421 protein-coding genes, 12 tRNA genes, 1 other RNA gene and 31 pseudogenes are annotated in these 449,857 nt (G+C 58.2%); 289 read left to right on the forward strand and 176 right to left on the reverse strand.

All coding sequences use genetic code 11. The features are described 5' to 3' along the window. Nucleotides 1-76: 76 nt before the first annotated feature. A pseudogene (locus tag AKJ29_RS12690) lies at nucleotides 77-559 on the forward strand (transposase). A gap of 30 nt (nucleotides 560-589) precedes the next feature. Further along, nucleotides 590-994: a transposase gene (locus AKJ29_RS18910; protein ID WP_161805420.1), complete on the forward strand. Its 405-nt coding sequence runs from the start codon at nucleotides 590-592 to the stop codon at nucleotides 992-994. Here the strand turns inward: AKJ29_RS18910 and AKJ29_RS18915 are convergent. Beyond that, nucleotides 987-1,378 (reverse strand): annotated as a pseudogene (locus tag AKJ29_RS18915) (branched-chain amino acid ABC transporter permease); the annotation flags it as partial. The gene AKJ29_RS18910 and the pseudogene AKJ29_RS18915 sit on opposite strands and share 8 nt — an antisense overlap. Between AKJ29_RS18915 and AKJ29_RS20125 the strand changes: the two are divergent. The 8 genes from AKJ29_RS20125 to AKJ29_RS12730 all read left to right on the forward strand — a co-directional run bounded on the left by AKJ29_RS20125 (nucleotide 1,343) and on the right by AKJ29_RS12730 (nucleotide 10,511). Continuing rightward, nucleotides 1,343-1,591: a hypothetical protein gene (locus AKJ29_RS20125; RefSeq protein WP_152972458.1), complete on the forward strand. Its 249-nt coding sequence runs from the start codon at nucleotides 1,343-1,345 to the stop codon at nucleotides 1,589-1,591. The pseudogene AKJ29_RS18915 and the gene AKJ29_RS20125 overlap by 36 nt on opposite strands. Before the next feature lie 96 nt (nucleotides 1,592-1,687). After that, nucleotides 1,688-3,004, forward strand: a complete 1,317-nt coding sequence (locus tag AKJ29_RS12700; protein WP_055191416.1) for a helix-turn-helix transcriptional regulator — start codon at nucleotides 1,688-1,690, stop codon at nucleotides 3,002-3,004. 187 nt (nucleotides 3,005-3,191) lie between these two features. Then, entirely contained in the window at nucleotides 3,192-3,560 is a 369-nt protein-coding gene (locus tag AKJ29_RS12705) for a response regulator transcription factor (protein ID WP_055192419.1), read from the forward strand. A gap of 8 nt (nucleotides 3,561-3,568) precedes the next feature. Next, the gene (locus tag AKJ29_RS12710) at nucleotides 3,569-3,868 is read left to right on the forward strand and encodes a hypothetical protein (protein WP_055191419.1); all 300 of its coding nucleotides are present in this window, start codon (nucleotides 3,569-3,571) and stop codon (nucleotides 3,866-3,868) included. A gap of 5 nt (nucleotides 3,869-3,873) precedes the next feature. Next, entirely contained in the window at nucleotides 3,874-6,558 is a 2,685-nt protein-coding gene (locus AKJ29_RS12715) for an ATP-binding protein (RefSeq protein ID WP_055192422.1), read from the forward strand. A 133-nt stretch (nucleotides 6,559-6,691) separates the two neighbouring features. Then, a complete protein-coding gene (locus AKJ29_RS12720; protein WP_139231468.1) occupies nucleotides 6,692-7,855 on the forward strand; it encodes a FliM/FliN family flagellar motor switch protein in 1,164 nt (387 codons plus the stop codon). 92 nt (nucleotides 7,856-7,947) lie between these two features. Next, nucleotides 7,948-8,262, forward strand: a complete 315-nt coding sequence (locus AKJ29_RS12725) for a TraR/DksA family transcriptional regulator (RefSeq protein WP_055191423.1) — start codon at nucleotides 7,948-7,950, stop codon at nucleotides 8,260-8,262. Between the two features lie 155 nt (nucleotides 8,263-8,417). Beyond that, a complete protein-coding gene (locus tag AKJ29_RS12730) occupies nucleotides 8,418-10,511 on the forward strand; it encodes a 3-hydroxyacyl-CoA dehydrogenase NAD-binding domain-containing protein (RefSeq protein WP_200909160.1) in 2,094 nt (697 codons plus the stop codon). 41 nt (nucleotides 10,512-10,552) lie between these two features. Here AKJ29_RS12730 and AKJ29_RS12735 read toward each other — a convergent pair whose 3' ends face one another. Beyond that, on the reverse strand, nucleotides 10,553-10,768 hold the full coding sequence (locus AKJ29_RS12735) for a hypothetical protein (RefSeq protein ID WP_055191426.1): 216 nt from the start codon (nucleotides 10,766-10,768) through the stop codon (nucleotides 10,553-10,555). Between the two features lie 254 nt (nucleotides 10,769-11,022). On the opposite strand from AKJ29_RS12735, the gene AKJ29_RS12740 reads away from it, so the two are divergent. The 4 genes from AKJ29_RS12740 (at nucleotide 11,023) to nadC (ending at nucleotide 14,979) form a co-directional block, all read left to right on the forward strand. Beyond that, the gene (locus AKJ29_RS12740) at nucleotides 11,023-11,283 is read left to right on the forward strand and encodes a DUF2312 domain-containing protein (RefSeq protein ID WP_055191428.1); all 261 of its coding nucleotides are present in this window, start codon (nucleotides 11,023-11,025) and stop codon (nucleotides 11,281-11,283) included. A 227-nt stretch (nucleotides 11,284-11,510) separates the two neighbouring features. Beyond that, on the forward strand, nucleotides 11,511-12,560 hold the full coding sequence (gene nadA, locus AKJ29_RS12745; protein WP_055192425.1) for a quinolinate synthase NadA: 1,050 nt from the start codon (nucleotides 11,511-11,513) through the stop codon (nucleotides 12,558-12,560). 5 nt (nucleotides 12,561-12,565) lie between these two features. Further along, nucleotides 12,566-14,134, forward strand: coding sequence for an L-aspartate oxidase (locus tag AKJ29_RS12750; RefSeq protein WP_055191430.1), 1,569 nt, complete (start codon nucleotides 12,566-12,568; stop codon nucleotides 14,132-14,134). Then, nucleotides 14,131-14,979, forward strand: a complete 849-nt coding sequence (nadC, locus tag AKJ29_RS12755) for a carboxylating nicotinate-nucleotide diphosphorylase (RefSeq protein WP_055191432.1) — start codon at nucleotides 14,131-14,133, stop codon at nucleotides 14,977-14,979. The genes AKJ29_RS12750 and nadC overlap by 4 nt, the downstream gene beginning before the upstream one ends. Before the next feature lie 6 nt (nucleotides 14,980-14,985). Here the strand turns inward: nadC and AKJ29_RS12760 are convergent, their stop codons facing one another. Beyond that, a complete protein-coding gene (locus AKJ29_RS12760; RefSeq protein WP_055191434.1) occupies nucleotides 14,986-15,861 on the reverse strand; it encodes a hypothetical protein in 876 nt (291 codons plus the stop codon). A 186-nt stretch (nucleotides 15,862-16,047) separates the two neighbouring features. Between AKJ29_RS12760 and AKJ29_RS12765 the strand changes: the two genes are divergently transcribed. From AKJ29_RS12765 to AKJ29_RS12775, 3 genes are all read left to right on the forward strand, one after another. Next, nucleotides 16,048-17,721 (forward strand): ABC transporter permease, encoded by a 1,674-nt coding sequence (locus AKJ29_RS12765; protein ID WP_055191437.1) that lies wholly within the window; start codon nucleotides 16,048-16,050, stop codon nucleotides 17,719-17,721. 39 nt (nucleotides 17,722-17,760) lie between these two features. Further along, a tRNA-Thr gene (locus AKJ29_RS12770) sits at nucleotides 17,761-17,836 on the forward strand. A gap of 134 nt (nucleotides 17,837-17,970) precedes the next feature. Further along, a complete protein-coding gene (locus AKJ29_RS12775; RefSeq protein WP_055191439.1) occupies nucleotides 17,971-18,999 on the forward strand; it encodes a site-specific integrase in 1,029 nt (342 codons plus the stop codon). Here the strand turns inward: AKJ29_RS12775 and AKJ29_RS19415 are convergent. The 3 genes from AKJ29_RS19415 to AKJ29_RS12785 all read right to left on the reverse strand — a co-directional run bounded on the left by AKJ29_RS19415 (nucleotide 18,930) and on the right by AKJ29_RS12785 (nucleotide 20,283). Continuing rightward, nucleotides 18,930-19,205 carry a helix-turn-helix domain-containing protein gene (locus tag AKJ29_RS19415; protein ID WP_139231467.1) on the reverse strand — a complete coding sequence of 92 codons (276 nt, stop codon included), beginning with the start codon at nucleotides 19,203-19,205 and terminating at the stop codon, nucleotides 18,930-18,932. The genes AKJ29_RS12775 and AKJ29_RS19415 overlap by 70 nt on opposite strands. Then, nucleotides 19,202-19,789, reverse strand: coding sequence for an Rrf2 family transcriptional regulator (locus tag AKJ29_RS12780; protein ID WP_139231466.1), 588 nt, complete (start codon nucleotides 19,787-19,789; stop codon nucleotides 19,202-19,204). The genes AKJ29_RS19415 and AKJ29_RS12780 overlap by 4 nt, the downstream gene beginning before the upstream one ends. A 68-nt stretch (nucleotides 19,790-19,857) precedes the next feature. Continuing rightward, nucleotides 19,858-20,283, reverse strand: a complete 426-nt coding sequence (locus AKJ29_RS12785; RefSeq protein WP_055191443.1) for a hypothetical protein — start codon at nucleotides 20,281-20,283, stop codon at nucleotides 19,858-19,860. Nucleotides 20,284-20,390: 107 nt separating this feature from the next. Between AKJ29_RS12785 and AKJ29_RS12790 the strand changes: the two genes are divergently transcribed. Beyond that, nucleotides 20,391-20,675, forward strand: a complete 285-nt coding sequence (locus AKJ29_RS12790) for a hypothetical protein (RefSeq protein WP_055191445.1) — start codon at nucleotides 20,391-20,393, stop codon at nucleotides 20,673-20,675. Nucleotides 20,676-20,868: 193 nt separating this feature from the next. On the opposite strand, the gene AKJ29_RS12795 is transcribed toward AKJ29_RS12790, so the two are convergent. The 10 genes from AKJ29_RS12795 to AKJ29_RS12840 form a co-directional block, all read right to left on the reverse strand. Further along, nucleotides 20,869-21,933 carry a phage portal protein gene (locus AKJ29_RS12795; RefSeq protein ID WP_055191448.1) on the reverse strand — a complete coding sequence of 355 codons (1,065 nt, stop codon included), beginning with the start codon at nucleotides 21,931-21,933 and terminating at the stop codon, nucleotides 20,869-20,871. A gap of 2 nt (nucleotides 21,934-21,935) precedes the next feature. Then, a complete protein-coding gene (locus tag AKJ29_RS12800; RefSeq protein ID WP_055191450.1) occupies nucleotides 21,936-22,514 on the reverse strand; it encodes an HK97 family phage prohead protease in 579 nt (192 codons plus the stop codon). Next, nucleotides 22,514-23,785, reverse strand: coding sequence for a phage major capsid protein (locus AKJ29_RS12805; protein ID WP_055191452.1), 1,272 nt, complete (start codon nucleotides 23,783-23,785; stop codon nucleotides 22,514-22,516). Before AKJ29_RS12805 ends, AKJ29_RS12800 begins: the two co-directional genes overlap by 1 nt. A gap of 2 nt (nucleotides 23,786-23,787) precedes the next feature. Next, nucleotides 23,788-24,126: an HNH endonuclease gene (locus AKJ29_RS12810; RefSeq protein WP_055191454.1), complete on the reverse strand. Its 339-nt coding sequence runs from the start codon at nucleotides 24,124-24,126 to the stop codon at nucleotides 23,788-23,790. Then, on the reverse strand, nucleotides 24,123-24,464 hold the full coding sequence (locus AKJ29_RS12815; protein ID WP_055191456.1) for a head-tail adaptor protein: 342 nt from the start codon (nucleotides 24,462-24,464) through the stop codon (nucleotides 24,123-24,125). Before AKJ29_RS12815 ends, AKJ29_RS12810 begins: the two co-directional genes overlap by 4 nt. After that, a complete protein-coding gene (locus tag AKJ29_RS12820; RefSeq protein WP_314732203.1) occupies nucleotides 24,455-26,107 on the reverse strand; it encodes a terminase TerL endonuclease subunit in 1,653 nt (550 codons plus the stop codon). The genes AKJ29_RS12815 and AKJ29_RS12820 overlap by 10 nt, the downstream gene beginning before the upstream one ends. Before the next feature lie 436 nt (nucleotides 26,108-26,543). Continuing rightward, nucleotides 26,544-26,771, reverse strand: a complete 228-nt coding sequence (locus AKJ29_RS12825; protein ID WP_055191458.1) for a hypothetical protein — start codon at nucleotides 26,769-26,771, stop codon at nucleotides 26,544-26,546. Beyond that, nucleotides 26,768-27,316, reverse strand: a complete 549-nt coding sequence (locus tag AKJ29_RS12830; RefSeq protein WP_055191460.1) for a head-tail connector protein — start codon at nucleotides 27,314-27,316, stop codon at nucleotides 26,768-26,770. The genes AKJ29_RS12825 and AKJ29_RS12830 overlap by 4 nt, the downstream gene beginning before the upstream one ends. Next, nucleotides 27,313-27,687, reverse strand: coding sequence for a hypothetical protein (locus tag AKJ29_RS12835; protein WP_055191462.1), 375 nt, complete (start codon nucleotides 27,685-27,687; stop codon nucleotides 27,313-27,315). Before AKJ29_RS12835 ends, AKJ29_RS12830 begins: the two co-directional genes overlap by 4 nt. Before the next feature lie 86 nt (nucleotides 27,688-27,773). Further along, nucleotides 27,774-28,922: a recombinase zinc ribbon domain-containing protein gene (locus tag AKJ29_RS12840; RefSeq protein WP_055191464.1), complete on the reverse strand. Its 1,149-nt coding sequence runs from the start codon at nucleotides 28,920-28,922 to the stop codon at nucleotides 27,774-27,776. Between the two features lie 223 nt (nucleotides 28,923-29,145). Between AKJ29_RS12840 and AKJ29_RS12845 the strand changes: the two genes are divergently transcribed. Together AKJ29_RS12845 and AKJ29_RS20615 are read left to right on the forward strand one after the other, a co-directional pair. Continuing rightward, the gene (locus AKJ29_RS12845; protein ID WP_055191466.1) at nucleotides 29,146-29,868 is read left to right on the forward strand and encodes a hypothetical protein; all 723 of its coding nucleotides are present in this window, start codon (nucleotides 29,146-29,148) and stop codon (nucleotides 29,866-29,868) included. 208 nt (nucleotides 29,869-30,076) lie between these two features. Then, nucleotides 30,077-30,280: pseudogene (locus tag AKJ29_RS20615) on the forward strand (recombinase family protein); the annotation flags it as partial. 59 nt (nucleotides 30,281-30,339) lie between these two features. On the opposite strand, the gene AKJ29_RS20340 reads toward AKJ29_RS20615, so the two are convergent. Next, nucleotides 30,340-30,468 (reverse strand): hypothetical protein, encoded by a 129-nt coding sequence (locus AKJ29_RS20340; RefSeq protein ID WP_261172608.1) that lies wholly within the window; start codon nucleotides 30,466-30,468, stop codon nucleotides 30,340-30,342. Nucleotides 30,469-30,975: 507 nt separating this feature from the next. Between AKJ29_RS20340 and AKJ29_RS12855 the strand changes: the two are divergent. Beyond that, a pseudogene (locus tag AKJ29_RS12855) lies at nucleotides 30,976-31,437 on the forward strand (IS3 family transposase); the annotation flags it as partial. A 105-nt stretch (nucleotides 31,438-31,542) separates the two neighbouring features. On the opposite strand, the pseudogene AKJ29_RS20135 reads toward AKJ29_RS12855, so the two are convergent. Further along, nucleotides 31,543-31,800: pseudogene (locus AKJ29_RS20135) on the reverse strand (transposase); the annotation flags it as partial. A 251-nt stretch (nucleotides 31,801-32,051) separates the two neighbouring features. Here AKJ29_RS20135 and AKJ29_RS12865 point away from each other — a divergent pair. Both AKJ29_RS12865 and AKJ29_RS18470 read left to right on the forward strand, forming a co-directional pair. Then, a tRNA-Arg gene (locus tag AKJ29_RS12865) sits at nucleotides 32,052-32,128 on the forward strand. A gap of 223 nt (nucleotides 32,129-32,351) precedes the next feature. Then, nucleotides 32,352-32,666 carry a hypothetical protein gene (locus AKJ29_RS18470; protein ID WP_063139433.1) on the forward strand — a complete coding sequence of 105 codons (315 nt, stop codon included), beginning with the start codon at nucleotides 32,352-32,354 and terminating at the stop codon, nucleotides 32,664-32,666. A gap of 15 nt (nucleotides 32,667-32,681) precedes the next feature. Here AKJ29_RS18470 and AKJ29_RS20620 read toward each other — a convergent pair. Then, nucleotides 32,682-32,891 (reverse strand): annotated as a pseudogene (locus AKJ29_RS20620) (zinc ribbon domain-containing protein); the annotation flags it as partial. Between the two features lie 415 nt (nucleotides 32,892-33,306). Next, nucleotides 33,307-35,886 (reverse strand): type I DNA topoisomerase, encoded by a 2,580-nt coding sequence (topA, locus tag AKJ29_RS12875; RefSeq protein ID WP_055191470.1) that lies wholly within the window; start codon nucleotides 35,884-35,886, stop codon nucleotides 33,307-33,309. 254 nt (nucleotides 35,887-36,140) lie between these two features. Between topA and AKJ29_RS12880 the strand changes: the two genes are divergently transcribed. Next, nucleotides 36,141-38,666 (forward strand): ATP-dependent helicase, encoded by a 2,526-nt coding sequence (locus AKJ29_RS12880; RefSeq protein WP_074963833.1) that lies wholly within the window; start codon nucleotides 36,141-36,143, stop codon nucleotides 38,664-38,666. 481 nt (nucleotides 38,667-39,147) lie between these two features. After that, a pseudogene (locus AKJ29_RS20680) lies at nucleotides 39,148-39,252 on the forward strand (IS1/IS1595 family N-terminal zinc-binding domain-containing protein); the annotation flags it as partial. A gap of 114 nt (nucleotides 39,253-39,366) precedes the next feature. Here AKJ29_RS20680 and AKJ29_RS12885 read toward each other — a convergent pair. From AKJ29_RS12885 to AKJ29_RS12905, 4 genes are all read right to left on the reverse strand, one after another. After that, a complete protein-coding gene (locus AKJ29_RS12885; RefSeq protein ID WP_139231493.1) occupies nucleotides 39,367-39,603 on the reverse strand; it encodes a hypothetical protein in 237 nt (78 codons plus the stop codon). Continuing rightward, nucleotides 39,590-40,501, reverse strand: a complete 912-nt coding sequence (locus AKJ29_RS12890; protein ID WP_055191472.1) for a hypothetical protein — start codon at nucleotides 40,499-40,501, stop codon at nucleotides 39,590-39,592. Before AKJ29_RS12890 ends, AKJ29_RS12885 begins: the two co-directional genes overlap by 14 nt. A gap of 33 nt (nucleotides 40,502-40,534) precedes the next feature. Beyond that, a complete protein-coding gene (locus AKJ29_RS12895; protein WP_055191473.1) occupies nucleotides 40,535-41,395 on the reverse strand; it encodes a hypothetical protein in 861 nt (286 codons plus the stop codon). 683 nt (nucleotides 41,396-42,078) lie between these two features. Continuing rightward, nucleotides 42,079-42,294 (reverse strand): DUF1127 domain-containing protein, encoded by a 216-nt coding sequence (locus AKJ29_RS12905; protein WP_055191475.1) that lies wholly within the window; start codon nucleotides 42,292-42,294, stop codon nucleotides 42,079-42,081. 327 nt (nucleotides 42,295-42,621) lie between these two features. Between AKJ29_RS12905 and AKJ29_RS12915 the strand changes: the two genes are divergently transcribed. From AKJ29_RS12915 to AKJ29_RS12960, 10 genes are all read left to right on the forward strand, one after another. Continuing rightward, entirely contained in the window at nucleotides 42,622-43,701 is a 1,080-nt protein-coding gene (locus AKJ29_RS12915) for an Mrp/NBP35 family ATP-binding protein (RefSeq protein ID WP_055192432.1), read from the forward strand. Nucleotides 43,702-44,431: 730 nt separating this feature from the next. After that, entirely contained in the window at nucleotides 44,432-44,932 is a 501-nt protein-coding gene (gene mraZ, locus AKJ29_RS12920) for a division/cell wall cluster transcriptional repressor MraZ (RefSeq protein ID WP_074963811.1), read from the forward strand. Nucleotide 44,933: 1 nt separating this feature from the next. After that, complete coding sequence (gene rsmH / locus AKJ29_RS12925) at nucleotides 44,934-45,938, forward strand: 16S rRNA (cytosine(1402)-N(4))-methyltransferase RsmH (RefSeq protein ID WP_055191481.1); 1,005 nt, start codon at nucleotides 44,934-44,936, stop codon at nucleotides 45,936-45,938. Between the two features lie 2 nt (nucleotides 45,939-45,940). Further along, nucleotides 45,941-46,297 carry a cell division protein FtsL gene (ftsL, locus tag AKJ29_RS12930; protein ID WP_055191483.1) on the forward strand — a complete coding sequence of 119 codons (357 nt, stop codon included), beginning with the start codon at nucleotides 45,941-45,943 and terminating at the stop codon, nucleotides 46,295-46,297. Further along, complete coding sequence (locus tag AKJ29_RS12935; RefSeq protein WP_055191486.1) at nucleotides 46,294-48,090, forward strand: peptidoglycan D,D-transpeptidase FtsI family protein; 1,797 nt, start codon at nucleotides 46,294-46,296, stop codon at nucleotides 48,088-48,090. The genes ftsL and AKJ29_RS12935 overlap by 4 nt, the downstream gene beginning before the upstream one ends. 50 nt (nucleotides 48,091-48,140) lie before the next feature. Further along, nucleotides 48,141-49,637 carry a UDP-N-acetylmuramoyl-L-alanyl-D-glutamate--2,6-diaminopimelate ligase gene (locus tag AKJ29_RS12940; RefSeq protein WP_055191487.1) on the forward strand — a complete coding sequence of 499 codons (1,497 nt, stop codon included), beginning with the start codon at nucleotides 48,141-48,143 and terminating at the stop codon, nucleotides 49,635-49,637. Further along, nucleotides 49,634-51,052 (forward strand): UDP-N-acetylmuramoyl-tripeptide--D-alanyl-D-alanine ligase, encoded by a 1,419-nt coding sequence (locus AKJ29_RS12945; RefSeq protein WP_055191489.1) that lies wholly within the window; start codon nucleotides 49,634-49,636, stop codon nucleotides 51,050-51,052. Before AKJ29_RS12940 ends, AKJ29_RS12945 begins: the two co-directional genes overlap by 4 nt. A gap of 98 nt (nucleotides 51,053-51,150) precedes the next feature. Beyond that, a complete protein-coding gene (gene mraY, locus AKJ29_RS12950; RefSeq protein WP_055192440.1) occupies nucleotides 51,151-52,233 on the forward strand; it encodes a phospho-N-acetylmuramoyl-pentapeptide-transferase in 1,083 nt (360 codons plus the stop codon). A gap of 249 nt (nucleotides 52,234-52,482) precedes the next feature. Continuing rightward, nucleotides 52,483-53,883 carry a UDP-N-acetylmuramoyl-L-alanine--D-glutamate ligase gene (gene murD / locus AKJ29_RS12955; protein WP_055191491.1) on the forward strand — a complete coding sequence of 467 codons (1,401 nt, stop codon included), beginning with the start codon at nucleotides 52,483-52,485 and terminating at the stop codon, nucleotides 53,881-53,883. A 195-nt stretch (nucleotides 53,884-54,078) separates the two neighbouring features. Next, complete coding sequence (locus tag AKJ29_RS12960) at nucleotides 54,079-55,359, forward strand: DUF3422 family protein (RefSeq protein ID WP_055191493.1); 1,281 nt, start codon at nucleotides 54,079-54,081, stop codon at nucleotides 55,357-55,359. A gap of 27 nt (nucleotides 55,360-55,386) precedes the next feature. Here the strand turns inward: AKJ29_RS12960 and AKJ29_RS20140 are convergent, their stop codons facing one another. The 3 genes and pseudogenes from AKJ29_RS20140 to AKJ29_RS20150 form a co-directional block, all read right to left on the reverse strand. Continuing rightward, nucleotides 55,387-55,563 (reverse strand): hypothetical protein, encoded by a 177-nt coding sequence (locus AKJ29_RS20140; RefSeq protein WP_409360032.1) that lies wholly within the window; start codon nucleotides 55,561-55,563, stop codon nucleotides 55,387-55,389. A gap of 98 nt (nucleotides 55,564-55,661) precedes the next feature. Beyond that, nucleotides 55,662-55,969 (reverse strand): annotated as a pseudogene (locus AKJ29_RS20145) (integrase core domain-containing protein); the annotation flags it as partial. 134 nt (nucleotides 55,970-56,103) lie between these two features. After that, nucleotides 56,104-56,348 (reverse strand): annotated as a pseudogene (locus AKJ29_RS20150) (transposase); the annotation flags it as partial. Between the two features lie 375 nt (nucleotides 56,349-56,723). Between AKJ29_RS20150 and AKJ29_RS12975 the strand changes: the two are divergent. The 15 genes from AKJ29_RS12975 (at nucleotide 56,724) to AKJ29_RS13045 (ending at nucleotide 71,189) form a co-directional block, all read left to right on the forward strand. Then, nucleotides 56,724-58,385: a sulfatase-like hydrolase/transferase gene (locus AKJ29_RS12975; protein WP_055191495.1), complete on the forward strand. Its 1,662-nt coding sequence runs from the start codon at nucleotides 56,724-56,726 to the stop codon at nucleotides 58,383-58,385. A 212-nt stretch (nucleotides 58,386-58,597) separates the two neighbouring features. Then, nucleotides 58,598-59,122, forward strand: coding sequence for a tetratricopeptide repeat protein (locus tag AKJ29_RS12980; protein ID WP_175502305.1), 525 nt, complete (start codon nucleotides 58,598-58,600; stop codon nucleotides 59,120-59,122). Between the two features lie 86 nt (nucleotides 59,123-59,208). Next, entirely contained in the window at nucleotides 59,209-59,646 is a 438-nt protein-coding gene (locus AKJ29_RS12985) for a prepilin peptidase (protein ID WP_235477557.1), read from the forward strand. 91 nt (nucleotides 59,647-59,737) lie between these two features. Beyond that, a complete protein-coding gene (locus AKJ29_RS12990) occupies nucleotides 59,738-61,366 on the forward strand; it encodes a pilus assembly protein TadG-related protein (protein WP_055191502.1) in 1,629 nt (542 codons plus the stop codon). Between the two features lie 337 nt (nucleotides 61,367-61,703). Continuing rightward, nucleotides 61,704-61,925: a Flp family type IVb pilin gene (locus AKJ29_RS12995; RefSeq protein ID WP_055191503.1), complete on the forward strand. Its 222-nt coding sequence runs from the start codon at nucleotides 61,704-61,706 to the stop codon at nucleotides 61,923-61,925. 170 nt (nucleotides 61,926-62,095) lie between these two features. Continuing rightward, a complete protein-coding gene (cpaB, locus tag AKJ29_RS13000; RefSeq protein WP_055191505.1) occupies nucleotides 62,096-63,184 on the forward strand; it encodes a Flp pilus assembly protein CpaB in 1,089 nt (362 codons plus the stop codon). A gap of 76 nt (nucleotides 63,185-63,260) precedes the next feature. After that, nucleotides 63,261-64,691, forward strand: a complete 1,431-nt coding sequence (locus tag AKJ29_RS13005) for a type II and III secretion system protein family protein (RefSeq protein WP_175502306.1) — start codon at nucleotides 63,261-63,263, stop codon at nucleotides 64,689-64,691. Further along, entirely contained in the window at nucleotides 64,672-64,869 is a 198-nt protein-coding gene (locus AKJ29_RS13010) for a hypothetical protein (protein ID WP_139231478.1), read from the forward strand. Before AKJ29_RS13005 ends, AKJ29_RS13010 begins: the two co-directional genes overlap by 20 nt. 112 nt (nucleotides 64,870-64,981) lie before the next feature. Beyond that, complete coding sequence (locus tag AKJ29_RS13015) at nucleotides 64,982-65,461, forward strand: TadE/TadG family type IV pilus assembly protein (RefSeq protein WP_055191509.1); 480 nt, start codon at nucleotides 64,982-64,984, stop codon at nucleotides 65,459-65,461. A gap of 68 nt (nucleotides 65,462-65,529) precedes the next feature. Then, complete coding sequence (locus AKJ29_RS13020; protein WP_200909161.1) at nucleotides 65,530-66,117, forward strand: TadE/TadG family type IV pilus assembly protein; 588 nt, start codon at nucleotides 65,530-65,532, stop codon at nucleotides 66,115-66,117. Nucleotides 66,118-66,168: 51 nt separating this feature from the next. Continuing rightward, the gene (locus AKJ29_RS13025) at nucleotides 66,169-67,281 is read left to right on the forward strand and encodes a nucleotide-binding protein (protein WP_161805422.1); all 1,113 of its coding nucleotides are present in this window, start codon (nucleotides 66,169-66,171) and stop codon (nucleotides 67,279-67,281) included. A 2-nt stretch (nucleotides 67,282-67,283) separates the two neighbouring features. Continuing rightward, nucleotides 67,284-67,841, forward strand: coding sequence for a L,D-transpeptidase (locus AKJ29_RS13030; protein ID WP_055191516.1), 558 nt, complete (start codon nucleotides 67,284-67,286; stop codon nucleotides 67,839-67,841). A gap of 17 nt (nucleotides 67,842-67,858) precedes the next feature. Further along, nucleotides 67,859-69,274: a CpaF family protein gene (locus tag AKJ29_RS13035; protein WP_055191518.1), complete on the forward strand. Its 1,416-nt coding sequence runs from the start codon at nucleotides 67,859-67,861 to the stop codon at nucleotides 69,272-69,274. Nucleotides 69,275-69,277: 3 nt separating this feature from the next. Then, the gene (locus tag AKJ29_RS13040; RefSeq protein WP_074963800.1) at nucleotides 69,278-70,234 is read left to right on the forward strand and encodes a type II secretion system F family protein; all 957 of its coding nucleotides are present in this window, start codon (nucleotides 69,278-69,280) and stop codon (nucleotides 70,232-70,234) included. Nucleotides 70,235-70,250: 16 nt separating this feature from the next. Next, complete coding sequence (locus tag AKJ29_RS13045; RefSeq protein WP_055191522.1) at nucleotides 70,251-71,189, forward strand: type II secretion system F family protein; 939 nt, start codon at nucleotides 70,251-70,253, stop codon at nucleotides 71,187-71,189. 206 nt (nucleotides 71,190-71,395) lie between these two features. Here AKJ29_RS13045 and AKJ29_RS13050 read toward each other — a convergent pair whose 3' ends face one another. Next, a complete protein-coding gene (locus AKJ29_RS13050; protein WP_055191525.1) occupies nucleotides 71,396-72,688 on the reverse strand; it encodes a hypothetical protein in 1,293 nt (430 codons plus the stop codon). Between the two features lie 320 nt (nucleotides 72,689-73,008). Between AKJ29_RS13050 and AKJ29_RS13055 the strand changes: the two genes are divergently transcribed. The 6 genes from AKJ29_RS13055 to AKJ29_RS19710 all read left to right on the forward strand — a co-directional run bounded on the left by AKJ29_RS13055 (nucleotide 73,009) and on the right by AKJ29_RS19710 (nucleotide 79,466). Continuing rightward, nucleotides 73,009-73,248, forward strand: coding sequence for a FeoA family protein (locus tag AKJ29_RS13055; RefSeq protein ID WP_175502307.1), 240 nt, complete (start codon nucleotides 73,009-73,011; stop codon nucleotides 73,246-73,248). Then, nucleotides 73,245-75,575 (forward strand): Fe(2+) transporter permease subunit FeoB, encoded by a 2,331-nt coding sequence (gene feoB / locus AKJ29_RS13060; protein WP_055191526.1) that lies wholly within the window; start codon nucleotides 73,245-73,247, stop codon nucleotides 75,573-75,575. The genes AKJ29_RS13055 and feoB overlap by 4 nt, the downstream gene beginning before the upstream one ends. 15 nt (nucleotides 75,576-75,590) lie before the next feature. Then, the gene (locus tag AKJ29_RS18935) at nucleotides 75,591-75,827 is read left to right on the forward strand and encodes a FeoC-like transcriptional regulator (RefSeq protein WP_074963801.1); all 237 of its coding nucleotides are present in this window, start codon (nucleotides 75,591-75,593) and stop codon (nucleotides 75,825-75,827) included. Nucleotides 75,828-76,067: 240 nt separating this feature from the next. Beyond that, entirely contained in the window at nucleotides 76,068-76,880 is an 813-nt protein-coding gene (locus tag AKJ29_RS13065) for a PhnD/SsuA/transferrin family substrate-binding protein (protein ID WP_235477613.1), read from the forward strand. Beyond that, on the forward strand, nucleotides 76,877-79,204 hold the full coding sequence (locus AKJ29_RS13070) for a response regulator (RefSeq protein WP_055191528.1): 2,328 nt from the start codon (nucleotides 76,877-76,879) through the stop codon (nucleotides 79,202-79,204). The genes AKJ29_RS13065 and AKJ29_RS13070 overlap by 4 nt, the downstream gene beginning before the upstream one ends. An 85-nt stretch (nucleotides 79,205-79,289) precedes the next feature. Next, nucleotides 79,290-79,466, forward strand: a complete 177-nt coding sequence (locus AKJ29_RS19710; RefSeq protein ID WP_235477562.1) for a hypothetical protein — start codon at nucleotides 79,290-79,292, stop codon at nucleotides 79,464-79,466. Nucleotides 79,467-79,549: 83 nt separating this feature from the next. Here the strand turns inward: AKJ29_RS19710 and AKJ29_RS18945 are convergent. Then, nucleotides 79,550-80,663, reverse strand: a pseudogene (locus AKJ29_RS18945) (IS3 family transposase). A gap of 591 nt (nucleotides 80,664-81,254) precedes the next feature. Between AKJ29_RS18945 and AKJ29_RS13085 the strand changes: the two are divergent. Together AKJ29_RS13085 and AKJ29_RS13090 are read left to right on the forward strand one after the other, a co-directional pair. Further along, nucleotides 81,255-82,607, forward strand: a complete 1,353-nt coding sequence (locus AKJ29_RS13085; RefSeq protein WP_055191530.1) for an NAD(P)/FAD-dependent oxidoreductase — start codon at nucleotides 81,255-81,257, stop codon at nucleotides 82,605-82,607. A gap of 38 nt (nucleotides 82,608-82,645) precedes the next feature. Further along, nucleotides 82,646-83,809: a M20 aminoacylase family protein gene (locus tag AKJ29_RS13090; protein ID WP_055191532.1), complete on the forward strand. Its 1,164-nt coding sequence runs from the start codon at nucleotides 82,646-82,648 to the stop codon at nucleotides 83,807-83,809. A 181-nt stretch (nucleotides 83,810-83,990) separates the two neighbouring features. On the opposite strand, the gene AKJ29_RS13095 is transcribed toward AKJ29_RS13090, so the two are convergent. The 3 genes from AKJ29_RS13095 to moaA all read right to left on the reverse strand — a co-directional run bounded on the left by AKJ29_RS13095 (nucleotide 83,991) and on the right by moaA (nucleotide 86,140). Then, nucleotides 83,991-84,509, reverse strand: coding sequence for a pepsin/retropepsin-like aspartic protease family protein (locus AKJ29_RS13095; protein WP_139231355.1), 519 nt, complete (start codon nucleotides 84,507-84,509; stop codon nucleotides 83,991-83,993). Between the two features lie 3 nt (nucleotides 84,510-84,512). After that, nucleotides 84,513-84,953 (reverse strand): hypothetical protein, encoded by a 441-nt coding sequence (locus tag AKJ29_RS13100; protein WP_152972460.1) that lies wholly within the window; start codon nucleotides 84,951-84,953, stop codon nucleotides 84,513-84,515. A gap of 143 nt (nucleotides 84,954-85,096) precedes the next feature. Further along, entirely contained in the window at nucleotides 85,097-86,140 is a 1,044-nt protein-coding gene (moaA, locus tag AKJ29_RS13105; RefSeq protein ID WP_409360033.1) for a GTP 3',8-cyclase MoaA, read from the reverse strand. 249 nt (nucleotides 86,141-86,389) lie between these two features. On the opposite strand from moaA, the gene AKJ29_RS13110 reads away from it, so the two are divergent. Both AKJ29_RS13110 and AKJ29_RS13115 read left to right on the forward strand, forming a co-directional pair. Then, entirely contained in the window at nucleotides 86,390-86,713 is a 324-nt protein-coding gene (locus AKJ29_RS13110) for a D-galactarate dehydratase (protein ID WP_235477565.1), read from the forward strand. Continuing rightward, entirely contained in the window at nucleotides 86,713-88,350 is a 1,638-nt protein-coding gene (locus tag AKJ29_RS13115) for an AMP-binding protein (protein ID WP_235477567.1), read from the forward strand. The genes AKJ29_RS13110 and AKJ29_RS13115 overlap by 1 nt, the downstream gene beginning before the upstream one ends. Before the next feature lie 44 nt (nucleotides 88,351-88,394). On the opposite strand, the gene AKJ29_RS13120 is transcribed toward AKJ29_RS13115, so the two are convergent. The 4 genes from AKJ29_RS13120 to glmU are packed head-to-tail and all read right to left on the reverse strand — an operon-like array spanning nucleotide 88,395 to nucleotide 92,917. Further along, nucleotides 88,395-89,165 carry a DNA alkylation repair protein gene (locus tag AKJ29_RS13120; protein WP_055191540.1) on the reverse strand — a complete coding sequence of 257 codons (771 nt, stop codon included), beginning with the start codon at nucleotides 89,163-89,165 and terminating at the stop codon, nucleotides 88,395-88,397. Beyond that, nucleotides 89,162-89,710 carry a pyridoxamine 5'-phosphate oxidase family protein gene (locus tag AKJ29_RS13125; protein ID WP_055191542.1) on the reverse strand — a complete coding sequence of 183 codons (549 nt, stop codon included), beginning with the start codon at nucleotides 89,708-89,710 and terminating at the stop codon, nucleotides 89,162-89,164. Before AKJ29_RS13125 ends, AKJ29_RS13120 begins: the two co-directional genes overlap by 4 nt. 29 nt (nucleotides 89,711-89,739) lie before the next feature. Next, on the reverse strand, nucleotides 89,740-91,560 hold the full coding sequence (glmS, locus tag AKJ29_RS13130; RefSeq protein ID WP_055191544.1) for a glutamine--fructose-6-phosphate transaminase (isomerizing): 1,821 nt from the start codon (nucleotides 91,558-91,560) through the stop codon (nucleotides 89,740-89,742). Between the two features lies 1 nt (nucleotide 91,561). Next, a complete protein-coding gene (gene glmU / locus AKJ29_RS13135; protein ID WP_139231357.1) occupies nucleotides 91,562-92,917 on the reverse strand; it encodes a bifunctional UDP-N-acetylglucosamine diphosphorylase/glucosamine-1-phosphate N-acetyltransferase GlmU in 1,356 nt (451 codons plus the stop codon). A 178-nt stretch (nucleotides 92,918-93,095) separates the two neighbouring features. Here glmU and AKJ29_RS13140 point away from each other — a divergent pair, with 178 nt between their 5' ends. From AKJ29_RS13140 to AKJ29_RS13290, 31 genes are all read left to right on the forward strand, one after another. Next, complete coding sequence (locus AKJ29_RS13140) at nucleotides 93,096-93,785, forward strand: HAD-IA family hydrolase (RefSeq protein WP_055192453.1); 690 nt, start codon at nucleotides 93,096-93,098, stop codon at nucleotides 93,783-93,785. Between the two features lie 37 nt (nucleotides 93,786-93,822). After that, complete coding sequence (locus tag AKJ29_RS13145; RefSeq protein ID WP_055191548.1) at nucleotides 93,823-95,028, forward strand: DegT/DnrJ/EryC1/StrS family aminotransferase; 1,206 nt, start codon at nucleotides 93,823-93,825, stop codon at nucleotides 95,026-95,028. Between the two features lie 207 nt (nucleotides 95,029-95,235). Next, on the forward strand, nucleotides 95,236-96,396 hold the full coding sequence (locus tag AKJ29_RS13150) for an isovaleryl-CoA dehydrogenase (protein WP_055191550.1): 1,161 nt from the start codon (nucleotides 95,236-95,238) through the stop codon (nucleotides 96,394-96,396). Further along, nucleotides 96,396-96,935 (forward strand): lysozyme inhibitor LprI family protein, encoded by a 540-nt coding sequence (locus AKJ29_RS13155; RefSeq protein WP_074963652.1) that lies wholly within the window; start codon nucleotides 96,396-96,398, stop codon nucleotides 96,933-96,935. Before AKJ29_RS13150 ends, AKJ29_RS13155 begins: the two co-directional genes overlap by 1 nt. Then, the gene (locus AKJ29_RS13160; RefSeq protein WP_055191552.1) at nucleotides 96,932-98,536 is read left to right on the forward strand and encodes a carboxyl transferase domain-containing protein; all 1,605 of its coding nucleotides are present in this window, start codon (nucleotides 96,932-96,934) and stop codon (nucleotides 98,534-98,536) included. Before AKJ29_RS13155 ends, AKJ29_RS13160 begins: the two co-directional genes overlap by 4 nt. A gap of 90 nt (nucleotides 98,537-98,626) precedes the next feature. Next, nucleotides 98,627-100,564, forward strand: coding sequence for an acetyl/propionyl/methylcrotonyl-CoA carboxylase subunit alpha (locus tag AKJ29_RS13165; RefSeq protein WP_055191554.1), 1,938 nt, complete (start codon nucleotides 98,627-98,629; stop codon nucleotides 100,562-100,564). After that, nucleotides 100,557-101,243 (forward strand): glutathione S-transferase family protein, encoded by a 687-nt coding sequence (locus AKJ29_RS13170; RefSeq protein WP_055191556.1) that lies wholly within the window; start codon nucleotides 100,557-100,559, stop codon nucleotides 101,241-101,243. Before AKJ29_RS13165 ends, AKJ29_RS13170 begins: the two co-directional genes overlap by 8 nt. An 8-nt stretch (nucleotides 101,244-101,251) precedes the next feature. Beyond that, nucleotides 101,252-102,109 (forward strand): hydroxymethylglutaryl-CoA lyase, encoded by an 858-nt coding sequence (locus tag AKJ29_RS13175; RefSeq protein ID WP_055191558.1) that lies wholly within the window; start codon nucleotides 101,252-101,254, stop codon nucleotides 102,107-102,109. Between the two features lie 3 nt (nucleotides 102,110-102,112). Continuing rightward, entirely contained in the window at nucleotides 102,113-102,898 is a 786-nt protein-coding gene (locus AKJ29_RS13180) for a crotonase/enoyl-CoA hydratase family protein (protein ID WP_055191560.1), read from the forward strand. Nucleotides 102,899-103,274: 376 nt separating this feature from the next. Further along, nucleotides 103,275-103,640: an NADH-quinone oxidoreductase subunit A gene (locus AKJ29_RS13185; RefSeq protein WP_055191563.1), complete on the forward strand. Its 366-nt coding sequence runs from the start codon at nucleotides 103,275-103,277 to the stop codon at nucleotides 103,638-103,640. Then, nucleotides 103,631-104,164 carry a NuoB/complex I 20 kDa subunit family protein gene (locus AKJ29_RS13190; protein WP_055191565.1) on the forward strand — a complete coding sequence of 178 codons (534 nt, stop codon included), beginning with the start codon at nucleotides 103,631-103,633 and terminating at the stop codon, nucleotides 104,162-104,164. Before AKJ29_RS13185 ends, AKJ29_RS13190 begins: the two co-directional genes overlap by 10 nt. Before the next feature lie 3 nt (nucleotides 104,165-104,167). Beyond that, complete coding sequence (locus AKJ29_RS13195; RefSeq protein WP_055191567.1) at nucleotides 104,168-104,794, forward strand: NADH-quinone oxidoreductase subunit C; 627 nt, start codon at nucleotides 104,168-104,170, stop codon at nucleotides 104,792-104,794. A 17-nt stretch (nucleotides 104,795-104,811) separates the two neighbouring features. Continuing rightward, the gene (locus AKJ29_RS13200) at nucleotides 104,812-105,672 is read left to right on the forward strand and encodes a sulfotransferase (protein ID WP_055191569.1); all 861 of its coding nucleotides are present in this window, start codon (nucleotides 104,812-104,814) and stop codon (nucleotides 105,670-105,672) included. Next, nucleotides 105,672-106,892, forward strand: coding sequence for an NADH-quinone oxidoreductase subunit D (locus AKJ29_RS13205; RefSeq protein WP_055192455.1), 1,221 nt, complete (start codon nucleotides 105,672-105,674; stop codon nucleotides 106,890-106,892). Before AKJ29_RS13200 ends, AKJ29_RS13205 begins: the two co-directional genes overlap by 1 nt. Continuing rightward, complete coding sequence (locus tag AKJ29_RS13210) at nucleotides 106,892-108,052, forward strand: NADH-quinone oxidoreductase subunit E (RefSeq protein ID WP_055191571.1); 1,161 nt, start codon at nucleotides 106,892-106,894, stop codon at nucleotides 108,050-108,052. The genes AKJ29_RS13205 and AKJ29_RS13210 overlap by 1 nt, the downstream gene beginning before the upstream one ends. A 15-nt stretch (nucleotides 108,053-108,067) precedes the next feature. Then, a complete protein-coding gene (locus tag AKJ29_RS13215; protein ID WP_074963651.1) occupies nucleotides 108,068-108,301 on the forward strand; it encodes a DUF5337 domain-containing protein in 234 nt (77 codons plus the stop codon). Between the two features lie 6 nt (nucleotides 108,302-108,307). Then, nucleotides 108,308-109,603 carry an NADH-quinone oxidoreductase subunit NuoF gene (gene nuoF, locus AKJ29_RS13220; protein ID WP_055191574.1) on the forward strand — a complete coding sequence of 432 codons (1,296 nt, stop codon included), beginning with the start codon at nucleotides 108,308-108,310 and terminating at the stop codon, nucleotides 109,601-109,603. A gap of 145 nt (nucleotides 109,604-109,748) precedes the next feature. Next, complete coding sequence (locus AKJ29_RS13225) at nucleotides 109,749-110,159, forward strand: DUF5333 domain-containing protein (protein ID WP_055191576.1); 411 nt, start codon at nucleotides 109,749-109,751, stop codon at nucleotides 110,157-110,159. A gap of 73 nt (nucleotides 110,160-110,232) precedes the next feature. Beyond that, a complete protein-coding gene (nuoG, locus tag AKJ29_RS13230; protein ID WP_055191578.1) occupies nucleotides 110,233-112,251 on the forward strand; it encodes an NADH-quinone oxidoreductase subunit NuoG in 2,019 nt (672 codons plus the stop codon). Between the two features lie 33 nt (nucleotides 112,252-112,284). After that, nucleotides 112,285-112,692, forward strand: a complete 408-nt coding sequence (locus tag AKJ29_RS13235; protein ID WP_055191580.1) for a hypothetical protein — start codon at nucleotides 112,285-112,287, stop codon at nucleotides 112,690-112,692. A 14-nt stretch (nucleotides 112,693-112,706) separates the two neighbouring features. Continuing rightward, complete coding sequence (gene nuoH, locus AKJ29_RS13240) at nucleotides 112,707-113,744, forward strand: NADH-quinone oxidoreductase subunit NuoH (RefSeq protein ID WP_055191582.1); 1,038 nt, start codon at nucleotides 112,707-112,709, stop codon at nucleotides 113,742-113,744. 3 nt (nucleotides 113,745-113,747) lie between these two features. Continuing rightward, complete coding sequence (gene nuoI, locus AKJ29_RS13245; protein WP_055191584.1) at nucleotides 113,748-114,239, forward strand: NADH-quinone oxidoreductase subunit NuoI; 492 nt, start codon at nucleotides 113,748-113,750, stop codon at nucleotides 114,237-114,239. A 15-nt stretch (nucleotides 114,240-114,254) separates the two neighbouring features. Next, a complete protein-coding gene (locus AKJ29_RS13250) occupies nucleotides 114,255-114,662 on the forward strand; it encodes a carboxymuconolactone decarboxylase family protein (RefSeq protein WP_055191586.1) in 408 nt (135 codons plus the stop codon). After that, a complete protein-coding gene (locus AKJ29_RS13255; RefSeq protein WP_055191589.1) occupies nucleotides 114,659-115,273 on the forward strand; it encodes an NADH-quinone oxidoreductase subunit J in 615 nt (204 codons plus the stop codon). Before AKJ29_RS13250 ends, AKJ29_RS13255 begins: the two co-directional genes overlap by 4 nt. A gap of 84 nt (nucleotides 115,274-115,357) precedes the next feature. Next, nucleotides 115,358-115,663 (forward strand): NADH-quinone oxidoreductase subunit NuoK, encoded by a 306-nt coding sequence (nuoK, locus tag AKJ29_RS13260; protein ID WP_055191590.1) that lies wholly within the window; start codon nucleotides 115,358-115,360, stop codon nucleotides 115,661-115,663. A 4-nt stretch (nucleotides 115,664-115,667) separates the two neighbouring features. Next, nucleotides 115,668-117,764 carry an NADH-quinone oxidoreductase subunit L gene (nuoL, locus tag AKJ29_RS13265; protein WP_055191592.1) on the forward strand — a complete coding sequence of 699 codons (2,097 nt, stop codon included), beginning with the start codon at nucleotides 115,668-115,670 and terminating at the stop codon, nucleotides 117,762-117,764. Then, nucleotides 117,764-119,308, forward strand: coding sequence for an NADH-quinone oxidoreductase subunit M (locus tag AKJ29_RS13270; RefSeq protein ID WP_055191594.1), 1,545 nt, complete (start codon nucleotides 117,764-117,766; stop codon nucleotides 119,306-119,308). Before nuoL ends, AKJ29_RS13270 begins: the two co-directional genes overlap by 1 nt. Nucleotides 119,309-119,320: 12 nt before the next feature. Continuing rightward, nucleotides 119,321-120,757 carry an NADH-quinone oxidoreductase subunit NuoN gene (nuoN, locus tag AKJ29_RS13275; protein ID WP_055191596.1) on the forward strand — a complete coding sequence of 479 codons (1,437 nt, stop codon included), beginning with the start codon at nucleotides 119,321-119,323 and terminating at the stop codon, nucleotides 120,755-120,757. Next, nucleotides 120,747-121,499 carry a biotin--[acetyl-CoA-carboxylase] ligase gene (locus tag AKJ29_RS13280; protein ID WP_055191598.1) on the forward strand — a complete coding sequence of 251 codons (753 nt, stop codon included), beginning with the start codon at nucleotides 120,747-120,749 and terminating at the stop codon, nucleotides 121,497-121,499. Before nuoN ends, AKJ29_RS13280 begins: the two co-directional genes overlap by 11 nt. A 12-nt stretch (nucleotides 121,500-121,511) precedes the next feature. Further along, a complete protein-coding gene (locus AKJ29_RS13285; RefSeq protein WP_055191600.1) occupies nucleotides 121,512-122,291 on the forward strand; it encodes a type III pantothenate kinase in 780 nt (259 codons plus the stop codon). Continuing rightward, nucleotides 122,288-123,952 carry a ribonuclease J gene (locus AKJ29_RS13290; protein WP_055191602.1) on the forward strand — a complete coding sequence of 555 codons (1,665 nt, stop codon included), beginning with the start codon at nucleotides 122,288-122,290 and terminating at the stop codon, nucleotides 123,950-123,952. The genes AKJ29_RS13285 and AKJ29_RS13290 overlap by 4 nt, the downstream gene beginning before the upstream one ends. Before the next feature lie 66 nt (nucleotides 123,953-124,018). Here AKJ29_RS13290 and AKJ29_RS13295 read toward each other — a convergent pair whose 3' ends face one another. Next, nucleotides 124,019-125,473, reverse strand: coding sequence for a DEAD/DEAH box helicase (locus tag AKJ29_RS13295; protein WP_055191604.1), 1,455 nt, complete (start codon nucleotides 125,471-125,473; stop codon nucleotides 124,019-124,021). Nucleotides 125,474-125,898: 425 nt separating this feature from the next. Here AKJ29_RS13295 and tnpA (AKJ29_RS13300) point away from each other — a divergent pair. Further along, a pseudogene (tnpA, locus tag AKJ29_RS13300) lies at nucleotides 125,899-126,265 on the forward strand (IS200/IS605 family transposase). 8 nt (nucleotides 126,266-126,273) lie between these two features. On the opposite strand, the gene AKJ29_RS13305 reads toward tnpA (AKJ29_RS13300), so the two are convergent. The 3 genes from AKJ29_RS13305 to AKJ29_RS13315 all read right to left on the reverse strand — a co-directional run bounded on the left by AKJ29_RS13305 (nucleotide 126,274) and on the right by AKJ29_RS13315 (nucleotide 129,728). Continuing rightward, nucleotides 126,274-126,918, reverse strand: a complete 645-nt coding sequence (locus AKJ29_RS13305) for a type VI secretion system-associated protein TagO (RefSeq protein ID WP_055191606.1) — start codon at nucleotides 126,916-126,918, stop codon at nucleotides 126,274-126,276. A 64-nt stretch (nucleotides 126,919-126,982) separates the two neighbouring features. Then, nucleotides 126,983-128,590, reverse strand: a complete 1,608-nt coding sequence (locus AKJ29_RS13310; RefSeq protein WP_055192457.1) for a peptide chain release factor 3 — start codon at nucleotides 128,588-128,590, stop codon at nucleotides 126,983-126,985. A 106-nt stretch (nucleotides 128,591-128,696) separates the two neighbouring features. Further along, entirely contained in the window at nucleotides 128,697-129,728 is a 1,032-nt protein-coding gene (locus AKJ29_RS13315) for a Hint domain-containing protein (protein WP_055191608.1), read from the reverse strand. 216 nt (nucleotides 129,729-129,944) lie between these two features. Between AKJ29_RS13315 and AKJ29_RS13320 the strand changes: the two genes are divergently transcribed. Further along, nucleotides 129,945-130,724 carry an SDR family oxidoreductase gene (locus AKJ29_RS13320; RefSeq protein WP_055191610.1) on the forward strand — a complete coding sequence of 260 codons (780 nt, stop codon included), beginning with the start codon at nucleotides 129,945-129,947 and terminating at the stop codon, nucleotides 130,722-130,724. Nucleotides 130,725-130,757: 33 nt separating this feature from the next. Continuing rightward, on the forward strand, nucleotides 130,758-131,801 hold the full coding sequence (locus AKJ29_RS13325; RefSeq protein WP_055191612.1) for an aldo/keto reductase: 1,044 nt from the start codon (nucleotides 130,758-130,760) through the stop codon (nucleotides 131,799-131,801). A gap of 62 nt (nucleotides 131,802-131,863) precedes the next feature. Here the strand turns inward: AKJ29_RS13325 and AKJ29_RS13330 are convergent, their stop codons facing one another. After that, a complete protein-coding gene (locus AKJ29_RS13330) occupies nucleotides 131,864-132,835 on the reverse strand; it encodes a GlxA family transcriptional regulator (RefSeq protein WP_074963655.1) in 972 nt (323 codons plus the stop codon). A gap of 75 nt (nucleotides 132,836-132,910) precedes the next feature. Here AKJ29_RS13330 and AKJ29_RS13335 point away from each other — a divergent pair, with 75 nt between their 5' ends. From AKJ29_RS13335 to AKJ29_RS18950, 5 genes are read left to right on the forward strand one after another with little or no spacing between them, the layout of a single operon-like run. Then, nucleotides 132,911-133,828, forward strand: a complete 918-nt coding sequence (locus AKJ29_RS13335; RefSeq protein ID WP_055191614.1) for a 3-dehydrocarnitine:acetyl-CoA trimethylamine transferase BcoG — start codon at nucleotides 132,911-132,913, stop codon at nucleotides 133,826-133,828. A gap of 51 nt (nucleotides 133,829-133,879) precedes the next feature. Continuing rightward, complete coding sequence (locus tag AKJ29_RS13340; protein ID WP_055191616.1) at nucleotides 133,880-134,404, forward strand: lipocalin family protein; 525 nt, start codon at nucleotides 133,880-133,882, stop codon at nucleotides 134,402-134,404. A gap of 21 nt (nucleotides 134,405-134,425) precedes the next feature. Beyond that, a complete protein-coding gene (locus AKJ29_RS13345; protein ID WP_055191618.1) occupies nucleotides 134,426-135,871 on the forward strand; it encodes a carnitine 3-dehydrogenase in 1,446 nt (481 codons plus the stop codon). 32 nt (nucleotides 135,872-135,903) lie between these two features. Continuing rightward, nucleotides 135,904-136,071 (forward strand): hypothetical protein, encoded by a 168-nt coding sequence (locus AKJ29_RS20435; protein ID WP_314732204.1) that lies wholly within the window; start codon nucleotides 135,904-135,906, stop codon nucleotides 136,069-136,071. Beyond that, complete coding sequence (locus AKJ29_RS18950; RefSeq protein ID WP_314732205.1) at nucleotides 136,013-136,504, forward strand: hypothetical protein; 492 nt, start codon at nucleotides 136,013-136,015, stop codon at nucleotides 136,502-136,504. The genes AKJ29_RS20435 and AKJ29_RS18950 overlap by 59 nt, the downstream gene beginning before the upstream one ends. 129 nt (nucleotides 136,505-136,633) lie before the next feature. On the opposite strand, the gene AKJ29_RS13355 is transcribed toward AKJ29_RS18950, so the two are convergent. Continuing rightward, nucleotides 136,634-137,335: an NUDIX hydrolase gene (locus AKJ29_RS13355; RefSeq protein ID WP_055191622.1), complete on the reverse strand. Its 702-nt coding sequence runs from the start codon at nucleotides 137,333-137,335 to the stop codon at nucleotides 136,634-136,636. A gap of 266 nt (nucleotides 137,336-137,601) precedes the next feature. Between AKJ29_RS13355 and AKJ29_RS13360 the strand changes: the two genes are divergently transcribed. The 4 genes from AKJ29_RS13360 (at nucleotide 137,602) to AKJ29_RS13375 (ending at nucleotide 139,859) form a co-directional block, all read left to right on the forward strand. Beyond that, nucleotides 137,602-138,234, forward strand: coding sequence for an EF-hand domain-containing protein (locus tag AKJ29_RS13360; protein ID WP_055191624.1), 633 nt, complete (start codon nucleotides 137,602-137,604; stop codon nucleotides 138,232-138,234). Nucleotides 138,235-138,320: 86 nt separating this feature from the next. Further along, nucleotides 138,321-138,911 carry an RNA polymerase sigma factor gene (locus AKJ29_RS13365; RefSeq protein ID WP_055191626.1) on the forward strand — a complete coding sequence of 197 codons (591 nt, stop codon included), beginning with the start codon at nucleotides 138,321-138,323 and terminating at the stop codon, nucleotides 138,909-138,911. Continuing rightward, nucleotides 138,895-139,299: a hypothetical protein gene (locus AKJ29_RS13370; RefSeq protein ID WP_055191628.1), complete on the forward strand. Its 405-nt coding sequence runs from the start codon at nucleotides 138,895-138,897 to the stop codon at nucleotides 139,297-139,299. Before AKJ29_RS13365 ends, AKJ29_RS13370 begins: the two co-directional genes overlap by 17 nt. 2 nt (nucleotides 139,300-139,301) lie before the next feature. After that, the gene (locus tag AKJ29_RS13375; protein WP_055191630.1) at nucleotides 139,302-139,859 is read left to right on the forward strand and encodes a periplasmic heavy metal sensor; all 558 of its coding nucleotides are present in this window, start codon (nucleotides 139,302-139,304) and stop codon (nucleotides 139,857-139,859) included. 150 nt (nucleotides 139,860-140,009) lie between these two features. Here AKJ29_RS13375 and AKJ29_RS13380 read toward each other — a convergent pair whose 3' ends face one another. Further along, a complete protein-coding gene (locus AKJ29_RS13380) occupies nucleotides 140,010-141,398 on the reverse strand; it encodes a diguanylate cyclase (protein WP_055191632.1) in 1,389 nt (462 codons plus the stop codon). 86 nt (nucleotides 141,399-141,484) lie between these two features. Here AKJ29_RS13380 and AKJ29_RS13385 point away from each other — a divergent pair, with 86 nt between their 5' ends. The 5 genes from AKJ29_RS13385 (at nucleotide 141,485) to AKJ29_RS13405 (ending at nucleotide 144,764) form a co-directional block, all read left to right on the forward strand. Continuing rightward, on the forward strand, nucleotides 141,485-141,763 hold the full coding sequence (locus AKJ29_RS13385) for a DUF3572 domain-containing protein (protein ID WP_055191634.1): 279 nt from the start codon (nucleotides 141,485-141,487) through the stop codon (nucleotides 141,761-141,763). Between the two features lie 55 nt (nucleotides 141,764-141,818). Continuing rightward, on the forward strand, nucleotides 141,819-142,508 hold the full coding sequence (locus AKJ29_RS13390; RefSeq protein WP_055191636.1) for an HAD family hydrolase: 690 nt from the start codon (nucleotides 141,819-141,821) through the stop codon (nucleotides 142,506-142,508). A 155-nt stretch (nucleotides 142,509-142,663) separates the two neighbouring features. Beyond that, nucleotides 142,664-143,251, forward strand: a complete 588-nt coding sequence (locus AKJ29_RS13395; RefSeq protein ID WP_055191638.1) for a heme NO-binding domain-containing protein — start codon at nucleotides 142,664-142,666, stop codon at nucleotides 143,249-143,251. Next, the gene (locus AKJ29_RS13400; protein ID WP_055191640.1) at nucleotides 143,248-144,246 is read left to right on the forward strand and encodes a GGDEF domain-containing protein; all 999 of its coding nucleotides are present in this window, start codon (nucleotides 143,248-143,250) and stop codon (nucleotides 144,244-144,246) included. Before AKJ29_RS13395 ends, AKJ29_RS13400 begins: the two co-directional genes overlap by 4 nt. A 155-nt stretch (nucleotides 144,247-144,401) precedes the next feature. Continuing rightward, nucleotides 144,402-144,764, forward strand: a complete 363-nt coding sequence (locus tag AKJ29_RS13405; protein WP_055191643.1) for a hypothetical protein — start codon at nucleotides 144,402-144,404, stop codon at nucleotides 144,762-144,764. Between the two features lie 160 nt (nucleotides 144,765-144,924). Here AKJ29_RS13405 and AKJ29_RS13410 read toward each other — a convergent pair. From AKJ29_RS13410 to AKJ29_RS13435, 6 genes are all read right to left on the reverse strand, one after another. Further along, nucleotides 144,925-144,999: transfer RNA gene (locus AKJ29_RS13410), tRNA-Glu, on the reverse strand. Between the two features lie 75 nt (nucleotides 145,000-145,074). Then, complete coding sequence (locus AKJ29_RS13415) at nucleotides 145,075-146,121, reverse strand: 5-oxoprolinase subunit C family protein (protein WP_055191645.1); 1,047 nt, start codon at nucleotides 146,119-146,121, stop codon at nucleotides 145,075-145,077. Beyond that, a complete protein-coding gene (locus tag AKJ29_RS13420; RefSeq protein WP_055191647.1) occupies nucleotides 146,114-146,815 on the reverse strand; it encodes a 5-oxoprolinase subunit B family protein in 702 nt (233 codons plus the stop codon). Before AKJ29_RS13420 ends, AKJ29_RS13415 begins: the two co-directional genes overlap by 8 nt. Then, nucleotides 146,812-147,573, reverse strand: coding sequence for a LamB/YcsF family protein (locus tag AKJ29_RS13425; protein WP_074963650.1), 762 nt, complete (start codon nucleotides 147,571-147,573; stop codon nucleotides 146,812-146,814). The genes AKJ29_RS13420 and AKJ29_RS13425 overlap by 4 nt, the downstream gene beginning before the upstream one ends. Before the next feature lie 335 nt (nucleotides 147,574-147,908). Further along, nucleotides 147,909-148,289: a hypothetical protein gene (locus tag AKJ29_RS13430; RefSeq protein WP_055191649.1), complete on the reverse strand. Its 381-nt coding sequence runs from the start codon at nucleotides 148,287-148,289 to the stop codon at nucleotides 147,909-147,911. Between the two features lie 684 nt (nucleotides 148,290-148,973). Next, entirely contained in the window at nucleotides 148,974-150,746 is a 1,773-nt protein-coding gene (locus AKJ29_RS13435; RefSeq protein ID WP_055191651.1) for a hypothetical protein, read from the reverse strand. Nucleotides 150,747-151,178: 432 nt separating this feature from the next. Between AKJ29_RS13435 and AKJ29_RS13440 the strand changes: the two genes are divergently transcribed. From AKJ29_RS13440 to AKJ29_RS13460, 4 genes are all read left to right on the forward strand, one after another. Beyond that, nucleotides 151,179-152,063, forward strand: coding sequence for a hypothetical protein (locus tag AKJ29_RS13440; RefSeq protein WP_139231354.1), 885 nt, complete (start codon nucleotides 151,179-151,181; stop codon nucleotides 152,061-152,063). 54 nt (nucleotides 152,064-152,117) lie between these two features. Further along, nucleotides 152,118-152,498: a hypothetical protein gene (locus AKJ29_RS13445; protein ID WP_055191655.1), complete on the forward strand. Its 381-nt coding sequence runs from the start codon at nucleotides 152,118-152,120 to the stop codon at nucleotides 152,496-152,498. Between the two features lie 3 nt (nucleotides 152,499-152,501). Continuing rightward, on the forward strand, nucleotides 152,502-154,394 hold the full coding sequence (locus tag AKJ29_RS13450) for a phage major capsid protein (protein ID WP_055191658.1): 1,893 nt from the start codon (nucleotides 152,502-152,504) through the stop codon (nucleotides 154,392-154,394). 342 nt (nucleotides 154,395-154,736) lie between these two features. Further along, nucleotides 154,737-155,801: a tyrosine-type recombinase/integrase gene (locus tag AKJ29_RS13460; protein ID WP_055191663.1), complete on the forward strand. Its 1,065-nt coding sequence runs from the start codon at nucleotides 154,737-154,739 to the stop codon at nucleotides 155,799-155,801. 89 nt (nucleotides 155,802-155,890) lie between these two features. Here AKJ29_RS13460 and AKJ29_RS13465 read toward each other — a convergent pair. From AKJ29_RS13465 to AKJ29_RS13490, 6 genes are all read right to left on the reverse strand, one after another. Beyond that, a tRNA-Glu gene (locus AKJ29_RS13465) sits at nucleotides 155,891-155,965 on the reverse strand. 93 nt (nucleotides 155,966-156,058) lie between these two features. Continuing rightward, complete coding sequence (gene recJ, locus AKJ29_RS13470; RefSeq protein ID WP_055192463.1) at nucleotides 156,059-157,804, reverse strand: single-stranded-DNA-specific exonuclease RecJ; 1,746 nt, start codon at nucleotides 157,802-157,804, stop codon at nucleotides 156,059-156,061. A gap of 11 nt (nucleotides 157,805-157,815) precedes the next feature. After that, nucleotides 157,816-158,364 carry a cysteine hydrolase family protein gene (locus AKJ29_RS13475; RefSeq protein WP_055191665.1) on the reverse strand — a complete coding sequence of 183 codons (549 nt, stop codon included), beginning with the start codon at nucleotides 158,362-158,364 and terminating at the stop codon, nucleotides 157,816-157,818. Nucleotides 158,365-158,369: 5 nt separating this feature from the next. After that, entirely contained in the window at nucleotides 158,370-159,341 is a 972-nt protein-coding gene (glpX, locus tag AKJ29_RS13480) for a class II fructose-bisphosphatase (protein WP_055191667.1), read from the reverse strand. Between the two features lie 249 nt (nucleotides 159,342-159,590). Continuing rightward, nucleotides 159,591-160,895: a homoserine dehydrogenase gene (locus AKJ29_RS13485; RefSeq protein ID WP_055192465.1), complete on the reverse strand. Its 1,305-nt coding sequence runs from the start codon at nucleotides 160,893-160,895 to the stop codon at nucleotides 159,591-159,593. A 145-nt stretch (nucleotides 160,896-161,040) separates the two neighbouring features. Then, nucleotides 161,041-161,340: a hypothetical protein gene (locus AKJ29_RS13490; protein WP_139231353.1), complete on the reverse strand. Its 300-nt coding sequence runs from the start codon at nucleotides 161,338-161,340 to the stop codon at nucleotides 161,041-161,043. Nucleotides 161,341-161,487: 147 nt separating this feature from the next. Between AKJ29_RS13490 and AKJ29_RS13495 the strand changes: the two genes are divergently transcribed. The 4 genes from AKJ29_RS13495 to AKJ29_RS13510 all read left to right on the forward strand — a co-directional run bounded on the left by AKJ29_RS13495 (nucleotide 161,488) and on the right by AKJ29_RS13510 (nucleotide 166,660). Continuing rightward, nucleotides 161,488-162,075 (forward strand): TetR/AcrR family transcriptional regulator, encoded by a 588-nt coding sequence (locus AKJ29_RS13495; protein WP_055191671.1) that lies wholly within the window; start codon nucleotides 161,488-161,490, stop codon nucleotides 162,073-162,075. Between the two features lie 42 nt (nucleotides 162,076-162,117). Further along, nucleotides 162,118-164,097 (forward strand): DNA primase, encoded by a 1,980-nt coding sequence (dnaG, locus tag AKJ29_RS13500; RefSeq protein ID WP_055191673.1) that lies wholly within the window; start codon nucleotides 162,118-162,120, stop codon nucleotides 164,095-164,097. A 185-nt stretch (nucleotides 164,098-164,282) separates the two neighbouring features. Next, nucleotides 164,283-166,265, forward strand: coding sequence for an RNA polymerase sigma factor RpoD (gene rpoD / locus AKJ29_RS13505; protein WP_055191675.1), 1,983 nt, complete (start codon nucleotides 164,283-164,285; stop codon nucleotides 166,263-166,265). Then, on the forward strand, nucleotides 166,262-166,660 hold the full coding sequence (locus tag AKJ29_RS13510; protein WP_055191677.1) for a DUF1294 domain-containing protein: 399 nt from the start codon (nucleotides 166,262-166,264) through the stop codon (nucleotides 166,658-166,660). Before rpoD ends, AKJ29_RS13510 begins: the two co-directional genes overlap by 4 nt. 156 nt (nucleotides 166,661-166,816) lie before the next feature. On the opposite strand, the gene yghX is transcribed toward AKJ29_RS13510, so the two are convergent. Beyond that, on the reverse strand, nucleotides 166,817-167,704 hold the full coding sequence (yghX, locus tag AKJ29_RS13515) for a YghX family hydrolase (RefSeq protein ID WP_055191679.1): 888 nt from the start codon (nucleotides 167,702-167,704) through the stop codon (nucleotides 166,817-166,819). A gap of 174 nt (nucleotides 167,705-167,878) precedes the next feature. On the opposite strand from yghX, the gene AKJ29_RS13520 reads away from it, so the two are divergent. The 4 genes from AKJ29_RS13520 (at nucleotide 167,879) to ribD (ending at nucleotide 170,362) form a co-directional block, all read left to right on the forward strand. Continuing rightward, nucleotides 167,879-168,163, forward strand: a complete 285-nt coding sequence (locus AKJ29_RS13520; RefSeq protein WP_055191681.1) for an HlyU family transcriptional regulator — start codon at nucleotides 167,879-167,881, stop codon at nucleotides 168,161-168,163. Next, on the forward strand, nucleotides 168,163-168,600 hold the full coding sequence (locus AKJ29_RS13525; RefSeq protein ID WP_055191683.1) for a secondary thiamine-phosphate synthase enzyme YjbQ: 438 nt from the start codon (nucleotides 168,163-168,165) through the stop codon (nucleotides 168,598-168,600). The genes AKJ29_RS13520 and AKJ29_RS13525 overlap by 1 nt, the downstream gene beginning before the upstream one ends. Nucleotides 168,601-168,782: 182 nt before the next feature. Then, on the forward strand, nucleotides 168,783-169,253 hold the full coding sequence (gene nrdR, locus AKJ29_RS13530) for a transcriptional regulator NrdR (RefSeq protein ID WP_055191685.1): 471 nt from the start codon (nucleotides 168,783-168,785) through the stop codon (nucleotides 169,251-169,253). Nucleotides 169,254-169,267: 14 nt separating this feature from the next. After that, nucleotides 169,268-170,362: a bifunctional diaminohydroxyphosphoribosylaminopyrimidine deaminase/5-amino-6-(5-phosphoribosylamino)uracil reductase RibD gene (gene ribD, locus AKJ29_RS13535; RefSeq protein ID WP_055191686.1), complete on the forward strand. Its 1,095-nt coding sequence runs from the start codon at nucleotides 169,268-169,270 to the stop codon at nucleotides 170,360-170,362. 120 nt (nucleotides 170,363-170,482) lie between these two features. On the opposite strand, the gene AKJ29_RS13540 is transcribed toward ribD, so the two are convergent. From AKJ29_RS13540 to AKJ29_RS13550, 3 genes are all read right to left on the reverse strand, one after another. Then, nucleotides 170,483-172,549: a capsular polysaccharide biosynthesis protein gene (locus AKJ29_RS13540; RefSeq protein WP_055191688.1), complete on the reverse strand. Its 2,067-nt coding sequence runs from the start codon at nucleotides 172,547-172,549 to the stop codon at nucleotides 170,483-170,485. A gap of 10 nt (nucleotides 172,550-172,559) precedes the next feature. Further along, nucleotides 172,560-173,687 carry a polysaccharide biosynthesis/export family protein gene (locus tag AKJ29_RS13545; protein WP_055191690.1) on the reverse strand — a complete coding sequence of 376 codons (1,128 nt, stop codon included), beginning with the start codon at nucleotides 173,685-173,687 and terminating at the stop codon, nucleotides 172,560-172,562. Between the two features lie 109 nt (nucleotides 173,688-173,796). Then, nucleotides 173,797-175,095, reverse strand: coding sequence for a capsule biosynthesis protein (locus tag AKJ29_RS13550; RefSeq protein WP_055191692.1), 1,299 nt, complete (start codon nucleotides 175,093-175,095; stop codon nucleotides 173,797-173,799). A 261-nt stretch (nucleotides 175,096-175,356) separates the two neighbouring features. Between AKJ29_RS13550 and AKJ29_RS13555 the strand changes: the two genes are divergently transcribed. The 6 genes from AKJ29_RS13555 to nusB all read left to right on the forward strand — a co-directional run bounded on the left by AKJ29_RS13555 (nucleotide 175,357) and on the right by nusB (nucleotide 180,203). Next, nucleotides 175,357-175,947: a riboflavin synthase gene (locus AKJ29_RS13555; RefSeq protein ID WP_055191694.1), complete on the forward strand. Its 591-nt coding sequence runs from the start codon at nucleotides 175,357-175,359 to the stop codon at nucleotides 175,945-175,947. Between the two features lie 144 nt (nucleotides 175,948-176,091). Continuing rightward, complete coding sequence (locus AKJ29_RS13560; protein WP_314732206.1) at nucleotides 176,092-177,240, forward strand: MBL fold metallo-hydrolase; 1,149 nt, start codon at nucleotides 176,092-176,094, stop codon at nucleotides 177,238-177,240. A 28-nt stretch (nucleotides 177,241-177,268) separates the two neighbouring features. Then, entirely contained in the window at nucleotides 177,269-177,904 is a 636-nt protein-coding gene (locus tag AKJ29_RS13565) for an NYN domain-containing protein (protein ID WP_055191696.1), read from the forward strand. Between the two features lie 138 nt (nucleotides 177,905-178,042). After that, nucleotides 178,043-179,173 carry a 3,4-dihydroxy-2-butanone-4-phosphate synthase gene (ribB, locus tag AKJ29_RS13570; RefSeq protein WP_055191698.1) on the forward strand — a complete coding sequence of 377 codons (1,131 nt, stop codon included), beginning with the start codon at nucleotides 178,043-178,045 and terminating at the stop codon, nucleotides 179,171-179,173. A 2-nt stretch (nucleotides 179,174-179,175) separates the two neighbouring features. Beyond that, nucleotides 179,176-179,739 (forward strand): 6,7-dimethyl-8-ribityllumazine synthase, encoded by a 564-nt coding sequence (locus AKJ29_RS13575; protein WP_055191700.1) that lies wholly within the window; start codon nucleotides 179,176-179,178, stop codon nucleotides 179,737-179,739. Further along, the gene (nusB, locus tag AKJ29_RS13580; protein WP_055191702.1) at nucleotides 179,736-180,203 is read left to right on the forward strand and encodes a transcription antitermination factor NusB; all 468 of its coding nucleotides are present in this window, start codon (nucleotides 179,736-179,738) and stop codon (nucleotides 180,201-180,203) included. Before AKJ29_RS13575 ends, nusB begins: the two co-directional genes overlap by 4 nt. Nucleotides 180,204-180,299: 96 nt before the next feature. Here nusB and AKJ29_RS13585 read toward each other — a convergent pair whose 3' ends face one another. Continuing rightward, nucleotides 180,300-180,683, reverse strand: a complete 384-nt coding sequence (locus tag AKJ29_RS13585) for a hypothetical protein (protein ID WP_055191704.1) — start codon at nucleotides 180,681-180,683, stop codon at nucleotides 180,300-180,302. Nucleotides 180,684-180,884: 201 nt separating this feature from the next. On the opposite strand from AKJ29_RS13585, the gene AKJ29_RS13590 reads away from it, so the two are divergent. Together AKJ29_RS13590 and AKJ29_RS13595 are read left to right on the forward strand one after the other, a co-directional pair. Beyond that, on the forward strand, nucleotides 180,885-181,220 hold the full coding sequence (locus tag AKJ29_RS13590; RefSeq protein WP_055191706.1) for a hypothetical protein: 336 nt from the start codon (nucleotides 180,885-180,887) through the stop codon (nucleotides 181,218-181,220). 415 nt (nucleotides 181,221-181,635) lie between these two features. Then, nucleotides 181,636-182,103: an MmcB family DNA repair protein gene (locus AKJ29_RS13595; RefSeq protein WP_235477569.1), complete on the forward strand. Its 468-nt coding sequence runs from the start codon at nucleotides 181,636-181,638 to the stop codon at nucleotides 182,101-182,103. Nucleotides 182,104-182,240: 137 nt separating this feature from the next. On the opposite strand, the gene AKJ29_RS13600 is transcribed toward AKJ29_RS13595, so the two are convergent. Next, complete coding sequence (locus AKJ29_RS13600) at nucleotides 182,241-182,471, reverse strand: DUF6324 family protein (RefSeq protein WP_055191708.1); 231 nt, start codon at nucleotides 182,469-182,471, stop codon at nucleotides 182,241-182,243. A 129-nt stretch (nucleotides 182,472-182,600) separates the two neighbouring features. Here AKJ29_RS13600 and AKJ29_RS13605 point away from each other — a divergent pair. Continuing rightward, a tRNA-His gene (locus AKJ29_RS13605) sits at nucleotides 182,601-182,677 on the forward strand. A 14-nt stretch (nucleotides 182,678-182,691) separates the two neighbouring features. Here AKJ29_RS13605 and AKJ29_RS13610 read toward each other — a convergent pair. Both AKJ29_RS13610 and AKJ29_RS13615 read right to left on the reverse strand, forming a co-directional pair. Next, nucleotides 182,692-182,955 (reverse strand): hypothetical protein, encoded by a 264-nt coding sequence (locus tag AKJ29_RS13610; RefSeq protein ID WP_055191710.1) that lies wholly within the window; start codon nucleotides 182,953-182,955, stop codon nucleotides 182,692-182,694. 225 nt (nucleotides 182,956-183,180) lie between these two features. After that, nucleotides 183,181-183,507, reverse strand: a complete 327-nt coding sequence (locus tag AKJ29_RS13615; RefSeq protein ID WP_055191712.1) for a DUF6476 family protein — start codon at nucleotides 183,505-183,507, stop codon at nucleotides 183,181-183,183. On the opposite strand from AKJ29_RS13615, the gene AKJ29_RS13620 reads away from it, so the two are divergent. From AKJ29_RS13620 to AKJ29_RS13630, 3 genes are all read left to right on the forward strand, one after another. Continuing rightward, the gene (locus AKJ29_RS13620; RefSeq protein WP_055191714.1) at nucleotides 183,506-184,540 is read left to right on the forward strand and encodes an RluA family pseudouridine synthase; all 1,035 of its coding nucleotides are present in this window, start codon (nucleotides 183,506-183,508) and stop codon (nucleotides 184,538-184,540) included. The two genes, AKJ29_RS13615 and AKJ29_RS13620, sit on opposite strands and share 2 nt — an antisense overlap. Nucleotides 184,541-184,544: 4 nt before the next feature. Beyond that, nucleotides 184,545-186,023, forward strand: coding sequence for a phospholipase D-like domain-containing protein (locus AKJ29_RS13625; RefSeq protein ID WP_055191717.1), 1,479 nt, complete (start codon nucleotides 184,545-184,547; stop codon nucleotides 186,021-186,023). 255 nt (nucleotides 186,024-186,278) lie between these two features. Further along, a complete protein-coding gene (locus tag AKJ29_RS13630) occupies nucleotides 186,279-186,662 on the forward strand; it encodes a hypothetical protein (protein ID WP_139231352.1) in 384 nt (127 codons plus the stop codon). A 257-nt stretch (nucleotides 186,663-186,919) separates the two neighbouring features. Here the strand turns inward: AKJ29_RS13630 and AKJ29_RS13635 are convergent, their stop codons facing one another. Continuing rightward, nucleotides 186,920-187,447 carry a hypothetical protein gene (locus AKJ29_RS13635; protein ID WP_055191721.1) on the reverse strand — a complete coding sequence of 176 codons (528 nt, stop codon included), beginning with the start codon at nucleotides 187,445-187,447 and terminating at the stop codon, nucleotides 186,920-186,922. A gap of 595 nt (nucleotides 187,448-188,042) precedes the next feature. Here AKJ29_RS13635 and rpoH point away from each other — a divergent pair. Continuing rightward, complete coding sequence (gene rpoH / locus AKJ29_RS13640; RefSeq protein ID WP_055191723.1) at nucleotides 188,043-188,939, forward strand: RNA polymerase sigma factor RpoH; 897 nt, start codon at nucleotides 188,043-188,045, stop codon at nucleotides 188,937-188,939. Between the two features lie 74 nt (nucleotides 188,940-189,013). On the opposite strand, the gene AKJ29_RS13645 is transcribed toward rpoH, so the two are convergent. Then, on the reverse strand, nucleotides 189,014-190,189 hold the full coding sequence (locus tag AKJ29_RS13645) for a dipeptidase (RefSeq protein WP_055192470.1): 1,176 nt from the start codon (nucleotides 190,187-190,189) through the stop codon (nucleotides 189,014-189,016). 124 nt (nucleotides 190,190-190,313) lie between these two features. Between AKJ29_RS13645 and AKJ29_RS13650 the strand changes: the two genes are divergently transcribed. After that, nucleotides 190,314-190,583: a DksA/TraR family C4-type zinc finger protein gene (locus tag AKJ29_RS13650; RefSeq protein WP_055191724.1), complete on the forward strand. Its 270-nt coding sequence runs from the start codon at nucleotides 190,314-190,316 to the stop codon at nucleotides 190,581-190,583. 94 nt (nucleotides 190,584-190,677) lie between these two features. After that, nucleotides 190,678-190,907: pseudogene (locus AKJ29_RS13655) on the forward strand (serine/threonine protein kinase); the annotation flags it as partial. 46 nt (nucleotides 190,908-190,953) lie between these two features. On the opposite strand, the gene AKJ29_RS13660 reads toward AKJ29_RS13655, so the two are convergent. After that, nucleotides 190,954-192,273, reverse strand: coding sequence for an isoprenylcysteine carboxylmethyltransferase family protein (locus AKJ29_RS13660; protein ID WP_055191728.1), 1,320 nt, complete (start codon nucleotides 192,271-192,273; stop codon nucleotides 190,954-190,956). 75 nt (nucleotides 192,274-192,348) lie between these two features. Further along, nucleotides 192,349-194,172: a M3 family oligoendopeptidase gene (locus tag AKJ29_RS13665; protein WP_055191730.1), complete on the reverse strand. Its 1,824-nt coding sequence runs from the start codon at nucleotides 194,170-194,172 to the stop codon at nucleotides 192,349-192,351. Nucleotides 194,173-194,487: 315 nt separating this feature from the next. On the opposite strand from AKJ29_RS13665, the gene AKJ29_RS13670 reads away from it, so the two are divergent. Then, nucleotides 194,488-197,028 carry a penicillin-binding protein 1A gene (locus tag AKJ29_RS13670; RefSeq protein ID WP_055191732.1) on the forward strand — a complete coding sequence of 847 codons (2,541 nt, stop codon included), beginning with the start codon at nucleotides 194,488-194,490 and terminating at the stop codon, nucleotides 197,026-197,028. Nucleotides 197,029-197,865: 837 nt separating this feature from the next. Beyond that, the gene (locus tag AKJ29_RS13675) at nucleotides 197,866-200,949 is read left to right on the forward strand and encodes an Rne/Rng family ribonuclease (RefSeq protein ID WP_055191734.1); all 3,084 of its coding nucleotides are present in this window, start codon (nucleotides 197,866-197,868) and stop codon (nucleotides 200,947-200,949) included. A 100-nt stretch (nucleotides 200,950-201,049) separates the two neighbouring features. Here the strand turns inward: AKJ29_RS13675 and AKJ29_RS13680 are convergent, their stop codons facing one another. Continuing rightward, nucleotides 201,050-201,328, reverse strand: a complete 279-nt coding sequence (locus tag AKJ29_RS13680; protein WP_409360034.1) for a sulfurtransferase TusA family protein — start codon at nucleotides 201,326-201,328, stop codon at nucleotides 201,050-201,052. 76 nt (nucleotides 201,329-201,404) lie between these two features. Between AKJ29_RS13680 and AKJ29_RS13685 the strand changes: the two genes are divergently transcribed. The 4 genes from AKJ29_RS13685 to AKJ29_RS13700 all read left to right on the forward strand — a co-directional run bounded on the left by AKJ29_RS13685 (nucleotide 201,405) and on the right by AKJ29_RS13700 (nucleotide 205,354). Next, nucleotides 201,405-202,157: a cytochrome c biogenesis CcdA family protein gene (locus AKJ29_RS13685; RefSeq protein WP_055191736.1), complete on the forward strand. Its 753-nt coding sequence runs from the start codon at nucleotides 201,405-201,407 to the stop codon at nucleotides 202,155-202,157. Between the two features lie 150 nt (nucleotides 202,158-202,307). Next, nucleotides 202,308-203,555, forward strand: a complete 1,248-nt coding sequence (locus AKJ29_RS13690; RefSeq protein WP_055192472.1) for a hypothetical protein — start codon at nucleotides 202,308-202,310, stop codon at nucleotides 203,553-203,555. Further along, nucleotides 203,555-204,937 carry a cytochrome P450 gene (locus tag AKJ29_RS13695; RefSeq protein ID WP_055191738.1) on the forward strand — a complete coding sequence of 461 codons (1,383 nt, stop codon included), beginning with the start codon at nucleotides 203,555-203,557 and terminating at the stop codon, nucleotides 204,935-204,937. The genes AKJ29_RS13690 and AKJ29_RS13695 overlap by 1 nt, the downstream gene beginning before the upstream one ends. Before the next feature lie 225 nt (nucleotides 204,938-205,162). Further along, nucleotides 205,163-205,354, forward strand: coding sequence for a hypothetical protein (locus AKJ29_RS13700; protein ID WP_055191740.1), 192 nt, complete (start codon nucleotides 205,163-205,165; stop codon nucleotides 205,352-205,354). Between the two features lie 33 nt (nucleotides 205,355-205,387). Here the strand turns inward: AKJ29_RS13700 and AKJ29_RS13705 are convergent, their stop codons facing one another. The 5 genes from AKJ29_RS13705 to ssrA form a co-directional block, all read right to left on the reverse strand. Further along, nucleotides 205,388-205,615 (reverse strand): ribbon-helix-helix domain-containing protein, encoded by a 228-nt coding sequence (locus tag AKJ29_RS13705; RefSeq protein WP_055191742.1) that lies wholly within the window; start codon nucleotides 205,613-205,615, stop codon nucleotides 205,388-205,390. Continuing rightward, nucleotides 205,612-205,791 carry a DUF4169 family protein gene (locus AKJ29_RS13710; RefSeq protein ID WP_055191744.1) on the reverse strand — a complete coding sequence of 60 codons (180 nt, stop codon included), beginning with the start codon at nucleotides 205,789-205,791 and terminating at the stop codon, nucleotides 205,612-205,614. The genes AKJ29_RS13705 and AKJ29_RS13710 overlap by 4 nt, the downstream gene beginning before the upstream one ends. 3 nt (nucleotides 205,792-205,794) lie before the next feature. Beyond that, the gene (fumC, locus tag AKJ29_RS13715; RefSeq protein ID WP_055191746.1) at nucleotides 205,795-207,189 is read right to left on the reverse strand and encodes a class II fumarate hydratase; all 1,395 of its coding nucleotides are present in this window, start codon (nucleotides 207,187-207,189) and stop codon (nucleotides 205,795-205,797) included. Nucleotides 207,190-207,410: 221 nt separating this feature from the next. Then, entirely contained in the window at nucleotides 207,411-207,947 is a 537-nt protein-coding gene (locus tag AKJ29_RS13720; RefSeq protein ID WP_055191748.1) for an SspB family protein, read from the reverse strand. Between the two features lie 357 nt (nucleotides 207,948-208,304). Next, nucleotides 208,305-208,681: a transfer-messenger RNA gene (gene ssrA / locus AKJ29_RS18475) on the reverse strand. 19 nt (nucleotides 208,682-208,700) lie between these two features. Between ssrA and AKJ29_RS13725 the strand changes: the two genes are divergently transcribed. Then, nucleotides 208,701-209,540 carry a hypothetical protein gene (locus AKJ29_RS13725; protein WP_055191751.1) on the forward strand — a complete coding sequence of 280 codons (840 nt, stop codon included), beginning with the start codon at nucleotides 208,701-208,703 and terminating at the stop codon, nucleotides 209,538-209,540. Here AKJ29_RS13725 and AKJ29_RS13730 read toward each other — a convergent pair. Further along, a complete protein-coding gene (locus AKJ29_RS13730; protein WP_055191754.1) occupies nucleotides 209,537-210,277 on the reverse strand; it encodes a FadR/GntR family transcriptional regulator in 741 nt (246 codons plus the stop codon). The two genes, AKJ29_RS13725 and AKJ29_RS13730, sit on opposite strands and share 4 nt — an antisense overlap. Before the next feature lie 140 nt (nucleotides 210,278-210,417). Here AKJ29_RS13730 and AKJ29_RS13735 point away from each other — a divergent pair, with 140 nt between their 5' ends. The 18 genes and pseudogenes from AKJ29_RS13735 to AKJ29_RS20625 form a co-directional block, all read left to right on the forward strand. Beyond that, nucleotides 210,418-211,209, forward strand: coding sequence for a DUF2182 domain-containing protein (locus AKJ29_RS13735; protein WP_235477571.1), 792 nt, complete (start codon nucleotides 210,418-210,420; stop codon nucleotides 211,207-211,209). A gap of 24 nt (nucleotides 211,210-211,233) precedes the next feature. Continuing rightward, on the forward strand, nucleotides 211,234-211,866 hold the full coding sequence (locus AKJ29_RS13740) for a DUF1326 domain-containing protein (protein ID WP_055191758.1): 633 nt from the start codon (nucleotides 211,234-211,236) through the stop codon (nucleotides 211,864-211,866). Between the two features lie 33 nt (nucleotides 211,867-211,899). Beyond that, on the forward strand, nucleotides 211,900-213,030 hold the full coding sequence (locus tag AKJ29_RS13745; RefSeq protein ID WP_055191760.1) for a dimethylsulfoniopropionate demethylase: 1,131 nt from the start codon (nucleotides 211,900-211,902) through the stop codon (nucleotides 213,028-213,030). A gap of 43 nt (nucleotides 213,031-213,073) precedes the next feature. Next, nucleotides 213,074-214,066, forward strand: coding sequence for an acryloyl-CoA reductase (gene acuI / locus AKJ29_RS13750; RefSeq protein ID WP_055191762.1), 993 nt, complete (start codon nucleotides 213,074-213,076; stop codon nucleotides 214,064-214,066). Nucleotides 214,067-214,286: 220 nt separating this feature from the next. After that, nucleotides 214,287-214,739 carry a GNAT family N-acetyltransferase gene (locus tag AKJ29_RS13755; RefSeq protein ID WP_055191764.1) on the forward strand — a complete coding sequence of 151 codons (453 nt, stop codon included), beginning with the start codon at nucleotides 214,287-214,289 and terminating at the stop codon, nucleotides 214,737-214,739. A 148-nt stretch (nucleotides 214,740-214,887) separates the two neighbouring features. After that, the gene (locus AKJ29_RS13760; RefSeq protein WP_055191766.1) at nucleotides 214,888-215,238 is read left to right on the forward strand and encodes a contact-dependent growth inhibition system immunity protein; all 351 of its coding nucleotides are present in this window, start codon (nucleotides 214,888-214,890) and stop codon (nucleotides 215,236-215,238) included. A gap of 259 nt (nucleotides 215,239-215,497) precedes the next feature. After that, nucleotides 215,498-217,078 (forward strand): BCCT family transporter, encoded by a 1,581-nt coding sequence (locus AKJ29_RS13765; protein WP_055191768.1) that lies wholly within the window; start codon nucleotides 215,498-215,500, stop codon nucleotides 217,076-217,078. A gap of 202 nt (nucleotides 217,079-217,280) precedes the next feature. Then, nucleotides 217,281-217,610: pseudogene (locus tag AKJ29_RS13770) on the forward strand (aminotransferase class V-fold PLP-dependent enzyme); the annotation flags it as partial. 279 nt (nucleotides 217,611-217,889) lie between these two features. Further along, the gene (locus AKJ29_RS13775; RefSeq protein WP_055191771.1) at nucleotides 217,890-219,095 is read left to right on the forward strand and encodes an SAM-dependent methyltransferase; all 1,206 of its coding nucleotides are present in this window, start codon (nucleotides 217,890-217,892) and stop codon (nucleotides 219,093-219,095) included. A 57-nt stretch (nucleotides 219,096-219,152) separates the two neighbouring features. Continuing rightward, nucleotides 219,153-219,593 carry a TrgA family protein gene (locus tag AKJ29_RS13780; protein ID WP_055191772.1) on the forward strand — a complete coding sequence of 147 codons (441 nt, stop codon included), beginning with the start codon at nucleotides 219,153-219,155 and terminating at the stop codon, nucleotides 219,591-219,593. A gap of 13 nt (nucleotides 219,594-219,606) precedes the next feature. After that, entirely contained in the window at nucleotides 219,607-220,731 is a 1,125-nt protein-coding gene (locus tag AKJ29_RS13785; RefSeq protein ID WP_055191774.1) for a gamma-glutamylcyclotransferase, read from the forward strand. 88 nt (nucleotides 220,732-220,819) lie between these two features. Continuing rightward, entirely contained in the window at nucleotides 220,820-221,854 is a 1,035-nt protein-coding gene (locus AKJ29_RS13790) for a cysteine synthase A (protein ID WP_055191776.1), read from the forward strand. 2 nt (nucleotides 221,855-221,856) lie between these two features. Beyond that, nucleotides 221,857-224,370: a DUF3772 domain-containing protein gene (locus AKJ29_RS13795; RefSeq protein WP_152972461.1), complete on the forward strand. Its 2,514-nt coding sequence runs from the start codon at nucleotides 221,857-221,859 to the stop codon at nucleotides 224,368-224,370. Beyond that, nucleotides 224,351-224,864 (forward strand): annotated as a pseudogene (locus tag AKJ29_RS19430) (alanyl-tRNA editing protein); the annotation flags it as partial. The gene AKJ29_RS13795 and the pseudogene AKJ29_RS19430, both read left to right, overlap by 20 nt. A 126-nt stretch (nucleotides 224,865-224,990) precedes the next feature. After that, a pseudogene (locus AKJ29_RS18965) lies at nucleotides 224,991-225,209 on the forward strand (alanyl-tRNA editing protein); the annotation flags it as partial. A gap of 112 nt (nucleotides 225,210-225,321) precedes the next feature. Continuing rightward, nucleotides 225,322-225,411 (forward strand) — tRNA-Ser (locus AKJ29_RS13805). Nucleotides 225,412-226,109: 698 nt separating this feature from the next. Further along, nucleotides 226,110-226,625: pseudogene (locus AKJ29_RS13810) on the forward strand (transposase); the annotation flags it as partial. Nucleotides 226,626-226,631: 6 nt separating this feature from the next. Beyond that, a pseudogene (locus AKJ29_RS20625) lies at nucleotides 226,632-226,742 on the forward strand (IS3 family transposase); the annotation flags it as partial. Between the two features lie 115 nt (nucleotides 226,743-226,857). On the opposite strand, the pseudogene AKJ29_RS13815 reads toward AKJ29_RS20625, so the two are convergent. Both AKJ29_RS13815 and AKJ29_RS13820 read right to left on the reverse strand, forming a co-directional pair. Beyond that, nucleotides 226,858-227,917: pseudogene (locus tag AKJ29_RS13815) on the reverse strand (IS5 family transposase). Between the two features lie 245 nt (nucleotides 227,918-228,162). Next, complete coding sequence (locus tag AKJ29_RS13820; RefSeq protein ID WP_055191780.1) at nucleotides 228,163-228,819, reverse strand: NnrU family protein; 657 nt, start codon at nucleotides 228,817-228,819, stop codon at nucleotides 228,163-228,165. A 342-nt stretch (nucleotides 228,820-229,161) separates the two neighbouring features. Between AKJ29_RS13820 and AKJ29_RS19435 the strand changes: the two are divergent. Beyond that, nucleotides 229,162-229,840: pseudogene (locus AKJ29_RS19435) on the forward strand (IS3 family transposase); the annotation flags it as partial. A 60-nt stretch (nucleotides 229,841-229,900) separates the two neighbouring features. Here the strand turns inward: AKJ29_RS19435 and AKJ29_RS13835 are convergent. Both AKJ29_RS13835 and bcp read right to left on the reverse strand, forming a co-directional pair. Then, a pseudogene (locus AKJ29_RS13835) lies at nucleotides 229,901-230,209 on the reverse strand (DUF455 family protein); the annotation flags it as partial. Further along, on the reverse strand, nucleotides 230,206-230,700 hold the full coding sequence (gene bcp, locus AKJ29_RS13840) for a thioredoxin-dependent thiol peroxidase (protein WP_055191784.1): 495 nt from the start codon (nucleotides 230,698-230,700) through the stop codon (nucleotides 230,206-230,208). The pseudogene AKJ29_RS13835 and the gene bcp, both read right to left, overlap by 4 nt. 200 nt (nucleotides 230,701-230,900) lie before the next feature. On the opposite strand from bcp, the gene AKJ29_RS13845 reads away from it, so the two are divergent. From AKJ29_RS13845 to lpdA, 5 genes are all read left to right on the forward strand, one after another. Next, nucleotides 230,901-234,332 carry a DUF3971 domain-containing protein gene (locus tag AKJ29_RS13845; protein WP_161805429.1) on the forward strand — a complete coding sequence of 1,144 codons (3,432 nt, stop codon included), beginning with the start codon at nucleotides 230,901-230,903 and terminating at the stop codon, nucleotides 234,330-234,332. A 19-nt stretch (nucleotides 234,333-234,351) separates the two neighbouring features. Beyond that, nucleotides 234,352-235,416 (forward strand): tRNA preQ1(34) S-adenosylmethionine ribosyltransferase-isomerase QueA, encoded by a 1,065-nt coding sequence (gene queA, locus AKJ29_RS13850; protein ID WP_055191788.1) that lies wholly within the window; start codon nucleotides 234,352-234,354, stop codon nucleotides 235,414-235,416. 212 nt (nucleotides 235,417-235,628) lie between these two features. Beyond that, nucleotides 235,629-236,888, forward strand: coding sequence for an MFS transporter (locus AKJ29_RS13855; protein ID WP_055191790.1), 1,260 nt, complete (start codon nucleotides 235,629-235,631; stop codon nucleotides 236,886-236,888). Nucleotides 236,889-237,102: 214 nt separating this feature from the next. Continuing rightward, nucleotides 237,103-237,678, forward strand: a complete 576-nt coding sequence (locus AKJ29_RS13860) for a DUF924 family protein (RefSeq protein WP_055191792.1) — start codon at nucleotides 237,103-237,105, stop codon at nucleotides 237,676-237,678. A gap of 229 nt (nucleotides 237,679-237,907) precedes the next feature. Next, the gene (gene lpdA, locus AKJ29_RS13865; protein ID WP_055191795.1) at nucleotides 237,908-239,302 is read left to right on the forward strand and encodes a dihydrolipoyl dehydrogenase; all 1,395 of its coding nucleotides are present in this window, start codon (nucleotides 237,908-237,910) and stop codon (nucleotides 239,300-239,302) included. Nucleotides 239,303-239,366: 64 nt separating this feature from the next. Here lpdA and AKJ29_RS13870 read toward each other — a convergent pair whose 3' ends face one another. After that, a complete protein-coding gene (locus AKJ29_RS13870; protein WP_055191797.1) occupies nucleotides 239,367-239,720 on the reverse strand; it encodes a rhodanese-like domain-containing protein in 354 nt (117 codons plus the stop codon). A gap of 235 nt (nucleotides 239,721-239,955) precedes the next feature. On the opposite strand from AKJ29_RS13870, the gene uvrA reads away from it, so the two are divergent. Beyond that, nucleotides 239,956-242,802: an excinuclease ABC subunit UvrA gene (gene uvrA / locus AKJ29_RS13875; RefSeq protein WP_055191800.1), complete on the forward strand. Its 2,847-nt coding sequence runs from the start codon at nucleotides 239,956-239,958 to the stop codon at nucleotides 242,800-242,802. Then, the gene (locus tag AKJ29_RS13880; RefSeq protein ID WP_055191802.1) at nucleotides 242,802-243,218 is read left to right on the forward strand and encodes an NUDIX hydrolase; all 417 of its coding nucleotides are present in this window, start codon (nucleotides 242,802-242,804) and stop codon (nucleotides 243,216-243,218) included. Before uvrA ends, AKJ29_RS13880 begins: the two co-directional genes overlap by 1 nt. A 61-nt stretch (nucleotides 243,219-243,279) precedes the next feature. Here the strand turns inward: AKJ29_RS13880 and AKJ29_RS13885 are convergent, their stop codons facing one another. Both AKJ29_RS13885 and mazG read right to left on the reverse strand, forming a co-directional pair. Further along, entirely contained in the window at nucleotides 243,280-244,293 is a 1,014-nt protein-coding gene (locus AKJ29_RS13885; protein ID WP_055192473.1) for a Fe(3+) ABC transporter substrate-binding protein, read from the reverse strand. A gap of 102 nt (nucleotides 244,294-244,395) precedes the next feature. Beyond that, the gene (gene mazG / locus AKJ29_RS13890; RefSeq protein ID WP_055191804.1) at nucleotides 244,396-245,238 is read right to left on the reverse strand and encodes a nucleoside triphosphate pyrophosphohydrolase; all 843 of its coding nucleotides are present in this window, start codon (nucleotides 245,236-245,238) and stop codon (nucleotides 244,396-244,398) included. A gap of 66 nt (nucleotides 245,239-245,304) precedes the next feature. On the opposite strand from mazG, the gene AKJ29_RS13895 reads away from it, so the two are divergent. The 7 genes from AKJ29_RS13895 to AKJ29_RS13925 all read left to right on the forward strand — a co-directional run bounded on the left by AKJ29_RS13895 (nucleotide 245,305) and on the right by AKJ29_RS13925 (nucleotide 251,651). Further along, a complete protein-coding gene (locus AKJ29_RS13895; RefSeq protein WP_055191806.1) occupies nucleotides 245,305-246,468 on the forward strand; it encodes a M20 aminoacylase family protein in 1,164 nt (387 codons plus the stop codon). A 97-nt stretch (nucleotides 246,469-246,565) separates the two neighbouring features. Beyond that, a complete protein-coding gene (gene speB, locus AKJ29_RS13900; protein ID WP_055191808.1) occupies nucleotides 246,566-247,525 on the forward strand; it encodes an agmatinase in 960 nt (319 codons plus the stop codon). 159 nt (nucleotides 247,526-247,684) lie between these two features. Continuing rightward, on the forward strand, nucleotides 247,685-248,182 hold the full coding sequence (locus tag AKJ29_RS20440) for a DUF1499 domain-containing protein (protein WP_055191810.1): 498 nt from the start codon (nucleotides 247,685-247,687) through the stop codon (nucleotides 248,180-248,182). 231 nt (nucleotides 248,183-248,413) lie between these two features. Then, nucleotides 248,414-249,469, forward strand: a complete 1,056-nt coding sequence (prfA, locus tag AKJ29_RS13910; protein ID WP_055191812.1) for a peptide chain release factor 1 — start codon at nucleotides 248,414-248,416, stop codon at nucleotides 249,467-249,469. 11 nt (nucleotides 249,470-249,480) lie between these two features. Then, nucleotides 249,481-250,311 carry a peptide chain release factor N(5)-glutamine methyltransferase gene (prmC, locus tag AKJ29_RS13915; RefSeq protein WP_409360041.1) on the forward strand — a complete coding sequence of 277 codons (831 nt, stop codon included), beginning with the start codon at nucleotides 249,481-249,483 and terminating at the stop codon, nucleotides 250,309-250,311. A 264-nt stretch (nucleotides 250,312-250,575) separates the two neighbouring features. Next, nucleotides 250,576-251,151 (forward strand): DUF4167 domain-containing protein, encoded by a 576-nt coding sequence (locus AKJ29_RS13920; RefSeq protein WP_055191816.1) that lies wholly within the window; start codon nucleotides 250,576-250,578, stop codon nucleotides 251,149-251,151. A 242-nt stretch (nucleotides 251,152-251,393) separates the two neighbouring features. Continuing rightward, nucleotides 251,394-251,651 carry a hypothetical protein gene (locus AKJ29_RS13925; protein WP_175502275.1) on the forward strand — a complete coding sequence of 86 codons (258 nt, stop codon included), beginning with the start codon at nucleotides 251,394-251,396 and terminating at the stop codon, nucleotides 251,649-251,651. Between the two features lie 83 nt (nucleotides 251,652-251,734). Here AKJ29_RS13925 and AKJ29_RS13930 read toward each other — a convergent pair whose 3' ends face one another. After that, on the reverse strand, nucleotides 251,735-252,223 hold the full coding sequence (locus AKJ29_RS13930; protein WP_055191818.1) for a hypothetical protein: 489 nt from the start codon (nucleotides 252,221-252,223) through the stop codon (nucleotides 251,735-251,737). Nucleotides 252,224-252,330: 107 nt separating this feature from the next. Between AKJ29_RS13930 and AKJ29_RS19715 the strand changes: the two genes are divergently transcribed. Both AKJ29_RS19715 and AKJ29_RS13935 read left to right on the forward strand, forming a co-directional pair. Then, nucleotides 252,331-252,504: a hypothetical protein gene (locus AKJ29_RS19715; RefSeq protein WP_161805431.1), complete on the forward strand. Its 174-nt coding sequence runs from the start codon at nucleotides 252,331-252,333 to the stop codon at nucleotides 252,502-252,504. Continuing rightward, nucleotides 252,501-252,767 carry a hypothetical protein gene (locus AKJ29_RS13935; RefSeq protein WP_055191820.1) on the forward strand — a complete coding sequence of 89 codons (267 nt, stop codon included), beginning with the start codon at nucleotides 252,501-252,503 and terminating at the stop codon, nucleotides 252,765-252,767. Before AKJ29_RS19715 ends, AKJ29_RS13935 begins: the two co-directional genes overlap by 4 nt. Nucleotides 252,768-252,920: 153 nt before the next feature. On the opposite strand, the gene AKJ29_RS13940 is transcribed toward AKJ29_RS13935, so the two are convergent. The 5 genes from AKJ29_RS13940 to AKJ29_RS13960 form a co-directional block, all read right to left on the reverse strand. Continuing rightward, complete coding sequence (locus tag AKJ29_RS13940) at nucleotides 252,921-253,451, reverse strand: hypothetical protein (protein WP_200909162.1); 531 nt, start codon at nucleotides 253,449-253,451, stop codon at nucleotides 252,921-252,923. Nucleotides 253,452-253,481: 30 nt separating this feature from the next. Further along, nucleotides 253,482-254,978: a hypothetical protein gene (locus tag AKJ29_RS13945; RefSeq protein ID WP_139231385.1), complete on the reverse strand. Its 1,497-nt coding sequence runs from the start codon at nucleotides 254,976-254,978 to the stop codon at nucleotides 253,482-253,484. A gap of 251 nt (nucleotides 254,979-255,229) precedes the next feature. Continuing rightward, the gene (locus AKJ29_RS13950; protein ID WP_082392613.1) at nucleotides 255,230-257,341 is read right to left on the reverse strand and encodes a site-specific integrase; all 2,112 of its coding nucleotides are present in this window, start codon (nucleotides 257,339-257,341) and stop codon (nucleotides 255,230-255,232) included. A 26-nt stretch (nucleotides 257,342-257,367) separates the two neighbouring features. Continuing rightward, nucleotides 257,368-257,442, reverse strand: a tRNA-Asn gene (locus AKJ29_RS13955). A 59-nt stretch (nucleotides 257,443-257,501) separates the two neighbouring features. Then, nucleotides 257,502-258,434: an MBL fold metallo-hydrolase gene (locus AKJ29_RS13960; protein WP_055192475.1), complete on the reverse strand. Its 933-nt coding sequence runs from the start codon at nucleotides 258,432-258,434 to the stop codon at nucleotides 257,502-257,504. Nucleotides 258,435-258,587: 153 nt separating this feature from the next. Here AKJ29_RS13960 and AKJ29_RS13965 point away from each other — a divergent pair, with 153 nt between their 5' ends. Further along, nucleotides 258,588-259,901, forward strand: a complete 1,314-nt coding sequence (locus tag AKJ29_RS13965; protein ID WP_055191826.1) for an ATP-binding protein — start codon at nucleotides 258,588-258,590, stop codon at nucleotides 259,899-259,901. Nucleotides 259,902-259,917: 16 nt separating this feature from the next. Next, a pseudogene (locus tag AKJ29_RS13970) lies at nucleotides 259,918-260,403 on the forward strand (class II aldolase/adducin family protein); the annotation flags it as partial. Nucleotides 260,404-260,462: 59 nt separating this feature from the next. On the opposite strand, the gene AKJ29_RS13975 reads toward AKJ29_RS13970, so the two are convergent. Then, nucleotides 260,463-260,538: transfer RNA gene (locus tag AKJ29_RS13975), tRNA-Ile, on the reverse strand. 115 nt (nucleotides 260,539-260,653) lie between these two features. Here AKJ29_RS13975 and purM point away from each other — a divergent pair. From purM to rnd, 3 genes are all read left to right on the forward strand, one after another. Continuing rightward, the gene (purM, locus tag AKJ29_RS13980) at nucleotides 260,654-261,703 is read left to right on the forward strand and encodes a phosphoribosylformylglycinamidine cyclo-ligase (protein ID WP_055191828.1); all 1,050 of its coding nucleotides are present in this window, start codon (nucleotides 260,654-260,656) and stop codon (nucleotides 261,701-261,703) included. Then, a complete protein-coding gene (gene purN / locus AKJ29_RS13985; RefSeq protein ID WP_261172609.1) occupies nucleotides 261,700-262,317 on the forward strand; it encodes a phosphoribosylglycinamide formyltransferase in 618 nt (205 codons plus the stop codon). The genes purM and purN overlap by 4 nt, the downstream gene beginning before the upstream one ends. Nucleotides 262,318-262,431: 114 nt before the next feature. Continuing rightward, the gene (gene rnd, locus AKJ29_RS13990) at nucleotides 262,432-263,592 is read left to right on the forward strand and encodes a ribonuclease D (RefSeq protein ID WP_055191830.1); all 1,161 of its coding nucleotides are present in this window, start codon (nucleotides 262,432-262,434) and stop codon (nucleotides 263,590-263,592) included. 63 nt (nucleotides 263,593-263,655) lie between these two features. Here the strand turns inward: rnd and AKJ29_RS13995 are convergent, their stop codons facing one another. Further along, on the reverse strand, nucleotides 263,656-264,135 hold the full coding sequence (locus AKJ29_RS13995; protein WP_055191832.1) for a hypothetical protein: 480 nt from the start codon (nucleotides 264,133-264,135) through the stop codon (nucleotides 263,656-263,658). Nucleotides 264,136-264,389: 254 nt separating this feature from the next. Between AKJ29_RS13995 and AKJ29_RS14000 the strand changes: the two genes are divergently transcribed. Further along, nucleotides 264,390-264,800, forward strand: coding sequence for a SufE family protein (locus tag AKJ29_RS14000; protein ID WP_055191834.1), 411 nt, complete (start codon nucleotides 264,390-264,392; stop codon nucleotides 264,798-264,800). Nucleotides 264,801-264,920: 120 nt separating this feature from the next. Here the strand turns inward: AKJ29_RS14000 and AKJ29_RS14005 are convergent, their stop codons facing one another. From AKJ29_RS14005 to AKJ29_RS14015, 3 genes are all read right to left on the reverse strand, one after another. Next, entirely contained in the window at nucleotides 264,921-265,577 is a 657-nt protein-coding gene (locus tag AKJ29_RS14005) for a DUF1638 domain-containing protein (protein ID WP_055191836.1), read from the reverse strand. Between the two features lie 138 nt (nucleotides 265,578-265,715). Continuing rightward, complete coding sequence (locus AKJ29_RS14010) at nucleotides 265,716-265,901, reverse strand: hypothetical protein (protein WP_055191838.1); 186 nt, start codon at nucleotides 265,899-265,901, stop codon at nucleotides 265,716-265,718. A gap of 97 nt (nucleotides 265,902-265,998) precedes the next feature. Continuing rightward, nucleotides 265,999-266,700, reverse strand: coding sequence for a corrinoid protein (locus AKJ29_RS14015; RefSeq protein WP_055191840.1), 702 nt, complete (start codon nucleotides 266,698-266,700; stop codon nucleotides 265,999-266,001). A gap of 178 nt (nucleotides 266,701-266,878) precedes the next feature. Here AKJ29_RS14015 and AKJ29_RS14020 point away from each other — a divergent pair, with 178 nt between their 5' ends. After that, a complete protein-coding gene (locus tag AKJ29_RS14020) occupies nucleotides 266,879-267,964 on the forward strand; it encodes a PA0069 family radical SAM protein (protein ID WP_055191842.1) in 1,086 nt (361 codons plus the stop codon). 65 nt (nucleotides 267,965-268,029) lie between these two features. Here AKJ29_RS14020 and bmt read toward each other — a convergent pair whose 3' ends face one another. From bmt to AKJ29_RS14035, 3 genes are all read right to left on the reverse strand, one after another. Next, entirely contained in the window at nucleotides 268,030-269,046 is a 1,017-nt protein-coding gene (bmt, locus tag AKJ29_RS14025) for a betaine--homocysteine S-methyltransferase (protein WP_055191844.1), read from the reverse strand. Between the two features lie 266 nt (nucleotides 269,047-269,312). After that, nucleotides 269,313-271,310: a phosphatidylglycerol lysyltransferase domain-containing protein gene (locus tag AKJ29_RS14030; RefSeq protein ID WP_161805434.1), complete on the reverse strand. Its 1,998-nt coding sequence runs from the start codon at nucleotides 271,308-271,310 to the stop codon at nucleotides 269,313-269,315. 224 nt (nucleotides 271,311-271,534) lie between these two features. After that, a complete protein-coding gene (locus AKJ29_RS14035) occupies nucleotides 271,535-271,846 on the reverse strand; it encodes a DUF1476 domain-containing protein (protein ID WP_055191848.1) in 312 nt (103 codons plus the stop codon). 240 nt (nucleotides 271,847-272,086) lie between these two features. Here AKJ29_RS14035 and purC point away from each other — a divergent pair, with 240 nt between their 5' ends. The 5 genes from purC (at nucleotide 272,087) to AKJ29_RS14060 (ending at nucleotide 277,071) form a co-directional block, all read left to right on the forward strand. Next, on the forward strand, nucleotides 272,087-272,851 hold the full coding sequence (gene purC, locus AKJ29_RS14040) for a phosphoribosylaminoimidazolesuccinocarboxamide synthase (RefSeq protein ID WP_055191850.1): 765 nt from the start codon (nucleotides 272,087-272,089) through the stop codon (nucleotides 272,849-272,851). Nucleotides 272,852-272,956: 105 nt separating this feature from the next. After that, nucleotides 272,957-273,187, forward strand: a complete 231-nt coding sequence (gene purS / locus AKJ29_RS14045) for a phosphoribosylformylglycinamidine synthase subunit PurS (protein WP_055191851.1) — start codon at nucleotides 272,957-272,959, stop codon at nucleotides 273,185-273,187. Further along, on the forward strand, nucleotides 273,187-273,855 hold the full coding sequence (purQ, locus tag AKJ29_RS14050) for a phosphoribosylformylglycinamidine synthase subunit PurQ (RefSeq protein WP_055191853.1): 669 nt from the start codon (nucleotides 273,187-273,189) through the stop codon (nucleotides 273,853-273,855). The genes purS and purQ overlap by 1 nt, the downstream gene beginning before the upstream one ends. 45 nt (nucleotides 273,856-273,900) lie before the next feature. After that, complete coding sequence (locus tag AKJ29_RS14055) at nucleotides 273,901-275,691, forward strand: sensor histidine kinase (protein WP_409360036.1); 1,791 nt, start codon at nucleotides 273,901-273,903, stop codon at nucleotides 275,689-275,691. Between the two features lie 45 nt (nucleotides 275,692-275,736). Beyond that, complete coding sequence (locus AKJ29_RS14060; RefSeq protein ID WP_055191855.1) at nucleotides 275,737-277,071, forward strand: sigma-54-dependent transcriptional regulator; 1,335 nt, start codon at nucleotides 275,737-275,739, stop codon at nucleotides 277,069-277,071. Nucleotides 277,072-277,322: 251 nt separating this feature from the next. Here AKJ29_RS14060 and AKJ29_RS14065 read toward each other — a convergent pair whose 3' ends face one another. Then, the gene (locus AKJ29_RS14065) at nucleotides 277,323-279,461 is read right to left on the reverse strand and encodes a sulfotransferase (RefSeq protein WP_074963683.1); all 2,139 of its coding nucleotides are present in this window, start codon (nucleotides 279,459-279,461) and stop codon (nucleotides 277,323-277,325) included. Nucleotides 279,462-279,769: 308 nt separating this feature from the next. On the opposite strand from AKJ29_RS14065, the gene AKJ29_RS14075 reads away from it, so the two are divergent. The 8 genes from AKJ29_RS14075 (at nucleotide 279,770) to AKJ29_RS14110 (ending at nucleotide 285,966) form a co-directional block, all read left to right on the forward strand. Further along, entirely contained in the window at nucleotides 279,770-280,345 is a 576-nt protein-coding gene (locus tag AKJ29_RS14075; RefSeq protein WP_055191861.1) for a 50S ribosomal protein L21, read from the forward strand. A 21-nt stretch (nucleotides 280,346-280,366) separates the two neighbouring features. After that, on the forward strand, nucleotides 280,367-280,636 hold the full coding sequence (rpmA, locus tag AKJ29_RS14080; protein WP_055191863.1) for a 50S ribosomal protein L27: 270 nt from the start codon (nucleotides 280,367-280,369) through the stop codon (nucleotides 280,634-280,636). A gap of 220 nt (nucleotides 280,637-280,856) precedes the next feature. Continuing rightward, the gene (locus tag AKJ29_RS14085; RefSeq protein ID WP_055191866.1) at nucleotides 280,857-281,396 is read left to right on the forward strand and encodes a GNAT family N-acetyltransferase; all 540 of its coding nucleotides are present in this window, start codon (nucleotides 280,857-280,859) and stop codon (nucleotides 281,394-281,396) included. 22 nt (nucleotides 281,397-281,418) lie between these two features. Then, nucleotides 281,419-281,925, forward strand: a complete 507-nt coding sequence (locus tag AKJ29_RS14090; RefSeq protein WP_055191868.1) for a GNAT family N-acetyltransferase — start codon at nucleotides 281,419-281,421, stop codon at nucleotides 281,923-281,925. Then, nucleotides 281,925-282,428, forward strand: coding sequence for a GNAT family N-acetyltransferase (locus tag AKJ29_RS14095; protein WP_161805436.1), 504 nt, complete (start codon nucleotides 281,925-281,927; stop codon nucleotides 282,426-282,428). The genes AKJ29_RS14090 and AKJ29_RS14095 overlap by 1 nt, the downstream gene beginning before the upstream one ends. Nucleotides 282,429-282,541: 113 nt before the next feature. After that, nucleotides 282,542-283,573 (forward strand): GTPase ObgE, encoded by a 1,032-nt coding sequence (gene obgE / locus AKJ29_RS14100; protein ID WP_055191872.1) that lies wholly within the window; start codon nucleotides 282,542-282,544, stop codon nucleotides 283,571-283,573. Further along, nucleotides 283,561-284,679, forward strand: a complete 1,119-nt coding sequence (proB, locus tag AKJ29_RS14105) for a glutamate 5-kinase (RefSeq protein WP_055191874.1) — start codon at nucleotides 283,561-283,563, stop codon at nucleotides 284,677-284,679. Before obgE ends, proB begins: the two co-directional genes overlap by 13 nt. A 39-nt stretch (nucleotides 284,680-284,718) precedes the next feature. Beyond that, nucleotides 284,719-285,966 (forward strand): glutamate-5-semialdehyde dehydrogenase, encoded by a 1,248-nt coding sequence (locus AKJ29_RS14110; RefSeq protein WP_055191876.1) that lies wholly within the window; start codon nucleotides 284,719-284,721, stop codon nucleotides 285,964-285,966. A 102-nt stretch (nucleotides 285,967-286,068) separates the two neighbouring features. On the opposite strand, the gene AKJ29_RS14115 is transcribed toward AKJ29_RS14110, so the two are convergent. Further along, nucleotides 286,069-286,668, reverse strand: coding sequence for a histidine phosphotransferase family protein (locus AKJ29_RS14115; RefSeq protein ID WP_055191877.1), 600 nt, complete (start codon nucleotides 286,666-286,668; stop codon nucleotides 286,069-286,071). Nucleotides 286,669-286,696: 28 nt separating this feature from the next. Here AKJ29_RS14115 and AKJ29_RS14120 point away from each other — a divergent pair, with 28 nt between their 5' ends. The 4 genes from AKJ29_RS14120 (at nucleotide 286,697) to AKJ29_RS20345 (ending at nucleotide 289,035) form a co-directional block, all read left to right on the forward strand. Then, nucleotides 286,697-286,885 (forward strand): DUF3553 domain-containing protein, encoded by a 189-nt coding sequence (locus AKJ29_RS14120; RefSeq protein WP_055191879.1) that lies wholly within the window; start codon nucleotides 286,697-286,699, stop codon nucleotides 286,883-286,885. A gap of 113 nt (nucleotides 286,886-286,998) precedes the next feature. Beyond that, nucleotides 286,999-287,820, forward strand: a complete 822-nt coding sequence (gene olsB / locus AKJ29_RS14125; protein ID WP_055191881.1) for an L-ornithine N(alpha)-acyltransferase — start codon at nucleotides 286,999-287,001, stop codon at nucleotides 287,818-287,820. Further along, entirely contained in the window at nucleotides 287,817-288,695 is an 879-nt protein-coding gene (olsA, locus tag AKJ29_RS14130; protein ID WP_055191883.1) for a lyso-ornithine lipid O-acyltransferase, read from the forward strand. Before olsB ends, olsA begins: the two co-directional genes overlap by 4 nt. Before the next feature lie 214 nt (nucleotides 288,696-288,909). After that, the gene (locus AKJ29_RS20345; protein WP_139231384.1) at nucleotides 288,910-289,035 is read left to right on the forward strand and encodes an entericidin; all 126 of its coding nucleotides are present in this window, start codon (nucleotides 288,910-288,912) and stop codon (nucleotides 289,033-289,035) included. A 92-nt stretch (nucleotides 289,036-289,127) separates the two neighbouring features. On the opposite strand, the gene AKJ29_RS14135 is transcribed toward AKJ29_RS20345, so the two are convergent. Both AKJ29_RS14135 and AKJ29_RS14140 read right to left on the reverse strand, forming a co-directional pair. Beyond that, nucleotides 289,128-289,772 carry a thiamine phosphate synthase gene (locus AKJ29_RS14135; RefSeq protein WP_055191885.1) on the reverse strand — a complete coding sequence of 215 codons (645 nt, stop codon included), beginning with the start codon at nucleotides 289,770-289,772 and terminating at the stop codon, nucleotides 289,128-289,130. 102 nt (nucleotides 289,773-289,874) lie between these two features. Then, the gene (locus AKJ29_RS14140; RefSeq protein ID WP_409360042.1) at nucleotides 289,875-290,243 is read right to left on the reverse strand and encodes a TfoX/Sxy family protein; all 369 of its coding nucleotides are present in this window, start codon (nucleotides 290,241-290,243) and stop codon (nucleotides 289,875-289,877) included. Between the two features lie 141 nt (nucleotides 290,244-290,384). Between AKJ29_RS14140 and AKJ29_RS14145 the strand changes: the two genes are divergently transcribed. Beyond that, a complete protein-coding gene (locus tag AKJ29_RS14145; protein WP_055191889.1) occupies nucleotides 290,385-291,128 on the forward strand; it encodes an RNA methyltransferase in 744 nt (247 codons plus the stop codon). Between the two features lie 80 nt (nucleotides 291,129-291,208). Here AKJ29_RS14145 and AKJ29_RS14150 read toward each other — a convergent pair whose 3' ends face one another. Continuing rightward, nucleotides 291,209-291,688: a disulfide bond formation protein B gene (locus tag AKJ29_RS14150; RefSeq protein WP_235477574.1), complete on the reverse strand. Its 480-nt coding sequence runs from the start codon at nucleotides 291,686-291,688 to the stop codon at nucleotides 291,209-291,211. Next, on the reverse strand, nucleotides 291,685-292,263 hold the full coding sequence (locus tag AKJ29_RS14155; RefSeq protein WP_055191890.1) for a YqaA family protein: 579 nt from the start codon (nucleotides 292,261-292,263) through the stop codon (nucleotides 291,685-291,687). The genes AKJ29_RS14150 and AKJ29_RS14155 overlap by 4 nt, the downstream gene beginning before the upstream one ends. Before the next feature lie 153 nt (nucleotides 292,264-292,416). On the opposite strand from AKJ29_RS14155, the gene ypfJ reads away from it, so the two are divergent. From ypfJ to AKJ29_RS14175, 4 genes are all read left to right on the forward strand, one after another. Then, on the forward strand, nucleotides 292,417-293,256 hold the full coding sequence (ypfJ, locus tag AKJ29_RS14160) for a KPN_02809 family neutral zinc metallopeptidase (RefSeq protein ID WP_055191892.1): 840 nt from the start codon (nucleotides 292,417-292,419) through the stop codon (nucleotides 293,254-293,256). Nucleotides 293,257-293,511: 255 nt separating this feature from the next. Then, nucleotides 293,512-294,549 carry a TRAP transporter substrate-binding protein gene (locus AKJ29_RS14165; RefSeq protein ID WP_055191894.1) on the forward strand — a complete coding sequence of 346 codons (1,038 nt, stop codon included), beginning with the start codon at nucleotides 293,512-293,514 and terminating at the stop codon, nucleotides 294,547-294,549. A 103-nt stretch (nucleotides 294,550-294,652) separates the two neighbouring features. Further along, nucleotides 294,653-295,237, forward strand: coding sequence for a TRAP transporter small permease (locus AKJ29_RS14170; protein ID WP_055191896.1), 585 nt, complete (start codon nucleotides 294,653-294,655; stop codon nucleotides 295,235-295,237). Next, nucleotides 295,234-296,586: a TRAP transporter large permease gene (locus tag AKJ29_RS14175; RefSeq protein WP_055191898.1), complete on the forward strand. Its 1,353-nt coding sequence runs from the start codon at nucleotides 295,234-295,236 to the stop codon at nucleotides 296,584-296,586. The genes AKJ29_RS14170 and AKJ29_RS14175 overlap by 4 nt, the downstream gene beginning before the upstream one ends. Before the next feature lie 287 nt (nucleotides 296,587-296,873). Here AKJ29_RS14175 and AKJ29_RS19450 read toward each other — a convergent pair. Further along, nucleotides 296,874-297,359: pseudogene (locus AKJ29_RS19450) on the reverse strand (IS3 family transposase); the annotation flags it as partial. Between the two features lie 110 nt (nucleotides 297,360-297,469). On the opposite strand from AKJ29_RS19450, the gene AKJ29_RS19720 reads away from it, so the two are divergent. Beyond that, nucleotides 297,470-297,607: a hypothetical protein gene (locus tag AKJ29_RS19720; RefSeq protein ID WP_161805438.1), complete on the forward strand. Its 138-nt coding sequence runs from the start codon at nucleotides 297,470-297,472 to the stop codon at nucleotides 297,605-297,607. A gap of 36 nt (nucleotides 297,608-297,643) precedes the next feature. Continuing rightward, nucleotides 297,644-297,727 (forward strand) — tRNA-Leu (locus AKJ29_RS14190). Nucleotides 297,728-298,006: 279 nt separating this feature from the next. Here the strand turns inward: AKJ29_RS14190 and AKJ29_RS20350 are convergent. The 6 genes from AKJ29_RS20350 to AKJ29_RS14215 form a co-directional block, all read right to left on the reverse strand. After that, nucleotides 298,007-298,132: a hypothetical protein gene (locus tag AKJ29_RS20350; RefSeq protein ID WP_261172610.1), complete on the reverse strand. Its 126-nt coding sequence runs from the start codon at nucleotides 298,130-298,132 to the stop codon at nucleotides 298,007-298,009. A gap of 28 nt (nucleotides 298,133-298,160) precedes the next feature. Then, nucleotides 298,161-298,841, reverse strand: coding sequence for a dsDNA nuclease domain-containing protein (locus tag AKJ29_RS14195; RefSeq protein ID WP_055191904.1), 681 nt, complete (start codon nucleotides 298,839-298,841; stop codon nucleotides 298,161-298,163). Between the two features lie 914 nt (nucleotides 298,842-299,755). After that, nucleotides 299,756-300,244, reverse strand: a complete 489-nt coding sequence (locus tag AKJ29_RS14200) for a phage terminase large subunit family protein (protein ID WP_261172611.1) — start codon at nucleotides 300,242-300,244, stop codon at nucleotides 299,756-299,758. A gap of 343 nt (nucleotides 300,245-300,587) precedes the next feature. Further along, nucleotides 300,588-300,773, reverse strand: coding sequence for a hypothetical protein (locus AKJ29_RS14205; protein WP_139231383.1), 186 nt, complete (start codon nucleotides 300,771-300,773; stop codon nucleotides 300,588-300,590). Between the two features lie 22 nt (nucleotides 300,774-300,795). After that, on the reverse strand, nucleotides 300,796-301,125 hold the full coding sequence (locus tag AKJ29_RS14210) for a DUF2190 family protein (RefSeq protein ID WP_055191908.1): 330 nt from the start codon (nucleotides 301,123-301,125) through the stop codon (nucleotides 300,796-300,798). 3 nt (nucleotides 301,126-301,128) lie between these two features. Continuing rightward, on the reverse strand, nucleotides 301,129-301,344 hold the full coding sequence (locus AKJ29_RS14215) for a phage head-tail joining protein (protein WP_055191910.1): 216 nt from the start codon (nucleotides 301,342-301,344) through the stop codon (nucleotides 301,129-301,131). 77 nt (nucleotides 301,345-301,421) lie between these two features. Between AKJ29_RS14215 and AKJ29_RS14220 the strand changes: the two genes are divergently transcribed. Together AKJ29_RS14220 and AKJ29_RS18480 are read left to right on the forward strand one after the other, a co-directional pair. Then, a complete protein-coding gene (locus tag AKJ29_RS14220; RefSeq protein ID WP_055191912.1) occupies nucleotides 301,422-301,727 on the forward strand; it encodes a hypothetical protein in 306 nt (101 codons plus the stop codon). Continuing rightward, a pseudogene (locus AKJ29_RS18480) lies at nucleotides 301,727-302,731 on the forward strand (recombinase family protein); the annotation flags it as partial. The gene AKJ29_RS14220 and the pseudogene AKJ29_RS18480, both read left to right, overlap by 1 nt. A gap of 505 nt (nucleotides 302,732-303,236) precedes the next feature. Here the strand turns inward: AKJ29_RS18480 and AKJ29_RS14230 are convergent. After that, nucleotides 303,237-303,326 (reverse strand) — tRNA-Ser (locus AKJ29_RS14230). A 185-nt stretch (nucleotides 303,327-303,511) separates the two neighbouring features. Between AKJ29_RS14230 and AKJ29_RS14235 the strand changes: the two genes are divergently transcribed. The 3 genes from AKJ29_RS14235 (at nucleotide 303,512) to AKJ29_RS14245 (ending at nucleotide 306,336) form a co-directional block, all read left to right on the forward strand. Next, entirely contained in the window at nucleotides 303,512-304,360 is an 849-nt protein-coding gene (locus tag AKJ29_RS14235; protein ID WP_055191916.1) for a DUF2059 domain-containing protein, read from the forward strand. Continuing rightward, nucleotides 304,360-305,214 carry a DUF2059 domain-containing protein gene (locus AKJ29_RS14240; RefSeq protein ID WP_055191917.1) on the forward strand — a complete coding sequence of 285 codons (855 nt, stop codon included), beginning with the start codon at nucleotides 304,360-304,362 and terminating at the stop codon, nucleotides 305,212-305,214. The genes AKJ29_RS14235 and AKJ29_RS14240 overlap by 1 nt, the downstream gene beginning before the upstream one ends. 108 nt (nucleotides 305,215-305,322) lie before the next feature. Next, on the forward strand, nucleotides 305,323-306,336 hold the full coding sequence (locus AKJ29_RS14245) for a TDT family transporter (RefSeq protein WP_055191919.1): 1,014 nt from the start codon (nucleotides 305,323-305,325) through the stop codon (nucleotides 306,334-306,336). A gap of 27 nt (nucleotides 306,337-306,363) precedes the next feature. On the opposite strand, the gene AKJ29_RS14250 is transcribed toward AKJ29_RS14245, so the two are convergent. Further along, nucleotides 306,364-306,723: an MmcQ/YjbR family DNA-binding protein gene (locus AKJ29_RS14250; protein WP_055191921.1), complete on the reverse strand. Its 360-nt coding sequence runs from the start codon at nucleotides 306,721-306,723 to the stop codon at nucleotides 306,364-306,366. Nucleotides 306,724-306,935: 212 nt separating this feature from the next. Here AKJ29_RS14250 and cysS point away from each other — a divergent pair, with 212 nt between their 5' ends. The 3 genes from cysS (at nucleotide 306,936) to AKJ29_RS14265 (ending at nucleotide 310,858) form a co-directional block, all read left to right on the forward strand. After that, a complete protein-coding gene (cysS, locus tag AKJ29_RS14255) occupies nucleotides 306,936-308,360 on the forward strand; it encodes a cysteine--tRNA ligase (RefSeq protein ID WP_055191923.1) in 1,425 nt (474 codons plus the stop codon). A gap of 123 nt (nucleotides 308,361-308,483) precedes the next feature. Beyond that, nucleotides 308,484-310,103 carry a citramalate synthase gene (gene cimA / locus AKJ29_RS14260; protein WP_055191925.1) on the forward strand — a complete coding sequence of 540 codons (1,620 nt, stop codon included), beginning with the start codon at nucleotides 308,484-308,486 and terminating at the stop codon, nucleotides 310,101-310,103. An 8-nt stretch (nucleotides 310,104-310,111) separates the two neighbouring features. Next, on the forward strand, nucleotides 310,112-310,858 hold the full coding sequence (locus AKJ29_RS14265; RefSeq protein WP_074963688.1) for a squalene/phytoene synthase family protein: 747 nt from the start codon (nucleotides 310,112-310,114) through the stop codon (nucleotides 310,856-310,858). Nucleotides 310,859-311,014: 156 nt separating this feature from the next. Here the strand turns inward: AKJ29_RS14265 and eda are convergent, their stop codons facing one another. Continuing rightward, a complete protein-coding gene (gene eda / locus AKJ29_RS14270) occupies nucleotides 311,015-311,656 on the reverse strand; it encodes a bifunctional 4-hydroxy-2-oxoglutarate aldolase/2-dehydro-3-deoxy-phosphogluconate aldolase (protein ID WP_055191929.1) in 642 nt (213 codons plus the stop codon). Then, a complete protein-coding gene (gene edd / locus AKJ29_RS14275) occupies nucleotides 311,653-313,464 on the reverse strand; it encodes a phosphogluconate dehydratase (protein WP_055191931.1) in 1,812 nt (603 codons plus the stop codon). The genes eda and edd overlap by 4 nt, the downstream gene beginning before the upstream one ends. 249 nt (nucleotides 313,465-313,713) lie before the next feature. Between edd and AKJ29_RS14280 the strand changes: the two genes are divergently transcribed. The 3 genes from AKJ29_RS14280 (at nucleotide 313,714) to AKJ29_RS14290 (ending at nucleotide 316,231) form a co-directional block, all read left to right on the forward strand. Then, nucleotides 313,714-314,391, forward strand: a complete 678-nt coding sequence (locus tag AKJ29_RS14280) for a DUF6778 family protein (RefSeq protein WP_055191933.1) — start codon at nucleotides 313,714-313,716, stop codon at nucleotides 314,389-314,391. 92 nt (nucleotides 314,392-314,483) lie between these two features. Then, nucleotides 314,484-315,683 (forward strand): RSP_2647 family RNA methyltransferase, encoded by a 1,200-nt coding sequence (locus AKJ29_RS14285; RefSeq protein ID WP_055191935.1) that lies wholly within the window; start codon nucleotides 314,484-314,486, stop codon nucleotides 315,681-315,683. Continuing rightward, the gene (locus tag AKJ29_RS14290; RefSeq protein WP_055191937.1) at nucleotides 315,680-316,231 is read left to right on the forward strand and encodes an RSP_2648 family PIN domain-containing protein; all 552 of its coding nucleotides are present in this window, start codon (nucleotides 315,680-315,682) and stop codon (nucleotides 316,229-316,231) included. Before AKJ29_RS14285 ends, AKJ29_RS14290 begins: the two co-directional genes overlap by 4 nt. A 16-nt stretch (nucleotides 316,232-316,247) precedes the next feature. Here the strand turns inward: AKJ29_RS14290 and AKJ29_RS14295 are convergent, their stop codons facing one another. Together AKJ29_RS14295 and AKJ29_RS14300 are read right to left on the reverse strand one after the other, a co-directional pair. Further along, nucleotides 316,248-316,940, reverse strand: coding sequence for a M48 family metallopeptidase (locus AKJ29_RS14295; RefSeq protein WP_055191939.1), 693 nt, complete (start codon nucleotides 316,938-316,940; stop codon nucleotides 316,248-316,250). Nucleotides 316,941-317,325: 385 nt separating this feature from the next. Then, nucleotides 317,326-317,715 carry a hypothetical protein gene (locus AKJ29_RS14300; protein ID WP_055191942.1) on the reverse strand — a complete coding sequence of 130 codons (390 nt, stop codon included), beginning with the start codon at nucleotides 317,713-317,715 and terminating at the stop codon, nucleotides 317,326-317,328. 262 nt (nucleotides 317,716-317,977) lie between these two features. Here AKJ29_RS14300 and AKJ29_RS14305 point away from each other — a divergent pair, with 262 nt between their 5' ends. Next, a complete protein-coding gene (locus tag AKJ29_RS14305) occupies nucleotides 317,978-318,253 on the forward strand; it encodes a DUF3817 domain-containing protein (RefSeq protein WP_055191944.1) in 276 nt (91 codons plus the stop codon). A 44-nt stretch (nucleotides 318,254-318,297) separates the two neighbouring features. Here AKJ29_RS14305 and AKJ29_RS14310 read toward each other — a convergent pair whose 3' ends face one another. The 4 genes from AKJ29_RS14310 to AKJ29_RS14325 all read right to left on the reverse strand — a co-directional run bounded on the left by AKJ29_RS14310 (nucleotide 318,298) and on the right by AKJ29_RS14325 (nucleotide 322,762). After that, on the reverse strand, nucleotides 318,298-319,482 hold the full coding sequence (locus tag AKJ29_RS14310) for a vWA domain-containing protein (RefSeq protein ID WP_055191946.1): 1,185 nt from the start codon (nucleotides 319,480-319,482) through the stop codon (nucleotides 318,298-318,300). A gap of 7 nt (nucleotides 319,483-319,489) precedes the next feature. Next, the gene (locus AKJ29_RS19920) at nucleotides 319,490-319,648 is read right to left on the reverse strand and encodes a hypothetical protein (RefSeq protein WP_055192479.1); all 159 of its coding nucleotides are present in this window, start codon (nucleotides 319,646-319,648) and stop codon (nucleotides 319,490-319,492) included. Between the two features lie 54 nt (nucleotides 319,649-319,702). Continuing rightward, entirely contained in the window at nucleotides 319,703-321,094 is a 1,392-nt protein-coding gene (locus AKJ29_RS14320) for a DUF2927 domain-containing protein (protein WP_055191948.1), read from the reverse strand. A gap of 822 nt (nucleotides 321,095-321,916) precedes the next feature. Further along, complete coding sequence (locus AKJ29_RS14325) at nucleotides 321,917-322,762, reverse strand: AAA family ATPase (protein ID WP_055191950.1); 846 nt, start codon at nucleotides 322,760-322,762, stop codon at nucleotides 321,917-321,919. Nucleotides 322,763-323,133: 371 nt separating this feature from the next. On the opposite strand from AKJ29_RS14325, the gene dksA reads away from it, so the two are divergent. Both dksA and AKJ29_RS14335 read left to right on the forward strand, forming a co-directional pair. Next, the gene (gene dksA / locus AKJ29_RS14330; RefSeq protein ID WP_055192480.1) at nucleotides 323,134-323,556 is read left to right on the forward strand and encodes an RNA polymerase-binding protein DksA; all 423 of its coding nucleotides are present in this window, start codon (nucleotides 323,134-323,136) and stop codon (nucleotides 323,554-323,556) included. Nucleotides 323,557-323,720: 164 nt separating this feature from the next. Beyond that, complete coding sequence (locus tag AKJ29_RS14335; protein WP_055191951.1) at nucleotides 323,721-324,920, forward strand: FAD-dependent monooxygenase; 1,200 nt, start codon at nucleotides 323,721-323,723, stop codon at nucleotides 324,918-324,920. Nucleotides 324,921-324,947: 27 nt separating this feature from the next. On the opposite strand, the gene AKJ29_RS14340 is transcribed toward AKJ29_RS14335, so the two are convergent. Both AKJ29_RS14340 and AKJ29_RS14345 read right to left on the reverse strand, forming a co-directional pair. Beyond that, complete coding sequence (locus tag AKJ29_RS14340; protein ID WP_055191953.1) at nucleotides 324,948-325,760, reverse strand: isocitrate lyase/PEP mutase family protein; 813 nt, start codon at nucleotides 325,758-325,760, stop codon at nucleotides 324,948-324,950. Nucleotides 325,761-325,765: 5 nt separating this feature from the next. Beyond that, nucleotides 325,766-326,952 (reverse strand): annotated as a pseudogene (locus tag AKJ29_RS14345) (pyridoxal phosphate-dependent aminotransferase). 11 nt (nucleotides 326,953-326,963) lie between these two features. Here AKJ29_RS14345 and AKJ29_RS19730 point away from each other — a divergent pair. The 8 genes from AKJ29_RS19730 (at nucleotide 326,964) to AKJ29_RS14380 (ending at nucleotide 337,315) form a co-directional block, all read left to right on the forward strand. After that, the gene (locus AKJ29_RS19730; RefSeq protein ID WP_161805441.1) at nucleotides 326,964-327,131 is read left to right on the forward strand and encodes a hypothetical protein; all 168 of its coding nucleotides are present in this window, start codon (nucleotides 326,964-326,966) and stop codon (nucleotides 327,129-327,131) included. A 41-nt stretch (nucleotides 327,132-327,172) separates the two neighbouring features. Then, nucleotides 327,173-328,621, forward strand: a complete 1,449-nt coding sequence (guaB, locus tag AKJ29_RS14350; RefSeq protein WP_055191956.1) for an IMP dehydrogenase — start codon at nucleotides 327,173-327,175, stop codon at nucleotides 328,619-328,621. Between the two features lie 47 nt (nucleotides 328,622-328,668). After that, on the forward strand, nucleotides 328,669-329,823 hold the full coding sequence (locus AKJ29_RS14355) for an RsmB/NOP family class I SAM-dependent RNA methyltransferase (RefSeq protein WP_055191962.1): 1,155 nt from the start codon (nucleotides 328,669-328,671) through the stop codon (nucleotides 329,821-329,823). 159 nt (nucleotides 329,824-329,982) lie between these two features. Next, nucleotides 329,983-332,481: a hybrid sensor histidine kinase/response regulator gene (locus AKJ29_RS14360; RefSeq protein ID WP_055192481.1), complete on the forward strand. Its 2,499-nt coding sequence runs from the start codon at nucleotides 329,983-329,985 to the stop codon at nucleotides 332,479-332,481. 187 nt (nucleotides 332,482-332,668) lie between these two features. Beyond that, nucleotides 332,669-333,742, forward strand: coding sequence for a recombinase RecA (gene recA, locus AKJ29_RS14365; RefSeq protein ID WP_055191963.1), 1,074 nt, complete (start codon nucleotides 332,669-332,671; stop codon nucleotides 333,740-333,742). A 150-nt stretch (nucleotides 333,743-333,892) separates the two neighbouring features. Beyond that, on the forward strand, nucleotides 333,893-336,538 hold the full coding sequence (gene alaS, locus AKJ29_RS14370) for an alanine--tRNA ligase (RefSeq protein WP_055191964.1): 2,646 nt from the start codon (nucleotides 333,893-333,895) through the stop codon (nucleotides 336,536-336,538). 88 nt (nucleotides 336,539-336,626) lie between these two features. Further along, nucleotides 336,627-336,914 carry a DUF1330 domain-containing protein gene (locus AKJ29_RS14375; RefSeq protein WP_055191968.1) on the forward strand — a complete coding sequence of 96 codons (288 nt, stop codon included), beginning with the start codon at nucleotides 336,627-336,629 and terminating at the stop codon, nucleotides 336,912-336,914. Nucleotides 336,915-336,922: 8 nt separating this feature from the next. Then, nucleotides 336,923-337,315: a hypothetical protein gene (locus AKJ29_RS14380; RefSeq protein ID WP_055191970.1), complete on the forward strand. Its 393-nt coding sequence runs from the start codon at nucleotides 336,923-336,925 to the stop codon at nucleotides 337,313-337,315. A gap of 51 nt (nucleotides 337,316-337,366) precedes the next feature. On the opposite strand, the gene typA is transcribed toward AKJ29_RS14380, so the two are convergent. Together typA and AKJ29_RS14390 are read right to left on the reverse strand one after the other, a co-directional pair. Next, nucleotides 337,367-339,187 carry a translational GTPase TypA gene (gene typA / locus AKJ29_RS14385; protein ID WP_055191972.1) on the reverse strand — a complete coding sequence of 607 codons (1,821 nt, stop codon included), beginning with the start codon at nucleotides 339,185-339,187 and terminating at the stop codon, nucleotides 337,367-337,369. A gap of 206 nt (nucleotides 339,188-339,393) precedes the next feature. Next, nucleotides 339,394-339,722 (reverse strand): annotated as a pseudogene (locus tag AKJ29_RS14390) (SMR family transporter). Nucleotides 339,723-339,954: 232 nt separating this feature from the next. Between AKJ29_RS14390 and AKJ29_RS14395 the strand changes: the two are divergent. Then, nucleotides 339,955-340,725 (forward strand): class II glutamine amidotransferase, encoded by a 771-nt coding sequence (locus AKJ29_RS14395; RefSeq protein ID WP_074963679.1) that lies wholly within the window; start codon nucleotides 339,955-339,957, stop codon nucleotides 340,723-340,725. Between the two features lie 27 nt (nucleotides 340,726-340,752). Here the strand turns inward: AKJ29_RS14395 and AKJ29_RS14400 are convergent, their stop codons facing one another. Then, complete coding sequence (locus AKJ29_RS14400; protein ID WP_055191974.1) at nucleotides 340,753-341,553, reverse strand: enoyl-CoA hydratase; 801 nt, start codon at nucleotides 341,551-341,553, stop codon at nucleotides 340,753-340,755. Nucleotides 341,554-341,656: 103 nt separating this feature from the next. Here AKJ29_RS14400 and AKJ29_RS14405 point away from each other — a divergent pair, with 103 nt between their 5' ends. From AKJ29_RS14405 to AKJ29_RS14430, 5 genes are all read left to right on the forward strand, one after another. Beyond that, nucleotides 341,657-342,082 carry a PaaI family thioesterase gene (locus AKJ29_RS14405; protein WP_055191979.1) on the forward strand — a complete coding sequence of 142 codons (426 nt, stop codon included), beginning with the start codon at nucleotides 341,657-341,659 and terminating at the stop codon, nucleotides 342,080-342,082. A gap of 54 nt (nucleotides 342,083-342,136) precedes the next feature. Further along, on the forward strand, nucleotides 342,137-343,111 hold the full coding sequence (locus AKJ29_RS14410; RefSeq protein WP_055191981.1) for an SLAC1 anion channel family protein: 975 nt from the start codon (nucleotides 342,137-342,139) through the stop codon (nucleotides 343,109-343,111). Nucleotides 343,112-343,274: 163 nt separating this feature from the next. Then, the gene (rplM, locus tag AKJ29_RS14415) at nucleotides 343,275-343,739 is read left to right on the forward strand and encodes a 50S ribosomal protein L13 (RefSeq protein ID WP_055191983.1); all 465 of its coding nucleotides are present in this window, start codon (nucleotides 343,275-343,277) and stop codon (nucleotides 343,737-343,739) included. Between the two features lie 2 nt (nucleotides 343,740-343,741). Further along, nucleotides 343,742-344,230, forward strand: a complete 489-nt coding sequence (gene rpsI, locus AKJ29_RS14420) for a 30S ribosomal protein S9 (protein ID WP_055191985.1) — start codon at nucleotides 343,742-343,744, stop codon at nucleotides 344,228-344,230. Between the two features lie 781 nt (nucleotides 344,231-345,011). Then, nucleotides 345,012-346,141, forward strand: a protein-coding gene (locus AKJ29_RS14430; RefSeq protein ID WP_409360022.1) for an IS3 family transposase whose coding sequence is annotated in 2 segments (ribosomal slippage) — nucleotides 345,012-345,246 and nucleotides 345,246-346,141 — 1,131 coding nt in all. Because the reading frame shifts where the segments join, the coding sequence is not laid out codon by codon here. 173 nt (nucleotides 346,142-346,314) lie between these two features. Here AKJ29_RS14430 and AKJ29_RS14435 read toward each other — a convergent pair. Next, nucleotides 346,315-346,809, reverse strand: coding sequence for a hypothetical protein (locus AKJ29_RS14435; RefSeq protein ID WP_139231416.1), 495 nt, complete (start codon nucleotides 346,807-346,809; stop codon nucleotides 346,315-346,317). Between the two features lie 354 nt (nucleotides 346,810-347,163). Between AKJ29_RS14435 and AKJ29_RS14440 the strand changes: the two genes are divergently transcribed. From AKJ29_RS14440 to AKJ29_RS14460, 4 genes are read left to right on the forward strand one after another with little or no spacing between them, the layout of a single operon-like run. Next, nucleotides 347,164-349,872 carry a class I SAM-dependent DNA methyltransferase gene (locus AKJ29_RS14440; RefSeq protein WP_055191988.1) on the forward strand — a complete coding sequence of 903 codons (2,709 nt, stop codon included), beginning with the start codon at nucleotides 347,164-347,166 and terminating at the stop codon, nucleotides 349,870-349,872. Continuing rightward, a complete protein-coding gene (locus AKJ29_RS14445; RefSeq protein ID WP_055191990.1) occupies nucleotides 349,873-351,945 on the forward strand; it encodes a DEAD/DEAH box helicase in 2,073 nt (690 codons plus the stop codon). Then, complete coding sequence (locus AKJ29_RS14450) at nucleotides 351,945-353,156, forward strand: GIY-YIG nuclease family protein (RefSeq protein WP_055191992.1); 1,212 nt, start codon at nucleotides 351,945-351,947, stop codon at nucleotides 353,154-353,156. Before AKJ29_RS14445 ends, AKJ29_RS14450 begins: the two co-directional genes overlap by 1 nt. Nucleotides 353,157-353,199: 43 nt before the next feature. Further along, on the forward strand, nucleotides 353,200-354,894 hold the full coding sequence (locus AKJ29_RS14460; RefSeq protein WP_074963737.1) for a DUF262 domain-containing protein: 1,695 nt from the start codon (nucleotides 353,200-353,202) through the stop codon (nucleotides 354,892-354,894). Nucleotides 354,895-354,992: 98 nt separating this feature from the next. Here the strand turns inward: AKJ29_RS14460 and AKJ29_RS14465 are convergent, their stop codons facing one another. Then, entirely contained in the window at nucleotides 354,993-355,292 is a 300-nt protein-coding gene (locus tag AKJ29_RS14465) for a hypothetical protein (RefSeq protein ID WP_235477580.1), read from the reverse strand. Nucleotides 355,293-355,548: 256 nt separating this feature from the next. Continuing rightward, nucleotides 355,549-356,694, reverse strand: a complete 1,146-nt coding sequence (locus tag AKJ29_RS14470) for a site-specific integrase (protein WP_055192000.1) — start codon at nucleotides 356,692-356,694, stop codon at nucleotides 355,549-355,551. Nucleotides 356,695-356,969: 275 nt separating this feature from the next. Between AKJ29_RS14470 and dusA the strand changes: the two genes are divergently transcribed. The 3 genes from dusA to AKJ29_RS14485 all read left to right on the forward strand — a co-directional run bounded on the left by dusA (nucleotide 356,970) and on the right by AKJ29_RS14485 (nucleotide 359,774). Beyond that, complete coding sequence (gene dusA / locus AKJ29_RS14475) at nucleotides 356,970-357,989, forward strand: tRNA dihydrouridine(20/20a) synthase DusA (protein ID WP_055192002.1); 1,020 nt, start codon at nucleotides 356,970-356,972, stop codon at nucleotides 357,987-357,989. Between the two features lie 133 nt (nucleotides 357,990-358,122). Then, on the forward strand, nucleotides 358,123-358,941 hold the full coding sequence (locus tag AKJ29_RS14480; protein ID WP_055192004.1) for a sulfite exporter TauE/SafE family protein: 819 nt from the start codon (nucleotides 358,123-358,125) through the stop codon (nucleotides 358,939-358,941). A 203-nt stretch (nucleotides 358,942-359,144) separates the two neighbouring features. Next, nucleotides 359,145-359,774, forward strand: coding sequence for a hypothetical protein (locus tag AKJ29_RS14485; RefSeq protein ID WP_314732209.1), 630 nt, complete (start codon nucleotides 359,145-359,147; stop codon nucleotides 359,772-359,774). Between the two features lie 102 nt (nucleotides 359,775-359,876). Here AKJ29_RS14485 and AKJ29_RS14490 read toward each other — a convergent pair whose 3' ends face one another. The 5 genes from AKJ29_RS14490 to AKJ29_RS19455 form a co-directional block, all read right to left on the reverse strand. Next, entirely contained in the window at nucleotides 359,877-360,380 is a 504-nt protein-coding gene (locus AKJ29_RS14490) for an acyl-CoA thioesterase (protein WP_055192006.1), read from the reverse strand. A 68-nt stretch (nucleotides 360,381-360,448) separates the two neighbouring features. Then, nucleotides 360,449-360,522 (reverse strand) — tRNA-Gly (locus AKJ29_RS14495). 91 nt (nucleotides 360,523-360,613) lie between these two features. Further along, nucleotides 360,614-362,698, reverse strand: a complete 2,085-nt coding sequence (locus AKJ29_RS14500; protein ID WP_055192008.1) for an ASKHA domain-containing protein — start codon at nucleotides 362,696-362,698, stop codon at nucleotides 360,614-360,616. Between the two features lie 308 nt (nucleotides 362,699-363,006). Further along, nucleotides 363,007-364,164, reverse strand: coding sequence for a CaiB/BaiF CoA transferase family protein (locus AKJ29_RS14505; RefSeq protein WP_055192010.1), 1,158 nt, complete (start codon nucleotides 364,162-364,164; stop codon nucleotides 363,007-363,009). 261 nt (nucleotides 364,165-364,425) lie between these two features. Then, nucleotides 364,426-364,737: a hypothetical protein gene (locus tag AKJ29_RS19455; RefSeq protein ID WP_139231417.1), complete on the reverse strand. Its 312-nt coding sequence runs from the start codon at nucleotides 364,735-364,737 to the stop codon at nucleotides 364,426-364,428. Nucleotides 364,738-364,913: 176 nt separating this feature from the next. Between AKJ29_RS19455 and AKJ29_RS19735 the strand changes: the two genes are divergently transcribed. Next, complete coding sequence (locus tag AKJ29_RS19735) at nucleotides 364,914-365,051, forward strand: hypothetical protein (RefSeq protein WP_161805445.1); 138 nt, start codon at nucleotides 364,914-364,916, stop codon at nucleotides 365,049-365,051. A 255-nt stretch (nucleotides 365,052-365,306) separates the two neighbouring features. Here the strand turns inward: AKJ29_RS19735 and AKJ29_RS14510 are convergent, their stop codons facing one another. From AKJ29_RS14510 to AKJ29_RS14525, 4 genes are all read right to left on the reverse strand, one after another. After that, nucleotides 365,307-365,600, reverse strand: a complete 294-nt coding sequence (locus tag AKJ29_RS14510; RefSeq protein ID WP_055192012.1) for a hypothetical protein — start codon at nucleotides 365,598-365,600, stop codon at nucleotides 365,307-365,309. A gap of 178 nt (nucleotides 365,601-365,778) precedes the next feature. After that, a complete protein-coding gene (locus AKJ29_RS14515; protein WP_055192014.1) occupies nucleotides 365,779-366,852 on the reverse strand; it encodes a methyltetrahydrofolate cobalamin methyltransferase in 1,074 nt (357 codons plus the stop codon). A gap of 6 nt (nucleotides 366,853-366,858) precedes the next feature. Then, the gene (locus AKJ29_RS14520; RefSeq protein WP_055192483.1) at nucleotides 366,859-367,806 is read right to left on the reverse strand and encodes a methylenetetrahydrofolate reductase; all 948 of its coding nucleotides are present in this window, start codon (nucleotides 367,804-367,806) and stop codon (nucleotides 366,859-366,861) included. 31 nt (nucleotides 367,807-367,837) lie between these two features. After that, nucleotides 367,838-368,134, reverse strand: coding sequence for a virulence factor (locus AKJ29_RS14525; protein ID WP_055192016.1), 297 nt, complete (start codon nucleotides 368,132-368,134; stop codon nucleotides 367,838-367,840). Between the two features lie 284 nt (nucleotides 368,135-368,418). Here AKJ29_RS14525 and AKJ29_RS14530 point away from each other — a divergent pair, with 284 nt between their 5' ends. Both AKJ29_RS14530 and AKJ29_RS14535 read left to right on the forward strand, forming a co-directional pair. Next, the gene (locus AKJ29_RS14530; RefSeq protein ID WP_055192018.1) at nucleotides 368,419-369,531 is read left to right on the forward strand and encodes a Ppx/GppA phosphatase family protein; all 1,113 of its coding nucleotides are present in this window, start codon (nucleotides 368,419-368,421) and stop codon (nucleotides 369,529-369,531) included. After that, nucleotides 369,531-370,340 carry an RlmE family RNA methyltransferase gene (locus tag AKJ29_RS14535; RefSeq protein WP_082392617.1) on the forward strand — a complete coding sequence of 270 codons (810 nt, stop codon included), beginning with the start codon at nucleotides 369,531-369,533 and terminating at the stop codon, nucleotides 370,338-370,340. The genes AKJ29_RS14530 and AKJ29_RS14535 overlap by 1 nt, the downstream gene beginning before the upstream one ends. Before the next feature lie 67 nt (nucleotides 370,341-370,407). Here AKJ29_RS14535 and AKJ29_RS14540 read toward each other — a convergent pair whose 3' ends face one another. Next, nucleotides 370,408-371,853, reverse strand: coding sequence for an aminotransferase class V-fold PLP-dependent enzyme (locus AKJ29_RS14540; RefSeq protein ID WP_055192020.1), 1,446 nt, complete (start codon nucleotides 371,851-371,853; stop codon nucleotides 370,408-370,410). Nucleotides 371,854-371,960: 107 nt separating this feature from the next. Between AKJ29_RS14540 and AKJ29_RS14545 the strand changes: the two genes are divergently transcribed. Next, entirely contained in the window at nucleotides 371,961-372,425 is a 465-nt protein-coding gene (locus AKJ29_RS14545) for an Lrp/AsnC family transcriptional regulator (RefSeq protein ID WP_055192022.1), read from the forward strand. 29 nt (nucleotides 372,426-372,454) lie between these two features. On the opposite strand, the gene AKJ29_RS14550 is transcribed toward AKJ29_RS14545, so the two are convergent. Further along, the gene (locus AKJ29_RS14550; RefSeq protein WP_055192024.1) at nucleotides 372,455-373,198 is read right to left on the reverse strand and encodes a glutamine amidotransferase; all 744 of its coding nucleotides are present in this window, start codon (nucleotides 373,196-373,198) and stop codon (nucleotides 372,455-372,457) included. Nucleotides 373,199-373,425: 227 nt separating this feature from the next. Between AKJ29_RS14550 and AKJ29_RS14555 the strand changes: the two genes are divergently transcribed. After that, nucleotides 373,426-373,605: a hypothetical protein gene (locus tag AKJ29_RS14555; RefSeq protein ID WP_055192026.1), complete on the forward strand. Its 180-nt coding sequence runs from the start codon at nucleotides 373,426-373,428 to the stop codon at nucleotides 373,603-373,605. After that, nucleotides 373,602-374,177, forward strand: a pseudogene (locus AKJ29_RS14560) (hypothetical protein). Before AKJ29_RS14555 ends, AKJ29_RS14560 begins: the two are co-directional and overlap by 4 nt. A 559-nt stretch (nucleotides 374,178-374,736) precedes the next feature. Here AKJ29_RS14560 and AKJ29_RS14565 read toward each other — a convergent pair. Further along, the gene (locus AKJ29_RS14565) at nucleotides 374,737-375,330 is read right to left on the reverse strand and encodes a YcbK family protein (protein ID WP_055192030.1); all 594 of its coding nucleotides are present in this window, start codon (nucleotides 375,328-375,330) and stop codon (nucleotides 374,737-374,739) included. A gap of 358 nt (nucleotides 375,331-375,688) precedes the next feature. On the opposite strand from AKJ29_RS14565, the gene AKJ29_RS14570 reads away from it, so the two are divergent. The 4 genes from AKJ29_RS14570 (at nucleotide 375,689) to AKJ29_RS14585 (ending at nucleotide 380,113) form a co-directional block, all read left to right on the forward strand. Further along, nucleotides 375,689-377,317 (forward strand): L,D-transpeptidase family protein, encoded by a 1,629-nt coding sequence (locus AKJ29_RS14570; protein WP_055192032.1) that lies wholly within the window; start codon nucleotides 375,689-375,691, stop codon nucleotides 377,315-377,317. A 128-nt stretch (nucleotides 377,318-377,445) separates the two neighbouring features. Beyond that, the gene (locus AKJ29_RS14575) at nucleotides 377,446-378,555 is read left to right on the forward strand and encodes a UDP-3-O-(3-hydroxymyristoyl)glucosamine N-acyltransferase (protein ID WP_055192034.1); all 1,110 of its coding nucleotides are present in this window, start codon (nucleotides 377,446-377,448) and stop codon (nucleotides 378,553-378,555) included. 77 nt (nucleotides 378,556-378,632) lie between these two features. Continuing rightward, nucleotides 378,633-378,896 (forward strand): acyl carrier protein, encoded by a 264-nt coding sequence (locus tag AKJ29_RS14580; protein WP_055192036.1) that lies wholly within the window; start codon nucleotides 378,633-378,635, stop codon nucleotides 378,894-378,896. A gap of 5 nt (nucleotides 378,897-378,901) precedes the next feature. Next, nucleotides 378,902-380,113 (forward strand): beta-ketoacyl-[acyl-carrier-protein] synthase family protein, encoded by a 1,212-nt coding sequence (locus tag AKJ29_RS14585; RefSeq protein WP_055192038.1) that lies wholly within the window; start codon nucleotides 378,902-378,904, stop codon nucleotides 380,111-380,113. A 200-nt stretch (nucleotides 380,114-380,313) separates the two neighbouring features. Here AKJ29_RS14585 and AKJ29_RS14590 read toward each other — a convergent pair whose 3' ends face one another. Beyond that, a complete protein-coding gene (locus AKJ29_RS14590) occupies nucleotides 380,314-380,964 on the reverse strand; it encodes an invasion associated locus B family protein (RefSeq protein WP_235477582.1) in 651 nt (216 codons plus the stop codon). A gap of 528 nt (nucleotides 380,965-381,492) precedes the next feature. On the opposite strand from AKJ29_RS14590, the gene AKJ29_RS14595 reads away from it, so the two are divergent. Beyond that, the gene (locus AKJ29_RS14595; RefSeq protein WP_055192040.1) at nucleotides 381,493-383,043 is read left to right on the forward strand and encodes a helicase HerA-like domain-containing protein; all 1,551 of its coding nucleotides are present in this window, start codon (nucleotides 381,493-381,495) and stop codon (nucleotides 383,041-383,043) included. Between the two features lie 142 nt (nucleotides 383,044-383,185). Further along, entirely contained in the window at nucleotides 383,186-383,350 is a 165-nt protein-coding gene (locus AKJ29_RS19740) for a hypothetical protein (protein WP_161805448.1), read from the forward strand. A gap of 276 nt (nucleotides 383,351-383,626) precedes the next feature. Here the strand turns inward: AKJ29_RS19740 and AKJ29_RS14605 are convergent, their stop codons facing one another. Further along, entirely contained in the window at nucleotides 383,627-384,904 is a 1,278-nt protein-coding gene (locus AKJ29_RS14605) for an HlyC/CorC family transporter (protein WP_055192044.1), read from the reverse strand. Nucleotides 384,905-384,992: 88 nt separating this feature from the next. Between AKJ29_RS14605 and AKJ29_RS14610 the strand changes: the two genes are divergently transcribed. Continuing rightward, nucleotides 384,993-386,360, forward strand: coding sequence for an MmgE/PrpD family protein (locus tag AKJ29_RS14610; RefSeq protein WP_082392620.1), 1,368 nt, complete (start codon nucleotides 384,993-384,995; stop codon nucleotides 386,358-386,360). A gap of 146 nt (nucleotides 386,361-386,506) precedes the next feature. On the opposite strand, the gene AKJ29_RS14615 is transcribed toward AKJ29_RS14610, so the two are convergent. Further along, on the reverse strand, nucleotides 386,507-387,688 hold the full coding sequence (locus tag AKJ29_RS14615; protein ID WP_055192046.1) for an ammonium transporter: 1,182 nt from the start codon (nucleotides 387,686-387,688) through the stop codon (nucleotides 386,507-386,509). Nucleotides 387,689-387,894: 206 nt separating this feature from the next. Between AKJ29_RS14615 and AKJ29_RS20165 the strand changes: the two genes are divergently transcribed. Beyond that, entirely contained in the window at nucleotides 387,895-388,053 is a 159-nt protein-coding gene (locus AKJ29_RS20165) for a hypothetical protein (protein ID WP_235477590.1), read from the forward strand. Nucleotides 388,054-388,125: 72 nt separating this feature from the next. On the opposite strand, the gene AKJ29_RS14620 is transcribed toward AKJ29_RS20165, so the two are convergent. From AKJ29_RS14620 to pcaF, 10 genes are all read right to left on the reverse strand, one after another. Beyond that, nucleotides 388,126-389,457 carry a TadE/TadG family type IV pilus assembly protein gene (locus tag AKJ29_RS14620; protein ID WP_074963738.1) on the reverse strand — a complete coding sequence of 444 codons (1,332 nt, stop codon included), beginning with the start codon at nucleotides 389,455-389,457 and terminating at the stop codon, nucleotides 388,126-388,128. A gap of 12 nt (nucleotides 389,458-389,469) precedes the next feature. Next, complete coding sequence (locus tag AKJ29_RS14625; RefSeq protein ID WP_055192050.1) at nucleotides 389,470-389,874, reverse strand: TadE/TadG family type IV pilus assembly protein; 405 nt, start codon at nucleotides 389,872-389,874, stop codon at nucleotides 389,470-389,472. Nucleotides 389,875-390,155: 281 nt separating this feature from the next. Then, nucleotides 390,156-392,183: a phenylacetic acid degradation bifunctional protein PaaZ gene (gene paaZ / locus AKJ29_RS14630; RefSeq protein ID WP_055192052.1), complete on the reverse strand. Its 2,028-nt coding sequence runs from the start codon at nucleotides 392,181-392,183 to the stop codon at nucleotides 390,156-390,158. A 65-nt stretch (nucleotides 392,184-392,248) separates the two neighbouring features. Then, entirely contained in the window at nucleotides 392,249-393,007 is a 759-nt protein-coding gene (locus tag AKJ29_RS14635) for a Phenylacetic acid catabolic protein (RefSeq protein WP_055192055.1), read from the reverse strand. A gap of 37 nt (nucleotides 393,008-393,044) precedes the next feature. Further along, nucleotides 393,045-394,109 carry a 2Fe-2S iron-sulfur cluster-binding protein gene (locus AKJ29_RS14640; protein WP_055192057.1) on the reverse strand — a complete coding sequence of 355 codons (1,065 nt, stop codon included), beginning with the start codon at nucleotides 394,107-394,109 and terminating at the stop codon, nucleotides 393,045-393,047. Between the two features lie 49 nt (nucleotides 394,110-394,158). Further along, on the reverse strand, nucleotides 394,159-394,632 hold the full coding sequence (gene paaD / locus AKJ29_RS14645; protein ID WP_055192059.1) for a 1,2-phenylacetyl-CoA epoxidase subunit PaaD: 474 nt from the start codon (nucleotides 394,630-394,632) through the stop codon (nucleotides 394,159-394,161). After that, complete coding sequence (gene paaC / locus AKJ29_RS14650) at nucleotides 394,632-395,393, reverse strand: 1,2-phenylacetyl-CoA epoxidase subunit PaaC (protein WP_055192060.1); 762 nt, start codon at nucleotides 395,391-395,393, stop codon at nucleotides 394,632-394,634. Before paaC ends, paaD begins: the two co-directional genes overlap by 1 nt. Next, nucleotides 395,393-395,677, reverse strand: a complete 285-nt coding sequence (gene paaB, locus AKJ29_RS14655; RefSeq protein WP_055192062.1) for a 1,2-phenylacetyl-CoA epoxidase subunit PaaB — start codon at nucleotides 395,675-395,677, stop codon at nucleotides 395,393-395,395. Before paaB ends, paaC begins: the two co-directional genes overlap by 1 nt. A 12-nt stretch (nucleotides 395,678-395,689) precedes the next feature. Further along, entirely contained in the window at nucleotides 395,690-396,679 is a 990-nt protein-coding gene (gene paaA, locus AKJ29_RS14660) for a 1,2-phenylacetyl-CoA epoxidase subunit PaaA (protein ID WP_055192065.1), read from the reverse strand. A gap of 2 nt (nucleotides 396,680-396,681) precedes the next feature. Continuing rightward, entirely contained in the window at nucleotides 396,682-397,884 is a 1,203-nt protein-coding gene (pcaF, locus tag AKJ29_RS14665; protein WP_055192066.1) for a 3-oxoadipyl-CoA thiolase, read from the reverse strand. Nucleotides 397,885-398,266: 382 nt separating this feature from the next. Here pcaF and AKJ29_RS14670 point away from each other — a divergent pair, with 382 nt between their 5' ends. After that, nucleotides 398,267-399,079 (forward strand): helix-turn-helix domain-containing protein, encoded by an 813-nt coding sequence (locus AKJ29_RS14670; protein ID WP_055192068.1) that lies wholly within the window; start codon nucleotides 398,267-398,269, stop codon nucleotides 399,077-399,079. A 52-nt stretch (nucleotides 399,080-399,131) separates the two neighbouring features. On the opposite strand, the gene AKJ29_RS14675 is transcribed toward AKJ29_RS14670, so the two are convergent. The 7 genes from AKJ29_RS14675 to AKJ29_RS14705 are packed head-to-tail and all read right to left on the reverse strand — an operon-like array spanning nucleotide 399,132 to nucleotide 405,564. Continuing rightward, the gene (locus AKJ29_RS14675) at nucleotides 399,132-400,064 is read right to left on the reverse strand and encodes an AEC family transporter (protein ID WP_055192070.1); all 933 of its coding nucleotides are present in this window, start codon (nucleotides 400,062-400,064) and stop codon (nucleotides 399,132-399,134) included. After that, entirely contained in the window at nucleotides 400,065-400,865 is an 801-nt protein-coding gene (locus AKJ29_RS14680) for an MBL fold metallo-hydrolase (RefSeq protein WP_055192072.1), read from the reverse strand. Further along, nucleotides 400,862-401,677, reverse strand: a complete 816-nt coding sequence (locus AKJ29_RS14685; protein WP_055192075.1) for a TatD family hydrolase — start codon at nucleotides 401,675-401,677, stop codon at nucleotides 400,862-400,864. Before AKJ29_RS14685 ends, AKJ29_RS14680 begins: the two co-directional genes overlap by 4 nt. 16 nt (nucleotides 401,678-401,693) lie before the next feature. Then, nucleotides 401,694-402,821, reverse strand: a complete 1,128-nt coding sequence (locus tag AKJ29_RS14690) for a DNA polymerase III subunit delta' (RefSeq protein ID WP_055192076.1) — start codon at nucleotides 402,819-402,821, stop codon at nucleotides 401,694-401,696. Beyond that, the gene (tmk, locus tag AKJ29_RS14695; protein WP_055192079.1) at nucleotides 402,818-403,468 is read right to left on the reverse strand and encodes a dTMP kinase; all 651 of its coding nucleotides are present in this window, start codon (nucleotides 403,466-403,468) and stop codon (nucleotides 402,818-402,820) included. The genes AKJ29_RS14690 and tmk overlap by 4 nt, the downstream gene beginning before the upstream one ends. Before the next feature lie 10 nt (nucleotides 403,469-403,478). Then, the gene (locus tag AKJ29_RS14700; RefSeq protein ID WP_055192081.1) at nucleotides 403,479-404,672 is read right to left on the reverse strand and encodes a D-alanyl-D-alanine carboxypeptidase family protein; all 1,194 of its coding nucleotides are present in this window, start codon (nucleotides 404,670-404,672) and stop codon (nucleotides 403,479-403,481) included. A gap of 1 nt (nucleotide 404,673) precedes the next feature. Beyond that, the gene (locus AKJ29_RS14705; protein ID WP_055192083.1) at nucleotides 404,674-405,564 is read right to left on the reverse strand and encodes an SPOR domain-containing protein; all 891 of its coding nucleotides are present in this window, start codon (nucleotides 405,562-405,564) and stop codon (nucleotides 404,674-404,676) included. Between the two features lie 198 nt (nucleotides 405,565-405,762). On the opposite strand from AKJ29_RS14705, the gene AKJ29_RS14710 reads away from it, so the two are divergent. Both AKJ29_RS14710 and AKJ29_RS14715 read left to right on the forward strand, forming a co-directional pair. Further along, nucleotides 405,763-405,852, forward strand: a tRNA-Ser gene (locus tag AKJ29_RS14710). Continuing rightward, nucleotides 405,812-406,729: a hypothetical protein gene (locus AKJ29_RS14715; RefSeq protein ID WP_074963739.1), complete on the forward strand. Its 918-nt coding sequence runs from the start codon at nucleotides 405,812-405,814 to the stop codon at nucleotides 406,727-406,729. Before AKJ29_RS14710 ends, AKJ29_RS14715 begins: the two co-directional genes overlap by 41 nt. A 203-nt stretch (nucleotides 406,730-406,932) precedes the next feature. Here AKJ29_RS14715 and ssb read toward each other — a convergent pair whose 3' ends face one another. After that, a complete protein-coding gene (gene ssb / locus AKJ29_RS14720; protein WP_055192087.1) occupies nucleotides 406,933-407,448 on the reverse strand; it encodes a single-stranded DNA-binding protein in 516 nt (171 codons plus the stop codon). Between the two features lie 334 nt (nucleotides 407,449-407,782). On the opposite strand from ssb, the gene AKJ29_RS14725 reads away from it, so the two are divergent. Then, nucleotides 407,783-408,340, forward strand: a complete 558-nt coding sequence (locus AKJ29_RS14725; RefSeq protein ID WP_055192487.1) for a lytic transglycosylase domain-containing protein — start codon at nucleotides 407,783-407,785, stop codon at nucleotides 408,338-408,340. Between the two features lie 73 nt (nucleotides 408,341-408,413). Here the strand turns inward: AKJ29_RS14725 and AKJ29_RS14730 are convergent, their stop codons facing one another. Further along, a complete protein-coding gene (locus AKJ29_RS14730; protein ID WP_074963740.1) occupies nucleotides 408,414-409,190 on the reverse strand; it encodes an AraC family transcriptional regulator in 777 nt (258 codons plus the stop codon). Between the two features lie 276 nt (nucleotides 409,191-409,466). Continuing rightward, nucleotides 409,467-410,357, reverse strand: a complete 891-nt coding sequence (gene miaA, locus AKJ29_RS14735; RefSeq protein WP_055192488.1) for a tRNA (adenosine(37)-N6)-dimethylallyltransferase MiaA — start codon at nucleotides 410,355-410,357, stop codon at nucleotides 409,467-409,469. 155 nt (nucleotides 410,358-410,512) lie between these two features. Here miaA and pyrH point away from each other — a divergent pair, with 155 nt between their 5' ends. The 13 genes from pyrH to lpxB all read left to right on the forward strand — a co-directional run bounded on the left by pyrH (nucleotide 410,513) and on the right by lpxB (nucleotide 423,172). Continuing rightward, nucleotides 410,513-411,277, forward strand: coding sequence for a UMP kinase (gene pyrH, locus AKJ29_RS14740; RefSeq protein ID WP_055192091.1), 765 nt, complete (start codon nucleotides 410,513-410,515; stop codon nucleotides 411,275-411,277). Nucleotides 411,278-411,437: 160 nt separating this feature from the next. Next, nucleotides 411,438-412,001, forward strand: a complete 564-nt coding sequence (frr, locus tag AKJ29_RS14745) for a ribosome recycling factor (protein ID WP_055192093.1) — start codon at nucleotides 411,438-411,440, stop codon at nucleotides 411,999-412,001. A gap of 25 nt (nucleotides 412,002-412,026) precedes the next feature. Further along, the gene (locus tag AKJ29_RS14750) at nucleotides 412,027-412,752 is read left to right on the forward strand and encodes an isoprenyl transferase (RefSeq protein ID WP_063139435.1); all 726 of its coding nucleotides are present in this window, start codon (nucleotides 412,027-412,029) and stop codon (nucleotides 412,750-412,752) included. A 72-nt stretch (nucleotides 412,753-412,824) separates the two neighbouring features. Further along, nucleotides 412,825-413,631 (forward strand): phosphatidate cytidylyltransferase, encoded by an 807-nt coding sequence (locus AKJ29_RS14755; RefSeq protein WP_055192095.1) that lies wholly within the window; start codon nucleotides 412,825-412,827, stop codon nucleotides 413,629-413,631. Nucleotides 413,632-413,634: 3 nt separating this feature from the next. Then, on the forward strand, nucleotides 413,635-414,834 hold the full coding sequence (gene dxr / locus AKJ29_RS14760) for a 1-deoxy-D-xylulose-5-phosphate reductoisomerase (RefSeq protein ID WP_055192097.1): 1,200 nt from the start codon (nucleotides 413,635-413,637) through the stop codon (nucleotides 414,832-414,834). Nucleotides 414,835-414,836: 2 nt separating this feature from the next. Further along, the gene (gene rseP / locus AKJ29_RS14765; RefSeq protein ID WP_055192099.1) at nucleotides 414,837-416,174 is read left to right on the forward strand and encodes an RIP metalloprotease RseP; all 1,338 of its coding nucleotides are present in this window, start codon (nucleotides 414,837-414,839) and stop codon (nucleotides 416,172-416,174) included. Nucleotides 416,175-416,316: 142 nt separating this feature from the next. Continuing rightward, nucleotides 416,317-416,460 carry a hypothetical protein gene (locus AKJ29_RS19925; protein WP_173487102.1) on the forward strand — a complete coding sequence of 48 codons (144 nt, stop codon included), beginning with the start codon at nucleotides 416,317-416,319 and terminating at the stop codon, nucleotides 416,458-416,460. 258 nt (nucleotides 416,461-416,718) lie between these two features. Next, complete coding sequence (gene bamA, locus AKJ29_RS14770; protein ID WP_314732207.1) at nucleotides 416,719-418,992, forward strand: outer membrane protein assembly factor BamA; 2,274 nt, start codon at nucleotides 416,719-416,721, stop codon at nucleotides 418,990-418,992. 61 nt (nucleotides 418,993-419,053) lie between these two features. Further along, complete coding sequence (locus tag AKJ29_RS14775; RefSeq protein WP_161805450.1) at nucleotides 419,054-419,764, forward strand: OmpH/Skp family outer membrane protein; 711 nt, start codon at nucleotides 419,054-419,056, stop codon at nucleotides 419,762-419,764. Nucleotides 419,765-419,918: 154 nt separating this feature from the next. Further along, nucleotides 419,919-420,383 (forward strand): 3-hydroxyacyl-ACP dehydratase FabZ, encoded by a 465-nt coding sequence (fabZ, locus tag AKJ29_RS14780; RefSeq protein ID WP_139231419.1) that lies wholly within the window; start codon nucleotides 419,919-419,921, stop codon nucleotides 420,381-420,383. Nucleotides 420,384-420,386: 3 nt separating this feature from the next. Beyond that, complete coding sequence (gene lpxA / locus AKJ29_RS14785; protein ID WP_055192104.1) at nucleotides 420,387-421,184, forward strand: acyl-ACP--UDP-N-acetylglucosamine O-acyltransferase; 798 nt, start codon at nucleotides 420,387-420,389, stop codon at nucleotides 421,182-421,184. A gap of 3 nt (nucleotides 421,185-421,187) precedes the next feature. After that, complete coding sequence (locus AKJ29_RS14790) at nucleotides 421,188-422,021, forward strand: LpxI family protein (protein WP_055192106.1); 834 nt, start codon at nucleotides 421,188-421,190, stop codon at nucleotides 422,019-422,021. Then, entirely contained in the window at nucleotides 422,018-423,172 is a 1,155-nt protein-coding gene (gene lpxB / locus AKJ29_RS14795; RefSeq protein WP_055192108.1) for a lipid-A-disaccharide synthase, read from the forward strand. Before AKJ29_RS14790 ends, lpxB begins: the two co-directional genes overlap by 4 nt. A gap of 21 nt (nucleotides 423,173-423,193) precedes the next feature. On the opposite strand, the gene AKJ29_RS14800 is transcribed toward lpxB, so the two are convergent. Then, nucleotides 423,194-423,709 carry a DUF2059 domain-containing protein gene (locus AKJ29_RS14800; RefSeq protein WP_055192109.1) on the reverse strand — a complete coding sequence of 172 codons (516 nt, stop codon included), beginning with the start codon at nucleotides 423,707-423,709 and terminating at the stop codon, nucleotides 423,194-423,196. A 212-nt stretch (nucleotides 423,710-423,921) separates the two neighbouring features. Then, nucleotides 423,922-425,073: a tRNA 2-thiouridine(34) synthase MnmA gene (mnmA, locus tag AKJ29_RS14805; RefSeq protein ID WP_055192111.1), complete on the reverse strand. Its 1,152-nt coding sequence runs from the start codon at nucleotides 425,071-425,073 to the stop codon at nucleotides 423,922-423,924. A 136-nt stretch (nucleotides 425,074-425,209) separates the two neighbouring features. Here mnmA and sciP point away from each other — a divergent pair, with 136 nt between their 5' ends. Together sciP and ctrA are read left to right on the forward strand one after the other, a co-directional pair. Continuing rightward, nucleotides 425,210-425,488 (forward strand): CtrA inhibitor SciP, encoded by a 279-nt coding sequence (gene sciP / locus AKJ29_RS14810; RefSeq protein ID WP_055192491.1) that lies wholly within the window; start codon nucleotides 425,210-425,212, stop codon nucleotides 425,486-425,488. A gap of 98 nt (nucleotides 425,489-425,586) precedes the next feature. Then, complete coding sequence (gene ctrA, locus AKJ29_RS14815; RefSeq protein WP_055192113.1) at nucleotides 425,587-426,300, forward strand: response regulator transcription factor CtrA; 714 nt, start codon at nucleotides 425,587-425,589, stop codon at nucleotides 426,298-426,300. Nucleotides 426,301-426,394: 94 nt separating this feature from the next. On the opposite strand, the pseudogene AKJ29_RS18485 reads toward ctrA, so the two are convergent. After that, nucleotides 426,395-427,234 (reverse strand): annotated as a pseudogene (locus AKJ29_RS18485) (integrase core domain-containing protein); the annotation flags it as partial. Between the two features lie 153 nt (nucleotides 427,235-427,387). Between AKJ29_RS18485 and tnpA (AKJ29_RS14830) the strand changes: the two are divergent. Together tnpA (AKJ29_RS14830) and AKJ29_RS18975 are read left to right on the forward strand one after the other, a co-directional pair. Beyond that, a pseudogene (gene tnpA / locus AKJ29_RS14830) lies at nucleotides 427,388-427,664 on the forward strand (IS200/IS605 family transposase); the annotation flags it as partial. A gap of 28 nt (nucleotides 427,665-427,692) precedes the next feature. Then, nucleotides 427,693-428,857 (forward strand): annotated as a pseudogene (locus AKJ29_RS18975) (IS3 family transposase). A gap of 2 nt (nucleotides 428,858-428,859) precedes the next feature. On the opposite strand, the pseudogene AKJ29_RS14845 reads toward AKJ29_RS18975, so the two are convergent. The 4 genes and pseudogenes from AKJ29_RS14845 to AKJ29_RS14860 form a co-directional block, all read right to left on the reverse strand. Further along, nucleotides 428,860-429,191: pseudogene (locus AKJ29_RS14845) on the reverse strand (transposase); the annotation flags it as partial. A 55-nt stretch (nucleotides 429,192-429,246) separates the two neighbouring features. Further along, nucleotides 429,247-429,692 (reverse strand): annotated as a pseudogene (locus AKJ29_RS20170) (transposase); the annotation flags it as partial. Between the two features lie 230 nt (nucleotides 429,693-429,922). Continuing rightward, nucleotides 429,923-430,165: a hypothetical protein gene (locus AKJ29_RS14855; RefSeq protein WP_055192117.1), complete on the reverse strand. Its 243-nt coding sequence runs from the start codon at nucleotides 430,163-430,165 to the stop codon at nucleotides 429,923-429,925. Nucleotides 430,166-430,201: 36 nt separating this feature from the next. Next, nucleotides 430,202-430,855 (reverse strand): alpha/beta hydrolase, encoded by a 654-nt coding sequence (locus tag AKJ29_RS14860; RefSeq protein WP_055192119.1) that lies wholly within the window; start codon nucleotides 430,853-430,855, stop codon nucleotides 430,202-430,204. Between the two features lie 189 nt (nucleotides 430,856-431,044). Here AKJ29_RS14860 and iscR point away from each other — a divergent pair, with 189 nt between their 5' ends. The 10 genes from iscR (at nucleotide 431,045) to AKJ29_RS14910 (ending at nucleotide 439,739) form a co-directional block, all read left to right on the forward strand. Beyond that, nucleotides 431,045-431,506 (forward strand): Fe-S cluster assembly transcriptional regulator IscR, encoded by a 462-nt coding sequence (gene iscR / locus AKJ29_RS14865; protein WP_055192121.1) that lies wholly within the window; start codon nucleotides 431,045-431,047, stop codon nucleotides 431,504-431,506. A 130-nt stretch (nucleotides 431,507-431,636) separates the two neighbouring features. Beyond that, nucleotides 431,637-432,698 carry a cysteine desulfurase family protein gene (locus tag AKJ29_RS14870; RefSeq protein WP_055192123.1) on the forward strand — a complete coding sequence of 354 codons (1,062 nt, stop codon included), beginning with the start codon at nucleotides 431,637-431,639 and terminating at the stop codon, nucleotides 432,696-432,698. Between the two features lies 1 nt (nucleotide 432,699). Then, on the forward strand, nucleotides 432,700-434,223 hold the full coding sequence (sufB, locus tag AKJ29_RS14875; RefSeq protein WP_055192125.1) for a Fe-S cluster assembly protein SufB: 1,524 nt from the start codon (nucleotides 432,700-432,702) through the stop codon (nucleotides 434,221-434,223). A 36-nt stretch (nucleotides 434,224-434,259) separates the two neighbouring features. Further along, a complete protein-coding gene (locus tag AKJ29_RS14880; protein WP_074963768.1) occupies nucleotides 434,260-434,457 on the forward strand; it encodes a hypothetical protein in 198 nt (65 codons plus the stop codon). A gap of 10 nt (nucleotides 434,458-434,467) precedes the next feature. After that, a complete protein-coding gene (locus AKJ29_RS14885; RefSeq protein WP_055192129.1) occupies nucleotides 434,468-435,286 on the forward strand; it encodes a polysaccharide pyruvyl transferase family protein in 819 nt (272 codons plus the stop codon). Nucleotides 435,287-435,296: 10 nt separating this feature from the next. Then, nucleotides 435,297-436,055, forward strand: a complete 759-nt coding sequence (gene sufC / locus AKJ29_RS14890; protein ID WP_055192131.1) for a Fe-S cluster assembly ATPase SufC — start codon at nucleotides 435,297-435,299, stop codon at nucleotides 436,053-436,055. Next, on the forward strand, nucleotides 436,052-437,341 hold the full coding sequence (locus AKJ29_RS14895; RefSeq protein WP_055192133.1) for a SufB/SufD family protein: 1,290 nt from the start codon (nucleotides 436,052-436,054) through the stop codon (nucleotides 437,339-437,341). The genes sufC and AKJ29_RS14895 overlap by 4 nt, the downstream gene beginning before the upstream one ends. 88 nt (nucleotides 437,342-437,429) lie before the next feature. After that, nucleotides 437,430-437,915, forward strand: a complete 486-nt coding sequence (locus tag AKJ29_RS14900; RefSeq protein ID WP_055192135.1) for a hypothetical protein — start codon at nucleotides 437,430-437,432, stop codon at nucleotides 437,913-437,915. A 7-nt stretch (nucleotides 437,916-437,922) separates the two neighbouring features. After that, entirely contained in the window at nucleotides 437,923-438,516 is a 594-nt protein-coding gene (locus AKJ29_RS14905) for a Yip1 family protein (protein ID WP_055192137.1), read from the forward strand. 2 nt (nucleotides 438,517-438,518) lie between these two features. After that, nucleotides 438,519-439,739, forward strand: a complete 1,221-nt coding sequence (locus AKJ29_RS14910) for a cysteine desulfurase (RefSeq protein ID WP_055192139.1) — start codon at nucleotides 438,519-438,521, stop codon at nucleotides 439,737-439,739. 284 nt (nucleotides 439,740-440,023) lie between these two features. Here the strand turns inward: AKJ29_RS14910 and AKJ29_RS14915 are convergent, their stop codons facing one another. The 8 genes from AKJ29_RS14915 to guaA all read right to left on the reverse strand — a co-directional run bounded on the left by AKJ29_RS14915 (nucleotide 440,024) and on the right by guaA (nucleotide 447,954). Next, nucleotides 440,024-440,641 carry a TetR/AcrR family transcriptional regulator gene (locus AKJ29_RS14915; RefSeq protein ID WP_055192141.1) on the reverse strand — a complete coding sequence of 206 codons (618 nt, stop codon included), beginning with the start codon at nucleotides 440,639-440,641 and terminating at the stop codon, nucleotides 440,024-440,026. After that, on the reverse strand, nucleotides 440,634-441,518 hold the full coding sequence (gene ppk2 / locus AKJ29_RS14920) for a polyphosphate kinase 2 (protein WP_055192143.1): 885 nt from the start codon (nucleotides 441,516-441,518) through the stop codon (nucleotides 440,634-440,636). Before ppk2 ends, AKJ29_RS14915 begins: the two co-directional genes overlap by 8 nt. 172 nt (nucleotides 441,519-441,690) lie before the next feature. Then, nucleotides 441,691-442,629 carry a homoserine O-acetyltransferase MetA gene (gene metA / locus AKJ29_RS14925; RefSeq protein ID WP_055192145.1) on the reverse strand — a complete coding sequence of 313 codons (939 nt, stop codon included), beginning with the start codon at nucleotides 442,627-442,629 and terminating at the stop codon, nucleotides 441,691-441,693. Nucleotides 442,630-442,696: 67 nt separating this feature from the next. Beyond that, nucleotides 442,697-443,557, reverse strand: a complete 861-nt coding sequence (locus tag AKJ29_RS14930) for a hypothetical protein (protein ID WP_055192147.1) — start codon at nucleotides 443,555-443,557, stop codon at nucleotides 442,697-442,699. Between the two features lie 187 nt (nucleotides 443,558-443,744). Then, a complete protein-coding gene (locus AKJ29_RS14935) occupies nucleotides 443,745-444,869 on the reverse strand; it encodes an OmpP1/FadL family transporter (RefSeq protein ID WP_139231454.1) in 1,125 nt (374 codons plus the stop codon). 207 nt (nucleotides 444,870-445,076) lie between these two features. Then, a complete protein-coding gene (locus AKJ29_RS14940; protein WP_055192151.1) occupies nucleotides 445,077-445,943 on the reverse strand; it encodes a DMT family transporter in 867 nt (288 codons plus the stop codon). Further along, complete coding sequence (locus AKJ29_RS14945; RefSeq protein WP_055192153.1) at nucleotides 445,940-446,233, reverse strand: putative quinol monooxygenase; 294 nt, start codon at nucleotides 446,231-446,233, stop codon at nucleotides 445,940-445,942. The genes AKJ29_RS14940 and AKJ29_RS14945 overlap by 4 nt, the downstream gene beginning before the upstream one ends. A gap of 161 nt (nucleotides 446,234-446,394) precedes the next feature. After that, the gene (guaA, locus tag AKJ29_RS14950; RefSeq protein WP_055192154.1) at nucleotides 446,395-447,954 is read right to left on the reverse strand and encodes a glutamine-hydrolyzing GMP synthase; all 1,560 of its coding nucleotides are present in this window, start codon (nucleotides 447,952-447,954) and stop codon (nucleotides 446,395-446,397) included. Between the two features lie 211 nt (nucleotides 447,955-448,165). Here guaA and AKJ29_RS14955 point away from each other — a divergent pair, with 211 nt between their 5' ends. After that, on the forward strand, nucleotides 448,166-449,710 hold the full coding sequence (locus tag AKJ29_RS14955; RefSeq protein WP_055192157.1) for a trimethylamine methyltransferase family protein: 1,545 nt from the start codon (nucleotides 448,166-448,168) through the stop codon (nucleotides 449,708-449,710). Nucleotides 449,711-449,857: the final 147 nt, after the last annotated feature.

Genomic DNA, 449,857 nt, shown 5'->3' on the forward strand with positions numbered 1-449,857 from the left:
TAGGCTCAGGCCCCATTAATCGGCTTGAGATCGCATTGGTCGCATGCTTCACCCCCCCAGACTTTCAGGGGGTATCATGAGCAATCTTTTTTGGCTGACCGACGAACAGATGGCGCGGCTGCGACCGTTTTTTCCAAGAGCCATGGCAAGCCGAGGGTTGATGATCGGCGGGTGTTGAGTGGGATAATCTTCATCAATCGCAATGGCTTACGGTGGTGCGATGCGCCCAGGGAATACGGCCCGCCGAAGACGCTCTATAATCGCTGGAGACGTTGGAGCGAGATGGGTGTTTTTGCCAGGATCTTTGAAGGGTTGGCTGCGGAAGCGACGGACCTGACGACGATCATGATCGATGCGACCTATCTGAAAGCCCATCGTACAGCGTCCAGTCTGGGCGTCAAAAAGGGGGGCGTGGGCGCCTGATCACTGCCGGGCAGTGATCGAGATCATGTTCGGGCGTCTGAAGGATTGGCCGCGGGTCGCCACCCGATATGACAGATGCCCCAAAGTCTTCCCCTCGGCCATCGCTCTCGCCGCAACAGTTATGTTTTGGTTATGAGGCCTGAGCCTAGGGCGTAGACCGCCAACGGTGTCAAAAAAACAACGGCCAAGGGCGGGATATCGGCAAGACAAAAGGCGGGTTGAATTCAAAGCTGCATCTGACCGCAGGCATCGAGCCGATATTACCCATGCGAATCAATGCTTTGAGCCATATATTGCCAGGGGAACCACCGTCATTGCAGGCCGAGGTTACGACGCAAATCACCTGCGCGACTGGCTGAGCGACGCCAAGGCAACCGCCTGCATCCCACCGCGCAAGAACCGCAAAATGCAATTCGAATATGACGCAGACCTCTACAAAACCCGCAACATCGTCGAGCGCATGTTCAACCGACTGAAGGACTGGCGACAACTCAGCCTGCGAACATTTCGATGCCAACAAACCTTCTTGGCAGCAGCCCACATCGCCGCAACAGTCATTTGGCTCTTATGAGTCTACACCCTAGGAAATGCTTGATGATCTCCTGCATGACAAACGCCAGACCAAAGGTCACAAGGATCTGATCCGCATGGGGGCGTTTGTAGAAATGCTTGATCAGACCGCGCTCCATCGCCCAGCCGACAAACAGCATGATCGGCACTGAGAAAAGGATCGCCAATGGCACCGACCAGTCGATGATTGATGCCCCCCATCTCTGGTCCGAACCAGCTTTCCACATAGGGGCACCTTCAGCGGATTTCCAAGAAAGTCCTTCCTGGTCGGGTCCAATGTCTCAAAGCTGAGGCTGAAGATGCGTTGCAGGGTCACGGCACAGAAGGCGCCGAACATGAATAATGCCCCATGGGCGCAATTCACGCCCTCCAATGTGCCGATGAGGCCATGAAAATCGTCGGCAGCGCAACGCCAGCACGGGCACCGGCGCGGGTCTTTAGCAGGCTGCGACGTGTGAAATTCGAATTGGCATGTAATCCTCCCGTTTGGTTATTTTGGGCCTGTGCCTTCTCCGTACGCGCCCATGTTTCTTATTTACAGAATGCGATCGGTTTAAGAGTATATTTGAAAATCAATGAACAAGTTATTTTTAAATAAGGATTTATTTGTTAAGCTCTAAGCTATGCAGTTGCGAAATATGTAAAAACATTTTCCCGCATATGCAGAAAGTGGTTCATAATACTAGGAAAACCCATGCCGCAATCCCGCCTGACCGGCAGCCGTATCCGCGAAAGACGTTTATATCTGGGGCAAAAGCAGGCGGCCTTGGCGCGTGAGGTCGGAATTTCCGCCGCTTATCTCAATCTGATCGAACACAATCGGCGCAGAATCGGCGGCAAGCTTCTGAACAATCTGGCGCGCGCGCTTGCTGTTGATCCGGTGCAATTGACTGAGGGGGCCGAGGACGCTTTGGTCGGTCGCCTGAAGGACGCGGCGGTGCGCCTGCCGCAGGCCGCGGCGGAGCTTGACAAGGTCGAGGATCTGGCCGGGCGCTTCCCGGGCTGGACCGCGTTGATTTCCGCCCAGCACCGCCGGATCGAGGCGCTTGAGCATACCGCCGAAGCGCTGACCGATCGTCTGACCCATGATCCGCAGCTTGCCGCCAGCCTGCATGAAGTCATTTCAACCGTTACGGCCATTCGCTCCACCGCGTCGATCCTGTCCGACAACGCGGATATCGACCCGGAATGGCAATCCCGTTTCCTGCTCAACATGCGAGAGGAAAGCCGTCGTCTGTCGGCCTCGGCGCAGGGATTGGTGGACTACCTTGATGCCGGGGCAGATCAGGAGACCACGCCCCTGGTTCCGCAAGAAGAGATGACGGCCTTTTTTGCCGCGCACCAGTGGGTGTTTGCGTCGCTGGAAGGGGAAAAGGCGGATCTGGGGGCGCAGATAACAACGCTGATTGAAACATCCGAGCATCTTCAAAGCGATGAAGCGCGATTGCTGGCTCGTAGCTGGCTCGAACGCTATGTCGAGGATGCGCGGGAGGTTCCGATGGCACGGTTCACGGAGAAATGGGAGCGGTCCGCGGGGAATATTTCTGCCCTTGCCGCGCATTTTGCCCAGCCGATCGACCGGATCCTGCGCCGTGTTGCAGTCTTGCCCGAAGCAAAAGGCGGTGCGCAAAGCTCTGGATTGCTGATTTGTGATGGGGCAGGGGCGATCATCTTTCGAAAGCCGGTCAGTGGGTTTGCCCTGCCGCGATTTGGGGCCGGATGCCCGCTCTGGCCGCTTTATCATGCATTGTCCCGACCGGGAGAGCCGGTTTCAGCCCTGCTGGATATGGGCGGACGGAATGCGCGCTGCTTCAGGTGCCTTGCAATCTCTCAGCCTGTTGGTGTGCCGCAGTTTGATGTGCCACCACGCAACGAGGTCACGATGTTGATTTTGCCCGAGGATGATGTTGCACCACCTGCAGAGAACCCAATTCTTGCCGGGTCCTCCTGTCGGGTCTGCGCCCGCGAAGGCTGTGCGTCACGCCGCGAACCGTCGATCCTGTCGGGCTGAGTGCTGTGGGGCAGGAAATCCTCTGCCATACCTGCCCGAACAGAACATCCGTTTTGACATATGGCCCGGATTTTCACATAGTCAGGGGCGGCAGGCGGCATGTATCGTCAGTCGGGGAGGACGAATGACAAATTTGACGGATCGAAATGCAGATCAGGCGGCGAGAGAGCAAGGCCGCACAGCCCGGTTGTCGCGTCAGGTTCTGTTGATCGAAGACGAACCCAATATCATCGAGGCGATCAGCTTTATCCTGAGCCGCGATGGCTGGACCGTCAGCACCCATTCCAACGGAGAAACCGCCGTGGAGACCGTGCAGCGGATCAACCCGGATGTGCTGGTTCTGGATGTGATGCTGCCCGGGCGCTCTGGCTATGACATCTTGCAAGACCTGCGCGCGGACCCCGCGACCAAGGATATTCCCGTGCTGATGCTGACTGCGCGTGGTCAGAAAAATGACCGTGAACTGGCGGAACGCCTGGGGGTCAGCAAGTTCATGACCAAGCCGTTTTCAAATGCCGAGGTGCTGGAAACGTTACGACAGATTGCCGGTGACTGAGGGGCAGAATGAGCCTACGGCGTGAACCTTTGTTCCTGGCCCGACAGAATTACCGCCGACGTCGGGTGTCGGATGCGGCGCGGGTGGTGCCCCTGTTCGGGATCGTGTTGTTTTTCCTGCCTTTGCTGTCCGCAGGTCAGGGGCGCAATGATACGGTGGGCTGGCTGGCCTATCTGTTTGGCGCCTGGTGCATGCTGATAGTTGTGACCGCGATCCTGTCGCGTGGCGTTGGGCGGGGCCCGGCCGCGGGACGGGGTGACGAGGGCGGAACGGACACGGGATCCGCCTCGCGAACAAGGTCATCGTGATGGCTTTGCCTTTCAATATTCTGGTTCTGGTCTGTCTGCTTTATGTCGTGTTCCTGTTTGCCGTGGCCTTTGGCGCGGATCGCCGGGCGCGCCACGGGGGCGCCAGCTGGCTGCGCAATCCGATGATCTACACCTTGTCCCTGTCGGTCTATTGTACCGCCTGGACGTTTTACGGTGCCGTGGGCTATGCGGCGCGTTCAGGGTTGGAGTTCGTCACGATCTATCTTGGCCCCACATTGGTGATGATTGGCTGGTGGGGCATTTTGCGCAAGCTGGTGCGGATTGGGCGCGCGCAGAGAGTGACCTCAATCGCGGACCTGATTTCGTCGCGATATGGCAAGTCCAACGGGCTGGGTGTTTTGGTCACCTTGCTGGCCGTGGTTGGGACAACGCCGTATATTGCCCTTCAACTTCAATCCGTTACGCTTTCTTTTGCCGTGTTTGCCGAGCATGAGGCGGCGCTGGGGCAAGGGGTGTTGGAGCGGGTGGATCACACCGCCACCGCGCTTTGGGTGGCAATTGGGCTGGCGCTTTTCACCATTCTGTTTGGCACCAGGAACCTTGATGCAAATGAACGTCACAACGGGGTGGTCACGGCCATTGCGGTTGAGGCGATCGTGAAATTCGTGGCCCTGCTGGCGGTTGGGATTTTTGTCGTCTGGGGCGTGGCGGGTGGTGTCGGGGAGATTGCACAAACCATTTCAGAAAGCCCGATCGCCGCGTGGAATATCAGTGCGGGGCGCTGGACCGGCCTGACCTTTCTGTCTGCGGCCGCTTTTCTGACGCTGCCACGTATGTTTCAGGTTCTGGTGGTCGAAAATGTTGATGAAAATCAACTCTCTACCGCCTCATGGGCCTTTCCGACCTACCTGATGCTGATGAGCCTTTTTGTGTTGCCGGTTGCTGCCGTTGGATTGACCGTGCTGCCTGAAGGGTCGAACCCGGATCTGTTTGTGCTGACCCTGCCGCTGCATTTCGATCAGCAGGGACTGGCGATGCTGTCATTTCTGGGCGGGTTCAGCTCGGCCACCTCGATGGTGATTGTCGCGTCAATTGCCCTTTCAACCATGGTCTCAAACCATATTGTCATGCCGATCTGGTTGGCCGCCCGCCGGGTGGATGAGGCCACCGTGTCCGGCGATGTGCGCCATCTGGTCCTGTCAGCGCGCCGTCTGTCAATTGGGGCGGTCCTGCTGCTGGGGTATTTCTACTACCAATTTTCCGGAGGAGGGGAGGCGCTGGCGTCGATCGGCCTGATCTCCTTTGCCGGTGTCGCACAGGTTCTGCCCGCACTTTTGGGCGGTATCCTGTGGCGTGGGGCGTCGCGCAACGGGGCGGCGGTCGGGTTGATCGCGGGCTTTGGGGTCTGGGCCTATACTCTGTTCATTCCCAGCTTCGGAGAAGCAGGTCTGATGAGTGCCAAAATGCTGGTGGATGGGCCGTGGGGGATTGAATGGCTGCGTCCGCGCGCCCTGTTTGGTCTGGGCGGTATGGATCCTGTTGTCCATGCGTTTTTCTGGTCTATGCTGATCAATGCCAGCGCGTTTGTCACTGTTTCCCTGATGTCATTCCCCTCTCCGCTTGAGCGCCTTCAGGGCGCGCAGTTTGTCAATGTGTTCGATCATTCTGAACATGCCCCGAGCTGGACCCGTGGGGGCGCGGAGGCCGAAGACCTGCTGATCATGGCGCAGCGGATCATGGGGCCGGATGAAGCGCAAGTCTTGTTCCAGAATGTCGCCACGCGGCAGGGTAAAGATGGCTATCTGCCTGATACAACACCAGATTTCATTGCACAGCTGGAACGCGAACTGTCCGGGTCCGTTGGGGCCGCGACGGCACATGCCATGGTCGGTCAAATTGTTGGCGGTGCCTCCGTTTCGGTGGAAGATCTGATGGCTGTTGCCGATGAGACGCAGCAGATGCTGGAATATTCCTCGCAGTTGGAAGCCAAGCAAAGCGAATTGACCACGACGGCGCGCCGCCTGTCCGAGGTCAACGAAAAACTGACCCAGCTATCGATCCAGAAAGATGCCTTTCTCAGTCAGATCAGTCATGAGCTGCGCACCCCGATGACCTCGATCCGCGCCTTTTCTGAGATCCTGCGCATGGGGGATCTGGATGCCGAGGCGCATGAGAAATATGCGTCGATCATCCATGGTGAAGCGGTGCGCCTGACCCGGCTTCTCGATGATCTCCTTGACCTCAGCGTTCTGGAAAACGGGCAGGTGCAGCTCAATCCGCAGCATGAAAGCCTCAAGCAGGTCCTGGATCGCGCCGTTGCGGCGACAAGCTCCATCTCCAGAGATAAATTTACCATTCGCCGCTGGGAGGAAGGGGAGCAGATTGATCTTTATACAGACACGGACCGGCTCGCTCAGGTCTTTATCAATCTCATCACCAATGCGGCCAAATATTGTGACGCATCCGTCGCACGGTTAAAGATCCATGTCAGCCAGCGGCCAGGGGTGCTTCGGGTTGATTTCATTGACAATGGGACTGGAATTCCTGCGGAAAGCCAGACGATGATTTTTGAGAAATTCTTTCGCCTGTCTGATCAGAGGGCCGCGGGGGGCGCCGGCCTTGGGCTCGCGATCTGTCGCGAAATCATGGACAAGCTGGGCGGGACGCTGACCTACCTTCCGGGGCAGGGAGGGGCGGCGTTCCGGGTGTCGCTGCCGTTGGCGACCTGACACGGGCTGAGGCAGGGTTGCCCCAAGTTCCGCCCCAAGGTTCGCCTGTTCTTTTTTGCTGATGTCTTCCTGATCTCAACGATTTGTAAACCCTGTTTGGGCCATCTTGGGGCAGGATGAACAGGCAGATGCGATGAGTGACGCGGACCAGAAAAACGTAAAGCGGCGACTGGCTGGCGAAGGGCGACCCCCGCCGGAAATCGGTCGCATGACGCCAGAGCTTGCCCTGAAACTGGCGCTGGCGCGGGCCTGTGAGACTTCGGTTGCGCTTGAGGTTTTTGCGCAATCGGTCGAAATGCGGCGCCTTGTTCTGTCGACACTGGTGGAGGAGTTGCCGGAAAACGCCCTCGTGACCCTTTTGCAAGGCCCCAAGAACCAGATGGGGCTGGTTCTGCTTGATGCCCAGGCCCTTGCGGGGGTGATCGAAAAGCAGACCACCGGGCGGGTGGTGCCAAATCCCGCCGCTGAGCGGGCGCCAACGCGCACGGATGCGGTCATGTGTGCGGATCTGATCGACGATATTCTTCGCGCGTTCCACGCTGAAGGCGAAGATGCTGGCTTGCCCGGTGCCGCCAATTGGCACGGGTTTAAATATGTGATGCCGCTTGAGGATGCGCGGGCCATTCAAATGACGATGGAGGATATTCCCTATCGTCTGTTTGATGTACATCTGGACATGGAAAAAGGTGCCAAACAGGGGCGCATCTGGCTGATGTTTCCATTTGAGCCGCCGCAAAGCGCGCCTGCCCCCTCAGCGGGGGATGCCGAAGAAGATGGCGCGCTGGCAGAGGTCGTGCAGGGGGCTGAAACCCGTCTGGAGGCTGTATTGCACCGGTTGGAAATGCCCCTGTCTCAGGTCACCGCGCTGGAAGTTGGAAGTCTGCTCCCAATTCCGTCTAAAATGATCATGCAGATCCAGCTGGAGGATATTCTGGGCGAAAAGGTGTGCCACGGCGCTCTCGGTGGCAAGGCTGGACACAGGGCCTTGCGGATCAACCTCTCGGCTTCCGAACCAGATGTGCCGGACCCGGTCAATGCCTTGTCCGATGGGAACCTCTCGTCAGATCCTGGGCTGTTTCCCCAGAAGTCGGAACAGCCTGCGCTGGGGGGCTTGCCTGTCGCGCCCGGCCTGGCTGGGGCGGGTGACGGTGACATGGCTGCATTGCCAGACCTGCCTGATCTGCCCCCGCTTGATCCTGCGGAGGCCGGGGCGGGGATTGGCGATCTTCCTGCGCTCGAAGCGGTTGGGGACCTGCCTGACCTATCCGATCTGGCCTCTCTCGGGGGGCATGACTAAGCTAAGAGGTTAAGGACTTTCCGCCGGGGTTGACCTGTATCAAGGTCAGTTTTCCGTTGGAATGTCAGCATTCTGTAAAAAGGAGTTCTGCCATGACCGACGCAGCAAAATATCGAAAAATTCTTGAGGACCGTCTGAAGGAACTGGATGTCCGGCTCCATGAGATTGAGGATGAGCTTGACAGTCACCAGTCGAAAGACTGGGAGGAGCTGGCGGTAGAGCGTGAAGAAGATGAAGTCCTGGAAGGGCTCGGCACCTCAGGCCAGGAAGAGATTGCCAAGATCAGGGCTGCGCTGGTGCGAATTGACGAAGGGGAGTATGGGGTCTGCGTGAAATGCGGAGACGATATTCCGGAAGCCCGTTTGGCGTTGGTTCCGTTCACGCCGTTTTGCCCAAAATGTGCCTGAGGTCGGGGGGGCTGGCATGGCGTCAGCTTCCTGACGAACAGGAGGGGCTTGTTGCATTTTCGACCAAATGGTCGGGAAAGTTGAGTCCATCCTGAGCACAGCATTGACAGCCCGCAAGTCAGGCCGTTTCTTGTCCGCAAGCCAAGGAGGGGATGATGAGCGAAGCGGTAACCTGTGAAATCCATGACGAAGTGGCTGTTCTGACCATAGCCAACCCGCCGGTAAATGCGTTGTCACATGAGGTGCGCGCCGGATTATGGGAGCATCTGGATCGTTTGGGCGGCAACTCTACCGTCAAGGCGATGGTTCTGAGAGCAGCAGGACGCACCTTTCCGGCAGGTGCTGACGTTCGCGAATTTGGGCGCCCACGCACCCCGCCTATCCTATCTCAGATCTGTGACAGGATAGAGGCGCTTACCATTCCCGTAATTGCAGAAATTCAGGGAACCGCTCTGGGGGGAGGGTTCGAACTTGCGCTCGCGTGCCATTATCGTATCGCAGACAAATCCGCATGTTTGGGGTTTCCAGAAGTCGGGTTGGGAGTGCTGCCGGGCGGAGGAGGTACCCAGAGGCTGCCCCGTCTGGTCGGTGCAGAGCGCGCGCTTGACATGATCATTTCCGGGAAACCGGTTTCCGCCCCGGCTGCGGAAGCCCTTGGCCTGATTGATCGTGCCGTCAATCGCAATCTGCATCAGGCGGCGATGGCCTCGGCGCGCAACCTGATTGCGCATAAGGCCGGCCCGCGACCGACCCGCGCGCGACAGGATGGTCTGCGGGATGTTGCGGCTTTTGGTGCGGCGGTGGCGCGGGCCCGGGAAAAACACGCGAAATCTCCTTTGAACAACATTTCCCGTATTATTGATTGTGTCGAAGCTGCTTTGCTGCTGCCATTTGATGCGGGCATCAGCATGGAGCGTCTGGCGTTTGACGAATGCGAAACCAGCCCGCAGGCCGAGGCGCTGCGACACGCGTTTTTCGCCGAGCGTCGGGCAGCAAAAGTGCCTGAGATGTATGGGGCAGAGCTGCGGGAGATCAAGCAGATTGGCGTTGTTGGTGCCGGCACCATGGGGTCTGGCATTGCCATATCCTGCCTCGACGCAGGTTTCCCGGTTACGCTGGTTGAGAGGCATCAGGACGGTTTGGATACGGGCATTGCAAAGATAGAGAAGAACTATCTTCGCTCCGTGGAAAAGGGGCGCATCACCGAAGATATGCGCGCTGCGCGCATGGCGCAGCTGAACGGAACGACAGAGATGTCGGATCTGTCAAAGGTGGATCTGGTGATTGAGGCCGTGTTCGAGGACGAAGAGGTCAAGCGCGGTGTGTTCGCCCAGCTTGACGCGGTCATGCGCCCCGGCGCGATCCTGGCGACCAACACCTCATACCTCGATATTGACGCCTTGGCCGCTACGATATCTCGGCCCGAAGATGTGGTTGGGTATCACTTCTTTTCGCCAGCCCATATCATGAAACTGCTTGAGGTTGTTGTTGGCAAAAAGACCCACAGGGATGTGGTGGCGACGGGATTTGCCTTGGCAAAGAAGCTGCGCAAGGTGCCGGTTCGGGCAGGCGTGGCAGATGGTTTCATCGGAAATCGCATCCTTGCCGCGTACCGTCTTGCCGCAGATTTCATGCTGGAAGAGGGGGCAAGTCCGGCCGAAATCGACGCCGCGATGCGTGCTTTCGGCTTTCCGGTTGGCCCGTATCAGGTGCTTGATATGGCGGGGCTGGATATTTCCTGGGCTCGCCGCAAACGTCTGGCCGAAAGCCGTAATCCCAAGGACCGCTATGTGGCGGTTGGTGACAGAATTTGCGAGCAGGGCTGGTTCGGGCAGAAGACCGGCCGGGGATATTATATTTATGGTGGTGAAAATGGCCCGGTTGAAAACCCGGATGTTCTGTCGATCATCGCTCGGGAACGTGGGGCAAAAAACATCCGCCCCCGGCCATTTGCCGAGGATGAAATCCAGATGCGCTGCCTGTCAGCCATGGCCAATGAAGGGGCGCGGCTTCTGGAGGAAGGGGTGGCATTGCGCCCGTCCGACATTGATGTTGTAAAACTCTTTGGCTACGGGTTTCCACGTCACCGCGGTGGGCCGATGATGTGGGCGGACCAGACCGGACTTCTGGCTGTCGAGAATGCACTTAAATCTTATCTGCCCGAGGCCCCGGAATTCTGGCAGCCCAGCCAGATGTTTTCCGAAATGATCAAGAACGGACGGCATTTCTCGGATCTGAATGAAGGCTAAGGTAAGGCCGCGCATCCTTCGCGCGGCTTTTCAACCCGCCGTTACGACAGAGAAATTCCCAAGATCACGCACATCAGGCCAAGCACCGACAGCGCCAGCGCGCCCATGTTCAGCACCATCGCCTTTTGTATGCGCGCCCGCAGGGCAGCATCGTCAAGACCGGCGCGTTTGGCCTTCATGACCTTCACGGCAGAGGTGACCAGCCCGATCAACCCGACAAAGGACACAACCGCCCCGACAATGATCAGCCATTCCATCTTTTTCCCCCCAGTAACGCGCTTCGGAATAAACGTGATCGTCAGGTTTGTTCCGAAATGCCCAATACATTGACTTAGCCCGCGGCCGTTTGGCTTTCCCTTGTCTCAGGTCAAACCAAAAAACGCCAGCGTTGGTGGCAAAGCGCCTAACCCGCATTCTAGTCTCGCGCAACCCCTTGAAGGTGAGAACGCTTGTCGATACTCATGTCATCCAACAACATTCGGAACAAAACTGAAACGCCCGAGAGGACAGAATGGACGAATACCATCCCGACACGACCTACCGTGTGACCGCCGACGAACTTCGCCAGTTTATCGAGCGTTTTGAGCGCCTTGAGCTGGAAAAGAAAGATATCGCTGAACAGCAGAAAGAGGTGATGGCCGAGGCGAAATCGCGCGGTTATGACACCAAGGTCATGCGCAAGGTGATTGCGTTGCGCAAGCGCGACAAGGATGACATTGCCGAAGAGGAAGCGGTGCTTGAGATGTATAAGGAAGCATTGGGCATGTCCTGAGCGGCACTTTTTCTGACAGGTTTCAGGCGTCCAGCTTTCAGTTGCCGGGCGCCTTATTTCATGCAATCCCGCGTGAAATGAGATTTCTCAAAGGGAACTTTTGGGGCCTATCGGTGGCGCTGGCGGTGAAAAATAGGGGATTTCTCCGCTGATGGTTCAGATTTTTGCTGTGACCGCAGGTGAAATTGTTTATGGAGCGGCAACGCTCATTTACGGAGAAGTTCCCGTTGCTCGATCTTACGCTCGTCCGCTCCACGCTCGCCAGCCATTATGACCTTGCACCGTCCCCTGATCTTGCCGCAAGCATGCCCGAGATCTATGAGCGGATGAACCGGGTTGTCACGCCAATGGATTTTGCGATCTATGCCCCCTATATCAAGGCGATCAACGAGCTGAAGAAACAGCGCAATGCGGTGATCCTGGGGCATAACTACATGACGCCCGAGATTTTCCATGGCGTGTCTGATTTTGTCGGCGACAGCCTGCAGCTGGCAATGAAGGCGCAGGATGTCGAGGCGGATGTGATCGTGCAATGTGGTGTGCATTTCATGGCGGAAACGTCAAAGATCCTCAGCCCTGAAAAAACGGTTCTGATGCCGGATATGGAAGCAGGGTGTTCGCTGGCTGAAAGCATCACGGCTGCAGGCGTGGAAGAGATGCGTGCGAAATACCCCGGTGCTCCGGTGGTGTCTTACGTCAACACGACCGCCGAGGTGAAAGCTGCCTCGGATATCTGCTGCACCTCTGCCAACGCTGTTCAGATCGTGAACGCGATGGAAAGTGATACGGTCATCATGACGCCGGACCAATATCTGGCGCAGAACGTGGCCAATGAAGCGGACAAGAATGTGGTGTTCTGGCCCGGATCCTGCATTGTGCACGAGCAATATACCCCTCAGGACCTGCGCGATTTCCGCGAATGGAACCCGGGCACACGCCTGATTGCCCATCCGGAATGCACCCCGGCCGTGGTTGCCGAGGCGGATTATTCCGGTTCCACCAGCGGCATCATCAAATATGTCACCGAGGAAAAGCCGGCTCAGGCGATGTTGATCACGGAATGTTCGATGGCATCGAATATTGCTGATGAGCTGCCAGAAGTGGATTTCATCGGCCCGTGCAACATGTGCCCCTACATGAAAAAGATCACGCTGGAAAAGGTGCTCTATGTGTTGCACACGATGGAAAACCAGGTGGAGGTTGATGCCGATGTCGCGGATAAGGCGCGTCTTTCCGTGCAGCGCATGATCGACCTTTCGCGCAAGCTGGGCCTCTGAACCAGATGCAGGTGATCACAACTGACCGCATTGTCATTGTCGGGGCCGGGATGGGCGCGCTTTATGCGGCGCTCAAACTCGCTCCGCTGCCGGTTGTGATGATCACACCCGAACCGCTTGGCGAAGGGGCCAGTTCAGCCTGGGCACAGGGCGGGGTCGCTGCGGCAATGGATGCCGCTGACAGCCCGGAAAATCACGCGGTGGATACGGAACGTGCCGGGGCCGGCACGGTTGATCGCAATGTCGCCAGCATGGTGACTCGCGAAGCGCGTACGCATATTCTCGACCTGACCCGCCTGGGCACCCCCTTTGATCGCACCGAAACCGGCGAATATGTCCTGTCCCGTGAAGCGGCGCACAGTTTTGCGCGGGTCGTGCGTGTGAAAGGGGATCAGGCCGGGGCCGAAATCATGGCCGCATTGATCGAGCAGGTGCGGGCCACCCCCTCGATCCAGGTGCTTGAAGGCACGATGGCGGTGGATCTGCAGGTGGAGCAGGGCCGCGTCACCGGGGTGATGATCACCGAAAGCGACGAAAGCCGCTCCGCACCAATCCTTCTCAAAGGGGCGGCCCATCTGATGGCAGGGGGCGGCTCTGGCGGGCTTTATGCGCTGACCACCAACCCGCCCCGCATTCGTGGGCAGGTGATTGGCATGGCCGCACGCGCCGGGGCGCGGATTGATGATGCGGAATTTGTGCAGTTTCACCCCACCGCCATGGATGTGGGGGAGGATCCGGCCCCGCTCGCGACCGAAGCCCTGCGGGGGGAAGGGGCGGTACTGATCAACAAGCACGGCAAGCGGTTCATGCTGGATGTGCACCCGGATGCCGAGCTTGCTCCGCGCGATGTGGTTGCCCGTGCAATCTTTGCCGAGGTGCAGGCGGGAAATCGTCCCATGCTTGATACACGCGAGGCTCTGGGGCAGGGGATCCTGACGCATTTCCCGTCAGTGGCCGAATATTGCGCCCGGAATGGGATTGATCCGGTGTCACAGCCCATCCCGGTGGCCCCTGCTGCGCATTACCACATGGGGGGCATTGCCACCGACACGAAGGGCCGCGCGAGTATCGGCGGGCTCTGGGTCTGCGGGGAAGCGTCTTCGACCGGGCTTCATGGGGCAAATCGCCTGGCCTCAAACGGTTTGTTGGAGGCTCTGGTCTATGCCCGTATCTGCGCTGAGGATATTTCTGAGGCGGTGGGAAAGCCGAAGAAGGCGCCCGAGATTGTGCTGAAGTTTCAAGGGAGTGGACAGGCCCCGGATGCGCAGGCCGTGGCCCAGTTGCGTCAGACCATGACAGAACATGTTGGTGTGGTGCGCCATGAGGCCGGGTTGAAAACGGCCCTTGTGACACTTGCACGGCTTGAGGCGGAACAGGCGCAGAGCCTTGCCTTTATGAACATGTCTGCCACGGCGACCCTGATTGCCGCAGCGGCGCTGGAACGGCGCGAAAGCCGCGGCGCGCATGAGCGGTCCGACTACCCGGAGCCTGTTGACGGGTTGGGGCTGCGATCGTCGATGACACTGACGCAGGCGCTCGAAATACGGGCGAAGGTTTGCGAGGAAATACAATGAGTTATGCTTCTGTTCCTGATCTCATCCTTGAACCTATGGTGCGCAATGCACTGATGGAGGATCTTGGCAGCTATGGGGATGTGACCACCCGTGCCGTGATTGCGCCCAATGCCACTTATGAAGCGCGGTTGAACGCGCGTGAAGACGCAGTTGTGTCCGGGATGCAGGTGGCCGAAATTGCCTTTCGCCTCGTGGATCCGTCGCTTGAGATCGTGACGCATATTGCTGATGGGCACCCCTGCAAGGCGGGGGATGTGCTGATGGAGATCAGGGGATCGGCGCGCTCGATCCTGTCTGGTGAGCGTGTGGCGCTGAACTTTGCCGGTCGTCTGACCGGGATCGCCACCAAGACCGCAGGGTTTGTGGCTGAAACCAAGGGGACGAAGACCCGCGTGACCTGCACCCGGAAAACCACGCCGGGGCTGCGGATCGTTGAAAAGCTGGCCGTGCTGCATGGGGGCGGGTTCAACCACCGCTATTCCCTGTCAGATGCGATCATGATCAAGGACAACCATATTGCTGCTGCCGGTGGCGTGCGCCAGGTGCTGGAAGCCACCAAGGCCAGCGCCAGCCATATGATGGCGGTTGAGATCGAGGTGGATCGCCTCGACCAGCTGGAAGAGGTTCTTGAGGTGGGTGGGGCCTCGGTTGTGCTTTTTGACAATATGGACAACGACATGCTGCGCAAGGCGGTGGCCATGGTGGACGGACGTATGACCACCGAGGCGAGTGGTAATGTGAAGCTCGATCGCATTGCCGCCATCGCAGCCACGGGGGTCGATTATATCTCATCCGGCGCGCTGACCCATTCGGCACGCACTGTGGATCTTGGTCTCGACTTCTGAGACGGCTCAGGCGGTGAGTAACGTGACGCCGGGGATGGATTTGATTTCGAGCATGTCGTCGTCATAAGATTGCGACAGCTCCTCCATCAGGTCCTGTGTCCAGCCGGGCAGGGTAATTTCTTCCTCGTTCTCTTCCTCAAGGGCGTATTTGTTTAGGAAAGCGGCCAGAACCCGTCGACGTTGGATTTCATTGTGGATCGGATGAGAGGCAAGGTAGTCGCGCAGGCGTCTGATCCCCGGTTTGGTCATGATCTGGGCCAGAATATCCAGCCCCCCCATCAGTTTGACCTCTGGATCCAGTCCGGCCACCTCATGCAGGATTTCGGGCCAGATCAACGGCGTATCTTCGTTGCACCATACCGTGATAGGGCAGTCGGGTGTGGCTTCCCGTATCGCATGCAGCGTGTCGGACCAGTATAGGTGGCGTGGGTCCACACCCGCCAGAAGCTGATGCAACTTGTCCTCGGGCACCTTTGCGGCCAGTGCGGGCAGAAATGTGGAAATATCCCGCATCCCCATGAAAAACTCGACCTGATGCATCGGAAACAGGTTGCGCAGGCGTTTGGTATTTCGCTCCGCCAAACCGTAGAGCACGCCACCTTCGAAGGCCCTGAAGCTGGCGCCGAGGAAATTGTCATGCCCAAAGACGATTCTTTCCGCGTCTTCAAGGTCAACAAAATGCTCAATCAGCATTTCCTGCGTGTCCAGGTCGGCCTTGGCCCCCTGTAGCTTGTTCAGCACATCCGCAAGGACCCCCCGATAGCGGCTGGGGCCGGGCACACAGATCCCTTCGCGCGCAAGAACACCAGAGTTGCGGAGCAAAGATCGCAACAATTGTTCCTCGTCCGTGCAATGGGCGCCGATGTGAAAGGAGATTTTCATCCCGACCTGTATCCTTTTGTCTTGTCAGCGGTTTTTGCCCGCATCAAACCAGAACGCCGCCAATTGCTGCGAGGTGGTGACGGCGGGGTTCGGGGCTGCACCGGAGAATAAGTGTCCTGAACTGCTTTTCCATAAACATAAGCCGCTTTTCTGGACAGGGAAACCCAATAAGGGTAAGGGCAGTGTATGACCGAGCAAAACACTCAGCTAACCGGCCCCAAACCCCTGCGCCATCGTCCTTTGCGTTGGAGCGTCAGCCCCTGGTCCGTGGGGGCGGGGGTGATTGCGCTGTTGGTTTTGATGCCGCTGATGTCCATCGTCTGGATGGCCCTGACCCCCGAGGAAAACGCCTGGCCGCATCTGATGGCCACGACATTGCCGCGTTACACAATCAACACGCTGGTGATCTGTCTGTCTGTTGGGGTTTTATCAGCGGCGATTGGCACCGGATCGGCCTGGATGCTGACCATGTATCGGTTCTGGGGATCACGGGCGATGCAGTGGCTGCTTTTGACCCCGCTTGCCATTCCAGCCTATGTCGGGGCCTATGCGTTGGTGGATTTCCTAGAATATGCCGGACCGGTGCAGACGGGGCTGCGGTCCCTGTTCGGCTGGGAAAGCTCGCAAGACTACTGGTTCCCTCAGATCCGGTCGCGCTGGGCTGCCATTGTCGTGCTGACAGCGGCATTGAACCCATATGTGTTCTTGCTGGTGCGCACGGCCCTGCGTGAGCAATCGGGGGATGCCTATGAAGTCGCCCGCGCGCTTGGGGCAGGGCCCCTGGCGCGGTTCTGGCGCGTGGGGCTGCCACTGGCCCGCCCGGCCATCGCGGCAGGGGTTGCCATTGTCATGATGGAAACACTGTCTGATTTCGGGGTGGTGGATTTCTTCGCGGTGCAGACGCTCACAACCGGGATTTTTACGATCTGGCTTGAAAGCCACAATGCCGGTGGAGCTGCCCAGATTGCCCTGGTGATCCTGGGTTTCGTGTTTCTGCTTGCGGCCATGGAGAAAATCAGCCGCTCACGGTCGCGTTTCTATCGCACCTCCCGGCAAAGTCGCCCGGTTGCGGCGCGGCACCTGACCGGGTTCCACGCGGCTCTCTGTCTTGGGCTGTGCGCGGTGCCCTTCGTGATCGGCTTTGTCCTGCCGGTAGGTGTGCTGGCGTATCACGCCGTCAATAAACCGGAGTTCTGGTTCTCAAACGGGCTGTTCTCGGCGTTGGTGCATACGCTGACCGTGGGCGGCGCGGCGGCCGCCGTTTCGGTGATCGGTGCGTTGTTTCTGGTCTATGGCGTGCGCATGTCCGGGCGCCAATTGCCCCGCAAGCTGATGCCTCTTACCACAATTGGCTATGCGGCACCCGGGGCCGTTCTGGGGGTGGGGATCCTGATCCCCATGGCGGCGGCTGACAACTATTTTGCGGATGGTGTGCTGGCTGTGACCGGGTGGGATCCCGGGCTCTTGATGACGGGCACTGCTTTTGCGGTGATCTATGCCTATTGCGTGCGATTCTTTGCAATTGCCCAGGGCACCGCAGATGCAGCGTTTGAGCGGGTCTCTCCCAGCCTTCCCATGGCCGCACGCTCGCTTGGACGATCAGCCAAAGGGGCATTGGCCGAAGTTTACGTCCCCCTGATCCGTCGATCGGTTGGCACGGCACTACTTCTGGTTTTTGTCGATAGCGTCAAGGAACTTCCCGCCACCCTGCTGCTGCGGCCCTTTAATTACGGTACTTTGGCGACACGCGTCTATGAACAGGCATCCCTGGAACAACTGGAGCAGGCGGCCCCTCCGGCGCTGATGGTGATTGCTGTCGGGCTGGTGGCCGTTGTCATGTTGGCGCGCGCTGGGAAATAGGCTTGAACCCCCCGACAGAGTTGAGTAAAGGGAGGGTGTGCCCCTATAGCTCAGCTGGTAGAGCAACTGATTTGTAATCAGTAGGTCCGCGGTTCGAGTCCGTGTGGGGGCACCATCATTTACCGCAAATGTATCATGTTCGGTCATTGTTTTCCCTTTGCCCCCTATTTGGTCCTGTTTTGGAAAGGCGCGGGAAGTCGATGAACCATCCTTTGCCAATTCAGTTACGACGCGATTACTATTCTGAGCATGGCGACGATTCTCAAAACCGATCATGGCTGGCAGGCTCAAGTTGCGCGGCGCGTAGACGGTAAGTCCGTTCGCAAGGCCAAGACCTTCAAGACCAAACGTGAAGCGCAGGTGTGGGCGCGCGAATTTGAGGTTGGTATTGCCGCAGGAACCGCTAGCAGCGACACGATGCGACAAGTCTTTGACCGCTACGCCCTCGAACGATCCAAGGGCAAGAAAGGCGAACGCTGGGAAGTGATCCGGCTCAACAGGTTTGCCGCCGATCTGGTCAGAGGTAAGGCACTGGGGGAATACATCATTGGCGACGTGACAACCGCCGATCTGGTCGCGTGGCGTGATATGCGCTTGGGGCAGGTCCAGCCCGCCAGCGTGTCGCGGGAAATGAACCTGCTTAAACACGTCTTTGTCACTGCAACAAAGGAATGGGGCTTGTTGCAGATCAACCCAATGGCCGATGTCAAAAGACCCAAGAGGGCCAAACGGCGCACCCGGCGCGTATTTCAGGATGAAATAGATAAGCTGTCCGAGGCATTGGACCTCAATGCAAGCCCTTGGGTGACTGAAAAACAGATCACCGGGGCGATGTTCTTGTTTGCCATCGAGACGGCAATGCGATCCGGGGAAATTCGTGACATTACCAATAGGCACGTCAGCGGCAACACAGTGCATCTGCCAGAGACAAAGAACGATTTGGCCCGAGATGTTCCGCTGACCACGCGGGCGCTTGAAATTCTTGAGGCCGTCAGGGGCAACAAGACCGAACCCGATCAGCATCCATTCGATATTGACGCCGAGAGCCGCGACAGCGTTTTTCGGGCGGCGGTCAAGCGGGCCAAGATCGAAAACCTGCATTTCCACGACACCCGACACGAGGCGATCACCCGCTTGGCAAAGCGGCTGGAAATTCTCGATTTGGCGCGGATGACAGGACATAAGAACCTTAACGAATTGTTAACATATTACGAGGCTTCGGCGGACGAATTGGCCAAACGGCTCAACTCCCCCACTTCCAACGACGACACCAAATAGTGCGCACCATCCCCGCCAGATACGCGGGTGAACCGGCCTTCTTTGATCCAGTTGCGAATTGTCTTTTCACTCTTGCCGAGCCGCTCCGCCACGGTGGCGACAGGCAACCATGCTTCCGGCTTTGCGGTTGCCTTCATTGCGTCCCGCACCGCCTCGCCGATAAGGTTTCTCAGTTCTTCCGGCGCTATGACGACGACATTACTCATGATTGCTGCGCAGCCTCCAGATCAACACGGGCCGCGATCCGGGCAAGAACAGCACCGACGATTTCTGCGCTGCGATGAACGCCGCTCCAGTATGGGTGGCGCTCCTCAAACGATAGTTCGATGGGCGCCTCAAAACGGGTGCTAAAATGCTGCTCAGGGTCGCGTGGCCGGTCCTCATAAACGATTGCAGCCGCTCCGAGGTAAATCTCCGTCGAGATATACACGTTGCCCGCCTGATCAGGTTCCCGGCGGAGAAACCTCAAAAGGGCGACAAGATGTTGCTCAAACGTGTCGCGCTCTTCTTTCAAAGTCCAGCTTTTGGGGAATGTCGAAACAGACGGTTGAAGGGGCAAGCTGGCAAAGAATTTGCAGCGTTCTGCCGCGCCAGCCGCGCCCTCAGATGACATAAGCGCAATGAGAAGCCGGGCGACTTCAAGGTCGCTGACGTGATGGGCGCTCCTGCCGCGCCCACTGGAAGACGGGAGATACTCGGCTTTGCGCAGGCGCTTAACAACGTCTTCAACAACCGAGTGTTTGATGTTCAACTCTTCCGAAAGCATCTCAATTGCTTGGCCAGTGTGCATCATATCGCCCCTTTCATCTGGATGACTACCAGATGGGATTCAGTTTGTCCATACGGAATAAATCCAGATCACACCTCACCACAATCTCGCGCCGCGTTGGCCGGATTGCGCAGGATGTCGTTTGCCCGGTCCAGTGCAGCAACAGCTTTGCGCATCGCGGTTTCCATGCGTTCCGCGATGTATTTTGCGGCGGTCGGATCCCAGCCCATTTCTTTATCGCAGGCCACCAGCATCAGATCGGCAAGCGCGGACGAAAGGTGCAGCGCGTCTTCGATCCCTTCGGGATAGTCGCCGTGATCATATTCCAGATGCCGCAGGGCAAGGTTGATTGCCTCTGCCGGATCGGTAGGAAGCGACTTGCGATACTCGGCTTGGCGCTGGCGCAGTTCGCGGGCGGCAGTCACAGTTTCTTCAAAAAGTGAAGCGTCAGACAGTGCCATCCCATTGACGGCACGGTTTTCATGGATCGAGACGGGTTGAGGGGCGGTGTTCATTGCATTATCCACTTACATTTGTAATTACGTATTGCATTACATATCGCTTACTTGCCGTCAATGACGTATTTATATACGTTCGTCATTACACAACGGAGCGGCTGCATATGGTTGAAAAGAAAAAGCTACTGCAAGTTCGTGCAGATGAAGCGTTTTTGAATGAGTTGGACGATTTGATTGATCAGGTTGCCAGCTTAAAAACCCGAGCGGATGCAGTGCGTTACGCGGTTTCGATAGCGAGGCGATTCGGAACGCCGCGCGAAGCCGATCAGATCACGGTTCGGGATCATTTCTTTGATTACCTCTGGGATGCCAGAACCGAGTTTCTTAAAGGTTTGCGCGAAAATGTTGTGCTTAATCCCGGTGAAAGACTGGCGGATCATCAGAAATAAAAAGGGCGGGCTTCCGCTTGCCCGCCCTAGCGCCGCGCCCACGGGAGGTTCCCAAAAGGATAGGCGGGCCGCGCTTTGTCGGGGTTAACACACTCGCCGACTTGTGGATCACTTTGGGTCGGGATGCCCATCAGGCGATGCCCATGGCGTGATCAGCCATTCCGTTGCCGTGGCGATGCCGTGCCACGGCATTTTACCTTTCCCAATCCACCATGCGCATTGCCCCGGACACGTCAGCGGGCGGTATGCCAGCCTCTTTGGCCTCTGCCATCGTTTTGATGATTGCCGACAGGGCGCGCGCGCGTCCGCCAGCGTCAAAGGCTTGCAAGGGCCGGATGGTATCAATCGTGACCTCTGCCCCCAGCTTGGCCGAGGCTTCATCCGCCAGAAGCGCGGCAATGGGCTGCAAGGTCCAGATCGCCAGTTGTCGTTGCGCCTCTCGCACGACAGGGCCGGTTGCGGCGCGATTGAGGAATGACGGCAGGACGCCATAGGCCATGGCGATGCCCTCACGCGCCGCCGCTAGTGTTTCATCCGTCATGGACTTGGACAGATCAGGCGAAAGCTGATCCGACTTCTGGCCAATCTGGGGATTCATCCCCGCCGCCGTTGCCTGCGCCACGCCTTCGATCACAAGCGTTGAACCGCGCCGCCCTCGGAATGCGCCGCGCATGGACGCCATGTCATCGGCCCCGGTGTCGGGCAGCGGGACAATCTGAGAGCCAAGCGGGGCATTCTCAAACGTCTCACTGAGAGCCGATTCCACCGCGTGAAGCATCGCCCCGGTGAGGCTGGACCGGCGCAACGGCGCGGTGCCGATCCATGGTGTCAGGTGATCAGAGCCGATCCGCAGGTGCAGAACCTCGGCGGCAAGGGCCGTCACCGTGCGCCCGCCCCCAGCTTCGGGGATCGAGAGGCGATAAGCGCGCGGGCGTCCATCGCGGGTTGTCACGTCCCAATCGGTTGCAGGCACAAGTCCCAATTCGGTGATCAGATAGACCGCCTCGCCATTGAGCGCGACGGCGCGGGCGATCATCGCCATGTTGGCCCTTGTCAGCAGTTCGGTGCCGGTCACATCCGCCATGGCAAAGCCGCCTTCCCATAGGCTGACGCAGCTTTGCACCGTTGCCGTCAGTTCGGCCACGCCGCGCCGCCCGCTGATATAGCTATCGCGCGCCGCCATGACTTGCGCGGTGTATCCTGAGCCGCTGGACCGGGTTTCGGTCGGGCGCAACTTGTTTTTGAGCCATCCAAGCATTGTCACCTCCACCGGATCGCGGCGGGGCGGTGCGCCAGACGCTTTGCCACCTCACCAATGGGTTGCCAGTTCCGGGCTTCGATCTGTGCTTGGGGATAGGCGGGTTTCGTGACCGCGCTGATTTCGATCAGGTCCGCCGCCTTGATGGTGCGCAGGATCGCATTGCCGCGTTCCTCTACCGTCTCGCCGCCGGGGCGGACGCGAAAGCCGGGTGACAGACCGCGCACAAGGCCAGCGGCGTTGGCGGTCAGGAAGTCCCGCACATAGCTGACCTGCCCCATGTCAGCACTGATTGTCGCCTCTATGGTCAGCGCGTCGTCATTTTCGGTCAGGGTCAGAGTGCCGGCGGAACGTGACGCCAGCGGCTTGTTGAAGTCATGGCCGGACAGAAAATGCACGTCCTCGCCGCGTTCCAGCCAATCCGCAAAGGCACGGGCTGCGATCATCTCACGACGCTCACGCCCTGCGCCAATGCCTTCGGCCAGCACGGTTTCCCGACCATATGGGAAGGATGCCCGAAGGCGGGTTTCCCCGCCCTCGGTGCGCAGCTCTAGGCTGCCAATGTGAGCGCCCCAGAGCATTATGCGGCTTCCAGTTCGAGGCCGGTCAGCAGTTCAAGCTGAGCCGGGCGCGCAACGGTCACATCCATGGTTGCCAGCGCCGTGATGCGCAGACCGCCGGATTGTGCATCGCTATAGGGATCGCGGATCATGTCCACCGCGCCCCATGCACCGACAAAGATGGGCGCGACACCGCCCGCCGAGGTGGTCAGCAGCGAAGAGGTTGCAGAGGGCGTCCCAGACGGCGCGGCAAGCGCGTTGTTCGTCATGGCGATGTTGGCCGAGGGCAGGTTTTTCACCAGCCGGTCCCATTCGGAAACCGCCGTGCCGCTGATCAACACACTGTCCAGATAGTCCCAAAGTTCGGGCCGGATCAGCGCCCGCACCGCATCCGGCGAACCGGCGGCATTGGCGGTCATGAAGCGGGTGACGGCAGAGCGGAATGCGCCCCAGCTTGCCAGTGCATCCACCGCCGTGGACGTGATGCCGTAGGTCGCTGCCCCGGTGATCACGCCAAGCGGCTGACCATTGGCCCCGGTGCCGAGGAATGCAGCCTGATCCATGGCCGCGCCCATTGCGCCGTTCATGTCACGCCGCACCGCCTGTTCAAGCGCTGCCCCGGACTGCTTGAGCGCCTTGCGGGTGATCCGCATCTGAATGCCAAGGTTGTGATCCGGTGCCATGGCGCGGTCAGTGGTGGCGTAGGTGGTCGGACCTGCCACGTTTGCCGTCTCGCCATCTGCCCAGCCCGCCGTGACGGCCGAGGTCGTCACCGGCCATTCCACCGCGCCAGCGTCGATGCTGATCATCTGCGCCCCCATGCGCGCCGCCACACTGTCCGGGAACAACCGGTCGATGATGGGGCGGGTCTGGATCTGGTTCGGTGTGCCGCCCGCGACGGTTTCACCTGCCCGGACTTCGAGGGCCTGCCACGGAACCGGGATGCCACGGAAACCGCCTGCGCTGCGCAGTTCGGTCACGATTTCCGCCGTTTGCCCGTCAAGCTGACGCCCTTCGTCCAGGGCAAGCGCGACCTGGCGCATCTCGAAACCGGCCATGAGTTCGGCCCATTCCTGCGCAGAGCGGGTTTCCAGTTCGTCGCCAGCATCGCGGCGTTCGGTGTCCTCGGCAATCAGGGCGGCGCGGTAACGGGTTTCGTTGGAACGGTATTCCCGATCCAGTTCATCCATCTTGCGCACTTCGTCCTCGGACGGGGTTTCCTTGCCCGCCAGTTCGGCGAGGTTCTGGCGGATTTCGCTTTGCCGCCGGGCGATCTTCACTGATTCGAGCATGGTTATCCTTTCTGCTCAACAGGGGTGGTATCGGGCCGCGCAAGCGACTCGACTGCTTGCCGCCAATCTCGGCGGTCCTCTCGGGGCGGGGGATGCCCGCACTCGATCCTTGTTTTTCGGGTGTGGCAACCGGGGCAAAGCGCCTGAAGGTTGCGCGGCTCATAGGACAGTTCGGGATGCGTCCTGACCGGCTTGATGTGATCCACTTCCAAGCGCCCGCCGCAGCCGCAGGACTTGCAGCGGTATCCGTCGCGTTCGAGGATTTCAGCCCGCAGCGCCTTCCAGCGTTTCGTTCGGGTGACTTTTCGGGAATGCCGGTGATGCTCTTTGCGGACGCTCATGGCACGTCATCCGATTTGGCGGTAATTTCGAGAAATGCGCGGTTGTCTGGGACTTCCTTGATGCCGTCGATCTCGAAAGTGATTCCGTCATGCACAAGGCGGTCATACCGGGCGATGCTGCGCCCAAACGCCGTGGCGCGGATGATGAAACGGGTCACAAGCCGATTGTCCCAATGCGCCGCGCTGACGCGCTCTGCATCTGACACGTCGCGCCGCCGCGCGAAGATCGGGACGCCAAAATCGGCCCAATCTTGCACCCAGTTTCCGTATCCATCCGGGGTTGATGTTGCCCGCTGGATTTGAATCCGGCGGCTGAGATTTCCGGCGTTCAAAACCATTGCATTCTCGCTTTCGTCTGGGGTTGAGCCGCCACGCGCGCGCCTTGTGCGACGGCCAGCACCGACGCGGCGGCGGCGTCGATCCGGCCCGTGCTGCGCGCCTTGGCGATCTTGATGTTGTTGGCGGGGTCTCTGAGGCAGACGGTATCGGCGAAGGCAGAGCGCAAAAGCAGGGACGGCTTGGCCTTCACCTGCCCGTCAAAGGCGGCACGGCGGAACCGCTCTGCATCTTCGCCACCATCACGGAAGCCCTGACCACGCCAGACCAGCGGCGCGCGGATCCCGGCGCGGGCAATGGCTTCGCCCAATTCAGCCTGCTTGTAGCGGTCCATGGTCAGGGCAAGGATCGGCTGATCCTCAACATGGCGCATGACTTCGACCAGCCACGGGGCAACCGGCACCGTCTTATCGCCGAGGACGCTCAGTTCGCCGCGCTCTTGCATCTCGACATACCGGCCCGCCACGCCATCGGTCTGCCCCCGGTCCAGCAGGTTCGGCATGGAGGGGAAAGTGCCGAGGCATTCGAGACGGCCAGTCGCAGGCCAGTAGAACGCCGCCGCCGTCATGGATGCAGAGCCGCCAAGGTCGATCCCGATCACACAACCACCCTCACGCGGCGGCAGGCTATTGGTTTCGCAGCTAAGCCATTCGTCCAGCGTGATCAGCATGTCGCGGGCTTCACCGGACACGCGCTCATTGCGGTTGTAGAGGCGGAAGGATGTGAGGCTTGATCCGCCCCGCGCAATCGCCCGTTTTGCTTGCGCTTCCAGCCATTCCAGCGATCCGCCGATTCCATGCGGCGCGCCGGGGTTGGCGATCAGCAGGCTTTCGGGGTCATCGGCAGGCAAGCCCGGCGCGGGTCGATGCTCTTGAACGTAGGTGCCGGGCAGAGGGTCGTCTATCCACCGGGAAAAGGGGTGCGTGTCGTCGCTGGCGGATGTGCTGATCAGGAAGGCGCGGCCATCGCGCTTGCCCAGACCGGACAACAGCGCGTGTTCCAGTTCGTCGCCCCGGTCCAGCGCCCAGTGACCGCGTTCGTCCAAGATTGCCATTGTTGGAGCGCCGCCGAGGGCGGACTTGCCATCTGCCGCGATCACGCGCAGCACATGCCCGCCGCCATCGCCCTCAAACTCGATTTCGAGGCGTGGGGCGCGGCGGTAAATCAGACGGCGTTGCAGTTCGAGGGGAAGGGTCGCAGCAAAACCGGCGACAAAATCCCAGATGATCCGGCCCTGATCCCGCGTCCGGGCGGCTGCGATGATTTCGCGCCGGGGCTGGCGATCCCAAACGCCGATCAGACCGCCGAGGGCAAGGCCAGCCGTGATCGCGGATTTGCCGTTGCCGCGCCCGATGCTGAGAATGGCGTTGGCGGTGTCGTCTGCCATCGCCCCAGTGATGAATTTGCTCTGGAAAGGGGCGAGGGAAACCGGCTTTCCGGCGTTCGGGCCTTCCGGGATGCGAAGTCCATGCATGAATTGCATAGCTCGTTCGGCAGGCGTTCCCTCAGCATCCTGCGCGAAAAGAGAAAACTCCCATCCACGGTTCCCCGCATGGACAGATGTTGCGGCATTGGGACCAGTTTCGGGATCGGCTTTGATGCCATCGAACAGATCGGCGCGCGCGGCCTCACGGTCGGACTCCAACAGCGAACCGTCTGCTTTCCTCCACTCTCTTTTTTTCGTTGCCGCGTCTGACATTGTTTCCTCGTTTCGCGCGTAGCGCTTTGTTCAATCGTTGTGCTCTTGTCCCTCTGCTCGATGGTGAGGGTCGGAGCGAAGGGCATAGGACGACTGCCCACAGCGCGCGGCTGCGGCAGTCCCTAAGCCCTCTGCGTGAAGTCACCTGCTCGCCGGAGCCGGGCCATCGCTTGGGCCTGATCAGTCGTGCGTTCCCGCTGATCAGTCGGTTGCTGCTTGCGACACCATGAACGCGGTGCCGGGGATCGGGCCTCAACCTTTCGGACTGCCCTTTGCCTTTGATCCCGCCCGTGGTAGGCTGACCGATGTGGAGCCACCGTTGCTAACCCGTTCCACTACATCGGCCCTGCGTCTGGGGTGGCGCGCAGGGTCGCCGCTTTCGCTACCTCTCAATCAGTTCAAGTTCGTCATCCGGCGCGGTCGCCAGATCGTTGATCATGCGGCGCATGATGTGCGCCTGCTTGGGGGATGGACGCCAAGACTGGCGTTTGCCGTGGCGGGCGATGGACTTAGCAAAGCCCTGCGCCCATTCATCGCCATCGCGCATGGCGCGGCGCATCACGCGCGGCCAATGCAGTGTCAGGATTTCGTCCAGTTCCAGATCGGTCATGCCTGCACCCCGCGATACCGCGCGCCCACGCGGGCCATATGCGGCGATGTGGTGAGGCTCTTGGCGTCTATCGGGGATCGCCCGTCATAGTGCAGTGCAGCCTGATCCATGAGGGCCTGAGACAAGTCAGCCGGTATGTCCGATGCCGCCGCTCCAAAGCCCGCCTGATACTCGATCACGATATGGCTGGGGGCGAGGGTGAAATACGACGACTGCCAGCGGATGTGCGGGCGGTTGCCGCCCACAAAGTCAAAGTCGGTGAAGGCCGAACCGTTGATGGTGACGGTCGGAGTGTCAGCGTCCGCAACCGGGCCGATGGGCAGATCAATCCCGCTGCCATTGCTCAGATCAAAGATGGTGACGCGGATGGTCTGGGTCAGCAGCGCGATCTGGGCAAACTGTTCCAGTTCCGCCGCCGCCGTCAGGCCGATGTTGGTGATCGCGCCATCCTCGGAATCATCGGGCGCGCGGATGTGCAGTTTCAGGTTTTCCAGATCGAAGGGCAGTGCAGCCCCAGACGGAATGCGTTGGGTCAGCATCTTCATGTGGCAATCTCCACTTCGGAAATGTGTTTGCGGAAAGCCATCTGTTCGCGCGGCGAAAGCGCCTCGTAGTGCGCCAGCGCGTAAGCCTTGCGCTCTTTCGTGGTCGCCAACGAGGCGTGCCAGCGCGCATCTGCCAACGGACTGAGGAAAGTCGGCAGAGGGTAGTCAGCAGGTTTAAGAACGGACTCTGCGACCAGTTCGGCCTGTTCCGGCGTGTCCAGCGAACGCATTGCAGCCCACGCCAGCGCCGCGCGCTCTTCGGGCGTCATGCGGGCCATCGCCACCAGCGAAAAGCCTTCCCATGCGTCATAGCCGCCAAGGGTCAACGTGTAGCCCATCATGCGCGACATGCGCTTGTGTTCGGGCTTCATGAATTTGGACAGAGAGGAGGATTTGCGGGGCCTTTTCTTCACCCCATCGCCTGCGCCAGTTACGACTTTATTACTATCTGGCGATGTTAAGGCATTGTTTTTTCTTGTTTCGCGTGTCCGTGTGGGGGCACCATTTCACATTTTGATGTGAAATCCGCTAAAAAATCAAAAATTACAGACACTTGTGGAGTTCGATAACCATTTTGGCGGTCGTATGCCAATGGTGCCTTGAAAGCCGTTTTCAGGATGGTTTTCTTCACAAGGAGCGATCCGTTTTCATAGATATTCCAAGGGTTTGAGAGGAAGTCTCTCAATAGTTCGATAATTTCCGACAGTGTGCTCTTCGGTTTGGTGTTTTGGGATAGCTTGTCTGTCAGCAAAAGCTTGTCCTCTTCCAGCTTCGCAATCTTGGTTTCAAGCGCAGACATGACCTTTGGATTCGAGGTTTCGACCATGCGTTCGACAAGCGCATCCTGCTGCTTATCCAACTCTTTGTGCTGGCGTCTGATTTCAGCCTTTGCTTGCTTGGCCTGATCACCCCGTTGATCCCATGCGTCTTTCAACATCGATATAGCGATATCGAGCATGTTTTTGCTTGGCGTCATCGAGCGGAGAATATTCTCAAACCCATCATCAATTTTTTCAGCGCGGATGCTCTTGCGATACTCCGAACAATCACGGGTTTGACAGTTGTAGTACGGGTAACGCTTCCCCGTCGCACTGCGCGACCAATAGGCCGTCATCGGTTTGTCGCAGCAGGCACAATTGACTGATCCACGCAAAGGAAAGTCCTTGCTGATGTCAGGGCGCTTGGCGGCGATACCTTTGCTGTTTCGACGCTCTTGGATGGTTTGATAGGTCTCCAATGAGATCAAAGCTTGGTGGTGGCCTTGGCGGCGTGTGATGCCCCACTGCTCATGCTCAATGTAACCAGCATAGATCACACGGTTGAGCATGTCCGTCACCTTCTGCGCCCATTCGTTGTGCAACAAGGATACCAAATCAGCGGACTCCCGATCCAATGCTTCCTGATCTTCTCCACAGATTTGCGGAACGGGTTTGATGTCGTATCCGAGGTCAACGAACATCACGACGATAGACCAAAGGGTTTCGATCAGTTCTTGTTGCTGATCCAGCGGCATATCGCTGTCTTCCAGCATTGTGGCGTATGCCTCCCAATCAACGGAGAGGCTGGGGCGTGTGGGCGTATTATTTTTATCAGGCGGACAGGTCATGCACGTGCTCCTTTCTTCAAATTGGTTTTTGGAAAATGTCTTTCTCACGTCGCCAGATACTCGGGGCGCACAGTGAGAACAAATATAGAACATATAACCACATTTCCCTGCGGCCACGCAAGGAAAATCTCTGAATGATCCTATGCGCTTAACCTGTCCCTAGCATGGCAAGGCTGTGGCTATCTCGGGTGTTCAGGGGATGAATACGGGTGTATGAGGAGACATGTCATTTGATCCAAAGAATAAGGCCGACAAGGCGAAGCTATATCCAGTCCTCAAGGCGCTCGCTGATCTTGATCCGCGTAAAACGCCTGAACTCATCATGGATGACGCTGTGGGGTATCCCGTTGCACGAGGGCAGGATTATGTACGCAATATGCGCCGAGGCGAGATCGCCGCCACATATGCCGCGCTAATCCACCAATGGCTGCTTGAGCACTATTTCGATCTGGCCCACCGCCTTGCGCCTGAGATATTCCCTGAGACGCCTGAACAACGATGGCATTCCATCGTAAACGAGCGAGCTATCTCAGATCGTTTCCGCCTTGTGCTTGTCCCACTGACAATGGGCATCGTGGAACGCGAAAGCCAGTTGAAGCCAGCCGAGGCAACCATTCGACTGGGTCAGCGGTTTTGCTTTGAGCTGGATAGTGAAACAGATGGTCATGCCATCGCCATGCAGGGGGTAAGAGGTCATTGGCACAATATCCCGCTTGGCCCCGTTGGCGAGGTAAGTACGCCAATCCAATTAGGTCAAAACCAATTGCCCAAAATGCCCGATGGCAAACTTGATCCATTGACCGAAAACCATGATGAAGGCGTGCATGAGTTTGTACTGATCACGGCCCCGAATGATGACATCCCGACCAGCATTCAAAGCCTCAACACATGGATTGCGGACAGAGCAAACATCCTACATCGCATCACGGTTCAATTTGTGAAGTGACCACCCAAGATCTTTTTAAGGGCTTCATTGCAAGGCCATAGCTTAGCCCATTCCTGAGCACCTTGGGTTTTCAGTTCGCCATATCTTGAAGGATCGCCGAGCTTGGCAATTTCCAAATCCTTGAAGAAATCTTCGGGACTGCCAAGATCATCAGCGATAGACGCTGCGCCCGCACCCTGCCATCACAGACAGATACGGCCTGAACGAGCTGTTTGAATGCCTTCAAGCAGGTGACACACTTGTAGTCTGGAAGTTGGATCGTTTGGGGCGTTCTACCATACAATTATTGCAGATATTGAATGACCTCAGAGATCGCGGCGTCAACTTTCACGCCATCACGCAAGGCATCGACACCAACACAGCAGTCGGACAAATGATCTATGGTCAGCTTGCGGTGTTTGCTGAGTATGAACGTAATCTCATCTCTGAACGCACCAAAGCTGGCATGGCGGCAGCCAAAGCCAGAGGCGTTCACGTCGGCAGCGCATTGTCGATCTCAGCAATCAGGAGTTCGAAGATGATCCGTTTGACCAAGGCAAAAATTACAGTTCGTGGCATCGCGCGCTGGACGGACAGGAAGTCTGGGAGGGTATCGTCCAAGCTATCGACGGTCTTTATGAGGATCAAATAGCGCACCCGCGAAAGTATCTGCCAGCTAACGACCCCGGTGATGATCTACGAGAGTGGATGGCGCAGATTGCCAAAGCAACCTGGTGGTACAAAACCCTAGATCTCGATATGTCGCTAAACTCTCTCAATAGCTGGTTTTCTGGGCGCGTATCGAAAACGAATCCTGAATTGCGAGAGCAAGTCGGTGCTTGGTGGACCCGCGTCAAGTCCGCGGCAGACGAGGCAGAGCGACATTCGGCAGTCGCAATGCGGGACAATATCGCGAATGATGACCGTGAGCGGGACACAGAATGGGACAACGCTGAACCGAGTATTGGCTCTTGGGATACGTGGTGCAAGGATTTGCTCGAAGATGGGTTGTCGGTTGACGAAGTGCGCGAGCGGTTCGTTTCTGAAGGCCTACTGCATGATCAGCATCACCTGAAACTCATTGACCTGGCCGATCCGCAGTCCCCTCTGATAGACGGATATGTCCATGATATCAGCTATATTTGGACGCAGCAGGGCTGGCTCAATCCGGCTGTCATCATTGACCAGTATTCACGACGTGTTGTCGGCTGGGCAGTCAGCAATCGCATGAAGCGCGATTTGGCGATCCGGGCGTTGAAGATGGCGGTAGCATTCAGGACTCCGCCGAAAGGCTGCATCTTCCACAGCGATCGCGGCAGCCAATACTGTTCGCATGACTATCAGAAAATCCTGCGCCAGCATGGCTTCAAAGTCTCCATGAGCGGAAAAGGAAATTGTTATGACAATGCAGCCGTCGAGATGTTCTTCAAAACCAACAAGGCCGAACTGATCTGGCGACGGTCATGGGAAACACGACGGCAGGCTGAGATGGCGATCTTTGAATGCATCAACGGGTTCTATAATCCGCGCCGCCGTCACTCAGCACTGGGCTGGAAAAGCCCCGTGGCATTCGAACGGAAGCTGGCTTAAACGAGCACCTGGGGCGGCACGAAAGCGCGACAGGTCCAGTGCCTTGCCAAAGGCAAGGTCACGAGAGGGGCGCGTCCCGAGCAACTGATGCGGGGCTTCGGCTAAAAAATCCCGTTCCACCACCAACTGGCCGATCTTCGAGTGCAGCTTGTCAACGTCGGCGGCGCTCACCTGTTCTGGGGGCGAACCCCGGCGGGTAAATGCTGTCGCCATGTTCTCTATCGCTGCGCGCTTCCACGTTCCGATCTTTGTCGGATGGACGCCGTACTTCTTGGACAGCTCAGCCAACGTCATTTCTTCGCGGATCGCCTCAAGCGCAACCTTGGCCTTGAACTCGGGCGAATGGTTCTTTCTTTTCTTCATTTTGGTTCATCACTTTCGTCATACGATCCACCTTAACGACTGGCCCCAATTTCCGCGACCACCTCTCTGTAAGTAATCCGACCATCTTGCATCTCTTTGACGATCAAGAGGAATTGGGTCGCAGATTTGTGATGGGAAAACTCCGCAGGAAAAATACTCGCGGAGTTTCAGCATTTACCGACAGGGGCTGGGCCATTGGGCGCCCTTTTCATATTGCAGGCCCTTGGCGCTTGTCCTATACCGGCCTCAACGCACCTATAGCTCAGCTGGATAGAGCGCTGCCCTCCGAAGGCAGAGGTCGCACGTTCGAATCGTGCTAGGTGCACCATTTCACATTTTGTTGTGAAATCCGCTAAAAAATCAAATATTACAGACACTTGTGGAGTTCGATAACCGTTTTGGCGGTCATACGCCAATGGGACTTTGAAGGCCGTTTTTAGGATGGTTTTCTTTACAAGGAGCGATCCGTTTTCATAGATATTCCAAGGGTTTGAGAGGAAGTCTCTCAATAGTTCGATAATTTCGGACAGTGTGCTCTTGGGTTTGGTGCTTTGGGAGAGCTTGTCACTCAGCAAGAGCTTGTCGTCTTCCAGCTTTGCAATCTTGCTTTCGAGCGCAGCCATGACTTTTGGATTCGAAGCCTCGACCATGCGTTCGACAAGCGCATCTTGTTGCTTATCCAGCTCTTTGTGTTGGCGTCTAATTTCGACCTTCGCTTGCTTGGCCTGATCACCCCGTTGATCCCAAGCGTCTTTCAACATCGACATAGTAATATCGAGGATGTTTTTGCTTGGCGTCATCGCACGGAGAATACTTTCAAACCCACCATCAATCTTTTCCGCGCGGATGCTTTTGCGATACTCTGAACAATCGCGGGTCTGGCAGTTGTAATATGGGTATCGCTTCCCTGTCGCACTGGGTGACCAATAGGCCGTCATCGGCTTGTCGCAGCAGGCACAATTGACCGAACCACGCAAAGGAAAGTCCTTGCTGATGTCAGGGTGCTTGGCGGCGATGCCCTTGCTGTTTCGACGCTCTTGGATGGTCGACTGGTTCAACAACTGTCGCCTGCTGCAACCCATCAGAAACATCCCGCCAGCAGAGGCAGAGGAGAAGCTCTATGAACACTGCAACGAGTTCGATAAAGTCGCCTGAAACGGAGTAATCAGCCTTCGGGAAAAACGGGGCGGTTCACATTGTTTGCCAGTAATCTTTCCGCTCGGCCCGCTCGGTCATAGGCTGGCCGAAATTGGAACAGTCGGGATTGCCACAGGTGTTCAGCTTGTGCTCGCCGGTACCTGGATAGAGCTGTGAGAGTTTGAAATTGAATTTAGCCAAGCCTGTCATCGGAACCTCAGTTCAACCCGGTTCCGCCTTGGGTCGTTTTTTCCGACCAAAAAACAAAACCCTGCCGCGACTTGCACGACAGTGTTTGTTGTTAGTGTGTCCCGCAGCATGGAATGCGTCAGAAAGATCGACGGAGCTTTTTCGTTCATACGAACGGGATCACTTCTTGGCCGCGGCCTTTTTCTTTGGTGCAGCCTTTTTGGCGACAGCTTTCTTCTTGGCAGGCTTCTTTTTCGCCGATTTCTCAGCAATCAGCGCCACGGCCATCTCCATTGTCACGTCTTCGGGTTTCACATCGTTTGGAATGGTCGCATTGACCTTTTCCCATTTCACATAAGGCCCATAGCGCCCATCAAGGATGTTCACAGCCCCCCCGTCCTCCGGGTGTTCCCCCAGTTCCTTGAGCGGCTTGGCGGCCGCACGTCCGCGACCACGGCCCGGATTGGCGCGCTTCTCCGCGAGCATTTCGACCGCGCGGTTCATGCCGATCTCAAACACGTCCAGTGTTTCCTTGAGGTTCACGTAAACCGGTTTTTCCTCGTCGGGCAATTGGTGCGCAATGTAAGGCCCAAACCGGCCAAGGTTCGATTGGATCGCGCCCCCGTCCGGGTGCTGGCCAATGGTGCGCGGCAGGGTCAGAAGGGTCACGGCCTGTTCCAGCGTCAGCTCATTCGGACCCCAGCCGGGCAGGAACTCCTTGCCTTGTTTTGGCAGTGAGGAGCGTGGCGGTTTTTTGTTCTCGGGCGTGACTTCGCCGCGTTGAACATAGGGACCGAAACGACCGGATTTCAGGTGGATCTCATCGCCATTATCCTCGCCCAGAACCCGCTCATACCCTTCTGCCCCTTCGCCGGAAATCGGGCGGGTATAGTTGCATTCAGGGTAGTTTCCGCAGCCGACAAACCCGCCGGTGCGTGAGGTTTTCAGATGCAGTTGACCAGTGCCGCATTTGGGGCAGCTGCGCGGGTCGGAGCCGTCTTCGCGCGGCGGGTAAAGCTGCGGGGCAAGGGCCGCGTCCAGCTTGTCGAGCACTTCGGAAATGCGCAGCTCGGATGTCTCACCGATCGCAGCCGAGAAATCACGCCAGAACCGGGTCAGTACATCCTTGTAATTGGCCTCACCCGCCGAGATTTCATCCAGTTCTTCTTCCAGGTTCGCGGTAAACTCATAGCCCACATATTTGCGGAAGAAATTGACCAGGAAGATGGTCACGATCCGGCCTTTGTCCTCGGGGAACAGGCGGTTCTTGTCCTTGCGCACATATTCGCGATCCTGGATCGTGGTGATCACAGAGGCATAGGTGGACGGGCGGCCGATGCCCAGCTCTTCCATCCGTTTGACCAGTGTCGCCTCGGTATAGCGGGGCGGGGGCTGGGTGAAGTGCTGCTCAGGCGTGATCGTGCGTTTCGCAGCCGGTTCGCCCTGCATGATCTGCGGCAGGCGCTTGTCATCCTCATCGACCACCGCGTCGTCGCGGCCTTCTTCGTAGACCTTCAGGAAACCTTCAAAGACAACCACTTGCCCGGTGGCGCGCAGGCCAACCTGCCCATCGTCTGATCCGATCTCAACCGTGGTGCGTTCAAACCGGGCGCTTTCCATCTGGCTGGCGAGCGTACGTTTCCAGATCAGGTCGTAAAGCTTGCGCTGATCGGGTTCCAACCGGCCCAGATCCTCGGCCGAGACGGTCATATCGGTGGGGCGGATACATTCGTGCGCTTCCTGCGCATTCTTGGCCTTGTTCTTGTAAACGCGGGGTTTTTCCGGGGTGAATTCCCTGCCATAACGGTCGGCAATTGCATCACGCGCGGCGGTGACCGCTTCGGGCGCCATGTCGATCCCGTCGGTCCGCATATAGGTGATGTAACCCGCTTCATAAAGCCGCTGCGCGGTCGACATGGTCTGGCGCGCGCCAAAGCCGAACTTGCGGCTGGCTTCCTGTTGCAGGGTTGAGGTCATGAAGGGCGGTGACGGGTTGCGATTGGCGGGTTTGGCTTCCACCGAGCGCACGGTCAGATCGCGCGAGGAAATTGCCTGCACGGCCATTTCAGCCGCGGTTTCATTCGCAAGACTGTGTTTGTCGAGCTTGTCGCCGCCCAGAACCGTCAGCTTTGCTTCGAATTCCTGCCCGCGCGGAGTGGTGAGCGCCGCTTTCACCGACCAGTATTCACGCGCCCGGAAAGCTTCGATTTCCTGTTCGCGTTCGACGATCAGGCGCAGGCAGACCGATTGCACACGCCCCGCAGACCGCGCGCCCGGCAGTTTGCGCCACAGGACCGGCGACAGGTTGAAGCCCACAAGGTAATCCAGTGCCCGGCGGGCCAGATAGGCCTCGACCAGATCGCTGTCCACCTGACGCGGGTTGGCCATCGCATCGAGCACCGCATCCTTGGTGATCGCGTTGAAGGTCACGCGGCTGACCGGCGTGTCTTTCTTGATTGAGCGGCGCTTGCGCAGCGCCTCTTCCAGATGCCACGAAATCGCTTCCCCTTCGCGATCGGGGTCGGTTGCGAGGATCAGGGCGTTGTCTTCTTTCAGCGCCTCGGCAATGGCGCGCACATGTTTTTTCGAGTCGTTTCCGATCTCCCACACCATGTCGAACCCGTGATCCGGATCGACCGAACCGTTTTTGGCCGGCAGGTCACGCACATGGCCATAAGAGGCCAGCACCGTATAATCCTTGCCGAGATATTTATTGATGGTTTTAGCTTTGGCCGGGCTTTCGACAACAACGACGGGCATGCAATCCTCATGTAAACAAATCACACCGCTTTCGGGATGCAAGCGGGTTGGTATCTGGGGACGCTAGATGTGGCCGGAAGGGGGGCGTTGTCAATGGCACTTCTCTCTATAATAAGGTCAGCGATGTCGCGCCCCCTTTAGGGGGCGGAAAAATACGTGGATTTCGAGATGGGGACAAAACCGGTTCCGCAGGGCTGGAACATTTGTGGAACGCCCCTCTTTCCCTGCTGTGGCCAGATTGCTAAAGAGACGGTATGAGCGATATTGATGACGACGATCTGTTCGAAGAGTTCGAGGCTGGGGAACCCGCCCCGATGGCGCCTGCTGCGCCGAAAATCCCGCTGTCGCAGCGGGCTATGGGGATGGGGGCGTCATATCCGACCCCTTATCTTGACGGACTGAACCCGGCTCAGCGCGAAGCGGTTGAGGCGTTGGACGGTCCGGTCCTGATGCTGGCAGGCGCGGGCACCGGCAAGACCAAGGCCCTGACCACGCGGATTGCGCATCTGCTGCACACCCGCACCGCCCAGCCCAATGAAATCCTCTCTGTGACCTTCACCAACAAGGCCGCGCGTGAGATGAAAAAAAGGGTCGCCGCGCTGTTGGGACAGACCGTCGAAGGCATGCCCTGGATGGGCACGTTCCACTCGATCTGCGTGAAACTTCTGCGCCGCCACGCAGAGCTGGTTGGGCTGAAATCGAACTTCACCATCCTCGATACAGATGACCAGAACCGCCTGTTGAAACAGTTGATTGTCGCGGCGGATATTGATGAAAAGCGCTGGCCCGCGCGACTTTTGTCCGGGGTGATCGACAATTGGAAGAACCGGGCGTGGACCCCTGCGCAAGTCCCGACGGGGGACGCCTCGGCCTTTAACGGTCATGGGGTGGATCTCTACTACCAGTATCAGGAGCGGCTGAAGGGGCTCAATGCCTGTGACTTTGGTGACCTGCTTTTGCATATGGTCACGATCTTTCAAAAGCACGAGGATATTCTCGCGCAGTATCAACGCTGGTTCAGATATATCCTCGTCGACGAGTACCAGGACACCAACGTCGCCCAATACCTGTGGCTGCGGTTGCTTGCACAGGGGCATAAGAACATCTGCTGTGTGGGGGATGATGACCAGTCGATCTATGGCTGGCGCGGGGCCGAGGTGGGCAATATCCTGCGGTTCGAGGCTGATTTCCCCGGCGCGAAAGTTGTGAAGCTGGAGCAGAACTACCGCTCTACCGCGCATATTCTGGGGGCGGCGGCCGGGGTCATTCGTGGCAATGAAAACCGGCTGGGCAAAGAGCTGTGGACCGAGGCCGAAGGCGGCAAGCCGGTGGGTCTCAAGGGCTGCTGGGATGGCGAGGAAGAGGCGCGTTGGATTGGTGAAGAGATCGAGGATGCGCAGGCCGGGCGCGGTCGCTACCGCGATCTGGAAAAGACCCGCTCGCTTGACGATATCGCCATCCTCGTGCGCGCCTCGCACCAGATGCGCGCCTTTGAAGATCGGTTCCTGACCATCGGTCTGCCCTATCGCGTGATCGGCGGCCCGCGCTTTTACGAACGGATGGAGATCCGCGATGCCATGGCCTATTTCCGGCTGGCGGTCAGTCAGGAGGATGATCTGGCGTTTGAGCGGATTGTGAACACGCCCCGGCGCGGATTGGGCGACAAGGCGGTGCAGACGATCCAGATCATGGCGCGCACAAATGGCGTGTCGCTGGTCGAAGGGGCGCGGCTTGCGGTGGAGCAGGGCGCGATCAAGGGCAAGGGGGCCAAGGGGCTCCGGGAACTGGTCGACGGGCTGGATCGCTGGCACGCCATTTTGCGGGTGCAGGGGCTGCCCCTTTCCGATGACGATGCGCTGATCGAACAGCCGAGGGAATTGGCGCTGGATCTGAGCGCGCTGCCCAAGGACCTGCCCAAGACGCATATCGAGCTGGCCGAAATGATCCTCGACGAATCTGGCTATACCGGCCATTGGCAGAACGACAAAACGCCTGAGGCTCCGGGGCGGCTTGAAAACCTCAAGGAACTGGTGAAGGCGCTGGAAGCGTTTGAAAACCTGCAAGGGTTCTTGGAGCATGTCAGCCTGATCATGGATAATGACAGTGACGACGCCGAGGAAAAGGTCACGATCATGACGTTGCATGCGGCGAAGGGGCTGGAATATCCGGCCGTGTTTTTGCCAGGCTGGGAGGACGGGCTGTTCCCGTCACAGCGTTCGATGGATGAAAGCGGTCTCAAGGGGCTCGAAGAGGAACGCCGCCTGGCCTATGTGGGCATCACCCGCGCGGAAGAGGTCTGCACGATTTCCTTTGCCTCGAATCGTCGGGTCTATGGCCAGTGGCAATCGCAACTGCCGTCGCGTTTCGTTGATGAGCTGCCCGAAGAGCATGTCGATGTGCTGACCCCGCCCGGCCTTTACGGGGGCGGGTATGGGGCCGCAGCGGGCGGTTTTGATATGGGGGGCAGGTCGCAGATCGAACAGCGCGCCAGGCATGCGGATGCCTATAATTCGCCGGGATGGAAGCGGATGCAGGCCAATACCGGCGTGGGGGCGCGCGCCAAGTCCAGCCCGAATGGGGCAAAAGGTCTGGTGATTGATCTGGTGGCGGTCAGCTCCTTCACGCAGGGCAACCGCGTTTTTCATCAGAAATTCGGCTATGGCACGGTGATGGGGGTTGAGGGCGATAAGCTTGATATCGAATTTGACCGGGCGGGCGCCAAGAAGGTGCTGGGCAAGTTTCTGGTTCCGGCGGAACAGGCTGGCGACGTGCCGTTCTGAGGGGGATCTGTCTGAAAAATGCAAAAGGCGTCCGAAGGGCCAGCCCTTTACCATAAGTGTTGCAAAATAAGATTTTGGTTGGCCAGTTTCTGGCCAATCTTATCCCACAATAATAAGAAAAACTCGGAAAAACCGGGAGAGAAAGTGTGGGAACAGCCACGAAGAAATCTTCGTCAGGCGCTCGTAGGCGCTTACCTTTGCCTTCCTTTGGCATCAGCGTAAATTTCTGCCGAAATCCTCAGTGTGATTTCTTTGCAGAGACTCCAGACCCATTCGACAGAAGAGGGCAAAATCGGAGCAAGGTCAAGCCGAACATGCCGCGCGGCAGGGTCATCGGATCCGGCGATGAAAAGACCTTCCAGTGTGGCGGGTGCGGAAAGACCTCAATCATCAAGAACAACAAGGCGATCATCGAAGAATATCGTCGCCTTCGTCGGAAGTTCCGCCCTGAATTTCCAAGAGATGCCTGTTCCACCGAGGAGTGCGTAAATCACGGGAAGACCCAATCCGAGAACCCGGAGCTATATCAAAAGCGGGGACGACGCAGAAAGGCACGCAACGCTGGAAATGCAAATCCTGCCTCAAGACGTTCTCGACAGGAACGCGCCTGGGTCGCCAGAAGCGCAGCCACACGAACCGTGATGTCCTTTGGATGATCACCAATGGCGTGCCAATCACCAAGATCTGCGATTTCACGGAGCTATCTCCGCGCGATGTCTATCGAAAGATCGACTTCATTCATGACCGCGTCATCGACTTCACCGCCAAGCGCGAAGCCGACTTCAAGCGCGTGCAGTGGGATAAAGTTGGCCGCCGTTTTGCATCGGATTCTCAAACCCTGCATCTGAATTGGCCAAACAAACGGACCAGAGCGCAAATCGCTGTTCAGCATCTTTGCACAGCCCACGCCAACTCCGGCTACATCATGGCCGCTCATCTTCAGTTGGATCCGGCGATCGAGTTGCCGGATATTGAGGCGAGAACCCCAGCTTCATCGCTGGGGTTTCCTTTGTTGTGCGCTTGCCCATCCAGTTGTGCGTGAAACGGTAGATATCGACGATTTTCACCATGGTTTCAGGGTTGTAGAGGTAATGTCGATGCCAGGCGCGGCCGTTGGCGCTTGGCGTGTGAGAAGGGCGTTCTGCGAACTTCAGATTGCTCCGGACCTTATGGAAATAGGCATCAACGCTGCGTAGCGTGGCCAGACGCATGAGGCGCGCGCGGCGATCGGGCGCCATGCTCTCCCGATCGGTCAAAATGCGCATGCAACGATGCGGCTCCGACTTCGTGTGGTAGGGCCATTCGAAGGTTGCTGCCAACGGCAGGTCTTCCAGCATGCTTTCCACCAGGATGTCCTTGATCTCGTCCTTCGTGCTTGGATCGAAGTCATCGAAGATATGACGAGGCACATTGCTATCGTCTTCCAGCTGCCTGCGGCCTTCGTTCATCAACACGTTGCGCTGATCGTTGGACTGGTTCTTGTCGAACTCCACGACGATCACATCCACTCTGCCATCCTGGATCCTTCCAGCGAAGGCAGAGATGAACGACATCGCCAGCCCAGGATCAGCATCCAGGACGAAAACGAAGCGCTCAGAACCTTTGCCGAGGAAATGACGCATCTGGAAGGCATGGGCCATCTGCATGGCGTCCTGGCGCACCAGAGCGCCGCTGTGAGGCAGCTGCAGTCCCAGATCGACCTCTGGGGCCTCATCGGGACGAATGGCCACATTGTGGGTCATTTTGTCGAGGTAGCCTTTGAACTCCGTCTCCGACCAAAGTCGTGCCTGTTCTCGAAAGGCCCTCGGCAGGCCGAAATCTCCAGCCGCGACCATTGGCCCGAGGCAAGGTCAATGCGAAGGATCTGTTCAGTTAGGCGCTAATTTAGGGAACGGTCGAGCAGGCAGGAGGTGGCGCAATTCACGCGGTGCAACAGCACCAAAGCGCTTGTGTTCAGCGTCCTTTAGATCTTGATCAAAATCGCCCAAATGAAAATCGAGCGCATTCAAGATGTCCTCTGCAGCCTTAAATACATGTCTTCTGTTCTTGATCGGATTGCTATGGAAGACTTCGTCCCTTGCCTCTTTTAGTGCAAGCAATCTGGTTTGGAAGTTGGCCTTGTTAAGATGAAAGCGGATTTCACTGCTTGGCCGAAACATTTGATTTATGAAAAGCCAGTCAGAAACAATAATCCTCTGCAGCTGCCCGATCGTGAGCAGCAGAAACAGTTGATCGTCATTTGTTGGGGTTAGCAGCTTGTCCTTGTTTGGTCCGTCCAGAATTTTATCAATGGTGAAAAAGATTTGGCGCTTGAAGACATGCGAAACTTGCTTCCCGCAAATGTGAGCAAAATCTTGGTGGTTTTTTCCAGCCAACACTGCATCTCTTACGACGATCCACCAGTCTCGCCGGTCAAAATAGGTCGTCAAATGCACTGAAAGCGCGCTCCTGAGTGCGTTTTCCACTGCAAATATCACAGGGTATAGGGCGGCGAGCTCCTTGGTCTTTCGAGTGTAAACTTTATGGATAAGTTGCCGCTTTTCGTCATAGCTCAGCGGTGTTTTGGAAGAAGTCGTCCCTTGGGCTTCCTGTATCGAATCAGCGAGAAGTCTGCGATTGAGGACACGAAGATCAGCCAGGAAGGCATCAACCAGTCGCGGGGTGGGTGAGCCAGATAGATACTCGGCAAGCAGTTCGGTAGTTGAAGGGGCTGACTTGATAACGCTCATGTTGCTCGAATGTTTTGTTGTTGTGTTCTTAATGCTTTGGAACTATATAGATACTACTCGCTTGGTGGCGAAGCAATGACAACGCGAGCCCACGGCAGTCACCGTGGCACCTTGAGAGTCTAAACACCCTTAAAGATTAGGCGCGCACCTGCTGGTGTGCGCCAAATTTTTTTTGGCCAATGTTTTTTTGACCTTCAGACATGTTTGGCGCTCTGAAAACTCGTGGCTACCGTCCCCTCAAAATCAAACACCCGCACCGCGAAAAGCTCGGGGTGCGGGTGCAACACTTATGGTAAAGGGCTGGTCCGAAGGGGCGCCTTTTTTGTTTTGCCCGGTTTGTTCTGACTGGGTCGCAAGTTCAAAAAAAACGGCGATGCCAGGGAGGAGGGGCATCGCCGTTCTTTCTGTGGCGCGGCTCTCAGGGAGGAGGAGAAAGCCGGCTCAGCTGCGTCCGGGTCAGGGAGGAGCGACCCGTCTGCAATTTTGGATGCCAAAGGAGGAGAGGCATCCGAAACTTTGGAACGGCAGCCTCCAGGGAGGAGGGGAGGCTGCCGCATCCCGGGGCCTGCATAAGGGAGGAGGCGCAGGCCCGGAAAAAGGATCGACTGGCGGGGGCAGGGAGGAGGAAGCCCCCGCCGTCAATCAAGGTGCTGCAGGGAGGAGGAACAGCACCTATTGAAGCATCATGCGCCGTAGGCGGCTTTGTGGGCGATCGCGTGGATCTCACCACGGCTGATGCCAAGATCGTTCAGCTCGGCATTGGTCAGCTTGCTCAGCTCACGCACGGTTTCACGAAACAGCGCGTGGTTTGCATAGGCTTCTTTCCAGCCTTCCAGCATGGAAAAGAAACGATCAACGATGCCGGCGTGGGCGTTCAGAATTTCGGTGGCATGTGCCATGGTGCGTCTCGCTTTGCGTATGTCGGGTGCGGCGCCGTCGGGATGCCCGGGCAGTCGCGGAAATGTCGTTGGCGCCGTGCTGGCGTCGTTGGAGGGGTATTTGGCGATTGTGCTGCAAATGCACAATCCCCGGCCATCACAATGCCGCTATGCAGAAAATGCATACGTATCGCTGACCTAATTTCACGAAACCGTTACCGAAACCTGCTGTCCCCCGCCCGCGTGGCGGCGTGCCGCAGGGTGGATTGGGGGCTGATTGCCTGAGGCCCCTTGTATCTCGCCCGTGAAGCGGCCAAATGTGGGGCGCAGCTTTAGCAGGAGGTGGCCGTGGCCCAATCGCGCGATAAAATCATGTCTGTTCTCTCATCCATTGCCCTGCCCGATGGCGGGGACCTGGCGTCACGCGACATGGTGCGTGCGCTGAATGTTGACGGGGGCACGGTCAGCTTTGTGATCGAGGCGGCCACACCTGAGCAGGCCGCCGGAATGGAGCCGCAGCGCCACGCGGCCGAAGCGGCCATTGCAGCACTTGATGGGGTTGAGAAAGTCACCGCCATTCTGACCGCCCATGGGGCCGCCCCCGCGAAACCCGCGCAGGCGCCGAACCTCAAGATTGGGGGGCATCCGAAGCCGCAGGCCGGACCGATGGCCGTGCCGGGGGTGAAAAACATCATCGCGATTGCGTCTGGCAAGGGAGGGGTTGGTAAATCCACCGTCAGCTCCAACCTCGCCGTGGCGCTGGCCAAACAAGGGCGCAAAGTGGGGCTTTTGGATGCGGACATCCTGGGGCCGTCGCAACCTCGCATGATGGGCACCAACGCGCGGCCCTCATCGCCCGATGGTGAAAAACTGGTGCCGGTCGAGGCGCATGGGGTCAAGCTCATGTCGATTGGGCTGATGCTGAAGTCGGACCGGGAATCGGTGGTCTGGCGTGGGCCGATGCTGATGGGCGCGCTGCAGCAGATGTTGTTTCAGGTCGACTGGGCACCGCTTGACGTGCTGATCATCGACCTGCCGCCGGGCACCGGGGATGTGCAGCTTACACTGGCGCAGAAATCACAGCTTTCGGGCGCGGTGATCGTGTCGACGCCGCAGGATGTGGCGCTTCTGGATGCCCGCAAGGCAATTGACATGTTCGGCAAGGTGAACATCCCGATCCTTGGTCTGATTGAGAACATGTCATCTTACACCTGCCCGAATTGTGGGCATGAGGCGCATCTGTTTGGCCATGGCGGCGTGAAGGCCGAGGCCGAAGAACTGGGCGCCCCTTTCCTGGGCGAGTTGCCCCTGTCACTGGATGTGCGACTGGCGGGGGATGCCGGATCCCCTGCGGTTCTGGAAGGTGGCTCGGTGGCGGAGGCCTATGCCCGCGTGGCGCAGAACCTCGTGGAGCGTGGTCTGGCCTGACCCTCTCAAAATATCCCTCCAGCCAAACGCCCGCCGCAGAGCGGGCGTTTTCTTTTGGTGTGGGGCATGGGTCTGTCAGGGCGGTTTTTCCAGGGGCTGGGAAAAGATGGGACACAGGTTGAGGCCACGCGTGGGAAATCATGGGCGGCGTGGGAAAATATGGTTGAGAATGCCCGGATCTCATGGGAAACGCATCTGAATACGCAAAAGTTTCCGGTGTTTTTGGGAATTTTGCGGTGAAATTGGCCTCATTCGAAAAAAATACGGGAATTATTGGGAAAAAATGCACGCAAAATTTTGCGCTATATATTGTGTCTTTTTTGGATGTCTTCCGCTAGGTTTGCGAAAGAAGCTTGGAATTTCCTTGAGTTTTTCACTTTGTTGGCGAGGGGTTGCGGTGCTCGGGGTGCAAAAATCCCATCATGGGGTATTGCATCCCATGAATTCCCAAGCTAATACTTGTATCCATGATGAGGACGGGACTAACGAGGCGCTAAGACCTCAGTGACACTCCCAAGTCAGGTTTCATGCAGGCACCCGCTTCATCAGGTAAAGAGATCCGGCGCGTACGCGAGCAGACATCCCCCCAGGTGGCGCGCGCGACTGGACACCCGGAAACGGGCATGGCGGCGGATTGATCAGTGGCAGCTAGATCAATTCGCCGTTTTTCATTCAGGGCCCCCACGCAGATCACGTGGGCCCCGCGAGAGGACAGGAAAGGGACCGTAGCGTGGCACGCAGGTTCAGAGGTGAAAGCCACCACAAGGTGGATGCAAAGGGCAGGGTCTCGATCCCAGCCCTGTTTCGCCGTGTTCTTGAGGCGGGCGACCCGGATCATCGCGAGGGCGACAACCCCAATCTGGTCATTGTCTACGGCGATCACCGCCGCAACTATCTGGAATGCTATACCATCGAAGCAATTGACGAGGTGGACGAGCAGATTGCCAAACTTCCGCGTGGTTCCATCGAGCGCCGGATGCTGGAGCGCCTGTTTAACGGGCAATCCTTCCCGACTTCGGTTGATGAAACAGGTCGCCTGGTGCTGCCTGCCAAGCTGCGCCAGAAGATCGACCTCGACAAAGAAGCGTTTTTCATTGCCACGGGGGATACGTTCCAGATCTGGAAGCCCGAGACCTTTGAGGAGGTTGAGATGGCCAGGACCGAGGCCTGGCTGGATGAGCAACCTGATGATTTCGATCCGCTGACATTGCTTGGCGGGGCAGGAGAGTAAGATGACACCGGCTGCCACCCCTGATCGTCCCCACATCCCCGTTCTGCTGAGGCCGCTCCTTGAGGCGGTCTCTTCTGACTCTGGCACCCTGTCCGGGGATTGGGCTGATGGCACCTTTGGGGCCGGGGGATATACCCGTGGCCTGCTGGAGGCGGGCGCCAATTGGGTGGCGGGCATTGACCGCGATCCCATGGTATTTGAAATGGCGCAGGGCTGGGCCGGGCAATATGGTGATCGTCTTGCGCTGTGCGAAGGCACGTTTTCCGAACTCGACACGCTGGCCGGGCGGCCGCTTGATGGGGTTGTGCTGGATCTGGGCGTCAGCTCGATGCAGCTGGACATGGCGGAGCGCGGCTTTTCCTTCATGCGCGATGGGCCGCTTGATATGCGAATGAGCCAGTCCGGGCCGTCGGCTGCGGATTTTGTCAATGAGGCGGATGAGGCCGATATCGCTGATGTGCTTTATCAATACGGCGAAGAACGTGCTTCGCGTCGGATTGCCAAGGCAATTGTAAAGGCGCGCATGGATCAGCCGTTTGAAACCACCTTGCAATTGGTTGATGTGATCGAGAAATGCCTGCCGCGCGCCAAGCCCGGTCAGAGCCACCCGGCCACGCGCAGTTTTCAGGCGATCCGCATCGCGGTGAATGATGAATTTGGTCAGTTGATCGAAGGGCTTGAAGCGGCAGAACGGGCGCTTAAGCCCGGTGGAAAGCTGGCGGTGGTGACCTTCCATTCGATGGAAGATCGGGTGGTGAAGCGGTATCTGCAGGCGCGCGCCTCGGTCGGTGGTGGCGGGTCGCGTTATGCACCCGAACGGGCCGAAGAGGTGCCGACCTTTCAGCTTACCCCCAAAAAGGCAATTGGGCCGGATGCCGAGGAGCTTGAGGAAAATCCCCGCGCCCGGTCTGCACGCCTTCGGGTGGCCACCCGCACCGATGCGCCCGCGGGTCCCGTGGACCGCTCAAAACTTGGTCTTCCGAAACTTGTTCTTAAAGGGTCTTGAGAATGCGTTCCTTTCTTTATCTCTGCTCGGCACTTGTGGTAATGGGACTGGCCTATTGGGCCTATTCGGAGAACTACAAGACCCAGGCGGCGCTGGATAAGGTCGAAGGATTGCAGCATGATATCGGCCGGATGCAGGAAGAGCTTGCGGTGCTGCGTGCCGAATGGGCCTATCTCAATCGCCCGGAACGGCTGCGAGATCTTGCGGAACTCAACTATGCCCGTCTGGGCCTGTTGCCGCTTGCGCCGGAGCAGTTCAGCCGTGTGGACCAGATTGCCTATCCGTCAGAGGAGCCGCTTGCGGTGACGGAAACCATCGAGGTCAGTGGCGAGATTTCCGATCAGGAGGACCGCCCATGAGCCGGATCCCACTGCGCCCGCTGGCCCGTATTCTGGACGCCCGCGCGAAAGGTGAAAACCCCGATCAGATCGAACGTGAAAACCTGAATGACCGCCATGAGGTGATCCGCGACAGGGTGCGGCTGCGCACCGAAGGCCGGCTTCTGGTGCTGGCAGGTGTGTTCCTCAGTGCATTTGTCGTTGTGGGCGCGCGCATGTCGATCCTGTCCGCGTCCGAGCCGCAGGAGCCACGCGGACAGGTTGCCGGATCCGCGATTGCCACGGCGCGGGCCGATATTCTGGACCGCAATGGGCGGATCCTTGCCACCAACCTTGTGACCCACGCGCTTTACGCTCAGACCCGCGACATGGTGGACCCGCCACGCGCTGCGGCGGAGCTGGCCAAGATCTTCCCGGATCTTGATGAAAAAGAGCTGCTGGAGGATTTCACCGGCAAGCGCAAGTTCCTGTGGATCAAGAAAAAAATCAGCCCCGAACAGAAACAGGCTGTGTTTGATATCGGTGAGCCGGGCCTTCTGTTTGGACCCCGTGAAATGCGTCTTTTCCCAAATGGTCGACTGGCGGCCCATGTGTTGGGTGGGGCAAGTTTCGGCAAGGAAGGTGTGTCGGCTGCCGAGGTGATCGGTGTTGCCGGGGTTGAGAAGCAGTTTGATGAGTTTCTGCGTGACCCGGCAAATGGCGGGGCTCCGCTGGAGCTGTCGCTGGATTTGACGGTGCAGACGGCCATCGAGCAGGTGCTGTATGGCGGTATGAAACTGATGAACGCCAAAGGGGCGGCGTCGGTGCTGATGGATGTGCATACCGGTGAGGTGATTTCGGTGGTATCGCTGCCGGATTTCGACCCGAACAACCGCCCGCGCCCGCTGACCGTGGCGGATCGTGGCAAGGATCAGTCCGACAGCCCGCTGTTCAACCGCGCGGTGCAGGGGGTTTATGAACTGGGCTCGACCTTCAAGATCTTTACCGCCATTCAGGCGATGGATCTTGGTCTGGTCAATCCGAACACCGTGATCGACACGGGTGTGCCGATGAAAATTGGCAAATTCCGGATCAAGGAATTCAAAAACAAGAATTATGGCGAGCTGTCCGTCAGCGACATCATTGTCAAATCCTCGAACCGGGGCACCGGGCGTATGGCGCTGGAAATCGGGCCAGAGCGTCAGCAGGAGTTCTTGAAATCACTGGGCTTTTTCGAACGCACCCCGTTTGAGATTGTTGAGGCGCAGGGCTCGACCCCGCTGCTTCCGCCAAAATGGGGCAAGCTGTCAACCGTGACCATTTCCTATGGCCACGGGCTGTCTTCCACCCCGATGCATCTGGCCTCTGCCTATGCGGCCATTGCCAATGGCGGCTATGCGGTGACGCCGACGGTGCTCAAGCAAACGCAGGTCAAGCGTGGCCCAAGGGTGATGAGCGAAGCCTCGGCTGTGGCCGCGCGTCAGATGTTGCGCAAAGTGGTGACCGAGGGCACCGCCTCTTTTGGTGAGGTTGAGGGGTATCAGGTGGCAGGCAAAACCGGCACCGCAGACAAACCCAAACCCGGTGGCGGTTATTACGATGATAAGGTGATCAACACTTTTGCCAGCATGTTCCCGGCAGACAATCCGCGATATGTGTTGATCGTGACACTGGATGAGCCGGTGGAAACCTCCGGCCCGAAGCCGCGCCGCACCGCTGGCTGGACCGCGGTTCCCGTTGCGGCCGAGATCGTGCGCCGGGTTGCCCCGCTTTTGGGGATGAAGCCAAAGATTGAACCTTTGGACCCAACTGGGCTAACACTCACCTCAAACTGAATGTGCGAGGGGCGGCCCGGTCGGCTGTCCCCCAAGACTGAGGGGGCCCCATGGCCGACAAGACACTCACAAAAACGCTGGCGGATCTTGGTTTGACTGCCAATGGCAATGGCGGGGGCGATGTAAAGATCACCGGCCTGTCGGTGGACAGCCGTCAGGTCAGGCCCGGCCACCTGTTTGCAGCCCTCCCCGGTGCGCGTGTGCATGGGGGGGAGTTCATTCAATATGCGCTGCGTATGAAGGCAGGAGCCATTCTGACCGACCCGGAAGGTGCGCGCATTGCCGCCGCTGAGCTGGCATCGGCAGATGCAGCCCTTGTCGTGGTTGAGGATCCGCGCATGACGCTGGCCTATGCGGCGGCGCTCTGGTCTGGCGCCCAGCCCGAAAACATGGTTGCGGTCACCGGCACCAATGGCAAGACCTCCGTTGCCAGTTTCACCCGCCAGATCTGGGAACATATGGGGCTTCAGGCGGCCAATCTCGGCACCGCCGGGGTTGAGGGCGCCTATACAGCCCCGATGACCCACACCACCCCGGAACCGATCACGCTTCATGCCCTGCTGGCAGAGATGGCCAGGGCGGGGATCACCCATGCCTCGATGGAAGCGTCTTCGCACGGGCTTGCGCAGCGGCGCCTTGACGGGGTTCGCCTGACCGCCGCAGGATTTACCAATTTCACCCAGGACCACCTCGATTATCACGAAACCTTCGAGGAGTATTTCCACGCCAAGTCCGGGCTGTTTCGCCGGGTCCTTCCCGATGAGGCCACCGCTGTCATCAATATGGATGACCCGAAAGGGCAGGAGATGTTTGATATCGCGCTTGGGCGCGGGCAGAACGTGATCCGGGTTGGCAGCCATGCCGATTGTGACCTGCGGCTCACCGCGCGGCGGTTTGATGCCACCGGGCAGGATCTGCGCTTTGACTGGCTGGGAGAGCCGCATATGGCGCGGCTCGACCTGATCGGCGGGTTCCAGGCGGAAAACGTGCTGCTTGCGGCCGGTCTGGCGATTGCCTGCGGGGCGGAACCGTCCGAGGTGTTCGCCACGTTCAAACATCTTGAAACCGTGCGGGGCCGGATGCAGCTTGCAGCGACCCGGGACAATGGGGCGTCGGTTTTTGTCGATTATGCCCATACGCCGGATGCGCTGAAAACCGCGCTCAGGGCCATCCGCCCCCATGTGCTGGGCAGGCTTGTGGTGGTGTTCGGCGCGGGCGGGGACCGCGATACCTCGAAACGCAAACTGATGGGCGAAGCTGCTGCGGCCAATGCCGACGTGGTCTTTGTCACCGATGACAATCCCCGCACCGAAGACCCCGATCTGATCCGTGCCATGGTGATGCAGGGCTGCCCGAATGCCAATAATGTGGGCGACCGGGCCGAGGCGATTTTGCGCGGCGTCGATGCGTTGGGGCCGGGGGATACGCTTTTGATTGCGGGCAAGGGGCATGAGACCGGGCAGACCATTGGCAATGATGTGTTCCCGTTTGATGATGTGGAGCAGGCCTCGGTTGCGGTCGCGGCGCTGGATGGGAAACTGACATGAGCTTGTGGACAGCGCGTGAGGCCGCAAAGGCCACCGGTGGCAAGGTTCTGGGCGGGGACTGGAGCGTCGAGGGGGTGTCGATTGACACCCGCACGATCCAGCACGGCGATCTGTTCGTGGCGCTGAAAGCGGCGCGGGACGGGCATGATTTCGTGGCGCAGGCGCTTGCCGCCGGGGCCGGTGCGGCGCTGGTCAGTCGCCTGCCGGAGGGGGTGGACAAAGAGGCGCCGCTTCTTCTGGTCGAGGACGTGTTGGGCGCCCTTGAGGATCTGGGCCGGGCGGCCCGTGCGCGCACGCGCGCGCGTGTGGTGGCGGTGACGGGATCCGTCGGCAAGACCTCAACCAAAGAGATGTTGCGCGCGGTGCTGAGCCCCCAGGGCAGGACCCATGCGGCTGAGGCCAGCTACAACAACCATTGGGGCGTGCCGCTGACCCTCGCTCGGATGCCTGCAGATACGGACTATGCCGTGATCGAGATCGGCATGAACCACCCCGGTGAAATTGCACCGCTTTCGAAAATGGCCCGCCCGCATGTGGCCATGGTCACCACCGTGGCGGCGGCCCATCTTGAGGCGTTTGAGGATATTTCGGGCATTGCGCGCGAAAAAGGCGCGATCTTTCAGGGGTTGGAGCCGGGCGGCGTGGCGGTAGTGAATGGCGATCTGCCGACAACGGACATCTTGCTGGCAGCCGCGAAAGGCGCCCGGATTGAGACCTTTGGGGCAAAGGCCGGGAATTCCAACCGCCTGACCCATGTGTCTCTCACGGAAGAGGCGACGATTTGCAAAGGGATCGTGGCGGAGCAGGAGTATTTGTTCAAAATCGCAACTCCCGGAAGGCATTTTGCAAGCAATGCATTGGCCGTGCTGGTCGCGGCCCGCGCCCTTGGGGCAGAGGCCATGCTGGCGGCGCAGGATATGCCGCTTTGGCAACCGCCAGCCGGGCGGGGCACCCGTGAGGATGTGGTGCTGGATGCGCCAGAGGGGGTGTCACTCACCCTGATCGACGATGCCTTCAATGCCAACCCGACCTCGATGGCGGCGGCACTTGAGGTGCTGTCGATCATGCAGCCTGTGGACGGGGTAGGCGAGCTTCAGAATGGTCGCCGGATTGCAATTTTGGGGGATATGCTGGAGCTGGGCCCTGAAGAGCAGAGCTTGCATGAGGCGATTGCGGATCTTCCCTATCTTGCGGATCTGGATGTGGTTCACTGCGTCGGACCCCGTATGAAGGCGCTCTGGGCGCGCCTGCCTGCGGAAAAGCAGGGGATCTGGGTGGAAAGCGCGCCTGAAATCCTTTCGCAGCTTTCCGGGCTGGTGGATGCTGGCGATATTGTGCTGGTCAAGGGGTCCAAAGGGTCCAAGGTCAGCCTTGCAGTTGACGCACTGCGCAAATTGGGCCATCCGAAACGCTGATCAGTATGACGCGCTTTTCCCCGTGAAGCGGGGCGGGTGGCAGGTAAAAGACGACAGGCGGCCCGGTTCGGAGGGCGCGTAATGAAGGGATGGTCCTGATGCTTTATTGGCTCACCGAGTTTTCGGATGGTGGCGACGTGTTCAACCTGTTTCGCTACATCACCTTTCGCTCGGGCGGGGCGTTCTTCACGGCACTTCTGTTTGGTTTCCTGTTTGGAAAGCCGCTGATCAATATCCTGCGTCGCAAGCAGGGTAAGGGGCAGCCAATCCGTGATGATGGGCCGCAGAGCCATCTGGAAAAACAGGGGACGCCGACCATGGGGGGGCTTTTGATCCTCTCGGCGCTTCTGGTGGCGACGTTGCTCTGGGCGCGGCTGGACAATGCGTTTATCTGGATCACGCTGTTTGTCACCTACGGGTTCGGGCTGATCGGGTTTGCGGATGATTATGCGAAAGTGTCCAAGAACAACACGGCTGGCGTGTCGGGCAAGATCCGGCTGGCACTGGGGCTGGCCATTGCCGCCATTGCCGCCATCTGGGCCTCGGCCTACCACCCGGAGGCTTTGCGGTATCAGCTGGCATTTCCGTTCCTGAAGGATGCGCTGCTCAATATGAGTTTTCTGTTTATCCCCTTCGTGATGATCGTGATCGTGGGGTCCGCCAATGCGGTGAACCTGACGGATGGTCTGGACGGGCTTGCGGTGATGCCGGTGATGATTGCGGCCGCCACGCTGGGCATCATTGCCTATGCGGTGGGGCGGGTCGACTTTACCGAATATCTCGAGGTGCATTATGTGCCGGGCACGGGCGAGCTTCTGATCTTCACCTCGGCCCTGATCGGCGGTGGTTTGGGCTTTTTGTGGTATAATGCCCCCCCGGCGGCGGTGTTCATGGGGGATACCGGGTCGCTGGCGCTTGGCGGAGCGTTGGGTGCCATCGCAGTTGCGACCAAACACGAGCTGGTTCTGGCCATTGTCGGCGGTCTTTTTGTGGTCGAGGCCCTCTCGGTCATCATTCAGGTGCTTTACTATAAGCGCACCGGAAAACGCGTTTTCCTGATGGCGCCGATCCATCACCATTTTGAGCACAAAGGCTGGAAAGAGCCGCAGATTGTGATCCGGTTCTGGATCATCTCTCTGATCCTTGCGCTGATTGGTCTGGCAACGTTGAAGATTCGGTGATCGCAGAACATAAACGCTGTGGCTCTGTCCCCGTCGGATGCCTCCGGCGGGGATATTTTTTGCAAGAGGAAAAGGGCGGGGCTTTTGTTTCGGTCGTTGCCGATTTAAAGCGTTTCGACGTTTCAGTCGGAGTATGGCAAAAGTCGAACCGCCTGGACGAAATGGGTTGTGAACATCTCCAAATGCAGTTTTGATCCAATCCAGTCTGGAAATGCTTTAGCGAAGAGACACAATGATGGAGGCAGGCGCATGATCCCGGTCAAAGGTTATGAAGGTCAGAAGGTTGCGGTCCTGGGGCTGGGGCGTTCGGGTCTTGCGACGGCCCATGCGCTGGAAGCGGGTGGAGCGGTTGCGCTGTGCTGGGATGATGGGCAGGAGGCGCGCGACCGGGCCGAAGCGCAGGGGCTGAGCCTGCATGATGATCTTCACAAGGGCAATGCGTGGGAAGATGTTTCGGCGCTGATCGTCAGTCCCGGCATTCCGCATCTCTATCCCGATCCCAATAAACTGATCGCGCGGGCGATGGAGGAAGGCGTGCCGGTGGACAATGACATCGGGCTTTTCTTCCGCAGTTTTGCCACTCAGGAATGGGACAATTTTGAAAAGCTGCCAAAGGTGGTGGCGGTGACCGGGTCCAATGGCAAATCCACAACCTCGGCGCTGATCCATCATATGATCGAAGCGGCGGGCCGGCCGGCGCAGCTGGCGGGAAATATTGGCCGTGGGGTTCTTGATATTGATCCGGCCCATGATGGTGAGGTGGTGGTGCTGGAACTGTCGAGCTATCAGACAGATCTTGCGCGGGCGCTGACACCGGATGTGGCGGTGTTTACCAATCTGTCGCCTGACCACCTGGATCGCCATGGCGGGATGGGCGGGTATTTTGCCGCGAAACGGCGCCTGTTTGCTGAAGGGGGACCAGATCGTGCGGTGATCGGTGTGGATGAGAAAGAAGGTGTGTTCCTTGCTGGGCAATTGTCCGAAGGGGCCGCGGATGACAGGGTGATCCGGGTGTCCGTGGCGCGCAAACTGTCTGGTCCCGGGTGGCAGGTCTTTGCCCGCAAGGGGTTCTTGTCTGAGTATCGCAAAGGCCGACAGGTGGCATCAATCGACCTGCGGGCGATCAAGGGGTTGCCGGGTAGCCATAACCACCAGAACGCCTGCTGCGCCTATGCGGTGGGGCGTGCATTGGGGCTGGCACCGCGACAGATCGAAGCGGGGTTTGCCAGTTTTGCCGGCCTGCCGCATCGCTCGCAATTGGTGGGGGAGCGGGATGGCGTGGCATTTGTGAACGATTCGAAAGCCACCAATGTGGATAGCGCCCGCGCGGCCCTTGCGGCCTTTAAAAATATCCGTTGGATTGCGGGGGGGCTGGGCAAGGAGGGTGGCATTGAGGGCCTGAAAGATCAGTTGGGCAATGTGACAAAAGCCTATCTGATTGGACATTCGGGGCGTGAATTTGCTTTGCAAATCGGGGATTTGCCCCATGAAATCTGCGATACGATGGAACTCGCCGTGAGGGCTGCGGCCCGGGATGCGCAGGACGGTGATACCGTGCTTCTTGCCCCGGCTGCGGCATCTTTCGATCAGTATCCGGATTTTGAGAAGCGGGGGGAAGATTTCACCCGTCTTGTTCGGGCGCTGCTCTGACATTCCGTTTGGATGTGGAGATGGGGAAAGGATTTCCACGTTTGCGATAACGGTATTCAGAAGTATGCAAATACCCGAAAAAATAACGTGTTTATAAATACTTGCAATGTGTGTCGGCTCTGTTAACGCTTCCGTTCAGGAGGTTGCCCCGATGCGGATGTAACGACATCGCCGGGGTGGAAGGAGAAGCGTGCGATGTTTCCATTAGCAGATCACCCGGACCGCTATGGTCTGGCCAATGAACTACATGCCCGGCCTTTCCCGCCGGTTCAGGCCCCTGCCGTTGCGGCCTATCTCGCCGTGAAACCTGCTTCGGATGCGGCCAGTCGCGACCGGGATGCGGATCGTGCGCATCTGATCGAGCTTTTGGATCGCCATGGCGCCCCGCATCCGCAGCCCAATGCCAGCCATTATTACGGGCAGATTGGCCGTCATCACCTGAAATGGGAAAGCCATACCGAGTTCGTGACCTACACGGTTTTCATGGACGGGCTTGCAGATCGCCCCTTTGATCCTTCGAAATTTGATGTGTTTCCAGATGATTGGGTGGCGCGTGCGCCGGGTGTCCGGGTTACGTCTGCCCTGATCCAGATCCAGGAGCAGCCCCCGAAGGAAGAGATGTGCAAGGCGATCTCTGAATGGTTTGTTGCGGAAAGCGTGGCGGTCAGCTGGGTGCTCGACCGGGCGGCGATCCTGATGGGGGATTTTCGCATCGATCCGGCGGGTCATATGCGGTTTTCCGTGTTTACCGCCCCCGGAACGGGACGTCGGCGCATCGGCCGTATCGTGCAGCGGATTTGCGAGATCGAGACCTATAAGTCGATGTCCATGTTCGGTCTGACGCGCGCGCGCAACCTGCATTCCCGCCTCGGCGCGCTGGATGGAGAGCTGTCCCGGCTGGTGCAGAAAATGGGTCAGGGGGGCGATGCGGCTTCGACCCTGGATGAGCTTTTGTCGATTTCGGCGGAGCTGGAAGATCTGATGGCCAGAACGTCGTTCCGGTTCGGCGCCACCCAGGCCTATCGCGCCATTGTTGATCAACGTATCGAAGTGTTGCGCGAAGAACGGTTCGAGGGGCGCCAGACCTGGCAGGAGTTTATGATGCGCCGCTATGATCCTGCGATGCGCACGGTGGAAAGTGCGGAACGCCAGCTCACCGCCATGGCGCAGCGGGCCAAGCGGGCGGGGGACCTGTTGCGTACCCGTGTTGATGTCGAACGCTCTGCGCAGAACCAGGCATTGCTGGAAAGCATGGACAAGCGGGCGCAGTTGCAGCTGCGGCTGCAAGAAACGGTCGAGGGGCTGTCCGTGGTGGCGATCAGCTATTACGCGGTTTCGCTGGCCAGCTATTTTGCTTATCCGCTTGCCAGTTGGTTGGGGATTTCCAAGGGGATGCTGACCGCGGGGCTTACGCTGCCGGTTGTGGCGCTGGTTTGGATGATGGTGCGCCGGATCCGCCACTCGATCGAGCATTGACGGCGCGCAGGACCGCACGGTCCATGATCAGCGCGCCGGTGATGATCGCCGCCAGAACGAACAGGGCCGTGCGCAGCGGGGCAACACACCTTTTGGGGTCGCAAGTGCCATAAGGGCCACCACGCCAAGCACCGTCAATGCCCGCAGATTGCCGCTGCCGGACAGCACCATCAGCCGCGACAGGTACCCCCGCGTCAAAACCATCCCCGCGCCAAACAGCGCTCCCCCCCAGCCCGGTTTGCAACAGGGGCAGCTGGGCCGTGGACTTGTCCCGGTTTAGTTCCGGACCAAGAGCTCTCATGTTAAGCGGCTTTCCGTTCGAAAGTCACGGGGCTTTTCCAACCGAGGGCTGAGTGCCGTCGGCGTGGTTGTAAAAACCGTTGATGTACTGGAACAGCGCCAGTTCGTATTGCCGGCGAATGTACCAGGGTTGCGGCCAGGCCAGCTCGGCCTTCAGTGTTTTGAAGCAGGTCTCAAGGGCAGCGTTGTCATAGCAATTTCCCTTGCCGCTCATCGAGATCTTGAAGCCGCGCTGTTTCAGCGGCTTCTGGTCCTCATGCGAACAATATTGGCTGCCGCGGTCGGTGTGATGGATGCAGCCTTTCGGGGGGGCAGATTGATCGCCATGAACGGTAGCCACGATCGGTTACTCCAGGCAGGCCAGCAGAGCTGGCGCTGGCTGAGTTTACCGTCGTACTGGTCGATGAATGCGACCCTCACGTCTTTTGCCTCGCGAAAAGGCCGTGGCCTTTTTTAGCACGTCCCTCTCCTCCTTCAGGATGTGGTTCTCCCGTCGAAGCCGTTCATTCTCCCGTGCCAGATCCTGATCGGGCCCGGAAACAACCGCTTCTTCGTCAAAGGATGTGATCCATTTGTTCAGCGTTGAAAGGCCCCCCCAAATCCGCAGAAACCTGTCGCCGCGTCAGGCCGCGCGTCAGAGCGATACGCACCGCATCCCGCTTGAACTCTTCACTGTGTCCGTTTGCCATAGTTCTTCTCCTTCAAGGCAATATTGCTCTCAAAGGGCCGGAACTGAACCGGGACAAGTCCACTACGACCGATGCCCTAAGGTCTTCCTCTCGGCAATCGCTCTCGCCGCCATCGTCATTTATTGGCTATGACGCCTGACCCTAAAGCAGGTTTTCGCATTTTCAGCAAATTGGCGCCTTATGTGGCGGGTGGTTTGACGGGGTGTTCGAGGGGCAGTTTCGGATTTGGGGGCACGTGAATTTGCTTCTGTCTGAGCAGGTTTGTTGGGTTGACTGCGTAATGGTTAGTATGCAAGTGCATGTTAATAAAAAGAAAAAATGAGAAGCTTGACAGCCGGAGTGGTGAAGCCCTTTCATATGAGAGAGAGGGACCCGATGGGAAAGTCTATTTTTGCAAAGTTTTTTCGAGCCATTTGCCTGATCCTGTTCTGGGGGATGAGCTTTCTGGTCGTGTTTCCTTTTCTCGCCTACAGTCTTGGTCTGTTCTCGTTGCTGCCGCGTAATGCCATGGCCGTTCTGGGTGTGCTCATCGTGGTTGCCATACTCGGCGTGGCAGGATGGTCCTTCCGCCAGGCATTGTGGTTTCGCCGCCCGAAAATCCTGCCCCTCGCGCTTCTGATCATTGGGTTCTTGTTGTTGCAGCCCTTTGCATTTGTCCGGGAAGCCTTTGGGGAATGGCAAATGGGCAGCCTTCTTCTGACCATTCAGGAAAACCAGGCCAGCACCATGCTAAATGTGGGGATCCATGACTTCACGCCCCAGCTGATCAAGCAGATCACCTACCTGCTGCTCGCGACTGGTGCGGCCCTGTTCCTGCTGAGCAGTTCACGCACAGCGGCACGGCAGATCAGCCTTGTGGGGGTGGTGGCCATTCTGTCCAGTCCGGTCAGCGAATACGCGCTGCGCCTGATCCTGCCCGTGCCGGCGCATGCGCTGGCGGTGGAGCGTTTTCTGGCAGGCCACCAGGTCACCCAACGCCCCGACCGGCAGAAAAACCTGGTCATTGTGTATCTGGAAAGCCTTGAACGCACATATAGCGAGATCGACGAGACTCGCGCGGCCTATGCCCCCTTTAGCGAGTTTGAGCGGCAGGGGCTGGCCTTCAACAATATCGTTCAGGTGGCCGGGACCCAATTCACTGCGGCCGGCTTGGTGGCAACCCAATGCGGCGTGCCGCTTCTGGCGCGTGGGGTGTTCCATGTCGGGCGTAAGATGAAGGCCAATGAGGATGTGATCCCGGATTTCACCGAATTCCTGCCCGGTGTGACCTGCCTTGGCGATATCCTGACGCGGGACGGATACAATGCCTCTTACGTGAACGGGTCGCGCCTGACGGTCTTTTCCAAAGGGGCGTTGTTTCGCAGCCATGGCTATCAGCGGGTGTTCGGGCTGAGAAGCTATGACGGCTGGGAGGAAGAGCCACGCACAAATCTGTGGGGCATGAATGATGATCTGCTGTTTGAGCGGGTGAAACGTGAGTTGGGTCATCTGGCCGCACAGGATGCCCCCTTCCTTCTGTCGACATTGACGCTTAGCACCCATGGGCCGGATGCCCTGCTGGATGAGGCCTGTCTGGCTGAGGAGACAGCCCTGTCGAAACTGCCTGCTGCCATTGCCTGCAGCGGGGCGCATGTGGCGGATCTGATAAATGAGATCAAGCGGCTTGGCATCTGGGACGATACGATAGTGCTGTTGGCCAGCGATCACCTGGCCGCCCGCAATACGCTTTATGACCAGCTGAGTGCCCGCAAGGAGGCGCGGCGCAATCAGGTCACGTTCCTGAATGCAGGATCCGTTCGGCAGGTGGACCGGCTTGGCGGCATGGTCGATATCTACCCAACCATCCTCGAACTACTGGGGTATCAGTTGCAAAACGGAACCGCAAATATGGGCACGTCCCTGCTGAGTGATCAGCCCAATTTTGTGGAAACCCATGGGGTGGAGGGGTTCAACGAAAGTATCCGGGGAAATTCTGATATGCAGGAATTGTTATGGTTGGCACAGGGAACGCGGGCTGCTAGCATTACCCTCGATTGAGTTTACCAGTTGTAAGCAATGGATTGAGGCAGACGCTCAGTGAGCGAGACATTTGAGGGACAGACAAGCTGACGCATATGTATATTCACACACGGTAAAAAGTGTTGCGCTCTTGCCGCTAGGGAAAGGGCAGGCCAGTAAAATCTGTGGTTTTGATGTGTGAAATGTGGCATTCATGTTCCAAGGGGGATGGGGTTATGAGGCATTTTGGCATGAGAAATGTAGTTTTGATGGGCGTCCTGCTGGCTGGCCTTGCCGCATGTAGTGATGTCAACTTTGGCGAGTTTTCTTCGACCGGTGACAGCGCGGCGTCCGTAAAAGACAGTTCCAATGTGGATTATCATCCGAATGATCAGCATATTGTCTCTGGCCGCATGCAGTTCAAAGAGGGCAATTACGGCAAAGCCTACAGACATTTCAAAAAAGCGATTGATGTCGCGCCGCAGGATCCGCAGGCCTGGCTTGGATATGCGGCCTCGGCTGACATGTTGCGCCGTTTTGACAAGGCGGATTTCGCGTATCGGAAGTTGCAACCGGTTATCGGTAACCGCATCGAATTTCTGAATAACTACGGCTATTCTCACCTGCTGCGCGGCAATCTGACCACGGCGCGGAAGTATTTCCTGAAGGCCTATGAAATTGATCCCTCGAATGAGTTTGCCGCAAACAATCTCGAATTGCTGCGCAACTCGGTCGCGTATCAGCGCCGGGCCCCCGGTGATCTGAAAGGTATCTGACCACGGGGCCTTTGCGCGGGACCTGTGAGCAGGTGACCATGGGCGAAACCGGTTTTGACATAATGCGGATCGCGGCGTCTTTGCTGATGATCGCCTGGCTGTTGCGGATCGGGATTGGTGATTTCCTGACCCATCGCATTCGCAACGCCGATGTTCTGGTCCTGGTGGGCCTGTTCCTTTTGTGGTCGGCGACAGGCATGTTTCACGGGCTTGCGAGCCATCTGATGTCTGGTGCCGTGCTTTTTGTGATTGGGTATGCGTTCTGGTTCCTGCGCTTGATGGGAGGAGGGGACGCCAAATTGTTTTTCCCGGCCGGGCTGCTTGTGGGCTGGCAAGGTCTGGGGCTTTTCGCGCTGGCACTGCTTGGTTTTTCGGTTCTGGCACTTCTTGTGGTGAAAAGCGGTATTGGGGCGTCGGGAACCGGGCGGATCGGGCAACGCCTGCGTGTGATCCGCGACAGTGGCAAGGTTCCCTACGGCGTGCCAATCGTTTTGGCAGTTATCGTTGCAACCGATTTTTGGTAAACTGCACCTTATTTTACACCGCAGTCCGTGCGGACAATCCCTATCCCATGGCGCTTTTGAACAATTCGGGATGACGTGAAGAGGGGCGAAGATGAGATTTCTTAAAGATACAGATGGATATGTTCTTGTCCTGACCTTGCTGTTTTTGCCGGTCTTTCTGGGCATGGCGGTTTTGGTCATCGACATCAGCCGGGGCAACAATGCCCATTCCGATCTTCAGGCTGCGGCCGATGCGTTGGCGCTTGCGGGGGCGGTTGAACTGGATGGCGGATCCGACGCGATCACCCGGGCCAAGGCGGCGATGGAGAACGTGGATAACACAGTCCATTTCCTGGGCAATGATGCGAACAACATGCAAACTGTCTTGGAATATGAAGACGTCGCGGACAATGAATTCACCGTTATTTTTCTGCGGGATATTCCGCCTAATGACCATGATCCAATTGATCAGGCCTGGGTGAATGCAAATGCCACCACCGATGGGACGGACGCCGAATATGTCTATGTTTCCGCCCGTTCCGAGGATCTGTATTCGATCTTTTCCTCGGTGCTGAAACCGCTGATCCGAACCGTTCCGGTGCGGGCAAATGCGGTGGCGATGTCACAAAGCGCGGTCTGTGATGTGCCCCCTCTGTTCATCTGCAACCCGTTTGAGGGGGAGGGCATTACCGACCTTCAGACCGCGTTTTCCAACGGGCTTTTGCATGGGCGGATCCTGAAACTTCACGCCAAGCAGAACCAGAATGACCCGGCGGGTCCGGGCAATTTCGGGTTTTTGCAAACCAATGGGACCTCCAGCGCGGCAGATATCCGGGATTTCTTTGCGGGCGCGCCCAATCCAACCTGTTATGAGTCAGATACGGTTGACACAAAGCCCGGTTATGCCACCTCAATTGCAACCGGGTTCAACATCCGATTTGACATCTATGATGCGCCTTACAGGAACGCACAGGATGACTATGGCCCTGCCTATAACGTGCGGAAGGGGTATAAGCCCGGCACCGGAAATTTCTGCCGAAAACAGGCGCTGGTTGACCCGTCTACCGCTGATTTCATGGGCTTTCCCGACAATGGCACCATGGGGTCGCCGACCAATGGTGCTGGCGGTGTGTTGGTGGGGAGCCCGGATGATTACGGAACCTTTACCACCCCCGCCGGGCCCGGCACCTGGGATGAATGGGACATTTCGACCTATTGGTCGGTCAACCATCCCGCAAATCCAACAGGGCATACGGTTGTCGAAAGCACCTTTGACCATCTTGGGCTGCAACCGTCGCGCTATGATGTCTATCGTCATGAGATTGAGACCGAGCTTGCCAGTGCCAATAATCTGGTGGCGGAAAACTCGACCGGGGGGGAGACCGGCTATCCGAAATGTTCAGACCCTGACAACAATGTGGACCATGTTCCGGCCTATGACCCGGCGGACCCGTCTGCCCCGACCGGCACCAAGGACCGCCGCGTGATCATTGCGGCGATCGTGAACTGCCTGGCCAATCCGTTTAACGGGCAGGCAACGTTGCCGGTGAACAGCTATGCCAGCATCTTCATGGTGCGCCCGATCGAGAAGTCGTCGAACAATGGCAAGGGCAACCAGGATGAGGATGCGACCCTGCGCGAAGGTGGGACCATTGATGTGGAGTTTGTCGATATCACGGGGTTTGGCGGGAACGGCACCTTGGACACGTTTATCCGCGCCGAATCGATTCTCGTCAGGTAAATCGAAAGATTTAATCCATCTTTACAGAGGCTTAAATCGCACGGTTTATGCGCTCAAAATTTAGGCAAAAAAATATCACACGTTAACCATCTTGGGGTTGGTAAAAATGCGACAATCGCCCTGTTTTCCGGGCTTTGTTTCAGAAAATGTCCAGAACGTGCTGAAATTATGTCATTTTTTTGACGAAAACTTCGAAAACTGTTATCGTGTTCATATTGAAATGTCCGTTTTTTACGATGGTTGCCTGTTTTTAAAAGTTAACTGGACGGCGTTTCGATTTTTGGGGAACAGGGGCCCATTTCTTTTTTTCGCCCCTACGAATTGGGAGTAATTTTAAATGAGTAAACTGATCGAAAAACTGGTTCTGCGTTTTCGTAAAGATGAAGACGGGATTGCGTTGACAGAATATCTCATCCTGCTGGGACTTCTTGCATCTGCCGTGATTGCGGCTGTTCTGTTGTTCGGCGATGAACTCGGTGCAAACTGGGAAACCTGGGCAAACTGGATGCGGGATGAAACCGACCTCCATGCACCGGCTGTAACCGGATCTGGCGGCTGATAGGCCCCACGCCTGAGGCAGGGGACTTGCCCATTGGAGGAACGCCTTTGCGGCACGCCTTCCTTTGCGGCAAACCGGTCGACCCGGCCCTGCTGGCGAACAAGTACACATACATATCAGCAATGACCGCCTTCCTGTGGTCATTGCTATCGCGACGGTAGGAGGCAGTCATGCGTGCGACAACGGTCGTCAGTTTATTGCTGGCGTTGGTTTTGGCTGGGCTGGCAACATTTACAGCTCAGATTTGGTTGAACACAGAGAGGGCTCAGATCCTGTCTGAAGTCCTTCCCGCATCAGAAGAAGAGCAGGAGCCACAGCAGAAAATTGTCGTGGCCCGGACCGTGCTGCAATTCGGTCAACGCCTGACGCGTGACAAGTTGCAGGAAATTGACTGGGCGGCAAAAGACCTGCCAAACGGGGCGTTTACCTCCATTGATCAACTCGTGTCCGATTCAGAGGAACACGCGCGGTTTGTCGTTTCCTCCATGGAAGTGGGGGAACCTGTTTTTGTCAGCAAAATCACTGAACCGGGGCAGCGTGCGAAACTGTCTACGGCGCTGACGCCGGGGATGAAAGCGATTTCGATCCGGGTGAATGATGTGCTGGGTGTGGCGGGATTTGTTCTGCCCGGGGACCGGGTGGATATCATGCTGACCCGCAGCCAGAGCAGCGGCTCTTATGTGGATGTGTTGCTGCAGGGGGTAAAGGTTCTGGCGATCGACCAGATTGCAGATGACCGCAAGGACAAGCCCAGCGTGGTGCGCACCGTGACCTTTGAAGTCAGCACCGAAGAGGCCCAGAAACTGGCCCTTGCGGCCAATGTCGGGACCATGTCCCTGGCGCTGCGCAATATCGGCTCTTCCGAGACTGAGACCCTGCAGCGTGTGACCACGCTCGACCTCGTGGATCCGCAGGTGGCCGAGGAGCTGCGTTTGCAAAAAGAGAAGGCAGCCGCGGAAGAAGCCGCACTGGCTGCGGCTGAAATGCTGGAAACCGGCCCTACCGACACCGAACTGATGCGACAGGAGGTCGAAACGTTGCTGAAAGGCTTCATGAGCGACATTTCCGGGCGCCTGAATGAAGTGGAAACAAGTATTGACCAGGCAAATACAGTAAACTCGGAGCCGGTGAGAACTGTTGTGGCTTCCTCTCCGCCGCCCAAGCCTGTGAAGGCAAATGTTGGTGTTATCCGGGCTGGCAAGCGTAGCAATTATCTTGTGCCACGGGTTGACCCTGCGGCACCGGCGACCGCAGAGTAGATTATCGTCGGGTTCGGGATGGAATGAACAGAGGCGTGAATTGATCGAAATGGGACGGGCAAAAGGTAAATTTCTGATGAGCAGGATCTTGAGAAATCTGGTTGCAGCAGGATTGGTCGGCGTGTCGACGCTGATGATTGCCGCGCCAACAGTCGCGCAGGAAACGGTGCGTGAAATCACGCTGGGCGATGGTGTGGTGGACAAGTTCATCATCGCGCCGGGCCATGTGGTGACCGTGACGACCGACAAACCTGTGGCTGATCTGGTGGTTGGAAATCCGGACGTGGCGGATGTGTTCCCCCTGTCGGATACCTCGGTCTATATTCAGGCGAAGGGCAGCGGGTTCACCAATATCGCCATGTATGACGACAACAAGCAGTTGCTTGGGGTCATGAACGTGCGGGTGCGCCGCGACTTTACCGAATTGCAGAATGTGATCGACAGTTCGGTGCCCGGTGCGACCGTCAGCGTGTCGAATGTCAACAACCGCATTCGCCTGACTGGTGATGTGCGTGACAATGTGGCGTTGGAGCGGGTGCTGCAACTTGCCTCACAATATTCCGAAGAACCGATCATCAACGGTATTCGCGTGCGCAGTGGTCAGCAGGTTGAGCTGGATGTGCGTATTCTGGAAGTGCAGCGCAATGCCGGCCGTCAACTTGGGGTCAACCTCGCAGCGACCCGGTCTGACGGTCTGAACGTCTTCAACTCGGGTCAGCAGGTTCTGGGGCAGGGGGCAGCTTCGGCCGTTGCGACCCAAGGGACACCCTTTGGCACAATCGTCGGCAATATCCTGATCGGCGCAGGCACCCAGATCGATGTTGTGATCGACGCCTTGGAAGCCCGAGGTCTGGCGCGCCGTCTGGCCAACCCGAAACTGACCACCACAAGTGGTGTTCAAGCCAATTTCGTGGTTGGTGGCGAAGTGCCGATCACCCGCGCCGTGACCGGCGAAAATGGCAATACGGCGGAAGAAACCGCTTATCGTGAATATGGGGTGCGTCTGAATTTCCGCCCGGTGGTTCTGGATGATGGTCTGATCCAGCTGAGGATCCGCCCGGAAGTCAGTGACATTGATGAAACCCCGCGCAACGGGATCGGGTTTATCAGCCGCAAGGCCGACACCACCGTGTCTTTGCGCGATGGTCAGAGCTTTGCCATTGCCGGTCTTCTGGATGTCAGCAACACCCGTGGTGTTGAGCAATTTCCCTGGCTGGGACAGATTCCGATCCTTGGTGCGTTGTTCCGTTCGACCGAATTCCAGAAACGTGAAACCGACCTGGTCATTCTCGTAACCCCGCGCCTGGTGCGGCCTGCTGCTCCGAACGAACCTCTGGCCACGCCATTTGACACCAGCCGGTCGTCCAATGATGTCGAGCTGTTCCTGTTGGGAATGCTGGAGGTGGACAAACGCATGATCCGCTCCTTCCGCGAAGGGGACGGCGTGGTTGGCCCTTATGGACATATGGTAGATCTGGAGTTTGAAGATGGCTTGCTTGTCAAATAAGCGGGCGCTTGTCGCCCTTGTGGTCGCCGGTCTGCTGACGGGCTGCGCAGACTATCTGAACAACCGGGATACTGTCTCGGCTGCGACAGGGAACGCCATGGATGCCAATACGGCCATCCATGTCGTGTCTCCCTGGCCGCCCTATGTAGGGGATACAAACCTGACGGACGATAATTAAACCGCAGGTCACGCCGTAGATAGGCATGAAACGATTGTTGAGGGGTCAGGCGCGTTTTTTTTGCGTCAACGGGTGAGGTGTACCTTTTTTAATTTGAATGTGGATTACTCCAATGTCGAAACAAAGGAAAAATCTACGGGATTGCGATCAGGGGTCAATCTTTGTTGAAGCCCTGCTGGTCTTGCCGGTGATCACGCTGCTGAGCGTGGGGGTGCTGGAGTTCGGGAACGTGCTCTGGCAACGCCATCAGGTTCAGACCGGTGTGCGGGATGCGGCGCGGTATTGGGCGCGGTGCAAGGCTGATACAATTGCCTATGTCTCAAACTGCAATGAAACAAAGGCGCGCAATATTGCTTTTTATGGCACGCCCAATCCTCCCTCTCCGGCGGTGCTGAGGGTTCCCGGATGGGATGACGCAAGCGAGCTGATAATCCTGCCGGCCAAGGCCGACCTGCCCGGCGCCCCGGATGATGGGGATGTTGTCTATGTGGAAGCCCTGGTGACCTATCAGGATTCCCCCCTGTTCAACCTGTTGCAGATTGATGGGATTACCCTCTCATACGCGCATAACCAACGGTATATCGGATGGTAAGGTCTTGGACATATCGCCGGGGGGGGCCTGCCTGTCGGTTCTGGCGTGACCAGAGCGGGATCTCCTTTGTGGAGGGGCTTATTGTCCTGCCTGTCGTGCTATTGGTGTTTTCGGTGATGATCGAACTGGGGTTCGCGGTGTTCCAGTGGAACCAGACCGTGAAGGCGCTACAGCTTGGGGCGCGTCTGGCCGTGGTTTCAGACCCGTTGCTCAGCACCAGCGGCAGTCAGTGGACCGCCCTGACAGATTACGGCACCGCTGCGGCGGGCGATCCCGTGCCGGACAGCAACGTGTCGGCCAGTTGCGGGGCTGGTAAAAGCGAAGCCTGTCTGACCGACTCGATGAGGCGCCTGATTTTCGGCATCAACAGCAGTGGCGACATAGATGATCGGTGCGCGCCCGGTGAAGGGCTGATGCCCGGGATGTGTGATTTCAACACTCGGATCCGCCCAGAGCATGTCTGGGTTTCTTACCAGCGATCTGGTCTCGGTTATGTCGGACGCCCACTAGGCCCGGTTTTGACGGTTACGGTCGGAACCAGTGGGTTGAGCCTGAATTTGCCGTTCCTGGGCGCCCTGATCGGGTTGGACAATATGGCCATTCCGGCCCATCCGGTTTCAATCACAAGCGAAGATCTTTCCAGTATTTCCCCCTGAGGTCACATGAGCACAGAAGACAAAAAATTTAATCTTTTCAGAGTTCTCGTCGTGAGTTCTGAAGCAGAGCTGTCAGACGGGATCGAACATGTCATCGAAACCGTTCCGCAGTTTCGGGTGGTTCGCTCAAACGCCAACGCGCTTGATAAAGTGGATAAATCCACGCGGATTGATGCCGTTGTTCTGAGCGGCCATGAGCTTGATGCTGATATGTTGGAGCTGCTCAACCAGGTCCGGTTCCAGTTCTCCGGGCAGCCTGTGATCATTGTTTCGGACAAGCTGGACGAGGATCAGACCCGGCAGTTGATCAAGCTGCAGGTGCATGACTGGCTGACCCATCCGGTCAAACCGGAAAGCCTGATCAAATCGGTTGAAACGGGGATCCGGGGTGCGCGGATCGACACCAACCGGGTTCATGCGGTTGTGTCTGGCTGTGGCGGGGCAGGCGCGACCACCCTGGCGATTTCACTGGCCGATCTGATGGTTTCACATGTGATCAAGAAGGGGGAAAGTGTCGCCCTGTTTGATCTGGATTTTGCGACGGGAAACTGTGGCTACAGCCTTGATATGGTGAACAGCTACCAGCTTGATAAGATCATTGCCACGCCGCAGCGTATTGACGCGGAGTTTGCCAACCTTATCCAGGAAAAACAACGCACTGGCTATCATATCTATTCGTTCAAACGTCCCGAGCTTCTGACCGATGCAAATGGGTATGAGCTGGTCCTGCGGATGCTGGATGCGGTCAATCTGCAGCATGAATACACAATCCTCGATATTCCCTATTACGAAACTGAATGGCGTGATGATGTTCTGGGGGCGGTCAATTCCTGCACGCTGGTGACTGAGGCGAACCTGCCGGCCTTGAAGCACACGCTGGATACGCTTGAGAAGATCAAGTCGCTAAGGGACGGAGAGATCCCGGTGCAGATTGTGATCAACAAAAGCAAGTCCCGCCTGTTTGGCAGCAAACTGTCTGCTGGTCGCCTGAAAGAACTGTTCGGGGATGTGCCCTGTTATTTCATGCCCCGTGATGATGACCTGATCGAAGAGGCGCTCGATAGAGGGGTGCTTCCCAGTGAAATTTCGCAACGCTCCCGCTTTCTGCGTGGGTTGAAGAAATACCTTACCACATCGCTGACCCCGTCACTGGAGGCCCGATAATCATGCTGCGTTCTGTCTGGAAACTTCTGATCGTGTCTGCCGTCTTCCTCACTGGATTTGTGACCGCGGGGATGGGGCAAAGCAGCAAGAAAGTCCCGCGTGATCACGGGCCGGTCTCGGCCCAGATCGTACCGTTCGACAGCGCGGAAAAGGCGGGCACAATCATTATTTTCAACAAGGATCGCCTGCTTTACCGGGTGTTGGGGAACGGCACGGCCGAGCGATACAAGATCAGTGTCGGGCGCGATGGGTTCACATGGACCGGGACAACCTATGTCGGTGGGAAAAAGGAATGGCCCGCCTGGCGCCCGCCATCGGCGATGCGCGCCCGTCAGCCTGATCTGCCCGGTTACGTGCCTCCGGGACCATATAATCCGCTCGGCGCGCGTGCGCTTTACCTATACGTCAACGGCCGGGACACGCTTTATCGAATTCACGGCACAAATGATGCCGGATCGCTTGGGGGCTTTCAGACATCAGGCTGTTTCCGGCTGTCGAATGCAGATGTGATGGAGCTGTATTCGAAGGTCTCGAACGGCACCAAGGTGATTGTGAAATAGGGGAGGTTTCGGGGATCATGGCGGGACGATTTTTCAGAAAAGCGGAGCAGAAATCCGATGGCGTCGCAGCACCGGTTGAAACTGACCTCGTGCTGCGCGAACGGGAGATGACAGGGGCAAAAGGCGGCCCCTCAGCGGCGCAGGCCAAGGCGGCGCAATTGCCGGATTTCGTGTCTGAACGCGTTGATTTGCATCGGTTCCTGCTCGACAAGATCAATCTCGCGGTGCTCGATACGCTTGAGAAGGAAGAGTTGCATGATGAGCTGCGCCCGCTGGTGCGGGATTATGCGCGGATCAATGATTTTCCGCTCAGCACCAAGGAACTTGAGAATTTCATTTCCGACATTGCCGATGAGATGCTTGGCCTTGGGCCACTGGAGCCACTGATCGGCGATGACACGATTTCCGATATCCTCGTTGTGGGGCCAAACCGGGTTTACGTGGAACGGTTCGGGCGGCTGGAACAGACACAGGTGCGGTTCAAGGACGAAAACCACTTGATGCGGATCGTGCAAAAGATCGTGGCTTCGGTCGGGCGGCGTGTCGATGAAAGCTCGCCCCTTGTGGATGCGCGTCTTCAGGATGGGTCGCGGGTGAATGTGGCGATCCGGCCTGTGGCGGTGGACGGCCCGCAGGTGTCCATCCGTAAATTCTCACGCTCACCCTTTAGCCTGGACAGGCTGGTCGCCAATGGCGCCTTGCCGGGGCAGATGGCCAAGTTGCTGGCCGCTGCGGTCGAGGGCAAGGTTTCGCTGATCATTTCCGGCGGCACAGGCTCGGGTAAGACCACGCTTCTGAACGCGCTGTCGGCGTTCATTCCGCATGAAGAGCGTCTGGTGACGATTGAGGATGCGGCGGAGCTTCAACTGCAGCAACCCCATGTGGTCCGGCTGGAAACACGCCCGCCTTCGGTGGATGGGCGCAATGAAATCCTGCAGCGGGATCTGGTGAAAAACGCGCTCAGGATGCGCCCGGACCGGATTGTGATCGGCGAGGTGCGCGGCAGCGAAGCCTTTGACATGTTGCAGGCGATGAATACGGGGCATGAAGGGTCGATGACCACCATTCACGCCAATAATCCGCGTGATGCGCTGTCGCGGGTTGAGCAGATGGTGGGTATGGCCGGGATGCCGATGAGCCAGAATGCGATCCGCTCTCAGATCTCATCAGCCATCCATCTGATTGTGCAGGTGGACCGGCAGCGTGATGGCTCTCGCCGGTTGATGTCGATTTCCGAACTGACGGGCATGGAAGGGGATGTGATCCAATTGCAGGAAATCATGAAATTCGTGCGCACGGGGATCTCTGAGGACGGGGTTATCGAAGGTGAGTTTCGTGCAACGGGCATTCGCCCGCGGTTTCTGGATGAGTTGGAAACCCTTGGGTTGGTTCTGGACAAGAGCATGTTTGACCCCGCAAAAAAGGTGGAATGATCCGTGTTGCAGGCCCTGATATACGCATCCGTTTTTGTCGCAGCGCTGCTGCTGACCGATACACTTGCCCGTGCGCTTTTGCGGTCGCGGCGGGCAACGCGGGAAGTTAACAGCCGCCTTCGCCATCTGGCGCATTCGGACAATCAGAATTCCGCTTATGACACGCTGATCCTCAAGCGGGGGATCCGGTCTGATTTGGGGGCGCGGGTGATCCTGGATCGGCTGGTGCGCCTTTACAATCAGTCAGGTTTGGAAATGAGCCGCCCTCGCCGGATCAGTTACGTGCTGTTTCTGTTTTTAATCGGCTGGCTGATCGCCAGTGTCTTTGTCTCTGGAAAACTGCCCGTGCAGCTGGTTTTTGCATTCTGTTTCACAGGGCTGAACACGCTTTTGGCGCTTGCTGTCCTGCGCCATCGTCGCATGAAAAAGTTTGTCACCCAATTGCCGGGCACCATTGATGTGATCGTGCGGTCGCTGCAGGCGGGGCACCCGCTGAATGCGGCGATTGCGATGGTGTCAAAGGAGATGCCGGATCCGATCGGGTCCGAATTTGGCCTGCTCAGTGACCAATTGACCTTTGGCTTTGATATCGAAAGCGCGCTTGTGAACATGCAAAAGCGCGTCGGCGTGGATGAGCTGAAGTTGCTGACCGTGACGATCACGGTGCAGTCGGGAACGGGTGGGAACCTGGCGGAAATCCTTGAGAACCTGGCAGGTATGATCCGGGATCGCCTGATGCTGAGGGCAAAAATCAGGGCAATTTCAGCTGAGGGGCGTCTAACGGCCGTGATCATGGCGGTGTTCCCGTTTGGTCTTTATTTCGTGATCAAGCTGCTTGCTCCCGACTATTTTGATCCCCTGATCGACACTGGATACGCCACCACGGTGGTCACGATCTGCCTTATCATGATGGGGTTTGGGATGATTATTCTGAACCGCATGGTCAATTTCGATTTCTAGGCTGGAAGGAGCAGAGATGACACAACTACCTGTTCTTGCCGCGATTTTTCTGGCGGTTCTGCTGTTGGCGTTCAGTGTGGTGAACTATGTTTCCAGTAAGCGGGAAGTTCGCCGCAATATCGCGCGTATCAAATCCACGACGTCCGGGCGCAAACAGTATCAGCAACGCCAGTTGGACGAACTGCTCAGCGAAGAAAATGAAACGGCGCGGTATTTCTTTGAGGTTCTGCGCAATGATGCACCGGACAGTCTGAGACCCCGGCTGATCCGCGCAGGTTTCTTTTCGCGCCGGGCACCGATGGTTTTCAACCTGATCCGGTCCCTGGTCGCGGTAGCTGTGTTTGTGCTGATCTGGGTGGGAACCTACCTTTTGTCGTCATCTGTGCGCCCGATGGTGGTGCTCATGTTCGCCGTTGCCTTTTCGGGGGCGGTTTTCATCCTCGCCAATGTGGTGTTGGACAATTTGGGTAAGCGACGTGAGAGGGAGTATCGCAAACTCTTTCCCGATTTCATGGACCTGTTGATTGTCTGTGTGGATGCGGGGCTTGGGATCGACGCAGCCCTCGACCGGGTGTCGCGGGAGTTTCTGGTAACCAACCCTGATTTCGGCACCCATCTCAGCATTATCGTGCTGGAATTGCGGGCGGGGCGCCCCATTCATGAAGCTCTGAGCAATTTTGCAACTCAGGTAAATCTGGAGGAAGCCCGTTCTCTGGCCACATTGTTCCGGCAGTCGATTGAACTCGGCTCCAGCGTTGGCAAGACGTTGCGGGTGTTCAGTGCAGAGATGCGCACGCTGCGCATTGTGCGTGCCGAGGAAAAAGCCAATGCGTTGCCGGTCAAGATGTTGTTTCCGCTTGCGGTTTTCCTCTTCCCCGTCAATCTGGTGATCGTGCTTGTGCCAGTATTGATCGGGATCTTGAAAATGTTCATGACCCTGACCCCTCCGGGTTAAGACCCGGTCAGCGCGCCGGTTTCAGGACAAAAAAGGCCCCGTTCAGGGGCCTTTTTAGTGTTTGATGGCTGTGCTTAAAGCGTTTCGGAATAAACTTGAAACACAGGTTTATTCCGAAACGCCCACAACATTGTTATCTTTGACAGTGTGCCGACTTTTCCCTGTCTCAGGTGAACGTCGAAACGCTTTAGGTGTGGCAAGTGCCTTTACAGGGACAGATCCGTGATCTTGCGTTTGCGTCGTGCCACGGCCACGTTTTTCCAGGCCACGTCCAGGAAATCATCGCTAAGCTCCGCGGGTTGCCCAAGGAAGGCTGCAAGCGCCTTGACGTGATCAATCAGAAACCCCGGATGTGCCCCGGAAGGCACCACATTGCGCTTTCTATAGTGGCTGTCAAAGAACCGCCCCAGAACCGCCCCGTCGAAATCCAGTCCACGCACTTTGGCAAGATTGCTGAAAATATGCAGGTAATCCTCGCGGGTTGGACTGGGTACGAAGATCTTGAAATGGATCCGCCGCAGTGAAGCATCATCGGCGAGATCTTCGGGCAGGGTGTTGGTCGAGAACATCACCAATTGGTCAAACGGCACGCGGAATTTCTGCCCGGTATGCAGGGACATGATGTCGAAATGACTTTCCAAAGGGACAATCCAGCGGTTCAGGATCTCGGTGGGCGAGGATCTCTGTCGCCCGAAATCGTCGATCACAAACACGCCGCCCAATGCCTTGAGATGCATTGGTGCTTCATAAAGGCGGGAATGTTCGTCAAATTGCAGATCCAGCATATCGAGTGTCAACTCGCCCCCGGTGACCACAACGGGGCGTTCGATCTTGACCCACCGCTGGTCGCGGACCCGTTTTTCCGCCTCGTCCTCCTCCACCTCGTCGTGCAGTGTTTCGTCAAAGAAGCGGATAACCTGACTGCCGACGATAAAGGCGTGGGGAACAAAGATCTGTTGGGAAAACACCTTTCCCAAGGCTTCCGCGATCGAGGTTTTCCCGTTCCCCGCTTCCCCATAAAGCAGAACTGATCGCCCCGAATTTACCGCCGGACCCAATTGGTTGATCATCCCGTCGGGCAAGACAAGATGGGAAAGGCCGCGTTCCAGCTCTTCTCGGTGAATGACCTCATGCTTGATGGTCTGGTCCTTGATCTGCGCCCAGAATGCCTCAAGCGTGACGGGGGCCGGGCCGACATATTTCGACATGAGAAGCGCTTCATAGGCCTCTTTCTTGCCCCTATCGGTGAGCGCGTAGCGGATGTCCGATTTAATATCCTGACTTTCCAATCCGCGGGCTTCAATCAGGTGCAGCTCCTGCATCTTGTTCAGGATCTGTCGCACGAGTATGGGCGAGAGCTTTACAATGCCGGCAATCTGCGCGGCCACCATTGTGCCGCCTTCGTTCATGATCTTGGCAATCAGTCCAATCAGAAAATGTGTATCAAGGCCGGTTTCGGAAATTTCTTTCGGTGCGGTGTTGGTTTGAAAATCCTTCATAATCAATTCCTTTCCCCTGCAAGAAGCGTAGCGGAATACAGCGGGTCAGGCAACAAAACTCCCTTATTTGCAACGCATTTGCGAGGGGTCTTGCAGGGCGGAGGAGGGATCCCCATTGGCCGTCAAAAGTCGAGCTTTCTACAGGTCCTGATTGTCCGCGGGCGGAGCGGTGCCTGTCTTGGGGATCAGACCCTGCCGCTTTTTCGCGGGTGTTGACCACGGGGAAAGACGCCAAATTGACCTAAATCAAGGACTTGACGGGCGGCCTGCTCAATAGCTTACAAAAATTGTCTGATTAATCGCGCGCGGCGAGGCCCGGAATGGACATCAAACTAAAAGATCTCGCGGTCGGAGACAGCGCCAGCGTGGTGGGGTTCTGCCCCGGCGGATTGCCGTATCGCCGCAAGCTTCTGTCAATGGGACTGACCCTTGGCACCCAGTTCAGCGTAACCCGCGTTGCCCCGCTGGGGGATCCGGTGGAAATCAGGGTCCGGGGATATGCGCTCAGCCTGCGCAAGGATGAAGCCGAGGTGCTGATCGTGAAAAAGGTCTTGTCATGAGCGGTTTGACCATTGCCATCGCCGGCAACCCGAATTGCGGAAAAACCACGCTTTTCAACGCATTGACCGGAACCCATCAACAAGTGGGCAACTGGCCGGGCGTGACGGTGGAGAAAAAGGTCGGGTCCTTTTCCCACCAGGACACTCGGATAGATCTGGTCGACCTGCCTGGGGTCTATTCGCTGAGCATCGTCGGCGGGGAAACCTCGCTGGATGAGCGGATTGCCCGTGAGTTTATCCTGACGGAACAGCCTGATCTTGTGGTCAATGTGGTGGATGCATCGAACCTTGAACGCAATCTCTATCTGACCGTGCAACTTCTGGAAATGGGCACGCCGCTTCTGGTGGCGCTGAACATGATGGATATCGCCAGAACACGGCGCATCCATATTGATCTCGATGCGTTGTCGCGAAAGCTGGGCTGTCCGGTGGTGTCGACCTGTGCCGCCAGCAAGACCGGGCTGGAGGGGCTGGTGGAGCAGATGGTGGCGGCCGCGCGCAATCCAGAGCCCCCTCGTGCCACCACACGGTTTTCCGACCAGATTGAACAGGCGATCGACAGGCTGGATGCGGAAACCGGGTTCCACGTCGATGCGGGCAGTCGCCGATGGCTCGCGATCAAACATCTGGAAGGGGATGAGCTCTGCCCCACATTGGTTGATCCGGGCACCGCGGAGGCCGCAAAAACCTTACGGGCAGAAATCGAGGCGGAAAGCGGGATTGACGCGGATACGTTGATTGCCTGCGGGCGATATGACTTTGTCGCGGAGATCACCAGCGCCACGATGCAGCGCAGTTCGGAACTTGGCCGTTCGCTGTCTGAAAAACTGGATAGGCTGGTGTTGAACCGGGTGCTGGGCATTCCGATTTTCCTGCTGATCATGTATCTGATGTTCATGTTCACCATCAATATCGGTGGTGCGTTCATTGATTTCTTCGACATTTTGGCAGGCACCCTTTTTGTTGATGGGCTGGCCGCTCTTCTGGATCAGGTCGGTGCGCCGGGCTGGTTGGGAATCTTGCTGGCCACCGGGGTGGGCGGCGGCATCCAGACGGTTGCAACCTTTATCCCAATCGTGGCCTGCCTGTTTCTGTTCCTCTCGGTGCTGGAAGACAGCGGATATATGGCGCGCGCCGCCTTCGTGATGGATCGTTTCATGCGGATGATCGGCCTGCCGGGCAAAAGCTTTGTCCCGTTGATCGTCGGGTTCGGCTGCAACGTGCCGGCAATCATGGCAACCCGTACGCTGGACAGCCAGCGCGACCGGACACTGACCGTGATGATGGCACCGTTCATGTCCTGCGGGGCACGCCTGCCGGTTTATGCATTATTTGCAGCGGCCTTCTTTCCGACCGGCGGACAGAACCTCGTGTTTTTGTTGTATTTTCTGGGGCTTCTGGCCGCGGTTGGCACCGGGTTGATGTTAAAGGCTACCCTTTTGCCGGGGAAACCCACCCCGTTTATCATGGAACTTCCCGCCTATCACTGGCCCTCTGCGCGCGGTATTTTCCAACGCAGCTGGCATCGTTTGCGTGATTTTCTGACCGAAGCGGGGCAGGTGATTGTGGTCATGGTGACCGTGCTGGCCTTTCTGAACTCCTGGGGCACGGACGGATCCTTTGGGAATGAAGACAGCGAGGCCTCTGTCCTCTCGGCTGTGGGGCGCAACCTGACCCCGATTTTCGCACCCATCGGTATCAGCGAAGAGAACTGGCCCGCCACCGTCGGGATTTTTACCGGGATACTGGCCAAGGAGGCCGTGGTTGGCACGCTCAACACCTTATATACCGATCTGGCCGAGGATGGGGCAGGGGAGCCCGCTTCCTTCTCGCTTATGCAAGGGGTGGGGGACGCTGTGTCCACCATCGTGCCGAACCTGAAAGCAGGTCTGGGCATGGCAAGTGACCCGCTGGGTTTGAAGATCGGCGATGTCAGCTCTCCTGAAATTGCTGCGGCAGAGCAAGAGGTGTCCGGGACCGTTTTTGGCACAATGGCCACGCTGTTTGATGGTCAGGCCGGCGCATTTGCCTATCTTCTCCTGATCCTGCTCTACATGCCTTGCGTGGCGGCGCTTGGCGCAATCTGGCGTGAGACCAGCCCGGGATGGGCAATGTTTGCGGGGGGGTGGACCATGGCGATGGCCTATGGGGCGGCTGTTCTGTTTTACCAGATTGCGACCTTTGCCCGCCATCCGTTGGCGACAGGAATGTGGCTGGCCGGGATTTTGGGGGCACTGCTGGTCCTGTTCGTGCTTTTGAAACGGGCGGGGCGCCGCATTGGGGCGCTTGACATGCCGGGTCGTGATCCGACGGCTGGATCCGTTTGAAGAAGGAGAGGTCCCTTGCTCTTAGATCTCAGATCCTATGTGAAGTCGCGGCAATCCGTCAGCCTGCTTGAGATATCTAACCATTTCAGGCGCCCGCCCGATGCGGTCAGGGGAATGTTGGCACATTGGGTCGCAAAGGGTGTGATCCGCCGGCAGAACCTGAGGGCCACATGTGGCAGTTGCGCGAGCTCTCGTGATTGTGGCGGTTGTGACGTCACCGACAGTCTGGAGATCTATAACTGGGTCGGTTGAGGAAATCTTCCCGGTTATGCTTAAGAAGTTCTGGTTGTGCTTAAGAAGTTGTTTTCCTTTTATCCTTAAGGTTACCCCTGATCGCCCTGCCACAGGACCTGTTTGGTCACGTGGCGCCGGGTTTTATTGGAGGGTCGCTCGATGCAAGAAGATAACTGTAACCACCTCATCGGTCGGGTTCGAACCCTGTTAAATACCTGGGCTCAACACTCTGCTGCCGGCCTTGCTGCCTTTGCTCTTGTGCTCCTTTTCAGCCTTGTTCCCGGTCAGTCCCGGGCTGATATCACACTTGTTTTTGGCACCTATGCCGCGGACAAGCCCACTGCAACGGTCATGAAATACAAACCTTTCTTGACGTTCCTCGCGTCCCGGATGTCGGAACGTCTGGGGGAGCCCGTCGATATCAGGATGAAAATCTCCAAAACCTATGAAGATGGCATCGCTCAGCTTGCCAATGGCGACGTGGATTTTGCACGTTTCGGTCCCGCCTCTTATGTCGCGGTGACTGAGGTGAACCCCGAGGTCAAGATTGTCGCGATGGAATCTAAAAAGGGTAAAAAGCGTTTCAAGGGGGTGATCGCCGTTCATGAAAACAGTGAATTCAACAGCCTTGCAGATCTCAAAGGGCATTCCTTTGCCTTTGGTGATGAGCTGTCGACCATTGGTCGGTATTTGGCGCAGTCCCACCTTCTGAATGCGGGGGTTTCAGCTGCGAACCTGTCTGGTTTCAGCTTCCTTGGCCGTCATGATCTGGTCGGAGAGGCGGTGGGCGCAGGTAAATTCGATGCCGGTGCGCTCAAGGAAAGCACGTATAAGAAGCTGGTTCAAAAAGGGGTGCCTTTGCGTGTTTTGTTTGACTTTGACAATGTTACCAAACCTTGGCTGGCCCACCCGAAAGTGCCTGATCGGGTTACGCAGGCAATGCAGGATGTGATGCTGGCAGAAAAGAACGATGAGCGGGTTCGTGAAATCTCGGAAAACGGATTTCTGTCAGGCACTGACGAGGATTACCAGCTCGTTCGCGATGCCATGCAACACAGCGCTTTGTTTTGATTGATGGGTTTGGTGTGAAAATGAAGCTCAATGGTGTCTATACACAGATTGTTCTGTCCATGCTGCTTGCCGCAGGTGGGGTTACCCTTTTGCTGGGAGAGCTTGAGCGGAGCACGCGTGTGGTTGAGCTGAATAAGCGGTTGAGTGAGCAGGCGGAACTGGCAGTATCACTGCTGAGCGGGGCCATGATCGAGGATATCATCGTCGAAGATGTTCCAGTTCTGGAAACGGCGATGCGACAGGCAATCAATCGCTATCCACAGATGGTTTCGATCCGCTTGATCAATGATCAAGGGCGATCAATTGCGACAGCGAGTTCTGCTGAGGAAAGAGCTGAACATGAACTTGTCGATTTCAATAGTGACATAGTCTTTGAAGGAGAAAGCTTTGGGCAGATGCAGGTGGCGTGGTCCACCCGCGAAGGGGCGCAGCTGATTGAAGAGCAAGTGCGCCACACCCGATTGAACACGCTGTTGATCGTGTCTTCCCTTTCAGCCTTATTCCTGCTTCTGGCCCATTTGTTTGCATTGCGCCCATTGCGCCAAACCCATGCAAGGATGTCCAGCGTTCTGTCCGGTCAATTCGTTCAGAAACAGTCCATGCCATGGTTTGTAGGGAGGGAGTTAAAAGCTCTGGATGCCTCTGTTGAAGTTCTGCAGGCCAACTTGCGAAGCCGTGATGCACGCGAAAAAGAGCTGGAGAAGGCACGGAATGCGGCTGACGATGCCAACAGAAGCAAATCAGAGTTTCTCGCCAACATGAGCCACGAAATCCGAACCCCCATGAATGGGATTATTGGAATGGCGGATCTGCTGCAGAACACTGAGTTAGATGCGGATCAAAAGCTCTACTCCGACACAATCCTCAGCTCCGCTGCGTCGCTTCTGTCTATTATCAACGACATCCTGGACTTTTCAAAAGCGGAGGCCGGGAAGTTTTCTCTTGATCCGACCCCCTTCAACTTGCGGCGCACTTGCGAAGAAGTGATGAGCATGCTGTCTGTCAGCGCAGGTATGAAGGGTGTCGAAGTCGTGCTGAGATATCATACGGATGTCCCAGACGGGATTTTTGCCGACAGCGTACGCCTGCGACAGGTTTTAACAAATATAGCCGGTAACGCGGTTAAGTTTACTTCCGAGGGGCATGTCTGCGTGGATGTTTCGACGGCAGACCACAATGGTGATTTGAAGTTGGTTGTTGCCATCACCGATACGGGCATAGGTATCCCAGAGGACCAGATCCAAAAAATATTCCGCGCGTTTGAGCAGGTCGATGGTTCTAACACGCGCAAATATGAAGGAACTGGTCTTGGACTTGCAATTTCCAGCCACCTCGTCGAGCTGATGGGGGGAGAGATTGAAGTGCGGTCAACATGCGATAAAGGCACCACTTTTACAGTAACCTTGCCACTTCAGCCCGTGCAGCGCCCAACTGAATATATGAAAGTTGAGAGCAGAGATCTAAAAAATTACAAACTGTTGGTCGTCGACGATCTCCCCCTCAATTTGCATATCCTTCGAGAGCAACTGGGTAACTGGCATGCTGATGTGACTTTGGCGCAATCGGGACAAGAGGCTTTGGAAATACTTCAACAATCTGCCGAACAGGGTGCTAGCTTTGATGTCATTGTCTTAGATTATCAGATGCCGGAGATGACCGGCATAGAAATGGTTCAGCGGTTGCGAACAAGTCGCTTGCATGAAGAAACACCGGTTATTGTTCTATCTTCGGCCGATCAAAGTATTTCGGCTGATGTTCGAAATGCCTTGGGTATTGCAGCGGTGGTTCAGAAACCTCTTCGTATGGCAGCGTTGAATCAGACTATTTGGTCAGCAATACATCCTGCCAGTGCTGAAAATCTGGACCAACAAGCCGGGGGCGGCTTTGATGAAAGCATACCAGCCTTCCGTGTTCTGGTGGCGGACGACAATAAAACCAACCGCTTGGTTGTCCAGAGTATGTTAAAAGGGACGCCGATTTCTACTGAGTTTGTGGAGAACGGCAGGCAGGCAGTTGACAGTTACAAGGCGTGTCCTCCGGACGTAATTTTGATGGATATGTCCATGCCTGTCTTGAGCGGGATTGATGCAACCAAAGAAATACGTCTTTGGGAGCAAGAAACTGAACAAACGCGGTGTCCCATTGTGGCTTTGACGGCCAACGCAAGAAAGGATGATCGAACTAAATGCTTGTCTGCGGGCATGGATGATTTTCTGACCAAGCCAATAAACAAATCTGCTTTGCTGGATATGTGCCTTACGTGGGTTGGGGAGGGGGGAAAGCCCGGTCTGAGCAACATGAGAACTGGTGCTTTTAATGTATGAAGGCCGAGGCAAGTTCGAAATACGTAGCAGGGCGTTTTGTAAGTAACCGCCCGATTGTCACCGCAGCCGCAGGTTCTTGACACGTATGGCGATGGTCGGGGGCATCGAAGAAGTCTTGCAAGAAGCTGTGCCAAGCTTCAGTGGACACGCGCGGGGAGGCAAGCATTTCGCGCAATTCTTCGATGCAGTCTTCTGTCAGCGTGGTGATGTATTCGTCGGGGCCGGTTTGGACGCTTACGATATTGCTATAGGTAAGATTTGAAGTTGCCCCACCTTTTCGGATAGTTTTTCAGCTTTGCTAAACTGGACTTGTCCCGGTTTAGTTCCGGACCAAGAGCTCTCATGTTAAGCGGCTTTCCGTTCGAAAGTCACGGGGCTTTTGTATCCGAGGGCTGAGTGCCGTCGGCGTGGGTTGTAAAAACCGTTGATGTACTGGAGCGCCAGTTCGTATTGCCGGCGAATGTACCAGGGTTGCGGCCAGGCCAGCTCGGCCTTCAGTGTTTTGAAGCAGGTCTCAAGGGCAGCGTTGTCATAGCAATTTCCCTTGCCGCTCATCGAGATCTTGAAGCCGCGCTGTTTCAGCAGCTTCTGGTCCTCATGCGAACAATATTGGCTGCCGCGGTCGGTGTGATGGATGCAGCCTTTCGGGGGTTGGCGCAGATTGATCGCCATCTTCAAAGCGCGTACCGCCAGGTCTTTCTTCATCCTGTTACTGACGGCCCAGCCGACAACACGTCGTGAATACAGGTCAATGATGACAGCCAGATTGAGCCAGCCCTGCTGCGTCCAAATATAGCTGATATCACCGGCCCATTTCTGGTTCGGCCCGGTTGCCGTGACGTCCTGAGCCAACAGGGTCGGGGCAATATTGAGATTGTGGGCGCTCTCCCTTGTGGCCTGGTCTTTATGGGGGCGCACAACCTTTGCTTCATCAAGCGCCCCACACGGCGATGGCCGACCTCAAGGCCCAGCTCCTGTAATTCCTCGGTCATCCGGGGCCGCCCATAGCTGTTCAGAGACAGGCGGTGCTACTCGCGAATGTGGGCCAGGATTACAATATCGTCGCGCTGGCGCTGACTGATCGGCCGTGATCGCCGTGAACGGTAGCCACGATCGGTTACTCCAGGCAGGCCGCAGAGCTGGCGCTGGCTGAGTTTACCGTCGTACTGGTCGATGAATGCGACCCTCACGTCTTTTGCCTCGCGAAAAGGCCGTGGCCTTTTTTAGCACGCCCCTCTCCTCCTTCAGGATGCGGTTCTCCCGTCGAAGCCGTTCATTCTCCCGTGCCAGATCCTGATCGGGCCCGGAAACAACCGCCTCTTCGTCAAAGGATGTGATCCATTTGTTCAGCGTTGAAAGGCCCCCCCAAATCCGCAGAAACCTGTCGCCGCGTCAGGCCGCGCGTCAGAGCGATACGCACCGCATCCCGCTTGAACTCTTCACTGTGTCCGTTTGCCATAGTTCAAGGCAATATTGCTCTCAAAGGGCCGGAACTGAACTGGGACAAGTCCAGCCCGCGACGCAGGCAAAACCCGGTCGCAAAAGCCAGGGTGCCAAAGCCGATCCCGAGGGCCAGCCCAAACCAGACAGAGGCCGTGCGCGGGCTCAGCTCTTCAAGACCCAGCCCTCAATGACAAGGGTTTCGAACATCTTCACATCTCCGCTTATTGGAATGTGTTTCCAATGAGGGGTTGGTTGACCCGGTGCAAGAAGAGATTGTTTGCGAACGGGTGCGGTTTGGGGGGAAATATTCTGCAATTGGGGTAAAGGAAGATTGCCATTCGTGGCAGCCGCTGTCGCAGGGGCCGCTGTTTGGGCACCTGCCAATGTGTCGGTCAGATCTCCCTTTTTTGCATCCGGTTTGGGCGCTGCATCAAACAGGAGAGGGTGTCCCGGTAGTTCAGTTCTTTTCAGGACCGGATTTCGCGGTCAGAAATCTCAATGTTGTGAGTGTTTCGGAGCAATCAGGTGTGTCAAGTTTATCGCGAAACGCTTTAGCGTGCCGACATGGAACTCCGTTTGGCCAAAGTGATCAGAGAAGGGATGTTACATGAAGCCGTTCCCGATCGCCGACACCTCTCCTGTCGTGCATGAGAACCCGTTGCCGAAAGCCGCCGATCTGGTGGTCATCGGCGGCGGCGTGATCGGCATCACAACCGCGCTTTTTGCCGCCCGTGACGGGCTCAAGGTTGTTGTGCTTGAGAAAGGTCGTGTCGCGGGGGAACAAAGCGGGCGCAACTGGGGCTGGATCCGGGTTCAGGGCCGTGATCACGCCGAAGTCCCGATTGCCTGCCATGCGCAGCAGCTCTGGCAGGAACTGGCCGCTCAGCTGGACACGGATATTGGCCTCAGGCAGTCCGGCGTGGCCTATCTTGCGGCCAATCCGCAGGAGGAGCAGGAGTTCCTGCCGTTTCTGGCCGTTGCAAAAGAACATGGCCTGTCCACGCGCCTTTTGAATGGGGATGCCACGGCTGACCTGATGCGAGGGGCCCGCACACGGTTTCATTCGGCCCTGTGGACCGAGACCGACATGCGCGCTGAACCTTTTCTCGCGGTGCCAGCTCTGGCGCGACTGGCGGCGCGGGAAGGGGTTTGTGTCGTTGAGAATTGCGCGGTACGCGGGCTTGATCGGTCAGGCGGAGAGGTCACGGGAGTCCTGACCGACAGGGGGCACGTCATAAAGTCGCGTCAGGTGGTGCTGGCGGCCGGGGCGTGGTCCTCGTTGTTTCTGCGTCGCCATGGGGTGACGATCCCGCAACTGGCCGTGCGCGCAACTGTGGCCCAGACCAAACCCTTGCCCGAGGTGGCTAGTTTTGCCGCCACGGGGGGCGGGCCGGTGTCGTTTCGCAGGCGCGCGGATGGGGGCTATACGCTTGCGCCGGGTGGGTTTCATGAATTCATGATTGGTCCAGATGCGATCCGGGCCTGTCGCGCCTTCTGGCCCCTGGTGAAACAGGATCCCTTTGGCACCCGCTATCTGCCCGCAGCGCCGACCGGATACCCGGATGCCTGGGCCACGCCGCGGCACTGGCGCGATGATGAGGTCAGCCCATTTGAACAGATGCGGGTTCTGAAACCCCGCCCACATCTTGGCAAGGTGGATGCGCTGGCCCGTGGATTTGCCACCCTGTTCCCGGATCTGGGAGAGGTCGGGCTGGAACGCGCTTGGGCGGGGATGATTGACGCCATGCCGGATGTGGTGCCGATCGTGGACGCGGTGCAGAACCTTCCGGGGGTGATCCTGGCCACAGGCATGAGTGGTCACGGGTTTGGCATCGGTCCCGGCTTTGGCCGGATCGTGGCGGATCTTGTGCAGGGGCGCGCGCCGGGGCATGATATCTCACGCTTCCGCTTTTCGCGGTTCTCGGAAGGGGCACCGTTAGAGCTTGGCCCCGCGTTATAATCAGTTTGCGCCCGGAGCGGGCCGGAAAGGACGGCGATATGCCCATCAAGAACAGATTTGCCGAGTTACAGGGTGAAATCACCGCCTGGCGACGTGATTTTCATGCCCATCCCGAGATCCTGTTCGACACCCATCGCACAGCGCAGATCGTGGCGGATAAGCTGGCGGAATTCGGCTGCGACGAGGTGGTCACGGGCATTGGTCGCACCGGTGTGGTTGGGGTCATCAAGGGGCGCAAGACCGGATCTGGAAAGGTGATTGGGCTGCGGGCCGATATGGATGCGTTGCCGATCCATGAACAAACTGGGCTGGACTATGCGTCGAAGACGGATGGCGCGATGCATGCCTGTGGCCATGATGGGCACACGGCGATGCTGTTGGGGGCGGCGAAATACCTTGCGGAGACACGGAGTTTTGACGGGACTGTTGTGGTGATTTTCCAGCCCGCCGAAGAAGGCGGCGGGGGTGGCAAGGAAATGTGTGACGACGGGATGATGGACCGTTTCGGCATCCAAGAAGTGTACGGCATGCACAATTGGCCCGGGCAGCCGTTGGGCGAGTTTGCCATCCGCCCCGGCGCATTTTTCGCCGCCACGGATATGTGGACCGTGACGTTTGAGGGCAAAGGCGGACATGCCGCCAAACCGCACACAACGGTAGATACAACCGTGATGGCCGCGCAGGCGGTGCTGGCATTGCAGACGGTGGCCGCGCGCAATGCCAACCCAGTAGATCAGTTGGTGGTCTCTGTGACCTCGTTCGAAACCTCCTCCACCGCCTTTAACGTCATCCCGCAACGGGTTGTCATCAAAGGCACAACGCGCACCCTGTCCGAAGAGGTGCGCGATCTGGCCCAGGCGCGGATTACCGAGATTTGCGAAGGGGTCGCGGCGACTTTTGGCGGCGTGGCGACGGTGGAGTATGACCGCAACTACCCGGTGATGGTGAACCACGAAGACCAAACCGCCTTTGCCGCCGATGTGGCCCGTGCCGTGGCAGGTGATTGCGACGAAGCGCCCTTGGTGATGGGCGGCGAAGACTTCGCCTTTATGCTGGAGGAACGCCCGGGGGCCTATATCCTCGTGGGCAATGGTGACACCGCCGCCGTGCATCACCCGGAATATAACTTCAATGATGAAGCCATCCCGGCGGGCTGTTCGTGGTGGGCGGAGATTGCTGAACGGCGAATGCCGATTGGGTGAACGAGAGCATGTCGCGCAAAAGTGGGTGCCGGTTTTGCGCTCCTCGGACATGCGAAATCAAGACGTAAGAGTGGGTCGCGTGAATGCGAATGAACACGACGCGCTCTAGCGGCATCCCTATCCTGCCTGCCATACCCAAAAAAGAGCCGCCCAAGGGCGGCTCTTTTCATCTCTTTGCGGGTTACTCGACGATCAGATTAATCGATGTGAACCCCCATGGAAATGAGGAGGAGAGTCCCAGATCAAGCCCCATAGTGCTGATGGTCTGTGCGGACCCATTAGAGGCATAGGTGGTGGTGGAGGAGCTGCCACCGGCCCGGGGTTGAACCGCTTCAAAGGTTTGTTGGCCTTTCAACCCTCCCCCTTGGCATGTCACCGTGATTGGGGACGGTTTTCCACCATCCTTGAACCGCTTTCCTGCCGCGAAGGCAGGCACGCGTACTCGCCCCGGCGTCACGAGAGAGGCCTGAAGCTGACGCGAGGACAAGGTGCAGCTGAGACCGGTCACTTCCTGTTTCTTCTTTTCCGATACCGCCTTGAAGGTGCGAATGGTCAGCGGATAGCGCTGCAAGGGCTGCAGCCCCTCGGTGTTCCGGACCGTTGCCGACTGATCCTCGGCGTCAATCTCGTTGAGGTTCTGGCATCCTGAAAGCGCAATCGCGGCCGCAAAAGCCACCGGGTAGATCCACATGGCTGTCATCACTCACTCCACAAACGTTGCTTTCAGCGGTGCCGAATACCGCCAGGGGGTGGATGATGCGATTGCGGTGGTGACAGCGGCGGTGATCAAAGCGCCCGCAAGGCCGGCACCCGTTGCCACACTGGCCTGTTTCTGGTTCGCGACGGTCTGCGCAACTGCGGTTTTTCCATTTGCCGAACAGGTTGCGATCAGCGCACTGGGGGCCCCGCGGTTTTCCAGTGCTTTGCGCTGTTTGAAGGAGGGCACGACCAGTTTTGCGGGCGTGATCACCTTGGCGAACAGCTCATCTGATTCGACCACACAGCTTGCGCCTGCAAATTCGACGGGCTTGTCATCCACCAGATTATAGCTGCGGACCTCAACAATACTGGTCCCATGTGCCAGACGCTCTTGGCCGGCGGATGTCTTGAAACCAGCATTGACCGGTTCGGAGGTGATTTCCATCGGGGATTGGCAGGCTGCAAGGGCGATGATGGCGGCCAAAGGGCAAAGTTTCTTAAGTATTGATACCTCATAAAACTGCTTTACGATGCGTAAAAAACGGAACCCCTAATCCCGTTCAAGTGGTTTTATCTTGAAAAACCCAATCATCCGCCAGTGTGGCTCATATGTCGTCGGGTCTGACCGCTGACGGTCTGGCGAGAGTAGTCAAAATCATGCCCTTTGGGTTTGCGGGCGATGGCGGCGTGGATCGCTTCGATCAGGTGGTCATCGTCCTCGTTCGCCCGAAGGGGCGCGCGCAGGTCGGTCATGCCGTCATGGCCAAGGCAGGTATAAAGCTGCCCGGTGCAGCTCATCCTGACGCGGTTGCAGCTTTCGCAGAAATTATGGCTGAGCGGTTGAATGAGGCCCACCTTCTGCCCGGTTTCCTCCAGCCGCATATAGCGCGCCGGGCCGCCGGTGTTGTCACCCAGATCGGTGAGTGTGTAGCGGGTGGCCAATTCGTTGCGCAGATCGGTGAGGGACCAGAACTGGCCCAAGCGGGCGACCTCATCCATGTCCCCCATCGGCATCACTTCGATAAAGGTCAGGTCCATATCGCGTTCGGCGCAGAAGCGGGTCAGGTCGAACAGTTCTTCCTGGTTGAAATCTTTCACCGCCACGGCGTTGATTTTCACGCGCAGCCCGGCCTTCTGGGCCGCGTCAATGCCGCGCAAGACCTGTGGCAGCCGGCCCCACCGGGTGATTTTGGCGAATTTGTCTTCGTCCAGCGTATCGAGAGAAACATTCACGCGGCGCACACCACAGGCGTAAAGCTCGTCCGCGAAACGATGTAGTTGTGATCCGTTGGTGGTGAGGGTGAGTTCCTTCAGGGCGCCGCTGTCCTGGTGGCGTGACATGGCGCGGAAAAACTCCATGATGCCCCGGCGCACCAGGGGTTCGCCCCCAGTGATGCGCAGCTTTGTCACCCCCAGCCCGATGAAAGCGGTGCAGATCCGGTCCAGCTCTTCCAGGGTCAGCAGGTCCTTTTTCGGCAGGAAGGTCATGTGTTCAGACATGCAGTAGGTGCAGCGGAAATCACAACGGTCGGTCACGGACAGGCGCAGATAGGTGACCGGTCGCTGAAAGGGATCAACCAGACGCGGCGCATCGGAGGAAGGCGAGGTGGTCATGTCGTTCGGCGTTTTCATGGCGTGACCCTATGCTTGGGCCTTGGGGGATGCAAGGGTTGGACAGGCAAATCCCCATTGATCCACGATCAATTTTGCGTCACGCTTTGCAGTATGAAACAGTTGATTTCCATACCCGCTTTTGTGTTGATTTTATCTGGTTGTGCTGAGTTTGAGGTGAAGCAAACCCCGCCAGCCCCCCCGGTTTCGGATGCAAATTCATCCGAGGCTGGGGCTGTTGCGGATTTGCCGCCTCCGCCTCAAGGGGCTGTGACTGTTGAACAATTTGACACGGCCAGCAATGAGGACCGGCAAGAAGCCGTGGCCGCCGCCCCCGTGTCCAATGCCCGGTTGGGCAGCACAATCGCCACGCTGGGGGATGTTGCTCAGCCGGGGTTCTGGCTGGAAACGCCACTGGTGAAATCGGTGCAGGAGGGGCGGGTGACGTCCAAGCAGACCGGGCGCACGGTCAAGGTGGAGTTGCGCCCGATCCCCGGACCTGCGGGAAGCGGCAGTCGGCTTTCCCTGTCGGCGCTGCGCCTGCTGGACCTTCCTCTTGCGGGGCTACATGAGGTTGAGGTGTCAGACCTGTGATGGATCAGACTTGGCTGGCCGAAGGGCGGGCGCGGAAAACCGTGACCGGCTGGGGCCAATGGGACGAGATGCGTGCAGCGTTTCGCTGGGACATTCCCGAGTATTTCAACATTGCCGAACGCTGTTGCGACAGTTGGGCCGCAATTGATCCCACCCGCGTGGCGCTGAGCCATGTGGCGCAGGATGGGCAGGTGCAGGACTGGACCTATGGCCAGTTGAGCGCGCTTTCTGATCGTTTCGCCACTGTGCTCAGGGCGTCGGGCGTGCAGAAAGGAGATCGGGTTGCGGTGCTTTTGGGGCAGGGGCCTGATGTGCTGATCAGCCATTTTGCCGCCTATAAAATCGGCGCGGTGATCTTGCCACTCTTTACGTTGTTCGGCGCGGATGCGCTGGCCTATCGCCTGTCGGACAGCGGTGCAAAGGTGGTGGTGACGGACCGTGCAAACCTTACGAAAATCACGGAGATCCGCGCCGGGTTGCCGGGGTTGGAGCAGGTGTTCTTGGTGGATGGCGCGGGCGGTGACGTGCTGGATTTCCATGCTGAGATCACCAAGGCGTCCCCCTTGACGGAGCGAGAGCACACGCTGGCGGAAGATCCTGCGCTGATGATCTACACTTCGGGCACCACCGGCCCCCCAAAAGGGGTGCTGCATGCGCATCGCTTCTTGCTGGGGCATCTGCCCTGCGTCGAGACATTCAATCCCGATTTCCCGCAACCGGGCGACAAGGGCTGGACCCCGGCGGACTGGGCCTGGATTGGTGGGCTGATGGATCTGGCCATCCCGTTTCTTTATTTCGGCGTGCCGATTGTCAGTCACAGGATGCGTAAATTCGATGCGGGTGTGGCCTATCGGATGATCGCTGATCACAAGATCCGCAACCTGTTCCTGCCGCCAACAGCGCTGAAACTGATGCGCCAGTCCGAGGCCCCGCCTGACGGGGTGCATATCCGCTCGATCGGAACAGGCGGTGAGAGCCTCGGGGCGGAACTGCTTGGCTGGGCGCGTGATGTGCTGGGGGTCGAACTGAACGAGTTTTACGGCCAGACCGAATGCAACCTTGTGATTTCCTCCGTAGCGGGGGCGATGCAGGTCAAGCCGGGGGCGATGGGGCAGGCCATTCCGGGGCATGAGGTGACGGTTCTGGATGCCAGCGGGCGCGAATGTGCACCGGGGGAAATGGGCGAAATTGCCGTGCGCGCACCGGACCCGGTCATGTTTCTGCGCTATTGGAACCTGCCGGAAAAGACGGAGCAGAAATTCATCGGGCCCTGGATGCGCACGGGGGATCTGGCGACACGGGATGGCGAGGGCTATTTCACCTTTGCCTCGCGCGATGATGACGTGATCACCTCGGCAGGTTATCGGATTGGCCCGTCCGAAATTGAAAACTGCCTGATGGCACATCCTGACGTGGTGATGGCGGCTGTGGTTGGGGTGCCGGATCCGCTGCGCACGGAGGTGGTCAAGGCGGTGGTTGTATTGCGCGATGGGGTGGACCCGGCTGGTAAGGATGACGAGCTGGTGGAACTGGTCAAGGCACGGATCAGCCCGCATGTGGCGCCGCGGCTGGTGGAATTTGTCACAAACCTGCCCATGACCGCCACCGGGAAGATCATGCGCCGAGAACTGCGATGAGGGCCGGGGAACATTCCCCGGCTTTTCTATTTTTTCACAGGGCTTTATTCCTGCGCGGAGCTTTCGTCTGAAAGGTCCGGCGTAATGGTGGGTTCCGGGGCAGGTTCCGGCAGGTCCGCGACCGTAAAGCCGATATGGCGCCCGGCTTCTTTCACCGCAAAGGGTTTCATGATCGGCCCGTGCTCCATCAAAAAAGTGCGCACGCGGGGGGCGTCATGTTTCGACAGGTCGCGCAGCCACCAGGCCACCGCCTTTTGCATGGCCCCGTGTTTCAGCGTGGCACATTCTGCGACCCATCCCAGGATGCGCTCACGGGCGGCCTCTTCTTCGGGTTTGGGGTGGTTCTGTTTGGTCCAGGGCAGGGTGATCACGAGGGCTGCACGCCGGATCCAGAGCGTGTCGGGCCAGGGGGCCGCGCGCACCCACTCCTCGACCTCGTTCAGGCGGGACGGGTCCGCCACCAGGCGTTTTTGCCCCGCCATGCAGGCGTGATCGGCAATGGCCCAGCTGTCAAACTGTGGCACCCAGCTCTGGATCAGGTCCCATACGGCCTGATCGGGGCGGATACGCGCCTGTGTCAGCAGCTTGGCAGCAGCAATCCGGGCTTCGAAAATATTGCTGTTCCAAAGTGCGTCTGCAAGCGTCACGCGCTCCTCTACGCTCAGCGCCTGACGCCAGGTTTTGGTCAGATCGTTCAGCACAGGATTTGAAACGCCCAGCACCTCGCGCGTCTGCTTGTGATAGGCTGCGCTTTCGACCGCCCGTTGCGGGTCGGCTTGGGCGCGCATGGCATTCAGGGCATCCTCAAGGATCATTTGTCATCTCCCAGAATACCGGTGGGCATTCCGTCAATTGTGGTGGTGTTCTTCTCGGACCAATAGGGGGTCAGATCCTCCCCCTTGGCGTGAAGCGCGGTGATAAGCGTGTCGCGCTGGCGGGTCAACTCCATCTCGGGCACCGCATAGCCGCAGGAGGTCTGCACCAGTTCGACATGCATGTCATAAATCTGGCGTGCGCCAAACGGGGTCCCAAACAGGGCAGCCTGCTCTGCCCAATCCGTGTCGCGCGGGTGGATGGCCCGCGCCGTGCCATAGGCGCGCAGGATCAGCGGGCGCGCTGCAAAACTGCACCACATCACGGTCATCCGGTTTGCGGCGCGCAGATGTCCGGCGGTTTCATTTCCCGACCCGGTGTAATTCAGCCAGAGGATCCGGTTTGGTCCCAGAACGCGCAGACTGTCCATCCCCTTGGGCGAGACATTGACCCGCCCGTCCGGCGCGGCTGTGCCTGTGAAAAACATCGGCTGCGCTTCGATGAAGCTGCGGTGGCTGTCGTCGATCCGGTCAAACTGCTTGGCCATGGGGATCCTTTCGGGATTGATCGGCGGCGTTACTCCACCGTTACGGATTTGGCAAGATTGCGCGGCTGATCCACATCGGTGCCTTTGGCAATAGCGGTGTGATAGGCCAGCAGCTGCGCGGGGATCGCATAAAGGATCGGTTGCAGAAGTTCGGGCGCTTCGGGCATGGTGATTGCGTTCCAGACGCCATCGCCCGAGCTTTGGGCCGCGCGCGCGTCTGAGACCAGAAGCACCCGGCCACCACGGGCCATCACCTCTTGCATGTTCGACACGGTCTTGTCGAAAAGACCGTCATGGGGGGCCATCACCACGATCGGCGTGTGCTGATCCACAAGCGCAATCGGGCCGTGTTTCAGCTCACCCGAGGCATAACCTTCTGCATGGATATAGCTGATTTCCTTGAGTTTCAGCGCGCCTTCCAGGGCCAGGGGGAACATCTGGCCGCGTCCCAGAAACAGCACATCCCGCGCTTCGGCCAGCTTGGAGGAGATCCTGCGGGTCTCCTCATCAATCGACAGGGCGGCGGACATGAGGCCGGGCAGCTGGCGCAGCTCCGCCAGCTTGGCGGCAAGCCCGTCCGCGCTCAGATGTCCACGCGCATGGGCCGCTTTCAGGGCCATCAGGGCAAAGCAGGTCAGCTGTGCGGTGAAGGCTTTTGTCGAGGCGACTGAGACTTCGACACCGGCGTGGATTTCCACCGCCACGTCACTTTCGCGCGCAATCGAGCTTTCGGGCATATTGATCAGGCTGAGGATATGATCGGCCTTGCCCTTGGCATAGCGCAGGGCCGCCAGCGTATCGGCGGTTTCACCGGATTGGCTGACAAACAGCGCCGCCGTGCGTGGGCTGAACGGGGCTTCGCGGTAACGGAATTCGGACGCCACGTCGATGTCCACGGGCAGGCGGGCATAGTGCTCGAACCAGTATTTTGCGGTCAGGCCAGCATAATAGGCCGTGCCGCAGGCGACAATTGACAGCCGGTCGATGGCGGCGAAATCCACCCCCTCAAGCTCCATGGTAATCTGGCCATTTGTCACGTAGGCCGAAATAACCTCACCAACCACGGTGGGCTGCTGGGCGATTTCCTTGGCCATATAGTGTTTGTAGCCGCCTTTTTCGGCCATGGTTGCATCCATCCGGACCTGTTTCATTGGGCGGTTGGTCTGGCGGTTTTCCGCGTCGAAGATCTCGGCGCCTGCGCGGGTGATCACAGCCCAGTCGCCTTCTTCCAGATAGGTAACCCGGTTGGTCATCGGGGCCAGCGCAATGGCATCTGACCCGACAAACATCTCACCATCCCCATGGCCGATGGCCAGCGGGCTGCCCTTGCGCGCGGCGATCATCAGGTTGTCATGGCCCTCAAACAGGAAGCAGAGGGCAAAGGCACCCTCCAGCCGGGCCAGCGTGGCGCGCACGGCGTCAACCGGGCTGGCCCCTTTGTCGATCCGGCTTTGGGTCATCAGGGCGACAGTTTCGGTATCGGTCTCCGTGCAGAAATGGATCCCTTCAGCGGCGAGTTCCTCGCGCAGTTCGCGGAAGTTCTCGATGATCCCGTTATGGACCACCGCCACGGTGCCCGCGCGATGGGGGTGGGCATTGTCGGTGGTCGGGGCGCCATGGGTGGCCCAGCGGGTGTGGCCAATGCCGGATTTTCCAGCCAGAGGATGATGCACCAGATGGTCCGACAGGTTCACCAGTTTGCCCACGGTGCGACGACGGGCCAGAGCCCCCTCGTCGTTTACCGTTGCAATACCCGCACTGTCATAGCCGCGATATTCCAGCCGCTTCAGCGCTTCGACCAGGATCGGGGCGGCTTCGTGATTGCCAAGAACTCCTACAATTCCGCACATGTTACTTGCCTTCCCGTTTGCGCGCCTTGAGCGCCTTGAGTTTCTTGAACAGTTTCACCGCAAGGCCCGGTTTGATCTGCTGATCCGCCCGCGCAATCGCCAGCGCCCCGTCTGGCACGTCCCGGGTGATGATCGAACCTGACGCTGTCATCGCCTCATCCCCCACACGAACCGGGGCCACCAGCATCGTGTCCGAGCCGATAAAGGCGCGTTTGCCGATATGGGTGTGGTGTTTCATCACGCCATCATAGTTGCAGGTGACGGTGCCCGCACCCAGGTTTGCCTCGTCCCCGACGGATGCGTCCCCCACGTAAGACAGGTGGTTGACCTTGGCCCCTTCGCCGATCTGCGCATTCTTGATTTCCACGAAATTGCCGATCTTGGCGCCATTGGCAAGCTCGGCCCCCGGGCGCAGCCGCGCATAAGGGCCGACGATGGCGCCGGTGGAGACGTGGCAGCCTTCGAAATGGCTGAAGGCCCGCAGCCGTGCACCGCTTTCCACGGTCACCTCCGGGCCGAAATAGACATTCGGTTCAATGAAGGCATCGCGTCCCACCACGGTGTCGAGTGAGAAGAACACGGTTTTTGGGGCCTGAAGTGTCACCCCGTCCTCCAGCACCTCTGCGCGGCGGCGGGTCTGAAACAGCTCTTCGGCGGCAGCCAGTTCCGCGCGGGAGTTGATGCCGAGCGTTTCCGCCTCGTCACAGGTGACGGCCACGGCCCGCAATCCCCGCCTATTGGCGATTTCCACAATGTCCGTCAGGTAATACTCGCCCGACGCATTGTCGTTGCCCACGCCGTCAATCAGCGAAAACAGGGTCTGGGCGTCCGCCGCAACCACACCGCTGTTGCAAAGCGTTATGGCGCGTTCCGTGTCATTGGCATCTTTGAATTCGACAATGCGGGTCAAGGTTTTGTTTTCCACAACCAGACGCCCATAGCGGCCGGGATCAGCTGCCTCAAAGCCAAGCACCACCACATCCGCGCCGTTCTGGCGCGCGTCGGCCATGGCCTGAAGCGTCTCCGGGCGAATGAAAGGCGTATCACCATAGAGGACAATCGCGTCACCTTCAAAGCCAGCCAGTGCTTCGCGGGCCTGCAACACGGCATGGCCGGTGCCAAGCTGGTCTTCCTGAACGGCCAGCGTGATGTCGGGGTCGATCTCATGGGCGGCTTTCCTGACCAGATCGGCCCCATGGCCCACCACCATCACCGTGCGCTCTGCCGCCAGATCACGGCCCGAGGCCAGCGCATGGGCAAACAGCGGCGCATTGCCCACCTCGTGCAACACTTTGGGAAGGTCCGATTTCATCCGTGTGCCGCGTCCTGCGGCCAGCAGGATCAGGGCGGTGGGCAAGGGTGTGGTCATGGTGATCTGCTCTTTTAAATCCGTTGGTCCCGTTTTACCTCTTGGGTAAGCGCCCGCAAGAGGGCTAGGTTCACTTAACTTTACCATGGATTACACATCGGGCCATATCGACGCCGCAACTGGCGTGTTTTTGCCGAAACCCGATCACCGCAGAAAAGAGGGGCAGATGCAGACTGTTATCTTCGATCTTGATGGGACGCTGGCGGACACATCCGGCGATCTGATCGCCGCGGCCAATGCCTGCTTTCAGGCGCTGGGGCTGGGGCAGCCGCTTGATCCGGTGGCGGATGCCCTGACCGCCTTTCACGGAGGGCGCGCGATGCTGCATCTGGGGTTCGAGCGGTTGGGGCATGGGGATGTTTCGCAGCGCGACCCCCATGTGGAGCGCGAGTTTCCCAACCTGCTGGACCATTACCGTATCGGGATCGACCGGCATACCCGGCTTTACCCCGGTGCGGTGGCGGCGGTGAAACGGTTGCGCGCGCAGGGCTATGCGGTGGGGATCTGCACCAACAAGCCCGAGGGGCTGGCCGATCTTCTGCTGGTGCGACTGGGGATCCGGGACCTGTTCACGTCGCTGATCGGTGCAGACACTCTGCCCACCCGCAAACCAGACCCCGCACCCTATGTGGCATCGGTCGAACAGGCTGGTGGCCGCGTTGAGGCGTCGCTGATCATCGGGGATACCATGACCGACCGGGAAACGGCGCGCGCAGCCGGCGTGCCCTGCATCCTGGTGGGCTTCGGTCCGGAAGGGCAGGGCGTGTCGCGGCTTGCCCCCGAAGCGATGCTGGACCATTTCGATCATCTGGACGACATTGTCGCCTGGCTGATTGGCCAGCCGGTCACGGTGTGACGGTAAGGGTCGGGTGGTTTGGGGAAAGGGCGCGCATATGACTGAACAAGAGATCTTTTCCGGAAATTTTACCCAGCAGGAACCGATCCCCGACGATGCGGTTGCCGCCGCGCTTGAGGTGCTGCGCCACGGGCGCCTGCATCGCTATAACGTCGCCGAGGGGGAACTGTCGCAAACCGCGCTTCTGGAGCAGGAATTTGCCGCCGCAATGGGGGCGAAATATGCGCTGGCCGTGTCGTCGGGCGGCTATGCCATCGCAACCGCTTTGCGTGCCGTGGGGGTGCAGCCGGGGGAGGCGGTGCTGACCAACGCCTTTACCCTGGCTCCGGTCCCTGGGGCCATCGCGTCACTGGGGGCACGGCCCGTTTTTGTCGAGGTCACCGAGGCGCTGACGATTGATCTGGAGGATCTGGAGGCAAAACTGCCTCAGGCCAAAGTTCTGCTGCTCAGCCATATGCGCGGGCATATCTGCGACATGGACCGGTTAATGGCGCTTTGCAATGCGGCCGGGGTGGTGGTGATCGAGGATTGCGCCCACACGATGGGCGCGCGCTGGAACGGAGTTCTGTCCGGGCGGCATGGGGCGATGGCCGCCTATTCGACCCAGACCTACAAGCATCTGAATTCCGGGGAAGGCGGGCTGTTGATTTCGGATGATCCTGACCTGATGGCACGGGCCACGATCCTGTCGGGATCTTACATGCTTTATGAACGACATCTGGCCGCCCCGCCGCCCGAGGCCTTTGCCGAAATCAAATATCTTACCCCGAATATCTCTGGTCGTATGGACAACCTTCGCGCGGCGATCCTGCGGCCTCAGCTCGCTAGGCTGGAGGGTCAATGTGCAGGGTGGAATGCCCGGTATCGTGCGGTGGAGGCGGGGCTGGCGGACACGCCCGGACTGACGCTGATTGAACGCCCTGACGCGGAAGACTATGTCATGTCGTCCTTCCAGTTCCTGCTGTTGGATTGGGCGGCAGAAAAGGTGGAGGGCGTGGTAATGCGCTGTGCGGCGCGCGGTGTTGAACTGAAATGGTTCGGCGGCGAAGAGCCTACGGGCTTCACCAGCCGATATGACAGCTGGCGATATGCAGATCCGCCCCGCCTGCCGCGGACGGACCGGATCCTGAAGGCGGTCTTGGATCTGCGCCTGCCGCTGACTTTCAGCCTTGATGATTGCGCTCAGATCGTGCGGATCATCCGCGACGAAGTGGCCGCTGCGTCTCAGAACCGGGCGCCATAACCTCCTCTGTTGCCGATTGACGGCAGACCCGCCCAGCGTCTGGGGGCGCGTCGTTTCACCTTCTGATCTGCCTTGGCATGGGGATTTGCGACGCTGCGTCCCCATTGACCCGAATCTGCCTCCCGGTCTAGGAAATGAACAAGCGTTCAATAATGGGCGACACTTAATTCCGGCCGTCGCAACCGGCCCATCCCGGAGGACCACATTATGTTCACAAATTCCATGAATTTCGACCTCGGAGAAGACGTCAACGCCGTGCGAGAAATGGTGCACGCCTTTGCGCAGGAGCGGATTAAACCACTGGCCGAACAGGCGGACAAGACCAACGAGTTTCCGAACGAGCTGTGGACCGAATTTGGTGAGCTGGGCCTTTTGGGTGTCACGACGCCCGAGGAATTTGGCGGCTCGGACATGTCTTATCTGGCGCATGTGGTGATCGTCGAAGAGATCGCCCGTGCCTCGGCCTCGATTTCACTGTCCTACGGGGCGCATTCGAACCTCTGCGTCAACCAGATCCGCCGCAATGCGACCGATGAGCAAAAGGCGAAATACCTGCCGAAGCTGTGTTCGGGCGAACATGTGGGGGCGCTGGCCATGTCCGAAGCCGGGGCCGGCTCTGACGTGGTGGGCATGAAGCTGCGCGCCGAAAAGCGCAATGGCTATTACGTGCTGAACGGCACCAAGTTCTGGATCACCAATGGTCCGGACGCCGATACTCTGGTGGTTTACGCCAAGACCGACCCCGATGCGGGCCCCAAAGGCATCACCACTTTCCTGATTGAAAAAGATATGAAAGGCTTCTCGACCTCGCCGCATTTCGACAAGCTGGGGATGCGTGGTTCAAACACCGCTGAGCTGATCTTTGAAGACGTGGAAGTGCCGTTTGAAAACGTGCTGGGCGAAGAGGGCAAAGGCGTGAAGGTGCTCATGTCCGGGCTGGATTACGAACGTGTGGTTCTCTCGGGGATCGGCACCGGCATCATGGCCGCCTGCATGGACGAAATCATGCCCTATCTGAAAGAACGCAAACAGTTCGGCAAACCAATCGGTGAGTTCCAGCTGATGCAGGCCAAGGTGGCGGATATGTACACCGCAATGAACTCGGCCCGCGCTTATATCTACGAAGTGGCCAAGGCCTGTGACCGGGGTCAGGTGACCCGTCAGGACGCCGCCGCCTGTGTGCTTTACGCCTCTGAACAGGCGATGGTGCAGGCGCACCAGGCCGTGCAGGCAATGGGGGGCACCGGTTTCATGAATGAAAGCACCGTCAGCCGCCTGTTCCGCGACGCCAAGCTGATGGAAATCGGTGCCGGCACCTCGGAAATCCGCCGGATGCTGATCGGCCGTGAGCTGATGGCGAACCAGTAATGAAGCGCTGGGCGATCATATGCGCCTTGACCTGCGTGGGGGCTCCGGTCTTGGCGCAGGACATCACCTATTCTTTCGATGCCACGCTGAATTGTCTGGCGGAAAAAGGGGGGGAAGGCGAGGCGCATCAGTGTTTCGGGGCTTCGGCCAATGCCTGTATGGAAAGCACTGAATACGGATGGAACACCGCAAGTATGGTGCAATGCCTTGATGCAGAAGCGCATGATTGGGACCGCCGGTTGAACGCGGCGTATGGATTGCTGATGAAGCAAAGCAAAATCGTGGATGCCGAGATGGCAGAGCTGGGATCAAGTGTGCCCAGCCAGGCCGAGGCGCTGCGTGCGATGCAACGTGCTTGGATCCCCTTTCGGGATGCGTCTTGTGAATATGAACGCTCGACCTGGGGGGGTGGCACTGGCGGCGGTCCCGCCAGCCTGTCCTGCTACCTTGATTTGACTGCGCGGCAAGCCTGGTCTCTGGAACAAAACCTTGCGGCGGATCAGGCCGCGAACTGCAACCATGAAGGATGCACAGAATGAAACTGAACTCACAAGCAATGCCGGGATCAGAAGCCTATAAGGCCAATCGTGACGGCCATCTGAACGCGCTGAATGTGGTGGCAGAGGCTGCTGAAAAGGCGATGCAGGGCGGGGGCGAACGTTCGCGTGAGCGTCACCTGTCGCGTGGCAAGATGCTACCGCGTGACCGTGTGTCGAACCTTCTGGATCCGGGTAGCCCCTTCCTTGAAATCGGCGCCACCGCTGCCCATGGCATGTATGACGATGCTGCCCCCTGCGCGGGGGTGATCGCCGGGATCGGCCAGGTGCATGGTCAGGAATGCATGATCGTGTGCAATGATGCCACCGTGAAAGGCGGCACCTACTACCCGATGACGGTGAAAAAACACCTGCGCGCGCAAGAGATTGCCGAGGAATGCAACCTGCCCTGCATTTACCTTGTGGACAGCGGCGGGGCCAACCTGCCCAACCAGGACGAAGTGTTCCCGGATCGCGACCATTTTGGCCGCATCTTCTACAATCAGGCGCGCATGTCCGCCAAAGGTATCCCGCAGATCGCCGTTGTGATGGGGTCCTGCACCGCAGGTGGCGCCTACGTGCCCGCCATGTCGGACGTGACCATCATCGTGAAAGAACAGGGCACCATCTTCTTGGCGGGGCCCCCGCTGGTAAAGGCTGCTACGGGTGAGGTGGTTTCCGCCGAGGACCTTGGCGGCGGTGACGTGCACACCCGCCTCTCTGGCGTGGCCGATTACCTGGCCGAAGATGATGCCCATGCGCTGGCTCTGGCGCGCCGCGCCGTGGAAAGCCTGAACCGCGAAAAACCCTTCACCGTAAAATGGCAGGAACCGGAAGAGCCGCTCTATGACGCCGAGGAATTGCTGGGCGTGGTGCCCGCCGACCTCAAGACCCCTTATGACATCCGCGAAGTGATTGCGCGCATCGTCGACGGGTCGCGTTTTGACGAGTTCAAACCGCGTTTTGGTGAAACCATCGTGACCGGCTTTGCCCATCTGATGGGCTGCCCGATTGGCATCATCGCCAACAATGGCGTGATCTTCTCGGAAGCCGCCCAAAAGGCCGCGCATTTTGTCGAGCTTTGCTCGCAGCGGAAAATCCCGCTGGTGTTTTTGCAAAATATCACCGGCTTCATGGTCGGTCGCAAATATGAAAACGAAGGCATTGCGCGTCATGGCGCGAAAATGGTGACTGCGGTCGCCACCACCAATGTGCCGAAAGTGACCATGGTCGTGGGCGGCTCTTATGGCGCGGGCAACTATGGCATGGCCGGCCGCGCCTATCAGCCGCGCTTCATGTGGACCTGGCCCAATTCGCGCATTTCCGTGATGGGGGGCGAACAGGCCGCAGGCGTGCTCGCCACCGTGAAACGCGACGGGATTGAACGCAAAGGTGGGACCTGGTCGGCGGAAGAAGAAGCCGCCTTCAAACAGCCCACCATCGACATGTTTGAGGAACAGTCCCACCCGCTTTATGCCTCGGCACGGCTCTGGGATGACGGGGTGATCGACCCGCGTAAATCACGCGAAGTCCTCTACCTGTCGCTCCTGGCCGCCCTCAATGCCCCGATCGAAGACACCAAGTTCGGCGTTTTCAGAATGTAACGGTTTCGCCTTTCTTCTTGGCGAAAATACTCTCGGGGGTTTGGGGGCGGACAGCCCCCAATGCCTCCGCCCGATAAAAGGAACAATAAGATGTTCAAGAAAATTCTGATTGCCAACCGGGGCGAAATCGCCTGCCGGGTCATGGAAACCGCCCGTAAACTGGGGGTTGCCACCGTGGCCGTCTACTCGGACGCAGATGCTGGGGCGCGCCATGTGATGATGGCGGATGAGGCCGTGCATATCGGTCCGCCGCAACCGGCGGAAAGCTATCTTCTGGGCGATCGTATCATCCAGGCGGCCCTTGAAACCGGCGCCCAGGGGATCCACCCGGGATATGGCTTCCTGTCGGAAAACCCCGACTTCGTGGATGCGGTTGAGAAGGCAGGCCTGACCTTTATCGGCCCCTCGGCGGATGCGATCCGCAAGATGGGGCTGAAGGACGCTGCGAAAAAGCTGATGGTCGAGGCAGGCGTGCCCGTCGTGCCCGGCTATCATGGCGAAAACCAGGATCCCGCTTTCCTCGCCTCCGAAGCTGAGAAAATGGGCTATCCGGTGCTGATCAAAGCCGTGGCCGGCGGTGGTGGCAAAGGGATGCGCCGTGTAGATGACCCCAAGGATTTCGCCGATGCGTTGGCTTCGGCCCAGGGCGAGGCGCAAACCGCCTTTGGCAATCCTGATGTGCTGGTCGAGAAATACATCCTCTCCCCGCGCCATATCGAAGTGCAGGTCTTTGGTGATGGCACATCAGCGGTGCACCTGTTTGAACGCGACTGCTCGCTGCAGCGCCGCCACCAGAAGGTGATCGAAGAGGCCCCCGCGCCGGGCATGACCGAAGAGGTCCGCGAGGCGATGGGAATGGCCGGTGTGCGGGCCGCCGAGGCGATTGGCTATAAGGGCGCGGGCACGGTCGAATTCATCGTGGATGGCTCAAACGGTCTGCGCGCCGATGGGTTCTGGTTCATGGAAATGAACACCCGCCTGCAGGTGGAACATCCCGTGACCGAAGAAATCACCGGTGTCGACCTGGTGGAATGGCAGCTTCGCGTGGCGTCAGGTGAAGGATTGCCGAAGCAGCAGGAGGAGTTGTCGATCAACGGTCACGCCTTTGAGGCGCGCCTTTATGCAGAAGATGTCCCCAAGGGCTTCCTGCCCGCCACCGGCACGCTGACCCATCTGAAGTTCCCCGCAGGGGCGCGATCGGATACCGGGGTCAGGGCGGGGGATACGATCAGCCCGTTTTACGACCCGATGATTGCCAAGATCACGGTGCATGCCGCGACCCGTGCAGCGGCTTTGCAAAAGATGAATGCGGCCCTGACCCAGACCGAAGTGGCCGGGTCGGTGACCAACCTCGCATTCCTCGGGGCACTGACACGGCATGACGGCTTTGCTGTCGGTGATGTGGATACCGGCCTGATTGACCGGGATCTTGAGGCACTGATTGCCGAACCCGGCCCGCGCCCGAGCGACATCGCCGCCGCCGCGCTTTCGGCGCTGGACCTGCTCAAGCCAAAAGGCACCGGATTCACCCTCTGGGGCGGTCTCAACCACTTTGTCACCCTGACCCATGCAGGTGAGGAATTTGCAGTTGTGGTGTGTTCTCACGGGGCGGATCATCACGTGGTCACCGTGGGGGAAGAGAAGGTTGTGGCCCGTCGTATCAACGGCCAGTGGGAACTGGGTGGTGATCATGGACCGCGCGTGGCCAAAGCGGGCAATGTGGTGACGGTCTTTGCCCAGTCCGGGCTGGAATTCCACGTGGCGGATCCGCTGGATCGCGACGCTGGCGCGGGGGCCGGGGCAGGGGTCATCGAAGCCCCGATGCCGGGTCTTGTGAAGGCGGTCTTTGCTCAGGCGGGCCAAGAGGTGAAGCAGGGCGATCGCCTTGCCATCCTCGAAGCGATGAAGATGGAACACTCGCTGGAAGCGGCGCGCGATGGCGTGGTGGCCGAGGTGCTGTGCGCCGCCGGTGATCAGGTCGAAGCGGGGGCGCCGCTGGTGCGTTTGGAGGAGGACGAGGATGAGTGATCATCCTTTCCGCCTGCACCATGTGCAATATGGCCGCTCGTTTCGGGTGCTGTGGCTGATCGAAGAGATCGGGCTTGCGGATCGGATCGGGCAGCCATGTGAGGTGGTGGCGTATCAGATCGGCTCAAAGGAAATGTTCCAGGGGGGGCTCAACGCTGTGTCCCCCGCCACCCGCATTCCCGCGCTTGAAATTGATGGCATCACGATGAGTGAAAGCGGGGCGATCACTGAATATCTGGTGGAACGCTATGCGCCGGAACTTGGGGTGGCACCGGGAGAGGCCGAGCGGTCGGATTACCTGCAATGGATCCACTATTCGGAAACCATGGCCAGCCTGATTGAGCAGCTGAACCTGCAGATGGTATTTCTGCGCCCTCCTGCCAAGGCCAGCCCTGTTGTGCTGAAGCTGAACGTGGCGCGGTTGCGCCACACGCTTGCCGGGCTTGAAACGCGGCTTGAGGGGCGGGAATGGCTGCTTGACCGTGGATTTTCGGCGGCGGACATCATGTTCGGCTTCAACCTGTTTGCCGCGCCTTATTACGTGAAACTGGACGCGTTTCCCAATATTCAGGCCTATCATGCGCGCATGCAGGCAATGCCCTCGCACCAGCGCACGGTGGCACGCGAAGGGGAACAGAGATTTTATGCGCAGGATTTCTATCCTGTCCCGGAAATGTGAGAACAGCCATGTCGGATTATGTAGAAATCTTCGAAGTGGGCCCGCGCGACGGGTTGCAGAACGAGAAACGCCAGATTCCAACGGCAGAGAAAATTGCCCTGGTCGACCTGCTGTCGGGGGCGGGGTTCAAACGTATCGAGGTGGCCAGTTTCGTCAGTCCGAAATGGGTGCCGCAAATGGCGGATTCAGCGGATGTATTGGCGGGCATCACCCGCGCTCCGGGGATCTCTTATGCGGCGCTGACGCCGAATATGCGCGGGTTCGAAGGGGCAATGGCGGCCAAAGCCGATGAAATTGCCATTTTCGGCTCTGCCTCGGAAGGGTTTTCAAAGGCCAATATCAATTGTTCGATTGAGGAAAGCCTTGAGCGATTTCTGCCTGTAGCTGAGGCTGCAAAAGCGGCAAATGTGAAAATGCGCGGCTATATTTCCTGCGTGACAGATTGTCCGTTTGACGGGCCGACGCCCGCCAGCAAGGTTGCCTGGGTGGCTGAAAAGCTGATCGGGATGGGCTGTTACGAAATCAGTCTGGGGGACACGATTGGACAGGCCACACCCGAAAGCATCTCGACCATGCTGGACGCGGTGCTGGAGGTGGCAGGGCCAGAGATGTTTGCCGGTCACTATCACGACACGTCCGGCCGGGCCTGTGACAATATCGAGGCCTCGATTGCCAAAGGGCTGCGGGTCTTTGACGCGGCCGTGGGCGGGCTGGGCGGCTGTCCTTATGCGCCGGGTGCGCAGGGCAATGTCGCCAGCGAGGCGGTGCATGATCGCGTGGTCTCACTGGGCATGACCACCGGGCTGGACCGCAACATTCTGGACAAGGCCGCAGATATGGCGCGGCAAATGCGCATCGAGGGGTAAAAGATGAGCTATCAGACAATTTCGATTTCGACGGATGCGCGTGGCGTGGCCACCCTGTTGCTGGATCGCGCAGACAAGCACAATGCCATGTCCGCGCAGATGATCGAGGAACTGACGGATGCGGCGCGGAAACTTGGCGCGGATGATCATGTGCGCGTGGTGATCCTGACAGGCGACGGCAAAAGCTTCTGTGCCGGGGGCGATCTGCGCTGGATGCAGGATCAGATGGCGGCTGATCCGGTCACGCGCGGGGTTGAGGCCAAGAAGCTGGCCATGATGCTCAACGCATTGAATATCATGCCAAAACCCCTCATTGCAAAGGTGCAGGGGCAGGCGTTCGGGGGCGGTGTCGGCATGGCGTCGGTCAGCGATATTTCGATTGGAGTCAAAGGTGCCAAGTTCGGTCTGACCGAGACCCGGCTGGGTCTGATCCCGGCCACGATCGGGCCCTATGTGCTTGCCCGTCTGGGGGAAGCAATGGCGCGGCGCGTGTTCATGTCCGCGCGGATTTTCGACGCGGATGAGGCGGTGACACTGGGGCTGTTGGCCAAAGCGGTTGCCCCGGAAGATCTGGATGCGGCGGTAGAGGCAGAGGTCGCCCCTTACCTCAACTGTGCCCCCGGCGCGGTGGCGGATGCCAAGGCGCTGGCCCGTCGTTTGGGGCCGCCGATCACCGAAGAGATCATTGACGAGACCATTGCGGGGCTTGTCTCTCGTTGGGAAAGCGCCGAAGCACAGGAGGGTATTGCTGCCTTTTTTGCCAAGGAAAAGCCCAGCTGGCAGTCGTAATCTGCACGAGGGATGTCGTAAATCCGAGTATTTTTCCCCGTTTTGGGCTTGGCGGGAACAAAACCTAGGATTGGTGAGTCTCTTTTCAAGCCCCCAAATATCATGTTGCTGGAAAAAGGAGGTGTCCCGGGTGAGGTATCTCCTAAAATTTTGGTTAACAGGTGATGAAAATCACCCTGTTATTTTATGGGATTTTCAATGTAAACTCCTTATAAACAACGAGATATTTCACAAGTGAGGCAAGCTCTTGTGATAACATTCATAAACCCGAATATTTGCCCCGCTTGGTTGACCCGACACCGGTGCGGCGGTAAACCGCACATAGCTAGCAGAATGCGGATTTGCCCGGAACAGGGCCGCATAAAAGGAGCCACACGTGGAAGACCTTCTCAGGGAATATCTCCCGATCATCATTTTCCTCGGACTTGCCATTGTCATCGGTCTTGTGCTGATCATCGCCGCCGTCGTCTTGGCTGTTCGCAATCCTGATCCCGAAAAACTCAGCGCTTATGAATGCGGTTTCAATGCATTTGATGACGCACGGATGAAGTTCGACGTCCGGTTCTACCTGGTATCGATCCTGTTCATCATTTTCGACCTGGAAATTGCTTTCCTGTTTCCCTGGGCCGTGGCCTTCAAAGGGGTTGGGCTGGTTGGCTTCTGGTCGATGATGGTGTTCCTTGCCGTGCTGACCATCGGCTTTGCATATGAGTGGAAGAAAGGGGCGCTCGAATGGGAGTGATGACCGGAGCAAACACGGCGCAGGGCGACCGTGAACACGCCACCCGCCTGCTGAATGATCAGCTGGCTGACAAGGGCTTTTTGCTGACCACCACCGATGACATCATCAACTGGGCCCGCACCGGGTCGCTGCACTGGATGACCTTTGGTCTGGCCTGTTGCGCCGTGGAAATGATGCACGCCTCGATGCCGCGCTATGACCTTGAACGGTATGGCATCGCGCCGCGTGCTTCTCCGCGTCAGTCGGATGTGATGATCGTGGCAGGGACGCTCACCAACAAAATGGCCCCCGCGCTGCGCAAGGTTTACGACCAGATGCCCGATCCGCGTTACGTGATCTCGATGGGGTCCTGCGCAAATGGTGGCGGGTATTACCACTATTCCTATTCGGTTGTGCGCGGCTGTGACCGCATTGTGCCGGTTGACGTCTATGTGCCCGGCTGTCCGCCGACCGCTGAGGCGCTGGTGTACGGCATCCTGCAGCTGCAACGCAAAATCCGCCGCACCGGCACGATTGTGAGGTAAGCGATGAGTGAAGCCCCGAATACCGCCAACCTGAAAGAGCTTGGCGCAATGCTGGAAGCAAAGCGCCCGGATTGCGTGCTGAGCTGGGAGGTTGCCTTTGGCGAGCTGAACGTCACCGTTCCGCTGTCGGCCATCCCCTCGTTCATCGAGTTCCTGAAGTCCGACAAGACCTGCAAATTCTCGACGCTCGTGGACCTGACAGCGGTGGATTACCCGTCGCGTGAGGAACGCTTCGACGTGGTTTACCACTTCCTGTCGATGTACACCAACCAGCGCATCCGCGTGAAAGTGGCTGTGCGGGAAGAGGAAATGGTGCCGTCGATCACCGAGGTGCACCCTTCGGCCGGCTGGTTCGAACGCGAAGTGTTCGACATGTTCGGTATCCTGTTCTCGGGTCACCCGGACCTGCGCCGCCTGCTGACGGATTACGGTTTCCGCGGCCATCCGCTGCGCAAGGATTTCCCGACCACCGGCTATACCGAAGTGCGCTATGACGAGGTTGAAAAACGCGTGGTTTATGAACCCGTGTCGCTGACCCAGGATTACCGCCAGTTCGATTTCATGTCGCCATGGGAAGGGGCCAACTATGTCCTGCCCGGTGATGAGAAATCTGACGAGGCCGGAAAGTAATCGGGCAGGATCAGGGCATGAGCGCGCAAAACATTCTTTACTGTGTAGGGGCACCGAAATCCGGCACCAGCTGGCTTTTCGACTATTTCTATTACCACCCAACAGCAAAGACGCGCGCGCTGAAGGAAATGCATTACTGGGACAGTCTTGAAGGCGGTCGTGGCGGGTTCTGGCTGGACCAGCACCGCGCCCGACGTGCGGATCTGGTCCTGGCCAACAAAACCGAGAAGAAGGCAGAAGCCAAGGCGTTTCAGGAAGCGGCCATCGCGGCAATTGACAACTGGGTCACTTGCTTTGATGGCCAGACCCGTGACGACGCAGCGTATCTGGATTTCATCTCGGATCATGGCAAAGCCGGGCTGGCGGTGGATTTCACCCCGTCTTACGGATCTCTTTCGGCACAAAGCTTTCAAAAGATGGCGGATCTGTCCGAAAATGCCCGTTTCCTGTTTTTGATGCGTGACCCGGTGGAGCGGGTCCTGTCGCATCTGCGCATGGACAGCCATGGGGACCTGGACGAGCTCAACCGCAAGATTGAGAAATTCCTCTCGGAAGAAGACAGCGATCTGCACATCCTGCGTTCGAATTACCGCCGCACGATCAACAACCTGCTGAAGGTTGTCCCGCGCGAGCGTGTGCATTTCGAATATTACGAGACCCTGTTCTCGGACGATGCTATTCAACGCCTGTGCACTTTTGCAGGCCTTGAACCGGCCAAGGCCCTTTTTGAGAAACGCGTCCATAAAGGGCTGCGTTACCCGAATTTCGCGGCGCCCGTCGAAAAACTGCGACAGGCCCTGAACCCGCAATACAATTTCGTCGAAAAGTTCATGGGTGAACTGCCGGCGGAATGGACCCAGAAGATGGTGAACGTATGATGGACGGAACCAAAGGCTTCAATGACGCCGAAACCGGCGAACAGAAGATCCGCAATTTCAATATTAACTTCGGCCCGCAACACCCGGCCGCGCACGGCGTGCTGCGGATGGTGCTGGAGTTGGATGGCGAGATCGTGGAACGCGCTGACCCGCATATCGGCCTGCTTCATCGCGGCACCGAAAAGCTGATGGAAAGCCGCACCTATCTGCAGAACCTTCCTTATTTCGACCGGCTCGACTATGTGGCGCCGATGAACCAGGAACATGCCTGGTGTCTGGCGATCGAAAAGCTCGCCGGGGTCGAGGTGCCGCGTCGCGGGCAGCTGATCCGCGTGCTGTATTCGGAAATTGGCCGGATCCTGAACCACCTGCTGAACATCACCACGCAGGCCATGGACGTGGGCGCGCTGACGCCGCCGCTCTGGGGCTTTGAAGAGCGTGAAAAGCTGATGATCTTTTACGAGCGCGCCTGCGGGGCCCGCCTGCACGCCAACTATTTCCGTCCCGGTGGTGTGCATCAGGACCTGCCGCCGGAGCTGATTGATGATATCGAAACCTGGGCCAATGAGTTCCCGGAAAAGATCGACGATATCGACGGGCTGCTGACCGAAAACCGCATCTTCAAACAGCGTAACGCCGATATTGGCGTCGTGAATGAAGAGGACATTTTGAACTGGGGCTATTCGGGCGTGATGGTGCGCGGCTCGGGTCTGGCTTGGGACTTGCGTCGTGCGCAACCCTATGAATGTTATGATGAATTTGACTTCCAGATCCCGGTTGGCAAGAACGGCGACTGTTACGACCGCTATCTCGTCCGCATGGAAGAGATGCGCCAGTCGCTGAAAATCATGCATCAGGCGATTGCCAAACTGCGCGCGCCCGAAGGGCAGGGCGACGTTCTGGCCCGCGGCAAGCTGACCCCGCCGAAACGCGGCGACATGAAGCGCGACATGGAAAGCCTGATCCACCACTTCAAGCTCTACACCGAAGGGTTCAAGGTTCCGGCAGGCGAAGTGTACGCCGCCGTGGAAGCCCCGAAAGGTGAGTTCGGCGTCTACCTCGTCTCTGACGGGTCCAACAAACCCTACCGCGCCAAGATCCGCGCGCCGGGGTATCTGCACCTTCAGTCGATGGATTACGTGGCCGGTGGCCACCAGCTCGCCGACGTCGCCGCCATTATCGGCACCATGGATATCGTGTTTGGGGAGATCGACCGCTAATGCTCCGCCGTTTGCATCATGAACAGCCCGAAAGCTTTGCTTTCACACCCGCCAACCTTACTTGGGCGGAAGGGCAGATTACGAAATATCCCGAAGGGCGTCAGGCCTCGGCGGTGATCCCGCTTCTGTGGCGTGCCCAGGAACAGGAAGGCTGGCTGTCCAAGCCCGCGATCGAAGCCGTGGCTGACATGCTTGGCATGGCCTATATCCGCGTGCTGGAAGTGGCGTCCTTCTACTTCATGTTCCAGCTGCAACCGGTTGGATCCGTGGCGCATATCCAGATTTGCGGCACCACGTCCTGCATGATTTGCGGCGCGGAAGACCTGATTGCCGTCTGTCGTGAGAAGATTGCGGACAAGCCGCATCAACTCTCGGAAGATGGCAAGTTCAGCTGGGAAGAGGTCGAGTGCCTTGGCTCCTGCACCAACGCGCCGATGGCGCAGATCGGCAAAGATTACTTCGAGGATCTGACCGCCGAAGGTTTTGCCAAGATGATCGACGAGATGGCCGCAGGCACCGTGCCGGTGCCCGGTCCGCAAAACGGTCGTTACGGGTCGGAACCGCTGGCCGGTCTGACCTCGCTCACCGAATTTGAAAGCGGCAAGGCGCAGTATAACGCCTCGGTGCAGCTGGCAACGGATATTGGCGACAGCATCAAGCGGATCGACGGCACCGAAGTGCCGCTCTCGACCCCGTGGCTGGGCAAGAATGCCACCGGCGCCAAGACGGCCCCGCCGAAAGCGGCGGACGCGGGCAAGCCTGCCAACCAGCAGAAGAAAGCAGCCAAACCTGCGGCAGCGACGGCTGAGAAAGCTGCGCCTGCCAAGAAAGCCAAAGCTGACAAGGCAGAGGCCCCTGCTGCCACCACTGGTGAGGCCAGGAAGCCGCGCGTCATGAAAGCGCCGCGCAAGGCCGGCGCCGATGATCTCAAACAGCTCAAAGGTGTTGGTCCCAAGCTGGAGCAGACCCTGAACGAACTGGGGTTCTGGCATTTCGACCAGATCGCAAAATGGACCGCGGACGAGATTGCCTGGGTGGATGACAATCTGAAATTCAAAGGCCGGATCGAACGGGATGGTTGGGTCGAACAGGCCAAGATCCTTGCCGAGGGCGGCGAGACCGCGTTCTCGAACAAGGTAAAAAAGGGCGACGTCTATTAAGGGCGGAATGAAAGTATGACGATGGCACAGGACCCATTGAACAGTAATGGCCGGGACGGGCGCGTGGCGGGGATCGTCATTGCCTTGACCGGTGCGCTGTGGGTCGGTGCTGCCTGGGTCGGGAAAAGCCTCGAATGGTCCAATCGGACCATGGCGCTGGTGGATCTGATGGCCCTGGCCGGGTTTGTGTTTGGCCTGGTCTTAACGTATCGGATCTGGCGCAAGAGCCGCCGGAATGATGAAGGATAAGAGCGAATGCTGCAGGATAAAGACCGGATCTTTACCAACCTTTATGGCATGCACGAGCGCACCCTTGCGGGCGCCAAGGCACGTGGCCACTGGGACGGCACAGCCGGGATCATCAAGAAGGGTCGCGACTGGATCATCGAACAGATGAAGGCCTCGGGGCTGCGCGGGCGTGGGGGCGCGGGCTTCCCGACCGGTCTGAAATGGTCGTTCATGCCGAAGGAAAGCGACGGTCGCCCGGCCTATCTGGTGATCAATGCGGATGAGTCCGAACCCGGCACCTGTAAAGACCGCGAAATCATGCGCCACGATCCGCACACGCTGATCGAAGGCGCGCTGATTGCGTCTTTTGCGATGAATGCCAACACGGCCTACATCTATATCCGCGGCGAATTCATCCGCGAGCGTGAGGCTCTGCAGGCCGCGATAGATGAAGCCTATGATGCGGGCCTGCTCGGCAAGAACGCAGCAGGGTCGGGCTGGGATTTCGACCTGTTCCTGCATCACGGTGCCGGTGCCTATATCTGTGGTGAGGAAACTGCGCTGATCGAAAGCCTTGAAGGCAAAAAAGGCATGCCGCGCATGAAGCCGCCCTTCCCGGCGGGGGCTGGCCTGTATGGCTGCCCGACCACGGTGAACAATGTGGAATCGATTGCCGTTGTGCCGACCATCCTGCGGCGCGGCCCGGAATGGTTTACCTCGTTTGGGCGTCCGAACAATGCGGGCACCAAGCTTTTCGGCATTTCGGGACATGTGAACAATCCCTGTGTGGTCGAAGAAGCGATGTCGATCTCGTTCGAAGAGCTGATCGAAAAGCATTGCGGCGGTATTCGCGGCGGTTGGGACAACCTCAAGGCTGTGATCCCCGGCGGTTCTTCGGTGCCCTGTGTGCGTGGTGAAAACATGCGCGATGCGATCATGGATTTCGACTATCTGCGCAATGATCTTGGTTCGGGTCTCGGCACTGCGGCCGTGATCGTAATGGATCAGCAGACCGACATCATCAAGGCCATCTGGCGCCTGTCGAAATTCTATAAACACGAAAGCTGCGGCCAGTGCACGCCGTGCCGCGAAGGCACCGGTTGGATGATGCGGGTGATGGATCGCCTGATGCGGGGCGAAGCAGATGTGGAAGAGATCGACATGCTGTGGGATGTCACCAAGCAGGTGGAAGGTCACACGATCTGCGCCCTTGGTGATGCAGCCGCCTGGCCGATCCAGGGTCTGATCCGCAATTTCCGCGACGAGATCGAAGATCGCATCCGGGTCAACAAACAGGGCAAAGCCAGCATCGCGGCTGAGTAAGAACAGGAAGAAACGACGTCATGAAAACATGCCCCCCCATGCGTAACATCTTGGAAGCAGGCGTTAAATCGCCTGCTGACGGGCGTTGTTATTGCATGTCATGGGGGCGGGTTTCCACCTTTTGCACAGCAAAAGGAGTGATTTCATGACCAAGTTCAAAACCGTTCTCGCCAGTGTTCTTGCCGCAAATATCGCCACGTCCGCATTTGCGGTGGACTACGCGGTGATGCGCAAAGATACGCGGGTGCATAACGAACTGCTTTGGGCGGCTCTTGCCCATTTGATCGACGAAAACTGCGATACGCTGAGCCTGCGCAAGTTTCGACTGTTCAACAAGGCGATGGCCCTTCAGGCCTATGCGCATTCTCTGGGCTACTCGATCCGTGAGATCGTGGCCTATGTGGACAGCGAGGAAGAGCAGGAACGGTTTCGGGCCATTGCCGAACCGATGCTTGCGGATATGGGCGCCCGAAAGGGCGACGAGGAAAGTTACTGTGCGGTGGGCCGCGCAGAAATGGATAAAGGAACTTTTACGGGCAAGCTTCTGTCGGAATGACGGCAGGGCCTGCGGGTAAAGGCAAGGAAAGGGCAGGGGGCATGGGCCTCTTGCAGGATGAAAAGGGACCGTGATGAGCGACCTGAAAAAGATCGTCATTGACGATATGGAAGTCGAAGTGGATGGCGCGATGACGCTGATCCAGGCTTGTGAGGTAGCAGGCGTGGAAGTGCCGCGTTTCTGTTATCACGAGCGTCTGTCGATTGCCGGCAACTGCCGCATGTGCCTTGTCGAAGTTGTGGGCGGCCCGCCCAAACCCGCAGCCTCCTGCGCGATGCAGGTGCGTGATCTGCGCCCGGGGCCGGAAGGCCAGCCGCCGGTGGTGAAAACCAACTCGCCGATGGTCAAGAAGGCCCGCGAAGGCGTGATGGAATTTATGCTGATCAACCACCCGCTGGATTGCCCGATCTGCGATCAGGGTGGCGAATGTGACCTGCAGGACCAGGCGGTTGCCTATGGCCTGTCCGGCTCGCGGTTCAAGGAACAGAAACGTGCCGTGGACGATCTGGATCTTGGTCCGCTTGTGTCGACCACGATGACCCGCTGCATTTCCTGCACCCGCTGTGTGCGCTTCACGACCGAGGTCGCGGGCATCACCCAGATGGGGCAGACCGGTCGCGGTGAAGACGCGGAAATCACCAGCTATCTGAACCAGACTTTGGACAGCAACCTGCAGGGCAATATCATTGACCTCTGCCCGGTTGGCGCGCTGACCTCAAAACCTTATGCGTTCACCGCCCGTCCGTGGGAACTGACCAAGACCGAAACCATTGATGTGATGGACGCTCTGGGCTCAAATATTCGTGTCGACACCAAGGGCCGTGAAGTGAAACGGATCCTGCCGCGCAACCATGATGGCGTGAACGAGGAATGGATTTCCGACAAGACCCGCTTCATCTGGGACGGTCTGCGCCGTCAGCGCCTGGACACGCCTTATATCCGTGAAAATGGCAAGCTGCGCAAAGCAGGTTGGGGCGAAGCTCTGACCGCAGCAGCCGAGGCGATGAAAGGCAAGAAGGTTGCAGGTCTCATTGGGGATCTGGCCAATGTCGAAATGGCGTTCTCGCTCAAGACCCTGATCGAAGGGCTGGGCGGCAAGGTGGAATGCCGTGTTGATAATGCGCGCCTGCCCACCGACAACCGTTCGGGCTACGTGGGTACCGCGTCGATCGAAGACATCGACAATGCAAAGTTCATTCAGCTCATTGGCACCAACCCGCGTGTCGAAGCGCCGGTTCTGAACGCGCGGATCCGCAAGGCCTGCCTGAAAGGTGCCAATGTTGGTCTGGTGGGGGACGCCGTTGATCTGACTTATGAATATGCACATGTCGGCAATGATCGCGCCGCTCTCGAGAGCCTTTTGAACAAAGACTATGGCGCCGTGAAAGAGGCGCCGTCTGTTGTGATCGCTGGCATGGGCGCGCTGCGCGAGGCGGATGGTCTCGCGGTTCTCGCGGCTGCGATGAAGCTTGCCGAAGATACCGGCTCCAAACTGATGGTTCTGCACACGGCCGCTGGCCGCGTGGGCGCGCTGGATGTGGGGGCGGTGACCGAAGGCGGCATCGAGGCGGCCACCCATGATGCAGAGGTGATCTTCAACATGGGCGCGGACGAGATCGACATCGATGCGGGCCCAACCGTGATTTACATGGGCAGCCACGGGGATCGCGGTGCCATGCGCGCCGATATCATCCTGCCGGGGGCGGCTTATACGGAAGAGGCTGGTCTTTTCGTCAACACCGAAGGCCGTCCGCAGCTTGCGCAACGCGCCGCTTTCCCGGTGGGTGAGGCCAAGGAAAACTGGGCCATTCTGCGCGCCCTGTCGGCCGAACTGGGTCAGACCCTTCCGTGGGACAGCCTCGCGGGTCTGCGTCAGGCAATGGTTGACGCGGTGCCGCATCTGGCTGCCATCGACCAGGTTGTTGAAAACAGCTGGCAACCGCTCACCACGGGGTCACTTGGCAAAGCGAGCTTCCGCTATGTGATCGGCGATTTCTACCTGACCAACCCGATTGCACGCGCCTCTGAGGTGATGGCAGAGCTGTCTGCCCAGGCACGGGCGCGTCAGTCTGAAAAGCTGGCAGCAGAGTAACACGAACAGGACGGGATCCGGACAATGCGTAAGATGGGAACACAGGCAATGATGACGGGGGGGGCTCTGGCCGCTCTCCTGTCTGCCTGTGTGCCGTCTGAGCCGCAGAAAACCGAGGAGCCGCAACCCTTTACCCCGGAATACCTTGGGGTGAAGACGCAGCTTCTGGATGGGGATCTGGTCAATTTTCACGTCACCATGACTGGTGCGCGTGGCAACGAAGATGTGGCGGCCTATGCGGAATGCGCGGCCGCGCAATATGCGCTTATTCGCGGGTACGGATTTGCCCGCCATGTGCGCACAACAGTGAATGACAGGGGCAATACCTGGACAGGCAATGCGGCTTACGTGATTTCGGCCGCGCTTCCAAAGGGTCTGAAAACGATCGACGCGGAAGTGACTGTGCAGAATTGTCTTGAAAACGGAATACCGACGGTCTGAGGGCATGAAGAGATATGTATGAATTCTTCACGACAACCAATCTGGGCATCGCGCTTTTGATCATTGGTCAGGGTTTGCTGATCGTGGTCCCACTTCTGGTGGCGCTGGCCTTTCTGCTCTATTTTGACCGCAAGGTCTGGGCAGCTGTTCAAATGCGCAAAGGTCCCAACGTGGTGGGTGCCTTCGGGGTGCTGCAATCCTTTGCGGACTTCCTGAAATATGTGCTGAAGGAAATCGTGGTGCCCGCAGGGGCCGACCGTTTTGTCTTCTTCCTTGCCCCGATGATGAGCTTTGTGCTTGCCATGGTGGCCTGGGCGGTGATCCCGTTCAACGACGGCTGGGTGCTGGCGGATGTGAATGTGGCGATCCTGTTTGTCTTCGCGGTCTCCTCGCTTGAGGTTTACGGCGTGATCATGGGCGGCTGGGCGTCGAACTCGAAATACCCGTTCTTGGGCTCGCTGCGCTCGGCGGCACAGATGATTTCTTACGAAGTCTCAATCGGTCTGATCATTATCGGTGTGATCATCACCACCGGGTCGATGAACTTTGGTGACATCGTGCGCGCGCAGGACGGTGCTGGCCTCTTCAGCTGGTACTGGCTGCCGCATTTCCCGATGGTGTTCCTGTTCCTGATCTCGGCGCTCGCGGAAACCAACCGCCCGCCGTTCGACCTGCCAGAGGCGGAATCGGAGCTGGTGGCTGGCTATCAGGTGGAATATTCCTCGACCCCGTTCCTTCTGTTCATGATCGGTGAATATGTAGCCATCGTGCTGATGTGTACGCTGATTTCGATCCTGTTCTTCGGTGGCTGGCTGTCGCCGGTTGAGGCACTGCCGGACGGGTTCTTCTGGCTGGCGATCAAGATCTTCTTCTTCTTCTTCGTCTTCTCGATGGTGAAGGCCATCACGCCGCGCTACCGCTATGACCAGCTGATGCGCATTGGTTGGAAAGTATTCCTGCCACTGTCGCTGGCCTGGGTTGTTCTGGTCGCATTCTTCGCCCAATACGGGGCATTCTGGGGCACGTATGCCCGCTGGGCAGTGGGGGGCTGATAGATGGCTTTTGATTACGCACGCGCAACAAAATACTTCCTGCTGGCGGATTTTGTGAAAGGGTTTCAGCTTGGCCTGAAATACTTCTTCGCACCGAAGGCAACGCTGAACTATCCGCATGAGAAGGGACCCCTGTCGCCCCGTTTCCGCGGTGAACACGCGCTGCGCCGCTATCCCAACGGGGAAGAGCGTTGCATTGCCTGTAAACTCTGCGAAGCGATTTGCCCGGCGCAGGCGATCACCATCGACGCGGAACCGCGCGAAGATGGCTCGCGCCGCACCACGCGCTATGACCTCGACATGACCAAATGCATCTATTGCGGTTTCTGCCAGGAAGCCTGCCCGGTGGATGCAATTGTTGAGGGGCCGAATTTCGAATTTGCCACCGAAACCCGCGAAGAGCTGTTTTACGACAAGGAAAAACTGCTGGAGAACGGCGAACGTTGGGAAGCCGAGATCGCGCGCAATATCGAGCTGGACGCGCCGTATCGCTAAAGGGTGAGAAAGAACATGAACGACTTTTCCAAGAAATACGCCGAGATGCTGGAGCAGGGCACGCATATGCTGCGCGCCTTCAATCCGGCGTTGGAGAAGTTCGTGCCCGAAGGTCTTGATAAGCTGATGCCCACCATGCCGAAAGACATGATGGACCTGATGTTTGGCAATGCTTTCAACAAAGATGGTCTGGACACCAAGACGCGGATGCTGGTTGCACTCGCCGGTCTGGTGGCCGCGGGGGCGCAAGCTGGCCCGCAGATCAAAATCACCGTGCGCCACGCTCTTGAAGCGGGGGCATCCGAAAAAGAGATCGCGGAAGTGATCTATCAAATGTCCATGTTGGGCGGCCTGCCGGCGATGAACCGGGCGCTGGAAGAAGCGCAAGCTGTCTTTGACGAAAACGAGGAGGGGGACGCATGAGCGTTGCCGACTACGCTTTTTACCTCTTTGCCCTGACCACGGTCACGGGTGGATTTTTCACTGTTATGGCACGCAACCCCGTGCATTCGGTCCTTTGGCTGATCACCGCCTTTGTGGGCGCAACCGGTCTGTTTGTTCTGCTGGGGGCCGAGTTCGTGGCGATGCTCCTGATGATCGTCTATGTGGGCGCCGTCGCAGTGCTGTTCCTCTTCGTGGTAATGATGCTGGATGTGGATTTCGCCGAGTTGAAGGCCGAGATCGCCCAATCGCTGCCCTTGGCGCTTTTGATCGGTGTGATCTTGCTGATGGAACTGGGCACGATCTTCGGCACCTGGCATTTCGCTGACGGGGCTGAGGCTGCACGCCAGTCGATCACCCCTGCGATTGCAGAGATCCACAACACCGAGGCGCTGGGTCTGGTGCTTTACACCGACTACATCCTCCTCTTCCAACTGGCGGGGCTGATCCTGCTGGTCGCCATGATCGGAGCGATTGTGCTGACGCTGCGCCACCGCCCCCATGTGAAACGCCAAAACGTGATGGCACAGATGCACCGCGACCCGGCCAAGGCGATGGAAATCATCGACGTGAAACCGGGCCAGGGGTTGTAAGTGGGCTGACATCATGATCCGGACAGAAACATACGAAAAGAAGCGGGCCGCGATCTGCGTGGTCCAAGAAGGGAACAGGACATAATGGTAGGACTTGAGCATTATTTGGGCGTCGCGGCGGCTTTGTTCGTCATCGGCATTTTCGGGCTGTTCCTGAACCGCAAGAACGTGATCATCCTGCTGATGAGCATCGAATTGATGCTTTTGGCGGTGAACATCAACCTTGTGGCCTTCTCCAGCTATCTGGGGGATCTGACCGGTCAGGTCTTTACCCTCTTCGTGCTGACGGTTGCCGCGGCCGAGGCCGCAATTGGCCTGGCCATCCTCGTCAGCTTCTTCCGTAACCGCGGCTCGATTGCCGTGGAAGATGTCAACGTGATGAAAGGCTGAGGCAATGGCAGCTACGATCGTTCTTTTTGCGCCGCTCATCGGCGCGCTGATTGCGGGCTTCGGCCATCGCGTGATCGGGGACAAGGGCGCGCAGGTTCTGACCACCGCGCTTCTGTTCCTTTCGGCGGCCCTGTCCTGGTCGATTTTCTTCGGGCTGGGGTCTGAGACTCAAACCATTCATCTGCTGGACTGGGTGTCGTCGGGTTCGCTTAGCGTGGACTGGTCGATCCGTCTGGATCGTCTGACCGCGATCATGCTGATCGTCGTCACCTCGGTGTCGTCGCTGGTGCATCTCTATTCGATGGGCTACATGGCGCATGACGATCACTTTGGTGATGCCAGCTATCGTCCGCGCTTCTTTGCCTACCTGTCCTTCTTTACCTTCACCATGCTGATGCTGGTCACCTCTGACAACCTGCTGCAGATGTTCTTTGGCTGGGAAGGCGTGGGTGTGGCCTCTTACCTGCTGATCGGGTTCTACTACAAAAAGCCCTCCGCAAACGCTGCGGCCATCAAGGCTTTCGTGGTGAACCGCGTGGGGGATTTCGGCTTCGCTCTGGGGATCTTCGGACTGTTCTACCTGACGGACAGCATCCGTTTTGACGATGTGTTTGCCGCGGCACCCCAGCTGGCCGAAACGCAGATCCATTTCCTCTGGACCGAGTGGAACGCGGCCAACCTGCTGGCCTTCCTGCTGTTCGTCGGTGCAATGGGCAAATCGGCTCAGCTAATCCTGCACACCTGGTTGCCGGATGCGATGGAAGGCCCGACCCCGGTGTCGGCTCTGATCCACGCCGCGACCATGGTGACCGCGGGTGTGTTCCTGGTCTGCCGCATGTCGCCTTTGATGGAATACGCCCCGGCGGCCACCGACTTTATCGTTGTGCTGGGCGCCACCACTGCATTCTTCGCCGCGACCGTGGGTCTTGTGCAAAATGACATCAAACGCGTGATTGCCTATTCGACCTGTTCCCAGCTGGGCTACATGTTCGTGGCCGCAGGTGTTGGCGTCTATTCGGTTGCCATGTTCCACCTGTTCACCCACGCCTTCTTCAAGGCCATGCTGTTCCTTGGGGCCGGTTCGGTGATCCACGGGATGCATCACGAGCAGGACATGCGCAACTATGGCAACCTTCGTAAGAAGATGCCGATGACGTTCTGGGCTATGATGATCGGGACGCTGGCCATCACGGGTGTTGGCATTCCGCTGACCACCATCGGCTTTGCGGGCTTCCTGTCGAAAGATGCCGTGATTGAAAGCGCCTATGCAGGCACCCAGGGGGGCTATGCCTTCTGGATGCTGGTCATCGCCGCGCTCTTCACCAGCTTTTATTCATGGCGCCTGATGTTCCTGACCTTCTATGGCAAGGCGCGTGGCGACAAGCACACCCATGATCATGCCCATGAAAGCCCGATAGTGATGCTGGTTCCGCTTGGGGTTCTGGCCCTTGGCGCGATCTTCTCGGGGATGATCTGGTACGGGTCGTTCTTTGGCGATCATAACAAGGTCAACCAGTTCTTCGGCATCGAAGCCCATGAGACCGCTGATGCGGGGGATCAGGGCGCTGCGGCGACGGATGACAATGCTCCGGCTGCGGACGCGGCTCATGGCGATGATCTTGAGGTGACGGGCATGGCCCCCGGCGCACCTGTGGGTGCGATCTTCATGGCTCCGGACAACCATGTAATGGATGAGGCGCACCAAGTCCCGACCTGGGTCAAGGTGTCGCCCTTCATCGCCATGGTTCTGGGGTTTGTGGTTGCGTTCTGGTTCTATATCGTGAACCCGTCCTTGCCGAAACGCCTGGCCAATACCTTCCCGGCGATTTACCAATTCCTACTGAACAAATGGTATTTCGACGAGCTTTACGACGCGATTTTCGTCAAGCCCGCCTTTGCCATCGGTCGTTTCCTATGGAAACGCGGTGACGGGAATACCATTGACGGCTTCCTGAACGGTGTGGCCATGGGCTTTGTGCCCTGGGTCACCAAACAGGCCGGCCGGGCCCAGTCCGGTTATGTCTTCACCTATGCCTTTGCGATGATCCTCGGCATCGTTGCTCTGGTTTCGCTTATGCTTATCAACGGTGGGTCGCACTAATGAATAACCTGCTTTCCATCATTACCTTCCTGCCGCTGGTTGCGGCGGTCATCCTTGCGCTCTTCCTGCGCGGAGATGACAAGGCGGCTGCGCGCAATGCCAAATGGCTGGCGCTGGCAGCAACCATTGCCACCTTCCTGTTCTCGCTTCTGGTCCTGACCGGGTTTGATGCCGAGAACACGGGGTATCAGTTTGTCGAAGAGGCAAACTGGATCATGGGCCTGAAATACAAGATGGGTGTCGACGGGATTTCGGTCCTGTTTGTCATGCTGACCACGTTCATGATGCCGCTGACCATCTGGGCCAGCTGGGGTGTCGAAAAGCGTGTGAAGGAATACATGATTGCCTTCCTGCTTTTGGAAACCCTGATGCTGGGCGTATTTATGGCGCTGGACCTGGTTCTGTTCTACCTGTTCTTCGAAGCAGGCCTGATCCCGATGTTCCTGATCATTGGTATCTGGGGGGGCGCGAACCGGATCTATGCCGCGTTCAAATTCTTCCTCTACACTTTCATCGGCTCGGTCCTGATGCTGGTTGCCATGGTCTATATGGCGCTGGAAGTGGGCACGGATTTCGAGGTGCTGGCCGGTCACAAGTTTGACAGTGAGACCATCACCTTCATGGGGGTTCACATCGTCGGCGGGATCCAGACCCTGCTGTTCCTGGCCTTCTTCGCCTCTTTCGCGGTGAAAATGCCGATGTGGCCGGTGCATACCTGGTTGCCGGACGCACACGTGCAGGCGCCGACCGCCGGTTCGGTGGTTCTGGCGGCGATCCTTCTGAAAATGGGTGGCTATGGCTTCCTACGGTTCTCATTGCCGATGTTCCCGGTCGGGGCAGACACGATGGCAAGTTTCATCCTGTGGCTTTCGGCTATCGCAATTGTTTACACCTCGCTTGTGGCGATGGTGCAGGAGGATATGAAGAAGCTGATCGCCTATTCGTCTGTTGCCCACATGGGGTATGTGACTGCCGGTATCTTTGCTGCGAACCAGCAAGGTGTGGATGGGGCGATTTTCCAGATGATCAGCCACGGCTTCATCTCGGGCGCACTCTTCCTGTGTGTCGGCGTGATCTATGACCGGATGCATACCCGTGACATCAACGCCTACGGCGGGCTGGTGAACCGGATGCCGTCCTATGCGCTGATCTTCATGTTCTTCACCATGGCCAATGTCGGGCTTCCGGGCACCTCGGGCTTCGTGGGTGAATTCCTGACGCTGGTGGGTATGTTCCAGGCCAACACCTGGGTGGCCCTGGTGGCAACCTCCGGTGTGATCTTCTCGGCAGCTTATGCGCTTTATCTTTACCGTCGGGTGGTCTTTGGCGACCTGATCAAGGAAAGCCTGAAGGCGATCACCGACATGGACAAACGGGAAAAGATGATCTTTGCCCCGCTGGTTGCCATGACCCTGATCCTGGGTGTCTATCCGTCGCTGGTGACCGATATCATCGGACCGTCGGTTGAGGCGCTTCTCAACAACTACCACGCTGCACTCCCGGTCGATACGGCCGAGGTGATGCAAGCGGCAACCTCGCACTAAAGGGGGCGGATTATGAGCTCTGTCGACATTCAAACGGTTCTTCCCGAGATCCTGCTGTCGGTCTATGCCATGGCCGCCCTTCTGGGCGCGGTCTATACCGGCAAAGATACGATGGCCAAACTGCTGACCTGGGTCACCGCTGGCGTCATGGTTGTCCTCGCGGTGATCATTGCAGGCGGTGAGGGGGCCAGTTCGGCCTTCAACGGCATGTTCATTGACGATGCCTATGCACGGTTTGGCAAAGTTGCGATCCTGCTTGCCGCGGCGGCTGTTTTGGTGGTGGGCGAAGCGACCATGTCGCGCCGTGGACTGCTGAAATTCGAATACCCCATTCTGGTTGCCCTCTCGACCGTCGGCATGATGATAATGGTATCGGCCGGCAACCTCATGTCGCTTTACATGGGGCTGGAACTGCAATCGCTTGCCCTGTATGTCGTGGCTTCGCTGAACCGTGACAGCGCCAAATCGACCGAAGCCGGTATGAAGTATTTCGTGCTGGGCGCCCTGTCGTCGGGCCTGCTGCTTTACGGTTCCTCGCTGGCTTATGGCTATGCTGGCACCACTGATTTTGCGGGCATCATCACCGCCGCCAATGACGGTCGGGTGGGGCTTGGGCTGCTGGTGGGCCTCGTGTTCATCGCAACCGGCCTTGCGTTCAAAGTCTCGGCTGTTCCGTTCCATATGTGGACCCCGGATGTTTACGAAGGGGCGCCGACACCTGTCACCGCCTTCTTTGCAACCGCACCGAAATTCGCCGCCATGGGCCTGTTTGCCCGCGTGATGTTCGACGCGTTCGGGTCAGCGATTGGCGATTGGCAGCAGATCATTGCCCTTCTGGCCGTGCTCTCCATGTTCCTCGGTGCCTTTGCCGCAATCGGGCAGCGCAATATCAAGCGCCTGATGGCCTATTCGTCGATCGCTCATATGGGGTTTGCCCTGCTGGGGCTGGCCTCGGGGAGCGAGTACGGGGTGCAGATGATGCTGCAATATATGGCCGTTTACGTGGCCATGAATGTCGGCACCTTCGCCTTCATCATGTCGATGGAGCGGGACGGTCAGCCGGTCACTGACATTGCGGCGCTGCACCAGTTCGCATCGGTCGATAAAGCCAAGGCGCTGGCCATGCTGATCCTGATGTTCAGCCTTGCAGGTGTGCCGCCGATGCTCGGCTTCTTTGCCAAGCTGGGTGTGCTGATTGCTGCGGTGAATGCAGGCATGACCTGGCTTGCCGTGGCTGCGGTGATCGCCTCTGTTATTGGTGCCTTCTATTACCTGCGGATCGTCTACTTCATGTATTTTGGCGATGAAAACGAAGGTGTGGAAGTGAATATGTCGCCTGCCGCCTGGACGGCCCTGATGGCCTCTGCTGTGATCGTGCTGGTGGGTTTTGTGAACTTCTTCGGCATCGAAGGGGCGGCACAGGCTGCCGCGGCGGCTCTTGTCAAATAAGTGGCCCGATGGCTTTGGTCGACGGGTTCTGACCTCTGTCGATAGCACAAATGAAGAGGCCCGGCGCATTGCGCCGGGTCTTCTTGGTCCGACATGGATCCTTGCACTTGAACAGACCAAAGGCCGGGGCCGCCGTGGGCGGGTCTGGGTGGCGCCAAAGGGGCATTTTGCCGCTACGCTGGTGATGTGCCCAAAAGAGCCCCCCAATCTGGTGGCGCTGCGCAGTTTCGTGGCCTCGCTTGCGCTTTATGATGCGTTTGCACAGGCCACTGGGCGCACCTCCGGGTTGACGCTCAAATGGCCCAATGACGTGCTGCTGAATGGCGGCAAGGTGGCCGGGATCCTGCTGGAAAGCGGTGGCTATGGCACCGGGCAGGCTCATCTGGCCATCGGGATCGGTGTCAACCTGATCGACGCGCCGGGCAGTGCGATGGTCGAACCCGGCGCCGTTGCACCGGTCAGCCTTGCGGGGGAAACCGGTGTTCAACTTGATCCAGAGGCGTTCTTGGATCTGCTGGCACCCTCCTATGCCCATTACGAAACCCAGTTCAGCACCTACGGTTTTGAACCGATCCGCGAAGCCTGGCTGGCGCGGGCGGCCAAATTGGGTGAGGTGATCACCGCGCGCACCATGCAGCATGAATATCAGGGGCGATTTGACACGGTGGACGGAGAGGGCAACCTTGTTCTATCTACCGCGACAGGGCGCGAGGTGATCCCCGCAGCCGAGATTTTCTTTTGAGGGGGACAGAACATGCTTCTGGCCATTGATACCGGCAACACGAATACGGTGTTCTCGATTTGGGACGGCGAACAGTTTCTGTGCACGCTCAGGACCTCGACCCATCATTCGCGCACGGCGGATGCCTATTTCACCTGGTTTTCCACGCTGATGAGCCATTACGGCATCAAACCGGACATCACCGGGGTGGTGATCAGCTCAACCGTGCCGCGGGTTGTGTGGAATCTGCGTGTCTTTGCGGACCGTTTTTTCGGTTGTCGCCCGCTTGTGGTGGGCAAATCCGATTGCCTGCTTCCGATCCCGCCTCGGGTGGACGAAGGCGCGGTGCCAGGCCCGGATCGGCTCGCAAATGCCGTGGCTGCGTTTGACCGTCATGGTGGCAACTGCATGGTGGTGGATTTTGGCACCGCCACCAATATTGACGTGGTGGCCGAGGATGGGGCCTATATTGGCGGGGTGATTGCGCCGGGGGTGAACCTGTCACTTGAGGCCCTGCACCAGGGGGCGGCGGCACTTCCCCATGTGGATGTAACCCAGCCTGACAAGGTGATCGGCACCAATACGGTTGGCTGCATTCAGTCCGGGATCTTCTGGGGCTATGTGGGGCTCGTGCAGGGGCTGATTGGCCGGGTGAAAGTGGAATATGGTAAACCCATGAAGGTGATCGGCACCGGCGGGCTGTCATCCCTCTTTGCCCAAGGGGCTGAGCTTTACGACTTTATCGAACATGACCTGACCTTGCACGGTTTGGTTAAAATCTATGATTACAACAAGGAACAGGGCAATATATGACCAGTGATCGTCTGATCTATCTCCCGCTCGGAGGCGCCGGCGAGATCGGCATGAATGCCTATGTCTATGGCTATGGCAAACCCGGCAAGGAACGTCTGATTCTCGTCGATCTGGGGGTGACTTTCCCGGATATGGACAGCACACCGGGGGTGAACCTGATCATGCCGGATGTGAGCTGGCTTGAGGCCAATGCCGACCGGCTGGATGCGATTTTCATCACCCATGCCCATGAGGACCATGTAGGCGCGGTTGGGCGGCTCTATTCAAAACTCAAGGCGCCCATCCATGCCCGCCCCTTCACCCGTCACCACGCACAGCGCAAGCTGGAAGAAGCGGGGCAGGTGCCAGAGGTGGTGATTGCGGCGGGTGTCTATCCGCAGGTGATCGAGGCAGGGCCGTTCAAAGTGTCGTTCCTGCCGCTTTCGCACTCGATCCCGGAAAGCTCGGGCCTGGTGATTGATACGCCTGCTGGTCGTGTCGTGCATACGGGGGATTTCAAACTGGATCCGACCCCGGTGCTGGGGGATCCGTTTGACGAAGAGCTGTGGCGCGAAGTTGCAAAGCCCGGCGTCAAGGCGCTTGTGTGTGACTCCACCAATGTGTTTTCGCACCACGAAGGCCGGACCGAAGCCTCGGTCGGGGCGCCGTTGCGTGACCTTGTCAAAGATGCACCGCATATGGTTGTGGCCACGACTTTCGCCTCAAATGTCGCGCGTGTGAAACAGCTGGCCGAAGCGGGGGAGGCCGCAGGTCGCTCGGTCTGCCTGCTTGGTCGTGCCATGCGCCGGATGATCCAGGCCGGGGTCGAAACCGGTGTGCTTGGCGATTTCCCGAAAACCGTGACCGCCGAGGATGCCCGCGATATTCCGCGTGAAAACCTGATGTTGATTGTCACTGGCAGTCAGGGCGAGCGCCGTGCGGCCTCGGCCCAGCTTTCACGGGGCAAATATCTGGGCATGTCGCTGAAGGAAGGGGACATGTTCCTGTTCTCGTCCAAGACCATTCCGGGCAATGAACGCGGCGTGGGTCGGATCATGAACGCCTTTTCGGAAATGGCAGTGGACGTGATCGCCGAAAGCGATCTCTATCACGTCTCGGGCCATGCCAACCGTCCGGACCTGCTGCGCACCCATGAGATTTTTGACCCGCAGATGGTGATCCCGATGCATGGCGAGCACCGTCATCTGCGCGAACATGCCAAGCTGGCGCAGGAAAATGGGCGTACTGCCGTGGTTGTCGTGAATGGCGCCGTTTGTGACCTGACCGGCGACGCGCCCCATGTGGTGGAACATGTCGAAGCAGATCGGATCTATCTGGATGGAGACATCCTGATCGGTGCGCTGGACGGGGTCGTCCGTGATCGGATCCGGCTTGCGCTGAATGGCCATGTGATCGTGAATGTGATTGTCGAGAATGATGAACCGCTGGGGGAACCCTGGGTCGAGATCATGGGCCTGCCCGAGCAGGGCCATTCCCGCGCGCCACTGGTGGATGTTCTGGAAGAAGACCTTGGCCAGTTCCTGATGCGGGCCGGGGACAAGACCCTGCGCGATGATGACAAGCTGGGTGAAGAGCTCAAACGCATTGCCCGCAAAACCACCAATGATGAAATCGGCCGCAAGCCTGAGGTTACCGTGGTGGTCAGTCGCCTCGAAGGATAAGGCACGACATCAGAACGAAAAAAGGCGAGCCACCAGGCTCGCCTTTTTTGTTTTATTCAGAGGGTTTTACCCTTCACGCCGCTCATCAAAGCTCTTGGCGATGAAATCAGGGGTGTGATCCCCCATTCCCATGATCCTGCCATTGTCACGTCGGCTGGAATTGCTGCGTCCGCGCGAAGAGCTGCGGCTGTCACTCTGGTAACGCTCGCTTTGCTTGGGGGCAGGAGCCGACGGGGCGGTCGAGGCCGGGCTGTCTTTGCTGCTGCGGGCTGAACTGCTGGCCGAAGGTTTTGACGATTTGCTTTCGCTTTTCGACGGGCTGTCCGTTTTCTCATCCGTGGCCTTACGTGAGCGCGATTTGCGCTCCTCGGGCGGCAGCGGGCTCTCCACCCGCGGAATTGCCTTTTCGATCAGACGTTCCACCGCATCGAGGTTCTTCTCGTCACGGGGTTCGCAGATCATGATTGCCTTGCCGCTGCGCCCGGCGCGTCCGGTGCGCCCAATCCGGTGGACATAGTCCTCAGCATGGCCCGGCACGTCGTAATTGAACACATGGCTGACATTCGGAATGTCCAGTCCGCGTGCCGCCACATCAGAGGCACAGAGGAAATTCAATGTGCCAGCGCGGAACCCGTCCAGAACTTCCATCCGTTTGGATTGTTCCAGATCCCCATGGATCGGAGCGGCATTGTAGCCGTATTTCTTCAGCGACTTCGCGCAGATATCCACATCGGTCTTGCGATTGCAGAAGATGATCGCATTGGTGCAGCTTTCGCCTTCCCGGTCGATCAGCGCCCGCAGCAACGTGCGTTTCTGAGAGGCGGCGCGATCCTTCCGGGTCGCCTTGAACATGCACAGTTCCTGCGTGATTGTTTCCGATGTGGTGGCCTGGCGGGCCACTTCGATCCGCTCGGGGTTTGACAGGAACGTATTGGTGATCCGCTCAATTTCAGGCGCCATTGTGGCCGAGAAGAACAGGGTCTGGCGGGTGAATGGGGTGAGGCCGAAGATGCGTTCGATATCGGGGATGAACCCCATGTCGAGCATCCGGTCGGCTTCGTCCACCACCATGATCTGCACGCCAGTGAGCAGCAGTTTGCCGCGTTCGAAATGGTCAAGCAGGCGGCCGGGCGTGGCAATCAGCACATCAACACCCCGGTCGATCAGGGCATCTTGTTCCTTGAAACTGACGCCGCCGATCAAGAGCGCCTTGGTCAGCTTCACGTTCTTGGCGTAAATGTCAAAGTTCTCCGCCACCTGGGCTGCCAGTTCTCGCGTGGGGCAAAGCACCAGCGAACGGGGCATTCTCGCCCGCGCCCGGCCACGCGCAAGGGCGGTGATCATGGGCAGGGTGAACGAGGCGGTTTTGCCGGTGCCTGTCTGGGCAATGCCCAGCACATCGCGCCCTTCAAGAGCGGGGGGAATCGCGCCGGCCTGAATAGGGGTCGGGGTTTCATACCCAGCTTCATCAATGGCTTTCAAAACCTTGGGGCTGAGTTTCAGATCAGAAAATTTGGTCATATATGTCCATATTTCACGGACACTTCTGGCCCGTGCATCTAGGAAAGGAGGCCCGGATGGCCGTGACGCGTCTGGTATTTTTCAGCGCGCCCTCTCGGATGAGGAAGGGGTAAAGAAAAATCCGTCCATGGTCAACGCGTTCCCCAGAAATATGGACGATTCCCGCAATATCTTGCGATTGTTGCTACATTTCTAAGCCAAATGGCCGCTTTCATGTCGTTCCGGGCATAGCCCCGGGCGAGGATCTGCAGGCTAAAGCGTTTCGAGATTAACTTGAGACACAAGTTGATTTCGAAATGCCCGCAACTTGATTTTCCTGCTATTGGAGATAAACTACGGGCTTCGAGCCGGTCCGCTGCAGCGAATCTTCTGATGATCTCTCCTCGTCATCCGCGACCACGCGATTTTATCACAGGTTCCACGTCGTGTGGGTCACAAAATACCGCTACAAGGTTTTGCAGGGTCCGATGCGGGAACGCATCCGGGACATCATCGGCCAGACTTGTGAGGAGATGGGTGTTCACATCGTGCGCGGTGTGCTGGCGCGCGATCATGTCCATATGTTCCTGTCGATCCCGCCGAAACTTTCGCTGTCCGACGTCATGCAGCGCATCAAGGGCCGCTCGTCGCGCCGTATCCGGATGGAGTTTCCCGAGCCGCGCAAATGCTACTGGGCAGGCGGTTTTGGGCGCGTGGGTATTTTCGACGACATCGGGAAATGTGACCGACGATATCATACTTCAGTATCTGGAATTACATTCCAAACGGAATGCTACCAGCGTCAGGCGGTAGTGGTTCACTCAAAGTGACCAGCCGCAGGCCTTCATTACGGGGGAAAGAGCTGCTTCAAGTCCTGAAATGTTAAACACTGCGGTAACTGGGCTTTCGTTGTATGGCGTTGTTTGCGCGACAAATGAATCGCTTTTCACCATTTTTTTCAATCTCGGTATTGGGGAGCCGGGGGTGAATGTGGCTTTGGAATCGGTCGACAATCCCCATTTCTCAGTCTCGCTTTTAGCATCGCCAATTCGCGTGAGAACGTATTTCACTTCGTTATTATAGTTCCCGTCATTTCCAAGATAGTCGTTCCAAACAATATACATTTCAGTTTTGTTGGATTGACAGCGAATGACTAGCCCAACCTTGTTTCCCCACCTGTTTTGCCCGGTTTCTGCCTCCAGTGCCAGGACAACAGTTTTGCTGTCATCAATCGGATTGATCTTCTCTCGTATATCCCACTTACCAGTGTTCCCTTCGACACCAGTGACTTCGGCGGTCTGCGGTCCATTAAGATTAAGTGCTTCGGCAAGATCGTCGTAGCATTGCAGCCGCTCCAAACTCCCACGCTGAGCTGCGCAAGCTGCGATCTCGCTTTCTGCAGAGTTTTTTGAAAGCGCGGGATGAGACACAAGCAACATCACGCTGGCGAGTAAAACCTGCTTCACGGGAAATCTCCGGCATTAGAATCTATCATTGATAGAATTCAATGCCGGAAAGAAGGGGTCAAGCTTAAACCATCATTTCCTTGGTCGCGGTCAGTTTCACACCGTCGAAATCACGTTCAACACGGTCGATATCCCATTGGAGACGTGTCAGAAACACGGGATCTCCATCATGATCATGCGCGATATGTTGCTTGTTGGTGTTGATCAGTCGCTCCACCACATCCTTCGCCCCAGACACCCAGCGGGCCGAGGTGAATTGCGATGGTTCAAAGCGCACCGGCAGCCCGTATTCCATCTCGATCCGCGAGGCGAGCACTTCGAATTGCAGCGCCCCCACAACACCCACGATAAAGCCCGAACCGATATGCGGTTTGAACACCTTGGCTGCGCCCTCTTCGGCGAATTGCATCAGGGCTTTTTCAAGGTGCTTGGCCTTCATCGGATCACCCGCGCGCACGCCTTGCAAAAGTTCCGGCGCAAAGCTTGGGATGCCGGTGGCGCGCAGCATTTCCCCCTCGGTCAGCGTATCGCCAATGCGCAGCTGTCCGTGGTTGGGAATGCCGATGATATCCCCCGCCCAGGCCTCTTCCGCCAGCTCACGGTCCGAGGCCAGAAACAGCACGGGGTTCGAAATGGCCATCGGCTTTTTCGACCGCACATGGGTAAGCTTCATACCCCGTTTGAAATGCCCCGAGGCGAGCCGTACAAAGGCCACACGGTCACGGTGTTTCGGGTCCATATTGGCCTGCACTTTGAAGACAAAGCCCGCGACTTTTTTTTCATCGGGGCAAATCTGGCGCGGTTCGGCCTGTTGCGGCTGCGGCTCGGGGCCGAAATCGGCAATGCCGTTCATCAGTTCCTGCACGCCGAAAGAGTTGATCGCGGAGCCAAACCAAATCGGCGTCATATGCCCTTCCAGAACCGATTGCGGATCCAGCGCGGGCAAAAGCTCCTTCGCCATCTCCACTTCTTCAAGGAACTGTTCCAAAAGATGTGCTGGCACATGTTCTGCGAGCTTCGGGTCGTCCAGCCCTGAGATCTGGATCGTTTCCGCCACCACGTTTCGGTCGGCCCGGTCCATCAGTTCCAGCCGGTCATTCAGCAGATCGTAACAGCCCATGAAGTCACGACCCATGCCGATCGGCCAGGAGGCAGGGGTGACGTCGATCGCCAGCATTTCCTGAATTTCGTCGATGATCTCAAACGTGTCGCGGCTTTCGCGGTCCATCTTGTTACAGAAGGTCAGGATCGGCAGGTCCCGCAGGCGGCAGACCTCAAACAGTTTCTGGGTCTGGCTTTCCACACCTTTCGCGCCGTCGATAACCATTACGGCCGCATCCACCGCGGTCAGCGTGCGATAGGTATCTTCCGAGAAATCCGAGTGACCGGGCGTGTCCACCAGATTGAAACGGAAGTTTCTGAAATCAAAGGACATTGCCGAGGCCGAGACCGAGATGCCCCGGTCTTTTTCCATCTGCATGAAGTCCGAGCGCGTGCGCCGCGCTTCCCCCTTGGCGCGCACCTGCCCAGCCATCTGAATAGCGCCACCATAAAGGAGGAACTTTTCCGTCAGCGTGGTTTTGCCCGCATCCGGGTGCGAAATGATCGCAAAGGTCCGGCGGCGCGCAATTTCGGGCGGCAATTCGGGGCGGTTTGTGTGCGTATCCAACATGATATCGCTATAGCCGTGCAAGGTCACGGGTGCAATGGGGCGCGCGATCTGTCATGGTGGGTGTCATGATCGGATTTGCCCAAACGGCAGGGGAAACCGGATCCCGTCAAAGCCTGCGGGGACCTGCGCCCTTGACCGCTCGTAATGTGCCAAGTGCGTTGTCAGGCTTTGCGCATTGCACCAGTGCATCCTTACCCAGCTCTCGGGCATGGGTTCTCTGGGCGTGAGGGGCAAGACCCTCGGGCAGGGCCGGGCTGTTGATCTGGTCGACAAACAGGCTTTCGGCGGGGATCCCTTCGGCATAGATGATTTCGTGCTTGTCGAAGAGCAGTTGGAAATAATCGACAAAGCCGCCTTCGCTGCGGGTCACATCCGGGCCGCCCACCAGATCACGCGCGCGCACCAGCACCTCTTTCTGTCCCGCTTTCAGGGCGTCAACGCGTTGGTAGATGAACAATCGGTGGCTCGGGCTGAGGGTCAGCTCTGCTTCGTTGTTCAACGCCCCTGCCGCGATGGTGATCGGTGCAAAGGCCCCGGTGGCGCGCACCGTCTGCTGACCGATCCAGCGAATGGGTTGCGGGCCACTGTCACGGGTAAGGACCCGGTCACCGGGGGTGAGGGTTTCGATCGGTGCCTGCCGCCCGTCCGCCAGCGTGATCTGCGTGCCACGGGTGAACGAAACAGAAGCCGTCTGTGCCAGTCGGGCGCGGGGATTTTCGGTGTTGATCGTCACCAGCGTATATTGAACCCCGGAGCGCATTGGTGTCAGCGGGTAGAGATAAATGGCGGCGATGCGGGTCCTGTCCGGCGTGGTTTCGACCAGAACAATCGCCTCCAGGGTCTCTCCATGGGGGGGCATGAAGGTCAGCACGCAGTCCAGAAATACGGGCGTCCCCGGCGTGCCGACTTCTGATCCTTCAGCGATACACAACGGCCCGTCATGATCAGGAATGGTCATGGACAGAAGCGAGGTGCGCGGGGTGATCAGCGCATAGTCATCTTCCAAAAGCAGCTCTGACGCATCGCCCAGGGCGTCCCCTTCATTCACCCCCTGCACGACACGAAAATCGCCTGCGTCATGCACGGGGAGTGTCAATGACGGCAAGTCTGCGTGTTCGGGGGCGGCAAAGCTGGACATGTTTCAACCTGAAATAAATTTTGTAAGTCCCTGTCGCGGTTGCGTTGTGGCGGTTGGGTCGGTCTGAAACTCTAGAATGAATGCAGGGGGGGGTCAATTCAGTCCGGGCCCGGAATTGGGGCAAATTGGTCAACAAACTGTAAACACTCTGGCCACGTCCTCTCTTTCCCAGATCGAACCGGAGTGTTAGGGCTGGGGCAAATAGGGAGAATTGATATGGATCTGGGAATTTCTGGCAAGAAAGCCCTCGTATGTGCCTCCTCCAAGGGATTGGGGTTCGGGTGCGCGCAGGCTCTGGCGCGCGAAGGCGTTGATGTAGTGATGAATGCGCGCTCATCCGAGGTGCTGGAAGCGGCCGCTGAGGCGCTGCGTGTCGAGACCGGTGTGACGATCACTACGGTTGCTGCTGATGTCACCACCGAAGAGGGGCGGGGGGCCGTTCTGGAGGCCGCGGGTGCGGTCGATATTCTCGTCACCAATGCGGGGGGGCCACCGCCGGGGATGTGGCAGGATTGGGGGCGGGAGGATTTTATCGCCGCCATTGACGCCAATATGCTCACCCCCGTTGCCCTGATGCAGGCGCTGGTTCCGGGCATGATGGAGCGGGGCTGGGGCCGGGTGGTGAACATCACATCGCAATCGGTGAAGGCGCCGATCCCGGTGCTGGGTCTGTCCAATACCGCGCGCACCGGGTTGACCGGTTTTGTTGCGGGCACCGCCAGGCAGGTGGCTGCAAACGGGGTGACGATCAACAATCTGCTCCCCGGCATTCATGATACCGACCGGGCGGTGGCGCTGGACGGTGGCGTCGTGGCCCAGCAGGGGATCACGATGGAGGAAGCCCGCACCGCGCGTATGGCCACGATCCCCGCCAACCGCTATGGAACGGTTGAGGAATTTGGCGCGACCTGTGCCTTTCTCTGTTCTCAGTACGCTGGTTTCATCGTGGGGCAAAATGTGCTGCTGGATGGCGGCGGTGTGAATGCCACGATCTGACCCGAAAAGACTGCGCAACAGGAGAGAATTGTCATGAAGATGAACAGCCTTGCACGGGGCGCGCTGGAGGTCAGCACACTCTGCCTCGGGTCAATGACATGGGGCAGCACCAATACAGAAGCAGAGGGGCATGACCAGATTGACATGTTCCTCGATCATGGTGGCAACTTCATTGATACAGCCGAAATGTATCCGGTGAACCCGATCCGGGCCGAAAATTGCGGCAAATCCGAGAGGGTGATCGGGTCCTGGCTGGCGCGGTCGAAGCTGCGTGAGCAGGTGGTGATTGCCACCAAAGTGTCCGGGGTGAACGGGGGCTTTATCCGCGAAGGGCGCGGATTTGACGGCGCGATCATTCCCGGCGCAATTGATGACAGCCTACGCAAGCTGGGCACGGATTATATCGACATCTACCAGTTGCACTGGCCGGACCGGGGCAGCTATGCATTTCGCCAGAACTGGACCTATGATCCCACCGGACAGGACCCGGTTGCAACCGAGGCGCATATGCGCGAGGTGCTTGTGGCGATGACGGCGGCGGTCAAGGCCGGCAAGGTGCGCCATTTCGCCCTGTCGAATGAAAGCGCCTGGGGCACAATGCAATGGCTACGACTGGCGCGTGAGATGGGGGCGCCCGAGGTGGTGTCGATCCAGAACGAATACAGCCTGATGTATCGTCAGGCCGACACGGACCTTGCGGAACTGTGCCACAATGAAGACGTGCGGATCCTGTCCTATTCCCCCCTCGCCACCGGGCTGTTGACCGGGAAATACCAGCATGGCGCCATCCCGGAAGGGTCGCGTATGCAGGTCTATCCGGAACTGGGCGGGCGCAAGACCGCGCGCGCGTTCGAAGCGGTGGAGGCCTATCAGGCGGTGGCCAAAAAGCACGGGCTTGACGTGGTGCAGATGGCGCTGGCTTTTGTCATGTCACGCCCCTTCATCGGCTCCACCATCTTTGGCGCGTCGAATACGGATCAGCTGTCGCGCATCCTGGCGGGCAAGGATCTGGTGCTGTCGGAGGAGGTGATGGCAGATATTGATCTGGCCCACCGGGCGCATCCGTTCCCGTTTTAATTCACGCTTCGCATGTGGCTGGGTCCGAGGCCTCCGGCGGGGATATTTTTAACAAGAAAAAGTCATCTGCGCTCTCGCAGGTGACTTACGCTTTGGCCATGGGCCGATTTGAAGGCGCGTGCAAAACTGGCGGGTGATCCGAACCCGGTCCGCAACGCAATCTCATTTACCGGCAGCGCCGTGTCGGTTGCCAGCCTGCGCGCTTCATCCAGGCGTAGGGTCAGGAAGTATGCACCGGGAGAGGTGCCAAGGGCAGATTTGAAACGGGTTTCCAAACTGCGGGGGCTGAGCCCAAGTTGACGTGCTAGCGCCCGTATCGGCAGAGGATCCTCCAGATGCTCCTCCATCAAACGGATCGCCTGCGCCACTTTCGGGGCCCGCGCGCTGAGACGGGCAGGGGAGGTGACGCTTTGCGGGCGGGTATCTGAGGAGGCGGGTTCGTAGATCAACGCCCCTGCAACCCGCATGGCCAGGGCATCCCCGTGCCGGATGCGGATCAGGTGAAGCATCAGGTCAAGGGCTGCCCCGGCCCCGCCAGTTGTCAGGCGATCTCCGTCCACCACAAACCTGTCTTTTGCGACATCAATTTCGGGGAACTGCACCGTGAATTTTTCCAGATCTTCCCAGTGAGTTGTGGCGCGATAGCTGTCAAGCAAACCGGCGCGCGCCAGAATCCATGGCCCGCCATCCACCCCACCCAATGCCATTCCTTTGCGGGCGAGCCCACGCAGGGTGCGGCTGAGATGCGGGGTGGCTTGCTGCTCAAGCTCAAACCCGGCGATCACAAAGAGCGCATCCATCTCGATCTCTTGCGACAGCGGGGCACCGGGGACCGCGAGGCCGGATGTCAGTGTGGCGGCCTGTCCGTCGACCGTAAACCAATCCCATTGGAAAAGCTCTCGTCCGGCGCGCCTGTTGGCTGCGCGCAGGGGATCAACAACGGCGGCCAGGGATAAGGTGTTCGCGGCATTGAGAATGAGCAGGCCGATGCGAAGGGGCGCGGTCGCAGGCTGGAATATTTTTGCGCTTTTCATCATGTTTTCATCGTTAAGTGTAAACTCGCTCCGGTCAAGCATCGCAATATGAAGGAAATGAACAGGGAGGCCCAAATGCCGCTTCAAATGAATCGCGAAGTTTTCATCACCGCTGCTGTGACCGGATCAGGTGGCACGCAGGACCGCAGCCCGCATGTTCCGCGCAGCCCTGCGCAGATTGCGGCTTCTGCAATTGATGCGGCAAAGGCCGGGGCGGCGATTGTGCATTGCCATGTGCGCGACCCGGACACGGGCGCCCCGTCGCGCGACCTCGCGCTTTACCGCGAAGTGACCGACCGCATTCGTGACGCCGAGGTGGATGTGGTTCTGAACCTGACCGCCGGGATGGGGGGCGACATCGTGTTCGGCAACCCCGAAAGCCCTTTTCCAGTCAATCCCGAGGCCACCGACATGATCGGCGCCACCGAACGTATGGCCCATGTTGCCGAATGCCTGCCCGAGATCTGCACGCTCGATTGTGGCACAATGAATTTTGCCGAGGCCGATTACGTGATGACCAACACGCCCGGCATGTTGGAAGCCATGGGGCGGATGATGACCGAACTGGGGGTGAAACCTGAGATCGAAGCCTTTGATACCGGTCACCTTTGGCACGCGAAAACTCTTGTAGAGAAAGGGGTTCTGGACAGCCCGGCACTGGTGCAGCTGTGCATGGGGGTGCCGTGGGGTGCCCCCAATGACATGAACACCTTCCTCGCAATGGTCAACAATGTGCCTGCCGACTGGACCTGGTCGGCCTTCTCGCTGGGGCGCGATCAGATGGCCTATGCGGCGGCGGCCACGCTGGCCGGGGGCAATGTGCGCGTTGGTCTTGAAGATAACCTCTGGCTGGAAAAAGGTGTGCTGGCCACCAATGCCCAACTGGTCGATCGCGCCGCCACCATCATCACCAACATGGGGGCCCGCGTCATCGGCCCTGAAGAGGTGCGCAAAAAGCTGGGGCTTGTGAAACGTCCCCCGGTTGCCGCATGAAGAAGCTGAACCGCCGGGTGGTCCGGGGGGATAGGCTATGACGAGGATATAATGGCGGGGACGGTTGGACGGCTTCTTTTTTCTGTGTTGGCGTTGGTTGGACTGTCGGCCTGTCTGGACAGTGGCGCGGGTGGGGTGGAATTTCACCGCAACACCAAAACCAAGATCAGTTCGACAACCCGGTTTGATGCAGAGCGTTTTGCCGGGAAATGGCAGTTCCGTGGAGAGTTCGTCTACCCTGACGAGGTGATGGAAAACGGTGTGGTCGAATTTCGCGTTCATGCGGGGGAGGTCAGCCAGATCGCGCTTTACAACGCGCGAGGCCGGGTAAGTGACATTTATGATGTGGACCAGCCCCAAGCGGGGCGGTTCATGCTGGGCGAAAAGCCTTATCAGACTGAATATTGGGTGCTGTGGGTCGACGAAGGGTATCGCACCGCCGCAATCGGCACCCCGTCGGGCAGTTTTGGCTGGATCCTTGATCGTGCCCGGTCCGGAGGGGAGGATCGGGTCAAGGCTGCCCGAGAAGTTTTTGATTTTAACGGCTACAATCTGGCGCGGCTCAAAATGAACTGATCCGGCCAGCAGGGAGAGAACATGACCAAAACAGCAGCGATCATTGGCGGGGGCGTGATAGGTGGCGGATGGGCCGCACGGTTCCTTTTGATGGGATGGGATGTGCGGGTGTTTGACCCCGATCCCGAGGCCGAGCGCAAGATTGGTGAGGTGTTGGACAATGCCCGCCGCGCGCTGCCGGGCCTGTCTGATGTGATGATGCCCGATGAAGGGACGCTCAGCTTTCACGAGCATTTGGCAGATGCGGTGGATGGCGCGATTTGGGTTCAGGAAAGTGTGCCAGAGCGGCTTGAGTTGAAACAGAAGGTTTATGGCGGGTTGATGGATGCGATCGGTGAGGACACCATCGTAGGGTCGTCGACATCGGGTTTCAAGCCGTCGGAACTGCAAGAGGGGCTTGCGCGCGCGGGGCAGGTTCTGGTCGCCCATCCGTTCAATCCGGTTTACCTTTTGCCGGTGGTGGAACTGGTGCCGACGGATGCGAACCCTCCTGAAGTCCGGGAACGGGCAATGGGTATCCTGACCGAAATCGGTATGAAACCGGTTGAAATCAAAAAAGAAATCGATGCACATGTGGCGGATCGCCTGCTGGAAGCGGTCTGGCGTGAGGCGCTTTGGCTGGTGTCCGATGGCATTGCGACCACCGAAGAGATCGACGATATCATGCGGTTCGGCTTCGGTCTGCGTTGGGCGCAGATGGGGTTGTTTGAAACCTACCGTGTTGCCGGTGGCGAAGCGGGTATGAAGCATTTCATGGCGCAGTTTGGCCCGGCGCTGAAATGGCCCTGGACCAAGCTGATGGATGTGCCGGAATTCACCGATGAGCTGGTGGACCTGATTGCGGGTCAGTCAGACGCGCAATCCGGCCATATGTCGATCCGCGAATTGGAACGCAGCCGTGACGACAACCTGGTGGCGATGATGCGGGCCCTCAAAGGGCGCGATTGGGGGGCAGGGCGCCTCCTGAACGACGTCGACAAACGTCTGGGACATCCCGAGGTCGACATATCCCGACCGATCACCACACTGGCCACCGCGATCCCCGTGGACTGGCTGGACTATAACGGCCACATGACCGAAAGCCGCTATCTGGATGCCTTTGCGCGTGCCACCGACCGGTTCATGGAAATTATCGGCTGTGATGCGGATTATATCGCCACCGGTGGCAGCTATTTCACCGCCGAAACCCATATCCGACATCTTGATGAGGCCCATCTGGGGCAACGCATCCGTGTGGAAACCCGGTGCCTCTATGGCAAAGGCAAAAAGATGCACCTGTTCCACAGCATGTATGAAGGTGAGCGCCTGCTTGCGACCGGGGAACATGTGCTCCTGCATGTCAGCCTTGACACCCGCCGTCCTGCCCCCCCAGCAGACCATATCGAAGCGCGGATGGTGGAAATCGCGATGGCCCATGCCAAGCTGCCCGCACCGGACGGGGTGGGGCGGTCCATCAAGGTAGGCTAGCTTTTTAAAGGCACCCATGGCAGATGGGGATCATGCAAGCCTGGATCCCCATCACCATTGCCGCAGCTTTCAGTCAGAATTTGCGCTTCATGCTGCAAAAGCGGCTGAAAGACACAAAGCTCTCGACCAAGGGGGCCACCTTTGCCCGCTTCGTCTATTCGGCGCCTTTGGTGGCGGGGCTGGAAGCGGTTTTCCAATAGGGCCGCGGGTCTGGGTCTGCTCTCTGGTCTGCTTTTTGCCGTCTCGGCAACCGGTTATCGGGGGGCGTCGTTTTCGCTCGGGATCGAGAATGTGATTGTGCGGGCCGGTTTCACACTCGCCTGCGTGACCGCATATCAATCTGTCATCATGGCCATCTGGATGCGCTTTTCCGACCCGGGAGAGATCTCTTGCGTGCTGCACGCCTGGCGCGTTGGGGCGCTGGTGGGGCTCAGCTCAATGATCGGCAGTTTCTGCTGGTTCACTGCCTTTACCCTGCAAAATGCCGCGCTTGTGAAATCGCTGGGGCAGGTGGAACTCCTGTTCAGCTATGCCACCACAATTTTTGTCTTCCGTGAAACCGTCACCAGACGAGAGATCACCGGCACGGCGCTGATCCTCCTGTCCGTGCTGGTGTTGGTGCTGTTTCTCTGATTTTTCTTGCCACAAATACCTCGGGGGAGGCGCAGCCGGGGGCAGCGCCCCCTTGCCGAGCGCCGCGAGGCTATGAATTAATAGTCCCGAGCGTAGCGAGATCAACAAACGCATTGCGCCCACTGCACCTCATCCCTGCGCGGAGAATGGCCCCACTCCACCCAGACGCTCAAACAGGCTTTCTTCATCGGTGTTGTTGAAAAAAGGCACCTGTTCCGGCGCTCCGAGATTGGGAAGGTTCCCGGCAATCTCAGCCAGAACGACCTCCGTGATGAAAGGAAGGTCAAAGCGGCGCACCTTGTCCATCGGGATCCATTGCAGATGGCTCAGCTCATCTGAAGCGCGGGAAAAATCATCCGGATCCGTTTTCAGTTTCGACGCGTCTGCCACGAAAAACCTTGCATCAAATCGGCGCGGTCGTCCCTTGGGGGTGATCGCCCGGAACGCAAAGGCCAACCCATCGGCAGAGGGAACATACCCGGCCTCGGAAAAGCTCTTCCAGTCTGCGGGCACATCGCCGGGCCATGTCCCCGGTGCGCCAAGGATCTGACCGGTCTCTTCCCAAAGCTCACGAATGGCCGCCACCAGCAGGGCCTGGGCCAGGTTAGGGTCCGCATCCTCTCCCAGCCGGGTCAGACAGGGTTCCGCCCCCCCTTGAGCAAGAGGCACCGCGCCGTCAGCGGTATCCACGGCGCCGCCGGGAAAAACAAACTTGTTTGGCATGAAGGCCGCTTTTGCCCCGCGTTGCCCCATCAGAACCTGGGGGGCCGTTTCCGCGTCGCGGATCAGGATCACCGTTGCGGCGTTGCGAATGATCTTGGATTTGTCCATGTCAGGCCCCTTATCGTCACTGCCCTAACCCATGGTCAATTCAGCCAAAGGGTCAAGCGTAACCCTGCGTAGCTTCTCTGGTTGGTTGCCCATGCGCGGCCGCCATATCGGTCAGGCACATTCTGGTGCGTGTAAAAAATGCGACGGAAACCCCGGGACCACACGTTTGATGCATATGACGCCGGACAGAAAGGCTCCGGCAGGGACAGGCCAACAACGTGGGTCGGACAAGACGGCCCGGGATAAAACAACCACTGGAGTATGACATGAAACGTGCAACAAAAATTGCGGCAATTGCCCTCCTGGCAGGATCGGCTGTGACCCTGACTTCGCTTGCGGCCAGCGCCCATGGCGGGAAAGCTGGTTTTGCTGGCAAGATGGGGGGAATGCGATCGGTTCTGCAGATGGAGTTTGCTGATCTCGACCTGGACAAAAATGGCCAGATCACCGTGGATGACCTGAAAGCTCAGGCTGAGGCACGCTTTGCGACGGCGGACCAAAACGGTGACGGGCAGTTGGATCTGGATGAAATCAAAGCGCAGGCTGAAGCCCGTATGGCTAGCCGTATGGTGGATGGCAATGCCATGCGACAGGGCGGCCGGAACGGGCAGGACGGGCGAGGGTGGATGCCTAGCCCGGAGCAGCGCATGGCTTGGTTTGCCGAAAAGATGATCAACCGGCAGGATGCCGATAAAAGCGGCACGCTCTCTGCTGCAGAAATGATGCCCGATCAGGCCCGGCTGGAGCGGATGATCGACCGGTTTGATACTGATGATGACAACGCCCTTTCCGCCGCCGAATTTGACCAGGGCCAGAAAGAAATCTGGACCCGGACGAAGGGTCGGAAAAACCACGGGGGAAAATGGGAAAAGCATGGCAAAGGACGTAGTGGCAATTAACAAGGTCTGGAATGGTCGCGCCCCGTATGGGGCGTGATCCCCGTGAAACCGTTGTTTTGGATCTGGGACCGGGTTAGTCACACAATATGAATATGGCGCTTGACGCATATACTGACGGTTCGGATGAGGTCCTGTTGATCCTTTATGGCAACGGCGACCCCACGGCTGCGCAGGTCCTGACCGCACGCCTTGGCCCCCGGGTGATGGGCTATGCCGCGCGCCTGTTGGGGGGGGACCGGGCCGAGGCCGAGGATGTCACGCAAGAGGCCATGCTCCGGCTGTGGAAACAGGCCCCCAACTGGCGCCAAGGCGAAGCGAAAGTCACGACCTGGCTTTACAGGGTGGTGTCCAATCTTTGCACGGACCGGCTGCGCAAGCGGCGTTCGGTTGATATTGACGCCATCGAAGAACCTGCTGACGACATGCCCAGTGCGGTTGAAAGCATGATGGAGCAGGACCGGGCAAATGCTTTGCAGGCCGCCCTTATGGCCCTGCCGGAACGGCAACGTATCGCGGTGTCCCTGCGGCATCTCGAAGGGGCGTCCAACCCCGAGATTGCCGAAATATTGGAAATCAGCGTCGAAGCGGTGGAAAGTCTGACCGCTCGGGGCAAACGGGCGTTGGCGGCCGCATTGGCCGGGCGACGCGAGGAGTTGGGATATGGCGAAGATGGATAAAGACCCCGTTGATGATCTCGAATTGGAGACGTTCTTTCAGGCTGGCCGTGCGGCGACAATCGCGCCGTCTGACAGGTTGATGGTCGCGATCTTGCAGGATGCACAGACCCATCAGCCCTCCTCCCCCCTCCTTACCCCGACATCACGATCGAAGTCCTTCTGGCAGGAGCTGCTTTCACAGATCGGGGGCTGGCCTGCCCTTGCCGGTATGGCAACCGCAACGGTGGCTGGGCTTTGGATCGGGTTTGCAGCCCCCAATGAGCTTGAAATGCTTTCCGGTGGGCTGGTGCTGGCAGGAGATTACACAGCAGCCGAAATTCTTTACGCCCCCGAAGACCTTAGCCCGAGCTATTTCTCCGAAGACCTGATGCTGGCAGAGGAAGGATGAGTATGACTGATTATCAAACACCCCCACAGCCTGAACAGATCCCTGTGCGCAAGAGGCGCAAATGGGTGCGGGCGCTTTTTGTTGCCTCCCTGACCCTCAATCTTTTGGTGATTGGTCTGGTGGCCGGGGCCAAAATCTCTGACCGAGGTGGTCACGGGTTTGACCCGCGGGGACCCGAACGGGGGCTGATCCGCGATCTCGGGCTGGGGCCGATCGCGTCGTCGTTGTCGCGCGAAGATCGCCGGGCCATTGGTCGGGCGCTCAGAGAGCAGCAAGGCAGTTTCCGTGAAAAACGCACGGCCCTCAAGCGCGACTTCGATCGCATGTTGGAGCTATTGCGAGCCGATCCTTATGACCGTGATCAGCTTGAGAGCATCATGACAGCGCAACGAAATCGTGTGCTGGAATTTGGGGATGTGGCACGTGGGCTGGTCCTGGAGCGCATTGAGCAGATGAGCCATGAGGAACGGCAGGAGCTTGCAGAGGCGCTGTCGCAAAATGTGCGTTTTGACCGCCGGAAACATCCAATCAGAAATGACTATGATTGTGAAAAACGCTGATCCGTTCAGCCCGGATCAAGCGAGCTACAGCATGTTCCAGCCCGTTGGGTGATGGATAGGGGAAGCTTTAGGTAATTTGCCTAAGTGGCTTTGATCAAAAGAAAATTTTCGCAACGCCAATGAAGGTTTGTTTTCTTTTTGTTCTTCCGTCTAGGCCGCGCTTTGGATAAAGGTCACCTGATTTCGTCCTTCGGATTTTGCAGCATACAAGGCGCGATCAGCGCTTTGGAGCAGCCGCTGAACCTCACCGGGTGCAACCTCCCCGGCATGAGCCACTGCAACGCCGATTGACATGGTGACGGGCACATTGGTACCGGAGCTGGGGGACAGCACGGGTTGATTACCAACGATCGTCCGCAAACGCTCAGCCATCGCTATCGCCCCTTCAAACTCGGTATCCGGCATCGCGATCAGGAACTCTTCCCCCCCGTAACGCGCCAGAAGATCCATATCCCTGATCCCGTCCCGGAGGCGCGCCGAAACCTCTACCAGAACGTCGTCACCAACAATGTGACCATGGCGATCATTGATGGATTTGAACCTGTCCAGATCCATCAGCATCACCGCAAAACCCTTGCCGCTTTGTTGCGACTGGATTTCCAGCCGTTCAAGATAGCTGCTGGCATAGCGGCGGTTATAAAGCCCGGTCAACGGGTCCGTGACCGCCATGGACAGTCGCTGGTCAACAGTGTTACGCAGGCGGTCAGAAATGAACTTTGCCGGGATAAGAAGCTCCAGCCTCGCGGCGATCTCTTCTGCATCGAAATGCCCAGGCATCACCGCATTTGCCCCAAGATCCAGAGCCATGGCCGCGGCAGGGCCGTTGCGGATGTCGTCAATGAAAATGATGACGGAGTGGCGGGTGGACAGGCGCGAACGCAGTTCGGACACCAGCCGCAGCCCATCTCCCTGTTCTGTCAGATTAGACGCAATAACAAACACATCCGGGACGGAATTCCCCTGTGCGCTGTCTTCAAGCGCCTTGCCTTTGCTGATGACATCAACCTTCTGGCCCAGCTCCTGCGTCAGGGCTTTGCGCCACATCAGGCCGGTTTCCACGGCCGGGGCCAGCAGGGCGATCCGGGCAAGGCGCTGGAAAGAGGAGGACGGTTCGGCAAAGCCCATTTCTTCGGCCAGTTTCTCACGCCGCTGCATCTCTTGTCGCGCGGCATGGGCACGCATGAGGTTGCGCACGATGGCTAGAAGGGTGGTTTCGTCGAGGGGCTTGCTCAGGAAATCTTCTGCTCCGGCACGAAGGGCCTCAAGCCGTGCGTTCCGGTCTGTTGTTGGAGAGATGATCACCACCGGAATGGCGCTCAGGTCCTTGATGGCTTTCAGGCGCTGACAGGCCTCGATCCCGCCGCCCCCTTCGAGGGTCTGACCAAGAAGGATCAGATCAGGGCGCTGCTGGGAAGCCATCGCAATGACATCTGACACGTTCGCGGCCTGGGCGACATCGTAGCAGGCTGAGGTGAGTTTCACCTTCAGCACAATACGGTTTGTAGCCACGTCGTCCGCGATGAGGATGCGTCCTGACATTTTAGGTCCTTGCATGTCTGAGTTTTGCGTATGTTCAGCTTGCGGGAATTTGGTTAAGAAAACCTTTCCAAAGGAAGGAAAGATGAATGAAATCTGAAGATGCAGAGGTCATTGGGTTAACGGCTTTGACATGGCTGGTTGGCAATGAGGAGCTGCTGCCGGTGTTTCTGGGCGCAAGCGGGGCGGGAATTGACGACCTGAAACAAGGGGCTGGCAACCCAGAATTTCTGGCCGCGGTCCTTGATTTCCTTACGATGGATGATGACTGGGTGGTCGAGTTCTGTCGTGCGAACACGCTGCCGTATGATGCGCCAATGCGGGCCCGACATGCACTGCCTGGTGGGGGGCAAATGAATTGGACTTGACCTGCACCGATTTCCAAGTTGTTGATTGCGGGCATGCGGTTAGGGAGGAAGCCAAATGACTGTGAAAGCCTTGCTGTTTGACAAGGACGGGACCCTGTTTCAATTCGCGGCGACCTGGGAAAGCTGGGCGCGCGCCGTTTTGAAACGCCTGACGGGTGAGGATATTGACCGTGCGCGTGAGGTTGGGGCGGCCATCGGTTTCGACTATGATGCGGGGCAGTTTGAACGCGACAGTATCGTGATCGCCGGCACCCCGGAGGAAGTGGTTAACGCATTGTCTGGTTTTTTTGATCATTCCCCTGACGAGTTGGAAATCATCCTTAACGAGGAAGCTGCCACGGCCCCTCAGGCGCAGGCCGTCAACCTGCGGGATGTGCTTGGGCATTTACGGTCCCTCGGGCTTGGTCTGGGGGTGGCCACAAATGATGCGGAAATGCCTGCGCGGGCGCATCTGGAGGGGGCGGGGATCACCGATCTGTTCGATTTCGTGGTTGGCTATGACAGTGGATTTGGTGGAAAGCCTGCACCGGGGCAATGCCTTGCATTCGCTAAACAACTGGGGGTGGCCCCGGAGGATGTGGTCATGGTGGGTGACAGCCTGCATGACCTTCATGCCGGGCGGGCCGCCGGGATGAAAACCGTTGGGGTTCTGACGGGTCTTGCCAGTGAAGAGGAACTGGCCCCGTTTGCTGATGCAGTGATGCCGGATATCGGCCACCTGGCCAGTTGGTTGGCACGACTTTGATACATATTTGATGCACAGATCTGATCAAATATTTGTGTAATCGTTGAAAACAATGGGGAAAGAGGGAAACTTTTCCTCCTTCCCAAAGCCGTATTTCCTTTTTTTTAACTCCCCTCGTCTACGTTTTTTGTATGTTTGATGAGGATCAGAAGGCAATGCATGGTCTGATTAACCGATCTTTTGAAGTATTTTTGCGTGGAACCTATGGCAATGAGTTCTGGCGTGAAATTGTGGGGGAACTTGGGCTTGGATTTGAAAGCTTTGAGCCAATGTTTCATTACGAAACGAACATGTCGCTGGAGATGGTGGAAACGGCGGCGCGAAAGCTGGGCAAGTCACATGAGACCCTGCTTGAAGATTACGGAACCTTCCTGATTGTCGATCCACGCTCTTCCCGCGTGCGTCGTTTGCTGCGCTTCGGTGGGGTGAATTATACCGAATTTCTTTATTCTCTTGAGGATCTGCCCGGGCGCGCACGACTTGCTGTTGCCGAACTCGATATGCCGGAAGTCGAGGTGGATGAGCTTTCGGAAGGATCTTATCAGGTGATGATCCGCCATCCTGTTCCTGGGTTCGGACATGTCATTCTGGGGGCTTTGCGCGCACTTGCTGATGATTATGGGGCCCTGGCCTTGCTTGATCACAATGGCCGCACGGGAGATACGGAGGAATTGATGGTCTATTTGCTGGATGTAGCCCATGCAGAAGGGCGCAAATTCGATTTGGCGGCAGGTGCGGAATGACAGTGCATCTGCCATTGACTGTTGGTTTCGAAGCCATTGACCACATGATGCCGATGGGGGTCGTGCTCAATTCAAAAGGCGGGGTGGTTCACGCTGGCCCGACACTGAAGAAGGTGTTTCCCTATAAGAAAATTCAAGGCATGAGCATCTTTCGGTTGGTCGAGCTGCGCCGCCCGAAACGCATAAGCAACATGGAGCAGATCCGTCAATTCGATGGTGTAAAGCTTTACATGCGCATCCGCGATCAGTTCGGATTGCCGTTGATAGGGAATCTTACGTGTCTGCCAGGATCAGAGTTGATCCTTTTGAACCTATCTTTTGGAATTGGCGTGGTGGATGCTGTCCGGGTCTACGATCTTGCTGGGTCCGACTTTGCTCCAACGGATCTGACTGTTGAACTCCTCTACCTGGTTGAGGCAAATGCTGCGGCGATGGAGCTTTCGAACAAGATGGCGCTGCGGCTATATGGCGAAAAGAACGAAGCCGAAGCTGAGGCCCTGTCCGACGAACTAACCGGCCTTCACAACCGCCGCTCCTTTGAATTGGTTGTAAAACGGCTGTTGGAACGTCAGGAAAATTTCGCATTGATGCATCTGGATCTCGATTTTTTTAAAGCGGTCAACGATACTAAAGGTCATGCGGCTGGTGACTGTGTTTTGCAAAAGGTGGCCTCTGTTTTGAGCGAAGAGACGCGGGAGGGGGATACTGTCGCCCGGGTGGGCGGAGATGAATTTGTCATCGTGCTTCCCAAATTGACAGATGATCACAGGCTGTCCTCCATCGCGCAGAGGATGATACAAAAGCTTGAAGAGCCGATATCTTTTCGCGGAGAGAGTTGCATGATTTCTGCCAGTGTCGGGATCGTTAAAAGCACGGATTATGAACAACCAGATGCTGCCCAGATGGTCGATGATGCGGATGTGGCGCTTTATGCGTCAAAAAAGGCGGGGCGCGCGCAATATACTATCTACTCCAAGGTGCTCAGGTCGGATTGAGCCAGATGTGGTTTTTCCGTCCGGTCGGGAAGATGTATCAAAGTAACCCGCTCTTTGCCGGGTAGGTGCCGGGGGATACCCAGCGCTTGACACATCTGCTGGGTTTGCTTACCGCTCGCTCTGGTGACAAAGGGTAGGGTTGCGTTGGTGTTTTCATGATGAAAAACGTGCTTGCAGCAGGCGTGTTGGTTCTATTGTTGGGAAGTGCGGTCTGGGCCGAGTTTGCTGCATCCGACAGCGGGCAGACGGTTCAGTCTATTCTTGGGCGAAAGCTTGAGAGCGAGCATGTGAAGAATGCCCATATCTACGCGGATGGCACCTTTGATGGGATTTATAACGGTATTTCCTACGCGGGTGACTGGAGCCTCGAAGATGGTAAATTCTGCCGTGAAATCAAACGGGGACTGGACAGCGCAAGGGCGTGCCTCACCCTGGTTCCGGTTTTCGGGGAAGCTGGTGAGATCATTGCCGTCGACTTTCTGTCTTCAGGTTCGGCGACACGGTTTCATCTGCGCTGACGCCCTTTGAAAATGACGGATGATATCCGAAGTTACCTTTCTTCACGATGGAAACAGCATCGCGGATAAAGAGGTGCAGACAGGATTGTGCTTCGCAAAAAAGGCCGCGACGACATCAAGCTATGCCGATCTGGCTGCATTATAGATTTCATGGAAGAAATGGCAGCCCGTAGGGGAATCGAACCCCTCTTTCCAGGTTGAAAACCTGGCGTCCTAACCGATAGACGAACGGGCCGCGCTTGGCGTGAGAAGGCTTTTAGGGGAAGCGCGGCGGGGACGCAACCCCTGTTTTTTGCAATACTGGAAGATTTCAAACACCTTTGCCGCGCCCGCTTGGTTGGGCCTGATCCGGGCGCGCATCCACTGCTCCACTGATCAGGTTTTCACAATGCAACCGCTGGGCCAGCGTCCCTCTGGAGATGCTGATTTTTTCGAGATACTTCGCGGCAGTGGAGGCCTTTTTTCGTACGATTTTAACTGCCTCTTGGGCCGTAACTTGTTCAAAGCGCAGCCTGTCACCAGCGCGCAGCTGGGCCACATGATCCAGATCGGCTGATATGATCGTGGCTATTTTGGGATATCCGCCGGTTGTCTGGTGATCTGCCAGCAGGATTGTTGGCGTGCCATCCCCGGCGACCTGAATGGATCCGCGTGTAACCGGTTCGGACGGGATGGACAACGCATCCTTGAACGACAGGGGAGGGCCGGAAAGGCGCACCCCCATTCGATCAAAACTCGTCGTCAGAGCAAAGCTTTCCGTGGTAAAGGCATCAAGAGAGACCTGAGGGAAAAACCGGTCCTGCGGCCCCATCACGACACGGGCAACCCGTTGATTTTCCGTATAATCAGGGCGGGGAATGGGGCCGAGCCGGTCTTCGCGCAGCTCCGCCGCCTGAACCGAGATGATGTGTCCCGTGTGAATGGCCCCGCCACCCAAATTTGAAATGGAGTGCGTGGCGCTGGCGCCAAGCCAGTTTGAAACCTGAAGGTCACCGGAAAAGGCCAGATAGGCCCAACTGCCAGAAGGGCCAGCCCGCAAGCTCAGAGTTTCTCCAGCAAAAAGGGACAGAACCTGCCAATCCAGGCTTTTCCCACGCGGATGATCGCAGAGAAATTCACCACCGGTCACCGCGAGAGTGATCGCCCCTTCGAGGCACTCAAGCACCAGCCCCCCCATCGACACTTCGATGCCCGTGGAATTCAGGTTGTTACCCAATGCGGCATTGGCCGCGTTGAAGGACAGCTGATCCATCGGACCTGAGCGGGGCACCCCAAACCGCATATGTCCGGGGCGTCCCCCGTCTTGAAAGCTGACAAAGGGGCCTGCAAAGCGGACGGACAGTTTTGCGTCACCCATGCCGGGCCTCTCCTCGAAGGTGGGCGTCATATGTCGCGCGGTCGATGCGATTGAAGCGCACGTGATCCCCAACGTTGAACAGAAACGGGTGATCTTCCGAGTGGCGCAAAATCCGGGTGGGGGAGCGGCCGAGGATTGACCAACCGGTGGGCATGGTCAGGGTGGTGACCAGACATTGAGGCCCTGCAATGATCACGCTACCGGCAGGAACATCGCGCAGGGCGGTTGATTTGCGCGGCAGGTTGAGCATCGGATCCAGCCCGGTCAGATAGGCATATCCGGGCGCAAACCCATACATGCCAACACGAAATTTTGATCCAAGATGGGCGTTGATCACCGTGTCGATACTGACGCCTAGGGCCGACGCCACCGCGTTCAGGTCTGGTGACAGGTCGCTATCATAACAGATATCGACCTGATGCGTGGTCACGGGAATGCGAATGTTGGCCACGGTCTGCAACAAGTCAACGAGGCTCGCTTGCAGTGCGTCATGATCGGTGACAAGCGGGTCAAATTCCACCAGAAGATTGACAAGAGCCGGGACCACTTCCTGCACCCCGAGGGGCGGGGTGGCTGCAATGGCGTGATCCAGTGCCAGCACCTGCTGGGACAGGCGCTCTGAAATCTCTTCCCCCAGTTCCACCAACAAGGCGTGGTCTGCTACCGGTACAAAATGTGGAAACCGGGGCGTCATCTGGTTGCAAAACCCGCAAGTGTAATGCCAGCGCTTTCCAGGCGGCTACGGATTTCGCGTGCCATGGATACGGCTTCGGGGCCGTCCCCGTGCACGCAGATGGAATGGGCATCCAGCTTGATCGGGTCGCCATCAATCACCGGCATCAGACCGGTCTTAAGCATGGAAATCAGGCGGTCCGCTGCAATTTTGGCATCGTGGATCATCGCCTCGGGGTGTCCGCGCGGCACCAGATGACCCGTTGACAGATAGCCGCGGTCAGCAAAGATCTCGGAATATGTGTCCAATCCCGCCGCCTTTGCGGCGTCTTCAAACGCGGTGCCTGAAATGGCCAGCACGGCCAGGCCGGGGTCGATTTTGCAAATGGCTGAAGCGATGGCCGTGGCGACGCGATCGTCCGCTGCGGCCAGATTGGCCAGCGCCCCATGCGGTTTGACATAGGACACTTTGACAGGGACCAAAGCAGCCACCCCGATCAGCGCGCCAATCTGGGCTGCAACCATATGGGCGATTTCTTCGGGCGCCATCGGGATCACACGGCGGCCAAACCCTTCGCGATCATTATAACCGGGATGCGCCCCCACAGTCACACCGTGCTTTGCTGCCAGAGCGAGGGTTTTGAACATGGTGTCCGGGTCGCTGGCATGTCCACCGCAGGCAATATTGGCGCTGGTAACAATCGACAGCATGGTGGCGTCATCGCCCATGGGCCAGGGGCCAAACCCTTCCCCCAGATCAGAATTCAGGTCGATTTTCACGCGTCCCTCCCTGGGTCATTTCAGGTGCTGTGCCTGCCGCTTTACACCGACAATACGCACAGAGCAGTGGTGTGTGAATGCGGAATTAGGGGAAATTACACGGGCATCGCGCGGAAATGACAGCGTTGCCGTGGCCACCAGAGACCAAAGTCAGGTAGGCCTGTGCTGATTGTCGCTGAAATGGGAGAGGTGGCAGCCCGTAGGGGGCTGCCGCTTCTGTTTGGAATCAGGCGGTTAGCGAAAAGTGGGACACTTAGTATTCCCATATGAACACAAGGGTTTTCGGCTTTATTGTCCCACCAAACTGCCCCTTGCAGCGCGGGGGACAGGTCACGTCAGACCAATCTGAGTGGCGCGGGGGAAAGGTTGTTTTTCATGTCCAGGAGAAGGCGGACGCCCTGGCGGATGGACCACGGCCGATAGCCCTGCACCTGGCGGACGTCGCGGCGGAGTTCGACATAGACGGACCCGGCGGACACGCCGTCCCGTGCCAGGCGGATCGCGCCGCGCTTTGCGTGGGCCTCGAGGCCCGTAAGCATCGTGTCCGGTTCCACGCCATAGTCCTGGTGCATCTGATCCAGAGACAGCCACGCTCGGACGTCCTCCGGCGCTTCCAGGTCGCAATCGTCCTCCAACAGGATTTCCGTCCCGTGGCCGCACACATAGAACGCGGCCAAGGCCAGCAATTCTTCGGCCGATGTAAACCGTTTCTCCATTTCGATCCCTCCATTCGCTTTGCCTGGTCAGGCGCTTGCCGCACGCGCAAGGATATCGTCGGGCGTGGTTAATAGTCGGTTAAGGGTTGAAGTGATTTAGGCAATCAGCCCCGCGCCCCAAACGGTCCCGAGGCCGCCCGGGGACCCCGCTTCACGGCCCAATCCGGGCCGCGCCAAGACAACGCTGGACCGCCTGCGCGCTTCACCGCCGAACCTTCCCCGCGCCCCCGCCCATCTCCCTAGATCAGGGACCCCGGGGAGGGAAGGAAGGTCTTTGCGGCCAGGCCGCAAGCGGCCTGACGGTGAATTCAGAAGGGCAAAGCTGCTTCTTGGGGATAGCGGGGAGTGTAACAGGGAAGGTTCCGGGGACCTGAAAGGCCATATTATTGAATGAAATCAGTATAATTTTTCTATAGGGAGGATAGGGAGGGGTATATAAAGCATACGAGAAAAACGCAGAAACAAAGTATTTTGCACAGGAGGGCGCAAACCCCTCCCCGGCGTCCCTGCTATCCCCGAGCGGGTTTCGGCCTAGTCCGGCCTGGCGGTTTTGGGTCCTTCCGTGGGGTCGCAACGTGGGTATATTCGCGTCCCGTTGTTCAATAAGAAGCTGGCCTTTAGGGAGGTGGGCTTTTCCATTGGGGTTGTTGATGTTGCAAAAGCCACTCGGACATATTCGGAACCTCATTGATCCGGTACAAGTCCATTAAGATCACCGCCAGTAACACCGAATGCGCCAGAGACACTCCCTATTAGTTGCGCGCCCTGAATCACCAGGGGCGCGGACCTATCCACACCGATCCGAGTATAACATTCTTCTACATCCGAGCTTGAAAGGTGCGCATCAGATGAGCGCAAATCATAAACCCCGAAAAGGGGGCCCATTCTGTCATGCGCATACGCCTCATCAGTGTACTTTGCCAGCAGCCTTTGTAAGAGTTTCAAGGTTCCATGATCAGACTTGCCCTCACCTAGTGCTTGGATAAGGCTCTTTTTGTTGATTCTCTCAATCGAGAATTTCACAACGTCTTTAGCCAAGGACCGAAGTCCGTCTTCACTTACACCACGAAACCTGGTGATTTTCTGCCTTAGTGCGGCTGTCTCATGGTGATCACGCAAGAGAGAGACTTCAAATTTCGCTTGGATTACACCATGCAACCACACTAGCGCATCGGGCAGCAACACCTCTGGCGCAGAGGTGCGGGCTGGACGGCACTCCATCTGAGCTTGCATCAACTCAGCAGAAACCCCGCCGTCCGGGCGACAATTAAATCCGGCCCATATACGACGTTCCCAAAGAGGGCGGCGAGCAATATCGTAGGCATATGCGTTAACCAGACCAATCTTGTTCATACCGAAATGGACTAGCCAATCAGGTGACGGAGAAACACCACCCGTATTCTCAGTGTACCATTCAAGGCAAGCCCCTCGCTGCGAAAGCAACTCATTGACCACACCTGGTTTGAACCAGAGGTATTTTCCAATTTCCTCACGGTTCAGTGTCTCAAGGTCGACTCTTGCCCCTCCATCAAGCTGCACCATCAATGCTTCGGACGGCTCTGAATAACCGATCCTTTCAGAAGCAGCCGCTGGCTCGATCCACTCACCTCTCCATAGTTCACCTGAAACCGAAAACCTATCACTTTCGTTTCCGCGCACGCCGCTGGTCGAGGCCGACTCTGTATTTTCATCGTCGTAGCCAGAAAAATCCGGTACGTCTTCTTCTGGATCAACATCAGTGCGACGGGCAGTAAACATTGCCCAAGTGGTGCCAGGGAAATCCCCCGACCCATCAATTTCGTGGCACCTGACTTCGCACCGATCATTTGGCTCAGAAACTAGCGCGAAATCCTCAGGCCAATCAAAGCCTGGATTGTAATCAAGGACGGCCTTCCGTTCACGATAATAGTACAACCGCAGGGCGGCCTTTCGGGCTGCGAGGTAATCCTTCAAATATTCGGCGCGCACCTCGACAAAGATGACAGTCCCTTCGTCATTACGCGTCTGTCGAATGACCTCTTCATAGCCCTCCCCAGGCCGCACCCAAGAATTTCCTTCCTTGAGCAGGCTATATGCAAGTATGAAATCTTGGTGCATCAAGACCTGCCGGGGATGCAGCGAATTGTGATATTGGCTTAAGACAAGCCTGAACCCAAGGCTTCCTTCAAATCCAGGCTGGAAGTCGTCAGCTTGGTTGTATGTCCCGTCGTCTTGTAAGTATGGGGTAGTCTGATCCAACGACCAGTGGTGCCAATCCAAGTTCTCGGCAAACTCTCGCTTGTCTTCGTAGATTACAGCCGATCCAACGGCTAGAGTTTCTTCGACATGCCCTATTTCGGGATACTTGCCCCTCTTAATTGGATGAAGCGTTCCGTAAACTGGCACCCACATGGCCCGCGCAAATTTCCGTCGTCTAAGGTCCTCGAGCTCAAACCACTCTTGGCTCAATTCATCCATTGGTGTCTTTCCCTTCGCTCACGCTCAAAATGGGATCATTTTCCGATACTGCCGATCTCCACCGCTGCTAAACCCAATCAACCCTAAAATGTCTGGAACGTCGTTTGGATTTAGTAATTCTAGGTTTGATCAGACCAGCGGGACATTCAGTTCTCCATTCAGCCGGAGCTTTAACAAAACCTAGTTGCGACCCCCGGCAACGCCGCAATATCGGCTACGAAACGGCAACGGTTCAACCCTGAATCGCAGATGCTCACCAAGAATTCTTCCTTGCGTGGGGAGCGAATCTTGACCTCAGAAAGGGCTTGACGCCCCGAATCCAGACCGTCGTTTTGATATCTATTCACTCTGCAAAGGAAACGGATAGACCTCATGACCACGCAAGCTGACAAACCAATGTATCGCCTATCCGTAGCCCTCGAGGCAGCGGGTGTGAAACCGGGCAAGTTCCACCGCCAATTTTATGATGGTGTCTTGGGCCAGGCCCTCAAGACCGATGGGGAGTTTGCGGCGCAGATAACCGATCCCATGCGGGGCGCGGGGGCCGGTCGCGGCGGTGGGCGGTTTGTCACCCTCGAGGGTGCGGTGTGCCTGGCGGTGTTTTTCCGGCTCCTGACAGGGGGCGTTCCCTCTGACCGAGCCTTGCGGATCGCCCGCGCTTTCATTTTAATGGACGAATTAATGGACGAAATCGGCAACGGCCTTCGTGCCTTCAACGCCACCATGCCACGTCCTGCCGGTCAAGTTTTTGACGGGTCGCAGGACACGTTCCTGGTCACGGTCGCGGGTGTGCTGCCCGCTGATGCACAGGACGCTATCGCGTTCGTTCCTGGGTGCGACCTGACAGCGTTTCAGATCATGGAGTGGCTGGACTTTCACGAAAGTGGATGCGCGCCTCTCTGCCTGGTGAACCTCTCCGAGCTGATCCAGCAAATGCGGGACGGCTTGGAGGCCGATCCGGTTGCGGCCGTCCAGCACCCGGGCGCGGGTTACGCCGCGACTGGTGACGCATCATCCGCGATAACCGATCCCGTTCCTGCGTTTCTGGCCGAATTCACAATCCGCGATCCTTCTGCGCGCATGTCCAGCCTCGAGTTTCAGCGCGTCTTTCACGCTTGGCTTTCCGATTGGCAGGCGGCGGCGCGCCCACACCACCAAGGGGATGCAAACAGCAACGCGGTAAACTTGGCCAATGCACTGGCGGCATGTGGTGGCCGCAAAGTCAAATCCAACGGCAAAATGGCATTCGCTGGCATTCGGTGGAGCAAAACACCAGCCGCCCAAGCCTTCCTCACAGGTTTGTTGGAATTGAATTGACGGCTGCGCCGTCTCCCTTCCCCGCCGATCCCGAACCCCAAAGGAACCCTTTCCATGAACGCCAAAACCGCCACCGAAAACCCGATCGCTACCGCCCAGCGCGGCCGCGCGCATGTCGTGGCCGCCTGCCTTGCCGTGCTGACGCGTGAAATCCACGGCGCGGGCCTCGAGAAACACGCCGCCCTGGACCTGTTGCGGGACGCGCCGGACAAGATTGACGCTGCTCTGACGCGCGGCCCAGGGGCGCTGGTGGTTTACCGCCTTGACCGTCGCGGGGCGCGGGGCGTGGTCAGTGACAGCGAATCCCGGCTGGGGCATTTTACGGCCGCCGCCGAACAAGAGGGCGCGCCGTTGTTCGGGTTCTGTCCCGGCGCGATTGCCGAGCTGGCCGCCCATATCGATGCGGGCGCGGCGTCCCTGAAAAAGGACGCCTGATCCATGAAACATGAGCGGTTTGCAGATTTGAACAATCCCGCCTTTGGCCCCCAGGTTGCGGCCGAGGTGAAGGTGGAGGACGGGGACCGGACGGTCCTTCTGTCCTTCTCGAGCGAAATTCCGGTCCTTCGGGATACCCCCATGGGACCGGCCTTTGAGGTTCTGGGGCACGATCCAGGCGAGGTTGACCTGTCACGGCTCAACAGCGGATCGGCCCCGGTCCTCAAGGATCACCGGCGCGACGTGGACTCGATGGTCGGGACGGTTGTTTTCGCCCGGATCGAGGGTCGCCGGGGTCGCGCAGTTGTGCGGCTTGCGGACACGAAAGAAGGCAACTCAATGCTAACCCGTGTGAAGGCGGGTGAAGTGCAGTCGGTATCGGTGGGTTACGCCGTCCATGAGTTGAAACCAGCGGGCGAACAAATCGGCTATCCCGTCTTGCGCGCCACAAAATGGGAAGCGGTCGAGGTGTCACTCGTCGCGGTCCCGGCGGACCCCACGGTCGGGGTCGGTCGGTCGCTGTCGGGCGGTTCTTCCGCGTCCATCCCTCATTTTCTGAAAGGTTCAAACATGACGACTCCCACCCCCCACACGACTCAGCACCAGCCCGCCCCGGCGACCAGTTCCGTCAACGCCGAACGCCGCCGCGCGTCCGAAATCTCCGCCCTGGGCCGCAGCTTCAACATGCCCGCCGAGGATGTGGAAAGCGCGATTGCGGACGGCCTGTCCGTGGACGCATTCCAGCGTTCGATCCTGGACGGCATGTCCTCGAGCAACGGCCCGCAACCCGTCACGCGCGGCCGCATGGGCCTGCCCGCAATCGCGGCGGCCGAGCGGTCCTATTCGCTGTCCCGTGTCGCCCAGGCACAAATCACCGGCGATTGGACCCAGGCCGGTTTCGAGCGGGAAGTTTCCCAGGAGCTGCAAGGCCAGCTTGGCCGTAGCGCCTCGGGGACCTACGTTCCCACGGCCGCCCTGGCCGGACGCGCCCTGGTCACGACCGCCACCGCACCGTCGCTGATCGGCACCCAGCAGATGCACGACGCCTTTGTCGAGGTCCTGAAACCCCAGGTGCGGGTGATGGAGCTGGGCGCAACGGTTCTGCCGGGCCTGGTGGAAAACGTGTCGATCCCGCGCCAGACGGCCGGGTGTTCCGCCGAATGGATCGCGGAAAACAGCGAGGCGACGGAATCGGCCCCGGCCTTCGACGCGGTGACGCTGACCATGCACCAGCTTTCGGCCCACACGCGGATTTCGCGCCGTCAGCTCAAGCAAAGCCTGCCCGCCGTGGACCAGATTCTCACCAATGATTTGCGCGCCCAGATCGCGGTTGCACTGGACAAGGCTGCGATTGCCGGAACCGGCGTTGGCCCCCAGCCCACGGGCATTCTCAACCTGGCCGGGATCGGTGACGTAGAAATGGGACCGGACGGCGATTTCGTGACCTGGGCCAAACTCATGGAGTTGGTCAGCATTGTGGAGTCGGCCAACGTCGATCCCATGTCCCTGGGCTTCCTGTCCAACCTCAAGGTCAAAGGGCACCTCATGTCCACGCCGCGCATTTCTGGGACCGATACCATGATGCTGGACCCGGACGTCGCCGCCACGGCCGAGGACCTGCGCCTGGCCGGTTACAAGGCCCGGTTCTCCGGCAACGTGCCGTCCGACCTCACCAAGGGAACCGGGGCGGACCTGTCGGCCGTGATCTTCGGGGCCTGGGCTGACCTTCTGATCGGCCAATGGGGCGGTATCGACCTGATCGTGGACGATGTGACCGAAGCCGCGAAAGGTAACGTCCGACTGGTGGCGCATTCCGAATGGGACATTGCCACCCGCCATGCGGAATCCTTCGCGGATCCAGGACGCCCTGACCGCGTAAGAGCTAAGACGCCATAAGACTGCACCACGCCGCAGCGGCGCAGCCCGCCCCTTCAACGCCTGATCCGGGGCGGGCTATCCCTCCAACTCTTTGCGTCATAGGTCCCATGCTTCAAACCGCCGCAAAACACGACAGCCCGCGCCCTGCCGTTGCCGACACGGCGCGGGCTGTCACGTGTCGAGGCAGCCGGTTACATCGGAATAGGCGCTTCAAAATTCGACGCGATGGTGGCTGATGGGCGTATGCCCAAGCCCAAAAAGATTGACGGACGGCGCGTGTGGGACGTTCGGTCCCTGGACCGTTCATTTGATGCTTTACCAGGTGGTGACGACTCGGACTACAATCCTTGGGATGAGTAGATGAGCGAGGAGTCCATGAAATTTAAATTGAAATATGTCGTCGAGGACACGGACCGTCACGGGAACGTGCGGCTCTACTATCGACGCGACGGCCGGAAAGTGCGCTTGCGCGGCCCGACCGGATCACCGGAATTCCTGACCGACTACCGCCGCGCTGCGGCAGGTCCAAAGGAATCCAAGTCAACAACCAAACGGGCAAGTCGCGTGAAGCCTAACTCGTTTCATTGGCTCTGCACCCAATACTACAAATCATCCATGTGGGCCGGGCTGGACCCAAAGACTCAAAAGACCAGACGCGCGATCCTCGAGCGGTTCGCGCTTCACAATGGCAATGGCGACAAACCGTTTCGCATGATGTTGGCGCGCCACATACGCAAACGGCGCGACGAGATGATGGCGACGCCAGAGGCGGCCAACAGCATGGTAAAAGTGCTGCGCCAGCTCTTTCGTTTCGCCGTCACTTATGACTTGGCCGACACAAATCCGGCGAAGGACGTGGAGCTTCTGAAATCGAACCCAGATGGCTACCACTCGTGGACGCTCGCCGAGATAGAGAAGTTCGAGGAAACGCATCCAGAAGGCAGCACAGCGCGCCTGGCGCTGGCTCTGGCGCTCTACACAGGGCAACGCCGGTCTGACCTAGTGTTGTTCGGGAAACAGCACGTCCAAAAGGGCTGGCTCGTGTTCACGCAACAGAAGGGAAAAGGGCGGAACCCGGTCCGCTTGCAAATCCCGATTGTGCCAGAGCTAGAACGGATCATCGAGGCAAGCGAGACCGGCGACCTAGCTTTTCTCGTCAACGCCTATGGGCGGCCGTTCACGAATGCCGGTTTTGGTAATCGGTTTCGCAAGTGGTGCGACGATGCAGGTTTGAAGCATTGTTCGGTCCACGGCCTCCGAAAGGCGGCCGCTGCGCGTCTGGCCGAGCTGGGATGCACCGAGTTCGAAATCATGGCGATCACCGGCCACCAGACCTCGAAAGAGGTCACGCGATACACGAAAGCGGCCAGCCAAAAAGTGCGCGCCCAGGCGGCCTCTCAGAAGATGCGCGCCGGACAGAGTTAGAACAAAAGTGTCCCACTTTTTGCCCCCGTTCGACACGGTGGGACAAAACCGACACTTAACGCTCTGATGTTTCAAGAAGAAAATTTAAGTGGCAGCCCGTAGGGGAATCGAACCCCTCTTTCCAGGTTGAAAACCTGGCGTCCTAACCGATAGACGAACGGGCCACTCTGTCGTGTGAGGCGGGTTTTAGGGGAAGCGGACTGGGCGCGCAAGGGGGAAAATCGGCTTTTTGTAAAAAACTTGAAAACCGTTTAGGATCAGGCGGTTGAGGCGTCGTCAAGGCGCAGTTGTGGGCTTGATCTGCCCTGCCAGTGATTCACCTCCAGCTTGCCGGCCAGATGAAAGCGGCGACCGGCATGGTTTTCCAGAAGAGGGCCGAGCGGCCCATCAAAAGCCCCAAAGGAAATGGCATCAATCCGCGTGCCCATCCCGTCGCCGAAGCTGAGTTTCAGATGGTTTTGCCCAACCCGTTTTGCGAACAGGATCTGCACATCTGGAAAGGCAAAGCGCGGGGCAGGGGCTGAGGCCCCAAACGGTCCGGCCTGTTCCAGTTCTTCGATCAGGTCCACGGTAACGGCTGAGGGCATCAGCACGCCGTCAAGGCGCAGGTCGGCGGCCCCCTGCAATCCGGCTCCCTGTTTTGCCAGAAGGTCGCTCAGGCGGTTCATGGCCGGTTCCAGCTGGTCACGCGACAGGCTCAGCCCTGCGGCCATCTTGTGCCCGCCACCTTTCTGGATGACACCGTCCGAGGCCAGCCGCTGAATGGATGCCCCAAGATCGACCCCCGCAATCGAGCGCCCGGACCCTTTGCCGTCATCGCCGTCAAACCCGATCACCACGGCAGGGCGGTTGGTGGCCTCTTTCAGGCGGGAGGCCACGATGCCAACCACACCGGGATGCCAGCCCTCACCGGCGGCCCAGACCAGAGGGGCGTCCAGTCCGCGGGCTTCGGCCTGTTCCAGCGCAAGGGCCTGCACATTGGCTTCGATTTCGCGCCGCTCTGCATTCAGGTCATTCAGCCGTGCCGCAATGGCCTGCGCCTCGTGCATATCCATGGTCGACAGCAGGCGCGCGCCGAGATCGGCCCGGCCAACACGCCCCCCGGCATTCACTCGTGGCCCCATCATATACCCAAGGTGATAGGCGCGGGGTGCTTCGTTCATGCCCGATACATCCGCCAGCGCCACTATGCCCGGGCGGGCGCGGCGGGCCATGATCTTCAGGCCCTGACGCACCAATGCCCGGTTCGCCTCAATCAGCGGTGCCACATCCGCGACGGTTCCAAGGGCCACAAGGTCGAGCATGGAAATCAGGTCAGGTCCGGTGCGCCCGGCCTCGCGCAACATCCGGCCCAGCTCGACCAGCATTAGAAACACCACTCCCGCCGCGCAGAGATAGCCCGGCGCGTCCAGTTCATCCTGACGGTTCGGGTTCACCACCGCCACGGCAGGCGGCAGGGTTTCGCCCCCCAGGTGGTGATCGAGCACCACCACATCCGCGCCTTTGGCTTTCGCGGCGGCAATCGGCTCATGGCTCAGCGTGCCGCAGTCAACGCAGATGATCAGGCTATGATCCGCTGCCAGCAGCTCCATCGCGGGGACATTGGGGCCATAGCCTTCGTTGATCCGGTCGGGGATATAAAGCGTGACATCGCGCCCCATCTGACGAAACCAGTCGATGAGCAGCGCGGCCGAGGTTGCCCCATCCACGTCATAATCGGCAAATATGGCGACTTTTTCCCGCTGATCAAAGGCTTGCAAGGTGCGGGATGCGGCGATCTCCATATCCTTCAAGCCACGCGGATCAGGCAGCAGTGTCTTGAGTGTGGGATCGAGGAATTCTGCAGCCCCTTCTGCGCCTATACCGCGCTGCGCAAGGATCTTGCACAGGGGCAGGGGCAATTGGGTCAGCTGGTGCAGGTGTTCACCCTGGCGTTCCGCCTCGATCCCCGGTCCGACCCAGCGTCGGCCCGTGGCAGAGCTGTCCACACCGAGAAAGCTCATCCCCGGTGCCGTCATGCCAGCACCTCGGCCACGGATTTAACGGTGACAAATTCACCTGAAATATGGTCGATTGCGCTTTGATGGATCTGTTCGGGATCCACCGCCCCGCCTTCGCGCCAGGCCGTATTGGCCCCTTCTGCAAAGGCCGCGGTCGCGTCATGCACCAGCGTCACGTTGAAGCCGAGATTGGCCGCCATACGGCAGGTGGTGGATACGCAATGCGGTGTGGTGATCCCCGCGACAACCAGATCTGTAGTGCCGAAGGTGCGCAGGCGCTCTTCCAGATTGGTGCCGATAAAGGCGGAATTGGCGGATTTCTGAATGACCGCCTCGCCCTTGGGGGCAATCGCCGGGTGGAGCTCGACGCCGGGTTTTCCGGGGAAAAGCGGGCTGTCGGGATTGGTTGACAGGTGCTGTATCAGAAAAACGGGCCAGCCCTGTGCGCGCCAATGCGCCAGAAGCTGACCCGCTTTTTGTTCTGCATCTGGATTGTTGCGCGCGCCCCAATAGGGATCGTCAAACCCCTGCTGAATATCCACCAGGATCAGCGCACACACCATCCGGTTCAGCCTGCCTTGATCGGATTGCGATAGATCATGCGACGGACCGAGCCGGTTTTCGACCGCATCAGCAGGGTTTCGGTGGTCAGGAAGCCGGGTTCACGCTTGATGCCCGACACGATTGACCCATCGGTCACACCGGTGGCCGCAAAGATCACGTCAGCGGTGACCATCTCGTCGCGGGTGTAGATGCGATCAAGATCGGTGATGCCTGCCTTTGCGGCGCGGCCACGTTCGTCATCATTGCGGAAGGTCAGCTGACCCCACATCTGCCCGCCCATACATTTCAGCGCAGAGGCTGCCAGCACCCCTTCGGGAGCGCCGCCACGACCCATATACATGTCGATACCGGTGATGTCTGCCTCGGCACAATGGATCACGCCGGCCACATCGCCATCGGTGATCAGGCGGATTGCGGCGCCGGTCGAACGGATGCCCTCGATCATCTCTTCGTGGCGCGGACGTTCCAAGACACAGACGGTGATGTCCGAGGTGGCGCAACCTTTGGTTGCGGCGAGAGCCTTCACGCGCTCAGCCGGGCTCATTTCAAGGCTGACAACATCGGTTGGATACCCCGGCCCAATCGCCAGTTTTTCCATGTATACATCCGGCGCGTGCAAAAGCGTGCCGCGCGGGGCCATGGCAATCACGGTCAGCGCGTTGGGCATGTCTTTCGCGGTCAGGGTGGTGCCTTCCAGCGGGTCCAGTGCGATGTCGACGGCGGGGCCTTCGCCGGTGCCGACCTCCTCACCGATGTAAAGCATCGGGGCCTCGTCGCGCTCGCCTTCGCCAATCACAACCGTGCCGGCAATTTCCAGCAGGTTCAGCTGATCCCGCATCGCATTCACGGCGGCCTGGTCGGCCGCCTTTTCGTCACCGCGACCCACCAGCGTGGCGGATGCCATCGCGGCAGCTTCGGAAACACGGGCGAGACCCAGCGACAACATACGGTCAGCGAAAACGACTTTATCAGCCATGAGAGCAATCCTCGAATAATCCAGTTGGCACGGGTTTAGTGATGGGGCGCTATCGGGGCAAGGGGAATGGCCCCTTTTCGCGCCATCAATCCCGGAATAAGCCGCCTGCACCCCGTTTTCCTTGTTTCAAATATCCCGGGGTGAGGGCAAAGCCCGAGGGGCAGCGCCCCTCGCAGGGGGGGCAAAGACAAAAGGCGCCCCGGTCGAAGCGCCTTTTTCTGAGATCATCAGGTGATTCACTCCCGGCCATCACACCTTTTCGATGCGGATCGCAACCGGCTCTCCATCCACCACGCCGGTTTTGGCAAGCCCCGACAGGGCCGTGTCCAGCGCGTCACGGGTGCATTTATGCGTCACGATCAACACGGGCGCGCGCTCTTTTTCATGGCTGATCTGCCGCATCCGGTCGATCGAAACGGCCGCATCGCCGAGCACAGCCGCCACCTTGGCCAAAGCGCCGGGTTTGTCGAGCAGCGTCATCCGGATGTAATACGGGGCAGGCTTGGCGGCCTTGGCGCCATTCACAGGGCGCAGGGTGCGGGCGGGCTGGCCAAATGTGGGCAGGGCAAATCCGCGGGCAATATCCATGACATCGCCCATCACCGCGCTGGCGGTCGGGCCTTCACCGGCACCGGGGCCGCGCAGCACAACCTGCTCAATCGCGTCCCCTTCGATCACCACCATATTGGTGCCACCTTCCAGTTGCCCCAGAGGAGAGGCCTCGGGCACGAGGCAGGGGGACATGCGCTGTTCCAGCCCCCGACCGGTCATCTGCGCAACCCCGAGAAGCTTGATGCGGAAACCCATTTCCGCTGCGTGTTCAATATCTTCCAGTTGAATGCGCTGGATGCCTTCCAGTTCAACCGCATCAAAGTTGATCTGGGTGCCAAAAGCAATCGATGATAGGATCGCCAGTTTGTGACCGGCATCAATGCCGCCCACGTCAAGGTTCGGATCCGCTTCCAGATATCCCAGCTCGGCACATTCCTCAAACAGGGCATTATATCCGCGCCCGGTGGCCTGCATCTGGGTCAGGATATAGTTGCAGGTGCCGTTCATCACCCCCATGACGCGGGTGATGTCATTCCCGGCAAGACCTTCGGTCAGGGCTTTGATCACGGGAATACCCCCTGCGACCGCCGCCTCATAGCGCAGCCGGACACCAGCGTCTTCTGCCGCCAGGGCGAGCTCCTGTCCGTGATGGGCCAAAAGCGCCTTGTTGGCCGTCACAATATCCTTACCCGCTGCAATCGCAGCCTCGACCGAAGCTTTGGCGGGGCCATCATGGCCCCCCATTAGTTCGACAAAAACGTCCACATCGTCCCGTTTTGCGAGATCAACGGCGTCGTCTTCCCAGGCATACCCCGACAGGTCGATACCGCGATCCTTGTCCTTGGACCGGGCGGAAACTGCGGTAATCACCACGGGGCGACCGGCCCGCGCTTTCAAAAGCTGCGCCTGACGACGGATAATTTTCACCACACCAATGCCAACAGTGCCAAGCCCTGCAATGCCTAGACGAAGCGGCGCGCCGGAGGCGGATTTGTCACTCATGTTGTTCTCCATCAGATGCGGTGATGTCTTGCGTCCCGCGAGGTCTAGCGAATGGCGGTCAAGGACGCAATGCGATCGTTGGCGGAATGCGGCCAGACCGGAAAGAATTCCTCAACAGGACGCCAGCAGACGGTATGCGCCCGCGTCAGTGCCGACGCAATGCGCCCATCATGCGGGCCCGTGTGGCCTGATCCACAATTGGCCCCCGCAGCCGGGCCGCACGGGCCCGCAGCGCACTGGCCCGGCTGGCCAGGGGGGCGGCAAAGTCGGTGGCGGTGCGGACATCCGTGCGCTGGGCTAGCAGCAGGTCAAGAGATTGGATGCGCGGATAATCTGCGTGCTGTGCCGCTGGGGACATGGGGATGTCGATCCCTGAGGGAGCAGAGCAGCCGATCAGGGCCGCCACAGTCAGGATCACAGCAGGAAATTGGAAAAAGGAAGGCATCTGACTCGCAAACTGAAGGTGGCGAAAGGGCATAGGGCAGACCATAGCTCTGCCCTGATCGGGGGGCAAGCGGAAGGGTTCAGGCAGGTGTGGGGGAGGTGACAGGTTGGGCTTTTATTTGAACGACTGTTCAGTTATCATGTCCCCATGGCACGTAAAACCGGATCCCACAGTGATATCACAGGCCCCAGGGTGCGAGAGGCAGCGCTTCGCCTCTTTGCGCGCCACGGATATGCCGCCGTCTCCATGCGCCAGATTGCGCGTGAGGTCGGGGTGCAGGCCGGGGCGCTATACCTCTATACCAAGGACAAGCAAAGCCTGTTGTTTGACCTGATGCGCGCCCATATGGACGAATTGCTGGCCGCATGGGAAGAGGTGCCAAAGGGGACCACTCCGCTTGAGCAGTTGGAAGTTTTCTCGCGTTTTCACATCCATTTCCACCTGGAACGTCCCGATGCGGTGTTCATCGCTTATATGGAGCTGCGCAATCTGAGCGAGGAAAACTTCGCCACGCTCGAAGCGTTGCGGCGTCAGTATGAACGCGGGTTGGAGCGTATTCTGGATGCGGGGCGTGAGGCTGGCGTGATCAATGTGCCTGACACGCGGCTTGCCACCATGGCGGTGATCGCGATGCTGACAGGGGTCAATACCTGGTATCGTGAGGGTGGACGCCTGAGCCAGGAAGCCGTGGCCGATATCTATTGGGATATGGTGCGCGGCGCGGTTGGGGCCTGACTACCCGCTGGACTCGGTTCGCAATTCGGCGGATAAAGAACCATGTCTCTGCCACCCGGTTTCCTTGATGAATTGCGCACGCGCCTGACCCTCTCGGATGTGGTCGGTCGCAAGGTCATGTGGGATAAGCGAAAATCGCAGCCCGGCAAGGGCGACATGTGGGCGCCATGCCCGTTCCACCACGAAAAAACCGCGTCTTTTCATGTGGATGACCGAAAAGGCTTTTACTACTGCTTTGGCTGTCACGCCAAGGGGGACGCGATTTCCTTCGTGAAGGACACGGAGAATGTCGGTTTTATGGAAGCGGTGGAAATCCTGGCCGGAGAGGCTGGGTTGCAGATGCCGGCCCGTGATCCGCGCGCGCAGGAAAAGGCCGACCGCCGCACCCAGCTGGCCGAGGTGATGGAGATGGCAGTGGCCCATTTCCGCCTGATGCTGAAGACAGCCGCCGGGGCGGCGGCACGTGATTATCTGGCCGGGCGGGGACTTGATGACGCCGCGCAGGAGCGTTGGGGGATCGGCTTTGCCCCGGATCTCTGGCAGGGGTTGTGGGATCATCTGAAGGGCAAGGGGGTTGCGGATGACCTGATCCTGGGTGCCGGGCTTGCCAAACCCAGCCAGAAGGGGGGCAATCCCTATGACACATTTCGGGGCCGGATCATGTTCCCGATCCGCGACGCGCGCGGGCGCTGCATTGCCTTTGGTGGGCGGGCGATGGACCCGAATGACAATGCGAAATACCTGAATAGCCCGGAAACCGAGCTTTTTGACAAGGGTCGCACCCTTTACAATGTCGGTCCCGCCCGCGCGGCCTCGGGCAAAGGCCAGCCGCTGATCGTGGCCGAAGGCTATATGGATGTGATTGCCCTGTCCGAGGCCGGGTTCGCCTCAACAGTCGCCCCGCTGGGCACTGCGATCACGGAACAGCAGTTGCATCTGATGTGGCGGATCCACCCGGAACCGGTGATTGCGCTGGATGGAGATACGGCCGGGCTGCGTGCTGCGATGCGGGTGATTGATCTGGCCCTGCCGCTTCTGGAGGCGGGCAAGGGGGTGCGCTTTGCCATCATGCCAGAGGGGCAGGACCCTGATGACCTGATCAAGGCGCAGGGGCCGCAGGCCATGCAGGCGGCGCTGAATGTGGCCGTGCCCATGGTTGATCTTCTGTGGCGGCGAGAGACCGAAGGCCGGGTTTTCGACAGCCCGGAACGCAAGGCCGCTCTGGACAAGGATCTGCGCGAGGTGATTTCCCGCATTTCCGATCCTTCAATCCGCGCACATTATGCGCAGGCCATTAAAGATATGCGATGGGATCTGTTTCGGGCCCGTCCGAAATCCAACAAAACCGATTGGAACAACAAAGGCGACTGGAAGGCCCGTCGCGGTTCGGGCAAGGTCCAGAACCCGGTTCTGCCCACGACAAAAAGCTCTTTGCTGGCCGGGGGAAGTGGTGAGGCGGAGCTTTTGTTGAGCGAGGCGGTTGTTCTTGCGGTTTTGGTGCTGCGTCCGGACCTGCTGGAAGGTGTGGAAAGCCGGCTTGAGCGCATTGATATGCGGGATCGGGAACATGCAGAGATCCAGCGCATCCTGCTGAGCCACGCATTGGACGGCGAGCAGATCCTTCGGGATGAAATATGCAACCGTCTTGGCGCGACCTGCCTTGAAAAGCTGTTTGCGCTCAACCATGTAAAAATATCGGCAGGCGTTCGTCAGCCGGAAGATACGGAAATTGCCGAAGCAACGGTCATGTCCGCTCTGCGACGTCTTGAGGCTCTGCCGAGTGTTCAAAGCGAGGTGGGGGATGCTGCGCGGGATCTGGATGGGGTTGCGGATGAGGGGGTGACCTGGCGTCTTGCGCAGGCCGCTGAGGCGCGCAACCGGGCGACGGTCAACCAGACGGAAGACAAGACAACGTTTGAACGGGCGGCAAATGGTTTGCTGATCAGCCGTGAGGAGAAGGATGTATTTGACCGGATGCTCGCCGGGCTGTCCCTGACCAAGGGGAAAGACGGCGGCAGCTAGGGAAAAACGGGAAGCCCTTTGGAGGTTTCCGCGTGAATCGCACGCAAAAACACATTACATGGGTTGGCGAATCAACGATTCGAATGTTTTGATTCGACAACCCGAATCAATCGCCTCCGATTCGCCCCTTGCCGGATGGGACCCGGCAGAGGCCAGCAGATCGGACCGCAGTGCAAGGAGTGCCCATGGCCGCCAAAGACACCGCATCGGACCGCAAGGACGATCAGGACGCCGAACCGATCGGCGATATGAGCCAAGCCGCCGTCAAGAAGATGATCGCGGAAGCTCGTGAAAAAGGTTACATCACCTACGATCAGCTCAACCAGGTTCTGCCGCCTGATCAGGTCAGTTCGGAACAGATTGAAGACGTGATGTCGATGCTGTCCGAGATGGGCATCAACATCATCGAAGATGAAGAGGCGGAAGAAGAAGAGAAAAACGCCGGCGAACTGGTCGTGAAAAACGCGGGCGGCGAGGTGGCTGTGGCCACTGCCGAGACCGAAAAACTCGACCGTACCGACGATCCTGTGCGCATGTATCTGCGTGAAATGGGCTCGGTTGAGCTGTTGTCGCGCGAAGGCGAGATCGCGATTGCCAAGCGGATCGAGGCGGGGCGTAACACGATGATCGCGGGCCTGTGCGAAAGCCCGCTGACCTTTCAGGCGATCACGATCTGGCGCGACGAACTTCTGTCCGAAGACATTCTTCTGCGCGATGTGATCGACCTTGATGCCACCTTTGGTAACCAGTTGGATGATGACGATGAAGAGGAAACCGTGCTGGGGAGCACGGGATCCGAAACGCCGAAATCTGAAAAAAAGGAAAAAGAACAAGAGCTTGACGCGGATGGCAACCCGCTGAGCAGCGATGATGATGACGACGAGGATGAAGCCGCTAATATGTCGCTTGCCGCGATGGAGGCCGCTCTCAAACCTCGCGTTCTGGAAACGCTTGAGCTGATCGCCCGTGATTACGCGGAGCTGAGTGAAATGCAGGACCTGCGCATGAGCGCAACCCTGAACGAAGATGACAGTTTCACCGATAAGGAAGAGAGCGCCTATCAGAAGCTGCGCTCGGAAATTGTTCTGCTGGTGAACGAGTTGCACCTGCACAACAACCGGATCGAGGCGCTGATCGACCAGCTTTACGGCATCAACCGCCGGATCATGTCGATCGATTCGTCCATGGTGAAGCTGGCCGATCAGGCGCGGATCAACCGCCGCGAATTCATTGATGCCTATCGCGGCCGTGAACTCGACCCGACCTGGTTTGACGACATGACCCAGAAATCCGGTCGTGGCTGGCAGATGTTCATCGAGAAATCCGCCGACAAGGTCGAGCAACTGCGCGGTGACATGGCGCAGGTGGGACAGTATGTCGGTGTGGATATTTCGGAATTCCGCCGCATTGTGCAACAGGTTCAGAAGGGTGAAAAAGAGGCCCGTCAGGCCAAGAAGGAAATGGTCGAAGCGAACCTTCGCCTGGTGATCTCGATCGCCAAGAAATACACCAACCGCGGGCTGCAATTCCTTGACCTTATTCAGGAAGGTAACATCGGCCTGATGAAGGCGGTGGACAAGTTCGAATATCGTCGCGGCTATAAATTCTCGACCTATGCAACCTGGTGGATCCGTCAGGCGATCACGCGCTCGATCGCGGATCAGGCGCGTACCATCCGTATCCCGGTGCATATGATCGAGACGATCAACAAGCTGGTGCGCACCGGTCGCCAGATGCTGCACGAAATTGGCCGCGAGCCGACCCCGGAAGAGCTGGCCGAAAAGCTGCAAATGCCGCTGGAGAAAGTGCGCAAGGTGATGAAGATCGCCAAGGAGCCGATCTCTCTTGAGACGCCAATTGGCGATGAGGAAGACAGCCAGCTGGGGGATTTCATCGAGGACAAGAATGCGGTGCTGCCCTTGGACAGCGCCATTCAGGAAAACCTTAAGGAAACCACAACCCGCGTTCTGGCCTCGCTCACCCCGCGCGAAGAACGTGTGCTGCGGATGCGCTTTGGCATCGGCATGAACACCGACCATACGCTCGAAGAGGTGGGTCAACAGTTCAGCGTGACCCGCGAGCGGATCCGCCAGATCGAGGCAAAGGCGCTCAGGAAACTGAAGCACCCCAGCCGCTCGCGCAAGCTGCGCAGCTTCCTGGACCAGTGATCAAAGCGCCCCCGCAAGGGGGCGTTTTTGTTTTTCAAATCAATTTATTTTTGGATACCCAATTGAATACGTCTTCACTTATCTTTGGTTGGTTTTGTTGGGCCAGTTCTGTCAGCTACTTTCTGATGTTCTTGGATAAACGCAGGGCTGAACGAGGGGACTGGCGCATTAGTGAAACCACTTTGCAGATGTGGTTTCTTTTTGGTGGAGCTCTGGGAGGAAAGATCGCTCAGAAACGTTTGCGGCATAAAACCCGAAAGCAGCCCTTTGCGAGGATGCTCAATGTTCGTCTGGGAATAAATCTGCTCATCTTTGCGATCCTTATTACGGAATATGGCCGGCTTTTTGTGATGCTGAATGCCCTTCGTTTCCTGAGTTGGATTTTGCACCCGTAACCCACTCCGCGAACGGGTTTGCTGGTGATCGGGGCGGCATGTTTCTTGGGCGCCGGAACGATACTGGCCGGTGTCAAGATGTCGGGTAAAGGCGTTGAACAGGGAGTTTGGCGCTGTGTTTGGCGGTTCCGATCTTGTGCCAGTGAGGCGCAGGTTTCAGGTCAGATATGTCTCAAAAAACGCCACCGTGCGCGACCAGGCAAGTTCGGCTGCGGCCTCGTCATAGCGGGGGGTGCTGTCGTTGTGGAAACCGTGGTTCACGCCCGGGTAGATATGCGCCGTGAAGGTTTTGCCGTGTTCCGTCAGCGCCGCCTCGTAATCGGGCCAGCCTGCGTTGATGCGCTCGTCCAGTTCGGCGTAATGCAGAAGCAGCGGGGCCTGAATTTTCGGCACGTCCCCTGCCTTGGCCTGCCGGCCATAAAACGGCACCGAGGCCGCCAGTTCCGGATAGGCCACCGCCAGTGCATTGCAGACCCCACCCCCATAACAGAACCCAACGCAACCAACCTTGCCGGTGCTGTCGGGCCGGGTCATGAGATGTTCGGCTGCGGCGAAGAAATCATTCATCAACAGGGTGCCATCCACGCTGCGTTGCAACTCGCGCCCATCAGCGTCATTGCCGGGATAGCCGCCAACCGAGCTTAGCCCATCAGGCGCCAGCGCCATGAAACCCGCCTTGGCCACCCGGCGGGCCACGTCTTCGATATATGGGTTTAGCCCGCGATTTTCATGCACCACCAGAACGGCCGGCAACGGGGCCTCTGTCCCTGCTGGGCGCACCAGATACCCGCGCACCTCGCCATGCCCCTGCGGGGAGGGATAGGTGATATACTCGGCTGAAATATCCGGGTCATTGAACGACACCTGTTCTGCCAGCGCATAATTCGGGCTGAGTTGATCCAGAAGCATGGCCGCCGTCACACTGCCAACGGCGAACTTCGCCGCTCGGTCAAGAAACTCCCGTTTGGTGATGATCCCGTGGGCATAGAAATCATACAGTTCCAGAAGGTCCTGATCGAAGTCCTTGGCGGTCATCCGGGTCATGGGGGTGCTCCTTTTTTTCAGCTGTGACAGAGGGAGTATATCACAGGCTGGGCTGGAACGCGGTGCCAATCTTGTGATGGCAACTGGTTGAGCCTTTCTGTAGTGTCGATCCCAAGACGCCCCCGGCGGATGGCAGTGACGCCCAACCCTATCGCCGTAAATTAAGGATCCCCAATGTCCCTCTTATCCAAACTCTTCGGGGCTCGTTCCGCTGCCAATGATGCCGGGCCAGACCCGCAGATCTATGACGGTTTCACGATTTTTCCTGAACCGATCAAAGAGCCTGGCGGTTTTCGCATTGCGGCCCGGATTGAAAAAGAGATCGGGGGCGAATTGAAATCCCACATGATGATCCGGGCGGATGTGATTGGCTCGAAGGAGGCCGCCACAGCGGAAAGTCTGCGCAAGGCGAAGATTTTCATCGGCCAGATGGGGGACCGGCTGTTCCGGTCAGTCTGATGCGGATGCGGTTCACAGTTTCGACCCATGGTCAGGGGCTTTATGAATTCACCCGCGACGTGGTGCGATTTGTCTCGGAGGAATGTGGCGGGCAGGGTGTGCGGGACGGAGTGCTCACCCTTTTTGTGCGCCATACCTCTTGTTCTCTGCTCATTCAGGAAAATGCCGACCCGGAGGTGCAGACGGATCTGCGCAATTTTTTCCACCGGCTGGTGCCACCGACCACCGATCCGTCCATGTCTTACCTGACCCATACCTATGAGGGGCCCGATGATATGCCTGCGCATATCAAGGCGGCGATGCTGCCGGTCAGTCTGAATATCCCGGTCCTGGATGGCCGTCTGTCGCTTGGGACCTGGCAGGGCATCTACCTGTTCGAACATCGGGATGCCCCGCATCACCGGCAGGTGGTCGGAATGTTGATCCCGGCAGGGTGAGGGGGATGCTTTGTGCGTTTTTCCCACTGGACGGGGGCAATTCTTCATCTAGCGCAGGCAATTACCCCCTACACAAACCCTAGTGTGCCCCATATAGTGACTGTGGATAACTGGGTTGCCACCCACGCTATGAGGCGGTTTTCCCGGCTCTTTGCGGTCACAAACAGGAAAGGGACGCCTCCATGCGCTGCCCGTTTTGCGGTAATATCGACACTCAAGTGAAAGACAGCCGCCCGGCTGAAGATCACGTGGCCATCCGTCGTCGGCGGTTTTGCCCGGCCTGCGGCGGACGCTTCACCACCTATGAACGGGTGCAACTGCGCGATCTCGTGGTGATCAAGTCCAACGGGCGACGCGAAGATTTCGACCGTGAGAAGCTGGAACGCTCCATCCGTATCTCAATGCAGAAACGCCCGGTGGAACCTGAACGGATCGACCAGATGATTTCCGGCATCGTGCGGCGTCTGGAAAGTATGGGAGAGACGGATATCCCCTCCAAGACAATCGGCGAGATCGTTATGGAAAGCCTCGCGCGGATCGACACCGTGGCCTATGTGCGCTTTGCCTCGGTCTATAAAAACTTCCAGGCGGCGGATGATTTTGACAAATTTGTCAGCGAGTTGCGCCCGAACTATCCCGTCGAAGAAGAGTGAACGACCTCAGATATATGAAACTCGCGCTGGCCCTCGGTCGGCGCGGCATGGGGCTGTGTGCCCCAAACCCGGCCGTGGGCTGTGTGCTGGTGCAACCAGATCAAAATGGCGGGCGGATCATTGGCCGTGGCTGGACCCAGAAGGGCGGTCGCCCCCATGCCGAAGTGGTCGCCCTGACCCAGGCCGGAAATGCCAAAGGGGCAACCGCCTATGTCACCCTTGAACCCTGCGCCCATCATGGCAAAACCCCGCCCTGTGCACAGGCCCTGATCGAGGCCGGCGTGGCGCGGGTTGTGGTGGCGCTTGGTGATCCGGATCCACGTGTTGACGGAGGCGGATTTGCCATGCTGCGGGCAGCTGGCATTGAGGTGGAGACCGGGCTTTGTGCTGATGAGGCACGCCGTGACCTTGCCGGGTTCCTGCTCAAAGTGACCAAGACCCGCCCTTGGGTGACGCTCAAGCTGGCAAACAGCTTTGATGGCCGGATTGCAACCGCCTCGGGCGAAAGCCAATGGATCACCGGTCCCGATGCCCGCCGCTATGTGCATGCTCTGCGCGCCCGGCACGATGCCGTCATGGTGGGAGGCGGCACAGCGCGTGATGACGATCCCGGCCTGACCATCCGTGGCCTCGGCGTCGCGCATCAGCCCGCCCGCATTGTTCTGTCGCGCCATCTGAGCCTGCCGGAGGACAGTCAGTTGTCGCGCACCGCGAAGGAGGTCCCCGTGATCCTGTGTCACGGTGCAAAAGCCCCGCCCGAGCGCATCAAGTTCTGGCAAGATTGCGGGGCAACCTGTCTCGCTGTCGAAGAGGCTGAGGGTGCTCTGGATCCGCGTTCGGTGCTCCATGCGCTGGCCGGGCAGGGGCTCACGCGGGTGTTTTGTGAAGGTGGGGGCGCGCTGGCAGCATCGCTCATGCGCGCGGATCTGGTGGATGAGCTCATTGGAATGACCGCAGGCGTCGCCCTGGGTGCCGAAGGCCGCCCCGCGCTGGCGGGAATGGGCATCACGCGCCTGGCTGATGCCCCAAGGTTCACACTCATTGAAACCCGCGCCCTTGGCGGGGATGTGCTCCACCGCTGGTCGCGCGCCCGCGCAAAAGCTCCCTGAGAGGTTTCCACCTTCCGCCGCTACGTTTTCCGGTCTCAGGGTGCAGCTGAAACGCCCTCATTTTCTGGTCTCAAATATCCCGGGGTGAGGGCGCAGCCCGAGGGGCAGAGCCCCTGAGCGTCATCGCCACAGATATGCGTAGCTTGCAAACACGCCCTGCAGTTTTGCCAAAAGACGGTTGGCCCGCCCTCTGGCAGGCAAATCCCCGCTGGCAAGACGCTCCACCACCACCTCCACCGGACAGGCCGACCCGGTGATCGGGTCAAAATAGCGCGGGTAATCAATCAGCGCGGCATGGGCCAGACCGAAAAGATCCGGGCGGGCCTGACGGCGGGCGGGCACGTCTCCAAGATCCCGGGTCAGTCCCCAGCCTGCATAAAATGGTGCCCCAAGGCAGGTGACGGGCACACCCCGCAATAACGCTTCGAACCCCAGGGTCGAGGTCATGGTCCAGACCTCATCCACCTGATCCAGAAGCGCCATCGGGCTGGCCTCTTGCGCCACGAAATCCGAAAGCCGCGCCATCTCTGCCTCTGGAATGATCCCGTCGCGCAACCCCGCCTCCACATCCGGGTGGGGCTTGTAGAGGATGACAGCCTGCGGGTTTTCGCGCCGCACATGTTCCAGCAGCGCAAGATTGGTGCAGACCGCACCTGCGCCCAGACGGATCGAGGTATCATCTTCGACCTGACCGGGGACAAGAATGCGCGGCCCGGGCGGCAGGGCGCTCAGATCAGGGGCCGGACGGCTGAGATTATACTTGTCGATCTGCGCGTGACGTAAGGCACCCAGCAGCTGTTCAACCCGGTTGCGTGCGTGTTCCGGCAGGGACGCTCTTGCCGCAATCATCCGCTCCAGCCGGCTTTCACGGGTGGGGTCATAGTAGATACCCAGATCGTCGCGCACGAGAGACAGCGGCGGGACCAGCTCCGCGCCAAGGCCGCAAGAGCGCAGAAAGCCATCTTCAATACGCAAAAGAGGAGAGTCGCCGTTGTGTTCCGGCTCTTCCTTGCCAGCCCAGACCATCAGCGGACGCTGGACCAGCGCGGCCCCTTCCGCCGCGTGTGCCGCACGGTTGTCAAAGATCATCGAGGGGGCCGTGCCCTGCGCTGAAAAGAACCGCGACAGGGGCGCGCGTTTCCACAACCGCATCCCGGAGGCGACATAGCCGCGATGATCCTCTCGCCAGGCCCGCGTGCGGGCTTCCAGATTGTCGATAACGGTTTCGATCTCGCAAAGCTGGTCACGAAACGGATCATACCATGTGGGGTAAAGGATCATTGCCCCGGCAAAGATCTGTGCACGGGTGAGGGGGCGGCTTCGACGGTTCGGTGGCCGCTCATCCTGGGTAAGCCCCCATCCGGCGTAAAAGGGCTGGCCGAACACGCGTGGCTTGTGCCCGGCCAGAATGGCTTCGAACCCCATGCCGGAACTGACAGTGTAAACGGCGGTCGCGCCGGAAAGCAGCTCCCACGGGCTGGCGGGATCGGTGATCAGGCGGACCTGATCGTTTTCATCTTCTGGCCCATAATGTCCTTGCCGGTGGCCGCGTTGCGTTTCCGGGTGGGTCTTGATCAGGATGCGTTCATGGGGGTGGGCCAGACGGGCCTCGACCAGCATGTCGCGAAAGGTGCCTTCAGACGCGCCTGCATGGGCAATTGACGCATCTCCCATCGTCTGGTCGATCACCAGCACATAAGGCGCTTCAGGTGCGGGGATGGCCGGGTCGAATGCGTTGTATTTCGACAGATGGGCACCTTGCAGGCGGGCCATGGCATCGCGGGCACGGTTCAGCAGATGGGTGTCATCCAGCGGGTGTTCAGACAGGATCTGTTCCAGCCGGGACGGGGCTGAGCTGTCAAAATGCACCCCCATATCGTCGAGCAGAAGCCCCATAGGGGGCTCACCTTCGCGTCCGGGCAGGACAGAGCGGAGAAAGGCATCCTCGACCCGCAGAACCGGGCTGTTTTTCCAGTCCGAGATCCGTTCACCCCGGCCAGAGGTGGGGCTTTTGCCCCATGTGCCAACCCAATCCCCTTCACCCGGTAGGCCAACGTCCACCCGCCAACCTGCCAGCGACAGGATCCGGCGGATGCGTGACTGGGTGAGAAAGCCGCCATTGTAAACGCAAAGCCGCCGGGAAGAATTCTCCCCGGCGGCGGTTTTTGATGTCTGTGGTCGGGCCACGGCAGCGGCCTTATTTCAGCGAGTTGCCAAGCGAGGTGATCGACCCGGCGCTGGACAGCGTGCCTGTGATGGTCGACAGCAGTTTGGTCCACTGCACATAGGGTGCTTCGGTGACATAAAGCGTGTCGCCATCGCGGATCACGAAATCACGCGCCATGAACATGCCATTGGGTTCGGTCAGGTTCAGGACATAGACCAGACGCTGCGGCCCGATCAGGTCATCGCGGCCCAGCACCTGATTGGCGATATCAGCGGGTTCGTTGCGGAAGACAAACACGCCGGTCGGATCGGCCACGGCACTTTGCAGGCCTCCGACCTGTGCGAGGGCTTCGATGGCAGACAGGGTCTTGGTCTCAAACTTCACGCGGGCCTGACCGCCGGTCGCACCCAGTGCGGTATAGGCGCGGGTGTCCGCCTCAACCAGAATACGGTCACCGCCGCGCAGGGCGATATCCAGCTGAGGATTGTCGAACAGGTCCTGGAACCAGATTTCGCCGGTCTGGGCACCTCGGCTGACTTTGACCTTGGCGATCTCGGGGGGCACGGCCACGCCGCCAGCCTTGGCCAGCATGGCAGACAGGGTGCGGGTCGGGCGTTCGATCGGATAGACGCCCTGGCCGGATACGGCCCCTGTCATGGTGACGGTGGACCCGTCACCCGCCAGGCGTCGCACGACAACCTGCGGATCGGGGGTCTGGCTTGCCAGTTTCTCGGTCACGATCCGGCGAATGGTTTCGGGGCTGTTGCCTGACGCCTTGATGCGTCCCGCATAGGGAATAAAGATATAGCCCGCGCCATCCACCTGGATTTCATCCAGCGTAGCAGGGGCGCCCGCGGTGGTCAGGATCCCGTCTTCGACGTTTTCCCAGATCGCGATCCCCAGCACGTCACCGGCATTGGTCGTATCGGAGCCGACGACTGAGGCGTTTTGAAATTTCTCATCAAACCCAAGCGCGGGCACAACCGCCGTCGCACGGGTCACGCGGTCATTGACCGCAACGATAAAGGCGTCGCCCTGTCGTTCCACGCTGCCTGCGTAAATCTCGGATTTATTAGGGCCTACACGGGGCAGACCGCAGGCGGCAACAGTGCCTGCCAACACCAAAAGCGCCGCACGGCGCGCAATTACTTTGCCCATTTTCGTCACTGCTCGGGCTCCTTTGTTGGAGGATGGCCTCGGTTTTCGTTGTTATTAAGAGGTAGATTATGCAGGAAATGCAGAAAAATCCAGCACTTCCTTGTTGTGGTCAATGGACGATATGCAACTGTTGCCGTGGCGCCGCTGTGCCTGTGGAGAGCGCATCGTAAGGGTCGCGCGGGGCGAGCATCATGTCTACGACCAGCCGCAAAAGCTGCCGCCTGCCGCGCGCGGAATAAAAACCGCCGGGCACCTGGCTGGTTTCCAGAAGATATTGGCGGTAATCGCGATAGGCGTTTCGATCCGGCCGGGTTGGCTGTTGCAGAAACTCCGACAGGCCCTGGGTTGAGGCAAATTCGGGCTTGGCATAGACCGCCGCCCCAAAGACCTTGATCGGCAGGCCGCGCCACAGGGCCTGCTGGGCGGCGGTTGAATTGACGGTGATCACCGAGCGGGTGTGGTTGAGCAGTTGGGCGAGTTTGCCGCCGCGCACGTAATGCACCCGATCTTCGAGATTGTGTTTTTGGGACAGGCGTTTGATTTCACGTCGAATGGGGGCGCGGCCATCTTCCAGCGGGTGGGCCTTGAAGACGAGGTGATGGTGTGGGGCCGCCCCTTTGGCAAACCCGTCCATCACCAATTCCAGAAATGCGGACATGTTTTCAAACGGGCTATGCATCTGAAAACTGGAATCATGTTCCAGTTGCAGCAGCACGAGATGATAGGGAAACCCCCCATATTTCACCCGGATCGTGGCCAGCCTGCGGTCGATGGACTGGGCGGGCATCAAAAGGAGGCGGCGCAGGTAGAGGCGAAATTCCTGCGTGACCGAATGGGCGCGGTGGGGTTTGAAATTCGCATAGCGGCGATTTCGAAACATCACGAACCAATGGTAAAGCGCGCCGTAAAAGATATGGTGCCGCATATCCCCCCAGACCGAGGGCGCTTCGGGCTGGTCAAGATCCACCCCTTCAAGGGCCTGCTGCATCTGTGGGATCGACATCTCCATCAGACGGGAATTGCCGTTGGATCCGCCCCTTTCATAGGTCACCCAATAGGGGCGCAGATACCCTTCCTCGAACACATGCACGGTGATCCCCTGGGCCTTGGCGATCCGCACGGCTTCGGCATGGATCGGGCGGGTGTCGCCGTAAAGCACGATGTCGGTGATGGATTTTTCATCCAGCAGGGCCGCGAAATAGCTGGCCCAGCTTTCCTGCGGTTCGGTGAAGGCAATATAGCTGTCGTGATCGCGCCAGAAAGCCTGATCCCCGCAATTGAACCCGACCCGCCAGACCGTGGCCCCCGCCTGGCGCAGCATCTGACCCAGACGCCAGAAGAAAGGCCCGTGCGGGCCTTGCAGGAACAGGAAGTTGTGGTTGTCACCGGTGATCACGTCGAAACTCATTTCTGCGGGTATTTCAGCCCATTGGCCAGACTATAAGGTCAGCGTATCCCAGCGCAAACCCGCAAATAGCCTAAGGGCCCTGTGCGGCCAAAATATGTCTCATCTGGTGCATTTTTGGTAAAGAGGGGGGAAGAGGTGGGGGCGGTCCTGCGCCTTGCTGGGTATTTTTGCAAGACGGAGTGTGCAGGGATTGGCAAACCCCATGCCGCGGGCTAGGTGTTTGGCTGAGTTGAAACGGGCCATCTTGAAAGGGAGAGGCGGATGTTTACCGGGATTATCACCGATGTGGGGCGCATTGTAACGCTGGAGCAGAAAGGCGACCTGCGCGCGCGGATCGAGACCGCCTACGACACGGCGACGATTGATCTTGGCGCGTCGATCGCTTCGGACGGGGTCTGCCTGACCGTGGTGGCGATGGGCGACAACTGGTATGACGTGGATATCTCGGCGGAAACCGTTTCGAAAACCAATCTGGGCGATTGGCAGGTCGGGCGTCAGGTCAACCTTGAACGAGCGCTGAAGGTCGGGGATGAGCTGGGCGGCCATATCGTATCGGGCCATGTGGATGGGGTGGCGGACATCATCTCGATGAAGACCGAGGGGGACAGCACCCGTGTGCAGTTCCATGCCCCCTCCGAGCTGGCCAAATTCATCGCCCCCAAAGGGTCGGTGGCGCTGAATGGCACCTCGCTGACGGTGAATGAGGTCGAAGGGGACGTGTTTGGCGTGAACCTGATTTCACACACGAAAGAGGTGACCAATTGGGGGAATGCCAGGGTCGGTGACCGGATCAACCTCGAGATTGACACGCTGGCACGTTACGTGGCGCGGCTGGCGGAATACAGGGGCTGAGCCCAATCCGCCGTGCGGTCTGAGCGGTGTGGACACTCTGTTGGCCACACCGGGTGGATCTCACTGGTTGGCCTCATTGGGGCAACACCCCTGTTGCTAAATTCACATATGACTTAACGGGTGAACCATCCAGGGGAGCCCGTGATGAGCCTGATCAAACCCACTCGCCCCAATTTCAACAGACGTGACCTGTTGCGTATGGCCGCGCTGGCCCCTGCCTTTGCCATGCCCGCCACGGCAAAAGCAATGCTTAGCGCACCTGCGGAAGGCAATCCTGCGCATTTTAGCTTCACGCTCGGGCAGGCAAGGATCACCATTGTGTCGGATGGGTTTTTCACCCTCCCGTTCGGGGGGCAGGCGATGAATGCACCGCAGGAGGAGCGACGTGCTTTTCTGGCTGAACATCTGATTGATCCTGAAATGGGATATTCTCACACCAACCACATGTATATCGAACTGGGGGAGGCGAAGGTTCTGGTGGATGTGGGTTCCGGCAACCGCTGGTTTGACACGACCGGGCGACTGATGGGCAACCTCGAAGCTGCCGGGATCGACCCGTTTGCGATCACCCATGTGGCGATCACCCATGCCCACCCGGATCACATCTGGGGCATTCGTGATGATTTCGACGAACCGATCCTTCCCGACGCCGAATACGTGATCGGAGAGGCCGAGCGGACCCATTGGCTGCAGGATGGTCTGGTGAACCGCGTGGCCCCGGAGGATCAGCAATTCGTGCTGGGGGCGGTCAACTCGATCAATGCCGAAGGTCTGGAGTGGACGCTTGCGCGCCATGATCAGGAGATCGCGCCGGGCATCCGCATGATCGACAGCCCCGGCCACACGCCGGGCCATATGTCGGTGATGGTGGAAAGTGAGGGGCAGCAACTTCTGGCGCTGGGCGATTGCATGACCCATGCGGTGCTGAATTTTGCCCATCCTGAATGGTTCAGTGGCCGTGATGCGGATGGGGCGCAAACGGGCGCCACCCGTAAGCTTCTTCTGGATATGGCCGCAACCGACCGGATTGCGGTTCTGGGCTATCACTTCCCGTTCCCCGGTGTGGGCCATGTGGCGCGCGATGCGACGCCTATCGCTTTGTGCCGGCCCTGTGGCAATTCTGATCTCGTAGGACAGGCCGGGCGGTGTCCGATGCGGGGCCGCCCGATTGAAAGTCCCAGACGATCCTCCGTCAGATGCCATGATCCCCGCAGTCCACACGCCGCCAAGGTCCCCGACCCCAATCCTTTGATCTACTCGCATTTGGGATCCGCTCGCGTATCTTTCCTCTAATGATTGAATTTATTGAGGAGGTTAATTTATGGCGAAGGACGATCTCTCTCCGGTGATCAGGCAGGTGGCCCTGTTGATTGACGGAGAGAATATATCCAGTGCGCTGGCTGGGAAAATCATTATCGAGGCAAGGCGAGCAGGGGAGCTGACCATTCGCCGGGTTTATGGCAATGCCAAACGCATTCCCGGTTGGGATGAGGCGCCGGGCATCAAGCTGGTGCATTCCGGGACTGGTAAGAACGCGGCCGATATCCTTCTGGCACTGGAGGCGATGGAGCTTTGCCTGGATCGTCGTGTGACCTGCGTGGTCCTCGCCAGTTCGGACGGTGATTTCTCTCACGCGGCAACGCTGTTGCGTGAGCGGGGCGTTTGGGTGGTCGGGGTCGGAGAGAGCAAAGCGCCCGAGCATTTTCGCAAATCCTGTAGCGATTGGGTGACCATTGCCTCACCGCCGGGGGAAAATGACCGGCGGGTCGAAGAGGTGTTCGCGGCAAATCCCGCAGGGTTGTTGATTGCGCAGGTCAACCCGAATGTGGTGTCTCAGGCCAGGGTGACGCTTGCGGATTTCGATGAGAAAACCTGGCGAAAATACTTCGAAGCCCGTCCCGAGAAATACCTGATCGAGGGCAGTGGGCAGCAAACGCGGATCAGGCTCAGAACCTGAAAAAGGAACCTGCCACGCGCAATTGCCATGACCCCGCGCGCGTGTGCGGGGCAAACTGTCGCCTTTTGGCTTTCCTTGCCCTCTGGGCTAAGGTATTGCGGGCCAAAGAACTGGAACTGCCATCTGGGGACCCCTGACATGAGCGACAGCACCACCTATGAAATGCCGGGCCCGGTCGAGGCCAGCCTTGCCGACGCCATTTCCCCCGCCGAGGAGATCATCGAAGAGGCCCGCAAGGGGCGGATGATCATTCTCGTGGATCATGAAGACCGCGAAAACGAAGGGGATTTTGTGATCCCGGCAGATGCCTGTAATGCGGAGGTCGTGAATTTCATGGCCACCCACGGGCGTGGCCTGATCTGCCTGCCGATGGAAGCACGCCGGATCGAAGAGCTGGGACTGCCGATGATGGCGATGCACAACTCGTCCCGCCATGAAACCGCCTTCACCACCTCGATCGAAGCGCGCGAAGGGGTGTCGACCGGCATTTCCGCTGCTGACCGTGCGCTGACCGTGGCCACTGCGATCAACCCGGCCAATGGTCCGGCTGCAATTGCCACCCCCGGCCACATCTTCCCGCTGCGTGCCCGCAATGGCGGGGTGCTGGTGCGGGCCGGCCATACAGAGGCCGCCGTGGACATTGCCCGGCTGGCCGGTCGCAACCCCTCTGGTGTGATCTGTGAGATCATGAATGAGGACGGCACCATGGCCCGTCTTCCGGAACTGGTTGAAATTGCGAAGAAACACGGGATGAAGATCGGCACGATCTCGGACCTGATCGCCTATCGCCGCCGCCACGACAACCTTGTGCGCGAAACCGGCTGCGAGAAGATCACCTCCGAATATGGAGGGGAGTGGGAAATGCGCATTTTCACCGACCTGACCCACGAGATCGAACATGTGGTGCTGATCAAGGGCGACATCTCCACCGCGGATCCCGTTCTGGTGCGCACCCATGCGCTGAATGAAGCGCAGGACGTGCTGGGCATGGGGCCGAAACCGGCTGATGAGCTGCCGCGTGCCATGCAGATCATTGCCAAGGAAGGGCGCGGCGTGGTCTGCCTGTTCCGTGAACCGCGCAAGACGCTTTATGCCCGCGACGAAGAAGAACCCGGCACCGTGCGCAATATCGGACTTGGCTCGCAGATCCTGTCGGCGCTGGGCCTCAGCGACCTTGTGCTGCTGACCGACAGCCCCGATACCCGCTATATCGGTGTCGACGCCTATGGGCTGAACATCACCGCCACCCGCCCCATTCAGGAGGATTGATCATGGCCGCTGCTGAACAACACTATATCCTGCCGCGCCCGGAATTTGACAAACCGGTCAAGCTGCTGATCGTGGTGGCGCCGTATTACAAGGATATCGCGGATAATCTTGTGGCCGGGGCCAAGGCGGAAATCGAGGCCGTTGGGGGCAGCTGGGACTTGGTGGAAGTGCCGGGCGCATTGGAAGTGCCCACCGCGATTTCCATCGCCGAACGGATGTCCAACTTCGACGGCTATGTGGCGCTGGGCTGTGTTATCCGTGGTGAAACAACACATTACGAGACGGTCTGCAATGACAGTTCGCGGGCGATCCAGCTGATGGGCCTGAACGGTCTGTGCATCGGAAACGGCATCCTGACCGTGGAAAACCGTCCTCAGGCAGAGGTGCGGGCCGAGGTTGAAGGGCAAAATAAAGGCGGCGGGGCTGCTGCTGCGGCCTTGCATCTGATCGCGCTTTCGCGCAAATGGGGCGACACCAGCAAGGGGATCGGCTTCAAACCCATGGGGGAAAGCTATCGCCTGGCTGGGAATGCACAAGAAACCTCGCAGGATACCCCCTCGGCATGACCCTTTCCGGCAACCAGAAACGTCAGATGAAATCCGCAGCCCGCCTGTTTGCGGTGCAGGCCCTCTTTCAGATGGAAGCGGCCGGTCAGACCGTGGACAAGGTGCGGGTGGAGTTCGAAGATTTCCGCTTTGGCGAAGAATTTGATGGTTACACCATGGCGGAAGGCGATACCAAGCTCTTTCGCAAACTGATCGAAGATGCGGTGAACCATCAGGCGAAGATCGACCAGATGACGGATCGCGCGCTGGTGGCGAAATGGCCGATTGCGCGCATTGACCCGACTTTGCGGGCCACATTCCGTGCCGCAGGGGCCGAACTGGTCGAAAGCAATACGCCGCCGAAAGTCGTGATCACTGAATTCGTGGATGTGGTGAAGGCGTTTTTCCCAGAGGGGGACGAGGCGAAATTCACAAATGCGGTTCTGGATCACATGGCCCGTGAGGCCAAGCCCGAAGCGTTCTGAGCACGGGTTTGCTACGCTTTAACAAACAAGGAAAGGCCAGGCGAACTGTCTGGCCTTTTTCTGTTCTGATCCGTGTAACAGTCTGAAACGGATGTATTATTCTTTGGGTTGTAACCGGGCCGTATAGGATTTCCCCTTGCCAAGATTACGGGTGATCCGGATTTCGTTGCCCTGCGCTTCGATGATCAGGCAATCATCGCCTTTCTTGTCGACCTCATAAAAATCAATCTTGCGGCAATACATCTCGTCGCGCCATTCCCAGGTGCCGCGAAAATTGCCGTAGCCCGGCACGTGGCCGGTCAATGTTCCGTCTTCAAACGCCTCTTGCGTGCCTGAGGAAAAGTGCCAGACTGGCCCCACTGCCAGGCCCTTGAATGCCTCTTCGGTCTGAATGCGGCTCCAGTCTTCGGCCGCGGCGGCCCCTGTCATCAGGGCGAGGGTGGCCGTTGCGGCAAAAAATCCGGTAAGTTTATGAAACATAAGGATATCCTTTTGAGGTCTTGAGGCCAGTTTGGGGGTCAGTTTAGGGGATAGTTGCGGCGTGAACCTTGTCTTGAATCAAATCGAACCGGAGCGGGTGGGTGGATGAAATGCGCCGATCTAACGGGATGCGACCCTGTGCCCCTTTCCGTTCCCTGGTAAGCTGCTAAACTGGTGGATGAAACAACTCCGGGGAATCTCATGCCCAAACTTGTCCGCCTTTATATCACCCATGTTCTGATTGGCTTTGGGCTGTCCGCGATTTTTGTTGGCGCGCTGCTCTATCTGAATGTGGCGAACCTCTGGCACCTGATTTCAAACTCCGACATGGGGTGGGTCGCGCTTACCATGCTGGTCATGTTCAATGGGATCGTGTTTTCCGGCGTGCAGTTTGCGATCGTGATCATGCGAATGGGGAACGAAGACAAGGGGCCGGGCAAAGGCAAGCGCATTCCTGTCGCCACCCAGATCCCGGTGCCGGTCGAAGCACGGGCCGAACGTCAGCCCCGGAGCACCGATCTGCGGGGCAAAGTTTAAACTTCTTCCTGTCCCGAAAGGACAAAGTTTAAACTTATCCGCGTGCTCGAGGCCAAAATTGTAAATTTCGGGCCCGCCACTTGGCGGGCTTTCTTTGTCTGAGGGCCATCTAAGCAAAGGTCGGAATAAAAGTGGCGGAACCGCACGCAGTCGTCGGGGTCTGAATTCCTGAGGACCTGTATGTACAGGTGGGCGCCAGGTAACAAAGCCACGGCTATGCCAGAGCCAGCTCCCTCAGAATTGCTTAAGGCCACCGGAATATTACCCGCATGTGACGAAAAGGGCAGAAACCGCCTCCGCCTAGATAGGGGCAGGGGGGGCGTGATGCAAGAGGCATCCTGAGTAGGATCACCGATCTCCGGCTTCCTTACCCTCTCTCCATTGACAATTTGTTCATGAATTGTTCACATGACATATGACCCAACCAAATGACATGCTGCCCGAAAGGAAACCCGGACAGATCCTTGCCCGTGGCGTCTGCCGCCACATGATCTCTCATGGATTTGTTACGGTAGAGGAACTGATCCCCACTCGTGGCCTGCGGGTTGACGTGATGGCGCTTGGTCCGAAAGGCGAGATCTGGGTGATCGAATGCAAATCAAGCCGCGAGGATTTCACAGCAGACAAGAAATGGCAGGGCTATCTGGACTGGTGCGACCGATATTTCTGGGCGGTGGGCGCGGATTTCCCGACTGAGCTTTTACCGGATGAAACCGGGCTGATCATCGCTGATGGCTATGACGCGGACATCATCCGCATGGGGCCGGAAAGCAAACTCGCCCCCGCCCGCCGCAAAGTGATGGTACAGAAATTTGCCACCCATGCCGCGCGCCGCCTGCACGCCTTTCGTGATCCCGGCGTGGCGGCGCTTGTCTCGAATTGAGGCCCGGAGCAAAAAAGGCCCGGAAATCCGCGCCTCTTCCTCTTGCCAGAAATATCCCGGGGTGAGCCTTGCAAAGGCGAGGGGCAGCGCCCCTCTGTTCACCCATGGAAACTCTGGCCACTATGAAAACAATGGGATCAGCGTTTCTTTTTGCCGCCCTTGTCCGATTTATCCGCAGCAGATTGTAAGATCGCACGCGCCTGTGCTGCTGCCGCCTGCAATTCCTCGGCAATTTCATCGGCTTCTTCCGGGTCGAAATCCATCGGGATCTCAATCCCGCCGCCCTCCACGAACAACCGCACCATCCCGTCGGTGGTTGGCCCGATCTGCAGATTGGCTTCGATATCTCTTTCGTCGTTGATACCCATCAGGTGCTCCTGTCCGGCCCGCCATCGGGGCCTCGTAAAAATCTTCCCCCGAGTTACGGATCTTTTCAAAATTTTTCAAGCATCACCTCTTGCGCAAGATGAAGGCTCGGTTTAAGACGCAGCTCACGTGCCGACATAGCTCAGTAGGTTAGAGCGCTTGATTGTGGATCAAGAGGTCCCCCGTTCGAGCCGGGGTGTCGGTACCACCCCCCCCCAAGTTTTACCATTCAACGGAAAAATTGCAGCCGCCTGCGGTCGCGAGGGCGTCATAGCGGTCGACCACGCCGCCAAAGCGGGAATCATAGGCCTCTTTCGCTATGCCCAGCCCGATGGCTGCCAGGCACCCGGTGACCGGGCTGCTGGTTTGTTTGGTGACATAATGCTGTGTCAGCGCTCCGGCGACGTAATGTAGTTCCTTGTCGGACTCGGCATAGGAAAAGCAGCCGGTCAGCAACAGAAGGCTGGAAAGGATCAAGGTGCGCATTGGAACCTCGCTTGGGTCTGGGCCGGCAAAGCGCTTCGGGTCACGCGGATCGCGTGTTCGGCTGCACCACCGGTGTTTGGTTGTGGTCAAAGCGGTCCAGCCCCCAGGTCCGCAACTTACTTAAGGAGACCTAAACGAAACCTGTCGAATTTTCGACGTCTTTCTTAGCAAATGGTTAACCCTTGCGCCCCAGAATGCGCCCCAGAATGCGTCCCGTCCTGCAGCTCAGTTCGAGGCCGGGGCAACCTGTATCGTTTGGCGCAGATCACCGCTGGCGCGGTCGAATATCAGGATCTGGTTGGCGTCCGTGATCACCGCATACCAATCGCCAGCCTGGGTAAAGCTCACGGCCTGCGCGCCGTCTGGCAGGGGGATCAGATCGGGCAGGGGGATGGTTGGTATTTCCTGAACCCTCATGACAATCACCGTGATCAGCACTATGAGACCAATAATCGTGGTTGCGGTCAGCGTGGTCACAAGAATTTTCAGAAAGCGCACGGTGCCGTCGATCGGGGTGTCCGTGGTGATTTCATCCTGAGGAGTGTTGTCCATGTCGGTCCCTGTGCACCTGATTGAGGTTATAATCGCGGAAAATCCGCCCAAGCGTCTTGATAAGGCGATTGCCCGTGATGTGCCAGAAGAAGCTGCGTTGTCGCGCTCGCGTCTGGCAAAACTGCTGGCCGAGGGGGCGATCACCCGCGCCGGTGAGGTCATCACCGATCCCCGCGCCAGGGTGGCCGAGGGCGATGTGCTGGTGATTGCCGTGCCGCAGGCCGTGGAAAGCCATATCGGGCCTGAGGATATCGCGCTGAATATTGTGCATGAGGATGATGACCTGATTGTGGTCAACAAACCTGCGGGCATGGTGGTGCATCCCGCGCCGGGCTCGCCGGGGGGGACGCTGGTCAATGCGCTGCTGCATCATTTCGGAGGCGAACTGTCCGGTGTGGGCGGCGTGGCGCGTCCGGGGATTGTGCACCGGATTGACAAGGACACGTCAGGTCTTCTGGTGGTGGCGAAATCGGATGCGGCGCATCACGGGCTGGCCGAACAGTTTGCCGCCCACACGGCCGAACGTCATTACCGCGCCGTGGTGCATGGGGCGCCGGATCAGGCTGACCCGCGTCTGGGGGGCGTGAAAGGGGCAAGCTTTGAGCCGGGCAATATCCTTAAGATCACCACGCAGCTTGCCCGCCACAAGACAGACCGGCAGAAACAGGCGGTGCTGTTTTCCGGCGGGCGCCATGCGGTGACACGCGCGCGCATTATCGAAGCTTTCGGCACGCCCGCCCAGGCTGCGCTGGTGGATTGCTGGCTGGAAACCGGGCGCACCCACCAGATCCGGGTGCATATGGCCCATGCGGGCCACGGATTGATCGGCGATCCGACCTATGGAGGCCGGCGCAAGCTGAACGCCAAGGCGATCGGGGAAGGGGCGATCGAGGCCGCGCGTGTCTTTCCCCGTCAGGCGCTTCATGCGGCCACCTTGGGGTTCAAGCATCCTGTGAGTGGTGAAAAACTCAGCTTTGAAGCACCGCTGCCGGACGATATGCTGGCCCTGATAGAGGCTCTTCGAAACGGATAAGCGCATGGATTGGGCTACGGATTTTCTGACCGACTGGCCGTCCGACTGGGCATCCGGCTGGGCGTTGTTCGTCTTTCTGTTGCACCTGTCGGTGATGGGGCGGGCCCTGACCCGCGACCATCGCTCACCCGCATCGCGGCTGGCTTGGGTGGCTGTGATCATGGCGCTGCCCGGGCTGGGCATCATCGCCTATTTCTTTTTTGGTGACCCGAGTGCGAGCTGGCGCATGGATCGCAAGCTGACCACGCTGCGCAAGGCGCTGCCCCGTCACCCGCAGGGGGATGTCCCTTCCCCGGATATCCCGCCGGCATACCGGCCAAGCTTTGCCCGTGCGGCTGCGGTGAACGGGTTTGCCCCGGTTGGCGGGAACCGGGCGGAACTCACCGCTGACAGCAATGAGAGCATCGACTGGCTGGTGGCCGATATCGAGGCCGCGCAGGATCATGCCCATCTGTTGTTTTATATCTGGCTGCCGGATGAAAATGGCACCCGGGTGGCACGCGCGATGATGGCGGCGGCAGGACGGGGGGTATCTGCGCGGGTGATTGTTGACGGGCTTGGCGCGCGCAGGCTGTTGTCCCACCCGCTATGGCGCGAGATGCAACAGGCAGGCGTTCAGACGGTTGTGGCCTTTGACATCTCCTATCCGCTGATTGTCGCGCTTTATCAGCGGCTGGATATTCGCAACCACCGCAAGATCGTGGTGATTGATCATGGTGTGACCTATCTGGGCAGCCAGAACTGCGCCGATCCCGAATTTCGCATCAAGGCCAAATATGCCCCCTGGGTCGACACGATGCTGCGGATCGAAGGGCCGGTTGCATGGCAGGCGCAGCGGCTGTTTATCGGCGACTGGATGGCCCATGGGGGGGAGGATATCTCGGCCCTGCTGGAGCGCCCCGCCCCTGATCCCCGTCACGAAGGGGAAGAGGCGGGATTTGTCGGGGTGATGGCTGGCACCGGGGCGGTGCAGACGCGCGAAGGCGTGTCGGACATGATCCAGACCTTTCTGGCCTCTGCCCAGCATGAGGTGCTGATCACCACGCCATATTACGTGCCGTCAGATGCGCTGCATCAGGCGATCTGTTCGGCGGCAAAACGGGGGGTGCGGGTGCAGATCACCCTGCCGGCCCGCAATGACAGCTGGGTGGTGAACCTTGCCTCGAAAAGCTATTACGCCAGTTTCCTGCGCGCCGGGGTCGAGATCAACGAGTTCAAGCCGGGCCTTTTGCATGCCAAGCTGATCACCGTGGATGGGGAGGTGGCGTTTGTTGGCTCTGCCAATCTGGACCGGCGCAGCATTGATTTGAACTTTGAAAATACGATGCTGCTCTACGACCCCGCGCTCACCCGCGAAATCCGCCTTCAGCAAGAGGCGTTTCGGGAAGACGCTTACGAGATTGACGCAGAGGATGTGGCGCAATGGTCGCGCCTGCGCCGGCTGGTCATGAATGCGGTGGGGACCATGGCACCGCTGCTGTAGGGGGATCAGATGGGCCTGCCGGTTATCTGGTGATGGCGTCTGGCACGCCGTGCCGAAAAAACAGCTCTGATCACCAATTTTTGGTTGTCTGCGGGCCGCGTTCAGGAAATGGTTGAAACGCACGTTCTTTGTTCAACCCGTAATAAGGTCCATATTGTTTTGAAAAAATTTGTCCTTTCAGCTTGTCTGGCAAGCTTGCTCACCGCCTGTGTTTCAACTGTTTCGGATTATCAGTCACCCACGACAGGTGCCAATTTGCAGCTCACACCGCAACTTGGCGGTGCGCTGCTCGCGGTGCGCCGTGCCAATGTCTATATCGCCGAAGAGGTGACATCCTGCGGGTTTGAGACCCAGGGCGTGGTTCGAAATGCGGATCTGCCGCGTTCGATTGCCGTGGTGCCGGGCAAGACCTACAACCTGCGAACAGTGTTTGAAACGGTTGGCAGACAGATCGATGGCACTGTTGTTGTCGACCATCTGTTTGAGCCGAAACCGGGCGCGCGTTATGAGTTGAGAATGACGTCCAACCGAGATGGGCAGATTGTTCATCTTCTGGAAAACGGGCGCGTTCTGCCGTTGCGGCGGCCCTGTCTCACGAATACGACCTCGTCTTACGGGCGCGAACAATCCGTGAAGTGATCTGAACCAGAGGTGATCTGGCCATGGGCAGGTGCATTTCTGCGCGCTCACGGCCAGACCGGGACCAGATCTGAGCCGGATCGGGAACAGGGCTGTGGCACCTGTTCCCCGGATCTGCCTTAAAGCGTTTCGGGATACACTTGAGACACATGGTTATTCCGAAACGCCACGACATTGAGATCTCTTGCAGCGTTTCGGTTTTGCCCTGTGTTTTTGCCCTGTGTTTTTGCCTTGTGTCAGGTTAAAAGCGGAACGCTTTAGGGCAGTTTCGGGCAGACGATGCTCTCTCCACGGGTGGCAGCGACCAAGGTCTTCACATAGCTGGACAGCCCCACGGTCGCTGCGATCGTCAATTTGGTGGAGGAGGCATTCACCGGTTCAATCCGCGTCGACACCGCCGCATTGAACCCTTTGCCACCTTTGCCCAAGACGAAGGTGGAATGCCCGCCGAATTTGCGGAACAGGACATGGCGGGTGGTGCCATCTTCATTGGTAAAGATCGGGACGTAATCAATCTGCGTCGCGGCATCCCCCGGGAAGCGCCCGTATTTGACACTGACAGACAGACATCTGCTTGAGAAATCTTCGAGGGCCGACATGACCTGCGCCTTGGATCTTTCGACAAGGTGCTGTTCGGATTTTACGACAAATGACCCGGACGCCGCGATCCGTTCCAGCGCCGTGCCTGACCGCAGACCATCCTTCATGGCTTGCTGCGTCTCTGCGTTACAGCCTGCCAGCCCCAGGGCCAGGGCCGAGATAAGAGATAGTTTTTTGAAATTCATGAACAAACTCCTTAATCATTCACACTTGCAACGAACGCCCGATCTGACAGGCTAAATTTGACAGGCCAAATCTGACAGGCCAAAACAGGGCGCCATACTGAGGCCCTAGCCGGGTCACAGGCCTGATGAGGCTCATAAAACCCAGCTTCGGAAACATAATTGCTTGTTACAATGTCAGGTGGTTCCAAGTCCACTATTTCTCTTATCGAGGGTATTTCATTGCAAAATCTGTTTCGAAAGAAGGGATCGGATGGTGTCCCTTGGGCGCATGCCCGAAACCTGCGGGAAAGGTGTGGCGCCGACATCTGGAGGATACGGCGTCAGGTGGTCAGATTACTGCTGGCGTCCCCCCGGAATGTGCCCGAAATGTAACCTCAAGCACGAAGCCGTGAGGTCGCTTCACAAGGGCTGCTCCTGAGGGCATATAGCGTTAAACTGATTTTAACGGTTTTTCATCTTGCCTCGATTATGAGGACTTGAAACCTGCAAGAGAGATCCTATCTTGATGTTAAGCCTTGATACATTCAAGAAGCACACAGGATAAGTTTGGCCCGATTTCGGGTCTGAGACTATGGCCGGGAGGGCCTGAGAGACGATGAGCAACTACAAGAATCTGCCGGCGCCGACCCCGGAAGGGGGCTTGAACCGCTATCTACAGGACATCCGCAAGTTTCCGATGCTGGAACCGGAAGAGGAATACATGCTGGCCAAACGCTGGGTGGACCATCAGGATCGGGATGCGGCCCACCAGATGGTGAACTCGCACCTGCGACTGGCGGCCAAGATTGCCATGGGTTACCGCGGCTATGGATTGCCGCAGGCCGAGGTGATTTCCGAGGCAAATGTCGGCCTGATGCAGGCGGTGAAACGGTTTGACCCGGAAAAAGGGTTCCGTCTGGCGACCTATGCCATGTGGTGGATCCGCGCCAGTATCCAGGAATATATCCTGCGCAGCTGGTCGCTGGTGAAACTGGGAACGACCTCTGCGCAGAAAAAACTCTTCTTCAACCTGCGTAAGGCCAAGGCGCGGATTGGCGCGCTGGAAGATGGCGACCTGCGTCCGGAAAACGTGGCCCGGATTGCCAATGATCTGAATGTGACGGAAGAAGAGGTCATCTCGATGAACCGTCGCCTGTCAGGGGGGGATGCCTCGCTCAACGCGCAGGTGTCTGCCGATGGCGAAGGGGCGATGGAATGGCAGGAATGGCTGGAGGATGAAGATGCCGACCAGGCCGCCGATTATGCGGAAACAAACGAGCTTGAGGTGCGGCGCGAGCTGCTGACACAGGCGATGGATGTGCTGAATGACCGCGAGAAAGATATCCTGACCCAGCGTCGCCTGAAAGATAAACCGGTGACGTTGGAGGATCTGTCGAGCGTCTATGATGTCAGCCGTGAACGGATCCGCCAGATCGAGGTGCGGGCGTTTGAGAAGCTGCAGAAACGGATGCAGGAGCTGGCGATGGAAAAGGGTCTGTTGGAGCACAACTGATCCGCGCCGGGATAGAACTTCCCAGAACCCGCGCCACAAAGCGCGGGTTTTTGCATTTGTGGCAAGGGCCAGAGTCATGGGCGGAGGCGCGCCCGCAAAACGCGGAGCATGTTTTCCCCGGACACTTTGCGGATCTGACGCTCGCTCAGCCCAGCATCCAGCATTGCCTGCGTTAAGGCCGCAAGGTCCGACGTGTCAAATCCCACGCGCACGGTGCCATCGTAATCCGACCCGTATGAGACCGCGTCCTCTCCCACCGCAGCGATTGCCGCCCTGATCGCGGCGGCCACCCCCGCCGGGCTGTCATCACAGGTCACATCCGCCCAATATCCAATGCCGATCACGCCGCCGGTGGCCGCCACCTGCCGCATCAGCTCATCGGGAATATTGCGTTTGGTCTGGCAATGGGACTGCAGGCCGGTATGGCTGATCACCAGCGGCATGTCGGTCATGGCCAGCACATCGCGCACCACCTGTGTGCTGGAATGCGCCAGATCCAGCACCATCCCGCGCGCGGCGACCTCAGCCACCACCTGACGGCCAAAATCGGTCAACCCGTGATTGCCCTGCCCATGTAGCGACCCACCCAATTCATTGTCAAAGAAATGCTGAAGGCCGATCAGGCGATATCCGGCGCGTTCCAGCCGGTCGAGGTTTTCCATTTTGCCTTCAAGGGGATGCGCCCCTTCGACGCCAAGAATGCCGGCCACCATATCAGCCCCCTCGGCGCGTGCCGCCAGCACCGCCTCCAAATCGCCAAGCGTTCGGACCACCCGCAGATCGGACGGGGCCTGTGCTGCAAACCCATGCAGCCGCTCGGCCTGATAAATCGCGCGCTCAAGGATCGAACTCCAGGTCCGCAGCGGCCAGAGCTGCCCCACGGCCAGGAGCGTGATGTCATCGCGGGCATCCGCTGCGTTCTCGTCATAATTCAGACCAGACGGGCTTTTGGTCACCGCCGTGAACACCTGCACCGCCACATTGCCTTCCTGCAGGCGCGGCAGATCCACATGGCCATAATCATGGCGCTCCAGCAGCGAACGTTTCCACAGCAGGCTGTCGGCGTGCCAGTCCCCGATGGTGAGGCTTTGATGCAATGCCCGGGCTGCGTCTGAGATGGGGTAGGGGGCGTGGTCATTCACCGGGTTCATCGCCTGATCTGCCATCCGCGGGGCAAAGATCAGAAATCCGCCCCCCGCCATAACCCCCAATCCGAGAACCACCGCCAGCCCGCGTTTGACCCATTTCATACCGCTTACTCCCTGTTTTTTCGATTGAACCGCAAAGGGGCGCCGTTTGCCAATGATAACCCGGCGGAAACCGGCTTGAATGCCGGCGGTTGTGGGGTAGATTTGAGAGGGAAAGGAGATCCGCATGGCAGGTGGATGGGCGCGCGATGGCGCAGTCAGTGAACAGATCGAAGCGTCAGTGTCGGATGAACTGGCCCGGATGCGGGCAAAGGCGTCCCCGGTGGGGGAGAGCTTTACCCATTGCGCGGAATGCGAAGAGGAAATCCCCCAGGCCCGACGCGAGGCCATCCCCGGTGTGAAGCTCTGCATCGACTGCGTGCGTGACCGCGACGCGGCGTTCAAGCAGCGTCCGGGTATCAACCGGCGGGGGTCAAAAGACAGCCAATTGAAGTGACCTGTCAGAACGTCGCGTTCTCAGCCGTTGCTCCCTTTTCCCCTGCGGAAATCGCAGTGCTATGTCCTTTATGGGCAAATTGGAGATGGCGTCGCCGTTATGTTATTCCTCCACATGGCTCAGCATGAACGTGCGGGTGCTGGGCCCGAAACGGTTTGTATCGAGAAATCAGAGGTTTATCAGGCGGAGCAGATGGACAAGCTGGGCATGGAAGTGGTCGAGGTCGAGCTGCGCGACGCCTATGCCTTAGGAGGTGGCCTGCACTGCTGCACCGCGGATGTCTATCGCGATGGGGAATGTGAGGATTACTTCCCAAATCTTTAAGGTTTTGCGCCGAGACAGCCTGTTGGATGGGGGGCGTGCGCGTCCCTCATTGCCCGGATTGTGTGGCCGGGGCCGGATCTGCCAGTGCGGCAGGTGGGCGATAGCGCAAAAAGGGCAGTGCTTTTCGCAGCAGGCTGAGCGCCCCGTGCTGTTCCACCCACAGCGCATATTCCACATAGACCGGATCTTGCGACAGGTGGGCCTCCTCCGCTTTGGCGCGCAGGTAATAGATCAGGTTGATCCCCATCAGCAGAAGGGAATTGCGCAGCGCCTCTTGCGGGCTTTCCAGCGAAAAGAACGGCACTGCCAGCAGCCACCATGAAATGTTCTTGAAGAAATAGGAGGGGTGGCGGAACCAGCGAAACGGCCCGTTGGTGATGATGCCGCGATGGGTCAGGTTGGAAAACCGGATCCCAAAGGACATGTTGGACCAGGCCCAGAGCAGCTTGCTGAGCACAATTGCCAAGCCCCAGAGCAGGACCCAGCCCTGTTGATTGGGACCGAACATGTCAAGCCAGCCAATGCCGTCATTATATTCCAGATATTTGCGCCCGATCACTGAAAAGAACGGCACATACATGGCCAGCGTTACCACCCAGCCCCAGAATAACGGGTTGGGCGAGCGGATATGGCTGTCGGTCAGGCGCAGGGTCAGCACATAGCCGATGCTGACAAAGGCAAGGTCAATCCCAAGGCTGAGCCGAGAGATGTAATTGACCCCCGCCCGGATGCTGTCGGTGGCGGAAAAGGGATCCATCGTGACCAGTGAGGTTGCGTTGGCACTGAAGTAGACAAACATCAGTGGCAGGAAAAACGCTTTGATCAACCACCCAAGCGCATGATCTCGCAAGGCCGCGCGATCCACCCTGCCCAGGCGGAAAAGAAAGAGCAGACCCGCGTGGTAATACCCGTCTTTCGGGGACTGCATACGCGCATCAATCACCGCGAAATAGGGCAGCGCCAAGGCCAGAAGGATCGGCAGATAGCTGCGGCAGGCGGTCCAGAAGGGCTGGTAAAAATCCCGGTGGTATTCGGGAAACAACCAGTAAAAGAGCGCAATCAGCGCCAATGTGCCAGCAAGGCCGATCAGTTTGACGCCAACACGTGCCCAGACGATCTCTGCCCGGGAAAGGGCGGCAAAGCCCGTCAATCCGGACGAGCTGCGCCGATAGCTGCGTTCAATAAACACCTCATGCAACAGCATTGGCAGCGCGGTGGCCACCATGGCCGCAGCCCCGAGTTCAACGCGGCTCAGCTGAGATCCCCGCAACAGGTAAAGCGCCCCGAAATAGCCGCACAGCCCCAAAAGCACCGTCCATTGGCTGGTGGCCGATCTCGGCGGGGCCGTCTTATGTGATAGGGTCATGGGGTCCAACCTTTGCCGCTCCTCCTGGGTATCTTAGCAAAGGTTGGACATTTGGCACGTTTTTTGAAAGGTGCCTCACTCCATCGCTTCAAGTTCGTCAATGAACCCTTCGATCATGGCAAGGCCCTTGTCCCAGAATTTGGGGTCGGACGCATCCAGCCCGAAGGGGGCGAGCAGCTCTTTGTGGTGCTTGGCGCCACCCGCTTTCAGCATCTCGAAATACTTGTCCTGAAAGTCCGCATCGCCTTCTTCATAAACCGCATAAAGCGCGTTCACGAGGCCATCACCAAACGCGTAGGCGTAGACATAGAAGGGCGAATGCACGAAGTGGGGAATATAGGACCAGAAGGTCTCATAACCCTCCATGAACTCAAACGCGTCGCCCAGGCTTTGCGCCTGCACCGACATCCACAGCGCGTTGATATCATCGGGGGTGAGTTCGCCGCCCGCGCGCGCCTCATGCAGTTTGCATTCGAAATCGTAAAACGCGATCTGGCGCACCACGGTGTTGATCATGTCCTCGACCTTGCCGGCCAGCAGCACTTTTTTCTCTTCCTTGGTCTTCGCCTCTGAGAGCAGTTTGCGGAAGGTCAGCATTTCGCCAAAGACGGATGCCGTTTCCGCCAGTGTCAGCGGGGTGGAGGACAGAAGTTCCCCCTGATCAGCGGCCAGAACCTGATGCACGCCATGGCCAAGCTCATGCGCCAAGGTCATGACATCACGGGGTTTTCCGAGATAGTTCAACATCACGTAAGGGTGGGCGTCGGTCACGGTGGGGTGGGCAAAAGCGCCCGGCGCCTTGCCCGGTGTGACGCCTGCATCAATCCAGCCATCGGTGAAAAACGGCTTGGCAATCTCGGCCATACGGGGATCAAAATCACCATAGGCCTCCATCACGATTTTCTCTGCCGTGGGCCAATCGACCAGCTTGTCATCTTCCATCGGCAGCGGCGCGTTGCGGTCCCAGACCTGCATCACGTCAAGGCCCAGCCATTTGCGTTTGAGCTCATAGTAACGGTGCGACAGGCGCGGATAGGCGGCGACCACGGCATTGCGCAGCGCCTCGACCACCTCAGGCTCCACATGGTTGGACAGGTGGCGGCCCATCTGCGGGCTGGGCATGTTGCGCCAGCGATCTTCGATTTCCTTTTCCTTGGCCAGCGTGTTGTGCACGCGGGCAAAGATCTTGATGTTTTCGCCCAGCACACGGGCGATTTCACGCGCGGCGGCTTCTCGGGTCGGGCGGTCCTGTTCGGTGAGCAGGTTGGCGGTGGCTTCAAGGTTGCGCTCTTCCCCGTTCACGGTGAACATCAGCCCCGCGACGGTTTCATCAAACAGCGTGTTCCAGGCCCCGGCGCCAACCGATGATTTGTCGTGCAGGAACTGCTCAAGCTCATCCGAGAGCTGGTGCGGGCGCAGCGCGCGCATCCGGTCAAAGATCGGCTTGTAGCGGGCAAGTTTGGCGTTTTCGGCAAACCATGCCTCAAGAAGGTCATCGTCCAGACGGTTGATTTCCAATGAGAAAAACACCAGGGGTGCGGTGCCGACAGTGATGCGTTCCTGACAGTTCTGGAAAAACTGCGCGCGCTCTGCATCCGTGGTTTCCTGATAATACCGCAGGCCGGCGAAGGACATGATACGCCCGGCGATCATGGTGATCTTTTCGTCTGCCAGAATGCATTCCAGCATTCCCGCCGCATCGAGATCTGCCAGCTTGCCCTGATATGTCTCGGCAAACTCGGCGCAGGCGCTGTCGATCCAGTCCAGGTCGCGGGCAAGTTCAGGGGCGTCTTCTGACGCATAAAGATCGCTCAGGTCCCAGCTTGGCAACTCGCCAAAACTGTCGGTGCCGGACCCGGCATTGGCGTCAAGGACGGGAAAGGGAAGGGGGTGGAACATGGGGCCTCCGGTAAATCAGTTCCCCAAGACATAGGCGCGGGGAGAGGGGGATGCAAATGGCGATGCGGTGAAGATGTGGCATCTGAGAAAATCCCGGGAGAAATCCGGGCGGAGTCTGGGAGGAGATCAGGGGCTCTGCCCCTCGCGCTCCGCGCTCACCCCGAGGTATTTGGAGAAGGAAAAGAGCGAAAGCGCGCGCGGGCATCGCAACCGGGGCGCAAACGGGCGTGTTTTGGCCGATTTTTCCCCGCGCTTGGGTTTTGACCCCCGCCTGCGCGCCCTTTATAGGAAGATGGACAAAACCCGGAGGCGCGCGTGGTCCGATTCATACTTGGCATTTTTGGCTCGATTTTTACCTTTCTTACCATTGGGGTCTTTATGGGCGCCTTGGTGGTTGGTGGCGTGTTCTGGATGTATTCGCAGGACTTGCCCAGTCACGAGCAGTTGGCGAATTACACGCCCGCGACGATCAGCCGGGTCTATTCAGGCGAAGGCGACCTGATGGATGAGTTCGCCCGCGAGCGCCGTCTTTACACCCCTGCGGATGAGATCCCGGAGATGGTGAAGCAGGCCTTCATCTCGGCCGAAGACAAGAATTTTTATAACCACAAGGGGTTTGACCTGCGTGGGATTGTAGCCGCGGCGATCGAAGCTGCGCGCGGGGGGCGCCTGCGGGGGGCCTCGACGATTTCCCAGCAGGTGGTCAAGAACTTCCTTCTGTCGTCGGAACGGTCTGCCGAACGCAAGATCAAGGAGCTGATCCTGTCGGTGCGGCTGGAAAACTCTCTCGACAAGGATCAGATCCTTGCGCTTTATCTGAACGAGATTTTCCTCGGGCAGAATTCCTATGGTGTGACCGCAGCGGCGCAGACCTATTTCAACAAGACGCTGGATCAGCTTGCCCCGCATGAGGCGGCCTATCTGGCGACCTTGCCGAAAAAACCTGCCAGGTTGCATCCGGTGCGCAATCGCAAGGAGGCGCTGGAGCGGCGCAATTATGTGCTGCGCGAGATGTATCAGAACGGCTATCTGGATCAGGCCACCTATGCGGCTGAGCTGGAAATGCCACTGCGCTCGGTGCAGGCGGGGGATTTCCCGGCCTTTCGTCAGGACCTGCCGCCGCGCGATTATTTTACGGATGAAATCCGCCGTCAGCTGTCACGCGATTTCGGTGAAGAAGAGTTTTTCACCGGCGGCATGACCGTGCGGGCCACGGTGGACCCTCATCTACAGGATGTGGCGGCCAAAAGCCTGCGCGACGGGCTTGAGAAATATGACCGAAGTCAGGGTGTCTGGCGCCCGACCGGTGTGACCATCCCGGTTGATAAGTTGCAGGCAGAAGCCAGCTGGCGCGCGGCGCTTGCCGAGGCTGAAATGCCACGTGACATCGAGGGCTGGTTGCCCGCCGTGGTGCTGGAACTGGGCAAAAACGATGCGCGGATTGGCATCGAAGGTGTCGAGGGGGGTGAGGATGGTCACTGGATTGCGGCCAAGGACGTGCAATGGGCGCGCCGCCGCAACCCGGAAACCGGTAAGCTCGGGCGCAGTGCCCGCGTGGCCAGCGATCTGCTGAAACAGGGTGAGGTGGTTCTGGTGCGCCGGCTGGTGGACGACAATGGCGCATTCCTGCGCTGGAGCTTGCGCCAGGTTCCCGAAGTGCAGGGCGGGTTCATGGCAATGGATGTGAACACGGGGCGCGTGATTGCGATGCAGGGGGGCTTTTCCTATCAGGACAGCGTCTTTAACCGCGCCACCCAGGCCACCCGTCAGCCTGGATCAAGTTTCAAACCCTTTGTTTATGCCTCGGCGCTGGACAGTGGGTTTTCGCCTGCAACCATCGTGATCGACGCGCCGATTGAGGTGCAGGTGGGCGGCGGCAAGGTCTGGCGCCCCAAGAATGCGTCGAACGAATTCTACGGGCCCACGCCGCTGCGCACGGGGATCGAACAATCGCGCAACCTGATGACCGTGCGTCTTGCGCAGGAAATCGGGATGGACACCGTGGCGGCCTATGCCGAACGGTTTGGCGTCTATGAAGAGATGAACCCCTTCCTTGCCAATTCACTGGGGTCGGAAGAGACCACCCTGTTCAAGATGGTGGCGGCCTATGCGATGTTTGCCAATGGCGGCGAACGGGTAGAGCCGACACTGGTTGACCGGGTGCAGGACCGTTGGGGCAAGACGATCTATCGTCATGACCGGCGCGACTGTGTGGATTGCGCCAATCCGCAACTTGCCGATGGGGCGGAACTCAGGATCGTGTCAAACCGCGAGCGGGTCATGGATCCGATCACGGCCTATCAGCTGACCTCGATGATGCGGGGGGTGGTCGAGCGCGGCACGGCCTCGCGCACGGTGAACCTGCCGGTGCCGACCGCCGGCAAGACCGGCACAACCAATGACGCGCGCGACGTGTGGTTCGTGGGCTTTACCTCGAATATCGTGGCGGGTTGTTATATCGGCTATGACCGTCCCCGCACCATGCCCGGCGCGTCGGGCGGGGGCATGTGCGGCCCGGTTTTCAACAGCTTCATGAAAGAGGCGATCAAGGAATATGGCGGCGGCGCGTTCAAAGTGCCTGAAGGGGGGCATTTCATCAAGATCGACCGCTTCACCGGCGCGCGTCTTCCCGATGATGCGTCTGGGGAGCATGTGGTGGCGGAATATTTCCGCGATGGTGAAGAGCCGCTGTTTGGTGTGATGTTTGACGGTGGCTTTGCCATGGGGTCAAACCTACCGCTATTTGTCCCGAGCGACAGTGATGGGAATTCGGTGGTGACCACATCTACCGGTGAAAAGGTGGTGGTGCCCGGCAAGGCCGATTTCGGCTCGCTGTCTTCTGGTGGCCAGTATTGAGGCGTTCAGCCGCTTGGCCACTTTTTTAGGAAACTCCCCCTGGGGATCCATGCAAAGGTTGCGGGATAGGGGGCAGCCACCGGAAATGGCCGCCTGTCGTGAAGGGAAGCGGGGAGGAAACCCCCTGCTTTCAAGGCGATTTTGCACGCATTCCGGCGTTCCGGCCGTGCTCTCACATCTTTGGCGCGAATTTGGTTTTCAGAGGGTTTTGCCACGCTTCGTGCAGCCGTGACCGGGGGTAAATCGGGATTTGCGTTGCAGCATTGCATTTTGCCCATTGTCATCCCCCCCCCTTGCCACCTATGTTGCATATTACGGAGAGCCGCTAAGAGTGCGCTTTTCCCGAGAATTTTTCCGGTTTCTCCGGGGCGCGGGGGTAAATTGCCCAAGCCTGAGAAACGGACTGAGAGCGTCGCGCTAGGTAGGTTCGCCAGATATGTGGCTGAATACCCCCTCGGACGACAGGAATTGAAGATCGGAACCCTACACGGCACAGCGACCGTGATCTGATCGGATACATCGCCGCACCCCGGTTGACCGGGGGTGGCACTTAATTGGGGCCGGGCGGGCCACCGGGCAGGGAACTGCCTTTGAACAAAGCGCGGGAAACCGCCTTTATGAGAGGTGCAGGGAACCGCACCGGGATGGCCGCCGGCACCGGAGAAGAAACGCGATGATGCGTGTGAGGACAGAGCAGAGACTTAATCAGGGGCCGACGCCCCCGACGCTATTGCTGTCCCCCTCGCAACTTTTCGCCCAGACAAGCCACCCTTCCAGACACACGCGCCCGCCAGACCGGTCGGGACGTGCGCCTGATGATGGGTGCAGAAAGACAATATGCCCAAAAAGATGCTTATCGATGCCACCCACGCGGAGGAAACCCGCGTTGTTGTGGTCGACGGCAACAAGGTCGAGGAATTTGACTTTGAATCGGAAAATAAACGTCAGCTAGCTGGCAATATCTATCTGGCCAAGGTGACGCGGGTTGAACCCTCACTGCAGGCGGCCTTTGTGGATTATGGCGGAAACCGCCATGGTTTCCTGGCGTTTTCGGAAATTCACCCGGATTATTACCAGATCCCGGTTGCGGATCGTCAGGCGCTGTTGGAAGAAGAGCGCGCCTATGCCGAGGCGCAGGCTGCGGAAGACGAAAAGCCCAAATCGCGCCGTCGCCGCCGCTCGAAATCCAAATCCAAAGCGGAAGAGACCAAATCGGCAGATGCCGTGGCGACCAAAGAGGTGGAAACACTTTCTGAGGAGCCGGTCGAAAACTCGGCGTCCGGCATGGACGTGATTGATCTGGATGAAGGTGGGGCGGACACGCTTGAAGGTCACTCGCCGATGGATCTGGTCGATGAGACTCCGGTTGCGGAACCGGCAGAGGATGCAACGGACACGCCCGCAGCAGAAACCCCGGTGGAGACACCTGCTCAAGAGGGGGCGGATGCTGGTGATGTGGCTGAAAACGCTGCCGAAGATCAGGCCGCTGACCTTGCCTCTGATGCGCAAGACGCCGATGGCGACCATGCTGATGATGGTCATGGCGAAGATGACGGTGACGAAGACGATCCGCTCGAAGCTGACGAAAAAGACGATCAGATCGAACGCGTTGCGGATGATGACAGCTCAGAAGACATTCGCCCGCGCCGCAAACCGCGCCAGAAACGTTACAAGATCCAGGAAGTGGTCAAGGTGCGCCAGATCATGCTGGTGCAGGTTGTAAAAGAAGAACGCGGCAACAAGGGGGCGGCACTCACCACCTATCTGTCGCTGGCAGGCCGCTATTGCGTGCTTATGCCCAATACGGCGCGTGGTGGCGGTATTTCCCGCAAGATCACCAATATCACCGACCGTAAGAAACTCAAGGAAATCGCGGCTGAGATCGACGTGCCGCAGGGCGCGGGGCTGATCATCCGCACCGCGGGCGCCAAGCGCACCAAGACCGAGATCAAGCGCGATTATGAATATCTGCAACGCCTGTGGGAGCAGATCCGCACCCACACGCTGGAAAGCATTGCCCCGGCCAAGATCTATGAAGAAGGCAACCTGATCAAACGCACGATCCGCGATCTTTATTCGCGCGAGATCGACGAGGTGTTTGTAGAAGGCGCCGCCGGCTATCGCACCGCCAAGGACTTCATGAAAATGATCATGCCGTCCCATGCGAAAAACGTGAAACACTATCAAGATCAGATGCCGCTCTTTGCGCGGTATCAGGTGGAAAGCTACCTCTCGGGCATGTTCAACCCGACGGTGCAGCTGAAATCCGGTGGCTATATCGTGATCGGTGTGACCGAAGCTCTGGTGGCGATTGATGTGAACTCGGGTCGGGCCACCAAGGAAGGCTCGATCGAGGAAACCGCGCTCAAGACCAACCTGGAAGCCGCCGAAGAGGTGGCCCGCCAGTTGCGTCTGCGCGACCTTGCCGGGCTGATTGTGATCGACTTCATCGACATGGATGAACGTCGCAACAACACGGCCGTCGAAAAGCGGATGAAAGACAAGCTCAAGACCGATCGCGCGCGCATTCAGGTGGGCCGTATCTCGGGCTTTGGTCTGATGGAAATGTCGCGCCAGCGTCTGCGCCCCGGCATGATCGAGGCCACGACCCAGCCGTGTAACCATTGCCACGGCACCGGTCTGATCCGGTCCGACGACAATCTGGCCCTCAATATCCTGCGTCAGCTGGAAGAAGAAGGCGTGCGCCGTCGCTCACGTGAAGTGCTGGTGAAGGCTCCTGTCGGCATCGTGAACTTCCTGATGAACAACAAGCGTGAACATATCGCCCAGATCGAAGCGCGCTATGGTATGGCGGTGCGGATCGAAGCTGATCCGTTCCTGATTTCCCCCGATTTCGCCATCGAAAAGTTCAAGACCGCCACCCGCGTGGTGCCGGAGGCCGCTGCGCTTGTATCGGCGGATGCCTCACTGATGAGTGAGATTGACGAGGTGGAAGAGGCCGAGGTGATTTCCGAGGAAGCGCCGACTGAGGCGTCGCCCGCCACAACAGGGGACGAGGAGCAAAAGCCCAAGAAGCGCCGCCGTCGTCGTCGCCGCCGTCGCAGCTCCAGTTCCGAAAATGGCGAGAACGGCGAAAACGGAGAGACCACCGACGGTTCGGGTGAGAACGGTGACGTGGCAGATGTGGCCGAGGATGCAAAGGCATCGGACGGCGAAGCGCCAGGTGACGCAGCCAGTGAGGGTGCGGATGCCGGCGGGAACGCATCCCCTGCTGAGGCGGCTGACGAGGCAGAAAAAGACGCTGCCAAGCCGCGGAAAACCAGCGGGAAATCCTCAGGCAAGACCGCCAAGAGAAGCTCGACCAGCAAGAGGAAAGCTGCTGCGCCCGAGACAGGGGGGGAGACGGGGGTTGAGGCTGGGGAAGAGAGTGCGGAAAATGCCTCTGACGCTGTGTCGCCTGCGGAAGATAAGCCCAAGAAAACCACGCGTAAAAGCAGCTCGGCCAGGAAAAAGTCGAGCAGTTCCAAGGCAAAGGAAGAGGCCGAGCTCGCCTCTTCTGAGCAGGGCGCTGATGCGGTGACAGGAGAGGCCACAGAGGCGGCGAGCGATGCACCTGCCGAAGGTGACGTGAAGCCGAAGAAGACCACGCGCAAACGCACAACCAGAAAGAAAAAAGCGGCAGAGGTCGTGGAACCTGCGCCTGACAGTGCTGAGCAAGAAACCTCGGCAGAGGCCGTGGTTGCGGCAGAGCCGGTGAGCGACACCGTGGACGTTTCCTCAGCAGAGCCCACCCCTGCACCCGAGGACGGGGCGGTCGCAGAAACGCCATCTGAAGAGCCGAGCGTGGCCCCCTCAGAGCCGGTGGCAGAACCTGTGACCGAAGAGGTGTCAACGACCGCTGTAAAAGAGGACACGCCCCCCAAGCCCAAACGTAAAGGCTGGTGGTCGCTGGGCCAGTAAGGTCGCAAATGGCGAAGATACGAAAAAGCCGGGCATCTGCCCGGCTTTTTTCTTTTCGGGGGGCCGCCTGTGCGAGTTGCGATCCGTAGCCCGCTTCGCCTCAGCCTTTGCGAATGAAATAATGGGTGACGTCCTGATCCCCAAGTTTTGCGGGGGCCTCTCCCAGAAACTCATGCCCCTGTTCCGCGCAGAAATGCGGCACGTCAATCACCGCGGCGGGGTCGGTGGCCTCAAGACGAAGCACTTGGCCGTTTTGCATGGATTTCAACCGCTTGCGGGCTTTCAGAACCGGAAGCGGGCAGAGCAGCCCAATGGCGTCGAGGGTTTCATCATAGGTCATGGGGGAGACATAAAAGGCCAGGCTCTGCCTGTCCAGCATCTGTCGCGGATCTCTCTCGCGCGGATGTGATCATCTGGCAGGTGACAGCGCCTGCGCATTGGCCTATGTGAGGATCATGTTTGGAATTGACCTCATAGATGCAGCCCTTCTGCCTGCAATGATCGTGGCCCTCGTGGCCGGTGTCCTGTCGTTTCTCAGCCCCTGTGTGCTGCCGATCGTGCCGCCCTATCTGGCCTATATGTCGGGTGTGTCGATGGGGGAGATGTCCGAAGGCAAATCGGGGCAGGGTAAGGTTTTGCTGGCAGCCGGGTTTTTCGTGCTTGGCCTGTCGACGGTGTTTCTGTTCCTGGGGTTCACCACATCGCTCTTTGGCGCGTTCTTTTTGCAAAATCAGAGCTATTTCAACACCTTTTCCGGTGTTCTGGTGATGGTTTTCGGGGCGCATTTCCTGGGTGTGATCAACATTCCTTTCCTCAATCGTGAGGCGCGGATGGATGCGGGGGACCAGGGGGGCAGCGCCTTTGGGGCCTACCTGCTTGGGCTGGCCTTTGCCTTTGGCTGGACGCCTTGCATCGGCCCGCAACTGGGAATGATCCTGTCCTTGGCCGCGACGGAAGGATCCGTTTCTCAGGGTACGCTTCTGCTGGCCGTGTATGCGGCGGGGCTGGGTATTCCATTCCTGCTGGTTGCGGCTTTCTTCCCGCGCATGGGACCGGTGATTGCCTTTATGAAGCGGCATATGGAGCGGATTGAGCGGGTGATGGGGCTGTTGCTGTGGACCATCGGGCTGCTGATTCTCACGGGTGGGTTCTCGGCCTTTTCCTATTGGCTTTTGGAAACCTTCCCGGCGCTGGCAAGTTTGGGTTAGGCCGGAAGGGGCGCTGCCCCTCGCGCTTTGCGCTCACCCCGAGGTATTTAATGCAAGAAAAAGCCAAGGGGGGCGTGGGGAAAGCGCCGTCCGGGGCTTACTTTGGCCCAAATCCGCAGCTATCTTCTGGGCAAATCAGGGGCCAGGAAGATGGTAGCAGAGTTTTCAAAAGGTCAGGATGTGTGCAGGCGGCGGGTGTTTTATATCCCCGGCTACGATCCTATTCATCCCCGTCGGTATCGCGAGCTCTATCGTAAGGAAAGTGCCCGTCAGGGGGCGGTGTCCGGCTATGAGGTGGATCTGATCGGCCGTCAGGGCGGTGACACTTATGGCTGGCAGGTCACATCGCGTATGGACGGAGTGGAAACCGAGGCCGAGTTTGATGTTCTGGTCTGGTCCGACATTGTCCGCACCAGCATGGATCTGAATATTCCCCGCACCTATCTGATGATGGCCCGCACGGCTTGGGTTTACATCGGTTCGGGCGCGCTTGGGCGGTTGATGCGATTGCGCAAGGGGCCGGTGATTGCGGCGCTTTATCCGGTGGGAATGTTGCTTTTGCAATTGATCCTGGCGCTTTTGGTGGCCTGGGTGCTTGGGGGGCTGATCACGCTGGGTCTGCGCGGGTTGATTGGCGATGTTGCAGCGATCAGTGCAGGGGCGGTCGTGGGGATCGCAACTGTCCTTGCGGTTCTTGTCTGGTTTCGCAGGATCGACAGCAAGTTATACGTCTATTACCTGATGCATGATTACAGTTATTCGGCGGCGACCAAAGGGGCCAATCCACCGGATCTGGAGGCGCGGATTGCGGCGTTTGCGGGGCAGGTCGGCGCTGCGTTGGAAAGTGATGTGGATGAGGTTCTGGTGGTTGGTCATTCTTCGGGCGCACATCTGGGCGTGTCGATCCTGGCGGATCTGCTGCGCGATGGACGCGTGGCTGAAGGGGGGCCGAAGCTGGGGTTTCTGACGCTTGGGCAAGTGGTGCCGATGGTGTCGTTTCTGCCCAAGGCCTGGCGGCTGCGACGCGATCTGCACGCATTGAGCCAATCTGACCAGATCACCTGGATAGATGTGACGGCGCCGGGGGATGGCTGTGCCTTTGCTTTGTGCGATCCGGTGTCGGTTTCGGGTGTGGCGCCCAAGACGGGCAAACGCTGGCCGATCGTGTTCTCTGCGGCTTTTACGCAGACCCTGTCTCCGGCGCGCTGGAAGGCGCTGAGGTGGCGGTTTTTCCGACTGCATTTCCAATATCTCTGCGCCTTTGACAGGCCTCGGGGTTACGACTATTTTCGCATCACGGCCGGCCCGATCAGCCTTTCTGAACGTTATAAAAACCGAAAGCCATCGGGCAGCCGTATCGACCGTTCCATATCGAAATATATCAGTATGGAACCGTGATGAGCTGTCCGCATCTTCCCCCCAAACCCCCCGCCCGATCCGGGCGCGTATCGTTGCGCCGTTATGCCAAGCTGTTTCGGCAAGACATTCTGTCCGCCCAGCCCGCGCGGCTGTATCGCGCCTGGATGGCTGAGTTTCGCACGCCGTTTTTCCGCAGTTTCATGTGCAATGACCCAAAGCTGATTGATCTGGTCCTGAAGGGGCGGCCGGATGATTTCCCAAAATCCGACCGAATCCGTGAAGGTCTGGCGCCGCTATTGGGCAACTCGGTCTTCATCACCAATGGCGAGACGTGGAAGCGGCAACGTCGCATCATTGATCCGGCATTTGAAGGCGGGCGGGTGCGCGAAGTGTTTCCCGCCATGTGGGATGCGGGCGTTGCAGCGGTGACGCGGCTTGCCCCGCTTGCCAATGGGCAACCTGTTGAAATTGAACTGCAAACCAGCCATGCGGCGGCAGATGTGATTTTTCGCACCTTGTTTTCGATCCCGATCGAACATGAGGTGGCCGGTGCGGTTTTTGACCGGTTCAAGGACCACCAGCGCGCGCAGCCCGTGGTCAATCTCGGGGCCATTCTGCCCTTGCCCAAATGGTTCCCGCGCTTTCATTCGCGCCAGACCCGTGAAACCGCGCGCGACATTCGCGCCCTGATCACCCGGCTGACAGAAGAGCGTATGTCGCGCATTGAGGCGGGGACCGCGCCCGATGACCTTGCCACAAAAATCATGACCACGCAGGACCCGGAAACGGGCCAGCGGTTCGACACGGAGGAAATGGTGGATCAGGTGGCGATCTTCTTCCTCGCGGGGCATGAAACCAGTGCCTCGGCGCTTGCCTGGTCCCTTTATCTGCTGGCACTTTACCCTGAGTGGCAGGAGCGGGTGGCCCGGGAAGCCTTGACGGCAATTGATCCGGAGAAGATCTATTTCTCGGTCATGTCGAAACTGAAACTGTCCCGAGATGTGTTTCGGGAAGCGATGCGGTTGTATCCCCCGGTGCCGATGATGGTGCGGGAGGCGGCCTGTCCCGAGCAGTTCCGAGGGCGCAACGTGCCCCGTGGGAGCCAGATTGTGCTCAGCCCCTGGCATGCCCATCGCCACGAGCGGATCTGGGATCGGCCGGATGAGTTTGACCCCGCGCGGTTCTCTACCCCCGACGGCAAAGAGAGCATGCGCGCGGCGTATTATCCCTTCTCGGCGGGGCAGAGGGTCTGTCCGGGATCTGCTTTCGCGATGATAGAAGGGGCGCTGATCCTCTCGCTGTTGGTGCGGGCTTATCATTTTGAAATCGTGAAGGAAAAACCGGCCATGCCGGTGGCCCATCTGACCGTTCGGGGCAAAGATGGGATTTGGTTGAAACTGGTCCCTCGCGCGGTATCCTGACGCGTAACGGGTGTTTTTCGTCGTCAGGTTAAAATCCATGCACTTGGCTGTTTCTGACCTGGCAGGGGGAGTGTGGCCGGAATTTCCCCGAGATTTGCATGGATCCACCTCTGAAGTTCGACCTGTATTTGGTCCAATATCCAATGAGGAGGGTCTGGGATGTGGAGAAGCACGTCGGGAGAGGGGGCCTCTGAACGGGGATCCGGATGGGAGGTTTGGGGAGCCATGAAAGATCGGCACAAGCAGAACTGCTCTGATCGGGAGCCGGGCAACTCTGTCTCCCGTGATGAGCTGGAAGAGATGTTCGGAGATGTTCTCAAACCGGATGGGGAGGATAAATCCCTCAGCGAAGAAGAGCGTCTGCAACGGCTGCGGGCTGAGAAGCTGAGAAACGCACTTTATCCGAAGGACAGGTGACGGGGCAGAAGACGGGGCAGAACCGGCTGGCCTTTAACGGGCGGCCTTGTTCTGCAGATGGGTCAGCACATAGACACGGATCGCCGAGGCAAGCCCGCGATCCATACCGCGGGTTTCATCCACCTCCGCCGCAAGAGCGTTGAGCGCAAGGCCGCGTTCTTTGGCAATACCTTGAAACGCTTTCCAAAACTCTGGCTCCAGAGACACGGATGTGCGGTGGCCATGTAAGGTGAGGGAATGTTTTTGCGGGCGGGTGGTCATGTGTCATCCTCCCGTTTGTGGCCGTCAAATAGGCGGATCACCCGGTCTTTGTCGGCCTTCTCCACCGCTTTTTGAGCTTTGGTGCGGCCAAATTTCACGGCGTTTTCGTCTGCGCGGGCCTTTTGTTCGGCCCGCGCTTTTTCTTTTCGATACCGGTTCAGGTTGACCGGTTTCATGGATCAGGCCTTCGGGCCGATCATCTGTTCCGGGCGGACCACGGCGTCGAAGGTTTCTTCATCGACAAAGCCAAGGGCGATTGCCTCTTCCTTCAGGGTGGTGCCGTTCTTGTGCGCGGTCTTGGCCACTTTGGTGGCATTGTCATAGCCGATGGTCGGGGCGAGTGCGGTGACCAGCATCAGGCTTTCCTTCATCAGTTTGTCGATGCGCGGCTCATTGGCTTTGATGCCATTCAACATCCGCTCGGTGAAGCTGTCGGTCGCGTCGCCCAGAAGCTGGATCGACTGAAGCAGGTTGTAGCTCATCATCGGGTTGTAGACGTTGAGTTCAAAATGCCCTTGAGAACCAGCAAAGGTCATCGCGGCGTTGTTGCCCATCACATGCGCGGCCACCTGGGTCAGCGCCTCGGCCTGGGTCGGGTTCACCTTGCCCGGCATGATCGACGAACCGGGTTCGTTTTCCGGCAGGATCAGCTCACCCAGACCCGAGCGCGGGCCGGAGCCCAGGAAGCGGATGTCATTGGCGATCTTGTAGCAGGAGCCGGCCACGGTGGCCAAAGCGCCCGACATGAACACCATGGCGTCATGGGCGGCCAGCGCTTCGAACTTGTTCGGTGCGGTGACAAAAGGCAGGTCGGTGATGCGCGCCATATTGGCGGCCACTTCTTCGCCCCAGCCTTGCTTGGTGTTGAGCCCGGTGCCCACGGCGGTCCCGCCTTGAGCGAGTTCGTAAATGCCGGGAAGCGCGGCTTTCACGCGCGCGATGCCCTGACGGATCATATGTGCATAGCCCGAAAACTCCTGGCCCAGGGTCAGCGGGGTCGCGTCCTGGGTGTGGGTGCGGCCGATCTTGATGATGTCCTTGAACTCTTCTTGCTTGGCCTCAAGCCCGGCCAGCAGTTTCTCTAGCCCCGGCAGCAGCACGTCGCGCACCGACATGGCGGTGGCGATATGCATCGCGGTGGGGAAGGTGTCGTTCGAGGACTGACCCATGTTGCAGTGATCGTTTGGGTGCACCGGATCTTTCGATCCGATCACGCCGCCCATGATTTCGATGGCGCGGTTGGCGATCACTTCGTTTGCGTTCATGTTCGACTGGGTGCCGGACCCGGTCTGCCAGACGACCAGCGGGAAGTTGTCGTCAAACTTGCCGGCCACAACTTCGCTTGCAGCCTGGATAACGGCGTCTGCGATGGCCGGGTCCATGTTGCCGGATGCCTTGTTGGCTTCGGCGCAGGCCTGTTTGATCACGCCAAGAGCGCGCACGATGGCGACGGGCTGCTTTTCCCAGCCGATCGGGAAGTTCATCAGCGAGCGTTGGGTCTGAGCCCCCCAATATTTGTCTGTGGGAACTTCGAGCGGGCCAAAGCTGTCGGATTCAGTGCGGGTCTCGGTCATGTCTTGCGCCTTTTTTCAAAAGAAACCGACGCTTTTCTACCCGAATACGCACCAAATTCAATGGGGCAGAGGTGGGAAAGGGGAGAGGTAGCGCCAACATTGCATGCAATTGTGCACAATTATCCGCTGACGACCCAACTCATCAGCTGAAATGGGGGCCCAAATTGCGGACCATGTCTGTTGGGCGACGGTGCGCGGGCGGCCTGACGCAGGGCGCCATGTTATTTGCGGAAACTGTCGAGGCTGACCACGTCAGCGTCCTTATGGGCCGCATCATCATCGGCCTCGTCCTCCGCGTCGGATGGTTTGGCCCTGCTACACTCTGACGATAGATCGGCTTCATCCACACCGGACACGTCATCATCCTCACCTGCCAGATGCAGATTGGCGTGATGGTCCTCGCTTTCCTGTGTATCGAACCGCAATCCGAACTCCACCGAGGGATCCACGAATGTGTTGATCGCATCAAACGGCACATAAAGTGGTTCGGGTGAGTCGCCGAAATTCAGGGTCACGTTGAACCCGTCTTCGCCCACTTCCAGATCCGCAAACCAGTGCTGCAGGACGATGGTCATATCTTCTGGAAACCGGTCATACATCCAGTCCGCCAGCTCGGTTTCCGGGTGGCGGGTGTTGAAATTGATAAAGAAATGGTGCTGCCCGGGCAGGCCGTTGCGAGCCACATCCTCCAGCACGGTCCGGATCAGACTGCGCATGGCGTTATGCATGAGGTTTCCATAGTCAATTGAACCGGACATTTCTCACCCTTGTCTCACCCTTGGTTAACCCATCGTATCGGGGATGTTTCGTGGTTTGAGCATAAGCGAATTTTCGGTGAAATAAAGCGTTGAACGAAAAATCTTTGTGAAGTCATAACGGTTGGTTTTGTGCGGAAATGCGGGTCTGTGGTGGTTTGGTGAAACGCAATAATCCCTTTGGTTATAAACTGTTTATGGGAATAGAGGAGGTTCATTTTCTTACCAAGATCATCAGATTGTTGACCTCTCTTGCTGTGGTTGGACCCCCTTTTGCCATCGGTTGCCGTTAAAATGCTTCAGGTAAGGGGGCGCTCGCCAGGGGAAGGGCCGGGCTATGTTTGGGCAACAGGCGGGGAAAGTGCAGGTTTCTGTTGCCAGGTACCTGCGAACCCCGCCAAACGCGGCTAGGCGTAAGGACTTAGTTTCGGCGACCCGAACTGCTTACGCAGCCAGAGCCATTGCCGGAGCTTTGTTGTCGTTTGCAACTAGCTTAAGTGAACCGATAACGGTGGTATCTCACCGAGACAAAGCTAACCCCTTTAGACGTCCGTCGATCCTGTTTCGCCCCCACGGTATCAAGGTGTTCCCCAAACGAAGGATGCCCCTGAGTGTGTTATGGTGGAGGCGCCGGGTACCGCCCCCGGGTCCGATCCGCTTATTACGAGCGCGTTTATGTCCATAGTCCCCGAGGGGACAGATCATATGTAAGGGGTGCGGACGGAATTGAAAAGGGGTTGCGTGCCGAATGCAGGAATGACACTCTGGGCGTCATTAAAGCGTAGGACATTACTGATTATGAAAAACAGCCTTCCCGGTGCGGCGATAGCGCAACTTGCCCAACACGCACCCACCGCCGTTTTGATTTCGCTGCCCGCCTTTGCCTATTCCGTTTTGGCGGAAACAGTGGCGATGTGGATGGAACGCGAAGTCTATGATGCCGACAGCGCTTTCGCCTCGCTTGGATTCCTGCTTGGAATAGTCGGTTTCGTCGCTTATTTCGCAATCTTCGGCGCGATGGCCATTGCATGGCACAGGTTGATACTACAACGCGAGGAACCGGTTGCGTTGGGCCTTCAAGGCGCGTTTGGGCGTTTGACCTCTTACGCGACCCAGTGGTTCGTGCTGGGCGTAGTCATCTCCATTCCCGTAATGATCGTGCAGATCCCCTTTATCTTCATGCAGTCCCAGACCTTGATCTTAGAGCAAGGCGAGGTGGGTCTCGTTGCCGGTTCTGTTTTTGTCGTGGTGCCATATGCCATCGGGGGAATGCTGATCCTTCGGTTGGGGCAGAAACTGGTTGCGATCGCCACGGATGCGCCCGAGATGTCCTTTCGCGATTCATGGCGTATGACCCGCCCGCACGCGATGCCTGTAGTGATGGCGGGGCTTTTGCTGGGTGCCGTGGCGTTTATAGTTTATGTCCCGGCCGAGTTGGTCGTGACGGGGCGGTTGGACTTCATAGGCAGCGATCCCATGGGGGGATGGGTTTTAGCCTTCATTGATGGGGTCGGGGGCGTGCTTCTGGTTCTGCTCGAAGTCTCGTTCCTGACCGAGCTTTATCGCCGTTGCACCACGACAAGCGCGCGCGATTAATGCGCTTTGGCGGGGGTGGGCTTGCTTTCCAGACGACGACACCCAAGTTCGGCGGTGTAGTCTGCAAGCTCTGACAGAATTGCTTCTGCCTGTTCGCCGGACTGTGCTTCCACGGCATCCGCCAGCCGCGTATGCAGCTCTACGATCCGATCCCTATCCCGCTGGGTATAGGTGATCATGTTCATCAAGGGCTGCATCGCCTCGACAGCACCTGCCAGTTGGTAAGACAGAACCGGATTGCCTGCCCCATCCACCAGCGCCCGGTGAAAGGCCACGTCCGAGGCGCAGAAGGCTTCGTCCGTGAGGCCCGGTTGGGACTGGCGCATGATCTCGGCGCGCATGGTGGCAAGGTGATCGGCCGTGCGACGCTCTGCCGAAAGCGGCGCACAGGCGCGTTCCAGCGCAAAGCGCGCCTCACAGGCGGTCTCGAAACTCACCTCGTTCATCGACAAGAGCAGCGTTGAGGTGGTGATCTGTTGGCCATACGCATCCTCAAACGACATGCGGTTTACAAAGGCCCCGCCGGTGGCTCCGCGCTGGGTGCGGATGAGGTTCTGCGCTGCCAGCCGTTTCAACGCCTCGCGCACGGTCGGGCGCGAGACGGAGAACTGGTCCGCCAGCTCTGCCTCGGACGGGAGGCGCTGATCCACTATCAGATCGCCCGCGATGATCGCATCGCGAATGTCACTGGCAATCTGCGCCGAAAGGTCTTGCGGGGTGGGTTTGCTCGCACTCATGTAAACTGTTTAGGGGGCAATGCCGGTCCGGGTCAACTGGACGCTACGTCACTTTTTGGGTCGGTAAAATTCATTTGTCAGACAATTGCATGATGGGCATAGTTTTAAATGTAAGACAATTCGAGTCAGGAGAGGTCCCGATGCAGATCGCCGACAGGATACGACAGATGGCAGCCCCCCATTGGCTGGCGCTGTTCGGGCTGGTCGCCTTGGGCTGGATGGTGATTTACGCGATGGCGGTGCCGTCTGACCAGATGGAGATGGCCCAGATCTATGGGGCCGAGTTCTGGCGCTCGCTTTGTATCGTGTCGCCGGATCAGGCCGGGTTCTGGGGGCTTGCGCTTATGTGGATGATCATGTCCGCGGCGATGATGGCGCCGACCGCACTGCCTGCGCTGGCCACCTATGATGACATGATTGCGTCTGGTGCGGGCAGTCGGCAGGGGTTTGGTGAGCTGATTGCGGGCTACCTTGCGGTATGGCTTGGCTTTTCGCTGCTGGTGGCAGGCGCGCAGCTGGTGCTGTTTCAGGCGGGGCTTTTGTCACCGCTGGGGCAAAGCCTGTCGGCCTGGCTGTCCGGTGGGTTGCTTGTGGGGGCGGGGCTTTACCAGTTCTCATCCCTGAAAGAGGCCTGCCTGTCCAAATGCCGCCATCCGATGAGTTTTTACATGCAGTATTGGCGCGAAGGTCGCTGGAACGCGGTCTCGCTTGGCCTGCGCCTTGGGGCGGTCTGCCTTGGCTGTTGCTGGGCCCTGATGCTGCTTGGCTTTGTGGGCGGGGTGATGAACATCGCCTTCATGGGGCTCGCCACCCTGATCATGATTTTCGAAAAGCTGCCGGAACTTGGCCGCTACATCACCAAACCGCTGGGCTGGGGGCTGACTATCTTTGGTCTTGCGGTGATCACCAATGGCGCATTGCCCCTGATCTAGGGCGCGCAAGAAAGGGAGAGAGAAATGGACGGGACGCAAATCGGTCAGGTTGAATGGGCCATCAAGGGAGAGCTGATCCTCAACTGTAACTGCACGGTGTTCTGCCCCTGTGTGGTCAGCCTGGGGGATCACCCGCCGACAGAAGGCTATTGCATGGGCTGGGCCGGTATTCGCATCGACAGCGGCAACTATGGCGGTGTGGACCTGTCTGGGCTGAATGTGGGGCTCTTGCTGGAAATCCCCGGGCGCATGGCCCGTGGCAACTGGAAGGCCGCCGCCTATATTGACGAGCGCGCGGATGATGATGCGTTTGAGGCGCTCTGCCACATCTTCACTGGGGCCGCGAAGGGCACCACCGGGCTCTTTAAAATGCTGGTCAGCGAGTTTCTGGGCGCCGAACGCGCACCCGTGTCGTTTGAGACCGAAGGCAACACCCGTCGCCTGATTGTTGGCAAAGCCATTCGCGGGTCCGTGACCCCGGTGCCGGGTAAGGGCGGGGCCGATCAGGTGATCACCAACACCAATTACTGGATGGGGCCGGATATCACCGTGGCCAAAGCTGACGAGGCCCGCGTGCGTGCCTTTGGCCGGGTCTGGGACTTCGACGGGAAATCCGCCGAGATCTGCCAGATTGATTGGAAAGGCCCCGGTCGCTAAGGCGGCTGGGTTCACGTCAAGGGAGCGCGCCTCATGGCACAGAATGCCCCGCTGATCTCTCCGTCCCGCCGTTTGCGGCGCACGCCTTTTTCCCCCGGTGTCGAAGCCGCCGGGGTCAAAGGCTATACGGTTTACAACCACATGCTGCTGCCGACCGTCTTTCGGTCGGTGGAGGAGGACTATCGCCACCTCAAGGACGCGGTGCAGGTCTGGGATGTCGCTTGTGAGCGTCAGGTTGAGGTGAGGGGCCCCGATGCCGCCCGCCTGATCCAGATGCTCACCCCGCGCGACCTGTCCAAGATGCAGGACGGGCAATGTTTCTATGTGCCGATGGTGGATGAGACCGGGGGGATGCTGAACGATCCGGTGGCGGTAAAGCTGGACGAGGACCGGTTCTGGATTTCCATTGCCGACAGTGATCTGCTGTTTTGGGTCAAGGGGCTGGCTTATGGGTTCCGGCTGGATGTGCTGGTGGATGAACCGGATGTGTCACCGCTTGCCATTCAGGGGCCGAAATCGGACGATCTGGCGGCGGCGATCTTTGGCGACGCGGTGCGCGACATCCGGTTCTTCCGCTACAAGCGGCTGGCGTTCCAGGGGCGTGAGCTGGTGGTGGCGCGCTCGGGCTACTCCAAGCAGGGTGGGTTTGAGATCTATGTGGACGGCTCTGACATCGCCATGCCGCTGTGGAATGCGCTGATGGAGGCGGGCAAACCCATGGATGTTCATGCAGGCTGCCCCAATGGTATTGAACGCGTCGAAGGGGGGCTTCTGTCCTATGGCAATGACATGACCCGCGAAAACACCCCGCATGAGGCCGGTCTCGGGCGGTTTTGCGCGACCCAAAGCGCGATTGGCTGTGTGGGACGTGATGCGCTGTTGCGTGTGGCCAAGGAAGGCCCGGTGCAACAGGTGCGCGCGATTGAGATCCACACCGGGGGCGGGGGCCGCGCGCCCATCCCGCCCTGTGACCGGGCCTGGCCGCTGATGGATGGGGACAGGCAGGTGGGGCAGGTGACCTCGGCCGCCAACTCCCCTGATTTCAACACCGGTGTCGCCATCGGTATGGTGCGCATGACCCATTGGGAGAGCGGGACAGAGTTGGATGTGATCACCCCGGATGGTCCCCGCGCGGCCACGGTTTACGATACTTTTTGGATATAAAGGGGACGCCTCTGACATGAGGTCCCGAGAAGAGGAGATGAGGATGTTTAAAGCACTGGTAATGGAACAGGACGGCGAAGGGCTGGCAGCTGCACAGATCAAGCAGATTGGGGTGGAGGCTCTGCCCGAGGGCAATGTGACCGTGGCCGTCGAGTATTCCACCGTGAACTACAAGGACGGGCTGTGCCTGTCTGCAAAAGGCGGTGGGCTTGTGCGCAACTATCCCCATGTGCCGGGCATTGATTTTGCAGGCACGGTCGAGGCGTCTGACGATGACCGCTACAAGCCCGGCGACAAGGTGGTTCTGACTGGCTGGCGTGTTGGCGAAGTGACCTGGGGCGGCTATGCCCAGAAGGCGCGCATTGACGCGGACAAGCTGGTGCCGCTGCCCGAAGGCCTGACCACCCGTCAGGCGATGGCCGTGGGGACCGCCGGGTTCACCGCAATGCTGGCTGTGATGGCGCTGGAAGATCACGGGCTGAAGCCGGGCAATGGCCCGGTGCTGGTCACCGGTGCTGCGGGTGGTGTCGGCTCGGTCGCCACCGCGATCCTTGCAAATCTGGGATATGAAGTTGCCGCCGTGACCGGTCGCCCGGATCAGGCGGATTACCTCAAATCTCTGGGCGCCACCACCATCGTGCCGCGCGAAGATCTGAATGAGACCACCAAACGTCCGCTGGAGCGTGAAACCTGGGCCGGGTGCGTGGATGCCGTGGGCGGGGACATGCTGGCCCGTGTGCTGGGGCAGATGAAATACGGTGCCTCCGTCTCTGCCGTGGGGCTTGCCGGTGGCGCCGGATTGCCTGCGACGGTGATCCCGTTCCTTCTACGCGGTGTGAACCTGTTGGGCATCGACTCGGTCATGCAGCCCTATGACAATCGCCTGCGCGCCTGGGAACGGATCGCCAAGGACCTGCCGATGGAGAAGCTTGAGGCGATGATCCACCCGGCCACACTGGACGATCTGCCTGCGCTGGGCGCAGATATCCTGAAAGGGCAGGTCAAGGGGCGTGTTGTCGTGGATGTGAACGGCTGACACGGCGCGGGGCGGGCTTGACCCGCCCCGACATATGCGGCATGAGGGCCGCATGATCAGACACATGCACAGTTTTGCCTATTATCCCCTGTTCTCATAGAACGGGCGGCAAGCATGTGCGAAAAACGATCAATGTGACAACGATCAAACCGACATCGACCGCCCCGAGGGCGGTCTTTTTCTTTTCAACCCCTCCTCGGGGTCAGAAAGGAAAAGAGACATGGATAATCTGATAATTCGGGCTGTGGAGGCGCGGGATCTGCGCGCGCTGGGCGATCTGGTAAGCAGTCTTGCGCGTCATCATGGGGATACGGCGCGGGTCACGCAATCGGGGCTGGCGCGTGACTGTCTTGGCCAGGCGCCATGGCTTCGCATTCTGGTGGCCGAACATCATGGCGGACTGGTGGGCTACGCCGCCCTGTGTCCGCAGGCGCGGCTGCAATTTGGGGCGCGCGGGATGGAGCTTCATCACCTGTTTGTGCATCGCCCGTTGCGGGGGCAGGGTGTGGGGCGGGCGTTGCTGACGGCGGCCCGGGATCTGTCCCACCAGATGGAGGCCGATTTTCTCACCGTGGCGGCAGAGGCGGGCAATGCGGCGGCGCAGTCTTTCTACGAAGCCGCCGGGTTCAGGGCGCTGCCGGATGATGCGGCCCGCTATCAGATGGTGGTGTGACGTCATTTGAATGTTGCTGTGGAGGGGCGGAAATGGGGCAGGGGAAAATGTCGCATCTGCCCAACCGTGGTCCGTTCCTATATGTGTTGGGAGCGCCCGGAATGTCACATCGGAATATCACCCTGAAAAACACAATGAGGACAGGTATTTGGCAGCAAGAAGCACCTCGCCTGACAGGGTCCCCCGCGACCTGTCCCTTGAACAGATTGACGGGCAGCGCTGGCCGGTGCCCTGCTGCGCCTCCTACCTCGTTGCCACCACAACTGCGCTGCGGCAAAAACCGATCGGCCAGTTCACGGTGGAAGATCTGCGCATCATGATTGCGCAGGATATCGGAGCTGAGATCCTGAGACCGATTGCGCTGGAGACCTTGCGGGACAATCCGATGGCCGAGGGGGATTACTACCCCGGTGACTTGCTGGAAGCGGCTTTGAAACGCTGGCCGGAAGATCAGGAATTGCGGGAGATCGCCGCGCGACAGGCGTGCACAGACGCCTGATTTCTGGCCCCGGACCGAACGTTCCGCTCGGACAATTCAGCGGCCAGTCCACCTGCCAGTCCACCTGCCTGTCCAGCAGCCTGCCCAACAACCGGTTCAGATCACCACAGATCCGTTTTGTGAAGCCGGCACCAGTACCGAAACCATTGGCCATATGCGACGTGCATGTCGGTTTTGGTCGAAAAAAGGGCGCTTGAACCCATATTTAAATCCCCCCACCCGACAGGTTCGCAGCATCAAGCAAGTAGGGAGGGGATATATGTCCCAAGAAACAGAAATTGACTATGAGGTCGGTCAGGACAACGTCCAGATCTTAGGTCTCGATTTTCACAACCCGGTCTTTGCCATTTCCGCAGCTGTCATTCTCGCTTTCGTGTTTTTCACGCTGGTGTTTCAGGACAGCGCAGAAGGGTTCTTTGGCTGGCTGCGCCCCGCGCTGACCAGCTCGTTTGACTGGGTGTTTATGCTCGCCGGGAATATTTTTGTAATTTTCTCGCTGGTGCTGATCGTAAGCCCTTATGGCAAGGTGCGTCTGGGTGGCGCGGATGCCAAGCCGGATTACAGCTATATGGGATGGTTCTCGATGCTGTTTGCCGCTGGCATGGGGATTGGCCTTGTGTTCTGGGGGGTCGCTGAACCGATTTCGCATTACGGCAGTTCCCTGGGCGGCACTGCTGTCGAAGCAGGCGCGCGCACTGACTGGGCTCCGCTGGGGGCCGCTGCTGACAACCCGGAAGCGGCGCGGGAACTTGCAATGGCAGCCACCATTTTCCACTGGGGCCTGCACCCTTGGGCGGTTTATGCGGTTGTGGCTTTGGCTCTTGCATTCTTCAGCTTTAACAAAGGCTTGCCGCTGACCATGCGGTCGGTCTTCTACCCGATCTTCGGAGAAGCCACCTGGGGTTTTGCAGGCAATGTGATCGACGTTCTGGCCGTGTTTGCCACGATCTTTGGCCTTGCCACGTCGCTGGGTCTGGGCGCCACACAGGCGCTGGCCGGTCTGAACTATCTGTTTGGCGTGCCGGTTTCTGATGGCATGAAAGTGCTCCTGATTGTTGCGATCACCATCTTTGCGCTGGTTTCGGTTGTGGCGGGGCTCGACAAAGGGGTGAAACGCCTGTCCGAAGTGAACATGGTGCTGGCGGCCGTGCTGTTGATCCTGGTGATCATCGTGGGGCCGACCATGGCGATCCTGACCGGGTTCTTCGACAACCTCTGGGCCTATGCGGTGAACCTGCCGGCCCTGTCGGGGGTCATCGGGCGCGAAGACACCAACTTCATGCAGGGCTGGACCGCCTTCTACTGGGCCTGGTGGATCAGCTGGTCACCTTTCGTTGGCATGTTCATCGCCCGCATCTCGCGTGGTCGCACCGTGCGTGAGTTCATCACCTGCGTGTTGATCATTCCCACCGTTGTGGGCGCGATCTGGATGAGCGTCTTTGGTGGCGCCGCTCTGGATCAGGTCATGTCGGGTGCAGGCGAAGCTTTGTCCAATGCCGGGCTTGAGCTGAAGATGTTCACCATGTTCGAAGCGTTCCCGATGACCGGCCTGCTGAGCTTTATCGGCATCATCCTGGTGATCGTGTTCTTCGTCACCTCGTCCGATTCCGGTTCGCTGGTGATCGACCAGATTACCGCCGGTGGCAAAACCGATGCGCCGACCGCTCAGCGCGTGTTCTGGTGTATCCTCGAAGGTGCCATCGCCATTGCCCTGCTGTTGGGTGGCGGGCTGGCAGCCCTTCAGGCGGCAGCGATTGCAACGGGGTTCCCCTTTGCCATCGTTCTCGTGCTGATGTGCGTTTCGATCTTCCTGGGTCTGCGCGGTGAGCGTACAAAATAACGCGGCCTGTCCAGTCTTGGATATGCCACGTCAAAGGGCTCCCATCCGGGGGCCCTTTTTTATCTCACCTCTTGCCCCGTGTTGCCGCTCTGGCTAGCACTTCATCTGAATTCGTCATGTGCCTTCAGCGCATGGCGCCCGCGGAGAGATATCCCCCGCGGCTGGCTGGAGGACCCGCCGGAACGGGAGCCCCCGGACCGCCCATGGCCTGATGCGCGCGCATGAGGTGAAACTGCTGCAACCGCTTCTGGATTATGCCAAGGCCAAGAACTCGGTGCGGCTGCTGGGGCCAGATCAGGCAAAGGCGCGCGCACCCACTGTGGCGCTGGCGTCGCAAATCGCAGGGGAAGACCTGGCACGGTGGCTTGCCCCTCTTGGCATCATGGCCGGAGGAGGGGATTTCTACGCGGTGCGTGCGCTTGCAGCCCAGGGCGTGGACCCGTCCCACGGGGGGCTGCGGGTGAGTTTCACCCATTACACCTCCGAGGAAGAGGTGACCAAACTGATCGAGGCGCTTGATCAGGTGCTGTGAGATATGATCTGAGCGGGGCAGCCTCGCCCACCTCATGCCAAGGGACGGGGCGAGAGGTGGGCGTTTCTGCATGCGCAAAACCACCCTCTTGTCCGCTCCCCCCTGAACCGCCTAAAGTGTTTCGACTTATTATTGAGACACAATAATGAGGCGAAACGCTCGAAACCTACTGATGTTGCGGGCGTTTCGAAATCAACTTGTGACTCAAGTTAATCTCGAAACGCTTTAGCCTTGTGGTGTTCAAGACATTGGATTTCACATTGGATTTTGGGGGGAGCCATGATCCTGACGGAGACCAGGGGGCAGCCTGATCTGCCGCGTTATTTCGCCCGTGTGTTTGACCGCGCGGGCCGGATGAATACCGGACAGCTTGATTTCGTCTTGCCGGATGGGCGCCGGTTTCGCGCTTTTGGCGCGCGGCCGGGGCAGGTGGCGGAGCTGAGGATACACGAAGCTGATGTTTTTGCCCGGCTGATCCGCGAAGGGCATCTGGGCTTTTGCGATGCCTATATTGAGGGCGGCTGGTCGACCCCGGATCTCCAGGCTTTTCTTGATTTATTACAAGATGATAACGAGATCATCTATGACGGTTTTCCGGGGATGATCTTTGTTCGGTCCTACGAGCGGATGCGCCACCTGATGAACGGCAATTCCAAACGTCAGGCGAAAAGAAATATCAGCTATCACTATGATCTGGGCAATGCGTTCTACGCGTTGTGGCTGGACAAGACGATGACCTATTCCTCCGCCCTGTTTCGCTCGGGGCAGGAAAGTCTGGAATGTGCGCAGGAACAGAAATATGCCTCTCTTCTCGAACAAATGGGGGTGGGGCCCGGTGATCACGTGCTGGAGATCGGATGCGGCTGGGGCGGCTTTGCCGAGTTTGCCGCAAAGCGGGGCGTGCGTGTCACCGGGCTGACCATTTCGCAAGAGCAGCATGATTTCGCCGTGCAAAGGATCGCGCGGGCGGGCCTGTCGGACCTGGTCGAGATCCGACTTCAGGATTACCGCGATGAGACCGGCAAATATGACGGGATCGCCTCGATCGAGATGTTCGAAGCGGTGGGAGAGAAATACTGGCCAACCTATTTTGAAACCGTGCGCAACTGCCTGCGTCCCGGGGGGCAGGCCGTGTTGCAGATCATCACCATCACCGAACGGCGCTTTGATCAATATCGCAAGGGTGTCGATTTCATTCAGAAATACATTTTTCCGGGGGGGATGCTCCCGTCGAAAACCCGTCTGCGCGAAGAGGTCGGCCGGGCAGGGCTTGCCTTTCGCGACCAGATCACATTTGGCGAAAGCTATTCTGAAACGCTGCGCCGCTGGCACGATGTGTTCAATGCAAAATGGGCCCGCGTGGCCGAGCTGGGGTTTGACAACCGGTTCCGGCGCATGTGGAGTTTCTATCTGACCTCTTGTGCGGCATCTTTTCATTCGGGAAATTGCGATGTGGTGCAGGTGACCTTGCAAAAGCCGGGCTGAACGGGTGATATAGATCCATGCCCCGCAAGAGGGCAGGGAGATCAGAGGAGAGAGCGTATGCCCACCGCAGCAAAACTCGTGGCCGCCGGTTTTTTCGCGGCCCTTGCCTTTATGGTCGGCAACCTGATCATCCCCTATCTGGCGGAAGGGCGGGATTATACCCTGTTTCCCGTGGGGCTTGCGGGTCTCGGGCTGGCGATTGGCTGGCGTTTTACCGGCTACCGGATCGGGCGCGGACTGGGCGAGCCGGTCGGGATTGGCCTGTCCTCGGGGGCGTTGCTGGTCTTTTGGGGATTTCTGGTGTTCTCGATCTACGAGATGCTGCGCAAAACCCTGCGAAACGCCTATGATGGCCCGGTCGAAGGCTTGCGGGCTGCGGTCAAAATCGCGGTTGATTACGGCTATGACATCGCCCATGTGGATGTGATAGCCTCGCTGGTGCTGGGCAGTGTCTTCGGGGGCTGGCTGACCGGTGTGGTCGCCCGCCGCTGGTCCTGATCGAGGAAAGTCAATGAAAACCCTGTTTTTCTACGGCACGCTTTGTTTTCGGCCGTTGTTGGAGCTTGTGCTGGAGGGCGAGACCTATCGTGCTGAGCAGGCGTCTTTGCCGGATCATGCGGTTTACTGGGCAAAGGATCAGATCTTTCCGATGATCCAGGCCGAACCGGGCGCGCGTGCTGAGGGAATGCTGGTCAGCGGCCTGTCTGACGGGGCCATTGCCCGGCTTGATCATTACGAAGGGGGCTTTGCCTACCGGTTGGTCGAGATGACGGTGCAGGCATCTGGGGGGACTGCTTCTGCCGAGGTTTATTTCCCCGAAGAGGGGCAGTGGACCCCCGGCCCGGTCTGGTCGCTGGATGACTGGGCCCGTGACTGGGGAGAGATCACGCTGTTTGCCGCGGAAGAAGTGATGTCCTATATGGGGCAGCTCTCACCGGAAGAGGTTGCGGCGCGCTTTGCGATGATCCGCCTGCGGGCGGCGTCGAAACAACGCGCCGCCTCCCACTCCACCCCAACAGACCTGCGCAGCAAGCGGACGGCGTCAGATCTGGATGTACACAGAAAATCAATACCTTACAGTAATTACTTCACTATTGAAGAGCAGGACCTTTCCTTTCCGCGTTTCGATGGCTCGATGAGCCCGCTGGTGAACCGCGCGGGGTTTGTTGGTGGGGATGCGGTCACCGTTCTGCCGTATGATCCGGTGCGCGATACCGTTCTGGTGATCGAACAGTTTCGGGTAGGACCTTACATGCGCGGTGATCAGCACCCGTGGGTGCTCGAACCGATTGCCGGGCGAATTGATCCGGGGGAAACGCCTCAGCACACGGCGCGGCGCGAAGCTCTGGAGGAGGCCAGCCTGACAATCGGTGCGCTCGAACATGTTGGCAATTACTATCCCAGCCCCGGGGCGGTTACGGAATATCTCTATTCCTACGTGGCGCTGTGTGACCTGCCTGACAGTGCCGCCGGGATTGGTGGCGTTCTGGGGGAGGCGGAGGATATTCGCAGCCACGTCATCCCGTTTGCCCGGCTGATGGAGCTGGTCGGGACGGGCGAAGTGGACAATGCACCGCTGCTCCTGTCTGCCATGTGGCTGTCGCAAAACCGTGATCGGTTGCGCAGGGCTGCTTGAAACCCGCGCAGTGCGCACTTACACATGAGAAGAGTTTTGCGGATCCGTTCCGCGCGCGACAACCCAAATACATCCGGCAGGGGGCATAATGGATATCAAACAGGATCTGGCACAAACGGTTGGCAACACCCCTTTGATCCGTCTGAAAGCGGCAAGCGAGGCCACCGGCTGTGACATTTACGGCAAGGCCGAGTTCATGAACCCGGGCCAGTCGGTCAAGGACCGCGCAGCCCTTTACATCATTCGTGATGCGATTGCGCGCGGTGACCTGAAACCGGGCGGCACGATCGTCGAAGGCACTGCGGGCAATACCGGCATCGGCCTTGCGCTTGTGGGGGCATCCATGGGGTTCAAGACCGTGATCGTGATCCCGGAAACCCAGTCCGAGGAAAAGAAGGATATGCTGCGTCTGGCCGGGGCCGAACTGGTTCAGGTGCCCGCCGCCCCCTATCGCAATCCCAACAACTACGTACGCTATTCCGGGCGTCTGGCCGCCAAACTGGCCGAGACGGAACCCAATGGCGCGATCTGGGCCAATCAATTTGACAATGTAGCCAATCGTCAGGCCCATGTGGAAACCACCGGGCCTGAGATCTGGGCCCAGACCGATGGCAAGGTGGACGGGTTCACCTGTGCGGTAGGGTCAGGTGGGACGCTTGCAGGGGTGGCCGAGGTGCTGCAGCCCAAGGGCGTGAAAATCGGCCTGGCAGACCCGGAAGGGGCAGCCCTTTACAGTTTCTACACCTCAGGCGAATTTGCCGCGACCGGTGGGTCGATCACCGAAGGGATCGGGCAGGGGCGGGTGACCGCCAACCTCGAAGGGTTCACCCCCGACATGTGTTTCCAGATCCCGGATGCCGAGGCGCTGCCTTTCGTGTTTGATCTGGTCGAGCAGGAAGGCCTGTGCCTGGGCGGATCTTCAGCGATCAATATCGCTGGCGCCGTGCGCATGGCCCGCGAGATGGGACCGGGCCACACGATCGTGACCATGCTCTGCGACTATGGCTCGCGCTATCAGTCCAAATTGTTCAATCCGTCTTTCCTGAAAGAAAAAGGGCTGCCGGTGCCCGCGTGGCTTGATCGCGAACCTGCTCTGCTGCCCGAGGTGTTCGAGGACATCTGATGATGCGCATTTTTCTCCTCCTCTTTGTCCTTGTGCTGGGTCTTCTGGCGGGGACGCCGGAAGGGGTGGCACAACAGGGCGCGGCCAGTTCGGCAGCGCCCTTTCCTGTGCCTGCCACACCGGTGGCGAATGGCGATGAAGGCCAGAAGCTTTATGTGTTGCGAAGCGATGGCAGCCCTGATTACACCGCCTGGGGCAAGCTCGCTGACCGGGTTGAACAGGCGCTTCAGGTGGGGCGGGCCTCTGACGGGGTGATGCGGGACCTGCGGGCTGAACTGGTGGATTGGCGTGGATTGTTTTCTGCGGCTAAGAGCGAAAATGATATTAGAATCAATACGCTAAAGACGCAAATTGCCACGCTCGGCCCCAAGCCGGAAGGTGAGGGGACAGAGCCTGCGATCCTTACCCAGCGACGTGAGGAGCTGTCCCGGGAACTCAGCGCAGCCCAGGCCCCGGTGCAAGCTGCCGAAGAGGCCCGTTCGCGCGCCAATGTGCTGATCGGTGAGATTGACAGTCTCTTGAGGGCGCGGCAGGCCGACCAGTTGCTGAGGTTGGGGCCGACCCCGATCAACCCGGTGCTCTGGCCCGCTGCGGTTGAGGATCTGGGGGCCTCGCTTCATCTGGTTGCCAGCGAGGTGAGATCGAATTTCGGCAGCGATGCCCAGCGGGCGGATTTGCTTGAGGATCTGCCGTTGACCGTCGTGTTGCTGGTGATTGGCGCGGTGTTGCTTGTGCGCGGGCGTATCTGGGTCATGCGCATGGGGGACGCGCTGCGGGCCCGACGCCGGGGAAGCTCGCGCGGGGTTGTTGGGGTTGTCGTTTCGATCGGGCAGGTTCTGGCCCCGCTGCTGGGCATGGTCCTGCTGGTTGAGGCGCTTAATCTTGTGGGTATTTTGGGGCTGCGGGGACAGGTTCTGGCGGACACGCTGCCCTCGGTTGCCGTGCTTGTATTCGGCAGCCTCTGGCTGGGCAACCGGGTGTTCGGTGTCGAAGGGGCGGACTGGCCTGTGCTGGAAATGCCCTCAACCGTGGCGCGGGCAGAAGCCCGGTTTGATGTGGCATTTCTCGGGGCCTTGCTGGCCCTGAAGCTGGTGCTGCAGACCCTTGCGGATCACGAGGGATATTCAGAGGCGACCTATGCGGTTCTGATTTTCCCGATCTATCTTGGGCTTGGGGTGCTTCTGGTGCGGCTTGGCCGTCTTCTGCGCCTTCATGCGAAGCTGCGTGCGCGCGATGAAGAGAGTGCAAGTTTCCGGTCCTCTGTGCTGGGGCTTGTCAGCACCATCACCACATTGGTCGGCTTTTTCGGCCCGACGGTTGCCGCAGTCGGGTATCAATCTCTGGCGGACGAGGTGCTGATCCCCTGGGTTCTGACCCTTGGCCTGCTGGCCCTGCTTGAAGTGCTGCACCGATTTGTTGTCAGCCTTTACGGGGTGATCCTGCGCAAGGATGAAGAGGAGGCGGGGCAGGCGCTCTGGCCTGTTCTCATCTCATTTGCGCTGGTGATCGCCACCTTGCCGCTTCTGGCGCTGATCTGGGGCGCACGCGTCACCGATCTGACCGAGCTGTGGACCGTTGTCATGAACGGTATCCAGTTGGGGGATGCCCGCCTGACACCACGCAGTTTCATGATCTTCGCGGCCGTGTTCCTTGTTGGTTACATGCTGACCCGCCTGTTGCAATCCATGCTGAAGTCGTCGGTCCTGCCAAAAACCAAGCTGGATATCGGCGGGCAGAATGCCATTTCGGCGGGGGTGGGCTATCTGGGCATTTTCCTCGCGGCGCTGATCGCAATCACCTCTGCGGGGCTGGATCTCAGCTCGGTGGCGATTGTTGCCGGGGCGCTGTCCGTGGGGATCGGGTTCGGCCTTCAGAACATCGTCTCGAACTTCATTTCCGGTATTATTTTGCTGGTGGAGCGTCCGATTTCCGAAGGGGACTGGATCGAAGTGGGCGGGCAGATGGGCTATGTGCGCGATATCTCCGTGCGCTCAACCCGGATCGAGACCTTTGACCGCTCGGATGTGATCCTGCCCAACTCCGACCTGATTTCCGGCGTGGTTACGAACTATACCCGTGGCAATGCAATCGGACGGATCATCCTGCCGGTTGGGGTTGGGTATGGAACCGATACCAAACGGGTCGAACAGGTGCTGCGCGAGATTGCCGAGGCGCATCCGATGGTGACGGTGAACCCGCCGCCCTCAGTGCTGTTCACCAATTTCGGGGCGGATGCGCTGGAGTTCGAGGTGCGGGCGATCCTGAGTGATGTCAATTTCTCGCTTTCGGTGAAAAGTGAATTGAATCATGAAATTGCCCGTCGTTTTGCCGAAGAAGGGTTCGAAATCCCGTTCGCGCAGCGCGACCTGTGGATCCGCAATCCGGAGGCATTGCGTCCGGCCCCCCCGCGTGAGGAAACGGCGCCCGCCCCGGTCCGGCCCGTTCCGGATGAGTTTACCATCGACGATATGCAGGACGGCGCAAGCGAAGCTGTGGATGGAGAGGGGGAAGAGTGAACCGCTTTACATGCAGGACGCCTATCTGAGGGAGGCCATGGCACGGGTTGTGGCCCATACCGACCAGGGTGGACTTGTTCTGGACCGCTGCCTTTTCTACCCGACAGGCGGTGGTCAGACCGGAGATGCGGGGTATCTGCGATGGGGCGGAGAACAGGTGGCGATTGCCACTGCGGTGAAGTCGCCCGAAGGACCGGTTCTGGTGCCCGAGGCGGGGTAGGTGCTGCCTCCGATTGGCAGCAAGGTCACCCAAGATCTCAATTGGGATCTCAGATGTGCGTCACATGCGGATGCTCACCGCGCTACACCTGCTGTCCGTGGTGATTCCCATGCCGGTGACAGGCGGCCAGATCGGGGCAGAGAAGTCGCGGCTGGATTTTGCCATGGAAACCCCGCCCGAAGACAAGCTGGCGCTGGAACAGGCACTGAACGCGCTGATTGCCCGTGATCTGTGCGTGTCCGAGCGATGGATCACGGATGAGGAGCTTGCCGCTAAAGCGTTTCGATTTTAACCTGACACAGGGCAAAAACACAGGGCAAAACCGAAACGCTGCAAGAGATCTCAATGTCGTGGGTGTTTCGGAATAACCATGTGTCTCAAGTTTATCCCGAAACGCTTTAATCCCGGTCTGGTGAAAACCATGTCGGTTCAGCCCCCGAAAGGGGCAGGACGGGTGCGCCTGGTGCGGATCGGCTCAGATGATGAGACGCAGGTGGATTTGCAACCTTGTGGGGGCACCCATGTGCGGCGCACCGGGGAAATCGGCCGGGTTCGCATTGGCAAGATTGAGAAAAAAGGGCGGATCAATCGCCGCGTGGCCCTGCATCTGGAGGCGTAAATCCAACTTTGGGCAGGGGCGCAGGGCGAGGGGTTTTCGCGCAAGAACAGTTTTTCGGCAATTTTGCGAAAGGTGCTTGAAACCCTTGGTCTTTCGCTATAGCAACACCGGCGGAGCGGTGGCCGAGTGGTCGAAGGCGCACGCCTGGAAAGTGTGTAGGCGGGGAACCGTCTCGAGGGTTCGAATCCCTTCCGCTCCGCCATTATCTTCTTTTGGCAAGAAAACCCCTCTAACACCTTGAATGGTAAGGTGGTTTTAGGTGTTTGAAGTCCTTCATTTCTTGTAAAGCCGATTTTCTCTGCAAAGGCCAGTCTCAGGACAGTGCGTTGGGCGATTAGGTTGCCACTTTTCCAGAGTTTCCAAGGGTTTGACAGGAATTGCAGTGCGTGTTCGAACATTTGCTCGAAGGTATGCATTGGCTTGCCTTGGTTTTGCAGTTTTTCGTCTAAAATCAGCTTCTCACGCTCCATCTTTTCGATGCGCTTTTCGTAGGCGGTAATCAGCGTTGGGCTATCCGCGTCTACTACGCGATCCAAAAGGCCTTCGATTTGATTATCCAGTTTGTTGCGCTCCGTGCAGATCAGGCGTTTTTCAGCCTCCATCTGCCCCGCACGTTGCCCCCAAGCGTCCTTGAACATTTTGGTTGCCATCGAGAACATCCCCTCAGACGGCGTGAGGCTTTGCATCAATTCGTCGAACTCCCCTTCCAGCACATCGCGGCGGATCGACTTGCGATAGCTGGGACAGCCTTTGGCGTGGCAGAGGTAATACGGATGTTTCTTGCCCGATTTGCTGGTGGACCAGCAAGCCGTCAGAGGCGTGTTGCAGTCATCGCAGCACACGGGACTATCCTGAATTTTGTGCTCTGGCGTGGTAGCTCAAGAATGAGGAGACCCACGTATGAGCATCGACAAAGACCTTTTGGACCAGCTGATGGATGGGCGTTCGCCCGGTGATCTGTTTGGTAAAGATGGCGTTCTGGCTGAATTGACGAAAGCGCTGGCGGAACGTGCCCTGAGTGCGGAATTGGACGATCATCTGACAGAAGACCGGTCTGATCCGCCGTCTGAAGGGGCAAACCAGCCGCCAAATCGGCGCAATGGCAGCAGCCAAAAGACGGTAACGACCGGCAGTGGCAAGGTTGTTCTGGACATTCCCCGCGACCGCAACGGCAGCTTCGATCCGCTGCTGATCGCCAAGTATCAGCGGCGGTTTTCCGAGTTCGACACCAAGATCATCAGCATGTATGCGCGCGGCATGACGACCCGGGAAATCCAGGGCCATATTGAGGAGATTTACGGCGTTGAGGCGTCCCCCAGCCTGATCTCGGCGATCACCGGCGCTGTCATGGACGAGGTCACTGCCTGGCAGACCCGCCCGCTGGAACCGTGCTATCCGGTCGTGTTCATGGACGCGAGCGTGGAAGCCGAGATGGCGATCTTTGAATACATCAACGGGTTCTATAATCCGCGCCGCCGTCACTCAGCACTGGGCTGGAAAAGCCCCGTGGCATTCGAACGGAAGGTGGCTTAACAGGTCGCTGAAATAGTCGCTGAGCCGGAACGCTTTCCCGTCGTCAGGTCCGGTTCGACTGAAGTGTCATGTCTGTCGGCGCGCCCACGGCTCGCTTCTGGGGCCATCTTTCCCTTCATACCGCCAGCAACCTCGGCAGCGGGGCAAGGTTGTTGGCGGCCATGGTCAGGATGAAGCGGGATCGGATGCGTTCGACGCCCCGATACATGGTCTGCGCCATGCCGCCGACGGTTTTGGCCCATCCGAACGGCTCTTCGATCTTCTTTCGGTGCTGCTGGGATAGAGCGTAGCCCTCGTGCCGGGTGGTTCGGCCATCGATTGCTGAAAATCTCGTTTTCTGGGCGACATGGGGCGTGACGCAGGCTTGGCGCAGGTCGGACACGAACCCGGCCGCGTCATATCCCTTGTCGGCACCCAGCGTCAGCTGCCGCGTCGATCCGGGGGAATGTCGATGGATCATGTCCAGTGCCGCCTTGCGCTCGGCATGACCGTCCATTGCCCGGCAGGCGATTGCGCAGCAATCTGCCGAGAGGGGCCTGGGTCAGATCACCCTGCACGACCAGCCCGTTGCGGTTCTCCATCAGAGTATGCCCCATGAAGCACAGCATGGCACCCGTGCCGGGGGATTTCTTGTAAAGGCGCGCATCCGGATCGGTGGTCGAGGCATGCGTCGCGTTCGAGCGCTTCTCGCCCTTGAAGTCGACCTCGGCATTGCGGTGGTGGCGTTTGTTGCGGGGCATCGGGTCTGTCTCGGCTGGGGTCTCGGAAGGCGCGGTCTCGCGGTGCGCCAGGATCGCCGCCATTACCTTGCGCGACATTTCCGTGGTCAGCAGCCGGTCGCGGTTCTTGGTGAATACCGTGGGGACCCATACCGGATCGTCGATCCCGAGGCCCACAAACCAGCGAAACATCAGGTTGTAATCCATCTGTTCCATCAACTGCCGTTCGGAGCGGATCGAGAACAGGATCTGGAGCAAGCTCGCCCGGATCAGCCGTTCCGGCGGGATCGAGGGGCGCCCAAAATCGGTGTAAAGCGCCTCGAATTCGGCATCGAGGCTGACCAGGGCGTCATTGACCACCTGTCTGATCTCGCGCAGCGGGTGCCGAGACGGGATGCGCTCCTCCAGATCAACATAGCTGAACAGCGACCCGATCGCTTCGTCCGTCCCGCGCATCATACCCCCCCCCCGCCGTAACCATCCCGGATGGTGAATCATGTTCTCAAACCGCTGTCGAGGCAGGACTATTTCAGCAGCCTGTTAAACGAGCACCTGGCGCGGCACGAAAGCGCGACAGGTCCAATATTGCTCTCAAAGGGCCGGAACTAAACCGGAACAAGTCCAGTGGATTGGCGAGCCCTGACCGTGCCGGTACCGTTGCTGAGCATTAGGAACGATGGTTGGGGCACCCAGCTGTTTTGTCAGGGTAGGGGAGAAATGCCGATGACGAACTCATGTGCCCAGACGGTCAAGGTAAAAAGCACAATCCCCAGAGCGAAACGGACACTCCCGTTTATACTTGGCTTGAAACCAAGGTGAGTTTTACGCAATGCCTCCCAGGTTTCAGCTCCCAATTCTCGACGTGTTCGCCTGTTGATGATTGTCCGGCCAAACAGGGAAAATAATCCAAACAGTCCAAACATGATCACATGTGCCAGATCGCCATTTGCCACCAGATGTGCACCTGACCAAAGCAAAAGTGCGACAAGTAGCGGGTGATGGAACCAACCGACAATGCCCGGATCATTCGGATCAAAACGTGCGTTGTTACTGCCCCCAAAAGATAGGGGATTGGGGCGTCCGGCCGATAACGTGACAAGGATAATTGCCAGAAACATCAAGGTCAGGGCCAGATGATTTTGCCAGCTTTCCCAATGCCAGATAGGAATATGGGGGGCGGTTTGGGCAGCCATGATCAATACGGTCAGTGCTGCAATGGATAGGATGCTATAGGCCAGTGTGAAGCCCCGCTTGCCGAGGACACTTACCAGGCGGTGTTTGACCTTCGGTCGGGTGGGGATCGAGTGGCTGAGGAAGAAAAAGAGAATACCAAGTAAGAAATTGCTCCAGTCCTGCATCTGCCATCCCTTTTGAAAACTGTTCTTGTCTTGCTGTGTAGCGGAGCAGGATCTGAAACGAAATGTGGAAATGGAGTCTTATTCCGCCATTAGCATGAGAGAGATGGTCCCAAGTGCCCACTAAAGCGTTTCGGGATAAACTAGAGGTGGTCGCGGAAATTTGGGCCAGTCGTTAACCAGTCGTTAAGGTGGATCGCATGATGAAAGTGATGATCCAAAATGAAGAAAAGAAAGAACCATTCGCCCGAGTTCAAGGCCAAGGTTGCGCTTGAGGCGATCCGCGAAGAAATGACGTTGGCTGAGCTGTCCAAGAAGTACGGCGTCCAACATGAAACGTAATGGCATCAATGTGGTCGGCACCGTGTACGACGGTTAATGCGTCTGATGCGTTTGGTTCCGATCTATCAGGAACCAAACGCCAGCAAGAAGCATCCACAGCATAAGGTCTGGCCATACTTGCTGCGCAACATGGTGATTGATCGTCCGAACCAAGCCTGGTGCGCGGATATTGCTTACATACCCCCTCTCGGCAGATTTGCCCTGCAAATCGCCTGCCGGGCAATGGATGCGGCGCGGGTTTTTGTACCTTATCGCCATTATGGATTGGCACAGCCGCAAAGTGTTGAGCTGGCAGCTATCGAACAGCATGGACGCAGATTTTTGCGTGGAGGCTCTGAAAGAGGCTTTGGCCAATCACGGCACACCGGAAATCTTCAACAGTGACCAAGGCAGCCAGTTCACCAGTGGCGCATGGATCGACGTGTTGGTGGACGCAAAGATAAAGATCAGCATGGATGGGAAAGGCGCTTGGCGTGACAACCGGATGATCGAGCGACTGTGGCGCTCGTTGAAGTACGAATGCGTCTATCTGAATGCCTTTGAGACAGGCTCAGAAATGCGCACCGGGATCGGCAAGTGGCTGAGCTACTATAATTCCGAACGCCCGCACTCGACACACGGCTTGTTGACCCCCGATGAAGCCTATGCAAGCAAAACACAGCCGATGAAAATAGCAGCCTAATGAACCCCTGATCCACCTTAAACCGGCTGCAAACTGGTCTAAAATTTAGGACAACCTCTTGTCCCAGTGCAGGTCCACGGCGTTCAGTTCGATATGCGCCACGGCATGCAGAAGCGCGATGCGTCCTTCCGGGCTGCCGGGTTTGCGTTTGGGCACATCACGCGGATCTTTCAGTTCGGGATGGTCCGGTCGGGCGGGAAAATCCGGTGGGGAGGCGGTCCCGATCTCTGGCAGATCTCCACCGGTGCGTGCGGCAAACCATTCTGCGGCGTAACGGCGTGACAGGGCACATTTTTCGCGACCATCAGCTGTGCGCAGCACCTCCTCGGCCATCCGGGCCAGTGGTTTGGAACGCTGGGGACGGGTCATTGTTGAACCAGTTCGCGCGCGGCCTCGAGCACGGCCTGGGCGTGATCCTTGACCTTGACCTTTGTCCAGGCTTTGGCGATTTTGCCTTCGGCATCAATCAGATAGGTGGTGCGGGTGATGCCAAGATAAACCCGGCCATAGTTCTTTTTCTCGCCCCATGTTCCGTAGGCCTCGCAGACCTGCGCATCCGCATCAGACAAAAGAGGCACGGTCAGCGCCTGCTTGGCGCGGAAATTTTCGTGACGTTTAAGGCTGTCCTTCGAGATCCCGAAGACCTGCACGCCCAGCGACTGGAAATCGGGCAGAAGGGATGAGAAATCCTGTGCCTCGGTGGTGCAGCCGGGGGTGCTGTCCTTGGGGTAGAAAAACAAAACAACAGGCGCACGTGCGCCGTCCTTTTCGACCCGTGACAAGGTGACCGGATCTCCCCCGTCCTGGGGCAATGTGAAATCTGGCGCAATTGCGCCTGTTTTCAATGGGGTTGCGTCCATTGCTTGGCTTCCTTCCCGATGCGGTTTAGCTATTCACAGGCTTTTGTTTTACGGCCAAAAAGCGCAATATGAAAGGGCGCGGTCAATCGGGGGAAGGTCTTGTGAAAAAGACCAAACCGAAGGGCGGTTTTCGGAGCAGTTGGTGAAAGGCACGCTCGGCACATATGGGCACATCAGACAACCATATTCTCCACGCGCCCGTGACGGGCAGCGAGGATGGCGGCAAGGATGGTGGCGCGACGGTCGATATTGTGCCGAAGATCGAGCACGACCAGGGCCTGCCCGACAATACCGCGCCGATTTCAGGCCCCGATGGACCGATGTGCCCGATTGCAGCGCGAAAAGCCCGCAGACGCCGCCGCTTGAAATGGCATCTGAGCATCTGGACCGTGCTTCTGGCCGTGGGGGCTGTGCTTTTCGCGATCATGCTGTCCATGTCCCTGACGGGTCGGGTTGTGACGCTGCCGGACTGGCTGACCCGGCAGGTCGAAACGGTGATCAATCAACAGACAGACAAGGCGGACCTGTCCCTGCACCGGCTGGAGTTCGGTTTCAGTCCTAAGGGAATCCCTCGTCTGCGCATGGTGGATGTAGGCATCAAGGATCAGACCGGTCTGGAAGTGGCGCGATTGAATGCAGTTGAAGGGGGCATGCGTCTTGGCGATGTGCTGCGCGGTGAGATCAAACCCGCATGGCTGCGCCTTTATGGTGCGCAGGTAACCCTTCGCAGGCGCGCCAATGGTGAGTTTGATCTGAGTTTCGGGGCCGGTGGCGGGGCAACCGGGGATCTTGCCACCATTCTCGACGTGATCGACAGCGAATTTTCGTCCGGCAAGCTATCCGGGCTTGAGGATATCACGACCGAAGCACTGACAATTACGCTTGAGGATGCCCGCTCGGGCCGGTTGTGGCAGGTGACCGATGGGAGGCTCAAGGTCACCCATAACGATGAAGCGGTGGATATCAGCGTCGCCTTTGACGTGTTCAACCAGACCGAGGAACTGGCCGAGACCATCTTGGGGTTCCGTGCGTTCAAGGGGCGCACCGGGGCCACGATGACCGCGACCTTCAAGAACGCACTTGCCCAGGACATCGCGGCCCAATCCCCGGTGATGGCGTTCCTGTCAGTGGTGGACGCCCCGATTTCCGGCGCTTTGCATACGGTCATCAATGATGCAGGCGGAATTGAAGATCTGGCGGGCACATTGGAGTTTGGCGAAGGGGCCATCACGCCGGGCGAGGGGGTCGCGCCGATCCGGTTTGACGGTGGCAAGGTCTATATGGATTATGACCCGGAACGGGAGCGTATTGATTTTGCTGAGATTTCCGTTCTTTCTGATTGGGGGGAGGCGAAAATAGACGGTCATGCCTACCTGCGTGGCTGGGATCGGGGCTGGCCTGCTGAACTGATCGGCCAACTGGCGCTGTCATCTGCTCGGATTTCTCCGCCAGACCTGTTTGAGGGGCCGGTTGATCTTGCTGGTGGGCAGGCGGATTTTCGTCTGCGTCTCGATCCTTTTGAACTCGATCTGGGGGCGTTATCCGTCAGCTATGACGATGGGGTGAACCCGGTGACAGCCACCGGTCGCGGGCGCGCTGCGGTGCGCAATCAAAGCTGGGATCTGGCGCTGGATCTGACTGCGAAGAAAGTGACGCCGGAGCAGGTGGTGACCTTCTGGCCGATCCGCGAGAAAAGCCTCAAATCCCGCACCTGGACCAAAAAAAATGTCCATTCCGGTTATCTTGAGGATGTGAGTGCCTCGGTTCGGGTGAAGCCGGGGCAGAAGCCGGTTGTGGCGGTCAGTTCGGATTTCAAGGACCTCAAAGCAACCGTCGTGCGTGACATGGTGCCGGTCGAGGAGGCGTCGGGCCGGCTCTATATTGAAAACAACCAATTGATTGTGGCCGCTGACAAAGGGGTGGTGCGTCCCGAGGGGCATGAGGCGATAGACATTGCCGGAACGCGTTTTGTTGTTCTTGACATGAAGACCAAACCAGCGCCCGCGCGGGTGGATCTGAACCTGCGCGGTGCGGTGCCGGCCGCGCTTGATGTGCTGTCCAAACCGCCGTTTCGGATCTTCAAGCACAGCAAGACACTTGGACCGGATGTGGTGTCCGGCGGAAGGTTCGCGCTTACCGGACCTATCCATCTGGTGTTGAAGCGTAAACTGCGCCCGCAAGAGGCGGAATATGACCTGAATGCAACCCTGCGCGATGTGGTCAGCGATCGCCTGATCCCTGAAGAGGTCTTGCGACTGAAAAGCGGTGAGCTTTCGGCCCGCAATGACGCCATCATCCTGACCGGGCAGGGGCGTTTGGGCAATGCGCCGCTCAGCACAAAATGGGTCATGCCGCTGGATCCGGAAACCGGGCGCGGGCAGGCGTCACGTGTCACCGGTGACCTGCCGCTGGACCAGCGCCTGCTGGATGAACTTCAGATCGAACTGCCCAAGGGAACGCTGAGCGGACGCGGCACATTGTCTTATGAGATCACTCTTGCGCCAGATACGCCACCACGCCTGACGGCCCGATCTGACCTGAGGGGCGTGGGGCTTGCGATCAGCGCGCTTGGTTGGTCCAAACCCAGCGCCGCCAAAGGGGATTTGCGGCTGGAGGCGGTGTTGAGCAAACCGGCTGCCATTCCGTCCTTCGAAATCAAGGCGCCAGGGTTTTCCGCAGTTGGACAGATGCGGTTTAATGCCCAAAAAGAGCTGGAAGCTGCCGAGTTTTCCGAGGTCAGTCTGGGAGGGTGGCTGAAAGCTCCGGTCACGTTGGTTGGTCGCGGCAAGGGCGTGCCCCCCGCGATTTCGGTCAGGGGGGGCACGTTGGATATGCGCAAGGCCACCCTGGGCGGTGGCAAAGGGGGGGGCAGCGTTCAAGGGGCAGTGCCCATTGATCTGCAGCTGGATCGCCTGATCGTGTCGAACGGAATTGTCCTGACCGGGTTTGCCGGGGATTTTACACAGCATAACGGAACCACCGGCACCTTTAAGGCCCGCGTTGCCAATGGTCCGGCCATTTCGGGGGTGGTGGCCCCACAGGCCAAAGGAACGGCCATTCGCATCACCTCAGCCAATGCTGGGGGGGTGATGAAAGCGGCGGGGGTGTTCAAATCCGCCGTCGGCGGCAAGATGAACCTTGTTCTGGCGCCTGGCGGTGCAAAGGGCACTTATGATGGTGAAGTCAAGATTTCGGATATCTCGGTCAGGGAGGCCCCGGCCATGGCAGAGCTGCTCTCGGCCATCTCTGTTGTCGGTCTTTTGCAGCAGTTGGGCGGGCAGGGCATTCAGTTCAATGAGGTCGAGGGCCGCTTCCGCCTCGATCCCGAAAAGGTCTCGGTCTATCGCAGTTCGGCAGTTGGACCGTCCATGGGGATTTCGATGGACGGGTATTATCATCTGGGCAGCAGCAGGATGGAGATGCAGGGGGTGGTGTCGCCCTTTTATTTCTTGAATTCCATCGGCCGGGTCATGGCGCGCAAAGGCGAGGGGCTGGTTGGGTTCAATTACAGCCTTGAGGGCACGCCGGACCAGCCGAATGTAAACGTAAATCTGCTCTCGCTTTTTACGCCGGGGATCTTTAGAGACATCTTCCGTCGCAAACCGCCGCCCAAACCGCCTCAACCGAACTGATCCCGGACAAGAATACCCGATGAAACTGAGTGATTTCGATTTCGACCTGCCTGAAGAGCTGATCGCAACCCGCCCTGTGCGCCCGCGTCCGGCCAGCCGGATGCTTGTGGCGACCCCGGGGGGGCAGGTGGATGCCCATGTGCGTGACCTGTGTGACTGGCTGCGTCCTGGTGACCGGCTGGTGCTGAACAATACCAAGGTCATTCCCGGCCGCCTGTTTGGGACCCGCAGCCGCGCGGGGCAGGCGCCTGGGGAAGGGCAGGCAAAAATCGAAGTGACGCTTTTGTCTCCCACCGCGGACGGGCATTGGCGTGCGATGATCAAACCCCTGCGCAAGGTGCGTGAGGGGGAGGTGATCGCGTTTGCCGCAGGGCTGAGTGCAACCCTCTTGAACAAGCAAGACGGGCAAGGGGCATTGGCCTTCAACATGTCCGGGGCGGATTTTGACGCAGCCCTGCAAGAGGCCGGGGAAATGCCGCTTCCCCCTTATATCGCGGCCAAGCGCGCGGCTGACGCGCAGGATGCCGTGGATTACCAGACCGTCTTTGCCAAGAAGACCGGCGCCGTCGCCGCCCCGACTGCCTCGCTTCATTTCGACGAGGCGCTTTTGGCCCGTGTGGCCGAGATGGGCGTCGGGATCACTGAGGTGACGCTTCATGTCGGGGCCGGGACGTTTCTGCCGGTCAAGGTGGATGATGTGCGGGATCATAAAATGCATGCGGAATGGGGGCATGTTTCCGAAAATGCGGCGGAGGAGATCAATGCGACCAAGGCGGCGGGCGGTCGGGTGATCCCGGTGGGCACCACCGCATTGCGACTGATTGAAAGCGCAGCCACCTCGCAGGGGCAGATTGCGGCCTGGGCGGGGGAGACGGATATTTTCATCATGCCCGGATATGGGTTTAAAATCGCCGATGGGCTGATGACCAATTTCCACCTGCCGAAATCAACCCTGATGATGCTGGTGTCGGCCCTGATGGGGCAGGGTCGGATGCGCGCGGTTTACCAGCATGCAATCACGCATCGGTACCGCTTCTTCTCTTATGGCGATTCCTCTTTGCTGCTTCCCGGAGGGGTCGGGTGACGAAACGCGACTTTAACAGGTCGTGATTGTCAGATATTTGATACAGATCCTCTCTATTTTGAGGGATCGGTTTGTCTCTGCCGAGGACCAAAGCATTTCAGGATGAACCTGACACAGGGGAAACTGAGATATGGTAAGAGATATCAGAAATGTGGGCGTTTTGGGGTAAGCATACGCCTCAAGTTTATCCCGATACGCTTTAGGAGGCGGATATGTTTCAGGTGTTGAAAAGCTCATGGGCGCTGCTCTTGGGAATGATGCTGTTGATGGTTGGGAACGGCGTCCAGGGCACGCTGCTTGGGATTCGCGGGGGGATCGAAGGGTTTTCCACGTTTCACATGTCCATTGTCATGTCGGGCTATTTTGCGGGTTTTCTGTTCGGGTCACGTCTGACGCCGCTGATGATCCGGCGCGTTGGCCATGTGCGGGTCTTTGCGGCCCTCGGATCGTTCATCTCGGCTGTGCTGATCCTATATCCCGCGATGACCCACCCCATCGCCTGGACCGCCCTGCGTGTGGTCATCGGGTTCTGTTTTTCCGGCGTGTATGTGACGGCTGAAAGCTGGCTCAACAATGCCGCCGACAATGAGAACCGCGGTAAGGCATTGTCGCTGTATCTCATCGTTCAGATGGTGGGGATCATCACTGCGCAATATCTTCTGGTGCTGGGGGATCCCGGTGGCTTTATGCTGTTCATCCTGCCTTCGGTGCTTGTGTCGATCGCCTTTGCCCCGATCCTTCTGTCAATCAGCCCCACCCCCGCTTTTGAAAACACCAAGGGGATGAGCCTGCGTGAGCTGTTTTTACTGTCTCCCCTGGGCTTTGTCGGCATCATGGTGGTCGGCGGCGTTTATGCAGCCATGTTTGGCATGTCGGCGGTGTTTGGCAGTGAAATCGGGATGTCAGTAGGGGAAATCTCGTTTTTCGTGTCGATGTTCTATATCGGCGGTTTGGTGTTGCAATACCCGATTGGCTGGATCTCTGACCGGGCAGACCGTCGACGGCTGATCCTGGTTGTTGCCGGCATCGCGGGTGTGGCGTCGTTTGTCCCCCTGTTTGCGGGTTCCAGTTATTACGCATTCCTGGTGGCCGCATTTTTTGTCGGCGGTATGACCAATCCGCTTTATGCGCTGCTGCTGGCTTATGTGAACGACTATCTGGACGTTGATAACATGGCCGCCGCGTCTGCGGGTCTGATTTTCGTGAATGGTATCGGCGCAATCATGGGGCCGGTTGTGACGGGGTGGATCATGAGTGTGCTGGGGCCGCTGGGCTTTTTTGTCTATATGGGGACCCTTCTCCTGCTGCTTTTGGGATATGGCCTGTGGCGGTCCACCCGGCGCGCGGCGCCTGCCATGGATGATACCAGCAGCTACATGACCATGTCGCCGGCGGCCTCCCCCGTGGCTGTTGATATGGCACAGGAAGTTTGGGCCGAAGAGGCAAATGAAGGAGACATGGCGCAGGGCTGACTGTCCCGCGACCACCGCATCGGCCTGCTCGCTCCACTGATGGTTTTGTCGGTGGAGCAGCCATCCCGATCCGCTCCGTTCACCAGAATGGCGGGAATGTTACATTTTTTTGGGAAGAATATTTCAAGATGTTACCTGGTTAAGGAAAGATATTGCGCATGAGTGGTGGGATTTGTAACGATTCCATGAACGAGCAGGCGTAGAGGAGGGCACAATGTGTGCGCCGAGTGAAATTATTGACTTCTGGGTAAACGACGTTGGACCGGATGGGTGGTATCAGGGATCAGAAGAGCTTGATGCCCGTATTCGGGACCGGTTTGAAAAAGAATGGGAGGCCGCGCAGAGCGGAGCGTATAGCGATTGGATGAGGGATGCGGAGTGCGCGCTGGCCTATATCATCCTCATGGACCAGTTGCCGCGAAATATGTTCCGCGGCAGTGGCAAGGCATTTGCGACCGATCATCTGGCCCGCTCTGCGGCCAAACGTGCGATCTCAAAAGGGTGGGACAAGCGCGTTCCCGAACCACAGCGTCAGTTCTTTTATCTTCCCCTGATGCATAGCGAAAACCTCCCGGATCAGGAACGTTGCGTGCGCCTGATGCTGACAAGGATGGAAGGGGGCGCTTCGGACAGCAATGTCCTGCATGCCCAGGTGCATCGCGAAGTGATCCGCCGTTTCGGTCGATTTCCCTATCGTAACAATGTCTTGGCACGCCCCTCGACCGGGCCCGAAATGGCGTTTCTGGCAGAAGGGGGCTATGCCGCGATCCTGAACCAGTTTGCCGCCTGAAGACGGGCTGTCGAACCGTCCAGACCTGATAAGGCTGCACCTTTGGTGCAGCCTTTTTTATTGGCCCGAGGTGAAAAAAACAGCACACTGATCATGGAAAGATGGAAATTGACGTTTTTTCAAGGAGATGCCCTGATTCCGACTGTCTGTCAAATTCATTGATCCGTTGAACAAAATAGTTTAATGCCAAACTATATTTGCAGACCGGTATCTAAACCAGGAGGAAACCATGGCCGCGAAATCCTTTGATACAATTGTTGTTGGTGCTGGCCCGGGGGGCTATGTCGCTGCGATCCGCGCGGCCCAGCTGGGTCAGAATGTGGCCATCATCGAGCGTGAAAACCTGGGAGGGATCTGTCTGAACTGGGGATGCATCCCGACAAAGGCGCTGCTGCGCTCGGCCGAAGTGTTTCATCTGATGCATCGCGCCAAGGAATTCGGCCTGTCGGCGGACAAGATTGATTATGATTTGCCAGCCATTGTGAAACGCTCTCGTGGTGTGGCAAAGCAACTGTCTTCCGGGATCGGTCATCTGATGAAAAAGAACAAGATTACCGTGGTGATGGGGGAGGCGACCCTTCCTGCAAAGGGCAAGGTCTCGGTCAAAACGGACAAAGGTGTCGAAGAGCTGTCCGCTCCGAACATTATTCTTGCCACGGGCGCGCGTGCGCGGGAACTGCCGGGGCTGGAGGCCGATGGCGATCTGGTCTGGACCTATCGCCATGCGTTGAACCCGCCGCGGATGCCCAAGAAGCTCCTCGTGATCGGCTCCGGGGCGATTGGTATTGAATTTGCGAGCTTCTTCAACACATTAGGCGCTGACACCACTGTGGTTGAGGTGATGGATCGGGTGCTTCCGGTGGAAGATGCGGAGATCTCGGGTTTTGCCAAGAAATCTTTCGTGAAGCAGGGGCTGAAGATCATGGAAAAAGCCATGGTTAAGCAGCTCGACCGTGCCAAGGGCAAGGTGACTGCCCATATCGAAGTGGGTGGCAAGGTTGAAAAGCAGGAATTTGACACGGTGATTTCGGCGGTCGGCATTGTCGGCAATGTGGAAGGGCTGGGTCTGGAAGAGCTTGGTGTGAAGATTGACCGCACCCATGTGGTCACCGACGCCTATTGCCGCACCGGTGTGGATGGTCTTTATGCGATTGGCGATATTGCCGGTGCGCCATGGCTTGCTCACAAGGCCAGCCATGAAGGTGTGATGGTGGCCGAACTGATCAATGGCCTGCATGCTCATCCGGTCAAACCAGAAAGCATTCCGGGCTGCACCTATTGTCACCCGCAGGTGGCCTCGGTCGGACTGTCAGAGGCCAAGGCCAAGGAGCAGGGCTATGAGGTCAAGGTCGGCCGTTTCCCGTTTATCGGCAACGGCAAGGCGATTGCCATGGGGGATGCCGAAGGCATGATCAAAACCGTGTTTGACGCCAAAACCGGCGAGCTGTTGGGCGCCCATATGGTGGGCCCGGAAGTGACCGAGATGATCCAGGGCTACGTGGTCGGCAAGACGCTCGAAACCACGGAAGAAGAGCTGATGCACACGGTCTTCCCGCACCCAACGATCAGTGAATCGATGCATGAGGCCGTGCTTGACGCCTATGGTCGCGCATTGCACATCTGATCTAAGGGTCTGATATTAAAGGAAACCCGCGCTGATCTGGCGCGGGTTTTCCATTGTCGGGATCTTATCGCGTGACTTCCCCACCAGCCTGATGCCAATGGCCGAGGCCACCAATATTATAGACCTCATCATAGCCGAGCTTTTTCAGGATACGGATGCCCATCGCTGAGCGTGCACCTGAGGCGCAGTAAAGGGCGACCGGTTTGGATGGGTCGATCGCCTTGTTGAAATCCGGCCCCTTGGGGTCACATTGAAAAGGCATCACGGACAGGGGAACCACCAGTGCCCCCTTGGCTTTGCCGGTCATCTGCACTTCACCGGCGTCGCGAACATCAATCACGGTGATTTCGCCTGCCTTGGCTTTGCGAACTGCGTCTTGCGGAGCCATTTTCGCGCCGCCCATCATGAACCCGAACATGTTTTGCCTCTCTTGATGCTTGTGCAAGGCATATAGAGCGCTGCAGGGGGTGGTCAATATGACCTCCCTATAAATATTCAAAAAAAGAGATGTGAGTTGGTGAATTCTTGCCGTATGTCAGGATGTTCCATCTATGTTCTCACTTTTCGATTGTCCCGATGGGCTGTTTGCCCTATCGGTTAAAGCTAAGTGAACAGGGCTGTGCAGGAGAGATCGGCGCGGCAAAGGGGGCAAAATGGCCGAGCTTAAGGAAATCCAGGTGCGCGGGGCGCGCGAACATAACCTCAAATCGATTGATGTGGATATTCCACGCGACGAGTTGGTGGTGATCACCGGCTTGTCCGGGTCGGGGAAATCCTCGCTTGCCTTTGATACGATCTATGCGGAAGGGCAGCGACGCTATGTGGAAAGCCTGTCTGCGTATGCGCGCCAATTCCTTGATATGATGGAAAAACCGGATGTGGATCATATTGCGGGCCTGTCGCCCGCGATCTCCATCGAACAAAAGACCACGTCCAAAAACCCGCGTTCAACCGTGGGCACGGTTACGGAAATTTACGACTACCTGCGCCTGCTTTTTGCCCGCGCGGGCACGCCGTATTCACCTGCCACCGGCCTGCCGATTGAGGCGCAGCAGGTCCAGGATATGGTGGATCGGGTCATGGCCATGGAAGAGGGCACGCGTGCCTGTTTGCTGGCCCCGATCGTGCGTGACCGAAAAGGTGAATATCGGAAGGAATTTCAAGAGCTTCAGAAGAAGGGTTTCCAGCGCGTCAAGGTGAATGGGGAGATGTATGAGCTTGATGCGCCCCCCACGCTTGATAAAAAGTTTCGCCATAATATTGATGTTGTCGTGGACCGGATTGTGGTGCGCGAGGGGATGGCGCAGCGATTGGCTGACAGTTTTCGCACCGCGCTGGACCTGGCTGATGGCATTGCCGTTCTGGAAACAGCCCCGCGAGAGGGAGAGCCGGAAAATTTCACGTTCTCCGAGAATTTTGCCTGCCCCGAGAGTGGTTTCACCATCCCCGAGATCGAGCCGCGCCTGTTTTCCTTCAACGCCCCGTTTGGGGCCTGCCCGGCATGTGATGGTCTGGGGAAAGAGCTGTTTTTCGATGAACGCCTTGTGGTGCCGGATGTGACCCTGAAAGTTTATGACGGGGCGCTGGCGCCCTGGCGCAAGGGCAAATCCCCCTATTTTCTGCAAACGATTGAGAGCATTGCAAAACATTACGAATTTGACCGGAACACCCCCTGGAAGGATCTGCCGAAACATGTGCAGCAGATCTTTCTTTACGGATCTGGTGGGGAAGAGATCCCCTTCCGATTTGATGAAGGGGGGCGGGTTTATGAAGTCACGCGGCCATTTGAGGGTGTTATTCCCAATATGGAACGGCGCTATCGCGAAACCGACAGCAACTGGGTGCGGGAGGAGTTTGAACGCTACCAGAACAACCGTTCTTGCGGGGCGTGTGGCGGCTATCGTCTGAAGGACGAGGCGCTGGCGGTGAAAATCGGTCCGGCAGAGAACCTGATGCATATCGGGCAGGTCGTGCAGCTTTCGATCCGCGAGGCTCTGGCATGGATCGAAGAGGCGCCAAAGTCGCTTTCGCCGCAAAAGGCAGAGATCGCCCGCGCGATTGTAAAAGAGATCCGCGAACGGCTGGGCTTCTTGAACAATGTCGGCCTTGAATATCTGACCCTTGCGCGCAATTCCGGCACACTTTCGGGTGGGGAGAGTCAGCGGATCCGGCTGGCAAGCCAGATCGGATCGGGTCTGACCGGTGTACTCTACGTGTTGGATGAACCGTCAATTGGCCTGCACCAGCGCGATAATGGGCGGTTGCTGCAAACGCTCAAGAACCTGCGTGATCAGGGCAACACGGTGATTGTGGTCGAACATGATGAAGAGGCCATTCGCGAGGCAGATTACGTGCTGGATATCGGGCCGGGGGCAGGGGTGCACGGGGGCGAGATCATCGCCCGTGGCACGCCGCAGCAAATTGCCGAAACCGCTGATTCCATTACGGGTCAATATCTTACCGGGGTGCGTGAAATCCCGGTCCCTTCAGAACGGCGCAAGGGGAATGGCAAGAAAATCACCGTGAAAAAGGCCACGGGAAACAACCTGAAAAATGTGACGGCGGATTTCCCGTTGGGCAAGTTTGTCTGTGTGACCGGGGTGTCGGGCGGGGGGAAATCCACCCTGACGATTGAAACATTGTTCAAGACCGCCTCGATGCGCCTGAATGGTGCGCGGCAGACACCTGCGCCCTGTGAGACCATCAAGGGGCTGGAGCATCTGGACAAGGTGATCGACATTGATCAGCGTCCGATTGGGCGCACACCGCGTTCGAACCCGGCGACCTATACCGGCGCCTTTACCCCGATCCGCGAATGGTTTGCCGGGCTGCCCGAGGCGAAAACCCGTGGATACAAGCCAGGCCGGTTCAGCTTCAACGTCAAAGGGGGGCGTTGTGAGGCCTGCCAGGGGGATGGGGTCATCAAGATCGAAATGCACTTCCTGCCCGACGTTTATGTCACCTGCGAAACATGCAAGGGCGCGCGCTATAACCGGGAAACGCTTGAGGTCACTTTCAAAGGCAAGTCGATTGCAGATGTGCTTGATATGACTGTCGAGGATGCGCAGGAATTCTTTCAGGCGGTGCCTACGATCCGGGAAAAGATGGACGCGCTGATGCGGGTTGGTCTGGGCTATATCAAGGTGGGGCAGCAGGCCACCACCCTGTCTGGTGGCGAAGCGCAGCGGGTGAAATTGTCAAAGGAGCTGTCAAAGCGCTCAACCGGACGCACCCTTTATATTCTGGATGAACCCACCACCGGACTGCATTTTGAAGATGTGCGTAAGCTGTTGGAAGTTTTGCATGAATTGGTGGATCAGGGGAATTCTGTTGTGGTGATCGAACACAATCTCGACGTGGTGAAAACGGCGGATCATATTATTGATATCGGGCCAGAGGGCGGCGATGGCGGGGGCACGATTGTGGCCAAGGGCACACCGGAACAGGTTGCAAAGGTCGTGGAAAGTCACACCGGGCGTTATCTCAAGGATATGCTGTGATGCCCAAACCTGTCCTGGCCGTCCTTGCGATTGTTCTGCGTGGTCAGGACGTGCTTTTGGTGAAGCGTAGGAACGAACCGGATGCAGGTCTTTGGGGCTTTCCCGGTGGACGGTTGGAATATGGAGAAACGCTTGAAGAGGGGGCGTGTCGGGAGCTTTTCGAAGAAACCGGGGTGCGGGCCTCTGCCGAGCGGTTTTTGGACCTGCAGGAGGTGATCAAACCACCGCTTCCGGGGCAGGGTGAACCGGCGTTTCACTACGTTCTTCTGGGGATCAAGTGCCGCTATGAAGGCGGGGAACCCTCAGCGGCTGATGACGCGTTGGAAGCCCGGTTTGTGCCTTATGAGGATGTGTTTAAAGCGCGCTTGCCGCTGTGTGATCAGGTGGCTGACATGCTGCAGCGCGCCTTGGAATAAAAGAAAAACCGCCCGGATTTGTCCGGGCGGTTTTTTTGATGTCAGAGGGGTGTCGCAGGGCTTAGCCGTCGAAATCAACCTCTTGCACCAGCTTCAATGCGGCGGGGCGTTCCTTGGCGACTTCCATCAGGTTCAGGCTGTCAGCGGTAAAGCTGCCCCAGCTTTTCACCAGCTCATCCGCCTCGGTGCCCGGTGCAATCGGGTATTCAAAGTTCTGCGCCGCATAGATTTCCTGCGCTTCCGGCGAGGACAGGAATTCCATCAGCTTCACAGCATTGTCCTTGTTCGGCGCGTATTTGGTCAATGCCATGCCCGACAGGTTCACATGGGTGCCGTCCCCTTCGAAGACCGGGAACACCACGTTCACGCTGTTGGCCCAGGCTTTCTGCTCCTCATCCGAAAGCATCTTGCCCATGTAATAGGTGTTGCCGATCGAGATGTCACATTCGCCGGCCCAGATCGCCTTGACCTGTGCGCGGTCATTACCTTGCGGTTTGCGGGCGAGGTTGGATTTCACCCCTTCCAGCCAGGTCTTGGTGGCCTCTTCACCATGGTGCTTCAGATAGGCCGAAACCAGCGCCAGGGTGTAGGAATGGGTGCCGGAACGGGTGCAGATGCGCCCCTTCCACTTCGGATCGGCCAGATCTTCATAAGTGGTCACGTCCCCTTCCGCCACACGGTCTTTCGAGGCATAGACGATGCGCGCGCGCGAGGTCAGGCCGAACCACTGGTCTGCGGGGTCACGGAACTCAGCCGGGATATTTGCTTCCAGTGTTTCGGATTGTACAGGCTGGGTCAGGTCCGCTTCCACAACGCCATTCAGACGCGAGATGTCGGTGGTCAGCACCAGGTCGGCGGGCGAACGTTTTCCCTCGGATTGAAGGCGCTCAATCATGCCCTTTTGCAAAAACGCCACATTGACGTCGATGCCGGTTTCCTTGGTGAAAGCGTCCATCAGCGGCTGGATCAGCTCGGGCTGGCGATAGGAATAAACATTCACCTCGTCGGCCGAGGCCATGACGGGCAGGGCGGTGGTCAGGGCAAGTGCAGCGGTGAGGGTGCGGGTGAAGGTCATCATGCGACTCCTTGGAGCATCAATTTCATTGCGCGCCTTAAACCTGACAAAAACACTTTGGTCAATACCTGATTAAAAAAATCAGGCAAAAGATCGCCGGTTTTATCTGTTTTTCAGTTTGTCTGCCGCTCGGATCTCGTTCCAAAGGGCATCCATTTCGTCCAATGAACTGTCTTCCGGCTGGCGGCCCTGTTCTGCAAGGCGTTGTTCAATATAGGAAAATCGCCGCTCAAATTTGGCGTTGGCCTTGCGCAGCGCCTCTTCAGGTTCGACGTCCAGATGGCGGGCAAGGTTGGCGATGACAAACAGCAGATCCCCCATTTCCTCGCGGATTTCATCCTGGGTCAGCCGGTTTTTTGCCTCGACCAATTCGCGTGCCTCTTCCTGAATTTTGTCGAGGACCTGTGTGGTTTCGGGCCAGTCAAACCCAACGCGGGCCGCGCGTTTTTGCAATTTGGCCGCGCGCAGCAGGGCGGGCAGGCCGATGGCCACTCCGTCCAGCACACCTTTTTGCGCCTTTGCCGCGCGTTCCGCTGCCTTGATGGTTTCCCAATCCCGCGTCTGCTGTTGGGCGGATTTATCCCGGCTTTCGTTGCCAAATACATGAGGATGGCGGGCAACCATTTTGTCTGACATGCTATCGGCCACATCATCAAAGCTGAACAGCCCCTTTTCCTCGGCCATCTGTGCGTGGAAAACGGATTGAAACAACAGATCCCCCAACTCGCCTTTCAACTCCTCCCAGGCTTCGCGTTCGATTGCATCTGCCACCTCATAGGCCTCTTCGATCGTGTAGGGCGCGATGGTCGAGAAGTCCTGCTCGATATCCCAGGGGCAGCCCGACTTTGGATCCCTGAGGCGGCGCATGATTTCACGCAGCCTCTCCACCCCGCCATTGGGCCCGCCATTGGAGTTGTGCACGATCTGATCAGATGTTTTCGCCATTGCAATTGTCCTTCATTTCGGGGAAGCCTGCCCTCAGTTGTCAGGCCTGAGTTAAAGGAGGTGCCGATGCCCATTATCAACCGTATCGCTGATTTTGGCGAAGATATGAAGACCTGGCGGCGCTGGATGCATGCCCATCCAGAATTTGGGCTCGAATGTCACCAGACTGCCGCCTATGTGGTGGAGCGGCTGAGAGAGTTTGGCGTGGATGAAATTCACGAGAAAATAGGTGTCTCGGGGGTGGTGGCCGTGATCAATGGGCAGGGAAAAGGCCCAACCATTGGTTTGCGCGCCGATATGGATGCCCTGCCAATGCAAGAAATGACCGGGTTGGAATATGCGTCTCAAACGGACGGTATGATGCATGCATGTGGGCATGACGGCCATACAACCATGTTGCTCGGCGCGGCCAGATATCTTGCGGAAACCCGCAATTTTTCAGGGCGCGTGGCACTGATTTTCCAACCTGCCGAGGAGAATTTCGGCGGGGCAAAATACATGTGCGATGACGGCATGATGGACCGGTTTGGCATCCAGGAGGTTTACGCTCTTCATAATCTTCCGGGCGAAGAGCTGGGCAGTTTCATCACCATGCCTGGCCCGTTGATGGCGGCGGAGGACACGCTGCGGGTCAACGTGACCGGCGTCGGGGGGCACGGGGCGCATCCGGACGAATGCCGTGATCCGATCATGGCGCTGGTCTCGATTGCTCAGGCGCTGCAGAGCATTGTCAGTCGCAACCTGCCGCCGATGGAGCAGCTGGTGATTTCCGTCACGCAGGTGCATGGCGGCACAGTGGATAACGTGATCCCGGAAACCGCCTGGCTTGAGGCGACGATCCGTTCTTTCACACCAGAGGTTCGGGACCTGGCGGAAAGGCGGGTGCGCGAGATTGTGGCCGGGCTTGCTGCCGGGTTCGATGTTTCGGCAGAGGTGGTCTATGATCGCGGCTATCCCGCGACTGTGAACCATGCGGAGCAGACCGAATTTGCACTTGGGATTGCCCGTGAGCTTTCTGGGGAGGCGCGGGTTGATGGAAATGGCGGTCTTTCCATGGGGGCGGAGGATTTTGCCTATATGCTGGAAGAGCGACCAGGGGCTTACCTCTATCTTGGACAGGGCGAGGGGCCGTATGTGCACCACCCGGAATATGATTTTAATGACGACGCTTCCCCCTATGGGGCCAGCTTCTTTGCGCGATTGGTTGAAAAGCGGCAGCCTGTGAAATGATCAATATTTGATCAAATTTATGGATTGTCTGCACGAAATGTGTTAAACTGGTCAAAAGTATTGGTCAGACAATGGCCACATCCAACAGGAGAAAGCCATGGCACTGGAAGACGCCAGCAAAGAGGTGGACACCGCGATCACCCGTGATGGGTTCAAGGGGTTGTCTTTTGAAAATACCTTTGGGGGGATCACATCCTTTTTGCGACGCACCTTCACCAAGGATCTGCGCAATGTGGATATTGCCGTGACCGGGGTGCCGTTTGATCAGGCTGTCACCAATCGCCCCGGCACCCGTCTGGGTCCACGGGCGATCCGCGAAGCGTCGGCATTGCAATCCCCTGATCCGGCCTATGGCTGGGGCTTTGATGTTCTCAGCGAGTTTGCCATCGCCGATTATGGTGATCTGGCGTTTGACTATGCGAATACGGCCCAGTTCCCGACCACGCTGGAACAACATATCGCCGGCATTCTGGATCAGGATTGTGCAACGCTCACGCTGGGTGGGGACCATTACATCACTTATCCGATTTTGCGCGCATATGCCAAGAAATATGGCCCTTTGAGCCTGTTGCAATTCGATGCGCACACCGACACCTGGCCCGATGATGACCTTACGCGGGTGGATCATGGCACCATGTTTTACAAAGCGGTGAAAGAGGGGATCGTAGACCCCCGGCGTTCGGTCCAGGTGGGTATTCGCACCACAAACGAAGACACGCTTGGTGTGAATATCATTGATGCGCGTGAAGTGCATGAGACCGGTCCGCAGGCGGTGGCGAAGAAGATCAAATCTATTCTGGGAACACATCAAACCTATCTGACCTTTGATATTGATGGTCTGGATCCGGCGTTTGCGCCGGGGACCGGAACGCCGGTCTGGGGGGGGCTGACCTCTGCGCAGGCATCGATCATTCTGCGCGATATTGCTGGCATCCATCTGGTTGGCGGGGATGTGGTTGAGGTGTCCCCGCCTTTTGATACCACCGGGGCCACGGCGATTGCCGGGGCGCATGTGGCGATGGAGATCCTGAATCTCTGGGCCTGGACCCGACGCTGACACTCTTTTTGTCCAACATATGATCATATCAGGGGGAGGCCGCCCGTAACGGGACACCCGGCGGTTTTCTTCCCCGCCTCAAGATTTCCGTTGAGGAAGGCTCGCATCCTGCCCCAAGCCATGATAGTGCGCCGCGCGAAATGTGCAGAGGTGATCTGAATGCAAACTGGAATTTGGCTGCTGGCAGGGCTTGTCGCATTGGCGATGCTGGGGGGAGTGGCACTTGCGGGCTATAGTCGGTGGGCACCGCTTCCCACCGGGCGTCTGGCTGATCATCCGGGGCCGCAGACCCGCGGTCAGCACAAGTTGGAAGGGGGCGTGAAATACGTGCTGCCACTGGGGCAATTGCCGGAAGGTGGTGTCGCGCGCTTGCTGGATCTGGTTCGTAAGACACCGCGCACGGAAGAACGTCCCGCTGCCGATGGATACAGTTTCGTGCATCGCTCGCGCCTGTTCGGCTTTCCCGACATCACCCGGATCTGGATTGTAGACGGGCATCTGCATATCCATTCGTATCTGGTGATCGGGCGCTCAGATCTTGGGGTCAATGCTGCCCGGCTCACCAACTGGCTCAAGCTGCTCTATGCCCAGCCGGGACGAGAGGCAGGCACGGCCCGTGTCGCGCCAGATCGGGACATTCAGGCTCATGTCGCATAAGGCCATGAAGGCGCGCCCGTCCACGAACAGGCAGATTTCCTGACCCAGCTCCACCCGTCCGCCCTGACTGTCGGTGCAATAACAGTCGATCACCCGCCCACTGGGGGCGGTCACATCTGCCTGAGCTGCCGGGCCGACAAGCATGGCGATAAGAAGGAAATGGCGCATGAGGTCAGTATATCACGGTCCGGCCTCTTGACCAAAACCCGGCAATAAGACAGACCGATCTTCATGGTTCCTTTGGAAAAACTCAACGCGATCACCGAGCGGTTCGAATTTCTCGAAGCGCGCATGTCACAAGGTCTGTCCGGCGATGAAATCGCCGCGGTTGGCCGTGAATATGCGGAGCTGAAACCCGTGGTGGAGGAAATTGCAGCCTATAAGCAGCTCCTGGCCGATATCGAAGAGGCCGAGGTGATGATGGGCGATCCGGAGATGCGGGAACTGGCGGAAGAAGAGCTGCCCCAGCTGACCGCCCGTCTGCCCGAGGCTGAGCAGGGGATGCGGCTTGCGCTTTTGCCCAGGGATGCGGCGGACAGTCGCCCGGCAATGATCGAGATCCGCCCCGGCACCGGCGGGGATGAGGCGGCGCTTTTTGCCGGTGATTTGCTGCGTATGTATCAGCGATACGCCGAAACGCAGGGCTGGAAATTTGAAATCATGCAGCAGTCCCTGTCGGAACTGGGAGGAGTGAAAGACGTCACCGCACATGTGAAGGGCGAGGGGGTCTTTGCACGTCTCAAGTTCGAAAGCGGTGTGCATCGGGTGCAACGCGTGCCGGAAACCGAAAGTGGCGGGCGGATCCATACCTCTGCGGCAACCGTGGCGGTTCTGCCGGAAGCCGAAGATGTGGATATCCAGATCGACGCAAATGATATCCGCATTGATACGATGCGGTCCTCCGGCGCGGGGGGACAACATGTGAACACAACCGATTCTGCGGTGCGGATCACTCACCTGCCAACCGGCATCGTTGTGACCAGTTCGGAAAAATCCCAGCATCGCAATCGCGAGATCGCAATGCAGGTTCTGAAAACCCGACTGTATGATCAGGAGCGGCAACGGATTGACGATGAACGCTCGGCGGACCGGAAATCACAGGTCGGTTCAGGGGATCGCTCGGAACGGATCCGCACCTACAATTTTCCGCAAGGGCGCATGACGGACCACCGGATCAACCTCACGCTTTACAAGCTTGACCAGATCATGAACGGGGATCTGGACGAGGTGATTGACGCGCTGATTGCCGAAACCCAGGCCGCACAATTGGCTGAGATGGACACATGACTGCGCCTGATCTGACGGCACAGATGCTGCTGGTGCAGGGTGTGCGGCGGCTTTCTGAGGCGGGCATCGAGGGTGGAGCGGGGGATGCGCGCGCGCTGCTGGCTTACGCTCTGGGAATTGATCGCGGACGCCTGACGCTGGCGCTGCCTGACCCGGTCAGCGCGGATCAGAAACAAAGGTTCGACCAAGCCATCGAGGCCCGGATTGCCCGCCAGCCGGTGGCCCAGATCGTGGGCAAACGCCATTTCTATGGGCGTGACTTCCGCGTCACGCAGGATGTGCTGGATCCGCGCCCTGAGACCGAAGAACTGGTCTCACTGGCCCTGCAGGCACCGTTCGGGCGGGTTCTGGATCTGGGCACGGGATCAGGCTGCATCCTTGTGACGCTTCTGGCTGAATGTGAGGGCGCGCAGGGGGTGGGGGTGGACCTGTCACCAGCGGCGCTTGAGGTGGCTTGCGAAAATGCCAGGGCCCTTGGCGTTCTGCCCCGTATTTCCTTTCTCAAAGGCAGCTGGTTTGAACCCGTGGATGGTCGATTTGACCTGATCGTCTCCAACCCCCCCTATATTGCAGCAGACGAGATGGCGGGTCTCGCGCCGGATGTGCTGAACTGGGAGCCGCATATGGCGCTGACGCCGGGCGGGGATGGGTTGGAACCGTATCGAGAAATTGCCGCTCAATCGATCCGCTTTTTGCAACCGGGCGGACGGGTGATGGTTGAAGTTGGCCCCACGCAGGGGGCAGCGGTGGCCGGGATGTTCGGGGGCGCTGGCCTGTCCGATGTTCAGATCAAACAGGACATGGATGGCCGGGATCGGGTGGTTTGTGCCATACTGCGGTAGTCCATCCCGTGTTTTTGTCTCTGGCTGCGCAAAATGATGTGCGAAAATGTGGAAAAAACGCGTTTTCCGTATGAAACAGGCAGATTGCACTTGTCTCTCCTGTCGGTGATGGTTACGAAAGAGATGTCGATGGCGGTAGTCCCTTGGGACATCGGTCGACTTTAAGCCCCAAAAACGGACCTGTGGATGCGCCTTCGCGCCCTGTCCGAGACAACACTGGTCCTTGCGACCACTTGCCTGTGACAAGGCTGAAAGCAAAAGCTAATGAGATCTTCGAAGTCCCGCTCGCGCAATAAGTCGAACCGCAACCGGAACAATCCGGGCAATATCATCAACCGCGTATTTGACAGCTCGGGCCCAGAGGGCAAGGTGCGTGGCACGCCGCAGCAGATAATCGAGAAATACAGCCAGCTGGCACGCGATGCCTTCCTGTCGAATGATCGGGTGGCTGGCGAAAACTTTCAGCAGCATGCTGAGCATTATACGCGTATTCTGGCAGAAGCGCAGCGCGAGGTGGATGCCCGGCGCCAGCAGACGGAACAGCAAAACCGCGAGCGCCAGCAACGTGAAAAGGACGAACGGGAGCGTAAGGCAGACACATCCGCCGATGTCGTTGACGCGCCTTCTGATACCACTTTGGAAGGGGCTGAGCAACCAGATCTGATCGAGGCATCCGAGGATAGCGGGCTGGTCGAAACCCCTGAGAGCAAGCCCAAAAAGGTCCCAGCCAAACCGCGCAAACCGCGCCGTCCGGCCAAGCCCAAGACGGATGTGAAATCCGACGATCAGAACGGCGGGGGCACGCAATCGCAGCCCGACGCGCCGGAAGCTGCTGAATAACGCGCCTGCCGTCCTTTGGTGAATTGACAATTCTGAGGTGTCCAATGCTTTGCATGGGCACCTTTTTGCGCCCTGTTCAGGGCGACATTGGAAAAAACCCCGGTCATAGGACCTGAAGCATTCCAGATTTTGGGATATGGCAGAGGTCCGAAGGGAAAATTTTCGTTTTTTTTGCCGACTGGACCTGTCGCGTTTTCGTGCCGCCCCAGGTGCTCGTTTATGTGAACGCCTCGAAAACGCTCATGATCGAGAACCTTGCCGTGCTGTTCGCGGCGGGCGAATTGAAGTTCGCTCACGACCTGCCGCTAAGGCAGGAGATTGAGGCAGACCTCGGATCGTTCACGACCCAGACAACGGCGGCTGGCAACATGGTGATCAGCCAGAGTCGCAACGCGTCGGGTCACAGCGACTTGGGCATCGGTTTGATCTGTGCCGCCTTCGCTTCCCAATACCTCGCATCGCAGAGCATCAAGGTCAGTCATCTACGGGGATGGTACTGAAATTCCGGGCGCTCTCTTCGCGCTCGTGCCTGTCTCGCCTGCCGTTGCCCGACGAGTTCGACGAGACGGGAGCGGCCTCAGGGCTATTTCGATTTTCGTCTCTGTTCGAGGCGGCTGTCCAACTCAACGTCATCTTGCAATTGGCGGGCGTGGCGCGCGCGTGCCTTTTCATATGCTTTGCGGATTCCACCCGGTGAACTGCTGAACATACGGTTCTCTTCACGGTATTCGCGCGCTGTCCTCGAAATATTGATTTTCTTGCCCTCGCCAACGTCTTTCATCATCCGCGTTGTGAACCAATCAAAAATATCGTCCAAATCGTAATTTGCGCCGGGATTAAAGTCGACCTCTCGGAAGAAGCCGAGTCTGTGAGCAAGTTGTGCCTGATCCCCGTCCTCCATATCGTATTCAGAGACTGCGCGTGCTGACTTTTGCACGTATTCTTTGACCCAATTAGGCAATGAAGTTTCGCTTATGTGGGTTGCAAGCAAACGCCACGCTTTCTTGGCGTCGCCGGGTTCGCGTTCCGCATCGCGTGCCATCTCGTCTAACAAGTTGGAGTTTTCGTCCATGTTCGGCGCTCCAGTTTCTGTGTGCGGGGTATGGGATAGTCGGGTCAGTCCTTGAGGGGATCGCAAACTGCAAGGACACATCGCAATGGTATGAAGGAAACTCTACGATGAAAGTACTGAAACCCGCCGCGCTCAAGCGGCGCGACTTCAACCGCCTCGGCAAGTATCTGCTGGCGAACGGCGTCAGAGAAATCACTATCACACGCGCCGACAGCACGCAAACGATGAAGTTCCACAAATACGGCTTCTGGCGAGTGACGAAGGAGGAGGTGGCGCAATGACCGTGCTCGAAAAGCTGCCGACGCGCCCGCTCAACATGCTCGTTCCGCAATCCGATCTCGAAGCCATGCTGGCGCGCGAGATCGACGAGCGGTGTCACCGGAAGGTGACCAAACGTCTGGCGCTTCAACTCGCGCAAGCCGTTCTGCAAGACGACCATGACGGCATGTTCTTTGCCGAGAAGCTGGCGGAACGGCTCCAAGTGCGTCTGCGCAAAGAAGTCGCGCTGAAAGAAATCTACATTGATCGGCCTAGCCGCAAGTAGATCGTGAAAAGCAAAACGGGCGGCCATCGAGCCGCCCGTTTTCGTTCTGCGTGGCGCGCCCAGCGACCCCCGAAAAATCGCGCGCTGATGGGCGTCTCCATGTTTTGGGCATCCGTCACGCCCGCGAACGCGACCCCCGCCTTAGACGCGCGCTCACGCGGATTCGCGCAAGATAACTGCTCGGAGATCGGCGGTCACGTCCTGGACTCCAGCGGCATCCCAAATGTCGTCACGCAGCAAGAACCGATGGCTATTGGTGTGCTTGGTGAACTTGGAGCGGTCCCGCACAACCGACGATGGGATCAAGGCGGCTCGCGCCACACCAAATTCAGCGTTCAGCAATACACCTGCCAAAACATCGAACCCGGCCAGATCTCGAATGGCAGACAGTTGGCGGGACGTGTTGTGCTGGTGCAGTCTCCTGCCTTTGATCTGAAACCGGGTGCCTTCGGCGTCGGTCGCGTCGTAGCCCTTGACGGAGTTTGCCGCCTGCTCCCACCCGAAGGCGCGACAGAACAACCACTCGGCATAGTCCCCGGTTGGATTGTTGGCGCTTCGCAGAATTCCGCGCGCACGCAGTTCGTCGAGAACCCCGGTATGTGTCTTGAGTAAATCGGAAACTGAAAGCGCGCTGTAATTCATGTGACCAGCGTAAGGGCCCATGATGCGAATGTCATGGCGCATCTGGGTAGACGACGTCCAACGGCGGTTCTTTCAGTCCTGGGCGGATGCTTTAGCAGATTGAAATCGCCAGATAGCATGGTCAAGGCTCAATGGCGTCCATTGGCGTCCGCGTTTCCGAAGAACCTTCGCTGCCAATCGGACGAGAATTGCCGCCTGACGCGGTTGTGGTATCGCATCCAATTTCAGGGCATTGGCAACGTATCGTTGCACCATCCGGTCAGGCTTTATCAGATTGTCGTCGCCAGCCAGCATCATGAAATAGTCGAATGCGATACCGCTGGATTGGCCGGGCAGGCCCAAGATCATCGCCTCTGCATATTCGCAGCGGTCTAGATCGAGATCGGCAAAGGTGTTGATCCCGGCTTCGGTCAACGCGCGGCAGTAGAGCAGAACCGCTTCTGACTTGAGGATACCGGAGCGGGACGACGTGCGCTGCCGATTCTGGAAAACGGTATCGGCCATCCCATCAATGCCAAGCGTGTCGAAGAAGGCTGTCAGATCGGTTAGCCGCTGCTCACCTTCACCTCTTCCTTCACGGGTCGGGGCAAATCGTGCCCAGCCGGTGTACTCGCATAAATTCGAAACCACCTTCTGCGTACTCGCATATCGAACCCCAATCGAAAACACCGCATCCACAACGCAAAACGGCAATGATGCATAGCGGTATTCATCCGCCAGCACCGGGACCACCAGTCCTGATTGTTCGATGTGATCGGCCAGTTTCGAAACTGGCGACGCGCTGTCCAATTCCAAGCCTGCCGCGATATGTAGACGATAAGTGACACAAGAAGCGCACCCAAGCAACACGGCAAAGGTGATCTTGGTTTCATCAGCCCACTTTTGCAGCAGCGGGCCGAGATGTCGCTGGATCTGGCTGTGGATCAGGTTGGGCAATACATCGCCCGGTTGGGCGTCATATCCCTTGTTCGGACCGACCAAGCGAAACTCCGGCATGCGCTTTTTGCGGTGCAGCGGGATCTGCGCCAGCAAAGCACCGCCAAATTTGCCCTGACACAAAGCGATCTCATTGGCGTCGATCAGCCCGTAGACCTCCATATCTCCCATGGCGTCAAAGAAGTTCTCTGAAAACCTCCACGTCAAATAGCGGCCTGTCGGTCCAATTGCGAGGTGGTCGAAGAATTCTGGAAACGCAGCCAGCTCTGCAACCGGCTTGCGTAGGAACCGGCTTGAGCGAGTGTCGGATGGAAAACCCAGTTGGCGGAGGTGCGCGACCGTGACGAAATGGTCCTTCGGCTCGTAAACCTCATCTATCGCGGGCCAACCCTCTCCGGTCTGATCTTGTAGAAAGATCAGCGCGAAGAAGAGCTTCACTGTGGCTGGGGAAAATCCAGACAGCTTAATGAACTCAGCAATATCGGCCGAGATACGGAATTTGGTGTGAGGGTAGTCCAATTTTATTTTCCTTTCTTGATGGAAAGGAAATGGAAACGTGGCGGCTTGGGCGGAAAGATATCGGCGAAGGTTTTCTACAATAATGCATCGTTGATCACTTTTCTGCCAAAACAACTACCAATGTCATTTCGCAAGTCGCCCAGTCCAACTCAAAACCTGCATTTTTTGCAGTCCGGACGTTCTAAGAATTTGATAAAGCAATCAAATACCCACGCAGAAGTAATGAATATTAGAACCCCAGAAATCATGAAATGACGTTGCTTTGGTGGGGTTAGGGGCAAACAGGTTTCCCTGTTCGCCCAAGCATAGCACCGTTCTGCATGTGGCTACCGCGCAAATTTCCTGTGCGAAGGAAGGCTCGCGGATCACACCACACGCAAGCGTTTGCGCGTGGCCTGCAAGTCAGACACTTTGGCCTTCTTACCATCGGCAAAGGGGCTTTGGATCATCGAAATGTCGATGTCTACGCGCTGCACGATCTCATGCAGGTATTCGAGATCATGGCCGTCGCCGCCATAGTGTTTAAGATTCACGGTCTCCATTTCGTGCCCCATGAGAATATGGCGCAACTCACTGTCGGTGCGGGCCTTGATCTGTTCGACATTGAACTGCGTGCGGAAGCTGTGGAAGTCGATGCGCTTTTCATAGACATCGTTGGCTTTGCGGAACCGTGTAAAATCCTTGGTGAAGTTTTCTGACAGAGTTTTGCGGTTCTTCCCACGCGTTAAGTGCGGGAACAGGCGATCCTCGCCTTCGCGCTGGCGCATCGCGACCAGATCAAGGAAGCCAAGGGCAACGAGGCTGTTGTGCAGGGGCACACGGCGCGTTGCTGCTTTGGACTTCAAACGCTGCCAAGATGCGCCGACTTTAATGTCAAAATAGTCAATGCCGTTTTCAGCCCGAATATCATCGAGGCGCAGTTGCAGCACTTCTTCTTCGCGCATTCCGTGCAGCACAGCGACAATTGGTGCCCAGAACATCGGATCGCCGATGTCCTCGATTTCACCTTGAAACAGAGGGGTTCTGAAAAGTTTCTGCAGCTCATCGCCCCAGATTTTGCGGCTGTTGTCTTCTTGCAGAATTTCAAGGCGTTGCAGCTCTCCTTTGGACCAGATCACATCTTCCATGAAGTTCTCTGAGAGGTAGCCGTGCGCAATCAAATAGCGCAGCACACGCTGAGTGTCCTGCATATGTCGATAGACGGTATTTACACGAAGACGCGCAATATTTTCCTGATGTTCAGCTGCTTCAATGTTGCCCTGACTTGCGCCAGCCTTCTTCATCATTGCATGGACCCGGGCCTTATTTTTCTGCTCCTTCAAATTGGTTGCTTCGACGATTTCACGCATCGGGCGCTTCTCGGCGGAAGATTTGCCATGGTTCACGGGCACGTGCTGGATGATCGAAAACGCTTCAGTGAAATCCCCTACTACAAGTTCGCACACCGGCTTGTCGCCGATCACGTCGACAAGCAACTTGGCTGTGGATTGCAGGTTCGCAAAAGAATTGCGTTTGTAGGACTCACCTTTGGCTTTGACAGCAGTTTCTTCCACCTGCTTTCCCATTTTGCCTTCCAAGCGAACCGCACCGTATTTTTCGAAAGCTTCCGACAGCTTGATTGACGCCTTCTTCGATACTTTTGGGCTTGGACGCAGGGTCGGTTCAGGCTCCGTCAGTGGCGCGCTGACAGGCGCAGAAGGCGTTGCGGGAGCAGGCTGAGCAACTACATGAGTTGAGGGCGCTTCGTGAACCGCAATAGCCGCAGGCTCTACACGATAGGCAGGCATTGAAGGCATCGCGTCAGGTGCCATCGCCGCCTCAAAGAAACGGCTGGGCGCGGAGAAAAAACCATGGTCGCGTCGTGACTTCTCGTTGCTGAGATCCAACAATACGCGGGTAGCCTCATAGGCCAGAGCCATCCAATCGCTGCTATCTTCTGAAATTTGCACGCCCAGACGTTCCGCCGCTGCGCGAACAGGAGAGCGCGCCACTTCACGGTTGCGCAAAAGCAGTGCCTCGCGCAGCGTGTTTTGCAAGACCAGCTCTCGCTCGGCGGCCATCTGCGCTTCTTTATGGGTTCGCTCAGGTGCGATGGCGCGTGCGGCATCCGAAGCTGCGATTTCAAATCGCACCAATTCGGTCAACACACGTTCCATCAGACCTGTTTCCATAATCGCAACGCCCCTCGCATAGTCGAAGGCAAGAGAGCTGAGCCACGTCAATCGGCGGGCCAGCACCTCAGCCTCGCGCACCAAATGAGTCCGCAAGGAAAAAACGAGAAACGGGTTTGAAGTGTTTTTTGAAAAAAAACCTGGGATACGCCGCCGCCAGTAAAATGATGACGGTCTGCGTTCCAGATGCAGGCATGTGTTTGATCTTCTCAATGCTCCGACTCCCGCAAGGGGTTTGTGTAATCGGATGTGACAGAGAATGTGCCCAGAACGACAAAAGCGCCCCAAGAAGGAGCGCTTTGTCATTTGTTTTCAATCCCTTGTAGGGATTTTGGCTCCGGCGGTAGGGATCGAACCTACGACCAATTGATTAACAGTCAACTGCTCTACCGCTGAGCTACGCCGGAACTGAGCCGGTGTATAGCTTTCGCCGTTTCCCGCTGCAAGAGGGGAAATTTCGATTTTTTCAGATGCGGCGGAAAAAAATTGTGTCGGCACTCAAAGCCCCTTCATGTCCCACGAGGTCGCGCGTTGTGAGGTCGATCAGATGGGCAAAGACATTGCGCTCTGCGGCAGGCAGCAGGGCCGGGGGCGTGTCTGTATAGATTGCCCGGGTGAGGTCGGAAATTGTGCGGGGCCGGGCGGGATCAAGGGCGTTCAGAATGTCGGCCTCCCGGCTTTTTCGGTGACGTATCAACCAGTTGATCCGCTCGGCCGGGTCTTCGACCGGGGCACCGTGACCGGGGTAATAGACGCGATCCTTGCGGGTGCGCAGCATTTCACATGAGGCCATGAAGGCGGTCAGATCGCCATCTGGCGGGGAGACGAGCGAGCTGGCCCAGCCCATGACGTGATCGCCGGTAAAAACTGCGCCCCCCGTGTTTCCGGTGGTGGCAAATGAGATGTGATTGGCGAAATGGCCCGGGGTCCAGAGGGTTTCAAGGGGCAGGCCGCCCACTGTCAGCTGATCGCCATGGGCAAGGCAGATGTCCGGGGTGAACCCGGCGTCCACCCCTTCGCCCCCCGAATGCAGGCCGCGCGCAACGAGATCCTTCATCACCTCGCTGCGGCCTGCCTGAGCCTCTCCAAACGCATAGATCTGTGCGCCGGTCAGATCCGCCAATGGACGCGCCAGAGGAGAGTGATCGAGATGGGCGTGGGTCACCAGAATATGGGTGACCCGTTCCCCCGGCTCAAGGGCTTCGAGAATGGCCATAAGATGGGTGCGGTTTTCCGGCCCCGGATCCAGAACCGCCACATCCCCGGTCCCGATCACATAAGTATTGGTGCCCCAATAGGTCATTGGGGAGGGGTTGGGGGCGAGAATGCGCCGGATACCGGGTTCCAGCGTCATCATGGCACCGGCCTGCGGGGCGTCGACTTGGGTCTGGTCAGTCATCTGGAGCCTTTCTTTTTTCGCCATAAGGCCGTTGCGGTGCGACAATGGCAAGACCGCAGCGGGCGTGACTGGGGCAAACGCAGCGTCGCCGGCTTCCGACAGGTTGCAAATGCGGGCTTTCAAATGCGCGGGCAAACACAGTAGGGTCGGGCCATGTTTACCTGGCTCAAACAATTCATGCCGAAAAGCCTTTATGGCCGTGCGGCGCTGATTCTGATTGTTCCGATCGTGTCGTTGCAGCTGGTTGTGTCGGTTGTGTTCATTCAGCGCCATTTCAACCGGATTACCGAACAGATGACCTCGGCGGTGGCGGCGGAGCTGGACTATGTGCAGCGCCTGGTGGACGAGGCGCCGAACCGGGATGAGGCACTTGCGGCGATCACACCGCTGAGCGTGCCGCTTGCCCTGCGCATCACCCTGCCGGGTGAGGCCGTGCCGGATCGCCTGGCCATCACCGACCTGACCGGTTTTACGGTTGACCGGGTGTTGCGTGAAAACCTGACCGGGTTGCAGGGGGTTGACCTGAAAAGTGACCGGAGCGTCGTGTTGCTGGGCTTTGCCACCCGCTATGGGCAGATGGAGGTGGCGTTTTCGCGCAGGCGGGTCTCTGCAACAAATCCGCATCAACTGCTGGTTCTGATGGTCGGAACCGGGTTTCTGATGACCGTTGTGGCCTTTTTGTTTCTGCGCAATCAACTGCGTCCGATCCTGCGACTGGGGCGTGCGGCTGAGGCGTTCGGCAAGGGGCAGGTTGTGCCCTATCGCATCTCCGGGGCGACCGAAGTGCGCGCGGCGGGGCGTGCCTTTTTGAATATGCGGGCCCGGATCGAGCGTCAGATCGAGCAGCGCACGATGATGCTCTCCGGGGTCAGTCATGACTTGCGCACGCCGCTGACCCGGATGAAGCTGAGCCTGTCGATGCTGGATGACGCGGACCGGAAAGAGCTGGAGCAGGATGTTGAGGAAATGTCGCGGCTGGTGAACAGTTTTCTCGATTTTGCGCGCGATGATTCTGAGGCGGAAGGCACGGAAGACTGTGATGCAACCGATATTGCCCGTCGGGTGATCGACAAATTTGCCCGGGCGGGAAAAGAGGTGCAGACTGGCCCGCTCCAGGCGCAGGGCAGGATCCCGCTCAGGATTGTGGCCATTGAACGGGCGCTGGAAAACCTTTTGGGCAATGCGATGAAATATGGCAGCCAGGTGCGCCTGTCCGTGCTTGAGGGGCGGGGGGACCTGCGCTTTGTCATCGAAGATGACGGGCCGGGCATTCCCGCAGATCTGCGCGATGAGGCGCTGAAGCCCTTTTCCCGCCTTGATGCCGCCCGCAATCAGGACAAGGGCAGTGGGGTGGGGCTTGGCCTTGCCATCGCCAATGATGTGGCGCGCAGTCACGGGGGGCATATGCGGCTGGGGGAAAGCTCCGATCTGGGCGGATTGAAAATCGAACTGGTTTTGCCGCGGTGAGAACGAGTTTTGCCCCCTGCACGGGGCGATCCACCGGCTTTGCCCCCATGCGCGTTGCGTGATGCATGTGCATTCGATCCATGCCACGGTGCTGGCCTCTCTGGCAGACAGCAACCTGCCACCGATCGACCAGAACACCGCGACGTTTTATAATCGCTATGTGATTGATGAGGGCTTTGGCGGGTTGGCGTTCGAAGAGGAGGGGACACGCTGTGCGGCGATGTTGTCTGATCCGAAGGTGAAAACCATGATCATGGGCAATCACGGCGTCTTGGTCATTGGCGACGGCGTGGCCGACACGTTCAACCGGCTTTATTATTTCGAACGCGCCGCGGAAACCTATATCCGTGCGCTGCAAACGGGCCAGAAACTGCGGATCCTGTCGGATGACATCGCTGAGAAAACCGCGCGCGAGCTGGAAAACTATCCCGATCAGGCCACCCGCCATCTGGAAGAGTTGAAGGCGATTTTGGAGGAGGAGGGATCGGATTTCGCCAGTTGAGCGGCCACAATAGCGCGCGGACTGCGATTTGCCCAACGGTATAGATTACGGCGGCGATTTGGTAGGCCCGGCAGGATTTGAACCCGCAACCAAAGCGTTATGAGCGCTCTGCTCTAACCGTTGAGCTACAGGCCCACCTTAGCCCCCTACGTATCAAAGTTTCGCCCCGCGTCAAGCAGACCGTGGACTCTTTCCTTCATGTAAGCTATCGCGTGCGTGAAAATATGAGCTTCGATCTTCGGGGGACGACATGAGCGACGGCAAGAACGGCATCACATACGCAGATGCAGGTGTGGATATCGACGCAGGTAATGCGCTGGTGGAGCGGATCAAACCGGCCGCCAAACGCACCAATCGCCCCGGTGTCATGGCAGGGCTTGGCGGTTTTGGCGCGCTGTTTGACCTGAAAGGGGCAGGGTTCAAGGACCCGGTTCTGGTGTCGGCCACGGATGGGGTCGGGACCAAGCTGCGCATCGCAATTGATACCGGGAATGTGGACACGATCGGCATTGACCTTGTGGCAATGTGCGTGAACGACCTTGTCTGTCAGGGCGCAGAGCCGCTGTTTTTCCTTGATTATTTTGCAACCGGAAAGCTGGAGATCGACACCGCGGCCCGGATCATCGAAGGCATCGCCAAAGGCTGTGAACTGTCACGCTGTGCGCTGATTGGCGGCGAGACCGCCGAAATGCCGGGCATGTATGATGAGGGCGATTTTGACCTTGCCGGCTTCTCTGTCGGGGCGATGGAACGTGGCGAAGTGCTGCCGCGCGGTGTGCGCGAAGGGGACGTGCTTCTGGGTCTGGCCTCGGACGGGGTGCATTCGAACGGCTATTCGCTGGTGCGCAAACTGGTTGAAGTGTCCGGCCTTGGTTGGGAGGCAACCTGCCCATGGGATGACAGCATCACCCTGGGCGAGGCGCTTTTGGCCCCGACCCGCCTTTACGTGACCCAAGTGCTCGAGGCGATCCAGTCGGGGGGCGTTCATGCGCTGGCGCATATCACCGGCGGTGGTCTGACCGAAAACCTGCCGCGGGTTCTGCCCAATGGCCTTGGCGCGCTGGTCGATCTCGACGCCTGGGATCTGCCGCCCGTGTTCAAATGGCTTGGCGCAACCGGCAGCATGGATGACGCCGAAATGCTTAAGACCTTCAATTCCGGCCAGGGCATGGTCTTGGTTGTCGCTGCCAAGGAAGCCCAGAAAATCACTGATCTGCTGACCAATGCAGGTGAGCGTGTCAGCCGTTTGGGTGTGATCCAGAAGGGAGAAGGCGTGAAATATCTGGGCTCGCTTCTGTGAGCAGCGCCGCCGGACATGCGGACAAGAAACGGGTCGCCATCCTGATTTCAGGGGGCGGCTCGAATATGGTGACGCTGGCGAAATCCATGACCGGCGATCACCCGGCGCGCCCCTGTCTGGTTCTGTCGAACGTGCCGGACGCTGGTGGGCTTGAAAAGGCCCGCATGATGGGCATTCCCACGGCGGTTGTTGATCATCGAAACTTCAAAGGTGATCGGGAAGGGTTTGAAAAGGCTCTGAATTCCGAGCTGGAGAGGCATGCGCCTGATATCATCTGCCTGGCGGGGTTCATGCGCATTCTGACCGAAGGGTTCACGGGGTGTTGGGCGGGACGATGCCTGAATATCCACCCGTCACTTTTGCCGAAATACAAGGGGCTCGACACCCATCAGCGCGCAATTGATGCAGGCGATGACGTGGCCGGGTGTTCGGTGCATGAAGTAACCGCCGAGCTGGATGGTGGCCCGATATTGGGTCAGGCACGTGTTCCGATCCTGCCCGGTGATGATGCCGCAGCACTGGCTGCGCGGGTGTTGGTGGAGGAGCACAGGCTCTATCCCGCCGTGCTTGAACGCTTTGTGCGCGGGGATAAAACACCTGTCCAACTGCCCTGATGACCTGTCCGATACGACCTGTCGCATCGGGCCTGTGCCCCTCGGGCTTTTCTTTCTGCAAAATTCCCCGTAAACACGCGCAAACTGGCAAGATCTATTGATCAGGATATTCGAATGATAACGATCACCACCACCGACGCCCTGGCCGAATTCTGTGCGCGGGCCGCGCAGCATCCTTATGTCACGGTGGATACCGAATTTCTGCGCGAACGCACCTATTATTCCAAACTGTGCCTTGTGCAGATGGCGGTGCCCGGTGACGCGGAAGAGGATGCGGTGCTGGTGGATCCGCTGGTGGACGGTTTGTCGCTGGAACCGATGTATGAGCTGTTCCGCGATGAACGGGTGGTGAAAGTATTCCACGCAGCCCGGCAGGACCTCGAAATCTTTTTTGTTGAGGCCGGCGTCTTTCCAAAACCGCTGTTCGACACACAGGTCGCCGCCATGGTCTGTGGGTTTGGGGATCAGGTGGGATATGAAACGCTTGTGCGCAAAATTGCCAAGGCGCAGCTGGACAAATCCAGCCGTTTTACCGATTGGTCACGCCGCCCGCTGACCGCGGCGCAACAGAATTACGCGATCGGCGATGTGACCCATTTACGGGTGATCTACGAATGGCTTGCCAAAGAGCTGGAAAAATCCGGTCGTGGCGCCTGGGTCGAAGAGGAGCTGTCGGTTCTGACCGATCCCGCGACCTATACCATCCACCCGGAAGACGCCTGGCAGCGCGTGAAAACCCGCACCAATTCGGGGCGTTTCCTCGGGATCGTGCGCGAACTTGCCCGGTTTCGGGAATTCTATGCCCAGTCCCGAAATATCCCGCGCAACCGGGTGATGAAAGATGACGCGCTGCTGGAGCTTGCGTCGACAAAGCCTGCGAATATTCAGGATCTTGGCCGGTCGCGCCTGTTGCTGCGCGAGGCCCGCAAAGGCGAGATCGCGGACGGGATCCTCAAGGCTGTCGCGGACGGGCTGGCCTGCCCGCAGGAAAGCCTGCCGAAAGTTACCGACAAGTCCAAAGAAAAACTGCAAGTCAACCCCGCGCTGGCCGACCTTCTGCGCGTGCTTCTGAAGGCGCGCTGCGAACAGGAAAAAGTGGCGCAGAAACTGATCGCCTCTGCCGCAGACCTTGATGCGCTTGCGGCAGGCAAACGGAATGTTCAGGCGTTGAAGGGCTGGCGCGCGCAGGTGTTTGGCAGCGATGCTGTGCGCCTGTGTGATGGAAAACTCGCGCTTGCGGCGAAAGGTCAGCGCGTCGAAGTGTTCGAAGTCTGAACAGGGTGAAAGAACGGGGCATTACCCCCGTTCAAACCTCTGAAACTGCCCAGATTGCGGGGACTACGGGCGTAGCGTTTTGCTGTTCCGTGTACCGATAATGCGGATGGATTTCACCCCGCGCAGCGTGTTGTGGGACAGGAATTTGCCCACATGGATTTCGCGCTGCTGCGGGCGACCGCTATTGGTATGTTCGCGCGGTTCTGAAATGCGGAACTCATAGGTCAGCACGCCATCTTCCGGCTCCCCTTCATTTAATGCCTCAAGCGACGCATCCCAGTATCCAAGACGAGGCGGCAGGCCGGTTGCGCGCACAATCACACCGCCGGGGCTGTTCATGGCCTCAACTCGGGTCACCTGACCAATCAGATACCGCCGGTCCAGATCCTGCTCAAACCCGCCAACAGGGATCAGGGCCACCTTCTTCGGGCCGGAAGAGGCAAACCATGTTGTTGGGTTGAGGCTGGCATTGCCACTGCAGGCGCTCAGCGACAGAACAAGGGTCGGGATCAGGATGAAGGGGGCAGTCAAACGCATCTGCATCAAAGCTCCTAAAGCGTTTCGGGACAAAGCTGTGACAGATGCCTATCCCGAAAGGCCCACAATAGTTTCTCTCTCGCCGCGTTTTACCTTGTCCTCTCTCAGGTCGAAACCAAAACGCTTTAAGGGTCTGCTACAGAGGTAGCCGATGCAAAAGGGTTTGAAAAGAGCACCTTTGCGGGGCTGGACCTTTTCCTTTGAACCGCTTAGCTAAATCGGACCAAACCCCGGCATCGGGGCGTTTGAGGGAGAGACAGATGGCCAGTGCAGCTTTTGAAGACATTGTTGAAGATTTCGAATTTCTCGATGATTGGGAAGATCGCTATGCGACGGTGATCGACATGGGGAAATCCCTGCCGGAAATGGCAGAGGCGCTGAAGGTTCCCGCAACCAAAGTGGAAGGCTGCGCCAGCCAGGTCTGGCTGCAACCAATGATCGAAGATGGCGTGTTTCGCTTTATCGGCGACAGTGACGCGATGATCGTGCGCGGGCTGATTGCGGTTCTTGGGGCGCTTTATAACGGGCTTCCGCTGTCTGAGGTCGGCGCGGTGGATGCCTCGGCTGAACTGGCGCGTCTAGGTCTGAACGAACATCTTTCGTCGCAACGCTCCAACGGGGTGCGCGCCATGGTCGAACGTATTCGCCTTCACGCCAGCGAAGCCGCCTGACCCATATCGACGGTTTGATTTCACGAAGGGCCACTGTGTCCCCCCGAAATTTGCCGCTTTTTCTTGCGTCAAATACCTCGGGGTGAGCGCGCAGCGCGAGGGGCAGAGCCCCTTGGGGCCTCACTTCGCCTGCAGAACCGCTGTTTCCAGATCGCCATAGCCCGTCATCTGACGGCTATAGGCCAACCCAAGCATCTGTGCCGCCGCGCGGGCCTTTGCGTCGAGTTCGGGATTGTCCGTCTGCGCCAGGTACACCAGCCGGGTATAATGGCCGAAATACATGTCGCGCAGCTCGGGATGGCGGTCGATCCCAAGTGGCTTTACAACAAAACTTTCAAACCCACGGGCAAGAAAGTCGGTCAGATAGAATACATCAATTTCGCCCTCCGCGCGGGCTTCAAACGCGGCATTTCCCTCAAAAAAGGAATAGCAATGCGGGCCGCGGATCATCTCGATCCCGCGGCTGGCGCAGATCTCGGCAAGTTTCCCACCGGTGCCGCAATCGGCATAGGCGAGGAACACGCTCTCATAATTGCTTTGGTGTTTGTCCAGCGCCTCTTCGACCGCGGCCGGGATCTTGTCCGGACTGTTATGCAAGATCGCGGGCAGGCAGGTCAGCGTGAGGTGATCCAGATTGTTGGCGCGGATGATCGCCAGGATTTCATTGGCCAGCGCCCCGCAGGCAAGAACCAGTACCTGACCCTTCTCGTCGCGGGGGATCAGCCCGTCCCGCGTCAAGGTCTCGTCGCTAGGATCTGATGGCAAGGAAAAGGGCATGGGACCTCCTTGTGCCACGGGACGTCTGCCCCTGGCCGGTTCTGTTCGCGTGTCAGATCAGTATTCCTGCCGACCTCATCTCGGGCAAGAGGAAATACGCCAGTTTCCGACACGCATTCGACCTGCCCGGTGGAAAATTCAGTCTTTCTTGTCAGGGTTTAGTGCGCGAAAGGCGATGCTCGCCAACATGATCAGGGGCAACACGGCCATAGCAGTTTGCCCATCCAGCTTGCCCGAGGATGCCGCCAGCCCAGCCACCAGAACGGTCAGTCCGCCGGCCGAGATCACCAATGTGAGAAGAAAAAGATACCGCAGTTTGCCCATGCAGCAAATGTGGGGACTTTGCGGGGGAAAGGGAAGGGGCAAAACGAAAAAGGCCCCGCCAATCTGGCAGGGCCTGTTCCGTAAACCTGTCGGGCGCTTAGCTTGCGACGCCCTGGTTGTGTTTGCGCGACATGAAGTCCTTGGCCATTTCCACGGCCACAGCAGCGTCACGGCAGTAACCGTCAGCACCGATTGCCTTGCCGAACTCTTCGTTCAGCGGCGCGCCACCGACCAGAACGGTGTAATCGTCGCGAATGCCTTTTTCGACCATCGCGTCAATCACGACCTTCATATAGGGCATGGTGGTGGTCAGCAGGGCCGACATGCCAAGGATGTCCGGCTGCTCTGCTTCCAGCGCTTCCAGATAGTTCTCGACCGGGTTGTTGATGCCCATGTCGTGCACTTCGAAACCAGCGCCTTCCATCATCATCGACACAAGGTTCTTGCCGATGTCATGAATGTCGCCTTTCACGGTGCCAATCACCATTTTACCCATGCGCGGGGCACCGGTTTCAGCCAGAAGCGGCTTGAGGATCGACATGCCGGATTTCATTGCGTTGGCTGCCAGAAGCACTTCCGGCACAAAGAGGATACCGTCGCGGAAATCGGCGCCAACGATGGTCATCCCGGCCACCAGGGCCTCGGTCAGGATGTTGTAGGGCTGCCAGCCGCGTTCCAGCAGAATATTCACACCTTCTTCGATCTCTTCCTTGAGACCGTCATAAAGGTCGTCGTGCATCTGCTGAACAAGCTCTTCGTCGTTCAACTCGCTCAGGATGATATCTTCTTCGTCCGACATGATTGCCTTTTCCCTTGGCTGAAACTCTGCGTTCTTTAACAAATGCGACATAATGGCCGCGTCGGTCTGAACCGATTACGACACTGAGTGCGCTTTCAACGACGCGAAGGCAAATGATTTATTCGCATGGAAAACGTGATGTTCTTTCAAATGTTTCTCAAATGTTCTACTGGGGGGTATGGAAAGATCAAAATTCCGACAGGTTTCAGCTGATCAGCGCCGCGGACGCGGTGCAACCTGCAATCCGGCAGGGCGGTATGAGGCGTTTGAGCGGGAAAAGATCTGCGATGGATGGGACATTCAGCCAGAGCGCAGCTTGCGCACCGAGGTTCATATCGAATCGCCGCGCCAGATCATCACCCGAAACACCTCTCCCGACCTGCCATTTGACCGCTCGATCAATCCCTATCGGGGGTGCGAACATGGCTGCATCTATTGTTTTGCCCGCCCCAGCCATGCCTATCTGGGCTATTCCCCCGGTTTGGATTTCGAAACCCAGCTGATCGCCCGGCCAGGCGCCGCAGACCGGCTTGTGGCTGAATTGCGGCGCAAATCTTATCACCCCAAACCGATTGCCATTGGCACCAATACCGATCCCTATCAGCCGATCGAACGCGACTATCGGGTGATGCGTGGCATCCTGAACGTGCTGTTGGAACACCGACACCCGGTCACAATCGTGACCAAAGGGTGCTTGATCGAGCGGGATCTGGACCTGTTGTCGGAACTCGCCCGGTTGAACCTCGTGCATGTGGGTGTCTCGCTGACCACGCTGGACCCGCATGTATCGCGCCGGATGGAGCCGCGCGTGCCGGGACCAAAACGGCGCCTTGCTATGATCTCGGCCCTTGCCAGCGCCGGGATCCCCACTCGGGTCATGGTGGCACCCGTGGTGCCGGCGCTGACCGATCACGAGCTTGAAGCGATCCTGACCGCCAGCCGAAAGGCCGGTACCATGGCCGCGAGCTATATCCTGCTGCGCTTGCCAGAGGAGGTGTCCCCGTTGTTTCAGGACTGGCTGCTTGAGGCGTTTCCCGACCGCGCCGCGCGGGTGATGGGGCGGATGCGTGACATGCGAGGGGGCAGGGAATATCACGCTGCGTTCACACAGCGCATGGTCGGGCAGGGTGAATATGCCCGCCTTCTGTCTCATCGGTTCCGGATTGCCTGTCGCCGGTTGGGTTTTGTCCGGGAGCTGCCCGCGCTATCCTGCGCGCAGTTCCGGGTTCCACCAAAATCCGGTGATCAGTTGTCTCTGTTCTGAGGGGGAATGACAAAAGGACCCGAGCAGCCGCACGGATCCTCTCCTGAATTTGAAATCCGGTGGTGTCAGCCGCGGCGGCGGCGCCCGCGGCGGGCGGGTGCCCCGTCATCCTCTCCGGTGCCGTCAGACGCAGATGAGAACCCACCAAGCTTTTCCGCGATCTCTTCCAGCGTCGGGCGGGTATCGCCTTTCGGACGGGTTTCAAGCGCCTCGCGCATGGCGCGCAGATGCTCCGCCGTGGTGCCGCAGCAGCCGCCGATAATACGTGCGCCGCAATCGCGGGCAATCACCGCGTAATCCCCCATCAGGTCCGGGGTGCCGTCATAGTGGATATGACCATCTACATATTTCGGAATGCCCGCATTGCCCTTGGCAATAATTGGGCGTTCCGTGCCCTGAGCGGCAAAGCCCAGAACCGTGCGAAGCAGGTCTGCGGCTCCCACGCCGCAATTGGCTCCGAACGCAATCGGCGGGTTGGGCAGGCTTTCGACCTTCAGCGCCAGATCAGCTGAGGTCACACCCATCATGGTGCGCCCGGCCGTGTCAAAACTCATCGTGCCGCACCAGGCCATGCCTGCCAGCTCAGCCGCCTTTGCAGCCGCTTTGTATTCGTCGAAGGCCGAGATCGTCTCAACCCAAAGCACGTCAGCGCCACCGGCTTTCAGACCTTCGGCCTGTTCGTGGAACATTTCGACCGCGCCATCAAAGGTCAGGCTGCCCATCGGTTCCATGATTTCACCGGTCGGGCCAACCGACCCGGCCACGATCACCTTGCGGCCCGAGGCATCCGCGATCTCACGGCCCAGCTCGGCCGCTGCCTTGTTCAGTTCGAAAACGCGCTTTTCTGCCCCGTGCAGTTTCAGGCGTGATGCGTTGCCACCGAATGAGTTGGTCAGGAAAATGTCCGATCCGGCGTCGACGGCGCCGGCATACAGCGCACGGATCTTGTCCTGCTCGTCCACATTCCAAAGCTCCGGTGCATCGCCCGATGTCAGTCCCATGTTGAACAGGGTGGTGCCGGTTGCGCCATCCGCCATCAACCAGTCACGTTCTGCAAGCAACTCTGTCAGCGCATCTGCCATATTGGTCTCCGATCTTTGCGAGGCGACCGCCGCGCGTAAACTTGGGGGCATCTGCCCGCCAGATTGTCTGTTGCGTGCTACCTGCCACGGATTTCGTGACAGCGCAAATTCATTCCGTTCATCGAGATGATGAAGACCGTTTTATATCGGGTTTTATGCCGGTTTTATACCGGGCCAGCTTTACGCCTGAGTGGAGGCGCGTCAGGTCTGGGTCATGCAGGCAAACCAATGGGGGTGGCGGGGGTGTTCCCCGTTCACTGTCGGTATCACCGTGGTCGCGAGATTTCGCGCATCACATCCAGTGCGCCCATCACTAGATCGCATCGCTTTGGCGCCGCCGCATAAAGCGTTTCCCAATTGGGGGCAAAACACGTCTTGAACTGGCGTAGTCCGGCCGCCCCGGTGATCCGGTCCAGCCGCTCGCGAAGCCAGTGAAACACTTTGGGCTCGGTGGATTGTTTTTCATATGGCACCGCAGCCAGCGACAGGCGGTCATACCCTTCTGACGCAGCCTGCCGGATGGCCGCGACCAGCAGGAGATGCATTGTGCCATCCGGTGCCTTGGCACCCATGCGCATGAGGTCCAGAACCTGCTCCTGCGCGTTTTTATGCAGGGTGATGAAACCGACCAACTGGTTGTTCTGATAAGCGAGAAAGACCTGGGCATAGGGCAGGGTGGCTGGGGACCAGACGCCCATGGAAAACCCTCTTTGGTCGCCGCGATCAGTGCTCCAAGCCTCGGCAATATCGTTCATATCCGCGATCGGCAGATTGCCGCCGCCCAACTGCACCCGCAGTCCGGCTTTTTCAGCCTGCCTCAGTTTTCGGCGCAATTGGCGGCGTTCGGCCCCCGCGGTGGTAAAGATCTGCGGATTGAGCCATGCTTCGCGCGCGATGGGCAGGGTTTTCCATCCGTTTTTGCGGGCCAGAGCGGCAAAGCGCGGTCCGATCTTGTAGAGAAATGGCGCGCGATACTTTTCCTGAGCAAGGCAATGTGCCTGCCGCAGGTAATCCTTTGTGATGCTGACCGGTGTCAGAGGGTCTGACAAAAGGATGAGGCTTTGCCCCGACAATTTTCCCATTCCTGTTGAGACCGGACCCGCCGTTTCACCTGCGCATTCAACTGCGGCCAGGTTGCCGTGACGCAGCAGCGCGGTCTCGGCGCGCGGGGCGTTTGCCACCTGATGATGTAGGTGGGCGGGCAGTTGGGGCGCGCGCGCTATGGGGGTGATCCTGGCGGATTGGGGGGTGTCACTGTCGCGGCGCGCAGCTTTGCGTGGCCCTCGTACCGTCACAACAGCGGCGATCAGCGCGGGGATCGCATAATATACGGCCCGAAAGGCGAGGATGCCGGCCAGGACCGGCTCTTGCTCCAGATGAGGGAGCAGGGCCAGAAGGGTCAGTTCAAATGGCCCGACCCCGCCGGGAGTGCCGGAGATCAGTCCAGCCCCGAGTGCGACGAGATAAGCGGCCATCAGCGGCAGGATCCCGATGGTGCAGTTTTCCGGCAATATCACCCAGAGGGCCGCACCTGCCGCCATGGTATCAAGGGCGGCCAGAGCCACAAAGGCGGCCATGGCGCGCAGGGGAGGAATATTGAAACGCGACAAAAGGGCGGGGCGCCAGAGGGACAGGGTCATGAGAAGGCCTGCCCCGCCAAATGCCCCCCAGCCCAGGGGGCGGATCCAGTGGATGCCGGCAAGCTCAACCGGAATGAGCAGGAGGAACACAGCGGTCACCACCGCCCAGGCGGAGAGGAAGGACAGGGCCACCATCATCGAGATGTGCATTGCCCTGAGCAAAGTCAGCTCCGGCAGCATGCGCCATCGCACGAAGGCAGAACTGATCACGCCAAACCCAACGGTTTGGGAGAGGGCGATTGCGGTTGCCCCCGATATCTGCGCCTCTCGGGAGGCGATGGGTGTGCCGATCAATCGATGCACCACGCGGTCATATCTCCCCACGGCCCAGAAGGAGATCGCGGAAAGCAGGGCTGCCCCCACCCATTGATGGGGCTGAACCGTCACGAGAGAGGCTTGGATATAAGCATAATCAAGCCCCGCGATCCGGTCCCACAGGAGGGCAACGATGGCCACGGCAAACCCGAGCGGCAGCAACTGGCGGACCAGCAGGCGGATCAGGTCCAGCCCGGTCTCCTCAGCCGGCTGCATTATACGCGATGGAAACTCCGCCACCGGGCGCGCGCGCTGTGAGCGTTTTCGAAGTTTCAGGATATGTCTGTTGTGTTTTTTCACGTCGCTCATGAAGCCTGCCTGCCGTTTGATCAGGCCCATCCCGATCAGCCTCCCGGCCTGTGCCACTGTGTGGGCTGGGAGCAAACAGGTCGTTAACAGATCAATTTATAGGTAGATTTTCATAGGCCTGGGGCAGGGGGCTCATATCCTGATCGGGTCCTGATCGGGCCTTTTCGGACCAGATATAAAAAAGGCGCCCCGAGCGGGACGCCTTTTTGAACTGTGTGGGCCGCTTACGCGTTGCCCATCATCTCTTCTTTGACCTGTGCCAGGATCTCGGCGCGTTTGGCGCGGACCTCTTCGGCGGTCACCGTGTTCAGGTCGCCCACAACCTTGCGCACGACGTCCTCATGGCCAGCCTCTTCGAAATCGGCAACGATGACTTCTTTTGCATAGGCTTCGGCCTCATCGCCGGTCTTGCCCATTTTCTCGGCTGCCCACAGGCCAAGCTTTTTGTTGGCGCGCGCCTCGGCTTTGAAGATCATTTCTTCGTCATGAGCAAACTTGGCTTCAAAAGCTGTTTCGCGGTCGTCAAAAGTGGTCATTCCGGTTTCCCTATCCTTGGGTGAATACTCTGTTGTCTTTGATATGCCAATCGCGGGCCTGTCTCGCAACCCCGCTAGCGCTCTCAACGGCAGGAAATTGCATTTGTTTTGACAAGAATAGCAGGAAACACGGGATAATTCTGCCCAATTCTTGCCTCAGCGCATGGAAATGCGTATAGCGCGTGCAACAGGCAGGAGTCGCGTGGCTCCTGCAGGCTGCACTTCAATGGCGGAGATCCCATGGCACGGCGCAAAAAACTTTACGAAGGCAAGGCAAAGGTTCTGTATGAAGGGCCGGAAGCGGGCACTCTGGTGCAGTATTTCAAGGACGATGCCACAGCGTTCAATGCCGAGAAAAGGGACGTGATCGAAGGCAAGGGGGTGCTGAACAACCGCCTGTCCGAATTCTTCATGAACGGCCTGACCCAGATCGGTGTGCCAAACCATTTCATCAAGCGCCTGAATATGCGTGAGCAACTGATCCGCGCGGCCGAAATCGTGCCGTTGGAAGTGATTGTCCGCAATTTCGCCGCGGGCTCCATGGCCAAGCGCCTCGGGCTTGAGGAAGGCACCAAACTGCCGCGCCCGATTGTCGAGTTTTCCTATAAGGATGATGCGCTTGGCGACCCGCTGGTGCCGGAAGAATATATCATGGCGTTCGGCTGGGCCTCGCAGCAGGAGTTGGGAGAAATCGTCGACATGGCGCTGCGCGTGAACGACTATCTCTCTGGTGTTATGTTTGGTGTTGGCATCAAGCTGATTGATTTCAAGATCGAATTCGGTCGGGTCTATGATGGCGATTTCCCGCGTCTGATCCTGGCGGATGAAATCAGCCCCGACAGCTGCCGCCTTTGGGATATCGAGACCGGGCAGAAGCTCGACAAGGATGTGTTCCGCCGTGATCTGGGCAGCCTGACGGATGCCTATACGGAAGTGGCCCGTCGCTTGGGGGTGCTGCCCTCGAACGTGACCCATGCCAACACCAAACCGACCCTGATCAACTGATCCCTTTCCGGCGCCCCGGCAAAACGCGTGGGGGCGCCGCAACACCTAAATCCCGGGCAAAATTCGTGCAGAGTTTTGGTCCAGCGCTAAGAGAAGGAAGTGCAGATGAAAGTCCGTGTAGACGTGATGCTGAAAACCGGCGTTCTTGACCCGCAAGGCGAGGCCGTGCGCCATGCGCTTGGCAATCTGGGGTTTGACGGCGTGGAAAAGGTGCGTCAGGGCAAGGTGATCGAGCTGGATGTGGCCGAGGGCACGTCGGAAGATCAGATCAAGGATATGTGCGAAAAGCTGCTCGCCAATACCGTGATCGAAAACTACGCCATTCAGGTGCTGTGATGAAAGCGGGGGTCATTGTATTTCCGGGTTCGAACTGCGACCGCGATCTTGCGGTGGCGTTTGAGCGGGCCGGCGCCGATGTGACGATGATCTGGCACAAGGACACGGACCTGCCCGAGGGGCTGGATATTGTGGGCGTGCCGGGGGGCTTCTCTTTTGGGGATTACCTGCGTTGCGGCGCCATTGCGGCGCAGTCGCCGATCACCAGATCGCTGATCAAACACACCGAGCGTGGTGGTTATGCAATCGGGATCTGCAACGGGTTCCAGGTGCTGACTGAAACCGGCATTCTGCCCGGTGCCCTGATGCGCAATTCGAACCTTAAGTTCATCTGCAAACCGATTGGCTTGAAAGTGGAAACCACGGATTGTGATTTCACCGCCGGCTATGAGCAGGGGCAGGAAATCACCGTGCCGGTTGCGCATCATGACGGCAATTACACCGTGACGGATGAAAAGCTCGCGCAGCTGCGTGACGAGGGGCGGATTGCCTTTACCTATACCGACAATCCCAATGGTTCGACCGGCGACATCGCCGGGGTGATTTCCAAAAACCGTCGCGTCCTTGGTATGATGCCGCACCCGGAGCGCTGCGTGGACAAACTGCATGGCGGCACCGATGGGGTGGCAATGTTCCGCTCGTTGGTGGACGCCGTGGTGGCTGTTTAAGCGGATCGTCTTGTGACCCCCGGCCATGGCGCGTAAACTTGCGCCATGGCGGACAACACCCAGAAACGCACCCAGAAATTGATGACTGATGCTCCCACTCCGCGCCCTGGGGTCTCTCTCAGGGGACGGTTGGCGCTTTTGGCCCTGGTCAGTCTGGCCGCTGCGGTTATTTTCTTCTCCAATCGTTGGTTGACCGAACGCTATACCGAAACCACCCGTAACCAGGCTGAACTGCGGGTGGCGCTTTATTCCGGCAATCTGATCAGCGAATTGCAACGTAATTCTGTTGTGCCTCTTCTGTTGTCGCGCGATCCGGCCCTGATTAACGCCTTGAATTCCGGGGATTTTTCCCATAGTTCTGCCCGGCTGATTTCATATCTGGATGAGATTGAGGCAAAGTCGCTTGTGCTTTTGGATGGAGATGGGCGGATTGTTGCGGCGACCACCCGGGAAACGCTTGGGGAAAGCCATCGTTCGGAGCCGCATTTCGTGGATGCGCTGCGCAGCTCTGAAACCGTGTTCTCGGCGGTGCCGACCGAGGCGGGGGCCTATGAATTCACCTATTCGCGCAAGATTGAAGCCGGCAACAAGGTGATTGGCGTGATTGTGGTCGAGGTCGACCTGCGCAAGTTTGAAAAAAGCTGGGCCGGAATCTCGGACGCTGTTCTGGTGACCAATTCCGAAGGGAATGTGATCCTAGCGACCGAATCCCGCTGGCGTGGCAAGCCAGAGAATGAAGCGCTGGAGGCGGTCCCGGCAATGGCCGCGATCCGGCGCAATTTCCGTAATTCTGCCGAATGGACCGCGCTGCCCTCGGAAATGCTGTTCCTGGGGGAAGCGGTGATGCGGCAGGAAGCGCGGGTCCCGTTTCAGGGCTGGCGCATTGCGTCTTTCACCTCATACGCCTCGGTGCGTGAAAAGGTGAACGCGGTTCTGTCCCTGGAAATCATGGCCTTTGCCATGCTGCTGTCGCTGACCTTTTACCTGATCAGCCGCCGGGCCCAGTTCAGATCGGTTCGCTTTGCGCAGGAATCAGCGGATTTGCGGTTGCTGAACAATCAGTTGCAGCGCGAAATTGCCGAACGTCAAAGGGCTGAGAAGAACCTGCAAGTGGCTGAGCAGACACTGGCGCAAAGCTCGAAACTTGCCGCCCTTGGCGAAATGTCCGCAGCCGTCAGCCATGAGCTGAACCAGCCTCTGGCGGCGATGAAAACCTATCTTGCGGGGGCCAAGCTGCTGCTGCAACGCAAACGGCCTGACGAAGCCCTGTCCAGTTTCCAGCGCATTGATGATCTGATTGAACGTATGGGCGCCATCACCAAGCAGCTGAAATCCTATGCGCGCAAAGGGGGCGACGCGTTTGAACCGATGGATGTGCGCGAATGTGTGTCTTCCGCGCTGTCGATGATGGAGCCACAACTGAAAAGCCGTGAGGTGCGCATCACCCGCAATATTCCACGAGATCCGGTCATGGTGATGGGGGATCGGTTACGGCTTGAACAGGTGCTGATCAATCTGATGCGCAATGCGATTGACGCCACCAAGACTATCGACGCGCCGCAGGTTGATATTATCGTCAGCCGCGGGGATTACGCGTTGATTTCGGTGCGCGACAATGGCGATGGGGTGACGGATCTCGACAATCTGTTTGAGCCTTTCTACACCACCAAAGCCCCCGGAGACGGGGTTGGGCTTGGCCTTGCGATCTCCTCCGGCATTGTCAATGATTTCGGTGGGCGGTTAATTGCTCGTAATGGTCAGGATGGCGGTGCGGTGTTTGAAGTCGAGCTGCCACTGCTGAAAGAAGTCGACAGTGATATTGAAGCCGCCGAATAAGGTGGCCATATGAATGCAGTGCCCGAGAGGGAAAGAGGAGTGGTCATGGCCCAGGTAATGAAAATTGCAATCGTCGATGACGAACAGGATATGCGGCAGTCAATTTCTCAGTGGCTGTCCCTGTCAGGCTTTCAGACCGAAACCTACCCGTCGGCGGCTGATGCGCTGAAAACCATCGGTGCGGATTATCCGGGTGTCGTGGTGTCAGACATTCGGATGCCCGGCATGGACGGGATGGATTTTCTGAAAAAACTCATGTCGCTGGACAGTTCGCTGCCGGTGATCATGATCACCGGTCACGGCGATGTGCCGATGGCGGTTGAGGCGATGCGGGTCGGGGCGTTCGATTTTCTCGAAAAACCGTTCAACCCCGACAATATGACAAGGCTGGTCAAGAAAGCATCCCATAAACGCCGCATGGCGCTGGACGCGCGCGCCTTGCGAAAAGAGCTGGGCGATGGTTCGACCATCATGAAAAAACTGATCGGGGCTTCCCCGGTCATGTCACGCCTGCGCGAAGATATCCTCGACATCGGTCAGTCCGACGGTCATGTGCTGATCGAGGGGGAAACCGGAACCGGGAAAACCCTGGTGGCGCACGCGCTGCATGCGGTTGGGGCAAAAGCGGGAAAGAAATTTGTCGTGGTGCCCTGTCTCGGGCAGGATGAAGAGGATCTGGGCCGCCGCCTGTTTGGTCCGATGGAAGAGGGCGGACAGCAGCCTTATGTCGAAGAGGCGCGGGGGGGAACCCTGGTGCTCGAAGATATCGAAGCCTTGCCTATGGCGCTGCAGGCCCGGCTTCTGACCTGGATCAACGATCAGGGCACCCCGGCCGAGACCCGCATTGTCGCAATCTGCAACCTGCAGGAACAGGGCAAAACCTGCGAAGATTGCTTGCGTCCCGATCTGTTCTACCGTCTTGCCGCCATGAAAATCACCCTGCCTCCGCTGCGTCAGCGCGGCGAGGATATTCTGATGCTGTTTACCGGCTTTGCCGACCAGTTTGCCGAGGAATATGGATGCGCCGCCCCCACCGTCAGCGTGCAGGAAGCAGCCCAGCTGATGCAGGCGCCCTGGCCGGGCAATATTCGCCAGTTGATCAATATTTCGGAACGCGCCGTGCTGCAGTCGCGCCGTGGATCGGGCACCATTTCGTCCCTGTTGATGAATGATCATGAAGAAGCGCAACCGGTGATGACCACCGAGGGCAAGCCGCTTAAGGAATATGTCGAAGCGTTCGAACGGATGCTGATCGACAACACGATGCGCCGCCACAAAGGATCTATTGTCGGCGTGATGGAAGAGCTTTGCCTGCCGCGCCGCACCCTGAACGAGAAAATGGCCAAATACGGCCTGCAGCGTGCTGATTATCTGCAATAAAGCGTTTCGGCTTTAGCCTGAGACAGGGAAAAGTCGAAACGCAGCAAGAGATCTCATTGTTGTGAGCGTTTCGGAACAAACATGTGTGTCAAGTTTATCCTGAAACGCTTCAGGCGCAGCCGGACCAGATCTATAACCAAAAGGGGCACCAATATTCGGCGCCCCTTTTTTCTTGCTGAAAATACCTCGGGGTGAGGCTGAAAGCCGAGGGGCGGAGCCCCTGATTATGGCCTCAGGCGCGCCTTGCGCGTTCAATCCTCTGGCACGCCGTCCAGCCCCTTCAGCCCCTCCAGCATGACCGCCAGCTTGTCTTCATACTGGCGCCAGCGGCCGATCGAGGAATTGTAAAGCGGCTGGCGGGCCTGGTGGATCGACAGGGTTTTCACCTTCCGCTTGTTTTCATAGAAGGACAGGCAGGCGTCTTCCCAGTCCAGCTCACAGAATTCCAGCAGCTTGCGCACCTCGGTTTCCGGGTCCGCCACCAGCTTTTCATATTGGATTTCATAAATCCGGTCCGCAGCCAGCTTGCGCCACGCAGCCAAGTATTCAGTAAACAGGCGATAGACCTCAACCAGATCTTCCTGGTCATTGGTGTAGGTATGTGCCCCGCGCACGAAGCGGTTTTTCAGCATCGAAAACAGGTTGTCGCGTGGATCACGGCGCAGGGCAACAATCTTGGCTTTGGGAAGGGCAAGCCAGACCAGCGGCGCCACTTTATACGTCGAGATCGACTTGTCCGTGACGATATCCGTGTCCGGGAACCTCTTCAGCACCGCTTCGCGATACTCGCGCCCGATCTTTTCCAGCGTCGTGTTGGGCAGATCGTTGATGGAACCGCCATTTGCGACCACTTTATTGGCATGCGCAAACCCGATTGTGTGAAACAGGGACATCTCATCACCGCCGGTGACACGGGAATGGCTGGCCAGAATCTGCTCGACCAATGTGGTCCCGGACCGCGGCATCCCGGTGATGAAGATCGGGCTGTCCTGCTGATAGCCCACCTGTCCGATACGTGACATGTCCATCCCGTCGACAAAGCGCATCATCTTGGTGAAATCGGTCTGCTCTTTTTTCTTGTCATGGGGGAACTCCTCCAGCGCCATGGCATTGGCGGCCTCCAGATAGGGCCAGACCTTGTCGAACTGCTTGTTGTCTTCCATCAGTTTGACCAGCGCGTAAGCCAGATCCACCCGTGCGGGCAGGTCGGGGTCATTTTCCCACAGCGACAGCATTTCCTGGGCGATCGGATCCTCCAGCGGCAGCTTGCGCCCGCCGCCGATCTGGCGATACACCGCGCCGGATTTCAACCCGGCCTCCAACGCGGTTTTCAACAGGGTTTCAGCCTCTTCGAACTTGCCTCTCTGCTGCATCAGGTTGCCAGCGATCGTGACCACACGCGGATGGGTCGGTGCGCGTTCAAAGGCATTGCGCGCCAGCGCCAGCGCCTCTTCGGGCTTTCCGGACTGATCCAGAGCCACCGCGCGCAGCGCTGTTTGTTCGGGCGTGTTGCGGATCGCTTCTGGCAGGGCATCATAATCCGCCAGCGCTTCATGCGGGCGTTCCAGCATGATCAACGTGTCAATCCGCAAAAGACGCCCCAGCTGATTGCCCGGATCGATTTCCAAAAGGCGATCGAAATAGGGCACTGCGTTATGCGGGCGGCTCAGTTCTTTCAGGACAAATCCCATATTGCCCAGAAGCTTTGGATTGGAGGGGACCTGTTTATGGGCCTGTTCCAGCAGCTCATGCGCTTCGTGAAACCGCGACTGTGTGGACAGAAGCTCACCGTAATTGATCATCGCCTCCGCATAATCCGGGGCGATCTCAAGCGCCCTGCGATAGGCGGCTTCAGCTTCGTCGGGTTTGCGCATGGCGGTCAGGGTGCCGCCGAGGATCAATTGAATGATCTCGTTTGCCGGATGGGCGGCAGCCAGGGCCTGGGCTTCTTCATTGACTGCGGCCACGTCGCCAGAGTTGAACCGGGCCAGCAGCTCATTGATCTTGGCGGAGGGGATGCCTACGGATTTGCGTACCGTGTCGGAATTGCTGCGGGTCATCTGCGCCAGAAGTTTCTTCTGCCCCGACGCCGGAATGCCCACCTTTTTCATCAGTTTCTGGGCGCGCTTGACTGCGGCCTTGTCCCCGAGCATGGACAGTGCATTGGCATAAAGTGACCAGATTTTCGGATCGCGTGGAACAAGCCGCGTCGCCTCGTGAAAGGCGCTGACCGCATCCTTGAAACGCCCCTGTGTCATCGCCGTCTGCCCGGACCGCAATGCTTTTTGCGCCTGGGCAATCGCCGGGTTGGCCGACGGGGCAGGGGCAGGACGCCCGGATGCCTGGCTGGCCAGCGGAAATATCGGGGGTCTTGATTTGTTTTGCGACATGGTGTTGGGTCTCCGCGAGCAGGCCATCCGGGCCGGGCCAAATTCTTCCTACTGGCTATCGTGACAGCCATGGAGGCGCAAGAGGGGCGCTGGCAATAGCGCAACCGCGGCGCGCATTTGCCGTTATTATTCTTGACTTATCCCGATTTTCCACCGATAAGCCGCCAATCCGGCCGAGGGATCCCTTTGCCGGAATGATTAATCTCTGCCCAAACGGGCGCGCCGTTCGAGGCATTGGTGGGACCAACCCACCGCCGAAACACCGGGAGATCCGGGGCCGTAGGACGCGGAAAATGAAGGAAGACCAAATGTTTGCGGTTCTGAAAACCGGCGGCAAGCAATACAAGGTTCAGGCTGGTGACATCCTGCGCGTTGAAAAACTGGCTGCTGAAGCTGGCGAAACCGTCCAGTTCAACGAGATTCTCATGGTTGGCGCCACTGTTGGCACCCCGGTCGTCGCTGGCGCCGGTGTGCAGGCAGAAGTGATCGACCAGATCAAAGGCGAGAAAGTCATTCACTTTGTGAAGCGTCGCCGTAAGCACAGCTCCAAGCGCACCAAAGGTCACCGTCAGCAACTGACGCTGGTGAAGATCACCGAAGTGCTGGAAAACGGTGCTGACAAATCGGGTGTGAAAGCTGCGATTGGCGCAGGTTCGGTTTCGGGTGCTGCGGCCCCGGCGGCCAAAAAGGCTGCTCCGAAAGCCGAAGCCGCTGCTGGTGCTGACGATCTGACCCAAATCACGGGTGTCGGCCCCGCTGCCGCCAAAAAGCTGGCAGATGCCGGCATCACCACCTTCGCCCAGCTGGCCGCTGTCGACGTCGAAACCTTCGATGCCGTCAAAGTGAAAGCCGAGTGGGTTGAGCAGGCCAAAACTCTGGCCTAATCTTAACTAAGGAGAGATAGCATGGCACATAAAAAAGCTGGCGGTTCATCCCGTAACGGCCGCGACTCAGCCGGTCGTCGCCTTGGTGTAAAGAAATACGGTGGCGAAGCCGTCATCCCGGGCAACATCATCGTGCGTCAGCGCGGCACCAAGATGTGGCCGGGCGCCAATGTGGGCATGGGCAAAGACCACACCATCTTCGCAACCAGCGAAGGCAAGGTGCAGTTCCACAAAGGCCTGAAAGGCCGCACCTTTATTTCGGTTCTCCCGGTGGCGGAGGCCGCTGAGTAAGCCGAAACCTGCAAGGTTTGAAAAATCCAGGGGCCGGCGTGATCGCCGGCCCTTTTTCTTTGTTCCGATGCCTCCCATATGGGGGGTAGGAAAATTTAACCATTTTGACGTCATGCTCCTCGCGCGAACCATGGTGGGGCAGGCAATCAACAGGCAATTCCGGGGCATGGTCCAGCCTGGACCCCGGCTGGAGGTCAGAGCTTTTCGAGGAGGGAAAGCCATGATGCATGATATGATTACCAATCAGCCCGTGATCGAAGCAGATCGGTTCGTGCTGCGCCCGGTGCGCAAATCCGATGCGGGTCCAATGGCGCTTTATGCCAGCGATCAGCGCGTCGCCAATGGCACCCGCTCAATCCCTCATCCTCTGCCGCCTGGTGCGACCGAAGGGTTCATTGCCCGCGCGCTTGAAAGCACACGTAAGCAAGAGGTCTGGGTGATGGATGGCGCCCGGGATGGCCAGCGGGAAGTTCTGGGGGTGATCACACTGTCCCGTCTTGATCGCAACCAGTCTGAACTGTCTTACTGGGTGGCGCCTGCCTTCTGGAATGGCGGCCTCGCGTCCGAGGCGGTTCGGGCGCTGATCGATGCCAATCCGCTGGACAACAGCACGATCTTTGCCTCGGTCTTTCAAGACAGCCCCGCCTCGGCCCGCGTGCTGACCAATGCAGGGTTCGAATATATCGGGGATGCTGAGAGCTTTTCCGTCTCGCGCAACGCCGCGGTGCCAACCTGGACCTATCTGCGCAAGCTTGCCTGAGGACCGGACGAAAGGGTGGGGCATGTTGATCGAAACTGAGCGGTTCACGCTGCGCCCTCTTTTGGTGCAGGATCGTGACCAGGTGGTGAAGGGGCTGAATGACTACGCGGTCACAAAATGGCTGACCGTCGTTCCCTTTCCCTATGGTCCGGCAGATTTTGACGGGTTCTTGGCGTTTCTTGATGGCAAACCCGCCCATGAGGCGCTGGCCATCTGCAAGGGAGAAGGCGTTCTGGGCGTGACCGGGATTGGCGATAGTCTGGGATATTGGCTGGCCCGCTCTCATCAGGGGCAGGGCGTCATGACCGAGGCGGCGGGGGCACTGGTCGATTGGTATTTCCGAAATACCCCTGCTGACGCCCTTTTGTCCGGTCATTTCCACGGCAACCATTCGTCGCGGAATGTTCTGACCAAACTTGGATTTATTTCCACCGGGCAGGTGGAACCGGCCTTTTGTGTGTCGCAGAACAAGACCTTGGATCTGGTCAAGCTTTGCCTGACGCGTGCGGATTGGGAGGGGCGGCAATGATGACGCGCCTCGTAACCCAGCGACTTATGATGCGCCGGACGGAGCCCGCAGACCTGGAGGCGCTGCACGCGCTTGTATCGCATCATGATGTGGTCAAGATGACGGCAACCTGGCCCTGGCCTGCAGAGCGCGATCATACCCGCGCCCGCTGCGTGCCCTTTGATCCGCAATTGGGCATGGTGGGACAGGTGTTTCACAAAGGTGAACTGGTGGGCAGTATGGGGATCGCGTCGCGGGACGGCCAACTGCCCGAAATGGGCTACATGTTCGCGCCTGCCCATTGGGGCCGGGGATTTGCCACAGAGATGGGGCAGGCGCTGATCGCGCATTGCTGGCAACGCTATGACTGGACCGAGATTTCGGCCTGTGTGTTCGGGGACAACCCAGCCTCGGGCCGGGTGCTGGAAAAGCTTGGCTTTGTTGCAACCGGTCCCTGTCGTGGCTATTGTCGGGCGCGGGACGCGGAGCTTCCGACACTCACCTATCGCCTGTCCCGCCCGTAAGCCCACGGTTTTCGCGGCTTATTGCGCACAAAGCCCTGCAAAGACTTGAGCATGCGCTCATTTCCCTCTATCGCCAGTATTCACTAACACAGCCCACCAGAAAGGCACATGTCATGAAGTTTCTCGATCTCGCCAAGGTCTATATCCGCTCTGGTGGCGGTGGGGGGGGCTGCGTGTCTTTCCGGCGCGAAAAGTTCATCGAATATGGTGGACCGGATGGCGGTGATGGCGGCAAGGGCGGGTCCGTGATTGCCGAAGTGGTCGAGGGGCTGAACACCCTTATTGATTTCCGCTATCAGCAACATTTCTTTGCCGATAATGGCCGCCCCGGCATGGGCAATCAGCGCACCGGCGCGGATGGCAAGGATATCGTGCTGCGCGTGCCGGTCGGGACCGAGATCCTCGATGAAGACCAGGAAACCGTGCTTGCTGACCTGACCGAAGTGGGGCAGCGCGTGGTGCTGGCCAAGGGCGGCAATGGCGGCTTTGGCAACCTGCATTTCAAATCCTCGACCAATCAGGCGCCGCGTCGCGCCAATCCGGGGCAGCCGGGGGTGGATCGCACCATCTGGCTGCGTCTGAAACTGATTGCAGACGTCGGGCTGCTGGGGCTGCCCAATGCGGGCAAATCAACCTTCCTCGCGGCGACCTCAAATGCGCGCCCCAAAATTGCCGACTATCCGTTTACCACGCTTCACCCCAACCTGGGTGTGGTTGGCGTTGACGGGGCCGAGTTTGTGGTTGCAGACATTCCCGGCCTGATCGAAGGGGCCAGCGAAGGGCGTGGGCTGGGGGACCTGTTTCTTGGTCATGTGGAACGCTGCGCGGTGTTGCTTCACCTCGTCGATGGCACATCCGATGACGTGGCGGGGGACTGGCAGACCATCATCACCGAGGTTGAAGCCTATGGGGATATCCTCGGGGGCAAGACCCGCGTGACGGTTCTGAACAAGGTGGATGCGCTGTCGGATGAGGAACTGGCAGAAAAACAGGCTGAGCTTGAGGCCGTGGCTGGCCCGGTCCTGCTCATGTCCGGGGCGGCGCAGAAAGGCACGATCGACGTGTTGCGGGCCCTGCGCCGGGAAATCTCGGAAGATCGCATTCGCCAGAAACCCACAGAGGAGCCCGAGCAATGGCAACCCTGAGCGGGACACTGGCCAACGCCCGGCGCATTGTCGTCAAGATCGGGTCGGCATTGCTGGTTGATGCGCAAACAGGGGCCCTGAAATCGGATTGGCTGGCATCGCTGGCAGAAGATGTTGCCTGGCTCAAGGGGCGGGGCGCTGACGTGGTTCTGGTGTCTTCCGGCTCCATCGCGCTGGGACGAGGGGTGCTCGGGCTGACACCGGGAACCTTGTCGCTGGAACAGGCGCAGGCGGCTGCCGCCGTGGGGCAGATCCGTTTGGCCCGTGCATATGAACAGGCGCTGGCCCATCACGATGCCACCACCGCACAGGTGCTGGTCACGCTGGAAGACAGCGCAGATCGGCGCCGCTACCTGAATTCCCGTGCCACGTTGGAGACGCTGCTGTCCCTGGGCGCGGTGCCGATTGTGAATGAAAACGATACGGTGGCAACGGATGAGATCCGTTTTGGCGACAATGATCGCCTCGCGGCGCAGGTTGCCGTCACCATCGGTGCCGACCATCTGGTGCTCCTGTCGGATGTGGACGGGCTTTATACCGGAAATCCGCGGGTTGATGCCTCTGCCACACGGTTTGACGTTATTGATGAGATCACCCCGGAAATCGAAGCGATGGCGGGGGATGCGGGAACTGGTCTGTCAAAGGGCGGCATGAAAACCAAGGTGATGGCCGCCAAAACCGCAACCGGGGCAGGCTGCGCTATGACCATCACCGAAGGGTCGCGCTTTAATCCCTTGAAAACACTGGAAGAAGGGGCGCCGAGCACTTTGTTTGTTGCAGGCACGGACCCCAAGACATCTCGCAAGAAATGGATTGCGTCGATGAAGCCGCAAGGCGATATCGTTGTGGATGCGGGCGCTGCCCGTGCGCTGGGTCAGGGAAAGTCCCTGCTGCCCGCCGGTGTCAGTGCCGTCTATGGCAGTTTCGGTCGTGGGGACAGCGTGACCATCCATGGCCCGGATGGGGTGCATATCGGGTCGGGTCTCAGCCGCTATACCGCAGACGAGGCCCGCGCCATTGCCGGAAAACGCTCTGACCAGATCGAGGCGGTTTTGGGCTATTCCGGCCGGGCTGCACTTGTTCATCGGGACGATATGTCCCTGTAAAACAATAAGCTAAACGAAAAACTTCACACGGAGAGTGAGATGAGCGACGACATCAAGACGATGATGACCCAGATCGGTGAACGCGCAAAAGCTGCGTCCAGGGAACTGGCCTTCGCTCCATCCGAGGCAAAGGAAACCGCGCTGATTGCGGCCGCAGAGGCCTGTTGGGCGCGACGGGATGAAATCATCGCCGCCAACGCGCAGGACATGGCGTATGGCCGTGAAAAAGGGTTGTCGGATGCGATGATGGATCGTCTGATGCTGGACGAAGACCGGATCCAGGCGATGTGTGAGGGGTTGCGCACGGTTGCCTGGCAGGATGATCCGGTCGGACAGGTGACCGAAGAATGGGATCGCCCCTCGGGGTTGCATATCAAGCGGGTGCGCACCCCTCTTGGTGTGATTGGCGTGATTTATGAAAGCCGCCCGAATGTGACCGCCGACGCGGGCGCGCTCTGCCTCAAGGCTGGCAATGCCGTCATCCTTCGTGGGGGATCAGAAAGCTTCCATTCCGCCGGCGTGATCCATGCCTGCCTGCAGGATGGGCTGCGCGCCGCCGGGTTGCCCGAGGACGCGATCCAGCGCATTCCGACCCGTGACCGCGCCGCCGTCAGTGAACTTTTGACCATGACCGATCATGTGGATGTGATCGTGCCGCGCGGTGGCAAGGGGTTGGTCGGGCTGGTGCAACGCGAAGCCCGCGTGCCGGTTTTTGCACATCTCGAAGGCATTGTGCATATCTATATCGACAAGGATGCAGACGCCGAGAAGACCGCGCGTGTGGTGATGAATGCCAAGACCCGGCGCACCGGCATTTGCGGAGCTGCGGAATGTTTGCTGATCCATAAGGACGCGCAGGAGCTGGGCCAGAAAGTGATCAATGATCTGATGGCCGCCGGCGTAGAAGTGCGTGCGGGCGCCGGGCTGTCCGGCAGCGTTGCCGCAACCGAAGAGGACTGGGGCAAGGAATATCTTGACCGCATCATTGCCGCCAGGCTGGTCGAGGATGTGGATGGGGCCATTGCCCATATCAACCAGTATTCCTCGTCTCACACCGATGCGATCATGACGGAAAATGACGCCACCGCCGCGCGGTTCTTCACCCGTCTCGACAGCGCCATCCTGATGCGCAATGCCTCCACCCAATTTGCCGATGGGGGCGAGTTTGGCATGGGGGCCGAGATCGGCATCGCCACCGGCAAGATGCATGCGCGTGGACCGGTCGGGGCAATGCAGCTGACCAGTTTCAAATATCTTGTGGAAGGCGACGGCACCACCCGCGCCTGACCCCGTCTTGAAAATCAGCAAAAAGGGCGCAAAAAATCCAGCGCCCTTTTTCTTGCGCCAAATACCTCCGCCGGAGGCATTGCGCGCAGCGCAAAATTTACGTCAGAATATCACGTTGATCGAACTGTCAGTCAGGGTGACCTCGGCCTGGCGTCCCTGCCGCGCCAGTTCCGGTGCAATCAGGGCATAATGAACCTGCGCGGGCAGAACATTGGTGGTTTGGTCCGGCTTGGTAATCAGCGCCCAAAGTGCAGGATCTGTGTTGAACCGGTCGGCCTCGGCCCAGAGGCTCCAATGTCCGTCCTGTTCCGTCACCACGATCTTGCCGCCCCAGGGCATTGCCGTTTCCATACATTGCAGGACAAGAAATGCGAGCTTGACCTGACCGCGCGGCTGATCGCCAACCGGGTTCCAGAGAATTTCAACCCTGCGCCCTTCGCATCCCGCAGAAAGCACCGCACGGATTTCGCGTTCAGCCACATTTTGCCTGTCATTGGCAGATCCGAAGGCCACGCGGAAAAACCGGATCCTTGCATTGGCATTCTGCACACTTTCCGAGATCAGAGCCATCTCCGGGCTGTCCCCAAGGCCAGACAACTGCAAAAGCTCAACCCCATTGCTGATTGCGCCCAAAGGGCTGATAAGGTCATGGCAGATCCGTGATCCGATCAGGGCGGTCAGGTCTCTGGTCTCGGTGGTCATGGGGTGCTCCTGTCAGGAAAGGCTAAATATGAATTCACTTCTGGAACCGGGGATGCTCGTGCGCCATCCCATGCAGCCTGATTGGGGGCTTGGGCAGGTGCAAAGCAATATTGGTGGCAAGGTGACCGCCAATTTTGAACATGTCGGCAAACAGGTAATTGATACGAACGTGGTAGAGCTCATGCCGGTTTTCGATAGTGATGACACTCAATCCTAGACAATTGGTTAAGAAGCAGCAACCAATGCGTGTGCGTGGCGGCGTTGCATCGCGTAAGGGCTCGGCGTAAAACCGCGTTGGAAACCGGTGCCGGCGTATGAGGTCAAAGAAACATGCAAGGGGCAGAGCCTGTGTTTGAGCTGAGATTGGCGCGTGATACGGCGGATCTGCGCGCAGCCCAGCGTTTGCGCTATGATGTGTTTGTGCGGGAACTGGGCAGCGGCGGCCCGCTGGTGGACCACGACCAGAAGCTGGAAAAAGATGTGTTCGATCCCTATTTCGATCACCTGATTCTGTTTGACCACGCGCGCGCGGGGTCACCTGCGGTTGGGGTGTATCGCCTGATGCGGGACGAGCGGATGACAGCAGAGCAGGGCGGTCCGGGCCGGTTCTATTCCGAGGATGAATATGATCTGACCGTGCTCAAAACCTCGGGTCGGAAACTTCTGGAACTTGGGCGATCCTGCGTGCATCCCGATTATCGTGGCGGCACCGCCATGCTGCATCTGTGGAACGGCCTAGCCAGCTATGTCGCTGAACATGAAATTGAAATCCTGTTCGGGGTCGCCTCGTTCCATGGCACGGATATCGACGCCTTGAAGGGGCCTTTGTCCCTGCTGCATCATCGCCATCTGGCCCCGCCAGAGCTGCGGACCACGGCGCAGCGTGACGTCTATCAATCCATGAACCTGTTGCCCGAAGATCAGATCGACCGGCCTGCCGCCATGCGCGCGGTGCCTGCGCTGATCAAGGCCTATCTGCGTGTCGGTGGGTTTGTGGGAGACGGGGCCTTTGTCGATCACGGTTTCAACACCACCGATGTCTGCCTGATCATGGATACAAAGCGGATGAGCGCCAAGCACAAAGCCTATTACACCGAGGGTAAGACCGGCCCCAAAAATACGGGCCCCAGAAATACGGAGCAGAAGACATGACCGCTCTTTGGCGTGGGGAAGAGGAACCGGGGGCGTTTCGTCCCGGATGGGCAGGCGGCATTCGGGCTGTCCTGCGCGGCGTGCCTCTGGCCATTCTCGTCTTTGGAGGCCTGCTGGTGCTGCTGCTTGTGCGCCTGATTGAGCGCCCCTTGTTTGGGCTGCATCGTCCGATCACCCCTTATATCACGCAGTTTGTCTGTCGATCGGCGTTTTTCGTGCTGGGCATCCCGTTTTCCGCGCGTGGTGGGCAAATGCGCGAAAAGGGCGCGGTGGTGGCCAATCACGGGGGGTGGCTTGATATCTTTGCCCTCAACGCCAAGAAACGCGTTTATTTCGTGTCAAAGGCCGAGGTCGCTTCATGGCCCGGGATCGGCTGGCTGGCCCGCGCGACCGGTACGGTGTTCATCAAACGTGACCGTAAAGAAGCGGCCAGCCAGATCGGGATATTTCGGGATCGTCTGTCCGCAGGGCATAAGCTTTTGTTCTTCCCTGAGGGCACATCATCGGACGCACGCCGCGTTCTTCCTTTTAAATCAACGCTTTTCGCGGCGTTCTTTGCGCCGGAACTGCGCAATTTCATGTGGGTTCAGCCGGTTACGGTGCGGTATTTTGCCCCCGAAGGAGAAGACCCGCGCTTTTATGGTTGGTGGGGGGATATGGCTTTTGCCCCGCATCTGCTGCAAACTCTGGCGGCACGGCGTCAGGGCCGGGTTGAGGTGGTCTATCACAAACCGGTCAAGGTGACTGATTTTTCGAGCCGCAAGGCTCTGGCGGCCCATTGCGAACATGAGGTGCGCAACGGGCTGGGAGAGTTGGACGTCGAAACCACGGATCCCGAGGTGCTGGCGGATCTGGGCAGCGTGCACCAACCCTGAATTGCCGGTTTTCCAAGCGGAATTTTGCCGCTAGATTGCTGGGGAAAGGATATGCCAAGAACAGCTGTCGGGTATATCTGTCACATCAATAAAGCGTTTCGGCTTTAACTTGACAAAGGGTAAAACCGAAACGTGGCAAGAGAGATCAATAATGCGGGCGTTTCGTGGTAAACCATGTCTCAGGTTTATCACGAAACGCTTTAGGGTGAAAAAGATGACAAAACGATTTGCGATGATGTCCTGCCTGTTGGCGATGGTGGCTCTGGCGGGGTGTGAAACGGTCAAGGGCGCGTCACGGGATGTGCATTCCGGGGCCGAGACCGTGCAGGGCTGGTTCTGAGCGGTTTTTCGCATTTCATCTGCTGAAAATGAAAACCCCCGCCTGCCTGTCAGCAAAACGGGGGAATTTTCGCGCTCTTGTCTGTGGTCTGATCAACCAGCCAGTCCCTCGTCCATGGCGTTGATCAGGGTTTTCAGCGCGGCCACGGGATCTTCCATGCGCCAGATCTCTTCTCCGATGGCAAAAAAGTCGGTGATCGGGGTCAGGGCGCGGATGATATCTGCATCGAGCGCCCCCTCGGCCACAACCGGCACTTCGATCATCTCGCTCCACCAGCCAAACAGCTCGGCCTCTGCGCGGGTGCCATCGCCAAGGGTGGACAGGCCTGCGGGGCCAAAGCTGATATAATCCGCGCCGTTTTCGCCTGCATTCATGCCTTCGTGGCGGGAATTGGTGCAATAAGCACCAACAATGGCATCCTGCCCCAGATCGGTGCGGGTCTTGCGCACGCGGCGCGCGCCATCGCCCAGATGGACCCCGTCCAGCCCAAGGCGTTCCACCATCAGGGCATGTTCCGAAATCACGATCGGCACGTCGCGCGCATGGGCCACTTCGCGGCAGACATCTGCGGCGCGCATGATCCGGTCCTCATCCGAGGTGGCCAGCGTCAGGCGCAGGCAGGCGATTTCGGCACTGTCAAGCACACGGGCCAGATCGGTGGGGAAGGTCGACAATTCGAATTCAGGCGGGGTCAGCAGGTAGATCTGCGGGCGTTCCAACTCTTGTGCTTCAGCCATATCATGATCCTTTCCGGGTGGTCCGTCCCAATTCTTTTTGCGCTTATTGAGCCAAATCGCATATTTTGCAAGAGGCGGGTGGCGTGACCTCTCTCAGGAGGTCTATTTGGCGGGCAAAGTGGCGACAAACCCCTGTGCCAGTTGCAAAAGCTGCGCACGGGTCTGGTCGTTTTCCAGCGCGTCGGGAGAGACATCGACAAATCCCCCCATCCGGCGCCCGGTGAATGCCATCGGCACCACCCCGTCCAGCGCCAGGGCAAGCCCCTCATTATCCTGGCCAACGCGATACATCGCCCCGTTTTTGTGCACGCCGCACAGCATGTTTCCTGCCAGCAGGAAGGCCACACCGCCAAACATCTTCTTTTCCGAAATGTCGGGCAGCCCAAGCAGATCCCGAGCAAGGATTTCGTAGGTTTCCGTATCATAAAGCGTTTCGACTTTAACCTGAGACAGGGAAAAGTCGAAACGCAGTACGAGATATCAATGTTGTGGGCGTTTCGGAATAAGCATGTGTGTCAAGTTTATCCCGAAACGCTTTAGGCCATGGCGCCTCCTTGCAATTCGGGTCGGGGCCAGCGTATCACGGCGCGACGTTTTGGAAAGGTTTTGGTCATGAGCGAAATGGGTCCTGATCCCGCAATTGTGCTGGTACGCCCACAAATGGGCCAGAATATCGGTTCGGCTGCGCGGGCAATGCTGAATTTCGGGTTGGAGCGGATGCGGGTTGTCGCCCCGCGGGACGGCTGGCCGAACCCGGATGCGGTGGCCATGGCCTCGGGGGCCGGGCGGGTTCTGGATGGCGCAACGGTGCATGACAGCGTGGCTGATGCGGTGGGGGATTGTGACTTTGTCTTTGCCACCACCGCCCGGTCACGGGAATTGAGCAAGCCGATTTTCAGCCCGGAAGCGGCGATGGAATACACCCGCCAGATGCAGCGCGAGGGACGCAAGGTGGCGGTCCTGTTCGGCCCTGAGCGCACCGGGCTGGAGAACGAGGATGTGGCGGTGGCCAATGCAATCATCACCGTGCCGGTGAACCCGCAATTTGCCTCTCTGAACCTGGCGCAATGTGTGCTTCTGACTGCTTATGAATTCCGTCGTCAGTCGGTTGATGTGCAGCATGAGGTTCTGTCGATGCCCACGACAGAGACCGCCACGGTGATCGAGGTGGACAAGCTGGCTGAGCATTATGAAACCCGGCTGGATGAACACGGGTTCTTTTTCCCTGATACCAAGGCTGAGGTGATGAAGGTTGCCCTGCGCAATATGTGGAGCCGCATGCCGCTGACCCGGCAGGATGTGCAAATGTTCCACGGGATCCTGCGTCAGCTTTTACGCAAAATCGACGGCAAATAACCTTATTGCCCCTCTGAAACGAACGGCCCAGCCGGTCCAATGTTGTCTTCGGCTGGGCGCCTTTGGGGCAATGCGCGCGATCAGGTTGCCTTGCGTGCGGCCATGACCCAGATCCCGGCCAGCACCAGAGAGCCCAGCGCGTTCAGGTTGGCCATGGTCACGCCGAACAGCTCCCACGGGATTTCATCACACCGCACCAGCGGGGCGGTGAGGATTGAGTTCAGCAACTCCTCCTGCGACAGTTCGCCAATGGACGACCCGCCCGAGCAGGAGCTTGGCCCCTCCCAGAGTTTGCGCTCAACCCCGGAATGATAAAATCCGATGCCGGAGGTGGTCAGCGCCGACAGGGCGCCAAGCCAGGCAATGATACGTTTTTGCGTGGCAATCGCCGCGCCACCCAGCGCAATGGCCGCTGCATGTGGCCAGCGCTGCCACAGGCACAGTTTACAGGGCGTGTAGCCAAGCGCCTGAAAGGCGAAAGCCCCGCCAAGCACAAGGATCGACCCCAGCGTCGCAAGTGCCACAAGTTGGGTGAAGGTCAGGTTGCGGATCATGTTCATAGGTATTTCACCAGATAGAAGCCCCCGAAAAGGAGCACGATAAAGACGGTAAAGACAAGACCAAGACGGCGTTCGATAAAGTCTCGTATAGGGGCGCCAAACTTCCACAACAGCCCCGCAACGATGAAAAAGCGCAGGCCGCGTGCAATCACCGAGGCCACCATGAAGACGGTAAAGTTAAGCCCGGTGGAACCCGAGAGGATGGTGATCACCTTGTAAGGGAACGGGGTGACCCCCGCGATCAGCACCGCCCAGGCCCCCCAGTCATTATAAGTCTGGGCAAAGCTGTCGAAACTGTCGGTCTTGCCATAGAATTCCAGCACCGGACGTCCCACGCTTTCAAACACGCCCCATCCGATCAGATAGCCGAACATCCCGCCCAGAACCGAGGCGACCAGGGCCACAGCTGCGATCACAAAGGCTTTGCGCGGGGCGGCGATGATCATCGGGATCATCAGAATATCGGGCGGAATGGGAAAGACCGAGCTTTCCAGAAAGGCCACAATGGCCAGCGCCCAAAGCGCGCGCGGATGTTCCGCAAGCCCCATTGTCCAGTTGTAAAGACGCCTGATCATACCCGCTCTCAGCTTATCTGCCTGAAGTCCCATTCGGTGTTGGGCACCACGAAACATGCGCAAGGGATGAGGTCAAGCCTTGTTGCGCCATGCGGGCTTGTGACCGGGAAAAGGTCGGGTAAACTGATCGTGAGTTCACTGTGGGAGAGTATCATGAAGTGGAAGGGACGGCGCGGCAGCCGCAATATCGAAGATCGGCGGCGGGCCGGGGGGGGGGGGCGCGCGGGGGGCTTCGGCATTCTCGCGGTGCTCGCGATCGGCTATTTCACCGGGGTCGATGTCACCCCTTTGCTGCAGGACAGCCTGTCACCGCAAGCCCCACAACAGGTCGAGATTTCGGAGGCGGACCGGCAAGCCGGGGAGTTTATGTCCGTCACGCTTGCGGATACGGAGGAGGTCTGGTCAGGGATTTTTCGCGACCAGCTCGGGGCCGCTTATAACCCGGTGACGCTGGTTTTGTACAAAGGGGTGACGCAAAGCCCCTGTGGCGGGGCCTCGGGCGCAACTGGACCGTTTTATTGTCCGGGGGACCGCAAAGTCTATCTCGATACGGCATTTTTCACCACCTTGTCCCGGCAATTGGGGGCCAGGGGGGATTTTGCGGCGGCTTATGTCGTGGCGCATGAGGTGGCCCATCACGTGCAAAACGAGCTGGGGATCCTTGGAAAAGCCAATCGCGTGCGCCAACAGGTCAGCCAGGAGGAAAGCAATGCGATTTCGGTGCGGATCGAGTTGCAGGCTGATTGTTTCTCGGGGCTTTGGGCGCGGGAGGCCGAACAGAAATTCGGAACGCTGGAACGGGGCGATCTGCAAGAGGCGGTGAATGCGGCCCGTCAGATTGGCGATGACACGCTTCAGCGCAATGCGGGGCGCACCCCGATGCCGCATACTTTCACCCATGGCAGTTCCGCCCAGCGCGCCGCCTGGTTCGAGCGCGGATACGGCACGGGTGACATTCAGGCCTGTGATACCTTTTCGGCCAACAGGCTGTAGACAGGGATTATCACGGGAGAGTTTTGCAAAATCCGTTCGGAATCTTTCGAAATATAACGCGTTAAGAAAAATGTTGCTTATGCAACGAATTCCTGCTTTGAATGCGGGCAAGAGGGTAAGCAAAGCCGACTGATCGGTCGAAAGTGCTTGCCTAAGAGCGTCAAGCCTGCTCTTATCACAAAGACGGATCGGTCACGGCAGTAAGAGGAGCACCGGGGCCGGGCTGTGAAATACATGCGTTTTGGGAGGAACGAAATGAAACTAACCTTGAAATCCGCTCTTGTCGGTGTCGTGGCTCTTGGGGCCTCGGCCAGTGCCAGTTTTGCCCAGGAAGTGACCCTGCGCTGCCAGCACTTCCTGCCGCCAAAGGGCTCGACCCCGCTCTATTTCATGGCACCCTGGGCCGAGAAGGTAGAGAAAGACAGCGGTGGCCGCATCAAGGTCGAGCTTTACCCGGCGATGCAGCTGGGGGGGAAGCCGCAGGCGCTTTATGATCAGATCCGTGATGGCGTGATTGATTGTGGCTGGGCATTGCCCGCCTATACGCCGGGCCGTTTCCCCGAAGCCGAAGCCTTTGAACTGCCCTTCATGACCGGACGCAACGCCGCGGCATCGTCGAAAGCCGCCTGGGAGTTTTCAGAGAAATACCTGATGGAGCGGATGGGCGACGTCAAACTTCTGGCCACGCACGTGCACGGTCCGGGCGTGATCCACAAAAAAGGCGAGCCGGTCATGCAATTGTCCGATTTTGAGGGGCTGAAACTGCGTGGACCGTCGCGTCAGGCAAATGCGCTGTTTGAAACGCTGGGGGCGACCCCGGTTGGCATGCCGCTGCCGACCTTCCCGGAAAGCCTGTCGAAAGGTGTGGTCGAAGGGGGCGTGATCCCGTGGGAAATCGTACCGCCCCTGAAAGTGCATGAGCTTGCCGACAGTCACACCGAGATCCCGGGCGACCGGTCGCTTTACAACACCTTCTTCATCTGGGCGATGAACAAGGACACCTATGCCAGCCTGCCGGATGATCTGAAAGCCGTGATCGACGCCAACTCAGGCCTGGAAACCTCGGCCTGGGCAGGGGCCTCTTTTGACAAAGGGGATGTGATCGGGCGTGAGATTGTTGCCGGAACCGACAACAAGATCCATGAGCTGAGCGCCGAACAGGTGGCCGAGATCAAGGCGATCGGGGATGCCCAGATCGAAGCCTGGGCCGCCGACATGACCTCAAAAGGTCTGGACGGTGCGGGCATGGTGGCCGACGCCAAGGCCCTGGTCGCAAAATATTCCGATCAGTGATCCGCTAATAAACACATCCCTCCGGGCAGGCCGAGATGCCTGCCCGGAGTTTTCTTGAGAACCACCCGAAACATAGCGGGTCGAGAAAGAGGGAGGGGGCATCATGGCAATCGCCAGATCCGCAGAGCAGCGCGTTGGTCGCCTGATGGAATTTCTAAGTCGCTGGATGGCCTATTCAGGGGGCGCCGTGCTGGTCGCCATCGCCATGACCACCGTCATATCCATCGTCGGGCGGGCCTTGTCAGGCTTTGGGCTGACCCCGATCAAAGGGGATTTTGAAATCGTTGAAATGGGCTGTGCCGTGGCGGTTTTCGCCTTCATGCCCTGGTGTCAGTACAAGCGCGGCCACGTGACGGTTGATATTTTCATCTCGCGCCTGTCCGACCGCAAGCAGGCCCTGTTGGGGTTTATCGGCGATGTTTTCCTGACCGGTGCGGCGTTTATCATCCTGTGGCGTCTCTGGCTCGGGTTTGGTGAGAAATTCCCCTATGGCTCTGACACGTTCCGCACCCTGTTTGGCCTCGGGTCCAAGCCCTTCTTTGCGGAAAGCTCTTATGAACTGGAAGTGCCGCTGTGGATCCCGTTTGGTCTGTGCACCATCGGGGCCGCGTTCTTCTTTGTTGTCGCCACCTATACCATGTGGCGATCGCTCAATTGGGTTCTGGATGGCAAGGAGAGCCACGTATGACCGGTATCGAACTTGCCATCCTCGCCTTTGCGCTCATGCTTCTGGCGATCTTCCTTCGCCTGCCGATTGGTCTGGCAATGGGGCTGACCGGGTTTTTTGGGATCTGGTATATGATGGGGCACCCGAAGGTGACGCTGAGCCAGTTGAAAACGCTGTCTTATGACACGTTCAGCTCTTATTCCCTGTCGATTGTGCCGCTGTTTTTGCTGATGGGGCAATTTGCCACCAAATCCGGCATGTCCGGGGCGCTGTTCAATGCGGCATCCGACTGGCTGGGGCATCGCAAAGGCGGTGTGGCGATGGCGGCCGTTGGTGCCTGTGCAGGCTTTGGCGCGGTTTGCGGATCGTCGCTGGCTACGGCCTCAACCATGGGGCAGGTGGCCCTGCCGGAAATGCGCAAACGCGGCTATTCTGACGCTTTGTCCACCGGCGTTCTGGCCGCGGGCGGCACGTTGGGCATCCTCATTCCGCCCTCGGTGATCTTGGTGATCTACGCGATCCTGACCGAGCAGAACATCGTCAAGATGTTCATCGCAGCGCTTGTTCCGGGCATTCTGGCCGCCCTTGGGTATATGCTGACCGTGGCAGTCATGGTGCGCATCAACCCGGACAGCGCCACCACGGCGGAACGTGTGCCATATGCCCATCGGTTCAAGACGCTCCTGTCGATCTGGCCCGTTGTGCTGATTTTCGGACTGGTCATGGGCGGGATTGCCGGTGACTGGAACTGGAGCAAGGCCGGCGTGCAGGCGCTGTTTACCCCCACTGAAGGCGCGGCCGTGGGGGCCGTTGCCACCGGGCTTTATGGGGTGATGACAGGCGGGCTGACCTGGAAAGGGTTCCTGCAATCTGTCCTCGCCACGGCGCAATCCACGGCAATGATCTTTTTCATCGTGCTGGGGGCGCAGATCTTCAATTCCTTCCTCGCCTTTACCCAAGCGCCGCAGCAGCTGGCCGAATGGGTGGCTGGGCAGGGATATGCGCCGCTTCTGGTGCTGGTGATGATGCTGGTGGCCTACCTGATCTTTGGCTGCGTGATGGACAGCCTGTCGATGATCCTGCTGACCATCCCGATCTTTTACCCGATCATTGAAGTGCTCGATTTCGGGCTGACCCCGGAAGAAGCCGGGATCTGGTTTGGTATCCTTGCGCTGATCGTGGTGGAGGTAGGGCTGATCACGCCGCCTGTGGGGATGAACCTTTTTATCATCAACTCGATGGCGCGCGATATTCCCATGGCGCAGACCTATCGAGGTGTGGCCCCGTTTGTCCTGTCCGACCTGATCCGCGTCGTGGTTCTGGTGGCCTTTCCGGGCATCACCCTCTGGCTGGTCGGTGTGTTGTTCTGATCCAAAGGTGTTGCCCCTGGCGCCAGCGTGACCCCGTTTCGTGAAAAACCGAAGCGGGGTCATACTTTATCCAAAAACCGCAATTTCCCCCGTTGACCTCCCCGCGTGGCGATTGTATCCGATGTGAAGTGCCCAAGTGGCGGAATGGTAGACGCAGGGGATTAAAAAGCCTTGGTTGCCGCACTGCAGCGTCTCTCCGCTCGCGGGAATGCCCCTCACAACATCGGCACAAATATCGTGCGTGCTACTGATATAGCTGCACTTTGCAACCTCCCTCCCTTACCCTAAAGCGTTTCGGTTATGCGTGGACGGCCGTAGCAGCCCAGGCTGGGTCGGGATTGTTCCTTGATATGGGCCAACAATACCATGTCCGTTCGCTGTCTTCGACTGGCCGGGCGGCTGCGATAGGCACGTAAGCCGCGTTCGCTGACATCCAGAACCTGGCAAAGACGGTTGGTCGGGAAATCGCGGTATGCTCTTCCCCTCTCGGGATCATGCTGCACATGACCCTGCCGGGCAGTGGATGAACCTAAACCTCATGGCTTTGGGCCCGCGAAGAAGGCCGTGGCCTTTTTTAGGATCTCCCTCTCCTCCTTGAGAATGCGGTTCTCCCGTCGAAGCCGTTCATTCTCTCGGGCAAGATCGAGGTCTTTGTCCGACACCACCTCAGTGTCGCGATGCGCCGTGCCCCACTTGTTCAATGTCGATAGGCCAACGCCCAAACCTGACGCCACCTGCTTCCTTGTCAGCCCACTCGTCAGCGCGATCCGCACCGCATCAGCCCGGAATTCCTCCGCACCGTTTCTGTCTCATAGTTCGTCTCCTTTTGTTGCAATAAATGCTATCAAAGGAGCGGCATCAAACCGCGACAGGTCCAATCTTCGTGGACCGTGATGCCATCATTCAGAAAACCAGCAAGGCTCTCTTCGTATTTGGAATTGGGGCTTGGCTGATCTCACCTGAAGTAGGTGGCGCAATGACCCTCATCGCTGCGGGTCTTTATGTGTATCGCCCCTATTGACGCCCCTCTAAGTCTCCCCTAAACAGCCATTCAAGTGCGGGTGTGGCGGAATGGTAGACGCGAGGGTCTCAAACACCCTTTCCTCACGGAGTGTCGGTTCGAGTCCGACCACCCGCACCATATCTTCTCTTTTCTCCAAAACTCCCTCTAAAGCCTTGAATCGTAAGGTGGTTTTTAGTGTTCGGAAACTCTGATTTCGGGTGTATGTCGGGCGCTCTGCGAAGGCCAGTTTGAGCACCGTGCGTTACAAGGTGGTTTGACCTGTTTCCCAGAATTTCCAAGGGTTTGCGAGGAATGTGAGAGCGTTTTCGATAAATTCGTCCATCCTTCCCTTTGGTGGCAGGCTTTGGGACGCTTTTTCCTGCAATCGGACACGGGTTTTGTCGAGTTCTGCGATTTTTACCTCGTAAGCACGCAAACGGCATCGTTGGTGGTTTCGACGATGCGCGCGAGAAGCGCGTCGGTTTGCTTGTCGAGTGCCATCAATTCGCGCTTTGCAACAGCCAGTGCGTCCTTGGCTTGCATTTCGCGCGCAGCCCAAGCAGTCTCTCGACTAATTCACTAGCTCCAGTTCTGGCTTTATGTTCAAAAATGTCGCTCGGCTGGCTGACTGGCGGATGGCTCTCTGAAGGCGGTGAAAGCCTTCCTCGTTCGTGTGATCAGGTACTAACCGATCATGCAACCTGCTTTCGAAATCGCTAATTAGTTGCTCACTGTGTGCAAAATTGAAATTCGCGCAAAAGTTCTTGGCTTCCTGCGAACCACCTAGTTGAAGGTCAAACTGCTCTTTTACAGGTTGTGGCAGCTTTTTGTAATCTACCAACTTTCCTACAAGTGTATTTTTGAATTCTTGATTGGGAATGCGGTTAGTTCTCAAAGATGCGAATGCAAGCTTCCCAGATGTGGACAAGTTTTGCACATCTTGAGCCCATTTCTGGAGCATGGAGGTCCCACTTTTCTTCTTCGAAAGCAGCCAGTCGAAGCTCAAAGCTAGATCGTCGCGAGTGGGATCAATCGTAAATTTAACCTGTGTAAGCTCGAACGAACCATCGAGCCTCTTACAAATGACGTCGTCGAGACCCATTAACTTTTCGTGCTCAATATCTCCTTCAATCCGAACCCACTCGTACTTATGAGGATCATTGTACCAGTCGATGATGAAGCCTATGCAGACCAAATCTTGGTACTCATACCCAGTACGTGTTAGCTGGGTAGGCTTAATGTCGGTTGCCATCGAAATTTTTCTTTCAAATAAATACAGTAGTTCCAAAAATCATGCACATTTTGCATCCGAAGAACAAGCTCGTCGAGCTGATTCATACACTTGTAATTTGGACTTCTGCCATTGCCCGTTTTGCTTCTTTTATTGTCTGATCTACTGGCGATGATAAGGGATGTGGCCCGTTGCCCCACTTTTTCTGCGACCGTCTCACAGCACTAAGATGTGCTGCGAGATGTGGGTCTCTGACCCGTTCCCGCTGCGACCCTGCGGACATCTTACAGCCTTAAGGTATGCTGCGAGATGTGGGTCGTTGACCCGTTTGCGCTGCGTCCCCTTCGGACGACTTCCGATCTAAGTATGATCGCAAGATGGAGGTGGTAGTACCACCTCGACTTGACAAGGGGGCTGCTGCGCTCCCCCGTTGTATCCCCCAAAGCTGATGGTCGAGATTGGCATTGAGCCAGTCACGACCATGCAAACATATCTGTGTTTGATCCCTCGTCGGGGAGATGTCATCTCTCCCCAACACCCCATAGATCAACCCTGCGCGGATTGAATGCCGTCAGCGTATCGACGCTGAACCCGACCAAGGGGCGTATCGTCGCCCCTTGTGACCCCCTCGCAGGATTTGGAGAAGTGACCTCTCCACCTGCACCAAACCATGCACAATCCTTATGGTCGATTGATCCCCAATCAGGGGAGCTTGTCCGCTCCCCCAATACCCCCATGACAGCTAGGGCGGCTGCCCCCGCGCAGATCAAAGGGTGGGTCCTCGCCATGCTCGGTTCGCTGTGCTGCACCTGCGCGTGGCTCTGGTCCTGCGTGACCGCACCTTTGATCCTTGCACCCCCGCTCCTCGGCGGAAGCCAGACGGTTGCATGCGCAACCCGTCAGAACAAAGAAGAGGAGACAAGACAATGCCGCAACTACACGCTCAACCGTATGACATCACCGCCAATGGGTTCTATTTTGAGAGCCTTGAAGACTATGCCGACAAGGCAAAGAGCAACCGCAACGATTACGGCGATCCCGTTGAGGAATATGAAATCCAGTTCATTGATGGGGATCATATGCCCCTCCACATGGGGCGCGAGCGCCCGCCAGCGGCCCGCCGCGACGATCTGGGCCTTCTGGCGGTCTTCCACCCGGCCTTCGCAAGAGGGACAGCACCAGTGGGCCGTCTCGGGCTTGTCCGCGTCCCATTTGATGTCTGCCCAGAGGATTTCCGAGAACTGGCCGCAATGGGGACACGGGACTTCAAAGACTCGCTGGTCCGATTGCTCATAGGCCCGCAAAATCCGGCTGGTCTCGGCGTCAACGGGCGTGGAGGCCAGCACGATCCGGCGATTGCCGAAGGTCATGGTGCGGCGCATGGCGAGTTCCACCGGGTCGCCTTGCTGCGGACAATACAGCAACGGAAATCAAGGATCATTTGGCCGCATACATGGACGACGACGATAAGCTTATGGTCGTCGAATTCAGCAAGAGACCGCAATTCACTCGTGCGTTTAAGGGTACGAACGACTGGTTGAAGAAACACTTCGGTTAAGAAAAAGGCCGCGCCCGAAGACGCGGCCTAATCGGCGCTGGTCCATGTCAGCGCCTATGCGATGGGGCGTGCCGCAGAGTACGCCGCGCCATCACAATGCGAAGAACGCTACGGATAGATGAACGGATCAGGCGCGACCTTTTCGGCCACGCCCTTGATCGTGAGCGTTACGGCAAGGGGGCTTCGCTGGCCCACGTTCGGGACCTGATTCAGCGGGTGGCGCTTTGAGCGGCAACCGCGCGAGCGCGGGCCACCACGTCATTCGCCAGCAAGGCTTCCTCTTGCGCGATTTCGGCCTCTAGGCGGCTGAAAATCGGCGCATAGACGGGATCGGCCACCACCAGCTTGGCAACGGTCTCAAGAGCCGCCCGAAGGCGCTCCAAGTCCGTTTGCATGGTGGTGGCCGCCCGCATCGTCTTAGCCGTTCAGACGCACGTTGACGGTGCCCGACGGGTTCCCGGCGGCAGTGACGGCAAGGCCGATCAGTTCATTGTTGCCCGTGTCGTCATCGGCGGTCGCCAGCTTGGCGGTATCATCCCAATAGACGAAATCGCCCACGGCCAGCACGTCGGTCGAGACTTTCGGCATGTCGAAAACACCGACGGTCACAAGGTCGAGGGTGTCCCCGATCTCGGCATTCCCGGCAGCAATGCCAAAGAGGTTGCCGACAAGGACGCCTTGGCCGGACGTGGCGGCGGCGGTCGCGGTGATGGTGATATTCTCACCGGGTTGGACGTAGTTCTTCATGGGTCAGATTCCCTTGCTCATATTGAAGTGGATGGTGGAGGCAGGCCGGGCCGTCTGGGCGGCGATTTCCGCGTCCAGCGCGGCCAGCGCGCGGGCCATCTCGGCATCGGAGCGGTATTCCACTTCCTCGCCGTTTTGGTCCCGGAATCGCCGGACCCCGCCAGCACGGGCGGCCAAAAGGTCCGCCCGCATTTTCTGAAGTTCGGCCACGGTCGCCATATTATTCGCCCGCGTTCATGTAAGCGCCGCGCCAATCGACAGCGCCGCAACCGAAGTCCAGCACCACGCGGAACTCCATGCCCAGAACGTCCCAGACGGCCCCGCCGCGCCTGACGATTGATTGGGATGCCTATCTGCCATTTTTTGAGGATGAGGATATCTCGGATGACCACAAACGCGAGCTGATCGAAGCTCTGTGGTCCATCATGGTCAGCTTTGTCGATCTTGGGTTCGGTGTTCACCCCGTCCAACAGGCCTGTGGAAAAGACGTGTCTTTGGCGGAAATGCCCGCTGTGGATGTGCTAAACTTACCCAATACCAAAACAACTTTTGAAACTGCCGCAGCCCCCGAGACTGACGCGCAACAGGAAGGGAGTCTTTAATGGAAACAAAACAACACGCTGTCATTTACGCCCGCGTTTCGAGCGTCGCTCAATTGAAGAAGGGTGATGGGCTGGCGTCGCAAGAAAGCCGTTGTCGTGAATACGCGCGGTATAAGGGCTATGAGGTGCTTGAGGTCTTCAATGACAACAAATCAGGTGGTGATGCTGATCGTCCTGCCATGATTGCCCTGCTGGCGTATCTGAAAGCGCAAAAGGAAACCTGCGTCGTCATCATTGACGACATCAACCGCTTTGCCCGTGATGTGGTTGGGCATTGGCAGTTGCGGGCGCTGCTGGCCGAAGCTGGCGGCAAACTGGAAAGCCCGTCGATTGAATTCGGTGAGGACAGTGACAGCATTCTGGTGGAAAACCTACTGGCGTCTGTGTCTCAGCACCAACGGCAGAAAAATGGTGAGCAAACAAAGAACCGTATGCGTGGCCGTGCGCTCAATGGATATTGGGTGTTCCGTGCGCCGATTGGGTACAAATACGAACGCGTTGCAGGGCATGGCAACATGCTGGTGCGCGATGAACCGTTGGCCTCCATCATCCAAGAGGCCTTGGAAGGTTTTGCCTCTGGTCATTTTGAAACACAGGCCGAAGTGAAACGGTTTCTGGAATCCAAACCTGCTTTCCCGAAGGATTTTGCCGATGGCACGATCCGTTTTGAACGGGTCATTCGTCTGATGACCCGCATACATTTTGCGGGCTATATCGAAATCCCCGAGTGGGATGTCTCACTGCGCAAAGGCCATCATGAAGGTCTGATCTCACTTGAGACCCATGAATTGATCCAGCAACGGATCAAGGACGGGGCCAGAGCGCCCGCTCGCAAGGACATCAACGCGGACTTCCCTTTGCGGGGCTTCGTGTGCTGCGATGACTGCAACACGCCTCTGACGGCCTGCTGGTCCACCAGCAAGTCGGGAAAGAAACATCCGTATTACCTCTGCCACGCCAAAGGATGCCCGAGCTATCGCAAATCAATCCGTCGTGATGTGCTGGAAGGGGAGTTCGACGAATTGATGCAAAGCCTCACGCCGTCTGAGGGGATGTTCTCGATGGCAACCAAGATGTTCAAGGACGCTTGGGGGCAACGTGCGGGACAGATGGAGGCTGACAAACGCCTGATCCGCACGGAGCGCAACAAACTTGCAAAACAAATCGAAGGCCTGCTGGATCGTTTGGTGGATGCAGACAGCCCAACCCTGATCACAGCCTATGAAAAGCGTATCGAAAAGATGGAGCGTGAGAAGCTGATTTTAGACGAAAAACTGCAAAACAAGGGAAAGCCAATGCATACCTTCGAGCAAATGTTCGAACACGCACTGCAATTCCTGTCAAACCCTTGGAAAATCTGGAAAAGCGGCAACTTGATTGCCCAAAGGACTGTCCTGAGACTGGCCTTCGCAGATAAGATTAGCTTTGCACGAAATGAAGGACTTCTAACACCAAAAACCACCTTACCGTTCAAGGTGTTAGAGGGGTTTTCTTGCCAAAAAAAGATAATGGCGGAGAGACAGGGATTCGAACCCTGGGTGGGCTTGCACCCACAACGGTTTTCGAGACCGCCCCGTTCGACCACTCCGGCACCTCTCCGCGGGGGGTGAGGGGGATTTAGATCGACTAAACCGGATGCGCAACCCCCAATTTTGAGAAAAGTCGGAAATGAGGAAGAAAAGTCGGCGCTTTTCCACTCCTATGGTTTTTTGCCCCCCTTGTCTGGATCCCGTGCGCAGTCTAGGCTTTTGTAAACCTGCCTTTGTGTCGGAGATAAAACAAAGATGTTTCAAAGAGTTCTTAGCCTTATTCTGATCCTCTTTCTGGTCGCTCTTTCCCCGGTCCAGACAAGCTTTGCGCAAGGCAGTGAAACAGGGGCGGATCGGGATAAAATTCGCGAATTTCTTGAGGTGACCGGCTTTGATGTGGCCATTGCCTCAATTCAGCAAGGCGCCATGGCGGGGCCTGCGCTGACGGGGGCTGCTCCGGATCAGTTCGGGCGCAATTGGGTGCGCCTGGCCGAACAGGTTTTTGCCCCTGACAAGATGGTTGATGACGCGGTCGACATGATCGAAGCGGTGATGCCTGCGGATCTGCTTGATCATGGCGTGGTGTTTTATGGCAGCGATCTGGGAAAACGCGTCGTGGCGGTTGAGAATGAAAGCCACATGGTTGAAGACGCAATCCGGCAGACCGAGGGCGAAAAACTTGTCGACGAGCTGCTTGAGGAAAGAAGCCCGCGCCTTGATGTCTTCAAGGCAATGTCGCAATCGGTTGGAAGCACGGATGTCGCGATCCGGTCCATTGTCGAAATCCAGGTGCGCTATCTGATGGCGGCGGCGGCGGCGGGCGCAACGGATCTTGAAATTGGCGAAGAGGATCTGCGCGGCATGCTGATGGCGCAACAGGGAGAGATGCGGCGGAGCATTGAGGTTCATGGGCTTGTCGCCAATGCCTATACCTATCGCAGCCTCAGCGATCAGGAGCTGATTGATTATCTTTCCGCTTTGCAATCGCCTCAGATGATGCAGGTCTATGAGATCCTGAACGCCGTGCAATATGAGATCATGGCGGATCGTTATGAACGTCTGGCCACCCAGCTTGGCCGTCTGCAACCGGAATCGGAGCTTTGATGCAACCTGTCCTGCAATGGCATGTTCTGGCCCTAAGGGTGATGGCAACCCTGCTGATGCTTGGGGCGGCGTTGCCCGGTGTGGCGACGGCGCAGGCCAGTTCATTCGAGCGGTTCTGGAACGCGCTGCAGCTGCAGGACACCCTGAAAATCGTGCACGAAGAAGGGCATAGCTACGCGCTTGAGGCGGCAGAGCAGTTGACTGGACGGCCAAGTGATCGGTTTTGGCAGCGCGAAGTGGATCAGATCTATGATCTGGAGCGGATGACAGCACAGGTACGCGCCGATCTGCAGCAGGCAATGGTTGGGCGTGATCTGGGCGCGGCCCTGACTTACTACGAAAGCAAAGCGGGACAACAGGTGATCGACCTCGAGATTTCAGCCCGGCGTGCCTATCTGGCCCCAGGGGTGGACGAAGCCGCGCGAGAGGCCTGGTATGGTGGTGGCAATGTTGGCACACGCGCCGACCTTATCCGCAGAATTATCCGGGATGGGGAACTGATCGAGCGCAATGTCGTCGGGGCGCTCAACAGCAATTTCGCATTCCTCACCGCCTTTGCGCAATCTGGTCCGAATGAGGGAATGGTGCTGGATGAACGCGCCATTCTTGATGAGGTCATGAGCGAGGAAGATGCACTTCGGCTTGATACGGCCGAGTGGCTTTATGGTTATCTGTCGCTGGCATATGGTCCGCTGTCTGAACAGGCATTGGAAGATCTGGCCGAGATATCCGACAGCCCAGCGGGACGGCATCTGAACGATGTTCTGTTCTTGGGGTTTGATCCGATGTTCGAAGATCTCGCCCGGCGGCTGGGGGTGGCGGCAGGTCAGGCCTTGCTGCAACAGGATCTCTGACCGGATCTCCAATCCGGTTGCCTGCGGCAAAAAGGCAAGCTGGGGGTTTCACCCTTTCCTCTGCGATGTCTGCGTTTTATCCAATTGGAAACACCAAAGGATCCCAGCATGTCTGACGCGCCACAGAAGAAAGCACCGTATTTTCCTGCGCCCAAGCCGATCCCGCCCAAGGCCGGGCTGTTCCAGCGCACCCCTCCAGCCATGTTCCCTCCGCTTTTTGGTTTGTTCGGTCTGGGGCTGGCGTGGCGCCGCGCCTCTGAAAGCTTTGCGATGCCATCGGAAATCGGAGAGATGCTCCTGGGGGCTGTGACGCTTCTTTTTCTGTTTTCGGTTGCGGCCTATCTGATCAAGCTCACCCGGCGTCCCGGCGTGTTCGTCGAAGATCTGCGGGTTCTTCCGGGGCGGGCCGGTCTCGCCTCGATGGGACTGGCGGGCTATCTGATGGCGGCGGCCTTGGTCATCTATTCGCCGTTCTGGGCATTGGTGACCCTCTGCCTGTCCGGGGTCTGGCATCTGGCTGTTGTGCTGACAGTGTTGCGCATTCTCATTGCCTCTGCGCCAGAGGGGCGGGCGGTCACACCTGTCTGGCACCTCACCTTTGTCGGCTTCATTGTCGGGCCAATCGCCGCATTGCCGCTTGGTTTGCACAGCTATGCGCAGGCCGTGTTCTGGATCACTTTTGTGATGGCGGTAGGGGTCTATGGGGCCAGTGCGCTGGCCTTTGCAAAGAAAACGGTTCCCGCACCGCTGCGCCCCCTTCTGGCGATCCATCTGTCTCCAATCAGCCTTTTGGGAACGGTGGCTTATCTGTTGGGGGATGCGCAGCTTGGGCAGGCCCTGGCGTGGGGAGCAATTGTGGTTTTTGTGGTGCTGGTGGCCTCCGCCCGCTGGTTGACCGCAGACGGGTTCAGCCCGTTCTGGAGCGCCTTTACCTTTCCTCTAGTGGCGTTCTCGACCCTGATGCAGATCACCTGGCTTGCGGGGGGCGGAGAGGTTTTCCGTCTGCTCGGGGGGCTGAGCCTGATTTTCGCCACGCTGATCGTTCCGCCGATCGCCTTCCGGATCCTGAAGCTTTGGGCAAAGGGCGTGCTGGCCGTGAAAACCAATGCGGCTCAGGCCTAAAGCGTTTCGGGGTACACTTGAAACGCTTTAGCCATCCTCCCAGGGGGGCAGGGTCGCCTGTAGCTTTTTGCTCAGGGATTTGCGGATAATCCCATAAGAGCGTTCAATCCGGTGGCGAAGTTCGTTTTCACCCGCCCCGAACGGGATACGCACCCAGGATTTGTGGAAATAGGGCGCCTTCTCCGCAACCCCGGCCTCTTTCAGCATATCTGCGGTCGCCACATCGGTGCATTTCACCGAAACGCCATCCGTATCGACAGACATGGCCGCAAAGATCTTGCCTCCCACCTTCCAGATATCGTGATCCTCGGGCGTTTTCCCAAATGGATGGGTCAGCTCGGCGCCCGGCAGGGCGTGACACAGCGCGGTTGCAAAGGCTCGGGACATGCTACACTCCAAACTTGCTCTTGGACCAAAACCTTGCTACCAAGCCCACATGAAACGGACAAGCACCATCATTATTTGCTGCATTCCCTGCTGAGATATCTCGGCGGGTCGTTTCTTCATTTCCAAATCAATGTGAAGTCGCTAAACCCGCCACAAAAGTGGTGTGTCCAGACGTATACAATTCGCCGCGCGGGGCGGGACAAGAGGCCGATATGACAGAGATTAAGATTTACAACACCAAGGCACGCGCCAAGCAGGTGTTTGAGCCGCTGGACCCCGAAAATGTGCGCCTCTATGTCTGTGGCCCGACCGTTTATGATCGCGCCCATCTGGGCAATGCGCGTCCTGTTGTGGTGTTTGACGTTCTGCAACGGCTGCTGCGTCATGTGTATGGCGCGGATCATGTGACCTATGTGCGCAACTTCACCGATGTGGATGACAAGATCAACGCAACGGCTCTGGCCCGCAAAGAAGCAGGCGCCGAGGGAACGCTCGAAGAACTGGTGCATGAACGCTCGAACGAGACCATTGACTGGTATCTCAAGGACATGGGCGCATTGGGCGCGCAGGAACCCGATCAGATGCCGCGCGCAACTGAATATATCGCGCCGATGATCGCGATGATCGAGGAGCTGATTGCCAAGGGGCACGCCTATCCGGATGGGGCGGGGCATGTGCTCTTTGCGGTGAAAAGCTATGACAATTATGGCGCGCTGTCGGGTCGGTCGGTGGATGATATGATCGCCGGGGCGCGGGTTGAAGTGGCGGACAACAAACGCGATCCGATGGATTTTGTGCTGTGGAAACCGTCCAGTGATGACTTGCCCGGTTGGGACAGCCCCTGGGGCCGGGGCCGCCCCGGTTGGCATATCGAATGTTCCGCCATGTCGCTGGAGCTTCTGGGCGCGTCCTTTGACATCCACGGCGGCGGCAACGACCTGCAATTCCCGCATCACGAAAACGAGATCGCCCAGTCGAAATGCGCCCACCCGGAAGGGGATTTCGCGCGCTATTGGATGCACAATGAAATGCTGCAGGTTGAGGGCAAGAAAATGTCCAAGAGCCTTGGCAATTTCTTCACCGTGCGCGATTTGCTGGACCAAGGCGTGCCCGGCGAGGTGATCCGCTTTGTCTTTCTCGGCACCCACTATCGCAAGCCGATGGACTGGACGGTAGAGAAAGCTGTGGCAGCGGAAAGCAAGCTTGAGGACTATGTAAAGCTGGTTGCTAAGTTTGCCTCCCTTGAAGAGGCGAAGAAATTAGCGCCGTCAAGTGCGATCATTGATGCACTTGCAGATGATTTAAACACACATCTTGCTCTTGCGCGACTGGAATCCCTTGCGAACCATGCAGATTGGGATGGACTTGCACGCAATCTAGAGTTTCTAGGTTTCTATAGTTTTGAGCAGCTGGAGAACTTCTCTGATCAATTCCATGCGAAAACGAATTCATTGTCTGCCCTCGCCACCAAGCTGCACGAGGTTCGCCTTGCTGCAATGGAAACCAAAGACTTCTCTGCCGTGGATGCTTTGAAAGCCGCCATGACGGAGGCAGGTGTACAGATCCGCATGTCGAAAGAGGGGGTGGAGCTGGAGCCCGGCCCCAATTTCGATGCGGCGAAGCTGGACGGGATTTAGGCACTGACCCGCGGGCCTGTCCCGCTTCGCGCCCGACCCGCCCCCCAGGGCGGGCGCGAAACCGCACCCACCCTCGGGCCGGGCGCAAAGCGGGGGCGATGATGATGACACGAGAGGCGCCAGATGACCGAGAAGCTCTACCTCTATGATACAACGCTGCGCGACGGGCAGCAGACGCAGGGTGTTCAGTTTTCCTTTGCGGAAAAGACCCAGATTGCCGAGGCGCTGGACGGGTTGGGCATTGATTACATCGAAGGCGGTTGGCCGGGCGCGAACCCAACGGATAGCGAGTTTTTTGCGCGTGCACCCAAGACCCGCGCGACCTTCACCGCCTTTGGCATGACCAAACGGGCCGGGCGCTCTGCCGAAAACGACGATGTGCTGGCCGGCGTGATGAATGCGGGCACCTCGGCGGTCTGTCTGGTGGGCAAAAGCCATGATTTTCACGTCACCACCGCGCTTGGCATCACGCTTGAGGAAAACATCGAAAACATTCGCGCCACGATGGACTACATGGTCCGGCAGGGGCGTGAGGCGCTTTATGATGCCGAGCATTTCTTTGATGGCTACAAGGCAAATCCCACCTACGCGATCGATTGCCTGAAGGCCGCCCATGACGCCGGTGCGCGCTGGATTGTGCTGTGTGATACCAATGGTGGCACGCTGCCGCATGAGGTGTTCGAGATCACGAAGGCCGTCATAGATGCAGGCATTCCCGGCGATCATCTTGGCATCCACACCCATGACGACACCGGCAATGCGGTGGCCTGCACGCTGGCCGCCATCGACGCGGGCGCGCGGCAAATCCAGGGCACGCTGAATGGGCTCGGTGAGCGTTGTGGCAATGCCAACCTGACCACTCTGATCCCGACGCTGCTGTTGAAAGAACCCTATGCAAGCCGGTTTGACCTTGGGGTCAGCCGGGAGGCCCTGAAAGGCTTGACCCGCCTGTCGCGCCAGCTTGATGACATCCTGAACCGGGTGCCCAACAAGGCGGCGCCCTTCGTTGGCGCGTCCGCCTTCGCCCATAAGGCGGGGCTTCATGCAAGTGCGATTTTGAAAGATCCCACCACATATGAGCATATCCCGCCGAAAACCGTGGGCAATACACGCATTGTGCCGATGTCGAACCAGGCGGGGCAATCCAACCTGCGCGCCCGGCTTGCGGATGCCGGAATTTCGGTCGAGAAGGGGGATCCGCGGCTTGCGGATATCCTGACGCGGGTGAAAGAGCGTGAGGAAAAAGGGTATGCCTATGATAGCGCGCAGGCGTCTTTTGAACTGGTGGCGCGCAAGGTCCTTGGGCAACTTCCTGAGTTTTTCGAGGTCAAGCGCTACAAGGTGACGGTTGAGCGGCGCAAGAACAAGCGCAACAGGATGGTCAGCCTGTCCGAAGCGATTGTGGTGATCAAGATAGGCGGCGAAAAGAAGCTGTCGGTTTCAGAAAGCATGGATGAGAGCGGCACCGACCGGGGGCCGGTCAACGCGCTGGCCAAGGCGCTTGGCAAAGATCTGGGTCCCTATCAGTCGATCATTGATGATATGCGGCTGGTGGACTTCAAGGTGCGCATCACGCAAGGCGGGACCGAGGCGCAGACCCGCGTGATCATCGACAGTGAAGATGGGGCCGGGCACCGCTGGTCAACGGTGGGCGTCAGCCCGAACATCGTGGATGCCTCGTTTGAGGCGCTTCTGGACGCCATCATCTGGAAACTCCTGCGTGACGGGGCCAAAGCGGTATGAGTGGCGTCATGACAGCTCATGAGGCGCTGAATGCCTGTGCGCAGATGGTGCAGAAGGGCGATCCGGATCGGTTTCTGGCGGCGATGACTGGACGCCCCGACGAACGCGCCCGGCTGTTCCCGCTTTACGCTTTCAACCTTGAAATTGCCCGCGCGCCCTTCATGTCGAATGAGCCGATGGTCGCCCTGGTGCGGTTGCAATTCTGGCGCGACGTGATTGAAGGGAAAACGGTGGTCGCGCATGAGGTGGCCACGCCCTTGCAAGAGCTGATTGCCGCGGGCCAGCTTGATCGTGGGTTGCTGGAACAGATGGTGGATGCTCGGGAAGGGGATGTGGACGGGATCGGCCGGCAGGGTGCCTCCTCTATCCTGGCCTATGCAAAGGCCACCAGCGGCGCGCTGATGGCCGCGAGTGCAGACGGGGACCGGGAGGGGCTTGTCAGGTTTGGCACCGCGTTGGGTGTTTCCAACTGGTTGAATTCCCTACCAGAACTTGCGCGCGTGGGGCGGGGGCATGTGCCCCCGAGCGATGAAGTCATCGCCGAACTGGCAAATGCAGGTCTGGCGGAGCTGAAAGCGGCCCGCAGATCTTTGCCACGAAAAGGGTCGGGCGCATTGCGCAGCGGATGGCGGACGGAAGCCATCCTGAACCGCGCCAAATCCTCTCCTGATCTGGCCGCTGCGGGCGCATTGGGCGGGTCGGAGTTTTCCCGCCGCGCGCGTCTTCTGTGGCTGTCCGCGCTTGGCCGCTGGTAAGCGCTTTCGCGCGTCCTAAAGCGTTTCGGTTTTAACCTGACACAGGGCAAAACCGAAACGCGGCAAGAGATATCAATGTCGTGGGCGTTTCAGAATAAACATGCGTTTCAAGTTTATCCCGAAACGCTTTAGATACTGTTAACCCGTTTGGCCGGATCAGCCTAGTTTTGCGGCGGTGCGGGCAAGCGTTGTGATGCCGTCCCAATCTCCGGCCTCGATCAGCTGCCGCGGGGCAACCCAGGACCCGCCCACGCACAGAACATTGGGCAGCGACAGATAGTCCGATGCATTTGCAAGGCTCACGCCTCCGGTTGGGCAGAACCGGATCTGGGGCAGGGGAGAGGCCAGGGATTTCAGGAATTTACTCCCCCCGGCGGCCTCTGCGGGAAAGAATTTCTGCACCGAATACCCGCGTTCCAGAAGGCGCATGGCTTCGGTGGCTGTGCTGGCGCCCGGCAAAAGCGGCAGCTCCACGGCTTCGCAGCTGTCGATCAAAAGATCGGTCGCGCCGGGGGATACGGCAAATTTGGCGCCAGCGGTTTTGGCATCGGCGGCATGGGTTGGGGTCAGAACGGTCCCGGCCCCGACAATGCCCCCTTCGACCTGAGACATTTCCGCGATCACTTCGATGGCGGCAGGCGTGCGCAGAGTAACCTCCAGCACCGGAAGCCCGCCCGCGACAAGAGCGTGGGCCAGCGGTTGTGCATGGGCGGGATCATGCACCACGAGGACCGGGATAACAGGTGCCCGGGTGCAGATGTCTTCGCTGAAGGCCGTGGCCGCGGCGGCTGGTGTCATGTGTCATCTCCTGTCAGGATCGGGGAGGCGCCGGTGGTGGCCGGGCCGACATGCTGGCGAAACGCGGCGAACAATTCGCGCCCCATGCCGGTTTCGTTGGAGGTAAGGTCCTTGGTTTCAGGCGTGCGATCCGCAAACCCGTTGGCCAGCACCTGAAGCTGACCGGCCGTGGCATCAAGGCGGATCAGGTCGCCATCCCGGACCCGTGCGATCGGACCACCTGCCGCGGCTTCGGGTGAAATATGAATGGCCGCGGGAACTTTTCCCGAAGCCCCGGACATGCGCCCGTCTGTCACAAGGGCCACTTTCAGACCGCGATCCTGTAGCACGGAAAGAACCGGCGTCAGTCCGTGCAACTCAGGCATACCATTGGCTTGCGGCCCCTGAAAACGTACGACAAAGACAGTATCCGTTGTGATTTCATTGGCTTGGAAGGCTGCCTTCACGCTTGATTGATCGGTGAAGACCCGCGCTGGCGCTTCGATAATGTGGCGCTCCGCTGCCACGGCGGAAGTTTTAATCACGCCTTGCCCAAGGTTGCCATCCAGCTTGGCCAGCCCCCCGGTCGGCTGAAACCCCTCAGAGGGAGGGCGCAGGATCTTGTCGTTCAGGCTGGTGCGTGGGGCAGGTTCCCAGCGTACTCTTTCACCTGCGAGCTTGGCTTCAACTGCGTAGTTTTCCAACGGTCCCGCCACCGTGGTGACATCGTTATGCAAGAGCCCCGCTTCGAGCAGATGGCCGATCATGTAGCCAAGGCCGCCGGCTGCATGGAAATGGTTCACATCCGCCAGCCCATTGGGATAAACGCGGGCCATCAGTGGAACGGCGGCGGAAATATCGGCAAAATCCTCAAGTGTCAGGATCACCCCGGCCGCGCGGGCCATGGCAGGCAGGTGCAGCACCAGATTGGTGGATCCACCTGTTGCCATCAGCCCGACAATCCCGTTCACGAAGGCGCGGGCGTCCAGCACATGGGCGGCGGGTGTATGCCGGTCAGGCGCTGCGATTTCAATTGCGCGGCGCACCCCTTCGCGGGTCAACGCATCGCGCAGGGGGGTATGAGGGTTGACGAAGCTTGATCCCGGCAGATGCAGCCCCATAAACTCCATCAGCATCTGATTGGAATTGGCGGTGCCGTAAAATGTGCAGGTTCCAGGGCCGTGATAGGCGGCCATTTCCGCCTGCATCAGGGCTTTTCGGTCAATCTCACCTTTGGCGAAGCGTTTCCGTATTTCGGCTTTTTCATCATTTGGCAGGCCAGAGGTCATGGGGCCTGCGGGCAGGAACGCTGCGGGGATGTGGCCCAAAGTGGCAGCGGCCATGACAAGACCGGGAACAATCTTGTCGCAAACCCCAAGGTAGAGCGCTGCATCATAGGTGTTGTGGCTAAGCGCGATGGCTGCGGCCATGGCAATCACGTCACGGGAAAATAGGCTCAGCTCCATGCCGGTTTCACCCTGGGTGACGCCGTCACACATGGCGGGCACCCCACCTGCCACCTGGGCGGTGGCGCCCATCTCCCGCGCGGTCTGTTTGATCAGGTCGGGGTAGGTGGCATATGGGGCATGGGCCGACAGCATATCGTTATATGCGGTGACAATGCCCAGGTTCGGGGCCGTCCCCTCTGCAAGACTGGTCTGGTCTGGTCCTGCCCCGGCATAGGCGTGTGCCTGTCCCGAACATCCCAAATGCCCGCGGGCTGTCCCTTTCGCAATCGCGGCGTTGATCTTGGCCAGATAGGCATCGCGGGTATGTCTGGAACGTGTTTCAATCCGTTCTGTAACCTTGTCTATCCGGGAATTCAGCATGGCGGTCCTTTGGGTGAGTTAGGAAGCGGAGCAAGGAGTGAATAGCAGGATCTGCTATCGCTAACAAGTGCGGCCAGGTGATGCAGGGGGGGCTTTCCGGGCAATTAAGAAAATGTGTTTTTTCAGATTGATAGTGCATTTGTCACAGGGTTACCCTGCGGTTTCCTTAATGCTGCCTCAATTGGTTAACAAGATCCTACGAAAAAGGATGTGCAGAATGCACTTCCATCGCATCAATCGGAGGCGAGCATGAAACTGGGTAAGCTCTTTCTTGGCATGGTGGCCATCGCGGCCTTGTCGGCCTGTATGAAACCAGGGGAAGTGACGCGGGCGCAACCTTCCAATCTCGAACTGGGGGCGGCAAGCGGCGCACAACAGCCTAAATCCGTTGAATATAATGTCACGGATGTTCGCGTGACCGTGCCGCGCAGCCTTACCGTTTCCGAGGCCAACTCGCTGAAGCCGAGAGCCGACATTGTCTGGCGCGAAGACCCGCTTGGGGATCGTTACAAACAGGTTCAGGTGATCCTTGATGATGCGTTCGACCGTGGTGTCAGCACCCTGAACAAGGGGCGTCCGGTGGTTCTTGAAATCACCTTGCAGGAGTTCCATGCCCTGACCCAGCGCACGCGTTACACCTATGGGGGCACCCATGCGCTGCGCTTCGACCTTACGGTTCTGGATGCAAAAACCGGGATGATCCTGGAACCCAAACGCACGATCCAAAATGACCTGCGTGCTTTTGGCGGAGAAGAGGCGCTGGCCGCAGAGGCACGGGGTGAGACGCAGAAAGTTCGGATTACCGCTCATCTGGCAGCCGTCATTTATCAGGAAATGACCCGCCCGAGAGATTTCCTGCCCGCGGATTTTGTTCCCCATATGCCGCAGACCACCGTTGCTGCTGTTGCTCCCGAGGCAGCTCAGTAATCCAGCGAACTTTCAGCGGGACAGACCGAAACAGGCGGCGAGAGCCGCCTTTTTCATTGGCCCCCCCCGGCAAAACCGGCTAACAGGCAGGCATGACTGATACGCGCCCCACAATCCGCCTTAAACCAAAAGCCAACGCCCGCGCCATTCGCCATGGCGCCCCGTGGGTTTATGACAATGAAGCTGTCACCGATCGCCGGACAAAAAAACTGGCTGCAGGAACAATTGCGGTGCTCGAGGATGGTGACCGGGCGGCTTTGGCCACGGTGGCGATCAACCCCGGTTCGCGCATTATTGCACGTGTGCTGGATCGTGATCCCGAGGCGCAGATAGATCGCAATTGGCTGCGGGACAAACTTGCCGCGGCGCTGGCCCATCGTGAAACCTTGTTCGACGCGCCGTTTTACCGGTTGGTGCATGCAGAGGCCGACGGGCTTCCCGGGGTGATCATAGACCGTTTCGGCGACGTTGCGGTTGTGCAGCCCAACGCTGCCTGGGCTGAGTTCCTGCTGGATGATCTGACCACCGCCCTTGCCGAAGTGACCGGCGTGACCACCATTTTAAAAAACGCAGGCGGGCGTGCCCGGGTGCTGGAGGGGCTGGGGGATGAAAATGCCGTGCTGCTTGGGGATCTTCCCAAGGCGCCGGTCCCGGTGTCGATGAATGGCGCAACCTATCTGGCTGACCTGGTGGGGGGGCAGAAAACGGGCTTGTTCTATGACCAGCGCCCCAATCACGCATTTGCGGCGGGGCTTGCCAGGGAGGCGCGGGTTCTGGACGTGTTCTCTCATGTTGGGGGTTTTGCCTTGTCTGCCCTTGCGGGCGGTGCGACATCCGCCCTGTCGGTTGACGGATCGGCGGCGGCGCTGGAGCTTGCAGCGGGTGGGGCCGACGCGATGGGGGCCGCAGATCGGTTTGCCACCCGCAAGGGGGATGCCTTTGACGTCTTGACGACACTGGCCGAAGAAGGGGCGCAGTTTGATGTGGTGATCTGCGATCCGCCCGCCTTTGCCCCGTCGAAAAAGGCGTTGGAGCCGGGGCTGCGGGCTTATGAACGCGTGGCACGGCTGGCAGCGCCCTTGGTGGCACCCGGCGGGTATCTTGGGCTGTGTTCCTGTTCGCATGCGGCAACCGTGGACAAGTTTCGCAATGCCTCGAACCGCGGGGTTGGGCGGGCCGGGCGGGCGTCGCAACTGATCTACACCGGATATGCAGGCGCTGATCACCCCCAGCACCCACAGCTTGCGGAAAGCGGCTATCTCAAGGCGCTGTTTTACCGGATGTTGCCGTGAAGGTTTGTATCGACGCCTGCGTGCTTTACCCGACGGTGATGCGCGAAATGGTGTTGGGGGCGGCTGAGGCCGGTCTGTTTGCCCCCTTCTGGTCACCGCGTATCCTAGAGGAATGGGCCCGTGCCGCAGCGCGCCTTGGTCCGGAACAAGAGATGTTTGCGCGGGGTGAGATTGCGCAGCTGAATGCCCGGTGGCCATCGGCCAGCGTGGCCCCACGAGAAGGGGACATGCGCAGGCTTTACCTGCCCGATGAAAATGACATTCATGTTCTGGCGTCGGCCATAGCAGCAGGGGCCGATGTCTTGCTGACGCTTAATCGTGCAGATTTTCCGGGCCATGTGTTGGCGGAAGAGGGGCTGCGCCGCGAAAGCCCGGACCTGTTCCTGCGTGATTTCGTCGACACCCACCCGCAACAGATGACCGCGCTGGGTGAGCGGGTTTTGGCGGAGGCGCGTCGCCTGTCAGGGGAGGGCAGCTGGACGCTGCGCAACCTGATGAAAAAAGCTCGCCTGCCACGTTTGGGCAAAGCGCTGGAGCAACTTGGTTGACGCGGTCCGCCCGGTTTCAAAGCGTTTCAACCGACCATTTGGCCTCGTTTTTCTCAATCGCGGCAATGCGATCTGCGGTTTTCGGATGGCTCATCAACCATGCCGGCATCACCCCACCGCGCCCTTTGGTGAGGTGATCGAGCTTCCCAAACAGGGATTTCTGCGCCTCTGTGCCAATGCCTGATTTGAGCAGGAGCGCGGAGGCATATTCATCCGCTTCATATTCATCCCCCCGCGAAAGCCCTGCCGCCACAAGGCGGGTCAGGAAGCGGGCGATATAGACACCGGCGCCGGGCAAAAAGCGCGACAGCATCATGCTCAGCACCGTGCGCAATGCGTTCTGCCCGGAAAAATCAATCATGCGTTTGCGGGCATGTCCAAGGGCCACGTGACCCAGTTCATGGGCAATCACCGAGGCCAGTTCCGGTCCGGTGACGCGGCCATTGCGATATTCCTCCATGAACCCGCGGGTGATGAAAATCCGCCCATCCGGCGCGGCCAGGCCATTGATCGGCTGAATTTCATAGACGAAAACCCGGATCCGGGGCAGGTCGAGGGCCCGTGCCATCTGATCGGTCAGCTGTTTCAATCCCGCATCAGCCAGTTCCGAAGAATTCTCGTCCAGCTCGCGATGGGTGCGCCAGACCGAAAACCGGTAAAGCACATAGCCATAAAGGACAGGGAGAAGGATAGGGAGGAGCTTCAGCATAAAGCTTATATGGGGGCAAAACCCGTTTTGGGAAAGAGGAACCAACCGGTTCGTTTCAGGTTTTTCGATTGCGGGCCATGGCGTGGATCCATGAAAAAAGGAGAGCTGCCAGGGTCAGAGCGGCAAGAAAGCCAGCCAGATTTCCCATGACACCGGCCAGATATTCAACCTGATTGGCAAACCCATATCCGAGACCCACGTAAAGTGTGACCCAGACGACCTCTCCGATCAGGCCCCAAAGGGTAAAGCGCCCCCAGGACAGCCCCGCCTGCCAGCATCATCAATGAGGTCGGGATTGGGAGCGCGAGACAGGAGAGAAAAGCGGCAGCAAAGACCACCCATGGTCCATAGGTGGTCAATAGGGCAAAGACGGCGTCCGTGGTCATCATTGGCCCGCATCCCCGGCGGGGTGTTCGCTTTGATAGACCGACAGCCCCGTGTCGATCCTTTGCAGCAACTCATTCAGTGCCAGATCATGTTTCGCCGCTATATCACTCAGCGATCGGGGGTCGTTTTCAAGGTCGCGACCCGGCACCGCTGATTGCATGATGTCCATCATGTCGGGGCGTGGGATGCGCCAGGAATGGGCCACGTATCTTGGGGTCATCCAACCGGCAAGCGGTTGATTGCGATGATCGGGATTGCCCCAATATACGGCTTCGCTGATGGTGCGGATTGCGAAAACGCCGCCTGCAATCAGGCAAAGGATCATCAGCGCGGTTGCCACCGGAGCGGCGCGCCACATGGTTTGAAGCTGGATTTTCGCTGCATTCAATGGGCGTTACACGCGATCCTCCTTGCGGGTTTCATATCTTATACTTCTTGTTGCCCCGTTTCCGTCGCCTGTCGTTGTGACATTTCGCTGGGTGTTGTGCAGAGGGTTGCGCGCCTATCTCATGAAGGATGCAGAACAAAGGGTCTCGGGATGGGTCCGGAACACGTGGTTGTTTTGAAACACCCGCAACATTGGAACCTCTTCCGGTGTTTCGACCTTTCCCGTCTCAGGTGAAACTCGAAACGCTTCAGGGATCGACATCATGACCAAAGCCCGTTGGATCCGGATATTCCGATATGTCGCCTCAATCGAAGGGTGGAGCTATGTTGTGTTGCTGTTTGTGGCCATGTCGTTGAAATACTGGGCTGAAATGGATGCGGGTGTTGTGCTGGCCGGAAGGGTGCATGGCGGATTGTTCATTGCCTATATTGCCGCCCTGTTTGGTGCCGCGGGGCTGGGGGGACTGTCGAGCGAACGTGTCAATTGGGCATTGCTGGCCAGTTTGCTGCCTTTTGGGACCTTTCTGCACGACCCCTAGCTGAAGCGAGCAGAACAGGATCTGCGCGGTTTGCAACGGGAGGTTTAACGCCCCAGATCGCGCATCCCGCGATCAATGCCTTCCAGCGTCATTGGGACCATGCGCCCCTCGAAAATCTCATTGATCATCTGAATGGACTGGGTGTAGCGCCAATGGTGCTCAGGCGTCGGATTGATCCACATGTGATTTGGCCATTGCTCGCGCGCGCGCTGCAGCCAGACCTGGCCGGCTTCATCATTCCAATGCTCGTTGGCACCACCGCGATAGGCGACCTCGTAGGGGGACATGGAGGCATCGCCCACAAAGATACATTTGTAATCCGGCCCATAGGTGCGCAGCACTTCCCAGGTCGGGGTCTGGTCATTCCAGCGCCGGGCATTGTCGCGCCAGACCCCTTCGTAGAGGCAGTTGTGGAAATAGTAATATTCGAGATGCTTGAATTCCGCGCGTGCGGCGGAAAACAGTTCCTCAACCACCTTGATATGCGGATCCATGGAACCGCCGACATCCAGAAACAGCAGGACTTTCACGGCGTTGTGCCGTTCCGGCCGGGTTTTTACGTCAAGATAGCCATGTTCTGCCGTGGCGCGGATGGTGCCGTCCAGATCCAGTTCTTCATGTGCCCCGTCGCGGGCCCAGTTGCGCAGGCGCTTCAGGGCCACCTTGATGTTGCGTGTGCCCAGTTCAACATCGCCGTCCAGATTTCTGAACTCCCGCTTGTCCCAAACCTTCACCGCGCGCTGGTGGCGCGAGCGGTCCTGCCCGATCCGAACCCCTTCGGGGTTATAGCCATAGGCCCCGAACGGGGACGTGCCAGCCGTGCCGATCCATTTGTTGCCGCCTTGGTGTCGGCCTTCCTGCTCTTTCAGACGCTCTTTCAGCGTCTCCATCAGCTTGTCAAACCCACCCAGCGCCTCAATTTCGGCCTTTTCTTCCTCGGTCAGAAACTTCTCGGCCATTTTTTCAAGCCATTCCTGAGGAATATCGACGGCTTCCAGCATCTCCTCCATGCTGATTGCCTCCAGTCCCTCAAAGCTCATCGCAAAGGCCTGATCGAACTTGTCGATATTCCGTTCGTCTTTCACCATCGAGGTGCGGGCAAGATAGTAGAACCCTTCAATGTCATAGGTGACAAGACCTGACTTGATGCCTTCAAGGAAAGTCAGATATTCGCGCAGGGAAACCGGAACACGGCAGGCCCGGAGATTTTCGAAAAAAGGAAGAAACATCAGCAGATTACCTCGCGAAGATGACAGAGGCAAAAATGGCTAGGAGGGCAAAGATAATGCCGTGAACCGCTGCGTATTGGGCCAGGTCAAACCCGGTTCCTCCACGCTTATGCGCCCGCCAGGCGCCAATGGCTGCTCCTGCAAGCAGGGCTGCGATGATACCCATGGCCTTCTCCCTTGCCATCTGTTTCCCGCAAGGGTCCGTTGCAGGCCCGAGGGGTCAACCCGGTGAAATGGCAGCAATTTCGCGCAACCGCGCGCTTACCTGATCCGTCGAACCAAAGCCATACCGTGCCCAGCCCAGACTGTCGAGCCTCACCAGCTGGGCTTCGGTGTCGCGGCCCGCAAGGTCCAGCGCCTCTGCCTTCAGCATCAGAAGGGTTGAGAGAAGGGCGGCATTTTCCGCGGATTTCACAGGGGCGATATGGCGATTGACGATGTCGATGGCTTCCTCGGCATGGCCAAAAGACAGGGCATAGGCCGCCAGCTGAACCCCCATATGGGCGGCCTGAAGGCGTGCTCCGGGGCTGGCACTGTAAATGCGGTCGGCCTGACGGAAGGCATCAAAAGCACCACTGCTGTTGCTGGCCAGTGTCAGGCGACCCTGAACAAATAGGCTGAAGGCAAGCCGAGGGCCTTGCCAGCCTTGCGCCCGGGCAATCTCCACGGCTTTGATTGCGGCGGCACGTCTTTGAACCTGGTTACGTCCCTGTCCCAGTGCGGTTTCAATGGCGTTTTTCCATTCTCGCGGGGTAGGCGGGTGGTGACGTGGCAGACCGATACCACCCGCCGGGTTCAGCCGGGCGAGCAGTGCCGGCAATTGTGCAGCCACCTGAGCGCGTGTCATGCCCGAGCGCAGCTCTGGCGCGTAAAACGCGCGCAGGATCAGCATGTCAAACCCCGTCAGGACGGTGTGAAAATTATCATCGTTGAAAACGGAATTTGTCAATCTATACAAATCATTAACCGGTCCGAGAGCCTGGGCCATCTCTTCGTGCAGACAATCTCGCATCTCTTGCGGGGCAACATTCCCAGGCAAAAAGATCGACATCTTTGTTCTGGTGCGCAGCTGGGTCCAGTCTGTCACAATTGTTCCACGGAAGGATTTGTATTCCTGCCAGCTTGCCACATTCGGAGCCACGAAACAGGCTGCATTAGGCACAAGGCGCTGGAGCTCGGCCTTTGGGACAACCTCAACCGTGAGGGCTGCGGGGCGTGCGCTGTCAACCTGTCGAATATCAATGGCCGCCTCGATACGCAGGCGTTGCAGCAATTGGGTCAGATCCTGTTGCATCTGGCCGGGGTAACGACCCAGAACCCTTACGGTAACGGGGCCCTCAAACCGGCTGAGAACGGGCAGGGCGCGCCCGCTTTCAAGCTGAAAGCTGAGATCGAGGAAATCCCCCGCGATATCTGAATTGCGCCGTTCCGGGCGCGGGATGGAGGTGTTGCTGAACGCTTTCATCGGCGGCAGGGCCAGCGAGAAATTTGGCACCTGTCGCGCAGTGACGTCATCGGCCCCGTTGCCCGCACCTGTCCCACCGGGGGACATGCAACCAGACAAAACCAGCCCGGTCAGGGCCATCGCGACCCCCAGAATTTTTTTCCGCATCGTCAGCTCCTTCGTGATCCGGGAACGTGACACGATGTCGTGCGCCCACGGAGATAGGTCTTTCGAGCGGTATGGTTGAGGGTATGGGGTGTGGTTGCGCAATCCGCGTCAACAATGGCCCAGGCAGAGCCTCTGTTCGGCGGGCATTTGCGCGATGACACAAGGCAGGTTCGGCTGAACTGGCAAAGTGCAGCCCCCCTGCGGTCATCTTAATGCAAACATCCACCACCCTTTGCCGGACACGACAAAAACCATCCCAGCCAAGCGCAAACTGCCTGCTGAGCCCCCGTGTCCACGGGTGGCAATCGTTCGGGTGCGCAAACATATGACGGAAAGGAGCGGTTTCAAGACCCCTGTTTCCGACAATCCCCCGCCAGCATGTCATGTGACCTTCCCACGGGTCAGTACGACAGAACTTGGCGGATCGCATCAGCGTCCGAACGGAATTGTGAGCATTGCTTCCCATAACAATACAATCACACCGTTACTATGCCCCCCCAGGCATAATCACAGGTTAGTTAATAAACCGGGTTAAAGAAAGAAAAAGAGTGGGGTAAATGTGGCGTAAAAAGACTGTTTTCGTATTGGAACCAATGGGAAATCAATATTTTGTTGTGGATAACTCATCTTCTACAAGCCTGTGTGGGGGTATTTGGAAATTCTCGACGAATTTGCCGCTGACGGGATGGTTTGGTGATTCTGTGGATAAACCCCGTTGTGGGCGGCGGAAACTGTCGAGTTCCTTGGCAAGACATGCCAGCATTGGGCGCAAAGAAAAGGCGACCCGCAGGCCGCCTTTGGTTTCAAGCTGTTTGCACCTTGTCAGCGGCGACCACGTGCCATGAAGGCAAGCCGTTCAAACAGATGCACATCCTGTTCGTTTTTCAAAAGCGCCCCATGCAATGTGGGCAGCGCACTGGCGCCGTCACGTTTCAGATCCTCGGGTGAAATGTCCTCGGCCAGCAGCAGTTTCAGCCAATCCAGAACTTCCGAGGTAGAGGGTTTTTTCTTCAGCCCGGTCTGTTCGCGGATCTCGTAAAACTGTGTTAATGCGGTGGTCAGAAGCTGCGGTTTGATCCCCGGATGATGCACTTCAACAATCTTGGCCATCGTCTCCATGTCCGGGAAGCGGATATAATGGAAGAAACAGCGGCGCAGGAAGGCGTCCGGCAATTCTTTTTCATTGTTGGAGGTGATGATGATGATCGGGCGATGACGGGCGCGAATGGTTTCACCGGTCTCGTAGACATGGAACTCCATCTTATCAAGTTCCTGCAGCAGGTCGTTTGGAAATTCGATATCTGCCTTGTCGATTTCATCAATGAGCAGAACGATACGCTCGTCCGCCTCAAACGCTTCCCACAGCTTGCCGCGTTTGATGTAGTTGGAAATATCATGCACCCGCTCATCGCCCAGCTGGCTGTCGCGCAGGCGCGATACGGCGTCGTATTCGTAAAGACCCTGCTGCGCCTTGGTGGTGGACTTGATGTTCCACTCGATCATCTTTGCCCCCAGCGCCGTGGCCACCTGGCGGGCGAGTTCGGTTTTACCCGTGCCTGGCTCCCCTTTGACCAAAAGGGGGCGCTGCAGGGTTACGGCGGCATTCACCGCCACTTTCAGATCATCCGTGGCCACATAGTCGGAAGTGCCTTCAAATCGTGCGGTCATGGGGTCCGGTCCTGTTTAGCTGTCATTTCCGCCCCCTGAGGTAAAGAGCGCGCGCCGTTTTTGCAAGTCGCACCGAATGGGGCCGCCCCGCCGGAGAGGATAACGCTACGTGATGTGCGGGCGGATCGGGGCGATTGCGTGATTTTGATCCGGCTTTGTGTGATTCGGCATTCCGTTTAAAGTGCAGTTTTCCTAGTTTTACAGGGATTTCCGAGCTGTTTCACAGTTTTGATCAGAAGAGAGGGGATGAGGTGTTTTCCACTAGTGACATTGGCACGGCAGGGGTGTAAACGAACGCTCAGGAGGAAACCGGGCGGCGCGAGCAGATGGAGATGTCAGCCATGGCTGTCCGGGAGCAAAAGGATATAGAGATGAAAGCGGAAGTTTTCCTGCCTGACGATTATCAGCCTGCGGAAGACGAACCTTTCATGAATGAGCGACAGCAGGAATATTTCCGCCGCAAACTGGAAGCATGGAAAGCTGAGCTCCTTGATGAAAGCCGTCACACCATTGAAGGCCTGCAAGACAACACGCGAAACATTCCCGATATTGCAGACCGTGCTTCGGAAGAAACCGACCGGGCACTGGAATTGCGGACCCGGGATCGTCAGCGCAAACTGGTGGCAAAGATCGAACAGGCGTTGCGCCGTCTTGAAGAAGGCGAATACGGCTATTGTGAAGAAACCGGAGATCCGATCTCTCTGAAGCGGCTGGATGCACGTCCGATTGCGACGCTGAGCCTGGAAGCACAGGAGCGCCATGAGCGCCGCGAAAAAGTGCATCGCGACGATTGATCCGTTCACGATCACCAAGGAATTGCCCGGGTTCGCCCGGGCTTTTGCTTTCCGGATCGACGTCTTTTTCCGGGTGTGACCTTTCAGCGGCTTGCCGTTGAAGCCTATCCCGTTGAAAATACCCCAGACAAAGACCAAATCACCGCCAGACCGGACACGACGATATGACAAAGCTACAAAATCACGACATCACCGTTCTTGGTGGCGGGATCGGCGGTCTGACGGCGGCGATTGCGCTTGCGCAGAAGGGGGCAAATGTCACCGTCCTCGAACAGGCCCCGGAGATCACCGAAGTGGGGGCCGGATTGCAGATCAGCCCCAACGGGTTTCGGGTTCTGCAGGCGCTTGGGCTTGAAAAGGCCGCATATGAGGCCAGCATGCGCTCCAAGGGGGTGTGGCTGCGCGACGGTATGTCGGGGCGTGAGGTGGTGGATCTGAACTTTGGCGCCATTGCCCCGGATGACACGTTCTTGCTGTTTCACCGGACTGACCTGATCGGTCTTTTGGCGGATGCCGCGCGTCGCGAAGGGGTCGAGATCCGCCTGAACCAGCAGGTGGTTGACGTCGAAGATGGTGACGCGGGGGTCGGCGTGCGTTTTGCTGACGGTTCCGCGCATCATTGTGCGTTCCTGGTGGGGGCGGACGGGTTGCATTCCATCGTGCGCGGCAAGCTTAACGGAGTGGAACATCCGTTTTTCACCGGACAGGTGGCCTGGCGCGCCATTGTCCCGGCCACGGGGCGCGAACAGGCTGAGGCCACCGTCTTTATGGGACCGGGACGTCACATGGTCACCTATCCGCTGCGCGGCGGGTCGCTGGTCAATATCGTCGCCGTTGAGGAGAGAGCCGCCTGGGTGGATGAGGGGTGGAATACACCGGATGACCCAGCCAATTTGCGCGCCGCCTTTGCAGGGTTCTGCGATGATGCCATGGCGCTTTTGGAACGGGTTGAGGATGTGAAGGTCTGGGGGCTTCACCGGCATGAGGTTGCGCCGGTCTGGTATCAGGGCAGCAAGGGGGGCCATATGGTGCTGCTCGGGGACGCGGCCCATCCCACGCTGCCCTTCATGGCGCAGGGGGCGGTGATGGCGCTCGAGGATGCCTGGGTGCTGGCTCATTGTCTGTCTCACGAAGGGATGGAGCGGGGAGGGGCGCTGTATCAGGCCCGCCGTGGTCCACGTACCCGCCACATCGTGGAAGCCGCGAATAAGAATGCCCGCAACTACCACTATGGAAATCCAGCGGCCCGGATGATTGGTCACACCGCGCTGCGGTTGGCCGGGCGCTTTGTGCCTCACCTTGTTTATAACCGGTTTCGCTGGATTTACGACGCAGATGTCACCGCGGATGTCACCCGCCTCTGAACTTGCGCGCACAGGGTCCCAGGCCCGTCAGCGGGTCAAAAGCGCGTCGATTGTCGTGCCGGAAATACCGTTGCCAAGCGGCGAGAAATCACCGTCCTGAAACATTGCGCGGGCCGCATCGTGGATCACCCGGTGAGTGGCGCGCGCCAAGGCGGACCCCAGCGAAATCCGTGCCACCCCCGCCTCCGCGAACTGCGCGCGTGAGACTTCGGTGAACGGCCCCGCTGCCAGGGCATTGACGGGTAAAACGGTGGCGGCGCAGACCCGGGCCTGATCCGCAAGTGTTCCCGGCAGGGGCACGTAAATCGCGTCGGCACCGGCCTTTTCATATCCCCTGACCCGGGCAAGGGCTTCGTCAAGGTCGTATTCCCCGTTCATCACCCCATCCGCGCGGGCCAGCAGCACAAAATCGCCGGGCAGGGCGCGCGCGGCCGCACTTGCGGCACGGATCCGTTCGACCGCCACGTCGCGGGAATAGGGCGTGGTTGAGGGAAGTGCGGTGTCTTCGATCGATATCCCTGCAAGCCCGACCTCTGCCGCAAGCCTGACGGTTTCGGCACATCTATCGGGATCATCGCCAAATCCGTTTTCGAAATCTCCGGAAACGGGCAGGTTTACCGCCGCGACCAGATCCTGTGCATGGGACAGTGCCTCCTCCCGGCTGACATGTCCCATATCCGGTCGCCCCAGCGTAAAGGCATGTGCCGCAGAGGAGGTTCCGATCGCCTGTGCCCCCATGGCGGCGAGCAGACGGGCACTGCCGATATCCCAGGCATTTGCGAGGATAAACGGGTTTCCCCTCTGGTGAAGGGCGCGAAATTCTGCTCCGATGTCTCTCATTTTCCTCACTCCTTTTTGCAGGTTTGGGCAAACTGCATGATATCCATGAGCGCGGTTTGGAACCTGTGGTCCTCCACGGTCATGGCCACCCGAATGTGCCCGGCGGCCGCCGTGCCGAAACTCTCTCCCGGCATGACGGCAATCCGTTTTGACGTTAACAATCGTTCGGCAAACTCTTTGCCACTCAACCCGGTCGCCCGGATGTCCAGCAGCAGATACGCAGCAGATACATGGTCCCATCCGCTGGCACGACGCGCACCATGTCCTGCCCTTTGATCAAGGCAAGCGCCGCTTCCCTGCGTCGTCTGAACGGCTCTGCAATCCGGGCCTCGAACCCTTCGCCCTGTTGCAGGGCAAAAAGTGCAGCATCCTGAATGAACCCGGCCACGCCATAGGTGGTGTTGATCGCCAGTGTTTCCAGGTGCCGTATGGCCTGTTCCGGTCCGATGATCCAACCGATCCGGCTGCCGGTCATGGCATGGCTTTTCGACATGGATCCCACCACAAGTGTTCGCTCTGCCATGCCGGGCAGGGCGCGCGGCGACAGGTGCGTGCCGGTCCAGACCTGCGTGTCATAGACCTCGTCAGAAATCAGCCACAGGTCTTCGTCGTGGCAGACCTCGGCAATCCCTTCCAGCGCCGCACGGGTATAGATTACCCCGGTTGGATTGTTGGGCGAGTTGATCAGCAGGCTGCGCGCACCGTGGGTCTGGGCGCGAATGTCTTCGGCGCGGGGTTGGAACCCGTTGTCGGCATGGGTGGCAATCGGCACCGCCTGCGCCCCCACGGCGCGGATCGTGCCGGGGTAGGTGGCGTAATGCGGATCAAGATACAGCGCGTGGTCTCCTTCGTCACAGGCAGCCATATGGGCGGCAAACAGCCCCGCCTGACCACCGGGGGTGATCATGACATTCTCGCGCCCGGTGGGAACGCCGGTGCGGGTCTGGACCCGCGCCGCCACCGCATCGCGCAATGCGTTGGTTCCGGGAATGGCGGCATAGCCGGTATGTCCGTTCAGGGCTGCCTGATACATTGCGTGCAGTATGGACGGATCGGTGGCCCGATCAGGTTCGCCAATGGTCAGTTCGGTGACCTGCTCTCCGGCTTCCACCATGGCGCGCGCCCGGTGAAAGACCCCCCAGTCATCATCGCCGCCGTCCAGAATGCCCGCGATCCTTGTCGAAACCCGCATCTGTTCTTTCCATGTTACCCGCTTTTATCGCACGGGGGCATGTTGGGCTGAACAAAGTCAATGTGAAAATCCAAATCTTCCCACTGAGTATTGGGGCAGGTTTTGTCCCTGAAAATGCAAATATCGCCGCCAGAGGCAAAAAAATCAAAACAACCCTTTCCAAATGGTCAATCGCATGAGATAGGGACGTGCCAAACGAAAACTCCCAAGGAGAACGCTCATGGAGATTCGCGAGGCTCTTACCTTTGATGATGTCCTGCTGGTGCCGGCGGCCAGTAACGTGCTGCCCTCGACGGCCAATACCTCAACGCAGGTGACGAAATCGATCTCTCTGAACATCCCGCTGATGTCTTCGGCGATGGACACGGTGACCGAAGCCCGCATGGCCATTGCCATGGCGCAGGCAGGCGGTATGGGGGTCATTCACAAGAACCTCGATGTCGAGGAACAGGCGCGCCAGGTGCGCCGGGTGAAACGCTTTGAAAGTGGTATCGTCTACAATCCGATTACGCTCACACCGGACCAGACCCTTGCCGATGCCAAGGCGCTGCAAGAGCGGTATCGCGTCACCGGTTTCCCGGTGGTGGATGGCGACGGGCGCGTGGTCGGGATCGTAACCAACCGCGACATGCGCTTTGCCACTTCTGATGATACCCCGGTCCGTGTGATGATGACCGCGGACAATCTGGCCATGCTGCAGGAACCGGCTGAGCTGGAAGAAGCCAAGTCGATGATGAAGGCACGCCGGATCGAAAAACTTCTCGTGGTTGACGGAAGCGGCAAATTGACCGGTCTGCTGACCCTGAAAGACACCGAACAGGCCAAGCTGAACCCAACCGCCTGTAAAGATGATCTGGGCCGTCTGCGTGTGGCTGCCGCCAGTTCCGTGGGCGAAAGCGGGTTTGAACGCTCCAAGGCGCTGATTGACGCGGGCGCAGACATTGTTGTGGTCGACACCGCGCACGGCCACTCCGCAGGGGTGATCGAGGCGGTGAAACGCATCAAAGCCTATAAACCTGACCAGCAGGTCGTGGCCGGGAACGTCGCCACGGCAGAGGCCACCAAGGCGCTGATTGAGGCGGGGGCCGATGCGGTTAAGGTTGGGATCGGGCCGGGCTCGATCTGTACCACCCGGATGGTGGCAGGTGTCGGTGTGCCGCAGCTCACGGCCATTTCAGATTGCGCCAAGGCCGCAGGGGATGTGCCGGTCATTGCGGACGGGGGCATCAAGTTCTCGGGTGATTTTGCCAAAGCCATCGCAGCAGGTGCGTCCTGCGCCATGGTTGGGTCGATGATCGCAGGCACGGATGAAAGCCCGGGTGAGGTGATCCTCTATCAGGGCCGCTCGTTCAAAGCCTATCGGGGCATGGGCTCGCTAGGGGCCATGGCGCGCGGATCTGCTGACCGGTATTTCCAGAAAGACGCCGCCAGTGACAAGCTGGTGCCCGAAGGGATCGAAGGGCAGGTGCCTTACAAAGGTCCGGCCGGTACTGTTATTCACCAGCTGGTGGGCGGTTTGCGGGCAGCCATGGGATATACCGGCAACGGCACCGTGGCTGAAATGCGCAAGAACTGCAATTTCGTGAAGATCACTGGCGCGGGCCTGAAGGAAAGTCATGTGCATGACGTTCAGATCACCCGTGAAAGCCCCAACTATCGTATTGGATGATATAACAAGATGTTGCGCGGCAAAATTAAACCAATATGGGGTGAGGAATGACCCCCGCTGCGCGCATCAGTGCCGCGATAGAAGTGATGGATCTGATCCGGTCAGGTGATACGGCTGAGCAGGCCCTGTCTGGCTGGGCGCGCGGCCACCGTTTTGCCGGGTCCAAGGATCGTGCGGCGATCAGGGATCACGTGTTCGACGCTCTGCGCCGCCTTCGCTCCTCTCAGGTTTTGGGAGGAGGAAAGGATGGTCGTTCAACCCTGATCGGCCTGCTGCGGGGGCAGGGTCAGGCGTTGGATACGGTTTTCACCGGGGAAGGTCATGCGCCCAAGCCGCTTTCTGAGGAAGAGGCCGCACACGCCCCAACCCTCACCACGGCTGAGGCATTGGATTGCCCGGACTGGGCCTATGACCTGTTTCAGCGAAGCCTGGGGGGAAACTGTGATCAGGTGCTGGCCTGTTTGCGGGATCGGGCACCTGTGTTTCTCAGGGTCAACATCGCGCGTCTGACGCGGGAGGAGGCAATTGATGCCTTGGCGTGTGACGGCATTGTTGCCCGCGCTCATCCTCTGGCATCGACCGCACTTGAAGTGATTGAAAATCCGCGGCGTGTTTCGCAATCGAACGCTTATCAGATGGGGCTGGTTGAGCTTCAGGATGCGGCATCGCAAGCTCTGGTTGAAGAGCTCGGCCTGCGGCCGGGAATGCGGGTTCTGGATTACTGCGCCGGAGGCGGGGGCAAATCGCTTGCGATGGCAGCTCTTGGGGCTGAAGTGGTTGCCCATGATGTTTCGCCGCGTCGCATGAAGGATATTCCCGAACGGGCCCGGCGGGCGGGTGTCCAGATTGAATGTTGCACCACAGAGGCCTTATCGGAACGCCCTCCTTTTGATCTGGTTCTGGCGGATGCTCCGTGTTCCGGGAGCGGCTCATGGCGCAGGGATCCACAGGGAAAGTGGCGCCTGACAGCGGATAAATTAGATGAGCTTTGCGCGATACAATATTCAATTATAAAGACTATTTCGTCATTTGCGGCGGGTGATGGGCGAATTGGGTACGCCACGTGCTCATTGTTCGATGTGGAAAACCAACTTCAGATGATCAACAGGCCGTCGGGATGGTGGTCTGTGAGGAATGAGCGTCAGTTCACACCGCTTGAGGGTGGGGACGGTTTTTACGTTGCTCTATTGACGCGCGATTAATCACGCGATTAGATCAACCCTGAGGGGATCTGTCCGCCTTTTTCTGTGGTCCCCTTGTCCAGCGTTAATGCCGTGTTAACGATAGACGCCGCATAAAGAGGCACCTGAACTCGCATGAAAGGGATCCACGTGGTGCGATCTGCCTTGTCCCCTCACCAAATGGTAGTTGTCGCCCAGGATCTTGCGCCGCGCGTCGGCTATATCGTGCTTCTGGCATTGATTGTGCTGGCTGGGGCGATTGCTCTTCCAGGGGTCCCTGATCTGGGGCGATTTGCGGCGGTTATCTGTGGGGGGGCTCTGTTATCTCTTGCGCTTCTTGTCCTGGGCATTCGCCGTTGGCATCGCGTGCAGGTGGCTAAAATATTTGCTTCTGTTGAAATGTGTGCCGGCAATGATGCTGCACCGGTTCTGGTCACCGATGGCGAAGGTGAAATCATCTATGCAAACGCTGCCGCCGGGGCGCAATTTGAAGCGAAACCGGGGCAGACCCTGGCGCGGGCCTTCCATGACCTGTTTGCGTCACCTTCTGCGGTGTTGAGCAAATTGCAAAGCCGCGCCGAAGCCACCAGTTCCGCATCGGAAGATGTGGTCATAAGGCGCGGAAATATAAGGATTACTGTGCATCGGATGCAGGAATCTGGGTTCATTTGGCGGGTGGATGAGACCGGAGAGCGTAGCATTGCTGGCCGATCGGGGGAAAACATCGCTCTGCCGATGTTGACGGTTTCCAAGAACGGCACAATCCTGTTCATGAATGAAGCGGCTCGTTTGCTGCTTGGAGGGCGTGAAACCACGCTGAATCGAATTTTTGTTGAAACACCGGTCCGTTCCGGTGTTGTGGTGCAGGTGTCGGGCAAGTCCGGCCCCGTGCCCGTGGTGGTATATGAAATAAATTGTTCTGCCGCGCGCAAGGAAATGTATCTGCTGCCGGCGGATGCCACGCCCACTATGTCAAGCGGTGAATGGGCCGGGGTTGAGGTCCTTCCTGTGCCTTTGTTGAAGCTGGACGCCAAGGGTAGGATTTCCATGGCCAACAAGCGGGCGCGTGACCTTCTGGCGGACAGGGATGCGGTTGGCAGTCTTTTGTCTGAGCAGGTGGAGGGGCTTGGTCGTCCGGTCTCCGACTGGCTGGCCGAAGCGCATGCCGGGCGCCATCTGGGCAGAACGGAAGTTGTGCGTGCGATAAAGCCGGATGAGGAAGTGTTCCTGCAGATTTCGCTGAGTCAGATGACTGATGATGACGGCCCCACTCTGGTGGCGGTTATACAGGACGCAACAGAGCTCAAGAACCTTGAGGCCCAGTTCGTGCAAAGCCAGAAAATGCAGGCCATTGGGCAATTGGCAGGTGGTGTTGCTCATGACTTCAACAATCTGCTGACCGCCATATCGGGGCATTGTGATCTTTTGCTGACCGGTCGGGATGAGGCGGATCCTGAATACTCGGATCTTACCCAGATTCACCAGAACGCCAACCGCGCTGCTTCTCTGGTCGGTCAGCTTCTGGCTTTCTCGCGAAAACAGACATTGCGCCCGGAAGTGATCGATTTGTCTGATACACTGTCAGATTTGACTCACCTTCTAAATCGTTTGGTCGGGGAGCGCGTGTTGCTGGAACTGGATCATGATGAAAAACTGCTGGCTATCCGGGCGGACCGGCGCCAGTTGGACCAGGTGATCATGAACCTCGTGGTCAACGCACGCGACGCGATGCCGGACGGTGGGACCGTGCGTGTGGAAACCCGAAATGTCATACTTGACAGCGCGTTGGAGCGAGATCGCGCGACGGTACCACCTGGTGAATATGTAACGGTGCGTGTCATCGATCATGGAACGGGAATTGGTTCGGATAAGATCAACAAGATCTTTGAGCCCTTTTTTACCACCAAGAAGTCCGGGCAAGGGACGGGGCTTGGGCTGTCCATGGCCTACGGAATCATCAAACAGACGGGCGGATATATCTTTGTGGATTCCGTGCCCGGATCCGGGACCACATTTACACTCTATTTCCCCGTTTGGAAGGAAACTTCCAAGGAAGCGCATTCTGAAAAAGAGGGGGCGGTAGCCGAGAATATCAACGCTACTGAGCGACCATCCCCATCGCTGGAACCCCTTGTGCTTACCAACGCGGTGTCCACACAGCCTGAGGATGTGAATAACCCTGGGCAGGACAAAGCAATTGATACAATTGTTTCACAGGTTGCTGGGGCGGTGTCGCCTAATGGAAACGTATCTCCTGCTTCTGGCCCGGACACGCGTTTGCCCAATCCAACCCATGATCTGAGTCGTGAGAGCTCTGGCGGTGTTGTTCTGTTGGTAGAGGATGAAGCACCTGTGCGTGCTTTTGCCTCCCGAGCATTGCGGATGAGGGGGTATACCGTACTGGAGGCGGAAAGTGCCGAAGATGCGCTTTCCATCCTCGAAGACCCGTCATTGTCAGTTGATGTTTTTGTGACTGATGTGGTCATGCCCGGTATGGATGGACCGACCTGGGTGATGAAGGCGATGGAGAAGCGCCCTGGCGTGAAGGTGGTATTCGTGTCTGGTTATGCAGAGGATTCGGTTTCAGAACATCAGGCGCGCGTTCCCAACTCGGTGTTCCTCCCGAAACCGTTTTCGCTCACGGAACTTACCGCGACAGTCCAGCAGCAAATACATTAATAAAAACAATGATATATTGTGGTTTTTCTGACATTAACGACTTGGTTACCTTATTTTGGGAAAATTTATATTGGTAAATAACAAGTTGTAATGTTCCTGTTTTGTGCTTTATGTCTTGATGGGAACATTTTGTGAACATGCGATTGTGTTGCCGCAGTTCACCCGATGTGAAATAAGGAAAGAAACAATGGCGACTGCGGATATTTTTGACATGAAACGCGATAGTGACAAGCAAAAGGCGCTCGACAGCGCATTGGCCCAGATCGAGCGCCAGTTCGGCAAAGGTTCGATCATGAAACTCGGTGCCGATAATCCGGTTACTGAAATCGAAAGCACATCTACCGGCTCATTGGGGCTGGATATTGCGTTGGGGATCGGTGGTCTGCCAAAAGGCCGGATCGTCGAGATCTATGGTCCGGAAAGTTCGGGCAAGACCACGCTGACACTTCATTGTGTCGCCGAAGAGCAAAAAAAGGGCGGCGTTTGTGCGTTTGTTGATGCAGAACACGCGCTGGATCCTCTTTATGCCAGGAAACTGGGGGTGGATCTCGACGAGCTTCTGATCAGCCAGCCTGACACAGGCGAGCAGGCGTTGGAAATCGTTGATACCCTGGTGCGCTCGGGGGCCGTGAACATGGTTGTTATCGACTCAGTGGCCGCCTTGACCCCGAAGTCAGAGCTCGAAGGGGACATGGGCGATAGCAGTGTTGGCGTGCAGGCCCGCCTGATGAGTCAGGCCATGCGAAAATTGACCAGCTCGATTGCGCGCTCAAATTGCATGGTGATTTTCATCAACCAGATCCGTATGAAAATCGGCGTGATGTTTGGCAGCCCTGAAACCACGACGGGTGGCAATGCGCTGAAATTCTACAGCTCGGTCCGTCTGGATATTCGCCGTATCGGTCAGATCAAGGATCGCGATGAGGTGGTGGGGAACGCCACACGGGTCAAAGTTGTCAAGAACAAGGTCGCGCCGCCGTTCAAGCAGGTCGAGTTCGACATCATGTATGGTGAAGGTATTTCGAAAATGGGGGAACTTCTGGACCTCGGGGTCAAGGCCGGTGTGGTTGAGAAGTCAGGCTCCTGGTTCAGCTATGGTGATGAGCGTATCGGTCAGGGGCGCGAAAATGCAAAGACCTACCTGCGCGAAAACAAACGCACGGCCCTTCAGATCGAAGACAAGATCCGCGCGGCACACGGTCTGGACTTTGAGATGCCGCCAGAGGAGCGTGACGAGGATGACGGGCTTCTGGAAGCCTGATCCATTGTGATCAAATATCCTGAGAAAACAGCGAAGGTCGGGGGTGTTCCCGGCCTTTGTTTTATGTGCCAGATGATTTTCATATGGCCAGTGGACAGGGGAAGCGGGGCCGGGTAAACCACGTTGAAAGCTCACAAGAGGCAAGAGAACATGGCCAGCCTGAACGATATTCGCTCGACCTTTCTGAATTACTTCGACAAGCAGGGGCATGAGGTGGTGGACAGCTCGCCACTTGTGCCGCGCAATGACCCGACGCTGATGTTTGTGAACTCCGGCATGGTGCAGTTCAAGAACCTGTTCACCGGGGTGGAAAAGCGCGATTATGTACGGGCGACCACTGCGCAGAAATGTGTGCGCGCAGGGGGTAAACACAATGACCTCGACAATGTTGGCTACACAGCGCGCCACCACACCTTTTTCGAGATGTTGGGGAATTTCAGCTTTGGGGATTACTTCAAGCATGAGGCAATCCCTTTCGCATGGGAGCTGATCACCCGCGAATTCGATATTCCGAAGGATAAGCTCTACACCACCGTCTATCACACCGATGACGAGGCGTTTGAGATTTGGAAAAAGGTTGGTGTGCCGGAAGATCGGATCATCCGCATCGCCACCAATGACAATTTCTGGCAGATGGGCCCAACTGGTCCCTGCGGCCCCTGCACCGAGATTTTCTATGATCACGGGGATCACATCTGGGGTGGCCCTCCGGGCAGTCCGGAAGAAGATGGCGACCGGTTCATTGAAATCTGGAACATCGTTTTCATGCAGAACGAACAGTTTGCGGATGGCTCGATGGTGCCGCTGGACATGCAGTCGATTGATACCGGCATGGGGTTGGAACGGATCGGCGCGCTTTTGCAGGGTAGCCATGACAACTATGACACCGATCTTTTCAAAGCACTGATTGAGGCCTCGGCCCATGCAACGAATGTGGATCCCTACGGGGATCAGAACGTGCATCATCGCGTGATTGCCGACCACCTGCGCTCGACATCTTTCCTGATGGCGGACGGGGTTCTGCCGTCAAATGAAGGGCGTGGTTACGTGCTGCGTCGCATTATGCGTCGGGCCATGCGTCACGCGCATCTGCTGGGGGCAAAAGATCCGGTCATGCATCGCCTGGTGCCGGAACTGGTCGCACAGATGGGGCAGGCCTATCCGGAGCTTGGTCGTGCACAGACCATGATCGAAGAAACGCTTCTGAACGAGGAAACCCGCTTCAAAAAGACACTCGATCGCGGTTTGAAACTGCTTGATGACGAGCTGTCGGGGCTGGGGGAAGGCGAAGATCTGCCCGGTGAAACCGCGTTCAAGCTGTATGATACCTACGGTTTCCCGCTTGACCTGACCCAGGATGCGCTGCGGGAAAAAGGCCGTGGCGTGGATCAGGCCGGTTTCGATACCGCGATGCAAGCGCAAAAGGACCGCGCCCGCGCTGCCTGGTCTGGTTCCGGTGAGGCCGCAGACGCGACCATCTGGTTTGACCTTGCGGAAGAGCACGGGGTGACCGAGTTCCTGGGCTATGACACCGAACATGCGGAGGGCCAGGTGCTGGCGCTTGTGTCTGGTGGCGCGCAACTGGATGCGGCCAAAGCTGGGGACGAGGTTCAGATTGTTGTGAACCAAACGCCCTTCTACGCCGAAAGTGGTGGTCAGGTTGGGGATAGCGGATTGATCCGCACCGAGAGCGGCTCAGCCCGTGTGACGGACACCAAGAAAGTGGCAGATGTCTTCATTCATTTCGCCAAGGTGGAAGAGGGTGAGATCAAGACCGGGCAGGGCGCTGAACTGGCGGTTGATCACCTGCGCCGCTCGGCCATTCGGGCCAACCACTCCGCCACGCATCTGCTGCACGAGGCGCTGCGCAATGAGTTGGGGGAACATGTGGCCCAGCGTGGCTCCCTCAATGCCGATGATCGTCTGCGGTTCGATTTCAGCCACAACAAGGGCATGAGCGCACAGCAATTGTCGAATGTGGCGCGTGAGGTGAACACCTACATCCGCCAGAACAGCAAGGTTGAAACCCGGATCATGACCCCGGATGACGCACGCGACATGGGGGCCCAGGCGCTGTTTGGCGAGAAATATGGGGATGAGGTGCGTGTGGTTTCCATGGGGCATGCTCCGACCGGAAAAGGTGCTGATGGCAAGACCTATTCGATTGAGCTGTGCGGTGGCACACATGTGTCTCAGACCGGTGAAATCGGGGTCTGCGTTATCCTGTCGGAAGGGGCCAGCTCGGCCGGTGTGCGCCGGATCGAGGCCCTGACCGGAAAGGCCGCCTTTGCCTATATCGAAGAAGAAACGGCGCGCGCGGCAGAGATTCAGGGGATGCTGAAGGCCAAGCCAGAAGAGGTCGTGGAGCGTATCAAGGGGCTGATGGATGAGCGCAAGGCGCTGAATGCCGAGATTTCCAACCTCAAACGTGAGCTGGCCAAGGCATCGGGGGCAGGTGCTGAGACCAAAGAGATCAATGGGGTGAAATTCCTGGCTGCCGTGGTGCAGGGCGTTGGGGGCAAAGACCTGCAAACCCTGGTCAATGAACACAAGGATGGGCTTGGATCCGGGGCGGTTCTGATCATTGCCGATAATGACGGCAAGGTGGCTGTGTCCGCCGGTGTGACGGCTGATTTGACCGACAGGTTGTCTGCGGTTGATCTGGTCAAGGCTGCCGTGCCTGAGCTGGGCGGGAAGGGGGGCGGTGGCCGCCCGGAACTCGCCCAAGGTGGCGGTGCCTCGGCGGAGAATGCCCAAGGGGCCATCAAAGCAGCTGAAGCGGTAATCGCAGGCTGATTTTGAGAGAGAAACCGCTCGCAAGAGCAGGAAGGTCGTGCCATGTTGGCGCGACCTTTTCCTTTTGACCGCGTGTAAGGAGAGACCGATGCCCGCACTCTGGATTGCCCATGTGACCGTGACCGACGAAGAGGCCTATGGCAAATATGCCAAGCTGGCGGGGTCGGCCATTGCCAAACATGGCGGCCACTTCATTGCCCGCGCCGGACGCTATGTGCAGCTTGAGGGCAAGGAACGTCCCCGAAATGTGGTGGCGAAGTTTGACAGCGTTGAGGCGGCAGAGAAATGTTATCACTCGCCGGAATACCAAGAGGCACTGAGCCATGCGCGCGATGCGTCGGAGCGGGAGCTTCTGATCGTAGAGACCAGTGAATAAGGCCCAACATGTTTATTCGATTTGTATGTGATCGGCCGGTCGATGGGTTGGATGCCCGTGCCGGATTTTTCGTTGCAGCTTATGAGCTGCGCGATGATCCGGAACTGGATCAATACAGCGCCCAATATCTTGAAGACCTATTGGCCTGGTTTCGGGAAAACCTGCAACTGCCCGACCGCTTTTCCGGGTCGAAACATGATCGGGAGAAAGAATTTACCCGTGGGCTAAGCTGGTTTCGTCCGGAGGCTGATGAGGCGATAGATAAGGCATGGGAACTGGCGGCTTTTCTGGAAATGCATGGCTATCAGATTGAGCTTCTGAAAACGGACCGCCCCGGAAACATCCTTTATGCGGATGATGATCAACTTGTGGCGGATCCCTATGCCGAAACACCAAGATAAAAGCCCCCGAAAAGGTTTTCGAGGGCTTTAGTCTAATTTTGTAAATTGTTGTTATTGATTGGCTTTTGCCATCCGCTTGCGTTCATGCGGATCCAGATAACGTTTGCGCAGACGCACATTGTTGGGGGTCACTTCCACCAGCTCGTCGTCATTGATATAGGCAATCGCTTCTTCCAACGACAGGGTCATCGGCGTGGTCAATCGCACCGCATCATCGGTACCAGACGCGCGCACGTTGGTCAGTTTCTTACCCTTCAAGGGGTTCACTTCCAGATCGTTTTCGCGCGAATGCTCGCCAATGATCATGCCCTGATACACGTCGGCCTGCGCGCCGATCATCATTTTGCCACGCTCTTCCAGGTTCCACAGCGCGTAAGCCACTGACGTGCCGTTTTCCATGGAGATCAGCACACCTGCCCGACGGCCCGGAATGGATCCTTTGAACGGGGTCCAGCCATGGAACACGCGGTTCAGAACGCCGGTGCCACGCGTGTCGGTCAGGAACTCGCCATGATAGCCAATCAGGCCGCGCGATGGCACATGGGCGATAATGCGGGTCTTGCCCGCCCCGGCGGGGCGCATCTCCACCAATTCACCTTTGCGCGCCCCGGTCAGTTTCTCGATCACTGCACCGGAATATTCGTCATCCACGTCGATGGTGGCCTCTTCGACCGGCTCCATCTTCTGGCCGTTTTCTTCGCGCATGATCACTTGCGGGCGCGAGATCGACAGCTCAAACCCTTCGCGGCGCATGTTCTCGATCAGCACACCCATCTGGAGTTCGCCACGACCCGACACCTCAAAAGCTTCGCCGCCGGGGGTGTCTTCGATCTTGATTGCCACGTTCGACTCTGCTTCCTTGTGCAGCCGGTCGCGGATGACGCGCGATTGCACCTTCTTGCCGTCACGACCGGCAAGCGGGCTGTCATTGATGCCAAAGGTCACCGTGATGGTGGGCGGATCAATGGGTTGGGCTTCAAGCGGTTCATCCACGGCAAGCGCACAGATCGTGTCGGCCACGGTGGCCTTGGACATGCCCGCAATCGACACGATGTCCCCGGCGACCGCTTCTTCAATGTCCTGCTGGGACAATCCGCGGAAGGCCTGGATCTTGGTGACGCGGAATTGTTCGATCTTTTGCCCGATACGCGAAATGGCCTGAACGGTGGCCCCAACCTTGAGACGACCGGTTTCAACGCGGCCGGTCAGGATCCGGCCCACAAAGGGGTCGGACCCGAGAGTGGTTGCCAGCATCGAGAAATCTTCGTCCTGATGGGCGATCTGCTTCGGTTTCGGAACGTGGTTGACGATGAGGTTGAACAGCGCATGCAGGTCTTTGCGCGGCCCGTCCAGATCCGCATCAGCCCAGCCATTGCGGCCCGAGGCATACATATGCGGAAAATCAAGCTGGTCTTCATTGGCCCCGAGCGAGGCAAAGAGGTCAAAACACTCATCCAGAGCACGGTCGGGTTCGGCGTCTGGTTTGTCGACCTTGTTCAGAACCACAATCGGGCGCAGGCCCAGCGCCAGCGCCTTCGAGGTCACGAATTTGGTCTGCGGCATCGGGCCTTCTGCGGCGTCCACCAGCAAAACAACCCCGTCCACCATCGACAGGATCCGCTCAACCTCGCCGCCGAAATCGGCGTGGCCGGGGGTGTCAACGATGTTGATGCGGGTGTCTTTCCATTCGACCGAGGTCGGTTTGGCAAAGATGGTGATGCCGCGTTCGCGCTCCAGTTCATTCGAGTCCATGGCCCGTTCAGCCACAGCCTGATTTTCGCGAAATGCGCCGGATTGTTTCAGAAGTTCGTCAACCAGCGTGGTTTTGCCGTGGTCAACGTGAGCGATAATCGCGATATTGCGAAGGTCCATGTTGCGCGCCTTTTGATAGGAAGTTGACGCGCGAATAGCGTGACTTGGGGCGAATTGCCAGTCCAAATCGTTGTTTCACCTGTTTATCGTGCGTTAAAGCCTTCCGGGAGAAACCTGAAACCCATGTTTAACCCGAAACACCCACGATATTCAGATCTCTTGTGGTGTTTCGACGTTTTCCTGTGTCAGGTTCAAGTTGAAACGCTTTAATGGGGGGAACTTACCGAAAACAGGTTGGTCACGACTATCCCGGCCACGATCAGGAGCAGGCCAATCACGGCGGGCAGGTCCAGTTTCTGACCAAAAGCCACAAGGCCGATGACCGCAATCAACACAATCGCAAGGCCAGACCAGAGCGCATAGGCAATACCCACTGACATGAACTTCAACACCCAGGCCAGAAGGGCAAAGCTGATCCCGCAAGCGACAACCACGGTGATCGATGGCCCAAGACGGGGAATTGCTGACTGGCCTGCAAGGCTGAGGTGCTTATGGTTTCGGCGAGAACGGCAAAAATCAGGACAAGATAGGGCATGGGTGATCTCGAAAATACGCAGTGCTTTGGGTCTGCCTCTCAGACTGTTCTGCGTTAAGCTTGCTGGCGACACCAGCCCCTTCGCGGCTCTTTTCATGGACAAAAGGGGCGTCTATACAGATGTCAGACAAAGGCAGCATTGATCGCCTCCGCGTCAAATCTCTGAAATCAACGTTATGGCATCATGTTCGGCGCAAGGGGAATTATGTGCCGTTGGGCTGCTTATCTCGGGATGCCGATCTTTTTGGAGGAGGTGGTGACCCGGCCGGGCCATTCGTTGATTGCACAAAGCCAGGACGCCACGGAATGCAAAACAGCCACCAATGGGGATGGGTTTGGGCCGGCCTGGTATGATGCGCGCCCTGAACCGGGCCTGTATCGGGACATTTATCTTGCCTGGTCCGACCCCAACCTGCGCGCAGTCTGCAGGCAGGAGCAGTCAGGCCTGTTTCTGGCCCATGTGCGCGCCTCAACCGGCTCTGCGATCAGCCGCAACAATTGCCACCCGTTTGTGCATGAAAATTGGAGCTTCATGCATAATGGCCAATTCGGAGGGTTTGAGCATTTCGAAAACAGGCGGATATGGCCGTTCCCGATGCGCTTTACCCCAGCCGGAAAGGCGCCACCGACAGTGAGGTTCTGTTCCTGCTGGCTCTGGCCGAAGGGCTGGAGCATGATCCGGCAAAAGCCTTGGCCCGTGCGGCGAGCACACTTTCTGAGCTGTCCCAAGAAAGAGGGACAACACCGCATATGCGCCTGTCAGCAGCCTTTTCAGATGGAGAAAAACTGTGGGCGGTACGGGCAAGTTCAGACCATATCGCGCCTTCTGTCTATTACCGCTGGTCGCCAACCCGCCAGGGATGGGCGGTTGTCAGTGAACCGTTGGAGAAGGGCGAACTGGATTGGATCGAATTGCCCCCCGGTCACATCGCGCAGTTTGACGGGGACAGGATCAACCTCACCCCGTTGCCGTTTTTTTCTTGTTGAAAATATCCCGGGGTGAGGCCGTAAGGCCGAGGGGCAGCGCCCCTCAGTCCTCGCTCTGGTTCCAGTTCGGCGCCCGCTTTTCGATAAAAGCGTTGATGCCTTCCTCGGTGTCGCGGAACATCATGTTCTGCGCCATAACCTCGCCAGTAAAACCATAGGCATCTTCCAATCCCATGGTCAGCTGATCATAGAAAGCAGATTTGCCAATTTTCACCGCAGCGCCGAGTTTTGAGGCTACCTTGTCCGCGAGCCTGCGGGTTTCTTCCTCAAGGGCTTCATGTGGCACCACATGATTGACAAGCCCCAGCTCAGCCGCGCGATCGGCGGAAATGAACTCGCCGGTGGTCAGCATCTCAAACGCCAGTTTGCGGGGAATGTTGCGGGTCAGCGCCACCATCGGGGTGGAGCAGAACAGACCGATATTGACCCCGTTCACACCAAAGCGCGTCCCCTCGGCCGCAACCGCCATGTCGCAGCTTGCCACCAGTTGACACCCGGCCGCAGTGGCAATGCCATGCACCTGGGCGATCACTGGCTGCGGCATACGGGTAATTTGCACCATCATGCTGGCGCAGCGGGAAAACAGATCCTGAAAATAGGCTTTGCCGCCGTCTTTGGATGCCCGCGCCGCAGTCATCTGCTTCAGGTTATGGCCTGCGCAAAAGGCTTTGCCATTGCCCGCCAGGATCACCGCACGGATTGTGGGATCGGCGGCAATACGTTCCAATTCTTCGCTCAGAGCGGCCAGCATCTCATCCGACAGCGCGTTCAACGTGCCGGGGGTGTTCAGTGTCACGGTTGCAACTGACGCAGCGTCGTTCCGGATCAGTATTGGATCTTCCATCTTGTCCTCCCTTGGGTCTTGTCGTCACGATAGGGACATCACGCGTATTTCCCAGAGGAATGCGCGTGAAGTTGAAATGACGCTGCGGCAGTTAGGGGGGCCAATGGAGCTGAAAATGAACCGGGCGGAGCTGGCGGCCTTTCTGGACGCGCAATTCCCGCAGGTGGCGGATGATTTCGAGGTGGCGGATGTCGCGCCGATGCAGATCACCATGCGCAAGCGGGTGGCAGAGAAGCATCTTCGGCCAGGGGGCACTGTCTCGGGTCCGACAATGTTTGCCCTGGCTGACGTGTCTGTTTACCTGGCTATTCTTGCCATGATCGGCCCCAAGGCGCTGGCGGTCACAACCAATTGCTCCATCGACTTCATGCGCAAACCTCGTTCCGATGCAGACCTTGTTGCCCATTGCCGATTGCACAAGCTGGGAAGGGTGCTTGCGGTTGGGGATGTTCTGATCCATTCCGAAGGGGATGATGCGCCTGTTGCGCGTGCAACATTGACCTACTCAATCCCGCCAGAGAGGGCTTGACCCTCACGGATTGCCTGAGCAGGTCTGGGGTATAGTCTGAAAAAGGAATATGTCATGTCTGACCAGACCGCACCGCCGGAGTTTTCTCGCCTCGCGCATTTTCCGGTCACGTTTTTTGCCATTGTCATGGGCTTGATGGGGCTTACTCTGGCTTTGCATGCAGGGGCACCGGTGTATCCATGGATGGGGGCGGTGTCATCGCTGGTCTGGCTGATTTCGGTCACGGTGATGGGGATTGTGACAGTTTTCTACCTTGCCAAGGCGCTGCGCTATCCCAGGATGGTGATCGAGGAATGGCATCACCCGGTCAAACTGGCGTTCTTTCCAACGATTACGGTGTCACTACTGCTGCTTTCTATGGCCACTCATGCCCATGCACCGGAACTGGCGGAGTGGATCTGGCTGGCTGGCGTGGTGGGGCAGGGCGCGCTGACCATAGCGGTGGTCTCCGGTTGGATTTCGCATCGGTCCTTTGAGGTTGGGCACCTGACGCCCGCCTGGTTCATTCCGGCGGTTGGAAACGTGCTTGTGCCGGTTCTGGGCGCGCGCATTGGCTATATTGAGACGTCCTGGCTGTTCTTCTCTGGTGGGATCCTGTTCTGGATCGTCCTACTGACCCTTGTGATGAACCGGTTGATTTTCCATGACCCGATTGTGGCGCGGCTATTTCCGACCATGGTGATCCTGATCGCGCCCCCCGCTGTCGCCTTCATCGCCTATGTGGGCATGGTGGGTGAGGTGGATGGCTTTGCGCGGATGCTGATGAATGCAGGCTATATCTTTGCGGCGCTGGTGCTGGCCCAGGTTCCGCGTCTGGTCAAAATGCCCTTTGCGCTGAGCTGGTGGGCTCTCAGCTTTCCACTGGCGGCCCTTTCGATCGCGTCTTTCCGATTTTCGCAGCTGGATGGGTCGCGGGCCCATCAGACAATTGCCGTGCTGGTGCTTGCCCTTCTGGCTGTTGTCATTGGCGGGCTGGTTTTGCGGACAATCAAGGCATTGGTGAAGGACGAAGTGTTCCGGCCAGAGTAAAACCCTGTGCAGAACGGGGAAAAGACCATTGGGGCGATGGGGTAAAATAATACCATATTTTCAACCTGTTGTTTTTGAACGATTTTATAAGTGTTTTGGTGCTTGACCCGAATTCAGAAATCACTAAAAACACCCCATCCGAAACCCAATCAGGGCTGAACACATGAAAACCTTCTCTGCAACGCCTGCAGATATCGACAAGAAATGGATCCTGATCGACGCCGAGGGCGTTGTTCTGGGCCGTCTTGCGTCGATCATCGCAATGCGTCTTCGTGGCAAACACAAAGCCTCGTTCACTCCGCACATGGACATGGGTGACAATGTCATCGTGATCAATGCGGATAAAATCCAGATGACCGGCAAGAAGCGCACCGACAAAGTGCACTACTGGCACACCGGTTACCCGGGCGGCATCAAGTCGCGCACTGCCGGTCAGATCCTTGAGGGTGCCCACCCCGAGCGTCTGGTCATCAAAGCCGTGCAGCGCATGCTGCCGGGCGGCAAGCTGAGCCGTCAGCAGATGACCAATCTGCGCGTTTACGCAGGCGCCGAGCACCCCCATGAGGCCCAGAGCCCGGAAGTGCTGGACGTCAAATCCATGAACCCGAAAAACTCGCGTGAGGGCTGATCATGACTGAAGAGATCAAATCGCTTGATGAGCTGAACGCTGTCGTTGAAGGCACCGAAGCCGCTATTGAAGTTGCTGCCCCCCGTGAGCCCGTCCGTGACGAGCTGGGTCGTTCTTATGCCACCGGTAAGCGTAAAGACGCTGTGGCCCGTGTCTGGATCAAACCGGGTTCGGGTAAAGTGGAAGTCAACGGTCGCGACGTGAACGTCTATTTCGCACGCCCCGTTCTGCAGATGATCCTGCGCCAGCCGTTCGAAGTGGCCGGTGTTCTGGGTGAATTCGACGTATACGCCACCGTAAAAGGCGGCGGTCTGTCGGGCCAGGCAGGTGCTGTGAAACACGGTATCTCGAAAGCTCTGCAACTGTACGAACCCTCGCTGCGTGGCGCTCTGAAAGCCGCTGGCTTCCTGACCCGCGACTCGCGTGTTGTGGAACGTAAGAAATACGGTAAGGCCAAAGCCCGTAAGAGCTTCCAGTTCTCCAAGCGTTAAGTTCGAGCTTTCGAATTTTCCTTACAAAACAAAGGGTTGCGTATTTCGCAGCCCTTTTTTTGTGCGTAGCGAAATTGTAGCAGACACCGTATGCGTTGACGTTATGGTTGAGCGATTTTAGCATATCTGTAGCGTTTTAGGTTGCTATTGGAATGTGCCGTTGGCGTTTGGCGAGGATAGAGTGGAGCACTTTGGGGGGCGCTTAGTTTGTTTAAGCGCAACCTCGCTGTCGCTGTGCCCAACGCTAAATCACACAGACAGCCAAATTAAAGCGTTTCGACTTATTATTGAGACACAATAATGAGTCGAAACGCTCGAAACCTACTGATGTTGCGGGCGTTTCGAAATCAACTTGTGTCTCAAGTTAATCTCGAAACGCTTTAGTATATGCACTTGAAGATAGGCGGACGCAAAGGCCATCTCACACGCAGCACGAAACTTACAGTTTATGAAGATGCTTATGAATACGCGAAGAGTGAGTTGTTGCGTTTACAGCAAGCAGCAAAGTTGGGACATAGCTTAGGGTCAGGCTTCATAACCAGACCCTGACGATGGCGTTGTCAACGGCAGGGTAAAACCCTGCCACTGTGGCGGAGCAAAAGTAGGCCAGCTTGAGGTATGCGCCTTGGAGCGCGTGGCCCTCAAATAGCAGGCACGGTCCAAGTCGCATTGGCCGTCAGGCCAATTCTGTGAGGATCATTTTCCGGTGGTGGCGAGGTGGACCTGTCGCGGAATTGTTCCGCTCCTTTGACTTGGTATTTTGCCACAAAGGAGAGACATCATGGCATCGAACCCCACCCCCGAATTCCGCGCAGAGGCAGTGCGGGTAGCGTTAACCAGCGGGCTGCCGCGTAAGCAGGTCGCTGCGGATTTTGGCGTCGGCTTCTCGACGCTGAGCCGTTGGATCCAGCAGGATCGGCGCAACCCAGAGAAGCCTTCTGCCCATTCTGATCTCGAGCGCGAGGTCGCGGAGCTGCGCAAAGAGAACCGCATGCTCCGGGAGGAGAGGGAGGTGCTAAAAAAGGCCACCCAGTTCTTTGCGGAGCGAAGCAAATGAGGTTCGCTTTCATCGCAAAGAACGCCGAAATGTTGCCCATCGAACGGCTGTGCCAAATCATGGATGTCAGCCCGCGGGGGTATCGGGCCTTCCGGAGCCGCCCCCTCAGCCAGAGCCAACGCAAGGACATGGTTGTGCTGGCTCATATCCGTGAACAGTTTGCCCTGTCTCTCGGCAGCTATGGCCGGTCACGCATGACCGAGGAATTGAAAGAGTTGGGATTGCCAGTCGGCCACCGCCGCATCGGACGCTTGATGCGTGATAACGGCATTGTGGTTAGAAGGAACAGGAAGTTCAAGGCGACCACGGACAGCAACCACAGCTTCAACATCGCACCGAACTTACTGAACCGGGACTTCTCGGCAGCCCGTCCGAATCGGAAATGGGCGGGTGACATCAGCTATGTCTGGACCCAAGAGGGCTGGCTGTATCTCGCGGTCATCCTCGATCTGCATTCCCGACGGGTGATCGGCTGGGCTGTCAGTAATCGTATGAAGCGGGACCTGGCGATCCGAGCGTTGAACATGGCCATTGCCTTGCGGCGACCATCGAAGGGCTGCATCCATCACACGGACCGCGGCAGCCAATACTGTTCCCACGACTACCAGAAGATCCTACGCCAGCACGGCTTCAAGGTATCAATGAGCGGGACTGGGAATTGTTACGACAACGCTGCCGTCGAAACCTTCTTCAAGACCATCAAGGCGGAACTGCTGTGGCAGCGATCCTGGCGGACACGTCGCGATGCTGAGATGGCCATCTTCGAATACATCAACGGCTTCTACAATCCGCGTCGAAGGCACTCAGCACTGGGCTGGAAAAGCCCCTTGGCCTTCGAACGAAAGGTCGCTTAAGTGAGAAACCGGAGCGGCACAAATACGCGACAGGTCCAGCCGCAAAGGGGGAAGATGTCGAAGCCCTGTTTGAGGACTGGCGCGATAGTCTTTACGAGGAAGCCAACTCTTGGAATGATAGCTAACGGCTTCAGCGTCAGGCCCCCGCATTGGGGGCCTTAAGCCAGGTGAGATCAGGCGACGATTGCTTCGCGGGGATTGCGACGGCCAAACAAGCCACGTCGCGTTTGAGAACGCTGTGCCTTTGGAGGGTGAACTCCGTGGCGTTCCTGATCAGGCGTTTTGGTGGGGAGCTTGGCATATCGCTGCCCCCAACAAATTCCGTCAGCTGGAAATTGACCGATGACGACATTGCCTTCGGCATTTGGTGCAAACCGCTGATCCGAGCGCTTTACACGGACACGTCGCACACTGAGGAACCGTGTTGGTTTCACGAGGTTGGCGACGGCCATATTGGCTGCATTCATGACCGTGAGCGAGTGATCGTCACGCTCCTTCGGAAAGATCGAGGTTCCATAGGCAAGAACTACTTCGCCAGTGTCATCATCTGCGTGAATGACCAGACAGGGGCGGTCCTTGTCACCAGGGCCGTCGGAATGAGGGAAGCGGAAGGAAACGATGTCGCCGGTGGAAATCGGACGCGTTGCGCCCGGCACATGTGCCGTCATGAAGGGCTCCAAGATTTGAGGAAGATCTTGTCGCCCCTTCGTCAGATCCATCCTTCGGATGTCTCTGAATGCTCTCTTCGAGTTCATGTGAACCGGAGCGACACAGGCTCTGCTCCGGTCTCACTGAACTCTGAAGAGAGCTAAGTGCAATGTTTACTGGGGCTTTTCTCGACGCCGTTCAAGGGGGGTGAAACAAAACTTTATGGCGAAAATGCAAATAAAGTGGCTTCGGGTTTTCGAATTTCGGCCAATGCAAACAACATTAGGTTGCACAAGTCACTGCCGGCTCTTAGAAATTTCGCACATGGTCAATTACGGCCATGTCATAACATAACTACCACGAGCGGAATTTCCATGAACCCCACTGAGATCTTCGAAGCCCTTGAACAGATCTCTGACAAGCCGTTCAACGCCGAAGAGTTCCCCTTCGAGTTTGCCCAAGCCACCGATGTCGCCCAAGCGGCGATTGCCAAGCTGCGCAATGGCACGACCAATAAATCGGATCAGCCCGGCGGCGTCCTGGTCAACAAGAAGTTCCATTTTGCCCCCGCTATGACCGGCATGGCTGATGTCACGCTGGAGGCCCTGCGAAACTCCAAGAAGACCGCCACCGCCAAACCGGCGATCCTAATCGCCACCGATGGTGAGATGGTGGCAGCCCAGCAGCGGGTCAGCGGAGAGACCCTGCATTGCCGTTTTGACGAGATTGGGGACAAATTTGGCTTTTTCCTGCCTGCCGCGGGCAAGGAACGCTATGAGGCAGCCGAAGAAAACCCGATCGACGTCAAAGTCACCGCCAAGCTGGCCAAGCTTTATGACGCGCTGGTCAAAAAGAACCCGGATTGGGCCAGTGATGAGCGGCGGCATGAGATGAACCAGCTGATGATGCGGCTGATCTTCTGCATGTTTGCCGAGGATGTGGGCATCTTCCCCGACAACCAGTTCAGCCAGATCCTGTTCAACCATGCGGGCAACAAGGGCGAGGAAGCGCGCGAGGTGATCATCGCTGCTTTCTCAGCCATGAACCTGCCTAAGGATAAGCGTGACGATCTTCCAGCATGGACGGGGGAGCTGGACTATGTGAACGGCGGGCTCTTTGCGGGTTCCATCGACGCACCTGTCTTTGACGTGACCGCCTATCGCTATCTGCGCGACGCTTGCGGCGAGGATTGGCGCGAGATCAATCCGGACATCTTCGGCTCCATGATCCAATCAGTGGCTGATCCAAAACAGCGCAGCGAGTTGGGGATGCACTACACCTCGGTGCCCAACATCATGAAGGTGATCGGGCCGCTGTTCCTGGATGACCTCGATGGTGAGATCAACAAGGCCTGGGAAAAACCCACCGCACTGGTGCGGGTGCTGGATCGCCTTGAAGGGATCCGCGTCTTTGACCCCGCCTGCGGGTCGGGCAACTTTCTGGTCGTGTCCTATCGCCAGTTGCGCGAGCGCGAGATGCGGGTGCTGGAACGGCTTGAGGCGCTGAAACACAACAAGCAGAACGTGATGTTCAGCCGGGTGCGGATCGAGAACTTCCACGGAATCGAGATCACCGATTTTGCGGCCGAGACCGCCAAGCTGGCATTGTTCATTGCCGAATATCAAGCCAACGCGGTGTTCAAGGAGGTCTTTGGCCAGGGCCCGGCCAGCCTGCCACTGCGCGAAAGCGCCCATATTGTCTGCGACAACGCCCTGAGGGTGGACTGGGAAGAGGTCTGCCCGCCACCCGCCGAGGGGGAAGAGGTGTTCATAGCAGGCAATCCGCCGTTTGTAGGCACTACCTACCGAACCAAGGAACAGCGCGCAGACTTCAACGACGTCTTTGCAGGTAACATTCGGAATGCTGGACGCCTCGATTTCAGCACCGCATGGATGTTTCTCGCGTCAAACTATGTCCGCAATTTCAGAGCGAAATCCTCTTTGATCACTACAAGTTCGACGGTCCAGGGTGCTGCCGTCGAACCGTTGTGGTCGAATATACTGAACGATGGCGTAAAGATCTTCTTCGCTCATAGACCATTTAAGTGGCGTAACAATGCTGCCAAAAACGCGGCGGTCGAATGTGTAATTGTCGGTCTGAGTGCACAACCACACAGGTCTTTGGTTCTTTTTGAGGGGGACTTGAAGAAGGAATGCAATCAAATCAACGCATACCTCATTGATGGTGACGAGGTTTTTGTCGAAGCGACCCGCTCAGGCCTATTTGGATTGCATTCCATGGGGCCAGGCAACTTCCCGTATGACTTCGGGCACTTGATCCTTTCTCCTTCTGAGAAAGAGGCCCTTATCGAGTCTGCTCCCGCGTCTGAGCAGTTTGTCTACAAATTCGTTGGCTCCCAGGAAGTCATCAAAGGGATCGAACGACATTGTCTCTGGATTGATGATGACAAAGTCGCAGAAGCGCAATCCATCGAGGAAATTCGAGAACGGATTGAAAAGGTCAGGCATGACCGCTCACAAAGCACCGATGCTGGCACAAATCGACTTGCTGCAAGGCCTCATCAGTTTCGAGAGCACAATGCACCGAAGAGCCACATGATCTTGGTCCCTCGAACCAGCTCCGAACGCCGCGACTATCTTCCGGTTGACCGAGCAGCTGGGAAGATCGTGTCATCAGACAACAATCAAGTCCTTTATGATGCTCCAGAATGGTGCCTCGCTTTGGTCGCATCCCGTATCCATCTTGTCTGGATTGCTGCGGTTTGCGGCAAGCTAAAATCCGATTTCCGCTATTCCAACACCCTGGGGTGGAACACCTTCCCAGTGCCGAAGTTCTCAGACGATCAGCTTGAGGAACTCAATGCCTCGGCCCGCAAGATCCTGAAGTGTCGCTATTCTCATTACCCGGCGACCATCGCCGAGCTCTATGACCCCGACAAGATGCCCGACGACCTGCGTGCGGTGCATCGGGAAAATGATGAGCTGCTGGAGACAATGTATATCGGTCGGCCCTTCCGCAATGACTCTGAGCGGCTGGAACATCTTTTCAAGCTCTATGCCGCCAAGATCAAACAAATTGAAAAACAGGCCGCGAAATCCAAGCGCGGCAAAAGGAGCAAATAGATGGCTCAGATGCTCAATGTGACCTACGGGCGCTCGAAATCCTCGACCAACGCCATGGGCATGCGCGAAATGCAGGCGCGGGCCTATGCGGCGCGGGCAGCGCAGTTCCTGCTGCTGAAAGCGCCCCCGGCAGCGGGGAAAAGCCGGGCGCTGATGTTCATCGCGCTCGACAAGATGCGCCATCAGGCCCGTGAAAAGACCATCGTCTGCGTGCCAGAAACTTCGATCGGCGGCTCATTCCGCTCGACAGATCTGACCAGCTACGGGTTCGAGGCGGACTGGGAGGTCGAGGACAAATGGAACCTCTGCCTGACAGGGGATGACGCCCAGGACCGGAAGGTGAAGGCCTTTGTGGATTTCATGGCTTCGGACGCAGAGGTGCTGGTCTGCACCCACGCCACCTTCCGCTTTGCCTATGACAAAGTGCTGGAAGACCAGGGGATCGAGGCGTTTGACGACTGTTTCATTGCCGTGGATGAGTTCCATCACGTCTCGGCCTCGGATAACAACCGTTTGGGTGTGATCCTGCGGGCATTGGTGGCGCGGGAGAAATGCCATCTGATGGCCATGACCGGCAGCTATTTCCGTGGCGACGCCGACCCGGTGCTGCGCCCCGAGGATGAGGCCAAGTTCACCACGATCACCTACAGCTACTACGAACAGCTGGAGGGCTATGAGCACCTCAAGGCGCTGGGGGTGAATTACCAGTTCTACAAGGGCAATTATACCAACGGGCTCGAGGGTGTTCTGGACCCAGCGCAGAAGACCATCATCCATATCCCGCACCGAGGCTCGTCCGAGGCGTTCGACGACAAGAACAATGAGGTCGGGAAGATCATGGATTTCCTCGGCACGCACGTCGGGCGAGATCCGGAAACCGGGTTCGATCTGATCGAGTTGCCCGAGGGACGGGTTTTGAAGGTTGCCGACCTCGTTGATGACGGTCCAGGGCGCGGCATCGTCAAGACGGCCCTGTCGCGTGAGATCAAGGGCGCGGGTGGCAAGCGCGATGACGAGGCGGATCGTGCCAAGGTAGACATCATTATCGCTCTGGGCATGGCAAAGGAAGGGTTCGACTGGGTCTGGTGCGAGCATGCGCTGACCATCGGCTATCGGTCATCGCTCACAGAAATCGTGCAAATTATCGGCCGCGCCACACGCGATGCACCGGGGAAACCGCGCGCGGTCTTCACTAATCTGGTGGCCGAGCCGGGGGTGGAAACCGATGTGGTCTCAGATGCGGTCAACGACATGCTCAAGGCGATCTCCGGCTCCTTGCTGATGGAGCAAGTGCTGGCCCCGAACTTCAAGTTCTACCGCCGCGAGGACGGGGATGTGCGTGAGCCGGTGCGAACGGATGGTCAAGGCAACGTCATGATCGGTATCAAAGGCTTGATCGAACCGCCCACCGAGCGCGCCAAAGAGATCTGCGAGCAGGATATGCATGATCTGCTGGCTGCGGCCTGTCAGGCGATGGACAAGCGTGTTCTGGCACCCGATACGGCTCCTGAGGTCGCCACCCAGATGGTTCTGACCGACATCATCGAAACGCGCTATCCGGACCTCAATGACGAAGAGACCGAAAGCGCACGTCAGCATCTCGCTGCCCATATGAACATCCTAACCCTTGCCCGTCAGGAAGAGGAGCGCGGGATGGCTGAGGCTGCGGCCGTCTTTGAAGGTAAGCCTGCCGAGGCCGATGATGATGGGGATGATGCTACCGAAGGCGCCCCAAACACGCTGCTGCAGATGGTGAAGAAATTCATCAACGTGCGCGAAATCGACGTCGATCTAATCGACAGTGTGAATGCCTTTCAGGAGCGGTTCGAAGTCGCTTCCAAGTCGCTCGACGCTCAGTTGCTGCAGCATGTCCAGTCCGCCATGGTCGCCATCCGTGTCGCCATGACCGAGGAAGAGGCGCGCACACTTTGGCCACGGATCAAGGCGTTTCGGGCAGCTGAAGGGCGCGAACCTAATCTGAACGCGCCTGATGCATTGGAGAAGCGGATGGCCGAGGCCTTGGCCTGGCTCAAAACACAGAAAGCCAAACGCATGCGTGAAGGGGCGCTCTGATGCCGAGACCCACACTTGATGACATCTTCGCCGAGCCGGACGAGTTTGGCCTTCTTGAGGTCGCACCCCAAAAGCAAGTTGCGTCGAAAACTGACGGCGGAACAGCAGTTCTCAACGACGTTACTCGGTTCTTCGAACAGCACGGCCGTCTGCCGGATTCCGACGCCGAAGACCACGAAGAGATGCGCCTCGGAACCATTTGGGACAAGTTGAGGCAAGCCCCGACCCAGGACATGCTGGAGGCGGATAGGATGGGCCTCTTGGTTGCCCCGGAACCTGAACAAGCAAACTGGCGCGACGAACCTGCGGAAGATGTTATCCCGGACAGTCTGGACGATATTTTTGCCGATGACGATCTCGAAGTGCCTGCAGAATTCTCGGACCTCCGTCATGTCACACCATCAGCAGAGAGGCATCAGCCGGAACATCGTGCAGAGTTTTTTCCCTGCCAGGATTTTGACCAATTCGAAGCGAAGTTCTCTCAGATCCAGGCCGCTCTGGAGGCAGGTGAGCGGAAATCAAGGATCGTCGAGAAATGGGCGATCATCGAACCTGTCGCTGGGGATGTGTTCATCCGTAATGGGCTTTTGTGCCTCGTGGTTGAGCGGATGTGCAAATCTTCTGGCGGACTGTCTCAGGAAGACCGACTGCGCATCGTGCTGTCCAACGGAACGGAGAGCGATCCCATGGTTGCCTCTTTCCGCAAAGCGTTGAACGACGACAAAACCGCCCGTTCAGTGCAGAAAGTTGGGTTGGGGCCACTTGATCCGGATTGGGAGGCTGACCGACTGGCTGTGACTGGGACGATCTATGTTGCAAAATCCCTATCCGACGATCCAAACATCCGGCCGCACCGCGACATTCTTCACAAGATCGGTGTCACCAGCCAGGACGTGAAACGGCGTGTGGCCGATGCAAAAAACGATCCGACCTTTCTGCTGGCCCGGGTTGAGGTCATCGCCACCTATCAGTTGGAGAATCTTCCCAGGGAAAAGGTTGAGAGCCTTCTTCATCGGTTCTTTGAAGCCGCTCGGCCCGCAGAACTCTTCGTCTTAGACCGTTTTGGCAAGAAGGTGCATCCCAAGGAATGGTTCTTTGTTTTGCCTGAACATGTGAGCCAGGCTGCAGCGTTAATACGGCAAGGTCGACTACATGATTTCCAGTATGATCCAACCTGCCAGAAAATCTCATCAAAAACCAAGATACGGTAACCCGCTTCAACTATGAGGCTGGTTAAATCTATTAGGAAAACAAATGGAAGCTCGAAACCGCACAATTGAAGATTGGTTCGCATGGATCCGCGATGGTCACGTCGTTCTCCCAAGATTTCAAAGGTATGAGGCCTGGGGATGGTGGCAGGTTCAAGGCATCCTGGAAAACATCCTGCGAAAGCCAGCACTTCCGGTTGGGGCGTTGTTGACCCTTGAAGTCGGAGAAGAACCGCCGTTTCATGCGCGACCAATATCCGGCGCGCCTGAGCCCCAAGGACGCCCAGGATATCATCTTTTGGATGGACAACAGCGTGTAACCGCTCTCTGGCGCAGCCTTAATGGCCTCTATCCGGATTTCACCTACATGGTGAATATTGAAGACCAGGACGAACCGGAAATAGATGCAATTCGAAGATATGACAATAAGGGTCAAAAGTATCCTCGCTGGTGCAATAGTCCTGTTGAAACCTGGAAGAGGCGACGTATTCCAGTGGAAATGCTTGCCCCGGATGAATCAGGTCGTGACCGTTTGAAGGCTTGGAGCAAGGAAGCTGCCAACGGCGACATGGACGATTACAGTGAGATCAACGAGTTCGCCAACGAGCTTCGCGGGAGAATTGCGAAATTTTCCCTGCCATTCCTTTCGCTCCCTTTAGGAACGTCGCGGGATGCAGCACTCGACGTTTTCATAAAGATGAACACCCAAAATACGGCCCTGTCTGCATTTGACATCGTGGTCGCTCAAGTTGAGGCTGAGATGGATGCCTCTCTCCACGAGAAGGTCGAGGCGTTGAAAGCCGCTGTCCCTGACATTTCCAGCTTTGGAGAACCTGGTGAAATTGCGATGCAGGTGGGAGCCGTTCTGATGGGGCGGCCGCCCAATCGCGCAACATACTTGTCAAAGGATTTTGGAGCTTCGCTGGCGCAAAACTGGACAAGTGTTGAACGCGGCTTGACGCGAGCCATCGGCTTCCTTGCAGAAGAGAAGATTTTTAACGCAAAGCTGCTGCCTTCGGATCCGATCCTCTCAGTTCTGGCGGCTTTTTGGGCGACTGCTGCTGAAGGAAAAGATGCAGAAGGGGCGGCACGCCGATTGGCGCGAAAAGCGCTTTGGACTGGGGCTTTTTCTGAGCGCTACCAAAAAACAAGCGCGACACGCGCCGCACTCGATTATAGGCAGCTTGTGGCCTACCGGGACGAGGATGGTCCTCTACCCGAACTATTAGACCGAGCACGCACTGCGCTGCCGACTGCAGGGGAGCTCAGGACTGGAGGCTGGCCAAAAACCAAGGACCGGCTGGGGCGGGCAATACTGACAGCATCCCTTCGCGTTGGCGGTTATGATTTCGCTGACGAAGCGCCATTCGGAAAAGAAAATTTTGACATGCGTGAGTTTCATCACGTGTTTCCCAAGGCTTTGCTGGAAACAGATTTCGAAAAGCGCGATATCTTCTGTGCCCTAAACTGTGCGCTAATTAGTTGGCGAACAAACCGAACAATTGGGGCAAAGCCCCCATCTGTTTATATCTCGGAGCGCGCCGATGAGATTGGGATTGGAGAAGAAGAGGTCAGTCGGCGTCTGCGGTCGCACGCGATACCGGTGGAGGAATTGTCGTCAGGAGACTTTACTGAGTTCCTGGATGCACGAGCGAAGGCGATCGAGGGGATCATGCTGAAACTTTGCAACGGTGAAATCGTCGGTTTGCATGATGTGGTGCCATCACTCCAGCCTGCGTGAAATTTCATTGAAGTCGATCAGAAACTCAAACCACTGCGATCTCAAGTTCAAGCGAAAGCAGTGGTTTGGGGCATTTTCGACAATTGAGACCACTTGCCTCAGGCGTCGAATTTGCCTTCGATGTCCCGCAAGAATTGATTTCGGACAGCCAGCATTTCATCCGACATCTTGTTTTTGAACTTATTACCGTCATCCCCCAGGCGTGAGACAACGTCACCAGCCGTTCGCCCGGAGACATGGGGAAGCACCATGACAGCATCATCCAATTCAAGGTTTTCGTATTGAATGATGTGAGCAGCAATTTTTCCTGGTTCATCTGGGCCGACCAGCAGCAAACAGATTTTGCAGTCAAAAATTTGGGTCGTGGATCCAGATACTGGCTGGTCTTCGTCAAGCACGTAGTTTGGCATGTGAACCTGTAAGTGATGGTTGTGTTGAACGCGTAGGTGATGTGATTTCACGCACCCGTTAATGCAATAGTGTTCCTATATCTCAGTATGTTATCAGATGTAAGCTACATGATTTTCAAAGTGATTTTCGCCGCAAGGGTCAACAAAAAAGTAGTGTTGGAGTTGATCTTGGGTGGGTTGTTGGGGCAGGGCCCGAGCATGCGGGGCCCAAACTCCTTCGTGAGCTGGAGAACGTGCTTTGCTGTTAAAGTGGAGCCCTTACTACATCCCACCACTTCCAGCCTTCATACTTGTCGCCCAGCTGTTTGATTTGTGTATATCGCTTTAAGCATTGCCAGGATTGGTGGCCTGAGATTTGCGCTACCTGGGGGATTGTCAGCCCCATCTCGAAAAGCCGAGAAATCCCTTCATGTCGTAGGTCGTGAAAGTGTAAGTCTTCGATACCAAGAAGCTTACAAGCGTCAGTGAAGCGGCGACTTACAACATCAGAATTATAGGGAAAAATTCTGTCATTGTTTCGTGGCATGGACATGATGATTGCGCGAGCTTCCTCTCGAATGGAGAGGGTCATATCGTTCCCTTTCGTTTGCCTTGGATGCTTCATGTCGCGGATGGTGATCTCTTCACTTTCTCGGTCAAAGTCGGCCCAAGTTTGCTTGAGTAATGCACCCTGCCGATGAACTTCGAAGATGGCAGCTGCCATGATTTTGTGCATAGGCAACATGCGAGGATTTTCGCAGTAGCCTCTGAAAAAATGTGCCATCAACATGTCGATCTCATCAAGAGTTGGCCTACGGTTTCGCTGTGCTGATTTCGAGACTATTCTCTGGTGGTGTAACGTGCGCATCGCCTCATCGAACTCCGCGCGTGGCATGGTGACACCGCAGATTGGCCCGCCATAGCGGATGAGCGTGCCCAAGGTCACCATGTATCCGTTTACAGTTTGAGGCTTGCGAGGGCGGAGTGTGTAGTGTGAGGGCGAATCCTTCTGTGTATCTGCCGGGCGGGCTTGGATCCCTGACAGGAGTTCCATCGCAAGCTTCACAAAATCCTGCGCGGAAAGATCTTCGATTGCGAAGCCTCCGAAATCCAGTCTCTGAAAGTAGCTCAGCATTTGAGATTTCGATTTTCCAAATCCTTCGGGGGAAGCTTCGATGTAATCGTGGATGCAATCGGCAACGCATTTGCGCGCCTTCGCATTTACTGCTCGCTCCAAACCTCCCGGTCTTTTCAACGCCTTCTCTTGTTGCTTCAACCATTTTTCAGCCGCTCGCTCGGAGGCGAACGTCTCTACCAAGTTGAGGATGACTTTGCCTTTGTGCTTTTTTCGGATTTGGGCGGTGTAGCTTGGCTTGCCATTGGCTTTGATACGTTCATTGATAGTTCCCATGGGAGTTCCTTTCAGTCACGGGTTTTCGTTGCCCGGGACATGCGTTCGATTGGTTTTTTCAGAAGCGATTTTTTGGGGGTTTGAAATTCCAACCGGGGGCGATCGAGCCAAATGGAGGCGAACTGAAGTTGTGGGGCAGTGTGCTCGTGTTGATTGTTTTGGGGCGCTGGAACTTAGATGAGAAAAAGTGCTACACGGCGTCTGCGGTGCTACATCCTGTAGAACCGCATCAGAAAACGAGGTCAAAACAGGCCAAATTGGGGAAAACGTTGAAGATGGTGGATTTGAAAAACCAAGAAAAATCAGGGTTTTCCGACGTGCGGCGTGCTGCACGCCTATCCATTGCACCGATGATGGATTGGACCGATCGTCATTGTCGTTATTTTCATCGCCTGATGAGCCGCGAGGTTCTGCTGTATACCGAGATGGTGACATCCCCGGCGCTGGTGCGAGGGGGGGCGCTGCACCTGCTGGATCATGATGACACCGAACATCCGGTTGCCTTGCAGCTGGGCGGATCTGATCCAAAAGAACTTGCCGCCGCGACAACGCTTTGCGTTGAGCGCGGCTATGACGAGGTGAACCTGAATGTGGGTTGTCCGTCCGACCGGGTGCAATCGGGAACGTTTGGTGCGGTTCTGATGCGCAATGCGCCTTTGGTTGCTGATTGCGTTTCGGCCATGTTGGATGCGTCGCAAGGTATTGATATCACGGTGAAATGCCGAATTGGGGTGGATGATCAGACCGCTGAAGAGGTGCTGCCGGATTTCCTGGAAAAGATCTCGGCCACCGGGGTGACGCGGATTACGATCCACGCGCGCAAGGCCTGGCTGAAGGGGCTCAGCCCCAAGGAAAACAGAGATATTCCGCCACTGGACTATCCGCTGGTCCATCGGATGAAGCAACAATTTCCGCATCTGCATCTTTCGATCAATGGCGGGATCACCACGCTGGAAGAGGCACAGGACCACCTGACACGGATGGATGGGGTGATGATTGGCCGCGCGGCGTATCACAGCCCGGGGGAGGTGCTCTTGACCGCCGACAGAGATATCTATCATACTGATGTAAAACCGAAATCCGGGCATCAGGTGGTTGAGGAGATGTATCCCTATATCGAACGCCAACTGGCGCAGGGCCTGCGGCTGAACGCGATTACCCGCCATATGTTGGGGCTGTTCAGCGGGCGCCCCGGTGCACGTATGTGGCGGCGCAGCTTGTCTGAAGAAGCACATAAATCCGGGGTCGGGATTGACGTGGTGCAAAAGGCCCTGTCCTATGTGACTGAAACCTAAAGCATTTCCGAGTGAATGAGGGAGCATGTCATCCGTCGGAAACGCCCAGAAAACTGACATCTTCCGGGTGTTTCGACTTTTTGTCATGATCCGGCACAACTCCGAACCGCTTTCCAAGAAATAGGATCCTTCCATGCCTGACACTTACCTGCTGATCCAGATGGCGCTGCTGTTGCTGATCATCGGGGCCGGGGCAGGCGTGTTGGCGGGACTGCTGGGGGTCGGCGGTGGTATCGTTTTGGTGCCCGCCTTTTATTACGCTTTCTTTACAATGGGATACGCATCTGACCAGCTGATGCAGCTGTGCCTTGCCACATCGCTTGCGACCATTGTTGTGACCTCGCTCCGTTCGGTTCTGTCCCATCACAAGAAAGGGGCGGTGGATTGGGATGTGTTGAAAAGCTGGGCGCCGGGCATTGTCATCGGGGCGGTGATCGGGGTGCTGGCCGCAGCGGAACTCCGCTCCAGTATCCTGCAGATGATTTTTGCAATTTTAGCTTTGATCGTAGGAAGTTATCTGAGTTTCGGGCGTGCGGACTGGCGTCTTTCGGATGAGATGCCGAAAGCGGGCCGGCGGGCCGTTCTGTCCCCGTTGCTGGGGTTCCTCTCTGTTCTCATGGGGATCGGGGGGGGGAGTTTTGGGGTGCCGGTCATGACGCTGCACGGGTTTCCCATTCACCGGGCGGTCGCCACGGCGGCCGGGTTCGGATTGATCATCGCACTTCCCTCGGTGATCGGCTTTCTGTTTGTGCCGGTGGCGATCGCACCGCCCCTGACCTTGGGTGCAGTGAATATTCCGACCTTCCTTCTGGTGATTGTTATGACAATGATTACAACACCATACGGCGTGAAGTTCGCCCATTCAATGAACCCGAAGCCGCTCAAGAAACTGTTTGGGATCTTCCTCATTCTGGTGGCTCTGAACATGCTGAGAAAAGCTCTGGGCCTGTGACTGGAGCTGTGACAGGGACTATGACTGCGTCCATGATTGCGACCATGAGAGAGCAATATCACAAGCGCGGCTGGCTGCGCTTTCCTCACGATAGGGCCGTGCAGGCGTGGGTCCGCTCGGCCCAGCCCTTTGCACGCAGGGCGTGTGAAGATCCACACCAGATAAGCCATTGGCTTCGTTGCGGAAAAACATGGTTTGTCGGGGTGAATGCCTTGCCCAATGATGGAGAGGGGCGGCTTGCGGATGGGGGGCCGTTGCAGGGGGCATTGCGGGCCTTTGTCACCGCGGAACATGGCTGGTATCCGCTGGATCGCGGGCAGGTCTCCATCACCTATCCCGGCTATCCAAAACGCGATGAGGGGGAGACGGAGGCCGCGCATCGGTTCCGGCGCAACCGCGCCTCGGCACATATCGACGGGGTCAAGGCAGAGCTGGCAGGCGGCCAACGCTGTGTCGACGAAGCACATGCTTATGTGATTGGAATTCCACTAAATAATTGCGGGGCAGGGGCGAGCTCGCTGGTTGTCTGGGAAGGATCCCATCTGATCATGCGGGCCGCGTTTGAAGCCGCGTTTCAAGGGGTGCCCCCCGACCGGATGCGCCGCCACGACATCACAGAAATCTACCGGGACGCGCGGGCCAGGGTTTTTGAAACCTGCCGGAAAATTGAGGTTCAGGCCGGGGTGGGGGAAAGCTATCTTTTACACCGCTTTACCCTGCATGGGGTTGCCCCCTGGCAAGAGGGCGCCAAGGCCCCACAAGAAGGGCGGATGATCGCCTATTTTCGCCCCGAATTTCCCGGCGGCATCGCTGATTGGCTGACCCTGCCTTGACGGGCGGGGGAGAGAAAACATTAAAGTTTTTTCAGGTTCCAGAAGGCAAAGTTTAATCTTTTAAAGCTGCGCAATCCGAAAGGTTAAAGATTTTGAAGCGGCTCAGCTCTGAATGGCCCCATCGCGCAGGAACCCCGCGACCGTTTCCGGGCGAAGGGCGCGTTTGGTCACGCCGTCCTGTTCCAATGTCACAATCACGCTTTCCGATCCGCACATCAAACTGCCCTCTACAAACACGCCGTACTCCATCACGAAAGAGGTGTTGCGGAAAGATTTGCAGCGTGCGGTGATCACGTAATTGTCGCCCAGATGCATCGGTTTGAAATAGCGCGCATAGTTCGTGGCCAGCACCACCTGCGGGTCGCCATCGGAATAGGTCGAAACATGGTAATGGGCGAAAAACGGAATGCGGATCGATTCAAACCAACGGAAATAGGCCACGTTATTGACGTGGTTGAGCGCGTCCAGCTCGTGAAACCGCACCCGGTCTGCAAGCCCGTAATGCCAGCCCTCCGGCACGCCCACGGATTGCATCTGCGCGGCATTCAAAGGGGTCACCAGCGGGATATGGGCGAAGGGGTCGGACTGGAGAGTGGGTTGGGACACGGCAGAAAATCCTCAATAATATCAATATGCACCGTGCGTGAGCACGCGTCATCAATGTGCGGGGGGATTGGAGCGGGTAGCGGGAATCGAACCCGCACCTTAAGCTTGGGAAGCTCGCATGATACCATTTCACCATACCCGCGCTCGCGGACTGAGGTATGCGAACGCAAAGCGGACGTCAAGGAGGAAACCCTGACGCCCGCGTGATTTTTTATCTGGATCTGCTTACGCGGTTATCCCCGGCGGCGCCGACGCCGGCCACCACCTTCGCCATCCCCGCCGCCGGTGTTGAAGCTGGGTTCGGGCAGCTCAACCACCGAGCGCAGGGTCGGGAAGGGATCCGACGAGTTCGGCATCGCGGACGCATTGACGAAATGCTCCTGGAAACGCGGCTCGACGGCGGTTTCGATCTTTTCGATCTGCCGCACGAGGGCCTCGATCTCGCCCCGAGCATCGCGATTGAGAAGCGCAATTCGCGCACCAGTGCCGGCCGCATTGCCCGCTGACGTCACGCGGTCCAAAGGCGCATCCGGGATCATGCCCAGAACCATCGCGTGTTTGGCCGAAATATGCGCGCCAAAGGCACCGGCCAGTACCACGCGGTCCACGTTTTCCACGCCGCGTTTGTCCATCAGCAGTCGTGCCCCGGAGTAAAGCGCCGCTTTGGCCATCTGAATGGCGCGAATGTCGCCATTGGTCACGGTGATCGGTTTGTGGTCCTCGTTCCCGTCCCACAGGCGATAGGAATTGGTGCGCCCATCAAGGAAGCAACGGGGTGTGCCGGTCTGTTCTGCAGAGCCGATCAGCCCGCCCGCATCCACCAGCCCGGCGATGCGCATCTCGGCAATCACCTCGATAATGCCGGATCCGCAGATGCCGGTGATGCCGGTGGTGGCAATGGCGGCGTCAAACCCGTCCTCATCCGACCACAGCTCAGACCCAATCACGCGAAAGCGCGGTTCCTTGGTGACCGGGTCGATTTCGACCCGTTCGATGGCGCCCGGTGCTGCGCGTTGCCCCGAGGAGATCTGCGCCCCCTCAAAGGCGGGACCAGTGGGGGAGGAGCAGGCCAGGACGCCATTTTTATCCCCCAACAGGATCTCGGCATTGGTGCCCACATCGACAATCAGCACCAGGTCTTCGGACTTGTTCGGGGCCTCTGACAGGGCGACACCGGCGGCATCCGCCCCCACATGGCCCGCAATACAGGGCAGAATATAGGCGCGTGTGCCCGGTGCGATGGTCAGGCCCAGATCCGCCGCAGTCAGTTCCAGCGCGTCCGAGGTCGCGAGCGCAAAGGGCGCTTGCCCCAGTTCAAACGGGTCGATGCCCAAAAACAGGTGGTGCATGACCGGGTTCATCACGAAAACCGCATCAAGGATCTGCGTTTTCTCGATCTCCGCTTCCCTGGCGATGTCATCCACAAGGTCGTTCAGCCCGGCGCGCACCGCTTCTGTCATTTCCAGATCACCACCGGCATTCATCATTGCGTAAGACACCCGGCTCATCAGATCTTCACCAAACCGGATCTGCGGGTTCATCAGGCCGGAGGAGGCCACCACTTCGCCCGTCGACAGGTTGCACAGATGGCCTGCGATGGTGGTGGAGCCAAGGTCCACGGCAAGGCCAAAAACAGGCCCCTCGAAATAGCCGGGCCACAGGGCGACCACACGGGGGGTGCCCCCCGAATGCGGGCGGTGAATGGCGGCGGTCACCTTCCATTCGCCCTTGCGCAGAAGGGGTTGCAGAGGGCGCAGCAAATGGGTGTCGATCTCAAGTGCTGCATGCCCGGTGGCGGATTTCAGGGCGGTCAAAAGCCGCTCCAGATCACCGGAAGGCTTGTGCATATCCGGCTCTTCCACCTCGACATAGGTCAGGTGAATGGTCGGGTTCAGCGTGATGTCGCGCAGCTCGGCACGCTTGCGCACAACCTGTTTGTGAACCTGGCTTTCCGGCGGCACATCGATCACCACATCGCCTTGTACCTTGGCCTGACATCCCAGGCGCCGCCCTTTGGGCAGGCCGCGCAGATTGTCATAACGCTCCTCGACCTTGTTCCAGTCGGACAGGGCGGTCTCGCTGACGGTCACCCCATGTTTGGGGAACTCGCCATAGCTCGGAGTGATCTGGCATTTCGAACAGACGCCGCGCCCGCCACAAACCGAATCGAGATCCACCCCAAGCTGCCGTGCCGCTGTCAGAACCGGGGTGCCAACGGGAAAATGCCCCCGTCGGCCGGAGGGGGTGAAAATGACCAGCGGATCTTTCTCGTTGCCCGAGGTCGGACTGGTGTTCGCAGAGGTATTTTCCTGAGACATGTCGCGCGTTTGTCCTGTTGTAGTCAGTTATCTGGAACCAATCTAAACAGGCCACAGGCCGCCGCAATGGCGAAAGGCGGCATAAATGGCCCAACAGCGGCAAAAGCCGTGAAATTGCGCCATTTTTCCACTCTGTTGCGACGGATATCAACCGGGCGGCAAACCGGGGGGAGGCGGGGTTGATCAGGGGCGCGCAAATCTCGCCCCCAATCAGGGTGCCTCAGGCTACATCAAATAGGGCCCCCGCGCGCCCTTCCTCTTGCCACAAATATCCCGGGGTGAGGCCGAAGGCCGAGGGGCAGCGCCCCTTACGCCTCCAGCCAGTTCAGAATGTCCTGCCGGTGCTCGTCCAGCAAGGGGGCGGCGGCGTGATCATTGTGATCTGCCATTGCGCTCATCTTGATCGGATTGCCCGCCGCCTTGAACGTGCCGCCATCGGGGGCGGGCAGGTCCAGCACCATGTTGCGGGCCAGGATCTGCGGGTCCTGCATCACCTGCGCCACGTTCTGAATGGGGGCACAGGGGATCCCGGCTGCGGTGAGTTTCTCCAGCCAGTAGGAGACCGGGTGATCCAGCGTGATCAGCTCGATCCGGCGCCGGAGCTGCATCACGTTCTGGCAACGGTCGAGATTGGACCTGAACTCGTCCCGCTTAGCCAGTTTCGGTTTGCCCAGCTCGGTGCAAAGCCGCTGGAACAGGGCATCATTGCCGCAGGCGATCACGAACAATCCGTCTTCGGCATGGAATGTCTCAAACGGTGCGATGGAGGGGTGACGTGCCCCCGATGGTCCCGGCGCCACACCGGTTTCGTTGGAAATCGCAACCGCATGTTCGAGGATTGCCAGCTGGCTGTCGAGCATGGCCACGTCCACTTTCTGCCCTTCGCCCGTGCGTTCGCGGTGGTAAAGTGCAGCCAGAAGCCCATGCCCCAGAAACATGCCCGCAACGATATCCCCCACAGACGCGCCCACCCGCACCGGTTCGCGGTTCTTTTCGCCGGTGATCGACATCACACCGCCCCGCGCCTGAACCACCATGTCATAGGCCGGTTTCAGCGCATCGGGGCCGGTATGCCCAAAGCCCGAGACCGCCCCATAGATGATTCGGGGAAACCGCGCGTGCAGATCCTCCCAGCCATAGCCCAGCCGCTCCATCACGCCGGGGCGATAGTTTTCCATCACCACGTCAGCGCGGGTCAGGATCTTGTCAAAGATCGCACGGTCGTCATCCTGTTTGAGGTTGAGCGCAATGGATTGCTTGTCACGGTTGATGGTGGCGAAATAGGCGGAATGCCCATCGCGGAACGGCGGGAAATGGCGGGTGTCATCCCCGATCCCAGGCATTTCAACCTTGATCACCTTCGCGCCGAGATCGGACAGGATCATCGAGCAATAGGGGCCAGCCAGTACATGGGTGAGGTCCACAATGGTGATGCCATCCAGCGGCCCCTTTGGGGAATGAGACATGAAAAAAGTCCTTCTGTTCTCGGGCTGTTCTCGGGTTTGGCGGACAGTTAAAGCGTTTCGAGATTAACTTGAGACACACGTTGATTTCGAAACGCCCGCAACATCAGTAGGTTTCGAGCGTTTCGCCTCATTGTTGTGTCTCAATAATAAGTCGAAACGCTTTAGCGCTCGCGCAACCTGTTGACCTTGAGGGAAATCAAGTTTCTGGCGGGATGACGTAAGGAAAGGGTATGCCCGTCATGCGTGCGTTGCAAGGCGACCTCAACGATCGTGAGACGCCCAGCAACAACGGTCAAATTCCGCATAAGCCAGAAGGGTGTCACTTTGCAGCCGCGAACAGCCTCCAAACACTGTTTCGCTTTCAAAGACGCTGAGTATGCCCCTGTCCTGATGCGGGCTGCAGAGCTGCTCTGCGGGGCCAAGCCAGCCCGTAAGGCGCACGCCGCCTTTTGGCGTGACAGCAAAGAAATGATCCTGTTGCGTCGCGTTGGTCACGCAGCTCTCCGCCTGGGCCGGGAAAGTGGGCAAGAGCAGCAGGGCCATGAAAGCGAAGGGTGAAAAGACGTGTCGCATGATGCTAGCGTCGCCCCCATAGCCCAACCTGTCCAGTCACAGACTATCGCAATTCGTGATGTGAGTTGTGCCCCTGTGAAGTCGCAACAGGCTAAAGCGTTTCGGTTTCAACCTGACACAGGGCAAAACCGAAACGCGGCAAGAGATATCAATGTCGTGGGCGTTTCGGAATAAATGTGTCTCAAGTTAATCTCGAAACGCTTTATGCCGCCGCCCTGTGGCAGGCAAGGCTGGACCAGCGTCTGGCCGGGGAGGGCCGGGGAGGAGATGAGCCGGGGATTTTCCATATGAAGGCATCGAACCCCATGGCCTGATGTTGGAGATATTTTACAGCACGGCCGAAGTAAACGGGCATCAGGGGCCTATACGGTGATGTTTCAACGTGAAAAGGCCATGATGAAGTGGTGCGGATCTGATACGGGCCTGATAAATTGTTGCCTCATTTCCGTTGTAACTGATTGATGTGGAAGGGGTTCTTGCGGGCGAGCGTTCGTAAACGTTCCCACAGAAAAAGAGGCCCAGCCTGAACAGGCGGGCCTCTTAAATTCGTATGTAAAAGGGCGCCGTGATCAGCTGACCGGGTTGCCCATTTTGTCATAGGTCACTTCCGGCATGATCGGGGCCGGTTCCGGCTCCGGCTGCGATGCGCAAGCGGCCAGGGTTGCAACAACAAGAAGAAGTGCGGCTGCGGATTTGATGGTCATGTTCTTTGCCTCTTTTATGCAGGTGATCACGCCTTGTGATGTCAGTTCGCGGCAGGCTGGACCAAGCTGAAAGGACCAGAACCCTGCGGCCTCACAAGGTGCCACCGAGGAAATCTTACCGCTTTGGTGAGATATTGCAATGATTGAGTGTGTCGTCATCCCGTTGTCCCTCGGGGCGCAAAATGGGGAAGCAACATCGAAGAGGGCGGCCCGGAAATGAATAAAAGAGAAGGGCCCGCACAGGCGGACCCTTTCCAGATGTTTTAGCTGATATGCGCCGCGCTGGCTGCGGCAGGCATGTTCCGCGGTTTACCCGCGACAGGCCTGATGCACCGCGTTACCCGCGGCGGCGACGTCCACCGCGACGGCCGCCAGCTGCCCCGGCAGCACCTGCATTGGCTGAGTTGAACTTGATCCACTCGGCCCCGCCATCATCGTTGTTGGTCAGGAAGTTGGCCGCGCGGATCGCTTCCATTTCCTTGCCGGCGCGCGGCAGGGTCGAGCCCAGGCCAAACAGTTGGCAGAAGGTTTCGTCATCCATATCGGCCGGGATGATGATGCCCTTGGCTTCGATCTCGGCTTTCTTCTCGGCCAGTTTCTTCGGACCAACCGGCAGGGCAACCGGGTTCATGATTGCCGAGGTCATACCGGTGGCCATGGCCATCGGCAGGAAGGCGTTGTTGATGCCGTGACGGTTCGGCAGGCCAAAGGAAATGTTCGATGCGCCGCAAGTGGTGTTCACGCCCAGTTCCGTGCGCAGGCGACGGTTCAGTTCAAACACCTGCAGGCCAGCGGTGCCCATGGCGCCGATCGGCATCACCAGCGGGTCCACCACGATGTCATGGGCGGGGATGCCGAAGTCAGCCGCGCGTTCCACGATCTTTTTGGCCACCGCAAAGCGCACTTCCGGATCTTCCGAAATGCCAGTGTCGTCGTTCGAGATCGCCACAACCGGCACATTGTATTTCTTGACCAGCGGCAGAACCACTTCCAGACGCTCTTCTTCGCCGGTGACCGAGTTCAGCAGCGGGCGGCCCTTGGCAGCCTCAAGACCGGCTTCCAGAGCGCCGGGTACGGACGAGTCGATGCAAAGCGGGCAATCGGTCACGGCCTGCACGACCTCAACCAGTTTGCGCATCAGGTCCGGCTCAACAAAGTTGTTGTCGGCGTAACGCGGATCTTCGGCCATCTTGTTCGAGAACACGGCGCCCGAGTTGATGTCGAGGATGGTGGCGCCAGCGGCAACCTGCGCCAGCGCGTCGGCTTCCACGCGCGAGAAATCGTCACGCTCCAGCTCTTCGTTCAGGATTTTGCGGCCGGTCGGGTTGATGCGCTCGCCGATCACGGAAAACGGCTGGTCAAAGCCGATGATCGAGGTCTTGGTGGCGCTTTCGACGATGGTACGGGTCATTAATTATTATCCTTTGGTCGCGTTGGAGGCGGAATTTACGGGGGCGGTGGCTTCACCGCCATTGTTGATGGCCCAGTTGGCATTGGTCTTGATGCCGCCCAGCGGGAAGAAATGGACCTTTTCAATGTTGAAATCGGGGTTGGCCGCCTTGTGGTTGGCCAGTTCGTTCAGCACATCGGTCGGCTCATAGGGCAGCAGCAGCTTGGACACGTCCATCGCGCGTTTCTGCAGCACTTTCAGCGACGGGCCAACACCGCAGGCAATGGCGAATTTGATCAGGGTCTGCAGCTTGGCAGGGCCGGCGATACCGATATGGACCGGAATGTCGATACCTTGCGCTTTCAGCCCGTTGGCCCAGTCGATGATCGGACCGCCGTCAAAGGCGAACTGGGTGGCGAGCGCCATCTTGGCGTCGGTGCGCTTGGAAAACTCCTGTTTCCACGACAGCGCCTCATCCACGTTCTTGCGCGACCCGTCCGGGTCGATATCCTTGTTGCCTTCCGGGTGGCCGGCAACATGCAGGCGGTCGAACCCGTGCTTGTCGAAAAGACCGGTTTCCAGAAGCTGCATCGAGGAATGGAAATCGCCATGCGGCTGGGCCACGCCGCCCGCCAGCAGCAGCGCCTGTTTCACATTGGCCTCACCCTGATAGCGGTTGATCCAGTCGGCAAGCGTCGCTTCGTCCTTGATGATCCGGGCGGGGAAATGCGGCATCACGTCAAAGCCTTCGCCGTTGATGCGCTTGGCGGTCTCGACCATTTCCTCGATCGGGGTGCCCTCGATATGGGCGATATAGACGCGGGTGCCTTCCGGCAGCAGGTCGCGGAAATCCTCGACCTTGGCGGCGGTGCGCGGCATCACCTCAATCGAATAGCCTTGCAGGAAAGCTTCGAGGGCGGGGCTTGCAGTCTTGACGTCATCCGACGCCTTCTTGCGGAAATTCAACAGCGCCATGGCTGCCTCCATCAGCTTGGGCCAGGACATCTTATGCCCGGCCATCGTTGGCAATCAGCGCCTTGAGACGCTCCTGATCATATTCCGCGTCGATGCGTGCAGCTTCCGCCTTGGCAATCTCCTGCGGGTCTCCCTCCAGAGGATAGGGGGCAGCCTTGCGCCATTCCGCCAGATAGGCGTCGCTGTCACGCGCCCCCACCTTCATCGCAGCCCGGTCAATGGCCTGTTCAAATCGCTCGGGCAGGGCGGCCTTGGCCCCCCGGCGCCCTTTGCCGACGATGACTTGTGCGGGCATGTCCCGCCAGTAAACGATCGTGACGTCAGGCATCGTGCGATTCTCCCTCTCTCCTGGTTGTTCCGTTCTAAAACCGCCCCCCGGTTTCGAGCGGACGTTTTTCGACACAGGGTGATCCACAAGCGACTTCCATGTCGGTTTTGCATGCTGTTGGATACGTCAAATCTGTTGCCATCACCACTCCGAGGCGTGCAAAAACCTACTGCAACGCCGTGAAACTTTCTCATCATCTTTATAAATCAAGCGCGCGTCGGGGATTGCGCAATTCTTTGCCGACGCCTATCTTGAAGGCAACTTGAATAGGAAGGCGTTTCGTCATGACGCCCAAGCGTCCCAATGGTGCGGGCGCGTTCCCGAAAGCGGTTGCAACCCCCGCGCCGAAATTGCCGGATCCATCCGGGCTGTATGCCGCCCTGGATCTTGGCACAAACTCGTGTCGGATGCTGATTGCCCAACCAAAGGGCAGTCAGTTTCACGTCGTGGACAGTTTTTCGAAATCCGTTCAGCTGGGCAAGGGGCTCGAGGGCTCGGGCAAGCTCAGCCGTGCCTCCATGGCGCGCACAGTGCAGGCGCTGCGCATCTGCCGCAAGAAGCTGATCAAACATGATGTCAAGCGCATGCGCCTTGTGGCAACAGAGGCCTGCCGCCGTGCCCAGAATGCGCGCAGTTTCATGAACTACATCCGCCGGGAAACCGGGCTGAAGATGGAGATCATCAAGCCAGAGGAAGAGGCGCGCCTGGCCGTGGTCTCCTGTGCGCCGCTGGTCTCAACCCGGACCGAACAGCTTCTTGTCGTCGATATCGGCGGTGGCTCGACCGAGCTGGTCTGGCTGGACCTGTCGAAAGTGCCGCCGCTGGAGCGGCCCAAGGCGATTATGCGGATGGGGCGGGGGTTCCTGGGCGATGCCGGCCCGTTCCCGCAGGCCACCGTGGTGGACTGGATCTCGGTGCCTTTGGGGGTCGCGACGCTGCGCGAGATGTTTGACGATGTGGATGACGACGCCGGGCGCTATGCGCTCATGTCGGTGCATTTCGAAGAACAGCTGGCCGATTTCAGCCCCTTTTATCACGAACCGCCCCGCGAGGGGTTTCAGATCATCGGCACCTCGGGCACCGTGACCACGGTGGCCGCCACTCATCTGGGGTTGCGACGCTATGATCGCAACAAGGTGGATGGGCTGCGCATGACCTCTGAACAGATCGAGAAGGTCATTCATGGCTATCTTGCGCTGGGACCAAACGGGCGGCGGATGAATTCCCATATCGGGCGGGATCGGCAATCGCTGATCATGTCGGGATCGGCGATCCTGCAGGCCCTTTTGCGCGTCTGGCCCACGGATCGCTTGTCAGTGGCGGATCGCGGCCTTAGAGAGGGCATTCTTTATTCGCAAATGTCCTCGGACGGTGTTTTGGAAGACGGACCATTCTGATGTCGGATCAAACTGGAAATAATGGCGGCTCTGGTGATGACGAGGGCAGCGACGGCGCTGGTGGCGCTGGTGGGGCGGGCAAATCCGCCGGGCGCAAATATTCGAAACGCACCCGCAAATCCTCGGGCCGGGGGCAGCGCGACCTGACGGTGAAGGTGAAAACCGCCCGTGGGCGGCGCAATTCCTCAACCCGGTGGTTGCAGCGCCAGCTGAACGACCCCTATGTGCAGCGCGCGCGGGCCGAAGGCTATCGCGGTCGCGCGGCCTTTAAGATCATGGAACTGGACGATAAATTCCGTTTCCTGGTCAACGGCGCGCGGGTGGTGGATCTGGGCTGTGCGCCAGGGGGCTGGGCCCAGGTTGCGGTGCCTCGCATCAATGCGCTTGGTGAGAAACCGGGCAAGCGGATCGGCACGTTCCTGGGGATTGACCTGCAAGAGGTTGAACCGCTGGCCGGGGCGGAGTTCCACCAGCTCGATTTCATGGAAGAGGGCGCGGACGACCAGATCAAGGACTGGTTGGGCGGCAGGGCGGATGTGGTGATGTCGGATATGGCGGCGGCCAGTTCCGGCCACAAACAAACCGACCACCTGCGTATTATCGCGCTGTGTGAGGCGGCGGCCTATCTTGCCTTTGACGTGCTGGAAGAGGGGGGCACGTTCGTGGCCAAGGTGCTTGCCGGTGGGGCAGAGGCCGAGTTGCAGAAGATCCTCAAGATCCGGTTTGACAAGGTGCGCTACATGAAACCGCCCTCAAGCCGGTCAGACAGTTCCGAGAAATTTGTGGTGGCCACCGGTTTCCGGGGCTAGTTCCGGGCTAACGGCATCTTGCCCAATCGAAGACCGTTTCGATTGGGCCGTTCGATTGGGCGGTGTGTCATGCTCGTTGCGGGATCGTTTCGGGGCGTGTGGAAATCGCAAAGCGCGCGGTTGCCGGGTCCGCTTTGTAAAACCCTTCCAGCTCATCCAGCCGGTGTGTGAGCGCGGTCACGCTGTCGATCACATAACGCGCTTTTTCATCCGACATTAGATAGCTGAAATTGAGCCGCACCCAGCCCGGTTTCTCCAGCTCATGCCCCTGTTGCAGCGCGCAGAACAGAGCGTCGGAGCCGATCTGGTCGATCCCCAGCAGCGCGTGGGCATAAGGACCCGCACAGGCGCAGCCGCCGCGCACCTGAATGCCATAGACGTCGCTTAGCATCCGGGTGAACAGCTGGTGATGAAACGGGCGGCCGTCCGCGCGTTTCACCAGAAAGGAAAAGATTGGCAGCCGGTTGGGGTGATCCGTGCCCAGCAGCACCAATTGCGGATTGTCGGCCCATCCGGTGATGGCCATCTTGTTCAGCTCGGCTTCGCGGGCAGAAATCCGGTCCTGTCCAACCGCCTCCTTGACCAGAAAGGCGAGGGCTGCGCGAATGTCGCCCACCACATTTGGTGTGCCGGCCTCTTCGCGTGTGGCAAGCGTGTCGGAATAGCTGTGTGTCCAGGGAGAGACAAAGCTGACAGTGCCGCCCCCCGGCAGGCTTGGCGTGTGGTTTCTGACTGCGGCGTCCCGCACGATCAGCAGGCCGGACGCGCCCGGACCGCCCGGAAATTTATGCGGTGAGACCACCACCGCGTCTTTCTGACAATCTGGCGCGGGGGCCATGTCAATCGGCAGATAAGGGGCGCCGCCCGCATAATCCCAGACCGACAGCGCGCCATGTGCTTTCAAAAGCCGCGTCACCGGATCGGGGTCCGTGATCACGCCGGTTACATTGGAGGCGGCTGAAAAACTGCCGATTTTCACCTCGGCATCTGCGTGGGTCACCAGGGCTGCCTCAAGGGCTGCCAGATCCGGCCCTCCTGTCGGTGCTTCGGGGATCTCCACAACCTCTGCGGCGGATTCGCGCCAGGGCAGGATGTTGGAGTGATGTTCATAAGGTCCAATGAAAACAACCGACTTCCGCGCTTTGTTTACACCAAACAGGGACACGAGCCGGTTCAGGCCCGCAGTGGCCCCGGCCCCCGCAAAGATCACCGAGCAACCGTCTGCACGGGTGATCCGCGCGATTTCGGCGCGGGCCTGCGCCCGCATACGGGTCATATAGGCACCGCAATAGGAGGCCTCGGTATGGCTGTTGGCATAGAAGGGCAGAACGTGATCGCGGATAAAATCTTCGACCAGTGTCAGCGCCCGCCCGGACGCCACGTAATCGGCATAGGTCAATGAGACTTCGCCGAACAGGCCGGGAATTTTCACCCCATCCCCGATAACGGAATTGCGGAGCTTTGACATCCTGTCGGCCCGCCGCAAAAGGGATTTGAAGATCTCGATACTCATATTGTGTTCCCTGACGTCACTTCTGTTTAGAGAATTTCACCATTGGTTAGACGAGGTTTTGAACGTAATATCTGCTTGAAATCGAAAAATATGGTGAAAATGACCACATGGATGGCGTCAAAATAGATCAAAAGGATCATGAGATCCTGGCAATTCTGCAGCGCGAGGGGGCCATTTCCCAGCGCGAACTGGCCGAGCGGGTGGGGCTGTCGCAAAACGCTTGCTGGCGGCGGCTGCAAAGCCTGAATGCGATTGGGGTGATCACCGGCAATACGGTGCGGCTGGACCGGGAAAAGCTTGGCATGAAGCTGGTGGTTTTTGTGCTGATGCGCACGCGCCATCATTCATCCGACTGGCTGAAGAATTTTCGCAGGGCGGTGCTGAACGTGCCGGAAGTTGTTGATTTCTTTAGGATTGGTGGGGATTACGACTATCTGGCAAAAGTGGTGACAGAGGATATCCAAAGCTATGATCAGGTCTACCAACGCCTGATTTCCACGGTTGAGCTGGACGGGGTGACCTCATATTTCTCAATGGAAACCATTGCCGAGCAGCGCCCCTATCATATCTGATCAGGCGGCTGCATCATCGGCATCCTGCATCACCCGCTGCGGTATCGGGACACGAAATTGGCGAGGATCTGTTCCGGCACCACCACATTGGCAGCATGCACCATGTCGATCAGGGACTGGGCTTCTTCCGGTGGGAAATAGCCGTGATGTTTATAGATGCCGATACGGGTTTCGAACCCATGTGCATCGGCCTCGGGGTGGAACTGGGTGGCATAGACGTTCTGGCCAAAGCGCACCATCTGGAACGGGCAATCGGGTGCGCTGACCAGATGGGTACAGCCTGCGGGCAGGTGCTGCATCGCTTCCTTGTGGCCGACAAATGCCTCAAATTCCTCTGGTAAGTCATTGAGAAGTGGATCTTTTTTTCCATCATTTGTCACGCGGCAGGGGGTTGCCCGCACGGGTTCGCCGTAGCGGTCCTTGGAGATCGCGCCAGGTTCAAGATGGTGGCCGAGGATGCCGATCCCATAACAACAGCCCAGAAACGGCATGTCGCGGGCGGTGATTTCCGGCATCAAGGACAGGCATTCTGCCTCGATCTTGGCCTCAATCGGTTTTTTCTTTTCCGGCGTGTCCGAAACACAGCCGGGTCCGCCACCGACAATGACGCCGGAATAGGCGTCAAGGTTGAGATCCGCAGGCAGGTTGTCCTGATCCAGGCGAATGCGATGGACCTCGTCACGCGACAGGTTCCCTTTGCTCAGAAAGGCCTGAAACTCGTTATCCGAGGCATCGGTTTCAGGGCGCAATTGCAAGATCAGAAAGGGTTTCATCACGGGCCTTCGGGTCAGAGGAGAAAGTTTGGACGACACTGCCTGATCAGGGCGATGAGGGCAATGGGCTGATCATGGCCGAAATGCGGGATGCGGCGTTTTGATACATGGTCTGTAATTTGCGAATTAATGAATATGAGCCAGTGCTGCGCGAACCACCGGCAGGGGAGAGCCAGCCATAAACACAATCCTGAAAAGGGTGGTCTGGGTCGTTCTTGGGGTGATGTTTGCGCAGATTCCTTGGCCGAAACCGGATCAAACGGGGCGAAGATCCCCGAAAAACCACCTGCAATTTCAACATCTTAGACTATGTCGAGGACGTGGTGCCGCATTACGACTGGTTCAACGGCCATGTGGAATATGCAACGGATGAGGTGATCGCCCCCCGTCCAAGGTGGTCGAAGTGAACCGTCTGAAAGGCACACCGGGTGCCACGGACAGCCGGATCTGGCCGTTCAAACGCATGGAGGGCCGTCAGGCCTATGACATGGCATCGAACAAACTGACCTCAAGTGTTTCGCCTTATTATTGAGACACAATAATGAGGCGAAACGCTCGAAACCTACTGATGTTGCGGGCGTTTCGAAATCAGCTTGTGTCTCAAGTTAATCTCGAAACGCTTTATTCACAGGTCTGGGGTCCAACCACCGACACCGCCTTCTGGACCAATTTCGATTGGGACAAGGCGATCAAGGCCGGAATGAAGGCGGCCGGGCGTGAGTATTCCGGGCAGTTCGATTTCACGGACACGTATATGTATTGGCCGATCACCCATATGGTGGCGCCCGCGGATCAGGCACTTGATTGTGCAGCCTACCATGCAGAGGACGGTCGGTTGGGCGGGATCGCGGCGGTTTACATGCCCGGCACGGATCCGCGCGGCCCGTTTGGCCTTATCTTCATGGCGATCTTTGCCCTCGCCCTGCTTGGCGTCACGGGCCATGCGCTGCTGCGTCTGGTTGGCCGCAAACCGTCATGAGCAAACGTATCGTCAAGGTTTACCCGCAGTTTGAGCGCCTGTGGCACTGGACGCAGATGGCGCTAATCATGGTGCTGATGGTGACCGGGTTCGGAATGAACGGGGGTGCATGATCTGCTGCCCTTCGGACCGGCGGTCATGTTTCACACCATGGCGGCGCTTGCGCTGCTGGTGGTGTGGATCTTTGCCACGTTCTGGCTGTTCACCACCGGCCCATGATCAGCGGGTATGAAGAGGTGGACCTGACCCCGGAGCAGGAGGCCTATCTGGAGGCCAACGAACCGGATCGTCTGATGCCGCGTGAGGGTTGAGTGCATCAGGCCGATCAGAGGGTGACCCCCTGGGCTGAGGGGGCGCCCCGGTGAAGAACGCGGGATCCAAAAGGAGCCCGCGTTTCACGTCTGCAACCTGTGCGCAGCACCCCGTGCCGGGGGAGATAGTCTCATATATCCTGTGCCTGCAACCTGTGAAAAAAGCAGCTTACGTAAAAACGGCTCACCGGGACGGGAGCCTTTGAAGGGGGCTTCAGGATGTCATCATGTGTGATCGTGGGCTGGGGTCAGCGTCCCCAGGTGCGCACGGTGCCGCAATCCATATGCACGAAATTGGAACCGGTATATTTTCCAACCCCTCCGCCGCGGCAGGCCACTGCGGCTTTGAACATCTGGTTCACGCTGCGTGATTTCAGGCGCAGATCAGCAGCCTGACCCTTCATATGCAAAGAATTCTTGGCAACCCCACGCGACTTGCTGCGCAACATGGCGTTGGTTTGCGGCGAACGGTAGCCCGACAGCATCATATAGGGTTCACGCACTTCCATCAGCCCATGGGCAGCGGCCATGATGTCGATGTTGCGGGGGTCTATCCCGACCGACCGGTCCACGCGCCAGTCGCGCATGAAGTAATTGATTTCCTGAAGGGCCTCTTTGATGTATTTGCCTTCGACCCAATAGATCATATTGATCGATTCACCGGTGCGGCCGGAATACATTGCAATGCGGCGCACATCGCCGCCGCCACGCAGAAAGCCTGCGGCATTGGCATACATCGGAGCGGCAGATACGGCCGTGGCGGCAAAGGCGCCCAGCAATCCGCGGCGTGTCAGCAGGGTGGAAGAATTCCGCTCGGTCGAAAGATCAGTCGAAACCGTCATAGTCATAGTTCAGCGTGTCCCGTCGCTTGCCTGTCCTCTGATCCCGCCCTTCTGGAGGGGCGCGTGATCGTCGTCCTGTTGCTACCTTTTTCCCCTGAGGTGCGTTTGTTTTATGGCACAAGTCGAATCGCAAACCAAGGGAAGTTTTAACACCAGGGGCGTTTTCAAGACTGGTCGGCAAAATTTTGCTGAAAATGGAAAATAACTGGTTAACCGTGACCAAAACGCGCCAGTTCTTCGAAATTCCCTTGCGATTGTTAAATTGCTTCTCAGATTTCGGTTTTGTGAGTGGACAGTCCCAGAGGGATTTAAGACAATTCGCCGATCTTTCGGATTATTTGGTATCAACGGGATTGATATGACAACTCTATCACTGCGAAATTCTCGTGCTTTTTCTGCGCATCTGGTTCTGGTTTGGGCGCTTAGCCTTTCAGTGGCGGTCTTTGCCTCGGTGTCCGGGGCCAGGGCACAGTCCAGCCCATCTGCCTTTGCACAGGCCGTGGCCGAGGCGGCCGCGCGCGACAGTTCGGTGGCGGCTTTTTACAAGGCCAACGGCTACAAGGCGATCTGGACCGGAACCGGTGGCAAGGACCGGTCGCGTCGTAAGGCGCTTTTGCAGGCCTTGTCCCAGGCAGGGGATCATGGATTGCCGTCATATGAGACTGATCTGCTCAGAACCAACCTTGGGCAGGTGAAAAGCGTGCGGGATCTGGGCAAGCTTGAGGTTCAGATGTCAAAGCTGTTTCTGCGCTATGCGCGGGATGTACAGACCGGCATTGTGAAACCATCCAGCGTTGACAGCGGAATCGTGCGCGATGTGTCGCTGCGGGATCGGGCACAACTTCTGGCTGCGTTTGCCAAATCGAGCCCGGCGGGGTTCTTGAAGGCCCTGCCACCGAAAGCACCGGAATATGCCCGGTTGATGAAAGAAAAGATCCGGCTGGAGAAGCTGCTTGCGCGCGGGGGCTGGGGGCCGAAAGTGCCCGCCAAGTCCCTCAAACCGGGCCAGTCCGGAAAGGCCGTGGTGGCGCTGCGTGACCGGCTGCAGGCGATGGGCTATCTGAAACGCTCTTCTACCCAGACTTATGATGTGGCGATCCAGAAAGCGGTTCAGCTGTTCCAGCGCGATCATGGGCTGCTCACCGATGGCGTGGTTGGCGCGGGCACCATGAATGAGATCAACGTGCCGGTGCAAAAACGTCTGGTGTCGGTTATCGTGGCGATGGAGCGGGAACGCTGGATGAATATCGAGCGCGGCAAACGCCATATCTGGGTGAACCTGACCGATTTCACCGCAAAGATCGTGGATGACGGCAAAACCGTTTTCCGCACCCGATCTGTCATTGGCAAGAATGTGAAAGACCGGCGCAGCCCGGAATTTTCCGATGTGATGGAGTTTATGGTGGTCAACCCGACCTGGAACGTGCCGCGTTCTATCGCCACCAAGGAATACCTTCCGATGCTAAAGAAGAACCCCTATGCAGTCAGCCATCTGAAGGTGATCGACAGTCGGGGGCGCACGGTCAATCGTGGGGCGGTGGACTTTACGCAGTTCACGGAAAAGAGTTTTCCTTTTGCGATTAGGCAAGACCCGTCTGCCGACAATGCGCTGGGGCTGGTCAAGTTCATGTTCCCGAACCGCCACAATATCTATCTGCATGACACCCCGTCGAAAAGCCTGTTTTCGCGGGAAAAGCGTGACTTCAGCCATGGCTGTATCCGTCTGAATGACCCGTTTGATTTCGCCTATGCGCTGCTGTCGAAACAGACGAATGACCCGAAAGGTGTGTTCCACAAGGCGCTGAATTCCGGCAAGGAAACGCGTATTGATCTGCAAGAACCGCTGCCGGTGCATCTGGTCTATCGCACGGCGATCATGCCGGCCAAGGGGCGGGCCAATTATCGCCGCGACGTTTATGGCCGGGATGCCAAGATTTGGCAGGCCCTGAGCAAAGCCGGGGTGGCGCTTCGGGCCGTAGACAGTTAAATCCTGTCATAAGAGATGCCAGGCCACCGGTTTGACAACGGGGCGCAAGGGGGACCTCGCGCCCCTTTTTACGTCCACCGGGGGCGAAATGCCGACCCCGGACCTGCCGGCCCCAAAGGAGAAAAGACATGACATTCACGCTCGCCGAAATCGCCAAGGCGCTTGGAACCGAGGTGCTGGGGCGCGGGGATATCGCGCTTGACGGGGTGCGCGAACCTGCTGATGCAGGGCCGGAACATCTGGCGCTGGCAATGGATCCGAAATATGCGGATGGGTTTGCGCAAGGGGCCGCGCGGGCGGCGCTGTTGTGGGAGGGGGCGGACTGGCAGGGGCTGGGGCTGGACGGGGCCATCTGTCTGAGCCGCGGAAAAGCTGCGATGCCGCTTCTGACCCGTGCGCTTGACCCCGGCATGGGCGTGGCACCTGGGATCCATCCAACCGCAGTGGTGGATGACACCGCCCAGATCGGTGAGGGGGCATGCATCGGTCCTTTTGTCGTGATCGGAGCCGGGGTGGTGATTGGAAAAAACGCCACCATCGGGGCCCATGTCTCGATCGGATATGACACGAAAATCGGTGATGCGGCGGTTCTGCATCCCGGCGCGCGGATTGCGCATCAATGCCGGATCGGCGACCGGTTTGTGCTGAACGCCAATGCGGTGATCGGCAGTGACGGGTTTTCTTTCGTGACGCTGGACCGCGAAAGTGCCGTGGAAAAGATGCGCGGAGATATGGCCGAAGGGGAACAGGCCGGGGCGGTTCAGGGCAGCGCCCACTGGGCGCGTGTGCATTCCCTTGGCGGGGTTGAGATCGGGGATGATGTCGAGGTCGGTGCCGCTTCAACCATTGATCGCGGCACCATTCGGGCCACACGGATCGGAAATGGCACCAAAATCGACTGTCAGGTGCAGGTGGGCCACAATGCGGTTGTGGGCGAACATGTCATGATGTGCGGCAATGTGGGTGTCTCCGGCTCTGCCCGGATTGGCAACCGGGTTGTGCTGGGGGGCAAGGTCGGTGTCAGCGACAATATCTTCATCGGTGACGACGTGATTGCCGGGGGGGGCACCAATATCTACACCAACGTTCCTGCGGGGCGTGCGGTTCTGGGCAGCCCTGCGGTGAAGATCGAAACCGAAATGGCCATCCGGCGCGAATTGCGCCGCCTGCCACGCCTGGCCCAAACCCTGCGCGACCTTCAAAAAACTGTTTCAAAGCTCGTGGATAAGGACGGATAAAGGCCCCCGTTCCCCTTGAAGCGGTAGGGGGGCATACCCTAATTTATGGCTGGAACGGGCCAAGGACAGGAGCTGATATGTCTGACATAAGGGACCGGGTGATTGCGATCATCGCTGAACAGGCCGTGCTGGAGCCGGGGGATGTGCGCCCCGAGCAGACGCTTGAGGAGCTGGGAATTGACAGTCTCGGACTGATCGAAAGCATCTTTGCCATCGAAGAAGCCTTTGATATTTCAGTTCCTTTCAATGCCAACGACCCTGATGAAAGCGGGTTCGACATCTCTTCCGTGGCGGCGATCATCGCGGCTGTTGAAGGCTTGATTGCAGCGCAGGCAGCCTGAATCTGATGCGGCGTGTTGTGATCACCGGTCAGGGGACAATCAATGCCCTTGGTCGAAATGTTGCCGAGACGATGGAGGCGATGCGCGAAGGGCGCTGTGGCATTTCGGATCTCGATTTTCGCGATGTGGACCGCCTGTCGATCCGGATCGGTGGGCAGATCAAGAATTATGACCCGGAAACCCATTTCAACCGCCAGAAGATCTCGCTTTATGACCGGTTTACCCAGTTCACGCTGTTGGCCGCACAAGAGGCGGTGACCCAGTCGGGTCTGGTGTTTTCAGGGGACCTTGCCACCCGTTCCGGGGTGGTGCTGGGCACGTCGGGCGGGGGGATGAACACGCTCGATGAAAATTACCGATCCGTCTATGAAGATGGCAAGAACCGGGTGCATCCCTTTGTGGTGCCCAAGCTGATGAACAACGCCGCCGCCAGCCATGTGTCGATGGAATGGAACCTGAAAGGGCCGAGCTTCACCGTCGCCACCGCCTGTGCCAGTTCAAACCACGCGATGGGGCAGGCGATGCAGATGATCCGGTTTGGGCTTGCAGATGTGATGGTGACAGGCGGGTCCGAGGCGATGCTGTGTTTCGGGGGCATCAAGGCCTGGGAAGGGCTTCGGGTGATGTCACGCGATGCTTGTCGCCCGTTTTCCGCCAACAGGAACGGCATGGTGCAGGGCGAAGGGGCAGCGGTGTTCGTGTTCGAAGACTATGAACACGCGCGCGCGCGCGGCGCCGAGATCATCGCCGAAGTGGCCGGGTTTGCAATGTCGTCAGATGCGGCTGATATCGTGATGCCCTCCCGTCAGGGGGCTGCGCGGGCCATCCGGGGCGCGCTCAGTGATGCGCAGATGAATCCCGAGGATGTCTGCTATATCAACGCCCATGGCACCGGAACCGCAGCCAATGACAAGACCGAATGCGCGGCGGTGGCAGATGCATTTGGCCATCATGCGGATGATCTGATGATTTCCTCGACCAAATCCATGCATGGGCACCTGATCGGGGGCACCGGCGCGGTAGAGCTTCTGGCCTGTATCATGGCGCTGAGGGACGGGGTGATCGCGCCCACAATCGGGTATCAGGAGCCGGACCCGGAATGCGCGCTGGATGTGGTGCCGAACGAGGCGCGCGAAGCGCGGGTCGAAGCGGTGCTGTCCAACGCTTTTGCGTTTGGCGGGCTGAACGCGGTGCTGGCCTTGCGGCGCGCGCCCTGAGCGTCAGTTCGGTCTGCCCAGTTTAATTGCCCACTGTTAATTGCCCAGCGTTAATTGCCCAGTGCGCGACCCAATCTGTTTTACAACGACGACAAAAATCGTTTCGACGTTCACCTGAGACAGGAAAAACTCGAAACGCTTTAACAGAAAACGCCGCCTGAACAGGCGGCGTTTTTTAGTTGTTTTGAAGGTCGGTGTTCTTATTGCACGACAGGCTGCACCAGCGCGTCATAGGCGGCGGTAAAGCCGGTCAGCGACATGTCCAGATTGACCTTCTGGTTGGCTGCTGCTGCGGGGACGATGGTCACGGTGGCCTTCGCGCCTTTTTTGAACGCAGCGATTTCGGCCGCGGTAAAGCCGATATTGGCAACACAGCCCGGCTGAGAGCAGAAGCGGAACGGGTAGCGGCGGGTCTGCGCGCCATCCACCGAGATGGTCAATTGCTGGGTCAGCAAGGTTTCGAGCGGCACCACGACAGTTGCCCCGGCGGCTGCCTGGCCCCCTTCGGGCAATTTGCCCAGAGAGACTTCTGCAACCGAATTGCCACTCTCATCTTTCAGCAGCTGATAGATCTGGCAGGGATCGTCCCCATCGGGATTGTTCAGGCATTTCACCTCCCAGTCGCCATGGGTGGAGGCGACATACGGTGCGCCTGGCTGCAGCTCGGCATTGGACACTTCGGTGCCCATATCCGGCCCATCCTGCGCAGTGTCCGTGACTTCCTGTGTCACCTCGGCGGCTTCCGGTGCGGTGGCATCGGTGCTTTCTTGCGCCATCGCTGCCGTGCCAAAGGCGAGAATCGCGGCAATCGACAGGGGTTTCAACAGGGGTTTCATCAATTCAACCGTCATCATATTCCGTCTTTTCCAACGTCTTTTGTTTCAGTTGCGCATGGCTTAGCACGAGGGGTCAGGGCTGTCAGGTGGAAAAGAAAACCGGGTTGGGCCGAGGGGGGATTTTCGCTGATCCCCTCGCTGTAGCTCAGAATTGAATGAAAAGGGTAAGTGACGGTTTCCAAAAGAAGAAAAGGACCCGACAGATGCGGATCCCTTTCTAATTCTCTCCCTGCCGGACTGACCGGCTTATGGGAGGGACGCTATGTCACTTGGTCGCAGTGGTCAAGACTTGAATTTGATCTGGATCATAAAAAATGCGCGCATGCGGGGCCGCATGCAGGGCGGTCCGATGAAAAAAGCCGCGCCCGAAAGGCGCGGCAGTCTGACAGGGAGGAAGTCTTCCCAGGGCGCGTGCCCATCGGGAATGGATTCACCCTTTCACAGAAAGGTTAATTTTGTATTGTCAGGGAGAACGGAATTGGAACACCCGACCGTGCGGGCGCAACACCTGCCAGCGGCGCGTGAATAAGACAGGCAGATCAGATGAGTGAAACGATTTTCATTGGTGGCGGTGGCGAAGGTTATGGCGCGGCGCAAACGCTTTTGCTGAAATATGCCAACCGGCATGGGCTGGTGGCGGGGGCCACGGGCACCGGCAAGACGGTCACGCTTCAGATCATGGCCGAAAGCTTTGCCGCCCAGGGCGTGCCGGTGTTCCTGTCGGATGTCAAAGGCGATCTGTCCGGTCTTGCCGTTGCGGGATCCGAAAGTTTCAAACTGCATGAGGCCTTCACCTCTCGGGCTGAAAAGATCGGGTTCACCGATTATGCCTATCAGGCCTTCCCGGTGACCTTCTGGGATCTTTATGGTGAGCAGGGCCATCCGATCCGTACCACGGTGACGGAAATGGGGCCCTTGTTGCTGTCACAGCTGCTGGAATTGACCGAGGCGCAGGAAGGGGTGCTGAACATTGCCTTCCGCGTGGCCGATGAACAGGGGCTGCCTTTGCTGGATCTGAAGGATCTGCAGGCGCTTCTGGTCTGGGTTGGAGAGAATTCCAAAGATCTTTCCCTGCGGTATGGCAATGTCTCCACGGCCTCGGTGGGGGCCATTCAGCGCGCGCTTCTGGTGTTGGAAAATCAGGGCGGGCACAAGCTGTTTGGGGAACCCGCGCTGGAGCTGTCGGATATGATGCGCACCGACACGGATGGGCGCGGGCGCATTTCGATCCTGGCGGCGGACAAGCTGATGGCTTCTCCCAAGCTTTACGCAACCTTCCTGCTCTGGCTGTTGTCGGAACTGTTTGAGGAACTGCCCGAGGTGGGGGACCCGGACAAACCCAAGCTGGTGTTTTTCTTCGACGAGGCGCATCTGCTGTTTGACGATGCCCCCAAGGCGCTGGTGGATAAGGTCGAACAGGTGGCCCGCCTGATCCGGTCCAAAGGGGTTGGTGTTTATTTCTGCACCCAGAACCCGGCGGATGTGCCGGAAGATATCCTTGGTCAGCTTGGCAACCGGGTGCAGCACGCGCTGCGCGCGTTCACCGCCAAGGACCGCAAGGAGCTGCGCCAGGCGGCGGAGACCTATCGCGACAATCCCCGCTTTTCCACCGAGGATGCCATTCGTGAAGTTGGCGTGGGCGAGGCGGTCACCTCGTTTCTGGAACGCAAAGGGGCACCGGGTATGGTGGAGCGCACGCTGATCCGCCCGCCCAGCTCTCAACTTGGCCCGGTGGATGCAGCGACCCGTCAGGCGTTGATCAAAGCCTCGCCGATTGCTGGCAAGTATGAGGATCTGAAAGACCGGGAAAGTGCGTTTGAGATCCTGGCGGCGCGTGCCGACAAGGCGGCGCAAGAGGCCGAAGAGGCAGAGCGCGCCGAGGAGGAGGCCGAGAGTGTGGCAGAACGGGAATACCGCGCCGGGCGGCGCTATTCCGGCACCCGTGTCGGTCGCTCCACCGCGCGCAAGACCAAACGTAAATCCGAAGACGGGTTTGGGTCAGCGATTGCGACCGCCGTGATCAAGGAGCTTAAGGGCACGACCGGGCGGCGCATCGTGCGCGGCATTCTGGGCTCGTTTTTCAAAGGACGGTGAGCTGTCTAAAGCGTCCCGCGGTATACCTGAAGCAGGGATTAGGCGGGGTGCTGCGCAACATACGAGCGTTTCGCGCGTTCCTCCACAAACCAGCCTTTCAGGTTTTTGGCGGAACGCTTTAGCTAAAAAGATGTAGTGCCAATTGGCGCAATCGCCCCTGAAACAGGAACGGGCCACATCCGAAAAGGTGGCCCGTTTCTTTATTATTCAATCCAAGGCCCTGGGAAAAATCGTGCCCTCGGGCCTGCCACAAACCTTGATTATGGCTGCGGCGGAATACCCCAAAAAGCAGGGTTTATTGGACTGAAATCGGACCTTTGCACGATAATGTTGTCCGCAGAACTATTGGCGCTCTTGTCCGAGCAGCCGGTAATAAACAGGACTAAACCAATCACAACGAGCGATACATTTCTCATGATACCCTCCTTGATTGAAAGGATCAGTATCCCCTGCGCCATGGTGACGGATCAAGCTGGCCAATCTGTTAGCCCGCCCCCGGTTGGACGGTGTTGGATGAGGGAGGAGGCTGTGAAGAGATGAAAAGCGTTTTGAATTCCCCTGTCACAGCAGAGGTCGAAACGCTTTAAAGGGGGCGGATTTTCAGTTCGGCAATCCGGTTGCCATCGCGTCGGAGCACCTCAAACCGGAACCCATGAAAGCTGAACACCTGGCCCTCGCTGGGGATCATCTGGGCTTCGTGAATGACCAGACCCGCAATGGTGTTGGCCTCGTCATCAGGCAATTGCCAGTCGCGCGCGCGGTTCAGGTCGCGGATCGTCATAGCGCCATCAATCAGGTAATGCCCATCCGGGGTGCGGGTGATTTCTTCCTCATCCGCCGAGTCGAACTCATCGGTGATTTCGCCGACGATTTCTTCCAGAATATCCTCAAGCGTGATCAGCCCTTCGAGGGAGCCATACTCATCCACCACAAGCGCAAAATGGGTGTGGCGGTGCAGGAACTGGCGCATCTGGTCGTCCAGCGTGGTGGTTTCGGGGATGAAATAGGGTTTCATCACCACCTGCATCACGTCGAAATCATCCAGTGATTTCCCCGAGGACTGAAAGGCATACATGGCGCGGCTCAGATCCTTGGCGTGAAGCACGCCAAGGATGTTTTCCTGCTCGCCACGATAGACCGGCAACCGGGTATGGGGGGAGGCAAGGATCTGTTCCAGAACGTCAAGCGCCGGGGCGTCGGCGTCAATCATTTCGATCTTGGAACGATGCAGCATGATCTCTTCGACCGCGCGATCCCCCAGATCCAGCGCCCCTAACAACCGGTCGCGATCTTCCTTTTCCACGGCCCCTTCCGAATGGCCCAGTGTGATGGCCCCGGCGATCTCTTCGCGCACTGCCAGGATCTGGCTGTCCGGGTCGGTTTCGACCCCAAACAGGTTCAGAACGCCCCGCGTGATTGCGCGTACGGCGGCCACTATCGGTGAAAAGATCAAGATCACCACGGCAATCGGCCCCGATGCCGCCCCGGCGGCGGCTTCGGGCCGGGTGATGGCATAGGTTTTGGGCAATACCTCGGCAAAGATCAGCACCAGGAAGGTCATCACCAGCGTGGCCAGCGCCACGCCGCTATCGCCAAACAGGCGGGTGAAAAGGGCGGTTGCCAGCGAAGTGGCGAGGATGTTCACCAGGTTGTTGCCCAGTAGAACCGATCCGATCAGCCGCTCATTATCCTCGGTGATCTCCAACGCGCGCTGCGCCCCGCGTTCGCCACGATCCGCCCGCGAGCGCAGCTTGCCGCGTGACGCTGCGGTCAGCGCGGTTTCTGAACCTGAGAAAAAGCCTGACAGCACCAGAAGCGCCAGAATGGCGGCGGAGGTGATCCAGAAACTGGTGTCGAGCATGTTGCGGCCTTTGTGATCATTGCGAAGCTGGGCGAATTGCCTATAGGTCTTATGGGGACAAGAACGGTTGTTTTCAAGGGAGTGACCAATGGATCATCTGACAGAAACGCATCCCGGTGCCCAGGAAATACCGACCGGCGCGGGGGCAGGTGATCCGGCGCCGCTTCTGGCTCGTTTCGCCCATGCCCCCCTGACCGGGGCCGGGGAGGCGCTTGAAATGATGCGCCTGTCCCTGCTGGACTGGGCGGCCGTCTCTATTGCAGGCGCGCGTGAGCCGGTCTCAGAGATCCTGCGCGACATGGGGCTGGAGGATGGAGGGCATGCACAGGCCAGTGTCATCGGTTCGGCCACTCGTCTGCCGGCCCGTGCCGCCGCACTGATCAACGGAACCACCAGCCATGCGCTTGACTATGATGACACGCATTTTGCCCATATTGGCCATCCGTCCGTGGCCGTGATCCCCGCCGCACTGGCCCTGGCCGAGGCAGAAGGCAAGACCGGACAGGACATGCTGGAAGCGGCCCTGATCGGGGTGGAGGCGTCGATCCGTGTCGGGATGTGGCTGGGCCGATCACATTACCAGACCGGGTTTCATCAAACCGCCACGGCGGGGGCGTTTGGTGCGACGCTGGCGGGGGCGCGCCTTTTGGGGCTTACCGAGGCGCAGACCCTGCACGCGCTTGGCCTTTGCGCCACCCGTGCCGCCGGGTTGAAAAGCCAGTTTGGCACAATGGGCAAGCCTTATCACGCGGGTATGGCTGCTCAAACCGGGGTGGAGGCGGCCCGTGCCGCCCGCGCCGGGTTTCTGTCGACCCCGGACGGGTTGACTGCTGGGCAGGGCTTTGGTTCGACCCATGCAGGAGAGGGCAATATGGGGGCGTTTGAGGGGATGGGCACGCAGTGGCAGATCCTGTCGATCAGTCACAAGTTTCACGCCTGCTGCCATGGCACCCATGCGATGATCGAGGCGCTCTCGCCGCTGATGCTGCGGCCCGATCAGGTGGTGTCGATCGAATTGCGCACCCATCCTCGCTGGCTGAGCGTGTGCAATATTCCGACCCCGGCGACCGGGCTTGAGGTGAAGTTTTCCTATGCCCATGTGGCGGCGATGGTGATCAGCGGCTGTGACACGGCGGCGCTGGACAGTTTCTCGGATGCGCGGGCCCGGGACCCGGAATTGCAGGCGCTTGCGCGCAAACTGCGTGTGATCGGGGATGACGCGGTCCGGGAAACCGAGGCGCAGCTGGTGATTGACACTGTCACGGGGCGTCGCACGGCAGAGCATGATCTTGATACGCCTGTGCCGCTGGACACGCGCCGTCGCAAGCTGCGGGCCAAGGCGCGGGCGCTGACCGGTGGGGCAGGCGGCGGGCAGGGGGACCGGCTCTGGTCCGCCATTCAGGCCGAGACTGGCCCGGACCTTGTGGCATTGGCGCGGCTGTTACGACTGGCCTGAGTTAGAACAACAGCGGGACTGGCAGCGGAAATGACAAAGGCGGAGACCCGAAGGTCCCCGCCTGTCCCTGCGGTGTCGGAAGTGTACAACTCGCGCAGGGCAGGCCCCTCTTGGTCAGGAGTGAGGGGCCGGTCTGGTGGGCCGTGTTACGATGTGAAATCATAGGCCCGTTCACCATGGGCTGAGAGGTCAAGCCCGTTGGTTTCGGTTTCCAGATCCACGCGGATCGGGGTGATCAGGGCCACAAGTTTGACCAGCGCGAGGGTGACCACGAAGGTAAAGACCCCGACGATGAGCAGCGCGCCGATCTGCGCAATCCACGCCCCATGTCCAAAGGCGGCAATCATGATCGTGCCAAAGATCCCGCCGACACCGTGCACGGCAAACACATCCAGCGTGTCGTCGATCTTCATCTTGTTGCGAACGAAATTCACCGCTTCCTGGCAGAGCACACCTGCAACCGCCCCGATGATCAGCGCCTCAACCGGGCCGACAAAACCAGAGGCCGGGGTGATCGAGGCCAGCCCCGCAATGGTGCCGGTCACAATGCCCACAAGGGAAGCCTTGCCGTATTTGATCCGCTCCCAGATCGCCCAGGTAAGCGACGCGGTGGCGGCCGAAATATGGGTGACGGTGATCGCCATCGCCGCGCCGCCATCGGCCGCCAGCTGAGAGCCGCCATTGAAGCCAAACCAGCCGACCCACAACATGCCCGCGCCCATGAACACCAGTCCCGGCGCGTGCGGTGGGGTGGTGCGATGTTTACGCGGCCCCAGCACATAAGCGATGATCAGCGCGGCAATGCCCGCGGTTTCATGCACGGTGATGCCGCCGGCAAAATCCTTGGTGCCGACCGCTCCGAAAATGCCGCCATCCGACATCATTCCGCCGCCCCAGATCCAGTGCACCACAGGCGCATAGACAAGGAGCATCCACAGGCCCGAAAAGGTCAGCACAAAGCCAAAGCCCACCCGTTCGACATAGGCGCCGACAATCAGCGCGGGGGTGATCACGGCAAAGGTCATCTGGAAGGCAAAGAACAGGATTTCCGGCAGGGTGCCGGACAGGCTGTCGGCGGTCACTCCGTTCAGAAACGCTTTGCCCAGCCCGCCCCAAATGCCGTGATCGGAGCCGCCAAAGGCAATCGAATAGCCCAGCACGAACCACAGCATGCTCATCATACAGGCAATGGCGTAGACATGCATGAAGACCGACAGCACGTTGCGTGCCCGCACCAGCCCACCATAGAACAGGGCAAGCCCCGGCAGGGACATGAACAGCACAAGGGCTGTGGCGGTTAAGATCCAGGCGGTGTCAGCGGCATTCATTGGTGTCCCCTTCACATGCAATTTCGCAATTGCCTATGGAAATGGCGCAAAACCCGCGCGCTGAGGACAAAGAGCGTGGAATTTAGCCGTGAAAATCAGAGGTTTTTGCACCTTGCTCAAAAATAAGGCGCCTTGCCTGTCTGTTTGGTGCAGGAACGGGCAGTTGCGGAAAGGGGGGGGCGGGATATGCCGCCTGGCCATGCTGAATGGCTGATGATTGCCGCGAAGGGGAGTGTGGTTCTGTGGTCTTGGCGATGATCCAAAGCATGGCCCCGAAGCTGGACCAGGAAGGGCAAACTCTGCCGCTTCAGCTGTGCGCTGGTTACCTTGTGACCTGGGCCGTGAGGGGGGAACGCACCACATAGCAGCTGTTTCAAACGAGTTGACGGTGGTAACAGGTGCCACAGGTGAATTCTGGGGCGCCTGGGGCAGGGGGATCAGTGCGCCAGACGGAAATACTCGGCTTCGAAATTTGATTCCATTCCGGTTCCGCAAAAGCCCATATTCATGTTTGAGGTCCCACTGATTGAACCCTCGGAAATGATCGATGCGCCCTGAATACCGTCTGCATTTGCCGTAAAGGCAATGTCTTTCTTTGCCAGAAGCTGGCTGCCGAAAATGCTGAGACCTGAGCTGAACTCCATCCCGCCCATGGACAGGATCTGGGCGCCGCCCCCGGCTGCGCAATTGTCGTCGCGGCCGATCTGCAGGTTCGAACTGGAGGTGATCGCTTTCACATAGGTGTTGGTGGTGGCGATGATCGCATCTTCGATCACCACTTCCTGTCCAAACTGAATTTCGCAAGGCGTGAGGATGACCACATTTGAAATTGCCATGACGGTTTTTGAATCGTCATAAAGCTTCAACACCCCGTTATTGTGGCAATCAAGGTAATGCACACGCCCAGTGGTCAAATCGCTCATGCTCAGCCCCTTACCGCTTGGGGGGGTCATGTAGATGGGGGAGAGGGTTTCATCCACATAATCCGGAAGAACATCCGGGTCGGCATTCAGAAGGCCGTCAATGATGTCTTCCAGCTTGTTGATAATACGCAGGCGATAGCTGCCCTCGCGCAGCGCAGATTGCAGGCCTTCATTGGTCTCCCAGCCTGAATTCGGCAAATCTAGATCCGCCAAATTCGGCATTGAAACAACGGTGCCTTCGTCAAAAATATTGTTTGAATTCAAGGATACATAGGAGTTCGAATGGATGCAGAACCCGTTTGTAAACGCGTTGTTGGACTGAATGTCGACCTCGTCATTGGCCACGAAACCTTCTCGGAAACAGGCAGGCCGATAGGTGGTGAAGATGGATTGCGCGGTCATGTCATAGGAGCTGTAACCGATGAGGTCGAGCAGCAGGGTGGTAACCGGGTTGCCTGTTTCGCTCAGCCGTCCGCTGTTGATCAGAACAGATTTTCGCGAGGTGGGATCTTCCAGGAACCCGCCGCTGACGTAATCGAATGTTCCAAAGGTGATATCCTCGAGGGTGATGATCTGGCCAAACTTGTCCTTCGGCATCGCGGTTTCCACGATGTTCAACGCCGCCAGTTTGGCAGTTTCCGCAGAATTCGTGTCACGTGAATAAAGGGCGGCATGGGCGGCCTGATCGGCCGTGGCCTGCAATTGCGTACGCGCCGTGATCAGCTGCGTCATGTCAATTGCAATTGCGGCCAGTAGGATCATGGTGGCAAAGATGTAAAGCCCAAAGACGGTTAACGCACCGTCTTCGCTTTGCCGGAATGCTCTCATATTTTCAGGACGTTTCATGACGCGGTACCCCTAGTATTCGAGGAAATGTTGCGCGGTGACACCAACATGATATCCCTTCAGGAAATCAAAGGCGTCTACTGCGGTCAGGTCAGAAACGGGGATTGATGCGGTTGTGGTGATGATACCAGAGCTCAGGGTGGTGACGGCGCTTGCCCCCGATGACAGGTCGGACAGGGCGCTGACAACATAGGCCTGTGTCGCCTCGGCGCTCTCAAGCCGACCGATCGAGAAAGCCCGGTTTGCATCCTGCACAACGCGCAGGATGGTGGACTGGCGGAAGAAGACAAAAGACACGTCGGCAACCAACGCCATCATGACAACAAAAACCGGCAGCCACATCACCGCCTCAATGGTCATGGCACCGCGTTCGCTGCGACAGAATTTCTTTATAATATTGCCTGCTGTCCAAGCCATCGCAACTGTCCTCTCAATAATGAGCGTCCAACCGAATACTTGTCAAAACCTTGCTAAAATCGCTTTACCAAGGGTCAAGGTGAACTGGGGCGGAACTGTGGCAGAATGAGGGCATTGTTTCGTTAAATAGGGCAAAAAAAGTAGAAATTTGGTTATTTTGAAATTTAATTATCTTGTAGAAACAATGACCGCGCCGGAATGGAACAATCCCTGCGCAGTCGTCTTTTTGTTGTCAAAGCAGGCTTGGTGAAAGAAATGTTCCCGTCACCCAAGCCTGTTTGTCAGTATGCGTTCATGGTTAACAGCTCATATTCCGCGACAAGCTCATCATTCTGGTTGGTCAGGGTCACATGCCAGCGCACTTCGCCATAATCTTCGGTTCGACGGGTCTTTGCTTTTACGGTCAGGCGCACTTTCATGCTATCCCCGGCCACGACCGGTTTCATGAAGCGCAAGTTGTCCAGCCCGGTATTGGCCAGAACCGGCCCTTCGGTGGGTTCGACAAACAGACCCGCCGCAAAACTAAGCAACAGATAGCCATGGGCGACCCGATCCGGGAAGAACGGGTTTCGTTTCGCAGCGTCGCTGTCCATATGGGCATAGAATGTGTCGCCGGTGAAATGGGCAAAGGTTTCGATGTCTTCCAACGTCACCTTGCGCGATTTCGTGTGCAGGGTCTCGCCAATTGACAGCTCACCAAATTTGCGCGTGAACGGGTGGGCTGGACCGGTGATTTCCGTCGCTCCCGGCACCCAGCGATTGCCGATGGTTGTCAGGATGTCGGGGCTGCCCTGAATGGCGGTGCGTTGCATATAGTGCAGAACACCACGCACACCGCCCATTTCCTCGCCGCCGCCCGCGCGTCCCGGACCACCATGCACCATATGGGGCAGGGGCGAGCCATGCCCGGTGCTTTCCTTCATCGAGGTCGCGTTGTTGAAATAAAGCCGCCCGTGAAAAGCGCCCGCCCCAAGGGCCATTTCTCGCGCAACCTCGCCAGAGGCGGTAATGACGGAAGCGACCAGCGACCCTTCGCCCTTGTTTGCCAGCTCAATCGCATGGGAAATGTCGCGATATCCCATGATGGTCGAGACCGGGCCAAAGGCTTCGGTTGAATGCACCAGGCTGGCCGTGTCGGGTGATTGGCAATGAAACAGCATCGGTTTGACAAAGGCGCCTGCATCTACGTCACCCGCAAAACTCGTGTCGTCAGGGTCGCCATAGACCAGCGCCGCCTCGGTGCCAATCTGCGCCGCCTTTTCCAGCACGTCGCGCTTCTGTCCCGCCGAGACCAGCGCCCCCATCCGAACCCCTTCCGCGCGCGGATCGCCCACAACGGTTTTCGCAAGCCGGTCTGAGAGGGCTTCGATCACGTTCTGAACCTGTGCTTCGGGCGCAATGATCCGGCGAATGGCGGTGCATTTCTGCCCTGCCTTCGTGGTCATCTCGCGATGGACCTCTTTGATGAAGAGGCCAAATTCGGGTGTGTCGAGTGTGACGTCCGGGCCCAGAATGGACGCGTTCAGGCTGTCCTGCTCGGCAACAAATCGCACCGAGTTTCTCAGGATATTGGGGTTGGAGCGCAGCAGTGACGCGGTCTGGGCCGAGCCGGTGAAGCTCACCACATCCTGCGGACCAAGACGATCAAGCAGATCTCCGGTGCCCCCGGAAATCAATTGCAGGGCGCCCTCGGGCAGGATGCCGCTGTCCAGCATGATCCGCACACAGGCTTCTGTCACATAACAGCTTGCGGTGGCCGGTTTCACAATGGCCGGCACACCTGCCAGCAGGGTCGGGGCAAGCTTTTCCAACATGCCCCAGACCGGAAAATTGAACGCGTTGATATGCACCGCCACCCCTTGCAGGGGCGTGGCAATATGCATGCCCAGAAAGGTGCCGTTTCGGGAAAGCTGTTCGATATCACCATCAATATAGATGTCGCCATCGGGCATTTCCCGCCGCCCTTTTGAGGCAAAGACAAACATTGTGCCCACGCCGCCATCAATGTCGATCATGTGGTCCGATTGGGTGGCGCCGGTGTCAAAGCTCAGATCATACAGCGCCTGTTTATTGGCGCCCAGATGCATCGCCAGCGCCTTGAGCATCTTGGCGCGATCATGAAACCCCATCTTGCGCAGGTTCGCGCCCCCAACATTGCGGCCATGGTCCAGCATGGCCTGCATGTCGAGTGACCCGCCACCCGCTTCGGCGATCCGGGCACCGGTGATGGCGGAATGAATGGGGCGGGCATTTTTGCCGGGTGCAACCCATTGCCCAGCGGCGAAGCTGGCTACTTTCATGGTCGTCATGTCTTGGTCCTCTCAGGATCAGGAATTCTTATGTGTGTCGGGGACAAATCTTGGGGCGGGTCGGGTCAGGGGGCTGACAGCCCCAATGCGTCCAACTGTTCCGAAGCGGCCTTGTCCCATTCCTCACGCAGTTCGGCATTGGTGGAATGACGCAGGCCAAACCGGGTCAGTTGTTCTGCACGCGACGAAACGGTCTGGCCAAAACTTGCGGCGACCCGCGGCCACCAGTAATCGACCGAGTTTTGCAGCGTCGCCTTGTCCGCACCCGCCGCCAGCATATGCTCGATGCCCTCAATGGCCAGATCGGTGTGGTTGACCTCAACCGGCATGATGTCACGGAACGTCCCGGCGAGGGGCTGATACGACACACGGCACAGTTCGCTCAGCTGTACGGACACTGCCAAACCCATCAACATATTCATCACCACCGCGTCTTCCCATGAGGTCAGGGGGTAGTTGAACACAGACAGGCGCATGTCATGTGCGCTGCGGGTGGTGCCAATATCCGCCTCACGGGCGAGGCGGTCTGTCCAGGGGTGGTGGGTGGCGTAGCGGTCGGTATTGGCACCAAATTCGCCCATGATCTTCAAAACCTTGTCGGCATTGTCGGTTTTTTCCAGCACGATCTTGGCTGCGGCGATACGTTCCTTGATACCCGGACCCGCATTGATCATATCCGCAAAACCCGCAGCCCCTGCCAGCTCGCTGTCCACGAAGCTTGCCATGAGCCGCATGAGTTCCGCCCGGTATCGCGCCGGCACATTTTCCGGGCTGGTCAGCTGGCCGCCCTGGGCCAGATAGTCGGTGATGCTCATCTCGCTCATGGTGTATCTCCCTGAAATATGTCTTTTAACCGATTGATTACTGGTCGAAATCAACGATGACCTTGTCGGATTTCGCATAGGCCTGGCAGGAGAGCACATAGCCCTTTTCGACCTCGTAATCCTCCAGCGCGTGGTTGGCGATCATCTCGATATCGCCTTCCAGGACCTTACAGCGGCAGGTCGAGCAGACCCCGGCCTTGCAGGCGTAAGGCGCATCCATGTTTTCAGCCAGGGCCGCGTCGAGGATCGAGGTGTCGGCGCCCATGGTGATGGTACGTGACGACCCGTCGAGAGTGATCACCGCCTCAGTGCCGGTGCCCGAATGTGTGCTGTGCGACACGGCTTTCTTTGCGGCACGTCCCGGTTGGGCCGAGGCGAAGAGTTCGAACTTGATCTGGCCATCAGACAGCCCGTGTTCACGCAGGGATTTGGCAATGCCCAGCATCATCGGTTCGGGGCCGCAGATGAACGCCGTGTCGATGGATTTGATATTGATCCACTGTTTGAACAGAAGCGCGCATTTTTCCTCATTCACCAACCCGGTGAAAAGGTCGATTTCCTGCGTGTCGGCCTCCAACACATGGATCACGGTGAAGCGGCCCATATAGCGGTTCTTGAGGTCTTCGATCTCCTCGCGGAACATGATGGTGGTGGCAGATTTGTTGGCGTAGACCAGCGTGAAATCGGACAAAGGTTCGCGGGACAGGGTGGTCTTGATGATCGACAGAACCGGTGTGATGCCCGATCCCCCCGCAAAGCCGAGATAGGATTTCGCGCTTCCCGGTTCGATTGCCGTGTGGAAGTTGCCCATCGGCGGCATGGCCTCAATGGTGTCCCCCATGGCCAGCTCTTCATTGGCCCAGGTGGAAAACGCCCCGCCGTCGACGCGTTTGATGCCGACCTGAAGGATACCGTCATCCTTGCCTGCACAGATCGAATAGCTGCGGCGCAGTTCCTGCCCGTCGAAGTCGCGACGGAAGGTCAGATACTGGCCCTGGGTGAAGTCAAAGCTCTCCGGATCGTCCGGGGTCAGGGTCACCACCACCGCGTCCCGGATGGTTTTGTGAATGTCGGTCACGGTCAGTTTGTGAAAGCGCGCCATGGGTCTCTCCTCAGATGTTTCGGTCTCCCTTGCGGAATGCCGAACCGCGTCAGATGCATTTGAAATAGTCGAAAGGTTCAAGACAGCTTTTGCATTTCCAAAGTGCCTTGCAGGGGGTGGAGCCGAACTGGCTGGTCCGGGTCAGATCCGTGCTGCCGCAATTGGGGCAACGATCCGGGGTGCCGCCGGGCGAGGGGGGGGCAATGCCGTATTCCTCCAGCTTTACCTTCCCTTTCTCGCTCAGCCAATCGGTGGTCCAGGCTGGCGAAAGCTGTTGTGACAGCGTCAGCCGGGTGATCCCGCGGTCGCGCAACGCGGTTTCAATATCGAGGTTGATGATCGAGGTGGCCGGGCAACCGGAATAGGTTGGGGTGACGGCAATATGCAGCAAATCGCCCTCACTGTCCTTCTCCCAACGCACATCCCGGATGACCCCCAGATCCACCAAGGATATGACCGGGATTTCCGGGTCCGGCACCTGGTCAAGCCAGGTCCAGATCGTATCAACCGAAGGGTGGGCCATTACCAGCTGGCCCCGGGATAGGCCCGTTGCAGCCATTGCATGGAGCACAACATGTGACCCAGATGCTCGGTATGCATATAGCCGGTGCGCCCTCCCTTATGGGCATAGGTGCTGCCGGGAATGCTCAGCGTGGCCTCGCTCAGAACCGCTTGCACCTTGGCGTCATATTCCGCCCTGAGGCTGGCCGGGTCCGGGGCAATACCTGCGGCCACCATGGCGTCATCCACCGCATCCCCTGCAAACATCTCGCCAACATAGGGCCAGAGATACTCCAGGGCGGCCTGCATCCGGTTGTGGCTTTCCTCGGTGCCGTCCCCAAGACCAATCACCGTGTCCCCTGAACGCTCCACATGATAAGCCACCTCTTTCGAGGCTTTTTCGGCAATTGCGGCAATGCGTTCATCGGTTGAATTCTGCAGCTTGGACAACATGACCTGTGACCAGGCGTCATAGAGGAACTGGCGCATCAGGGTCTGGCCGAAATCGCCATTGGGCAGCTCAACCAGAAGCACGTTGCGAAAATCCCAGACGTCGCGCAGGAAGGCCAGATCATCGGCAGACCGGCCTTTCCCCTCAACCTCACCCGCAAGCCCCAGCCACAGCTGGGTCTGGCCGATCATATCAAGCGCGGTGTTCGCCAGGGCAATGTCTTCCTCCAGCACCGGGGAATGACCACACCATTCGCTGACGCGGTGTCCCAGCACAAGGCAGTTATCCCCCATGCGCAGAAGGAACTGAAACAGTTGGTCCTGATCTGCCATCACATGCTCCCCACTTCTTCGGGAATGTCGAAAAAGGTCGGGTGGCGATAGACCTTGGAATTGGACGGCTCATAAAGCGGGCCTTTTTCTTCCGGGCTTGAGGCTGCGATATGGGCCGCTTCAACCGCCCAGATCGACACGCCTTCATTGCGCCGGGTATAGACGTCGCGGGCGTTCTTGATCGCCATTTCCGCGTCAGGGGCGTGCAGGCTGCCCACGTGGCGGTGGCTCATCCCGTGCTGACCGCGGATAAAGATTTCCCAAAGGGGCCATTCGTTGCTCATCTGATTTCTCCCTTATTCTGCTGCGGTTCGCGCGGATTTCTTGCGGGCGTGGGCCAGAAGACCGTCGCGCACCCAGGTGCCGTCTTCCCAGGCATTTACCCGGTCTTTCAGTCGGTCGACATTGCAGGGACCATTGCCCTTGATCACGTCGAAAAATTCGCTCCAATCCGGGTCCGAGAAGTCGTAATGCCCGCGCTCCTCGTTCCATTTGATGCCGGGATCCGGCAGGTCGAGGCCGAGATATTCGATCTGCGGCACGGTCTGGTCGACAAATTGCTGGCGCAGCTCGTCATTGGATTTGACCTTGATTTTCCAGGCCATGGATTGTTCGGAATGGGTGCTTTCGCTGTCATTGGGGCCAAACATCATGATCGCCGGGAACCACAGGCGGTTCACTGCGTCCTGTGCCATTTTCTTCTGTTCCGGCGTGCCGAATGCCATCTGCATGATCGCGTGATAGCCTTGGCGGGCGTGGAAGCTTTCTTCCTTGCAGATGCGGATCATTGCACGTGAATAGGGCCCGTAGGAGGTCCGTTGCAGCGCAACCTGGTTCACAATCGCGGCCCCGTCCACCAGCCAGCCCACTGCGCCAATGTCAGCCCAGTTCAGCGTCGGGTAGTTGAAGATCGAGGAGTATTTCATCCGGCCTTCATGCAGCAGTCGCACCAGCTCATCCCGGCTTTCGCCCAATGTTTCGGCAGCGGAGTAGAGGTAGAGCCCATGACCGGCCTCGTCCTGCACTTTTGCCAGCAGGATCGCCTTGCGCTCCAGCGTGGGGGCGCGGGTGATCCAGTTGCCTTCCGGCAGTTGGCCGACCACCTCGGAATGGGCGTGCTGACCGATCTGGCGGATCAGTGTGGCGCGGTAATCATCCGGCATCCAATCCTTCGGCTCGATCTTTTCGCCGCGATCAATGCGGTCCTGAAATTCCCGTTCCTGATCAGACATTTCCTCGCGTGTCTTCACACCGGAACGAGCGGTTTTGATCATCTGTGCATACATTGTCAGATCCTTTCGAGAATAAGCGCAACCCCTTGCCCAACCCCCACACACATGGTGCAGAGCGCGTAGCGCCCTCCCGTGCGTTGCAGCTGGTAGGCGGCGGTCATGACAAGGCGCGCACCGGACATGCCAAGTGGGTGGCCCAGTGCAATGGCGCCCCCATTGGGGTTCACATGGGGCGCATCATCCGCCACCCCCAAAGCCCGGAGAGTTGCGAGCCCCTGAGAGGCAAAAGCTTCGTTGAGTTCAATGACGTCCATCTGCTCGATGGTCAGCCCTGCTTTGGCAAGAACCTTGCGTGTGGCCGGCACCGGACCGATGCCCATCACACGGGGGGCAACACCCGCAGCCTGCATGGCCACAACCCGTGCCATGGGGTTGAGGTTGTTGCGTGCCGCGGCTTCTTCCGAGGCGATGATCATCGCAGCGGCCCCGTCATTCACCCCCGAGGCATTGCCTGCCGTGACCGTTTTATCCGGGCCGTTCACGCCCTTGAGGCCCGCAAGCTTTTCGGCACTGGTGCCGGGGCGCGGATGTTCGTCCGTGTCGATGACCAGCGGGTCGCCCTTGCGCTGGGGCAGGGTGACCGGGGTGATTTCGTCGTTGAAAAGGCCAGCCTCATGTGCGGCCTGCCAACGGGCCTGGCTGCGGGCGGCAAAAGCGTCCTGATCTTCGCGCGAGATATCGTAGTCTTCGGCAACGTTATCAGCGGTCTGTGGCATGGAATGCGTTCCATGGGCTGCATCCATCGCTTTGTTTACAAAGCGCCAGCCAATTGTGGTGTCATAGACCGCGTTGGCGCGGGAAAAGGCGCTGTGGGCCTTGGGCATCACGAAGGGGGCGCGGCTCATGCCTTCGACCCCCCCCGCGATACAAAGATCATAATCCCCCGCCTTGATGCCTCGCGCGGCCATGCCCACCGCATCCATGCCCGACGCACAAAGGCGGTTTACAGTGGTGCCGGGAACCTCAACCGGCAACCCGGCCAGAAGAGCGGCCATGCGCGCCACATTGCGGTTGTCTTCACCCGCCTGGTTGGCGTCGCCATAGATGACATCATCCACGCTTTGCCAATCCACGTCTGGATTGCGCGCCATCAGCGCTTTGATTGGGGCTGCGGCAAGGTCATCCACGCGCATCCCGGACAGCCCCCCCCCAAAGCGGCCAATCGGTGTGCGGATGGCATCACAGATAAATGCGGTCATCAGGTCCTCCCAGATCCTTCGGTCTACGTGATGGTCTGACGCAAAACCGACCGTTTGGTCGAGAATATGAAGGAGTGGGCTTTCGGGCAAGAGAATTTATGGAGATGAGGAGAAATTAAGGGGGATTGGTGAAAAAACATGGGGCCCAAAAATACAGTTGCATAACGATATGATCCAAAACCTATTGAAAATATTTGAGAATATATCATTTTGATCTGGAGTTTTGCAAAATCTCAGGGCATGTTTTGCATATTACGAGGGGATATGGTAAAGGTTGAATGTCGAACTGTGATGCATCTGGGGTTAATGAGCGTCAAAGATCGGCTTTTATTTCACACTCACAAAATACAGTCAGGGAAGTTGAGAGGCTTCGGGGTAGGTGATGTCACAGACCGAAAATGAGTATAGCCCTCGGGAAATCTACCAGGTCTTTTCGCGCAACCTGCGCGAACTCGTCGCGCGCGCGCCAAGTTCCGTGACACATATCTGCCGGGAAATCGGCGTGAACAGAACCCAGTTCAATCGCTATCTGGCCGGACAGGCCAGTCCCCGCCCGGATATTCTGCACAAGATCTGTGCGTATTTTCAGGTGGATGCCCGTATTCTGCTCGAACCGCTCGCGGATCTGGAAGATGTCTTTAACGCGCAGGGTATTCCGTGGATTACCAACGCGGCCTTTCGTCAGCATGTTGTGTCTTCTCAGGATCGTTTGACCCTTTCCTTGCCGGCTCCTCTTGGCATTCACCGGTATTGGCAACGATCATCGCTCCATCCCGATTGGGTGAACTCTTTCACCATGCGCATCTATAAGCTGGACCGGGCAACGGTCTTTCGCGCCTTGTCCGATCCGGGGAATGACAAGATCCTGACCCGCCATGATGTGCGCTCGGGGCGGGAATTCAAAGGCATTTTCCTTGCGCAGGTTGATGGTGTCACAATGCTTTCTTTCCAAGAGGACAGCCTGCGTATCGGGATGGGTTACCTCACTCGGCTGACCTCGGACAGTCCGATTCTGTCCGGCATTAGCCTGGCCTCTCAGCCCGAATTGCTTCAGGCCACGCGGATTGAACGCTGCGTGTTGGAGTTCCTGCCGCAAAAGCGGGGGCTTCTTGACCGGTTGCGCGGACGGGGTGGGCGGGCATTAGCGGATCTGCCAGAGCATATTGCCCATGGCCTCAGGGGGGATGCGCGCTGAGGCTTAAGGCGTTTCCGGTGATCTTTGTGATCTAACAAGAACAGGAAATGCTTTAAGGGCTTAGCGCCATCAACCACCCCCAGGCGGTTATGATGGAAAGGATCGTGGCCACCAGAACCGCCGTGGCCGCCACTCGTTTTGCGACCCCATAGAGATTGGCGAAAACATAGGCGTTGACGCCCGGAGCCATGGCGGCGGTTATGACGGCGGAGCGAAAGGCCATCTCGTCAAGGTCAAGCAGGCGCCCAACCATCCATGTCATGGCCGGATGAAGCCCCAGAGACACCGCGCAGATATAGGCCACGGTCCGAATGTCGCCCTCGGGTCGATAGCGATAAAGAACCCCTCCCAATCCAAAAAGGGCTGCGGGAATGGCAGCTTTGGCAATCAGTGAAAACGCGTCCTGCACCACGGCCGGCAAGGAAAAGCCCCCAAGGTTCACCACAAATCCGAAGGCAATCCCGATCACCAGCCCGTTTTTTGCCATCGATCGGAGAAACCCCAGAAATGCCGCACCAAGCCCTTTGTTTTGCGAGCGCGCAATCTCCATCGCCATCACCCCGATCACATAACATGTCGGCGCATGGATTGAGATAATGGCGAAGTTTGCCCCCAGGGCATCCGGGCCAAAGGCGCGCTCTGTAATCGGCAGGCCAAGCAGGAGCGAATTGGAAAACAAGGTGACAAACCCGATTGCCACCGCGTCCGGCCAGGGGCGGGAAAACAGGAACCGCGCGCCCAGAAGCCCGGCGAAAAAGCCGCTGACGGCGCCGGTGTAGAAACTGATCATCAGGCGGGGTTGAAAGCTTGCGCTCAGGTCCAGACGTGAAATGGCCAGGAATAGCAGGATCGGCACCGCGAGATTGGTGGCGAAATACATCAAGCCTTCAACGGCGTCCGCGGTGATGATCTTGCGCCAAGTGGCGAGATAGCCAATCCCAATCACCAGAAAGACGGGTAAAATGACCTCGATCAGGGCCCCCATCTATGCCTCGAACGGGATCACCATCCCGTCATAGGCCGCAACCACGTGATCCGGCGTCTCCGCTTCGACCGTCGCATGGTCCAGATCAATATGCATATTGGTCAGCACCCCTTTGCGCGCGCCCACGCGGTTGATCCAGAGCAGCGCGTCATCCAGGTTGAAATGGGTTGGATGCGGCGTGCGGCGCAGGGCGTCGATAATGAAGATATCCAGGTCCTGCAGGGCAGGGCGTGCGGCCTCAGGGATTTCGCTGACATCTGGCAGATAGGCCAGTTTTCCAATGCGAAAGCCCAGCGCGTCGATATTTCCGTGGGTCACCTCAAACGGGGTCATACGGATTGCACCTCCGGCCCCTTCGATCACCACGTCTCCGTCGATTGTGTTCAGGTCCAGGATCGGCGGATAGCTTGATCCCTTGGGTTGCACAAACGCATAGCCAAAGCGCGACATCAGGTCGTTCTGCGTCGGGCCATCCGCCCAGACTTGAACCCGTTTGCGCATGTTGTAGACAACCATGCGAAGATCGTCGATGCCATGCATGTGATCGGCGTGACCATGGGTGTAAACCACCGCGTCAACCTCACCTACGCCAGCTGCCAGAAGCTGATGGCGCATATCGGGGGACGTGTCGATCAAGACGCGCGTCACACCCCCATCCTCCCCGGTCCGCGTCACCAAGGCCGAGCAGCGTGAGCGGATATTTTTCGGGTTGTTCGGATCGCAATCCCCCCAAAGCCCGCCGATCCGTGGCACTCCCCCGGACGAGCCGCAGCCCAGAATGGTGAAGCTGTAACCGCTCATCTGGCAGGGGCCTTGTAAGCGGCTGCCTTGGAAAACAGACGGTCGAAATTGGCTTGGGTCTGTGCGGCGAATTCTTCGTAGCTGAGGCCGAAAACATCGGCGCCCACCCGGGCCGTATGCGCCGTATAGGCAGGTTCGTTGCGTTTCCCGCGTTTGGGGGGCGGGGCAAGGTAGGGTGCGTCGGTTTCCACCAGGATGCGGTCGACCGGAGCTGCGGCAAATATATCGCGCACGTCCTGACTGCGTGGAAAGGCAGCGATGCCGGACATGGACAGGTAAAACCCCAGATCAATCGCCACCTGGGCGAGGGCCGGACCTGAACTAAAGCAATGCATCACGCAGTTGAAGGCACCATGGGTGTGCGCCTCTTGCAGGATCCGTGCCATGTCCTCATCCGCGTCACGTGCGTGGATGATCAGCGGCAGACCTGTTTGGCGGGCCGCCTCAATATGCACCAAAAGGCTTTCGATCTGAATCGGTTTGCTGTCGGCCGTATAGTGGTAATCCAACCCGGTTTCGCCAATGGCAACAAATTTGGGATGATCTGCCAGGGCCACCAGTTCCTCCACCGTGACCATTGGTTCGCTGGCGGCCGACATGGGATGCGTGGCGGCTGCGAAGAAAACCGGGTCAAACGCATCGGCAATGGCCTGAACCTGCGCAAGGTTCTGCATCTTGGTGCAGATGGTCACCATCCGGGTCACCCCGGCGCGTTCGGCGCGCGCGATGACCTCCTCCAGCTCGCCCTCGAAATCAGGAAAATCCAGGTGGCAGTGGCTGTCGGTGAGGGTGGGGATCGGGCTGTCGGACATGCGTATCAAGCGCCTCTTATGCGACCGAACGGGCCGCCGTTTCATTCATTTTGAAAACCATATCAAGGATCAGGGCGGCCGGGTCAAGATTGACGGCTTTCCCATGAGAGGCGCGGGCCGACAGCTCCTGCTGCAAGGACGCCCAGTCGCGTGCGGCGCGCGGATGCGGCGCAAGCCGTTCAAACAAAGCCGTTTCCCCATCTGCTGCAGGCAATTGTGCCGGCATTCCGGCCCCATGGCGGGCCAGACGCGCGAGGAACAGGTCAATCAGTCGCAGCGTGACCTCAAACCGGGAGGCGTTGGCTTTGCCAGCCACCCCATCTGCCAGTTTCAAGGCCCTTGGCCGGTCATAATTGGGGGCGGAATGTAGAATATGCACAAGCTCGCCGTATATCCCCAGCCCGTTCACCTGAAGAAGCTGCAGGGCTTCGCCCACGGATCCCCCGGCCAATGCCCCCAGTGCCTGCATCTCATCCGGGCTGGGATATTCGTCCAGCCCGTTCATGATCTGCGCCAGAGCGTCCGGCGCCAGCGGGGGCAGGCGCAACTCGCGACAGCGCGAGCGAATGGTTGGCAATAGTCGCGAGGGCTGGTGGCTGACCAAAAGCATCACAACATTTGCCGGCGGCTCCTCCAGCACTTTCAGCAATGCGTTTGCGGCCGAACTGTTCATCTCATCCGCCGCATCCACAATCACCACGCGACGCCCACCACCTGCCGCGCTGAGGGCAAAGAAGCTTTTCAGTTTGCGCACCTCATCGACGGTGATGTCCTGTTTGTGACGTTTGAGCTTGTCATCCCAGGGGCGGCGCAACAGGAACAGGCCGGGTTCTGACAGGGCGTGCATCCGGCGTGCAACTGGATGATCGGCGGCAATGTCAAGGCTTTGCGGGGGCGGGGCGGCAAACATTCCGCCATCGTCAGGAGGGGTGGCCAGAAGGAAACGGGCAATGCGCCAGGCCAGCGTGGCCTTGCCCACGCCGCGTGGTCCGGTGATCAGCCAGCCATGGTGCAGCCGGTCCGAAGTGAACGCCTCGAGAAAGCGCGCCTCTGCGGCGCCTTGTCCAATCAGCTGCAAGGCGTCACGGGGATGCGGCACGCCTTCGATACAGTCCGGTTGGGGGATCTCGTCTGCGGCACTCATCGGTCCTGGCTTTCTGAAAGAGCGGCTTCGGCGAGCGTGGCCACATCTGCCGCGACGCTCTGCATGTCCCGCGCACCATTCACCACGCGAAACCGATCAGGGGCGTCCTTGGCCAGTGCCAGAAACCCCTTGCGCATCAGTTTTTGCAGATCCGCACCGAAATCCTCAAACCGTTCCTCGGTGCCATTGCGGCTTTTTGCGCGCGCCAGACCGACCTCCGGGTCCATGTCGATCAGAAAGGTCACATCCGGTTCCTGCCCGATCATCAGCGCGTGCAGTTGATCCACCGTGGCACGCAGATCGCCGGAGCGGGTGCCTTGGTAAATCCGTGTGCTGTCGGCGAAACGGTCTGTGATCACGATTTTCCCCGCGGACAGGGCAGGGCGGATCAGTCGTTCAATATGATCCCGTCTTGCAGCCGTAAATAACAAAAGTTCGGTTTCCGCCGACCAGCGGTCGGGATCCCCCTGTAACACCAGGGCGCGAATTTCCTCGGCCCCCGGGCTGCCGCCCGGTTCGCGTGTCAGCACCACATCATGGCCCGCTGCCCGCAGGTGCTCTGCCAGCAGGCGTGCCTGGGTGGATTTCCCCGACCCGTCAATACCTTCAAAGCTGATGAACAGCCCCGACCCGTTTTTGCTGATCATATCTGACCTGTCAGTTGAGGAAAGAGGTCAGGGCGCTGTCCTGCCCCATGACCTTGCCCAGTATGCGTTGTGCCGCCACGCCCATACGCTTGCCGATCCCGGCGGCGGCAACATCTTCTGCGGCAACAAGTGGGACAATCTGGTCAGGCAGGTCGGGGCGTTCCACGATCATTTCTGCGAGTTGCTGCCCCGCGCTGATCGGCGCTTCGGTTGGGCCGACCCATTTGATCTCAGCCTTGAGCGGGTCACGTCCAACCGCAGAAACCAGCAGTGACACATCCTCTGCGGTGGTCAGGCCAACCGAATTGACATTGCCAAGCCAGACCGGAATCTCGGCCACTTTTTCCCCGGCCTTCACCGGGGTCTTGATGGCAAACTGACGGAAGGCCCAGTTCACGATTGCCTCGGCCTCTTCTGCACGCGCCTTTGAGGAGCTCATACCAGAAAGCACAAACACGATGCGGCGATTTCCCTGACGGGCAGATCCCACCAGCCCATATCCAGCTTCTTCCGTATGACCGGTTTTCAACCCGTCCGCACCGATCCCCAGTGGCAGGAGCGGGTTTCTGTTGAAGCGGTTGTCAGGTGCGCGGCCTTTGTAATGAAATTCGCGTTGCGCAAAATAGGGGTAGTATTGCGGGAATTTCGTGATCAGGTAATTGGCCAGAATGGCGAGGTCTTTCATCGACATGCGTTGCCGTGGGTCTGGCCAGCCGGAGGAGTTTCCGAAACTGGAATTCTCCATCCCCAACTCTTTGGCCCGTTCCGTCATCATCCGGGCAAAGGCCTCTTCCGTACCGCCGAGCCCCTCGGCCACCACGACACAGGCGTCATTGCCGGATTGCACGATAATGCCCTGGATCAGCTCTTCTACCGTCGGGCGGTCGGTCTTGTTCAGAAACATGGTGGAACCGCCCATGTCCTGCGCCCGCTGCGAGACGGCAAACGGGGTGTTCATCGAAACGCGCCCGTCCTCAAGTGCTTCGAACAGAAGGGCAATGGTCATCAGCTTTGACATCGAGGCCGGTGGCAAGGCCACATCGGCGTTTTTCTCCATCAAAACGGTACCCGTGGTCACATCCAGAACATAGGCGGAAGAGGCACGGGTATCAAAGGCACGGGCGGGCAGGCCTGCGATGACAAACACCACCATCGCGGTGATCAGAGCAGATAGGCGAAAGTGGCGAACGGTGTGTCTGGTCATGTCAGTGGCTCACGAAATAGGCGTCGGCAAAGCCAAGATCCCGAATTTTCTTCAGGATCGAGGAGCGTTCGGTGCTGCTGGTGGTTGGGCCGACAATCACGCGCCAGAATGATTTTCCACTGGTGGAACCCGGCTTGATCGTGGGCAGCATCCCTGCGCGTTTCATGGCCTCTGCGGTGTTCTTGGCGTTGGTTTCCACGCTGAAAATACCGATCTGGATATAGGGTTTTGCAAGACCGGACGGTTTGGACGGGGCGGCCACGGGTTTCGGAGCCGGCTTTGCGGCAGGTTTAGCTGTGGCAGCGCCCGATGGGACCGTGGCTTCGGCCCGATCCAGCGCGGCAGACGCGGCGGCAATCGGATCGTCCAGCGTGTTTTCACTGATTTCGCCGCTTTCAAGCGCATCCGGTGCTGGGACAGGAGTGTCATCAACTTCGGGCTCTGGCTGGACGGTTTCCTTGCGCAGCGCGGTCACCGAGAGATTGACCGGATTGCCCGCCAGCATGCCCAATGTCTCAGCCGCGTCAGATGAGACCTGAAAGCGCGGACCAGGCACGTCACGTTCGCGCCGGAACAGGGCCCCGATCACAAATTTCCCGTTTGCTTCATTGCGAATGATCACACGCTCCGGGTCCTTGGCATCGGAATGCGCCACCCACACCCCCCCGAGGCTGGGGCGGCCATCCCACAAGCCGGTTTCCGACATCTGAAACACTTCGGGCGCTTCGACATCCCGTTCCACGGTGCGGCTGGTTGTGTCCGCGGTGGCAGTTGCGCCATCCGAGTTGCTGTTTTTCTTCAGAAAACCCGGAAGATTGGTGTCGTCACATCCCGCAACCGTCAATGCGCCCGTCAGGATCATCGCCACTTTCAAAGTGGTCTTTTTTGCCATGTTATGCCCCTAAAATTCTTGCTGGCTCTTTCGCCGTTTCCGCCCAATTGCGGCTATAGTAGCGGCATGTTCCTTTTGTGAAAAGTCCCGTGCGAAGAATGGGCAAGAACTGGCATGCACGGGCGTGCGGGGGGTGATCACACTGGCCCGGAAAGGGGGTTTTAGAATCAAAACCTTGCCGTTATGAGTTCCCGGGTCGGAGGAGTGGCAGAGTGGTTGAATGCACCGGTCTTGAAAACCGACGTAGGTGAAAGTCTACCGTGGGTTCGAATCCCACCTCCTCCGCCATATCTCATCTTGTCGTCTATTAGAGCTGGTGGCTTACTTTGCCGCTGGACTTTTGGTGTTTTTCCACCACAGATTGAACAACGAAAATCAATACAGACAAACAAATAAGGCAAAGAGCATAATGTTCAGTTTTGTCGATGATCGAGACCTTCAATCGATCAGGCGTTCCATATTCGCCTTAGCGGGGATCTTTGCGTTTTTGGTTTTGACCCCAGACCTTCAACTGGTTCTGCCACGGGCAATTTTCCAAGGAGCCGTGGACAAAACAGCCGCCGTTGTCGTTCCAAAGAACGGGATTTATGCGACAATCTTTTTCGCCCAAATTTATCTGCTTACTCGTTTGGCATTTTTGTATTCTCCAGCTCTGGAAGCTATCCAAAGGGAGTATGAGGTTTCACATGCTGGTAAGGCGGTTCACTCTCCCAGTCTTGAACAGAACATGCGCTACCTGAGCGGGGCGATTGATCAGGCGGTGCAGGGTTGGCCAGAAATGATTGAGGACATTGTTGGAAAAATTACCTCTGCAAAAGATCTTTTTGTGAAGGAGGTTTCCAATCTGGAAACCGCTTCGGAAAAATTGGGCAGGCCTCTAACGAAAGACGAGATTTTCAACAAGATCAATGTTCATAAGATAGATACCGCCATAAATCGAGTGACGGGTGACAATAATCCAGAAACTAGCTTACGTTTTCTCAATGAACAGATAAAAACGGCATTGGTAACTCTCGAAGAGTTTAATGCAACGCAAAGAGACATCGCAGACAAAGCCAACCGCGCCAGGCGTTTAAAGTTTTACATTTTTGACATGGTATTGCCTGGATTTGTTGCTCTTATATGTATACTTGCTGCACTGACCGCTTGGCATATGGCTGGGTGAACCGAAGACAGATCCGGTGATCACCCAACGCGTTTCGTAATCATCGCCGCAGGCCTTCACACCGCATGTATTGGGAGTGAAATAGGTCTCGATGCTCATTTCGTGATGCGCCCAAATTTTCATTCCTGCTACGATCACAAAAAAAGCGCCCGACCTGCCGGTGGGCGCTTTTTGAACTGTTGGGATGAAGGTCCCGCGTCCAATCAGAACGGGATTTCGTCGTCGAACCCGCCGCCGGAGGGTTGCCCGCCGCCTTGAGTGCCACCACCAAAGCCACCGCCCTGATCATAGCCGCCCCCTCCCTGAGAGCCTCCGCTATAACCGCCGCTCTGGCCGCCACCATAATTGCCGCTGCCGCCACCTTCGCCACGACCGTCCAGCATGGTCAGGGTCGATCCGAAACCCTGCAGCACAACTTCGGTCGAATACCGGTCATTGCCGGACTGATCTTGCCATTTGCGGGTCTGCAATTGACCTTCGATGTAAACCTTTGACCCCTTGCGCAGATATTGCTCTGCCACCCGGACCAGACCTTCGTTGAAAATGGCGACCGAGTGCCATTCCGTGCGCTCGCGACGCTCTCCGGTGTTGCGGTCTTTCCAGGTTTCCGAGGTGGCAATGCGCAGGTTGCACACTTTGCCGCCGTTCTGGAAGGAGCGGACTTCGGGGTCACGGCCCAGATTGCCGATCAGCATTACCTTATTGAGCGAGCCTGCCATGGACGGCTTCCTTTCGATTCTTCACATTTCGCATATCGTTACACAGATACGCCCCAAGGTGAAAACGGTTTCCTGTGGATGAATTCGCTCCGCGCGGGCAACCGGAGGAATTCAAAAATGGTGCGGGAGCCCGTTAGGGCGCTGGCTGGCGCCAAATGTATTGGCTAAATGGTGCGTCCGGGTGTTTTGGAAAGCCCGGCTTTGCGGCATATGGGCATAAAACCGCCGCGGCCATTGTCGCGTTGCAATTTTTAACTATATTGCCTGCAGAAGTTTGGAGAGAAACATGTCTCAGCGCAGCGTTTTTCATAGGATTGGTTTGGGTCTTTTCTTGATGTCGCTTCCGGTGGCACCGGCCTTTTCGGATGGGCTGTTTTCCAGTTCAACGGGGCGCGCCAATTTTTCGTCGCAACTGGATGTGCTGGACACACGGGCCGCTGAGCAATATGCCGGATCGACCCGGTTGCGGCCCAATGCGGATCAGGAACAGGGTGGCGCAGAGGGGATACCGCGGTTTTCAGGGAACTATCGCGGCCAATATCTTTCCATGGCCAAGGCGGCTGCGCGCAAACATTCCATTCCCGAGGACCTGTTTCTACGCCTCGTGCAGCAGGAAAGCGGCTGGAACCCCCGTGCAAAAAGTCATGCCGGAGCGATCGGGCTGGCCCAGCTGATGCCCTTCACCGCGCGCAAACTGGGGGTGAACCCGCATGATCCCAGACAAAACCTGGAAGGGGGCGCCCGGTATCTGCGTCAGCAATACAACAAGTTCAGATCCTGGCGCCTTGCGCTGGCGGCCTATAATGCGGGGCCCGCGGCGGTCGAGAAATATTCCGGTGTGCCGCCCTATCGGGAAACGCGCGGTTATGTAAAGGCGATCCTCGGCGGGTGATGTTCGCGCTTTTTCGGCCTGTTTTATCGTCAGTCAGTCTGTCGGCCAAAAGGCGACCGGGGTCAGTGCGGCGTCAGTGCGTCGCACGGAATTGCGAGGGCGTCACCCCGGTGTGTTTCTGAAAGGACCGGGTGAAATAGGCGGCGGAGGTAAACCCAAGGCTGCGCGCGATGTCTTTCACCGGAAGCGTGGTTTCGCTCAGCAATCGGCGTGCTTCGTAATGGATCCGATCCGCGAGAATGGTCGAAGCTGACCGCCCGCAGGCCCTGTTGCAAACCCGGCTGAGATGGGTGGGGGTCACGCCCAGCGCGCCAGCATAGTCCCGCACGGATTTCGGACTGTGGAAATCCTGCTCGACAAGGGCCGCGAAAGCATTGGCCAGTTTGGCACCGGATTTTGCCTGTGCCAGAGAACGGTCTTGGTCGAAACATTGATGTTCAACCTGCCGATCCAGCCAGACCGAAATCAGGCCGGCATGGCACATCATCGCGCGATGGGCGCGTTCGGCATGGGCTGCGTCAAACCGGTCCATCTCTTTTTGCAGGTTATCAATCATCCGGCTGAGTTCCATCTGCCGGTCCCCGTCAAGCAGGCGCAGGTGAAACGGATCGTGCGGCAACGACAGCTCCTCTTCGCTGGCTTGCGGAAAGACAACCATCGTGCCGCTGACCTGGGCTGAAACCTCAAACCCGTGCATGATGCCGGCAGGCACGAAGATACAATTATGCGGGCCATATCCTGCCGTGACGCCATTCACGGTGATCCGCCCCTGACCACGGGTGAACCAGATCAGAACGGGAGCACCGTAGGAACGCATCGCTTCGGTTCGCCATCGTCCCCCTTTGCTCATCCGCGCCAAGGGGACGACGCGGAAAGGAGAGGGTAAAGAACGTGTCTCTTGTTGCATTTGTGACCCCCGGCAGGCAGCGGTGCATGAAAGCAGGCAGGCTTAAATATTAGGTCAAAAATGCCGTTTTGTCGCTGCAAAATAAGGGTGCATGGAGGTTTTCCACAGGGTTATCCACAAAAAATGTAGACAATTGTGGGTGACTGGGGCCGGGTGTTGTCAGATGGTTAACCCAACAGGAGGTTCGATCTGTTCAAGCAGGCGGCGCGCGTGTGGCCATTAGGGCAGGGGAATCGCCTGCCAATGCTTCATGCGTTTGCGAAACCAGGTGCGTTGGCGTTTGGCATATTGCTGGCTGGCGATGATTGCGGCCTCGCGTGCGTCGTCCAAACTCAGCTCACCCTTCAGATGGGCAATCAATTCGGGGGCCCCGATGGCCTTGGCATGGGGGGCCTTCGGGTCCCAGTTCTCAAGGTTTGCCCGCGCTTCATCAAGGGCGCCGCCTTCCAGCATCAGGTCAAAGCGACGTTCAATCCGGTTGCGCAGCCAGTCCCGGTCGGCTTGCAGGACAATGGCGGTGCAATCTGCCAGCGCCAGCAGAGGTGGCGGTGTGTCGTCCTGCCACGACGCCAGCCCTCGCCCGGTGCTGCGCTGCACCTCCCAGGCGCGGGCCACGCGGGCCGGGTTGCGCTGGTCGATCCGTGCAAGCGTGTCCGGGTCCAGGGCGGACAAAAGGGCCCTGATCCCCTGCGTGGCAAGAAGGTGTTCCCCTTCCGCCCGCACCTCTGGCGGTGTCAGGGGAATATCGGCCAGCCCCTCGGTCAGGGCGGACAGGTTCAACCCGGTGCCGCCAACAATAATGGGACGGTCCCGGCCTTGCAGGATCTGAGCCACTTCACGCAGCCAATGCCCGACGGAATAGTCTTGATCCCCCGGGATATGCCCATACAGGCGGTGTGGCACCCGCGCCTCTTCTTCCGGCGAAGGGCGGGCGGTGACAATGCGCCAGTTTGAAAACACCTGCAACGCATCTGCATTCACAATCACCCCGCCACCGGTTTCGGCAATCTCCATCGCGAGGGCGGATTTGCCCGAAGCGGTTGCCCCGGCGATCAGCACCGGGCGGTTGGGCGGGAGGGTGCGAATGTCGAAGGGAAGGTGATCTGGCACGGCAAAGCTTTCGACTGTGGGGATCGGGTTGAGGGTTTCCAGGTGGCGCAGGCAGGGCGTTTTTTCGAAAGACGGCCCGTATACGCATTGAAAGTTTCGCCTGTTTGGGCCATTTTGCCGGGCAAGACAATCTTCTTGTTCAGGACCTTCCACCCATGACTGATACCTCTGCTGCCGTATTCTCTGAAGAAAGCGGCGATACCTCCGCGACCACCTATAAGCGCGTGATGCTGAAAATCTCTGGCGAAGCGTTGATGGGGGACCAGGGGTTTGGCCTGCACCCGCCCACCGTCGAACGAATCGCGCGCGAAGTGAAAAGCGTGGCCGAGATGGGGGTTGAGATCTGTATGGTGATCGGGGGCGGGAATATTTTCCGTGGCCTGTCCGGGTCCGCCCAGGGGATGGAGCGCACCACTGCGGATTACATGGGGATGCTGGCCACCGTGATGAACGCGCTGGCGATGCAGTCTGCGCTGGAAGGAATGGGGGTATTCACCCGGGTCATCTCCGCCATTCGCATGGATGAAGTCTGTGAACCCTATATCCGCCGCCGGGCGGTGCGCCACCTTGAGAAAAAGCGGGTCTGCATTTTTGCCGCCGGAACCGGGAACCCCTATTTCACAACTGATACGGCTGCCACCTTGCGGGCCAATGAAATGGCCTGTGAAGCCATTTTGATGGGCAAAAACGGTGTGGACGGGGTGTATGACAAGGATCCCAAAGAACACGCAGATGCGGTGCGCTATGACCATGTCAGCTATGATGACGTGCTGGCCAAGCGTCTGCGTGTCATGGACGCTTCTGCCATTGCGCTGGCGCGAGACAACAACCTGCCACTGGTTGTGTTTGGTCTGGATGAACCGGGTGGATTCAAAGGCATCCTGTCGGGGCAGGGCACCTACACCAAAGTGGGCGGCTGATCTGGCCGGGGGGATCCGATCGGATTGGGCAAGGACCTGCCCATAAGACACAGTTTTTTCCGCTGCAAATGGGCCGCCCTATACAAGGCCCGTGCGGGAGGGCTATAGGTATGAAAAGACGCTCGAAAACAAGAGCAGATGGATAAAGGGGACGCCTGAGATGGCTGACGAAGAATTTGAACTGGATCTGGATGATCTGGAACGCCGTATGGAAGGCGCCCTTGGCGCGCTGAAAACCGAGTTTGCATCGCTGCGCACCGGGCGCGCGTCGGCCTCGATGCTGGATCCGATCATGGTGGATGCCTATGGGTCGCGCACCCCTCTGAACCAGATCGGCACCGTGAACGTGCCGGAGCCGCGGATGGTGACGGTGAATATCTGGGACAAATCTCTGGTGGGGAAAGCAGAAAAGGCGATCCGTGAAAGCGGTCTGGGCATCAATCCCCAGCTGAATGGCACGATCATCATGCTGCCGATCCCTGAGCTGAACGAAGAACGTCGCCGCGAACTGACCCGCGTGGCCGCCCAATATGCCGAAAGCGCCCGTGTCGCTGTGCGCAATGTGCGCCAGGACGGGATGCAGCAGCTGAAACGTGCCAAGGATGGGATGAGCGAAGACGATCACAAGATGTGGCATGATGAGGTCCAGGAGCTGACCGACAAACATGTCAAGATGGTCGATAAGGCGCTGGAAACCAAGCAAGAAGAGATCATGCAGGTCTGATTTTAGACCTGTCAGGAGGGGCCGCGTGGGCAAGGATAAAACATCGCCGGAACATGTGGCCATCATCATGGATGGCAACGGCCGCTGGGCGCAAAAACGCGGCCAGCCGCGCCTGTTTGGCCATCGCGCCGGTGCCAAGCGGGTCCGCGAGATTGTGGAAACCTGCCCCGAGTTTGGCGTCAAATACCTGACCATCTTTGCCTTTTCGACAGAGAACTGGAAGCGCACCCAGTCGGAAGTGTCCGGTTTGATGAGCCTGTTTCGGCGTTACATCAAGAAAGAAGCCCGTGCGCTGCGTGATGAAGGCGTGCGGGTGCGCTTTATCGGGGACCGTGTGCGGCTCGATGAAAAGCTGCAAAAGCTGATGGACGAGCTGGAAGAACTCACCTGCGACAATGATCGTGTGCATTTGACCATTGCGCTGAATTACGGTGGCCGTGACGAAGTGGCCCGCGCCGTGAAACGTCTGGCGCAGGATGCCGCTTTGGGGCGGATCGACGCAGATCTGGTAGATGAACAAACGCTCGCAAAGTATTTGGATACTTGTGTTTTACCGGATCCCGATCTGGTCATTCGAACCTCTGGTGAGGCGCGGATTTCCAATTTCCTTCTTTGGCAGTCGGCTTATGCGGAATATGAGTTTATTGATACGCTCTGGCCGGATTTCAATGCCGAACTTTTTGGCCGGATCGTTACGCGCTTTGGCGGACGGGATCGCCGGTTCGGGGGCGTGGACACTGCAGCCGAATAACCGCTAACCGCAGGGCGATCCGGGGATCGGCGCTGCCCAAGGACTGCTGATGACCAGTAGAAAAGGAACCGCATGTCAGATGTGAAAACCGGATCGAAATGGATGGATCTTGGCCCGCGCGCCGGTGCCGGACTGTTGATGGCGCTGGTGGCCGGGGCAGCGATCTGGATGGGAGGCGTTGTTTTCGTCACCCTGATCGCGGTGGTGATTGGCCTGTGCTTTTGGGAACTGATCCGGCTTTTGGACCCGACAAATGCATTGGTGCCAATTGGTGTCGGCGTTCTTGCCGCTTTTGCCGTTGAACTGGCCGGATTGCGTTTGATGGGGGCAGGTGGCTTTGGCTGGACCTGGATTGGCCTTCTGGTGGCGCCGATGCTGGGCGCTTATCTGTTGCCGGACCGGCGTAATCTGGCACTGGGATACGGGTTTGTGATCATGCTGGCGGCATTGGGATTTTTGCAATTGTCCCATGGCAGGCTGGTGATCTGGCTGGTGCTGGTGGTGATCGTGTCTGATATTGCGGGATATTTTGCGGGACGCATCCTTGGCGGGCCGAAATTCTGGCCCCGTGTCAGCCCCAAGAAAACCTGGTCAGGAACGGTGGCCGGATGGATTGGCGCTGCCTTGATCGGGCTTTTCTTTGCCTCTGAAGGGACGACACTTTACTGGATGATCGGTTCTGTTCTGGCCGCATTTGCCGGGCAGATGGGGGATGTGATTGAAAGCGCGATCAAGCGCCATGTAGGTGTCAAGGACAGCTCTTACCTGATCCCCGGCCATGGCGGTGTGCTGGACCGGTTTGATGCCATGATTGGGGCCGCAGCCCTGATTTATGTTCTGTCGCTGGTCATGGCCGTTCCGGTGTTCGTGGCGGGGTGATCCATGCGCAGAATTTCAATCTTTGGAGCAACCGGCTCCATTGGCCAATCCACCATTGATCTTATTGCGCGTGACCCAGAGGGGTATGACGTTGTTGCGTTGACCGGGGGGCATAATGTGTCCCAACTGGCCCATGATGCGCGGCGTCTGAATGCGGATGTGGCGGTGACAGCCCATGAACGCAACCTGCCTGCCTTGCGTGACGCGCTGGCGGGGTCTGGCGTCGAAGCAGCGGCCGGGGCGGGTGCGCTTGAAGAAGCGGCCTGTCGTCCGGCGGATTGGGTCATGTCGGCAATAGTCGGGGCCGCAGGGCTTCTGCCAGGATTGCGCGCGCTGGAAAACAGGGCGACGCTGGCATTGGCCAACAAGGAAAGCCTGGTTACCGCGGGCCCCCTGATCATGGCCACGGCACAGGCGCATCACACGCGGATCCTGCCGGTGGACAGTGAACATTCCGCCGTGTTTCAGGGTCTTGTCGGCGAAGATATGCACGCGGTTGAACGGATCATCATCACGGCCTCCGGCGGTGCATTCCGGGACTGGCCGCTTGAACGGCTTGCCTCTGCCACCTTGGCCGAAGCCTCCTCTCATCCCAATTGGGACATGGGGCAACGGATCACAATCGACAGTGCTTCTATGTTCAATAAGGCGCTGGAAGTTATCGAAACAAAAGAGTTTTTTCAGATTGATTCTGAAAAAATCGAGGTGCTGGTTCATCCGCAATCCCTGGTGCACGCGCTGGTGGGGTTCAACGATGGCGCCCTGATGGCCCATCTGGGTGCGCCGGATATGCGTCATGCCATCGGCTACGCGCTGCATTGGCCCGAACGGCGGGATCTGCCGGTTGAGAGGCTGGATCTGGCCCGCGTGGCGACGCTCGAATTTCGGGCACCAGATGAATTGCGATATCCGGCCTTGCGTCTGGCGCGCGAAGTGATGGCAGCCGGGGGGCTGACGGGCGCGGTGTTCAATGCGGCGAAGGAAGTGGCACTGGATGGGTTCATCTCGGGCCAGGTCGGTTTCATGGAAATGGCGGGGTTGGTTGAAGAGGCGCTCTCTGACCTTTCTGGCGACAGAACACTGATCGGAGCGGCCATGACCCTTGATAATGTGCAGGCCGCTGACCAGATGTCCCGTATCAGGACGCAGGAGTTGATTGCAGCGCGCGCCTCTCGTCCCGTCACAACCGTGCTAGAAGGATAATCATGGATCTCATCTCACTCCTGCCGAATTTTGGCAATCTGGCCTTCACGGTTCTTGCGTTTGTGGTCGCTTTGACCATCATCGTGGCGGTGCACGAATATGGGCATTACATCGTTGGGCGCTGGTCCGGGATCAAGGCGGATGTGTTTTCCATTGGCATGGGGCCGGTGCTGTATTCGCGCGTGGACAAACATGGCACCAAATGGCAGGTCGCCGCTTATCCCATTGGCGGATATGTCAAATTTGCTGGGGATGCCAATGCGGCATCTGGCGGTGCCGATGAAGAGGTTCTGGCAGAGCTTTCGCCAGAAGAGCGTCGCCACACCATGCCGGGGGCGCCGCTTTGGGCCCGTACCGCGACCGTTGCGGCCGGTCCGATCTTCAATTTCATCCTGTCGATCCTTCTGTTTGGCGGGATTTTGATGTGGGCCGGGGTGGGCACCGATCCGCTGACCGTGGGCAAGGTAAAACCCTTGCCGGGCGTAGAAGATGTCTTGCAGCCGGGCGATGAGGTTCTGTCAATCGCCGGGGCAGAGACGCCCAAACTGTCGGAGTTTTACACCTTCGCCACTCAACTTCCCAACACGCCCGTTGTGGAATACCGCCTGAACCGGGATGGCAAGAAAGTTGTGGTCATGGGGCCGCATCCTTTCCCGGCTCTGATTGGCTCGGTGACACCGAAATCTGCGGCGATTGAGGCGGGTCTGCGTCGCGATGATCTGATCGAGACGGTTGATGGCAATCGGGTGGCCACATTTGAGGGGCTGCGCGACCTAGTGGTAAACGGGGAAGGTGCCCCTTTGACCTTGGGTATTTATCGTGACGGGGAGCGTCTTGAGGTGACACTGACACCCCGTCGTCAGGATCTTCCGCTGCCAGAGGGTGGATTTGAAACCCGTTGGTTGATCGGTGTTTCCGCAGGGCTGATATTTGAACCGGCCACGCGCACGCCCGGTGTTCTGGAAAGCCTTGAGGGAGGGGTGGATCGGGTGATCTATATTATCCGTTCCAGCCTGTCGGGCCTGTGGCACATGATCACCGGTGCGATTTCTAGCTGCAACCTGTCGGGTCCGATTGGTATTGCCCAGGTGTCAGGGCAGGCCGCGTCACAGGGGACGTCCAGTTTTATCGCCTTTATTGGTATGCTTTCAACGGCGGTTGGCCTGTTGAACCTGTTCCCGATTCCGGTGTTGGACGGTGGGCATCTGGTCTTCTTTGCTTATGAGGCCGTTACCCGGCGCAAACCCAGTGACAAGGTGATGAATATCCTTCTGATCATTGGTCTGTCGCTTGTTCTGTCGCTGATGGTGTTTGGGGTGACCAACGACCTGTTTTGCTAAGGTGAGGGGGGACGTGTCAGAGGAGTGGGCAGGCGTGGAACGATTGCCTTGAAAATGCCACATTCTGCCGAAATTTGCGCCACATTCCTGCGGTTAATCTCTTGTTACCGCCCGTAATGGGTGTTTGTTTCAGGAGAGTGAGATGGACCATATTCAAAACGGACTGCACAATGGCTATCGCGGCCTGTCCCTGCTGCTGGGATTAAATTTCGACCGTTTCCTAAGCGCGGGCGCCATCCTTGTTGCCCTGTCCCTTGCATCGATCATGGTGAACCTGTTCCTTTAAGAACACCTCCCTGAAAGGCGTGCGCCAGACTTTTGCTGCATGGCCTCAAGCTGAAACATTATGTGAGCCCTTCAAAGCGCCCTCTTGCCGGGGCGCTTTTCCGTCTTTGACATGCTCCCGCCGACCCTTTATTCAAAATTGGAAATGGGATGTTTGAGCGGAAGCTAAGTTATGAATAATAAAGGCAGTCTGAAGTGCGGAACCCTGTGCAGCAAAGACAGGTTTTCACGTTTTGCAAAACGCAGTTCAGTTGCGATTTTGCTTGGAATAACAGCGGCTTCCGGTGGATATGTTGCCCCGACCATGGCGCAGACATATGCGTTCAGCGCGGTTGATATCGAAGGGGCGCAAAGGGTCAAGGCCGCAACGATCCTGAACTATCTGGGAATCAACCGTGGCCAAGCGGTCTCTGCGGCCGAGGTCAACGACGCCTATCAGCGCCTGATCGGGTCCGGTCTGTTCGAAAAGGTCGAGCTTTTGCCGCAAGGTAGCAAGCTGGTGGTCCGGGTTCAGGAATTTCCCACGGTAAACGTCGTCTCCGTCGAAGGTAACCGCCGCCTGAAAGATGAGATTTTCGAACCTCTTCTGAAAACAAAACCGCGTTATGCCTATAGCCCGAGCACGGCCGAACAGGATGCCCAGACCATTATTGAGATGTATCGGGCGCAGGGGCGGTTGGCCGCCACTGTCACACCGCGCATCATTCGACGCGCCAACAATCGTGTGGATGTGGTTTTTGAAGTGACCGAAGGCAAAACGGTTGAGGTTGAACGCCTGTCCTTTGTGGGCAACCGTGTCTTTTCCGATGCGCGTCTGCGCCGCGTTCTGGAAACCAAACAGGCGGGTATTTTCCGTGCCCTGATCCGCGCAGATAGCTATATCCCGGAGCGCATTGAACTCGACAAGCAGGTGCTGACCGATTTTTATCGGTCGCGCGGATATGTCGATTTCAAAGTGCTGAATGACAGCACTGAATTCGCGCGGGAGCGCGACGCGTTCTTCATCACTTTTTCGGTGCAGGAAGGGCAGCAGTTCACGCTTGGTAACATCACCACGACAACGGACCAGCCTGAGGTTGATGCGGATGAGTTTGCGGCCGCCTCCAAGCTGCGCTCGGGGGTGGTCTACTCTCCGCGCCTGATTGAAAACACGATTGCACGGATGGAGCGTCTGGCGCTTCGCAAAGGGCTCAACTTTATTCGCGTTGAACCGATTGTGACCCGAAACGAACGTGATCTGTCGCTGGATATCGAGTTCAACGTAACGCGCGGCCCGCGGATTGTGGTCGAACGCATTGATATCGAAGGCAACGCAACCACGCTTGACCGGGTGGTGCGCAGCCAGTTCCGTACGGTAGAAGGGGATCCGTTTAACCCGCGCGAAATTCGCGAGGGTGCCGAGCGCATTCGTGCACTTGGCTTCTTTACAACGGCTGATGTGAAGACCCGCCCGGGGTCTGCGCCAGATCGCGTTGTTGTGGATGTGGATGTGGAAGAAGGCCCCACCGGCAGCCTGAGCCTTGGCGGGGCTTACAGTCTGGAAAACGGTTTCGGTCTGAGCCTTTCCTATACGCAGCGCAATTTCCTAGGCCGCGGGCAGTTCCTGAAACTTGGCCTGTCGACAGCAAAAAGCACCCGAAGCTTTACCTTCAACTTCTCCGAACCCCGGTTTCTGGGCCGTGATCTGACCTTCGGCATTGACAGTAATTTCACCGAGGACACGACAAACAATTCGGATTTCAACAGCACGGAAATCCTGTTCCGCCCGTCGCTGAGCTTTCCAGTCAGTGACAATGGTCGCCTTGGCGTCCGGGCTTTTGTTGAAGGCATCGAAATGTCGGAAGCAGGTTCAACCGGCGACAGTTCTCAGATCATCAAAAACGAAATTGCACGCGGAAATCAGGTCGGGTTTGGCGCGGGTCTGACCTATAGTTTCGACAGCCGGCGCACGGGTCTTAATCCCAACGCGGGCGTGCTGCTGCGCGCTAGCGCCGATATTGGCGGTTTGGGGTCGGATTATCAGTATATCAAGGCCGAGGCGCTTGCCCGCGCCCAGACCAAGGTTCTGAATGATCAGGTCACCTTGTCCGCCACTTTGGAAGGTGGGGGCCTTGCCGGTCTGGATAGCGGTGGGGTGTCACGGTTCACGGATCGGTTCCATCTTGGTCCGTCCAAACTGCGTGGATTTGCCAGCAACGGGTTGGGGCCGCGCGACCTTGGGGCAATCAACAAGGATACGCTTGGCGGCAATTTCTACGCGGTGGCCCGGCTTGAAGCGGAGTTCCCGCTTGGCTTGCCTGAAGAATACGGTATGACAGGCGGCTTGTTCCTGGATGCGGGCACCCTCTGGGGGCTGGATGATAATCTGGGGGGCGCGATTGACGACGATGCCTATCTGCGGTCCTCCATCGGGGCGTCGCTGTTTTGGAAAACACCGATTGGCCCGCTGCGCCTGAACTTCTCGCATGTTCTGGAAAAACAGTCCTATGACGAAGAGAACAATTTCGAGCTTACCATCTCGTCCAGTTTCTGATCCGATGCGTATGGGGGAGGCAAAACCGAGTGGGACCCGGCGCGCGCGTCAAGGTCTCACTGTGGGGGCACCCGCTTGGACACTGGTCACAGCCCTTGGGGTGATGATGGGGGGGGCTGCTGCGACAGGCCTTGCCGTTGCGCAGGACAGCAGCGCGCCTGTTTCCACCCCTGCAACGGCTGCACCGCCCGCACCGTCTGTTTCGGCGCAGGCCTCTCATATTCTGACGGTTGATCGCGACCGGCTGTTCAGGCAGTCGGAATATGGGCGACGTATTTTGCAGGATCTGGAAGCGGAACGCGCGCGTCTGGCTTCTGAGGCGCGCAGGGTGGATGACGCCCTTGCAGCTGAGGAAAAGCGCCTGACCGAGGAACGCGCGCGCCTCAGCCCAGAGGCATTTCGTGCGCTGGCCGATGCGTTTGACGAAAAGGTCCAGGCCCTGCGGGCACAACGCCCTGAACGGGAGCGCAGTTTCACCGAGCGGTTCGAGCGTGAGCAACAGGCGTATTTCGACCGGATTGGCCCGATTTTGGGGGCAGTTGTGCGCGAGCGTGGTGGTGTTGTGATCGTGGATCGACGGGCAATCTTGTTGACGACGCAGAATATCGACATCACCGATCAGGCCATTGCATTGATCGACCGGCTGTTGGGCGATGGAACGGGGTCAAAAGGGCCTGCCGTTCCGCCGCCACCTGCTGCGCCAGAAGACGAAAACGGGGCGGATGCGGCATCTCGCCCGGAGGCTGACCCTGACGCAGACGATGGCAATTGAGACCGTCCCGGCTTTCGCTTTGCGCAATTGGTGTGATCTCGCTTCGGATTGGCGTTGTTTCACCGTCGCGGGCTTGATAATCACAATATGAAAACAAACACTTTGGTTCCGGGCCGGATTGTGCCTGTCGGGACCAGTTGAAAAGGACATGACAATGGTTGATGTGCCCGCCACTGCTGATATTCTATTGATCCAAGAGTGCATTCCGCACCGCTATCCGTTCCTGCTGGTGGATCGGGTCGAAAATATCCGCAAGGGTGAGTTTGCCCGCGGGATCAAGATGGTCACCATGAATGAGCCGCATTTTCAGGGCCATTTTCCGGGCCTGCCGATCATGCCTGGCGTGACGATCATCGAAGCCATGGCACAGACAGCAGCGGTAATGGTGTCCCTGTCGCTTGATCTGGTGGGGACCGGTGCCGTGGTTTATTTCATGGGGATCGACAATGCCAAATTCCGCCGCAAGGTGGTGCCGGGGGATGTTCTGACCATGGATGTGACCACTGTGCGCGGTGGCGCCAAGGTCTGGAAATTTGACGGGGTCGCGAAAGTTGGCGATGAGATCGCCTGTCAGGCCACCTTCATGGCGATGATTGACGTGACTGGCGGAAAGGGCTGATCCATGGCGATTGACCCCTCCGCTCAGGTGCATGGCAGCGCGATTGTTGAGGATGGCGCGGTTGTCGGGCCGGATTGCCAGATTGGGCCATTCTGCCATATCGGCCCAAAGGTCAAACTTGCCCAGGGGGTTGTCCTGAAATCCCATGTTGTTGTGACAGGGGACACGGAAATTGGCGATGAAACGGTCGTTTTTCCCTTTTCCGTGATTGGTGAGATCCCGCAGGACCTGAAATTCTCGGGTGAAGACACCAAGCTGATGATCGGCAAACGCAACCGGATCCGCGAACATGTGACCATGAACACTGGCACCGCAGGGGGTGGTTTTGTGACCCGGGTGGGGGATGACGGGCTCTTTATGGCTGGATGCCACGTCGCTCATGATGCCCAGATTGGCAATAACGTGATCCTTGTGAACAATGTGGCCGTGGCTGGCCATGTGGTGATCGAAGATGACGTGATTGTTGGGGGATTGTCCGGGTTGCACCAATGGGTACGGATCGGTCGGGGCGCCATTATCGGGGCCTTGTCCATGGTGACCGCTGATGTCCTGCCTCATGCGCTGGTGCAGGGGCCGCGTGGCGAACTGGATGGGCTCAACCTTGTGGGACTGAAACGTCGGGGGGTGGCGCGTGCCGATATCACAGCATTGCGCGCTGCGTTCCTGTCGCTCAAACAGGGGGAAGGCAGCTTTCAAGACCGGGCTCGACGCCTTGATGAAGAAACGGACAGCACCTTTGTACGCGAAATGACCCGCTTTATTCTGGGCGAAAGCGATCGCGGCTTTCTGACCCCGAAGTAAACCATGCTGGATTATCGTGAAACACCCGGTCGCCTTGCGATCATCGCCGGGGCAGGTGATCTGCCCCGCACCCTTCATGCGGCCAACCCACAGGCCTTGTTCGTGTCCTTGAAGGGGATTGATGTGATCCGTCCCGCCGGGGGGGACCAGGCCGAAGCGTCTTATGAAAAACTGGGGGCCTTGTTCAGGCTTCTGCACCGGGCAGGGGTAAAGCGTGTCTGCTTTGCGGGCCATGTGTCACGCCCGAAACTCAACCCGCTGCGCATGGACATGACCACGCTGGCCCTGTTTCCGCGTCTGAAAGCGGTGCTGGGCAAAGGGGATGACACCGTGTTGCGGCTGGTGGCCGACGTCTTTGAAGAGCAGGGGTTTGAGGTTGTGTCCGCCTCAGATGTCTCCTCAGCTCTGACCGGACAGGCCCAGAATGCCGGGCGCGAGATGAGCGCACAGGACCGCGCGGATGCGGACCGAGCCTTTGCGATCCTGCGCGCACTGGATCCGCTGGATGTGGCCCAATGTGCCGTTGTGGCGGGGGGGCAATGCCTGGGGATTGAAAGCATCCAGGGCACGGATGCGCTGTTGTCTTACGTGGCCGAGACACCGGAAAAGCTGAAACTCGGCGCAGCGGGGGTCTTTGTCAAACGGCCCAAAACCGGGCAGGACAGCCGCATGGATACACCCACTATCGGCCCCGCAACCGTGCGCAATGTGGCGCGGGCCGGGCTTGGCGGCATTGTGATCCCGGCCGGGCAGGTGCTGGTTCTGGATCAGCCGGAAGTGATCCGTCTGGTTGAGGAGCTTGACCTGTTTCTGGAGATGCGGAAAGGGGAGGCATGAAGGTCTTTCTGATAGCGGGGGAACCGTCTGGTGATCGCCTCGGGGCGGCACTTATGGCGGGTCTGAAAACCCTGTCCCCTGAGGTGTCGTTTGCCGGTGTCGGCGGCGTCGCCATGCAGGGGGAGGGGATGGTGTCGCAATTCGAGATGAGCGAATTGTCGGTCATGGGCATTTCCGAGGTTCTTCCCAAATATTTCCACCTGAAACGGCGCATTCGCGAAGTGGCGGCTGAGGTGCTGCGGCTCCGCCCCGATGTTCTGATCACCATCGACAGTCCGGATTTCTGTTTGCGTGTTGCCAAGATCGTCAAAAGCGAAGGCGGGGCTGAGATCCCGATCGTGCATTATGTGGCCCCGTCGGTCTGGGCCTGGCGACCGAAACGGGCGGTAAAGATGGCGCGTCATGTGGACCATGTTCTGGCGCTGCTGCCGTTTGAGCCGAAATATATGCATGAGGCCGGCATGGGATGCGACTTTGTTGGCCATCCGGTTGTGGCCGAGCCACAGGCCACAGCCCATCAGGCGCAGGCCTTTCGGGATATTCACGATGTGGGCGACGGTCCGTTGCTGCTGGCGCTGCCCGGGTCCCGCAAAGGTGAGATTGCCCGGGGAGCAGAGCGTTTCGGGCAGGTCTTCGGAGAATTGGCGAAATCCCATCCGGGATTGAAAGTCGTCTTGCCAATGGCACAGGGTGTGGTTGATCTGGTGCGGGCAGAAACGGCGAAATGGCCGGTGCAGCCTATTCTGATTGCTCCTGAAGATCAGGATGCCAAGCGAGCTGCGTTTCGCGCGGCTGATCTGGCTCTGGCCACCTCTGGCACGGTTTCACTGGAACTTGCTGCCGCCGGCACACCGATGGTGATTGCCTATGAGATGAGCTGGCTCAGCCGGTTGGTGATTGGCAATCTGCTGTTGATCGACACGGTCACGCTGGTCAATCTGGTGTCCGAGACGCGTGTGGTGCCTGAATTTCTGGCCGAACATTGTCAGGTGGAAAATATCGTTCCCGCGCTTGAGGAGGTGCTGACCCATCGCCAGTCGCAGGATTATGCCATGGACCTGACGATGGAGCGCCTGGGAAAAGGGGGCGAATCGCCCGGACTGCGCGCTGCTCGTGCGGTTCTGGGGGTGGTGGAACAGGGCAGGGGATAAAACCCCGCCCTGCCAATCAGGTTACTGCGGTTGGGCACTTTCGGTTTCGACACCTTCGACAAGGATCTCCTGAATACGCGGAATGATTATGGGCATTTTTTCCTGCATCGTCTTCATGATCTGCGGTGTCTGAACTTCTGCAAGCTGTGGCAGTTTGGACATGGCAGAGCGGCCAAGGTCGGTTGCATAGAAATCCCGAAGTGCCTTGATTTCCTCAAAGGTAAATACATCCGCCATGACCTGAGCCTGCGCGCGCATGATCTCATACATGGGCTCGGTCATTTCATCTTGATAAATCTGGTCGATTTTTGCGATCTGCCCCTCATCAAGCGGAATGCCCTTGGACTGGATATCCGCTACCAGAGGTTTCCACATGGTCTGGATCATCGCGGACATGTCGATATCCTGCAGCGTGGCTTCGATATAGCCAGCGGCCAGGGCAATTTTCTGGGTGTGGCTCTCTCCTTCGGCATGTGCCGGGGCCAGTGCCACAAAGGTGGTGAGCGTAAGGGCAAGGGCGGTTGTGGTCAGGCGCATGAAAATTCCTTTCGGGTTTGTTTGGCGGATCTTCCCCTCCTGCAAAGGAAAGGACAACGACATTGATCAAGACATTTGGGAAAAATTTCTTTTGGGTGCTTAATCCATCTCGGGTTTGACCTGAAACAGGGGGACATCAGACCGCAGGCAGAGATGTCGGATAGGGGGCGTATCGGGAAAGGGAGATATGTTAACCCTCCCCCGAAAGGCAGTTAACCGCGCCAGATCCATCCGCCGCCGAAAATGCGGGGGCTGTCCATGTCGTAAAACACACAGGCCTGCCCGGGGCTGACCCCTTCTTCCGGCGTAAGAAGCTCAACCTCGGCTTCTGTTTCGGAAATCGGGCGGAGGATTGCCTCGCGCGGGGGGCGGGTTGAGCGGATCTTGACCCCCATATGCCATTCCTGCCGACTGGTGAACGGCTCATCCCCCAGCCAGTTGATTTCGCGCACCGGGACAATCCGCGTGGCCAACAGGTCTTTTGGACCAACCACAACCTGCTTGGCCTCCACATCCAGCCTGACCACATAAAGCGGTTCGGACAAGCCGCCGATGCCCAGCCCGCGACGCTGGCCGATTGTATAGTGAATCACCCCGTGATGGTCGCCCAGGACCCGGCCATCCACATGAACAATCTGGCCGGGCTCTGCGGCACCGGGGCGGAGTTTCTCGATCACCCCGGCATAATTGCCTTCCGGCACGAAGCAGATGTCCTGACTGTCGGGTTTGTCAGCCACTTCCAGCCCATATTTACGCGCAAGTGCCCGGGTTTCGTCTTTCGTTTTCAAATGCCCAAGGGGGAAGCGCAAATAGTCGAGCTGCTCTTGGGTGGTGGAAAACAGGAAATAGCTCTGATCGCGGTTGGGGTCAGCTGCCGAATGCAGTTCCGGGCCGCGGGCGCCCATTTTTCGCTGAATGTAATGCCCGGTTGCCATGCAATCGGCCCCCAGGTCACGCGCCGTTTCCAGAAGGTCCTTGAATTTCACGCGCTCATTACAGCGAATGCATGGCACAGGGGTGGCGCCGGCCAGATAACTGTCGGCAAACTCTTCAATCACGGCATCCTGAAAGATGTTTTCATAATCCAGCACGTAATGAGGGAAGCCCATACTTTCCGCCACATGGCGTGCGTCGTGAATGTCGATCCCGGCACAGCAGGCGCCTTTTTTCGCCAGCGCCGCGCCATGGTCGTAAAGCTGAAGCGTGACGCCTACGACGTCATAGCCTTCATCCGCTAGTTGGGCTGCGACAACAGAACTGTCCACGCCACCAGACATGGCCACAACCACACGGGTTTCTGCCGGGGATTTGGCAAATCCCAGCGAGTTAACAGTGGCGGCCTTAACCAACGTGTCAGAAGTCATAACAGGTCCTTTCCAGAAGACCGCCAAAATATAGGAAAATTCGAAGGAACAACAAGAGGGGGCTTCACCACTCTTTAAACCTGTCAGGGCAAACTGCCCAGATATGTAGCCAATGGGAGCGAAAAAGGGAGCAATCATGTATCTCAAGAAAGTTGAGGGACCCCGATCTGTCACTTTGCCAGACGGAACCATCATGTCTCGGGCGGATCTGCCGTCAGCCAAAACGCGCCGCTGGGTGGCGAGCCGTAAGTCTGCAGTGGTCAAAGGAATCGCCTATGGGTTGATTGGGGAAGATGAAGCCATGAAGCTGTATGGCCTGTCAAAAGAGGAGCTTCAGGAGTGGAAGACCGCTTTGAAATCCCATGGAGAAGCAGCTTTAAGGGTCACTGCCTTGCAAAAGTATAGACAACCCTGAGGGGAATTCGCTAAAAGTTCTTTTAGGGTAACGGGTGGTTAACCATTTCAGGCGATGTTGTTTGCAGTCGGAAGTAATATCTAGCGGAGAATCCCGATATGCGTATTTTGCTGGTGGAAGATGACCCAACCACGTCTCGTAGCATTGAATTGATGCTGACCCATGCAAATCTGAATGTCTACTCGACCGATATGGGCGAAGAGGGCATCGATCTTGCAAAACTTTATGATTATGATCTCATTCTTCTGGATCTGGGATTGCCCGATATGAACGGGCATGAGGTGCTGCGCCAGCTGCGCATGTCACGAATCGAAACGCCGATTCTGATCCTCTCAGGGGCCGATGATACCGAAAATAAGATTAAAGGTTTCGGTTTTGGCGCAGATGACTACATGACCAAACCTTTCCACCGGGAAGAACTGGTTGCACGCATTCATGCGATCATCCGTCGGTCAAAAGGCCACTCCCAGTCGGTTATCAAAACAGGCAAGATTGCCGTCAATCTCGACGCAAAAACCGTGGAAGTGGATGGGCGGACCGTTCATCTGACCGGGAAAGAATACCAGATGTTGGAACTTCTGTCGTTGCGCAAGGGCACGACGCTGACAAAAGAGATGTTCCTCAACCATCTTTATGGCGGTATGGATGAACCGGAACTGAAAATCATTGATGTCTTCATTTGCAAACTTCGCAAGAAACTTGCCAACGCGACCGAGGGAGACAATTATATCGAAACTGTCTGGGGGCGTGGCTATGTTCTGCGCGATCCCGAGCCCGCAGAGTTCGATGCGCAGATCGCCATGGGAGCGTAACGTCCAAGCTCTCTATGCTTGGCCTGTTTCCGCAATCTCTGGTTTCCGATTGCCCGGTGGTGTTTTGCCACCGGGTTTTTCAATTTATATGTGACTAGGTGTTCAGTCCCGGCATCTGGTGGATCGGATTTAGGATGAATCGATCTGGCTCTGATGTCCAGATTTTGCAGATGTATTCGTAAGGCGTGAGACCGCTCAGCGTCTTGAGCCGCCGTGCGAAGTTATAGGTATCCAAGAAGTCTGCGAGGTGGCCTCGAAGCTGATCATGGTTTTCGTAGTGGTATCGTTTGACCGTCGCGTCCTTGATCGTGCGGTTCATCCTTTCAATCTGGCCGTTGGTCTAGGGATGATTTGGCTTGGTCAGCCGATGCGCGATGTCATTGGCCTCGCAGATCAGGTCAAATCGCATCTTGCGGAATGTCACGCCGTTGCGATTGCGCGGTTGCTCGGCGAACTGGATGCCCCTCTCGGCAGATTTGGCTGTGCCAAACCGCCTGCCGGGCAATGGTTGTCGGTCAGGATCGTGTGAATCTTGTAAGGCACCGCCTCCAGCAGGTGCTCCAAGAATTCCCAGGCCGTCTTGCGATTTGCTTTCTCAACCAGTTGCGCCACGGCGAATTTGCTGGTGCGGTCAATCGCTACAAACAGATAGAATTTGCCTTCCTCGGTTCTGACCTCGGCGATATCGATATGGAAATAACCAATTGGGTAGCGTTTGAACTTCTGGCGCTTGGGCTTTTCGCCGTCCATGTCGGGCAAGCGAGAGATACCATGCTGCTGAAGGCAGCGAAGAACGTGTCAGATGTGGGATCGAGGGCTGCAAAGCATAGAGGCAATCATCCAGTGGCAAGAGCGTGTGCCGCCGGAATGCAACTACCATCGCCTCCTCTTCTTCGCTAAGAATGGTTGAGCGAGGGTCTTTCGGTCCAGTCTTCTGGACTTGTCCCGGTTTAGTATCCACTCTTTGGTCTAAATCCTCCGACTTCCAGTCGGACCCGCTTCAGCGTGAAAGAATCGTCTTATGATCATACCCTCTGAAAAATGAGCCGCAGCCGGGGCGGAGGTTCATTTTTCAGAGGGTATGATCATGCAATATGACACCGGCAAACACTGCGTTTTCTATCACCGCTACCACATCGTCTGGTCGACCAAGTATCGTGCCCAGGGCGCTGCGCCTTCGGGTGCGCGACATCTGCCGCCAGGTCTGCCGCGAGAACGAGGTCGACATCTTGCGCGGGGTGCTGTCGAGCGATCACATCCACATGTTTGTGTCGGTGCGGCCGAAACTTGCCATCTCGGACCTGGTGCGCAAGATGAAGGGCCGTTCGTCCTACCGGCGCCAGCCGGTAGTCGTTCAGTTCCGGCCCTTTGAGAGCAATATTGCCTTGAACTATGGCAAACGGACACAGTGAAGAGTTCAAGCGGGATGCGGTGCGTATCGCTCTGACGCGCGGCCTGACGCGGCGACAGGTTTCTGCGGATTTGGGGGGGCCTTTCAACGCTGAACAAATGGATCACATCCTTTGACGAAGAGGCGGTTGTTTCCGGGCCCGATCAGGATCTGGCACGGGAGAATGAACGGCTTCGACGGGAGAACCGCATCCTGAAGGAGGAGAGGAGCGTGCTAAAAAAGGCCACGGCCTTTTCGCGAGGCAAAAGACGTGAGGGTCGCATTCATCGACCAGTACGACGGTAAACTCAGCCAGCGCCAGCTCTGCGGCCTGCCTGGAGTAACCGATCGTGGCTACCGTTCACGGCGATCACGGCCGATCAGTCAGCGCCAGCGCGACGATATTGTAATCCTGGCCCACATTCGCGAGTAGCACCGCCTGTCTCTGAACAGCTATGGGCGGCCCCGGATGACCGAGGAATTACAGGAGCTGGGCCTTGAGGTCGGCCATCGCCGTGTGGGGCGCTTGATGAAGCAAAGGTTGTGCGCCCCCATAAAGACCAGGCCACAAGGGAGAGCGCCCACAATCTCAATATTGCCCCGACCCTGTTGGCTCAGGACGTCACGGCAACCGGGCCGAACCAGAAATGGGCCGGTGATATCAGCTATATTTGGACGCAGCAGGGCTGGCTCAATCTGGCTGTCATCATTGACCTGTATTCACGACGTGTTGTCGGCTGGGCCGTCAGTAACAGGATGAAGAAAGACCTGGCGGTACGCGCTTTGAAGATGGCGATCAATCTGCGCCAACCCCCGAAAGGCTGCATCCATCACACCGACCGCGGCAGCCAATATTGTTCGCATGAGGACCAGAAGCTGCTGAAACAGCGCGGCTTCAAGATCTCGATGAGCGGCAAGGGAAATTGCTATGACAACGCTGCCCTTGAGACCTTCTTCAAAACACTGAAGGCCGAGCTGGTCTGGCGGCAACACTGGTACATTCGCCGGCAATGCGAACTGGCGCTCCAGTACATCAACGGTTTTTACAACCCACGCCGACGGCACTCAGCCCTCGGATACAAAAGCCCCGTGACTTTCGAACGGAAAGCCGCTTCACATGAGAGCTCTTGGTCCGGAACTAAACCGGGACAAGTCCAGACCGCCTAGGCAAAATATGCGGACGCCTTGCGAAGGATCTCATTGGCTTGCTTGAGTTCGCGCACTTCGCGTTCCAACGCCTTCATCTTCTCGGCTTGTTCCGTCGTGATACCGCCACGTTGGCCGGTATCGACCTCAAACTTCTTGACCCATTCGTTCAGCGTCTGAGGCGCGCAGCCGATCTTCGATGAAATCGACAAGATCGCCCCCTCTCGGGACATTGCTGCGCAAAACCCTGTCGGGCAGTGGACCAGCGGCTGCCATGCTGACCTTGATTGTCCAAAACCATCCGCACGGCTCGTTCGCGCACTTCCGGGGAATACTTGTTCGTTGTCTTGTTCAGGATGCTCCATCCTACTCATGAGTTGGAGCCTCCGGTAAAACCCGCCGCGGTTCATTCTATGTGTCGAACGGTGCTGACCCAAGGCGCGGCAGGCACGACGCTCAGACACGCCCAAATCCTGCCGCACATAATCAATGCACTTACGGCGACGCGAAGGGCTTAGGGGCTCCGCCCGTTTGTGCGCTTGAACGATCCACTGGATCGTTCATCACTTCATGAACCGGTTCAAACTCCCTTCGCTGCTTCAGTCAATATGAGCTTGTCCAATGTCAGAGCGGACACCACCCGCCGCAGCCGTTGGGTCTCCTTCTCAAGCTCCTTCAAACGCTGGAGCTGAGACCGACCCATGCCGCCATACAGCTTGCGCCATCGATAAAACGCCTGTTGCGTCACGCCGATCTGGCGCACCGCCTCAGAAATCGTCATCCTTTGCACTTGCAGAACTTCAACTTGCCGAAGCTTCGATACAATCTCTTCGGGCTTCTCTCGTTTTCCAGCAATCGCTGATCCTCCAACTTGCGGGACAAAACTATCCCAGTTGCTGGACCACTTCCAGGGGGCTACTCTAGGGTGTGCCATTTTACCGACCTCCAGAAGAACTTAACATGCTGAAATATAACACGAAAAGATGTTGGGTCGAAGGGAAGTCAGATAACTATATGGGAAATATGGGTTAAAACCCGCGCGCCATCCTATGGCACGCGGGTTCTTCACTTTTCCGATTTCCGGATTTATTCCTCGGTTGGAGTTTCGCGTTCAGACAGGGCGTCATTTGCGATTTCCCGCAAGAGGGCGCGGCCGCGCACTTCTGCGCGACGCACCCTGACTGCGGTCATGAATGCCTCTTCCAAAGTGGTTGAGGAGATTCCGACTTCTTTCTTGATCCGGGTGATAATGCTTTCATCACCGGTTGCGTCCACAACTTTCAAAACATCTGTTGCCAGCTCGTCAGCAACCTGTTCCAGAAAATCCATGTTCCGCCCCCTTTAAATTTTCGAAACCAACCGCGTTCAGCGTGTGTTTTCGGTCAGGCGACGGCGCACATATTCATCCACGCAGGTGATCATGGTATCCATGTGCGGCTCTTCAAAGAAATGGCCCGAACCTTCGATTTCCGTGTGGGTAATGGTGATGCCCTTTTGCTCGTGCAGTTTGTCGACAAGCGCATGGGTGTCCGCCGGTGGGGCCACGCGGTCATTGGTGCCATTCAGGATCAGGCCCGAACTGGGGCAGGGGGCCAGGAAGCTGAAATCATACATGTTTGCAGGAGGGGACACGGAAACGAAACCAGTGATTTCCGGTCGGCGCATCAGCAATTGCATGCCGATCCAGGCCCCAAAGGAAAACCCGGCCACCCAGCAATGTTTTGCGTTCGGGTTCATGGACTGAAGGTAATCCAGCGCCGAGGCCGCATCTGACAGTTCGCCAACCCCCTGATCATATTCCCCCTGCGAACGCCCCACGCCGCGGAAATTGAACCGCAGGACGTTGAAGCCCATTTTGTGGAAGGCGTAGTGGAGGTTGTAGACCACCTTGTTGTTCATCGTGCCGCCAAATTGTGGATGCGGGTGCAAGACAATGGCAATGGGGGCATCTTTTGTTTTTTGCGGGTGGTAGCGGCCTTCAAGCCGGCCTTCGGGGCCGGGAAAAATCACTTCGGGCATTCGTTTTGCTCTCTCCTGTCCGCAGGCCCCTTTTGCAATCCTTGACGGGTTGGGGCGCGCGCCATAATACGGGGGTGCGCAAGTCTCGGGTGCAAAGCCCTGAGCAAGCACGTCTTTAGTGACCTAGTGGCCCACGCGGTCAAGGTCAATGTTTTTGGCGCGGATTGACGGTGCAGATAGGGGGCAGTGATGAAACTTTCGACCAAAGGCCGGTATGCCATGGTGGCGCTGGCAGATCTGGCGATGATGCCTGCGGGTGAGCTGATGTCGCTGACAGATCTGTCAAAACGTCAGGATATCTCGCTACCTTATCTCGAACAGCTTTTTGTGAAGCTGCGTCGGGCGGAGCTGGTGGAAAGTGTGCGGGGGCCGGGCGGCGGGTATCGTCTGGCGCGCTCTGCCAGCGATATTCGCGTGGCCGAAATCCTGGCTGCGGTTGATGAAACTGTTTCAGCGCTGCACAAGGGGGCTGGGGCGTCGGGGGCCTCGTCCGGGTCGCGTGCGCAATCTATGACCAACCGTCTTTGGGAAGGTCTGTCCGCCCATGTCTATGTGTTCCTGCACCAGACCCGGTTGTCTGATGTCGTGAAGAACGAACTGACCCCATGCCCCGCAGTTCCCACGCTGTTTGCGGTGGTGGATGAAGAGTAGAAATGCTGGCCTGAGCGCATAAAGCGGCAGCGTGCTTGATTTTTGTCAGGCCGCTCCGGTGTAAAGCAACGCATTGACCTTGGATGTCCGGTGTGACGCACCTTTTAGGTGCGGCAGTGAAAGAAACCCTATGACCCGAACTTATCTTGATTGGAACGCAACCACGCCTTTACGTCCCGAGGCGAGTGAGGCGATGCTTCGGGCCATGGATCTTGTCGGCAACCCCTCTTCCGTTCACAGCGAAGGGCGTGCCGCCAAGGGAATGATGGAACGCGCGCGGAAAGATCTGGCCGCTGCCCTAGGGGCGGAAGGCGCCGATATCATCTTTACATCCTCGGCGACCGAGGCCGCGGCCTTGGCGCTGTCGGGAAAGGGGCTGCATTGCGCGGGGGTGGAGCATGATGCGGTGCGGTCCTGGTGCAGCGAAGATCTGGACGTATCTGAAAATGGTTCAGTAACGGTGACCGACCCGGCGAAATCTGCCTTGCAACTGGCCAATTCGGAAACGGGTGTGATCCAGACCCTGCCAGACGGGCTGCTGTTGACGGATGCGACGCAGGCATTTGGTAAAATCCCCTTTGCGTTCAATTGGTGTGGGGCGGATATGGCGATTGTCTCGGCCCATAAATTGGGTGGGCCAAAGGGGATCGGGGCGTTGATTGTGAAACGAGGCACCGATATCGCGGCACAGATCAAGGGCGGCGGGCAAGAGATGGGGCGCCGCTCTGGCACGGAAAACCTGATTGGGATCAGTGGGTTTGCGGCGGCTGCTAAAGCTGCTCAGCTTGATCTGGAGAATGGGGTTTGCGAACGAGTCGCAGAACTTAGAAAGATTCTAGAAAACGCCATTGCGGAATCGGAAAAAGACACTATTTTTGTCGGGAAAGCCGAAAACAGGCTTCCTAACACCTCCTGTTTCATCACCCCCGGCTGGAAGGGCGAGACGCAGGTGATGGTGATGGACCTGGCGGGTTTTGCCATTTCGGCCGGATCTGCCTGCTCGTCCGGGAAAGTGAAATCGAGCGCAGTTCTGCGGGCGATGGGCTATGATGAAGGGTTGGCGTCTTGCGCGGTTCGCGTGTCGATTGGCCCTGATACAAGTGAGGAACAGATCCTTGCATTTGCAGATGCATGGGGTCGGGAATATGGAAAATTCCGCGCCCGCAAGGGCTCAGGCGGATCGAAAGGGTGAGATGTCCGGTATTGATGAACTGAACGTCAAGGAAGGCGTGGAAGAGGAAACCGTCGAGGCGGTCAAATCGCTTGCCGGAAAGTATAAGTACGGTTGGGAAACCGAGATCGAGATGGAGTATGCGCCCAAGGGCGTGAACCCCGATATCGTGCGCCTGATTTCTGGAAAAAACGAAGAACCCGAATGGATGACCGAATGGCGTCTTGCCGCGTTCCAGCGTTGGGAAAAGATGGCGGAACCCAGCTGGGCGTTGCTGAACTATCCGGAAATTGATTTCCAGGACCAGTATTACTATGCCCGGCCGAAATCGATGGAAGAAAAGCCGAAATCGCTGGATGACGTGGATCCCAAGCTGCTGGAGACCTACAAGAAGCTGGGTATTCCGCTGAAAGAACAGATGATCCTTGCCGGTGTTGAAGGCGCTGAGGACATGCCTGCCGAAGGGCGTAAGGTTGCGGTGGATGCTGTGTTTGACTCCGTGTCCGTTGGTACGACTTTTCAGGCAGAGCTTAAAAAAGCGGGCGTGATCTTCTGCTCGATTTCAGAAGCGATCAAAGAGCATCCCGAGCTGGTGAAGAAATATCTGGGCTCGGTGGTTCCGGTGTCGGACAACTATTATGCGACGCTGAACTCGGCCGTGTTCTCGGACGGATCGTTTGTCTACATCCCGCCCAACACCCGCTGTCCGATGGAACTCAGCACTTATTTCCGCATCAACGCAGAAAACACCGGCCAGTTTGAGCGCACGCTGATCATCGCCGATAAAGGCAGCTATGTCAGCTACTTGGAAGGCTGTACAGCGCCACAACGCGACACCGCACAGCTGCACGCCGCTGTGGTGGAAATCATCGTCGAAGAAGACGCTGAGGTGAAATACTCGACCGTTCAGAACTGGTTCCCCGGGGATGAAAACGGCAAGGGTGGCATCTATAACTTCGTGACGAAGCGTGCGGATTGCCGGGGGGACCGGTCAAAAGTGATGTGGACGCAGGTGGAAACCGGATCCGCCGTGACGTGGAAATACCCGTCCTGCATCCTGCGCGGGGCCGAAAGCCAGGGCGAGTTCTATTCAATCGCGATCACCAACAACTATCAGCAGGCCGATACCGGCACGAAGATGGTGCATCTGGGACGCGATACGAAATCGCGCATTGTGTCGAAAGGGATTTCGGCAGGCAAGGCACAGAACACCTATCGGGGTCTGGTGTCGATGCACCCGAAGGCCAAGAACTCGCGCAACTATACGCAATGCGACAGCCTTTTGATCGGTGACAAATGCGGGGCGCACACGGTGCCTTATATCGAAGTGAAGAATAACTCGTCGCGCGTCGAGCACGAGGCGACCACATCCAAGGTGGACGAAGAACAAATGTTCTATTGTCGCCAGCGGGGCATGGACGAAGAAGAGGCCGTGGCGCTGATCGTAAACGGGTTTGCCAAGGAAGTTCTGCAGGCGCTGCCGATGGAGTTTGCCATGGAAGCCCAGCAACTTGTGGCAATTTCGCTGGAAGGGTCGGTGGGGTAATTCCCACGGCACCACTTGGAAATATGAGGAAAGATGATGAGCAACAATCTGCGTGATGGGCTTGAAAGCATCATTCATTTCGGTTTCCCCGCTCTTGGCGGGCTGATCGCCGTGGTCATCATCAACCTCAACCCTGAGGCGCTGATGAACCCGATGATCTGGATCCCGCTGGGGATTTTCCTGGGCTGGGCTGCCGCTCGGGTCGCGCTGAAATACATGAGCAAGTTTCACTGAGATCACCCTGATGTCTGCAACGCCTCTCAAACTTTACTGGTGGAAGGATGAACCGAATTTCGGCGACGACCTGTCGCGCGAGGTGGTTTCTGTCGTGTCCGGACGAGAGGTAAGCTGGGCCCCCAAGGATGGCGCCGACATGGTGGCCCTGGGGTCGGTGCTGCAAGGGGTGCGCAATCGGTTCAAGGATGGATCCCCCAAGGGAAACCGCCCGGTGATCTGGGGCACGGGTTTGATGTTCCCGGTGCCAAAAGACTTTCTGCCATATGTTGATATCCGTCTTGTGCGCGGGCCTTTGACCGCCACGTTTCTTGGCCTCAAACATAACCGGTTTGGGGATCCGGGTCTGTTGGCGCAAGAGGCGCTGGGGGTGCAGGGGGAACGGATCGACCGCATCGGGATCATTCCGCATATGAAACATGTGGACAGCCCGGAACTGGCGGCTGCTCTGGCCGCGGAACCTGCGCTGTTTTTGATTGATCCGCGCCGCAGTGCCCGTGAAGTCGTTGCCGAGATCGCGTGCTGTGCCCATGTGATTTCTTCCAGCCTGCACGGGCTGGTGGTTGCGGATAGTTTTGGCATTCCCAACACCTGGTTGGAGCCCGTGGCCATCCATGCCATGCCCAAACTGAAATTCTATGACTATGCCACCGGGATCGAGCGACCGCTTGCCAGCCCGGTGAAGCTGACCGACATCCCGGCGTGGGTCACCACGCTGAAAGACCAAACACTCTCATATCAAGATGGTATCGAGGCGTCCAAAGCCAGTTTGCTGGCAGCGTTCCCCGCATCTCTGCGCGCGCAAGACTTGTCTGCCTTGGACCTCTGAAAGGATAAACATGCTTAAAATCAAAAACCTGCAGGTTAAACTTGAAGAAGAGGATAAGCAGATCCTCAAGGGCGTTGATCTGGAAGTGCCCGCAGGTAGCGTTCATGCGATCATGGGCCCGAACGGGTCGGGAAAGTCGACCTTGTCCTATGTGCTCTCGGGGCGTGACGGTTATGAAGTGACCGGGGGCGAGGCCAGCCTGGACGGAGAGGACCTGCTGGAGCTGGAACCGGAAGAACGCGCCGCTGCCGGCCTGTTCCTTGCCTTCCAATACCCGGTCGAGATCCCGGGTGTGGGCAACATGACCTTCCTGCGCACCGCTGTGAACGCCCAGCGCAAAGCACGCGGGGAAGAGGAAATGTCAGCCGCAGATTTCCTGAAATTCGTGCGCTCAAAGGCCAAGGATTTGAAAATCGACGCCGATATGCTGAAACGCCCCGTCAATGTGGGCTTCTCCGGCGGGGAAAAGAAGCGCAACGAGATTTTGCAGATGGCCATGCTTGCGCCGAAGATGTGCATCCTTGATGAAACCGATTCCGGTCTTGATGTGGACGCGATGAAGCTGGTGTCCGAGGGCGTGAATGCGCTGCGCGACGAAGGTCGTTCCTTCCTGGTGATCACCCATTATCAGCGCCTGCTGGATCACATCAAACCGGATGTGGTGCATATCATGGCGCGTGGCCGCATTGTGAAAACCGGCGGGCCGGAGCTGGCCCTTGAGGTTGAAAACAACGGATACGCAGACATTCTGGCGGAGCTGGACGCATGAGCACGGCCCCCGCACAGAAAGACGGTCTGTTGACCGTGGAAAACCGCCCCGCCTCTGGCGCCTGGGCCCGTAAAGCCCGCGACGAGGCCGCCCAACGTTTGGCAGAAATGGGGTTGCCTGGTCGTCGTGACGAATACTGGAAATGGACCCGCCCGGATGGGCTGATCTCCGGCGAAGCCGCCAGAGCTTCTGTCTTTGATTACGAAGGCGAAGCGCCGGTTTATGACGCGATTGACCGCCTGAAAATCGTCTTTGTCGACGGTGTATTTGATGCAGAGGCCTCAGATGACCTGACCCAGGATGGGTTAGAAATTGAGCGTCTGGCAACAGCGCAAGAGGCCGACCTTCATTGGGCCGGACAGCTCTTTGGCGTGCTTGAAGCGCGCGGGCATACCCCCGTTCAGCGCCCGTTGGCTGCCCATAACACCGCCATGGCCACCGATGGTGTTCTGATCCGCGTCACCTCTCAGGTGTCACGTCCGGTCAGTCTGGTCTATCGCCACAAGTCAGAGACATCTGACGCGGTTCTGCACCATGTCATCAAGCTGGAAGAGGGCGCCAAGCTGACCCTTCTGGAAAATGGCACCGCAGCCTCGCGCCTGTCACAGGTGACCGAGGTGGATGTGGCGGCCAAAGCCGAATTCCATCATGTTCGCGCCCAAGGCCGCGATCATGAGCGCCAGCTTTCCACCCATCTTTTTGCCCGTTTGCAGGCGGAAAGCGTGTTCAAGAGCTTTACCATGTCTGTTAATGGCGCACTCACCCGCAATGAGGCGGTGATCGAGTTGCTGGGCGATGATGCGGTTGCACATATCGCAGGGGCCGCTCTTGGCGATGGCAATGACGGGGCGTTTCATCATGATGACACCGTTTTCATCACCCATGACGCAGTAAATTGCGAAAGCCGTCAGGTGTTCAAGAAGGTGCTGAAAAACGGCGCCACCGGCGTGTTCCAGGGCAAAATCCTGGTAAAGCCGGACGCTCAGAAAACGGACGGATACCAGAAATCCCAATCTCTTCTTCTGGATGAGGACAGCCAGTTCCTTGCCAAGCCCGAGCTTGAGATTTATGCCGATGACGTGGCCTGTTCGCACGGCTCCACCTCTGGGGCAATCGACGAAGAGGCTTTGTTTTATCTGCGCTCTCGCGGGGTGCCTGAAAAGATCGCCACCGACCTTCTGGTTCTGGCCTTTCTGGCGGATGCCATCGACGAGATCGAGGATGAGGCGATTGCCGACGATATCGTGTCGCGGCTTGAGGCCTGGCTGGAACGGCACCGCAGCTGACCTGATGGGTCTGCGGCTCTGATCCGATCAATGGGCCGCAGCCATCACGGACGGAGAGGTCCGGCTGACAGTTAGGAAAGGGCCGGATATGTCGGTCATAAAAGACGTGCTGAAAAGCTATCGCAGCCCCCGGTTGGTGTTTCAGCACCGGATGCAACAAGGTGTGCGCGAGGACCGGTCTCTGGCGATCCTGATGGCGGCCTGTGTTTTGGTTTTCGTGTCGCAATGGCCCATGCAGGCCCGGATTGCCCATGAAACAGGGCAGGAACTGAACATGCTGCTTGGGTCCGTGCTTCTGGCCTGGGTGTTCATCATGCCCTTGGTGCTTTATGCGATCGGGTCAATCAGCCATGGCATTGCGCGGTTGTTCAAAGCGCGTGGCACGGCGTTTGGCGCCCGATTTGCGCTGTTCTGGTCCCTCCTCTGTGCCACCCCCCTGTGGCTTTTGTGGGGGCTGGTTGGCGGTTTCATTGGCCCGGGCATCCAGATGCAACTGACCGGCATCCTCGCTTTTCTGACCTTCCTGATATTCTGGTCGGTGAATTTCCGTCAGGCGGAATGGCCCAAAGAGTGAAAATGCCATGAGATTTGAACCTGGTTACCTGTTTGGCATGATCCTGCAAACCGTGCCCGAGCCACGCAAGGTGGCGCGCGATCTGTTTGATCTTCCGGTTTCGCGGAAGGCGCGCTGGCTGAGTTTGTGGCTGCTTCTTGTGTTTGCAGCGGCCGCGGGTGTGGTCAGCCATTTGCTCTATCCGGTCGACGCGGCCGTGTTCGGACCTGTTTTGTCGGACCCGATGGTCCTGGGCGCAATTGAAGCGGCTTTTCTGGTTTCAGGCGTTTTCATGATTTATCTGATTGGTCGCCTGGCGGGCGGGCAGGGCAGTTTTGATGACGCTTTGACCATTGCCATCTGGCTTGAATTTGTCCTGCTGGTATTCCAGCTGGCATCCTTGGTATTTTCGCTGTTTGCCCCTGCACTTGCAGGCATCCTCATGGTGATGAGTTCCGTCCTCTTTTTCTGGATCCTGAGCCATTTCATTGCAGAGAGTCACGGCTTTCGCTCGGCAGGGTTGGTATTTGCCGGGATCGCCAGCACCATGGTTCTGGCGGTGTTTGCCTTGTCTTTCCTACTTGTCCTTCTGGGTGTAGAACCCATTCAGTTCGGAGAATGATCATGTATGACATCACCAAGATCCGTGAAGATTTCCCGATCCTGTCCCGAGAGGTGAACGGAAAACCTTTGACCTATCTGGACAATGGGGCCTCGGCGCAGAAACCACAGGTGGTGATTGATGCGATCACGCGCGGATATGCCGAGGAATATTCCAATGTTCACCGCGGTCTGCACTATCTTTCAAACCTCTCGACTGAACGCTATGAGGCGGTTCGGGCCATTGTGCAGCGGTTTCTGAATGCCGCCCATGAAGATGAAATTATCTTCAATTCCGGAACCACCGAAGGGATCAATATGATCTCCTACGCCTGGGCCGCCCCAAGGATGCAGGCCGGGGATGAGATTATCCTCTCGACCATGGAACACCACGCCAATATCGTGCCCTGGCACTTCCTGCGGGAACGTCTGGGGGTTGTTCTGAAATGGGTTGATCCGGAACTGGATGGGTCACTTGATCCGCAAAAAGTGCTGGGCGCAATTTCGGACAAGACCCGGCTGATCGCCGTGACCCAGTGTTCCAACGTATTGGGCACGGTTGTGGACGTGAAAGCCATCTGTTTCGGCGCGCGCGCGAAGGGCGTTCCGGTGTTGGTGGATGGATCGCAAGGGGCGGTGCATATGCCGGTCGATGTGCAGGATCTCGGATGTGATTTCTATGCGATCACCGGTCACAAACTCTATGGGCCCTCGGGATCCGGGGCAATTTATGTGCGCCGGGATCGCGCCCTTGAAATGCAGCCCTTCATGGGCGGCGGTGACATGATTGACGAGGTAACCAAAGATCATGTGACCTATGCCCGCGCCCCGTTGAAGTTCGAAGCCGGGACGCCGGGCATCGTGCAGACAATCGGTTTGGGGGCCGCGCTGGACTATCTCATGGGGCTGGGAATGGAGAATGTTGCCGCCCATGAAGCGGATCTGGCCAAATATGCTCAGGAACGCCTGTCAGGCCTCAACTGGGTCAATGTGCAGGGCACCGCTCCGGGCAAAGCCGCAATTTTCTCGTTGACGATGGAAGGCGCGGCCCATGCCCATGACATTTCCACCATTCTCGACAAAAAGGGGATTGCAGTGCGCGCAGGCCATCATTGTGCCAAACCGCTGATGGAGCATCTTGGCGTTGCGGCGACCGCGCGCGCGTCCTTTGGTCTTTATAACACCCGTGACGACGTAGATACGTTGATCGACGGGTTGGAGCTCTGTCACAAGCTGTTGGCGTAAGTTGTTAAAGCGTTTCGAGATTAGTTTGAGTCACAAGTTGATTTCGAAACGCCCGCAACATCAGTAGGTTTCGAGCGTTTCGCCTCATTATTGTGTCTCAATAATAAGTCGAAACACTTTAGGGTGGTGAGGGGCGCTGCCCCTCGCGAGGCAAGCTCGCTCACCCCGGGATATTTCTGACAAGAAAATAAGGTGTGAAAAAATCAGGGCAGGGCGCCGTCGGAGATCTCAATGGCGCGGGCGTTTCGGCATGAACATATGTCTCGAATTTGTCCCGAAACGTTTTACTCGTCCGGTTTGATCAGACCAAGGCCGCGCAGGTAAACGCCTATGCCTGTTTCCAGAAGTTCTTCTGGTGGGAAGGGGCTTTTCTGTCCGGGGCTTCCGCGCCCGAACAGTTCCACAACCCCGTGGCTCATGGCCCAGATATGGGCGCTGACCATTTTTGCGGGTGGGCGTTTTTCTTGCGGGATGTGCTCAGCAAGAGCGCCCGCGGCTTTTTCCAGCACCCCCATGGCGCGATTGGCAACCATTGCCAGTTCTGGGGAGTGGTTCACCGAGACGCCGCTTTCAAACATTGAGATGTAGTGGCCGGGATATTTGCGGGCGAAGGCCAGATAGGCGCGGCCGGTTGCCTCGAAACTGGACAGCGCAGAAGGCAGCCCCTTGGAATAGGCAAACTCCATCAGATCCGCAAAAATTTCATAGCCTTGGCGCGCGGCCTCGGCGATCAGATCTTCACGGCCCTTGAAGTGGCGATAGACCGCGGCAGGGGTGACACCCGCCTGCTTTGCAGCTTCGGACAGGGTAAAGCCGGTCGGGCCTTTTTCCTCGATCAATGCAAGCGCCGCTTCGACCAGGGCCTGCCTCAGGTTTCCATGGTGATAGCCGCGTTTAGACATGCCAAACCTCTGGACCGCCACAGATTTCCGTATCAGGTGCATAGGCCACTTGTGGGTTCTTGCCTGAGTAGTCGATCCCCTGCAGCACCGCCCGCAAGGCCGCAAGTCGGGCGCGGCGTTTGTCATCGGAACGGATGATGGTCCAGGGCGTAACAGGGCGATGAGTTTTATCGAAAGTTTCACCGATGGCCTGCGAATAGTCGTCCCATCGGTTCAGGCCTTCGACATCAATCCAGCTGAGTTTCCATTGTTTTAGCGGATCCTTTTCGCGGGCGAGGAAGCGGCGCAATTGTTCGGAGCGTCCGACATTCAGCCAGAGTTTCACGAAGTGGATCCCCTCGTCTGCGATCATGTCCTCAAATTCTGGCAATTGTCGGAAAAAGGCCTCACGCTGGGTGTCTGTGCAAAAGCCAAATACCTTTTCGACCACTGCGCGATTATACCAGCTCCGGTCAAAGAGGGTGATTTCACCGGCGGTGGGCAAGTGTTTGATATACCGTTGGAAATACCATTCCCCTTGTTCGCGCTCAGTGGGCTTTGACAAGGCCACCACCTTGGCAACCCTAGGGTTGAGGTTCTCGCGGATGCGTTTGATCGTGCCCCCTTTGCCAGCAGCGTCGCGCCCTTCGAACACGACAATCACACGTTTGCCAGTTGCCTTTACATCCGCCTGAAGTTTGACCAGCTCCAATTGCAACACCTTGATTTCGGCTTCATATGTGTCGCGATCCATGAGCCGGTCATAGGGATAGCTTGGGTCCAGAATGTCTTTTTTGCCTGCCTCCTGAAGAGCATTGCGCAGATCAGCGGGGAAGGTGTCGTGAAAATATCTGGAAATGGCACCCTCGAACGGCAGGGTTTCAAGGGAATGGGACATGCTGCAACCTCCTGATTTCATGCCATTATGAGGGCAGAGCATCCGTATGTAAATGCGATTAACTCACGCGCCATCCGTTGGGGATGCCACAATAACAGGCGTCGTGTGCAGTTTGTTAAGCTACGGCAGAATGTGCCCCCCGTTGCAGGGGGGCTCAAAGCCCTCTCCCCCCTTAACGGCGGCGATCCTTGATGGATTTTCCGATTTCGTTCATGTCGAACGGTGTCGTCATATACATTTCCGAAATCCAGTTGGCATAAAGCAAATGCGCATGGCTGCGCCAACGGTTTTCAGGCGTCCGGGTCGGATCATTGGCCGGGTAATAGTTTATCGGGATGTTGATGGGCGCGCCCTTGGCGACATCCCGATCATACTCGCCCTTGAGGGTGAAACTGTCATATTCGAAGTGGTTGAATACATAGAGGGCCCGATGGGCTTTATCTTCGATCAGGCAAGGGCCAACCTCATCCGATCCGAGCAGGGTTTTTAACCCGGGAGCAGCGTCTACCTCATCCTGGCGCATTTCGGTCCAGCGGCTGACCGGAACCACGCAGCTATCTGAAAAGCCACGCAAATAGGGCGAGGTCGTATCCAGGTTCTGTTGCGGAAAGCACCCGAATGCCTTGGCGTCGAGAATGTGTTTCTTGACCCCATGGAAATGGTAGATCATCGCCATCGCACCCCAGCAGACACCAAAGGTGGAATGCACATTGGTCTGGGTCCAGTCAAAGATCTGACTGATTTCATCCCAATAGGTCACCTCCTCAAAGGGAAGATGTTCAATTGGGGCACCGGTGATGATCAGACCGTCAAACTTCTGATCCTTCACGTCTTCCCAAGTTTGATAGAACGCACCGATATGAGCTTCGGACGTGTTTTTCGAGATATGTTCCGATGGGCGAAGCAATGTCAGTTCGATCTGAAGCGGATGCGCGCCGATCAGGCGTGCAAACTGCGTTTCGGTCTCGATCTTTTTGGGCATCAGGTTGAGGAGGGCGATCCGCATGGGCCGGATATCCTGCTTGGCGGCCTGATCTTCCGACATGACCATCACGCCCTCATCCGTCAGCACGTCGATGGCCGGAAGGTTGGTCGGGATCTTGATGGGCATGGTTTGCTCCTGTGGGTAACGATTACGGGTAAGATGGGGTGTGCAGATGAACTGTCAAGAAAGTGGATCAGGCCGCGTCCAGCGCGGCGCCGATCATTCGGCCAAAATCATCAGGAGATTTAATCTGCGCCACATCTTCGGCACAAAGGGTGATACCAAACTGCGCCATGTGTTGATAAAGCGGCTGGCGATGGGCAAGGGCCTGGGCATAGGTCCAGCGAATGAAGCTGTCTGGGTCAACGTCACTCTCTAACGAGTTGGAATAACTCAGATATTCATCCCATGCTTTGGTAAGGAATTCCGGTTGGTAAGCCATCGGTTTCGGGGCCTTGTCAAACCGGCGCACCAGTTCCGCCGTATGGCGGTCATCCCCGCGCAGCCAGACAAGAAGGCAATCTTCACTCAGCGCCTTCAGGATGGGATCATCAGCGCCAAGGGCCGGGTCAATCCATTCGCAGATCGACCCGCCGCTATCGCAAATGAAATGCGGATAGCCATAGATGCGGTCCGCCCGATCAATGAAGCTGCGCGTATCCAGAAGCGCCGAGATTTCGGCCTGTTTGAATTGCTGTTGTCTGCGACAATACTCCTCATAGGGCAGGCCGCCCTTGGCGGTATCTCCGGGTTTGCCCAGATAGGTCGCCATGGGTTTGAGGTTTTCAAAGGTGATTTTCGACGAGATTCGAATGCTGTCCGACAATAAAAGTTCACGCAGGAACGGCACTTTCATGGCTTCAGCTTTGAAGTTGTCGGCGATGTGTTCGCCCATGTATCGGGTGCCGATACGATAGTCGATCGAATAATGGAACCAGTCACCATGATCTCGTAACATGTTGGAAAGATATGTTTTTCCAAGTCCGGACATGCCAAAGAACAGCACCCGTTTGTGTGTGGCGGATTGCCAGTCCTGAGACGATTGATAAAGCATGCCTGATAGTCCCTGCTGTGCCTTGCGATTTTGTCTTTGGTAAGCTGTGGCGCGGCGGGGGTCAAATGCTTCTCGTGCGTGCGCCCCAGAAGTGACGCAGCGATGATGACAAAGCCATCACATTGTGAACAAAGAAAAAACCCCGCGCTTTCGGGCGCGGGGTTTGCATTTTGAAGGGGCGTGACGCTCAGAACGTGAAGTCGAGCGACAGGCCAGCGGCCAGAGCATCACCTTTGAAGGTCGAGCTCAGACCAGAAGATGAGGTCACGGTTTTCTTGTCGAAGGTCACATATTTCAAGCCACCCGAGATCTTATAGCCATCCCCGGTATAGCTTGCGCCCAGGCCATAAGATTTGCTGGTCCCGGTCGGAGCCAGGAACGTGGTGCCGGTATCCGAGCCTTCTTCATACCCGATCGTTGCGGCAATCGACCATCTGTCGTTCAGTTTCCGGCCGAGCCCAAGTTCATACGAGGTCGAATCTTCGGTGAACTCCACCCAGTCGATATCGCCAAAAGCAGAGGACGTCTGCAGCTTGGTACCAGCCCAGGCCACATGGCGGATCTTACCAAACAAAAGCGTATTCTGTGCGATGCCGGTTTGGAAGTTCAGGTTGTAGCTTTCTGGAACGCGCACTTTACCGGTTGCAGGGGCAAGGTTATGGGTGCCGGCCAGATCATGATCAATTGCCGAGTTATAGGTCAGGTCGACCCGCAGCGCGATGTCCGGGCGTTCATAAGCCACACCGGCCGAATAACCGAAGTCAAATGAGCTGCTCGCCTGCAAAAGCCCGTCACCGGACAGGATTTCACCGCTCACGCGTTGCGCGCGCAGGCCACCATGAACGCTGAAACCGTTCCCGAATTCGTAACGCAACAACGTGCGGATTGCTTTGCTGTCAACCAGCGCACGCCCCTGTGGGTCTGATGTCAGTGCGGTGTGAGTGGGGTGACCAACCGGCAGGCTGGCGCCCGCGGCCAGAAGATTGCCCAGATTGCTCAAGGCGCCGTCCTTATAGCGAATATCCGCGCCATAAGGTTCATCCATCTTGATCGCAAAGCTCAGGTTTTCATTGATCTGCTTTTTGACCCCAAAGGAAAAGGTCTTGTAGTCAATTGCCGACTGCGAGAAGTCAGCAGGTCCTGCAACTGCGGTGCCTTTCACATTGGGGCTGACAGATGCGAAGGTCAGTTGAACGTGGTTGCCTTTTTCAAACAGGATAGAGATATCCTGACCCGAGCGGTCGATCCCGCCTGCAATCCCTGTGGTGGCCGTCAAAGCTACAGATGCGGCCGTTAACGCAAAACTCTTCATGTTTCCTCCCTGAGAGCAATTTGCCACTTCACCGCCAGCCAGAGTGGTGCATGGCCATCGGCGGAAAAAGGCTTATCCTGATTTTTGTCATTGCAACGAAAATTAGAAGTTGGGCAAGGGGGCGGTCAATTATTACCTTGGGTCAGTTGCTGGCTTGCACCGAATGGCGGGTGCCAATTTACCACACTGCCTTGTTAGGTGCTGATTTCACTTTAAAAACAACCTATTGGGGAGGCGGCCTAGGTTGATAAGATTCCCCAATACAATCAGAACGGACCCTGCCAGAAGACCACCCCCTATGGGTTCGCCATAAAACAAGGCACCAACCGCAGCGATCAGCGGCAGCCGGACGAAATCCATCGGGATGACGAGACTTGCAGGCGCAAGCGACAGTGCACTGGTCAGGCAGAGATGGGCCAGTAGCCCAGCCAGTCCGATCAATATGAACCATGGAATGTTGGGCAAAACAGGCAGGGTGATATTGCCATCCCATCCCGCGCAGACCAAACCAAAGACGAGCTGCATGGCGGTCAACCAAAACAAGATGGTCAGGCGACTGGCGGACTGGGTCAGTTTTCGTGTCAGAATAGCGGTCAGTGCAAAGGCAATGGCAGCCAGAGCACCAACCATGGTTCCCAGCGACAGGCCGCTATCCGGGCGGGCGATCAGCAATATTCCCAGAAATCCAATCCCGGCGGCGAGCGCCTTTCGTCCGGTCAATCGTTCTTGCAACAGAAACGGTGCGAGGATCACAACCCATAGCGGTGAAGTGAATTCCAACGCAAAGACCTGCGCCAGAGGGATCAGGGTCAAAGCGTAGAACCACAGGTTTTGCCCGGTGAAATGTGCGAGATTGCGCAGGACATGCCGTGGCAGATGGTCCCGTCCGATATGTGACAGGCGCCCCGACAGGGTCGCATAGCCAAGCACGACGACAAAACCGACAATCGACCGATAGAGCATCAGCTCGAACGTGTCATGCTGGGCGCTGACCATTCGGCCCGCAACGGCCATTGCCGAGAAAGAGAGGATTGCGCCGCTCATCCAGATCGCCGCGCGCGAGGTTGCGGTCATCCGGGGGTCTCGGTGATTTGGTAGTGGCGGGGAATGCCTGCGGTGATTTCGGCCCAGGGGGATGCGCGCATCCGCTGCTGGTGGGCCTCAAAATCGACACGGCTGGCAAACCGTTCCGTGACATTGAACCGGCCGGGAATATCCTCGTCCATGGTGACATCAAACGCCACGCACCCCAGTTCCGCACGGGTCAGGGCAATATGCGCGGGCAGGGCGGCGGCCACAGCTGCCAGCCGATCCTCGGGCACATCTATATAGCCGGTGAGGGATATCTGAATTTGTTTGGTCATGGATCAGGGCTAACAAAGCCCGGATCGAAAAGCGAGTTGCAAATGAAAACGCCACCCGATCGGGGCGGCGTTTCAACGGTCTTCTGACCTTTAGGCAGAGCCTTCAGGTGTTCGCACCTAAAATCAGTCCACGGGACTGATTTTCCCCTACAGGTCGGTGCTCACTCCCACTCGATGGTGCCCGGAGGCTTCGAGGTGATGTCATAGGTGCAGCGGTTGATGCCCTTGACCTCATTGATGATCCGCGTGGCGGTTTCGCCAAGGAATTCATGGCTGAACGGGTAGTAATCCGCGGTCATCCCATCAACTGATGTCACGGCACGCAACGCACAGGCGTAATCATAGGTGCGCCCGTCCCCCATCACGCCCACGGTGCGCACAGGCAGGATAGCCACAAAAGCCTGCCAGATCTCATCATAAAGACCGTGTTTGCGGATCTGGTCGATATAAACCGCATCCGCTTCGCGCAGAATATCCAGTTTCTCACGGGTAATCTCGCCCGGGCAGCGAATGGCCAGGCCCGGCCCAGGGAAGGGGTGGCGACCAATAAAGCTTTGCGGCAGGCCCAGTTCGCGTCCAAGCGCGCGCACTTCGTCTTTGAAGAGTTCGCGCAGAGGTTCCACCAGTTTCAGGCCCATCTTCTCGGGCAGGCCACCCACATTGTGGTGCGACTTGATCGTGACCGAGGGCCCACCGGAGAAGCTGACCGACTCGATCACATCCGGGTAAAGGGTGCCCTGGGCCAGGAATTCAGCGCCATCAATCGTATCGGCATGTTTCTGGAACACGTCAATGAACAGCTTGCCGATGATCTTGCGCTTGGTTTCCGGGTCGGACTGGCCTTCCAGCTCGCCCAGGAAAAGCTCCTGCTCATCTGCGTGAATCAGTGCCATATTATAATTGTCGCGGAACATGGTGACGACTTCTTCAGCCTCACCTTTGCGCAACAGGCCATGGTCCACAAATACGCAGGTCAGCTGATCGCCAATGGCTTCGTGAATCAGCACTGCCGCGACCGAGCTGTCAACGCCGCCGGACAATCCGCAGATGACCTTCTTGTCACCAACCTGTTCGCGGATCTTGCGGATCATTTCTTCGCGATAGGCCCCCATGGTCCAGTCGCCCTTGAAGCCCGCCAGTTTCACAAACTGTTCGTAAAGCTTCGCGCCGTTCGGTGTGTGGTGCACTTCGGGATGGAATTGCACCGCGTAGAAGTGACGCTGCTGATCGGCCGTGATGGCGTAAGGCGCGTTGGGCGAGGTGCCATAAACTTCGAAACCCGGTGCGATTTCAGAGACATGGTCGCCATGGCTCATCCAGACCTGTTCGTCACCTTCCGCATACCAGCCTTCCAAAAGGTCCAGTTTCTGCGTTTCCTTGACATAGGCGCGGCCAAATTCGGCGGTGCCATGGCCGCTTTCGACACGGCCTCCAAGCTGGTGCATCATCACCTGCTGTCCATAGCAGATGCCCAGGATGGGAACCCCATAGTCAAAAATCTCCTGTGGGGCACGAGGGGACCCTTCGCGAGTCACGCTGTCGGGCCCACCGGAAAAGATCACCGCTTTGGGCGCCATGTCGCGCACAAAGTCCATTGTGACATTCTGATAAGGGTGGATTTCGCAATAAACATTCAGCTCACGCAGGCGACGCGCGATAAGCTGCGTGACCTGGCTGCCGAAGTCGATGATGAGAAGGCGGTCGTGGCTCTGATCTGTCATGTCATGCCCTTATTCCAGAGGGCGGTTTTTCGCAAGTCCCGAGCGCGCGGTCTTGTGAGATTCTCGGTCGATTTTCTTAACAGGTTTATGGTGCCATTCCACCAATATGTCGTTTTTGCCTCCTACGCGCCGTTTCAGGCGGGATTTGCCGGGGCGTGCGGTATAAATCCTATGAAAACAGGATTTACACCGACATATCGGAGGAGTTGACATGACCGAAGCTCGCGCACGCAGACGGGGTCGTGGGGGCGGGGGCGCCGCCCGCCGCGCAGAACGCAGTGCAGTTTCATTCGAAACCGCCAAATATATCGAGCGCAACATTCCGAATCTCGAGATTCTGAATGATGAGGCGATTGAGATCATCGAATACAACGCCGAAACCGTTCTGGAAGAGATCGGCGTCAATTTCGTGGAAAACCCCGCGGCTCTGGCCCGTTGGAAAGAGGCCGGGGCGGATGTCGAAGGCGAGCGCGTGCGCATCCCTCGTGGTCTGGCGCGTGAGCTGTGCAAGACCGCTCCGAGCCAGTTCACCCAACATGCCCGCAACCCGGACCGCAATGTGGTCATTGGTGGCAATAACCTGGTTCTGGCCCCGGTCTATGGCCCGCCCTTCGTGCGCGATATTGATGGCGGCCGCCGCTATGCCACGATGGAAGATTTCCGCAAATTCGTGAAGCTTGGCTATATGTCGAAATGGCTGCACCATTCGGGCGGCACGGTCTGTGAACCCACGGATGTGGCTGTGAACAAACGCCACCTCGACATGCTGATGGCGCATATGGAGCTCAGCGACAAACCGTTCATGGGGTCGGTGACCGCGCCGGAACGTGCGCAAGATACCGTCGACATGTGCGGCATCCTGTTCGGCAAGGAGTTCGTCCAGCAAAACACCGTCACCACGTCGCTGATCAACATCAACTCGCCGATGCAGTTTGATGATGTGATGATGGGCGCGCTGGAAGTGTTTGCCGAGAACAACCAGGCCGCCATTATTTCACCCTTCATCGTTGGCGGGGCCATGGCGCCTGTGTCGGTGACCGGGACGCTGACCCAGGTGTTGGCCGAAGTGATGGCCGGTGTGGCCTATTCGCAGCTGGTCCGCAAAGGTGCTCCGGTGATTGCCGGTACGTTTGTATCCTCGATCGACATGAACTCGGGCGCGCCCACCTTCGGCACGCCGGAAGCGTCGAAAGTGACCTATGGCTGTGGCCAGCTGTTCCGCCGTCTGGGGCTGCCCTATCGGTCTGCCGGATCGTTCAACGGCTCAAAGCTGCCCGATGCGCAGGCGGCTTATGAAACAGCCAACTCGCTGAATGCCGGGCTTCTGTCCGGCGTGAACTTCATGCTGCATGCCTGTGGCTGGCTTGAAGGCGGTCTGGTGTCGTCCTTTGAGAAGTTCGTGATGGATGCCGATCAACTGGGTGTGCTGCATGGTATTGCCAGCGGTGTGACCTCGGATGAGAACGCGCAGGCGATGGATGCCATTCGTGAGGTTGGGCCGGGTGGCCATTATCTTGGATGTGCCCACACGCAGGCCAATTTCCAGTCGGCGTTCTGGCGGTCGGATGTTCTGGACTACAAACCGTTCGAAACCTGGGAAGAGGAAGGTGGTAAGGACACCTATCAACTGGCTGCAGAAAAGGTTGAGAAAATGCTGGCGGACTATCAGCAACCGGCAATGGATCCTGCAATCCATGAGGGGCTGACCGATTTCATCGCGCAGAAAAAAGCGTCGATGCCTGACGCCTTCTCATAAGGAAAACGCCCCGGCAAGGTTGGTCTTGGCGGGGCAAATCTCGAATTCCCCAACCGGATTTCAGTTTCTGGGGAATGTTCTGCCTGATTAAAGCGTTTCGGGATAAACTTGAGACACATGTTTATTCCGAAATGCCCATCAAATTGA

Source organism: Aliiroseovarius crassostreae, assembly GCF_001307765.1.
Classification (GTDB): domain Bacteria; phylum Pseudomonadota; class Alphaproteobacteria; order Rhodobacterales; family Rhodobacteraceae; genus Aliiroseovarius; species Aliiroseovarius crassostreae.

Bases quoted from the DNA above. Each gene is read 5' to 3' on its own strand.
- AKJ29_RS20125 (WP_152972458.1), top strand. From the start codon at position 1,343: ATGGGCGCAATTCACGCCCTCCAATGTGCCGATGAGGCCATGAAAATC.
- AKJ29_RS12700 (WP_055191416.1), top strand. From the start codon at position 1,688: ATGCCGCAATCCCGCCTGACCGGCAGCCGTATCCGCGAAAGACGTTTA.
- AKJ29_RS12710 (WP_055191419.1), top strand. From the start codon at position 3,569: ATGAGCCTACGGCGTGAACCTTTGTTCCTGGCCCGACAGAATTACCGC.
- AKJ29_RS12720 (WP_139231468.1), top strand. From the start codon at position 6,692: ATGAGTGACGCGGACCAGAAAAACGTAAAGCGGCGACTGGCTGGCGAA.
- AKJ29_RS12725 (WP_055191423.1), top strand. From the start codon at position 7,948: ATGACCGACGCAGCAAAATATCGAAAAATTCTTGAGGACCGTCTGAAG.
- AKJ29_RS12730 (WP_200909160.1), top strand. From the start codon at position 8,418: ATGAGCGAAGCGGTAACCTGTGAAATCCATGACGAAGTGGCTGTTCTG.
- AKJ29_RS12735 (WP_055191426.1), bottom strand. From the start codon at position 10,768: ATGGAATGGCTGATCATTGTCGGGGCGGTTGTGTCCTTTGTCGGGTTG.
- AKJ29_RS12740 (WP_055191428.1), top strand. From the start codon at position 11,023: ATGGACGAATACCATCCCGACACGACCTACCGTGTGACCGCCGACGAA.
- AKJ29_RS12750 (WP_055191430.1), top strand. From the start codon at position 12,566: ATGCAGGTGATCACAACTGACCGCATTGTCATTGTCGGGGCCGGGATG.
- nadC (WP_055191432.1), top strand. From the start codon at position 14,131: ATGAGTTATGCTTCTGTTCCTGATCTCATCCTTGAACCTATGGTGCGC.
- AKJ29_RS12760 (WP_055191434.1), bottom strand. From the start codon at position 15,861: ATGAAAATCTCCTTTCACATCGGCGCCCATTGCACGGACGAGGAACAA.
- AKJ29_RS12765 (WP_055191437.1), top strand. From the start codon at position 16,048: ATGACCGAGCAAAACACTCAGCTAACCGGCCCCAAACCCCTGCGCCAT.
- AKJ29_RS12775 (WP_055191439.1), top strand. From the start codon at position 17,971: ATGGCGACGATTCTCAAAACCGATCATGGCTGGCAGGCTCAAGTTGCG.
- AKJ29_RS19415 (WP_139231467.1), bottom strand. From the start codon at position 19,205: ATGAGTAATGTCGTCGTCATAGCGCCGGAAGAACTGAGAAACCTTATC.
- AKJ29_RS12780 (WP_139231466.1), bottom strand. From the start codon at position 19,789: ATGCACACTGGCCAAGCAATTGAGATGCTTTCGGAAGAGTTGAACATC.
- AKJ29_RS12785 (WP_055191443.1), bottom strand. From the start codon at position 20,283: ATGAACACCGCCCCTCAACCCGTCTCGATCCATGAAAACCGTGCCGTC.
- AKJ29_RS12790 (WP_055191445.1), top strand. From the start codon at position 20,391: ATGGTTGAAAAGAAAAAGCTACTGCAAGTTCGTGCAGATGAAGCGTTT.
- AKJ29_RS12795 (WP_055191448.1), bottom strand. From the start codon at position 21,933: ATGCTTGGATGGCTCAAAAACAAGTTGCGCCCGACCGAAACCCGGTCC.
- AKJ29_RS12800 (WP_055191450.1), bottom strand. From the start codon at position 22,514: ATGCTCTGGGGCGCTCACATTGGCAGCCTAGAGCTGCGCACCGAGGGC.
- AKJ29_RS12805 (WP_055191452.1), bottom strand. From the start codon at position 23,785: ATGCTCGAATCAGTGAAGATCGCCCGGCGGCAAAGCGAAATCCGCCAG.
- AKJ29_RS12810 (WP_055191454.1), bottom strand. From the start codon at position 24,126: ATGAGCGTCCGCAAAGAGCATCACCGGCATTCCCGAAAAGTCACCCGA.
- AKJ29_RS12815 (WP_055191456.1), bottom strand. From the start codon at position 24,464: ATGGTTTTGAACGCCGGAAATCTCAGCCGCCGGATTCAAATCCAGCGG.
- AKJ29_RS12825 (WP_055191458.1), bottom strand. From the start codon at position 26,771: ATGACCGATCTGGAACTGGACGAAATCCTGACACTGCATTGGCCGCGC.
- AKJ29_RS12830 (WP_055191460.1), bottom strand. From the start codon at position 27,316: ATGAAGATGCTGACCCAACGCATTCCGTCTGGGGCTGCACTGCCCTTC.
- AKJ29_RS12835 (WP_055191462.1), bottom strand. From the start codon at position 27,687: ATGAAGCCCGAACACAAGCGCATGTCGCGCATGATGGGCTACACGTTG.
- AKJ29_RS12840 (WP_055191464.1), bottom strand. From the start codon at position 28,922: ATGACCTGTCCGCCTGATAAAAATAATACGCCCACACGCCCCAGCCTC.
- AKJ29_RS12845 (WP_055191466.1), top strand. From the start codon at position 29,146: ATGTCATTTGATCCAAAGAATAAGGCCGACAAGGCGAAGCTATATCCA.
- topA (WP_055191470.1), bottom strand. From the start codon at position 35,886: ATGCCCGTCGTTGTTGTCGAAAGCCCGGCCAAAGCTAAAACCATCAAT.
- AKJ29_RS12880 (WP_074963833.1), top strand. From the start codon at position 36,141: ATGAGCGATATTGATGACGACGATCTGTTCGAAGAGTTCGAGGCTGGG.
- AKJ29_RS12885 (WP_139231493.1), bottom strand. From the start codon at position 39,603: ATGAGCGGCCATGATGTAGCCGGAGTTGGCGTGGGCTGTGCAAAGATG.
- AKJ29_RS12890 (WP_055191472.1), bottom strand. From the start codon at position 40,501: ATGGTCGCGGCTGGAGATTTCGGCCTGCCGAGGGCCTTTCGAGAACAG.
- AKJ29_RS12895 (WP_055191473.1), bottom strand. From the start codon at position 41,395: ATGAGCGTTATCAAGTCAGCCCCTTCAACTACCGAACTGCTTGCCGAG.
- AKJ29_RS12905 (WP_055191475.1), bottom strand. From the start codon at position 42,294: ATGGCACATGCCACCGAAATTCTGAACGCCCACGCCGGCATCGTTGAT.
- rsmH (WP_055191481.1), top strand. From the start codon at position 44,934: ATGACACCGGCTGCCACCCCTGATCGTCCCCACATCCCCGTTCTGCTG.
- ftsL (WP_055191483.1), top strand. From the start codon at position 45,941: ATGCGTTCCTTTCTTTATCTCTGCTCGGCACTTGTGGTAATGGGACTG.
- AKJ29_RS12935 (WP_055191486.1), top strand. From the start codon at position 46,294: ATGAGCCGGATCCCACTGCGCCCGCTGGCCCGTATTCTGGACGCCCGC.
- AKJ29_RS12940 (WP_055191487.1), top strand. From the start codon at position 48,141: ATGGCCGACAAGACACTCACAAAAACGCTGGCGGATCTTGGTTTGACT.
- AKJ29_RS12945 (WP_055191489.1), top strand. From the start codon at position 49,634: ATGAGCTTGTGGACAGCGCGTGAGGCCGCAAAGGCCACCGGTGGCAAG.
- mraY (WP_055192440.1), top strand. From the start codon at position 51,151: ATGCTTTATTGGCTCACCGAGTTTTCGGATGGTGGCGACGTGTTCAAC.
- murD (WP_055191491.1), top strand. From the start codon at position 52,483: ATGATCCCGGTCAAAGGTTATGAAGGTCAGAAGGTTGCGGTCCTGGGG.
- AKJ29_RS12960 (WP_055191493.1), top strand. From the start codon at position 54,079: ATGTTTCCATTAGCAGATCACCCGGACCGCTATGGTCTGGCCAATGAA.
- AKJ29_RS20140 (WP_409360032.1), bottom strand. From the start codon at position 55,563: ATGGTTTTGACGCGGGGGTACCTGTCGCGGCTGATGGTGCTGTCCGGC.
- AKJ29_RS12975 (WP_055191495.1), top strand. From the start codon at position 56,724: ATGGGAAAGTCTATTTTTGCAAAGTTTTTTCGAGCCATTTGCCTGATC.
- AKJ29_RS12980 (WP_175502305.1), top strand. From the start codon at position 58,598: ATGAGAAATGTAGTTTTGATGGGCGTCCTGCTGGCTGGCCTTGCCGCA.
- AKJ29_RS12985 (WP_235477557.1), top strand. From the start codon at position 59,209: ATGATCGCCTGGCTGTTGCGGATCGGGATTGGTGATTTCCTGACCCAT.
- AKJ29_RS12990 (WP_055191502.1), top strand. From the start codon at position 59,738: ATGAGATTTCTTAAAGATACAGATGGATATGTTCTTGTCCTGACCTTG.
- AKJ29_RS12995 (WP_055191503.1), top strand. From the start codon at position 61,704: ATGAGTAAACTGATCGAAAAACTGGTTCTGCGTTTTCGTAAAGATGAA.
- cpaB (WP_055191505.1), top strand. From the start codon at position 62,096: ATGCGTGCGACAACGGTCGTCAGTTTATTGCTGGCGTTGGTTTTGGCT.
- AKJ29_RS13005 (WP_175502306.1), top strand. From the start codon at position 63,261: ATGAGCAGGATCTTGAGAAATCTGGTTGCAGCAGGATTGGTCGGCGTG.
- AKJ29_RS13010 (WP_139231478.1), top strand. From the start codon at position 64,672: ATGGCTTGCTTGTCAAATAAGCGGGCGCTTGTCGCCCTTGTGGTCGCC.
- AKJ29_RS13015 (WP_055191509.1), top strand. From the start codon at position 64,982: ATGTCGAAACAAAGGAAAAATCTACGGGATTGCGATCAGGGGTCAATC.
- AKJ29_RS13030 (WP_055191516.1), top strand. From the start codon at position 67,284: ATGCTGCGTTCTGTCTGGAAACTTCTGATCGTGTCTGCCGTCTTCCTC.
- AKJ29_RS13035 (WP_055191518.1), top strand. From the start codon at position 67,859: ATGGCGGGACGATTTTTCAGAAAAGCGGAGCAGAAATCCGATGGCGTC.
- AKJ29_RS13045 (WP_055191522.1), top strand. From the start codon at position 70,251: ATGACACAACTACCTGTTCTTGCCGCGATTTTTCTGGCGGTTCTGCTG.
- AKJ29_RS13050 (WP_055191525.1), bottom strand. From the start codon at position 72,688: ATGAAGGATTTTCAAACCAACACCGCACCGAAAGAAATTTCCGAAACC.
- AKJ29_RS13055 (WP_175502307.1), top strand. From the start codon at position 73,009: ATGGACATCAAACTAAAAGATCTCGCGGTCGGAGACAGCGCCAGCGTG.
- feoB (WP_055191526.1), top strand. From the start codon at position 73,245: ATGAGCGGTTTGACCATTGCCATCGCCGGCAACCCGAATTGCGGAAAA.
- AKJ29_RS19710 (WP_235477562.1), top strand. From the start codon at position 79,290: ATGGCGATGGTCGGGGGCATCGAAGAAGTCTTGCAAGAAGCTGTGCCA.
- AKJ29_RS13085 (WP_055191530.1), top strand. From the start codon at position 81,255: ATGAAGCCGTTCCCGATCGCCGACACCTCTCCTGTCGTGCATGAGAAC.
- AKJ29_RS13090 (WP_055191532.1), top strand. From the start codon at position 82,646: ATGCCCATCAAGAACAGATTTGCCGAGTTACAGGGTGAAATCACCGCC.
- AKJ29_RS13095 (WP_139231355.1), bottom strand. From the start codon at position 84,509: ATGACAGCCATGTGGATCTACCCGGTGGCTTTTGCGGCCGCGATTGCG.
- AKJ29_RS13100 (WP_152972460.1), bottom strand. From the start codon at position 84,953: ATGGAAATCACCTCCGAACCGGTCAATGCTGGTTTCAAGACATCCGCC.
- moaA (WP_409360033.1), bottom strand. From the start codon at position 86,140: ATGAAAACGCCGAACGACATGACCACCTCGCCTTCCTCCGATGCGCCG.
- AKJ29_RS13115 (WP_235477567.1), top strand. From the start codon at position 86,713: ATGGATCAGACTTGGCTGGCCGAAGGGCGGGCGCGGAAAACCGTGACC.
- AKJ29_RS13120 (WP_055191540.1), bottom strand. From the start codon at position 89,165: ATGATCCTTGAGGATGCCCTGAATGCCATGCGCGCCCAAGCCGACCCG.
- AKJ29_RS13125 (WP_055191542.1), bottom strand. From the start codon at position 89,710: ATGGCCAAGCAGTTTGACCGGATCGACGACAGCCACCGCAGCTTCATC.
- glmS (WP_055191544.1), bottom strand. From the start codon at position 91,560: ATGTGCGGAATTGTAGGAGTTCTTGGCAATCACGAAGCCGCCCCGATC.
- AKJ29_RS13140 (WP_055192453.1), top strand. From the start codon at position 93,096: ATGCAGACTGTTATCTTCGATCTTGATGGGACGCTGGCGGACACATCC.
- AKJ29_RS13145 (WP_055191548.1), top strand. From the start codon at position 93,823: ATGACTGAACAAGAGATCTTTTCCGGAAATTTTACCCAGCAGGAACCG.
- AKJ29_RS13150 (WP_055191550.1), top strand. From the start codon at position 95,236: ATGTTCACAAATTCCATGAATTTCGACCTCGGAGAAGACGTCAACGCC.
- AKJ29_RS13155 (WP_074963652.1), top strand. From the start codon at position 96,396: ATGAAGCGCTGGGCGATCATATGCGCCTTGACCTGCGTGGGGGCTCCG.
- AKJ29_RS13160 (WP_055191552.1), top strand. From the start codon at position 96,932: ATGAAACTGAACTCACAAGCAATGCCGGGATCAGAAGCCTATAAGGCC.
- AKJ29_RS13165 (WP_055191554.1), top strand. From the start codon at position 98,627: ATGTTCAAGAAAATTCTGATTGCCAACCGGGGCGAAATCGCCTGCCGG.
- AKJ29_RS13170 (WP_055191556.1), top strand. From the start codon at position 100,557: ATGAGTGATCATCCTTTCCGCCTGCACCATGTGCAATATGGCCGCTCG.
- AKJ29_RS13175 (WP_055191558.1), top strand. From the start codon at position 101,252: ATGTCGGATTATGTAGAAATCTTCGAAGTGGGCCCGCGCGACGGGTTG.
- AKJ29_RS13180 (WP_055191560.1), top strand. From the start codon at position 102,113: ATGAGCTATCAGACAATTTCGATTTCGACGGATGCGCGTGGCGTGGCC.
- AKJ29_RS13190 (WP_055191565.1), top strand. From the start codon at position 103,631: ATGGGAGTGATGACCGGAGCAAACACGGCGCAGGGCGACCGTGAACAC.
- AKJ29_RS13195 (WP_055191567.1), top strand. From the start codon at position 104,168: ATGAGTGAAGCCCCGAATACCGCCAACCTGAAAGAGCTTGGCGCAATG.
- AKJ29_RS13200 (WP_055191569.1), top strand. From the start codon at position 104,812: ATGAGCGCGCAAAACATTCTTTACTGTGTAGGGGCACCGAAATCCGGC.
- AKJ29_RS13205 (WP_055192455.1), top strand. From the start codon at position 105,672: ATGGACGGAACCAAAGGCTTCAATGACGCCGAAACCGGCGAACAGAAG.
- AKJ29_RS13210 (WP_055191571.1), top strand. From the start codon at position 106,892: ATGCTCCGCCGTTTGCATCATGAACAGCCCGAAAGCTTTGCTTTCACA.
- AKJ29_RS13215 (WP_074963651.1), top strand. From the start codon at position 108,068: ATGACGATGGCACAGGACCCATTGAACAGTAATGGCCGGGACGGGCGC.
- nuoF (WP_055191574.1), top strand. From the start codon at position 108,308: ATGCTGCAGGATAAAGACCGGATCTTTACCAACCTTTATGGCATGCAC.
- AKJ29_RS13225 (WP_055191576.1), top strand. From the start codon at position 109,749: ATGACCAAGTTCAAAACCGTTCTCGCCAGTGTTCTTGCCGCAAATATC.
- nuoG (WP_055191578.1), top strand. From the start codon at position 110,233: ATGAGCGACCTGAAAAAGATCGTCATTGACGATATGGAAGTCGAAGTG.
- AKJ29_RS13235 (WP_055191580.1), top strand. From the start codon at position 112,285: ATGGGAACACAGGCAATGATGACGGGGGGGGCTCTGGCCGCTCTCCTG.
- nuoH (WP_055191582.1), top strand. From the start codon at position 112,707: ATGTATGAATTCTTCACGACAACCAATCTGGGCATCGCGCTTTTGATC.
- nuoI (WP_055191584.1), top strand. From the start codon at position 113,748: ATGGCTTTTGATTACGCACGCGCAACAAAATACTTCCTGCTGGCGGAT.
- AKJ29_RS13250 (WP_055191586.1), top strand. From the start codon at position 114,255: ATGAACGACTTTTCCAAGAAATACGCCGAGATGCTGGAGCAGGGCACG.
- AKJ29_RS13255 (WP_055191589.1), top strand. From the start codon at position 114,659: ATGAGCGTTGCCGACTACGCTTTTTACCTCTTTGCCCTGACCACGGTC.
- nuoK (WP_055191590.1), top strand. From the start codon at position 115,358: ATGGTAGGACTTGAGCATTATTTGGGCGTCGCGGCGGCTTTGTTCGTC.
- nuoL (WP_055191592.1), top strand. From the start codon at position 115,668: ATGGCAGCTACGATCGTTCTTTTTGCGCCGCTCATCGGCGCGCTGATT.
- AKJ29_RS13270 (WP_055191594.1), top strand. From the start codon at position 117,764: ATGAATAACCTGCTTTCCATCATTACCTTCCTGCCGCTGGTTGCGGCG.
- nuoN (WP_055191596.1), top strand. From the start codon at position 119,321: ATGAGCTCTGTCGACATTCAAACGGTTCTTCCCGAGATCCTGCTGTCG.
- AKJ29_RS13285 (WP_055191600.1), top strand. From the start codon at position 121,512: ATGCTTCTGGCCATTGATACCGGCAACACGAATACGGTGTTCTCGATT.
- AKJ29_RS13290 (WP_055191602.1), top strand. From the start codon at position 122,288: ATGACCAGTGATCGTCTGATCTATCTCCCGCTCGGAGGCGCCGGCGAG.
- AKJ29_RS13295 (WP_055191604.1), bottom strand. From the start codon at position 125,473: ATGACCAAATTTTCTGATCTGAAACTCAGCCCCAAGGTTTTGAAAGCC.
- AKJ29_RS13310 (WP_055192457.1), bottom strand. From the start codon at position 128,590: ATGTTGGATACGCACACAAACCGCCCCGAATTGCCGCCCGAAATTGCG.
- AKJ29_RS13315 (WP_055191608.1), bottom strand. From the start codon at position 129,728: ATGTCCAGCTTTGCCGCCCCCGAACACGCAGACTTGCCGTCATTGACA.
- AKJ29_RS13320 (WP_055191610.1), top strand. From the start codon at position 129,945: ATGGATCTGGGAATTTCTGGCAAGAAAGCCCTCGTATGTGCCTCCTCC.
- AKJ29_RS13325 (WP_055191612.1), top strand. From the start codon at position 130,758: ATGAAGATGAACAGCCTTGCACGGGGCGCGCTGGAGGTCAGCACACTC.
- AKJ29_RS13330 (WP_074963655.1), bottom strand. From the start codon at position 132,835: ATGAAAAGCGCAAAAATATTCCAGCCTGCGACCGCGCCCCTTCGCATC.
- AKJ29_RS13335 (WP_055191614.1), top strand. From the start codon at position 132,911: ATGCCGCTTCAAATGAATCGCGAAGTTTTCATCACCGCTGCTGTGACC.
- AKJ29_RS13340 (WP_055191616.1), top strand. From the start codon at position 133,880: ATGGCGGGGACGGTTGGACGGCTTCTTTTTTCTGTGTTGGCGTTGGTT.
- AKJ29_RS13345 (WP_055191618.1), top strand. From the start codon at position 134,426: ATGACCAAAACAGCAGCGATCATTGGCGGGGGCGTGATAGGTGGCGGA.
- AKJ29_RS20435 (WP_314732204.1), top strand. From the start codon at position 135,904: ATGCAAGCCTGGATCCCCATCACCATTGCCGCAGCTTTCAGTCAGAAT.
- AKJ29_RS13355 (WP_055191622.1), bottom strand. From the start codon at position 137,335: ATGGACAAATCCAAGATCATTCGCAACGCCGCAACGGTGATCCTGATC.
- AKJ29_RS13360 (WP_055191624.1), top strand. From the start codon at position 137,602: ATGAAACGTGCAACAAAAATTGCGGCAATTGCCCTCCTGGCAGGATCG.
- AKJ29_RS13365 (WP_055191626.1), top strand. From the start codon at position 138,321: ATGAATATGGCGCTTGACGCATATACTGACGGTTCGGATGAGGTCCTG.
- AKJ29_RS13370 (WP_055191628.1), top strand. From the start codon at position 138,895: ATGGCGAAGATGGATAAAGACCCCGTTGATGATCTCGAATTGGAGACG.
- AKJ29_RS13375 (WP_055191630.1), top strand. From the start codon at position 139,302: ATGACTGATTATCAAACACCCCCACAGCCTGAACAGATCCCTGTGCGC.
- AKJ29_RS13380 (WP_055191632.1), bottom strand. From the start codon at position 141,398: ATGTCAGGACGCATCCTCATCGCGGACGACGTGGCTACAAACCGTATT.
- AKJ29_RS13385 (WP_055191634.1), top strand. From the start codon at position 141,485: ATGAAATCTGAAGATGCAGAGGTCATTGGGTTAACGGCTTTGACATGG.
- AKJ29_RS13390 (WP_055191636.1), top strand. From the start codon at position 141,819: ATGACTGTGAAAGCCTTGCTGTTTGACAAGGACGGGACCCTGTTTCAA.
- AKJ29_RS13395 (WP_055191638.1), top strand. From the start codon at position 142,664: ATGCATGGTCTGATTAACCGATCTTTTGAAGTATTTTTGCGTGGAACC.
- AKJ29_RS13400 (WP_055191640.1), top strand. From the start codon at position 143,248: ATGACAGTGCATCTGCCATTGACTGTTGGTTTCGAAGCCATTGACCAC.
- AKJ29_RS13405 (WP_055191643.1), top strand. From the start codon at position 144,402: ATGATGAAAAACGTGCTTGCAGCAGGCGTGTTGGTTCTATTGTTGGGA.
- AKJ29_RS13415 (WP_055191645.1), bottom strand. From the start codon at position 146,121: ATGGGTGACGCAAAACTGTCCGTCCGCTTTGCAGGCCCCTTTGTCAGC.
- AKJ29_RS13420 (WP_055191647.1), bottom strand. From the start codon at position 146,815: ATGACGCCCCGGTTTCCACATTTTGTACCGGTAGCAGACCACGCCTTG.
- AKJ29_RS13430 (WP_055191649.1), bottom strand. From the start codon at position 148,289: ATGGAGAAACGGTTTACATCGGCCGAAGAATTGCTGGCCTTGGCCGCG.
- AKJ29_RS13435 (WP_055191651.1), bottom strand. From the start codon at position 150,746: ATGGATGAATTGAGCCAAGAGTGGTTTGAGCTCGAGGACCTTAGACGA.
- AKJ29_RS13445 (WP_055191655.1), top strand. From the start codon at position 152,118: ATGAACGCCAAAACCGCCACCGAAAACCCGATCGCTACCGCCCAGCGC.
- AKJ29_RS13450 (WP_055191658.1), top strand. From the start codon at position 152,502: ATGAAACATGAGCGGTTTGCAGATTTGAACAATCCCGCCTTTGGCCCC.
- AKJ29_RS13460 (WP_055191663.1), top strand. From the start codon at position 154,737: ATGAGCGAGGAGTCCATGAAATTTAAATTGAAATATGTCGTCGAGGAC.
- recJ (WP_055192463.1), bottom strand. From the start codon at position 157,804: ATGAGCTTTCTCGGTGTGGACAGCTCTGCCACGGGCCGACGCTGGGTC.
- AKJ29_RS13475 (WP_055191665.1), bottom strand. From the start codon at position 158,364: ATGGTGTGTGCGCTGATCCTGGTGGATATTCAGCAGGGGTTTGACGAT.
- glpX (WP_055191667.1), bottom strand. From the start codon at position 159,341: ATGGCTGATAAAGTCGTTTTCGCTGACCGTATGTTGTCGCTGGGTCTC.
- AKJ29_RS13485 (WP_055192465.1), bottom strand. From the start codon at position 160,895: ATGAGTGACAAATCCGCCTCCGGCGCGCCGCTTCGTCTAGGCATTGCA.
- AKJ29_RS13490 (WP_139231353.1), bottom strand. From the start codon at position 161,340: ATGCCTTCCTTTTTCCAATTTCCTGCTGTGATCCTGACTGTGGCGGCC.
- AKJ29_RS13495 (WP_055191671.1), top strand. From the start codon at position 161,488: ATGGCACGTAAAACCGGATCCCACAGTGATATCACAGGCCCCAGGGTG.
- dnaG (WP_055191673.1), top strand. From the start codon at position 162,118: ATGTCTCTGCCACCCGGTTTCCTTGATGAATTGCGCACGCGCCTGACC.
- rpoD (WP_055191675.1), top strand. From the start codon at position 164,283: ATGGCCGCCAAAGACACCGCATCGGACCGCAAGGACGATCAGGACGCC.
- yghX (WP_055191679.1), bottom strand. From the start codon at position 167,704: ATGACCCGGATGACCGCCAAGGACTTCGATCAGGACCTTCTGGAACTG.
- AKJ29_RS13520 (WP_055191681.1), top strand. From the start codon at position 167,879: ATGTCCCTCTTATCCAAACTCTTCGGGGCTCGTTCCGCTGCCAATGAT.
- AKJ29_RS13525 (WP_055191683.1), top strand. From the start codon at position 168,163: ATGCGGATGCGGTTCACAGTTTCGACCCATGGTCAGGGGCTTTATGAA.
- nrdR (WP_055191685.1), top strand. From the start codon at position 168,783: ATGCGCTGCCCGTTTTGCGGTAATATCGACACTCAAGTGAAAGACAGC.
- ribD (WP_055191686.1), top strand. From the start codon at position 169,268: ATGAAACTCGCGCTGGCCCTCGGTCGGCGCGGCATGGGGCTGTGTGCC.
- AKJ29_RS13545 (WP_055191690.1), bottom strand. From the start codon at position 173,687: ATGGGCAAAGTAATTGCGCGCCGTGCGGCGCTTTTGGTGTTGGCAGGC.
- AKJ29_RS13550 (WP_055191692.1), bottom strand. From the start codon at position 175,095: ATGAGTTTCGACGTGATCACCGGTGACAACCACAACTTCCTGTTCCTG.
- AKJ29_RS13555 (WP_055191694.1), top strand. From the start codon at position 175,357: ATGTTTACCGGGATTATCACCGATGTGGGGCGCATTGTAACGCTGGAG.
- AKJ29_RS13560 (WP_314732206.1), top strand. From the start codon at position 176,092: ATGAGCCTGATCAAACCCACTCGCCCCAATTTCAACAGACGTGACCTG.
- AKJ29_RS13565 (WP_055191696.1), top strand. From the start codon at position 177,269: ATGGCGAAGGACGATCTCTCTCCGGTGATCAGGCAGGTGGCCCTGTTG.
- ribB (WP_055191698.1), top strand. From the start codon at position 178,043: ATGAGCGACAGCACCACCTATGAAATGCCGGGCCCGGTCGAGGCCAGC.
- AKJ29_RS13575 (WP_055191700.1), top strand. From the start codon at position 179,176: ATGGCCGCTGCTGAACAACACTATATCCTGCCGCGCCCGGAATTTGAC.
- nusB (WP_055191702.1), top strand. From the start codon at position 179,736: ATGACCCTTTCCGGCAACCAGAAACGTCAGATGAAATCCGCAGCCCGC.
- AKJ29_RS13585 (WP_055191704.1), bottom strand. From the start codon at position 180,683: ATGTTTCATAAACTTACCGGATTTTTTGCCGCAACGGCCACCCTCGCC.
- AKJ29_RS13590 (WP_055191706.1), top strand. From the start codon at position 180,885: ATGCCCAAACTTGTCCGCCTTTATATCACCCATGTTCTGATTGGCTTT.
- AKJ29_RS13595 (WP_235477569.1), top strand. From the start codon at position 181,636: ATGACCCAACCAAATGACATGCTGCCCGAAAGGAAACCCGGACAGATC.
- AKJ29_RS13600 (WP_055191708.1), bottom strand. From the start codon at position 182,471: ATGGGTATCAACGACGAAAGAGATATCGAAGCCAATCTGCAGATCGGG.
- AKJ29_RS13610 (WP_055191710.1), bottom strand. From the start codon at position 182,955: ATGCGCACCTTGATCCTTTCCAGCCTTCTGTTGCTGACCGGCTGCTTT.
- AKJ29_RS13620 (WP_055191714.1), top strand. From the start codon at position 183,506: ATGTCGGTCCCTGTGCACCTGATTGAGGTTATAATCGCGGAAAATCCG.
- AKJ29_RS13615 (WP_055191712.1), bottom strand. From the start codon at position 183,507: ATGGACAACACTCCTCAGGATGAAATCACCACGGACACCCCGATCGAC.
- AKJ29_RS13625 (WP_055191717.1), top strand. From the start codon at position 184,545: ATGGATTGGGCTACGGATTTTCTGACCGACTGGCCGTCCGACTGGGCA.
- AKJ29_RS13635 (WP_055191721.1), bottom strand. From the start codon at position 187,447: ATGAATTTCAAAAAACTATCTCTTATCTCGGCCCTGGCCCTGGGGCTG.
- rpoH (WP_055191723.1), top strand. From the start codon at position 188,043: ATGAGCAACTACAAGAATCTGCCGGCGCCGACCCCGGAAGGGGGCTTG.
- AKJ29_RS13645 (WP_055192470.1), bottom strand. From the start codon at position 190,189: ATGAAATGGGTCAAACGCGGGCTGGCGGTGGTTCTCGGATTGGGGGTT.
- AKJ29_RS13650 (WP_055191724.1), top strand. From the start codon at position 190,314: ATGGCAGGTGGATGGGCGCGCGATGGCGCAGTCAGTGAACAGATCGAA.
- AKJ29_RS13660 (WP_055191728.1), bottom strand. From the start codon at position 192,273: ATGACCCTATCACATAAGACGGCCCCGCCGAGATCGGCCACCAGCCAA.
- AKJ29_RS13665 (WP_055191730.1), bottom strand. From the start codon at position 194,172: ATGTTCCACCCCCTTCCCTTTCCCGTCCTTGACGCCAATGCCGGGTCC.
- AKJ29_RS13675 (WP_055191734.1), top strand. From the start codon at position 197,866: ATGCCCAAAAAGATGCTTATCGATGCCACCCACGCGGAGGAAACCCGC.
- AKJ29_RS13680 (WP_409360034.1), bottom strand. From the start codon at position 201,328: ATGCTGGACAGGCAGAGCCTGGCCTTTTATGTCTCCCCCATGACCTAT.
- AKJ29_RS13685 (WP_055191736.1), top strand. From the start codon at position 201,405: ATGTTTGGAATTGACCTCATAGATGCAGCCCTTCTGCCTGCAATGATC.
- AKJ29_RS13690 (WP_055192472.1), top strand. From the start codon at position 202,308: ATGGTAGCAGAGTTTTCAAAAGGTCAGGATGTGTGCAGGCGGCGGGTG.
- AKJ29_RS13695 (WP_055191738.1), top strand. From the start codon at position 203,555: ATGAGCTGTCCGCATCTTCCCCCCAAACCCCCCGCCCGATCCGGGCGC.
- AKJ29_RS13700 (WP_055191740.1), top strand. From the start codon at position 205,163: ATGAAAGATCGGCACAAGCAGAACTGCTCTGATCGGGAGCCGGGCAAC.
- AKJ29_RS13705 (WP_055191742.1), bottom strand. From the start codon at position 205,615: ATGACCACCCGCCCGCAAAAACATTCCCTCACCTTACATGGCCACCGC.
- AKJ29_RS13710 (WP_055191744.1), bottom strand. From the start codon at position 205,791: ATGAAACCGGTCAACCTGAACCGGTATCGAAAAGAAAAAGCGCGGGCC.
- fumC (WP_055191746.1), bottom strand. From the start codon at position 207,189: ATGACCGAGACCCGCACTGAATCCGACAGCTTTGGCCCGCTCGAAGTT.
- AKJ29_RS13720 (WP_055191748.1), bottom strand. From the start codon at position 207,947: ATGTCCGGTTCAATTGACTATGGAAACCTCATGCATAACGCCATGCGC.
- AKJ29_RS13725 (WP_055191751.1), top strand. From the start codon at position 208,701: ATGACACTCTGGGCGTCATTAAAGCGTAGGACATTACTGATTATGAAA.
- AKJ29_RS13730 (WP_055191754.1), bottom strand. From the start codon at position 210,277: ATGAGTGCGAGCAAACCCACCCCGCAAGACCTTTCGGCGCAGATTGCC.
- AKJ29_RS13735 (WP_235477571.1), top strand. From the start codon at position 210,418: ATGCAGATCGCCGACAGGATACGACAGATGGCAGCCCCCCATTGGCTG.
- AKJ29_RS13740 (WP_055191758.1), top strand. From the start codon at position 211,234: ATGGACGGGACGCAAATCGGTCAGGTTGAATGGGCCATCAAGGGAGAG.
- AKJ29_RS13745 (WP_055191760.1), top strand. From the start codon at position 211,900: ATGGCACAGAATGCCCCGCTGATCTCTCCGTCCCGCCGTTTGCGGCGC.
- acuI (WP_055191762.1), top strand. From the start codon at position 213,074: ATGTTTAAAGCACTGGTAATGGAACAGGACGGCGAAGGGCTGGCAGCT.
- AKJ29_RS13755 (WP_055191764.1), top strand. From the start codon at position 214,287: ATGGATAATCTGATAATTCGGGCTGTGGAGGCGCGGGATCTGCGCGCG.
- AKJ29_RS13765 (WP_055191768.1), top strand. From the start codon at position 215,498: ATGTCCCAAGAAACAGAAATTGACTATGAGGTCGGTCAGGACAACGTC.
- AKJ29_RS13775 (WP_055191771.1), top strand. From the start codon at position 217,890: ATGATCCTGACGGAGACCAGGGGGCAGCCTGATCTGCCGCGTTATTTC.
- AKJ29_RS13780 (WP_055191772.1), top strand. From the start codon at position 219,153: ATGCCCACCGCAGCAAAACTCGTGGCCGCCGGTTTTTTCGCGGCCCTT.
- AKJ29_RS13785 (WP_055191774.1), top strand. From the start codon at position 219,607: ATGAAAACCCTGTTTTTCTACGGCACGCTTTGTTTTCGGCCGTTGTTG.
- AKJ29_RS13790 (WP_055191776.1), top strand. From the start codon at position 220,820: ATGGATATCAAACAGGATCTGGCACAAACGGTTGGCAACACCCCTTTG.
- AKJ29_RS13795 (WP_152972461.1), top strand. From the start codon at position 221,857: ATGCGCATTTTTCTCCTCCTCTTTGTCCTTGTGCTGGGTCTTCTGGCG.
- AKJ29_RS13820 (WP_055191780.1), bottom strand. From the start codon at position 228,819: ATGCAGGACTGGAGCAATTTCTTACTTGGTATTCTCTTTTTCTTCCTC.
- bcp (WP_055191784.1), bottom strand. From the start codon at position 230,700: ATGGACGCAACCCCATTGAAAACAGGCGCAATTGCGCCAGATTTCACA.
- queA (WP_055191788.1), top strand. From the start codon at position 234,352: ATGAAACTGAGTGATTTCGATTTCGACCTGCCTGAAGAGCTGATCGCA.
- AKJ29_RS13855 (WP_055191790.1), top strand. From the start codon at position 235,629: ATGTTTCAGGTGTTGAAAAGCTCATGGGCGCTGCTCTTGGGAATGATG.
- AKJ29_RS13860 (WP_055191792.1), top strand. From the start codon at position 237,103: ATGTGTGCGCCGAGTGAAATTATTGACTTCTGGGTAAACGACGTTGGA.
- lpdA (WP_055191795.1), top strand. From the start codon at position 237,908: ATGGCCGCGAAATCCTTTGATACAATTGTTGTTGGTGCTGGCCCGGGG.
- AKJ29_RS13870 (WP_055191797.1), bottom strand. From the start codon at position 239,720: ATGTTCGGGTTCATGATGGGCGGCGCGAAAATGGCTCCGCAAGACGCA.
- uvrA (WP_055191800.1), top strand. From the start codon at position 239,956: ATGGCCGAGCTTAAGGAAATCCAGGTGCGCGGGGCGCGCGAACATAAC.
- AKJ29_RS13880 (WP_055191802.1), top strand. From the start codon at position 242,802: ATGCCCAAACCTGTCCTGGCCGTCCTTGCGATTGTTCTGCGTGGTCAG.
- AKJ29_RS13885 (WP_055192473.1), bottom strand. From the start codon at position 244,293: ATGACCTTCACCCGCACCCTCACCGCTGCACTTGCCCTGACCACCGCC.
- mazG (WP_055191804.1), bottom strand. From the start codon at position 245,238: ATGGCGAAAACATCTGATCAGATCGTGCACAACTCCAATGGCGGGCCC.
- AKJ29_RS13895 (WP_055191806.1), top strand. From the start codon at position 245,305: ATGCCCATTATCAACCGTATCGCTGATTTTGGCGAAGATATGAAGACC.
- speB (WP_055191808.1), top strand. From the start codon at position 246,566: ATGGCACTGGAAGACGCCAGCAAAGAGGTGGACACCGCGATCACCCGT.
- AKJ29_RS20440 (WP_055191810.1), top strand. From the start codon at position 247,685: ATGCAAACTGGAATTTGGCTGCTGGCAGGGCTTGTCGCATTGGCGATG.
- prfA (WP_055191812.1), top strand. From the start codon at position 248,414: ATGGTTCCTTTGGAAAAACTCAACGCGATCACCGAGCGGTTCGAATTT.
- AKJ29_RS13920 (WP_055191816.1), top strand. From the start codon at position 250,576: ATGAGATCTTCGAAGTCCCGCTCGCGCAATAAGTCGAACCGCAACCGG.
- AKJ29_RS13925 (WP_175502275.1), top strand. From the start codon at position 251,394: ATGATCGAGAACCTTGCCGTGCTGTTCGCGGCGGGCGAATTGAAGTTC.
- AKJ29_RS13930 (WP_055191818.1), bottom strand. From the start codon at position 252,223: ATGGACGAAAACTCCAACTTGTTAGACGAGATGGCACGCGATGCGGAA.
- AKJ29_RS19715 (WP_161805431.1), top strand. From the start codon at position 252,331: ATGAAAGTACTGAAACCCGCCGCGCTCAAGCGGCGCGACTTCAACCGC.
- AKJ29_RS13935 (WP_055191820.1), top strand. From the start codon at position 252,501: ATGACCGTGCTCGAAAAGCTGCCGACGCGCCCGCTCAACATGCTCGTT.
- AKJ29_RS13940 (WP_200909162.1), bottom strand. From the start codon at position 253,451: ATGCGCCATGACATTCGCATCATGGGCCCTTACGCTGGTCACATGAAT.
- AKJ29_RS13950 (WP_082392613.1), bottom strand. From the start codon at position 257,341: ATGACAAAGCGCTCCTTCTTGGGGCGCTTTTGTCGTTCTGGGCACATT.
- AKJ29_RS13960 (WP_055192475.1), bottom strand. From the start codon at position 258,434: ATGACTGACCAGACCCAAGTCGACGCCCCGCAGGCCGGTGCCATGATG.
- AKJ29_RS13965 (WP_055191826.1), top strand. From the start codon at position 258,588: ATGTTTACCTGGCTCAAACAATTCATGCCGAAAAGCCTTTATGGCCGT.
- purM (WP_055191828.1), top strand. From the start codon at position 260,654: ATGAGCGACGGCAAGAACGGCATCACATACGCAGATGCAGGTGTGGAT.
- rnd (WP_055191830.1), top strand. From the start codon at position 262,432: ATGATAACGATCACCACCACCGACGCCCTGGCCGAATTCTGTGCGCGG.
- AKJ29_RS13995 (WP_055191832.1), bottom strand. From the start codon at position 264,135: ATGCAGATGCGTTTGACTGCCCCCTTCATCCTGATCCCGACCCTTGTT.
- AKJ29_RS14000 (WP_055191834.1), top strand. From the start codon at position 264,390: ATGGCCAGTGCAGCTTTTGAAGACATTGTTGAAGATTTCGAATTTCTC.
- AKJ29_RS14005 (WP_055191836.1), bottom strand. From the start codon at position 265,577: ATGCCCTTTTCCTTGCCATCAGATCCTAGCGACGAGACCTTGACGCGG.
- AKJ29_RS14010 (WP_055191838.1), bottom strand. From the start codon at position 265,901: ATGGGCAAACTGCGGTATCTTTTTCTTCTCACATTGGTGATCTCGGCC.
- AKJ29_RS14015 (WP_055191840.1), bottom strand. From the start codon at position 266,700: ATGTCGGACGAAGAAGATATCATCCTGAGCGAGTTGAACGACGAAGAG.
- AKJ29_RS14020 (WP_055191842.1), top strand. From the start codon at position 266,879: ATGGAAAGATCAAAATTCCGACAGGTTTCAGCTGATCAGCGCCGCGGA.
- bmt (WP_055191844.1), bottom strand. From the start codon at position 269,046: ATGGCAGATGCGCTGACAGAGTTGCTTGCAGAACGTGACTGGTTGATG.
- AKJ29_RS14030 (WP_161805434.1), bottom strand. From the start codon at position 271,310: ATGAGCGACGTGAAAAAACACAACAGACATATCCTGAAACTTCGAAAA.
- AKJ29_RS14035 (WP_055191848.1), bottom strand. From the start codon at position 271,846: ATGACCACTTTTGACGACCGCGAAACAGCTTTTGAAGCCAAGTTTGCT.
- purC (WP_055191850.1), top strand. From the start codon at position 272,087: ATGGCACGGCGCAAAAAACTTTACGAAGGCAAGGCAAAGGTTCTGTAT.
- purS (WP_055191851.1), top strand. From the start codon at position 272,957: ATGAAAGTCCGTGTAGACGTGATGCTGAAAACCGGCGTTCTTGACCCG.
- purQ (WP_055191853.1), top strand. From the start codon at position 273,187: ATGAAAGCGGGGGTCATTGTATTTCCGGGTTCGAACTGCGACCGCGAT.
- AKJ29_RS14055 (WP_409360036.1), top strand. From the start codon at position 273,901: ATGGCGGACAACACCCAGAAACGCACCCAGAAATTGATGACTGATGCT.
- AKJ29_RS14060 (WP_055191855.1), top strand. From the start codon at position 275,737: ATGGCCCAGGTAATGAAAATTGCAATCGTCGATGACGAACAGGATATG.
- AKJ29_RS14065 (WP_074963683.1), bottom strand. From the start codon at position 279,461: ATGTCGCAAAACAAATCAAGACCCCCGATATTTCCGCTGGCCAGCCAG.
- AKJ29_RS14075 (WP_055191861.1), top strand. From the start codon at position 279,770: ATGTTTGCGGTTCTGAAAACCGGCGGCAAGCAATACAAGGTTCAGGCT.
- rpmA (WP_055191863.1), top strand. From the start codon at position 280,367: ATGGCACATAAAAAAGCTGGCGGTTCATCCCGTAACGGCCGCGACTCA.
- AKJ29_RS14085 (WP_055191866.1), top strand. From the start codon at position 280,857: ATGATGCATGATATGATTACCAATCAGCCCGTGATCGAAGCAGATCGG.
- AKJ29_RS14090 (WP_055191868.1), top strand. From the start codon at position 281,419: ATGTTGATCGAAACTGAGCGGTTCACGCTGCGCCCTCTTTTGGTGCAG.
- AKJ29_RS14095 (WP_161805436.1), top strand. From the start codon at position 281,925: ATGACGCGCCTCGTAACCCAGCGACTTATGATGCGCCGGACGGAGCCC.
- obgE (WP_055191872.1), top strand. From the start codon at position 282,542: ATGAAGTTTCTCGATCTCGCCAAGGTCTATATCCGCTCTGGTGGCGGT.
- proB (WP_055191874.1), top strand. From the start codon at position 283,561: ATGGCAACCCTGAGCGGGACACTGGCCAACGCCCGGCGCATTGTCGTC.
- AKJ29_RS14110 (WP_055191876.1), top strand. From the start codon at position 284,719: ATGAGCGACGACATCAAGACGATGATGACCCAGATCGGTGAACGCGCA.
- AKJ29_RS14115 (WP_055191877.1), bottom strand. From the start codon at position 286,668: ATGACCACCGAGACCAGAGACCTGACCGCCCTGATCGGATCACGGATC.
- AKJ29_RS14120 (WP_055191879.1), top strand. From the start codon at position 286,697: ATGAATTCACTTCTGGAACCGGGGATGCTCGTGCGCCATCCCATGCAG.
- olsB (WP_055191881.1), top strand. From the start codon at position 286,999: ATGCAAGGGGCAGAGCCTGTGTTTGAGCTGAGATTGGCGCGTGATACG.
- olsA (WP_055191883.1), top strand. From the start codon at position 287,817: ATGACCGCTCTTTGGCGTGGGGAAGAGGAACCGGGGGCGTTTCGTCCC.
- AKJ29_RS20345 (WP_139231384.1), top strand. From the start codon at position 288,910: ATGACAAAACGATTTGCGATGATGTCCTGCCTGTTGGCGATGGTGGCT.
- AKJ29_RS14135 (WP_055191885.1), bottom strand. From the start codon at position 289,772: ATGGCTGAAGCACAAGAGTTGGAACGCCCGCAGATCTACCTGCTGACC.
- AKJ29_RS14145 (WP_055191889.1), top strand. From the start codon at position 290,385: ATGAGCGAAATGGGTCCTGATCCCGCAATTGTGCTGGTACGCCCACAA.
- AKJ29_RS14150 (WP_235477574.1), bottom strand. From the start codon at position 291,688: ATGAACATGATCCGCAACCTGACCTTCACCCAACTTGTGGCACTTGCG.
- AKJ29_RS14155 (WP_055191890.1), bottom strand. From the start codon at position 292,263: ATGATCAGGCGTCTTTACAACTGGACAATGGGGCTTGCGGAACATCCG.
- ypfJ (WP_055191892.1), top strand. From the start codon at position 292,417: ATGAAGTGGAAGGGACGGCGCGGCAGCCGCAATATCGAAGATCGGCGG.
- AKJ29_RS14165 (WP_055191894.1), top strand. From the start codon at position 293,512: ATGAAACTAACCTTGAAATCCGCTCTTGTCGGTGTCGTGGCTCTTGGG.
- AKJ29_RS14170 (WP_055191896.1), top strand. From the start codon at position 294,653: ATGGCAATCGCCAGATCCGCAGAGCAGCGCGTTGGTCGCCTGATGGAA.
- AKJ29_RS14175 (WP_055191898.1), top strand. From the start codon at position 295,234: ATGACCGGTATCGAACTTGCCATCCTCGCCTTTGCGCTCATGCTTCTG.
- AKJ29_RS20350 (WP_261172610.1), bottom strand. From the start codon at position 298,132: ATGCAAGCCAAGGACGCACTGGCTGTTGCAAAGCGCGAATTGATGGCA.
- AKJ29_RS14195 (WP_055191904.1), bottom strand. From the start codon at position 298,841: ATGGCAACCGACATTAAGCCTACCCAGCTAACACGTACTGGGTATGAG.
- AKJ29_RS14205 (WP_139231383.1), bottom strand. From the start codon at position 300,773: ATGCAAACGGACTTGGAGCGCCTTCGGGCGGCTCTTGAGACCGTTGCC.
- AKJ29_RS14210 (WP_055191908.1), bottom strand. From the start codon at position 301,125: ATGAAGAACTACGTCCAACCCGGTGAGAATATCACCATCACCGCGACC.
- AKJ29_RS14215 (WP_055191910.1), bottom strand. From the start codon at position 301,344: ATGGCGACCGTGGCCGAACTTCAGAAAATGCGGGCGGACCTTTTGGCC.
- AKJ29_RS14220 (WP_055191912.1), top strand. From the start codon at position 301,422: ATGCCCAGAACGTCCCAGACGGCCCCGCCGCGCCTGACGATTGATTGG.
- AKJ29_RS14235 (WP_055191916.1), top strand. From the start codon at position 303,512: ATGTTTCAAAGAGTTCTTAGCCTTATTCTGATCCTCTTTCTGGTCGCT.
- AKJ29_RS14240 (WP_055191917.1), top strand. From the start codon at position 304,360: ATGCAACCTGTCCTGCAATGGCATGTTCTGGCCCTAAGGGTGATGGCA.
- AKJ29_RS14245 (WP_055191919.1), top strand. From the start codon at position 305,323: ATGTCTGACGCGCCACAGAAGAAAGCACCGTATTTTCCTGCGCCCAAG.
- AKJ29_RS14250 (WP_055191921.1), bottom strand. From the start codon at position 306,723: ATGTCCCGAGCCTTTGCAACCGCGCTGTGTCACGCCCTGCCGGGCGCC.
- cysS (WP_055191923.1), top strand. From the start codon at position 306,936: ATGACAGAGATTAAGATTTACAACACCAAGGCACGCGCCAAGCAGGTG.
- cimA (WP_055191925.1), top strand. From the start codon at position 308,484: ATGACCGAGAAGCTCTACCTCTATGATACAACGCTGCGCGACGGGCAG.
- AKJ29_RS14265 (WP_074963688.1), top strand. From the start codon at position 310,112: ATGACAGCTCATGAGGCGCTGAATGCCTGTGCGCAGATGGTGCAGAAG.
- eda (WP_055191929.1), bottom strand. From the start codon at position 311,656: ATGACACCAGCCGCCGCGGCCACGGCCTTCAGCGAAGACATCTGCACC.
- edd (WP_055191931.1), bottom strand. From the start codon at position 313,464: ATGCTGAATTCCCGGATAGACAAGGTTACAGAACGGATTGAAACACGT.
- AKJ29_RS14280 (WP_055191933.1), top strand. From the start codon at position 313,714: ATGAAACTGGGTAAGCTCTTTCTTGGCATGGTGGCCATCGCGGCCTTG.
- AKJ29_RS14285 (WP_055191935.1), top strand. From the start codon at position 314,484: ATGACTGATACGCGCCCCACAATCCGCCTTAAACCAAAAGCCAACGCC.
- AKJ29_RS14295 (WP_055191939.1), bottom strand. From the start codon at position 316,940: ATGCTGAAGCTCCTCCCTATCCTTCTCCCTGTCCTTTATGGCTATGTG.
- AKJ29_RS14305 (WP_055191944.1), top strand. From the start codon at position 317,978: ATGACCAAAGCCCGTTGGATCCGGATATTCCGATATGTCGCCTCAATC.
- AKJ29_RS14310 (WP_055191946.1), bottom strand. From the start codon at position 319,482: ATGTTTCTTCCTTTTTTCGAAAATCTCCGGGCCTGCCGTGTTCCGGTT.
- AKJ29_RS19920 (WP_055192479.1), bottom strand. From the start codon at position 319,648: ATGGGTATCATCGCAGCCCTGCTTGCAGGAGCAGCCATTGGCGCCTGG.
- AKJ29_RS14320 (WP_055191948.1), bottom strand. From the start codon at position 321,094: ATGCGGAAAAAAATTCTGGGGGTCGCGATGGCCCTGACCGGGCTGGTT.
- AKJ29_RS14325 (WP_055191950.1), bottom strand. From the start codon at position 322,762: ATGACCGCACGATTTGAAGGCACTTCCGACTATGTGGCCACGGATGAT.
- dksA (WP_055192480.1), top strand. From the start codon at position 323,134: ATGAAAGCGGAAGTTTTCCTGCCTGACGATTATCAGCCTGCGGAAGAC.
- AKJ29_RS14335 (WP_055191951.1), top strand. From the start codon at position 323,721: ATGACAAAGCTACAAAATCACGACATCACCGTTCTTGGTGGCGGGATC.
- AKJ29_RS14340 (WP_055191953.1), bottom strand. From the start codon at position 325,760: ATGAGAGACATCGGAGCAGAATTTCGCGCCCTTCACCAGAGGGGAAAC.
- AKJ29_RS19730 (WP_161805441.1), top strand. From the start codon at position 326,964: ATGTTACCCGCTTTTATCGCACGGGGGCATGTTGGGCTGAACAAAGTC.
- guaB (WP_055191956.1), top strand. From the start codon at position 327,173: ATGGAGATTCGCGAGGCTCTTACCTTTGATGATGTCCTGCTGGTGCCG.
- AKJ29_RS14355 (WP_055191962.1), top strand. From the start codon at position 328,669: ATGACCCCCGCTGCGCGCATCAGTGCCGCGATAGAAGTGATGGATCTG.
- AKJ29_RS14360 (WP_055192481.1), top strand. From the start codon at position 329,983: ATGGTAGTTGTCGCCCAGGATCTTGCGCCGCGCGTCGGCTATATCGTG.
- recA (WP_055191963.1), top strand. From the start codon at position 332,669: ATGGCGACTGCGGATATTTTTGACATGAAACGCGATAGTGACAAGCAA.
- alaS (WP_055191964.1), top strand. From the start codon at position 333,893: ATGGCCAGCCTGAACGATATTCGCTCGACCTTTCTGAATTACTTCGAC.
- AKJ29_RS14375 (WP_055191968.1), top strand. From the start codon at position 336,627: ATGCCCGCACTCTGGATTGCCCATGTGACCGTGACCGACGAAGAGGCC.
- AKJ29_RS14380 (WP_055191970.1), top strand. From the start codon at position 336,923: ATGTTTATTCGATTTGTATGTGATCGGCCGGTCGATGGGTTGGATGCC.
- typA (WP_055191972.1), bottom strand. From the start codon at position 339,187: ATGGACCTTCGCAATATCGCGATTATCGCTCACGTTGACCACGGCAAA.
- AKJ29_RS14395 (WP_074963679.1), top strand. From the start codon at position 339,955: ATGCCGATCTTTTTGGAGGAGGTGGTGACCCGGCCGGGCCATTCGTTG.
- AKJ29_RS14400 (WP_055191974.1), bottom strand. From the start codon at position 341,553: ATGGAAGATCCAATACTGATCCGGAACGACGCTGCGTCAGTTGCAACC.
- AKJ29_RS14405 (WP_055191979.1), top strand. From the start codon at position 341,657: ATGGAGCTGAAAATGAACCGGGCGGAGCTGGCGGCCTTTCTGGACGCG.
- AKJ29_RS14410 (WP_055191981.1), top strand. From the start codon at position 342,137: ATGTCTGACCAGACCGCACCGCCGGAGTTTTCTCGCCTCGCGCATTTT.
- rplM (WP_055191983.1), top strand. From the start codon at position 343,275: ATGAAAACCTTCTCTGCAACGCCTGCAGATATCGACAAGAAATGGATC.
- rpsI (WP_055191985.1), top strand. From the start codon at position 343,742: ATGACTGAAGAGATCAAATCGCTTGATGAGCTGAACGCTGTCGTTGAA.
- AKJ29_RS14435 (WP_139231416.1), bottom strand. From the start codon at position 346,809: ATGACGGCACATGTGCCGGGCGCAACGCGTCCGATTTCCACCGGCGAC.
- AKJ29_RS14440 (WP_055191988.1), top strand. From the start codon at position 347,164: ATGAACCCCACTGAGATCTTCGAAGCCCTTGAACAGATCTCTGACAAG.
- AKJ29_RS14445 (WP_055191990.1), top strand. From the start codon at position 349,873: ATGGCTCAGATGCTCAATGTGACCTACGGGCGCTCGAAATCCTCGACC.
- AKJ29_RS14450 (WP_055191992.1), top strand. From the start codon at position 351,945: ATGCCGAGACCCACACTTGATGACATCTTCGCCGAGCCGGACGAGTTT.
- AKJ29_RS14460 (WP_074963737.1), top strand. From the start codon at position 353,200: ATGGAAGCTCGAAACCGCACAATTGAAGATTGGTTCGCATGGATCCGC.
- AKJ29_RS14470 (WP_055192000.1), bottom strand. From the start codon at position 356,694: ATGGGAACTATCAATGAACGTATCAAAGCCAATGGCAAGCCAAGCTAC.
- dusA (WP_055192002.1), top strand. From the start codon at position 356,970: ATGGTGGATTTGAAAAACCAAGAAAAATCAGGGTTTTCCGACGTGCGG.
- AKJ29_RS14480 (WP_055192004.1), top strand. From the start codon at position 358,123: ATGCCTGACACTTACCTGCTGATCCAGATGGCGCTGCTGTTGCTGATC.
- AKJ29_RS14500 (WP_055192008.1), bottom strand. From the start codon at position 362,698: ATGTCTCAGGAAAATACCTCTGCGAACACCAGTCCGACCTCGGGCAAC.
- AKJ29_RS14505 (WP_055192010.1), bottom strand. From the start codon at position 364,164: ATGTCTCATTCCCCAAAGGGGCCGCTGGATGGCATCACCATTGTGGAC.
- AKJ29_RS19455 (WP_139231417.1), bottom strand. From the start codon at position 364,737: ATGCGACACGTCTTTTCACCCTTCGCTTTCATGGCCCTGCTGCTCTTG.
- AKJ29_RS14510 (WP_055192012.1), bottom strand. From the start codon at position 365,600: ATGACGACACACTCAATCATTGCAATATCTCACCAAAGCGGTAAGATT.
- AKJ29_RS14515 (WP_055192014.1), bottom strand. From the start codon at position 366,852: ATGACCCGTACCATCGTCGAAAGCGCCACCAAGACCTCGATCATCGGC.
- AKJ29_RS14520 (WP_055192483.1), bottom strand. From the start codon at position 367,806: ATGGCGCTGTTGAATTTCCGCAAGAAGGCGTCGGATGACGTCAAGACT.
- AKJ29_RS14525 (WP_055192016.1), bottom strand. From the start codon at position 368,134: ATGCCTGACGTCACGATCGTTTACTGGCGGGACATGCCCGCACAAGTC.
- AKJ29_RS14530 (WP_055192018.1), top strand. From the start codon at position 368,419: ATGACGCCCAAGCGTCCCAATGGTGCGGGCGCGTTCCCGAAAGCGGTT.
- AKJ29_RS14535 (WP_082392617.1), top strand. From the start codon at position 369,531: ATGTCGGATCAAACTGGAAATAATGGCGGCTCTGGTGATGACGAGGGC.
- AKJ29_RS14540 (WP_055192020.1), bottom strand. From the start codon at position 371,853: ATGAGTATCGAGATCTTCAAATCCCTTTTGCGGCGGGCCGACAGGATG.
- AKJ29_RS14545 (WP_055192022.1), top strand. From the start codon at position 371,961: ATGGATGGCGTCAAAATAGATCAAAAGGATCATGAGATCCTGGCAATT.
- AKJ29_RS14550 (WP_055192024.1), bottom strand. From the start codon at position 373,198: ATGAAACCCTTTCTGATCTTGCAATTGCGCCCTGAAACCGATGCCTCG.
- AKJ29_RS14565 (WP_055192030.1), bottom strand. From the start codon at position 375,330: ATGACGGTTTCGACTGATCTTTCGACCGAGCGGAATTCTTCCACCCTG.
- AKJ29_RS14570 (WP_055192032.1), top strand. From the start codon at position 375,689: ATGACAACTCTATCACTGCGAAATTCTCGTGCTTTTTCTGCGCATCTG.
- AKJ29_RS14575 (WP_055192034.1), top strand. From the start codon at position 377,446: ATGACATTCACGCTCGCCGAAATCGCCAAGGCGCTTGGAACCGAGGTG.
- AKJ29_RS14580 (WP_055192036.1), top strand. From the start codon at position 378,633: ATGTCTGACATAAGGGACCGGGTGATTGCGATCATCGCTGAACAGGCC.
- AKJ29_RS14585 (WP_055192038.1), top strand. From the start codon at position 378,902: ATGCGGCGTGTTGTGATCACCGGTCAGGGGACAATCAATGCCCTTGGT.
- AKJ29_RS14590 (WP_235477582.1), bottom strand. From the start codon at position 380,964: ATGACGGTTGAATTGATGAAACCCCTGTTGAAACCCCTGTCGATTGCC.
- AKJ29_RS14595 (WP_055192040.1), top strand. From the start codon at position 381,493: ATGAGTGAAACGATTTTCATTGGTGGCGGTGGCGAAGGTTATGGCGCG.
- AKJ29_RS14605 (WP_055192044.1), bottom strand. From the start codon at position 384,904: ATGCTCGACACCAGTTTCTGGATCACCTCCGCCGCCATTCTGGCGCTT.
- AKJ29_RS14610 (WP_082392620.1), top strand. From the start codon at position 384,993: ATGGATCATCTGACAGAAACGCATCCCGGTGCCCAGGAAATACCGACC.
- AKJ29_RS14615 (WP_055192046.1), bottom strand. From the start codon at position 387,688: ATGAATGCCGCTGACACCGCCTGGATCTTAACCGCCACAGCCCTTGTG.
- AKJ29_RS20165 (WP_235477590.1), top strand. From the start codon at position 387,895: ATGGCTGATGATTGCCGCGAAGGGGAGTGTGGTTCTGTGGTCTTGGCG.
- AKJ29_RS14620 (WP_074963738.1), bottom strand. From the start codon at position 389,457: ATGAAACGTCCTGAAAATATGAGAGCATTCCGGCAAAGCGAAGACGGT.
- AKJ29_RS14625 (WP_055192050.1), bottom strand. From the start codon at position 389,874: ATGGCTTGGACAGCAGGCAATATTATAAAGAAATTCTGTCGCAGCGAA.
- paaZ (WP_055192052.1), bottom strand. From the start codon at position 392,183: ATGACGACCATGAAAGTAGCCAGCTTCGCCGCTGGGCAATGGGTTGCA.
- AKJ29_RS14635 (WP_055192055.1), bottom strand. From the start codon at position 393,007: ATGAGCGAGATGAGCATCACCGACTATCTGGCCCAGGGCGGCCAGCTG.
- AKJ29_RS14640 (WP_055192057.1), bottom strand. From the start codon at position 394,109: ATGGCGCGCTTTCACAAACTGACCGTGACCGACATTCACAAAACCATC.
- paaD (WP_055192059.1), bottom strand. From the start codon at position 394,632: ATGGCCCACCCTTCGGTTGATACGATCTGGACCTGGCTTGACCAGGTG.
- paaC (WP_055192060.1), bottom strand. From the start codon at position 395,393: ATGGCAGATCAGGACCAACTGTTTCAGTTCCTTCTGCGCATGGGGGAT.
- paaB (WP_055192062.1), bottom strand. From the start codon at position 395,677: ATGAGCAACGAATGGCCCCTTTGGGAAATCTTTATCCGCGGTCAGCAC.
- paaA (WP_055192065.1), bottom strand. From the start codon at position 396,679: ATGTATGCACAGATGATCAAAACCGCTCGTTCCGGTGTGAAGACACGC.
- pcaF (WP_055192066.1), bottom strand. From the start codon at position 397,884: ATGACCGCATTTATCTGTGATGCCATCCGCACACCGATTGGCCGCTTT.
- AKJ29_RS14670 (WP_055192068.1), top strand. From the start codon at position 398,267: ATGTCACAGACCGAAAATGAGTATAGCCCTCGGGAAATCTACCAGGTC.
- AKJ29_RS14675 (WP_055192070.1), bottom strand. From the start codon at position 400,064: ATGGGGGCCCTGATCGAGGTCATTTTACCCGTCTTTCTGGTGATTGGG.
- AKJ29_RS14680 (WP_055192072.1), bottom strand. From the start codon at position 400,865: ATGAGCGGTTACAGCTTCACCATTCTGGGCTGCGGCTCGTCCGGGGGA.
- AKJ29_RS14685 (WP_055192075.1), bottom strand. From the start codon at position 401,677: ATGTCCGACAGCCCGATCCCCACCCTCACCGACAGCCACTGCCACCTG.
- AKJ29_RS14690 (WP_055192076.1), bottom strand. From the start codon at position 402,821: ATGAGTGCCGCAGACGAGATCCCCCAACCGGACTGTATCGAAGGCGTG.
- tmk (WP_055192079.1), bottom strand. From the start codon at position 403,468: ATGATCAGCAAAAACGGGTCGGGGCTGTTCATCAGCTTTGAAGGTATT.
- AKJ29_RS14700 (WP_055192081.1), bottom strand. From the start codon at position 404,672: ATGACCAGACACACCGTTCGCCACTTTCGCCTATCTGCTCTGATCACC.
- AKJ29_RS14705 (WP_055192083.1), bottom strand. From the start codon at position 405,564: ATGGCAAAAAAGACCACTTTGAAAGTGGCGATGATCCTGACGGGCGCA.
- ssb (WP_055192087.1), bottom strand. From the start codon at position 407,448: ATGGCAGGCTCGCTCAATAAGGTAATGCTGATCGGCAATCTGGGCCGT.
- AKJ29_RS14725 (WP_055192487.1), top strand. From the start codon at position 407,783: ATGTCGCTTCCGGTGGCACCGGCCTTTTCGGATGGGCTGTTTTCCAGT.
- AKJ29_RS14730 (WP_074963740.1), bottom strand. From the start codon at position 409,190: ATGAGCAAAGGGGGACGATGGCGAACCGAAGCGATGCGTTCCTACGGT.
- pyrH (WP_055192091.1), top strand. From the start codon at position 410,513: ATGACTGATACCTCTGCTGCCGTATTCTCTGAAGAAAGCGGCGATACC.
- frr (WP_055192093.1), top strand. From the start codon at position 411,438: ATGGCTGACGAAGAATTTGAACTGGATCTGGATGATCTGGAACGCCGT.
- AKJ29_RS14755 (WP_055192095.1), top strand. From the start codon at position 412,825: ATGTCAGATGTGAAAACCGGATCGAAATGGATGGATCTTGGCCCGCGC.
- dxr (WP_055192097.1), top strand. From the start codon at position 413,635: ATGCGCAGAATTTCAATCTTTGGAGCAACCGGCTCCATTGGCCAATCC.
- rseP (WP_055192099.1), top strand. From the start codon at position 414,837: ATGGATCTCATCTCACTCCTGCCGAATTTTGGCAATCTGGCCTTCACG.
- AKJ29_RS19925 (WP_173487102.1), top strand. From the start codon at position 416,317: ATGGACCATATTCAAAACGGACTGCACAATGGCTATCGCGGCCTGTCC.
- fabZ (WP_139231419.1), top strand. From the start codon at position 419,919: ATGGTTGATGTGCCCGCCACTGCTGATATTCTATTGATCCAAGAGTGC.
- lpxA (WP_055192104.1), top strand. From the start codon at position 420,387: ATGGCGATTGACCCCTCCGCTCAGGTGCATGGCAGCGCGATTGTTGAG.
- AKJ29_RS14790 (WP_055192106.1), top strand. From the start codon at position 421,188: ATGCTGGATTATCGTGAAACACCCGGTCGCCTTGCGATCATCGCCGGG.
- lpxB (WP_055192108.1), top strand. From the start codon at position 422,018: ATGAAGGTCTTTCTGATAGCGGGGGAACCGTCTGGTGATCGCCTCGGG.
- AKJ29_RS14800 (WP_055192109.1), bottom strand. From the start codon at position 423,709: ATGCGCCTGACCACAACCGCCCTTGCCCTTACGCTCACCACCTTTGTG.
- mnmA (WP_055192111.1), bottom strand. From the start codon at position 425,073: ATGACTTCTGACACGTTGGTTAAGGCCGCCACTGTTAACTCGCTGGGA.
- sciP (WP_055192491.1), top strand. From the start codon at position 425,210: ATGTATCTCAAGAAAGTTGAGGGACCCCGATCTGTCACTTTGCCAGAC.
- ctrA (WP_055192113.1), top strand. From the start codon at position 425,587: ATGCGTATTTTGCTGGTGGAAGATGACCCAACCACGTCTCGTAGCATT.
- AKJ29_RS14855 (WP_055192117.1), bottom strand. From the start codon at position 430,165: ATGGATTTTCTGGAACAGGTTGCTGACGAGCTGGCAACAGATGTTTTG.
- AKJ29_RS14860 (WP_055192119.1), bottom strand. From the start codon at position 430,855: ATGCCCGAAGTGATTTTTCCCGGCCCCGAAGGCCGGCTTGAAGGCCGC.
- iscR (WP_055192121.1), top strand. From the start codon at position 431,045: ATGAAACTTTCGACCAAAGGCCGGTATGCCATGGTGGCGCTGGCAGAT.
- AKJ29_RS14870 (WP_055192123.1), top strand. From the start codon at position 431,637: ATGACCCGAACTTATCTTGATTGGAACGCAACCACGCCTTTACGTCCC.
- sufB (WP_055192125.1), top strand. From the start codon at position 432,700: ATGTCCGGTATTGATGAACTGAACGTCAAGGAAGGCGTGGAAGAGGAA.
- AKJ29_RS14880 (WP_074963768.1), top strand. From the start codon at position 434,260: ATGAGCAACAATCTGCGTGATGGGCTTGAAAGCATCATTCATTTCGGT.
- AKJ29_RS14885 (WP_055192129.1), top strand. From the start codon at position 434,468: ATGTCTGCAACGCCTCTCAAACTTTACTGGTGGAAGGATGAACCGAAT.
- sufC (WP_055192131.1), top strand. From the start codon at position 435,297: ATGCTTAAAATCAAAAACCTGCAGGTTAAACTTGAAGAAGAGGATAAG.
- AKJ29_RS14895 (WP_055192133.1), top strand. From the start codon at position 436,052: ATGAGCACGGCCCCCGCACAGAAAGACGGTCTGTTGACCGTGGAAAAC.
- AKJ29_RS14900 (WP_055192135.1), top strand. From the start codon at position 437,430: ATGTCGGTCATAAAAGACGTGCTGAAAAGCTATCGCAGCCCCCGGTTG.
- AKJ29_RS14905 (WP_055192137.1), top strand. From the start codon at position 437,923: ATGAGATTTGAACCTGGTTACCTGTTTGGCATGATCCTGCAAACCGTG.
- AKJ29_RS14910 (WP_055192139.1), top strand. From the start codon at position 438,519: ATGTATGACATCACCAAGATCCGTGAAGATTTCCCGATCCTGTCCCGA.
- AKJ29_RS14915 (WP_055192141.1), bottom strand. From the start codon at position 440,641: ATGTCTAAACGCGGCTATCACCATGGAAACCTGAGGCAGGCCCTGGTC.
- ppk2 (WP_055192143.1), bottom strand. From the start codon at position 441,518: ATGTCCCATTCCCTTGAAACCCTGCCGTTCGAGGGTGCCATTTCCAGA.
- metA (WP_055192145.1), bottom strand. From the start codon at position 442,629: ATGCCCATCAAGATCCCGACCAACCTTCCGGCCATCGACGTGCTGACG.
- AKJ29_RS14930 (WP_055192147.1), bottom strand. From the start codon at position 443,557: ATGCTTTATCAATCGTCTCAGGACTGGCAATCCGCCACACACAAACGG.
- AKJ29_RS14935 (WP_139231454.1), bottom strand. From the start codon at position 444,869: ATGAAGAGTTTTGCGTTAACGGCCGCATCTGTAGCTTTGACGGCCACC.
- AKJ29_RS14940 (WP_055192151.1), bottom strand. From the start codon at position 445,943: ATGACCGCAACCTCGCGCGCGGCGATCTGGATGAGCGGCGCAATCCTC.
- AKJ29_RS14945 (WP_055192153.1), bottom strand. From the start codon at position 446,233: ATGACCAAACAAATTCAGATATCCCTCACCGGCTATATAGATGTGCCC.
- guaA (WP_055192154.1), bottom strand. From the start codon at position 447,954: ATGACAGATCAGAGCCACGACCGCCTTCTCATCATCGACTTCGGCAGC.
- AKJ29_RS14955 (WP_055192157.1), top strand. From the start codon at position 448,166: ATGACCGAAGCTCGCGCACGCAGACGGGGTCGTGGGGGCGGGGGCGCC.